We start from the raw sequence: 458976 nt of genomic DNA on the forward strand, positions 1-458976 counted from the left end.
GAGCCCGGTCGTGTCCTCGCCCGCCCACCCGATGTATCCGTCGGGACGGACCAGGAACAGCCCCTTGCCGTACGCCTCGTAGGCGGCGGTGCGGTGCACCCGGATGCCGGGGCCGGCGAACCGCGGCAGCTCCGCGTCGGTGCCGACCGCCAGCAGTGTGAAGTGCGGGCCCCGGAAGACGTCGAACAGCCGCCGGTCGCCCGAGGGGCCGTCGGGGGCCCGGTCGCCGGCCTCCAGCACGCCCGCGCTGCCCACCGACAAAGGTCCCTCGCGGTAGCCGAGGCCCAGCTGCTGCGCGGCCGCTCCCCGCTCCTGCTGGCCGCGGTGGATACGCGTGGACAGGCCGAGCATCTCGGCGGCGACCGGGCGGCGCTCCTCCTCGTAACTGCCGAGCAGCGCCTCGGGCGCCCCGTGCCGCAGCACCTGGCCGAGCTTCCAGCCCAGGTTGTAGGCGTCCTGGACGCTGGTGTTGAGCCCCTGGCCGCCCGCGGGGGAGTGGACGTGGGCGGCGTCCCCGGCCAGGAAGACCCGTCCCTCGCGGAACCGGTCGGCGAGGGCGGCGCGCGGCCGGAAGTCGGAGGCCCAGAGGACCTCGGTGATGTCCCGCGCGTCCAGGTGGGTGCGTTCGGCGACCAGCGCGCGCACCCCGTCCGCCGAGGTGTCGGGTGCGCCCTCCTTGAACTGGGCGGCCAGCTGGAAGTCCACGGTCCCGGGCAGCGGGCAGAGCGTGATGAACCCCGCGTCGGTGTTCATCATGTGCCAGTTGAGCCGGTCGAGCGCGCCCTCGGCGACCCGCACGTCGGCGACCAGCATCGGCGCCGGGTCCACGGTCTCCCCGGTCATCGCGATGCCCAGGGCCCGCCGCACGGCGGAGCGGCCGCCGTCCGCCGCGACCAGGTAGGAGGCGCGGACCTCACCCGTGGACAGCCGGGCGGTGACCCCGTCGGCGTCCTGGTCGAGCCCGGTCAGCGCGGTCGAGAACACGACGTCGCCGCCGAGCTCGCGCAGCCGGGCCAGCAGGATCTCCTGGGTGCGCCACTGCGGCATCATCCACGGCTCTCCGTACGGCTCGGCGTCCGTCGGGGCGGCGACCCGGAACATCCGGTGCTCGCCCATCCGCTCACCGTTCTGCCAGGCCATCCCGACCGGGGCGGGACCGCCGTGCTCGCGGACCGCGTCGCCGACCCCGAGGTCGTCGAGGACCTCCCGGGTGCGGGGCTGGATTCCCTTGCCGCGCGATCCGGGGAAGAGCACGGGCGCCTGCTCGACGACGAGGGCGGGGACGCCGCGACGGGCCAGGTCGCAGGCCAGGGCGAGGCCGCAGGGACCCGCGCCGACGACGAGGACCGAGGTCTCCCTGATCGTTTCCTTAACGCTGTTAAGTTCCATGCTCCGGAGTGTGCACTTAACGCTGTAAAGTTGTCAAGGGAGGGCTGTCGGGGGCTGTTAGCTTGTCGAGGTGGGTACGACGAAGATCGACCGGTCCCGGGTGGCCGACACGGCGCTGCGGCTGCTGAACGAGGTGGGCCTGGAAGGGCTCAGCCTGCGCGCCATCGCGAAGGAGCTGGACGTCAAGGCGCCCGCCCTCTACTGGCACTTCAAGGACAAGCAGGCGCTGCTCGACGAGATGGCCACGGTGATGTACCGCCGGATGCTCGAAGAGGGGCTGCCGGGCCCGACCCCGGAGAGCTGGCAGGACCAGCTCGTCGCGTACAACAGCGGCCTGCGCGGCGCGCTGCTCCGCTACCGCGACGGGGCCAAGGTCTACGGCGGCGCGAAATTCACCGGCACCGACCACGCGGACGGGCTCGAAGGCCATCTGCGGACCATGGTCGACGCGGGCTTCGAGCTGTGGCAGGCGGTCCGGGCGGGCACCACCGCGTACTCCTACACGATGGGATTCGTCAGCGAGGAGCAGGGCGTCCGCCCGATGCCGGACCAGCAGCGCGAGGGCTTCGACATCGGGGAACGCGCGGAACGCCTGGCCCGCTACCCGCTGGCCGCCGCGGCGGGTGCGGAGATCTTCGCCAACTACGACGAGCGCTTCGAGGACGGTCTGCGGCTGATCGTCGCGGGCATCGAGGCGCGGTACGGCGGCCGGGCGTGAAGGGGTGGCGTCACTCCGCCCGCAGATACGCGGACGTCGACACCCGCCCCAGCATCCGCAGCCGCGAGGCGCCGCCCGCCAGGTGCTTGTCCAGGGCCTCCTGGACGCCCGGCCAGGACGCGTCGCCGTAGTCGTCGAGCACCACGACGCCGCCCGGGGCGACGATCTCCTCGACCCATTCCAGGTCGGCCGCGACGCCCTCCATGGAGTGGTCGCCGTCCACGACGATCACCCCGTACGTGCGGTCGGCGACCGCCGCCCGGACCTCCGGATCGGAGGAGAACCCCTGACGGATGCGCGGCTGATGGAGCGAACCCCCGCCGGTCAGCGCCAGGTTGGCCCGCACGACGTCCTCGCGCACCGGCGTCCCGGTGGGGTCGGCCGGCTGCGAGGTGCCGGGCTGGAGCTGGGACCCGGCCAGCGGGTCGACGATCGTGAGATCCGGTTCGAGGCCCGCCCGGTGCACCATCCGGGTCAGCGCCGACGCGAACAGCCCGTACAGCGTGCCGATTTCGAGGATGCTCCCGTTCGCCGGGGCCAGCAGCGGCACCGTCGCCAGCTTCCCGCACACATTGGACGTCGAGCCTGCCAGCCGGCCCACGCCGAGCGCCTCCAGCGCCACCACGGTCCGGTAGGCGACGACGACGCTGCGCCGCGCCTTCGCCTCGTCCCCGCACAGCACAGTGATCTGACGTACGAGTTCATCGATCTCGCGGGCGGGCGGAATCCGGTGCGCACCCCGCCCGGTGCCGTCCAGCAGCAGCCCCAGGGCGTACTGGCCGCGCCGCGCCTCCTCCGCGTCGCGGCGCAGGACGGCGAGCTCGCTCCGCAGCGGCTCGGCGGCACGTTCCACCCGCAGCCGGATGCGGCGGTCGACCAGGGCGATGGCGGGGCGCAGGGCGCGTTTCGTCAGACGATTGTTCAGAAGGGAGGGCATGGGTGGGAACGTACGCGCGCGGGCATGTCCCGTCCCACCACGCGCAGATGAAGTCTCGGTGTCGTCACGGCTGTCGGGGCAACCGAACCGCCCGCCCGCGCATCCGCGCCCGCGCCCGTGGGACCAGGGCCGTCGCCAGCAGCGCCGCCAGTGCCGCCGCCCCGGCGAGGCCCCCGGCCCGCAGCCCCGGCGGCCGGAACGCGCAGTCCACCGTCGTCCGGTCACCGTTCACCGGCACGGAGACCAGGCCGAGATACGAGCCGGCGGGCCGCCCGTCACAGCTCCACCCGGCGATCCGGGGAGCCGACAGCACGGCCACCCCGTGCGTGCCCGGGGGCAGTTCGGCCCTGACGCCGCTGCCCGTGACGGAGATCCGCGTGGCACCGGTCCGCTTCAGCCCGGCCACGGCGGCGGTCAGCCGCCCCCGGTCCAGACAGCCGACGGCCTCGTGCGGAACGGTCCCGTCCCGGGCCGCCCGCAGCGACACGGAGAGCTGCCCGCCACCCGTGCCCAGCCGCTGCATCCCGGCCCGACGCCCCGGCAACTCGCCTCGGAAATAGGCAAGTTCGCCCGCCTCCCCGAGCCGTGCCTTGCCGAACAGGTCGGGGGTCCACAGATACACCTCGCTGCCTGCGGGACAGTTCGCGCTCAGCGTGTACGCGCCGGGCCGCACCCGGTAGTCGTACGCGTCGGTGTCCTCCGCCGGCGTACCGTCCGCGGCGCGCAGGGCCGTCGCGGGCACCGTGTACACGGACGCGCCCAGCAGCATCTCCTGGTTGCGGAACGGCGAGCGGCCCGGCCGCGCGCCGGGATCGGCGGCGGGCCGTACCGTCACCAGCGGCGGCACGTCCTGCCGGGTGACGGTGACCGGGCGGTCGTCCGGGCTGTTCCAGCCCTGGTGGGGATCGCGCGGCACATGGACCCGGGCGCCGACCGAGAACACCGCGTCCGTCACCGGATTGTCCAGGCTGTGCAGGGCGCGGCCGTTCGACGTCCAGCCGGCGCCCAGCGCGAGGAACGTGCGGGTCAGCACGTCGGGGGTGTGGCTGCTGTAGTAGGCGCCGCCCTGCCCGCCCACCAGCATCGGGTCGTTGGCGGTGCTCTGCTCCAGGCCGGGGTCGGTCCGGTAGCGCGGCCAGCCGTCCGCACCGGCGACCGCGGCGCTCTGGAGGTCCTGGCGCTGCCCCCAGGGGGCGTAGTCGTCGAGCCGGTTCAGCCGCTGCCGGTCGGCGTAGGCGGTCGTCGCGGCGGCCTGCCCGGCCAGCGCGCCGACCAGCAGCAGCGCCGCGAGCACGGCGAACCTGCCGCTGCGGGCCAGGACCAGCGCGCCCAGCACCGCGACCAGACCCGCCGCGAACAGCGGGTACGTCCACCCGGTGACCAGTGCGCTCGACGCGGCACCGGCCGCGATGAGCACCACCACACCGCCGCCGCCCAGCAGCGCCCGCCGGTCCGGCCAGGCCGACGCCACCGCGGTCCAGGCGGCGATCACCACGAGGCCGGAGAGGACGAAGGTCTGCCGGAACGGGCTGCCGTTCGGCGTGGCGAAGGCGTGCCACAGCAGATGGGTGGGGCCCCACTGCAAGGACAGCGCGACCGCGGCCACCAGCCCCGCCCACACGAACCGTTCGGTGCGCGGCACCGCGCGCTGGAAGGCCAGCGCGCCGGCCAGCAGCAGGGCGCCGGTGCCGAGGAAGACCGCCGGACTGAAGAAGCTGTACGTGGCCGGCAGCAGCCGGGCCGCGACGTCCGGCCAGGCGGCCGGGGCGAACTCCCGTGTCCAGCCCGGGTAGGCGTGCCGCGTCCCCAGGAACACCGGCACCAGCACCGGCGCGGCCAGCCCGATCCCGATCGCCACGGTCCGCGCCGCCCGCCCCAGCCCCCGTACCCGCTCCCGTGACGTCCCGTCCTCCAGCAGCAGCCGCACCACCAGCACCAGCGCCGCGCCGAGCGTGGCCATGTACGCGGTGTAGAAGTTCGACACCCACGCCAGCGTCACCAGCAGCACCCCGAGCACCGGACGCCGCCCGGTGCGCGCCCACTCGCCGGCCAGGCACAGCAGGGGGAAGGCGATCAGCCCGTCCAGCCACATCGGGTTGTACACGGCCTCGACGACCGACCAGCCGCACAGCGCGTACGAGGCGCCGAGCACGGCCGCCATCCACTCCCGGCCGCGGCCCCGCCGCAGCGCGGTGAGCAGCCAGGTCATGGCCGCCGCCGCCACGCCGGTCTTCACCAGCGTGACCACGTAGACGGCCAGGTCGATCCGGTCCCGCGGGAAGACCCCGACGAGCAGCGCGAACGGGCTGCTCAGATACGTCCCCAGATCGGGCAGGAAGCTGGTGCCGAAGCCCGACTGCCAGTTGAGCAGCAGCCCGCCGTCCGCCTGCCCGTGCAGCAGGTCCCGGAGCCGGGTGTGGAACGGGACGAACTGGTTGCCCAGGTCGTTCACGCTGCGGGTGTGCGGGCCGAAGGGGTAGCTGCGGGCCACCGCGTCGCCGGCGCAGAGGGTGGCGACGGTGAGCAGTGCGGCCAGGGCGGCACCCCGGGCACGCGGCGACCGGAGAATCGACGGAGTCCTCATGATGGGTCGAATATGTCATCGAACATCGTGAAAACAGGGGCGTGGAAAGCCGGTTCACCTGATGGACGGCGGGGCTTCACGCAGCCATCCCCGCCCGGTCACGCACCGGGCCGGTGCCGGGGCGGAGCCGGCCTGCCGACCCCGCCCCGGCCACCCGGTCAGCTGCCGGACGGCTTGGGCAGCGCCCGGTCCTCGAACGCCGGGGCGACCGTGCCCGTGGCCGCGGAGCTGCGCGCCGCGAAGCTCTGCTGGACCTGGTAGACGCGGGTCTGGTTGTCGGCCGTACGGAAGGTGTAGGCCCAGGTCGGGCCCGCGCTGTTGGTGTAGGTGAAGGCGGTCGGCGCGGTGGCGGCGGACTCGAACGACGCCTGCTGCCAGGCCCGCCAGATGCCGCTGCCCTGGGTCGTCTCACCGGTGTTGTGGATGTAGCCGTCGGTGCCGCGCGCGGCTATCTCGGTGAGGCCGGTCAGCGGCGAGATGACGGCGCTGGGCTCGCCGTCGGCGGTCAGCCCGGCGACGGTCTCCCAGGTGCCGTACGCGCCGTTCTCGGCGGACTGGGCGGCGGTGACGATGTGGCCCTGGCCGTCGTTGGCGAACACCCGGATGCGGTAGCCGGGGTAGACCACGACCGAGGGCGTGCCGCTGATGTTCTGCGCGCCGAGCCCGGTCCAGGCGGACAGGGTGCCGTTGGCGGAGAACGTGGCGGTGGTCAGGGTGCCCGCGGTGGTGGTGGCGAAGAGCTGTACGCCGCCCCGGACGGTGACGGCGTGGAGCGTGCCGGCCAGCCCGGTGCCGCTGAGCGGCATCCAGCCCATGAAGTCCACGTTGGCCCGCTGCTGGATCCGGTACCAGGGCTTGCCGTCGGCGTCGACGGCGAACTGGACGAGCAGCCCGTCGGGGGTCTTCGCGGTGACGGGGTGGTGGGCCATGGCACCGGCCAGGTCGATCCAGCCGTTCCAGTCCGCGGAGGCCTTGGCGGTCTGGTTGCGCTGCCAGACGGCGCCGGAGGTGTTCTGCGCGGTGAGGACGACCCGGCCGTCGGTGTGCTCGGCGAGCGTGGGGCGTCCGGTGAACGCCTCGTTGCCGGACACGGTGGTCCACTGCACCCCGTTGAAGTCGGACGCGTCCGCCATCCTGCCGTGCACCAGCCGGCCGATGTTGTCCGTGTACGCGAACTCCAGCGAGCCCGTGCCGGACTGGGTCACCGCGGCCGGCGAGAAGCTCTCCAGCGGCACCGGCGGCGCGGCCGGGGTGTGGTTCGCGGTGATCCGGCAGGCGTCGGGCGCCCCCGACACGTTGGAGTAGTTCTGCCAGCCCGCGCTGCCGACGGTCTTGTTGTAGACCGGGAAGTCGCGGATGTTCTCGTCGAAGCGGTAGTAGTCGGCGACACCCGCCGCGTTCACACCGACCAGGGTGTCCCCGCCGATCGAGGTGATCCCCCGGCTGTACTGGCGCCAGTCGGCCAGGCTCTCCACGACGTGGCGCTCGATCCAGCGCTGGCTGGTGAAGTCGTAGCGCGAGCGGTAGAGCCGCCCGTCCGTCGCCGAACGGCCGTACACCACACCGGAGTCGGCGGCGACGATCAGGTCGTAGCGCTCCCAGCCCTGGTCGATGATCTTCCCGCTGTCGGCGCTGAAGGTGTCGGCGGCGGAGTCGTACTTGTACGTGCGCAGCGCGCCCTCGTTGTCCAGCACCCAGATCCGGTCGCCCCGGTCGATGGTGACCTGGTTGCGGTCCGCGGCCTTGGTCAGCCAGCCGAAGCTGGCGCTGATCTTCTTGTGGTGGATGTCCCAGGTGCCGGTCGAGCTGACCCGGTGGCTGAGGTAGAGCCCGTCGGCCTTGATTCCGTAGAAGCGCGCGCCCTGACCCGCCAGCATCCGGCCGTAGCCGGTCCAGCCGGTGTCGATGGTGCTGGGTGACGCCAGATTGCCACCGCTGACCGGGGTCGGCATGTCGTAGCGCAGCAGCTTGCCCGCGGAGTCCAGGGCGTATACGGGGCCCGTGGCCGTGCAGGTGGCGGACTCCGCCGCGTGTGCGGTGCCGGGCAGGGCCACGAGCAGCGGGAACGCGGTGATGGCGGCGGTCACGGCCGCGGCCAGGCGGGCGGTGCGTGGCGTCGAGTGGGAAGTCATGGAGTCGGACGCTAGGCGAGCGGCGGTGAACGGGGCGGTAGCGGCCGGATGAAGAAGGCGTGATCGAGATTGACGGGTACATGAATAGTCGGTGCTTCGGTCGACACAGCTCCCTCACAGTCCTCAACATCAACTGATCTGTTTCATCACGCACTTGGGGGAGCCGTGCCTGCGTACCGGAGAATCGCGCGTCGTCAGCTGATGCTTCGCGCGGTACGCGGGATCTGGGGCACGGCGGTCGGTCTCGCCGTCGCCGTGACGCTGGCCGTGGGCTCACTGGCCCTGGCCGGAAGCGGGTTCCCGCTCTTCCCGGACCGGCCCGACGCGGCCAGGGGTCCCGGTCAGCAGTGGGGGAGCGCCGAAGGGCGCAGCCACGTGGCAGGCGGACCCGGCAACACCGAGTCACCGACGTCGACACGGGCCAAGTACCCGCTGGAGCCCCCGCGGACCGCCCGGCCGGCGGTCCGGCCCAATATCGCCGAGGTCACCGCGCCGCCCGCCGCCGCGGCCACCGGATTCGACCGCGCGACCAGCACGGAGCTCGTCGCCGAGCGCGACGCCCGCAGCCGCACGTACGCCAACCAGGACGGCACCCGCACCACCGAGATCTCCCCCACGCCCCTCAACTACCGTGATGGCAAAGGCGACTGGCAGCCGATCGAGCCAGGGCTGACCGGACGCGGGAACACCGCCCGCGCGGGCGAGGGCGTCGCCGGATGGACCAACACCGCAGACTCCGTCCGCCTCCACCTCGCCGCCCGCGCCGACGCCCCGCGGCTCGCCGCTCTCACCCTCCCGACGGGCGAGTCCTTCTCCTACGCGCTGAGGGGCGCCGCGCCCGCACCCGGAAAGGCGGACGGCAGCCGGGTCAGCTACCGGCAGGTCCTGCCCGGCACCGATCTGTGGCTGGACTCGCAGGCCGGCGGGGTCAAGGAGACCCTGGTCCTGAACTCCGCCGCCGCCCCGGCCGAGTACGTCTTCCCGCTGGACCTCGACGGCCTCGACGCCACCGTCCGGGACGGCTCGGTCGTGCTGACCGGGTCCGACGGCCGCACCAGGGCCGTCATCCCGGCCGGGTTCATGACGGACGCCCGCGGCGCCACCTCGTACGCCGTCCGCTACACGCTCGTCGAAGGGGACGAAGGCCCGGCCCTGAAGGTGAACGCCGACCGCGACTGGCTCACCGACCCGGACCGGGCCTTCCCCGTCCGCGTCGACCCGTCCGTCGAGACCGGCGCCGCGTCCACCTCCATGTACGTGAGGGACGGCGGCCCCTCCGTGGTCGGCACCGACGAACTCCAGGTCGGCCGCGGTCCGTCCGGCGCGACCGCCTCCTACCTCGGCTTCCCCGGCCTCGACGAGCGGCTGCGCAACCACCGGATCTTCGGGGCGCAGCTCCAGATCGTGAACTTCGACTCCGCCTCCTGCAAGGCGCGGCCGGTCTCCGTCCACCCGGTGACCCAGTCCTGGACGGCGGGCACCGGCACGGCCTACCCGGGCCCCTCGGTCGGCGGGGCGCTCGCCACCAGGTCGTTCGCGTACGGACACGTCGCCTTCGGCGCCTCGAAGTCCAACTGCCCCGCGGCCGGGGAGCTCTTCGACCTCGGCAGGGGCGGCCGCGACCTGGTCCAGCGCTGGGCCGACGGCACCCAGGCCAACAACGGACTGTCGCTGCGCGCCTCGGCGACCGACAGCCTCTCCTTCAAGAAGCTCACCGGCCACGCCACCGCGAACCCGCCGAAGCTGTTCGTCACGCACTCCCCGTACAGCGCCACGTACGCCTTCCCCAAGCCCGTCCCCGACCCGCCGGTGCTCCAGAACCAGGCCGGCAAGGTCAAGGTCACGGTCACGAACACCGGCGCCGAGACGTGGACCCCCGGCACCTACTACCTCGCGTACCGCGCGTACGACGCCAAGGGCAAGCTGGTCACCCAGCAGCGGACCGCCAACCTCACCGGCAGTGTCGCCCACGGGGCGAAGACCACCCTCGACGCCACCATCAAGGCGCTGCCCCCGGGCACGTACCTGCTCGACTTCACCATGGTCCGCACCGGCGGCAAGGTCTTCACCGACGAACAGGTACCGCCCGGCCGGCTCACCCTCCAGGTCTTCGACATCGCCCCGGTGGTCAAGGAGCAGTTCCCGCCCAACGGCTACCAGGCCCAGACCCTCACCCCGCAGCTGTGGGCCGCCGGCGTCGACATCGACGCCCCGCCCGGCTCCGCCCTCCAGTACAAGTACGAGATCTGCCAGGCGGACAAGGACGGCAAGCCGACCGGCTGCACCACCTCCGCCTACCAGACGGCGTCCGCCTACCCCGTCCCGGCCGGCCGGCTGAAGTGGGGCACCACCTACCTGTGGCGCGGCTTCGTCAAGGACGCCTCCAACGAGGTCCCCACCGCGCAGGTCGCCCTCGTCGCCGCCGTGCCGCAGCCCGAGATCACCTCACGGCTGTCCGAGGCACCCGGCAAGGAGTTCGACCCGAACGCCGGGAACTTCACCTCATCCGCGATCGACGCCTCCCTCACCACGACCGGGCCCGACCTGACCCTCGTCCGCACGTACAACAGCCTCGACCCGAGGCGTGACCTCGCCTTCGGCGCGGGCTGGTCGACCCGGTACGACATGCGGCTCACCCCCGACGACGACGGCAGCGGCAACGTCGTCATCCGCTACCCCGACGGCCAGGACGTCCGCTTCGGGAAGAACCCGGACGGCACCTTCGCCCCGCCGCCCGGCCGGTACGCCAAGCTCACCCTCGACGCCACGGCCGGCACCTACCGGCTCCAGGACAAGTCCGGCACCAGCTACGACTTCAGCACCGGCGGCCTGCTCGCGAAGATCACGGACGCCTCGTCGAACGTGGTCACGTACACCTGGTCCGGCCGGAGGATCCAGAGCGCCGCGCATCCCCGCAGCGGCCGCGCGCTGACCTTCACCTGGACCGGCTCCCACGTCACCGCGGTGTCGACCAACCCCGTCAACGGCGCCCCGCTCACCTGGTCGTACACCTACACCGGCGATCTGCTCGACACGGTCTGCGACCCGGCCGGCGGCTGCACCCGCTACGCGTACGGAACCGGCAGCCACTACGCCAGTACCGTCCTCGACTCCCGCCCCGAGTCCTACTGGAAGCTGGGCGAGGCCGAGGGAACCGCGGCCGACAGCGCGGTGGAGGCCAACCTCGCCAAGGACCGCGGCACCTCCACCGACGTCACCCTCGGTGCCGCTGGGGCGATACCCGGCGACCCGGGCACCGCGGCCGGCTTCAACGGCAGCACCTCCCGCGTCACGCTGCCCTCCGGCACCCTCAAGAAGAGCCGCGACGCGGCCGTCGAGGTGTGGTTCAAGACACCCGCCACCGGCGTCGGCGGGCCGCTCGTCGGCTACCAGAACAAGGCGTGGGGGACCACTCCGGGGACCGGTGTGCCCGCCCTGTACGTCGGCAACGACGGCAAGCTGCGCGGCCAGTTCTGGACCGGGACCGCCGCCCCGATCACCGACCTCACCAAGAACGTCAACGACGGCAAGTGGCACCACGCCGTCCTCTCCGCCTCCGGTTCCACCCAGAGCCTCTACCTGGACGGGAAGCTCTCCGGCACCCTCACCGGCAAGCAGCTCGTCGCCGGCGACCTCACCCACAACCAGATCGGCGCCGCCCACGCCACCACACCCGCCTCCTGGCCCGGCTGGGGCAGCACCGCGGCCCGCTCCTTCGCCGGCACCATCGACGACGTCGCCGTCTACCACCACCCGCTGGGCGCGACGGCCGTCGCGGGCCACTACCGCGAGGGCACCCGCACCGCCGACGTCCTGACCCGGACGACGCTGCCCTCCGGCCGCACCGCGTCCGAGGTCACGTACGACACCGCCCGCGACCGCGTCCAGGAGTACACCGACCGCAACGGCGGCACCTGGAAGATCGGCACCCCCGCCGTCTTCGGCAACGACACGGACCTGCGCCGCACCGTCGAGGTCCACGACCCGGCGGACTCGCCGTACTTCTACGAGTACGACGGCCTGACCTCCCGGATGCTGCGCTACGGCGAGCCGATGGCGCTCGGCGCCCGCGAGTCCGGCCCGTCGCCGAGCCCGTCGGACACCGACCCGCCGGCGGAGGTCTGCACCGAACCCGACCCGGGCGACCCGGCCTTCTGCACCAACCCGCCCGGCGACGGCGGCAGCGAACCCGACTTCATCCGGCACCCCGCCGACGGAGTGGCCATCCGCCTCTTCGCCTACGACGACAACGGCTTCCAGACCGGCATCACCAGCGAGAACGGCGACCGGGTCACCCTCGGCTACGACGACCGGGGCAACGTCACCAGCCGCACCACCTGCCGGACCAAGGACGACTGCCAGACCACGTACACCACCTTCCCCACCCCGGCCGGCGACATCGACCTGCGCGCCGACCAGCCCTCGCAGACCCTGGACGGCCGCTCCTCAGGACCCACCGACACCCGCTACCGCACCCAGTTCCAGTACGACGCACGAGGACTGCTCACCCTGCAGACGGCGGCCGACGGCGGCACCGTCAGGAACACCTACACCACGGGCGCCGAACCGGCCGTCGGCGGCGGCAACGCGCCCACCGGCCTCCCGCTGACCTCGACCGACCCGCGCGGCAAGGTCACCCGCTACCTCTACTTCACCACCGGCGACCTCGCCCAGGTCACCGAACCCTCGGGCCTGGTCACGAAGTTCACCTACGACGCCCTGGGCCGCAAACTCACCGAGACGGCCGTCTCGGACGCCCAGCCCGCCGGTGCCACCGTCACCCTGGCCTACGACAAGCTGTCCCGGCTCGTCTCCACCACCGAACCCGCCGCCACCAACGTCGTCACCCGCACGCAGCACCAGCAGCGCACCGTCACCGGCTACGACGCCGACGGCAACACCGTGCGCACCGAGGTCAGCGACGTGCTCGGCGGTGACGCCCCCCGGGTGATGACCTTCGAGCACGACGCGTACGGGCGGCCGGAGAAGGTGACCGACGCCGAGGGCAGCGAGACCACCTACGGCTACGACGCGCTCGGCAACAAGACCTCGATGGTGGACGCCAACGGCAACCACTTCGACTACGTCTACACCGCGCGCAACATGATGGCCGAGACCCGGATGCGCGACTGGGACGACGACGGCGGGAACCCGGACTACACCGTCGTGCAGTCGTACGCGTACGACATGGGCGGCCGGGTCGTCCGCAACACCGACGCGATGGGGCGCGACCTCGTCTACGAGTACTTCGGCGACGACCTCCTCAAGTCCATGACCCTCAAGGGCTTCCACGACCCGGACGGCACCCGGCGGGACATCGTCGTCGAGTCCAACACCTACGACGGTGCGGGCAACGTCCTGACCGAGACGGCGGACAACGGCAAGCTCGTCACCGCGTACACCTACGACGCGGTCGGCCGCACCAAGTCGGAGGTCACCGACCCGTCCGGGCTCGCCCGCCGGACCACGTACAGCTACGACCTCGCGGGCAACGTGGAGACCACCGCCTCCAACGGCGCCCCGTCCAACGTGCCGTGGCCCACGAGCGCCACGCCCGAGACCGTCCGTTACGTCTACGACAACGCGGGCAACGCCGAGCAGGAGATCGTCCAGAACGGCACCGAGAGCCGCGCCACGGTCTACGCCTACGACCAGCGCGGACTCGTCACCGCCCGCACGGACCCGGCGGGCCACCGCACCGACTACGCCTACGACGAGGTCGGCCGCCCCCTCTCGGCCACCGCGCCCGCCGTGGCGACCGAGTCGGGCGGCTCGGCCCCCGTCACCTCCCGGCCCACCACCTACACCGGCTACGACAGCTTCGGCGCGGTCACCGAGTCCGTCGACGCGGCCGGCAACACCAACCGCACCACCTACGACCGGCTGGGGCGCGCCCTCACCGCCACCGCACCCGACTACCGGGCGCCCGGCACCACCGGGACGGTCACCCCGACGACCTCGCGGAGCTACGACGCGCTGGGCAACGTGGTCACCGCGACCGACCCGCTCGGCCGGGTCACCGAGTTCGGCTACGACCGGCAGAACCGGCTCACCACCAAGGACGTGCCCGTCGGCACGGACGACGAGCACGCCCGGTGGGCGTACACCTACACCCGCACCGGTGAACTCCTCACCGTCACCGGCCCGGACGGCGCCCGCGCCGAGACGACGTACGACGACCTGGACCGGCCCGTCACCACCACCACGATCGAACGCACCCCGCAGCCCGGCGCGTTCACCACCCGCAACGAGTACGACGACGCGGGCAACGTGGTCAGGCAGACCGCACCCGGCGGCGGCGTCAGCCTGTACGGCTACGACAGTCTCGGACAGCTCACCCGGGCGACCGACCCCGGCGGGGTGGTCACCCAGCTCGGCTACGACATGAGCGGGCGCGAGGTCCGCACCACCGACGGTATGGGCCGCACCTCGGCCAAGCTCTTCGACGCCTTCGGCCAACTCGTGCAGGACTCCGACCTGGACACGGACAACAGCCCGCTGCGCAAGGTCGACTACGGCTACGACACCGCCGGCAACCTCACCACCTCCACCGACCCGCTGGGCCGCACCACCCGCTACGACTACGACGCCCTCGGCCGGCTGACCGGCCAGAGCGAACCGGTCTCCGCGACCGATTCCGTCACCACCTCCTTCGGGTACGACGCGCTCGGCAACCGCACCCGCTACACCGACGGCCGCGGCAACAAGACCCTCTACACGGTCAACACCCTCGGCCTGCCCGAGTCCGTCGTCGAACCGGAGACCGGTCGCGATCCGGCACCGCAGGACCGCACCTGGACCACCGCGTACGACGCCGCGGGCCAGGCCGTGCAGGTCACCGCACCCGGCGGTGTGGTCCGGACCCGCGGATACGACCGGGCCGGCCTCCTCGTCCACGAGACCGGCAGCGGCGCCGAGGCCGCCACCGCGGAGAAGACCTTCGGCTACGACGCGTCGGGCCGGCTGACGAAGGCCTCGTCCCCCGAGGGCGACAACACCTACGCGTACAACGACCGCGGCTCGCTGACCGAGGCGAAGGGGCCGTCCGGCGACGCGACCTACACCTACGACTCCGACGGCCTCCTCACCTCCCGCACGGACGCCGCCGGCACGGCCGACTTCGGCTACGTCCGCAGACAGCTGACATCGGCCACCGACCCGCTGACCGGCGCCGCCCAGACCTACCGCTACGACGGGGCCGGGTCCGTCAAGGAGATCGGCTACGGCGCCGGCCAGTCCCGCACCTTCGACTACGACGAGCTGGGCCGGATCGACACGGACACCGTCAGGAACAGCGGCGGCGCCACCATCGCGGCCACCGACTACGGATACGACACCGACGACCACCTCACCTCCAAGGAGACCACCGGCACGACCGGAGCCGGGGAGAACACCTACGGCTACGACGACGCCGGACGCCTCACCTCCTGGACCGAGAACGGCACCACCACCGAGTACGGCTGGGACGACAGCGGCAACCGGACCCGCAACGGCGACAAGACCGCCACCTTCGACGAACGCAACCGGCTGCTGTCGGACGGGGACTACACCTACGACCACACCCCGCGCGGCACCCTGGCCGGTCGCACCAGCTCCGGGATGACGGAGGAGTTCACCTTCGACGCCTTCGACCGCCTGACGAAGGCGGGGGAGTCCGGCACCGAGTACACCTACGACTCCCTGGACCGGGTGGCCTCCCGCGACGGGGCGGACTTCAGCTACGCGGGCCTCGCCCCCGACCCGGTCAAGGACAACAACTCCACCTACGGCAGGGGTCCGTCCGACGAACTGCTCTCGGTCGCCGAGGGCACCGGAGCGGCGCAGTTCACGGTCTCGGACAAGCACGGCGACGTGGTCGGCGACCTGTCGGCGACCGACGGCTCGGCCACCGCGCTGACCGGCTCCACGGCCTTCGACCCGTTCGGGCAGCCGTCCGCGGAGAGCGCGGGGGAGCCGGGCACCGCGGGCAACGCCGGCTACCAGGGCGACTGGACCGACCCCGACACCGAGCAGGTGAACATGGGGGCGCGCTGGTACGACCCCGCCACCGGGGCGTTCGACTCCAGGGACTCCTACACCTACGCCTCCGGAGCCTCGGTCCTCGCCAACCGGTACACCTACGGCGCGGGTTCACCGATGGACTACTCCGACCCGGACGGGCACTGGCCCAGCTGCGGCTGGTGCAAGAAGGCGTACAACAAGGTCAAGAACAACAAGTACGTCCGGGCCGCCGTCAAGACGGCCAAGACCATCGTGAAGGCGGTCGTCTACACGGTCCGCCATCCCGTCTCCGCCCTGCGCAAGGCCCTCAGCTACGCGGGCAAGGTGGCGAGCTACATCTACCGCAAGTCCGGCCTCAAGACGATCGTCGACGCCGGTGTGCGGATCGCCAAGAGCGTCGGACGCAGTACCGGGGCCACCCAATGGGCCCGGGAGAAGGCGGCCGAGGCGCGCCGGATCTACCACGAGACACGGGCCGCGGTCAGCCGGAAGGCCCGGGAGGCGGCGGCGTTCGTCGCGAAGCACAACCCGATCCCCGACATCGTGGCCGCGGCCCGGCCGCTCATGGCGGTGGCCAAGGCGATCGTGACGGCCGATCCCAATCTGCCGGCGATCCTCGTCGGCGCGGCCAGGAACGTGATCGCGGACGTGGCGAAGGCGACGGACGCCATCCGCGAGGCCGTGGTCGAACAGGTCGGCGCCGTCGTCGAGACGGTCCGTGACTCCGTGGACTGGGGCGCGGTGTGGGAGGGCGTCAAGACGGTCGGCAACGTCGTCGGGGACGTCACGGGCTTCAACGACATCAGGGACTGCGTCACCACCGGCGACATGGAGGCCTGCGCCTGGGCCGTCGCGACGGTGGCCGGTGTCGCCCTCGGCGGAGTCGGCGCGGGCGCGGTCCGGGCGGCCAAGGCGGGCCGGATGGCGACGAAGGCCGCGAAGTACGCGGACGACATCGCGAAGGCCGCGAAGAAGGCCGACGACACCCTGGACCGCGTCGAGTCGGCGGTCGAATGCGCCCAGCTCGCCTCGGACCTGGTGGGCAACAGCTTCGTGCCGGGTACCGACGTGCTGATGGCCGACGGCAGCCGGCAACCGATCGAGCAGGTCGAGGCGGGCGACCGGGTCCGGGCCACCGACCCCACCACCGGGAAGACCTCGACCCAGGAGGTCACGGCCACCATCAAGGGGAAGGGCCAGAAGAAACTGGTCCGCCTGACCCTCGACACGGACGGCGACAGGGGCGAGGCGACCGACACCCTGACCGCGACCGCCGGCCACCCGTTCTGGGTCCCGTCCGCCCGCAAGTGGCTGAAGGCCGGGGAACTGAAGCCGGGCCAGTGGCTCCGTACGGGCAGTGGCAGCTGGGTCCAGGTCGAGGCGGTCAGCGCCTGGACCCAGCAGGCCACGGTCTACAACCTGAGCGTGGACTCGGCCCACACGTACTTCGTGGGGTCGGGCGGGGCGACAGCCCTGGTCCACAACTGCGGCACCGGCTCCCGAGGCAACAAGGGCAAGTTCCAGCCCACGGTCAGTGTGCACCGGGCCCAGGGCGACTGGGACATGGACGAGCGGATATCCGAAGCGACCGGGCTGCGGTACGAGGCGGCCGAGGCCGCGACCGGGAGGGCCAAGAGCCGCACCTACACCGCGGCGGTCCACCGTCGGACCGGTGACATCGCCGTCGGCTGTTCGGGCAACGGCAGCTGCGCGGAGCCGAACATCCTGGGAGCCACCGGGTGGAACGCCGAGGATGTCGTCTTCACCCGTGCCGTGAGACGGGAGGACGTGGGCGACGGGATGGGGAAGGTCCTCCAGGAGAAGGAGATCTGCCCTGTGTGCCAGGGAAACTATCCGCCTCAGAACATGGTCGAGGGTGTCCTGATCAATCGGGACGGCCCCTGGATGATCGGCAGGAAATGACAGTGAAGGCCTGGCAGTGGGAGCTTCGGAGGCACGATTGGGCCGCTCTGCGCTGCGGCTGCGGCCGGGGCGCGGCACATTTGCCCGCGACCTTCGAACGGCTCCTGCGAGCCACCGACCCGGCCGAGGTCGTGGGCCAGACGCTCGCCGGTCACGTGGAGGAGCAGTCCATGCTCTTCGAGGCCGCTCCGCACGCGGTCCCGGTGATCCTTGCCGGGCTGGCAGAACACCCGCCGGCCTTCGTCCGGGGCCCCCTGCTGAGCACGCTGGGTTTCCTGGTCACGGGTGAGTCCCACCGCAGCGAGGTGGCAGCCGGGCGACCGGAACTCGACGGGGAGTGCATCGAAGCCGTGCAGGAAGGGATCTGGCAGCTGTACGCCGAAGCGGCCACCGGTCATACCGAGGCGGCTCTGGACGTCCTGGAGTACGCCGACCCCGACGACGAGCGTTTCGCCTTCCACCGGGAGCGGTACGCGGACCGGCTGCGGAAGCACGACGGGCGGGACGTCTGACCCGCTGACGGGCGCGGCGGCCCGCCTGCCCGACCGCCGTGCCCGTCCTGGTCCCCCACGCGGCGCCCACCCGCCCCCGCGTCAGCCCGCCGCGGCCCGCTTCAGGGTGCGGGCCTTGCGGGCGAGCCGGCGGACCGTCGCGTTGCGCGGGATGAACGCGAGCTGTGCGGGGATGGCGCCGGGCAGGCCCAGTGCGGTCAGCCGGCGCCGTTTGAAGTAGCGCCAGAGGCTGTCGTGGTGCCGGCTGAGGTAGCGCTCGGCGTCGGGACGCAGCGCGGCCTGGATCTGCGGCTGCATGGCGTACCCGACCGCGGCGAGGAGACCCGTGGGCTCGCCCCGGACCTCCTCGGCGGACGGCAGCGACCAGCCGGTGACCGCGGCCGGGTCCTCCAGGTCGGGCAGCAGCGCGTCGACGATCGTCAGGGGGACGCGGTTGCTGTTCTGGTACGGGGTGAGCTGCTCCAGCAGCGGGCCGGTGCCGACGCGGGCGACCGGGAGCCCGTAGAGCGAGGCGGCGGTCAGCAGCGCGGTGGAGAAGCAGCCGACGACCAGCGCGGGACGCATGGTGTCGAACAGTGTCTCGGCCAGGACCGGGCTGTCGAGCACGGTGAGTTCGGCGCCGAGCCGCTCCGCCTCCAGCTCCAGCGCCCGCGCCCAGTGGGCCGGCGCGCTGGGGTGCGGCTTGAAGACGACCCGGCGGTGGCCGAGGGCGACGGACCCGCGCAGCATCCGCGCGTGCAGGTCCTCCTCCTGCTGGGGCGTGAGGATGCCCAGCGTGGAGAGGTACTGGCCGAGCAGCAGCGCCGGTCCGGGGCCCCCGTCGTCGTCGGGCAGGTCCGCCGGTCCCGGGAGTTCGCCCAGCACCTTCAGGAAGACGTCCGTCGGCACGATCTCCGGCTCCACGCCGAACTCGGTCAGCAGCAGCGGCCGCAGGCCCGGCACCAGGTCCAGGTGGAGCAGCCGGCGGATGCGGGTGCCGACCAGCTGGTCGAGCTTGCTGCGGGTCGGTCCGTAACTCATCAGCCCGTCGGCGTAGATGTGCACCGGGCTGTCGCCGAAGATCGTGGTGAGGGCCTGGGCGGGGTTGGCCTGGATGGACTCGCAGGCGATCTCGACCGGTTCGTCGCCGAGGTCCCAGGCCCGGCGCACGGCCCGCTCCCAGAGCGAGGCGTCCTGCTCCCGGGGCGACCAGCCCGCGGGGTGGAACGGCCGGATGAAGTCGTTCCAGGACCGCACCGTGTCGAACTCGGACGCCAACTGCTCGAAGCCGGGCCGGAGATGGAGCGGCGTGCCCAGTTCGGGGGAGGGTGAGGTGTCGCTCACGACGAGGATGCGCCGGTGCTCGGAGCGCGGACCGAACTGGCCCGCGCGCAGGGCCGCGACCAGGGTGGCGACCGCGTACTGCGTGCACGCGGAGAAGATCTGGGTGGTGGACCGGCCGACCGGCGCGGTGTACGTGCTGCCGGGCATCAGGCCGCGACCTCCCGGGAGACGGAACGGCGGCGGACCCGCCGCAGCTGGCCCGCGCGGCGGTCGCCCAGCGAATTCAGCGTATCGGCGAGAATTTCCTGCGGCATGCGCCGCAGGGAAGCCGCGCTCATGGAGCGCAATTTCCGGGCCACTGCTGGTTCGAACCTTTCGATGGATTCCAAGTGGTGCGCCATGACCGCGCAATAGGTGCGCACCGCCTTCGGCAGCAGCCGGTCCGCCTCCGGATCCCGGGCCGTTTCCTCCAGGACCTGGTCGAATGCCCGGATGAAGTCCAGCTGGCGCACATCTCCGATCTGGGTGAGCGAGGACGCCACCCCGCGCCGGTAGAAGACGCCCGGCAGGCCGACCACCGCGAACGATTCCGCCTCACGGTGCAGCCGCCAGATCCAGGGCCGGTCCTCCGCGGTGCGCAGCCCGTCCCGGAACCGCAGCACCCCCGAGTCCGCGAGCCGCCGGTGATAGGCACCGGCCCAGGCGTACGCGTAGTCGACGGGCGTCGACCGGTCGGACGGCAGGATCACGTCGCGCGGGTTCAGGACGGTGTCGCGCAGACCGTGCGGGACCCGGTGCACGGTGCGCACCCGGTCCGTGAACTGCACGTGGTCCGTACGGACGAAGTCGCATCCCAGCCCCGTGATGGCGGCCAGCAGCCGCTCGTAGTGGCCGGGCACGACCCAGTCGTCGCCGTCGAGGAAGGTGAGGTACTCGCCGCGCGCCGCGTCGATACCAGTGTTGCGTGCGGTGGCCAGGCCCCCGTTCCTCTCGTGTCCGACCAGGACGGCACCCGGGATCTCGCGCTCGGCGCGCCGGAGGATCTCCAGGGTCCCGTCGGTCGAACAGTCGTCGACGAGGATGAATTCGAAATCATCACGGGCATTGGCCCGCAGACTTCGCAAGGTATCGGGGGCATAGGCCCGTACGTTGTAGAACGGCACGATGACGGAGAGCTTAACCACGCGTCACACGCTAGGCGGAGGTCCGGCATTTGCCCTTGACCTGATGGGGACGGCAGGTGAACGACGAATGTCGAAGTGATGAACCAGGTCCATTCCTCACCGGGAGCGGGGCATTTGTGAGGGTGATTCGCCAAGCGTCGGCGGGCTGTTAACCCGCTGTTGCCATCGCGTTGGGCCGCCCATCGAAATGCCTTCCTAAGTTTTGGGACGTGCCCCCACGTACCGAAAAGACGAGCGCTCTCCGGGTCGCCGTCCTCGCCGACTCCGACACCCGATGGAAGTGGGGCGCGCTCACCGCGCGCCGGCTGACCACGGGCGACGGAAGCGCGTCCACGCCGCCCGCGCAGATCAGCGGACTGCTGCTCCGCGGCCGGGCGACGCCGACACCCCGACAGCTCGCCGAGGTCGGCGACGTCGGCATCGACACCGACCGGGTGCGCGAGGTGACGGCCGTCGAATTCCTGCACACCGTGCGGGACGAGGGGTACGACCTCGTGGTCCTCGCCCTCGTCGGCGGGGCAGTCCAGGCGATGGTGCACGGCCTCGCGGCCCTCCGGCTGCCGGCCCGGCCCGTCGTCGTCACCGGTTACGTCGGCGTCGTCTACGAGAAGCTCGCCGACGGACTGCTGCTGCGGCACGGCGCCGACGTCGTCCTCGCCAACTCCCGCCACGACGCGCAGCGCTTCCGCGCGGTGTACGAGGGAGTGGGCGCCGACGCGTCGGCCGTCACGGAGGCCGCCCTGCCGTTCCTCGGCGGCGCCCCGCACACCCCCGAACAGGGCCGCGACACCGTCGTGTTCGCCGCCCAGCCCTCCGTACCGGCCTCCCGCGCCGACCGTACGTACCTGCTGCGCAGGCTCGTCGAGCACGCCAGGCTGCACCCGCGGCGCGAGGTGCTCCTGAAGCTGCGCTCCAGGCCGGGCGAGCACACCACGCACATCGAGGAACTCCCCTACCAGCGGCTCGCCGAGCGGCTGCCCGGCGGACTCCCGCCCAACTTCCGCCTCGTGTACGGGCACATGGGCGAGGTCCTGGACCGCACCGACCTGCTGGTCACCGTCTCCTCGACCGCCGCCCTGGAATCCCTGCACCGGCGCATCCCCACCGCCGTCCTCACCGACCTCGGGGTGCGCGAGACCCTCGGCAACCACCACTTCATCGGCTCCGGCCTGCTCACCTCCTGGGACCACCTCGACGGCGGCGCCCACCCGGAGCCCGACCCCGCCTGGCTGGCCGGCCAGGGCGTCGCCGCCGACGGCAGCTACGGAACGGCCTACGACACCGCCCGCGCCCGGGCCACCGCCCTGCTCGCGCAGGACCGGCTGCCGGACCTCGCGCCCTACTACACACCCGCCACCGCCCCCGGCTACCTCCCGGGCATCCTCGCCCGCCACCACCTGGCCCCCGACGGCCACCCGCTGCCGGGCGCCGCCGGGCCCCGGGAGACCGGCCGGGTCAGGGGAGCGGTGCGCGAGGCGGTCCGCGACGCGGCCCGGGGCGCGTACCGCCACGGCGTCCAGCGCGTCGCCCCGGTCATCCGCCGGATGGGCGAGCTGTGAACACCACCACCGGAACTCTTCCTGGAGCAGCGATGACGCAGCCCACCAAGCAGCCCACCGTGCTCGCCGTGATCCCCGCCCGCGGCGGATCCAAGGGCGTCCCCGCCAAGAACCTCGCCCAGGTCGGCGGTGTCCCGCTCGTCGTCCGCGCGGTCCGCGCCTGCCTCGCGTCGGGCGAGGTGACGGACGTCGTCGTGACGACCGACGCCCCGGCCGTCGCGGAGGCGGCCCGCGCCGCCGGCGAGAGCCTCGGCGAATCGGCCCGGGTGCACTGCGTCCAGCGCCCCGAGGCCATCGCCGGCGACACCGCGACCAGCGAGGCCGCCGTCCTGCACGCGCTGGACACGTACGAGGCCGAGCACGGCCGGAGCGTGGACGTCGTCCTGCTCGTCCAGTGCACCAGCCCCTTCGTCGCCCGCGAGGACATCGACGGCGTCGCCGCCGCGGTCGCCCGCGAAGGCGCCGACACGGCCGTCACCGTCGCCCCGTTCCACGGCTTCCTGTGGCGCGACGGCAGCGCGGTCGAGGACCACAACTACGGCGTCAACCACGACAAGGCCGTCCGCCCGCGCCGCCAGGACCGCCCCGAGGACCTCCTCGAAACGGGCGCCGCCTACGCGATGGACGCGGCGGGCTTCCGTACCCACCGCCACCGCTTCTTCGGCCACACCGCCCTGGTGCGCACCGACCCGGCCCGCGTCCTGGAGATCGACGACCCGCACGACCTGGCCCGCGCCCGCGCCCTGGCCCCGCTCCTGGACCCGGCGCCGCTGCCCACCCGCGAGGACATCGACGCCGTCGTCCTCGACTTCGACGGCACCCAGACCGACGACCGCGTCCTCATCGACTCCGACGGACGCGAGACCGTCGCCGTCCACCGCGGCGACGGGCTCGGCATCGCCGCCCTGCGCAAGGCGGGCGTCCCCCTCCTGATCCTCTCCACGGAACAGAACCCGGTCGTCGCCGCCCGCGCCCACAAGCTCCGCGTCCCCGTCCTGCACGGCATCGACCGCAAGGACCTCGCGCTCAAGCAGTGGTGCGACGAGCAGTCCATCGCCCCCGAACGCGTCCTGTACGTCGGCAACGACGTCAACGACCTCCCCTGCTTCGCACTCGCCGGCTGGCCCGTCGCCGTCGCGAGCGCGCACGACTCGGTACGCGCCGCCGCGCGCGCCGTGACGAAAACCCCCGGCGGCTTCGGCGCCGTCCGCGAGATCGCGGCCTGGCTGCTGGGCCCCACCCTCATCACCTCCACCCTCACCACCCCCGCCAAGTAAGTAAGGAACACCCTCATGAGCACCTCCCGACTGCGCACACTCGGCGACCGCACCGCGGGCCCCGGCCACCCCGTCTACGTCACCGGCGAGATCGGCATCAACCACAACGGCGACCTCGACAACGCCCTCAAGCTGATCGACGTGGCCGCCGAAGCCGGCTGCGACGCCGTCAAGTTCCAGAAGCGCACCCCCGAGATCTGCACCCCGCGCGACCAGTGGGACATCGAGCGCGACACCCCCTGGGGCCGGATGACGTACATCGACTACCGCCACCGCGTCGAGTTCGGCGAGACCGAGTACCGCGCCATCTCCGAGCACTGCGCCGAGCGCGGCATCGACTGGTTCGCCTCCCCGTGGGACACCGAGGCCGTCGCCTTCCTGGAGAAGTTCGACGTCCCCGCCCACAAGGTCGCCTCCGCGTCCCTCACCGACGACGAGCTGCTGCGCTCGCTGCGCGCCACCGGCCGCACGGTGATCCTCTCCACCGGCATGTCGACCCCGCGCCAGATCCGCCACGCGGTCGAGGTCCTCGGCTCGGACAACATCCTGCTCTGCCACGCCACGTCGACGTACCCGGCGAAGGCCGAGGAGCTGAACCTGCGCGTCATCAACACCCTCCAGCAGGAGTACCCCAACGTCCCGATCGGCTACAGCGGCCACGAGACGGGCCTGCAGACCACCCTCGCGGCCGTCGCGCTCGGCGCCGCGTTCGTCGAGCGCCACATCACCCTCGACCGCGCCATGTGGGGCTCCGACCAGGCCGCGTCCGTCGAGCCGCAGGGCCTGACCCGCCTGGTCCGCGACATCCGCACCATCGAGGCGTCCCTCGGCGACGGCGTCAAGAAGGTGTACGAGTCGGAGCTCGGCCCGATGAAGAAGCTCCGCCGGGTCCCGGGCGTCGTGGCGGAGAGCGGCGAGACGGCCCAGGCCGCCGAGCCGGTCGCGGTCTGACGGGCAGACCGGTGAACCTCGCCTTCGTCGAGAGCCCGGTCCAGCTCCTGAACGTCCTGGAGTGGGCCTACACAGAGGGAGGCGGCGGCCGTGTCGTCGCGGACGTCACCGTCGTCGTCCTCCCTCCGGTCGACCCGATGTCGCGCGGTCAGCTGCGCCGGATGGCGGAGCTGGCCCGCGACGAGGGCATCACCGTGCGCTGGCAGGAGGCGCGCGGCGACTCGGGCACCCCCCTGAAGTCGCTGCGCGCCCTCACCAAGCTCGTGCGCAGCGCCGACCACATCGTCATCGGCGACCCGTTCTCCCGTTACGTACAGCTCCTGCTCACCCTGGTCCGCCCCCGCCGGCTCACCGTGGTCGACGACGGCACCGCCACCATGGAGTTCGTCACCCAGATGACCCGCGGCGAACGCCTCACCCGCTGGCACCGCCGCGGCGGCTCCGGCCCCCGCGACCTGGCCCTGGCCCCGGTCTCGGCCACCGCCCGCCGCCGCTTCACCCCGTCCGCGGCGCGCGAGGTCGAACTCTTCACCGCGATGCCGGTGATCCCGCCGCCCGGCATCAGCCTCATCCCCAACACGTTCTCCTGGACCCGCTCCCGCTTCGGCCCGCCGCTGCTGACCAAGGGCGCGGACCTGGTCGGCACCTCACTGGTCGAGACCGGCGTCGTCGACCGCGCCCCCTACCTGGAGGCGGTCGCCGCCCTGGCCCGCACCCACGGCGCCACCCGCTACTTCGCCCACCGCCGCGAGTCCACCGAGAAGCTCCACGCCCTGGAGGCCGCCACCGGTCTGGAGATCGTCCGCCCCGACCTCCCCCTCGAACTCATCGCCCGCCGCGGCCCCATCGGCCGCACGGTCCTGAGCTTCCCCTCCACGGTGGTCCACACCCTGCCGCTGGCCCTGGTCGGCACCGAGGTCAAGGTCGCGGTCTGCGACATCGCCCCGGAATGGCTCCGCGAAACGGCGTCCCCGAGAGCCCAGGGCTTCCTGGCCGGCGTCACGGAGACGGCCCGCGACGTCCAGCGGCTGGCACCCTGGCGGGCCACGGCGGTGACGACGGAGGCGTGAAGGGGCGGGGACGGACGCGGCCGACGGACCGTGCCGGCTACCGGCCGTCCATGATCCGGCGCGCCACCCGGTCCCTCGCCCCCGAGAGTTCGTCCTGCAGCGCGGTTCGGCGTGCGGTGTCCATGGTGACCGCCGCCGGCAGGACCGCCGCGGTCAGGAGCCGGGTCCGGCGCAGGTGGGTCGGCGGGTGTGTGGCGTCGACGCTGTGACCGCGCAGCGCGCTGCAACGGCGCTGACGTTCGTGCTCGCTCTCCGGGATCGTGTCCATGTGGGCGGCCAGGCGTTCCCACAGGCCGCTCCAGACCTCACCGCCTGCCGCGGTCCCGCCGCGCCGGGTCCGCAGGGAGTTCGACTCCCGCAGCAGCTTCGCGGCGACGGAGTCGGCGACCAGCAGCCGGTCCATCAGCCCCACGGCAGCCTCTGTGGAGCCGCACCGGGCAGCGAAGGAGTCGGCCAGGTACTCGCCGCGCTGGGCGGCGCGCAGGGTCAGGTGGTCGAGGACCATGAGAACGCCCGTGACCGCGGAACGGGGAAGCAGGTAGAGGGCGTTGATCACGGCCTCCAGGGGTGTGGGGTGCTCGGCCGGGGCCAGCAGGTACCGCCAGGTGTCCAGCGAGCGGCACGCGTTGCCGATGATCAGGCCGTGGCGGGTGTCGCCGTTGGCGTAGTGGCCGAGCTCATGTCCCAGCAGCGCGATCCGCTGCTCGGCGCCGAGGGTCTCCCAGAGCCCGAGCCCGATGGACAGCACCCGGCGGCGCCGCAGGCCGTACGTCGACACGCTCGCGTTGAACTCGCCGGTGACCGAGACCGCGTGCACGCCCGTCGTCCCCACCGTTCCGGCGATCTCGTCGATCAGGGCGAACAGCTCCGGCGCGTCGGCCCGGCGCAGCACCGGCTCGTCCTCGGGCAGGCGTGCGAACCGGGGACGCAGGACCCAGGCGGTGACGAGGCACAAGGCGCCGAGGAAGGGGAGTCCGCTGCCCCAGCCGAGCGTCACCAGCAGCAGTCCGCCGACGAGCAGGGCGGCGGTGACGCCGTGGACGGCCAGTGCCAGGGCGAGGGCGAGAACACCGGACGCATCGCGCCGGGGGCGCAGGGGCCCCTCCGCCGTCACCTCTGCCAGCAGACTCTCGCCGTACTGCCGGGCCAGCCGGTGCCGCAGGGCGTCCATCCGACCGGCCGGCTCCTCGGGCGCCCCCGGGTCCACATTCCAGTCGCAGGCGGCACACCACGGGACGAACCTGTGGTCCGTGCGGATTTCCGCACCACATTCCGGGCATGACTGAACGCGTATTTCCGCTGTGCCGAGCACTGCCGAGGCCCCCCTCGTCCCACGGCTCCGACCGGAAGCCGTTCAGGTGTACGACGAACGTGCATCCGTGTCCGTCCGCAAGGGTGCAGCGTAGGCCGCGGATTCGAGGGCCGTACAGGGGGTTGCGGCGGGAAGAAATCCGGAGAGTTTACCCGCCCCTATCTCATGTCACACGTGGCGGCGCCGTCTTTTGTTCCTCTATGCGGCTGAACTTTTGTTGATCTGTGGTCAGTTGACGGGGCAAGGGGCCTACCCTTCAACGGGTGAACCAGTTGATGTCCCGCGAGTCCGATGCCGACCTGCCCGGGGACCGGGCCCTGCCCGGCACGCTGCCCGAAGCGCTGCGCGCCGAGCTGATCGCCTTCCGTCGTGATCTGCACATGCACCCCGAGCTCGGCAACCAGGAGTTCCGCACCACCGCGGCCATCAAGGCCCGGCTGGAGCTGGCCGGGCTCGTGCCGCGGGTGCTCGCCTCCGGGACGGGGCTCATGTGTGACGTCGGGACGCGGGACGGGTCGACGCCGCCGATGCTCGCGCTGCGGGCCGACATCGACGCGCTGCCGATCCCGGACACCAAGGCGGGCGTCCCGTACCGCTCCACCGTCCCCGACCGGGCGCACGCCTGCGGGCACGACGTCCACACCACCACCGTCCTCGGCGCCGGCCTCGTGCTCGCCGAGCTCGACCGGCAGGGGCTGCTGCCCAGTCCGGTGCGGCTGATCTTCCAGCCGGCCGAGGAGGTGCTGCCCGGCGGGGCGCCCGACGCGATCGAGTCCGGGGTGCTGGAGGGTGTCGGGCGGATCATCGGGGTGCACTGCGACCCGAAGGTCGACGTGGGGCGGATCGGTCTGCGGGCCGGGGCGATCACCTCCGCCTGCGACCGGCTGGAGGTGTCCCTGGACGGGCCCGGCGGCCACACCGCCCGCCCGCACCTGACCACGGACCTGGTCACCGCCGCCGCGAAGGTGGTCACCGAGGTCCCCGCGCTGCTGGCCCGCCGGGCCGACGCACGGGCCGGGCTCGCGCTGACCTGGGGGCGGCTGGAGACCGGGCGCGCCTGCAACGTCATCCCGCAACACGCCGAACTGTCGGGCACGGTTCGCTGCCTGGACCTGACGGCGTGGCGCGAGGCGCCGGACCTGGTGCACGCCGCGATCGACGAGGTGGCCGGGATGCACCGCGCCAAGACGGTGATCAACTACATCCGGGGTGTCCCGCCGGTGGTGAACGACGCGGCCGCGATCGATCTGCTGGCCGGCGCGATGTCCGCCCGCCGCGGATCGTATGCGATCGAGGACACCGAACAGAGCCTGGGAGGGGAGGACTTCTCCTGGTATCTGGAGCACGTGCCGGGCGCGATGGCGCGGCTCGGGGTGCGGACGCCCGGCGACACGCGCGGGCTGGACCTGCACCGGGGCAACTTCGACGCGGACGAGGAGGCGATCGCCGTGGGGGTGGAGCTGTTCACCGCTTCCGCTCTGCTTCACGGCAACCATCCGTAACCGGACAGGTCACCCCCGGTTCGCGACGATCCGATAACGGCTTCCGTACAGGGCTTTATCTGACATCTACGCGCGTTACGATCGCCGCGAAACCAGCGCCGGAAGAGGCGCTTCGGTCAGGTTTGAAGGAGCCTTCCCTTGCGCCGGGTATCCAAGATCACCGCAGCTTGTGCCGTTACCGCGGCGCTGGCACTCACCGCCACCGCGTGCGGCAGCTCGTCGGACGAGAGCAGCAGCTCCGACGACGGCCAGATGAAGATCGGCATGGCCTACGACGTCGGCGGCCGTGGCGACAACTCGTTCAACGACTCCGCCGCCCGCGGCCTCGACAAGGCCAAGGCCGAGTTCGACGCCCAGACGAAGGAGCTCACCGCCAAGAACGGTGAGACCCCCGCCGACCGCGAGCAGCGTCTGCAGTCGCTGGCCGAGGGTGGCTACAACCCGGTGATCGCCGTCGGCTTCGCGTACAAGGACGCGGTCGACAAGATCGCCCCCAAGTACCCGAAGGTCAACTTCGGCCTGGTCGACTCCGTCGCCGACGCGAAGAACGTCGACTCGATCGTCTTCACCGAGGAGCAGGGCTCGTACCTCGCCGGTGTCGCGGCCGCCCTGAAGTCCAAGGACGGCAAGGTCGGCTTCATCGGCGGTGTGGACCTTCCGCTGATCAAGAAGTTCGCCGCCGGTTTCCAGCAGGGCGTCAAGGACACCAAGCCCGCGGCCACGGTGCAGATCCAGTACCTGTCCACCGGTTCGGACCTGTCCGGCTTCGGCAGCCCCGACAAGGGCAAGGCCGCCGCCAAGGGCATGCTCGACAAGGGCGTCGACGTCATCTTCGCCGCCGCGGGCGGCTCGGGTGCCGGTGCGATCGAGGCCGTCGCCGGCCAGAAGGGTGCCTGGGCCATCGGCGTCGACTCCGACCAGGCCCTGGACCCGGCGCTCTCCAAGTACAAGGCGTCGATCCTGACCTCGGTCGTCAAGAACGTCGACACCGGCGTCTTCGACCTGGTCAAGTCCGTCAAGGACGGCAAGCCGCTGACCGGCACGCAGACGTACTCCCTGGCCAAGGGCGGCGTCAGCCTGACCACCACGGGTGACCACCTCAAGGACATCCAGACCCAGCTCGACGCGGCGAAGAAGAAGATCGTCGACGGCACCATCACGGTCAAGACCACGACCTGATCCGTCCCGTAGATCGGGGCCCGGACGAGTGGCTTCGGCCGCCCGACCGGGCCCCGATCGCGTACCCCCGCACCGGGGGTCACCGGCCCCGGTCCGCCACCTGTGATCAGGTGGCCAACGATTCGGTGGAGCTACGCGCGTAGCTCCGGCTCGGGCGCGGTACCTTTTTCCGCCCCCCGCTCACGCCTTCCCGTTTCCGCCCCACCGCCTCCGCCCTCCGCTCCTGCCAAGGAGAGTGCGCCATCAACGCGTCCACCAGTCCTCATGCCGTGGAGCTCCGCGGCATCACCAAGCGGTTCCCCGGGGTCGTGGCCAACCACGACATCGACATCACCGTGCGCCGCGGCACCGTCCACGCTCTCGTCGGTGAGAACGGCGCCGGCAAGTCCACTCTGATGAAGATCCTGTACGGCATGCAGAAGCCGGACGAGGGCACCATCGCGGTGGACGGCGAACAGGCCACGTTCTCCAACCCGGGCGACGCCATCGACCGCGGCATCGGCATGGTGCACCAGCACTTCATGCTCGCCGACTACCTCACCGTGCTCGAGAACGTCGTCCTCGGCTCCGAGAAGCTGTACGGCATCGGCGACCGGGCCCGCGCGAAGATCCGGGAGATCTCCGACGCCTACGGTCTCGGGGTCCGCCCGGACGCCATGGTCGAGGACCTCGGTGTCGCCGACCGCCAGCGCGTGGAGATCCTCAAGGTCCTCTACCGCGGCGCCCGCACCCTGATCCTCGACGAGCCCACCGCCGTCCTCGTACCGCAGGAGGTCGAGGCGCTCTTCGACAACCTGCGCGAGCTCAAGGCCGAGGGCCTGACGGTCATCTTCATCTCGCACAAGCTGGGCGAGGTCCTGTCGGTGGCCGACGAGATCACCGTCATCCGGCGCGGCACGACGGTCGGCACCGCCGACCCGGAGCACACCACCACCAAGCAGCTCGCCGAGCTGATGGTCGGCAGTGAGCTGCCCTCCCCGGAGACCCGCGAGTCGACCGTCACCGACACCCCGATGCTGACCGTCGACGGGCTGCGGCTGACCGCGACCGACCCGGACGGAGTGGTGCGGGCCGTCCTCGACGGCATCACCTTCACCATCCACAAGGGCGAGGTCCTCGGCATCGCGGGCGTCGAGGGCAACGGACAGTCCGAACTGGTCGACGCCATCATGGGCATGCGCACCCTCGACGCCGGCTCCCTCGCCCTGGACGGCACGGACATCTCCCGTACGCCGACGCGCAAGCGCCGCGAGGACGGCATGGCCGTCATCCCCGAGGACCGCCACCGGCACGGACTGCTGCTGGAGGCCCCGCTCTGGGAGAACCGCATCCTCGGCCACGTCACCGAGCGCCCCAACAGCAAGGGCGCCTTCCTCGACCTGAAGGCGGCCCGCGCCGACACCGAGCGGATCGTGCGCGAGTACGACGTGCGCACCCCCGGCATCGAGGTCACCGCGGCCTCCCTGTCCGGCGGCAACCAGCAGAAGCTGATCGTCGGCCGCGAGATGAGCCACTCGCCCAAGCTCCTGATCGCCGCGCACCCCACCCGGGGCGTGGACGTCGGCGCGCAGGCCCAGATCTGGGACCAGATCCGCGAGGCGCGCCGCGAGGGACTCGCGGTGCTGCTGATCTCCGCCGACCTCGACGAGCTGATCGGGCTCTCCGACACCCTGCGCGTCATGTACCGCGGCCGGCTGGTCGCGGACGCCGACCCGGCCTCCGTCACCCCCGAGGAGCTCGGCTCGGCGATGACCGGCGCGGCCAGCGGCCACCTCGAAGCGCCGGAGGAAACCCCGGCGGAGGAAACCCCGGCGGCGGAGCCCCAGGCTCCGGAGAAGTCGCTGCGCCCCGCGGACTCACCGGCACCGGACGAATCGGCCGCCGACCGCACCGACACCGACCCCCGGGACGGGGGAGAGGACCGATGAAGAAGATCGACAAGGAGCGGCTGCTCCTGGGGATCGCGGCCCCCGTACTCGCGATCGTGGTCGCCTTCCTGGTGACGGCACTCGTGCTCGCCGCCACCGGCAAGGAGCCCTTCAGCGCCTTCGGCATCATGTTCGACTACGGCCTGAAGTCGGACAGCCAGGTCTACATCCTCAACAAGGCGACGACGTACTACCTCGCGGGTCTCGCGGTGGCCGTCGGCTTCCGGATGAACCTCTTCAACATCGGCGTCGACGGCCAGTACCGCCTCGCCGCCTTCTTCGCCGCGGCGGTCGGCGGCGCGCTGACCCTGCCCGGCGCCCTCCAGATCCCGCTGATCATCCTCACCGCGATGATCGTCGGCGCGATGTGGGCCGGTATCGCCGGTGTCCTCAAGGTCACCCGGGGCGTCAGCGAGGTCGTCTCGACGATCATGCTGAACGCCATCGCGACCGCGATCATCGGCTATCTGCTCCAGCAGGGCCGCCTCGGCCACCTCGACGAGGCCGGCACCAAGATCTCCACCAAGCCGCTGCCGGAGTCCTCGCACTTCTTCGAGTTCCCGACCACCCCGACACCCGTCTGGGGCTTCATCGTGGTCGCGGTCGTCGCGGGCATCGCGTACTGGTTCACGCTCTCGCGCACCCGGTTCGGCTTCGACCTGCGCACCGTCGGCCAGTCCGGATCCGCGGCCCAGGCCAGCGGGGTGAACGTCAAGAAGATGGTCGTCACCTCGATGCTCATCTCCGGCGCGGTCGCCGGTCTCATCGGCATGCCGACCCTGCTCAACGACAGCTACGAGTACAGCGGCGACTTCCCCGTCGGCATCGGCTTCACCGGCATCGCCATCGCCCTCCTCGGCCGTAACCACCCCATCGGTATCGCGCTCGGCGCACTGCTCTGGGGCTTCCTGGAACGCGGCACCGGAAAGCTGGAGTTCGAGGGGTACGACAAGGAGATCGTCGGCGTCATCCAGGGCGTCATCGTCCTGTGCGTCGTCATCGCCTACGAAGTCGTCCGCCGCTACGGACTCAAGCGCCAGCAGAGCAAGGTCGGCGCGGAACTCGCCGCACAGGCCGCCCGTAACTCCGACCAGCAGGAGGTGTCGGCGTGACCGTCACGGCGACTTCCACCCCGCCCCCCGCGGCCCCCAAGGTCTCCGGCGGCAAGAGCGGCCGCACCCGCCTCTCGTTCCCCGTCATCCTGCTGATCATCGCGGGCGTGCTGCTCGCGCTGTCCGCGGTGCGTGCCATCACCGGCGCGCAGGACGTCACATCGGCCGGGCAGATCAGCGCGGCCCTCGCGATGGCCGTGCCGATCGGTCTCGCCGGTCTCGGCGGCCTCTGGGCCGAACGCTCCGGCGTGGTCAACATCGGCCTCGAAGGCATGATGATCCTGGGCACCTTCTTCGGCGCCTGGGCCGGCTGGCAGACCAACCCCTGGCTCGGCGTACTCGCCGGTGTCATCGGCGGCATGCTCGGCGGACTGCTGCACGCGGTCGCGACCGTCACCTTCGGCGTCGACCACATCATCTCCGGCATCGCGATCAACATCCTGGCGCTCGGCTTCACCACCTACTTCGCCAAGCTGTGGTTCAACTCCGGCGACGCGGCGGCCAAGGGCGGCTCCCCGAAGCAGTCCCCACCGGCCGACGAGATCACCTCGGTGACGATCCCGGGACTCTCGGACGGACTGCACTCCATCGAGAAGCACCACTGGTTCTTCGTCTCCGACCTGGCCGGTGTCATCGGCGGCCTGGTCACCAACGTGTCCCTGCTGACGATCGTCGCCGCGGTCCTCTTCGTCGCCACGTTCTTCATCCTGTGGAAGACCGCCTTCGGCCTGCGGCTGCGCTCCTGCGGCGAGAACCCGGTGGCCGCCGAATCGCTCGGCGTGAACGTCTACACGTACAAGTACATCGCGGTGATCGTCTCCGGCGGCCTGGCCGGACTCGGCGGCGCCTTCCTCTCCCTGGTCACCTCGCACATCTACAACGAGGGACAGACCGGCGGCCGCGGATACATCGGTCTCGCCGCGATGATCTTCGGTAACTGGCGGCCCGGCGGACTCGCCATGGGCGCGGGCCTGTTCGGCTTCGCCGACGCGCTCCAGCTGCGCAACGGCGGCGAGTCCGTCCACGCGCTGCTCCTGCTGCTCGTCGTCGTGCTGGCCGGCATCGCCGCCTGGAAGCTCTACCGCAAGAGCTTCCTCCAGGGCGTCATCAGCGCGGTCATCGCCGCCGCCGTCCTGGTCTGGTACCTCGGTACGGACACGGTGCCCACCGAGTTCGTGAGCGCCACCCCGTACGTCGTCACGCTGCTCGTCCTCTCGCTCTCCGCGCAGCGGCTGCGGATGCCCAAGGCGGACGGCATGCGCTACCGCAAGGGCCAGGGCAAGTGACGCCCACCGCCGGCGCGGACGCCGCCGCCGTCGCGGGGGCCGACTGGGACGCCCTGCGGGCCGCCGCCCGGGACGCCATGTCCCGGGCGTACGCGCCCTACTCCGGGTACCCGGTCGGCGTCGCCGCCCGTGTCGACGACGGCCGCACGATCGTCGGCTGCAACGTCGAGAACGCCTCGTACGGCATCGGGCTGTGCGCCGAGTGCGGGCTGGTCTCCCAGCTGCACGCCACCGGCGGCGGCCGGCTGACCCACTTCACCTGTGTGGACGGTTCGGGCGAGATCCTGGTGCCGTGCGGCCGGTGCAGGCAGCTGCTGCACGAGTTCGGCGGACCGGAACTCGTCCTGGAGACCCCGGACGGCTTCCGCACCCTCGACGAGATGCTCCCGCAGGCGTTCGGCCCCTCGCACCTCGGCTAGAACTCCGTAGGGCAACCCGCCGGACGGGCCGCGCACAGCGACCCGTCCGGCGCTTCTCTCTCCCTCTATGCGCGTAGAGTCAACGGGACTCACGCGTCGTACCCATCGCGCACGTACGTAACCGGCCGGAAGGACTCCAGACCATGGACGCCATCTCCGTCATCCGCACCAAGCGGGACCGAGGCGAACTGACCCCCGAGCAGATCGACTGGGTCATCGACGCGTACACCCGCGGCGAGGTCGCCGACGAGCAGATGTCCGCACTGGCCATGGCGATCCTGCTGAACGGCATGAACCGTACGGAGATCGCCCGCTGGACCGCCGCCATGATCGCCTCCGGCGAGCGGATGAACTTCGACTCGCTCTCCCGCCCCACCACCGACAAGCACTCCACCGGCGGCGTCGGCGACAAGATCACCCTGCCGCTCGCCCCGCTGGTCGCCGCCTGCGGCGCCGCCGTGCCGCAGCTCAGCGGCCGCGGCCTCGGCCACACCGGCGGCACCCTCGACAAGCTGGAGTCCATCCCCGGCTGGCGCGCGCACCTCTCCAACGCCGAGATGCTGAACGTCCTCGACACCACCGGCGCCGTCATCTGCGCGGCGGGCGACGGCCTGGCCCCCGCCGACAAGAAGCTGTACGCGCTCCGCGATGTCACCGGCACCGTCGAGGCCATCCCGCTGATCGCCAGCTCGATCATGTCCAAGAAGATCGCCGAAGGCACCGGCGCCCTCGTCCTGGACGTCAAGGTCGGCTCCGGCGCCTTCATGAAGACCATCGACGACGCCCGCGAACTGGCCTCCACCATGGTCGCGCTGGGCACCGACAGCGGAGTGCGCACGGTCGCCCTGCTCACCGACATGGCCACCCCGCTCGGCCTCACCGCGGGCAACGCCCTGGAGGTCCGAGAGTCGGTCGAGGTCCTGGCCGGCGGCGGCCCGAAGGACGTCATCGACCTCACCCTGGCCCTCGCCCGCGAGATGCTGGACGCGGCCGGGCTCAAGGACGCCGACCCGGAGAAGGCCCTCGCGGACGGCTCCGCGATGGACGTCTGGCGCCGGATGATCTCCGCCCAGGGCGGCGACCCGGACGCCACGCTCCCGGTCGCCCGCGAACAGCACGTCGTCACGGCCCCGGCCTCCGGCGTACTGACCCGCCTGGACGCCTACGACATCGGCGTCGCCGCCTGGCGCCTCGGCGCGGGCCGTGCCCGCAAGGAGGACCCGGTCCAGGCCGGCGCCGGCATCGAACTGCACGCCAAGCCGGGCGACGAGGTGCGGGCCGGACAGCCGCTGCTGACCCTGCACACGGACACCCCGGAGAAGTTCGAGTACGCCCTGAAGGCGCTCCCGGAGGCGTACGACATCGCCCCGGCGGGCACCCCGTTCGCCGCCACGCCGGTGGTGCGGGAGCGCATCGCCTGACCTGCCGTCCCCCGGACGACGCGTGCGGACCGGCTGCGCGGCGATGAGTTTTCGCCGCGCGGCCGGTCTGTCTGGTGTGGAAGCCGTGACCCCGATCGTCCTCGTCGTCTCCGGACGGGTGACCCGAGCAGCCGTGCCCGGGCTCTGCGCCGAGCTGGAGGCGCTGCTGCACACGCCCGAGGGCGCCACCGCCCCGTCTGCGGCCGAGCCGGTGGACTGCGATGTGGGCGGGATCGTCCAGCCCGACCTGGCTCTGGTCGAGGCGATAGCCCGCCTGTCGCTCGTCGCCCGCCGGGCGGGCGGCAGACGGCTGCGGCTGCGCGGGACACCGCCCGAACTCCGGCTGCTGCTCGATCTGGTGGGGCTGGACGATGTCGTGGGGCTGGACGACGGACCGACGGCCGTGGACATCGGGACGCCCGGCCCCTGACGTGGCGGGGCGCCCCTCTCAGCCCCTGCCGCCGTACTCCGCGTAGTCGCAGACCACCTGGCTGAGGTGGGCCTGCCCGTCGGCCCCCACGACGGATTCCTTGGCCGCGAGAGCGGTGGCCGAGGGATCCGGCGTCGCGGGCCGCGACCGCTCCGCGGCCCGCGCGACCGCCTCCGCGCAGTCGGACTCCGGCTGCGGACCGGGCTCCGCGCCGGAGGCCGGCGGCGCCACGGGGGCCGGCCCCGGCGTAGCCGCCGGCTCACCGACCCACTGCGTCACGCCCCAGCCCGCGACGGCCAGCACCACCCATCCCGCGACCAGCCCCCGCACCGGCCGAGGCCTCACGCGGCATCGGTGTCCAGGTGGTCCGGCAGTCCGAACAGCGGGAACCACCGCGGGGTGTCCAGGAAGCAGTGCATTCCGGTGATCGCCCCGTCCTGGATGTCGATGACCTGCACGGCCCACGGCACGAACCCGGGACCGTCCGGATTCGGCTTGTAGTGCGCGAACGCCGGGGTGCCGTTCGCCGAGGTGGCGACCAGCCGGGAGCCCGCGCAGGCCGCGCCGATCGACGTCATGAAGCCGGTGATGTCGTCGTGGCCCCGCAGCCAGAGGTCGAACGGCGGCATCGTCATGACGGCGTCCTCATGGAGCAGCGCGGTCAGCGCCTTCATGTCGTAGCCCTCGAACGCCGCCACATACCGCTCCAGGAGCTTGCGCTGCTCCTCGTCGAGCGGGTCCGCCGCGTCGGCGGCCGAGGTCTCGCCCTGGTGGTCGGTGAGCGTGGCCCGGGCGCGCTGGAGGGCGCTGTTGACCGAGGCGACGGAGGTGTCGAGCAGCTCGGCGACCTCACTGGCCTTCCACGCGAGCACCTCGCGCAGGATCAGCACCGCACGCTGCTTCGGCGGCAGATGCTGGAGCGCGGCGACGAACGCGAGCCGCACCGACTCGCGCGCGACGGCGGCCTCGGCCGGGTCCGCGACGGACGGCAGGATCCGCCCGTCCGGCATCGGCTCCAGCCAGGTGTTCTCCGGGAGCGGGTTGAGCGCGGCCTGCGCGAGCGGCGTCGGCCCGGAGAGGTCGACGGGCCTGGCCCGCTTGTTGCCCGCGGTGAGCATGTCGAGGCAGACGTTCGTCGCGATGCGGTACAGCCAGGACCGCAGCGACGAGCGTCCCTCGAACTTGTCGATGTTGCGCCACGCGCGGACCAGGGTGTCCTGGACCGCGTCCTCCGCCTCGAAGGCCGAGCCGAGCATCCGGTAGCAGTAACCGGTCAGCTCGACCCGGTGTCCCTCCAGACGGCTGTCGATATCAGTCGTCGTCGCCGTCAGATCACTCATCGCTTCGCTCACCCCTGTTGCGCGTGATACCGCTCACTTCAGCACTTCGGAAGCTACCGCAAGCCACTGACAACGGGGGCGGGAAGAGCAGAAGCGGTCACGTCCCGGGCTTGCGCCCGTACACGTACACGTCGTCGCCGTTCTTCAACAGGTTCCAGTATGACTTCGCGTCGGCTGTGCGCATGTTGACGCAACCGTGCGAGCCCGGCGGGTTCCACATCTTCACGCCCACGGCGTGGAAGGCCTGGCCGCCGTCGAAGAACTGGGAGTACGGCATCGCCACGTGGTAGATCGACGAGACGTGGTTCTTGTGCTTCCAGTAGATCTTCCTGGCGCCGGTCCGGGTCTCGTACCCGTCCCGCCCGGTCCGCACGGGCACCGGGCCGAACTTCAGCTTGCTGCCGTCCTGGATCCAGGTGATCTGCCGGGTCAGGTCGACGCATGCGATGCGCCCCTTGTTCGTGGGGCACTTCTTGGCCTTGTTCGGGGTCTTCCCGGCCGCCTTCTGGGCGGTGAGCGTCTGCATGGTGCGCCAGGTGACGGGTCCCGCGTAACCGATCGTGGGGGTGACCCCGTAGGTGCTCTGGAACGACCGGATCGCCTTGCAGTCGGCGGCCGACTGCTTGCCGTCCACCTTCAGGTGCAGGTACTTCTCGACCTGCTTCTGGTACGGCCCCTTGGACGTCGTGCAGGACGCCGCCTGGGCGGTGCCGCCGGTGCCGAGCACGAACGCCGGTACGGCGGTCAGCCCGGCGACGGCCAGCGCGAGCCCGCGCCGACTCCGCATGCCGGATATGACCCTCGTATCCCGAATGGTCCGTATGTTCCCCGTGACTCCCATATCCGCCAACTCCCCTTCGCGCGCAGTGCGGTGATTCAGCCTGCTAGACGCGCGCCGGGGAGTCGATGGTTGTGCGGCGAATGTCTCAGTTCGGTACGGACGCCACGGTCGCCGCGCCCATCCGCTGGGCGCGGGCGGCCCGCGACCCGTACAACGTGATCGAGACGACACCGAGGACCGCGAGCAGTCCCAGCGCGACCGTGCCCGCCCAGCCGCCGGCGTGGAAGGCGACGGCGCCGAGCGTGCCGCCCGCGCTGGAGCCCAGGTAGTACGCCGACTGGTAGAGCGCCGACGCCTGGGCGCGGCCCGTGGTGGCGGTGCGGCTCACGGAGGACGAGGCGACCGCGTGCCCGGCGAAGAACCCGGCCGTGATCAGGACCAGGCCGAGGAGCACGGCGGCCAGCTGGTCGGCGAGCGAGAGCAGCAGACCGGCGGCCGTGGTGGAGACGGCGAGGTAGAGCGCACCCCGCCGCCCCAGCCGGGCGACGAGCTTCCCCGCAGCCGCGGAGGAGACCGTACCGACCAGGTAGACGAGGAAGATCGACCCGACCACACCCTGCGGGAGGCTGAACGGCGCCTCGACGAGCCGGTAGCCGATCACCGTGTAGACCGCGCCGAACACCGTCATGAACAGCGCGCCGATCGCGTACAGCCGGCGCAGCAGCGGATCGGCGAGGTGCCCGCCGACGGTCTTGGCCAGCGCCCTCGGGTTCAGCGAACCGGGGGTGAAGTGCCGGGCCTTGGGGATCATGAAGTGGAAGACGACGGCGCAGGCCACGGCCAGCAGCCCGACCGCGCCGAGCGCCGCGCGCCAGCCCCACGCCTGGGCGACCCAGCCGGTGAGGATGCGGCCGCTCATCCCGCCGATGCTGTTGCCGGCGACGAACAGCCCGATCGCGGCGACGAGCGCCTTCGGCCGGACCTCCTCGGCCAGGTACGCCATCGCGGAGGCGGGCAGACCGGCGAGCGCGGCGCCCTGGACCGCGCGCAGCGCGATCAGCCAGCCGAGCGAGGGCGCGAACGGCACGAACATCCCCACGGTCACCGCGACCACCAGCGAGGCCGTCATCATCTGCCGCCGCCCGAACCGCTCGGACAACGCGCTCATCGGCAGCACGCAGAGCGCCAGCGCACCCGTCGCGGCGGACACCGTCCAGCTCGCCTGCCCGGCCGTGGCGCCGAAGGAGGCGGAGACGGCGGGCAGCAGGGCCTGGGTGGAGTAGAGGAGCGCGAACGTGGCGACACCGGCGGCGAAGAGCGCGAAGCTCATCCGTCGATAGCCGGGGCGACCGGGTTCGAGCCGGTCCGTGGTGGCGGACGCGACGGGAACGGTTGCGGCGACGGGGGACGACTGGGTCGAGGCGGCCACGGTGAGGGTGGACGCCCCGGTACTGGCAGGAGGCATGCCACGAACGTATGCCGCCGCCTTTCATGCGTCCAATGCACAAACACGCGATAATCAATCCCATGGCGCATCAGCACAGCTCACAGCCTCGGCTGTCACCAAGCAGTTACGAAGAAGACATCCGGGCGGTCCTCGCGCCGCGCCTGGCGTACTTCGAGGCGGTCGCCCGCCACGAACACGTGACCCGTGCCGCGCACGAGCTCGGCGTCCCGCAGTCCACGCTCTCGCGGGCCATGGTCCGCCTGGAACAGGACCTGGGCGTGGCCCTGTTCGCCCGCAAGGGCCGCACGGTCTCCCTCACCCCCGCGGGCCGCACCTTCCTCGGCTCGGCGGAACGGGCACTCGCGGAGGTGGAGAAGGCCGCCGACTCGGTACGGGCGGACGCCGACCCCACCGCGGGCAAGGTCGCCTTCGGCTTCCTCCACACGATGGGCTCGGAGACCGTCCCCGCGCTCATCCGGGCCTTCCGCGCCGACCACCCCCGGGTCCGCTTCCAGCTCGTCCAGAACTACGGCGAGGCCATGATCGAACGCCTCCGTGCGGGCGGCCTCGACCTCTGCCTCACCTCACCGGTCCCGGACGCCCCGGACCTGGTCGCCCGCCGCCTGGACGAACAGCGCCTGCGCCTGGTCGTCCCCGAGGACCACCGCCTGGCCACCCGCCGCCGCATCCGTCTGGCGGAGGCCGCCGACGAAACCTTCGTCACCCTGGAACCCGGCTACGGCCTGCGCCGCATCACGGACGACCTCTGCACGGAGGCGGGCTTCGTCCCGCGCGTCGCCTTCGAGGGCGAGGAGGCGGAGACCCTGCGCGGTCTGGTCGCGGCCGGCCTGGGCGTGGCGCTGCTCCCGCCCCCGGCGGTGGCCCGCCCGGGGGTCGTGGAGCTGACGGTGACGGCACCGCGGGCTGCTCGGGAGATCGGCGTGGCCTGGCTGGACGGCCACCCGGACACCCCGCCGGTGGCGGCGTTCAAGAAGTTCCTGCTGTCGCGGCGGGGGAACCTGTTGCCGGAGTGACGGGGCGACTCTCGGCCGTTGTTCGCCGCAGGCGCTCAGTACGGGGCCATCACGAGGTCGCCGATCACCTGCAGTCCCACCTGCGCGGCCAGCCAGGGCGCGCGTTCGGCCTCAATCTGCTTCACGTGGACGAAGACGGTGTGATCGGTGGCGGGCTCATAGAGGCCGAGGTCGCGGACGTTCACGCACAAGGTCACGAAGGCGCCCCTGGAACCTCCGGTGCCCAAGCCGACCTCGGGGGCGGCGGGCCAGCCCTCGAAATCCCACCGCACCGTGGCTGGTGTGTCATGCAGCGCTTCGAGAAACACCGGCACGGTCTCGGGCACTTCCGCACAGGCCCTGAAACGAATGGGCAGATGCGCCGACGGATCGTCGCCGGCCTCCGACGAGGCGTCCCCGTCGCCTTCGGTGTACCACGTCGCCCACGGCAACAACTCGAACAGGGGTGTCAGGGTTCGTGCGGAGGACACATGTGCCTCGTAGTCGATTTCGAGCTCTCGAAGGTCAGCGATCCCAAGCAACCGCTCGACAACGCGCAGCCCTGCGGAGAGACCCGTCGTTCTGAAGATGGGTTGGGCATACGAGTTGGACATGAAGGGTGATTCTTCCGAGCTCAGTGGGGCGGCGCGACTGAGTTTCGGACACCGAACGACTGCTCGGCCCCGCAGGCCTCCAGACAGGCCGGCCTGCGGACCGGCGGGGCCCGGCGGCGATCAAGGACCGTGGGCGCCGCTAATCAGGATGCGACGGCGGATGCGTACGCGGTGAAGTCCGACCACGCGGCGGTGGAGACGGTGAACGGGCGGCGGTCGGTGTCCTTGGAGTCGCGGACGTGGACGGCGTGGGGGCGCACGGCCACCTCTACGCAGTTGTCGCCATCGCCGCCGCTGTAGCTGCTCTTGAACCAGTTCAGCTCTGTGGTGCTCATAGCGCTCCTCGCATCCGTTCCAGCAAGCTCACCGTAGCCCGGCAATCCAGGGCCTGGGAACGCAGCTTGCCATAGCGCTGAAGCATGATGCTGACTTCGCTCGGGGCGGTGAGCAGGGCGCTTGAACGGTGGCCCTCGGTGTAGCCGAACCACTGGTTGCCCGGGCTCTCGGCCAGATACAACTGCCCGTCGATTCCCGTGTGGTCCTCCTGCCTGAGCGGCATGATCTGGATCTCGACGTTGGTGTACCGGCCGATGCTCAGCAGATGGTCGACGGCAACGGCGGTAACACCTTCTCCGCCAACACGACGCTCCAGAACAGCTTGCTCGATGACGAAGCTGAAGGCGGTGTTAGGGCGTTCGCACAGGAGCCGCTGACGTTCGAGCCGAGCCGTGACCTGTCGTTGGATCTGTGTCTCCGTGAGAGGCGGCAACTGGCGTTCAAACACGGCCCGGATGTATCCCTCGGGCTGTAACAACCCAGGAATCCCCCGGCACTCGTACGCGTACAGCGTGATCGCTTCCTCTTCGATCCCGGCCCACTGCTGGAACCAGGAGGCGAGCCCGGCCCTCCTGCGCAGGCTTCGCGCGGCGGCGCCGAGCACTTTGCCGGCGACCGCTCCCAGGGCCTCCGCTGCCCGCTCCGGCAGGTTCTCCGGCGGGAATCGCTTGCCCTGCTCGATCTTGGCGATGTAGGCGGCCGAGTACCGCACGCGAGGCGCGAAGTCCTCCTGGGTGAGGCCGGCGGCTTCGCGCAGGGCCTTCAGGACAGCCCCGAATGTCCGCAGGCTGTCGGACAGCTCGGGCTCGCCGCTCGCCGTGGCGCTCTCGTGGTCTGCAGTCATCGCCGCCCCGTCTTCCGCGCATCGATCAACTCGACAATGATCACGGACGGTTACCCACCCCGTCCAGGGAGTCAACCCATACAGAGGGATCTGTATGGGTGTTGTTCCTGCTGGCGCGGGTGGTCGAGGCGGAACGCTTGGCGCATGACAGCACTGCAAGCCCAACCGCCCGTAACCGTAAGCGTGTTCGCCCAGCGCTGCTCCGCCACCCGCCTGGGCGCGACCCTCGCGCGGCGCCTGGCTGTATGGAAGCTCGATGTCTGGGGGGTCCCGTACGGCACGCAGCTCTCCGACACCGTGGCGCTCCTCGTCGCCGAGCTTGCGGCCAACGCGGTCCTGCACGGGCGGGTGCCGGGGCGCGACTTCGAGCTGCGGCTCGTGTACGCGTACGGGACCGGAGTCGTACGTGTCGAGATCTCCGACACCCACGAGGCCCGCCCGGACCCAGCCGCCGCGCCCCGGGTCGACCCGGAGGCCGACGGGGGCAGGGGCCTCCTCATCGTCGAGGAGACCGCCGCCCGCTGGGGCGTGAGCGATCGGCTCGGGCCGGGCAAGACGGTGTGGGCGGAGACGGGACCGGTTGCCCGGTGAGGAGCCGAGTGGGTCCGACTCCGTCAGGAGAGCGGCTCGTGGTTGGCCCAGACGACCTTGTAGGGGTGACGGGACTGCCAGCGCTTGATGACGTCCTCAAGGCCTGGGGTCGCGAACGAGTCGTTGAGCGCGTCGAGGTCGGCCAGGGAGATCTGCACGATCGCGGAGGCCTTGGGCGCCGGGCTGTGGTCCTCGGCCGGCACCCGGATGTGGCGCGAGGCCGCGAACGTCACGATCTGCCCCGAGTCGCGCATGACCTGTTCGATGTCCTTGAGGAACTGATCCAGCTCGGCGACAGGGATGGAGTCGGTGAAGGAGACGATCATTGTGTGGTGAATCATGGGTCAATCGAACCTCGGCCCACGAATGAAGTCCAAGACCGATTGATTCTTCAGCGATAACCTGGAGGCATGGTTGATCTGGAGACGCGTGAGCTCGACTACTTCGTCGCGGTCGCCGAGGAACTGCACTTCGGCCATGCCGCCGCGCGCCTCGCCATCGCGCAGCCGGCGCTGTCGAAAGCGATTCAACGTGTCGAAACGCGGCTCGGCGTTCAGTTGCTCGTGCGCTCCAGCCGTCACGTCTCGCTGACGCCGGCCGGAGAGGCGTTGCTGCATCACGGCCGCCACGCGCTCAACGCGGTGAGCGCCGCGGCCCGGAGTGCGCGCCGGGCCGGTGACGTCCAGGCGCAGCTACGGCTGGTGATCAAGCCCGGTGGCGATGCCAACCTGCTGTCCGGGATTCTTGCCGCGTATGCCGGGCAGCCCGATGCGCGCAGGGTGGACATTCTGTTCGGCGGTGCCACCGACCGCGCGGACTATCTGCGTGACGGCAGGGCCGATGTGGCGCTGTTGTACGCGCCGTTCGACGATCTCACGGGACTGGAGTCCGAGACGCTGTTCGTCGAAGGGCGTGTGGCGATTCTGCCGCGGGACCACCGGCTGGCCGCGCGCACCGAGCTGCGCATGGCCGACCTGGAGCATGAGACGCTGCCGCGCTGGAAGGGGGTCCCGGGCAGCGGGACCGGCCCGGAGATCGTGGACGTGGCGCAGATGACGCAGCTGATCATGCTCGGCCGGACCATCGCGATCCTGCCGCAGTCGTCCGTCGAACCCGTTCACCCGGGGCTGGTCCACAAGCCGGTGGTCGATGCGGCGCCCAGCCGACTGGTCGTCGCCTGGTCGCAGCTCGACCACCGGCCACTCGTCGCCTCGTTCGTCGAGGCAGCGGTTGCCGCGAGCCGGTCGCAGCGGGGCCCGGCGTCGAGCCCGGGGGCGGGCGCCTTCCCGGACGGTGAGGCCGGCTAGCCACCGGGGACGCAGGTGTACAGGTGCCCCGCCCGGTTGCGGCCGGGACGGGGCATGCTGCCGGTCAGGCTCCCCGCCGGCCTCCCCCGAATGACCCTGCGGAGCGTTGGCGTGCGGTGCGGGCGAGGCGGAAGTCGAGGTAGGCCAGCGCCATGACGATGACGGGAGCGAGGGTGCACATCAGCATCAGCCGCAGGGGTCCGTCGGTCAGGGTGGCCACCAGGACGATCGCGACCGTACCTCCGACGAATCCCGCGAGCTGCCGGTAGGAACGGAAGGCCCCGATGGCCACGGAGGTGTTCGACTCCTCCGGTTCCTCCTCCGAGAAGGCGGCGCGCACAGGGTGATCGGCACCGTCTTTGCGTGCCTGTCGCCAGGCCAGGACCAATCGGGTGAGCACGTAGAGGGAGAACGCGCCGAGGTAGATCCACCACTCGGTCGCGCTGTCGGGTAAGGAGCGAGCCGGAGTCATGACGCACGTGTACCCAGGTGTCCTGGGAAGAGCCCGCATCTCCACGCCCGATGGGGCTACCCTGCGGCGGGAGTTGTGGGTGATCGGGACGAGCCGGCGCAGGCGTTCGGCTGGGTGGGGGCAACGGGGAGCATGGTGCGCTTGATCAGGACGATCGTCCCGGTACTCGCAGTGCTCGCGGCGACGGCCGCGTGTTCCTCCGGCGACGGTGGGAGCGAACAGCGGCTGACCGAGCAGCGAGAGAGTTACTGCACCCAGCTCGGGGCGTGGCAGGAGGTGCGGGACGAAGCGGTGGACGCCGAGGACTCGGGCGCGGAAGCGGACGGGGCATCGGGGTACGACATGGTCGGGGCCGTCGCCGATGACGCCTTCCTCGCGATGGAACCGCTCCGGGACGAGCCCGTCGGGGAAGGGCGCACCCTGGCGGAGGCCACAGTGGCGGCGATGAAGAGCAATGATCGCCCGGCGCTCTCGCTCGTCACGCAGTACTGCCTGGACAACGGCTTCGAGACTCAGCTCGGTTGAGCCGGGTCGGGGATCTCCGGCCCGGCCCCGCCTCTCCGCCTCACCCCCGCAGCGACTTGCCGAACCCCGCCGCCAGCGGCATCCGCAGGCCCAGGGGCGGCGGAGCCGCCAGTGCATCCGCGACCGGGCGGGCGTAGTTGTGGGCGAACAGGGAGCCGCGTACGAAGTCCGCTGCCAGGGCGGTGACTTCGGCGTGGTGCTGGCGCAGGGAGTGGCCGTCCGAGTGGACCTCGAAGCGGCAGGTGTCGCGGTTGGACTTCTTCGCGCGCTCGGCCAGGCGGAAGGAGAGCTCCGGGTCCGAGCGGGCGTCGTTCGTGCCGTGCACCAGCAGGACCTGACGGCCGACCAGGTGTTTCACCGGCTCCGGTTCGGCGTCCGCCTCGCCCGGCAGCCACGGGGCCATCGCGAGGACCGAGCTCACCGCCGGGTGGCCGCCGGCGCGGAGGGCCGCCCGGCCGCCCATGCCGTGGCCGGCCAGGCAGACCGGGATGTCGCCGTAGCGGCGGACGACCTCGTCCACCGCCCATTCGGCGTCCGCCGCGAGCTGCGCGTCCGTCGTGTTCCAGCCGCGGCAGCGGTAGTGCACCACGTGCGCGGCGAGGCCGTCGTCGCCCCCGGCGCGGGCCAGGGAGCGGGCCAGCGGGAGCTGGAGGGCGTACGAGAAGGGGGAGGGGCGGCGGTACGAGCAGGGCTCGCCGTCCGGGAGCAGCAGGACCACTCCGCTGACCGCGGTGGATGCTCCGGCCGTTCTGACGGCCCGTCCCAGCCTCGCAGCAGGCAGGGGTAGTGCGCGCTGTGCCATGACGTAACAGTGTCAGAAGGGCAGGTGTACGCCACCCGTATTCGCGGTCACTGTTACGCATCGACGAGCCGCGCCCAGCAGCGCTCTACGCGCGTAGGCGCTAGAGTGCGTGGATGATGAGCCCGACCCTCAATGTGCCCGGCCAGGATCAGATCCGGCGTGCCCCCAAGGTCCTTCTCCACGACCACCTCGACGGCGGCCTGCGCCCCGGGACGATCGTCGAACTCGCGGCGGCCAACGGTTACGACGGACTTCCCGAGAGCGATGCCGACAAGCTCGGCATCTGGTTCCGGGAGGCCGCCGACTCCGGGTCGCTGGAGCGGTATCTGGAGACGTTCGCCCACACCTGCGCCGTCATGCAGACCCGTGACGCGCTCGTCAGGGTCGCCGCCGAGTGCGCCGAGGACCTGGCCGCCGACGGTGTCGTCTACGCCGAGATCCGGTACGCGCCCGAGCAGCACCTGGAAGCCGGGCTGAGCCTCGAAGAGGTCGTCGAGGCGGTCAACGCGGGCTTCCGCGAGGGCGAGGCCCGGGCCCGCCGGGACGGCAACCGGATCCGGGTGGGCGCGCTGCTCACCGCGATGCGGCACGCGGCCCGTTCGCTGGAGATCGCCGAACTCGCCAACCGCTACCGCGACCAGGGCGTCGTCGGCTTCGACATCGCGGGCGCCGAGGCGGGCTTCCCGCCCACCCGGCACCTCGACGCGTTCGAGTACCTCAAGCGCGAGAACAACCACTTCACCATCCACGCGGGCGAGGCCTTCGGCCTGCCGTCGATCTGGCAGGCCATCCAGTGGTGCGGCGCCGACCGGCTCGGCCACGGCGTGCGCATCATCGACGACATCGAGGTCGCCGCGGACGGCAGCGTGAAGCTCGGCCGGCTCGCCTCCTACGTACGGGACAAGCGCATCCCGCTGGAGCTCTGCCCGACCTCCAACCTGCAGACCGGTGCCGCGGCCTCGTACGCCGAGCACCCCATCGGGCTGCTGCGCAGGCTCCACTTCCGGGCCACGGTGAACACCGACAACCGGCTGATGAGCGGTACGAGCATGAGCCGGGAATTCGAGAAGCTGACCGAGACGTTCGGATACACGCTCGATGACATGCAGTGGTTCACCGTCAATGCGATGAAATCAGCATTCATTCCTTTCGATGAACGTCTGGCGATGATCAGCGACGTCATCAAGCCCGGGTACGCCGAGCTGAAGTCCGAATGGCTCTTCGAGCAGACCGCTGCGACCAGCGTGTCTTCCTCTGCCGGCGGCTGAGCGGACGCGTACGGGAAACGGCCGGGATTCATTTTCCCGGCCGTTTCCCGCGTTTTTGGATGTTTGCGGGACGGGTGGTGGGCTGACTACGTTGCAGAGCCGCTCACATCCCCTTCCCCAAGGATGAATTTCACATGAAGCAGTCTGCTGCCAGGACTCTCGGCGTCGCCGCCCTCGGTGCCGCGTTCGCCGCTGCCGCCGCCGGGACCGCGTCCGCCTCCGCGCTGCCGCTGGACGCCGCGACCGGCGCCCTGCCCGTCGCCGGCGCCCTGGCGAACGCCACGTCGACCCTGCCGGTCCAGGACACCGCCGCCGAGCTTCTCGGCACCAGCCAGACGAAGGTCCTCGACGACGCCACCGCCCCGGCCAAGGGCCTCCTCGGCGGCATGCCCGCCGGTGGTCTGACCACCAGCGGCCTGTCGGCCAACGGTCTGCCGCTCGGCCGCTGAGAGCGGTCCGTCCCCAAGCGGTCCGTCACACGCCTGTGGGCGGGCACCCTTGCCGGGTGCCCGCCCACAGGCGTGTCGTCGTGCGCGTCGTCGTCGGCGGAGGCCGCTACCAGGCGGTCGCGGACGAGGTCTTCTCCGTGGGGAGCAGCAGCCACAGCCCCAGGTAGAGCAGGAACTGCGGGCCCGGCAGCAGGCACGAGACGAGGAAGATGACGCGCATGGTCCCCGCGGAGGTGCCGAAGCGCCGTGCCAGCGCCGCGCACACTCCGCCGATCATGCGTCCGTCACTGGGGCGGGCAAGTGCGGCCATGGTGGGCTCCTTGGTGGACCGTCTCCGGGAGCGGCCTGTTGCCCTCCCGGTGCGATGTATCCAGGATGGCGCGCACAACCGGGGCAAAGCGTCGCTCTACGGGGCGATACCGACCCTGGAAATCGTCGGGGTCGACCCCTGAGGGGCCTCGTGGCCGATCCGGGGGAGCGGCCGGACCAGCTGCTGTGTGCGGCGGCGCTGCCGCGCCCGCCACGCCGGGACGATCAGTACGTGGGCGAGCGCGACGCCCGCGGTGTTGAGGATCAGCGAGTCGACGTCGACGACCTGGCCGGGCACCCCGGTCTGGCCGAGCTCGATCGCCAGCGAGATCAGTGCCCCGGCCGCGACCGTACGGGCCAGCGAGGACCAGGGGGACACGAACAGGCGCCCCCCGGCCATCGGCAGCAGGACGCCCAGCGGGGCCAGCAGCAGGAGCTCCTTGCCGATGCGGCGGGCGGCGGTGACCGGGCCGAGGGACAGGTCGGCCTTGATGCCGGCGAAGGGCTGGAGGTTGGCGGCGGTCATCCACGGCACGTCCAGCGGGCGCAGAGTCAGCCACCCGACGAGCAGCAGATGCGCGAGGAGGAGTGACACTCCGACCGCGCGGAAGCGGATGACGGCTTGGCCGCCCGAACCTTGACGCACGTTGCCCAAGACGCGGGCAGCGGCAGGATCGGTTCCGCTCGGACGGGGGAGACCTGGCTCACCGTGCCGGGGAGCCGCACGAAGGGCCGTGCGCCTGCCCGGAAGCGGCCCCGGGGGCCGTCCCCGGATCCGGCCCCCGGCCGGCCCGGTGTCCGCCCCGCCCCGGTCAGCGCAGTGCGACCGCGCCCCGGGTCGGGACCGCCTCCGGGCTGGCCTTCGTCTCCGCCGTGCACAGATAGCCGCGCGGCGCGTAGTTCCCCGGGCCGCCCAGCGTCACCGTGCTCCCGGGGACGAGCGCCTCGCTCTCGGCGTACGTACAGACGATCTGGGCCAGCGCCTCGGTCGGCAGGTCCTCCGGCTGCGTGCTGAGCCGCAGCGTGCCCTTGGGGTCGCCGGCGCGCGGGCCGCCCACCCGCAGCGTCTCGGGGACGTGGGTGGAGAAGCCCGCCTGCCGCTCGGCGGCGGGGGGTTCCTGCTGCAGCTGGTCCAGGAGGGCGTCGGCGATGCGGAGCCGGTCCGACGTCGACTCCTGGACCTGCACCGTGCGGTCCACGGTGAACAGGGCCGAGGCGCACACCAGATAGATCTGCACGGGGATGCCCTGCTGGGCCTGGGTGGTGATGTCCTCCGCGGGCATCGCGCACGGCACCCGCGAGGGGGCGGCGCCGGCGTCGACCGGTACCGACGTCGTTCGGATCCCGCAGCCCGTCGCCAGTACGGCGCAGAGCGCGGCCGCCGCCAGGACGGCTGCGGGGCGGCGGCCCCGGTGTTCGCTGGGCGTCACGTCGCGTCGTCCTCCTCGTCCGGGATCTGTGCGTCGTGACCCTCGGTGGTGCGGTTCAGTGTCTCTGCGTCGCGCGGCAGCCGCAGGACGAACACCGCGCCGTCGCCGTCCGGGGAGTTCGCCGCGGTGATGTCGCCGCCGTGGATGTGCGCGTTCTCCATGGCGATCGACAGCCCGAGACCGCTGCCCTCGGAGCGCGGCCGGGAGGCGCTGGCCTTGTAGAAGCGGTCGAAGACGTGCGGCAGCACGTCCTCGGGGATGCCCGGCCCGTGGTCGCGCACCTCGATGAGGAGGTCGTCGCCCTCGGTCCGTACGGCGACCCGGACCGGCGATCCGCCGTGCTTCAGCGCGTTGCCGATCAGATTGGCCAGGATCACGTCGAGCCGGCGCGGATCGAGGTGGACCATCATGCCGCGCTCGGCGTCCAGGTCGACCGCGTCCAGCCAGGCCCGGGCGTCGATGCACGCGGTCACCTGGTCGGCGACGTCGACGGTGTCGAGGACCAGCCGGGCCGTGCCCGCGTCGAAGCGGGTGACCTCCATCAGGTTCTCCACCAGGTCGTTGAGGCGCCGGGTCTCGCTGACCACCAGGTGCACGGCGGGCGCGATCATCGGGTCCAGGCTGTCGGCCTCGTCCTCCAGCACCTCGGCGACCGCGGTGATCGCGGTGAGCGGGGTGCGCAGTTCGTGCGACATGTCGGCGACGAAGCGGCGGCTGGACTCCTCCCGCGCGCTCATGTCCGCGACCTTCTTCTCCAGCGAGCTCGCCGTTCTGTTGAACGTACGCGAGAGGTCGGCCAGTTCATCGGTGCCGGACACCACGAGCCGGGTGTCCAGCTTGCCCTCGCCGAGCTTGCGGGCGGCGTCGCCCAGCCGTTGCACCGGGCGCAGCACCGTCGTCGCCGCGGCCTGCGCGAGCAGCGCGGAGCCGACCAGGGCCAGCGCGGTGGCGATCCCCAGTGACCAGGCGAGGGAGTTGAGGTCCTGCCGTTCCTGGTCGAGCGACTTGAGCATGTAGCCGGTCGGGCCACCGCCGATGATCTTCGTGCCGGCCACGAGGTACGGCGTGCCGCGGATAGAGGTGCGCTGCCAGAACAGGTGGTAGGGGTACTTGTTGCCCGTCTTGACCGTCTGCTTCCGGTTGACCTGCTCCTGCAGCGACAACGGCACGTTGTCGAGCGTGAACGTGTCCAGGTCGGAGTTGCCGACGATCGGCTTGCCGGTGTCGCGCTCGTCGATCAGCAGCACGCTGTATCCGGGACTGCTGCTCGCTATCTGCACGGCTGCGGTCTGCAGTTCGTCCTTGGTCGGACCGAGCGGCAGCGAGGCCGCGCGGGCCTGCATCTCCTGACGGAAGTCCCCGAGCGCGGAGTCCTGCGTACGGGTCAGCACCGCCTCGCGGTTCAGCCAGTACGCGATCCCGGACGCGGACACCGCGGCGGTCAGGGCGACCAGGGCGAACACGACGACGAGCCGCAGCCGCAGGCTGGTCCAGCGGAGCCCGGCGAGCAGGCTCCGCCGCACAGCCGTGCTCACTGCGGCGAGTCCAGCCGGTATCCCACGCCCCGCACGGTACGGATCAGGGTCGGCGAGGACGGTACGTCCTCCACCTTCGCGCGCAGCCGCTGGACACAGGCGTCCACCAGCCGGGAGTCACCGAGGTAGTCGTGTTCCCAGACCAGGCGCAGCAATTGCTGCCGGGACAGGGCCTGGCCCGGCCGTCGGCTCAGTTCCAGCAGGAGTCGCAGCTCGGTCGGCGTGAGCTGCAGGTCCTCGCCGTTCTTGGTGACGGTCATGGCGGACCGGTCGATGACCACGCTGCCGAAGGTCGCGGAGTCCGTGGACTCGCGCTCGCCCCGGCGCAGCACCGCGCGGATGCGGGCGTCGAGCACCCGGCCCTGCACGGGTTTCACCACGTAGTCGTCGGCACCGGACTCCAGACCGACCACGACGTCGATGTCGTCGCTCCGGGCGGTCAGCAGGATGATCGGCAGCTGGTCGGTGCGCCGGATGCGCCGGCACACCTCGAAACCGTCGATCCCGGGCAGCATCACATCCAGTACGACCAGGTCGGGCCGCTGCTCGCGCAGCAGGTTGAGGCCGTCCTCTCCCGTCGCCGCGGTGGCCACACGGTGGCCCTGGCGTGACAGCGAGAGTTCGAGGGCCGTGCGGATGGCGTCGTCGTCCTCGATCAGCAACAGGAAAGGCACGCTGGTCATTCTGACCCATGGGGGAGCCCTAGTTCGACAGTTGGTCCCCTCTCATGCATCCGGCACCCCCGTTTCGTGTTGCCGCCGGGCCCTGTGACAGGTCTGTGACAGTCGGCGGACAGGGCCATGAAATCGCCCCGGCAAGCTCGTTGACACAAGGAACGGACGGACTCCACCGACGGGGGGCGCGAGATGAACAACGCAACGCACGGCATCAGCACCAGCGCAGTTGTCACGCGTCTCCACGACGTCGGCCGGAGCACCGAGAAGTCCGGCGCCGCAGTGAACGGGCGGGGGTGCGTTCGTGGCGCCGGGCGTCAGCACCCGTCATTCATGACGGTGGTCGACGCGTCCGCACCCACAGGGGCGGGCAACGGGGGAAGCGCGTACGGGGAGGTCACGGGGGAGCGGAAGGGCCCGGCGGGGGCCGAGGACGCCGAAGCGGCGTTCACGGCCTACGTCCGGGAGCGCCGCGCCTCCCTGTACGCCACCGCCTACCACCTGACCGGTGACCGGTTCGAGGCCGAGGATCTGCTGCAGAGCGCCCTCTTCTCGACGTACCGGGCGTGGGACCGGATCAGCGACAAGGCGGCGGTCGGCGGGTATCTCCGCCGCACCATGACCAATCTGCACATCAGCGCCTGGCGCAGGCGCAAGCTGAACGAATACCCGACCGAGGAGCTGCCGGAGACGGCGGGCGACACGGACGCGATGCGCGGTACGGAGCTGCGCGCCGTGCTCTGGCAGGCGCTGGCGCGGCTGCCCGAGACGCAGCGCACGATGCTGGTCCTGCGCTACTACGAGGGCCGCACGGACCCGGAGATCGCGTCCATCCTCGACATCAGTGTCGGCACGGTGAAGTCCAGCATCTGGCGGTCGCTCCGCCGGCTGCGTGAGGACGAGGTCCTCAGCTTCGGCCGTGACGAGGAGGAGTCCTTCGGCGAGCTGGTGGCCTGAGGCTACGGGGGGATACGGGGGCGGGGCCGCTGCTTCGGGGGAGGCGGTGGCGTACGGGGGTACGGGGGAGCACGGGGGTACGGGGGTACGGGGAAGCTGAAGGGTCGGACGGGCCGGGGGGTCCTGTCCGGCCCTTCGGCGTGTGCGCGGGGGTCCGGGGCGCGGGCTGTCCGGGGGCGCTGCCCCCGGACCCCCGCTCCTCAATCGCCGGAGGGGCTTCAAATGCCGCCTGAGCCCGGTTTTCACCCGGGAGCGGCTTGGATGGCCGCCTGAGCCCGGTCCTCACCCGGGAAGGGGCTTGGATTGCCGCCCGGGCCCGGTCTCTCAGTCGACGGAAGGGCTTGCCTTCGCCGGGGTCGGGGCCGGGGTGCGGCATCTGCCCGCTGCTGCGGCGGCCAGGCGGCCCAGGGCCTCGGCCTTGTTGCAGGGGTGGGCTCCCAGTTCTGCCTGGCGGGCCACGATTCTGCGTTCGGTCCGCATCAGGCGCCATCCCCGCCGCAGGAGGAACGGCACCGACTTGCGGCCTTCCCGCAGGTCGCGCAGCAGCCGGCGGCGGAACGTCGTCGACGGGCGGCCGCGCAGGCACAGGGCGTCGGCCAGTACGCCCAGCGACTGGCACCGTTCGACGATGTCCGCGGCGAAGATCCCCTCGGCCACGAAGAGCGGGGTGCGCTCGATGTGGAAGCCCTCGTGCCCGATCCGGGAGCTGGTGGCGATGTCGTACACCGGGACGTCCGTGCGGCCGGTACGGCACAGGTCCGTGATCGCGGCGACCGCCGCATCGGCGTCCCAGGACCGGGCGGAGTCCCAGTCGATGTCCGTACTGCCGGTCACGAGAGGCAGCGTGGGGTCGCCCGCCTCCTTGTAGAAGTCGTCCAGCCGCAGCACCGGAAGACCGGTGCGGGCGGCGAGGGAGGACTTGCCGGAGCCGGAGGGGCCGGCCAGCAGGACGACGCGGCTCGAAATCGCTTGGGAACTCACAGAACACGAGTGTGAGGCATTGACCCGCACAGGGGATCCCCCGGAGGTCGTGTTGGTATCCAGCATCACACCTCAACTACGCTACGCACTCAACCGATTACTCGACCGATGGTCCGATCGGCCCGAACCAGGTGGGAAATTCATGGCACGTCACGCACTTTCCAAGTCCCGGCGCCGCACACTGCTGCGGGCCGGGCTGACCGTCACCGCGGTGGGCGCCGCGCTCGGTGCGGGGGGTGCGGCGGCCCAGGCGGCGCCGCTGCCCCTCGTGCAGGCGACGGGGACCGACAGCACCCTCGGCGAGGCCGGTGAGGCGGCCGGTGGCGCGGTCACCGGGGCGCTCGGCCACTCGCTCGACAGCGGCATCGCCCCCGTGACGCACCTGCGGCTCGACCCGCTGGCCGGCACGGGCGTGGACCCGCTGGACAACGCGGTGGGCACGCAGGTGGCCGACTTCAAGCCCGTCTCCACCGCCTCGCTCACCGACCCGGTGACCGACGGCGGCGCGCTGAAGGACCTGCCCGTGGTGGGTCAGGTCACCGGTCTGCTGCACGGCTGACACGGAGGCGGCCCGTGTCCCGGAGATCCCGGGGCGCGGGCCGCCGTCCTGTCCGGGTCAGTACGAGGAGCCCGACACGCCCAGCGCGCCCGTCGGGTGCCAGACCGTCTTGGTCTCCAGGAACGCCGTCAGACGGCGGGTGCCCGGGTCCGCCGACCAGTCGTCGCCGTCCACGGCCTGTGGGCGCGCGACGCGCTTGAGGTTGTCGGCCGCCGCGATCTCCAGCTCCTTGGCCAGCTCCGCGTCCGCCCCCGTCAGGTCGATGCCGTTCACGTCCTGGTGCGAGGCGAGCGGCGTGGCGATCTCCGCGGTCTTCCCGGACAGGATGTTGACCACACCGCCCGGCAGGTCCGAGGTGGCCAGCACCTCGCCCAGCGACAGCGCGGGCAGCGGGGACCGCGCCGAGGCCACCACGACCGCGGTGTTGCCGCTCGCGATCACCGGGGCGACCACCGAGACCAGGCCCAGGAACGAGGACTCCTGCGGGGCGAGGACGGTCACCACGCCGGTCGGCTCGGGGGTCGAGAGGTTGAAGAACGGTCCCGCGACCGGGTTCGCCCCGCCCACGATCTGGGCGATCTTGTCCGTCCAGCCCGCGTACCAGACCCAGCGGTCGACCGCCGCGTCCACGACGGCCGCGGCCTTGGACTTCGACAGCCCCTCGGCCTCCGCGACCTCCCGGACGAACTGGTCCCGGCGGCCCTCCAGCATCTCGGCGACGCGGTAGAGGACCTGGCCGCGGTTGTACGCGGTCGCGCCCGACCAGCCGCCGAACGCCTTGCGGGCGGCCACGACGGCGTCCCGCGCGTCCTTGCGGGAGGACTGGGGCGCGTTCGCCAGCCACTTGCCCTTGGAGTCGGTCACCTCGTACACCCGGCCGCTCTCGGAGCGGGGGAACTTGCCCCCGACGTACAGCTTGTAGGTCTTGAAGACGCTCAGACGGTTATCGGACATCGAGGTACGCCTCCAGGCCGTGACGGCCGCCTTCGCGGCCGAAGCCCGACTCCTTGTATCCGCCGAACGGCGAGGTCGGGTCGAACTTGTTGAACGTGTTGGCCCAGACGACACCCGCCCGGAGCTTGTTCGCCACCGCGAGGATGCGGGAGCCCTTCTCCGTCCAGATGCCGGCCGAGAGGCCGTACTGGCTGTTGTTGGCCTTGGCGACCGCCTCGTCCGGCGTACGGAACGACAGCACCGACAGCACCGGTCCGAAGATCTCGTCGCGGGCGACGGTGTGCGCCTGGGTGACGCCGGTGAACAGCGTCGGCGCGAACCAGTAACCGGCGGACGGCAGCTCGCACGGCGCCGACCAGCGGTCCGCGCCCTCGGCCTCGCCGGTCTCGACGAGCGCGGTGATCCGGGAGAGCTGCTCCGCGGAGTTGATCGCGCCGATGTCGGTGTTCTTGTCCAGCGGGTCGCCCAGGCGCAGCGTGGACAGCCGGCGCTTGAGGGCGTCCAGCAGTTCGTCCTCGATGGACTCCTGGACCAGGAGGCGCGAGCCCGCGCAGCAGACCTGGCCCTGGTTGAAGAAGATGCCGGTGACGATGCCCTCGACGGCCTGGTCGATGGGGGCGTCGTCGAAGACGATGTTGGCGCCCTTGCCGCCCAGCTCCAGGGTGGCCTTCTTGTCCGTGCCCGCGATCTGGCGGGCGATGGCCTTGCCGACCGCGGTCGAACCGGTGAAGGCGACCTTGTTGACGTCCGGGTGCGAGACCAGTGCCTCGCCGGCGTCCCCGTACCCCGTCAGGATGTTGACGACGCCCCTGGGCAGGCCGGCCTGGCGGCAGATGTCCGCGAAGAAGAGGGCGGAGAGCGGGGTCGTCTCGGCCGGCTTCAGCACCACCGTGTTGCCGGTGGCGAGCGCCGGGGCGATCTTCCACGCGAGCATCAGGAGCGGGAAGTTCCACGGGATGATCTGGCCGGCGACGCCGAGCGGGCGCGGGTTCGCGCCGTAGCCCGCGTGGTCCAGCTTGTCGGCCCAGCCCGCGTAGTAGAAGAAGTGCGCGGCGACCAGCGGGAGGTCCGCGTCGCGGGTCTCCTTGATCGGCTTGCCGTTGTCGAGCGTCTCGAGGACGGCGAGCTCGCGGCTGCGCTCCTGGATGATCCGGGCGATCCGGAAGAGGTACTTGGCGCGCTCGGAGCCGGGCAGCACCGACCACTTCTCGAACGCGCGGCGGGCCGCCTTCACGGCCCGGTCCACGTCCTCGGCGCCGGCCCGCGCGACCTCGGAGAGGACCTCCTCGGACGACGGGCTGACCGTCTTGAAGACCTGGCCGTCGGCGGCGTCGGTGAACTCGCCGTCGATGAAGAGGCCGTAGGAGGGGGCGATGTCGACGACGGAACGGGACTCCGGCGCCGGTGCGTACTCGAATGCAGATGCCATGGGAATCAGTCCACCGTCACGTAATCGGGGCCGGAGTAACGGCCGGTGCTGAGCTTCTGGCGCTGCATCAGCAGGTCGTTCAGCAGGCTGGAGGCGCCGAAGCGGAACCAGTGGTTGTCCAGCCAGTCCTCGCCCGCCGTCTCGTTCACCAGGACGAGGAACTTGAGGGCGTCCTTGGAGGTGCGGATGCCGCCGGCCGGCTTCACGCCGATCTGGACGCCGGTCTGCGCCCGGAAGTCGCGCACCGCCTCCAGCATCAGCAGGGTGTTCGCGGGGGTGGCGTTGACCCCGACCTTGCCGGTCGACGTCTTGATGAAGTCCGCGCCCGCCAGCATCCCGAGCCAGGAGGCCCGCCGGATGTTGTCGTACGTGGACAGCTCGCCGGTCTCGAAGATCACCTTGAGGCGGGCCGTCCCGCACTCCGCCTTCACGGCGAGGATCTCCTCGTACACCTTCAGATAGCGGCCGGAGAGGAACGCGCCCCGGTCGATCACCATGTCGATCTCGTCCGCCCCGGCGGCCACGGCGTCGCGGACGTCCGCGAGCTTCACGGGGAGTGCGGCACGGCCGGCGGGGAAGGCCGTCGCGACGGACGCCACCTTCACACCTGAGCCGGCCAGCGCGGCGACGGCGGTCGCCGCCATGTCGGGGTAGACGCAGACGGCCGCGGTGCGCGGGGTCGTGCGGTCGGTGGGGTCGGGATGGACGGCCTTGGCGGCGAGCGCGCGGACCTTGCCCGGAGTGTCCGAGCCTTCCAGCGTCGTCAGGTCGATCATCGAGATGGCCAGGTCGATGGCGTACGCCTTGGCCGTCGTCTTGATCGAACGGGTTCCGAGCGAGGCGGCGCGCGCTTCGAGGCCGACGGCGTCGACGCCGGGCAGCCCGTGCAGGAAGCGGCGCAGCGCACCGTCGGACGCCGTCGCGTCGGCGAATGCGGGTGCAGTGGTGGGCATGGTCACCAGAGGAGCATATCTACGCGCGTAGCGGCCTGTACAGGGGCCCAGGCCGTTCGTGCATCGCGCGGTGCCCGGCCGCGGCGCGCGCACCCGCCCGGAACGGGCCCGGCGGGCGTCCGTACGCGTGTCCGGGCGGGCGCCCCCGCGTTCCGTGACCGCGTCAGGCAGAATCGGGCTCATGACGAGCCCCACGCCGCCTTCCGAGCCCACCTACGCCGACCGGACGTTCCGGTCGCCCGCCGGGCTGGTCGGGGGCGCCCTGCTGCTCCTGCTCATCTGCTGGATCGGCGGCGACGCGGCCGTCCGGGGCGAGGGCCGAGTGCCGTGGCTGGCGCTGGCCGGGCTGCTGACCGTGGTGCCGCTCGTGGTCGCCTTCACCCTGCGGCCGGTGGTCTTCGCCAACGACCAGCGCATCCGGATCCGCAACCCGTTCCGGACGATCACGCTCCCGTGGACCGATGTCGCGGACGTCCGGGCCGGGTACTCGAGCGAGCTCCTCACCCGGGCCGGCGAGAAGTTCCAGCTCTGGGCGGTCCCGGTGTCGCTCCGGCAGCGCAAGAAGGCCGCCCGCCACCAGACCCAGCAGTCGATGGACGACCCGTACCGCAGGACGTCCGTCACCGCCGACGTGCGCGACACGAAGGCCCGGGTGGCGGCCGCGGACCAGACGGTGGTCGACCTGCGGGAGCTCGCCGAGCGCGCGGGCGAGAAGCCCGTCGAAGGAGCCCCGGCCAGGTCGGTCCGCTGGGCGTACGAGGTGATCGCGCCGGCCGCGGTGGGCGCGGTGCTGCTGGTGGTGCTGGGCGCGATCGGCTGACGGCCGCTCCCGGCCGCGCCGCCGTGCTGCGGGCGACGGCCGTCGCCCGCAGCCTCGGGTCAGATCCCGGCCGCGGCCGACAGGTCCCGCTTGATGCCGGACAGCAGCTCCGCGCCCCGCGCACGGGCCGCTGGCAGCTCGCCGGCCGAGCCGACCGGCACCACGACCTCCAGGTAGCACTTGAGCTTCGGCTCGGTGCCGCTCGGGCGGACGATCACCCGCGCGCCCTCCAGTTGGTAGCGCAGGCCGTCCGTGGGCGGCAGCAGCCCGGTGCCGTGCGACAGGTCCTCGGCCGAGGTGACGGCCAGGCCCGCCAGCGCGGTCGGCGGCTGCTCGCGCAGGCGCCGCATGGCGTCCGCGATGACGGACAGGTCCTCGACCCGGACGGACAGCTGGTCGGTGGCGTGCAGTCCGTGCTCGACCGCGAGGTCGTCCAGCAGGTCCAGGAGCGTACGGCCCTGTTCCTTCAGTACGGAGGCCAGTTCGGCGACCAGGAGCGCGGCCGTGATGCCGTCCTTGTCGCGGACGCCGTCCGGGTCGACGCAGTAGCCGAGCGCCTCCTCGTAGCCGTACCGCAGGCCCTCCACACGCGCGATCCACTTGAAGCCGGTCAGCGTCTCCTCGTAGCCGAGGCCCGCCTTCTCGGCGATCCGGCCGAGGAGGGACGAGGACACGATCGACTCGGCGAACACGCCGGTGACACCACGTCCCACGAGGTGGGCGGCGAGCAGCGCGCCGACCTCGTCGCCGCGCAGCATCCGCCAGCCGCCGTCCGCCGCCGGGTCCGGGACGGCGACGGCGCAGCGGTCGGCGTCCGGGTCGTTGGCGATGACGAGGTCCGGGTCCGAGCGGCGCGCGGTGGCGAACGCGAGATCCATCGCGCCGGGTTCCTCCGGATTGGGGAAGGCGACGGTGGGGAACGCGGGGTCGGGCTCGGCCTGTTCGGCGACGAGGACCGGGGCGGGGAAGCCGGCCCGGTCGAAGGCGGCGGTGAGCACGGAGGTGCCGACGCCGTGCATGGCCGTGTACACGACGCGGGCCGTGCGCGGCGAGCCGGTGGCCAGGACCGCGTCCGTACGCTCCAGGTAGGCGGCCAGGACCTCGTCGCCGAGGGTCTCCCAGCCGTTGCCGGGGCGGGGCACGGTGTCCAGCGGGCCGACCGCGGCGATGGCGGCGGCGATCTCGCCGTCGGCGGGCGGCACGATCTGCGAGCCGTCGCCGAGGTAGACCTTGTAGCCGTTGTCGCGCGGCGGGTTGTGGCTGGCGGTGACCTCGACGCCCGCGACGGCGCCCAGATGCCGTATGGCGTACGCGAGTACGGGGGTGGGGAGCGGGCGGGGGAGGACCGCGGCCCGCAGACCGGCGCCGGTCATCACGGCGGCCGTGTCCCGGGCGAAGTCGGTGGACTTGTAGCGGGCGTCGTAGCCGATGACGACGAGGCCGCCCGCCTGCCCCTGGTCCTTCAGGTACGCGGCGAGCCCGGCGGCGGCGCGGATGACGACGGCGCGGTTCATCCGCATCGGTCCGGCGCCGATCTCGCCGCGGAGTCCGGCGGTGCCGAACTGGAGCGTGCCGGCGAACCGTGCGCCGAGCTCGTCGAGGTCCTCGGCGTCGATGAGCTTCGCGAGCTCGTCGCGCGTCTCGGGATCGGGGTCCTCGGCGAGCCAGGTCCTGGCCCGGCCGATGAGGTCCTGCGTCGTCACGGTGTCCGCCTTCCTAGTGGTGGAATCAAGCCCCTCCGGCGATTGAGGAGCGGGGCTACGGGGGCGGCGCCCCCGTAGAGGCGCCGCCCACCGGTCAGATCCGGTCCAGGACCCTCGCCAGCAGCGAGCCCATCCGGGTCGCCGAGTCGCGCCCCGCCTGGAGCACCTCTTCGTGGTTGAGCGGCTCCCCGCTCAGCCCCGCCGCCAGGTTCGTCACCAGGGAGAGGCCCAGCACCTCGGCGCCCGCCTCGCGGGCCGCGATGGCCTCCAGCACGGTGGACATGCCGACGAGGTCGCCGCCCATCACCCGGACCATGTTGATCTCGGCGGGCGTCTCGTAGTGCGGGCCGGGGAACTGCACGTACACACCCTCTTCGAGGGTCTCGTCGATCTCCTTGCACAGCGCGCGCAGCCGCGGCGAGTACAGGTCGGTCAGGTCGACGAAGTTGGCGCCGATGATCGGCGACGCCGCCGTGAGGTTGATGTGGTCACTGATCAGGACCGGCTGCCCCGGGCGCATGCCCTCGCGCAGTCCGCCGCAGCCGTTCGTCAGCACGACGGTCTTGCAGCCCGCGGCCACGGCGGTACGCACCCCGTGCGCCACGGCGGCGACGCCGCGGCCCTCGTAGTAGTGCGTACGGCCCAGGAAGACCAGGGCGCGCTTCTCGCCGATGAGGTACGAGCGGATCGTGCCGCCGTGCCCCGCGACGGCGGGAGCGGGGAAACCGGGCAGGTCCGTCACCGGGAACTCGGCCTCCGGAGTGCCGAGCGCATCGCCGGCCGGCGCCCAGCCGGAGCCCATCACGAGGGCGACGTCGTGGGTCTCGGCACCGGTCAGCTCGCGCAGGCGGGCGGCGGCGTCGGCAGCGGCGGCGTGCGGGTCGCCCTGGATGTGGTCCGGAATAACTGATGCGTTCACGCGGATGAGCGTAACCGCTGAATCCCTACGCGCGTAGATGCTCCCGTACAGAGTCTGCCCGCGTTCGTTTGTGTGTTCCCACAGCAAGGCGCGGACGGCCCCGGGAAAGGGCAGATCAGCGCGGGTCCCCGGCGGTCAGCAGGGGCGCTTGCGGAGTTCCATCACATAGTCGTGCGGCGCGCCCGCGGAATCGGCCGCGTCCGCGATCTCGCCGAGGTAGCGGGCGGAGGGCAGGCCGCCCTCGTAACCGTTCAGGACGTACATCCAGGCCGGCTCCTCGCCGTCCAGGGTGTGCACGCGGACCCGCATGCGCCGGTAGATGTCCAGGCCGACGCCCTCCCAGCGGTCCATGGAGTCCTCGTCCATCGGCGCCAGGTCGTAGAGGGCCACGAACACCTGGGAGCGGGGCGCCTCGACCACGGTGGCCAGCGCGCCTTCCCAGCCCATCTGCTCGCCGCCGAACGTCAGCCGCCAGCCGTTCAGCCAGCCGGTGCCGCGCAGCGGGGAGTGCGGTGCGCGGCGCGTCATCAGCCGCGCGTCGAGGTTGCCGGCGTACGCGGCGTAGAGCGACATGGGGTCGAGGGTACGGGAGGTGGCACCGTGAACGTCGGTTCCGGTGCGGAAGACAGCCGTCCGGGACGCCGGATTCACCGTCCGCATTCCGTGCCACGGGCGCCCCGGTGCCCGTATGGAGGGCCCCGGGGCGAAGCACCTTGGCGCGTGCGGGACAATGAAGTACGTACTGCATTCCCCCGGGGCGGCCCCCCGGACCCCGGCCGGGACAGCAGACGGCCGTGGGACGAGAAACGCGAGGCGGACTTTTCGTGACCCGGATCGTGATCATCGGCGGCGGACCCGGCGGGTACGAGGCGGCATTGGTGGGCGCCCAGCTCGGCGCGGAGGTGACCGTCGTCGACTGTGACGGCCTCGGCGGCGCGTCCGTGCTCACCGACTGCGTGCCCTCGAAGACCCTGATCGCGACGGCAGAGGTGATGACCACCTTCGACTCCTCGTACGAGGAGCTCGGCATCATCGTCGCGGACGACACGCCGCACATAGAGCAGGCGGCGCGGGTGGTCGGCGTGGACCTGGGCAAGGTCAACCGGCGGGTGAAGCGCCTCGCGCTCGCCCAGTCCCACGACATCACCGCCTCCGTCACCCGTGCGGGTGCACGCGTGATGCGCGGGCGCGGCCGGCTGGAGGGCCTCCAGGCCGCCGACGGCTCCCGCAAGGTCGTCGTCACCGCGGCCGACGGCACCGAGGAGACCCTCACCGCCGACGCCGTGCTGATCGCCACCGGCGGCCACCCCCGGGAGATCCCGGACGCGCTGCCCGACGGTGAGCGGATCCTGAACTGGACCCAGGTCTACGACCTCGACGAGCTCCCCGACGAGCTCATCGTCGTCGGCTCCGGTGTCACCGGCGCCGAGTTCGCCGGCGCCTACCAGGCCCTCGGCTCCCGCGTCACCCTCGTCTCGTCCCGCGACCGGGTGCTGCCGGGCGAGGACCCGGACGCGGCCGCCGTCCTGGAGGACGTCTTCCGCCGCCGCGGCATGAACGTGATGGCCCGCTCCCGCGCCCAGTCCGCCAAGCGCGTCGGCGACCGGGTCGAGGTGACCCTCGCCGACGGCCGGGTCATCTCCGGCTCGCACTGCCTGATGGCGGTCGGCGCGATCCCGAACAGCGCGGGCATGGGCCTGGAGGAGGCCGGGGTCCGGCTCAAGGACTCGGGCCACATCTGGACCGACAAGGTCTCCCGCACCAGCGCGCCCGGCGTCTACGCGGCCGGTGACGTCACCGGGATCTTCGCCCTCGCCTCGGTCGCCGCGATGCAGGGCCGTATCGCGATGTACCACTTCCTCGGTGACGCGGTCGCCCCGCTGAACCTGAAGACGGTCTCGTCGAACGTCTTCACCGACCCCGAGATCGCCACGGTCGGCTACACCCAGGCCGACGTCGACGGCGGCAAGATCGACGCCCGGGTCGTCAAGCTGCCGCTGCTGCGCAACCCGCGCGCCAAGATGCAGGGCATCCGGGACGGCTTCGTCAAGATCTTCTGCCGGCCCGGCACCGGCATCGTGGTCGGCGGCTGTGTCGTCGCCCCGAAGGCCAGCGAGCTGATCCACCCCATCTCGATCGCGGTCGACAACAATCTGACCGTGGAACAGATCGCAAACGCCTTCACTGTGTACCCGTCCCTGTCGGGATCGATCGCGGAAGTGGCACGTCAGTTGCACACCCGGAAGCAGTCGGGCGAGGGGTAACCCCTCCCGGAGAGCGCCCGCAACCCGGCATTCCCCGGCAACTCCCGGCAACTCAGGCGGTCCGCCGACCGCCGTTCGATCAGTACGGAACAACAACGGGGCCGCCTATACCACTTGGCGGCCCCTTGTGTGTACAACTTCTGTTATTCGGCGCAAACAGCTGAAAACGCTCGGGCGGTCACGTTACTGTCAGTTTTGTGTTCGCTGCAGAACGTCGTCAGTTGATCCTCGAAATGGTGCGCGCCAACGGGGCGGTATCGCTCCGTGAGCTCGCCCGCGTCGTCCAGACCTCCGAAGTGACCGTACGGCGGGACGTGCGGGCACTGGAGGCAGAAGGACTCCTCGACCGCCGGCACGGCGGTGCGGTTTTGCCGGGCGGTTTTACGCGGGAGTCCGGCTTTCCGCAGAAATCCCATCTCGCCACCGCGGAGAAAACGGCCATCGCCGACCTGGCCGCCGGTCTCGTCGAAGAGGGCGAGGCCATTGTGGTCGGCGCCGGTACGACCACGCAGGAGCTGGCCCGCCGGCTCGCGCGGGTCCCCGGTCTGACCGTGGTGACCAATTCACTGCTGGTCGCCCAGGCGTTGGCCCATGCCAACCGGGTGGAAGTGGTGATGACCGGGGGCACCCTGCGCGGTTCCAACTACGCCCTGGTGGGCAGTGGGGCCGAGCAGTCGCTCCAGGGGCTGCGGGTCTCGCGCGCCTTCCTGTCCGGGAGCGGGCTCACCGCCGAACGCGGACTCTCCACGTCCAACATGCTCTCCGCGAGCGTGGACCGGGCGCTGGTGCAGGCCGCGGGGGAGGTGGTGGTCCTCGCCGACCACACCAAGCTCGGCTCCGACACCATGTTCCAGACCGTGCCGACGGATCTCATCACCCGTCTGGTCACGGACGAACCGGCCGGTCACGACGACCGGGCGGCCGCGGAGCTGCAGGCCCTGGCGGACCAGGGGGTGCAGATCGCGGTGGCCGGCGCGGGTACGGGGCCGGCCTCGGTCGATGCCGCACCGCCGGGCCGTGGCGTCGCCCGGCGCGACATGCCCCTGCCGGGGCAGCGGCGGACGCATGCGCAGCAGTTGCGGGGGGCGGCGGTGCTGGCTGACCAGGGTGGTCAGGGGGATCGGGCGCGGGTCGCCGACCTGCGTCGGCGGTAGCCGGGGGCTCTGCCCCCGGACCCCCGCTCCTCAATCGCCGGAGGGGCTTGAGGAGCCGGAGGGGCTTGATGGGCCGGAGGTGCTCAGGCCCAGCAGGGTCAGGCTCAGCAGTCTGCCCGGCAGCCCCGGATCGTCCGGGGACTGTTCGGCCGCCAGCGCGATCGCCTTCGTCAGCTGCATCAGGTCGTCGATGGACACGTCCGCGCGCACCGAGCCGCTCAGCTGGGCCCGGGCCAGCAGGACCGAACCCGCCTCGCGCAACGGCACATTGCACGGCGACAGGGCCGAGGTCTCGTCCCGGCACGTCGACATGAGCGCCTGGGCCAGCCCGTGGTACTCACCCGCATGAGTGATGAGCGCACCCAGCCACTCCACCAGACCGGTGCACGGCTGCTCCGCGTCGGCCAGTTCGCGGGAGCGGGCGATCAGGGAGGCCACCGCCTCCTGGAAGACCGCGCTCATCAGCGCGTGCCGGGTCGGGAAGTGGCGGTACAGCGTGCCGATGCCCACGCCGGCCCGCCGTGCGACGTCCTCCAGGGACGCGTCGGTGCCGTGCTCCGCGAAGGCGCCGCGCGCTTCGGTCAGCAGCCGGTCGTAATTGCGGCGCGCGTCGGCGCGCATGGGCCGGTCCGGCGTACGGGCCGGTGTCCGTGCCGTGCTCATCGACATTGCGCAGTCCTCCCTGTTTCCGCCCGGGGGTCCAGGATGCCATCGCGCAACCGGAGGTGCCCTCCGTAATGCCGGGAGCCTGGGCCCCGCCGCCCCATGACCGGCGCCCCGGTCACGTCCTATGACATGAGCGGGGCGCCGGTGAGCGGGAGGGGCGGCCGAGCCCCGGGATCAGTCCTTGATCTCGCAGATGACGGCGCCGGAGGAGACCGAGGTGCCGACCTCGGCGGCGAGGCTCTTGACCGTGCCGGCGCGGTGCGCGTTGAGGGGCTGTTCCATCTTCATGGCCTCCAGGACGACGATCAGGTCGCCTTCCTTGACCTCCTGGCCCTCCTCGACGGCGATCTTCACGATCGTTCCCTGCATCGGGGAGGCGAGGGTGTCGCCGGAGGCCGCGGAGCCGGACTTCTTGGCCGCGCGGCGCTTGGGCTTGGCGCCCGCCGCGAGACCGGTACGGGCCAGGCTCATGCCCAGCGACGAGGGCAGCGAGACCTCAAGACGCTTGCCGCCGACCTCGACGACGACCGTCTCGCGGCCGGACTCCTCGTCCGCGTCCGTGTCGGCGGGTACGGCGAACGGCTTGATCTCGTTGACGAACTCCGTCTCGATCCAGCGGGTGTGGATGCGGAACGGGTCGGCGGTGAACGCGGGGTCGGCGACGACGGCGCGGTGGAAGGGGATGGCGGTGGCCATGCCCTCGACGTTGAACTCGGCCAGGGCGCGGGCCGCGCGCTGCAGCGCCTGCTCGCGCGTCGCACCGGTCACGATCAGCTTGGCGAGCAGGGAGTCCCAGGCCGGGCCGATCACACTGCCGGTCTCGACGCCCGCGTCGAGGCGGACACCGGGACCGCTCGGCGGGCTGAAGAGGGTGACGGTGCCGGGGGCGGGCAGGAAGCCGCGGCCCGGGTCCTCGCCGTTGATCCGGAACTCGAAGGAGTGACCGCGCATCGCGGGGTCGTCGTAGCCGAGCTCCTCGCCGTCGGCGATGCGGAACATCTCGCGCACGAGGTCGATGCCGGTGACCTCCTCGGTCACCGGGTGCTCGACCTGGAGGCGGGTGTTGACCTCCAGGAAGGAGATCGTGCCGTCGGTGCCGACGAGGAACTCGACCGTGCCGGCGCCGACGTAGCCGGCCTCCTTGAGGATCGCCTTCGACGCCGCGTACAGCTCCGCGTTCTGCGCCTCGGACAGGAAGGGGGCCGGGGCCTCCTCCACGAGCTTCTGGTGGCGGCGCTGGAGGGAGCAGTCGCGGGTGGAGACGACGACCACGTTGCCGTGGGTGTCGGCCAGGCACTGGGTCTCCACGTGGCGGGGCTTGTCGAGGTAGCGCTCGACGAAGCACTCCCCGCGGCCGAACGCGGCGACGGCCTCACGGACCGCGGAGTCGTACAGCTCCGGGATCTCCTCCAGCGTGCGGGCGACCTTGAGTCCGCGTCCGCCACCGCCGAAGGCTGCCTTGATCGCGATCGGCAGACCGTGTTCCTTCGCGAAGGCGACGACCTCGGCGGAGCCTTCGACCGGGTCGGGGGTGCCCGCGACGAGCGGGGCGCCGGCGCGCTGGGCGATGTGACGGGCGGCGACCTTGTCACCGAGGTCCCGGATCGCCTGCGGCGGCGGCCCGATCCACGTCAGCCCGGCATCCAGCACGGCCTGGGCGAACTCGGCGTTCTCCGAGAGGAAGCCGTAACCCGGGTGGATCGCGTCCGCCCCGGAGTCCTTGGCAGCCTGGAGCACCTTGGCCATGTCCAGATAACTGGCGGCCGGGGTGTCACCGCCCAGCGCGAATGCCTCGTCGGCCGCACGCACATGCAGAGCGTCGCGGTCCGGGTCTGCGTAGACGGCCACGCTCCCGATACCCGCATCCCGGCAAGCGCGGGCAACACGGACAGCAATTTCGCCACGGTTGGCGATGAGCACCTTGCGCACGATGGCTCCCTCCTTGAAACAAGCTGAGTTTAGGGACAACCGACACGGCCTTACGACCCGTCCCCAATGGTGAGCTTGCCCACACGGAGTGTGATGCGAGGCTTGCTCGAGTCGCGAAATCCCTTGTGGCACCACGGTACGCCGGGATTCATAACCGCACAGTAGCCACGAGGTGTGGTCCAGGTCTCTGTCGGTACGGGCAGCGACGCCCGGTGTTTCTTTGTGGACTTCCTACTAAGCGGCGTCACATTCTTTGCCCGACGCACGAGGGCTCGTACAAGGGGGGCGCACTCCTGGGGCGGACGGGGGCGCGAAGACCGGTCGAACCCCTTGTCCGGAGCATTACCCGTTAGTAGGGTCCGCGCTATCGCACGTACTGCAGGTAACAGGGGGTGAGCGCCGTGGTGCGCAGGCCGGTGGCAGTCATAGCCGCGCTGGTGTTGTTCGCGGAGGCCGTGGGCATCGTGATCATCAACGTGGTCCTGGGGACGGTGGTGAAGAACCAGGACATGTCCCTGGCGGGCACGGACCCCGGCGTCATGTCCAAGGGCACCTGGGTGCTGGGCGGCGTCTCCGGACTGTTCCTGGTCCTGTGCGGCGTGCTGCTCCTGCTGACCGGCATCCGCGACCGGGCCCCGGGCCGCGCCGCCCGCATCGTGCTCATCTGCTGCGCCGTCATCCACGGTGTGCTGGGCGCGCTGACGGTCGGTCTGGTCGGCTGGACGGCCTTCGTGTTCATGATGGTGGTGCTCGGCCTGATCGTGCTGACGCTGGTGGCGTACGGCTCCGCGGACGAGGCGCCGGCCACCGCCGCCGAGCCCGAGCAGCCCGCGTCCCCGGCCCCCGCCTGACCCGGGAACCGGCCCGCCGGCCTCAGACCCAGAGGTCGGTGACCTGGATCCCCAGCTCGCCCAGCAGCCGGCGCAGCAGCGGCAGCGAGAGCCCGATGACATTGCCCGGGTCGCCGTCGATGGAGTCCACGAACGGGGCCGACCGCCCGTCGAGGGTGAAGGCACCCGCGACGTGGAGCGGTTCGCCGGAGGCCACGTAGGCGGCGACCTCGGCGTCCGTCGGCTCGCCGAAGCGCACCGTCGTGGACGCCGTCGCGGAGGCGGTGCGCCCGCTCGCGGTGTCGATCACGCTGTGCCCCGTCTGCAGGACCCCGGCGCGCCCCCGCATCGACTTCCAGCGGGCCGTGGCCTCCTCGGCGTCGGCGGGCTTGCCGAGCGCCTCGCCGTCCAGTTCGAGCACCGAGTCGCAGCCGATGACCAGTGCGCCCGCGGCCTCCGGGCGCCCCGCCACGGCGGCGGCCTTGGCCCGGGCCAGCACGAGGGCGAGCTCGGCCGGTGTGGGGGCGCTCAGCGCGTCCTCGTCGACCCCGCTGACGATCACCTCGGGCGCGAACCCCGCCTGCCGCAGCAGGCCGAGCCGGGCGGGTGACTGCGAGGCGAGTACGAGGCGACGGGATGCGGGATCAGTCATGGGCGCCATCGTACAAAGCGGGCCCCGGACCCCTCATCGGGTCCCGAGCGCGAACATCGCGATCACCATGGCCAGCGCGAGCACGAGTCCCACGCGACGCATCATGTCCTGGGCGTCGCGCAGTTCCTTCGGCGGCTTGTTCTCAGGATCGGACCACAACATGATCCGATCCTGCTGCGGATGCGGTGGCGGCGCCTGAGTACGCGTACTCAACCGCCGCCGCACGCCCTACCCGGGCCAGTACGTGCGCGCCCAGGCGCGCGGCCCCGGCAGGTGGTGGCCGCGCCGGGCCAGCCGGCCGGGGTCGGACCACTGGGCGGGCAGCTCCGGTGCGCCGGACGACACGGCGGACGCCGCAGCGGCGCGCGCCCGGACCACCGCCAGTGCGGCGGCCAGCTCCTCCGGGGTCGGGTTGCCCCGTACGACCTTGATCATGGCCAGGACCCTTTCTAGAGGGGGATGTTGCCGTGCTTCTTCGGGGGCAGCGACTCCCGCTTGGTGCGCAGTTGCCGCAGCCCCTTCACCACCTGGGCGCGGGTCTCGTGCGGCATGATCACCGCGTCGACGTAACCGCGCTCGGCCGCCACGTACGGGTTGAGGAGCGCGTCCTCGTAGTCCGCCATCAGCTCGGCGCGGGTGGCGTCCTGATCCTCGGCGGCGGCGATCGTGCGGCGGTGCAGGATGTTGACGGCGCCCTGCGCGCCCATGACGGCGATCTGCGCGGTCGGCCAGGCGACGTTGATGTCGGCGCCCAGGTGCTTGGAGCCCATGACGTCGTACGCGCCGCCGAACGCCTTGCGGGTGATCACCGTGATCAGCGGGACGGTCGCCTCCGCGTACGCGTAGATCAGCTTGGCGCCGCGGCGGATGATGCCGCCGTACTCCTGGTCGACACCCGGCAGGAAGCCCGGCACGTCGACGAACGTCAGCACCGGCACGTTGAACGCGTCACACGTGCGGACGAACCGGGCCGCCTTCTCGCTCGCGTTGATGTCCAGACAGCCGGCGAACTGCATCGGCTGGTTGGCGACGATGCCGACCGGATAACCCTCCACGCGGCCGAAGCCGGTGAGGATGTTCGGCGCGAACAGGGCCTGGGTCTCCAGGAATTCACCGTCGTCCAGCACGTGCTCGATCGCGGTGTGCATGTCGTACGGCTGGTTCGCCGAGTCCGGGATCAGCGTGTCGAGTTCGCGGTCCTCGTCGCTCACCGCGAGGTCCGCCTCCTCCGGGAAGGCCGGGGCCTCCGAGAGATTGTTCGACGGGAGGTAGGAGAGCAGCGACTTGACGTACTCGATGGCGTCCTTCTCGTCGCCCGCCATGTGGTGGGCCACACCCGAGGTGGTGTTGTGGGTGCGCGCGCCGCCGAGCTCCTCGAAGCCGACGTCCTCGCCGGTGACCGTCTTGATGACGTCGGGTCCGGTGATGAACATGTGCGAGGTCTGGTCGACCATGACCGTGAAGTCGGTGATCGCGGGGGAGTAGACCGCGCCGCCCGCGCACGGTCCGACGATCAGCGAGATCTGCGGGATCACACCCGATGCGTGCACGTTGCGGCGGAAGATCTCCGCGAAGAGGCCGAGTGCCGCGACACCCTCCTGGATGCGCGCACCGCCGCCGTCGTTGATGCCGATGACCGGACAGCCGGTCTTCAGCGCGAAGTCCATCACCTTGACGATTTTCTCACCGTAGACCTCGCCGAGCGAGCCGCCGAAGATGGTGAAGTCCTGCGAGTACACGCAGACGGGGCGGCCGTCGACCGTGCCGTAGCCGGTGACGACACCGTCCCCGTACGGCCGGTTCTTCTCGATGCCGAAGTTCGTCGAACGGTGCCGGGCGAATTCGTCGAGCTCCACGAAGGAACCCTCGTCGAGCAGCAGATCGACCCGCTCGCGCGCGGTCAGCTTGCCCTTCGCGTGCTGCTTCTCCACCGCGCGGGCGGAACCCGCGTGGGTCGCCTCGTCGATACGGCGCTGCAGGTCCGCGAGCTTGCCCGCGGTGGTGTGGATGTCGGTCTCTTCCGGCTCGGACATCGGGTGGCGGCTCCCTGCCTGGTCACGGGGACGACTGCGCTGCTGATCAGCGGATGAACGGCTGAGGGTCCGCAGCGCCGAACGGCTACTGATCCGTAGCGTATCGGCGCGGATACCGTTCGGCAGTGCGTCGTTTGACACACCTAGGGTGGCTTGCATGACACCTTCGGATGCGCCACAGAGCCGTTGGTCGGACCTGGACCGGCCGCCCCTGAACGTCCCCGCGCTGCGCCGCGGGCTCCTCGTGCCGGGCGGGCTGTGGACCGCCCTGGACGTCGTCGACAGCACCGGCTCCACCAACTCCGATCTCGCGGCGCGCGCGGCCTCCCTCACGGAGGGCACCGTCCTGGTCGCGGAGGAGCAGACCGCGGGCCGCGGACGCCTGGACCGGACCTGGACCGCCCCGGCCCGCTCCGGCCTGTTCTTCTCCGTCTACCTGACGCCCGGCGCCGTACCGGTACAGCGCTGGGGCTGGCTGCCGCTGCTCGCCGGGGTCGCAGCGGCGACGGGCCTGGCGCGCTCGGCAGGCGTCGACACCGCGCTCAAGTGGCCCAACGACCTGCTCGTCACCGTCCCCAAGGGCTCCGACGAGCTCCGTCCAGGGGAGACCCCACCCGGCGAGGAGCGCAAGACGGGCGGCATCCTCGCCGAGCGGGCCGGCGACGGCGTCGTCATCGGCATCGGACTCAACGTCTCCCTGCGCCAGGACGAGCTGCCCGCACCCACCGCCGCCTCGCTCGCCCTGGCCGGAGCGGTCTCCACCGACCGCGAGACGCTGCTCCGGGGCGTGCTGCGCTCGCTGGAGCAGTGGTACGGGCAGTGGCGCGCGGCCGACGGCGACGCGGCGGCGAGCGGGCTGCAGGAGGCGTACGCGGCGGGCTGCGCGACCCTGGGCCGGACCGTACGGGCCCAGCTGCCCGGCGACCGCACGCTCACCGGGGAGGCGGTGGCGATCGACGGGGACGGGCGCCTGGTCCTGTCCACCGGCGACGGCCTGCGCGAACCGGTGTCGGCGGGCGACATCGTGCACCTGCGAGGGGCGGCGGGCGGGCTGACCTGAGCGGCGGCCGACCCGGCGCCACGCCACGAACCGTCCGGGTAACGCCTCGACGACGTGAGGTAGGGCACACCTGCCGTATCGTTGAGGCGATCCACCGACAGATCGGCAGGGCAGTGCGCAGGGAACGGGCAGGAGGCGGCTGGTGACCGTCGACGACACGACCTCCGGCGCGGGCGACGAGCCCTCGTCGGACTCCTCGGTCCACGCGACACCGCATCACGAAGTCGACCACACGGCCGAGCCGACCGACGACCCCCTCGCGATCAGGCTGGAACAGCTGATCCTGGGCGCCGACCGGCGCTACACCCCGTTCCAGGCGGCCCGCACCGCGGGCGTCTCGATGGATCTCGCGTCCCGGTTCTGGCGGGCCATGGGCTTCGCCGACATCGGCCAGGCCAAGGCGCTGACCGAGGCGGACGTGCTGGCGCTGCGCCGGCTGTCCGGTCTGGTCGAGGCCGGGCTGCTCAGCGAGCCGATGGCGATCCAGGTGGCCAGGTCGACCGGGCAGACCACCGCCCGGCTGGCGGAATGGCAGATCGACTCGTTCCTGGAGGGCCTCACCGAGCCGCCCGAGCCGGGCATGACCCGGACCGAGGTCACGTATCCCCTGATCGAACTGCTGCTGCCGGAGCTGGAGGAGTTCCTGGTGTACGTGTGGCGGCGCCAGCTCGCCGCCGCCACCGGCCGGGTCGTGCAGGCGGCGGACGACGAGGAGATGGTCGACCGGCGCCTGGCCGTCGGCTTCGCCGACCTCGTCGGCTTCACCCGGCTGACCCGCCGGCTGGAGGAGGAGGAGCTCGGCGAGCTCGTCGAGTCCTTCGAGACCACCTGCGCCGACCTCGTCGCCGCGCACGGCGGCCGGCTCATCAAGACCCTCGGCGACGAGGTCCTCTTCGCCGCCGACGACGCGGGCACCGCGTCCGAGATCGCGCTGCGCCTGGTCGAGGCCATGACGCTGGACGAGACGATGCCGGCACTGCGCGTCGGCATCGCGTTCGGCACGGTCACCACCCGGATGGGCGATGTCTTCGGCACCACGGTGAACCTCGCCAGCCGGCTGACGTCGATAGCTCCGAAGGACGCCGTCCTGGTGGACGGGGCGTTCGCCGAGGAGCTGACCAGGACCGGGGACGCGCCGGTCTCCGAGGCCCAGGCCGCGGAGGACGCGGCGGCCGCCGCCGAGCGGGCCGAGAAGGCGCGCGCGGACGGCGAGGAGCCGCCCCCGCTGCCGAGGTACCGCTACGGGCTGCAGCCGATGTGGCAGCGCCCGGTGCGCGGACTCGGCATCGTCGAACCCTGGCTGCTGGCCCGTCGCGGCACGTCCTGACCGCCCCCTGACCTCCTGCGGGGGCGGAGCCCTAGGATCCCTCCGGTAACGCTCGTTAACCGACAGGGGTGCAGCCATGACCGTCACGTCCGAGCAGCGGTTCGGGGAGTTCGTCGTCGTACGCGGCCACGAGGGCCTGGAGCACGTCGCCGAGCTGGTGCTCGACCGGCCCGGGGCCATGAACGCGGTGTCCACGGACATGGCCCGCTCGATCGCCGCCGCCTGCGCCGCGCTCGCCGCCGACCCCGACGTCCGGGTCACCGTCCTCACGTCCAGCCACGAGCGGGCCTTCTGCGTGGGCGCGGACCTCAAGGAGCGCAACTCCTTCACCGACGCCGACCTGGTGCGCCAGCGGCCGACCGCACGGGCCGCCTACACCGGCGTGCTCGAACTGCCGATGCCGACGATCGCCGCGGTGCACGGCTTCGCGCTCGGCGGCGGGTTCGAGCTGGCCCTGTCCTGCGATCTGATCGTCGCCGACGGGACCGCGCTGGTGGGGCTGCCCGAGGTGTCGGTCGGGGTCATCCCGGGCGGCGGCGGCACCCAGCTGCTGCCGCGCCGGATCGGGGCGGCGCGCGCCGCCGAGCTGATCTTCACCGCCCGCCGGGTGGCGGCGGACGAGGCGCGGGAGCTGGGTCTGGTCGACGAGCTGGTCGCGGACGGCGAGGACCGGACCGAGGCGCTGGCGCTCGCCGGGCGGATCGCGGCGAACTCCCCGGTGGGGCTGCGGGCGGCCAAGCGGGCGCTGCGGCTCGGGCACGGGCTCGATCTGCGGGCCGGCCTCGACGTCGAGGACTCCGCGTGGCGGTCGGTGGCCTTCTCCGGCGACCGGGCCGAGGGGGTGGCCGCGTTCAACGAGAAGCGGAAGCCGAACTGGCCCGGGGAGTGAGCCGATGGTGACTTTCCGTGTTCCTTCGGCGACGCACCGCGCATGATCCGGGCTGTAAACTGATCAAATCACCACAAACCTACATAAGCTGGGGTGATGGGTGGTGACGATGCGCGGCTGCGGGCCGTGGTTTCGCTTGCGCAGGCGATGGCGGCGGCGCACACCCCGCGGGGGTGCTGGCGGGCGGCGGCCCTGGGGGCGTGCGAGGCGCTGGGCGGCAGTTTCGCCGCGCTGTCGGTCTGGGAGCGCGGGCGGGGCCGGCTGAAGGTCCTGGTCAACGCGGGCGAGCGGGCCGAGGGGGAGGAGGAGTTCCCCGACGAGGAGACGTATCCGGTGCACCAGTTCCCGGAGATCACCGAATTCCTCCATGAGCGGTGGGCCGGGGGCGGTGAGCCGGACGCCTGGGTGGAGACCGCCGACGGACCGGTCGAGCCGGAGCCGGCGGACGACGGGCCGGGTGCGGCCGGGCACGGCTACTCCCACCAGCGGGTGGCGGCCCTGCGCCGGCGCGGGCGCGGCTGCTGTGTGGTCGCGCCGATCGTGCTGCACGGGCGGGCCTGGGGCGAGCTCTATGTGGCCCGGCGGGTGGGGGAGCCGGTGTTCGGGCGCCCGGACGCGGACTTCGCCACCGTGCTCGCCGCGGTCGTCGCCGCCGGGATCTCCCAGACGGAGCGCCTGGAGGAGGTGCGCAAGCTCGCCTTCACCGACCCGCTGACCGGCCTCGCCAACCGGCGGGCCGTCGACATCCGCCTCGACGAGGCGGTGGAGCGCCACCGGGCGGACGGTTCGGTGGTGAGCCTGGTCGTCTGCGATCTCAATGGGCTCAAACGGGTCAACGACACCCATGGGCATGCCGTCGGTGACCGGCTGCTGGAACGTTTCGGCTCGGTGCTCTCCCGGTGTGGGGCCATGCTGCCCGGGGCGCTGGCTGCCCGGCTCGGCGGGGACGAGTTCTGTCTGCTGGCCCTGGGTCCGGGGGCGGACGAGGTGATCGCGGTGGCCACCGAGCTCTGCGAGCGGGCCGGGGAGCTGGAGTTCGGCAACGGGGTCGCGTGCGGCATGGCGTCCACCGGGGACCCGATCGGTCCGGTGGTCTCCGCGCGGCGGCTCTTCCGGCTGGCGGACGCCGCCCAGTACCGGGCGAAGGCGGCCCGCTCCACGAGACCCGTCGTGGCGGGGCGTGACGGCGAGGTCATCCGGCTGGCGGACTCCCCGCCCGGATCCCCGCACGACCGCCGCCGGCTGCGGGGGAACCGGCCCGGCGAGGGACCGGACCGGTAAGGGGTCAACCCGGCGACCACTAGTGACATGAAGGGTTTCAATCCGTACGCTTCTGAATATGGATATGCATACAGTCGTGGTGGGGACGTCCGGTACCACTGCTCAGGACGTCATCGCCGTGGCCCGCGGCAACGCCCGTGTCGAACTCTCCGCCGCCGCGGTGACCGCCCTCGCCGCCGCCCGCGAGATCGTGGACGCGCTCGCCGCCAAGCCCGAGCCGGTCTACGGCGTCTCGACCGGATTCGGCGCGCTCGCCAGCCGTCACATCAGCCCGGAGCTCCGCGCGCAGCTCCAGCGCAACATCGTCCGCTCGCACGCCGCCGGCATGGGCCCGCGGGTCGAGCGCGAGGTCGTCAGGGCGCTGATGTTCCTGCGGCTCAAGACGGTCGCCTCCGGCCACACGGGCGTCCGCCCCGAGGTCGCGCAGACCATGGCGGACGTACTCAACGCCGGGATCACACCCGTCGTTCACGAGTACGGTTCGCTCGGCTGCTCCGGGGACCTGGCGCCGCTCTCCCACTGCGCGCTGACCCTGATGGGCGAGGGCGACGCGGAGGGCCCCGACGGGACCGTGCGCCCCGCGGGCGAGCTCCTCGCCGCCCACGGCATCACCCCGGTCGAGCTGCGCGAGAAGGAGGGCCTCGCCCTCCTCAACGGCACCGACGGCATGCTCGGCATGCTCGTGATGGCCCTCGCCGACCTGCGCAGCCTCTACACATCGGCCGACATCACCGCGGCCCTCTCGCTGGAGGCACTGCTCGGCACGGACAAGGTCCTCGCCCCCGAGCTGCACGCCATCCGCCCGCACCCCGGCCAGGGCGCGAGCGCCGACAACATGCTGCGGGTGCTGGCCGGTTCGGGCCTCACCGGTCACCACCAGGACGACGCGCCGCGTGTCCAGGACGCCTACTCGGTGCGCTGCGCGCCCCAGGTCAACGGCGCGGGCCGGGACACCCTCGCGTACGCCGCGACCGTCGCCGACCGCGAACTGGCCTCCTCCGTCGACAACCCCGTCGTCCTCCCCGACGGCCGGGTGGAGTCCAACGGCAACTTCCACGGAGCGCCGGTCGCGTACGTCCTGGACTTCCTGGCGATCGTCGCCGCCGACCTCGGTTCGATCGCCGAGCGCCGCACCGACCGGCTGCTGGACAAGAACCGCTCGCACGGACTGCCGCCGTTCCTCGCCGACGACGCCGGTGTGGACTCCGGCCTGATGATCGCCCAGTACACCCAGGCCGCCCTGGTCAGCGAGATGAAGCGGCTCGCCGTCCCGGCCTCCGCGGACTCGATCCCGTCCTCCGCGATGCAGGAGGACCACGTCTCCATGGGCTGGTCGGCCGCGCGCAAGCTCCGTACCGCCGTCGACAACCTCGCCCGGATCGTCGCCGTCGAGCTGTACGCCGCGACCCGCGCGGTCGAGCTGCGCGCCGCCCAGGGGCTGACCCCGGCGCCCGCCTCGCTGGCCGCGATCGAGGCGCTGCGGGCCGCGGGCGTCGAGGGCCCGGGGCCGGACCGCTTCCTGTCGCCCGACCTGGCCGCGGCGGACGCCTTCGTCCGGGCGGGCAGGCTCGTCGCGGCGGTGGAGCCGGTCACCGGGCCGCTGGCCTGACCGCCCGACCTGCGCGGAAGCGGCCACCGGACGGACCCGGCGGCCGCTTTTCGCTTACCGCTCAGACGGCCGGCTGCGGGCCGGTGCGACGGGCCGAGTAGGTGACGAAGCCGGCTCCCATGCCCAGGAACGCCATGCCGCCGATCAGATACGGCGTCGTGTCGAACCCGGTCCCGGTGTCGGCGAGCGCGGTGGCGCCCGGACCCGTTCTGCCGGGGGCGTCCGTGACGGCGGCGCCGGACGCGGTGGCGGCGTCGCCGGTCGCGTTGGCGGACGGGACGAACCACAGGGCACACAGCAGCGTTGCCGCGGCGGTGGCGGTCAGCAGCGGACGGCGGGTGATGGCCACGGAATCGATCCCCCTTGTGACAGCCGTGAGTTGAAGGGGCCCCGGTCGCCCGGTCCCTCTCAGGCCTGTGCGCCGATGCTAATGAACGCAGCGGGTCGTAGGAAAGCCGTGGCGGCCGGGAGCTTACGCTCCGCCTCATGAGCACATCTGAGTCATCACGATTCGTTCGCCTTCGGGTCGAAATGGTGTTGGAGATCACGGACGCCGACGCCCTGAGCGGGACCGCCCTGGAGAGCCTCGCGGCGGAGTACGGGGAGCCCGGCGGCGAGTCCGCCGAGGAACGCACGCATGCCGAGACCGCCGTACGGGAAGACGGTGCGGAGGCCCTCGCCTCGCTGATCGACCCGTTCGACCTGGTCAGTGAGGTGCCCGGGGTCGAGCTGACCCAGGCCTCCTGGAGCAGCGAGACCATCGACTACGACCCGGAGGACCCGGACGGATGGGACCTCGACGACGGTCAGGACGATGAGGACGACGACGAGAGCGCCTTCGGCGTCCCGCACAATGGGGAGGAGGACGACAAGGACGGCAGCACGGAGCGGCGGGCCTAGCGGGTGGAGACACCGGCCCCGGCCCGCTCCCGGCGGGCCGGGGCCGGTGTGCGTGACGACCGGTGGATCCGGGCCTCGGAAGTGCTGTACAACCGGGTCGTGCACCGGCGGAGCACATAGATGATCAACGGCGGGAACCACCGCCGCCGCCACCGCGTCGATGAGTGGTGTTCCCCACATCCGGGACGGATATGGAACGGGGCATCCGTTCCGGGTGTTCTTGGAATATTGACGGGGTATCGCCGGTCGACGGCCTTGCTCGGGGTTTTTGGGGATTTCGGCAACGATGGAGAAGCGTGTGATGACGGACAGCAAGCGGCGCAAGGGCCTCATGGCCGCGTCCGCACTGCTCGGCGGCGTGCTGGTGCTTTCGGCCTGCAGCGACGGCGGCGACAAGGGCGGCCCTAGCCCCGACAGCTCGAAGAAGTCGCAGGCGGCCGAGGTCGACAAGGCGGCGGCCGAGGAGGCCTCGGAGGCGCAGATAGCGATCTCGCCGAAGAACGGCGCGACCAACGCGAGCATCAACAACGACGCCAAGGTCACCGTCGCCAAGGGCAAGCTGACCGTCGTCACCATGACCACCTCCGCCGGAGAGAGCGTCAAGGGCACGCTCTCCGCCGACGGCACCAGCTGGCAGCCGGCCGCCCAGCTGGAGCGCTCGACCACGTACAAGATCAACGCGACGGCGCAGGACTCGAAGGGCCGCGAGGCGCACGAGAACTCCTCCTTCACCACCGTGTCGCCCGCCAACAGCTTCATCGGGAACTTCACCCCCGAGGACGGCTCCACCGTCGGCGTCGGCATGCCCGTCTCGATCAACTTCAACAAGGCGATCACCGACCAGAAGGCCGTCCAGGCCGGCATCACGGTGACGTCCAGCAGCGGCCAGCAGGTCGTCGGCCACTGGTTCAACTCCCAGCGCCTGGACCTGCGCCCCCAGGACTACTGGACGGGCGGCTCCACCGTCACGCTGAAGCTGGCGCTGGACGGCGTCGAGGGCGCGGACGGCGTGTACGGCGTGCAGCAGAAGACGGTCACCTTCAAGGTCGGCCGCAACCAGGTCTCCACCGTGGACGCCAAGACGCACACGATGACCGTCACGCAGAACGGCAAGACGATCAAGACCATCCCGATCTCGGCCGGTTCGTCGGACAACCCGACGTACAACGGCCAGATGGTGATCTCCGAGAAGTTCAAGGAGACCCGGATGGACGGTTCGACGGTCGGCTTCACCGACGACGACGGCAAGGGCGAGTACGACATCAAGGACGTGCCGCACGCCATGCGGCTGTCCACGTCGGGCACCTTCATCCACGGCAACTACTGGGGCGCCAAGTCCATCTTCGGCAGCGCCAACACCAGCCACGGCTGCGTCGGCCTCGCCGACACCAAGGGCGCCGGTGACCCGGGCGCGCCCGCCGCGTGGTTCTACAACAACTCCATGATCGGTGACGTGGTCATCGTCAAGAACTCCCCGGACAAGACCATCCAGCCCGACAACGGCCTCAACGGCTGGAACCTGAGCTGGGCCCAGTGGACGGCGGGTTCCCAGGGCTGACCCGACCGGCCGCGTCCTCCTCACCCCGGGCAGGACCCCGACCGGCCCCGAGCCCCGTACCCAGGCGGCGGCTCCGCGATCCCCACGGATCCCGGAGCCGCCGCCTGCGGCGTTCGCGGCTGTTCTCATGCCGCTCTCATCCCGGCCTTAACCCACCATCACAAGCGCTCCCTAACCTCACGCCATGTTCTTCACCTACCTCCGGCGCGAGCTGCGCCGCCGCAGAAAGGCGGCGCTCGTCGTCGCCTCGGGGCTCGCCCTCGGCATTGCGCTGGTCATCATCGTCAGCTCGGTCTCCTCGGGCATGAGCAAGGCCCAGGACAAGGTCCTGGAATCGCTGTACGGCCTCGGCACGGACATGACGGTCACCAAGGCCGCCGCAGCTCCGGGTTCCGCCACGGAGCGCCCCAGGTTCGAGTTCGACGCGAAGGGCAGCGACGACGACTCGACCCAGAGCACGGACCGGGTCATGGTCCAGGGCTTCCAGACGCTCGCCTCCACCACCGTCGGCGAGGTGGACCGGCAGACCGGGGTCGCCGACGCCGTCGGCGGGCTGAGCCTGACCGTCATGAAGGTCGACGGCCAGTTCAAGCGCGGTGAGTTCAAGCAGCAGGGCGGCACCGCCCAGGGCCGCGGCCCCGGTGGCGGCACCGGCCAGCCGCAGGGCGAGGTCCAGGGCGGCGGCGCCTCCTTCGACGTCAACTCCTACACGGTGTACGGCACCGACGTCACCAAGCAGGACCTCGGCCCGCTGACCTCGTCGAAGATCACCGCGGGACGTACGTTCAAGAGCACCGAGACCAACGCGAAGGTGGCCGTCGTCGACGCCGCGTACGCGAAGGAGAAGAAGCTCGCCACCGGCAAGACGGTCACGGTCCACGGCACCGAGTTCACCATCGTGGGCGTCTCCACGGCCGACAGCGGCGACGCGGCCGCCAACCTCTACATCCCGCTCCAGCAGGCGCAGACGCTCTCCGACTCGAAGAACAAGGTCACCACGGTCTACGTCAAGGCCGCGGACTCGCAGCAGATCGACAGCGTCAAGTCCGTGATCCAGAAGAACATCGCGGGCACCACGGTCACCACGTCCGCCGACCTCGCGGACACCGTGTCCGGCTCCCTGTCCACGGCGTCCGACCTGGCGTCCAGCGTCGGCAAGTGGCTCTCCATCGCCGTGCTCATCGCCGCCTTCCTGGTCGCGGGACTCCTCACCTCCTCCGCGGTCAGCCGCCGCGTCCGGGAGTTCGGCACGCTCAAGGCGCTCGGCTGGAAGAGCGGCCGGGTCACCCGCCAGGTCATCGGCGAGGCCCTCGTCAACGGCCTGATGGGCGGCGTCCTCGGCATCGCGGTCGGCCTCGCCGGCGCCTACGCCGTCACCGCCGTCAGCCCCACCCTCACCGCCCAGCTCGGCTCCTCGGGCGGCGGCGCGGGCGGCGGCCGCGGCGGCATGATGGGCGGCCCCGGCCGCCAGACCGCCTCCAAGGCGCTCGACATCGCGCTGACCGCACCCGTCTCCCTCTCGGTCATCCTGATCGCCGTCGTGCTGGCCGTCGCCGGCGGGCTGATCGCGGGCGCCTTCGGCGGCTGGCGCGCCTCCCGGCTGCGCCCCGCGGACGCGCTGCGCCGCGTCGAGTAGCCCGCCGCGGGATGCCCCGAACCCGGGCATTCCGTACCCCGTACCCCGGCGACCCGCGATCCGCGAGGCGTCCGCCCGGGATCCGCGATCACCGTCCAGCAGGAGCTGACCCATGTACACGCTTCAAGGCGTCACCAAGCACTACACGCGCGGCAAGTCCACCGTCCACGCACTCGCCGGCGTCGACCTGACCATCGAGGACGGCGGCCGCCTCGTCATCCAGGGCCCCACCGGCGGCGGCAAGTCCACGCTGCTCCAGATGCTCGGCGGACTGGACCGTCCCACGGCCGGCAGCATCGAACTCGACGGGGTGGACCTCGCGAAGCTCAGCGAGGCCAAGCTCACCAAGGTCCGCGCCGAGAACATCGGCTTCGTCTTCCAGAGCTTCAACCTCATCCCGACGCTCACCGCCCAGGAGAACGTCGAGACCGCCCTCGTACCGCTCGGCGGCAAGGCGTCCGAGCGGCGCAGAAGAGCCGCCGAGGCGCTCGACTCGGTCGGGCTCGGCGAACGGCTCGGCCATCTGCCCGGCGAGATGTCCGGCGGTCAGCAGCAGCGGGTGGCCATCGCCAGGGCCCTGGTCAAGCAGCCCAAGGTGCTGCTCGCCGACGAACCCACCGGCAACCTCGACGAGTCCATGCGCGACGAGATCATGGAGGTGCTGGAGACCATGTGGAAGGAGCACGGGCTCACCTTCATCATGGTCACCCACGACAGCTCGATCGCCCGCCGCGCCCCGCGGCTCGCCACGATCCGCAAGGGCAAGGTCACCATCACGGAGAACGCCGCCGCCTGACCCGGCGGCACGTACCGGGGTCTTCCGTTCCGGCCGGGACGGGAGGCCCCGGTCCCGTCCCGCCGGCGGGAGGGTTCAGACCGTCCGCCCGGCCACGGCCCGGCGGTGCGCCGCCAGATCGCTGCGGCGGACCTGGCGCAGCCCGGCGGGGTCGGGGTGCGCGACGTTGTCCTCGTGGCCCGCCCGGTGGCCGGGACCGCCCTCGCCGCCGGACCTGGCGAGGTGGGCGCGCACCCCGTACCAGGGCTGCAGCGGCAGCCAGCACAGCCCGTACAGCCATCTGCGCACCAGCCGCCCGGGGCCGGGGCGGCCCACGTCCGGCAGGCTCACCACCCGTATCCCCATGATCAGCTTCCCGGCGCCCGCCCCGACGAGTGCGGTGAGCACCACCTGGTTCAGGAACGACAGGACGAGCACCGGCCCGACCAGCAGACCGGCGACCTGGGGAACGGTCGCCGAGTCCACATGGGGCCGGACGAGTAACCCGCTGACGACCAGGCAGAGATAGCAGTCGAGCCCCACGGCGAGATAGCGGCGCATCTCGCCCGCCCGGGGCGGTGTGCGCGGCCCGGTCCTGCCCGCGCCGTACGAGGGTCCCGGATACCCGTAACCGAGCCGGGGACCCTCGGTCAACGGCGGTGGCCCGTAAGGAGTATGAGGAACCCGGCCGCTGCGGTGCCCCCGCGATGTCGTCATGACGGAATCATGTCTGATTGCCCGTCACGGCGGGCCCGGACCGCACACCTTCCCGTTCTTCCCGCGCGACGGAGGCGGGAGTGCGGCCGCCGCGAGGGCCGATGCGGAACCTCGCCGCCCCCGCCCGGGCACCTCACAACCGCCCGTCCCGCCCTGTGAGGTTCACCACTTCGGGCGATGGGCGACCCCGCCCCAAACCGGCGGAACCGCCCAGGGGCAAGGCCATCGCGCCCTTTACGCGCCCGGCCGGCGGAGATCACCATGTGGATGCCGTGGAGCATCCCGTGGCCCCACTGGGACACTCGATACGCCACAACGGTCCTGTACGTCGCTTTCGTGGGCACGGTATGCGTGATGTCGGGCGACGCCCTCGACGGCGAGGGAGGACCCGGTGCCCCTCGGGACGGGGGCGCCTTCGCGCATGAGCCGACCACGGAAGGTCTTGATCAGATGACGGCCACCCCTGACTCCGCAACGCCGCACACCGCCGAGAACCGTGTCATCGAGCCGCTGTACGCGGAGATCCTCCGCCGCAACCAGGGCGAGAAGGAGTTCCACCAGGCGGTCCGGGAGGTCCTGGAGACGCTCGGCCCGGTGCTGGCCCGGCGCCCGGAGTTCGTGGACGCCCGCATCATCGAGCGCATATGCGAGCCGGAGCGCCAGCTCATCTTCCGCGTGCCGTGGTCGGACGACTCCGGCGACATCCACGTCAACCGCGGCTTCCGGGTCGAGTTCTCCAGCTCGCTCGGCCCGTACAAGGGCGGGCTGCGCTTCCACCCCTCGGTCAACCTCGGCATCGTGAAGTTCCTCGGCTTCGAGCAGATCTTCAAGAACGCCCTCACCGGCATGCCCATCGGCGGCGGCAAGGGCGGCTCCGACTTCGACCCGAAGGGCCGCTCGGACGCCGAGATCATGCGGTTCTGCCAGTCGTTCATGACCGAACTCCACCGCCACCTCGGCGAGTACACCGACGTCCCCGCCGGTGACATCGGCGTGGGCGGCCGCGAGATCGGCTACCTCTTCGGCCAGTACAAGCGGATCACCAACCGCTTCGAGTCCGGTGTCCTCACCGGAAAGGGTCTCGGCTGGGGCGGCGCCCTGGTGCGGACCGAGGCCACCGGCTACGGCTGCGTCCTGTTCACCGCCGAGATGCTCCGCAGCCGCGGCGAGTCCCTCGACGGCCAGCGCATCGCCGTCTCCGGCTCGGGCAACGTCGCGATCTACGCGATCGAGAAGGCGCAGCAGCTCGGCGCCACCGTGGTGACCTGCTCCGACTCCGACGGCTACATCGTCGACGAGAAGGGCATCGACCTCGCCCTGCTCAAGGAGATCAAGGAGGCCCGCCGCGGCCGCGTCTCCGAGTACGCCGAACGCCGCGGCGGCGAAGCCGTGTTCGTCCCCGGCACCGGTGTCTGGAACGTCCCCTGCGATGTGGCCCTGCCCTGCGCCACGCAGAACGAACTCCACGAGGCCGATGCGCTGACCCTCGTGCGCAACGGCGTGAAGGCGGTCGCCGAGGGCGCCAACATGCCCACCACCCCCGAGGCCGTCCGCGTCCTCCAGGAAGCGGGCGTGGCCTTCGCCCCCGGCAAGGCGGCCAACGCGGGCGGGGTGGCCACCAGCGCCCTGGAGATGCAGCAGAACGCCTCGCGCGACTCCTGGACCTTCGCGCACACGGAGGAGCGGCTCGCGGAGATCATGCGCCACATCCACGAGTCCTGCTACACGACGGCGGAGCGCTACGGCAGCCCCGGCAACTACGTGGCCGGCGCGAACATCGCCGGCTTCGAGCTGGTCGCGGACGCGATGCTGGCGCAGGGGCTGATCTGACCCGTCCGGCCGGATCAGACTCCGTCTGATCCGAGGAGCGCGGCCGGCACCTACCGGGCAGGTGCCGGCCGTCGCCGGAACGTCTCCAGCAGCCCCGTGTTCGCCACCACCACGACGGCCATGACCACGGCCGCCACGGGGTGCCCCACCCCGTGGAGGGCGAGGGCGGCGCCGCCGAGCACCACGGTCTTGACCGCCAGCACACCGGCCACCGGCAGCCGGATCCGGGCGCGGGGTGCGGCGAACAGGCCCCACAGGGTGATGGCTACGGCCAGCACTGCGGCTCCCAGCAGGAGTTGGAGGGCCAGTCCGTCCCCGAGACTGAACCCCCAGCCGAACAGGCAGGCCAGCGCGGCCAGTTCCACGAGGAACGCCAGGGCCTCGTTGGCCGCCCGCCAGGGATGTCCGCTCAGGGACGGGACCGCCGGTCCGTCCGTGCCGTTCTCGCGCATGGTGCCCCCACCCCGCCGTTCACCGTTCACGTCGGTGCGAGGGTAACCGGCTCAGCCCCGCGCCGCCGGTGCCACCCCGGCCGGGCACGAGACACCCGTGCCGCCGATCCCGCAGTAGCCCGCCGGGTTCTTGTCCAGGTACTGCTGGTGGGCCGGCTCCGCGGGCCAGAATTGGCGGCCGTCGGCGGGCAGGATCTCCGTGCTGATCACGCCGTGGCCGGAGCCCGTGAGGGCCTTCTGGTACGTCTCGCGGGACGCCGCAGCGGCCGCGGCCTGCTCGGGGGAGTGGGTGTACACGGCGGAGCGGTACTGGGTGCCCACGTCGTTGCCCTGGCGGAAGCCCTGGGTCGGGTCGTGGGACTCCCAGAAGAGCTTCAGCAGCTGCGCGTACGTCACGGTCCTCGGGTCGAAGACCACGCGTACCGCCTCGGTGTGCCCGGTCAGGCCCGAGCAGACCTCCTCGTACGCGGGATTCTCCGTATAGCCGCCCTGATAGCCGACGAGCGTCGTCCAGACGCCGTCCTGCCGCCAGAACGTGCGCTCGGCGCCCCAGAAACAGCCCATCGCGAAGTCCGCGACCTCCAGACCCTCCGGGTACGGGCCCAGCAGGGCGTTGCCCAGGACCGTGTGGCGGGACGGGACGGTGAACTCCGGGGTGGTGCGGCCGCGCAGGGCCTCCTCCGGGGTGGGGAGCTGCGGGGTGCGGCGGTGCAGGAACATACGGGGCTCCTCCTGGGTCGGGGTGCTGTCACTGCAACGCCCCCGGGCCACCGCGGATTCCTCCGCCGGAGGTCAGCGGCGCGGTGCGCCGCCGTCCGACTCCGCGTCCTCGACGTAGGCGGCGGCCCGCTTGCGGGCCTTGAACCAGAAGTAGAGGCCGAGGCCGATCAGGATCAGGGGTATCAGTCGTGTCACGGGAACACCGTTCATCGCAGGGGAATCAGGGGCGCGTCGCTTCCACGGTCGCACAGCGGCGGCCGTCGCGGTTCGCGGCTACTGCGGCAGCGTCGCCGGGCTGCCGCCGTTCGCCTCGTAGCCGGCCACCGCCAGGGCCCGGTACACGGCGTACTCGGCGGCCGGGTCGGAGTTCTCCGTCCACGGCAGCGCGCCGACGTGGCCGTCGATGTGGACCAGCTGGTTCATCGCCTCGGACCAGCGCTCCATCCGGACCAGGAACAGCACCAGGAGATGGCGGACGTGCGCGAGCATCGGGTCGTCGGCGCGGGCCGCGTGCACCGCGAACATCGCGCCCTCGACCGCCTTCGTCACCACCAGGCCGCGGTAGAAGCCCTGGACCAGATTCACCTCGGGCAGGTGCTCGTACACCGCGAACAGCGGCAGCGCCGCCAGCAGCGAGCCCTGCGGGGCGCGGGCGGCCGCCGCGGTGGCGAAGCGGTCCGCCTCCTCGCGGGAGCCGTGCCACTTCTCGCACCAGAAGTGCAGCGCCGCGATGTGCGCGCCCATGTGGGCCGGGGCCCGGTCGATGATCTTCGCCCAGAGCTGGTCGAACTCCTCGTGCGAGTAGCCCAGTCCACGGGCGACGGCCAGCTCCACGAGATACGGGACGGGGTCGCCCGGCGCCAGCAGGGCCGCCTCGCCGACGACCGTACGCGCCTCCTCCAGGATGATCCGGAAGTCGTCCGTCCCCGCCGATGACGACCGCCACGCCTGCTGGACCAGGAACTCCGCGTGCACGGCCGCGCCGCCCGCGTCCTTCGGCGCCTCGGCCCGCCACTTGCGCAGCCACGCCCCGCCGACGCCCGGCCGCTGCATCAGTTCCAGGGAGGCGGCCCCGGCGAAGGCCTGCACCCGCTGCCACCGCACCTCGCCCTCCTTCGGCGTCCCGGACAGCAGCTGGGACGCGGCCCGCCACTCCTGGGTGTGCTGGACGACATCGAGCACGTCGAGGAGATCCTGGTCGGGGCCCGGCATCCGGATGTCCAGCTCCTCCTGGCGCACGAAGCCGTAGGTGTCCGGATCGGCGGCGTCGGGCGAACCGGGCGCCACCTGACGGATGCCGCCCCGGCGGCGCCGCACATAGGGGCCGACGACCGCGGCGAGCAGGCACAGCGCGAGCAGGAACCACAGAATCTCCATGCCCCCATTGTCACCGGACGGCCCGGTGGTCCGTGAGGGACCTCGGCGGCGGACTACGCTCGGGGCCCATGAGCGACCAGCACAGCTTCGAGACTCTCGCGATCCACGCGGGAAACACCGCCGATCCCCTCACCGGCGCTGTTGTTCCCCCCATTTACCAGGTCTCCACGTACAAGCAGGACGGCGTGGGCGGACTGCGCGGCGGCTACGAGTACAGCCGCAGCGCCAACCCGACCCGCACTGCGCTGGAGGAGAACCTCGCGGCCCTGGAGGGCGGCCGCCGCGGACTCGCCTTCGCCTCCGGCCTCGCCGCCGAGGACTGCCTGCTCCGTACGCTGCTGACCCCCGGCGACCACGTGGTCATCCCGAACGACGCCTACGGCGGCACGTTCCGGCTGTTCGCGAAGGTCGCCTCGCGCTGGGGCGTGGAGTTCTCGGTCGCCGACACCTCGGACGTGGCGGCGGTACGGGCGGCGATCACCCCGCGCACCAAGGCGATCTGGGTGGAGACGCCCTCCAACCCGCTGCTCGGCATCACCGACATCGCGGCCGTCGCCGACGTGGCCCGCACGGCGGGTGCGCGGCTGGTCGTCGACAACACCTTCGCCAGTCCCTACCTCCAGCAGCCCCTGGCCCTCGGCGCCGATGTCGTCGTCCACTCCACCACCAAGTACATGGGCGGCCACTCGGACGTCGTCGGTGGCGCGCTGATCGTCAACGACCCCGATCTGTCGGAGGAGCTGGCGTACCACCAGAACGCGATGGGCGCCGTCGCCGGGCCGTTCGACGCCTGGCTGGTGCTGCGCGGCATCAAGACGCTGGCCGTGCGGATGGACCGGCACAGCGAGAACGCGACCAAGGTCGCCGACCTGCTGACCCGCCACCCCAAGGTCACCCAGGTCCTCTACCCCGGGCTGCCCGAGCACCAGGGCCACGAGATCGCCGCCAAGCAGATGAAGACGTTCGGCGGCATGGTGTCCTTCCGGGTCGCGGGCGGCGAGGAGGCGGCCGTCGAGGTCTGCAACCGCGCGAAGCTCTTCACGCTCGGTGAGTCGCTCGGCGGCGTCGAGTCGCTCCTGGAGCACCCGGGCCGGATGACGCACGCCTCCGCCGCGGGCTCCCCGCTGGAGGTCCCCGCCGACCTGGTCCGGCTCTCCGTCGGCATCGAGAACGGCGACGACCTGCTGGCCGACCTGACGCAGGCGCTCGGCTAGGGCCCGTACCGGTCGTCGTACGCGACACGGCGCAGACGAGAGGGGCGGGGCCGGCGCAACCGGTCCCGCCCCTCTCGTCTCCGGTCCTCAGACCGAGACCTTCTCGTCCTCCAGCGAGGCCCTGACCTGCTCCCGCAGTTCGGGGCTGTCGGTGTGCTCATGGACGGAGACCGCGTGCTCCGTGGCCGCCCGCACGACTTCGTCCTCCTCACCGGAGATCGTCAGCGAGCAGTTCGACACACTCGGATACTTGCGGCAGTCAGCGATCTTCCTGGTCATCACAGCCTCCTCGGCCGGTGTCCGGCCGTGCCCTTCCAGGATAAATCGGTACGAAGCGGTCCGGGCGTGGTGCCTACCAGCCCTCCAGCGGCGGCGTCGTCTCCGCGGGCGGCACGTGCCAGGGCTGGACCACCACCGCCCACACCGTGAACGCCACGACCACCGCGGTCGCCGTCAGCAGCCACAGCCGCGTCAGCACCCGCCGGCGCCGCAGCAGCCGGCCGCCGCGCTCCGCCGCCCGCGCCGCCAGCTCCGCCGGGACCTGAGGACGGGGGTTCTCCAGCATCCGCCGGACCTCGTCCTCCTTGCGCCCCATGCCGCTCACGGTGCCGCCCCCAGCGGCCGGGTGCGCGGGTGCCCCCGCCGCAGGGTCGGGCTCCGGGTGCCGCGCATCGTGGCCACCGAGCGGTTGCAGACCGCACGGACCCGGTCCACCGGCACCCCGAGCAGCGCCGCCGTCTGCTCCTCGGGAACGCCCTCGTACAGGCGCAGCACCAGGACGAGCCGTTCCTGCGGGGTCAGCCGGTCCAGGAGTCCGCCGCGAAGGCGGTGATGACGCCACGCCTCGCGGGCGAAGCGGGTGGCGAGGTCCTGCCGGGTGCGGTCGTACGGATCCTCGCCGTGCAGCCGGTCCCAGTCCGCGTACGTCCGGGCCAGCGCCGCGGTCAGCAGCCGCTGCGCGCGCTCGTTGGCGCCGGGCGGGTCCGCGGGTTCGGCCGTGAGGAGGGTCGCGGTGTGCAGCAGCCGGCCCGCCGCGCCCGCCACGAAGGCCTCGAACTCCTGGGCGCGGCGCCGCTGTCGGCCCGCATGGCGCTCTCGCACGAGGTCAATCGGAGCGCTCCGCGGGCCCCGGGTCAACCCCCGGGGGCCCGGCGGCCCGGACTAACCCGCCTGCGGTGCCTGGTGCGCCGCCTGGCGCGCGGCCAGGGCCGCGTTGAAACGGGTCAGCAGAGCGCAGAACGTGTCCCGCTCGTCCTCGGACCACTCGTCCGTCACCTGTGACATCAGCTCGCGCCGCGAGGAGCGGACCTCGTCCAGCCGGGCCTGGCCGCGCGGGGACAGCTGGAGCACGACGGCACGGCCGTCCTCCGGGTGCGAGGTGCGCTTGACCAGACCGGTGTCCACGAGCGGTGCGACCTGCCGGGTCACGGTCGAGGAGTCGATCCCCATCCCCGCGGCCAGCGCCTTGACGCCCATGGGGCCTTCCCGGTCCAGCCGGTTGAGCAGCAGATACGCGGCCCGGTCCATGGAGTTGCGCACCTGGCCGACACCGCCGAGGCGGGTCTGCTCGGCCCGGCGGGCGAAGACCGCCACCTGGTGCTGCAGGGCGTCGAGAAGGTGGTCGTGACCCGGGTTCTCCGGGGCGGCGCCCCCGGAAGGAGACGCGGCAGTCGTCATGTCCTGAGGGGGCATGGCCGGGGGCTCTCTTCGTGCGGTGTCGGATGGGTGGGGGACAGAGTACGCGGCCCCGGGGCAACGCGTACCAGTGCTGCACAAACCTGCGGACATCGGCGCAGGACGGCACCTCATGCGGCGGCCGCAACCCCTTTCAGCTGCAAGACTTGCGGTATGAACTTCCCTCCGCCCGGCCGTTTTCCCCCGCTGATCCTCGATGACGTACGGGGTGCGCAGAAGATGCTCTCCGGGGTTTCCAGGGTCACCCCGCTGGAGGGAAGCCGCCATCTGTCCGCGCTCGTGGGCGCACCGGTGCTGTTCAAGTGCGAGAACCTGCAGCGGACGGGGTCGTTCAAACTGCGGGGCGCGTACGTACGCATCTCCGGTCTGACGCCGGTCGAAAGGGCCGCGGGCGTCGTCGCCGCGAGCGCCGGAAACCATGCGCAGGGTGTCGCGCTCGCGTCTGCGCTGCTCGGCGTACGGTCGACGGTCTTCATGCCCGTCGGGGCGCCGCTGCCGAAGGTCGCCGCGACCAGGGAGTACGGCGCGGAGGTGCGGCTGCACGGCCATGTCGTCGACGAGACCCTCGCGGCGGCGCAGGAGTACGCGCACGAGACGGGCGCGGTCTTCATCCACCCCTTCGACCACCCGGACATCATCGCCGGGCAGGGCACGGTGGGCCTGGAGATCCTGGAGCAGTGCCCGGAGGTGCGCACGATCGTCGTGGGTGTCGGCGGCGGCGGGCTCGCGGCCGGGATCGCCGTGGCGGTCAAGGCGGTCCGGCCCGATGTGCGGATCGTCGGCGTGCAGGCGGCGGGCGCCGCCTGCTACCCGCCGTCGCTGGCCGCCGGCCACCCCGTGTCGATCGATTCGCTCCAGACGATGGCGGACGGCATCAAGGTGGGGCGCCCCGGCGATGTGCCGTTCGGCCTGGTCCGGGAGCTGGTCGACGAGGTCCGCACGGTCTCCGAGGACGAGCTGTCCAGCGCCCTGCTGCTCTGCCTGGAGCGGGCCAAGATGGTCGTGGAGCCCGCCGGGGCGAGCCCGGTGGCGGCGCTGCTGAGCGACCCCAAGTCCTTCCGAGGGCCGGTGGTGGCCCTGCTCTCCGGCGGCAACGTCGACCCGCTGCTGATGCAGCGCATCCTGACCCACGGCATGTCGGCGGCCGGCCGCTATCTGAGCCTGCGGCTGCGGCTGACGGACCGGCCCGGCGCGCTGGCGACCATGCTGGGCGTGCTCTCACTGGCCGATGCCAACGTCCTCGACGTCAGCCATGTGCGCACCGATCCCCGGCTCGGTCTCACCGAGGCCGAGGTCGAACTGCACCTGGAGACCAAGGGGCCCGAGCACTGCGAGGAGGTCGCCGCGGCACTGCGCGGGGCGGGGTATCTCGTGATGGGCTGAACCCTTGTTGGTCGCGATGTATCGCGATACTGTGCGTGCGCCCGGACCGGTGGCGTACACGCGTTCGTCCCGTGTGTTCACCAGGCGCGGAAACCCGGGCAAATCTAGGATCTGTGAGGAAGTCACCCGAACGCACTGGGGGAACCCCATATGCCAGGCGCCATCTACGCCGAAGGTCTGGTGAAGACCTTCGGAGACGTGCGAGCACTCGGCGGCGTCGACCTCGACGTGCCGCAAGGCACCGTCCTCGGACTTCTCGGCCCCAACGGAGCCGGCAAGACGACCGCCGTACGCGTCCTGACGACGCTGCTCAGACCCGACAGCGGCAGCGCCTTCGTCGCGGGCATCGACGTACTGAGGAAACCCAACGAGGTGCGGCGCTCGATCGGGCTCTCCGGCCAGTTCGCCGCCGTCGACGAATACCTGACCGGCCGGGAGAATCTCCAGATGGTCGGCCAGCTCTACCAGATGTCGGCGCGCGACGCGAAGGCCCGGGCCGTGGAACTGCTGGAGCGGTTCAACCTCGCCGACGCGGCCGACCGCACCGCCAAGACGTACTCGGGCGGCATGCGCCGCCGCCTCGACCTGGCGGCGGCCCTCGTCGTCTCCCCGCCGGTCATGTTCATGGACGAGCCGACCACCGGCCTCGACCCGCGCAACCGGCAGCAGCTCTGGGACGTCATCGAGGAACTCGTCGCCGGCGGCACGACGCTGCTGCTCACCACGCAGTACCTGGAGGAGGCCGACCGCCTCGCCCACGACATCTGCGTGATCGACCACGGCCTCGTCATCGCGCGCGGCACCTCCGACGAGCTCAAGGCCCGCACCGGCGGCGAACGCGTCGAGGTCGTCGTCCAGCAGCGCGACCAGATCGAACCGGCCCGCGAGGTCCTCACCCACCTGGGCAAGGGCGAGGTCGCCGTCGTCCCGCACATGCGCAAACTGACCGTCCCGGTCGACGGCGGCGCCAAACTGCTCGCCGAGGTCATCCGCGAGCTCGACGGCCGCGGTGTGGAGATCGACGACATCGGGCTGCGCCGCCCCACCCTCGACGACGTGTTCATCTCCCTCACCGGCCACGCGGCCGAGCAGGAGCGGACCGACGAGAGCAACGAGCACGGGACGGCCCCGGAGCCGGGCGCCCGGACGGAGGCAGCGAAGTGAGTGCCGTGACCGAGACGACAGCGGCTCCGGTGCCCCGCGGCGGCGGAGGCGTCGGCCAGTCCGTACGCGACTCGCTGGTCATCGCGCGCCGCAACCTGATCCGGATGACCAGGATCCCCGAAGTGGTGCTCTTCGGGCTCATCCAGCCGATCATGTTCGTGGTGCTGTTCAGCTACGTGTTCGGCGGCTCCATGAACATCGGGGGCTCGACCGACCCCGTCGTCTACCGCAACTTCCTGATGGCCGGGATCTTCGCGCAGACCGTCACCTTCGCCACGGCGGGCGCGGGCGCCGGGATCGCCGACGACATGCACAAGGGGCTCGTCGACCGCTTCCGCTCGCTGCCCATGGCACGCGGCGCGGTGCTCACCGGCCGCACGCTGGCCGACCTCGTCCAGACCATGTTCACCGTGCTGGTGCTCACGGTCGTCGCCCTGATCGTCGGCTGGCGCATCCACGAGGGCGTCCCCAAGGCGCTCGGCGCGTTCGGGCTGCTCCTGCTGCTCGGCTACGCCTTCTCCTGGATCGGCGCGCTGATCGGCCTGTCCGTCCGCACTCCGGAGGCGGCCACATCGGGCGGACTGATCTGGCTGTTCCCGGTGACGTTCATCTCCAACGCCTTCGTGGACTCCAGCCAGATGGCGGGCTGGCTCCAGCCGATCGCCGACTGGAACCCGTTCAGCGCGACCGTCCAGGCGTGCCGGGTGCTCTTCGGTAACCCCGGCGTCTCCACGTCCGACGCCTGGCCGATGCAGCACCCGGTCTGGGCCTCGCTGATCTGGTCCGTCGTGATCATCGTGGTCTTCCGGACCCTGGCGGTGCGCAAGTACCGCTCGGTCGCCGTCTGAGCGATCCGTCCCCGCACAGCAGGGAGCCCCGGCCGCTGCGGCCGGGGCTCTCTCGTGGTGTGCGCGGATCAGCCGGAGTACGGCTTCGCCGAAAGGATCTTGACCGTGGCGGTCTTGCCGTTCGGCAGCTCGTACTGCGCGGTCTCACCCATCTTCTTGCCGTTCACACCCACACCGAGCGGGGACTGCGGGGAGTACGTCTCGATGGCGGCGCTCGCGTACTCGCGGGAGGCCAGGAGGAAGGTCGTCGTGTCGTCGTCATCGCCGTCGAAGGCGATCGTCACGACCATGCCGGGCTCGACCACACCGTCGTCGGCCGGCGCCTCGCCGACCTTCGCGTGCTCCAGGAGCTGGGTCAGCTGGCGCACCCGGAGCTCCATCTTGCCCTGCTCCTCCTTGGCCGCGTGGTACCCGCCGTTCTCACGCAGGTCGCCCTCCTCACGGGCCGCCGCGATCTTGACGGCGATCTCCGTGCGCGCGGGACCAGACAGGTACTCCAGCTCGGCCTTGAGCTGGCTGTACGCCTCCGGCGTGAGCCAGGTGACGTTTTCGCTGGTCTGGGTCACAGGGTGCTCCTCGTCGGTACTGGGAATACAAAGCATCGCCCTACCCCGAAGCATGCGCTTCCACGGGTGGGCGAAACCACGAGCCTAACAATTCGCCGGGAAAAGGGGGAGGAGGTAAACGGCTGAGAGTGTCGAACCGCAGGTCAGAGGTGCTAAGAGCCGTTCAGGACGCGCGTGCGGCGGTCAACGTCACGCCCCGCCGTCGTCCGTGCACCCGAGCAGCTCGACGCTGGTCGCCCTGGACGTCGTGCGCAGCGTGAGGACCTGGTCGATCCGGTCGGTGTCGCCGTCGAAGCGGAAGTCCTTGCGGGCGACGTCGGTGCCGTCCTCGCGCTGCGAGCGGAGGGTGCAGTACCCCTTGGCGTCCCGGTCCTTGCGGACCTCCAGGTGCACCTCGACCCGTTCGTCCGAGACGACCTTGAACTTGATCACCTCGGCGCTGAGGCCCTGGCCGCTGACGTACCCGTAGCCGATCCAGCCGACCACGCCCAGCAGGACGACGCCGAGGACCGCGCCGATGATCCTGAGCCTGCGGTCCGCCCGCTGGTCCGCCGAGCGTCCGTAACGGTTCTCGGGAAGCGTCTCGCGCACCGCCGTCATGATCGTTCCTCCCGTACCGGGGATCGAGGAATTTTCCACCCCCCGGTTCGGTCACTATAGAAGTTGCACTTCGCGACCAATCACTGAGGATCGAGTCTTGACTGAGCAGCTTCGACTGATGGCCGTCCACGCCCACCCCGACGACGAGTCGAGCAAGGGCGCGGCCACCATGGCCAAGTACGTGTCCGAGGGGGTGGACGTGCTGGTCGTGACCTGCACGGGGGGAGAGCGTGGCTCCATCCTCAACCCGAAGCTCCAGGGCGACGCGTACATCGAGGAGAACATCCACGAGGTGCGCAGGAAGGAGATGGACGAGGCCCGCGCGATTCTGGGCGTCAAGCAGGAGTGGCTCGGCTTCGTCGACTCCGGCCTGCCCGAGGGCGACCCGCTGCCGCCGCTGCCCGAGGGCTGCTTCGCCCTGGAGGACGAGACCGTCGCGGCGGGACGCCTCGTCGCGAAGATCCGCGCCTTCCGGCCGCAGGTCATCACCACGTACGACGAGAACGGGGGCTACCCGCACCCCGACCACATCATGACCCACACCATCTCGATGATCGCCTTCGACGGCGCTGCGGACACCGAGAAGTTCCCCGAGGCGGAGTTCGGCCCCGCCTGGACGCCGCAGAAGCTCTACTACAACCAGGGCTTCAACAAGCCGCGCACGGTCGCGCTGCACGAGGCGCTGCTCGCCCGCGGTCTGGAGTCGCCGTACGGGGACTGGCTGGAGCGCTGGAAGGAGTTCGAGCGCGCCGAGCGCACGCTGACCACGCACGTTCCGTGCGCGGACTTCTATGAGATCCGCGACAAGGCACTGATCGCGCACGCGACGCAGATCGACCCGGAGGGCGGCTGGTTCCGCGTTCCGATGGAGATCCAGCAGGAGGTCTGGCCGACCGAGGAGTACGAGCTGGCGAAGTCCCTCGTCGATACCTCCCTCCCCGAGAGCGACCTCTTCGCGGGCATCCGCGACAATGCCTGATATGTACGCGACTCAGGCACTGCCGCACCTCGTCCCGCTCGCCGAGGAACTGGACAAGAACAAGGTGACCCCCGGGGTCCTCGGCTTCATCGTCTTCGCCGCCCTCGCCGTGGGCGTGTGGCTGCTGATGAAGTCCATGAACCGGCACATGGGCAAGGTCGACTTCGAGGAGGCGCCCGAGGAGCCGGCGGCGCCGGCCGGAGCGAAGGGCACGGCGGCACCCGCCGGGTCCGCCAACCGGAAGTAGGCGGGCGGGCGGTACCGGAGTGACCGGTACCGCCCGATCGGGTCACCGGGCGGGTCCGGCGGGCGTCACCGCACGGTCAGCGTCCGGCGCGAGCCTGCCGCGGAACTCGTTCCCGCGTAGAGGTCGATCCGGCCGGGCTCGACGGTGAACGTGCCCGCCGGGTCGTTCGTCCAGAAGCCCAGGTCCCGCGCGCCCAGCCGGAACGTCACCGTGGCGCTCGCGCCCGGTTCCAGCGTCACCCGCTCGAAGCCGCAGAGGCGGCGCAGGGGCTGGGCGATGCTCGCCGACACGTCGTGGACGTAGAGCTGGACGACCTCGTCGCCCGTCCGCGTCCCGGTGTTGGTGACCTCCACCGCGACCTCGACCGCCGCACCCCGCTCCAGCTCCTCCACCGTGACGCTGTCGCGGTCCGGTGCCGGTTCGCCGGTGCTGAACGTGGTGTAGCTCAGGCCGTACCCGAACGGGAACAGCGGGCCGTCCTCCAGGTCGAGGTACTTCGAGACGTACTTCTCGCCGGGATCGGCCGCGCGGTAGGGCCGGCCGGTGCTCTCGCGGTTGTAGTAGACGGGGATCTGGCCCACGCTCCGGGGGAAGGACACCGGGAGCTTGCCGCCCGGCCCGACCGCGCCGAAGAGGACGTCCGCCACCGCGTGACCTGCCTCGATCCCCGGGTGCCAGGCCTCCAGCACGGCGGGCGCGGAGTCCAGCCAGCCGCCGATCGTCAGCGGCCTGCCGTTCAGCAGGACCACCGCGAACGGCTTCCCGGTCGCCGCGACGGCCGCGATCAGCTCCTCCTGCCCCGCCGGCAGCCCGATGTCGCTGCGCACGGCCGCCTCGCCGCTGAGGGCCGGCGGTTCGCCGACCACGAGCACGGTGACGTCCGCCGACTCCACGGCGGCCACCGCCTCCGCGACACCCGGCCCGGCCGGGACGACGACCGTGCCGGAAGCCGCCTCGCGTACCCCGTCCAGCACGCTGACCGAGGGGAAGCGGAGCCCGCCGGGGCCCGCCCAGGTGCCGTGCAGGTCGTCCGAGTCCGCGAGCGGTCCGACCACGGCGATCGTGGCCGTCTCCCGGGACAGCGGGAGGACGGCGTCCTCGTTCCGCAGCAGCACCATCGACCGGGCACCGGCCGTACGGGCCGCCGCGCGCGCCTCGGCGGTGGGAGCCGTGACGGCCGCCGACTCGTCGGCGTACGGGTGGTCGAACAGGCCCAGCGCGAACTTCAGGCGCAGGATGCGGGCCACCGCGTCGTCCAGCCGGCTCTCGTCGACGCGGCCGTCCGCCAGCAGGGCCTCGCCGTGGTCGGCCAGGTGCGTGGAGACCATCTCCATGTCGAGCCCGGCGTTCAGCGCCAGCCGGGCCGCGTCCGCGCCGTCCTCGGCGAACCCGTGCGCGATCAGCTCCTCGACCCCGGTGTAGTCGCTGACCACGAAGCCCTCGAAGCCCCACTCCTGCTTGAGGATGCTGTCCATCGTGTGCGCGTTGCCGTGCGCCGGGACGCCGCTCACCGTGTTGAACGCGGCCATGACCGTGGCCACGCCCGCGTCGAGCGCCGCCTTGAACGGCGGCAGGTAGAGATTGCGCAGCCGCTGCTCGGAGACGTCGACCGTGTTGTAGTCGCGGCCGCCCTCCGCCCCGCCGTAGGCGACGAAGTGCTTGGCGCAGGCCGCGACCCGGTCGGCCGAGGCCAGCTCCGAACCGTCCGCCGGGCCCTGGTAGCCGTGGATCCTGGCCACCGCGAGGACGGAGTTCAGATACGGGTCCTCGCCGCTGCTCTCGGCGATCCGCCCCCAGCGGGGCTCATGGGTGACGTCCATCATCGGCGAGAACGTCCAGTGGACGCCGTTGGAGCGCGTCTCCTTCGCCGACACCTCCGCGTCGGACCCGGCCACCGCCGGATCGAAGCTCGCCGCCTGTGCCAGCGGGATCGGGAACGTGGTCCAGAAGCCGTGGATGACGTCGAGCCCGAACAGCAGCGGAATGCCGAGCCGGGACTCCTCGACGGCCATGCGCTGGAGCGCGTTGGTGTGCTCCGCGCCGTGGATGTTGAGCACGGAGCCGAGCAGCCCGGCGCGGGCCGCTGCCTCCGTGAGGGCGGTCTGGCCGCCCCCCGGACCGGTGTCCCCGGTCCAGGTCAGCTGTTGCAGCTGACCGAACTTCTCCGCGGCCGTCATCCGGTCCAGGAGTGCCTTGACCTTGTCTTCGTACGTTCGCTGCATCCCGGTTCCCACGTGGCTCTTGCCGCATCGAGGGCGGCGAAGTTAACGTTTTCCCGATTATGTAAGCGCATTCAGGAAGCGCATACAAGACGCGGCCTCCGCACCGGGCCGCGCGGCACGGGAGGCGGCGGAGTGACGGACACCGGACACGGACTGCGGGTCATGACCTTCAACCTGCAGGTCGACTGGGACGGCGCGCCGCACCCCTGGTCCCGGCGGCGGGAGGCCGCCGTGGACGTGCTGCGGCGCGAGCGGCCCCACCTCGTCGGCACACAGGAGGGGCTGCACGGCCAGGTGCGGGATCTCGAAGCGGGGCTGGGGCCGGACTACGGCTGGGCCGGCCAGGGCCGCGAGGGCGGCACCCGCGGCGAGTACATGGCGATCTTCTACGACCGGCGGCGCCTGGACCCCCTCGCCCGCGGACACTTCTGGCTCTCCGGCACCCCGGACGTGCCCGGCTCCAACACCTGGGGCGGCGGCTGCCCCCGCATGGTCACCTGGGTCCGCTTCCGCGACCTGGCCACGGGCGGTGAGCTGTGCGCCGCCAACACCCACTTCGACCACCTCTCCGCCCACGCCCGCGAGCAGGCGGCCCGCCAGCTCGCCGCGTGGCTGACCACCCACGCCGCCGACGTCCCGGTCCTCGTCACCGGCGACTTCAACACCCCGGCGCGCGGCCCCGTCCACACCGCGCTGCTCGCCGGGGCGGATCTGGTGGACACCTGGGACGCCGCGGCGGAACGCGGACCGGACAGCGGCACGTTCCACGACCACCTGCCGCCCGTCCCGGACGGCGACCGGATCGACTGGATCCTCGCTCCGCGCGGCACCGATGTCCGTACGGCGAAGGTCAACACCTCGGCCGAGCCGGGCCGTTGCCCCAGCGACCACTTCCCCGTCCAAGCGCTCGTGCACCTCGCACGGACCGTCCCGGAGGTTCCCGCCCCATGACCTCGTCCCGTCCCGCCCACGAGTGGCTGGCCGACGCCGTGCTGTACCAGATCTACCCGCAGAGCTTCGCCGACTCGAACGGCGACGGCATCGGCGACTTCGCCGGGATCGAGGGAAGGCTCGACCACCTCGCCTGGCTGGGCGTCAACACCGTCTGGTTCAACCCGTGTTTCGCGTCGCCGTTCGACGACGCGGGCTACGACGTCAGCGACTACTTCTCGGTCGCCCCGCGCTACGGCACCAACGACGACCTCGCCCGGCTGGTCGAGGCGGCGGGCCGGCGCGGTATCCGGGTGCTCCTCGACCTGGTGGCGGGGCATACCTCGGACCAGCACCCCTGGTTCACCGCATCGGCGTCCGACCCGTCCGACCACCGCTACATCTGGGCAGGGCCGGACCGCAGGCCGGAGGGGTTCGTCGCCTCCCCGGGCACCCGCCCGGGCTTCTACCTGCCGAATTTCTTCGAGTCGCAGCCCGCCCTCAACTTCGGCTACGGGCGCACGGACCCGGCCGAACCCTGGCGGCAGCCCGTCGACGCGGAAGGCCCGCGCGCCAACCGCGAGGCCCTCTACGCGATCATGAACCACTGGCTGTCCCTGGGCCTGTCCGGATTCCGCGTGGACATGGCGGCCTCGCTCGTCAAGGACGACCCGGGCCACACCGAGACCGTCCGGCTCTGGCGCGAACTGCGCGGCCGGCTCGACGCCGAGCACCCCGGGGCGGCGCTCCTGTCCGAATGGGGCGACCCGGCGGTCTCCGTCCCGGCCGGCTTCCACGCCGACTTCTTCCTGCAGTTCGGCGGCGGGGACGACGGGCTGCCGCTGCGCTCCCTGTGGAACAACTTCGAGGGCACCGTCAGCGAGCAGTGGGAGCCGGGGGCGCCGTACTTCGACGCCGGGGGCCAGGGGTCCCCGCAGACCTTCCTGGACGCCTGGCACCGGGCTACGGAGATCATCGGCGACGCCGGATTCATCTCGCTGCCGACCGCCAACCACGACTTCTCCCGGCTCGCGTGCGGCCCGCGCACCGCCGAACAGCTGCCCGCCGCGTTCGCGTTCCAGCTCACCTGGCCGACGCTCCCGGCGATCTACTACGGCGACGAGATCGGCATGCGGTACGTGCCCGGGCTGCCCGAGCGCGAGGGCAGCCGGCTCGGCCCCCGCTACGACCGGGCCGGCTCCCGCACCCCGATGCAGTGGGACGACTCGACCGGTGCCGGCTTCTCGACCGCGCCGGCCGAGGCGCTCTACCTGCCCATCGACCCGGCCCCGGACCGCCCGACCGTCGCCGCGCAGCGCGCCGACACCGGCTCCCTGCTCCATCTGGTGCGGCGCCTGATCGCGCTGCGCAAGGAGACCCCGGAACTGGGCCCGGCGGGAAGCACGGAGATCCTGCACGCCGGCTATCCCCTGGTCCACGTCCGGGGCGGCCGCTACCTGGTGGTGGTCAACCCCCGCAGTGAACCGGCGCAGGCCGAGGCCCCGGCGGACACCGCCGTCCCGGTGGAGGCGTCGGGTGTCACGGTGAGCGGGGGCCGTATCCACGCGGACGGCTTCGGATACGGCATCTTCCGGCTCTGACGCTGCCGGGCCGGAACACGAAGGGGCTTCCCGCGCGATGCGCGAGAAGCCCCTTCGTGTTCCGGTGCGTACCCGGTCAGTCCACCAGTCCCTCGGTGTCCTTCTGGAGCTTCGCGGCCGCCTCGGCGGGGTCGGTCCCGGCCGAGACCTTCTCCAGCGCGCTGTCCATCTGCGCGGCGAACTCCTCCCACTTCGACATCGGCGGGATGTCCTTCGCGGTGGCGAGCGACTTCTCGAAGACGGCGAGGGACTCGCCGCCGTTCTTGAGCGCGGGCAGGTCCCAGGCGGCCTTGTTGACCGGCAGCGACTTGGAGGTCTCGTACCAGCGGGCCTGCATCTGCGGCGTGGTCAGGAACTTGGTGAACTCCTGGGCCGCCGCCTTGTGTCCGCTGTCCTTGAAGGTCACCAGCGAGGCGCCGCCCACCCAGGACGTGGAGCTCTTGCCGGCCGGTACCGGCGCGACCTTCCACTTGCCCTTCAGTTGGGGCTGCTCGGCGAGGTTCTGGACGATCCAGGGCCCGGACACGAACATCGGCATCCGGTCCGCGGCGAAGTCCTTCACCACGTCCTGGCCGGGCACGAAGTTCTTCTTGGCGAGCCCGCCGTCGAAGTAGCGGCTGAACTCGGTCAGGGCCTCCACCGACTCGGGGGAGTCCAGGGCGGGCTTGCCGTCCTTACCGAGCAGCGAACCGCCGGCGGAGAAGAGGAAGGGCGCCCAGCCCTGCCAGGCCCCGGCCCCGCCGGGCTGGAGCGAGAGCCCCCACTGCGTCCCGGCCTTGTGCTGGTACGCGGAGGCGAGGGCGCGCATGTCCTTCCAGGTGGCCGGCGCCTTGTGGATGCCCGCCTTCTCGGCGAGGTCGGTGCGGTAGTAGAGGGCCCGGGTGTCGGCGTACCAGGGGACGCCGTAGGCGGTGCCGTCCACGACGTTCCCGTTCCAGGTGGCGGGGAAGAAGTCGTTCTTGTCGAAGACCTTGGTGTCCACCGGTTCCAGGGAGCCGAGTTCGATGAACTCGCCCATCATCGTGGAGCCCATCTGGGCCATGTCCGGCAGCGTCCCGGCCGCCGCGGCGGACAGCAGCTTCTGGTGGGCGACGTCCCAGCCGACCGGTGTCACCTTGATGGTGACGTTGGGGTGCTCCTTGGTGAACTCTTTGCTCACCGTCTGGATCCGGTTCCCCTCCTCACCCATGGCCCACACGGTGAGGGTCTGCTTGGAGTCGGCCTTCGCCTGACCGGAATCACCGCCTCCGCAGCCGGTGAGCGCGAGGGCCGTCACCAGGGTGGCAGCGATGCCGGCGGACCTGAAAGTCCTGACGGTGCGGGTCATGCGACTCCTCCAAGCGCTCCATGTATGCGCATCCCGTAAGCGCATACATGACCTTGCAGTACGCCTCGGGGTGACTCAAGAGGCGTACGGATAACGCTTTGGCAAACCCGCTGCGAGCCGGGGAACCGCCCGATACGGGCCCATTTCCGGCATGCGTCCCTTCCCCCGCGGGCAGCACGAGAACAGGGCCTGCCCGGCAACTCCCTCCGCAAGGAGGGAAATTGCCGCACAGACCCTGCTGCTTATAAAACCCGACCGCCCGGACCGGCGCCTACGGCCTCGCCGGGACCGCCACCCCCATGATCTCCCGGGCATGACGGGTCGGGGTCAGGCCCAGGCGCCACGCCTGCCAGCCGTCCTCCAGGTCCACGCCCCGGTTCAGGACCACCCGGAACGCCTCCGCGCAGTCCTCCAGCTTCGGGTCCCGCGTGGCGTGGCCGGCCCCGATCAGGTCGGCCAGCTCCTGCTGCGCCACCACCGAACCCACCTCGACGCCGCCCGGCGACGCGTACGGCAGCAGCGTGCAGCGCAGGAAACGGGCCCAGTCCGCGCCCCGCGCGTCGCCGTACGAGTCGAACAGCGCGGCCGCCTCACCGCACAGCTCCAGGGCCTGCGGCGCACGCTGGTTGCCCGCGTCCACGAGGGCCAGCTCCAGACACGTCCAGGCCTCCCCGTGGGCGACCCCGATGCGCCGGAAGTCGGCCCGCGCGTCCACGAGCAGCTGACGGGCGAAGCCGGAGTTGCGCAGGTTGCCCGTCTGCGCGGCCCGCTGGTCACGCGTGACCCGACCCGAATGGTGCCGGGCACACGCCAGCCCGTACACGTCCCGCATCCGAGAGAACATCGTCCGGGCCCGCTCCAGCTGCCGCACCGCCTGATCGGTGTCGCCCGACTCCTCCAGGGCCTGGCCCAGGTAGTAGAGCGTCCACGCCTCGCCCCGCGCGTCCTCGCTGTCGCGGTGCCTGGCCAGCGCCGCGTTCAACTGCTCGACCGCCGCGGCCGGATCACCGTCCAGCAGCCGGGCCCTGGCCAGCTGCGTCAGCGCCCACGCCCCGCCCCGCTCGTCCCGGGTCCGCCCGTACAGCTCCAGGGCCGTACGCAGCGCGGCCTCGGCCCGCTCCACCTCGCCCATCCGCAACAGCACCTGGCCCAGCTGGAACTGCGTCCACGCCTCCCCGTGCAGCGACTCGCCCTCGCGGTGCAGCACCAGCGCCGTGTCCAGCAGCTCCAGCGCCTCGGCCAGGTGCGCACGGTCCCGCTCCACCGCGGCCAGGGCGTGCAGCGACCACGCCCGGTCCTCCGCCTGCTCTGTGGAGGACTGCAGCCCGATCGCCTCGCGCAGCCGCGCCGAGGCCTCGGTCAGATTGCCCTGGTGGTGCAGGGTGATGCCGAGCGAGCACAGGGCCAGCGCCGTACCCGCGTCGTTCTGCGCCTCGCGGTACAGGCCGACGACGGAGGACAGCGTGGTGCGGGCCTTGTCCAGCTCACCGAGCTGACGGGCCGCGATACCGGTGCGCCACTGCACCGAACGCTCCAGCAGCCCCTGGTCGACCGCCTGCGTCAACTCGCTTATCTCGCCCAGCCGGTAGAGATCGCCACGCAGCAGGCAGTAGTCGCACAGCGCGCCCAGCAGATCGAGCACCGCGCCCTGGTCGACGCCCTCGCTGTGCCGCAGCGTGGACGTGATGAAGCTCGACTCGTCGTCCAGCCAGCGCAGCGCCGCGTCGAGGGAGCCGAAGCCGTGCGAGCCGAACTGCCCAGCCCGCGTGGACATCTTGCCGTCCACCATCCGGATCACCGCACCCGCCAGCTCGGCGTAGTTCGTGATGAGCCGCTCCTGCGCGGCCGTACGGTCCGCCGGCTCCTCCTCGTCGTGCAGCCGGGCCAGGGCGAAGCCCCGTACGAGATCGTGCAGCCGGTAGCGCGAACCGCGCACATGGTCCAGCAGCCCGGCCCCGGACAGCGCCGTCAGCAGCCGCTCCGCCTCCTGCTCGTCGGCGGAGAGCAGGGCCGCGGCCGCCGCCGCGCCCAGGCTCGCCCGCCCGGCCAGCGCGAGCCGCCGCAGCAGCCGCCGCGCCTGCTCGGACTGGTCGGTGTAGCGCAGCCACAGCGCCCGCTCCACCGGCGGGACCGGCCCGTACGCGGCGAGGTCGGCGGCCAGCGCGCTCGGGGTACGCGCCCCGAGCGAGGACCCCGCGATCCGCAGCGCCAGCGGCAGCCCGCCGCACAGCTCGGTGATCGCCTCGCTTGACGGGTAGTCGTACAGTCCCTCCCCGTCCTCCTGGGACGCCTCGCGCAGCAGCTCCTCCGCACCCGCCGGCTCCAGCGCCCCGACCTCCAGCTGATGCACCCGGGCCGGCACGGACTCCGGCAGGTCGAGCGGCTCCCGCGCGGTGACCAGCACGAGGCTGTCCGAACGCTCCGGTATCAGGGTGCGGACCTGCTCGGCGTCGCTCGCGTCGTCCAGGACCACCGTCACCGGGGTGCCGGTCAGATGCTGGTGGTACAGCTCGCTGAGCCGGCGCACCTGCTGCTCGGCGGACGAGCTGTCGCGGAACAGCAGCTGCTCGCGGGGCGCGCCCAGCCGGTTCAGCAGATGCAGCAGCGCGTCCCGGGTCGGCAGCGGCGGCTCACCGTCCGCCCCGCCGCGCAGATCGACCACGCACGCGCCCCGGAACTGGTCCTTCAGACTGTGCGCCGCCCGCACGGCCAGCGTGGTGCGCCCGGCGCCCGGCGGCCCGTGCAGCACGACGACCGTCGGCTTCGTCTCCGTCGAGGCACGGGCCGCCTGCACCCACTGGGCGATCCGTGCCAGCTCGGCGCGGCGGCCCGCGAACTTCCCGTCGGATGCGGGCAGATGGCTGAAGGACTGTTCGAGGAGCGAACGCATCCGGGCCGCCGCGCTGCGGTCCCCGCCGCGCAGTTGCGGCGCGGACCGCTCCACCGCGGCCTTCTTCTTCGCCGGGGTACGGGACGAGGCGGTCAGCATCCGCTGCTGGTCGATGAACGGGCGGATGCCCCGTACCTCCAGCGCCGTCAGCCACTGCAACCGCAGCTGCTCCGCCCCGCCCGGCTGCCCGAGCGCACCGGCCCTGCGGTGCGCGGCCGGCCAGTGCGAGGCGGTGACCTTGGCGACGGTCGCGGTGGCCCCCGCCACCGCGACGACGGCCCCGGCACCGAGCGCCAGACCGGACGCCGTACCGAGCGCCACATCCGCGCCGAAGGCCGCGGCCGCCGCAACCCCCGTGACCAGTAACGGCGTTCCCAGATTCGCCCGGCTCAGCCGCTGCCCGAGCGGCTGCTGCCCGGCCGTCGCGGCATCGAGAGCCTGGGTGTACGCGGTGTACTCGTCGCCCGCCCCGGCGGCCATCGCATCGAGAGCGGCGCGACCGCGTGCCATCAGCGGCCCGGGATCGGTCCGGCCGCCCGACCGGCGTACCTCCTCCTCCACGGCCCGTGCCAACAGCCGTTCGGCTTCCGCCCGGTGGCTGTCCCGCATGTGTGTCCCCCTCCGGATACGACGGCGGCCACCGTGTCAGCGGTCGCCGTGGTCAAGTGTCCTGCGTGCGGCGCGTCAGCGCGAGAGAGTGCGGCGATCAACCGGGCCTGAGAGAGGATGGCCCCATGCCGAATCGCCTGGACCGTGAGACTTCCCCGTACCTCCTCCAGCATGCCGACAACCCGGTCGACTGGTGGCCTGGGTCAGCTCGACCGCGATCAGGGAGCACTCCCGGCTGAACGGTTCCACCCGTGGACGGAATCGTCGTATGCGTGCCCGGCGAGCGCCTGGTGCTACCGCTCCGAACGGCGTACGAACCGCCAGCCCAGTACGGCCAGGGCGAGCGTCTGCACGAGAGACGCAAGCATGAGCAGGGGCTGAACAGCAACGGAGCACCAGAACGCGGTCGTGCAGACCATGGGGAGGACCAGGTACGTGAACAGGTCCACCGCGGTCTGAAGCCGCTTGCGCACGGTGCGGCCCGCAACGTTTCGGTGGTAGATCTCCCAGCCGAACACTGCGCCGTGGGCGGACGTGAGTTCCCCCAGACGCGGTCCCAACCGGTCGCGGACGTAGCAGCCGATTGCCGAGATCTTCTCGTCGTTGACCAGGTAGGTCCAGCCCAGGACCAGGCAGATCGCGGGGACGGACAGCAGTATTCGGGACTGTCCGCTCCGGGCGCTGATCGCCACGACTGCGGTGGCTGCGGCGAGCGTGAAGTAGAGCAGATTGTCGCGGAACCCTATGCGAGTCTTCTGTTCCTCTTTGAGGCGGTCGTACTCGACCAGCAGGATTCTGCTCTCAGTGACGTCATCCGTGGAGTTCATAGGCACTCCTATGCTCGATTTCGGGATCAGCCGGCGATCTGGAAGGGCGCCAGGCTCTCGGGGCCGCGCCGTTCGATCCAGCTCTTCCCGTCCGCCGCAATCCCATCCAGGAGGCGGAAGACGTGGGTGGATCCGGCCGCGCTGAGGTTGATCTCGGAGATTTCCTGGGACCTCTCGGTCGGTGCCACTCGTGCCCGCCTGCAGTGCCGCCTTTTGGCAGCCCGCGACCGGCGTGCTCATGGCGTCGATGGCAAAGCGGGGCTGTCGTGGCCCGTTTGTGTCGATGAACCCCAACCGGGTGCCGAGACCTGGGTCATCTCCTGACCGGATACGGCTGAACGATCACTTACAAGGCGGCATGGCATCCGCAGGCGGTGCATCCGGCCCGGGGCCGGGGAATGTTCCGATCGGCCCGCGAGCAACGACTGTGCGAGCACTACGGGTCAGATGCCGAAAGCGGGGAGAACTCTCCGCCCCTACAAGACCCCAAGATCGACGGTGATGGAGAAGGGCGCAGTGGCCTTCACTGCGCCAGTGAACATCTCGCCGTCCCTGTAAGCCTTGGTGGCGGGATCGAGGACGTACGTATAGACAATCGGGACACCGGTGGCGGTCTGCTCGATCCGCCAATAGAACTGAATGCCAGCCTTGGCGTACTGGTCCACCTTCACGATCCGGTCCGTTGTTTCCGAACCGGGCGACACGACCTCGACGACCAGGAGCACGTGCTCGGGTCGGGTGGGCGTGAGATCGATGGTCTCTGCCCGGTAGACGACGACGTCGGGACGTCGGTTGGTCAGGGGAACGTCCTGCAGGCGAACGTCGAAGTCCGTGTCGGCGTTCCACTCCGGGCCGGCGGCGGCGTCCAGGGCATTGGCCAGGATCCGGGCCAACCGGTTGTGCCGCTTCGAGGCGCTCGGGCTCACGACGACCATCCCGTCCACGATCTCGATGCCGGCACACTGTTCCTCGGACCAGGAGTCGTACTGCTCCGCGCTGATCTGCGTATGCATCCACGCGGGCGCCACCATCTCGGCGGTCATCGTGTGCCTCCTTCGCGGAGCCTCGGCAGGTCCGGCGCTGCTGCGCCCAGCCTACTGTTCCGAGGCGTCGAGCCGCCCGAACCGGAGGAGCGTCGGGAAGCCGAAACGTTTGACGCCGACTCCGAGGTGGAGCCACCCATCACGTGATGCCTCACATGCGCACTCCAGCTGAGCGGGGCAGGCTCGCTCGTGAGGGATTCGCCGGTCACGCCAGGCGTTGTGAGAGGCTGGGGCGCATGAACCGGTTGGCTGGTGTGACCTCGCCTTATCTGCTTCAGCACGCCGACAATCCCGTCGACTGGTGGCCCTGGGCGCCGGAGGCTTTCGAGGAAGCGCGACGGCGTGACGTGCCCGTTCTGCTCTCCGTCGGCTACTCCGCGTGCCACTGGTGCCACGTGATGGCCCACGAGTCCTTCGAGGACGCCGAGGTCGCGGCGTACCTGAACGCGCACTTCGTGCCGGTCAAGGTCGACCGGGAGGAGCGTCCCGACGTCGACGCCGTGTACATGGAGGCGGTGCAGGCGGCGACCGGTCAGGGCGGCTGGCCCATGACCGTCTTCCTCACCGCCGACGCGGAGCCCTTCTACTTCGGCACGTACTTCCCGCCCGAGTCCCGGCACGGGCTGCCGTCCTTCCGGCAGGTCCTCGAAGGTGTGGTGTCGGCCTGGACCGATCGCCGTGACGAGGTCGGCGAGGTCGCCTCCCGCATCGTCCACGACCTGTCCGAGCGCACGCTCGCGCACGGCGGCGAGGGCCTGCCCAGTGAGTCCGAGCTGGCGCAGGCGCTGCTCGGGCTCACCCGTGAGTACGACGAGAAGCACGGCGGCTTCGGCGGTGCGCCGAAGTTCCCGCCGTCGATGACGGTCGAGTTCCTGCTGCGCCACCACGCCCGCACCGGGGCGGACGGCGCCCTCCAGATGGCGGCCGACACCTGCGAGGCGATGGCCAGGGGCGGGATCTACGACCAGCTGGGCGGCGGCTTCGCGCGCTACTCGGTGGACCGCGAGTGGATCGTCCCCCACTTCGAGAAGATGCTCTACGACAACGCGCTGCTGTGCCGTGTCTACGCCCACCTGTGGCGCTCCACCGGTTCGGAGCTGGCCCGCCGGGTGGCGCTGGAGACCGCCGACTTCATGGTCCGTGAACTGCGCACGGCCGAGGGCGGTTTCGCCTCCGCGCTGGATGCCGACAGCGAGGACGCGGACGGGAAGCACGTCGAGGGCGCCTACTACGTCTGGACGCCGGCGCAGCTGCGCGAGGTGCTGGGCGAGGAGGACGCCGTGTTCGCCGCGGAGCTGTTCGCGGTGAGTGACGAGGGCACCTTCGAGGAGGGCTCCTCGGTGCTCCAGCTGCCGTCCGCGGACGCCGTGGACGAGGCCCGCGCCGCCGATGTGCGGGCGCGGCTGCTCGCCGCCCGTGAGCTGCGGCCGCGGCCCGGGCGGGACGACAAGGTGGTGGCCGCGTGGAACGGGCTGGCGATCGCCGCGCTCGCCGAGACCGGGGCGTACTTCGGCCGGCCCGATCTGATCGAGCGGGCCACCGAGGCGGCGGACCTGCTGGTGCGGCTCCACATGGGGCCGGTCGCCCGGCTGGTCCGTACGTCGAAGGACGGCCGCGCCGGGGCACACGCCGGGGTGCTGGAGGACTACGGCGATGTGGCGGAGGGCTTCCTGGCCCTGGCCGCCGTCACCGGCGAGGGGGCCTGGCTGGAGTTCGCGGGCTTCCTGACGGACATCGTGCTCCAGCACTTCACCGGCGAGGGCGGCCAGCTGTTCGACACCGCGGACGACGCCGAGCAGCTGATCCGCCGGCCGCAGGACCCCACGGACAGCGCAACTCCGGCGGGCTGGACGGCGGCGGCGGGCGCGCTGCTCTCGTACGCCGCGTACACCGGTTCGGAGCCCCACCGCACGGCTGCGGAGGGGGCGTTGGGTGTGGTGAAGGCGCTGGGGCCGCGGGCGCCGCGGTTCATCGGCTGGGGGCTCGCGGTGGCCGAGGCGCTGCTCGACGGGCCGCGCGAGGTGGCGGTGGCCGGGCCGGTCGACGGTGCGCTGCACCGTACGGCCCTGCTGGGGCGGGCGCCCGGCGCGGTGGTCGCGGCGGGGGAGACGGCGGGTACGGAGTTCCCGTTGCTGGCGGACCGGCCGATGACGGACGGTGCGCCGACGGCGTACGTGTGCCGGCACTTCGTGTGCGAGGCGCCGACCACCGATCCGGAGGTGCTGGCGGAAGCGCTCAGGGGCGGCGGGTCCTGAGGGGCGTCACAGCAGCAGGCCGCCCTCCAGCGTGTCGAGCGCCTCGTTGATCAGGGCGATCAGGTCGCCCTCCTGATCGTGCTCGCCCCAGTACAGCGTCACCTCGCGCAGGGCGCCGAGCACCGCCGCGACGAAGACCCGGATCCTCAGGTCGTCCGCGCCGCGGCCGGTGCGGTCGGCGAGCACCTGGGAGAGGATCTTCGCCGTGTCCGACATGGTCTCCGTCATCCGGGCCCGGATGGCGGGGACCTCGACCATCAGCCGGGTGCGCTCGCGCAGTTCCTCGTTCTCCGTGGCGATGAACGAGGACAGCGTCTCGACCATCATCAACCGCACGGATACCAGGGGCGGTTCGTCGGCCGGCCGGCTCCGCAGCGAGGCCTCCATGATCGGGTCGTACTCGTCGGTGAGGACGATGTCCTCCTTCGTGGCGAAGTACCGGAACACCGTGCTCGGGGAGACCTCGGCCGCCTCCGCGATCTGCTCGATCGTCGTCGCCTCGTACCCCTGCTCCTGGACGAGGCGGTACGTCGCCTGCCGGATCGCGACCCGGGTCCTGAGCTTCTTGCGCTCGCGCAGCCCCATCGGGGGCTGTGCGCCGGGTGCGGTGACGGCGGGGGTGCGGGAGGTGGCGGCCATGGTCTCCATTGTCAGGCATCGACGGGGGTGGCGGCCACGTCGGCGGACTCGCTCGGCTCCTTGTCCGCGGTGGTCAGGAAGGCCGCGACGAGCAGGGCGCTGACCAGTGCGGTGGCGCCGATGACGAGCATGATCAGGCTCATGCCGTGCAGATACGCGGCATCCGCGGAGTCCGCGAGCCGCTGCACACCGGACCTGGCCGCGACGGCGTGGGCGGCGACGACCGAGTCCCCGGCCGTGTCCGCGGCGGCGGCGGGCAGCCCCGTGGTGTCGAGCCGGCCACTGTAGGCGCCGGCGAGCAGGCTGCCCAGCAGCGCGATCCCGAGGGCGCCGCCGGTCTGACGTACGGTCATCAGCAGCCCCGATCCGCTGCCCGAGCGGTCCGGCGGCAGCGCGCCGAGGGCGGCGTTCATGGCCGGGACGACGGCGAGGCCGAAGCCGACTCCGGCGATGGTGAGCCACAGTGCGGTGAAGCCGTAGCCGCTGTCGACCGTCGTACGGCTGCCGAGGACCGCGGCGAAGGCGAGCACGACGAGCCCCGCGGTCATCGTGGCGCGGGCCCCGAAGCGTGCGTCGGCCGGGCCGCCCACCCGTGTGGCGAGGAGCAGTCCGCCCATCATCGGCAGCATCCGGACCCCCGTACCGAAGGCGTCGTTGCCGAGCACGGCCTGGAGGTAGCCGGGCAGGATGAACATCAGTCCGGCGAGCACGAACATCACGAGCGTCGCGGCGAGCGTGCTGAGCAGGAACGTCCGCTGCCGCAGCAGGGACAGGTCGAGCATCGGGCGGACGGCCTTGCGCTCACGCAGGACGAGCGCGGTGATCAGGGCCGCGCCCAGGGCGAGCTCGGCCAGGACCAGCGGGTCGCCCCAGCCCCGGACCGGTGCCTCGATGACCGCGTGGATCAGGATGCCGAGGCCGGTCGCGGTCAGCACGGTCGAGAAGAGGTCGACCCTGGGCGCCGCGGGGTCGCGGGTCTCGGGGAGCAGGAACACGCAGGCCGTGATGCCGATGCCGACCATCGGGACGTTGATCAGGAAGACCGAGCCCCACCAGAAGTGGTCGAGCAGCCAGCCGCCCAGGATCGGGCCGAGCGGCATGCCGAGCGCGGAGGCGGCCGAGACGATGCCGATGGCCCTGATCCGGTCCTTCGGCTCGCCGAACAGCGAGGGCAGTACGGCCATGGCGAGCGGCATCACGAGAGCACCGCCGACGCCCATCACACAGCGTGCGGCGATCACGGTGGGCACGTCGGTGGCGAGCGTGCCGAGGACGGAGCCGACGAAGAAGATGCCGAGCCCGGTGATGAGCATCCGGCGCCGGCCGAACCGGTCGCCGAGCAGACCGGCCGGAAGCATCAGGGCGGCGAACACGACGACGTAGGCGTCGGCCATCCACTGCTGTTCGCCGGTGGTGGCGCCGAGATCGCCGGCCATGGTCGGCAGTGCCACGTTGAGGATCGTCATGTCGAACCCGAGGACGAGCATGCTCGCCACCAGCGCGCCCAGGGCCCACCAGCGTCGGTTCATGATGTTCTCCTTTGAGAGTTGCAGTCAAGTGACAGTAACTCTCAAAAGAGGGTGAGTGTCAATCTGATTCGGGCATGCGAAAGGGCCGCGGCCGGTGAGCCGCGGCCCTTTCGGGGGAGGTTCTGGGGTCTTTGGGCGGGTCAGTTGTGGTTGTACGCCACCAGGGAGATGCCGACGTAGTGCACGACGAAGGCGGCGAGGGTCAGCGAGTGGAAGACCTCGTGGAAGCCGAAGAAGCGCGGGGACGGGTTCGGCCGCTTGATGCCGTAGATGACGCCGCCGGCGCTGTAGAGCAGCCCGCCGACCACGACGAGCACCAGCACCGCGATGCCGCCGGTCCGCATGAAGTCGGGCAGGAAGAAGACCGCGGCCCAGCCCATCGCGATGTAGCAGGGGGTGTAGAGCCAGCGCGGGGCGCCGACCCAGAAGACCCGGAAGGCGATGCCCGCGACCGCCGCCGCCCAGACCGCCCACAGGAGCGGCGTCCCGGTGGACTCGGGCAGCAGGAGCAGGGTGAGCGGGGTGTAGGTGCCCGCGATGATCAGGAAGATGTTCGCGTGGTCGAGCCGGCGCAGTACGGCCTCGCCGCGCGGGCCCCAGGTGCCGCGGTGGTAGACGGCGCTCACGCCGAAGAGCAGGCACGCGGTCAGGATGTAGATGCCGCAGGCGATCCGGCCGCGGCTGCTGTCCGTGAGCGCGACGAGGACGATGCCCGCGATCAGGACCGCCGGGAACATGCCGGCGTGCAGCCAGCCGCGCATGCGTGGCTTGAGCTCGACATCGTCGGTTCCGGCGGGTTCCAGCCCGGTGGGCTCGGGTGCGGCGGCGGCGGCAGCAGTCATTCCCGCATCGTACCTACGCCACCGTAGGTATCGGATACGAGTGGCGATGCTCACGTGGGCGGCCCCCTGGACATATGGGCGGAACGGTCGGATGATCAAATGAGTGCGGTCGGCACCGGATGAGCGCCAAGGAATTCGAAGGGGTAGAAGCATCCGGGTCGCAGCCCCCACGGGGCCTACCAAACAGACACCCTCATCAAGGAGCGATCGTGGCGCGCGACATCGCGGCTCCCCTCACTGTTCCCACCAACCACCAGGAGCTCGTCTCCTGGGTCGACGAGATCGCAGCCCTCACCGAACCGGACCGAGTGGTCTGGTGCGACGGCTCCGAGGCCGAGTACGAGCGCCTGTGCGGGGAGCTCGTGGCCAAGGGCACGTTCACCAAACTCGACGAGATCAAGCGCCCGAACTCGTACTACGCCGCCTCCGACCCGAGCGATGTCGCGCGCGTCGAGACCCGGACGTTCATCTGCTCCGCGAAGGAGGAGGACGCCGGTCCGACGAACCACTGGAAGGACCCCGCCGAGATGCGGGAGATCTTCGTGGGGGACAAGGGTGTCTTCCGCGGCTCCATGCGCGGCCGCACCATGTACGTCGTGCCCTTCTGCATGGGCCCCGTCGGCTCGCCGCTCTCCGCGATCGGCGTCGAGATCACCGACTCCGCGTACGTCGCCGTCTCGATGCGCACCATGACGCGCATGGGACAGGCCGTCCTCGACGAGCTCGGCACCGACGGCTTCTTCGTCAAGGCCGTCCACACGCTGGGCGCGCCGCTGGAGGAGGGCCAGGAGGACGTCCCGTGGCCCTGCAACTCCACCAAGTACATCTCGCACTTCCCCGAGGACCGCGAGATCTGGTCCTACGGCTCCGGCTACGGCGGCAACGCCCTGCTCGGCAAGAAGTGCTACGCGCTGCGCATCGCCTCCGTCATGGCGCGCGACGAGGGCTGGCTCGCCGAGCACATGCTGATCCTGAAGCTCACGCCGCCGCGCGGCGGGTCGAAGTACGTCGCGGCCGCGTTCCCCAGCGCCTGCGGCAAGACCAACCTCGCCATGCTGGAGCCCACGATCTCCGGCTGGACCGTCGAGACCATCGGCGACGACATCGCCTGGATGCGGTTCGGTGAGGACGGCCGCCTCTACGCGATCAACCCCGAGGCCGGCTTCTTCGGCGTCGCGCCCGGCACCGGCGAGCACACCAACGCCAACGCCATGAAGACCATGTGGGGCAACTCCGTCTTCACCAACGTCGCGCTCACCGACGACGGCGACGTCTGGTGGGAGGGCATGACCGAGGAGCTGCCGAAGCACCTCACGGACTGGAAGGGCAACGACTGGACCCCCGAGTCCGGCACGCCCGCCGCCCACCCCAACGCCCGCTTCACCGTCCCGGCCGGCCAGTGCCCGATCATCGCGCCCGAGTGGGAGGACCCGAAGGGTGTGCCGATCTCGGCCATCCTCTTCGGCGGCCGCCGCGCCTCGGCCGTCCCGCTGGTCACCGAGTCCTTCAACTGGCAGCACGGCGTCTTCCTCGGAGCCAACGTCGCCTCCGAGAAGACCGCCGCCGCCGAGGGCAAGGTCGGCGAGCTGCGCCGCGACCCGTTCGCCATGCTGCCGTTCTGCGGCTACAACATGGGCGACTACATGAACCACTGGCTGAAGGTCGGCGCGGACAAGCCGGACCAGTCGAAGCTGCCGAAGATCTACTACGTGAACTGGTTCCGCAAGAACGAGGCGGGCAAGTTCGTCTGGCCCGGCTTCGGCGAGAACAGCCGCGTCCTGAAGTGGATCGTCGAGCGCCTGGAGGGCAGGGCCGAGGGCGTCGAGACCCCGATCGGCATCCTGCCGGCCAAGGGCTCCATCGACACCGAGGGCCTGGACCTCTCCGAGTCCGACCTGGACTTCCTGCTCAAGGTCGACAAGGAGGTCTGGCGCGAGGAGGCGGCGCTGGTCCCCGAGCACCTCAACACCTTCGGCGACCACACGCCGAAGGAACTGTGGGACGAGTACCGGGCCCTGGTCCAGCGCCTGGGCTGACGCCCCCTTCCGACTCCGTGGCCGGGCTCCCGACATCCGCCCTGACCTGTGGGGTCAACGACCCGCCGCGGTAGGGACGTGCACGAACACGCCCCTGGCCCCCGGAACCCTGATCAGGTTCCGGGGGCCGTCCCTTTTCCCGGGGCGCGGACACCGTCCGTGCCCCGGCCGGCCCTGTTCGTAGTCGGGTTGTGACCGGCCGGAGCTGTCGGGACGGGCAGGCCCGGGCCTACTTTTGACCGGGCCGTACCGGGGGGTGCGGGGGTTGTGGGGGGCCATGACGCTGCAGGACATACCGCCGTATCCGGACCGGCACACCGGCATGCCGCCGGAGCTGCGCACCCGCATGCCGCTGTGGGTGATCCTGGCCGCGGTGACGGCCACGCTGCTGGCCCTGTCACCGGTCGCGCTCGTGGTGGCGTTCATCTACGTCTGGGACAGCAACCACAAGGACCTGCGTTTCCCGTCCCAGGACGTGAGCGTCACCTCCTGCCGGAAGGACCCGGTCACCGGCGGCCCCGTGGCAGGGGTACGGGTGGTGAGCCGGGCGAAGCGGCCCGGGACCTTCACGGTGTACGTCGGGTTCCGTGACCCGCGGGGCAAGCGCGGCGGCGAGGGCCCGAGCGAACCGGCCGGGAAGCGCACCGTGGTCTTCGAGGACCTGGCGGTGGGCGCGACAGCGACCCGAGAGGTCGCGGGACCGGTCCCGGTGCGGGGCGGGCCGCAGTGCGTGGTCGCCGACGTGACGTTCCTGTCGACCGCCCTGGCCGCCGAGGCGTCCGCGTCCGCGGCCGCCGCACCCTGAGGCGGCCGCACCTCCGGGGCCACCATTCGGCCGTCGCTGCGGCGTGTCGGCCGGGTGCGCACCGTGGGCTGTGCGCAACGTTTTTAACGTAATGTCATGAAAAGATATGAACGTCTGCGGCGTGCTCCGGTGCTCGCCGTCACCGCGTCCGCCGGAACGGCCCTGGGCCTGCTCCTGACCGCGGTGCCGACCGCCGCCGCTCCTCCGTCGCCGCGGGCGGTGGGCGAATCGGTGCTGCTCGACGAGACCTTCTCCGGCACCTCGGTGCCCGACCCCGGCTTCGTTCCCCTGGACAACGCCTGTCTGACCGGTGCGTCGGCGGAGCCCGCGGCGGGCGAGTCCCAGGTCGGGCCCTGCGACGACCCCGACAGCCAGACGACACCGCCCGTGCCCACTCCCGGCGAGACGCCCGGCTGGCTCCAGCTCACCGACCACGACTACTACCGGGTCGGCGGGATGCTCTACAACCGGCCGCTGCCGGGCAACGGCGGCCTCGACGTCACCTTCGAGCAGTACCAGTACGGCACCAACGACTCCGGCGCCGACGGCATCGGCTTCTTCCTGGTGGACGGCTCGGTCGACCTGACCAGGGCCGGAGCCGACGGGGGCTCGCTCGGCTACGCCCAGCGCAACCTGGTCCCGGGAGTCGACGGCGGCTACCTCGGGGTCGGCCTCGACGCCTACGGCAACTTCGCCAATGACGCCGAACTCCGCGGCAACAACTGCCCCGACGACCAGAAGTCACCGGTCACCAGCGCGCTCCCGGTGACCGACACCGTCACCCTGCGCGGTCCCGGACAGGACGACGACGGTTACTGCTACCTCGACTCCACCATCGAGCCGGACGACACCCAGGCGTCGGGCTTCCGCTCCACCCTGCCCGGCAGTCTCCGGCAGCAGGGCACCGATCCGCTGCCCGCCAAGCGCACGGTGCACGTCACGGTCAGCCCGGACACCCGGCCGACCGTCGCCGTGGAGATCGACTTCAACGACGGCGCCGGCCTCCAGCCCGTGCTCTCGACGCAGATGACGGCCGACGCGCCGCCCACGTACAAGTTCGGCTTCTCCGGTTCCACCGGAGGCAGCATCGACACCCACCTGATCCGTGGGCTCCAGGCGCGCTCCGTCACCACCCTCGACCAGCTGAACCTGGTCAAGACGGTCGCGCCCCCGGACAACGCCGCGACCGAGCCGTTCGAGGTCGGCGACACCGTGCACTACGAGTTCCTGGTCACCAACACCGGCACCTCGGAACTCACCGACGTCCATGTCGCCGATCCGTCCGTGACCGATGTGGAGTGCCCGGACGACACCCTCGGACCGATGGGCTCGCGCACCTCGTCCATGGTGTGCACGGGCACCCATGTCCTGACCGAGGAGGACGTCGTCAACGGTGACACCTTCACCAACACCGCGACGGCGCAGGGCGATCACGAAGGCGACGACGTGACCTCCAACGAGTCCTCCGCCTCCGTGCCCGTCAAGGAGCGGGAACAGGCGCTGGAGATCTCCAAGAGCGCCGACCGGCAGACCGCCGAACAGGGCGACACGGTCACGTACACGATCCGGGCCGAGAACACGGGTGAGACCACCCTGAGCCCGGCCCACCTGACCGACGACCTGTCCGGAGTGCTCGACGACGCCGCGCTCACCGGCGGCCCGACGGCGACCACCGGCACGGCCCGGGTCACGGGCGACACGCTCGACTGGTCCGGGGAGCTGGCGCCCGGTGCCACCGCGACGATCACCTACACGGTCACCGTCGACGACCCGGACACCGGCGACGCGGTCCTGCGCAACGCGGTCACCTCGAACACGCCCGGCGCGCGCTGCGCCACGGAGGGAGCGGCGGCCGACCTGCCCTGCGAGGTGGAGGTGCCGGTGACCATCCCGAGCCCGAGCCCCACTCCGACCCCGACCCCGACGCCCACCCCGACCCCGACGCCGACTCCTACGCCCACCGGTTCGGATTCGCCCGGGCCCAGCTGGAGCCCGGCACCGCACCCCTCGCACCACAAGCCCGGCCGGCCCGGCGGTGACCTCGCCGACACGGGAAGTGCCACCGTGGGGATCGGCCTCGCGGCCGTACTGCTGCTGCTCGCCGGCCTCGCCATGGTCCGCTTCCGGACCCGCGGCAGGCACTGACAAGGCGGCCGCCTCGTTCCGTAGGACCTGCGGAACCTGCGGCCGGATGGGTGGCACCCGGTCCACGCGCCTCGACGGCCCGTGGACCGGGGCCGTCAGAGGGCGCCGACCAGCCGCGGCGGGGCGGCGGGGGAGTCGGCGGCGGCCGCGGCGGAGACCGCCGCGGTGTGGGCGTCCATACGCTCGGCGGAGAGGATCGCGACCACGGTGTCGGCGCGGGACGCCGCCACCACCAGGGCCCGGCCCGCGAGGGCGTGGGCGCGGCGGTGGAGGGTGACCGGGGGCGCCTCGCTCAGACCGGCGTGCCGGGCGGGCGGTGCGCCGCGCAGCCTGGCGACCTGTTCGGCGATGCGGTCGCCCGCCTCGGCCAGACCCAGTTCGTCGGTGACCGCGAGCAGTGCGGCCAGGTGCCCGGCGAGCTGGATGTCCAGCTCCTCCTCGCGGGTGCGGTGCGGGAAGGCGTCGGCGTGGTCGGCCGGTGTGTGGACCGATTTGGTGCGGATCGGTTCGTACATGGATGGCCTCCTGGTGGTGCTGTGGGAACCATCCTAGCTTGGATTCAGTCTAAAGTTGTCCATCATCGAGACAAGTCGTCGGGACAAGTCTGCGTTCCGGTGGCGGTGCCCCGGGCCCCGGCCGGGGCTACACCTGGCTGTAGCCGTCCAGGAAGTGGGCGATACGGCCGATCGCGTCCGTCAGGTCCTCCGTCGAGGGCAGCGTCACGACCCGGAAGTGATCGGGCTCCGGCCAGTTGAACCCCGTCCCCTGCACCACCATGATCTTCTCGGCCCGCAGCAGGTCGAGGACCATCTGCCGGTCGTCCTTGATCTTGTACACCTTCGGGTCGAGCCGGGGGAAGAGGTACAGCGCCCCCTTCGGCTTCACGCAGGTCACGCCCGGGATCTGCGTCAGCAGGTCGTACGCCACGTCCCGCTGCTCCAGGATCCGGCCGCCCGGCAGCACCAGGTCGTTGATCGACTGCCGGCCGCCGAGCGCGGTCGCCACGGCGTGCTGCGAGGGCATGTTGGCGCACAGCCGCATGTTGGCCAGGATCGTCAGCCCCTCGATGTACGAGGAGGCGTGCGCCTTCGGCCCGCAGACCGCCATCCAGCCGGAGCGGTAGCCCGCCACCCGGTAGTTCTTGGACAGCCCGTTGAAGGTGAGCACCATCAGGTCGGGGGCGATGGCCGCGGTCGGGGTGTGGGTCGCGCCGTCGTACAGGATGCGGTCGTAGATCTCGTCGGAGCAGACCACCAGGTTGTGGCGCCGGGCGATCTCCGTCAGCCCGCGCAGCAGCTCGTCGTCGTACACCGCACCCGTCGGGTTGTTCGGGTTGATGATGACGATGGCCTTGGTGCGGTCGGTGATCTTCCGCTCGATGTCGGCCAGGTCCGGCATCCAGTCCGCCTGCTCGTCGCACCGGTAGTGCACGGCCGTGCCGCCCGCCAGGGAGACGGACGCCGTCCACAGCGGATAGTCCGGGGCGGGTACGAGCACCTCGTCGCCGTCGTCGAGCAGTGCCTGCATCGACATCTGGATCAGCTCGGACACCCCGTTGCCCAGGTAGACGTCCTCGACGTCGAGGTCGATCCCCTTGGTCTGGTAGTGCTGCATCACCGCCCGGCGCGCGGACAGCAGCCCCTTCGCGTCGCCGTAACCGTGCGCCCCGGAGAGGTTGCGCAGGATGTCCTCGAGGATCTCCGGCGGGCACTCGAAGCCGAACGCGGCGGGGTTGCCGGTGTTCAGCTTGAGGATGCGGTGACCTGCTGCTTCCAGCCGCATCGCCTCCTCGAGCACGGGGCCCCGGATTTCGTAACAGACGTTGGCGAGCTTCGTGGACTGGATGACCTGCATGTCTGCGAGCTTACGACTGTGTTTCGCGGGCCGCCCGGCCTTTCCCCGGCCATTCGCCCAGCCGGGTCTCCCGGCAGGGCGACCCCGGCTTCCATCGGCATGCGCCCACCGCCCCCGCGCCGTGGGAACCCCGGGCGCGGGACGGGGCGGGGCTTGGAATGGGGTGGAACAGGGACGTGACGGACCGGGACGGGTGAGATGCGACACGGCGTGCCGTGCCCCACCGGGTCACTCGGGCAGCCGGGCACCCTCCGGCAGCCGGATCGCGAACGTGTCCGCCAGGACGCGCTCCGCCTCGGCGGCGTCCGCCAGCTGCCGCTCCTCCCGGCCGCCGTCGGCGCCCGTCACCACGAGCGTGCGGCCGGTCAGCGAGAGATGGGCGTCCGGCGTGGTGCGCTGGACGTACAGGCGGTGCGCGAACGGGGAGCGGGGGTTCGTCGCGATGTGCCAGTTGATGACCTCGAAATCGGGCGCCTCGTACGGCTCCAGGGTGAAGGCGTACTGCGCCTGCCACGCCCCGTCGCCCGTATCGGTCCCCAGCTCCCACATCTCCAGCGGCCCGCCGTGCGGGATGTGGACGAGCCGGTGGTGGCGCGGGGTGTCGTGCAGCTCCTCGCCCGCGACCAGCGGAAGGGGCTCCAGCAGCGAGCCCGCGGCCCCGAAGCCGACATCGGCGAGATACGGCACCGGCTCGCCCGGCACCCCGACGCGCATCAGCATGTGCGTGCGCGGCCGGATGTCCCCGGGGCCGGCGCCCAGCACGACCCGGGCGGCCAGCAGCGTGACGTCGAAGCCGAGGGCCCGCAATGCGGCGGCGAGCAGCGTGTTGTGCTCGTAGCAGTAGCCGCCGCGCTCACTCCGTACGAGCTTCGCCTCCAGATCGGCGAGCGCGAGCGAGGGCACCCTGCCGAGGACGGGGTCCAGGTTCTCGAACGGGATGCCCAGCGCGTGCGCCCGGTGCACGGAGCGCAGCACGGCCGCGGTGGGCCGGCGCTCCCCGCTCCAGCCGATGCGGGCGAGATAGGCGTCGAGGTCGAGCGCGTGCGCACGGTCGGAAGTCATCCTCAGACGGTACGCAGCCGGTGGTCCGGGCGGAAACGGAATGACGTGCCGGGTGCCTCGGCCGTAAGGTCCCGGCCATGGACTGGCAGGCCTGGCACGACGCATACGATCTTCCCGACTCCTGGATGGCGCAGCGGCTGCGGACCGTCGAGGACCGCATCCGGGACGCCCTGGACACCGCACCGCCCGGCCCGCTGAAGGTGATCAGCGTCTGCGCCGGGCAGGGCCGCGACCTCATCGGGGTGCTGGCGGACCACCCCCGGCGCGACGACGTACGGGCCCGGCTCGTCGAACTCGACCCGGGGAACACCGCGTTCGCGGCGGAGCTGGCCCGCTCGGCCGGTCTGACGGGCGTGGAGGTGGTGACGGGCGACGCCTCGCTCACCGACCACTACCTCGGCCCGGCGCCCGCCGATCTCGTTCTGGTCTGCGGGGTGTTCGGCAACATCATGGACGCCGACATCGAGCGCACGATCGACACCTGCACCCGGCTGTGCGCGCGGGGCGGAACCGTCGTCTGGACCCGCAACCGCCACGCACCCGACCGGGTGCCGGTGGTCTGCGACTGGTTCGAGGAGCGCGGCTTCGAGCGTCTGTGGCTGTCCGCGCCGGACGCCGGCTTCGGTGTCGGCGCCCACCGCCTCACCGTCGAGCCGGGCGAACTCGCCCCGGGGCAGACGATGTTCGACTTCGTCGGCTACGACGTGCTGAAAGCGGAACGGGCAGACCGGGACCGGACGGCGGACCTCTGATGCGACACCCCGCCCCGGCCCCGCCGATCGCGGTCCCGGCCCGGGACCGCGCCCTGGCCCACGTCGCGTCCCTCTCCTCGGGGCGGCCGCTCGACCCCTCGCTGCGGCTGACCCTGAACCTCCACCCCGACCGCGAGACGGCGGGCCGGCCGGTCCTGGCGGCCCTGGCGCGGGACGGCGTCTACCACTCGCAGTTCGTGACGGGCACCAGCAACGGCGGCCTCACGGCCCACCCCGGCGGGGACCGGTGGCGCTGGGAGAGCCGGATCTTCGACGGTGCCTACGACGGGGCGCCGGCCGGCCAGCGCCCGGTGTACGGGGCGCTGGACTTCCGGCGGTCGCCCGTCGGGGCGGCCCCCAGATTCGGTTCGGCGCACTTCCGGCTCACCGCGGACGCCCTGCCGCGCGCCACCTTCTGCTACCCGGACAGCGCCGCCGAACCGGAGGACTTCGGTGTCGCGTCCGGCATGCGGCTGATCGAGCTGGCCGAGGCCGACGACCGGGACGCGCTGGACGACTACATCGAGGCCCAGATCCATGGCCCGGTGCTGCTGGACCGGCACATCGAGGCCCTCGTCCTCGACCCGTGCTACCGGGGCACCGCGGTGGAGGAGGAGGCCCGCGCCCTGCCCCTCCGTACCGAGTGGCACGGCGGGTTCCGGCTGTCCGTCGAGGAGCTCCGCCGGCACGGCGACTACCGGGGCGAGGAGTTCGTCGTCCTGGGGGCCGCGATCGCCGAGGACGGGTTCCTCGACCCGCGGATCATCGGGGACGCCGCCCGTACGGGCCGCCATGACCTCCAGTCCCTGAAGCGGGTCTGGCACTGCCTGGCCCGCTTCGGTGCCCCGCTGACCTGAATTCGCCCCTTGTGGGGTTCCCCTCAGTGCGCCACCATGCGCATGTCAAAACCGGAAGAACTTCGGTCGCAGAGCCCCCACGCGCTCTGCACAGGTCACTAGAGGGGACCCCCACATGAAAAAGCCTCTCGTCGGTGCGCTCTTCGCGGTGCTGCTCCTCGGAGCCGGCACCGCGCCCGCGTTCGCGGTCACAAGCCACGACGCGACAGCGCCCAGCACGGTCAAGGCGGCAGCGTCATCCAGCCACACCGCGGCCACGGCCGCGGCGAAGGTCCGGCCCAAGGCCATCGGCTTCGCCGGCACGGTCGCGCTCAGCAACTGCTCGGGATCGGTCGTCCGTACGCCCAGCTCCCAGCCGGGCGATCCCGCGCTCGTCCTGTCCAACGGGCACTGCATGGAGTCCGGATTCCCGGGCCCCGGCGAGGTCGTGCGCGACCAGCCCTCCACCCGTACCTTCACCCTGCTGAACTCCGCGGGCAGCGGCGTCGGCACGCTCCGGGCGAGCAAGATCGCGTACGGCACGATGACGGACACCGACATATCGGTGTACCAGCTCACCTCCACGTACGCGCAGATCGAGAGCAGCTACGGCATCAAGGCGCTGGAGCTCAACACCGCGCACCCCGTACAGGGCACCGCGATCACCGTCGTGTCCGGGTACTGGAAGCGCACGTACAGCTGCAACGTCGACGGGTTCGTCTACCGCCTCAAGGAGGGGGAGTGGACCTGGAAGGACTCGGTCCGCTACACCTCCGCCTGCCAGACCATCGGCGGTACGTCCGGCTCCCCGGTGGTCGACAACGCGACCGGCAAGGTCGTCGCCGTCAACAACACCGGTAACGAGGACGGGCAGGAGTGCACGGACAACAACCCGTGCGAGGTCGACGAGAGCGGTGAGGTGACGGTCCGGCAGGGCATTAACTACGCCCAGGAGACCTACGGCATCGTGCCGTGCATCGGCGCGGGCAACGTCTTCGACCTGAACCGTCAGGGGTGCACGCTGCCCAAGCCCTGACGTCCGGGAGCGCATGGGCAGGCGAGTGGGGGCAGGCGGTTTTCCGCCTCGCCCCCACTCGCCTGCCCATGCGATGTCAGATCTTGCGCCACTTGGCGTTGGCGAACGAGAACAGGCCGAAAGCCATCAGGCCCACGGCGATCACGGCCAGCAGCCAGGGGCCCGCCGGGGTCGAGGCGAACGAGCGCAGGGTGTCGTCCATGCCCTTGGCCTCGCCGGAGCGGGCCTTCACCGCGGCGGAGACGGCGAAGCCGCCCGCGACCGCGAAGACGACGCCTCGGGAGACACCGCCGAAGACGCCGACGATGTCCACGCCGCGTCGAGTGGTGCGGGACATGTCGTCCAGACGCAGGCGCTTGTGGAACTTGCGCATCGCCGCCCTGGCGGCGATGTAGAGGCCGATGCCGGCCACGGCGACGCCTGCCACGCCGACGATCCAGCGGCCGCCCGGCAGGTCCAGCACCTTCGCCGTGGTGTCCTGCGACTGCGCGTCGCTCTTGCCGCTGCCGCTGCCCTTGTCGCCCGCCGCGAACATCAGGACGGAGTAGGCGACGAAGCCGTAGAACACGGCGCGTCCCGCGGAGGCGAGCCGCTTGGTCGCCTTCTCCCCGTCGGGGCCCGCGGCTCCGAACGCCGCCTCGGACAGACGCCACAGGGCCATGCCGACCAGTGCGATGCCGAGGATCCACAGCAGCACGGATCCGAAGGGCTTCTGGGATATCTCGGAAAGGGCGCCGCCGCGGTCGGCCTGTTTGCCGCCGCCGTCGGAGAACGCGATGCGCAGGGCGAGAAGGCCCACCAGGATGTAGATCACTCCGCGGGCCACGAATCCGGCGCGGCCGGCCATTTCGACGGCGGAACTGTTTCCCGCGCGTCTTGCCTTTCCGTGACTTTCCCTGGCTGTCGCCGATATATTCATTTCCCCCGGTTGCCCGGGATGGGGCGCGGGAAACAGTGGCGCCCGGACCTGGGGGCGGACCGGCTCCGGACCAGGCCGATGGCCGACCCGATACCGGGGCCCGGACGGACCGGCGGGAGATCGCCGCACGGCAGCCGGTGTGAAACCCCAGGACGGGGGAACTCGCCTTTTCGGAGGTTGATAATCATGGTTCCCCTGCTTCTCGTTCTTCTGCTGGTCCTGGTCCTTTTCGGCGCCGGGTTCGCTGTCAATCTGCTCTGGTGGATAGCCGCCATCGTTCTCGCGGTGTGGCTGGTCGGATTCCTTGTCCGGCCCGGCACGGGCGCCGGACGTGGCCGGTGGTACCGCTGGTAGTCCGAAGCCGGTGAACAACGGAGAAGGGGCCGGACGCGCAAGCGCGTCCGGCCCCTTCTTCCGTGCGTGCCGCTACGGCCGCGGCGCGGACCGGACCGAGCGTCCCGCCAGCACCTGTGTCCGCTTGCCGTCCTCGATGACGAAACGGCCGTCGATCAGCACGTGCGGAATGCCCACCGGCAGGGTGCGCGGCTCGTCGAACGTCGAGCCCGCCGCCACCGTCGCCGGGTCGAAGAGCACCAGGTCGGCGCGGTAGCCCTCGCGCACGTACCCGCGGTCGGGCAGCCGCAGCCGGGCCGCAGGGCGCGAGGTGAGGTGGGCGACGCACTCCTCCAGGGAGAGGATGCCCAGCTCGCGGACGTACCGGCCCAGGTACTGCGGGAACGTGCCGTACGCGCGCGGGTGCGGCTTGTCGCCCTGGAGGATGCCGTCGCTGCCGCCGGTGTGGACGCGGTGGCGCATGATCTGCCGGACGTTCTCCTCGTGGCCCACGTGCTGCAGGATCGTCGTCCCGAGCCGGTCGTCCACGAGCAGCCGCCGCGCGGTCACCCAGGGCTCCTCGTCGCGCAGCCGGGCCGATTCGGCCACCGTCCGGCCGACATGGCCGGCGAGCGCGGGGTCGCCGACGCCCGAGATCTCGATCTTGTCCCACTCGATCGGCACTCCGTGGCAGCCGTCCGATCCCACGACCTCCATGTCGTGCCGGATCCGCGCGGCTGTCGCGTCGTCGGCCAGGCGCGTCAGGATGGAGGCGGGCCCGCCCTCGCTCGCCCAGCTGGGCAGCATCGCGACCAGGGTCGTGCAGCCGGGGGTGTACGGATAGGTGTCGAGCGTGATGTCGGCGCCCGAGCCCAGCGCGCGGTCGAGGAGGTCCAGCAGCTCCGGGGCCCGGCCCTCGTTCACGCCGAAGTTCATGGTGGCGTGGGCGAGATGGAGGGCGCAGCCCGCGGTGCGGGTGAGCCGCACCATCTCCTCGTACGCCTCCAGAGCCCCGGCGCCGTACGAGCGGTGGTGCGGGCAGTAGTAGCCGCCGTGCTCGGCCACCACCCGGCACAGGACGGTCAGTTCGGCGTCGTCCGCGTACATGCCCGGTGTGTAGGTGAGGCCCGATGACATGCCGACGGCGCCCTCGGCCATGCCCTGGGCGACGAGTTCCTTCATCCGGGTCAGCTCGGCGTCGGTGGCGGGCCGGTCGTCCCAGCCGACCGCGTACATCCGGACGGTGCCCTGCGGGATGAGGTAGGCGGCGTTGACGGCGATGCCCCGGCCGCCGAAGTTGCGGTCGAGTCGGTCCAGGTAGCCGCCGACGGTGCGCCAGTCGAAGTCGATGTCGCCGCCGTCGCCGTTCCAGCCGGCGATGGAACGGCGTACCTCCGCGAGAGTGCGGTCGTCGACGGGCGCGTACGACAGACCGTCCTGGCCGAGGACTTCGAGGGTGACGCCCTGGGCGGCCTTCGCGCTGTGGTCGGGGTCGCGCAGCAGGGCGAGGTCGCTGTGCGCGTGCATGTCGATGAAGCCGGGGGACAGGGCGAGCCCGTCGGCGTCCAGGACACGGGTGCCGGAGGGGCGGGGGCCCGGGGCGTGCTCCGGGTGGATCTCCGCGATACGGCCGTCGCGGACGGCGACATCGGCGCGGTACGAGGGGCTCGCGGTGCCGTCGATGACGCGTGCGCCGCGGATGACCAGGTCCATGGGGGTGCCTTTCGGGGGGATCAGAAGAACGTACGGATGTAGTCCGTGACCGTCCCGTCCGCCTCCACGAGCGGGATCAGCTGCCACTTGTCGAAGCTCGTGCAGGGGTGCGAGAGCCCCATCCCCACCCAGTCCCCGACCTCGACCGAGGTCTCCTCGTCGGTCCGCACCCACGTGTGCTGGTCGGACAGTCCGGTGATCTCGACCCCCGACGCCTCGCGCACCGATCCGTCGCGCCCGGACCGCACGACCTGCGCCTGCGGCAGGTCCAGGTCGTAGGCGGCGTCCCGCTTGCCCGCGTTCAGGAAGGCCTGCTCCGCGGACGGGCGGGAGACGACCTGGGCCCAGAGCCGGAAGGCGGGCCGCAGCGCACCCTCCTCGGGGACGCGGTTGAAGGGGGTGAGGTGGCGGTAGTGCCCGTCGTCGTGCGAGACGTACGCCCCCGACCTGAGCAGCTTGCACACGGGGGAGGAGAGTTCGGGGATCTCCGCGAACACGTCCGCCACCGCGTCGAACCACGCGCTGCCGCCCGCACTGATCACGATGTGCTCACCGGCGTCCAGCGCGCCGAAGCGTCCCGCCGCGTCGAACGACGCGGCCAGCGCGACGAGCCGGCGCAGCCAGTCCCGCACCCGCTCCCCGGAGGCCTCCGGCACCTCGCCCTCGTACCCGGCCACGCCCACCAGCCGCAGCGACCCGGTCGCGGCCACCGCGTCGGCGACGGCCGCGCACTCGGCCTCGGTGCGCGCGCCCGTGCGGGCTCCCTCGCCCGCGCCCAGCTCCACGACGACGTCGACCGGGCGGGTGGCGCCCGCCGCGCGCAGGGCCTCGTCCATCAGCCCGACGCCGCGCACCGAGTCGACGTAACAGACGAAGGTGAAGCCGGGGTCCGCGTTCAGCTCGCCCGCGAGCCAGCGCAGCGAGGCCGCGTCGACGACTTCGTTGGCCAGGAAGATCCGCTGGATCCCGAACGCCCGGTAGACCCGCACCTGGTGGGGGACCGCGGCGGTGATGCCCCAGGCGCCGTGCTCCAGCTGGCGGGCGAAGAGCTGGGGGGACATCGACGTCTTGCCGTGCGGGGCGAACGCGAGGCCGTGGCGCTGTGCGTACGTCTCCAGCAGGGCGAGGTTGTGCTCGACGGACTCGGCCGACAGGGCGAGCACCGGAGTGGTGAAGCCGCCGGTGAAGAGGTTGCGCCGCTCGGCGGCCAGGGCGCCGACGGTCAGCCCCTCCGCGTCGGGCGGCAGCGCCTTGAACCGGTGGTCCACCCGCTCTTCGGCCAGTCCGGCCAGTCCGGCCACGAGGCGGTCGGCAGCCATGGGGGCTCCTTCTTGCTTGATTGCGGTAAGTCGTCGTGCTCAGTTCGTGGGTGTCGTGCGCCGCCGTGCGCCGCCGTACACCCACCTACGTTGCAACATATGCAACACCCATTGCGTATATCGCTCAAGGCTGTCTAACATCCTCGCCGACGCCCGGTCAATGGTGAGACCCGGTGCCGCCCGCCCGATCACGAGGAGCCCGAGTGTCCGGAACCCCGGCCAGGACCGACGCCGCCACGACCCCTGAGGTCGTGTGCCTCGGTGAGTCCATGGTGACGTTCCTGCCCTCGCAGCCCGGGCGCCTCGCCGACGTACCGGCCTTCGGCCGCGGGATCGGCGGCGCCGAGTCCAACGTGGCCTGCGCCCTCGCCGCGGCCGGACACCGGGCCGCCTGGGTGAGCCGGGTCGGGGCCGACGGCTTCGGCGACCACCTCGTCGACACGGTCTCCGCGTACGGCGTCGACACCTCCGCCGTACGGCGCGACCCCGCCCGCCCCACCGGCATCTACTTCCGCACGGCGACGGACCGCGGCACCGACGTCCACGAGGTGGCGTACTACCGGGCCGGATCCGCCGCCTCCGCGATGTCCCCGTCGAACGTCCCGCACGAGGCCCTCGCCGCCGGCCGGGTCCTGCACCTGTCCGGCATCACCGCCGCACTCTCCGCCGACTGCCTCGCGCTCCTGCGCGAGCTGACGGCCCCCCGCCCCGGCCGCCCGTTCGTCTCCTTCGACGTCAACCACCGCCCCGGCCTGTGGCGGGACGGCGAGGCGTCCCCCGAGGTCCTGCTGGACCTGGCCCGCGGCGCTGACCTGGTCTTCGTCGGGGAGGACGAGGCGGAGGAGGCCTGGGGGATCGTCGGAGCCGAGGCGATCCGTGCGGCGCTGCCGGAGCCGGAGGTGCTGGTCGTGAAGCGGGGCGCGGAGGGCGCGACGGTCTTCTCCGGGCTCCGCCCCGGAGAGGCCGAGGAGGTCACCGACGTCCCCGCCCTCCGGGTCGACGTCGTCGCCGCCGTCGGAGCCGGCGACGCCTTCGCCGCCGGGTTCCTCTCCGCCACCCTGCGCGGACTGCCCGTCCGCGACCGGGCCCGGCACGGCCACCTGATGGCCGCCGCCGTCCTCACCGTCCCCGGCGACCTCACCGACCCGCCCTCCCGCGACCGCGCCGACCGCCTCGTGGCCCTCGACGACACCGCCTGGGGCAGACTGCGTCTGGGCCCCGGGTGGACGGGGGACGACCAGGAGGTACGTACGCAATGAGCCAGACCGTCGACCGGGCGCTGAGCATCCTGCCCCTGCTCGCCCAGGGACCCGCCGACCTCGGGCAGGTCGCCGAGCGGCTCGGCGTCCACAAGTCCACGGCCCTGCGCCTCCTGCGTACGCTCCACGAGCACGGACTCGTCTACCGCCAGCAGGACCAGCGCTACCGCCTCGGCGCACGCCTCTTCGCGCTCGCCCAGGAGGCCGTCGAGAACCTCGACGTACGGGAGATCGCCCACCCGCACCTCGTCGAACTGAACGCGACCTGCGGACACACCGTCCACCTCGCCGTGTACGAGGAGAACGAGGTCCTCTACATCGACAAGGTCGAGAGCCGCTACCCGGTCCGGATGTACTCGCGCATCGGCAAGCCCGTCGCGATCACCGTCGCCGCCGTGGCGAAACTCCTGCTCGCCGACCTCACCGAACCCGAGCGGCGCGCCATCGCGGAGAAGCTCGACTACCCCATGTACACGTCCCGTTCGACCCCCGGCGCCGGCGCCTTCCTCAAGGAGCTCGTCGCCGTACGCGAACAGGGCTGGGCCACCGATCTCGGTGGCCACGAGGAGTCCATCAACTGCGTCGGCGCCCCCATTCGCGGCGCCGACGGGCGCGTCGTCGCCGCGATGTCGGTCTCCGCACCGAACGTGGTCGTCACGGCCGAGGAACTCCTCACCCTGCTCCCCCTGGTCCGTCGCACCGCCGACACCATCAGCCGGGAGTACTCCGGCACCACCCAACCCAAGAGAGCCTGATCAGCGATGACCGACAAGACCCCCCTCACCCCGAGCACCCACACCGCCCCGCCCGCGAAGTTCTCGCACGGGGTGCGCAAGGGGAACATCCTCCAGGTCGCCGGCCAGGTCGGCTTCCTGCCCGCCGTCGAGGGCCAGGCGCCGACCCCGGCCGGCCCGACCCTGCGCGAGCAGACCCTCCAGACCTTCGCCAACGTCAAGGCGATCCTGGAGGAGGGCGGCGCGAGCTGGGACGACGTGATGATGATGCGCGTCTACCTCACCGACGTGGACCACTTCGCGGAGATGAACGAGATCTACAACGCCTACTTCGGCGAGCAGAACCTGAAGGAGGCCCCCGCCGCCCGCACGACGGTCTACGTCGGCCTGCCCAAGGGCCTGCTCATCGAGATCGACGCCCTCGCGGTCCTCGGCTGATCCCGACCCTGATTCAGTTGCCCCACCGCACCACCCGGCCGGTCACGGCGCCCCGCCCCACCAGGGCGCCGTGCCGCGGTCCGCCCTGCTCAGAACCCATGGAAAACAACGGAGTTACCCATGCAGCTCGCCGCCAGCCCCCCACCGGTCGAGACGCCACCCCACACCGGTGGACTCCTCCTCCTCATAGACGGGACGGCCGGTCTGCTGACCGTCGCCGTCCTCGGAATCGCGCTCCTCCTCTTCCTGATCATCAAGGTCAGGCTGCAGCCGTTCGTCGCGCTGCTCGCCGTCTCCATAGCCGTCGGCCTGGGCGCCGGACTCTCCGTCACCGAACTCTTCGGCACGGTCCAGAAGTCCGCCGCCGTCTCCGTCATCGAATCCGGCATGGGCGGCATCCTCGGCCATGTGGCGATCATCATCGGCCTCGGCACGATGCTCGGCGCGATCCTCGAAGTCTCCGGCGGAGCAGAGGTGCTGAGCGCCCGCCTGCTGAACCTCTTCGGCGAGAAGCGCGCCCCGCTCGCCATGGGCCTGACCGGTCTGATCTTCGGTATCCCGGTCTTCTTCGACGTCGGCATCTTCGTCCTCGCACCGATCGTGTACGCGGCGGCCAAGCGCTCCGGCAAGTCGATCCTGCTCTACGCGATGCCGCTGCTCGCGGGCCTGTCCATGACCCACGCCTTCCTGCCGCCGCACCCCGGCCCCGTCGCCGCCGCCGGCCTCTTCCACGTCTCGCTCGGCTGGGTCATCCTGATGGGCGCCGTCGTCGGCATCCCGTCCGTGCTGGCCGCCTGGGTCTACGCCGCCTGGATCGGAAAGCGGCTCTTCGTCGAGGTCCCGCAGGACATGGTCGAGGCCGCCGAGGAGGCCAAGGCCGCGGTCGTCGCCGAACAGCGCGCCGCCGGAGTCACCCCGCACGAGGCACCCGTCGCGCTCGGCACCGTCCTCGCGATCATCGGCACCCCGCTGGTGCTGATCCTCGCCGCGACCTTCTCCTCCATCGCGCTGGACCCCTCGACCCTCCGCTCGGTCGTCGAGTTCTTCGGCAACCCGTTCGTCGCCCTGACGATCGCGCTGCTGCTCGCCTACTACCTGCTCGGCATCCGGCGCGGCTGGTCCCGCAAGTCCCTGGAATCGGTGTCGACGTCGTCCCTCAAGCCGGTCGGCAACATCCTGCTGGTCGTCGGCGCGGGCGGCATCTTCGGCGCCGTCCTCAAGAGCAGCGGCATCGCGGACGCGCTCGCCGACACCTTCAACGACGTCGGCCTCCCGGTCATCCTGCTCGCCTGGCTGATCTCGGCCGTGCTCCGCATCGCCCAGGGCTCGGCGACGGTCGCCATCGTCACCACCGCCGGCATCGTCGTCCCGCTCGTCGAGGACCAGGACTTCTCGCAGCCGCACCTGGCCTTGATCATCATGGCGATCTCGGCCGGCTCGATCATCGCCTCCCACGTCAACGACGGCGGGTTCTGGATGGTGTCGAAGTACTTCGGCATCTCGGAGCGCGACACCCTGAAGTCCTGGACGGTCCTGGAGACGGTCCTGTCCGTCGCCGGGTTCGTGGTCGCGGCGCTGCTCAGCCTGGTGATCTAGGCCCTTCGGCCCGCGTGGACACGCGGGCCGGTACGTGGGGCGGGTACTGGCCGGTTCAGGCCGCCGAAGCGCAGATGATGCTCCGGCCCTGGTTCACCGGCCAGTACCAGAACCGCTCGCCCCGCCCCGACGGGCAGGTCCAGTTCTGTCCCGCCTTCGGCGCCCGGTAGAACCCGGTGATCCGGAGGATCGACTGACCTGCCTCTGGCACGGTCGACGCGTTGCAGCCCCAGACCACCGTCAGATCGGCGTTGGTGGCCCCCGTGACGTCCGCGGGGAAGCACTGACCCACCTTGTAGACCCGGTCGAGGCAGAGCGTCCGGTCGACCCCGTCGTCACCGGACCTGCTCCACCAGGTGAAACCCGCCCCGGTCTCGCAGGAACCGGAGGCACCGGAGCGGGTGCTGACCTGGTTGACGTGCATGTACGCGTTCGAGGCGCCGCAACTGACGCGGAACGGGCGCTCGGCGCTCATGTCGCCGTGCCCGTCGTTGTACACGTTGAGGCAGTCACCGGCGTGGACCGCGGCGAAGGCCAGGTCGGTGGCGTCCGGGGTGGGAGTGGGCGTGGGAGTGGGTGTCGGGGTGGGTGTGGGCGTCGGCGTGGACTCATCCACGGACCCGCTGTCGGTATCGGAATCGGAATCGGCATCGCTGTCCGTGTCCGTATCCGTGCCTGAGTCGTCCGTGTGGGTGTCGAGGCCGCTGCCGGACGTGAGGGACCCCGGACTGCTGCTGCCGGCCGAACTCCCCCCACCGCTGTCCTCGTTGCCCGCCGTCTCCCAGGGCTGCCAGACGAGCAGGGCGATGACCGCGGCAATGGCGATCAGCCAGCCCAGCCCGGATGAGCTGCCCGAGGAGTTCCCGGAGGAGCCGGTCCGCGGGGCGGCCGGACGGGCCGGGGTGCCGGGGCCGGCCGGCCCGGAAGGACCTGGTGGCGCGGTGCTGGGCGAGGACGTACGCGCCCGCGCGGCACGCTCCGCCCGCTGCGCGGCCTCCCGCTCGGCCCGCCTCCTCGCCTCCCGGTCGGCCTGAGCCCTCGCCGCGCGGTCCCGCTCGGCCTGCTCCCGGGCCGCGCGGTCCCGCTCGGCCTGCTCCCGGGCCGACCGCTCCCGCTCGGCCTGTTGCTGCGCCGCGCGCGCCCGCTCGGCGCGCTCCTGTTCGGCCTGCTGAGCCTGTGCGTCCCGCCGCTCGGCCTCCAGCCGGGCCGCCTCGACCCGCTCCCGCTCGGCACGCTCCTGTTCGGCCTGCTCGGACCGCTGCCGTTCCGCCATCTCCGCGAGGACGGCCAGATCCTGCCTGGCCCGTTCGCGGCGGGCCCGGTCACGGGCCGCCCGGGCCTCGCGCTCCGGCGGGTAGACGAGCGTCGGCGGCGGGGGCGGCACCACCCTCGTGGGCCCGGCGACGGTCGGCGCGGTGGGGCTCACCGCGCCGGGACCGCCGCGGTCGTTCGCGAGCTCCAGGCCCTGGGTGGCGTACGCGCCGACGAGCGCGGTCCACCGCGGCGGCAGCCACCGGGTGCCGCTGTGGGACTCGGGCAGTCCTGCCTGGTCCCTGCGGAAGCGGGCGAGCAGGTCGCCGGGCTCGGGGCGCCCCGCCGGATCGACGGCCAGGCAGGGCCGGATCGTCGCGACGAGCTCCTTCGGCAGCCCGGCGAGGTCGAGTTCGCCGCGCTGGACGCGGGCCAGCAGCCGCAGGGTGTCGCCGTCAGCGGCGTAGGGCGGCCGGCCGGTGGCGAGCAGGAAGAGGGTCGCGCCCAGGGAGTAGACGTCGGACGCGGCGGTCGAGGCCTCGCCGCGGGCCTGTTCGGGGGAGGTGAACGCGATCGTGCCGAGGGTGAGCCCGGTGAGCGTGAGGTCGCTGGCGTGCGAGATGCCGAAGTCGATGACGCGGGGGCCGTCCAGCGGCAGCAGCACGTTCTGCGGTTTCACGTCGCGGTGCACGATGCCCACCCCGTGCAGGGTGACCAGTGCCTCAGCGGTTCCGGCGGCGATCCACCGTACGGCCGACGCGGGCAGCACCCCGCAGGTGCGTACGAGTTCGGAGAGCGGCGGTGCAGCGATGTAGTCGATGGCCATCCACGGCCGATCGGCGTCCGGGTCGGCGTCCCGCACACGCGCCGTGTACGCGCTGTTGACCCGCTGGGCGAGCGACACCTCCCGGGCGAAGCGCCGCCGGTCGACATCGCTGACGGTCCCCTCGGCGAGCAGCGTCTTCACGGCGACGAGACCCCGCCCGCCGTGCTCCGCGCCGCGGGCCAGATAGATCCGTCCCATCCCGCCGGACGCCAGCCGTCCGATCAGCCGGTACGGCCCGAGCGTCGCCGGATCGTCCCCGCCCAGCGCCTGAACCCGCGCCCCGGCCATGTCACTCCCCCCGTCGCACCACCACCGCGCCCCACAACGGTGCCACGAGGCCGCCCGAACAGCCATGGAATGCGGGAAGTCCCGGACACTCTGTTGCGGGTCCGGGACAACCCGGGGACGCCGGCCGGACCCCGGACATGCAGCAGCGCCACCGGGGGAGCGGCGGCGCTGCTGGTCAGTGAGGCCGGCCGGGCTCAACAGGCCCCGGTCCGGGCGGTGTTACGGGAGGGCGTGGACGTGCGGGCCGACCGCGTTCGACCAGGCGTTGCCGGACGTGGCGTCCCAGTTGGTCGACCAGGTCATCGCGCCGCGCAGACCGGGGTAGGTCTTCGACGGCTTGAAGGAGCCGCAGCCGGTGCCCTTCGCGAGGCAGTCCAGGGCCGCGTTCACGATCGACGGGGCGACGTAACCGCTGCCCGCGCCCCGGGTGGAGGCGGGGACTCCGAGGCCGACCTGTGACGGATCGAGGCCGCCCTCCAGCTGGATGCAGGCCAGCGCGGTGAGGAAGTCCACCGAACCCTGCGAGTAGACCTTGCCGTCGCAGCCGAGCATCGAACCGCTGTTGTAGTACTGCATGTTGACGACGGTGAGGATGTCCTTGATGCCGAGCGCCGTCTTGAAGTACTCACCCGAGGTGGACTGCATGTCGATGGTCTGCGGCGCCATCGTGATGACGAGGCCGGAGCCCGCCTTCTGCGAGAGCGAACGCAGCGCCTTCGTCATGTACGTGGAGTTGAGGCCGTTCTCCAGGTCGATGTCGACGCCGTTGAAGCCGTACTCCTGGATGAGGGAGTAGACCGAGTTGGCGAAGTTGGTGGCGGAGGCGTCGCTGTTGACCGAGACGGACCCCTTCTCACCGCCGACGGAGATGATGACGTTCTTGCCGGCCGCCTGCTTGGCCTTGATGTCGGCCTTGAACTGGTCGACGGTGTAGCCGTTCAGGCCCGCCGAGTCCAGGTTGAAGGTGACGGCGCCGGGCGTGGCCGTGGCGTCGGCGAAGGAGACCGCGATGATGTCGTAGTTCGCGGGCACGTCGCTGAGCTTCTGAACGGTCGCGCCGTTGTTGAAGTTCTGCCAGTAGCCGGTGACCGCGTGCTTGGGCACGGATGTGCCGGGGTTCGGGTTGCCGGTGCCGGAGGTGGCGGTGCGGCCGCTGACGGTCGCGGACTTGACGGACTCACCGGCCGCGTTGGTGGCGGTCACCGCGAACTGGTAGGCCGTGTCGGCCGCCAGCCCCGTGATCGTCGCCGAGGTCCCGGTGGAGGTCGTGGCCTTCGCGCCGTCCTTGTAGACGGTGTAGCCGGTCGCGCCGGACACCGCGTTCCAGGACAGGGGCAGCGAGGAGGAGGTGGGCGTGCCGACGGCGAGACCGGCGGGGGCCGCGGGGATCGTCGGGCCGGGGTCGGTGCCACCGCCGCCGTCGGGCCCGCTGACCGAGACGTCGTCGACGACGTAGGCGGCCTGCCCGTACCAGCCGTGCGTGTACACGGTGACGGAGGTGGTGCTGGGCCCGGTCTTGAAGCTGGTCGAGAGCTGGGTCCAGCTGCTGGAGCCGGGGGTCCAGGTCGACACGTCGGTGGTTCCGGTGCCGCTGGCGCCCAGGTAGGCGTAGCCGCCCTGGACCCAGGAGCTGAGTGCGTAGGTGGAGTTGGGCTTGACGGCCACGGTCTGGGTGCACTTGGCGTTGTCCTGGCCGGCCGGGGTGGCCTTGAGCGCCGAGGTGCCGCCGTGCACGGGGGAGGAGACGGTGGCACCGGAGCCGCCGGAACAGGTCCAGTTGGCGAGGCCCGACTCGAAGCCGGCGTTCTTCGCGACGTTGACGTCGGCGGCGGAGGCGCTGCTGACGAGACCGGTGAGGGTCAGCGCGCCCGCGGCGACGACGGCCATGGCGGATCCGAGGAGCGGGCGGCTGTGACGTCTTCTGCGGCTGGTTGCGGGGGAACGTTCCACTTGCTGCCTCCGGGGGGAAGTCGGGGATGGCGGGGAAGCGACACGGATGCCGGGGGTGCGGCACAGGGGGGTGCTGGGGTGTGGAGCCGAGGAACGGAACGGTGGCCACCGCTGGGCGCTAAAACTGGTCCAGACCAATCAAGTTGTCAAGACCTCTGGCAGTGAACCGTCCCAACAGGCGTGGTGGGAGGGGTGACGGACGCGGCGCGGTCCGTAGCTCGTCCGGGTGCGGGTGGCCCCAGTAGGCCCGGGGACCCTAATTCGGGCCCAGAGTTCACATTGGGCCCACCGGAAACACCGGAGCCGTCGAATGAAAGCGCTGCCGCGCCCCCTGACGTGCACCGAAGACGAAAGGATCATGAATTGCCTTGGTAGGCACGGCTAAGCCGATGAATCGTACGGAATTTAACAACCGGTCACTTGGGCCGATTTGTCATGCGAACGACCCGTGGGGGGTTCGTGAGCCCTGCCTCACTGGGCCCTGAAAGGTGTTCTCTGCCCCGCACTACGTGGATAAAGTGCTGATGCGGGAGCGTCCGGGTAAGGAGCACCTGGCAGGAGCGATTGCGGCCGGCGGTACGCGGCGGCCGGAGCCGAACGGGGAACAGCGTGCCGACAGCAATAGCAGTGACCAGTGCTGACCTCGTGCTGCCTCCGACCGATCAGCAGACGCCCACGGCCGTGGTGCTGCGCGCGCCCGACGATCAGCCGCTTGAGCAGGCGCTGAGCGACATGCACCTGCTCCTGGAACAGCACGGCTACGTCATCGCGGTCTACCCCGCTAGCATCCCGCCTGCTCACGAGCGGCGGATGCACACGATCCGCGCGATGCTGGAGAGTGACCGGATCGCGCTGCTGAAGGTGGATCTGCCCCCTTTGGGTGTTGCAGTACTGGTGCGCCAGTTGCGGCAGTTGTCCATCTGCGACTTCAGCGCCGGCGTGGTCGCATCCGCCGCGAGGCTCCTGTCCCACTACATCTACTCGGGCGCGCTCCTGAACTCGGTCACCAAGCTGGACCGGGTGCCCGTCAGCCTCAAGACCCACGCGAAGTCATGGGTCCCCGGCTCGCAGTTCGGTGTGCTGGCCAACCCGAACCCCCAGCTGATCAAGGTCGGTACGGGGGAACTCGCCGGACCCGAATTCGGCACCCATCTCCTGGTCGCCAAGGGGCAGTTGCAGTCCGACTGGGTGACGACCACCATCGCCCCCGCCTGGCAGGTGCAGGCGGTTCACGAAGCGACGCTGCCCGCGGATTCACCCGCTTGGTGGGGAACTTCGAAGATGATCGAATTCGCCGCCTTTCTGCCCGATATCTCACTGATTTATCAGCTGGTTTCTTCGGTTCGCAGGGAGGTCTGTACCTGGTGCGGAAACGAACTCATCGGCGACCGCTGTGGCCTGTGCTCGGCCCCGCTCAAACCGCCGGAGAACCAAACGAACGGTTCCGGTGTCCTGAACCAAGGAACACCCATGCACCACGGGTCGTGAGCCACCGCGATCGCGGTGCTCCGCTGCCGCACCCACGGCAGCCCGGCGAACAGCGCATGGCGGCCCGTCCCGAACGGGCCGCGGCGCACCGTGACCCGCGACGGCCCGACCCCGCTCCGCCCCTCAGTCCGCTCATCGGCCCACGTCTCCCAACGAGGTTGCTCCGCTCATGAACTCACGGCAACGCCGCGGCGTCATCCTTCTCCTCCTCTCGGTCCTCTGTGCCTTCGGTGCGTTCGCCGGTGTGCTCTCGGTGATCAGTGATGTGAACTCGAAGGTCGGTCCGGAGGTGACTGCCTACCAGGTGAAATCGGATATAGCCCCCTATCGGGAGCTGGATCCCGGGCAGTTCGAGAAGGTCTCGATGCCGAAGCGCTGGCTGTCCAAGAACGCGGTCACCGACCTCTCGGTCCTCAACGGCAAGATCGCCGTCACCAACCTCCGCAAGGGCTCCCTGCTCCAGGACGACATGCTCGTCAAGCGCCCCAAGCTGGAGAACGGCCAGCAGGAGATCGCGATCATGATCGACGCCGCGACCGGCGTCGCCGGCAAGATCCGCCCGGGCAACCTCGTCAACATCTACGCGACCTTCGCGGGCCAGACCGACAAGGACAAGCCCACTTCTCGCGTGATCGTCCCGAACGCCAAGGTCATCGACGTCGGTCAGCTGACGTCGCTGGACCCGAAGGGTGACGACCGCGGCGGCCCCACCGAGGCCGTGCCGATCACCTTCGCCCTGGACACCACCGACGCCCAGCGCGTTGCCTACGCCGAGTCCTTCGCCGAGCACGTCCGCCTCGCGCTCCTGCCCGACGACAGCCCGACCACCCTGCGTCCCGGCGAGGGCAGCTACAACCTCGACGAAGACAAGAACAAGTGAGGACTGGATGAGCACACGAATCCTCCCGGCTGTCGGCGATGCCGACGCCGCCCGATCCATCACCACGCTGCTCAGCCAGCTCCCGGACGCGGAGCCGGCCGGGCCGCTGGGTGACTCGACCTCCCTGCTCGACACACTGGCCCGGCTCGCCTCGGAGTCGCTGGACGAGCTGCCCGAGGTCGTGCTGGTGCATGAGCGGATCGGTCCGGTTCCAGCCCTTGAGCTGATCCGGGAGGTGGCCCTGCGCTTTCCGGCGGTCGGGGTCGTGCTCGTCACCGCCGACGCGAGCCCCGGGCTCTACTCGGCAGCCATGGACTCCGGCGCCCGCGGCCTGGTCGGCCTGCCCCTCTCGTACGAGGAGCTGGCCCAGCGCGTCCAGGCCGCGGCCGGCTGGTCCGTCGGAGTCCGCCGCCACCTGGGGGCGGGCGCAGAGGTCTTCACCGGCCCCGGCGGCACGGTCGTCACGGTCAGCGGCGCGAAGGGCGGAGTCGGCACCACGGTCACCGCGGTCCAGCTGGCCCTGGCCGCGGCGGCATCGGGCCACACGGTGGCCCTCGCCGACCTCGACCTCCAGTCGGGGGACGTGGCGTCCTATCTGGACGTGCAGTTCCGCAGGTCGATCGTCGACCTCACCACCATCCAGGACATCTCACCGCGAGTCCTCCAGGACGCTCTGTTCAGCCACGACAGCGGGCTGGCCCTGCTGCTGGCACCGGGTGAGGGGGAGCGCGGCGAGGAGGTCAGCGACCGGGTTGTACGTCAGACCATCAGCGCACTGCGGCACCGCTTCGAGATCGTGATCATCGACTGCGGTACGCAGATGAACTCGGCCAACGCCGCGGCGATCGAGATGGCCGACCGGACGCTGCTGGTCACCACCCCGGACGTGATCGCCGTCCGCGCGGCCAAGCGCATGGTCCGGCTCTGGGACCGTCTCCAGGTCCGCAAGGCCGAGGAGACGATCACGGTCATCAACCGCTACACCCGCAACACGGAGATCCAGCCCCCGCTGGTCGAGAAGATCACCGCCACGAAGGTGGCACGGATCGCGGTCCCGGCGAACTTCAAGGAGCTCCAGGCGGTGGTCGACGCCGGCCGCATACAGGACCTCGAGGCCAAATCCAGTGTGAAGCAGGCGCTGTGGGGGCTCGCGGGAGATCTCGGTCTGGTGAAGAACGCCGAAGGCGCCGACAAACAGGGCAAGTTCAAGGGAGACCGCGGATCTGTCGGCGGTCGGCGCGGACGTACGAAGTGAGTGGCGCGGCGAGCAGCGATGCGAGCCCCGATGTGAGCAGTGATGCGAGCAACGAAGCGATTACCGAAGCGATTCCGAAGCGATGAGACCGAGGGGGACCGTTGAATCATGACTCTTCTACGAACGGGCCGGCCGCCGGCAGGGCCGGGTAGCCGGAGCACGGAGATACCGGGGTCGGCCGTCGGCCGGCGCCGCGGCCGGAAGTGGGCCGACCGGGGGCAGACCGCCGTCGAGTTCGTCGGCACGCTGCCGTTGATCCTGGTGACGTTGGCGTTGCTGTGGCAGGCGGGGATGGTCTGTTACGCATGGGTCCTGGCCGGTAACGCCGCGGACAAGGGCGTCAGGGCGGCCTCGGTCGCCGAGGGCAGTAAGTACCTGGCGTGCCAAGAGGCCGCACGTGAAGACGTGCCCAGCGCATGGGACACCAGCATCCGGTGTGACAACGCTTCCGGCGGTCTGGTCAAGGCGACGGTGAAGGTCCACGTGCCGATCGTCTTCCCGGGTGTGTTCAACCTGCCGTGGTGGGCGACTGGCGAGGCCAAGGCCAAGGATGAGGGAGGGCTGGGATGGTGACGAACGTACTACGGCGACAGCCGGTCGTCGGACGCGTACCCGCGGGCCGCACCACCCGACAGCGGGGCCAGGCCGCCGTCGAGTACGTGGGTGTTCTCACCCTCCTGCTCGTCGTGGCGCTTGCCGTGGTTCAGCTCGGGATCGGTGTATACGCGGCGCAGCAGGCCGGCACAGCGGCCAGGGCGGGTGCGCGAGTGGGGTCGGACAAGTACCAGTACCCGCGCGCGGTTTCGGTTGCACACGATTCCTTGAGCGATTGGCTGGATGACAGGGCCAAGGTCACCCCCTCGCGTAGTTGGGGTGAGGTAACCGTGAAGGTGAAGGTCACCATTCCGTCCCTCCTGCCGATGTTCAAGTTCGGGTCCGTCACCAAGCAAGCCACCATGCCGACCGACTGACCCAGTATCGCCGCACCACACCAGGGAGTTGAGGAAATGAGCCTGCGGGCGCGTATCACCAGTCCGGAGCCGACCAACGGGTTGAGCGAAGAGAGCCGGCTGGTTCAGGTCTACCGCGCCAAGCTCCTGGCAGAGATCGACCTCGCCGAGATGTCCGCCCTCGCGGCGGCCGAGCGCAGGGCGCGGCTCGAACGCGTCCTGGGCCACATCATCAGCCGTGAGGGCCCGGTCCTCTCCTCCGTGGAGCGGTCGCAGCTCATCCGACGGGTCGTCGACGAGTCCCTCGGGCTCGGCATCCTGGAACCGCTCCTCGAAGACGCTTCCATCAGCGAAATCATGGTCAACGGGCCTGATCAGGTCTATGTGGAGCGGGGCGGACGCCTGGAGCTCCTCCCGATGCGCTTCTCGTCCAACGAACAGCTGATGCAGACCATCGAACGCATCGTCTCCACGGTCAACCGCCGTGTGGACGAGGCGAATCCGATGGTGGATGCCCGGCTCCCGTCGGGCGAGCGTGTCAACGTCATCATCCCGCCCCTTTCCCTCAAGGGGCCCATCCTCACCATCCGAAGGTTCCCCAGGGCGTTCACGCTCCAGGAGATGATCGGGCTGGGATCGCTGGACGAACACATGCTGATGCTGCTCTCCGGTCTGGTCCGCGCCAAGTTCAACGTGATCGTGTCGGGGGCGACCGGTACCGGGAAGACAACCCTGCTCAACGCGCTGTCGGGTCTGATCCCCAACGGAGAGCGCATCGTCACGATCGAGGACTCCGCCGAGCTCCAGCTCCAGCAGTCCCACGTGATCACGCTGGAGAGCCGCCCCTCCAACGTGGAGGGCAAGGGCCAGATCACCATTCGCGACCTGGTCCGCAACTCCCTGCGTATGCGCCCCGACCGCATCATCGTCGGTGAGGTCCGTGGCGGCGAGACGCTCGACATGCTCCAGGCCATGTCCACCGGTCACGACGGCTCGCTCGCCACCGTCCACGCGAACAACGCCGAGGACGCGCTGATGCGTCTGCAGACCCTGGCCTCCATGTCCGAGGTCGAGATCCCCTTCGTGGCGATCCACGACCAGATCAACAGCGCCGTCGACGTGATCGTGCAGCTGACCCGTCACGCCGACGGTTCCCGCCGCATCACCGAGATCGCGGTCGTCGACTCCCACGGCCGCGAGGACTACCGCATCATCTCGGTCTGCCGCTTCAACGCCCAGCCGATGGCGGCGGACGGCCGGATCTACGGCCAGTTCGAGTACTACCCGCTGCCCCGACGGGTGGCCCAACGCTTCTACGCGACGAGTGAGGCGATCCCGGCAGCATTCGGCGTCGCCCATACGGAGGAGCAGCTGAACATGCGTAAAGCCGCCGCCTGATCTCGTTCCCTCCCCGTCACGTCCCCAGCCCGCCGCTCACCCAGAAGGCCTCGCCCGACATGGATAATCTTCCGCTCCTGACGATCGGCGTGACACTGCTCGCCGGTCTGTTCGCCGTCATAGGCGTGCACATCTTCTCGTCGGGCAAAGCTCAGCAGCAGATCCTGGCCGACCGGATGTCCCAGACGGGCCAGCTCACCATCGGCGGACGCAACCGCCGCTTCCGAGGTGTGGACCGGCGTCTGCGCAAGACCTCTCTGGGCAAGCGGATCGAGCGCAAGATCGCGGCGACCGGCCTGGACCTCACCCCCGGCGAGTACTTCGTCTACGTGGTGGCGGCACTGCTCGGTCTCTACTTCGTGGTCGGTTCGATCTTCGCGCCGTTCTTCGGACTCCTGGCCGCGTTCATCGGCCTCTGGGGTGGCAACGCCTTCCTCAACTACCAGCGCGCCAAGCGCACCGAGGCGTTCATCAACCAGCTTCCGGAGCTGACCCGCGTTCTCGCCAACGCCACCCAGGCCGGACTCGCACTCCGTACCGCCATCAGCATGGCGGTTGACGAACTCGACGACCCGGCACACGAGGAACTGCGCAGGGTGGCCGACCGGCTGGCTGTCGGACACTCGCTCGACGACGCGATGAACGAACTCGTCGAGCGCCTCCCCTCGCGCGAGCTGACCGTTCTGGTCTCCACCCTGATCCTCTCCAACCGGGCGGGTGGCACCATCGTCTCCTCCCTGCGCAACCTCACGGGGACGCTGGAGGAGCGCAAGGAGACCCGGCGAGAAGTCACCACCCTGCTGTCCCAGGTGAAGGTGACCGCGGTCGCCGTGCCGATCCTCGGTATGGGCTTCCTGCTCATCATCAACGGCATGCGGGACGGTGCGCTCGACGACATGACCACTGCCACGCCGGGGCGGATCGCCGTCCTCGTCGCCGCCGGCCTCTACGCCCTCGGGTTCTTCCTGATCAACCGCATGACTCGCGTCCGTATCTGACGGCCGGAATCGACAAGGAGAGGACATCATGGATCTTCTGATAGCGGCCGTCTTCGGACTCGCCGTGTACGGAGCCTTCCAAGGCATCCGCATGTACCGTGCCGAAGCCAAGCTTCCCGGTGACATGGAGCTCGCGCTGGAGGTCGGTTCCACCCGTACCACCGCCGCAGGCTCCCTGTCCGACCGTGTGGGCATGCGCTATGCACCCCGCGTCCTGTCGATGATGGGTCCCAAGCGTGTGGACAAGGTCCGGCGCAAGCTGGACATGGCGGGCAACCCCTACGGCATGACCGTCGACCGCTACGCGGCGCGGCGTGCCTTCTACGGCGGTCTCGGGGTCATCGCCGCGCTCGCGATGCTCATGAACGGGCAGCTCGTCCTGGCGATCATCCTGCTGGTCTACGGCTTCTTCTGGACCGACGCGATCATCCGGTCCGCCATCGGCCGACGCAAGGACGACATCGACCGCACACTGCCCGACTTCCTCGACGTTCTCGCAGTCGTCGTCTCGGCCGGACTCGGCTTCCGCCAAGCGCTGGAACGCGTGGCGGAGAAGTACCAGGGCCCGTGGGCGGACGAACTCCGGATCACGCTGCGCCAGATGGACATGGGTGTCAGCCGCCGCGACGCCTTCGACCAGCTCCGCAAGCGGAACGAGTCCGAGCAGGTGTCCATGTTCGTCTCAGCCCTTCAGCAGGGCGAGGAACTCGGCGCACCCATCGTCGACACCTTGATCCAGATCGCCAACGACATGCGCCGCACCGACGCGCAGAACGCCCGGCGCAAGGCGTCGAAGGCCGTCCCCAAGGCCACGCTGATCGTCACCAGCTTCATGCTTCCCGGAACGATGATCCTGATCGCTGTCGGCTTCTACTACGCGGCCAACGTCAACATCGGCGATGTCTTCGGCGGTTGACGCGTGCGCGTGCGAGTAGGGCAAGACGAATCGACGAGGAGGTGAGAGGACCAAGATGGGCCCCCGACCGACCGGGCCCGCCCTGACAGGCGGCCCCGATGCGCAGACACCGGAGAGCACCCCCGGCCATGTGCCGGCCCTGCCGATCCAGCTGAACGCACTGCAGGCGCTGTGCCGTCAGCTGTTCGGCTTCCGGCTCGCCATGACCGCGCTGGCTGCCCCGTTCGCTCTCACCGGCGTGCACGACGAACTGGGCAGCTGGCTGGTCGGAGCGGCGGTACTCGTCACCGTCATGGTGTCCTACCTGCTGATGCGTGACTGGGAACGCTTCGGTCCGATCCTCCTCAGGCACCCCGCCCTGCTCGCCGTGGACATGCTCTTCGGGGCTCTGCTGCTGTTCGCGGCCAGCCCCGGTTCGACGCTCTCGTACGTCACGGTCTGCACCCCGCTCCTCGCCGGCCTGGTGTACGGCTGGCGCGGCGGGGCTATCTTCGCCGCTCTGCAGTCGCTGCTGCTGGCCGCCTCCTACGGAGTCAGTCAGGAGGTCGACGCGGACGCCTCGGCCCTCCTCGTGGTGGGTCTCTGCATCATGGCCGGAGCGGTCGGCAGCACGTTGCGGAGCCTCCTGCTCAGGTTCGGTGCCGCGTCCCAGGCGCTGACGGAGACCCGCGCCCGCCTCGCGGTCAGCGGTGCGGTGGAGGAGGAGCGCGCACGCCTGGCCCGCGAGATGCACGACTCCGTGGCCAAGACCCTGCACGGCCTGGCCATGGCAGCCGACGGCCTGGCCAGCACGGCCGACCGCATGGACCCGCTGACGGTGAAGCACCAGGCCGAACTCGTCGCACGCTCGGCCCGTCGCGCGGCGGCCGAGTCCCGGGAACTCCTCTCGGACCTGCGCAGGGAGTCGGGCCTCGACGGCGGAGTGGACGTGGTCGACGAACTGAACGCACGTACGGCCGACTTCGAACGACGGCACGGAGTCAAGGCCGTCTTCCGCCGCCTCGGCGACGGCCCTGTCCCGCCCATCCCTCACGCCATCGCCCGCCACGCCCTCACCATCGCGACCGAGGCCATGGAGAACGCCCATCGTCATGCGCGGCCCAGCTATGTGGAGGTCTCCGCAGGGCTGGTCCGCGACGTGGTGCGCATCAGTGTGTACGACGACGGCGAGGGCCTTCCCCGAGGCACCTCGCTGGCGGACCTGCGCAAGGCCGGGCACTTCGGCCTCGTCGGCATGGTCGAACGGGCCGCCTCGATAGGCGCGCGCATCAGGATCGGCCGGGGCAGGGCGGAGCGAGGCACAGAGGTCCGACTCGACCTGTCGCTCGCCGCGATGAACCTGGCACCACCCGTTTCCCCAGCCGTGCCCGCGTACCCGCCGCTGCTGACGCAGGTGCCAGGTCAACCCGCCAGACCCAACAACTGAATACGCCCCACCGCTCCTGATCACCGCACAGTCCCCCATCCTTGAGAGAGGAGGCCCGCACCATGTCGGACGAGATCTCCCGCAGCTCCGGAGAGCAGTGGACGCAGCAGCCGCATGTCTCGCAGCACACGTCCACGCATCCCAGCCCGCTCAGTTCGCCCCCCACCGGCGGTGTCCCCACACCCGATCCTCCCGGTGGATTCCCGGCGTTCCCCAGCCCCGAGGCCATGCCCGTGGCACGGCCGCTCCGTGTGGTCGTCGCCGACGACAACCCCGTCGTAAGGGCCGGCCTGACCGTTCTCCTGCACGGCCGCGACGACATCGACGTGGTCGCGGAGGCGGGTGACGGTCGGCAGGCGTACGAGATGGCGGTCCAGCACCGCCCGGATGTCGTACTGCTGGACGTACGCATGCCCGGAGTCGACGGAATCTCGGCCCTGCCCCATCTGGTGCGGCTGGCCCCGGTGCTGATGATGACGTACAGCCGGGAGAGCGAGATCGTCCACGAGGCGCTGCGCCTGGGCGCCGGCGGCTATCTGGTGCACGGGGAGTTCACCGCCGACCAGCTGGTGGCCGCCGTCCGTGACATCAAGGACGGCCGGGCCCACTTCACGTACTCGGCCAGCAGTGCGCTGCTGGAGTCGGTGCGTGGGGGCGGAGGTCTGGGGCAGGACGGTCGGCCGTTGCCCGAAGGGCTGGGAACGGCGTTCACGGGGCCGGGCTACCGCCCCTCTGTCCCACAAGGGCAAATGTCTGCACCCGCACACGACACGCACGGGGCCTGGAGGCCGAGCCCTGGGACTGATCAGCAGGTCGGGGGTGTGCGGGCGGAGTTGGCAGGACACGGATTCCCGCAAAAGGCTTCGCTTCCGCAATCATCTGTGGCACATTCGTCCTCAGGGATTCCCCTCCCGGCACCCCAGGGTGTGCCGGGGGATCTGAGTGAACGGGAGGTGGAAGTGATGGACCTGATCGCGTCGGGCATGACCAATCAGCAGATCGCCGCCACCTGCTTCATCAGTCAGAAGACCGTCAAGAACCACATCAACCGCATCTTCGCCAAGTTGAACGCCGGCAGCCGGGGCGAGGCCATCGCCGTCTGGCACCGCATGTCGTCCGGGGGGTCGACGAGGCATGGCTGAGCAGACGATGGGCCCGAAGGCCCAACTGACGGAGTGGGCCCGGAGTTGGGCCCGCAGGCCCATGCGAGTGGGTGTTGCCCCGACGTACGTTTCTCATGTCGAAAGCGAGACCGGCCAGGAGGAAGCCGGAAGCGCGAACGACACGAAGACTTACGTAGCAGTGTCGGCCGACTTCCGGTCGGCCGAACTCGGAGGGGAACACCATGTCGAACATCACCCTGAAGGCCGCCACCACCACGCAGGCGTACATCAACGGCTGGAAGAACACCGCCGTGGACGCCATGAAGCGCCGCAGCGACAAGGGTCAGGGCGCGATCGAGTACGTCGGTATCACGATCCTCGTGGTGGCGATCGTCGTGGCACTGCTGCAGACGAACCTCGGCGCGACCATCGGCGCGAAGTTCACCGAGAAGATCAACTCGGTCCTCAACGGGTGATCCGTCGGATGAAGTCCGAGGCAGGGCAGGCCGCACCGCTGTACATCACAGCGGTGACGGGCCTGCTCTTCCTTGCGTTGGTGTTCTTTGCGTTTGGTGAGGCCGATGTCAAGCGGAACGGGGCGCAGACCGCCGCCGATGCCACGGTTCTGGCAGCGGCCAAGGACTCCCGCCGCCTGCTCAAGTTGGACCTGATGGCCCACGTCATGGACAGGGGCTTCTACACCGAGGTGTTCAACACCCCTTACGTCGGGATGGACGGCTGTTCCATGGCTGCTTCGTTCGGCGCCAGGAATGACGCCACCGATGTCGAATGTCAGCCTGTTAGCGACATGCGCTGGGGCTACCACGTCGATCTGAAGTCGCGAAAGTCGATGAGCGCGAACCTTGTACCGGGTACTGAGGGGAAGAAGGCGAAGGCGGAGGCCGTCGCAGTCCTCGACAATCGGGGATGCAAGTTCGTCCCGAACCCGATCATTACGTCGCCGTCCATCGGCACAGTCGGCTGTGTCAGCGGGCTGGTGTGGGTGGTCAGCCCTCAGAGTCTGGCTGCCATGCCTGATATGACCCTGCTTTTCGACGTTCGCCTGGCCGAAGACTGACCACGATCAAACGCAAAGGAACTGGACCGATGAGTAATCCGCACGTGAGGACCATGCGCCGTGCCGGGGGTGTTGCCGTGCTGGCAGCGACCCTGGCGCTCTCGATGACCGCCTGCGGCAGCGACGACGGGAACAAGCCGAAGGACGCCGCGTCCCAGGCCTCCACCTCGCCGTCCAAGTCCGACAAGGGCAATGGCGGCGGGGAGACCGTTCCGGACACCAGCACCGTCATGGTGACGTCCAAGAACGACGCCGGCATCGAGATGGCCATCAACTCGGCCAAGCGTGACAGCGGTGGGTTTCTCACGGTCACCGGACAGCTCAAGAACAACTCGGGCAAGAGCTACACCATCCCCATTGGCTGGAACGGCCAAGAGGTCGCGGTTGCACTCAAGGACCGTTCTCTGGCCGACATGACCCTGGTCGACTCGGTGGGCAAGAAGCGCTACTACGTTCTGCGGGACACGGACAACCGTCCGCTGACGACGACGGGCTTCACCGCGTTCCTCGACGCGGGAAAGACCATCACCTTCTTCGCTCAGTTCCCGTCTCCTCCGGACACCACCACCAAGGTTGACCTCCTGTTCCACGGCTTTGCCCCTGCGCCGATTGAGATCTCCTGATGAGCGGCACCCTCACCCGCACGCGTAGGGTGTCCGCCCCGATGGCGATCACGGTTCTTGCCGGTGTGCTCGCGTTCGGAGCAGTGGGCGCACCGCAGGCCCTGGCGGACGACAGTCCCTATCCGTCGGCGTCTGCCGCGCCGCCCGTCAAGATCGACGCGAACGATTCGGATCTGAAGCTCCCCGAGGGCGCAACCCTTGCCCCCGTCAAGGTGCTCGACATCAAGTCGGTCATCGAGGACATGGGCGGCGAGGAGCGCCGCGAGGACACCAACTCCGACATCAAGTTCTCGCTCCAGGCCGAGGTCCTCTTCGGCAAGGACAGCGCGACGTTGAGTTCCGCGGCCAATGGCCGTATCAACGCGATCGCTGCCGAGATCAAGAAGCAGGATGCCAAGAAGGTCCGGGTCTTCGGCTTCACGGACAATCTCGGTTCCTCCGCGCATGGTGACGTCCTCTCCAAGCAGCGTGCCGAGGCCGTGCACGGTGTGCTCGACAAGGCGCTGGCCGGCACCGGTATCTCGTACGAGATCCGTGGCTACGGCGAGCAGTACCCGATCGCGAGCAATGCCACGGAGGAGAGCCGCAAGAAGAACCGCCGCGTGGAGGTCTCCTTCGCGCGTGCGGAAGGCTCGAAGAGCTGATCCACGCTCCTGACGGCGCTGGGATCGACGCTTCGGGTCGCGCCTGACGGCCGGTGCCGTATGCCATTCGCATACGGCACCGGCCGTCAGTCTTTGCAGGCCACCGATGATCTCGTTTGGGCGTCGCGCCCAGGGCGTGCGGCCGCGGCAGCGATGCCGGAGTTCCGCAGCGCGCGGGCCAGGTGCTCCATCTCGGGGAGCGTCCCTGAGCAGTCACCGGCATCCACTTCCACGGTCTCCCGCGAACAGAGCTACGAGGCTGTCCCGTCCGCCCGAGGGCGAGCCAGACGCCAGACTTGAGCCTTGCCGGTATCGCCCGGGGCAAGGCGCTCGATGGGGCCGTTACGGCGTTCGGTGAAGCCGAGTCGGGCCGGGACCGCACCGCTGGCGAGGTTGGCCGGGTCATGGACGACCTCGACGTAGTCGACGTCGGGGGACTGGAAGGCCTGGTCGACCAGGGCGCGTGCCGCGCGGGTGGCCACGCCGCGGCCGGTGACTGCCGGATGAAGCCAGTAGCCGATCTCGCGCCCGTTGTCCGGGCTGTCCTCACGCCGGAACAGCTGACAGGCGCCGACGATGGCGCTGTCCAGCACGATCGCGTAGGTGAATTCCCGGCCGCCCTCCCAGGCCTCCTGGCGGCGGGCCAGGAAGTCGGCGGTCCTGGTCAGGCTGTGATCGGCGACCCAGGGCATCCACGGGCGCAGGTGATCCAGCGACTCCGCGATGACCTGGAACAACTCCGGAAGGTCCGCCTCGCGATCGAAACGGCGGAGCGTCAGGTCACTCAGCTCGATCACTTGCGGTGGAAGGTCCATACGCAGAGGATCGTCCCCCGTCGACGTCAGTGGCAACGGGGATGGGAACTCTCAGGTCCTCGGCGGTGGTGGCAGTGGCGGCTTACGGGCTCCTCCGTGGGTGGGCCGTCGGCCGGCTGCCGTCGCTGCCCTGGCGCGGGCGGCGACGGCACCGGGTAGAGGCCGGGCTACTGCTCGGTGAAGACTTCCTCGGCGGTGGTGGCGGTGGCGGCGCGGTGGAGCCACTGGCGGAGGAGGTTGGGGTCGGTACAGGTGTCGATCTCTTCGCGGGTCTCGTCGGTGAGGGCGATGCCGCGCGCTTCGAGGATCAGCAGCAGGCTTTCGACCTGGCCCTTTGCCTGGCCCTTTGCCTGGCCTTCGGCCCGGCCTTCCGCCCGGATTTCTTCGGAGATGAAGGACTTGTAGAAAGAGGTGTCCACAGCCACCAGGTTCCTCCACTGTTGTGCGGCAGGGCGGTTGCCCAGGCCTTGTGCGGTGAGTTCGACGATGGGTTCGGCGATGTTGTCCGGTGCCTCGCGCAGTGCGGAGGAGAGCGTTTTCAGTATGGCACCGACGTCCGGATTGTCGGCGTGTGTGATGGCGGCGAGGGTGGCGAGTGCGAGGTCCTTGCGGGCTTCGGCGACGTTGGTGATGACGGGCATGTTGTGGGGCCCTGCGACGAGCGGGTTGAGGGTGAGGGTGGGCCATTGGCGGAGGCCGATGGTGATGGGGCGGGCGGCCCACTCGGCTGTGGCGTGGTCCTGGCAGACGACCAGGAGCAGGACGGGCAGCGCCCCGTATCGGTTGTGGAGGTAGCTGACGTAGTAGGGCCAGCTGGTGGTCTTGCGTGGGTCTTTCTTGCCTTGGGCTTCGACGGCGAGGAGGAAGGGGCCGTCGTCCTGCGTTTCGATGCGCAGGAGAGTGTCCACGCGGCGTTCGACGGGGCTGTTCTCGGTGAGGTCGGTGGGCAGGACGGTAGCCGAGGTGGGCTGCGGGATGTCGATGCCGAGCACTTCGGAGACGCGGGAGAAGAGGCCCGGGTACTCCTGGAAGATGCGGTGCATCGCTTCGTGGGGTGAGCTGACCATGCGGGTCCGTTCGGGGTGAGGGTGGGAGTCAGGCCGTTGCACGCAGGTCTGCGTGCGTGGTGGTTCGGCAGTCGCGGCAGTGGCCGGGTTCGTGGGCGCGGAAGGCGCGGTCGCAGGTGTCGCAGTTCTGGAGCGGGATGACGATCACCTTGCGGCGGGATGGGGTCAGGTCCTTCAAGCCGGGGAGCGGGGGCGGCAGGAGCGTGGTGATCCGATGCCGGAGCAGCCGTGCGGGGTGTTTGACCGGAGTGGGGAGGTCGTAGGTGAGGGCGTGGCGGATGGTGTCGGGGTGGGCGTCGCGTTCGAGCCAGGCGGCGACGCCGGGGGCCAGCGCCTTGATCTCTCCCTCGGGTAGGCCGAGTTGGGGTGTGTGGCGGCGAAGGTCGGCGAGGAGGGTTGCGGCGGCCTGGTGGAGTTCCTGGCTGGGGGCGTGGGGCTGGGGGAGCGGCGGGGGTTGTTTCCTCGGGGCTGTGGGAGCCGGTACGAAGACGGGAGCGGGTGGCTGCGTCGGCTCGGGCGGGGTGGCGGGTGCGGTGGGCGCGGTGCGTGCGTCGCGTGGGGGCGCCGGGGTGACGGGTGGGGCCGTGACCGGCGTGGCCCGTGGCTTGCTGCGGCGGGGTTGTGGCGTGGGGATGGGTGGGATCTTGGCGCCGGGCTGGTTGTACGAGTACGTGCGCGTGACGATGCGGCCGTCGGGGAGAGGCTCGCGGCTGCGGTGGAGGTAGCCGGTGGCTTCCAGTTCGCGCAGGGCGGCGGCGATGCGGACTTCGCCCTCCGGGAAGCGGGCGGAGAGAGCCTTGATGCCGATCTTCGCGCCGTTGGGCAGCGACTGGATGTGTGCGGCGAGCCCGATCGCGGTGAGGGAGAGACCGCGGTGCTGGGCCAGGTGGTTGCCGATCACCGTGAAGCCGGAGGTGTGGCGGACGTTGACGTGGATGACGCCGGATGTCGGCGTGACGTCGGGCCGGGCACCGGGAGTGCCGGGGGAGCCGGGCTGGGCGCACGGTGGCGCGATAGCCTGCGGGGTAGCCATCAGGAAGGGACTACTTCCTCGTGGTCAGGCCTCGGCCGGGATTAGAGTCCCGGCCGGGGCCGTCTCGTGTCTGTGGTTGTCGCGGCGAGCATATGCCAGCCAACCCGCCTCAAATCCAGCCCAGTTGCCCCATGTCACCCGTCCGAGTGACGCAGGTCAGGGCAGGGGTGGGGTGGGGTCTGGTTGGGTTATTTCCCTGAGTTCTTTAAAGGCCTTTAGGCGTCGTGGGTGGCCGCGTCGCGGTCCACCAGGTCGTGGCCGAGGGGGTCGTGACACACCGGGTCGCGGATGCCCGCGACCCGGTGTGCTCTGCCGGGGGCCCCGCCCCGTTGCCTGCAACTGCCTACAGCAGGTGGTCGGCCTTGCCGGCCTTGATGTCACGGATCAGCTGCTGGAGCGACTCACGGCTGTCGGTCAGGAAGTGGTCCTCGGCGCCGGCGACGGCGATGTAGCTGTTGCCCTCTCCGTCCGTCCCGAGGCGGTAGCAGGAATTGCCCTCACCGCAGAATGAGTCTTCCCATATGACGTCCGGCATCTGTCATCTCCTCACAGTTGGCGTGCGATCGTACGGATGAAGTCCCGCGACCTGTCCGGAGGCAGTGCGATTCCCTCCATCCAGTCCAGGTGGGACCGGTACTTCGCCAACTGTGCCTCCGAGTGGACGAAGAGGGGACCGTGCGAGTTGTCGATCTGCACGGTGTCGAGCTGGGGGGCAGCACCCTCGGCGTACAGGACGGTCTGTCCGGCACCGGGGAAGGCGCCGGACTCGAACGGGATGACCAGGAGCGTCACGTTCGGCTGCTCGGACTTGGCCAACACGTGGTCGAGCTGGGCGCGAGCCACGGCTCGACCACCGAACTGCATGCGAAGTGCGGCCTCATGGACGATGCCTGTGTAGGGCGGGGGTGCGCCCCCCTCCAGGATCGTCTGCCGTTCGACGCGGAGCGCGAGCCTCAGAGCAATCTCACGTTCGGGTAGTTGGGGAACGACGACACGGAAGAGCGCCAGGGCGTGGTCCGAGGTCTGGAGGAGGCCTGGGATGTGCATCGAGTACGCCGCACGCATGCGGATCGCCGAGGCCTCCAGTTCGGCGATGTCGAGCAGGCCTTGAGGCAATGCGCCTCTGTACCGCTCCCACCATCCGCGCGCACTGGGTTGCGCCATCTCGACGAGACCGTTGATGTATCTCTCGTCCGTGCAACCGCAGTTGAGGGCGAGTGTGCGTAGGCGCTCTGCGGTGATGGGGCGAGTGCCGGACTCGATGTTCGAGATCTTTCCGCGGTCCACCCCGAGCAAGCCGGCGGCGGCTTCGGCCGATACGGCAGCCGACGTGCGCATCCTTCGCAGCTCGGCACCTAGTCGCTTCTGACGTTCGGTGGGGGAGGGCCTGGCTGCCATGCCGTTCCTTTCCGCGGGCGATCACTGGCAGTCTGCCGCGTGCGCGCACTGAGTGACCACGAAAGGGTTCATCCACCAGGAGGGGAGGGTAAATTTACCCTCCATGCGCTACATTCGGTAACGCACCACTCACGCAACGACAGCAAGAAGTGCATCACGCGGTCCTGCCCGCAACCTCCTTCCCTGGGAGGGGCGGTCCCGCGTCAGGGAGACAGGCCACTGCTCGTCGTCCGGATCGCGAGAGCCAATCGTGCGCGCCCACGAGGAAGAGGGATACCGCCAACTCGCCACCCGTAACAGGGGAGTCAGCCATGAACTCAACTCCGCACACCGCGCTCTGCCCGGTCATCGACGCGACGCGCACGCCCGATCCGTACCCGCGGTACGCCACGTCCCGGCAGGGCCCGCAGCCCTACCTGCGTCCGAAGGGGCGCTCCGGGGCGGGGCTCTCGCTGAGCTTCACCCTCCCCGGCGACCTCCGCAGCGCACGCATCGCCCGTACGGCGGCCGCCGCCGCACTGGAGGCCCATGACCTCGGCCCGTACGTCTGGCCGGTGGCGTACGCGGTGACCGAACTCGTCTCGGTCACCGCCCGCATGAGTCCCGGCCAGGAGCTGTACGTATCCCTGAGGCACCGCGACGACGCGGTCCGTCTCCTGGTGTGGGACCAGCATCCGCACCACGGCGAAGCCGGCCTGGCCGCCCTCTGTGAGGCCCGGCGCCGACGGGCGCTCTGGCTCCTCGCGGCCGTCGTGGACGAGTGGGGCGGCGAGTGGGGGATGTGCGAGGCGCCGCAGTCACAGCAGGGCGCCAAGTCCTGGGTGGCGCTGCCTCGTTAGGGGACTCGTCCAGCGCTCACGCCTTCTCGGGCAGGTAGGCGGTCAGTGCCCGCAGGCCCTCGATCACCTCTTCGGCCGAGGGTGCGGACTCGGGGTCCGTGAGGTGTTGCATCATCAGGCCGCTGACGAGGGCGAGCTGCACCGAGCCCAGGGTGCGGATCGTCGCCTCCGGGAGATCGGCCTCGGCCGTTCCGGTGACCTCGCGGGCCATGCCGCTGCGTCCCTGTCCCAGCCCGGCGGTCATCTGCTCGCGCAGTTCCGGATCGCGCTGTGCGCGCAGGACGGTCTCCAGATTGGCCATCCAGAAGGTCTTGTTGGCCGAGAAGGCCTCGATCAGCCGACCCCACAGTGCGCCGAGGTCGGCGTCGTCCGTGGACGGACCGAGGGCCTCGCCTCCCGAGTCGAGCGCCTCGAAGAGCGCCTGGTTGAGCAGGGCTTCCTTCGAGCCGAAGTGGTAGCCGATCGCCGCCATGCTGACCCCCGCCGCAGAGGCGAGGTCGCGGACCGTCGTGCGCTCGTAGCCCTTCGCGAAGAGGCACTGCCTGGCGGCCTCCAGCAGTTTCTCCCGGTTTCCCATGGCGCGGAGCCTAGCAACGATCTGAACGGTTGCGCCAGGCAAACGCTCTAGACAATCGTATTGGGCGAACGTCTTGCGCAAGTGCCCAAATCCTGGCTAGCGTTCCGAGCGTCGAAGGTTCAGCCGATCCCAGGAGTCCGGATGAGTGCCCGTGTCAGCGCCAGTGCAAGTGCCCGTGCCCGTGCCCGTGCCAGTGCCCGTGTTCGTGGCAGGAGGTCGCGCGCCGGCGCCCTTGCCGTGGTCATCGTCTCCGCGGCGCTCGCCACCGCGCTGAACACGACCGGCCTCGCGTACGCCCGCCCCGGCAGCCACGTCGCCTGGGGAGGTGAGCCCCACGTCGCCTCTGCCCACGTTGACTCCGCCCGCGTCGCTCCCACCCGGGTGGCGACGGCCGAAGGGCCGGTGCAGGGCGCGGTCGCCGGTGCGGTGCGTACGTTCCAGGGCATTCCCTACGCGGCCCCGCCGACCGGGGAACGCAGATGGAAGGAGCCGCAGTCGGTGCGCCCTTGGTCGTCGCCGCTGGACGCCCGCGCCCGGAGGAGCGCCTGTGGACAGCCGACCGATCAGCCCATCGCGATCGAGGGCGGGGGCAGTGAGGACTGCCTCTACCTGAATGTGACGACTCCGGCCGCGCGGACGGCGGGCCGGCTGCCGGTCATCGTCTTGATCCACGGCGGCAGCTTCACGTACGGCGACGGCGCCACGTATCGCGCGGCCCAACTGTCCGCCGCGCAACAGGGCGCGATGGTCGTGACGATCAACTACCGGCTCGGGGCGTTGGGTTTCCTCAGTGCGCCCGGCCTGCGTGCACCGGCCAACCTCGGGCTTCTCGACCAGCAGGCAGCACTGAGGTGGGTCAGCCGCAATGCCGGTGCCTTCGGTGGCGACCCCGGCAACGTCACGATCATGGGTCAGTCCGGCGGCGGCTACAGCGTCTGCGCCCAGCTCGTGTCACCCGGAGCCCGTGGGCTCTTCGACAAGGCGATCGTCCAGAGCGCGGGCTGCGTCGGGCCGGACGGTTCGTTCTCGCGCACGCAGGCGGAGGCCAACGGCCGCGCCGTGGCCGAGGCGGCCGGCTGCGACGAGGTGCGCACCGTCGACTCCTGCCTGCGGGGCAGGATCACCGCCGACCTCATCAAGGCATCCGCCTCCGGACACGACGGCTATCGCCCCGTGGTCGACGGCAAGGTGCTGCCCGAGGCCCCGGCGCAGGCGATCGCCGCCGGACGGTTCGCCCGGGTGCCGGTGCTGCACGGTTCCACCCACGACGAGATGAGCGGACTGGCCGGGCTCGACGAGATCATGACGGGGAAGCCGCTCACCGCCGACGGTTATGCCGCGAAGGTCACCGAACAGTTCGGGAAGGACGCTCCCGCTGTCCTGGCCGAGTACCCGGCCGCCGACTACCCGGCACCCGGGGCGGCACTGTCGGCCGTGCTGACCGACTCGGAGTGGTCGACCGCGGCGCTCGACACCCAGCGCGCGCTCGCCCGCTACACCCCTGTCTACGCCTACGACTTCGCCGAGGCGACGTCCCCGTACTTCAGAGGCGTACCGAGGCCGGCGAGCTTCTCACTCGGGACCGGCCACATGGTCGACCTGGCCTACCTGTTCGAGAACGACCTCTTCGAGCCGCTCGACGCCGCGCAGGCCCGGCTGTCGGACACGGCGATCGCCTACTGGAGCCGGTTCGCCGCCACCGGTCAGGTGAACGGACCCGGCACGCCCACGTGGAAGCGGTTCACGCCCCGCGGTTCCTACGTGCAGCGGATCGCGTCCGACCGCACCGGGCGCACCGACTTCGCGGCCGACCACCACCACGCCTTCTGGAAGGCGTTGGCCCCCACCGCTGAACCGAACGGCTCGTGACTGGCCGGGCGACGGCCGGCACGCCACCCGTTCTAGGGTCCCTGGATGGGATCGCCTCGGACGTCACCCTTCCCGATGCCCTGCGTGAGGCGGTGTCGGAAGGAGTCGATCTCTCCTGATGATCACGAGGAGCGCTGAGTACCCGATGACCCCCGACATACGGCTGGTGAGGGACCTCGTTGCCGAGATCCCCGCCTTCGAGGACCTCTACGCCACACACGTGTTCAACGAGGACGCGGTGCTGCCGCACGTCTTCTTCTGGGACGTCACCCAGGAGACGGTGCGGTCGTACCTCGGCCTGGATGGGGACGAGGGCGGGGACGAGGGCGGGGACGGGGACGAGGGCGGGGACGCGCTGGACTGGCGGAGCGTTCTGCGGTTCCTGGAGGAGCGCAGCTCCCGGGGCGTTCCCGAGATCGACGAGGTCGTGGTGACGTCGTTCCTGGCGTACCTGCCGTTCCCCGGGAAGCCCGGGCACGGCATCGTCCGCGAGCTGGGGCCCGTCATGGCGGCAAAGTTCGCGGCGATCCGGCCCGGCGGGCAGTGAAGCCGGTCATCATCGTCATCCACAGAAACGGTGCCGTCCCGTGGACCATGCCCACCTCGGCCACCGACAGCCGCCATGCGAAGGGGACACCGGCGGCACGCCGGCGGCGGGCCAGCGCCCACACCACGAGCGCCGCCAACGGCAGTGCGGCCAAGGTCATCAGCACCACACCGTTGAACGTGTCGAGGCAGCCGTGCCACCGCCCGGCCACGCACCTCGGCGCGGACATCATGAGCGGCCTCCGGATGACGAACAGACCACCCGCCAGGCCGAGGACCGCCAGGCCCAGGAGCATGATGCCGCGCGCGCGGCGGGGCGAGGTCGACAGGGCAGCGTGCGGGTCCATGGCCCCATTGCAGACGGCGGTCCGTTGCGGTGCCGTATGCGCTTTTCCATACGCTCGCGATACACGGGCGGACGGACGGACGGACGGACGGCGCACGGTGCTCCCCTTCCGCGCGGCAGACGGCGAAACGGGCCGCCCCCTGCCGGGAAGCGGCCCGTCCTGTGCGTCGCGGCGTTGTCCGCGGGTGCTCCGGTTACAGCAGGTTGTACGCCTGGAAGCCGTGGCCGATGTTGACCGGGCTGCCGAACACGGCCGCGGCGTTGCCCGTGCCCGAGTAGCGGAACAGATCGCCGTTCGTCTTGCGGGCGATCAGGTCCGTCTTGCCGTCGGAGTCGAGGTCGCCGACCGACAGGAGGCGGTCGTACGTGTTCCAGCCGCCGCCGACCTTCGTACGGGCCGCGAACGGCGCCTTGTAGTTGCCGGTGCCCTTGTAGAGCCACAGGACGCCGGACGTGTCGCGGGCGACGATGTCGGCCTTGCCGTCACCGGTCAGGTCGGCCTGGCCGGCGAGCTGCGTGTACTGGCCCCAGCCCCCGCCGATCCGGGTGCGCGAGGTGACCGTGCCGTCGGGGTAACCGAGGTAGCCCCAGAGCACGCCGGCCTTGTCCAGGCCGATCAGGTCGGCCTCCTTGGCCCCGCCGAGGTTCCCCGGGGAGAGGACCGTGGTGTAGATGTTCCAGCCCTTGCCGACCTGCTTGGTGTACACGTCGAGGTCGTCGCTCCAGGTGTAGTGGAGCGTTCCGTCCTTGCGGAGGTTCCAGGTGGCCTCGCTGTAGCCGTCCTTGTCGTTGTCGACATCGATGGCGGCGGCGGCGAACTCGTAGGTGACACCCACGTCGTACTGGGGCTCGAACCCGCCCTTGCGGTCCGCGAAGTACAGGTACAGATTGGCGGTCTTCTTGTGGACGGCCGTCATCGGGAAGGTGGGCGTCTCCACCAATTCGGCTGCGGCACGCAGTCCCTGCTTCGGGGCCTGCGGGGCGCCGTGCGCCGTCTCGGCCGCGGCACGCGCCCGGTCGGCACCGGCCGGGTCGCCCGAGGCGGACGCCGTACCTGCCGTGACGACCATCGCAGCCGTGACGGCGGTGGCGGCGAGCGCACCCCTGAGCGCACGGCGACGTCGGATATTGATCATGGAGAAATCCCCCCTGGGATGTACTCGACCTGCTCAACGGCACATGTCGTGTACCGCTGTTGACGGAAGCTTCTCACGCGCCTCTGACAGCGCTTGCTCGGGGCGGGTGTGCCGGGCGGGTGTGCTGGACGGATGTGCGCCGCGGAGGTACGCGGACGGACGCGAGCGGGGGAGCGGCCGACGCCCCGGCCGCGTTGACAGCTCGCCCGGTGCCTGTCTGTAATGGACGCGGTGTCGCGTGACGCCGGCCAAAGAGCAGTGGGCCGGCCGGCGGTCGGGCGAGCACCCCGTACGCAGGAGCCCGTCGTGAGTCCATACTCCGCGCTCTGCATCTGAGCCTTTGACGTAGCGCAGTTGTCGCACGTCTTCGCACGTCTTCGCACGTCCTCGTGCGTCCGTCCGTATGCGCGCGCGGCCGCCTCGCAGTCGCCGCGGCGGCCGCGCGCGCAGTCATCATCTTCCGGAGACAGACATCCGTATGCCCACATCTTCTGAACAAGCAGCCGGCGCAGCCGAAGCAGCCGCCACAGGCGGCATCGGCGATCGATCCCTCATCGAGGAGTTCCGCGCCAACCGGGGGAAGGTCGGTGGCCCCTTCGCCGGCCGGGACCTGCTCCTGCTGACGACCACCGCCGGGAGTGGAGATCGGCACGCAGGACTACCAGGCGCTCGCCGTCCCCGTCCGGGGTCCGCACGACGAGGAACTGCTCGCCGCGTCGCCCGCCCGCATCCCGCCGGCCGTCGTGCTGGAGCGCGCCGATCCCGAGGTGTGGGAGGGGCGGCCCCGCGAGATCAGGACCCTCGCCGACAAGGTGATGGAGGTCCACAACTGGCTGCGCGGCCAGTTGCGGCAGGTGAAGGCGGAGACCGACGCGCACTTCGCCGCCCGCGCCGCCCACCGGGGACCCGGCGAGCCGCCTGCCCCGGGGCTCGGGCTGCAGATCAGGCAGCGCTGTCTGGCGTTCTGCCAGGCGCTGGAGTTCCACCACACCAGTGAGGACGATCATCTGTTCCCCGGGATCGCGCGGTACCACCCGGATCTGGGCGAGACGTTCGACCGGCTTCGCGACGAACACCGCACCGTCGCCCGCATCCAGAACGACCTCGCGGTGCTGCTGGCGGGCATCGGCATCGCCGACCCGGAAGGGTTCCGCAGTGAACTCCACGCCATGTCGGCCGAGTTGAACGCTCACTTCGACTACGAGGAGGAGACGATCGTGCCGCTGCTCACCGATGTCCCCTGGCCGCCCGGGCCTCCGGCGGATCCTTCGTCCGCGGCTCCGGCCGCGCTTCCCGTCGACACCGACACCGACACCGACACCGACACCGACACCGACGTCGGCGTCGGCGCGGCCGACTAGGGCTCGGGACGGGCTTCGGGGCGGGATTCGGGGCGGGCTGAGGGGGCGGCCGGCTGGTGCGGCGCCGGGCCGCGGTGCCGCACCAGTGGCAGGTACACCTCGTCGACGATCTCCACGAGGACGTCGTCGGGCGCGGTCGGGACCCCGCGCGTCACGAACTCGTTGCGCAGCAGGACCATGGCCACCGTGGCGACCCGGGGGTGGAGGGCCTCCGGGGCCGCCTCGCCGCGGGCGACCGCGCGGCCCAGGACGGTCAGCCAGGGCGCGGTCCCGGCGTCGCCCGACTGGTCCTGCAACTGCCCGAGGAGCTCCGCCGCGCCGCCGGCGGCGGAGAGCAGTTCGCGCAGGATCGCGCCGAACGGGGAGCTCCAGTTGCGGTTCGCCAGGCGCAGCAACTCCAGGGTGTCGCCGCGCAGTGTGCCCGTGTCGGGCGGCTGGACCGTCGTGGCGAGCTGGCGGTACGCGGCGATGCCGAGGGCGAGGCGGTTGGGCCAGCGGCGGTAGAGGGCGTTCTTGTTGGTGCCGGCGCGGGCGGCGACCTTGTCCATGGTCAGCCCGGCGTACCCGGACGCGGTGAGCTCCTCCGCGGCGGCGCGCAGGATCGCCTCCTCCAGGACGGCTCCGCGCCGCCGGGTCTGGCCGGTGCCCGGCTGCCCCTTCGCGTCCTCTGCCATGCGAACGTCCCTCCGTCGGTACTGCCCGTACCTTCCCATTCTGCTGTCCGGCCCCGGTGAGCGAAACTTAAGGTACGGTCCGTACCGTAAGTGTTCCCGACGAGTGGAGGCGGCGCATGCGCGCCAGAGGTATCAGCTACGACACCGGCTTCGTCAGGGACGGGGCCACCTCCCGCAGGCATTTCGACCCGGACACGGTCCGGCGCGAGCTGCGCATCATCCGTGACGACCTGCACTGCAACGCGGTCCGCGTGATGGGCGGCGATCCGGACCGGGTGGAGTTCGCCGCCTCGTACGCCGCCGAGCTCGGCCTGGAGGTCTGGTTCTCGCCCTATCCGCTGGAGCTGACCACCGACGAGATGCTGGCACTCTTCGCCGACTGCGCCGAGCGGGCGGAGCGGATACGGCTGCGGGGCGCCGACGTCGTGTTCGTCACCGGCGCCGAACTGAGCCTGATGAACAAGGGCTTCCTGCCCGGCGACAGCACGCAGGACCGGGTCGGCCTGCTGAGCCGGCCGGACCGCCTGCGCGCGGTCCTCGGTGAGCTCGGCGTGCGCGTCAACGACTTCCTCCGCGAGGCCGCGGAGGTCGTCCGCGCGCGGTTCGGCGGCCGGGTGACATACGCGGCCGTACCGCTCGAAGGCGTCGACTGGACCCCCTTCGACCTCGTGTCCCTCGACCTCTACCGCTCGGCCGAGGTCGCCGACCGGTTCGCCGACGGCGTGCGCGATCTGGTCGCGCAGGGGAAGCCGGTGGCCGTCACCGAGTTCGGCTCCGCCTGCTACCTCGGCGCGGGCGACCGGGGCGCACGCGGTCTGGAGGTCGTCGAGTACGACGCGGCCGGAGGGCCCCTCCGGCTGGACGGGGCCCACGAGCGCGACGAGGCCGGCCAGGCCGCGTATCTGCGCGAACTGCTGGACGCCTTCGAGGCCGGCGGCATCGACAGTGCCTTCGTCTTCACCTTCGCCCTGTACGACCACGTGCACCGCCCCGACGGCGACCCCCGCGACGATCTGGACCGGGCGAGCTACGGCATCGTCAAGGTCCTGGAGAACCGCGAGGGCACCACCTACCCCGGACTGCCCTGGGAGCCCAAGGCCGCGTTCGCCGCCGTCGCCGGCCACTACCGGAGGCGATGAGGCGGTCCGGCCGCGCCGGACAGGCCCTAAGGGCTGTCCCGCAATTCCTGGCGGGCGCGCGACGACAGCTACGGCACCTCGCCGCGTTGTCGGAATGCCTGAATACATCCAGTATTCAGGCATCCCTCCGCCTTGCGATGCACCGCGTCTGACGCCGCGCGCTGATCCACCAGGAATTGCGGGACAGCCCTTAGCCGAACCGCTCCACCGGGGTGCGCACCCCGGCCCGGAAGTCGGTCAGCGCGGCCCCGATGTCGCGCGCCGAGCCGAAGAACAGCACCGAACGGTCGGCCGCCACCAGGATGCTCCCGCCGCCCCGCACCCGGTGCACGACAGCCACCGCATCGTCCTCGGGCAGCAGCACATGACCGAGATCGGCGTCCGGAGCGGTGCGCCGGTACAACGCCTCACCGAACGCGATGAGCCCCCGCTGTTCCGGCGACGGACCCGCCGGTCCTCCCGCGCCGCCCTCGCTCATCCCGGCAGCCCGTCCTCGCCGTGGGCCGCCGACAGCTCGGCGATCAGGTCCTCGTCACGCATCCCCGGCAGGGCGTAGCCCTCCGCCTCGTCCCACGGGACGTCGAGATCGTCCATGTGCACCCGCCACTCCGCATCCGGCAGTGCCCGGCGCAGCTCCGTCACGGAATCCAGCACATGGGCGATCACCGGCATCAGCCGACCCGGATCGAACGGCATCTTGGTGGACCCGGCGAGGATCTCCTGCGCCGTGCCCGCGTCCCGCTCGTACACGTACAGGCTTTCCTCGTCGTCGTAGGGGAACGACGCCGTGCGCGCGGCGACGACGCGTGCGACGGACGCGGACTCGGCATCGGTCAGCGGTGCCGGCCGGTGCGCGTTGTAGTAGAGAGAGACGCTCATACGGGGAGCGTACGGCGGGGGTCCGACAGTGGCGCCGGGCTCCCGGCGCCACTGTCGGGGACGGGGAGTACGCCATGCGGGCGTCAGCTGCGCCCGCCATCCGGAGGAACCGGGTGTACCGGACGTGAACCGGAGCAGAAGAGGAAGGGCAGCACACGGCGTCCCCCTCCGCCTCCCGCGGCTTCTCCGCGGGAGACACCCGACCGTGCCGAGCCCCTACAGCCCCTCTACCTCCCCGGAGCCTCATCCGTGTTCAGCAGAATCAGCGGTATCGCCGCCGGGCCACCGCCCCGCACGGACGGCTGCCCCGAGACGGGCCGCCCGGGGACCGGCACCCCGGCCGAGGGCCCCGGCCGGGGACGGAAGTGGCCCCTCGCACTGAGGCGGACACCCGTCTCCCTGTGGAACGACGACCTGTCGGACTGGGCCGCGGCCCTCACCTACTACGCCATCCTCGCGCTGCTCCCCGCGCTCCTGGTGACGGTGTCCGTCATCGGGCTGGCCAATCCGCGCGCCACGGACGCGCTCATCTCCGACATCACCGCCTTCGCCCCGGCGGAGTCCGGTGCCGCGCTGCGACAGCCGCTGGAGGCCGCCACCCAGCAGCGCACCGCGGTCTGGCTGCTCGTCGCGACCGGGACCGTCAGCGCGGTCTGGTCCGCCTCCAGCTATCTGGCCGTCTTCCGGCGGGCGCTGCACGCGATGCACGGGGTGCCGGACAACCGGCCCGCCCTGCGCAAGGCGCACATCATCGTCGTCTCCGCGATCGGGCTGCTGCTGCTCCTGATGACCAGCGCGTTCGCGCTCGTCCTCTCGGGGCCGCTGGCCCGCTGGCTCGGACACCGGATGGGGCTCGCGCATCTGGGGGACGCGGTGTGGGCGGTCCTGAAGTGGCCCGTGCTCCTCTGCCTGGTCGCGTGCCTGATCATGGTCCTCTTCCGGACCGGACCGGCGTCCGCGCGCGGCACCCGGAGGGCCCTGCCGGGCGGGGTGCTGGCGGCGCTGCTGTGGCTGGTGGCCTCGGCGGGATTCGCGCTGTACGCGACGTACATCGGCTCGTACAGCAGGCTGTACGGGTCACTGGCCGGGCTGGTGGTGTTCCTGATCTGGGTGTGGTTCACCAACCTGGCGCTGCTGACCGGCGCCCAGTTCAACGTCGAGCTGAACCGGGCGCGGCGCGGTGTTCCGGACGGTGCCGTACCCACGTCCCGGGGCCAGGACCGGGGCCAGGACCGGGGCCAGGACCGGGGTCAGGAAGCGGATCAGGACCGAAGTCAGGCCCCCGGGGGCGTCTAGTCGCCCGTCGTGCCGTCGACGATCTCGCGGATGATGTCGATGTGGCCGTTGTGCCGGGCGGTCTCCTCGATGAGGTGGTGCACGATCCAGCGCAGATCGGGGTGCCGGCCGTCCCTGCGCGGGTTCTTGGCCGGGGTGTCCAGATCATGGGCCGCGACGAGCTCCCGGTAGCGGGCGCTCTGCGCCTCGTACTCCGACAGCACGTCGGCGAGCGGCATGTCGACCGCGATGCGCATCTCGCGGTCGGGGTCCTCGTCCGTCCACGGGCCCTTGTCCTCCCCGCCGAGGAACTGGACCTCGAACCAGAAGTACTCCACCCAGCGGAGATGGTTGACGAGACCCGCGAGGGTCATCAGGGGAGAACCGGGCAGCGGCGCCTTGACCGCGTCCTCCTGCGAGAGCCCCTCGCACTTGGCCAGCGCGGTGGCGCGGGTGTAGTCGAGGAAGGTGGTCAGCTGGGTGCGCTCGTCCCAGGCGTCAGGTGAATCGGTGCGTGTCATCGCCGTACACGATCGCCGGTGGCAGGGCCCCTGTCCATCGTTTAAAGGCCGTCCGCCGTGTCGGGCCGCCCGGGGTGCCGCGGCCCGAGGAACACGACGACGTCCGACCCCGTTGACGGGCCGAGCGCCTGGCGCCAGCCGAGCCGCCGGTACAGACGCACCGCGGGCTCGGCCCGGACCGAGGTGAGCAGCCAGCAACGGCCCTCCGGTGCCCGGGCGGTGACGGATTCCAGCAGCTCCGCCGCGAGACCGCTCCCGCGGGCGCCGGGGCTGAGCGCGAGCTCGTCCACTTCGAGCGCGCCGACGAGCCAGTCCGCGGTCCGCCCGGCGCCCAGCGCGGCGGCGACGCGCGCGTAGCCGCGGTCGGCGGGAAAGGGCGCGGGCGTGGTCCAGGCGGTCACGAACCCCACCACAGCGCCACCGCCCCCGTCCCCGCTCCCATCCCCGTCCCCGTCCCTGCTCAGCGCCAGCGCGGCCACGAAGCCGGGGCGCGCGGCGTCCCGGGCCAGCCGTTCCGCATAGCCGTCGGCCATGGCCGGGTCCTCGTGCCACGGCGGGCCGGCGAAGGCCTCGGCGTAGGTGCGCCGCACACCGTCCGCACGCGCCAACAGCGCCTCGCCGGAAACCGGTTGGACCCATGCCGTCATGCCGGAACCCCTCGTCTGCCTTCGCATGCACCGATGCTACGGCTCACCGGCCTCCGCTTTCCCGCCCATTGGGGTCCGCCCGTGGGTCCGTGGGCCCACGCACCGGCGCACATCGCTCATTACGCTCGTGATGACCGACCGTGAGCCGCCCCGCCCCGTGATGCCGCCGACAGGCGACCGGGTCGGTGCACTCGCGTGCACAAGGTTCTTCACGCTCTACCTGACCAGCAGGGCGGTCACCTCTCATCCCGGCATGCGCCCGGGTGACTTCGGGGTGCCCAGACTTTTCTTCATGAGGTGACGTGTCGATGAGTGACGGATTCTTCTACTCGTACCACCTGGGCTGGAACCGCCCCGATGCGGAGTCGCTGCTCGGCGACCTGGAGGCGGCGGGGGTGCGCCCCGATCACCCGGTCACCCGGCGCATCACGCTGACCGGCTCCGGACCCCAGTACGCCGCACCCCACCCCGCCGGGAACACGGGCCGGTCCCGCGTCGCCCAGCACACCGAGACCCAGTCCTGGGTGACACGGGACCAGCTCGTGCTCCTGGCCGGCCTGCAACGCCTGGACCAGGTCGACTTCCTGCTCTGGCTCGGCAGCGGCGCGGAGGTCCCCGCCCGGGTCCGGCGGACCGACGACGGCACGGTCGCACTGCGCTTCCTGCTCGGCGGCCTGAGCCGGGACGAGCGGGAGACGGTCGTCCGCGCGGTGCGGGAGGCGATCGGGCGGGCGTCGGTGCTCTGTGTCGGCTTCGTCGTCGACCGCGAGGGCGCGTCGGCGGCGACCGACTGGAGGGGGTTCATCGAGCAGGGGACGGTGTACTTCGACCACTGGCCGGACACCCTCGCCGTCCGGCCCGAAATAGCCTCCGTACAGCCGCAGTTGTCCGGGGTGAGCTCCTTCGAGCAGTCGCCCTGGGTGGTCTACGGGAGCGACGTGCCCAACCGGTAGCCGACGCGCACGGCCGGCAGGGACGTGAGCCCCTGCCGGCCGTGCCGGGCGCCCGGACGGCGCCCCGGACAACGATGTCTCAGCCGCCGACCCCGGTGCCGGCCAGCACCGCGACGACACCGGCGGCCACGCTGATGCCCCCGAGATAGTCCGTGGCCCCGGCGCCGCCGTCCCGCCAGAAGTACGGTGCGGCCTGCACGGGCTCCGGGTCGGTGTCCTCCATCAGCCGGTCGACGGACAGGCCGACCGCAGCCCCCGTCGCCAGGGTGACGACGGGCATCAGGAAGCCCTCCATGCCGGAGACGTCCCACAGCACCGCGTACCCGTAGCCGAGTGCGGCGAGCGGGGCGCCCAGGGCGGCCGACAGGTACAGCAGGCGCGAGTCGCGCTGCTCCTCGGGGAGGACGCGGGCGGCGGCCAGCACGGCCAGCACGGTGGTGAACACGGCCGGCACGTGCTGCAGCCCGAGCCGCCAGGTGAACACGTCGAGGCGTTCGTCGGTGGCCAGCATGTCGACGAGCCCGCGGGAGATCACGTACCCGGCGATGATGTGCACGACGGCGCCGGTGACCCAGCTGCGGGCCAGCGCGAACACCGCGGCGCCTCTTCCGCCGGAGCCGCCCGCTCTGGTCCGGCCGGGACCGTGCCCCGGGGGCCGGTGCCCCGCGCTTCCGTTCTCCCAGCCGCTGCCACCGTTCACGGTTCTCCCTCTCCGACGCCTGTACCGCTGTCTGTTCCCGCACTGCCGAATCCGGGTGTGGCGAGAGCGTACGGCGGTAAAAGGGCTGTGACCTGGGCCCTTGGCCCCAAGTTCGGGCCCAGGCCACCGGAACGCCCGCCCGGTGGGCGGTATTTGGGTCCGAGGGCCCAAGACGCCCGGCGGCGACGGTCGTTACGGTCTGCCTATGGCATCCATGGGGGATTTGCGTCGTCGGGTTCGCGGGGTGCGTCGCAGTGCGCGGCGTGCCGTGCCGCGCACGGGTGTGCGGCTGCCGTGGGCGGCGCGGGGGCGGCGTGACCGGGGCCAGGGTGCGCTGGAGTACGTGGGCCTGACCCTGGTGGTCGTGGCCATCGTGGGTGCGCTGCTGGCCACGGGCGTGGGGCCGGACCTGGCGAAGAAGTTCGGTGTCGAGGTCTGCAAGGTCACCGGGGGCGGCGACTGCGGTGGCGCCGGCTCACAGGCGCAGGACGGCGGGACGAACGCCGCCGGCGACGGCGACCCGGCCTCGGACAAGAACCCCGACGGCTCGGACAAGTCCCCCGCGCAGATCGACTACGACAAGGCCCTGAAGGACCTTCAGGACGCGCAGAAGGACGAGAAGTCCAACAGCGACAAGGCGATCGAAGCCGCCAAGGAACTCGCCAAGATCCTCGCCGACGAACTCGGCATCACCGACGCCCTGGACTGCATCACCAAGGGCGACATGGGTGCCTGCACCGAGACCCTCATCAACATCCTGCTCAGCCTGATCGGCGGCGCGGTCGGGAAACTCGCCGCGAAGTACGGGGCCCCTTGGAAGTGGAAGAAGGCCTACAAGCTCATCCAGGCCCTCAAGAAGCACGGCGGGGACCTCTACGACGGCCTGAAGGGGCTCATCAAGAGCCGGAAGAAGGTCAAGGACGCCGAGAAGGCCCTCGAGGACGCCGGAAAGAAACTCGACGACGCCAAGAAGCCCAAGAAGGACGACAAACCCGACGAGAAGAAGCCGACCACCTGCCCGGCGAAGCACAGCTTCCTGGCGGGAACCCCGGTCCTCCTCGCCGACGGCCGCACCGTGTCCATCGAGGCCGTACGCCCAGGTGACCTGGTGACCGCCACCGACCCGCTGACCGGCCGGACCGCGGCCCGCCGGGTCGAGCGCACCATCACCACGTACGACGACAAGCACTTCACCCGGCTGACCGTACGGACCGGCGGGGCATCGGCCGGGCTGACCGCCACGGACACCCACCCGTTCTGGCTGACCGGCGAGGACCGCTGGACGGACGCGGGCGACATCGGCCGCGGCGACACCCTGCGCACGGACACCGGCTCCACGCTGACCGTCACCGGAGTCACCCGCTACACACAGCGCAGGACGACGTACGACCTCACGGTCGCAGGCGTGCACACCTACTACGTGGGCATCGGCTCCGCGACCGCACTCGTCCACAACAACGACTGCGACATGTCGCCCGAAGAGGTCGACGCCGCCAACAAGCCCGGCGTGGGCGAAGGCGACCCGAAGAAGTTCAAGGACCACTTCCAGCGTCACAAGAAGCTGATCGAGGACGCGCTGGGCACCAAGTACAAGAAGCTCAAGGAGGACGGCCCGCAGTTCCGCACGGACATCGCCAACGCGATCAAGGACGGTACGTTCAAGCTGGTCGGCAAGGGCACGCTGAAGAAGGGCGAGCCCGAGGGACTGATCTATCGTGGCAAGGGCGTCACGGTCGTCCTCAAGGAGAACGGTGACTTCTGGACCGCGCTGAAGAGCGGCGAGGGCATGGACACCGGCATCCAGATCACCAAGAAGGTGCCGGTCAAGTAGCCGGCCGGAGCGGGGAGCGGACATGAGCGGTTGGCAGACGGCCGAGAAGGCATTGCGCGACCACGCCGTCCGCGACGTCCTCCTCCCGGGATACCTGGACCGGGACGACGACGTACCCGAGTTCCGCCCGCAGCCCCTCGTCGTCTGGCTCCGGCTGGACGAGGGGCTGCTGAGGTTCGAGTCGGTGGGCCAGTTCGACCGGCTGTCCACCTCGGTGGTGGACGGCATCGACTGGAGCGGCATCGACCTGTTCACGGACGCCGAGGACGAGGTCATCGTCGCGAGCTGCGGCGAACAGCACTTCGGCGACGGCCGCGACAGGCTGCACTGCACCCGGCTGCGCGTCTACCGCGCACCGGGCGCCGGCCCGGACGTCTGCACCTGCCTGGCCCTCGACTTCGAGGGCGGGACCACGCTGTTCCTCGACCCCACCTGGACGTTCGGCATCAGAGCCGGCAACGCGGCGGACGAACAGCGCTGGCTGGAGCTGTACGACGAGGCGGGAGCAGCCCTCGCCGCCGACGTGGTCCTGCGCGGGGAATGAGAGCCGGCCGTCAGGGCAGCTTGGCGGCCTGCGCGGCGACGAGTCCGGCCGGCAGCTCCGGGGTCTTCGCCGTCACGAAGTCGGCCACATAGAAGGTCACCACGGTCGACCCGGTCCGCACCAGCTGGAAGACCAGCGGCACCTTGTCGCCCTCGATGCTCCCGGTCACCTGGTAGGCGATGCTCTCCTGCCCGGCCGGCGGCAGCGGAAGCTGCTTGACCTCGGTGTACGTGGACGGGCCGTCCTCGCTCGACGTGCGGAACCCGCCCGCGCAGGCCCGCACCGCGTCCCGCACCCCGCGCATCAGCTGCTGCGCGGAGTCCTCGGCGTGCGAGGTGAGGATCTCGGTGACGACCGTCTGGTCGTCCCGGCCCTCCTCCGACTTGTCCATGACGGTACGGAAGACGGTGGCGGCAGGGGCGGGCTCGGGCGCGCCGTTGATCACGGCCACGAGGGGCCGGCAGTCCTTGTTCTCGGACCGCTCCGTACCCGTCTCGTCGCCGCCCTGCATGGGCGTGACCTCGTACGCCGCCACCTCACCGGTGGTCAGCGCGACCCGGGCAAGCCCGGCCTTGTCGAGGACCTCGCCGCTGCTGGTGGGGGTCGAGGTGGGAGAGGGGGCGGCGGACTTGCTCGCGGCCGGCTTCGAGGGCGTGCCCGCGGCCTTGCCGCCGTCCGGCTCGGACTTCTTCCCGTCCGGCCCGCAGGCGACCGCCGCCAGACAGAGCACTGCTGTGGTGGCCGCCATGACTGCCGTACGTGCCTTCTTCACTGACCGCTCCCGCCGATGCCGTTCCCGCAGGGACTCTGCACGGTAACAACCCGGACCCGCAGGTTGCTTGGGCCCACGGGCCCAAGTCACGGCGGTCCCGACCCGAGGAGCGTCCAGGCACCGTACGCCGCCGACGCCACGGCGAGCACGGCGACGACGGCCACCGTACGGGCCGTGGAACGCACCCCGGCCAGCGCGACGGCGGGCGGCAGCAGCAACGGGAAGGCCGGCATCATCAGCCGGGGCCGTGACCCGAAGTACCCGGAGCCGATCAGCGAGATGACGACGATGGCGATCCCGTACACGAGCACGGGCAGCGGCTGGCGCTGCCGCACGCACAACGACACCAGCCAGCCCAGCGCGGCCAGCGCCGCGCACAGCCCGAGCATGCCGGGCAGCGGCAGGCCGACGATGAACGACGCGAGCGCCGCGCCGCCGTCGATGCTGTTGCCCCACTGCGCCTGGACGTCGAAGTAGGCGAACGCGCTGCCCTCGCGCACCGCGACGAACACCACGTACCCGAGCCAGCCGAGCGGCGCGATGGCCACCCCGAGCAGCATGCGGCCGTTGCGGCCGACGATGCCGTCGGTGGCACCCGCCCGGTACTCCCGTACGAGGGTGACGGCAGCGGTGATCGCGAGCGCGGCGATCAGCGCGGCGGCGGAGGGCCGGGTCAGCCCGGCGAGCACGCACAGCGCGCCAGCCACGATCCACCGCCGGGTCAGCACGGCGTACAGCGACCAGGCGGCGAGCGCGGTGAACAGGGTTTCGGTGTACGCCATCGACTGGACGAACGCCGTCGGGTACACGCCCCACAGCGCGGCCAGCAGCACCCCCGCCCGGTTCCCGTACAACCGCGCCCCGACCGCGAAGATCCCCCAGGCGGCCATCAGCCCGGCCACCCACGCGACCAGCAGCCCGGCGCCGGCGAGGCCGAACGGTGTCACCGCCGCGATGCCGCGCTCCAGCGCGGGCAGCAGCGGGAAGAAGGCGAGATCGGAGTGGACGCCCCCGTCCGGGAGCGCGACCGAGTACCCGTACCCGTTCTCGGCGACCCGCTGGTACCAGACGGAGTCCCAGCGCTCCGAGAGCAGATGCAGCGCGTCCTTCCCGTCCGCCGAAGCGGCGACCCAGAACACGACGAGCCCGACGACCCGCACCGCGGCGTACGCACCGAGCGCGGGGGTGACCTGGGAGGAGGGGGCGGGGGGCATAAGACCGATTATGTCTGCCGCGGCTTGGTCGCCCCGGTCCGGGTGGCGGGGTTCCGTCCTCAATCGCCGGACGGGCTTGGTGTGTGCGGGTGCTCCGCGACCCGGGGGCGCCTGCCCGGTGGGTGGGGGTCCGGGGCCCCTCCGGGGCGTCTCCTCAAACGACGAACGTTTCCAGTCCCACGCGAACGAACCCCGGTATCCGTTCGTCGTCCTGCGGGGACTCCCCTGCACGGCCCCGGACCCGGCCGCCTTGCGTCTGCGGCGTTCGTACCGTCGGCGTTCAGACGCATGGCGGGCCGGGTGGGGGCGTGCAGGGGGGTCCCCGCAGAAAAATGGCGTACTACCCGGCCCCCGCAACGTCTCCGGTTGCCACGCCAGTTTTTGAGGAGACGCCCCGGAGGGCCCCCACCCCCACCCACCGGACAGAGGCGAACCTCGCGGGGGACCCGCACCCAAGCCCGTCCGGCGATTGAGGACGGAACCCCGCACCACAGAACCCCGCACCCCTTCAGCCGGGCTGCGTGATCCGCACCTGCGTACCGGGCCGCAGCCCCCACCCCGCCATCGCACCGGCCTCCGACTCGATCACATGCCGGGCCCGCAGCCGGGGCAGCCCCAGCCGGCCGGGCTTCATCGTGTGGACTGCCACGACGTTGAACTTCCGGTCGAGGTAGGCCACATCGATCGTGAACCGCATCCGGAAGGAGTGCACGCTTCCGCACGGCGTGATCATCAGGGCCCCGTCGACACCGTCCTGACCGAGCAGCCCCCGGGTCCGGTGCCGGTACGAGGCCGCTATCCGCAGCGGCACCTCGGTCTCCCGCTCCCCGTCCCGGTCCGTGATCGTCAGCGTGCCTGTTCCATTGCGCCATCGAGCCATGGCCAAGACGGTAGCGCCAGGTGACGGCCTCTGGGCCCGTATCGGCCGGGAGTGGGCCCCAGGGCCCATGACCCGTGCTCACGGGCCGCCTAGGGTCGATGCCGTGTACGCCATGCTGATAGGGGTCGCCGCCCTCTGGGGTGCCGCGACCGGACTGCTGGTCCCGCGCGCCGCCTACCGGTTCTCCGTCGAACCGGACGACGCATGGCGGGACACCTGCCCCGCCGGCCACGCCCTCACCGGGCGCGGCCGCGGCTGGGTGGGCTCCACGCGCTGCGCGACCTGCGCCGAGGTGGGCGCGGCCGTCTCCGTGCGCACCACGGCCGGGCCGGAGGACGAGCCCGTCGAGGAGCCGTCCGCCGACGGGTCCGGGGGTGCCTCCGGTGCCGTGTACGCCCCGCATCTCCTCGCTCCCGTCGTCACCGCCCTCGGCTGTGCCGCGCTCGCCGGGACGACCGGGACGCGCCCCGAGCTCGTCGTGTGGCTGCTGCTGGCCCCCGTCGCGGTGCTTCTCGCGGCGATCGACCGGCGCGTCCACCGGCTGCCCGACCGGCTGACGCTGCCGGCCGCGGCGGCGGCCGCCGGTCTCCTCGGGATCGCGGCGCTGCTGCCGGAGCACGGCGGTGCCTGGCTGTCCGCGCTGTTCGGCGGTGCCGCTCTCGGTGTCTTCTACTTCGTGCTGTTCCTCATCAACCCGAACGGGATGGGCTTCGGGGACGTGAAGCTCGCCCTGTCGCTGGGGGTCACGCTCGGCTGGTACGGCTGGCCGGTCGTCTTCGTCGGCGGGTTCGCCGGGTTCCTGTTCGGTGCGGTGTACGGGCTGGGGCTGGTGGCGTTGCGGCGGGCGGGGCGCAAGACGGGCATCCCGTTCGGCCCGTTCATGATCGCGGGCGCGCTGCTGGGCATTCTGTTCGGCGGCCTGGCCGTCTGAGCCGTACGGCCGCTCCCGGGCCGGGGGCACCGTATTGCGGTCGCGCCCGGAGGGGCCCGGCTGCGACCATCCCCGTATGAGCGATACCCCCGATGACGTGCAGGCGGCCGCGGCGGAGCGTGCCCGCTTCGAGGCCCTGGTCGCCGAGGCGGACTCCGTGTCCGTGGCCGGCTGGGACTTCTCCTGGCTGGACGGCCGGGCCACCGAGGAGCGGCCCTCCTGGGGTTACGCCCGTGCCATGGCGGAGCGCCTGGGCCGGGCGAGTGCGGCGCTCGACGTCCAGACCGGGGGCGGTGAGGTGCTCGCGTCCGCGCCGGAGCTGCCGCCGCTGACCGTCGCCACCGAGGGCTGGCCGCCGAACGTGGCCCGCGCCACCGCCCTGCTGCATCCGCGCGGTGCCGTGGTGGTCGCCGACGAGGACAAGCCGCCGCTGCCGTTCGGTGACGCGGCGTTCGACCTGGTGGTCAGCCGCCATCCGGTGACCACATGGTGGGACGAGATCGCCCGGGTCCTGGCCCCCGGCGGTACGTACTTCTCGCAGCAGGTCGGCCCGGCCAGTGTCTTCGAACTCGTCGAGTACTTCCTCGGCCCGCAGCCCCCGGAGGTGCGCGCCGCACGCGATCCGGAACAGGCACGTGCCGCTGCCGAGGCGGCGGGGCTCGACGTCGTCGACCTGCGGTTCGAGCGGCTGCGTACCGAGTTCTTCGACATCGGAGCGGTCGTCTACTTCCTGCGGAAGGTGATCTGGATGGTGCCCGGCTTCACCGTCGGGCAGTACCGGGAGCAACTTGCGGCGCTGCACCACCGGATCGAGACAGAAGGCCCGTTCGTCGCCCACACCACCCGTTTTCTGATCGAGGCCCGCAAACCGGGGTGAGGGTGAACCCCCTTCCCGCGCCCGAAGGATGGCACTCTGGACGCTGAGCGCACGGGGAAGGAGCAGGCCATGAGGGTCGGCAACGACGAGGAAGCGGCCCGCGGCCCGCGACAGGGGAACTCCGAATGGCTCAGGGGCGCCAGGGTCGTCGGCGTCCTCGGCATCTTCTACCGGCCCGAGGGGCGCATGGGGGAACCGGAGGCGGTCGCCTTCCTGCTGGCCGACGGTCAGTCGGTGGTCCTGACGTGCGCGTCCGACGGCACCTTGCACGTCGGGGCGGGCACCTGGCCGCAGCTGCCCGACTGGTGCGTGCCCGCCGCCCAGTGGGAGTTCGCCGCGATGGCGCGGCTGCCGCAGCCGCCCGACGGCGGCTGGACGGTGCAGTGCACCGAGGAGCGCAGGGACGAGCGCGGCGAGGTGCACGAGGCCGTCATCCGCTGCGAGGGCGGCCGCTTCGTGGTGACGGGCGGCGACACCGTGGGCATCCGTTTCACCCGGGGGCACCGGGGCGCGGCCGCGGCCACCTGACGGCGCGCGGCCCGGGCCGGTCCCGGGATCTGTCCGGGCGGCCGAGGCGGACCGGGACGCCGGGGGAGCAGAGGACGCTGACGGGGGCGCCGCACGGGGCGGGCAGTCCCGCCGCCTCGATGAGGTTCTCCTCGCAGGCGAGGAGTTCGGCGCGGTGCAGGGGCCAGCGCGGGTGGTCGTTGGGCAGATAGGCCGTCGAGCCGAGGAACGTGTTGTGCAGCCCCCAGCGGGCGGTGAGGAAGTACTCCAACTCGGTCGGTGACTCGATGCGTTCGCCGGTGCGTACGGTGAGGCGGCTGCGCGCCCCGCGCGGGCCGGGCATCCGGCGCGAGCTGGTGTAGGTGACGGTGTCGCCGGTGGCGTCGACGCTCATCCGGGACCATGCGTACGGCAGGCCGAAGCCGACCCGGCCCAGAGCCACGGGGATCAGCCGCGACGCGTCCATCGACCGGAAGACGACTCCGCGCCGTCCCCGGGCGTCGACGGAGTACAGGCGGACGTTGGTCTCGGGGAACGATCCGAGGTAGGGCACGCCCGGCAGTCCGAGCCATCCGACGCGGTGCATGCGGAAGGCCACCAGTCCGACGTACGTGACCCCGTCGACGGTGTCGGGAACGGTCCCTTCGGGCAGCAGCCCGGCCACCGTCTCCGGGGCGGCGGCCCAGTGCACGAAGCAGAGATCGAGCCACTGCTGGGTGAGCAGCGGGCGGCGAAGGTCACCTGGGGCGTCGGGGGTGATGGGCGCGGGCATCGTCACGGACCAAGGGTGGCACGGCCGCCCTACACCGCGAGAGCCCCGCGCGCAGCCAAGGCGATGCCCCGAACGCCGCCCCCCCCCGGCCGCGCGCGAGCCCTATGCGTGGCCCCCCACCGTCACCTTCCCCACCGTCAGTTCCGGCTTCCCCTCCAGTACCTCGCCCACCCGTGCCACCTGCTGCTCCAGCTCCTGGAGCTGCCCGGCGGTCATCGGCGCGAGAGGTTCCACCGTCACCGCGATCCGCCGGCCCGAGCGGCGCTGGTGCCACACCCCGGCCACGGTGCCGTCGATCAGCAGCACCGGGAAGTTCCCCGCCTGGCCGCCCGCCAGCGCGCGGGTGTACGCGGCGCCGGGGAAGAGCTTCTCGCGGGGCTGGGAGGCGATGACGAAGGCGTCGAAGTAGGGGAGGAGCCGCACCCCGTGCACCGGCCGTGCGGGGAAGGCGGTGTCACCGGTCGTTACCCAGGCCGTGCCGCCGTCCTCGTCCGTCACCTCCTCGATGGTGCCGTCCGCCGCCAGATGGGCGAACAGGCCGGCGGCCCAGCGGGGGGACACCGCCAGCCAGCGGGCGAAGTGCTGCGCGGTGGCGGGGCCGTAGGCGTACAGATAGCGGCGGACGAGCGCGGTGAGCGCGGCCGGTCCGTCGAGCGGGGTGACGTCCGGCCGGGTGTAGGTGACCTTGCGGCCGCGGTCCTGGCCGAAGGAGAGGAGCCCGCGGTGGGACGCCAGGTGTGTCACCTGCCGCCAGCGCGGCCACAGCGTCTGGAAGGCGGGTACCACCGGCTCGCCGGCCCAGGCCCCGGCGCGGGCGACGACCGCGTCGGTGAGCTCGTCGACGGTCAGCTCCGCACCGGTCAGCGCCTCTCCGATCGCGGCGAGCACCTCCTCGGTCTGCTCCGGCGTCATCCGTACGCCTTCCGGGTGGGCGCTGCGGCCCACCGGCAGGGCGGACAACGCGCCCGTCCACAGATCGAGTTCGGCCGCTGACACCAGATGGACCGTGCCGCGCGGCCCGAAGGTCTTGACCAGGGTGCGGTCCGTCCACAGCGCCTTGCGCACGTCGGCGCGGGTCAGCTCGCGGCTCCGCAGCCCCACGGAGAGCTCGGCGGCGGACAGGACCTGGGCGTGCGCGGCGGGCATCGACTCGACGATGCCGGCCGGGGCTGCGGCGAGCGGGACGGCCAGGCCCTGGCGCTCCATCCGGCGGGTGTTCGCTCCGGACCGGGCCGCGGTCGGGGTGCGTCTCGTCATGCTGCGCAAGCTACCGGCCCATCAGGTCAGTTGTTGTCCCATATCCGGCCCTCTGCGGCTCCCGCGGACGCCGGTGTCCGGGCCCGCGGGCGGCCGCCGGTGACCGGAATGTGCACATCCTGTGTACGTCCTGAGGGCCGTTCGGGCGTCAAGGCGGCGCCGGAGGGCGTCCGTGCAGCTCCAGGCCCTGTGGAGGGCCGGATTCCGTGCCCGCAGCGGAGTCCCGCACATTCGGAGAGTAATTATTTCGTGGCGTGGCACGCAGCATCACTTACGAAGGGTTATGGTGGAAACCCCCCCTCGGGCCGGTCCGTAACCCCCCCCCACGGACCGGCCCGTTTTTTTGTGCCCCGGTACTGCCGGGTCCGTACCGCGACCGCGGACGTGAGCCCCGGGCAGTCCGTTCAGGCCCGTCCGGCCCAGATGTTGGTGCCCGCGGTGTCCACGGCGAAGGTGTCGATCTCCTTCAACTCCGCGTCCGACAGCGTCGGCCCTGCCAGCGCCGCCACGTTCTCCTCCAGCTGCTTCACGCTCGACGCGCCGATCAGAGCCGACGTCATACGGCTGTCCCGCAGCACCCAGTTGAGGGCCAGCTGGGCGAGCGACTGGCCGCGGCGCTGCGCGATGTCGTTCAGCCCGTTCAGCCGGCGGACCACCTCGTCGGAGAGCAGGTCCGGGTTCAGGGACTTGCCCTGCGTGGCGCGCGAACCCTCCGGGATGCCCTTCAGGTACTTGCCGGTCAGCAGGCCCTGCGCGAGCGGCACGAAGGAGATGCAGCCCATGCCGGCCGCCTCCAGGGTGTCCAGCAGCCCGTCGCTCTCGGTCCAGCGGTTGATCATCGAGTAGGACGGCTGGTGGATCAGGGCCGGCACGCCCATCTCCTTCAGCAGCCGGGCCGCCTCGGCGGTCTGTGCGGAGTTGTACGAGGACACCCCCACGTACAGCGCCTTGCCCTGCCGGACGGCGGAGGCCAGCGCCCCCATCGTCTCCTCCAGCGGAGTGCCCGGGTCGAAGCGGTGCGAGTAGAAGATGTCGACGTAGTCGAGCCCCATCCGCTTCAGCGAGGCGTCGAGCGACGACAGGAGGTACTTGCGCGAACCCCACTCGCCGTACGGCCCGGGGTGCATGTCGTACCCCGCCTTGGTGGAGACGATCAGCTCGTCGCGGTACGGCGCGAAGTCCTGGCGGAAGAGCTTCCCGAAGTTGAGCTCGGCGGAGCCGGGCGGCGGGCCGTAGTTGTTGGCCAGGTCGAAGTGGGTCACGCCGAGGTCGAAGGCGCGGCGCAGGATGGCGCGCTGCGCGTCGAGGGAGCGGTCGTCGCCGAAGTTGTGCCAGAGGCCGAGCGAGACGGCCGGGAGCTTGAGGCCGCTGCGGCCGGTGCGGCGGTACTCCATGGAGTCGTAGCGCGAGGCGGCGGCACCGTAGGGGAAGGCGGAGGAAGAGGAATCAGTCACGTTTCCCTCCTTATCACGGACTTGTGACAGGGCGGGTTGGGCCGGTGCGGCGCCTGCGCAGTAATGTGGCCCCTTCGGGACTGCCAAGGCACGGCGGGGCGATCGCCCCCTTCCGGTGCGGCGATCCCCAGGGGGACGACCCCGGACCCCGGGCATAGGGGCGGGCGGGCCCGCACGGAACCGAGAGGTGGACTCAGTGAACTTGCGCGACCTGGTGTACGGGCTCTACGCACGCCGGGTGGAGGCCCGCCTCGATCACGCCCAGGTGCCCAAGCACATCGGTGTCATCCTCGACGGGAACCGGCGCTGGGCGAAGGCGTCCGGCGGCACCGCCGCGCAGGGGCACCAGGCCGGTGCGGACAAGATCAAGGAGCTCCTCGGCTGGTGCAGTGAGACCGATGTCGAGGTCGTCACCCTGTGGATGCTGTCCACGGACAACTTCGACCGGCCCGAGTCCGAGCTCATCCCGCTGCTCGGCATCATCGAGAACACCGTGCGCGACCTGGTGGCGGACGGCCGCTGGCGGGTCCACCACGTCGGCACCCTCGATCTGCTGCCCGCGCACACCCAGACGGTCCTCAAGGAGGCCGAACAGGCGACGGTCGGGGTCGACGGGATACTGGTCAACGTCGCCGTCGGCTACGGGGGCCGCCAGGAGATCGCGGACGCGGTGCGCTCCCTGCTCCTCGACCACTCCGCCAAGGGCACCTCCTTCGAGGACCTGGCGGAGATCGTCTCCACCGACCTGATCTCCGAGCACCTCTACACCCGCGGGCAGCCCGACCCGGACCTGGTGATCCGGACCAGCGGCGAGCAGCGTCTGTCGGGCTTCATGCTCTGGCAGAGCGCGCATTCGGAGTACTACTTCTGCGAGGTCTTCTGGCCGGCGTTCCGCCGCGTGGACTTCCTGCGGGCGCTGCGCGACTACGCGGCCCGCCACCGCCGCTACGGAGGCTGATTCCGCAGGGTTCTCCGGCCCCGGCGGTGTTCCCGGCCGGTCCGGCATCCCGGTCCCGTCCGCCGTCCGGGGACGGAACCCCCAGGTGGTGCGCCCTCACCCACGGTCACGGGCCACCGCTCCCCGCTCACCCCACCGGCCCCGGTCGGCATGGCTTGGCTTGTTCGAGGGCATATCCCTGACAGGTCGACGTCCGGTCACCAACCAGGCGGACGTCGTGTCCAAGTGAGCGGCATGGAGTCCGCTCGCCCGGGAGGCCCTTTGCACACGAAGGACCGTACATACAGTGCGTCCGACGCGGAGGGCCGGCGCTCGGCCCGCGCAAGGTGGCCGCAGCCCGGTCCGTCCTCTCCCATTGGGATGCTCCGCGACGCCGTCGCACCCCAACCTCGTCCGAGGGGGTACGTCCTTCCGTGGTGACCAGCACAAAGCGCCGCATGCCCGACAGGCGCACCTATGTTCTCGACACCAGCGTCCTGCTGGCCGATCCGAACGCCATGGCCCGCTTCGACGAGCACGAAGTCGTGCTCCCGATCGTCGTGGTCACGGAACTGGAGGCCAAACGGCACCATCCGGAGCTCGGGTACTTCGCCCGGCAGGCCCTGCGCCTGCTGGACGACTTCCGGGTCCGGTACGGCCGGCTGGATGCCCCGATCCCCCTCGGGGATCTGGGCGGGACGCTGCGCGTCGAACTCAACCACTCCGATCCCGGCGTCCTTCCCGCCGGCTACCGGTTGGGGGACAACGACTCACGGATTCTCGCGGTCGCACGCAATCTCCAGGCCGAGGGGTACGACGTCACGGTCGTCTCCAAGGACCTGCCGCTGCGCATCAAGGCCTCGTCGGTCGGACTCCTGGCCGAGGAGTACCGGGCGGAACTCGCCATCACCGACTCCGGCTGGACGGGGATGTCCGAACTTCCCCTCTCGGCCGAACAGGTGGATCTGCTCTTCACCGAGGAGACGCTGTACGTCCCCGAGGCCGCGGACCTGCCCGTGCACACGGGCCTGGTCCTCCAGTCCGAACGGGGCAAGGCGCTCGGCCGGGTGACGCCCGAGGGCAATGTCCGTCTGGTCCGCGGCGACCGGGAGGCCTTCGGCATCCACGGCCGCAGCGCCGAGCAGCGCATCGCCCTGGACCTCCTCCTGGACCAGGAGGTCGGCATCGTGTCGCTGGGCGGCCGGGCCGGCACCGGAAAGTCGGCGCTGGCGCTCTGCGCGGGCCTCGAAGCCGTGCTGGAGCGAGGCCAGCACAAGAAGGTGATGGTCTTCCGTCCGCTGTACGCGGTCGGCGGGCAGGAGCTCGGCTATCTCCCCGGCAGCGAGGCCGAGAAGATGAGCCCCTGGGCCCAGGCCGTCTTCGACACCCTCTCGGCCGTCTCCGGCCGTGAGGTGATCGAGGAGGTGCTGGGGCGCGGCATGCTGGAGATCCTGCCGCTCACCCACATCAGGGGCCGCTCCCTGCACGACGCCTTCGTGATCGTCGACGAGGCCCAGTCGCTCGAACGGAACGTCCTGCTGACCGTGTTGTCCAGGATCGGGTCGAATTCCCGGGTGGTGCTCACTCATGACGTGGCCCAGCGGGACAACCTCAGGGTCGGCCGGTACGACGGTGTGGTCGCCGTGGTCGAGAAGCTGAAGGGGCACCCGCTCTTCGCGCATGTGACGCTCACGCGTTCGGAGCGTTCCCGTATCGCCGCACTGGTGACCGAAATGCTGGAGGAAGGCCAGATCTGATACGGCTTGGGAGAGTTGATGCCGCCCGGCGAGCGAAGGAGCTTAGCCGGGCGGCATCGTGTTGCGGCACCATTTCCGTAATTCATGTGCTCCAAACGAGGTGTGAGCTTTCACACGCAACGGAGAATTGCTTCCACGTGTCCCGTTCCGGCAGAGTCTTGCTTCCGTCAGGCCCCGCATACGGCACACCGGCACCTCCAGAGGTGCCACGCACCACACAACTCAACAACCGCCGTCCGTATGCCGCCCGCGAGCACCACGCGGCGCTCCCCCCGGGGAGTGCCCACCGGGCCCGTGCCTCCCGTGACCCAAGCAGTAGGGAGGCCAGTGTCCAGGGGCACGATTGCGCCCGCGAGGTCACCTAAGCGGGCGATGCTGGAAGGACACCGTGTGAGCCGGATCTCGGTCCGGGGGTTCGCCGTGGCATCTGCCACAGCCGTAACCACCGTAGGCGCCGTCGTGGGCGTTGCATCGGGCAGCACTCCCGCTGCCGACGACAACAACTTCGAGGCGACCGCAGCCGACACCACGCTGCTCGCAGACATCCCCGCGGGCCAGCAGGCCCAGGTGCAGACCGCATCGCTGACCCAGCAGGCCGACGCCCAGGCGTCCGCGGCCGACGAGGCAGCGAAGAAGTCCGCCGAGGAATCAGCCCGTGTGCAGGCCGCCAAGGACGCCAAGTCCAAGAAGGCGGCGGCCGAGGACAGGCTGGAGAAGGAGCGCAAGGAGAAGGCGGAGCGCGCCGAGCGCGCCAGCCGCTCCGAGGTCCGCAGCGCTTCCGCGTTCGCGACGCAGGGCTCGTACAGCGTGGCCGAAGTCCAGGCGATGGCTCGTCAGATGATTCCCGGCGACCAGTTCCAGTGCTTCAGCAACATCGTGAACCACGAGTCGAGCTGGAACTACCGCGCGAGCAACGCCTCCTCCGGTGCCTACGGCCTCGTCCAGGCGCTGCCCGGCTCGAAGATGGCGTCCGCCGGTGCCGACTGGCAGACCAACCCGGCCACGCAGATCAAGTGGGGCCTCAACTACATGGACAGCCGTTACGGCAGCCCGTGCGGTGCCTGGTCCTTCTGGCAGGCCAACCACTGGTACTAGAACCTTCCGAGGTTCAGGCCTCAACCTCGCGAAGCCCCTCGCCGTCCTACGGTGGGGGGCTTCGCGCGTGTACGGTCGGGCGGAGCCGTTCCCGGGGGGAGCGGTGGGGAGAGCGGACGGGGGTAGAGGGACGGTTATGTCGAAACTGCCGGGGTGGCTCGGACAACTGGGCGCTGAACTGACCAAGCTGGGCGATCGCCTGGAAGAACGACGCGCCGAAGCGGCGGACGAGGACGACGACACCGCACGCGGGAAGCCGTCGGCGAAGTCCGCCGGATCCGCGTCCGGTGAGGGCGACGACGGTTCGGGTGCGGCCGATCATGTGCCGCCGCCGCCCGCGTACGCCCCCTCCGTCGCGGCACGCCCCGATCCGGTCGCCGCGATCCCCTGGGGGATGCGGGTCGCGGCCGAGGCCGGCTGGCGGCTCCTGGTGCTGGCCGGCACCCTCTGGGTGCTCATGCGGGTCATCAGCGCGGTGCAGCTGGTGGTGCTGGCGTTCGTCGGTGCGCTGCTCGTCACCGCGATGCTCCAGCCGACCGTCGCCCGGCTGAGGCGTTACGGTCTCCCGCGCGGGCTGGCCACCGCCGTCACGGCGATCCTGGGCTTCGTCATCATGGGCCTGGTCGGCTGGTTCGTGGTCTGGCAGGTCATGGACAACATCGACACCCTCTCCGACAAGGTGCGGACCGGGATCGACGACCTGAAGAACTGGCTCCTGGACAGCCCGTTCCATGTGACCGACAAGCAGATCAACGACATAGCGAAGAACCTCAGCGACACCGTCGGCACCAACACGGAGGCGATCACCTCCGCCGGGCTCCAGGGCGTCACCGTCATGGTGGAGCTGCTGACCGGGATGCTCCTGGCGATGTTCTCCACGCTGTTCCTGCTGTACGACGGCAAGCGGATCTGGCACTGGGTGCTCAAGCTCGTGCCCGCCCAGGCCCGGCCGGGTGTCGCGGGCGCCGGCCCGCGTGCCTGGCGGACCCTGACCGCCTATGTGCGGGGCACGGTGATAGTCGCCATGATCGACGCGATCTTCATCGGTCTCGGGATCTTCTTCCTCGATGTGCCGATGGCCGTTCCGCTGGCCGTCTTCATCTTCCTGTTCGCCTTCATCCCGCTCGTCGGAGCGGTGGTGTCCGGGGCGCTGGCGGTGGTCGTCGCGCTCGTCACCCAGGGCGTGTTCACGGCGCTGCTGGTGCTGGCCGTGGTCCTCGCGGTCCAGCAGATCGAGGGCCACATCCTCCAGCCGTTCATCCTGGGCCGCGCGGTGCGCGTGCACCCGCTGGCCGTGGTGCTCTCGGTCGCCGCGGGCGGCATGATCGCCGGCATCGGCGGTGCGGTCGTCGCGGTGCCGCTGGTGGCGGTGACCAATACGGTGGTCGGCTATCTGCGGACGTACGGGCAGGAGGAGTCCCGCCGGCACTCGCCGCCGCCGCACGGCTCGACGTCACTGGACGCGGCGCCCACGCCCGCGCCCGGAGCGCCGCCCGAGGAGACCGACGACGGCACCGACGAGGAACCGGCGGCCGCGGAGGCGCCGAAGCAGGTCTGACGTCCCGAACGGACACACGAACGAGGACACATGAAGAAGGGCCCCCGGGACGGTCGGTCGTCCTGGGGGCCCTTCTCGTATCAGGGGTACCGCGGGTGCTACTCGGCGAGGACTGCCTCGGCGTCGAGGGTCACACCCACGGCCTGGATCACCGAGGCGATCTTGACGGCTTCCTGGATGGTCTCACGGTCCACGCCGGCCTTGCGCAGCACCTGCTCGTGGGAGTCCAGGCACTGGCCGCAGCCGTTGATCGCGGAGACGGCGAGCGACCACAGCTCGAAGTCGACCTTCTCCACGCCCGGCTTGCCGATCACGTTCATCCGCAGGCCCGCACGGAGGTTCCCGTACTCCGGGTCCGACAGCAGGTGCCGGGTCCGGTAGAACACGTTGTTCATCGCCATGACGGCGGCGGCCGACTTCGCGGCGGTGTACGCCTCCGCGGAGAGGTTGGCCTTCGCCTCCGGCTCCAGCTCGCGCAGCACCTTCGGCGAGCGCGAGGCGATCGCGCAGGCGAGGACGGTGCCCCAGAGCTGCTGCTGCGGGAGTTCGCTGTTGCCGATGACCGAACCGAGGTTCAGCTTCAGGTCCTTGGCGAAGTCCGGAACGGCGGCCTTCAGTTCGTCGAGTGCCATGTCGGTGTCAGCTCACTCGCCCGAGAGGAGCGCGACCGGGTCCAGGGTGGTCTCGCCCTTGGTCCAGTTGCAGGGGCACAGCTCGTCGGTCTGCAGGGCGTCGAGGACCCGCAGGACCTCCTTGGGGTTACGGCCCACGGAACCGGCGGTCACCATCGTGAACTGGATCTCGTTGTTCTGGTCGACGATGAAGACGGCGCGCTGCGCGAAGCCGTCCTCGCCCTCGATGCCGAGGTCACGCATGAGCTCGTGCTTCGAGTCGGCCAGCATCGGGAAGGGCAGGTCGGTCAGGTCCGGGTGGTCCTTGCGCCAGGCGTGGTGCACGAACTCGGAGTCACCGGAGAAGCCGAGGATCTGCGCGTCCCGGTCGGCGAACTCCTCGTTCAGCTTGCCGAACGCGGCGATCTCGGTGGGGCACACGAAGGTGAAGTCCTTCGGCCACGCGAAGACGATCTTCCACTGACCCTCGTAGGTCTTGTGGTTGATCTGCTCGAACTCCTTGCCGCTCTCCAGCGAAACACAAGCGGTCAGGTCGAACTCGGGGAACTTGTCACCGACAGTGAGCACGCGCTCTCCTTGCAGCGTAGGAATTCCCTTTTTGGGGGAGTTCCTGAGGGTTGGACGGTGTCCACCTTGGCACAGAGTGCATTGATCACGGAAATAGCTACACTCGGTCGTGATGATCGGAGGTGCCTATCAGTGGTGCAAGGTAATCAGGGCAACCGGCCCAAACAGCCCAGCCTCGCGCAGCTTCGCGCCTTCGCCGCCGTGGCGGAGCATCTGCACTTCCGGGACGCCGCGGCAGCAATCGGGATGAGTCAGCCCGCGCTCTCCGGGGCCGTGTCCGCGCTGGAGGAGGCACTGGGTGTCCAGCTCATCGAGCGCACGACGCGCAAGGTGCTGCTCTCGCCCGCCGGGGAGCGGCTCGCGGTGCGGGCCCGGGTGGTGCTGCACGCCGTCGGCGCGCTGATGGAGGAGGCCGAGGCGGTCCGGGCGCCCTTCACCGGAGTGCTGCGGCTCGGGGTGATCCCGACCGTCGCCCCGTATCTGCTGCCGACCGTGCTGCGGCTGGTCCACGACCGCTACCCGGACCTCGACCTCCAGGTGCACGAGGAGCAGACCTCCTCGCTGCTGGAGGGGCTGGCCGCCGGGCGGCTGGACCTGCTGCTGCTCGCGGTTCCGCTCGGGGTGCCGGGGGTGACGGAACTCCCGCTCTTCGACGAGGACTTCGTGCTGGTCATGGAGCGCGACCACTGGCTCGGCGGGCGGCAGGACATTCCGCGCGAGGCGCTGCGGGAGCTGCCGCTGCTGCTGCTCGACGAGGGGCACTGCCTGCGCGACCAGGCGCTCGACATCTGCCGCGAGGCGGGACGCACCGAGGGTGCGCCGGTCACCACGACCGCGGCCGGGCTCTCCACCCTGGTGCAGCTGGTGGCCGGGGGGCTGGGGGTGACGCTGCTGCCGCGGACCGCGGTGACGGTCGAGACCGCCCGCAACGACGCGCTGGCCACCGGGTACTTCGCGGATCCGGCGCCCGCGAGGCGGGTGGCGCTGGGGATGCGGACCGGGGCCGCCAGACACGAGGAGTTCGAGGAGTTCGCGGCGGCGCTGCGCGGGGCGATGGCGGCGCTGCCGGTACGCGTGGCGACGGCCGGCCGGGCCTGAGTCAGGGGTCCGGCCGGCAGTCGCGGGCGCTACTCGCTGCGCAGCCCCTCCGGGCGCATCATGCGCCACAGCGGCGGCAGGGACAGCAGGGTGACCAGCAGGATGAGCGCCGCGCCCGCCCCCGCCAGCGGCAGGAACAGCCACCAGCCGGACACCTGTTTGCCGACCATCCAGCACAGGGTGGCACCGAGCGCGAGACCGCCGGCCACCGCCACCACGAGCCCGATGACCACCGGGATCGCGGTCTGCCACAGCACCGACCAGCCGAGCGTGACCCGCCGGGTGCCGAAGGCGACCAGGACCGACAACAGCCGCTTGCGCTCGCGCAGTTGCTCCAGCTGGGAGACCAGCATGGACGCGGCGATCAGCAGCAGCGTGGCGGTCGCGCCGACCTGGAGGCCGGTCTGGATGCTCGCGTACTGCCGGTCGCGCTCGACCGAGGTCATGGTGACCACGCGCATCCCGGGATCGATCCGCGCCGCCGTGTTGCGTACGTACTCGGCGGCGTCCGGGACGTGTTCGTCGTAGCGGATCTGCGCGATCGTCTGGGCTCCCGGCAGGGTCGCCGCGTCGATCGCGCCGGGCGTGACCATGATCCCCCAGCGTTCCTCGCCGAGCGGGTCGGGCCGGGTCAGGACGGTCCGGGTGCCGGTGGGCAGCGTCCAGCGCAGCGGCTTGCCCCGCCCGTAGCTGTCGAACTCGAGCACCTCGCCCTTGCGGGCGGTCTCGTCGACCCAGCCGGCCTGGCCCTTGTCCCGGGGGTGGACGACGAAGGTGTCGCCGTCCCGGCAGGACGTGATCCGGGCGAGCTCGCGCAGGGTCGCGCAGTCCCCGACGCTGAACGAGGTGGTGGGCTGGATCTCGTCGCCCGAGTACTTCCCCGGCTTGGTGGCGTACGCCTCGACGGTGCCGACGACCTTGGTGACGCCCTTGGTGGCGCGGAGCTCCTTGATCGTGTGCAGGGCGGCGTCGCCCCTGACGATCTCGGACGCGGCGTAGATCTGGGCGCGGGACGGGTCCTGGCCGGTGATCCTGTTGAAGTCGTCGTTCATCGCGGCGAACAGCATCTGCAGGGCCACCGCGCCGGCCACGGCGACGGTGACGCCGCTGACCGCGCGGGAGGCCGCCCCGCTGCTCAGCTGGAGCCGGCGGGTGGCCAGCTGCCAGGGCACCGGTCCGCCGCGCAGCCGCTTGACGCAGGCCTCGACCAGCCAGGGCAGCAGCAGCGCCAGTCCGACGAGGACGAGCACCGCGCCTCCGGCGACCGGATACGGATTGACGGGGCTGTACTCGTCGATCCTGCCGCCGAGTCCGAAGACCACGAGTCCGGCGACCGGCAGCAGCAGCCGCCACCAGAGGCGGCGCTTGCGGCTGCGGCTGTTGCGTACGACTCCGAGCGGCTCGATGACCACGGAGCGCATGGCCACCAGGGTGACGAGCACCGCGGTGAGCGGAACCGCGAGGGCGATGAGCACGCAGAGCCGGAGGTCGGGGGCCAGGTCGGCCGGGAAGGCACTGACGTCCCAGATCTCGACGTACCCGACGAACTGGCGCCCCGTCAGGAACAGGGCCAGCCCGATGAGGAGGCCGAGCACCGAGCCGAAGAGCGCCTCACCGGCCGCGATCCGGCGGGTCATCCGGATGTCCGTACCGACCAGGCGCAGGGCGGCGAGCCGGCGGTCGCGGCGGTCGCCGCCGAAGCGCACGGCGGTGGCGATGAAGATGGCCACCGGGACCAGCAGCACCACGCAGATCATGATGATCAGCACGATGAGCAGCGGCGACAGCGGCTTCGCGGGTCCGGGATCGCCGTAACCGGACAGCCGGTGGCCGCCCGTGGCGCGGGTCAGGGTGTCGCTGCCCGCGTAGTACCGCAGCTCGCCGGGCGACACCAGGCCGGCGTCGGAGATGGTGGCCGTCACCTTGTACGGCAGCCGCTCCTTGAGCAGCGCGTTCTCCGGGGCGTCGAGGAGCTCGCCGAGCGCGGGGGAGACGGCCATCTCCCCGGCGGCGGGGAGTTCGCCGATGCCCGGCGGGAGCACCGGGTGGGCGCCGTCGGCGCGCATGAGGAAGCCGTCGATGGTCCGGTCGTGGTACTCGGTTCCCGCGTCGATCCGCAGGACCGTGCTGTCCGACTTCTTCGCCGAGACATCGGGGGATTCCGAGATCTTGCTCTCGGAGCGGGCCTGTTCGCGTCCGGACCGCTCGTCGAGCATGTGCGGTACGGACGCGGCGACGAGCAGCAGGGCCACGCCGAGGCCCACGCCGACCGCGGTGAGCAGCGTGCGGGCCCAGCCCTCGCGGCCGCCGCCGGCGGCGAAGCGGATGCCGAGCCCGAGATCGCGCAGCAGGGCCGGGGTGCGGGAGGGCGGTTCCGGAGGACGCGCCGGAGCCGTCCTCTCTTCGAGCAGCGTCATACGGCGTGCTCCAGGTCGCGGGCCCGGCCGTCGCGGACGGTGACATCGCGGTCGGAGTAGGCGGCGACCCGGGCCTCGTGGGTCACGAGCACCACGGCGACGTTGGCGGAGCGGGCCGCCTCGGTCAGCAGCTGCATGACGCGCTCGCCGTTGAGGGAGTCCAGGGCGCCGGTCGGCTCGTCCGCGAAGATCACCTTCGGGGACGCGGCCAGCGCACGGGCCACGGCGACGCGCTGGCCCTGGCCGCCGGAGACCTCGCCGGGCCGCTGGGCGCCGATGTCGTCGACCTCCAGCCGCTCCATCCACTGCAGGGCGGTGCGTTCGGCGGCCTTGCGCCGGGTGCCGTTCAGCCGGAGCGGCAGGGCGACGTTCTCCACGCAGGTCAGCTCGGGGACGAGCTGGCCGAACTGGAACACGAAGCCGAACTCGCTGCGGCGCAGGGCGCTGCGCTCGGCGTCGGACATCGTGGACAGCTCGCGGCCGGCGTAGGTGATGGTGCCGGAGTCGGGCGTGATGATGCCGGCGAGGCAGTGCAGCAGGGTGGACTTGCCGGAGCCGGAGGGGCCCATCACGGCGACGACCTCGCCGGGGTGGACGGAGAACGAGGCGCCGTCGAGCGCGGGGGTCGCCCCGTAGGTCTTGTGCAGGTCGCGGGCGGCGAGCAGGGAGCCGGCGGGGATCACGGGGCCACCACCTTCGCGAGCTGGCCGAGCCGGGCGGCGGTCAGTTCCAGCCAGCGCAGATCGGCTTCGAGGTGGAACAGGGCGTGGTCGCAGATCAGCTGGTCGGCGAGGTCGCCCTGCCGCTTGCGGTCGGTGAGGATGCGCATCAGGCGCAGGTGCTCGGAGCGCTGGGCGTCCAGCACGTCGGCGGCGCTGCGGCCGGTGAGCATGGCCAGGACGACCTTGGTGTACAGGGTCGACTGGAGGTAGGGCTCCGGCTTCTCGGGCTGCGCGAGCCAGGTGGCGACATCGGTGATGCCGGCATCGGTGATGGCGTAGCGCTTGCGCTCCGGGCCGCCGTCGGTCTCCACTCCGTCGACCTCGACGAGGCCGTTCTTGAGGAGCCGGGACATCGTCGAGTAGACCTGTCCGTAGTGCAGTGGACGGTCGTGACCGAACTTCTCGTCGAAGGTCCGCTTGAGGTCGTAGCCGTGGCGGGGGCCGGACTCCAGGAGCCCGAGCAGGGTGTGGCCGATAGACATACCCAGGACTGTACACGGTGTGTATACCTGTCGTGTATACCGGTGTGGGGGCCGTCCGCCCGAGGGCCCGTCGGGGCCGGGCCCCGGCGGGTCACTCCTGGCCCGGGGCCTCCGGCGCCTTCGGCGGGCGTCCCCGGCGTGCGATCGGCGCCGCACCGCCCGGCAGCCGGCCCGCCTCCGCGAGCGCCCGCCGCAGCAGGAACTCGATCTGCGCGTTCGCGCTCCGCAGCTCGTCCGACGCCCAGCGCGCCAGCGCGTCGTGCACGGCGGGATCCAGCCGCAGCAGCATCTGCTTGCGCTGCTGCGGCCCGGACTGCGGCGCACGGCGCCGCGGGGTCTGATCCGTCACTGGTAGAGCGTGCCCGTGTTGAGGACCGGCTGTGCGGCCCGGTCGCCGCACAGGACCACCATCAGATTGCTGACCATGGCCGCCTTGCGCTCCGAGTCGAGCTCGACGATGTCCTGTTCGGCGATCCGGGTCAGCGCCATCTCGACCATGCCGACCGCGCCCTCGACGATCTGCTGCCGGGCCGCGACCACCGCTCCGGCCTGCTGGCGCTGGAGCATCGCGGACGCGATCTCGGGGGCGTACGCGAGATGGCTGAAGCGGGACTCGATGATCCGGACACCCGCCGCCTGGACCCGTGCGGTGAGCTCGACAGCCAGCTTCTCGGTGATCTCCTCGGCGTTGCCCCGGAGCGAGAGGCCGCCCTCCTCGTGGGCGTCGTACGGGTACTCGATCGCGATGTGCCGGACCGCCGCCTCGGTCTGGGTGGCGACGAACTCCAGGAAGTCGTCGACCTCGAAGAGGGCCTGTGCGGTGTCCTCGACCTTCCAGACGACGATCGCGGCGAGCTCGATCGGGTTGCCGTAGGCGTCGTTGACCTTGAGGACCGCGGTCTCGTGGTTGCGGACCCGGGTGGAGATCTTGCGGCTGGAGGTCAGCGGGTTGATCCAGCGCAGCCCGTCGGCCCGGATGGTGCCGACGTACCGGCCGAAGAGCTGGATCACCCGCGCCTCGCCCGGTGCGACCATCTTCACACCGCCCATGCAGAAGAACGAGGCGATGGCGAGCAGCACGCCCAGGATGCAGACCGGGATGCCGACGCCGTTGTTCCCGTTCGATCCGATGACGCCGCCGACGATGGCGAGACCGATGCCGGCGATCACCCCGATCACGGTCAGCAGGAGGCCGAGGCCGCCCGCGATGCTGTGCGCCGTCGTCTCGCGGACCTGCGGTTCCGGCATCTCGGGCGCGTCCGGCGTGAGGTCGGCCGACGGTGGGACCGAAGCGTTCGGGCTGGTCGGGTCAGTCATGGAATCCCCCGTTTCGCGGTGGCTAGCGATGAGCTAGTAATGTGATTACACATTAATGGATTTCGCAACCCTGTGCACCTCTCGTGAGTCGGTTCCCTTGGGAACGGGTGCTGATTGTCACGTCCGGAAAAGCCTGGATCGCTCGCTTTTTGCCCTTGTCAACGGTGTTAGCTGGCAGGTCCGAGCTGATCCGGTCGAGCAGAGAAACGGGAGCACTACAGCAATGGGTCGAGCGGATGCGCGACGAGCCCAGCGGCGCGGGTCGCGGCGGGCCGTGAAGAGCGGCGGCATACGCAGACTCTTCACGTGGCGGAAACTACTGGGCACGGCCCTCGGTGTCTGCCTGCTGGGCATGGGCGCCTTCGCCGTGCTCTACATGATGGTGAGCGTCCCCGAGGGGAACGCGCAGGCCAAGCTGCAGAGCAACATCTACAAGTACTCCGACGGCACTCTGCTGGCCAGGACGGGCGAGGTCAACCGGGAGATCGTGGACCTCGCGGAGGTGCCGAAGGAGGTCCAGATGACCTTCGTCGCCGCCGAGAACAAGTCCTTCTACCAGGACCAGGGCGTCGACTTCAAAGGCACCGCACGCGGTCTGCTGAACACGCTCTCCGGCAAGGGCAAGCAGGGTGGCTCGACCATCACCCAGCAGTACGTCAAGAACTACTACCTCGACCAGGACCAGACGGTCACCCGGAAGCTCAAAGAGCTGGTCATCTCGCTGAAGGTGGACCAGAAGAAGAAGAAGAGCGAGATCCTCGCCGGGTACATCAACACCAGCTACTACGGCCGGCAGGCCTACGGCATCCAGGCCGCGGCACAGGCGTACTACGGCAAGGACGCCAAGGAGCTGAACGTGGCCCAGGGCGCCTACCTCGCCGCCCTCCTCCAGGCGCCCAGCCAGTACGACTGGGCCGTCGCAGGACCGAACGGCAAGCGGCTCGTCCAGGAGCGCTGGAACTACGTGCTGGACAACATGGTCGAGGAGGGCTGGCTGGACTCCGGCAAGCGCCAGGGCCTGAAGTTCCCGGTTCCGCAGGAGCCCAAGCCGCTGAACGGGGCCGCGGGACAGAAGGGCTACATCGTCGAGGCGGCCCGCAAGGCGGTGCTGGAGGAGACGGGCCTCAGCAGCCAGGAGTTCGACCTCGGCGGCTGGACGATCACCGTCAACATCGACAAGAAGAAGCAGCAGAAGCTGGAGAAGTCGGTCGAGACGAAGCTGATCGACAACCTGGACACGAAGCAGCGCAAGCTCGACCGTGACATCCAGGCAGGTGCCGTCTCGGTGGACCCGAAGACCGGAGCGGTCCTCGCGCTGTACGGCGGCCGCGGCCAGAACGAGCACTGGACGTCGAACGCCGCCCGGCGCGACTACCAGCCCGCCTCCACCTTCAAGCCGGTCATCCTCGCCGCCGCACTCGACCAGGAGTCGGTGACGCAGGAGGACCGGCAGATCACCGCCAACACCCGCTACGACGGCACCAGCAAGCGGCCCGTCGAGGGCAGCGACATCGCCTTCTCGCCCGAGAACGAGGACGACCGGGACTACGGCTCGGTCACCGTCCAGACGGCGATGAACAAGTCCATCAACTCCGTCTTCGCGCAGATGGGCGTGGACGTCGGCATGGACAAGGTGATGCAGACCGCCGGCGAGCTCGGCATGAACGTGAAGGACCTGGAGGCCGTGCCCGCGCAGACGCTCGGTTCCATGGGCGCCAGCCCGTTGGAGATGGCCGGGATCTACGCCACGCTCGACAACCACGGCAAGAAGGTCAGCCCGCAGATCGTGAAGTCGGCCGTGCACCAGGGCGACGACCCGGTGAAGATGCCCGACGCGATCGGCGACCAGGTGATCAGCCGCCAGGCCGCGGACTCCGTGACCTCCGTGCTGACCGGCGTGGTCGACGACGGTACGGCCCAGGGCTCGGTCCGCAACGCCGAGGGCCTCGCCGACCAGCAGATCGCGGGCAAGACCGGCACGTCGGACGACAACAAGTCGGCCTGGTTCACCGGATACACGCCCGATCTCGTCACCTCGGTCGGACTGTTCGGCGAAGCCGCCTACGACCGTACGGGCGACAACGGCAAGAAGATCCACAAGGGCGACCAGGTGACCCTGAAGGGCGCCGGCGGTGGCGGCCGCGTCAACGGCGGTGGCTTCCCGGCCGAGATCTGGGCGGACTTCACCGCGCACGCCATGGGCAAGTCGAGCAAGTTCGTGCTCGACACCGACATGGGCGCCGCGGTCACCCCGCCGCCGGACACCAGCTCGCCGAGCCCGTCCACGTCGCCCTCCGAGACGGTCTCGCCCTCCGACGAGCCGACCACCCAGGACCCGACGACCGAGCCGCCGGCGGAGACCGAGTCGCCCGCCAGCTCGCCGCCCGCCTCACCCACGGGGGACCCGACGAGCGAACCGCCGGCCTCCCCGTCGACCGAGCCGGGCCCCACCGGCAGCGTCGGGCTCCCGGCGAAGCCGGGGGAGAACCGGCCGGACGAGGACGACGCCGCGGGGCGCTGATCCGCCGGGGCACCGGACCGACCGGAACGGGCGGTGTGCGAGGACTCTCTCCTCGCACACCGCCCGTTCCCTTTGCCCGTGGCCCTCGCCGGTTCACTGACCCCGGGTGGGCATCTCGAACCAGACGACCTTGCCGGTCGACAGCCGGGTCGCGCCCCACCGCCGGGCCAGCCGGTTCACCAGGAACAGACCGCGGCCGCCCTCGTCCATGTCCCGGGCGCGGCGCTGCCGCGGCAGCTGCGGGGCGTCGTCGCCGACCTCGCAGCGCAGGATGTCGGTCCGCAGCAGCCGCAGGGTCACCGGCCGTTCCGCGTACCGCACGGCGTTCGTCACGACCTCGCTGACCAGGAGCTCCACCGAGTCCGCGATGTCGTCGAGCCCCCACCGGCTCAGCGCCCGGCGGGCCAGCCTGCGGGCCCGGCCCGGGGCGGAGTCCTCCGGTTCCAGGAACCAGTACGCCACGTCGCTCGGCGCGATCCCGTCGAAGCGGGCGGCGAGCAGCGCGATGTCGTCGTCCCGGTCGCCCGGGCCGAGCATGTCCAGCACGTCGTCGCAGAGGGCCTCCAGCGGCGGCGAGTGGTCCGGCCCGGTCAGCCGGGCGGTCGCGGCGAGCCGCTCACGCAGCTGTTCGATGCCGGTCCAGACGTCGCGCAGCCGCGACTCGACCAGACCGTCGGTGTAGAGGAGCAGGGTGGCGCCCGCGGGCGCGTCCAGCTCGACGGCCTCGAAGTCCACGCCGCCGACGCCGATCGGGGCGCCGGGCGGGACCCGCAGCACCTCGGCACGGCCGCCGAGGTGGAGCAGGACGGGCGGCGGGTGGCCGGCGTTGGCGATGGTGATGCGGTGCGCGACGGGGTCGTACACCGCGTACAGGCAGGTCGCCATGCGGTCGCTGCCGAGCCGCTGGGCCTGCTCGTCGAGGTGGTGCAGCACCTCCTGCGGCGGCAGGTCGAGGCCGGCGAGCGTCTGGGCGGTGGTGCGCAGCTGGCCCATGATCGCGGCGGAGGTCATGGAGTGGCCCATCACGTCGCCGACGACCAGCGCGACCCGGCTGCCGGGCAGCGGGATCGCGTCGTACCAGTCGCCGCCGACCCGGGCGGTCTCCGCGGCCGGGAGGTAGCGGGAGGCCAGCCGGACCCCGGTGGGCTGGGGGAGCGAGTCGGGCAGCATGGTGCGCTGGAGCTCGTCGGCGATGTACGCCTCGCGCCCGTACAGCACGGCCTTGTCGATGCCGAGCGCGGTGTGCGTCGCCAGCTGGGCCGCGACCAGCAGGTCGTTGGCCTCGAAGGGCGGGCGCTCGGTGCCGCGCAGGAACACGGCCGCACCGATCACCCGCCGGCGGCCGCGCAGCGGGGCGAGGATCGCCCGGTGCCCGGACGGCACGGTGCGGTCGGCGCCGAGCAGCTCGGGCAGCGCGACCCGGGCCGCGGCGGAGTCGCCGAAGACCGGACGCACCCCGCGCAGCACCTCGGCCAGCGCACCGCCGGCCAGAACCTCGCACAGTTCGGCCGCGGGCGTCGGATCGGTCTGCGGGTCGAGGCCGGGCAGCCGCAGCCGCTCCGTCTCCGACAGGCCCTCGGTGTCCTCGTCGGTCAGCCGCAGCCGGTCGGAGCGGCGCAGCCGCAGCACGAACGGGTTGACGGGCCGCTCGTCGCCGACCGGCAGCGGGTCACGGAGGTAGACGAGTATGGCGTCGGAGAAGGTCGGCACACTGGCCCGGCACAGCCCCAGCACGATCTCGTCCAGGTCTATGCCCCGGGCGATCCGCCGGGTCGCGGCCCCCACGAAGCGCAGCCGGTCGCCCTCACGGCGGGCCGCCGCCTGCGGGTCGGGGCCTGCCGCGGGGCCCGTACCGGCAGCGGCCGGGTTCGGGCCCTTGGCCGGGGCCGGGATCGCCGCCGCCGCGGCGTCGCGCTGCCGCGGCCGGGTGCGTTCCTGCGACCGGGCGGCGAGAGGCTGCCGGCCTTCGTGGGAGGTGGGGTGCTCCGTCACGCGTGGGGTTCCGTCCGTCCGGGCCGGTTGTATGAGGCAATCACCTCGTGGGGCGCTACTGTGCCCCGGCAAGAGCGGCAATCACAACGGCTGACATCTGGTGCCCCGGAACGCGGGGCCGAAACCTGATGTCCGCACAGGGAGCCGGTGACAACGTTTCCGGCGCCGGGGCGGCGGACAGCGAGCACGTCTCCACCCCCTCGTCGTGGCTCATGCGATTCAGGCAACTCGTGCGACTCATACGACTGATGCGGTTCATGAAACGTGCAACGTGTGCGATGACTCGATGACTTACGGTCAGGTCGTGTGCCGCGCCCGCCGGTTGGGGCGGAGCCGCTTTCCTCGTGGCGATCCTACGTTTGCCCCCCTGGGGTGCATCAAGGGTCTCACGACGGCATGGGGGAGGGGGTACGGTCCCAGTCATCCGGCAGCGCCGGGACCTGCCAGTGCGGATCGGGCCGCCAGTCCTCCCAGCCGTCCCGGAACGGCGCGCCCCAGTCGCGGATGACGCCGACCGCCTGCTGCCCCGCCTCCCGCACCTGCCGGGCGGCCTCGGGCGTCATCAGACCGACCCGCTGGGCCTGGGCGAACTCGTCCTCGTCGCGCCAGAGCCAGCTGTGGTCCGGATAGACCGAGATGTCGAGGAAGTGGTCCTCGGAGTCGATGCCGCCGGGCCAGCGGGTCCGCGGCTCCTCCAGGTTCACGTACCAGCTGCGGAACTGCCAGCCGCGCTCCCAGAACAGCCAGACGGACCACGGCTCGCCGGGCCGGGCCAGCTTCAGCACCCCGTTGCCCAGCCAGGGCGAGCGGGCGGTGGTGCGGGGGGCCGTGTACCGGGTGGCGAGCGGCTCGGCGTGCACCTCGGTGCCGTCCGCCAGGACCGGCTTCACGCACTCGGTGCCGGGGGCGACCCAGACGGCGAGCAGCTCGTCGGTGTCCTGGACGACGGTGACGGGGCGGCAGATGTGCACGGGATTGGGGGCCGGGCCGGGCCCGGGGCCGTGCCGCAGCGGTCCGTTGCCGCGGTAGCGCCACAGGATCTGATCACCCGGCGCCCAGCGCTCGGTCTCTCCGGTACCTGTCATGGAGAGATCTTAGTGACGGAGCCGTCCCGCCGCAGCGATGCACATCACGGGCGGGTCATACGCAACACGTCCAGGGCCTCGTCGAGCTGTTCCACGGTGAGGTCCCCGCGCTCGACGTATCCCGAGGCCAGCACCACCTCGCGGATCGTCTTCCGCTCCGCCAGCGACTTCTTGGCGACCTTGGCGGCCTCCTCGTACCCGATGTACTTGTTCAGCGGGGTGACGACGGACGGCGAGGACTCCGCGTACTCCCTGGCCCGCTCGACGTTCGCGGTGATGCCGTCGACCGTGCGGTCCGCGAGCAGCCGGGAGACGTTGGCGAGCAGTCGGACGGACTCCAGCAGGTTCTTCGCGATGACCGGGAGCATGACGTTGAGCTCGAAGTTGCCCGCGGCGCCCGCTGCGGCGACCGTGGCGTCGTTCCCCGTCACCTGGGCCGCGACCATCAGGACCGCCTCGGGAATGACCGGATTCACCTTGCCGGGCATGATCGAGGAGCCCGGCTGGAGGTCGGGCAGGCTGATCTCGGCCAGACCGGTGCGCGGGCCCGAGGCCATCCAGCGCAGGTCGTTGGAGATCTTGGTGAGCGAGACCGCGATCGTGCGGAGCTGGCCGGAGGTCTCCACGAGACCGTCCCGCGCGCCCTGGGCCTCGAAGTGGTCGCGGGCCTCGGTGAGCGGCAGGCCGGTGGCCCGGGCGACCTCGGCGATGACGGCGGCGGAGAAGCCGGGCGGGGTGTTGATGCCCGTGCCGACGGCGGTGCCGCCCAGCGGCAGCTCGGCGAGGCGGGGAAGCGAGGCGTACAGCCGCTCGATGCCGTAGCGGATCTGTGCCGCGTACCCGCCGAACTCCTGGCCGAGCGTGACCGGGGTCGCGTCCATCAGATGCGTACGCCCCGACTTCACGACCGCCGCGAACTCGACGGACTTGCGCTCCAGCGCCGCCGCCAGATGGTCCAGGGCGGGGATCAGCTCACCCGTCACCGCGCCGGTCGCGGCGATGTGGATGGAGGAGGGGAACACGTCGTTCGAGGACTGCGAGGCGTTGACGTGGTCGTTGGGATGGACCTCCCGGCCGAGGCGCTCGGTGGCGAGCGTGGCCAGGACCTCGTTGGTGTTCATGTTCGACGAGGTGCCGGAGCCGGTCTGGAAGACGTCGATCGGGAAGTGCGCGTCCCACCGGCCGTCGGCGACCTCCGCCGCGGCCTCCTGGATGGCCCCGGCGATCTCCGGGTCGAGGACCTTCAGCTCGGCGTTCACCTTGGCCGCGGCCGCCTTGACCCTGGCCAGGGCCTCGATGTGGGTCCGCTCGAGACGCTGCCCGGAGATCGGGAAGTTCTCCACGGCCCGCTGGGTCTGGGCCCGCCACTTCGCGTCCGCGGGGACCCGCACCTCGCCCATCGAGTCATGCTCGATGCGGTAGTCCTCGCCGGCCGCTGCGGTGTTTCCCTCGTCCGTCATCGTTCAACCTCCTTAGGGCCGCCCGGGAAGTGGTGGGCGGCGTCGCGTGCCTGGGCACGCACATCTGCGGCGTTGTCGTCAGTCAACAACTTCCCCACGCTCTCGGCTTCGCCCGAGCAGGGGAGACCCCACAGCGTTGCCTCAATCCTCCGCCTTGCAGCTGCACGCACCCAGCCCCGCTCCTTCTTCCGCCCACCACTTCCCGGGCGCTCCTGAAAAAGATGAGCACTTGTCTTGTTCTATGTATTCCCAAGTTGCCTACCGGCCAGTAAATACCGGGGGTAACCACAACCTCGGGAGGCGCAATGAGACGCACCGGATACCGGCTCCGATGTACGGTCGCGGCCGTCGCGGCCACGGCGGCGGCGCTGGGCGGGATGACGGCCGCCGCCGGACCGGCGGGCGCCGCCCAGCCCGGTACCGGCACTACCGCATCCACCCCGCTGCCGCCCGAACTGGAGGCCGTCCGCGCCGCCGAGGCCACCCGGCTGTACGGCGACCCCGCCGAGCGGCCGCTCGCCGACCGCAAGACCGGGCTCATCTCGCTCGGCGACAGCGAGATCTCGGGCGAGGGCGTCGGCACGTACGAGGCGGGCACCAACGGGCCCGACAACTGGTGCCACCGCTCTCCCGACTCCGCCATCCACCGCACCGGCATCCCGGCCGACGTCACGTACAACGTCTCGTGCTCGGGCGCGTACACCGGAAACATCGTCATCGGCGGCGCCAAGCAGTACGCCGACGAGCTGGTGCAGAGCGACAGCCTGGCCATCAAGGCGCGCAATACCCGCATCAAGATGATCGTGCTGGTGGCGGGTGCCAACGACGACCTCCAGTTCGGCCCGGTCATGACGGACTGCGTCGAGCGCTGGGTCCTCATCCAGGGGACGTGTCAGCCCAAGTACGAGGGCGGCTGGCAGGCCCGTGTCGACGGACTCGTCCCCAAGGTCGAGACGACCGTGCGCGACCTGCGGACGGTGATGACCGGCGCCGGTTACGCCGACAGCGACTACAAGCTCGTCGTCATGGGCTACCCGAGCCCCATCGGCCCGGACTTCTACGACAACCCGAACTTCCCCGGCAAGCTTCCCGGCGGCTGCGCCGGATACGACTCCGACGCCGCATGGGGCCGCAACACCGCCGTGCCCGCCTTCGAGCGCGGCATGCGCAGGGCCGCGGCCGACACCGGAGCCGTCTACCTCGACAACTCCCGGCTCTTCCACGGCCACGAGGTCTGCAGCGAGTCCACCTGGGCCCGCGGGCTCTACATCGACCTCTCGCACTTCCCGCCGGACTCCAACTCCCTCCGGCAGTCCTTCCACCCGAACGCGGCAGGCCACGGCGCCTTCGCCTCCTGCCTGACCCAGATCTACAACTCCGGCCTGCGTGAGGCGAGCTGCGCCGACCCGGCGAGCACCGGAAAGCCCGTGCTCCAGGCCACCGCCTGGGACGACGCCTTCAAGCCCCTGCGCGGCGAGGCGACGGGCAGCTGCCTGGACGTCCCCGCATCCGTCACCCGCAACAACACCGGCGTCACCGGCTGGGAGTGCCACGGCGGCCGCAACCAGGGCTGGTGGTACGACTCCGGTACGAAGAACCTCCGTACGGAACTGAGCCACGACCGCTGCCTGGACGTACCGGGCGCGAAATACACGGCGGGCGCGGCCCTCATCCTCTACAACTGCTCGGGCGCGGCCAACCAGCAGTTCGTCCGGCAGTCGGGCACCCTGCGCCCGGCCGCGTCGACCGGGCTGTGCGCCACCCTGGCGGGCGCGCACGACCCGCTGCGGCTCCAGCCGTGCGACGGCAGCGCGCAGCAGCGCTTCGCGTAACCGTTCCCGGCGGTACGGGGAGGAGCGTGCACCCCTCCCCGTACCGCTCAGCCGGCGGTCACGAACGCGCCGAGGATCGCCGCCAGGTACCCCGGGTCGTCCGACCCGCACAGCTCGCGCGCCGAGTGCATCGACAGGCCCGGCACCCCCACGTCGACGGTCTGCACACCCAGCCGGGCCGCGGTCAGCGGGCCGATGGAGGTGCCGCACGGCATCGCGTTGTTCGAGACGAACGGCTGCCAGGGCGCACCCGCCCGCTCGCACGCCGCCGCGAACACCGCGATCCCGGTCGAGTCGGTGGCGTAGCGCTGATTGACGTTGACCTTGACCGTGGGGCCGCCGTTGGGCAGCGGGCGGTGGCCGGGGTCGTGGCGCTCCGCGTAGTTGGGGTGGACCGCGTGCGCCATGTCGGCCGAGACGCAGAAGGCGCCGGCCAGGGCCCGCGGCCAGTCCTCGGAGCTGCCGCCCCGGGCCGTGACGGACCGGCTCAGCACATGCTCCAGCAGGGGGCTCTGCGCACCCGTGTCCGAGCCGCTGCCGACCTCCTCGTGGTCGAAGGCCGCCAGCACCGGGATGAACGCGGGCTCCCCGGCCGCTCCCGACGCGGCGACCAGCGCGGTGACGCCCGCGTGCACCGAGACCAGGTTGTCCAGCCGCGAGGACACCAGGAACTCCCGCTCCGCGCCCAGGTATCCGGGCGGCTGGATGTCGTGGAGCATCAGGTCCCAGCCCAGCACCTCGTCCGGATCGGCCTCCGCCGCCGCCGCGACCCGGCGCAGCAGCGCCCCCTCGTCGGGCTCGCCGAGCGACCAGACCGGGGCGATGTGGCGCTGCCGGTCCAGAGCGAGGCCGTCGTTGACGGACCGGTCGAGATGGATCGCCAGCTGGGGCACCCGCAGCAGCGGCTCGTCGATCTGGACCAGCCGGGACTCGGTCCGGCCGCCGGAGCCGCGCAGGGCCAGCCGCCCGGAGATGCCCAGGTCGCGGTCGAGCCAGGTGTTGAGCGGCACGCCGCCGTAGATCTCCACCGCGACCTGCCGCCAGCCGGCCGAGCCGTTGTCGGGGGCGGGCTTGATCCGCAGGTTCGGGGAGTCGGTGTGGGTGCCGATGATCCGGAACGGGGTGTGGGCGGGCACGCCCTCGGGGGCGTACCAGGCGATCAGCGCGCCGCCGCGGACGACGAAGCTGCCGCCCGTGGTGCCCGTCCAGTCGTCCGTGCCCCGCAGCTCACGGAAGCCGGCCTTCTCCAGCCGCTGGGCGGCGCTCGCCACGGCGTGGTACGGCGAAGGACTGGCCCTGATGAAGGAGAGCAGGTCGTCGGCATGGCTGCGGTGGGGGACCGGCGTCATGCGGTGTCCGCCTTTCCGGAGTGGGACGGTGAGGGTGGTTCGGGCAGGCACGAGAGGTTCGGACGGCGGGGGGCGTGGTGGCACCGGGGGAGGGCGGGTCCCGGTACGGAGGAACGGAAGGTGCGGGGGCGGCGTTCTCCGGCCACGCCGGACAACTCACCGCATCGGCCCGGTGTCCCGCAAGCCGGACGGACGGCCCCCTGCGCGAAAGCGGTGGTGCGGCTGCGGTGTGCGCGGGTGGGAGCGTCCTGACCGGCGCGGTGGAGTGCGGCCCGGCCCGCAGGTCCCGGGCGGCACCGGCCCGCTCCCGGACCGGTACGGACCCGGCCGGTCGCACGATCCGGTTCCGGGAGCGTGGCGGGCGCTGTCGGACCGCATGCCGCGAGATTGGCTGAATTCCGTCGTACGCGGACGGCCCGGCCGCCCTCATGGCACCGTCGGGCCCGGCGCCGTCCTGCGCAGCCCCGTCACCCGGATCAGGAACACCACCGCGACCAGCAGGGCGACACCGTGGGACCAGCCGACGACCGTCAGCGGGCTGAACCGGTCGAGCGCCGCAGCGACGGTGATCATCCCGGCGCCGAAGCCCAGGTTCTCCACCGTCGCGGACAGCCCGAAGGCGTGGGCCCGCAGCCCGGCCGGCAAGGTCTGCAGATGCGAGGTGTACGACACCTCGGTCAGCCCGTCGGCGGCCCCGGCGACCAGGGCGATCACCGCCGTGGCCACCAGCGGGAACCCCGCGAACGCCAGGATGAACGCCCCCGACATCAGACACGTGCCGTAGCCGAAGCCCAGTGCGCCGACGGTACGTCCGGTGCGCCGCCCGTACCGCTGGATCAACTGCTGCGCCACGATGTTGCCGAGCGCCCACAGGCACCAGAACGCGCTGACGAACACGGCGGGGTGCGAGGAGTCGAGCTCGCTGGAGTAGACGGGCAGCGCGGCGTTGTGCGAGGACGAGCCGAGGGCGTCCACCCCGCGCAGCGCCACCATCAGCCCGAGTCCGGGTGCGGCGGCCAGGGCGACGAGCGCGACGGGCATCCGCCGCCGGGCCGGCCGGGGCGAGCCGGGTTCCGCCTCCGCTTCGGCTTCCGGTTCCGCTTCTGCGCCGGCCTCGGCGTCCGCCCGCGCCGGCTTGCCGCGGCCGCCGCCCGCGATCGGCAGCAGTCCCACCGTCACCGCGCAGACCGCGAACGTCGCCATGTCCACCACGAACGCGGCGGTGTACCCGACGAGCGAGACGACGACACCCGCCGAGGCGAAGCCGGCCACCATGGCGAGCGAACGCCCGGTGATCGACAGCGAGTTCGCCCAGGAGCGCCGGTCCTCGCCCACCATCTCGGGAATGGAACTGCGCAGCGACACCATGAACAGCGTCCCGCAGGACCCGACCACCACCGACACGGCGACCAGCGCCGCCGTGCGCAGCCCGTCCGGCGCGAAGACCAGCAGCAGCATCACCGCCGCCTGCGCGATATTCGTCCAGAGCATCACGCTTTTCGCGGTGAAACGGGCGAGCAGGCCACCCGCGGCCAGCCCGGCGGCAAATCCGGAACCCAGCCGGACGGCCATGAACAGCCCCATGGCGAGAGCCCGCCCCGTCGTCTCGTAGACGAACAGATTGAGCGCCACCATATTGAGGAACGTGCCGTACGAGGAGATGGCATAACCGGTCACGAGGAATCGATAACGCCGCTCCCCGCGCGGGGAGTTGACGGATTCGCCGGTAGGCCGGCTGACGGAGTGCTCGGTGCCGGGTGTCACCTCCTCATGGTCGTCGAGGTGGTGCCGCTCTCCGCCGTCGTCCCGTATGCACAAAGGTAATCTGCATACTTGTGAAGGACGATCATTCCAGCACACCGGCATGTGATTGCCGCGAATCGTCGTCGGGCGGCTCCGCACGGGACCGGCCCGCGCCGGAGCGGCCGTGCGAGGCGGCGCTCGCGACCTACCGGCGCGCGCTCGTGGCGGGAAGCCTTCCGCAGGACGAGGTGACCGGCTGTCTGCGGGCGCTCCAGCTGATGGTCGCGGACCGCGGATCACCGGGATTCATGATGCCCGTGCCGCCGGAGACGGCGTCGTACGCCGCGCTCGCCCCGCTCCAGGAGGCCATCCTGGATCACCGGCGCACGCTGCGCGCCACCCGCGCCTCGCTCTCCGTCTTCGAGGCGCTGTACGCGGAGGTGCACCGGACACAGCAGCCGGCCCTCACCCGGCTCTCCGGCGCGGCCGTCATCAGCAAGGCACTGGACGCGGCCGTGGGCGGCTGCCGCCAGGAGGTCCGCACCGCCCACCCCGGGGGCAGCCGTCCCGCGGATGTGCTGGAGGAGGCCCTGACCCGGGACCTGGGCAACCTGCGCCGCGGCGTCCGGCAGCGGACGATCTACCAGCACACCGTCCGCTCCGACCGCGCCACCCTCTCGTACATCGAGCAGGTGAGCACCGAGGGGGCGGAGATCAGGACGCTCGCCGAGGTGACCGACCGGGTCATGGTCTTCGACGGGGACCTCGCCTTCGTCCCCTTCTCCGACGAGCCGCAGCAGGCCCTGCGCATCCAGCACCCGTCGCTGGTCCGCTTCCTCGCCCGCGCCTTCGACGAGGCGTGGGCCCGCGCGGTGCCGGTCCGGCCCGAGCGGGCACCGCTGCGCACCCCCGTCATCACGTCCGACCTGCAGCGCGCCATCCTGCTCGCGGTGGTCAACGGCGAGACGGACGCCTCGATCGCCCGGCGGATCGGGATGAGCCGCCGCAGCGTCGCCGAGCACATGCGGAAGGTCTCCGAGCAACTGGGCAGCACCAGCCGTGCCCAACTCGGCTATCTGGTCGCGACGTCGGGACTGCTCGACGGCTGAGGGGCGTACCGGCCGCTGCCGGTACGCCCCTCAGCCGCAGGTGCTCAGGTCAGGCGAGGCCGGGGCCGCGCACCGGGATGCTGGTGAACGTCGGTGCGGGGGCCGGCTCGGTGAAGAAGTCGTTGCCCTTGTCGTCGACGACGACGAACGCCGGGAAGTCCTCGACCTCGATCCGCCAGACCGCCTCCATGCCGAGCTCCTCGTACTCGACGACCTCGACCTTCTTGATGCAGTCCTGGGCCAGCCGGGCCGCCGGGCCGCCGATCGAGCCGAGGTAGAAGCCGCCGTGCGCGTCGCACGCGTCGGTGACCTGCTGGGACCGGTTGCCCTTCGCCAGCATCACCTTGGAGCCGCCCGCAGCCTGGAACTGCGCGACGTAGCTGTCCATCCGGCCGGCCGTCGTCGGGCCGAAGGAACCGGAGGCGTAGCCCTCGGGCGTCTTGGCCGGTCCGGCGTAGTACACCGGGTGATCCTTCAGGTACTGCGGCATCTCCTCGCCCGCGTCCAGCCGCTCCTTGATCTTGGCGTGCGCGATGTCGCGCGCCACGACCAGCGGGCCGGTCAGCGAGAGCCGGGTCTTGACCGGGTACTTGGTCAGCTCGGCGAGGATGTCGTCCATCGGCCGGTTGAGGTCGATCCGCACGACGTCACCCGCCTCGTCGAGGTGCTCGTCGGTGGTGTCGGGGAGGAAGCGGGCCGGGTCCTTCTCCAGCTGCTCCAGGAAGACGCCCTCGGCGGTGATCTTCGCGGTGGCCTGGCGGTCGGCCGAGCAGGACACGGCGATGGCGACGGGGAGGGAGGCGCCGTGGCGCGGCAGGCGGACGACGCGCACGTCGTGGCAGAAGTACTTGCCGCCGAACTGCGCGCCGATGCCGATCTTCTGCGTCAGCTCGAAGACCTTCTGCTCCAGCTCCTTGTCGCGGAACCCGTGCCCGGTGGGCGAACCCTCGGCGGGCAGCTCGTCCAGGTAGTGCGCGGATGCGTACTTCGCGGTCTTCAGCGCGAACTCGGCGGACGTACCGCCGACGACGATCGCCAGGTGGTACGGCGGGCAGGCGGCCGTGCCCAGGGAGCGGATCTTCTGCTCCAGGAACTTCATCATGGAGGCCTCGTTGAGGACCGCCTTGGTCTCCTGGAACAGGAACGACTTGTTGGCCGAGCCGCCGCCCTTGGCCATGAAGAGGAACTTGTACGCGCCGCCGTCGGTCGCGTACAGCTCGATCTGGGCCGGGAGGTTGGAGCCGGTGTTCTTCTCGTCCCACATGTTCAGCGGGGCCATCTGCGAGTAGCGCAGGTTGAGCTTGGTGTACGCGTCGAAGATGCCGTGCGACAGGGCCTCCTCGTCACCGCCCTCGGTCAGCACGTTCTGCCCGCGCTTGCCCATGACGATCGCGGTGCCGGTGTCCTGGCACATCGGCAGGACACCCGCGGCGGCGATGTTCGCGTTCTTCAGCAGGTCGAGCGCGACGAACTTGTCGTTGGACGAGGCCTCGGGGTCGTCCACGATGCGCCGCAGCTGCGCGAGGTGCGCGGGCCGCAGGTAGTGCGAGATGTCGTGCATGGCCTCGGCGGCCAGGGTGCGCAGCGCCTCCGGCTCGACCTTGAGGAACGTCCGTCCGTCGGCCTCGAAGGTGGACACACCCTCGGCGGTGACCAGGCGGTACGGCGTGGTGTCCTCTCCCAGGGGGAGCAGATCGGAGTACGCAAACTCTGGCATTACGGCCATTCCTCACTCGGCAGACAGCGGCTGACCTCCCTTGGGCAGCGCACCCACCAGGGTAGGACCCCGCGGGGGCGGCGGGCTTGTGAGGTAGGGCTCACCGGACGGCGGCCGCTCCGGGCCGTCGTCCGGTGCCGGCCGCGTCCCGCGATCGGTGTCCGCCGCGCCCGCCGCCCCCTAGTCGCGATCTATCGCGTTTGGGTACGCTGGGCCGGTGGACCTCGAAAAGCACCCCCAGCAGCCCACCGCGCCGGCGGAACCCGACGTCATCCGCGCCTCCGACGCGGACCGTGACCGGATCGCGGACATCCTGCGGGAGGCGATGGCCGAGGGCCGGCTGACCGCCGACGAGCACGCCGAGCGGGTCGACTCCGTGTACCGCGCCAAGACCGTCGGTGAGCTGGAACCGCTGGTACGGGACCTGCCGACGCCGGGTGGAACGCCCAGGGCGGTCGGCGCCTCGTACGCCCACAGCCCCGAGAGCCCGACGGGCCCCGCCGACAACCTGGTGGCGATCTTCAGCAGTTCCAGCCGCAAGGGGCGCTGGCGGGTCGGCGGACGCACGAACGCCTTCTCGCTGTTCGGCAGTGTGGAAATCGACCTGACCGAAGCTCTTTTCGGCCAACGGCTCACCGTGATCAACGCGACGTCCGTCTTCGGAAGTGTGGAGATCAGGGTCCCCGAGAACATCTCGCTGCGCGGCAGCGGAACGGGAATCTTCGGCAATTTCGAAGTCGTCACCCTGGAATCCGCCGATCCCGAAGCGCCCGTGGTCGTCGTCAACGGATATTCGGTGTTCGGCTCCGTCGAGGCAAAGCCCAAGCGCGGCAAGTTCATTGCGGATCTGCAGGACCGGTTGCGCAAACACCTCGGCCACTGAGTGGGGCGTGACGGCCTGACGGTGTGATGACGCGACGGCAAGACGGTTTGACCGCCTGACAACGAGTGACTCATGCCGGCCATGGGGTGGCGCGTGGGTACGGATTCAGGCCGAAAGCGCGCTCGACCGCAATTCCGTGGTCCGGAACTGAGTGCCACTCAGTGCATAGGCGTGCGCACAGCGGGTAGGGAGTGCTGCATCGTCTCTCGCTCGCGAAGCCGTCGTCAGGAGTAGATCGTGCTGCATCTGCCGCATCAGCCCCTGCAGGTCGCCGCCGTTCCTCCCCAGCGGACCCCCGCTCGGGAGGACCAGACCGGTCCCTGGCACTCGGAGGCGGTGTGCCGCCGGGACGAAGCCGGGCTGTTCTTCGCCCCGTCGAAGGAGCCGACGGCTGCCCGCCTGTCGCGTGAGGAGTCCGCGAAGCGGGTCTGCGCGCGCTGTCCGGTGATGGTCGAATGCCGGGAACACGCCTTGATGCAGCCCGAGCCGTACGGAGTGTGGGGCGGCCTCACCGCTGCCGAACGCCGTGTGGCGCTCGCCCGCCGCAGGCGGCGCGAGGCGGAGCTCAAGGCGTCCGGTGCGACCGGCCACATCGCCGCGGCCGGCTGACGGACGTACGAGGCCGCCGGACGCACGACGTCGGTGTGCCCCCGCCGTTGACGTGACCTGAGCACGAAGAGGCGCCCCCACCGCACATGGGGGGCGCCTCTTCGTGCGTCAGGGGCCCGGGTGCGGGCGCCGTGTCACCTCACGCGCGGCGGGGTCACTTCGCGCGGTCGAAGTCGATCGCGCTGTAGGCGCGCAGCTTCGACAGCCGGTGGGTGGAGTCGATCTTGCGGATGGTGCCCGACTTGGACCGCATGACGATCGACTCGGTGGTCGCCGTCTCGGCGCGGTAGCGCACGCCGCGCATCAGTTCGCCGTCGGTGATGCCCGTCGCGACGAAGAACACGTTGTCGCCGCTGACCAGGTCGTCCGTCGACAGCACCCGGTCCAGGTCGTGCCCGGCGTCCAGGGCGCGCTGCCGTTCGGCTTCGTCCTTCGGCCAGAGCTTGCCCTGGATGACACCGCCGAGGCACTTTATGGCGCAGGCCGAGATGATGCCCTCGGGCGTGCCGCCGATGCCCATCAGCAGGTCGACGCCGGTGCCCTCCCGGGCCGCCATGATCGAGCCCGCGACATCGCCGTCGGAGATGAACTTGATCCGGGCGCCGGTCTCCCGGATCTCCCGGACGATTCCCTCGTGGCGCGGACGGTCGAGGATGACGACGGTGACGTCCTCGGGCATGGAGTTCTTCGCCTTCGCGACCCGGCGGATGTTCACCGAGACGGGGGCGTTGATGTCGACGAAGTCGGCGGCCTCGGGGCCGGTGACCAGCTTGTCCATGTAGAAGACCGCGGACGGGTCGAACATCGCGCCCCGGTCGGCGGCGGCCAGCACGGCGATCGCGTTGGGCATGCCCTTGGCGTTCAGGGTCGTGCCGTCGATCGGGTCGACGGCGATGTCGACCTCGGGACCGGTGCCGTCACCGACGCGCTCGCCGTTGAACAGCATGGGGGCTTCGTCCTTCTCGCCCTCACCGATGACGACGATGCCGTTCATCGACACGGTGGAGACGAGGGTCCGCATGGCCTTCACGGCGGCGCCGTCGGCGCCGATCTTGTCCCCGCGGCCGACCCAGCGCCCGGCGGCCATGGCGGCGGCCTCGGTGACCCGGACGAGCTCCAGGGCGAGGTTGCGGTCGGGGGCCTCCGGGGAGACCTCCAGCTGGGACGGCAGATGATGCTCGGACATCGGAGCGCACCTTTCTGTACGACGACGACCGGATGAGGGTGGTGTGACTCTATCGTCAGGTCGATAAAATGAGCAGACCGGGTCACGAATGAGCGGATGCCCCCGATTCGGTCCCGCCGGAGCTGATGCGACGATGGACCCGTGGCAAGCAAGCGAGGCAAGCAGACAGTGCGGGACATGTTCCTGTCGTTGGCGGTGATCGCCGCCGTGGCGGGGGTCGTCTACATCTTCGTTCCGCACGACGACAAGGCCGACCCGGTCAAGGCGGTCGACTACCGGGTCGAGCTCCTGACCGCGCGACGCGCGGCCCCGTACCCGGTCGCCGCCCCGAGCGGTCTGGCGCAGGACTGGAAGCCCACCTCGGTCGGTTACGACCGCGAGGCGGGCGACAGCTGGCACCTGGGCTTCCTGGACCCCGACGGCAAGTACGTCGCGGTGGAGCAGTCCACGTCCCCGGCGAAGAAGTACATCACCGACGTCAGCCAGAAGGCGAAGGACACCGGGCGCACGCAGCAGGTGGCCGGGGAGACCTGGCAGCACTGGGAGGGGCCGAAGTACGACGCCCTCGTGCGCCAGGAGAAGGGCGCGACCACGGTCGTGACCGGGTCCGCCTCGACGGCACGGCTGGCGGAGATGGCGGCGTCGCTCAAGACGTCCTGACGGCGGCGCGGCCGCGCTTTCCGGCGCACGTACGAGGAAGGCCCTGGAGCAGTTGCTCCAGGGCCTTCCTCGTACGCCGTGCACGCCTCCGGTGAAGGGGGCGGCGGGGCTCAGACGGTCTTGACGACCTCGTCGAACGCGAGACGCGGCGAGCGGGGGAACCAGGCGTCCTCGCCCGGCTTGCCGATGTTGACGACCATCAGCACGTTGTGGTCGCCGTCGAGGAACTCCTTCTCGATGCCCGCGGCGTCGTAGCCGGTCATCGGGCCCGCGGCCAGGCCGGCGGCGCGGACGCCGATGATGAAGTAGGCGGCCTGCAGGGCGCCGTTCAGGGTGGCGGCCGACTCGCGGACCGGGCGCTCGGAGAAGAACATGTCCTTGGCCTGCGGGAAGTGAGGCAGCAGGGACGGGAGCTCCTCGTGGAACTCGTTGTCGGCGGCCAGGATCGCGACCAGCGGGGCGGACGAGGTCTTCGGACGGTTGCCCTCGGCCATGTGCGGGACGAGGCGCGCGCGGGCCTCGTCCGAGCGGACCAGGACGACGCGCAGCGGCGACTGGTTGAACGCGGTGGGGCCGTACTTGACCAGGTCGTAGATCGCCTGGACCTGCTCCTCGGTCACCGGCTCGTCGGTGAAGGTGTTGGCGGTGCGGGCCTCGCGGAAGAGGAGGTCCTGGGCGGCGGGGTCAAGAACGAGGGACATCTTGCGTATTACCTTCCGGACGTACACGGGGGATCAAGCAACACACGCCACGGTACGGGAGAGGTAGGTTAACTTTCAACTAAAACGGTGAGGGAGTGACCCACTCCACAACGCGAAGGTCTTGCGCCGTTTCGCGCCCTTCTGTCCCTGCGGCGCCGTGTCGGTATCTGTGTCAGCCCCGCCCCGTTCCCTGCCGGGACTCAGCCCGCGTCGGCGTCCGCGCCCCCGGCGCTCTCCTCGGCGTCGGCGGGCCCCGCGAGGGCCGCGTCGAGACGGGCCCGCGCGCCCTCCAGCCAGTGCCGGCACACCTTGGCCAGCTCCTCGCCGCGCTCCCACAGCGCGAGGGAGTCCTCCAGCGAGGTCCCGCCCGCCTCCAGCCGGCGCACCACCTCGATCAGCTCGTCGCGCGCCTGCTCGTAGCCGAGCGTGCCCGTGGCCGCAGCCGTCCCGTCGTCCGTCATGTGATCCACCTTATGCGTAGGCATATCCGTCACTCCCGGCCGCTCACTCGGCGACCCGCACCACGAACTCGCCGCCCGACACCCGGGCCCGCAGCGCATCCCCCGGCGCGCCCGCGTCGGCCGGGTCCCGGACCACGTGCCCGTCCGCCCGCTGGAGCACCGCGTAACCGCGCTCCAGCGTCGCCGCGGGCGACAGCGCGACCACCCGGGCGCGGGTGTGGGCGAGCTCCGAGTCCGCGCGGTCCAGCAGATGGCCCAGCACCCGCCGGCCGCGCCCGATCAGCGCGTCGACCTCCGAGGCGCGCTCGTCCACCATCCGCTGCGGGTGCTCCATGGAGGGCCGCCCCAGCGCGTGCGCCAGCCCCCGCTCCTCCCGGTCGAGCAGCCCCCGTACCGTCCGCAGCGCCCGGTCCCGCAGCTGCTGCACCCGGTCCAGCTCCTCGCCCACGTCCGGCACGATCCGCTTCGCCGCGTCCGTGGGAGTGGACGCCCGCACGTCGGCGACCAGGTCGAGCAGCGGGGAGTCGGGCTCGTGCCCGATCGCCGAGACGACGGGGGTGCGGCAGGCCGCGACCGTACGGATCAGCTCCTCGTCCGAGAACGGCAGCAGGTCCTCCACGCTGCCCCCGCCGCGCGCCACGACGATCACGTCGACGTCCGGGAGTCCGTCCAGCTCCTTGACGGCCTGCACCACCTGGTTCACGGCGTGCACCCCCTGCACCGCGGTGTTGCGCACCTCGAAGCGGACGGCGGGCCAGCGGCGGCGCGCGTTCTCCAGCACATCGCGCTCGGCCGCCGACGCGCGGCCGCAGACCAGCCCGATGAGCTGGGGCAGGAAGGGCAGCGGCTTCTTGCGGTCGAGGGCGAAGAGACCCTCCGAGGCCAGGGACTTCTTCAACTGCTCCAGCCGGACCAGCAGCTCGCCGATGCCGACCGGCCGTATCTCCGTGGCCCGCAGCGAGAGCTGGCCGCGGGGCGCGTACCACTCGGGCTTCGCGAGGACGACGACCCGCGCCCCCTCGGTCACCACGTCCGCGATCCGGTCGAAGACCTGCCGGAAGCAGGTCACGCCCACCGAGATGTCGTGCGACGGATCGCGCAGCGTCAGGAACACCACCCCCGCCCCCGGCCGCCGCGACAGCTGGGTGATCTGCCCCTCGACCCAGACCGCGCCGAGCCGGTCGATCCAGCCGCCGATCAGCCGTGACACGTCACCGACGGGCAGCGGAGCTTCCGGGGAAGTCTGTAGAGCCATAGGGGCGAGCGTATCGGCCGGCGCCGACAACGGACCGGTCCCGCGGCGCCAGCCACGCCCTCACCCCGCCACCCGGCGCCCGCGCTGCACCAGCAGGACCACGAGCCCCACCACCAGCCAGCACGCGCCCACCACCTGAGCGCTCCCCGTCGCCTCCACGATCACCGCGATCAGCACCGCGGCCCCGACCACCGGGATCAGGACGTGCCGCCACCAGTTCGGCGGCCCCTCCATCCGGCGCACCACGAACCAGCCGACCACCGACGCGTGGAGCAGGACGAACGCGGTCAGCGCCCCCACGTCCACGACCGACACCAGATGGTCGAGACCGTCGTCGCGCCGGGCCGCCCACACCGCCGCCACCAGCGTGATCACCGCCGCGATCAGGATCGCGGTCCGCGGCACCCCCGAGCGCGGGTCGATCTTCGACAGCAGGGCGGGCAGCCGGCGCTCCCGGGCCATCGCGAACAGCAGCCGCCCGGCGGCCGCCTGCCCGGCCAGCGCCGCGAACGCCGCCCCGATCGCCTTGCTGACCGCCACCAGGTCGTGCAGCCAGGTGCCGACCGCGGAGTCCACCGTGTCGTAGAACGCCGACCCCTGGGCCGCCGGATCGGCGGCCAGCTCCGCCGACGTCATCGGCTCCAGCAGCGCCGCCAGATAGGCCTGCGCCACGAACAGCACCCCCGCCAGCACCAGGCAGAACAGCACCGCCCGCGCCACCTTCGCCGAACCGCCCGTCACCTCCTCCGCGAACGAGGCGATGGCGTCGAAGCCCAGATACGACAGCACCGCCACGGACACCGCACCCAGCACCGCCGTCGCGGAGAAGCCGGAATCCCCGGTGAGCGGCGTCAGCCAGCCGCGCTGCGCCCCGTCCCGCGTGAGCACCACCACCGCGGACACCAGGAACACCAGCAGCACCACGATCTCCATGGCCAGCACCGCGAAGCCGACCCGGGCCGCGGCCCGTACGCCCCAGAGGTTGAGCAGCGTCGTGAGGACCACCGCCAGCGCGGTCCACACCCACCGCGACACCTCCGGCACCAGCGCGTTCATCGCGATCCCGGAGAAGAGGTACGCGACCGCCGGGATCAGCAGATAGTCCAGCATCACCATCCATCCGGCGATGAACCCCGGCCCCTCCCCGAGCCCCTTGCGCGCGTACGCGAACACCGAGCCGGCCTGCGGGGCGACCCGCACCATCTGGGCGTAACTGAAGGCGGTGAACGCCATCACCACGGTCGCCGCGACGTAGACGAGCGCCACGGCGCCGTCGGACTTCGCGTCCAGGGTGCCGAAGACGCCGACGGGGGCCATCGGGGCGATGAAGAGCAGCCCGTAGACCACCAGGTCCCGGAAGCCGAGCGTCCGCCGAAGCCCCGCACGGGCGCTGGTGCTGCCGGAATCCGTGTCCCCGCCGGAATCGCTGTCGCTGCCGGCCATGAGCCCTCCGTCGGTCGCGTCGTCGAGCGCGTGAAGATCGTCCTGATCAGTCTCCCGACCCCGTCGGCCCCGCGCCTGTTCGGTACGGCCTTACGATGGGACGCATGACTGCTACGACACCCCGACGCGTCCTGCTCGCCGCACCCCGTGGCTACTGCGCGGGCGTGGACCGTGCCGTGATCGCCGTGGAGAAGGCCCTGGAGCAGTACGGCTCCCCGGTCTACGTTCGCCACGAGATCGTCCACAACAAGTACGTCGTACAGACCCTGGAGAAGAAGGGCGCGATCTTCGTCGAGGAGACGGCGGAGGTCCCCGAGGGCTCGATCGTGATGTTCTCGGCGCACGGCGTCGCACCGACCGTGCACGAGGAGGCGGCCGAGCGGAAGCTCGCCACCATCGACGCCACCTGCCCGCTCGTCACCAAGGTCCACAAGGAAGCCGTCCGCTTCGCGCAGGACGACTTCGACATCCTCCTCATCGGCCACGAGGGCCACGAGGAGGTCATCGGCACCTCCGGCGAGGCCCCCGAGCACATCACCCTGGTCGACGGCCCCGAGGACGTCGCCAACGTCGAGGTCCGCGACCCCTCCCGGGTCGTCTGGCTCTCCCAGACCACGCTGTCGGTCGACGAGACGATGGAGACGGTCGGAGCGCTCAAGGAGAAGTTCCCGCTGCTGATCTCGCCGCCCAGCGACGACATCTGCTACGCCACGCAGAACCGCCAGATCGCGGTGAAGCAGATGGGCGCGGACGCCGACCTGGTGATCGTCGTCGGCTCGAAGAACTCCTCGAACTCGGTCCGCCTGGTCGAGGTCGCACTCGGCGCGGGTGCGGGCGACTCCCACCTCGTCGACTCCGCGGACGAGATCGAGGAGGCCTGGCTGGAGGGCGTCTCGACGGTCGGCGTCACCTCCGGCGCCTCCGTGCCCGAGATCCTGGTCGACGGCGTGCTGGCCTGGCTGTCGGAGCGGGGTTTCGAGGACGTCGAGATCGTGAAGGCGGCCGAGGAGTCCATCGTGTTCTCACTGCCGAAGGAGCTCCGCCGCGACCTGCGCGCGGAGGCGGCGGCACTGTCCGCGGAATAGGACCCGGCGCGACCGGGCCCCGCCGGGTCCGGCGGGTTTCCCGTTCCAGGAAGTGAGCGGCGCCGGGTGCCCGTACCGTGGATCACATGGAGATCTTCGGCGTGGACATCGGCGGATCCGGGATCAAGGGCGCTCCCGTGGACCTGGACCGCGGAGACCTGGCGCAGGAGCGCCACAAGGTACTCACCCCGCATCCGGCCACCCCCGAGGACGTGGCCGGATGCGTGGCGGAGGTGGTAGGCCACTTCGACTGGCAGGGACCGGTGGGCATCACGTTCCCCGGCGTCGTCACGGGCGGTATCACCCGCACCGCGGCCAATGTCGACAAGGGCTGGGTCGATCTGGACGCCCGTGCCCTGCTCAGCGACAAGCTGGGCCTCCCCGTCACCGTCCTGAACGACGCGGACGCGGCCGGCATCGCGGAGATGACGTTCGGCGCGGGCCGGGGCCGCAAGGGCACGGTCATCATGCTGACCTTCGGCACGGGGATCGGCAGCGCGCTCTTCATCGACGGCAGGCTCGTGCCCAACACCGAGCTCGGCCATCTGGAGCTGCACGGCCACGACGCGGAGAAGCACGCCTCCACCAAGGCCAAGGAGGACGAGGACCTGAGCTGGCACCACTGGGCGCACCGGGTGCAGAAGTACCTGGCCCACGTGGAGATGCTGTTCTCGCCCGAGCTGTTCGTCATCGGCGGCGGGGTCAGCCGCAAGGCCGACAAGTTCCTGCCGCTCATCGAGCACGTGCGCGCCGAGATGGTGCCCGCGGAGCTGCAGAACAACGCGGGCATCGTGGGCGCGGCGATGGCGGCGGCGGGCCGCTGACGAGGGCCCCGGCCCGACGCCCGGTCCGGCAGGCGGGCGGGACTTTCGGAACACCTAGCGCTGGGACGGCCGCCGGGGTGCCCGTCCGGCGGCCCGGGAAGCCGGGGACGGCTGTGCGGCGGGACGGGCGGTGTGCGCGGCCTGCATCATCCGCCGCTGCCGGGCCCGCATCAGCCGGACCTTCCGTACGGTCGCGATGAGACCGGCGACGAGGGTGCCGCCGTACAGCCAGCCGGCGTGGACGGCGAGCGCGGTGACGACGGCCATGGTCTGCCCGCCGAAGCCGCCCGTGCCGCCGGCGATCGGGATGATGCCGACGGCGAAGGCGATCGGCACGCTGATCGGCGCGGTGACCAGGTCGGCCGGCCGCACCCAGAGCGCGGTCAGCGCGCTGACCGGCAGGAACAGGACCCCGAACACGGCGGACGAGCCGTCGAACAGCAGCCAGTCCGCACAGGCGATCACGAACATGACGGCGGCCGCGAAGAGCCCGGCACCGATGCCGGTCAGCCGGGGGTTGGGCAGCCGCCGCAGGGCGAGCACGGCGGGCGCCACCGGGCGGGCCCGGTTCGCCGGCGTACTCATCACGCGATAGACGGTGGCGCCTTCGGCGACGGTGCCTTCGGCTCCCTCGGTCCCGAGCGGGGACAGCGGGGCCTGCCGGGTCTGCCTGCGCTGCGGGGGACGTGTCCTGTGCTGCTCCACCGGGACAACGTAGGTCGACGGGCAGGAGGAAACAGGTGCGGGACACGCGCTTTGGGTGACCTTGGCGATGAGTTCGATGCCACACGGCCCAACGGGAACCGATTTCCGCCCGGAACCCGCACCGGACTCCGCCCGCCCCGGCACCCCGTCCCGCCTCTCCGCACGGCCCGGGGGCGCACCCCGCCCCCACCCCACTCCCGCCCCACCAGGACCCGTGACGACCCACTCGCCCCCGCCCGTAAACTGGAGAATCGGCCCACCCGGGCCCGACGTCCATTCGAGCCCGTCCACCCCCTAGGGAAGTCGCCACCGTGTCGCTCACGATCGGAATCGTCGGTCTGCCGAATGTCGGCAAGTCGACCCTGTTCAACGCCCTGACCAAGAACGACGTGCTGGCGGCCAACTACCCGTTCGCCACGATCGAGCCGAACGTCGGCGTCGTCGGCGTCCCCGACCCCCGCCTGAACACGCTCGCGAAGATCTTCGACTCGCAGAAGCTGCTGCCGGCGACGGTCGACTTCGTCGACATCGCGGGCATCGTGCGCGGCGCCAGCGAGGGGGAGGGCCTGGGCAACAAGTTCCTGGCGAACATCCGTGAGTCGGACGCGATCTGCCAGGTCATCCGCGCCTTCAAGGACGAGAACGTCGTCCACGTCGACGGCAAGGTCTCGCCCAAGGACGACATCGAGACGATCAACACCGAGCTGATCCTCGCCGACCTCCAGTCCGTCGAGAAGGCCGTCCCCCGCCTCACGAAGGAGGCCCGCCTCCAGAAGGAGAAGGCCGCCGTCCTGGCGGCGGTCGAGGAGGCCCAGAAGATCCTGGAGGCGGGCGACACCCTCTTCCACGCGGGCATCACGGCCGGCACGGAGAAGGGCCGCCTGCTCCACGAGCTCCACCTCCTGACGACGAAGCCCTTCCTCTACGTCTTCAACGTCGACGAGGACGAGCTGGTCGACGAGGACTTCAAGAACGAGCAGCGCGCCCTGGTCGCCCCCGCCGAGGCCATCTTCCTGAACGCCAAGATCGAGTCCGAGCTGATCGAGCTCGACGACGACGAGGCGCTGGAACTCCTCCAGTCGATGGGCCAGGAAGAGCCCGGCCTCGCCACCCTCGGCCGCGTCGGCTTCGACACGCTGGGCCTCCAGACCTACCTCACGGCTGGCCCCAAGGAGACCCGCGCCTGGACGATCAAGAAGGGCGCCACGGCCCCGGAGGCGGCCGGTGTGATCCACACCGACTTCCAGAAGGGCTTCATCAAGGCCGAGATCATCTCCTTCGACGACCTGGTCGAAACCGGCTCGGTCGCCGAGGCCCGCGCCAAGGGCAAGGCGCGCATGGAGGGCAAGGACTACGTCATGCAGGACGGGGACGTGGTGGAGTTCCGCTTCAACGTGTAGCGAGTTGGCTACTGCAGGCTAGTGCTCGTCAAGAATGCTGGTCAGAGGGGTCGGACTTGGGTAAGTCCGGCCCCCCACCGCATCTCCGTGCTGACTTGGTGCTCACTCAGCTGTGGCGGGGTGGAGCGAGCTTCTCCAGGTCGAGGTTGATCTCGAAGGGCACCGGACGGTTGAGCGAGCCCCTGAAGATGCCAACGGGTACATAGGTGGCGGTTGGCTCGTCAAGTTCGTAGACGTGGACGATGGGTGCTCCGTCCTCGTCCTCGATGCGCCAGTAGTGCGGGATGCCGGCCTCTGCGTATTTGCGGAGCTTTACCGTGCGGTCCCGGTGTGCGGACTCGGGGGAAACCACCTCGACGGCGAGTATTACTTCATCCGGTGCGAACCAGGTGCGGTCACCGTCGAAGTCGGCCGTCGTCACCAGCAGATCCGGCTCGGGCCGATTGCGTTGATCGAGTTTGATGGTCATCTCCCGTCCGACCCTTACGTCGGCCGGCGCCTGCTCCATGAGAGCCACGGTGAGCATCGTGACGAGATGGCCGTGCCACCACCGCTGCGGGGACATCATGAAGACGAGGGCTCCGTCGATCAGCTCGGTGTGGCGCGGTGCTTCCGGGAGGCGGTCCAGGTCCTCCGCGAACCAGCCTTCCGCGCGAGGCGGGCGCATCCAGTCGGGCAGTGCGGTCATGGCTCAACCGTAGCGACTCAGCGAGGTCCGGACCATGAGGTCGACGACGGGCGAAACGAGAACCGCCCCCGTCACCCAAACGCGGGCCGTCCACCCGCGCCTGCGCTGCACGTCCCGGCCGTGCGCACGCATCCGACCGGGCGAGCGCCTCCACACCGGCTCGGCTCTGCGGACAGCCGTTGGGGTACGCAGGTACCGGGACGCCGACTTCCGTACGAGCGTCCTCATCAGGCGGGGCGCTGCAGCGTCGGGCCGGTCACGGCCGTAGGGGGCCGCAAGATCCGAAGCATCGTCCAGCGCCCCGCTGCGATGCGCAGATCGCGTACGAGCCTGGCATCGCACCCGCGCGGTGCCCGCAGCACGGGCAGGGGGAGGAGTCGCTCACCTGCGCAGTCTCCTTGGAGGTCACGCCGGCGTGCCACGCATTTCTCTGCCTGGGGTGCCCAGCCAGTCCGCAGCCAGTCCGCAGGACACCCGTGAACGGCCGTCGGGAGCCAACGCATCCCAACGAGGAAATCCCAGGTCAGAGCCCTGGGTGGGGCTCCGCCGCAGGTCAGGATCGGGCCGCAGACATTCCGCCAACGTGTAGCGCATCGCCTGCCGCAGGCTGTCGATCCGCCAGAGACGCAGGCACCGGAAGGGGCCGGGCTCACCTGAGCCCGGCCCCTTCCGCGTTTCCGTGACGGCTCAGCCGCGGTGGGGTGGAGTGGGTGAATACGAGGGCTCCGCCGCTCGGCTAGCGCTTGATGCCCACGCCCGCCAGCAGGCTGATCTGGGCGTCCGTGATCTCCGGCTCGCCCTTGGCGGGACCGGTGGAGCGCCAGCGGTGGCAGCAGACGATGCCGGGGGCGACCAGGTCGAGTCCGTCGAAGAAGCGGCGCACGTCGCTGTGGGAGCGGAACTGCACCGGGGAGCCGGACTTCGTGTAGACCTCCGCGACGTTGTTCCAGGTGACGGGGTCGAAGTCGGGTGTGCAGTGGTTCATGGCGAGGGCGCTGCCCGTCGGGAGCGGGTCGAGGAGGCGGCGGATGATGGCGTACGGGTCGTGCGGGTCGGTGATGAAGTGCATGAGCGCGTTGAGGGAGAGGGCGATGGGCTGGGTGAAGTCCAGGACCCCTGAGTCCTCCACGGCGCTCATGAGTGAGTCGGGGTCGGTGATGTCGGCCTCGATGTACGCCGTGCGGCCCTGCGTCGTGCTGCGCATGAGGCGTTCGGCGTACTTGAGGACGAGCGGGTCGTTGTCCGCGTAGACGACGCGGGCGTCGTTCGCGACGGACTGGGCGACCTGGTGCAGGTTGGGCTCGGTCGGGATGCCCGTGCCGATGTCGAGCCACTGGCGGATGCCGTGCTCCTGCGCCAGGACCCGGGTGGCGCGGTGCATGAACGCCCGGTTCTCGCGCGCGGTCACGTAGATGCCGGGGTGCGCCTGGGCGGCGACCAGGGCCGCGTCCTTGTCGATCTCGAAGTGGTCCTTGCCACCGAGGAAGTAGTCGTACATCCGGGCCGAGTGCGCCTTGCTCGTGTCGAGATCGCGGCCGGTCTGCCTGGTGGTCATGTGCTCCCCTTCGTGCGTGAGTCGATCGGCCCGCGGGCCGGGGACGGGACGGGTGCCGTCGTCCCTGGTGCCTGCCGTCGGTTCACCCGGCGGCCAAGTGATCGGCCAGTCCCTCTTTGACCCCGCGGACGAACGCGGCGATCTCCTCCGGCGTGTAGATCAGCGCCGGACCGGCCGGGTCGGTGGACTGGCGTACGGCCACGCGGCCGTCCGCGAGCTGCTTCGTCTCGACGCACTGGCCCCCGTTCGGCCCGCTCCAGGGGCGCTCCCAGCCGTGCTCCCCCAGATCGCGGGCCGGCATGCCGTTGTAGACGCCCTCTTCGGTGATCGTCATGAGTACTCCTTGCGCATGCGGTTCAAGAGCGCCCGGCTGTCATCGGACGACGTCAGCAGCGCCATGCGGGAATGGGCCTCCAGATGGGAGACGACGTCCGCGCGCTGGTCCAGGTAGACGGAGGCCGACAGAAGTTCGCTGTAGACGATGTCCGGCAACTCGGGTTCCTCGAACCGGAAGTACGTGAACGGGGCACAGGCTCCGACGTGCGCGCCGGCCGTGAAGGGCACGATGTCGAGGCTGATGTGCGCGCGTTCGGAGAGGTCCAGGAGCCGTTCGATCTGCTCCCGCATCACCTGCGGGCCGCCCACCACGCGGTGCAGGACCGCTTCCTCCATGACCACCCACAACGTGGGGGCGTCCTCCCGCTCCAGCAGGCGCTGGCGGTGCAGCCGCAACTCCACCCGGCGCGCCAGCTCTTCCTCGCTGCCGTTCGGCAACCCGCCGCGCAGCACGGCGTGTGCGTAGTCGGAGGTCTGCAACAGGCCGGTGACGTACTGGGGTTCATAGGTGCGGAGGGTCTTGGCGCCGGTCTCCAGGCTGACGTAGGCGGTGAACCAGCTGGGGACGGCGTCGCGGTACGAGTGCCACCAGCCGGGCTTGTTCGCCTGCTCGGCCAGTTCGACGAACTCGTCGATCTCCTGGCGTTCCGCGCCGAAGGTCTCCAGCAGCTTCTCCACGTAGAGAGGCTTCAGGGCGACCTCGGCCTTCTCCAGCCGGCGGATCGTCAGCGTCTTCACGCGCAGTGCCTTCGCCGCGTCCTCAAGCGAGGCCCCGGCGCCGAGCCGCATGTCCTGCAGCCGACGGCCGAGGATCATGCGCAGGACTGTCGGCGCGCTGGTGCCGGTACGGGCATCGCTCACGCCCAACCTCCTGAGAGTCCATCAACACCGCCATTCTTACAGGGGTTTGGTGTCGATGCCAGGGTGATACCCGCGCTTCTGAAATTATCAGGGAGTCGGTTGCAGCCGGTGCGCTATCACGCGCATAGTGGATGCGTGAGTGGTGAAGCCAATAACGACGGCGCAGGGGTCCGGCCCGGAGAGGGCGCGGAATCCCGATGCCGTCATCGGCCCCCGCTGCTGGGCCATCGAATCGGCGCGCCCCTCCCCCCGCTCGGGTTGCAGCCCGCATCCCCTCACCGCGCCCGTCCCCACGCAGGCGCTGGAAGGCGACATCCGTGACTCTGTCCATGCCCTCAGCCCCGGCCTCGACCCCCGCCTTAGCCGGGACCGTGCCGCGCCGGGAGTGCTGGTTCGGTCTGCCCGCGCTGCGCACCAGCGTGAGATCCGCCCGCGACACCGTGCGTGACCGGCTCGCCGCCTGGAAGCTGCCCGGTGACACCTGCTGCGACGCGGTGCTGCTGGTCTCCGAGCTGACCACGAACGCCGTGCTCCACACCGGCAGCGGTCGCTTCCTGTGCGGCCTCACGCTGAGCGGCGACGAGCGGCGCCTGCGCATCGAACTCCACGACGAGGGCAGCACCCCGATCCGCCCGCCCGACCACCGTGCCGGGCCCGGTGAGGAGAACGGGCGAGGGCTGTTCCTCGTCTCGCAACTCGCGGACCGCTGGGGCTCGGCACGCTCGACACGGGCCGAAGGCAACGTCGTATGGGCCGAGTTGACCGCCCACTCCTGACGTCGGTCCGAGTGCCGGGCCACGGCAGGCAGTGCGCCGGCCCGCGCGAGGACACCGTACGTACGGACCGCCGCGTTCCCTTCGCGCGACGGCACCCCTCCTCCCTCGATCCTCTGCAGAAGGCGGCCATGACTCCCCACGGTGAAACCGCTTCTCCCGTAGTGCTGTACGTATGTGCCGACCGAGCCCCGGGCGTGCCCGGGGAAGCCGCGCAGCGCGCGCAGACGGAAGGCAGGGCGTTCGCCCAGGAACGCGGACTGACGATCGCCGAGGTCGTCACCGACACCTACGGCGAACCCGATCCGGGCCGGCGCCGGGGATGGCGGCGGGTGAGACAGCTGGCCCAGACGGGCCACGTCACCGCGGTACTCGTCCGCTGGCCGAGCGCCATCGCCCCCGAGTCCGCACGCGAACTCCGGCACCGCGAGGCCGCCTGGCTGCACGACCGGGGAGTGCGCGTCCGGTACACCTGGGCGCCCTTGTCCTCAAGGACCTGCGACGACCGGTGACCCCGCTCCGGGGTCTCCCGGCGCGCCCGGGGGACAGTCACCACTGATGTCCCCGCGGGGGACGTCAGCTGTTGCTGCCGGCCTTCTTGTTGCCGTCCTTCAGGCGGAGGGCTGAGACCAGGAAGAACACGCCGCCGAGGAAGGCGTAGCCGGCCAGGCTGCCCAGTGCCGCGTCGTCCTTGCCCGCCTGCGCGAAGAACGACGCGCCGGCGGCGGTGGAGATGGCACCGCTGGCGATCATCGCCCACTGGCCGCCCAGCCGGCGGCGGGCGGCGCCGACGATGAGCTGGACGAGACCCGCGGTGACGGCCCAGACGCCCCAGACGCGCAGGACCGCAGGGATGCCGGACGTTGCGGCGACGGCGAGGCCGAGGGCGGTGAGGGTGCTCAGCGCGATGTTCACGTACAGGCCGCGCGCCGGCCCGCCGGTCGCGCGGGCGGACCTGAGGTCGACGACGGCGCACGCCACGTCGAACAGGGGATAGACGACGAGCAGCGTCGCGCTCAGCGGGCCCACGGTGTCGGCGGACGCGAACAGCAGCACGGCCCAGACGGCGGCGAACGCGAAGCGCAGGATGTACAGCTTCCGCAGGGCCGTGGCGGCGGTGGTGGGAGGGGTGCCTGCGAGGGTGTCCATGGGAGTGCCTTCCAGTGACGGTGTGAATGCGTGGGGCGGGCTGGTGGGCGGCCCGGCGCGGTCCCGCCGCGCAATGAGGGAGCCCATGAAGGTGCCAATGAGGAAGCCGGTGAAGCTGCCGATGAAGCTGCCGATGAGGGAGAACGTTCGGTCTCATCTTCATCTAACGGGCCCCTGCGGCGACTGTCAAGACCGAACGTTCTCCCTCATGCTTTGGTAGTCTCGGGATCATGAGTCGGGGTACAGCGGGCGGCAGCACGTCCGAAGCGCGAGCCAGGCTGCTCGGCACGGCGACGAGGATCTTCTACGCGGAGGGGATCCACTCCGTCGGCGTCGACCGGATCATCGCGGAGGCGCAGGTGACCCGGGCGACGCTGTACCGGCACTTCGCGGGCAAGGAGGAACTCGTCCTCGCCTATCTCGACCAGGCCGACAAGGGAATCCGGGCGCAGGTCGCCGCCGCGGCCGCGAGCGACGAACCGGCGGCGGACAGGGTCCGGGCCGTCGCCCGGTCCATCACCGAAGGTATTCGGTCCCCCGGATTCCGCGGCTGCGCCTTCCTCAACGCGGTGGCCGAGTACGCCGACCCGGCCCACCCGATCCACCGTGCCGTGCTGGCCCACCGGCAGTGGTTCCTGGACACCGTCACGGAGTTGCTGGCCCGGGCCGGCTGCGAGCCCGCGGATGCGGCCGGGCGGCACCTGGTCATGCTCCGGGACGGAGCCATGGCCGCCGGGTGCCTGTTCGATCCGGAACTGGTGTCCGAAACCTTCCTGCTCGGCGTCGAAGACGTCCTGCGGGCACGCACCGCCTGACCGTCCGTACGGGCACGTGCCGGCTGAAGCGCAAGTGCCGGGCGCGCGCCCGGGGGAAGCCCTAGCCTGGGCGGCGTACGGGATGTGCGGGTGCGGAGAGGCGGCGGGGCGGGCGTGGAGCCGGGTGGGGAGTGGGGGTGGCCGGGGCGCAGTCTGCTCGGGGTGCTGTCCGGTCCCGCACGCGCCGAACTGCTCTCCCTCGGATCCGAGTTGACCCTCGGTTCCGGTGGCGTCCTGCTCACCGAGGGCGCCACGGACCGGCATCTGTACGTGATCCTCAGCGGGTTCGCCAAGGTCACCGCCACCGTGGAGAACGGGCAGGAGTCGCTGCTCGCCGTCCGGGTCGGGGGTGACAGCGTGGGGGAGATGGCCGCGCTGGACGGCGCGCCGAGGTCGGCCGGAGTGGTCGCCTGCGGACCGTTGCGGGCGCGGGTCATCGGGCCCGGGGCCCTGCACGGGCTCATGGTGCGGCGGCCCGAGGTGGCGATGGCGCTGACCCGGATCGTGGCCGACCGGCTGCGCTGGGCCAACCGGCGGCGGCTCGAGTTCCGCGGCTATCCGGTCAAGGTGCGCCTCGCCCGGCTGCTGGTGGAGCTCGCCGTGGCGTACGGGCGGCCCGAGCCGGGCGGCGGCCATGTGATCGGCTTCCAGCTCACCCAGCCCGAACTCGCCGCACTCACCGGCGCCGCCGAGACCACCGTCCACAAGGGGCTGCGCGAACTGCGGGACGAAGGGCTGCTCGGCACCGGGTACCGGACGACCACGGTGCACGACCTCGCCCGGCTCGCCCGGGTCGCCGAACTCGCCGAACCCGTGGCGCCGCCCACGGCACGCCGGCCCCGGCGGTCAGCCGAGGGCGGGCCGTAACAGCAGGCAGAGCCCCGCGGTGGTCCCCATCACCGCGGTGCAGACCACCGCTGCCGTCACGCAGCGGTACTTCCGCAGGGCCACGTCGGAGAGGAAGCGGATCATCGCGCGCAGCTGCCGGTCGTCCTCGGCTGCCGATGTCGGTGCGGGTGCGGGTGCCGGTGCGGGCCGTGGTGGGTCGGTGGCGGCGGCCAGTTGGGCGAAGCTGTAGTCGTTGGGGCCGGTGGACCGCCAGACGCGCGGCCGGAGCGCCAGGGCGAGCGAGGCCGCGCCGCCGAAGAGGCCGCAGGCGAAGAGGATCAGGAGCACCCCCGCCGTCCAGCCGAGCGGGCCGCCCCGCCGCCATCCGTCGACCGCCGCCTCGCTCCACGCGCCCGCCGTCCCCACGAGTGCCGCCTGCACGGCGGAGAGGATGCCGGCCTTGGCGTCGGCGTGCTGGTGTGCCGTCTGGAGGATGGGCAGCATTCTGTGCGACGCGGGGGTGGGCGTGCCCTGTGCGGGGGCGGGCGCCCGGGTGGACGCGGTGGGCGGGGCGGATGTCACGGAACCTCCAACGCGGCTCGGATGGACTCCCATTGAGCCTCCGGAGCGCCGGACGGAACAGTCACTTGTACGGGATTGGGCGGCCCGTCGAGATCCCGTACTTCCACGGGGTGCGGGTGGCCGGTTCCGGTGTACGACTGGCAGGGCGACCGGTGCTCCACGGGGGTGAACACCGGTTCGGGAGCAGCATGCCGCATCGACCACTTCCTTGTAACTAGCCCAATTAGCAAGTGAGTTGGAGGTGGGGCATGCTGTCCCTCCCGATGGGACGGATGAGGAGGACGGGATGCCCGTAGGTGCGATGGGTGTGTTCGACAGGCGGCTTCTGCTCGCCGTCGACGCGCGAGGATACGGCAGCTCGGACACCGCGCGTCAGCGCGATATCCAGACAGCGTTGCCCCGCCTCCTCTCGGAGGCGGCCGAGGCCGCGGGGCTCGACCGCGCCTCCTGGGTGCGGCAGGCCGCGGGGGACTCCGAGTTCGCCGTACTCCCGGCCGGTTCCGACGAGCAGGCGCTCGTCGAGCCGTTCATGCGCCGGCTGGACGCCGGGCTGCGTGCCCACAATCGCGACCGTGTGCCCGGCGCGCGGCTCGCGCTGCGTACCGTCGTGCACTTCGGGCCCGCCTCCGAGGCGCCCAGCGGGTTCGTCGGCCCCGGGCCCGTCGAGATCTCCCGCATCCTGGAGAGCGACCCCCTGCGCCGGGCCCTCGCCGAGGCCCCGGGCGCCGCGCTCGCCGTCGCGCTGACCGCACCGGTCTTCACGGAGCTCGTCGCCCAGGGCTACACCAACTTCCAGCCGGAGGAGTTCCGCGAGGTCGTCGTCGAGAAGAAGGAGTACCGGGGCCGTGCCTGGCTGTGGGTGCCGGGGTGCGATGTGCACGCGCTGGACCTCGGCGCCGCGGGCCCGCGTTCCGGAGCGGAGCCCGGCCCCCGGACCGCGTCTGATTCCGGCTACGGCCACGGCCATGAATCCGGCTCCGGTTCCGGCTCCGCGGGTGCTTCCGGGTCCGGCTCCGCGGCAGGTCCCGGTGAGCCCGCCGAGCCCGCCAGGGCCGCGTCGGCGCAGGGCGGTGGCGGCGATTCCGCCACCACCAATCTGTACGGAACCGTCATCAACGGGAACGTCGTCTTCGGCATTTCCAAGTGAGCGCAGTGCACGGGGTGATGGGGGTGCAGACGTGAGGTCCACGGATCGTCCGACGGAGAGTCACGGAAGCGGTGCGGAGGGAGGCGGTGTGCCGGGCGAGGGCCGGGAACCGGCCGTTGGGGCGGGCGGGGCCGGTGATCCGCGCCCCGTCCCCGAGCCGGCCGCCGCCTCGTCCGCACCCTCGTCCACCCCCACGGCCATACCCGCCTCTCCGTCCCCCTCCGGAGTGAATTCGGGAGCGAGTTCGGGAACGGACTCCGGTGAGCGCTCCGCTACGGGTTCCGCATCGAACCCCGTCACGGACTCCACTTCGAACCCCGCCACGAATCCGGCCACGACCCCCGGAACCGGCTCCTCCGACGGCGACCACCTCGTCTACAACAACTTCTACGGCCCCCAGTACCACGGCCGCGCCCATTTCGGCATCGCCACCGCGACCGAGCGGTCCGGGAGGGCCCGCGCCACCGGGCTCCTCGAAGGCGACGAGATCGACGCGCTGCTGCGCTCGTACATCCGCCCCGACTGCTTCGACGACGCGACCCGCGAGCTCTCCCGTACCCGCGTCGTCGTCCTGACCGGGCCCCAGGGCACGGGCAAGCGGTCCGGCGCGGTCGCCCTGCTCAGGGAGACCGTCGGACCGTCGGCCGACTATGTGGTGCTCTCCCCGGACATCGGTCTCGACCAGCTCGCCGAGCGGACCTTCGACGCGGGCGTCGGCTATGTCGTCCTCGACCGCACCGGGACCGCGGGCGCCGCCGGGGGCGCGGCCTCGGACTTCGACTGGCGCCGGGTGCGTGACCAACTGCGCCGGCACCGTGCCCATCTGGTCATCACCACCGTGCACGGCGCGGCCGGGCGTCCCCCGGAGGCCGTACGGCATCTGCCGTGGCGGCCCCCGGCTCCGGACAAGGTGGTACGCGCCCGGCTGGTCCAGGCCCGTATGCCGAAGGAGACCGTCGACCGGGCCGTCGCCGGAATCCCGGCCCACTGTCCCATCGCGGTCGTCGCCGACGCGGCGCAGCGGATCGCGGCGGGCACCGATCCGGACCAGGCGTGGAAGGAGCACAGCGGCAGCGCGCCGCAGGCGGTCCAGGAGTGGTTCGGTGTGGCGGAGCAGGAGCGGAGTCTGCGCGAGATCGCCGAGGTCACCACCCTCGCCTTCGCTCTGGGCATCGGTCGGCGCGCCTTCGAGTCGCTCCAGGACGTCCTCGAACGGCTCCTGGAGCCCGTCTACGCCGCGGATCCGGCGGATTCCGCTCACTCCGGCCACTCCATGCCACCCGTCCACTCCACGCATTCCGTGCCGGATGCCGCATCCGGCACCGCCGACGGCGCGGCTCCCGACGCCGCGGGGCAGGCCGCCGGCGGGCCGGTCCGGCGGCAGCGCCACCGGACCCGGCCGGTGGACCGGCGCCGCTCGCTCGCCCGCAACTCCCTGATCACCACGGAGATGCAGATCTACGGCGCGACCACCCGGGAGGTCATGGTCTTCGCCGACGCCGATCTGCGCCGCTGGGTGCTGGAGGCGCTGTGGCGCGATCACCCCACCGAGTACTGGGACGCCGTCCGTCACTGGCTGGGGCTGGTCGTCGACGCCGACCCCGATCCCGTCCTCCAGCTCTCCATCGCCTCCGGACTCACGCTGCTCGGACACATCGCCTTCGACGAGGTGGTGCAGAGCTACCTCGACCCCTGGGCGCGCGGGGAGAGCGGGGAGGCCGGGCAGACCCTCGCGGTGTACGTCCTCTGGTACATGTGCCTGGAGGAGACCCAGGCGGCCGCCGCGCTCACGCTCGCCCGCACCTGGGCGCAGTCCACCCATCCCACCCTGCGGGGCACCGCGCTCTGCGCCTTCGGCGGCCAGCTCGGCGTCACCTTTCCCACCGACGCCGTGAAGTGGCTCTGGGCCATGCTCCGCAGCGGCGTGCCCGACAAGCGCGACGAGCGCGAACTCGGTCTGCAGGCCTGGGCGCAGCTGTTCCTGACGCTCGTCGACTGCCAGGAGGACGCCGGCATCGTGCTCGACGCCCTGGCGCACCGCATCAGGAAGGAACAGCGCACCAGGTCCGCCGCCTACTCTGCGACCGGGCTCCTCGTCCTGGAGACCACGCTGTGGGTCTTCTCCGCCACCGAGCGGCTCTCGGCCCGCCCCGCTGTCGCGCGGTACATCGCCGACCGGCCGGCCGAGACCGGCGTCGTCGCCGAGCTGTGGGCGGCGGCCCTCTGCTACCGGCCGCTGCGCCGCAGCGCCCTGTCCGCTCTCCGCCAGGCGGCGCGCGCCCTGCCCGCCGTGACCTCAGACCCCGCCGCGGTGGCCGAACGGCTCGGTCAGGCGCTCGCCACCGCGCTTCCGCTGGACGAACACCCGTTGTTGGTAAGTGAGTTGGGTCGACCCGCAGTCGCCCGCCCCGCTCGCGCCACAGATCCCGACTGCGTCGCGATCCTGCTCGGCGCCCTGAACCGTGCGAAGGACAGCCACCCACGATGACCACGATCCACAGAACCTATCCGCTGGTGGAGGAGCGCGTGCTCGACCCCGCGCCCCGGACCGGCCGCCGCTTCTGGAACCAGCCGGCCCGCTCCCAGGACGAACTGCCGCGCGTCGCGGCCCACCAGGTGCTCGTCTACCGCACCGGCGACCAGTACCTCACCGACCACGGTGTCCGCGGCCCCGGGGACGAGGCCGTCCTGAACGCCGGTTCGGTCACGGTCGTCGACTGCCGTACCGCCGTGCCCGTCACCGTCGGCACCGACGTGCCGTCCGCCGAGACCGACGGCTTCACCCTCCAGGTCGCCTTCCACTGCACGGTCACCGATCCCGTGGCCGTGGTCCGCGAGGGTGTCACCGATGTGGAGTCGCGGCTGCTCGGCTACCTCCGGGCGCTGCCCGGACTCAGCGACGTCACCCAGGAGTGGCCGCTCGAAGCGGGCAAGGAGGTGTCCCGGCGGCTGACCGCCCGGCTGATCTCGTACCTGGAGATGGAGCCGCCGCGGATCGCCGGGCTCTCCGTCGGCGACCCCTACCTGACCGTGCTCACCCCGGGCGAGTTCGCCGCCCAGCAGCGCCGTGCCGACGAGGAGCGGCGCGAGCGCGAGCAGGACCGGGTGAAGGAGGCGGTGCGTCGCGAGCGTGAGCTGATGGAGCACGAGCGCGAGAAGGAACGGGAGCGGATGGAGTCCGAGCGCAAGGCGCTCGAGATGCGGCACCAGCAGGAACTCGACGACCTCAGGCGGACGTACACCCGCCGGACCGACGCCGAGGACCAGCACTACACGCAGAACCTCAAGCGCAAGGACAACGAGTTCGAGCGCGTCGAAGCCCTCAAGGACATCGACGACTTCGGCATCGATCCGGCCCACACCGACATCCTCGCCCAGCGCCGCGGCGAGATCGCGTACTCCGACCTGGCCGAACGGCAGCGCGAGACGGACCGGGTGCGGCGCGAGCGGCAGCGCGAGGACGAGGAGCGGCACTGGGACTTCGCCGAGCGGCGGCGGCACAGCGAACGGGAGGACCTGCGCTACAGCCTGGAGCGTGAGGACCGGCACCGGGAGGTCGACCGCCAGGACGAGCGGGCCGCGCTCGACGCCGAGCGGGAGGAGAAGCGCGAGCAGCGGGCCGGCGACCGGGAGGACCGGCTGCGGCAGCGCGCCGAGAAGCGCGACGACACGCTGGCCGAGCGGGCCGAGCGGCGTCACCGGGCGGACCGGCGCGACAGCGTCAACCAGGAGCTGGGCCGCCAGATGATCAACCGCGGCCTGCTCGACAACGCGCCGCTCGATGCCCGCGCCTTCGTCGAGCGCCTCAGCTCCGGGCAGGGACTCCTCGACCAGGAGCCGTCCGGCCCCGCGCAGGTGGCCGGTGCCGACGAGGCCCCGCAGCTGGAGGAGGGCGACGGCGCGCCGTCCCCGGAGCGCTCCGGGGACCGCCGCCCGCCGGACGACGAGGGTTCGTTCCGGAAGGACGAGGGCTCGCACTTCAAGGACGACGAGGGCTCCCCGTTCAAGAAGGGCGGGGAGTACGGGCGGAAGCACGGACCGCGCGACGATCGCTACGGGGGCGACCGGTACGGCGAGGGATACGACCGGCCCGCCGCCGGCGGTGCCCGCGACGACGACCGGGACCGGGACGGCGGCATCGACCCCGACCGCGCCACGCGCCGTCCGCTGATCGCCGACGACGACCTCGGTGAAGCAGGGAGGGAGGAGCGTGGCCGCTGACACCCCCGTACGCCCGCCCGAGGAGAACTACGACACGTGGGCGTCCGGGACCGGGCCCGCCCACGGCCCCCGGCGAGGCCGCCGGAGCGGGCGTGGCCCCGCCGTGTTCCTGCGCCGTCTGATCGGCGTCCGTGAGGAGATCCTCGACCGCGAGAGCGCCGAACGCGCCCGCTACACGTGGTACGGGGCCATCGTGCTCAACACCGCGCTGCTCGGCGGGGCTTCCATGGCCCTGGCGATCAGCACGATCCGCGAGGGCACGCCGGTCGTGGCCGCGGTCCTCATCGGTGTGATCTGGGCGTGGATCGTGCTGGCCCTGGACAGCTGGCTGGTCTCCAGCACCCACGGCTACACCGGCGGACGCGCGGTGCGCATGCTGGTGCCCCGGCTGTTCCTCTCCGTGGTGCTCGGGCTGACCATCGCCGAGCCGATGCTGTTCCAGATCTTCGACCGGGAGATACGCCAGGAGATGGCGGTCAGCAGGGAGCGCGACCTCGCGGACTTCCGTGGCAGCCTCACCGCCTGCAACCCCCTCGACGGTGCGGACACGACGAGCCGCGCGGACTGCGGCGACTTCCATCTGACGGTGAAGGGCGCGCCGGCCTCGATCAAGGGCGACATCGGTGACAACACCGACGCCGTCGCCCGTCTCGACCAGCAGATCAAGACCTTCAACGACGCCCTCGACAAGAAGCTGGCCACCGAGCGCCGCGAGTGCGCCAAGGAGCGGTGGATCCGGCGCGGCAACGGCTGGGACACCACCGAGACCTGCGAGCGCGCCCGCGCCGACACCAGCGCGTACCGGCGGACCAGCAAGGTCGCCGAGTACGAGAAGAAGCGCGCCGAACTCGTCGGCAAGGGGAACGTCCTGTCCGAGCAGCTGGTCAGCGCGGGAACGGCCTACCGCACGGACGTCAAGAAGGCGATCGACGCCAAGGTCGCCGACCGGGAGTCGTCGCAGCAGCACGACGGGCTGCTGCTGCGTGCCGAGGCCCTGTCCACGGTGGCCTGGTCCGACGGTTTCGCGCTCTTCATGATGTTCCTGCTGCATGCCGTGCTGCTGCTGGTCGACGCCATGCCGGTGCTCGCCAAGCTGATGAGCGGCCCGTCCGAGTACGACCGCAGGCTCGGCGAGCGGCGCGAGGCCAACCAGCGCATCCACCTGGAGGACCAGGACGTGCAGCGCCAGGTCGCCACCATCGATCACGAGGTCCGGCGGTACGCGGCCGAGGTGCGGGCCGAGGAGGACAAGTCCCGGCTGGGGTACGCCCGGTACAAGGCGCGCGCCGAGCACGTCCGCATGGTCCGCGAGGAACTCGACGCACGCACCGCCCGGCTCCTGGGCGAGTGACGTCCGGTGCGGCGGGGCGTCCCGTTTCAGCCCTCCCGCGCCGGCTCCACCCGTTGCAGCCACGTCGTCAGCAGCGGTTCCAGCGCCGCCGCCTCGTCCCCCGTCAGGGTGTCGAGGAGGCGGCGTTCGTTGCGCATGTGCTCGGTGAAGGCCCGGTCGATCAGGTCGCGGCCCGCGTGGGTGAGGGCCACCACGCGGGCGCGGCCGTCGTCGGCGGCGCGGCGGCGGGTGACCAGGCCGGCCCGCTCCAGGCGGTCGATGCGCTTGGTCATCGCGCCGGTGGTGACCATGGTGTGCGCGGCCAGTTCGCCGGGGGCCCGTTCGAACGGCTCACCGGCCCGGCGCAGCGCCGCCAGGACGTCGAACTCGCCCTCGCTCAGGCCGAACCGGCGGTAGACCACGCAGAGTTCCTCGGTGAGCAGCCCGGCCAGCCGGTGCAGACGGCCGATCACGCCCTGGGGGCGTACGTCGAGATCCGGGCGTTCGCGGGCCCACTCCGCCTGGATGCGGGCCACGTGGTCCAGGGCGGGGGGCTGCGGGGCGGTGGAATCCGGCATGGTCCCACTCTAGCCCGCATAGCTTCCATGGAAGATATGCGAGTAGTATTAGCTTCCATGGAAGCTACTTTTCGGTGGGTGCTGATCACGGCGATCGCTCCGGTGGCCTGGGGCACGAACTACTACGTCACCCACGCCTACCTGCCCGCCGGCACCCCGCTGTACGGCGCCGCCATCCGGGCCCTGCCCGCCGGACTGCTGCTTCTGGCCGTCCGTCGGCAGCTGCCCCACGGCTCCTGGTGGTGGAAGGCCGCCGTCCTCGGCGTCCTCAACATGGGCGGCTTCTTCGCCCTCGTGTACGTCGCCGCGCAGCTGCTCCCGACCAGCACCGCCTCGACGATCATGGCGGCCTCGCCCGTGGCCATGATGCTGATCGCCTGGGCGCTCGTCGCCGAGCGGCCGGGACTGCTGCCCCTGCTGGGGGCCGCCGCCGGCATCGGCGGGGTCTGCCTGATGCTGCTGACCGGGCAGGTGTCGGCCGACGTCCGCGGCGTGCTGGCCTCCGTCGCCGCCCTGCTGATGTCGTCCCTCGGCTACATCCTCACCAAGCGCTGGGGCGCCGGGACCGACGTCCTCGCCTCGACCTCCTGGCAGCTGATCGCCGGCGGCCTTCTGCTGCTGCCCCTCGCCGCGGCCGTCGAGGGCGCGCCGCCCGCGCTCGACGGACCGGCCGTCCTCGGATTCGGATACGTCACGGTGGTGGCGACCGCACTCGCCTTCGCCGCCTGGTTCGCCGGTCTGCGCCATCTGCCCGCGGCGACCGTCGGCCTGGTCGGGCTGCTCAACCCGGTGACCGGGGTGCTGCTCGGCACCGTGATTGCCGGGGAGTCGCTCACCCTCCGGCAGGTCTGCGGGCTCGTCCTCGTCCTGGCCGGGATCCTGCTCGGCCGGCCGGCAGCGCGCCGACGGCCGCTCGGCGCAGCCCCGGGTACGCGGACTACGGCTGCGTGACCCTCAGTTCCCGTACGCCCGCCGGTGCGGCCGCGTCCGCCGAACGGACCGTCACCCGCACCTCCCGGGCCACCGCCCCCGCCCGGTACGGCTGCCAGTTCCGGCCGTCGGCCGAGGTCTCCAGGCGGTGCGAGGCAGGGGGCACGTCCGTCCACTCGGGCGCGAACCCGGTCACCGGGGCCGTCCGTCCCAGCTCCACCGTCAGCGTGCCCGCCGCGCCGTCCGGGGACCAGGCCGTCGCCGTACTGCCGTCCACGGCGGCCGCCGCGTACAGACCGGGCGTCTCCGAGGTCGCCGTCGCCGGGCGGCAGCGGGCCGCGTCGGTGGTAGGCGTCAGGTCCGGGCGGCGGGTGGGCAGGGTGAGCGCCGTGGACAGGGTGCGGGGGCCGGACGGGGTGTGGAGCGTGAAGGGCGCGCCCGACGTCAGCCGGACCTCCGTCGTCCGGGGGCCGATCGCGATGTCGTACGTACGGCCCCGGTACCGCAGCCCCGTCAGCTTCACCCCCTCGCGCAGCTGCGGCGGCAGCATCGGGTCCAGACGCACCCCGTCCTCGCGCAGCCGCAGGCCCGTCAGCCCGTGCGTGAACACCTGGAGGAAGCCGCCCTTCCCGGTCAGGAAGTCGTCGGCCGGGAAACCGGAGAGAGGGTCCTGGGCACCGGCCTTCGCGCCGCGCGCCTCACTGAAGAGGGCGTACGGACCGCGCATGAACGGGCGGACCGCGCGCTGGAGATACGTGTACGCGGCGCAGCCCGGCTCGCCGATCGCGGCCGCGTCGATCGCATGGACCGAGTCCGTCATCGCCGGGCCGTCCGGATCGGTGCGCGCCGCGTAGTAGTCGAGCGTCGAGGCGGCGGCACCCGGCTCCATCGGCCATTCCAGGGGATAGATCAGCAGGACCGTGTCGGCCTGCTTGATCGTCGAGCCGTCGTATCCCGCGTACTGGAGATAGAGCTTGCGGTCCGGGTCGTACGGGATGCGCAGACCGTCCGCGACCTCCTTCCACCCGGCGGGGGCGGCGTGCCCGAGGAGCTGCGCCGCGCGGGTGGCGTTGCGCAGGGCGGTGGCCGCGACGGCGTTGGTGAAGACCCCGTCCGTGACGCCGTTGCTGTACTCGTCCGGGCCCGCCACCTCCTTCACCGAGTAGCTGCCGTCATCGTTCGCGGTGGCGCGCGAGGCCCAGAAGTCGGCGATGCCCCGGAGTAGTTGCCAGCCGTGTCCGGCCAGCCAGTCACGGTCGCCGGTGGCCAGGTAGTACTGCCAGACGGCCAGCGAGACGTCGCCCTGGAGATGGTTCTGGGTCACGCAGTGCGGCGGGTTCCAGCTCTGGCACTCGGACCAGAGACTGCCCCTGCTCGCGCTCGTCCACGGGTAGAACAGCCCCTCGAAGCCGAGCTTCTCCGCGTTCGTACGGGCCTCGTCGCGTGTCCGGTAGCGGTACTCGACGACCGAACGGGCCAGTTCGGGACGGGTGGCCAGCAGCCCCGGATACATCCAGGTCTCCGCGTCCCAGAACACCATGCCCGCGTAGTTGTCGCTGGTCAGCCCGGCCGGGGCGATGCTGTCGCGGGAACCCGTGCGGGTGGAGGCGAGCAGGCCGTACTGGGCGGAGCGCAGCCACTTCTGCAGATCGGGGCTGCCCGGCACGGACACGTCCGCGGACCAGTCCCGGCGCCAGACGGCGGCGTTCTCGGCGAGGACGGCGGACCAGCCCAGCCGCGCCCCGCGCCTGGAGGCCTCGCGCGCGGTGGTGCGCGGGGCGCGCGAGGTCAGCGCGGTGTCGACGCCGACGTACTTCAGATACGTGTACGTACGCCCGGAAGTCACCCGGGACGGCTGCCCGTTCGCGCCGGCCGGGCGCATCGTCTGGACGATCGCGCCCGCCGTCCCCGTGCCCCGCGTGCGGAACGTCCCGTCGTCCGCGAGGGCGATCCGGCGTGCGCCGCGCGGGTCGAGCCGGCCGGTGACCGTCGCCGTGCCGCTCCAGTGCGGGGTCATGCGCAGCCGTACGGCACCGGTGTGCACCTCGGCGCGGTCGGCCAGCACCTCGTACGTCAGGTCGGTCGCGCGGCCGTCGGCCGTGGTCCAGCGCAGCGAGGTACGCACCAGTCCGCAGCGCAGGAACACCGTCTGGCGGTAGTGGGAGATCCGGCCCGCCGGGGTGGCGGAGCCGTAGGTCTCCTTGCCCACGCGCACGTCGAGACCGGTCCAGCTCGGCAGCGCGGCGGCCACCTCCCGGCCCGCCGCCAGGTCCTTCTCACGGCCGAAGAGCCCGGAGACGAACGCCCCGTCGTAGCGCGGGGTGTACAGCGGCCAGCCGGTCTTCTCCTCACGTTCGGCGTACCCGGCGCCCGCCGCCGGCACGCGGTGCCCCAGATAGCCGTTGCCGACGTACGGGTCGTACCCGGCCGCCTCGCCGAAGACGGTGGACGTCGGAGCCCAGGCGGGATCCGTGTCCCGGCCGCAGGCCACGGCGGGAGCGGGGGCGGCCGGCCGGCCGGCGGCGGACGCACCGGGCAGCAGGGGCGCGATCAGGGCGCACACGACGAGGGAGGTGAGGAGAGAGGTACGCGAGAGGCTCACGGTACGAACGTAGGGAAGGCGGTGCGGTGCGGCGGGGCACGGCGCGCGGGTGAACGGCTGACACCCGGGAGCACCGCGGGGTCACTCCGCCGCGAGCCCCGTCTTGAGGCCCGCGCCGCACAGCGGGACGACGACGCTGCGGTCGGTCCAGCCGCCCACCGCCGCCCAGCAGGCCACCCCCGTCGTCTCCACGTAGAAACCGCGCGCGGCCAGATCCAGCTGGGCGTCGCGGATCCGGTCCTCGGTCACGGTCAGGAAGGTGCCGCCCGACTCCCGCACCGCCGCCAGGATCGCCCGGGCGCGCGGCGGGCGCGGGATGGCGATGCCCTCGGCGAGGGTGGGGGAGGCGAGGGCGCCGGCCGGGGTGTCGAGGAGGTCGTCGGCCCCCGCGTGGAAGGCTGCGGCCAGCGGCGACACGGCCTCGGCCTGGACGGCGACCAGCGCGGGCCGGGTGTCGATCAGGCCCTGGGCGAGGAGTTCGGCCGTGGCCAGGGCCGCGCCGAGGAGCAGCGTGCCGTTGCCGACCGGTACGGCGATGGCGTCCGGGAGCCGGCCGCCGAGATCCTCCCAGAGCTCGTACACATAGGTCTTCGTGCCGTGCAGGAAGTACGGGTTGAAGACGTGCGAGGCGTAGAAGGTGCCCGGGGTGCCGGCAGCGGCGCGGGCCGCCCGCGCGGTCGCCTCGCGGTCTCCGGGGACGACCTCCAGCCGGGCGCCGTGGGCCCTGATCTGTTCGGTCTTCTTCGCGGACGTGCCCTCGGGGACGTACACCGTGCAGGGCAGCGCGGCGCGGGCGCAGTACGCGGCGACGGCCGTGCCCGCGTTGCCGCTGCTGTCCGCGACGACGCGCTCGGGGGCGAGGCCGCGGGCCAGTTCGGCGAGCATCACCGCGCCCCGGTCCTTGAAGGAGAGCGTCGGCATCAGGAAGTCGAGCTTGGCCGAGACCGTGCCGGTGAGCGGCACGAGCGGGGTGCGGCCCTCGCCGAGGGTGGTCGCGGGGGCGGAGAGCGGCAGGACCTCCTCGTACCGCCACAGGGAGTTGATCCGGCCGGGCAGGGCGTCGGCGCGCAAGGGAGCGCTCTCGAAGTCGAGGTCCCACGGGCCCCCGCAGAGCGGGCAGCACCAAGTCAGCGAGGTGACGGCGGCACGGGTGCCGTCCTGCGGGCAGCGGTAGGTGGTGGTGGCCATGACGGCCAGCATGCCAGCCGCCGACGGTACCGAGCACGGGTACCGAGTCCGGGGCGGCCGCGGTGTCGCGGCCGCCCCGGACGAGGGGTGCTGCCTAGCGCCGGGAGAGTCCGCGGTCGACGGCGGTCATCAGCTCGCCGTCGTCCGTGTCCCCGTCCAGCGACCAGAACATCGCGCCGCCGAGCCGGTGGTCGCGGATGTACGCGGTCTTGGTGCGCAGGACCTGCGGGTCGTCGTACGTCCACAGCGTGGTGCCGTCGAACAGCCAGGCGCTGCCGTCACGGACGTTGCGGTGGACCTTGTACGTACCGGATTCGGCCAGCTTCTTGAGGGCCTTGTAGTCCTCGTAGCCGGCCGCCCAGGTGGCGGGCGCGGGGGCCGCGGCGGGCTGGCCGAGGCCGTCGCCGCCACCGGTCACCCCGGTCCAGCCCTGACCGTAGAACGGCATCCCCAGCACCAGCTTGCGGGCCGGGGCGCCGCGCTTCAGCCAGTCGCGCACGGTCCGGTCGCCGCTGAAGTCGCCCTTCGCGTACAGCGCGGACTGCTGGGCCGTCGTCTTCTCGCCCGAGACGTGGAAGTCGTATCCCTGGAGGTTCACGAAGTCGAAGTCCCGCATGACGCGCGGTACGTCGAAGCCGGCGTCGATCTTCTCGGGGGAGGCGGGGACGAACGCCGAGAGGTCGTAGTGCTTGGGCTTCCGGCCGTGGTGGCCGCCCTTGCGCGAGGCGGCGCCGCTCTTCGCGTACGCGTCCAGCTGGGTGCGGAACTCGTGCACCAGAGCCGTGAAGTTCCGCTTGTCCTCGGGGCGGAAGACGGTGTCGGTGTCACCGGCGGACCCGGGCCACTCCCAGTCGATGTCCACCCCGTCGAAGAGACCGGCCGCCGCGCCCTGCCCGCCGCGCGTCCCGTCCACCGGCAGGTTGCCCTTGATGTACAGGTCGATGCAGGAGGAGACGAAGGCCTTGCGGGAGGCGGCGGTGCGGGCCGCGTCCGAGAAGTGCGTGGACCAGCTCCAGCCGCCGAGCGAGATCATCACCTTGAGGCCGGGGTGCTTGGCCTTGAGCTCGCGCAGCTGGTTGAAGTTGCCCGCGAGGGCCTGGTCGTCGGTGTCGGCGACGCCGTCCACCGAGCCCGCGTCGTCCAGCGGACGGACGTAGTCCGCCCAGGCGTCGGCCTCGCCGGGCACGTTGCCGGTGAAGCACTTCCCGTCGGCGTTCACGTTGCCGAACGAGTAGTTGAGGTGGGTGAGCTTGGCCGCCGTGCCGCTCGTCTCCAGGTCCTTGACCTGGAAGTCGCGCCCGTAGACGCCCCATTGGGTGAAGTAGCCGACGCGCTTGTAGTCGGGCGCGGAGCCCTGGTGGTGGTTCCCGCGGTCCGTGCCGTGGCCCGGGGAGGCGTTGGCGGCGGGGGAGAGAGTGGCTGCCAGCGAGAGCCCGGCGGCGGCAATGGCCAGTCCGGACAGGGTTCTTCGACGCATGAGGCCCGTTTCCTGTGCGTGTGCGGAGGCATGTGCGGGGAGGTGCGTGGCCGTGCTGTGTGAAGAGGAAACTATTGGTCTGGACCAAATGAGGTCAAGAGGCAGGGGAGGGGGAAGGCCGGTAACGGCCGAAGATGTCCTGGTGGACACGGGCGGGGTATGCGCACGCGACTGATGAATCATCACTTCGAGTGAAACTCTGGCCTGTGCTTGCGGTCCGGAACCGAGGGTTGCGAGGCTGTTGCGGTCTGTCAACTTCTTGGGGAGTGGCCTGTGACTTTCGGTGAGCAGCCCGCCTATCTGCGCGTTGCGAGCGATCTGCGAGAGAAGATCGTCAACGGTTCGCTGCCGCCGCATACCCGCCTGCCCTCGCAGGCGCGTATCCGCGAGGAATACGGAGTATCGGACACCGTCGCGCTGGAGGCGCGCAAGGTGCTGATGGCCGAGGGGCTGGTCGAGGGCCGCTCCGGCTCCGGCACGTATGTCCGCGAGCGCCCGGTCCCACGTCGGATCGCCCGTTCCGGCTTCCGCTCGGAGGCCGGGGCGAGCCCGTTCCGGCAGGAGCAGACGGCGGAGGGGGCGCGCGGGACCTGGGAGTCCCGCAGTGAACAGGAGGGGGCGAGCCCGGAGATCGCCGAACGGCTCGGGATCGAGCCGGGCGACCGGGTGATGCGTACGCGCTACGTGTTCCGGGACGCCGGTGAGGCGATGATGCTCTCCACCTCCTGGGAGACCCTCGCGGTCACGGGCCGCACACCGGTGATGCTGCCGGAGGAGGGCCCGTTGGGCGGCTGCGGGGTGGTCGAGCGGATGGCCGCGATCGATGTCGTCGTGGACAACGTGGCCGAGCAGGTCGGCGCGCGCCCGGGGCTGGCGGAGGAGCTCCTGGCGCTCGGCGGGGTGCCGGGCCATGTGGTGATGGTGATCGAGCGGACGTACTACGCGTCGGGTCGCCCGGTCGAGACCGCCGACGTGGTGGTGCCGGCCGACCGCTACCGGATCGCCTACCACCTGCCCGTCCGTTGACGGCGGCCGGGCGGCGGGATTCCCGTCGGACGGCCGGGGGCGGGCAGGTGGATTCCTGCCTGGTCAGCGGGGCCGGCCGGGGGCGTTCCTGTCGGGTGACCGATACCCGGTGGTGCGCGTCCGGTGCCCGTGACGACAAGTTAACGGGGGCCCCGGTCCCGTAACAGCCGGGCAATCGACGACGGTGACGTCTTGTCATGTCCTGCTCCTAACTTCCCGTTCGGACCCGCACACCGGCCTGACGAACGGGAAGTCACCGATGACGGACACAGCCGTACCGAAGACGGAACCCGCCTCCGGGGGAGACCTCGCAGGCGGGTCCGCCGACCCGCCGCCCCGGCGCAGTTACGCCGCGCTCGCCGCCGACGAGAGCCGCGAGGACTACTCGCTCCGCTACGCGCCGCACTCCTTCCGGCGCTGGTCGCCCGGCACGGTCGCGGGTACGGCGCTCGGCGGGATCGCCTATCTCGCCGACTTCGCGATCGGCGCATCGATCGTGTTCACCTACGGCTTCACCAGCGGATTCGCCTCGATCCTGGCCGCCGCGACGATCATCTTCCTCACCGGCATCCCCATCGCCCGGGCCTGCGCGAAGTACGGCCTCGACATGGACCTGGTGACCCGGGGCGCCGGCTTCGGCTACTTCGGCTCGACGCTGACCTCGCTGATCTACGCGTCGTTCACCTTCATCTTCTTCGCCCTCGAAGGCTCGATCATGGCGCAGGCCATGCACCAGGCAATCGGTCTGCCGGTCGAGGCGGGCTACCTGGTGACCACCCTGATCGTCATCCCGATCGTCTTCCGCGGGATGGGCGCCCTCGCCAAGGTGCAGGCCTGGACGCAGCCCGTCTGGATCATCGGCATGGTGCTGCCGTTCGTCGTCCTCGCCTTCGAGGCGCCGGACGCCTGGGGCGCGTTCGGCTCCTTCGGCGGTACGGAGGGGTCCGGCTCGGGCTTCTCCTGGATCGGCTTCGGGCTCGGCACCGGCGTCGCGCTCTCGCTCATCGCCCAGATCGGCGAACAGGCCGACTACCTGCGCTTCATGCCGGCGAAGACGGAGGCCAACAAGCGGCGCTGGAACCTCGCCGTCCTCGCCGCCGGACCCGGCTGGGTCATCATCGGCGCGGCCAAGCAGATCGGCGGCGCGCTGCTCGCCTTCGTCGCCCTGGAAGCCGTCGGCAAGACGCACGCGCTGGAGCCGATCGCCCCGCAGATCGAGGCGCTGAAGCCCTGGCTCGGCTCCTTCGCGCTGCCGGCCGCCGCGCTCTTCGTGATCGTGTCGCAGATCAAGATCAACGTCACCAACGCCTACAGCGGCTCGCTGTCCTGGTCCAACTTCTTCTCGCGCATCACCCACCGCCACCCCGGCCGGGTCTGGTACATCTTCCTCAATCTCGTCATCGCGCTGACGCTGATGGAGATGAACATGTTCGCGGCCCTCAACAAGCTGCTGGGCTTCTACTCCAACGTGGGCATCGCCTGGATCGCCGCCGTCGCCGCCGACCTCGTCATCAACAAGCGGATCGGGCTGAGCCCGCCGTACATCGAGTTCAAGCGGGCCTATCTGTACGCGGTGAACCCGGCGGGCTTCGGAGCGATGGTGATCGCCTCGACCGTCTCGATCCTCGCCTTCTTCGGGCTGTTCGGTACGTACGCGGAGGCCTTCTCGACCTTCATCGCCGCCGGGCTCTCGCTGACGCTCTGTCCGCTGATCGCCTGGGCCACGAAGGGGAAGTACTACCTGGCGCGGCCCAACCCGGTGAACGGGCCCGGTGTCGAGATCGCGGACATCACCGCCACCCACACCTGCGCGGTCTGCGAGACGGCGTACGAACTCCCGGACATCGCCGACTGCCCCGTGCAGTCCGGGCCGATCTGCTCGCTCTGCTGCTCCCTGGACGCCGACTGCGGCGACGTCTGCCGCAAGGACCCCGCCGGAGGGCCCGTCCTGATGCCCATGCCGGTGCTGCGCGGCGGAGCGGGCCCCGCATAGGCCCTGTCGGAGCACGCGACCACGCCCTGGGGGCGCATCCGGACGGATGCGCCCCCAGGGCGTTGGTCCACTCCTGGCCGGATCAGTATCTCTTTGTGCAATTGCGTATGCGTTGAGTGAAGGTCAGGCGTACGCTCGGGCATATGCGTACTGCGGTTTCCTGGGGATCCTTAGAAGCGTGCACGCCGTTCAGGGGAGGGGCGCAATGCTCGGGAGGGACACGATGAGCGACAGCGGTGCCGTGCTCCCTTGGCTGGTGATACGGCAGGACGACAACGGCAACCGCTACCGCGTGGGCAGGTACGCCACGCAGGACGAGGCGCAGCGGACCGCCGACAAGCTGGAGGGCCGCGGACACAAGCAGCTCTACTGGGTGGAGCGCATAGGGCAGACCGCCAGGCCGTAGTGCGCCCCATTGCCCCTCCCGGCGCTTTTCCGGACGGCCGTGACGGGGCATTACGCTCCGCACCATGACTGATCGCGTGGTGGTGGCCGGAGCCGTCTGTGACCGGGGAAGGCTGCTGGCCGCGCGCCGCAGCGCACCGCCGGAGCTGGCCGGCCGCTGGGAGCTGCCCGGCGGCAAGGTGGAGCCGGGCGAGAGCGGGGAGCAGGCGCTCGTCCGCGAGCTCCGCGAGGAGTTGGGCATCGAGACGGAGCCGCTGGAGCGCATCCCCGGCGAGTGGCCGCTCAAGGCCGGCTACGTGCTCCGGGTGTGGACGGCCCGGCTGGTCTCCGGTGTGCCCGCCCCGCTCCAGGACCACGACGAGCTCCGCTGGCTCGGACCGGGCGAGAGCGACACGGTGGACTGGCTGGAACAGGACCGGCCCGCGGTCGCGGAAGCCGTACGCCGGCTGTCCGGCAGCGCCCGACGCTGAGCGGAGCGCCCGTCCGCGGATCCGCGCGCCCCTTCCCTACACGTACGGCCGTTCGTGCGCACGGCATTGCACCCGTACGCCCCACGTGTCGACGGCAGCGGTATTTCGTCCTGTATTTCGGGTATGTGGTGTTTAGCCCCCGCAAACAGGACGTCCTCCGTTGCTGGTCTTGGGAAGTGATCGGCGTGATCGATACCGAAGGCGACTGCGCCGAGTGGAGTTTTCCTGCTGTCCCCGGTGCCGTGCGCACCGCCCGGCACGCCGTCCACGACGCGCTGCGCTGCTGGGGGCTCGACGCGGCCGTCGGTGATCTGGCGGTTCTGCTGGTCAGCGAGCTGGTGACCAACTCCATGCGCTACACGGCGGGTCCCATCGGGGTGCGGCTGGTGCGCCCCCGTCCCCGGGGCGACGGCCCCTCCGCACACCCCGGGCTGCTCGTGGAAGTCTCCGATCCGCTTCCGGATCCGCCCACCGAACGTACGGCTGGGCCCGACGACGAAGGCGGCAGAGGACTGCAGCTCGTGGCCTGTTCGGCACGCCGCTGGGGGACCAGGCGAGGAAAGAGCGGCAAGACGGTGTGGTTCGAGCTGGCTCTCCCTGGTTAGGAGTGAGGTGGGACGAACAGCGATCACCCGCGGTCCGGTCGGAACCTGGCCGAAAGGGACTGAGACCGTGCTGTGATCGTGAACGCCGTGTCGGTCGGGGCCGTAGTGCTGAATACTGCGGGCAGGACCGGTCCGGTGTGTGAGCTGGAGGGGACGGTCGCGTGAGCGAAATACCTGGGACAGCGGGCGACGTCGTGTGGCAGAGCAGTCCGCCTGGCTCGATCTACGACTACATCAGGGTCGCCTCCTTCTCGATCGGCCCCGACGGCCTGATCGAGCAGTGGAGCCGCCGGGCCGCCGGTCTCTTCGGCGTTGCCGCTTCCGAGGCCGTGGGCAGGGACCCGGTCGAGGCGTTCATGCCCGCCGAACTGCGCGGGGACGGCCGCCGGCGGATCGGCGAGGTGCTCGACGGCAAGGAGTGGACGGGCCTGGTCCCCTTCCGGATGCCGGGCGAGGACGGTGTGCACGGGCTCGCCGAGATCTATGTCATGCCGAGCGAGACGGCCACGGGTGAACGGGCCGCTGTCTGCATCGTCGTGGACGTGCGCGCCCTGCGCGTCATCGAGACGGACCTCGCCGCATCGCAGGCGATTTTCGGTCAATCTCCCTTCGGCTTCGTGCTGTTCGGTACCGATCTCACCGTGGTACGGGCCAACCAGCGTTTCGCCACGGTCTTCGGCGGCCGGGCCGACGACCACCGCGGCCGCACCGTCGACGACTACCTGGCCGGCGCGGAGGCGGACCGGCTGACCGCCACGCTCGAACGCGTGCTGGCCACCGGCGACTCCGTCACCGACCTCCAGCTCGTCGGCACCACCCCCGGCGGCACCGAGCGCCGCCACTGGTCGATGAACCTCTACCGGGTGCACAGCGGCTCGGGCCGCCCCATCGGCATCGCCGGACTGGCCACCGATGTGACCCGGCGCCACATCGCCGCCCGCGAGGCCGCCAGTGCCCGGCGCAACCTCGCCCTCCTCAACGAGGCGAGCGCCCGCATCGGCAACTCACTCGACCTGGAGACCACCGCCCGCGAACTCCTCGACGTCGCCGTGCCCGGCTTCTGCGACCTCGCCGCGGTCGACCTCTACCAGGCCCTGCTCACCGGCGAGGAGGCCCCGCCGGGCAGCGGCAGCCCACTGCGCCGGGATGCGGTCGGCGGCTCCGCCGAACTGCGCCGCGTCGCCTTCGCCAGCGCCGTGTCGGACACCCTGCCCGGCCTCGCCCCCGCCTCGCCCGACGCCGAATCCGGTTCGGTCACCGGGCCGCCCGCACTCGGCGCCGTGCACCACTACCCCTTCGGCTCGCCCTGCGCCATAGCCCTGCGCACCGGCCATGTGGAGGACGTGCCGGGCGACGACCGCGGCTTCGTCCAGTCCACGCTCGCCGTGCCGATGGTCGCCCACGACACCGTCGTCGGCCTCGTGCAGTTCTCCCGTACGAAGGGCAGCGAACCCTTCGGTGAACGGGACCGGGCGCTGGCCACCGAACTCGCCGCCCGCGCCGCCGTCTGTATCGACAACGCCCGCCTCTACCGGCGCGAGCACGAACGCGCACTGATACTCCAGCGCAGCCTCCTGCCCCCCGGCGACCCCGAGGCCGCGGGCCTGGACATCGCCTGCCGCTACCTGCCCGGCAACACGGCGACCGAGGTGGGCGGCGACTGGTTCGACGTCATCGAACTCCCCGGACACCGCACCGCCCTCGTCGTCGGCGACGTGATGGGCCGGGGACTGCGCGCCGCCGTCGCCATGGGCGAACTGCGCACCGCCGTACGCACCCTGGCCCTCCTCGACCTCGAACCCGCCGAAGTGCTCTCCGCGCTCGACGAGGTCGCCCGCGGCCTCGGCACCCCCGGCGGCGGCACCTCGGCCGACGCGGGCGGCGGCGCCCAGTGGCCCTCCCGCGCCGCCCACAAGTCCCGGGAGGCGGACCTCTCCGAGGTCTATCTCGCGACCTGCGTCTACGCCGTCTACGACCCGGTCACCCGGCGCTGCACCTTCGCCAACGCCGGTCATCTGCCCCCCGTCGTCGTCGAACCGGGCGAGGCGGCACTGCTCCTCGACGTACCGCCCGGGATGCCGCTCGGCGTCGGCGGCGAACCCTTCGAGGAGGTCGAGGTGGAGCTCAAGGAGGGCGCCCTCCTCGCCCTCTACACCGACGGCCTCGTCGAGTCCCGCGACCACCCGCTGGACGAGGGACTGGCAGCGCTGCGCGGAGCCCTCGTCGAACCCGCGCGTCCCCTGGAGGACGTCTGCGACCACGTGCTGAGCTCGCTCGACACCCGGCACGGCGAGGACGACATCGCCCTGCTGATGGCCCGCATCCAGGGACTGCCGGCCGAGGCCGTCGGCGACTGGCGGCTGCCCCGCGAGCTCCGCTCGGTCGGCCGCGCCCGCGAGCTCGCCCGCGGCCAGCTGCTCTCCTGGGACCTCGACGACCTGGTGGACACCACCGAACTCCTGGTCAGCGAGCTCGTCACCAACGCCCTGCGCTACGGCGAGGGCGAGATCCGGCTGAGGCTGCTGCGGGACCGCACCCTCGTCTGCGAGGTGTGGGACGCGGGCCTCGTCCAGCCGCGGCGCCGGCGCGCACGCGACACGGACGAGGGCGGCCGCGGACTCCAGCTGGTCGGGCTGCTGAGCGCCGCCTGGGGATCGCGGCGGACCCCGCGCGGCAAGACCGTCTGGTTCGAACTCCCGCTGCCCGACGGCGGACCGGCCGTCGAGCGCACAGTGGAGGAACTCCTGAGCATGTACTGAGGACGGCCCGGGGTCAGGCCGTCTTCAGCGCGGCGAGGCGGGCCTCCACCTCGGCGCTGGCGCCCAGCGTGTCCAGCTGCTCGAACTGGGCGTCCAGCGACGACGCGGCGAGCTCCTGCTTGCCCAGCGCCTTCGCCTCCTCGCGCCGCACCTTGTCCTCGAAGCGGCTGATCTCGCTGGTCGGGTCGAGGACGTTGATGTTCTTGACGGAGTCCATCATCTGGTTCTGCGCCTGGGCGGACTTGGCGCGGGCGACCAGCTCGTCCCGCTTGGACTTCAGCTCCGTCAGCTTCGCCTTCATCTGGTCCAGGCCGGTCTTGAGCTTGTCCACCACCTCGGTCTGCGCGGCGATGGTGGGCTCCGCGGTCTTCGCCTCCTTCTCCGACTGGAGCTGGCGGCCGAGTGCGACCTTGGCCAGGTTGTCGAACTTGTCGGCGTCACCTGCCGATCCGCCCGCCCGCAGCTCGTCGGCCTTGCGGCTGGCCGCGAGCGCCTTCTCGCCCCACCCCTTGGCCGCCTCGACGTCCTCGCTGTGGTCCTGCTCCATCAGCCGCAGATTGCCGATGGTGGCGGCCACGGCCTGCTCGGCCTCCGAGATGTTGGACGTGTACTCGCGGATCAGCTGGTCCAGCATCTTCTGCGGGTCCTCGGCCTGGTCGAGCAGGGCGTTGATGTTGGCCTTCGCCAGCTGGGTGACGCGTCCGAGAATGGTCTGCTTGCTCATGGCACCTCTCCTGGGGTCCTTGTCGTTCCGTGCTGCGTACGTGTGCGCAGGTGTGTGACCGCGGGCGCGGCCGCCGTTCAGAAGCGGCCGCCACCGCCCCGCCGGCCGCGGGTGCCCCCGCCGCCGAAGCTGCCGGGCCCGCCGCCCCCGCCGAACCCGCCGCCGAAGCCGCCGCCCCCGAATCCGCCGCCTCCCAGGCCGCCCCCGCGGCCCCCGCCGCCCAGGAGCCCGCCGAGGATGATCCCGCCGAGGACCGCACCGCCCATGCCGCCGCCCGAACCGCCCCCGCCGCCCGGCATGCCGCCGCCACGGCCCCCGTACGCCCGTACGTCCTGCTCCGCGAGGCTCCGCGCCTCCCCGGCCAGTGCGTCCGCCCGCTGCGCCTCGGCCAGCGCGGCCTGCGGGTCGTCCGTCCCGGACAGCTCACCGGCCCGCTCCAGGCGCCGCTGGGCCTCCGCCAGCCGGGTCCTGGCCTCGCTGCCGACCGCGCCCCGGTTGGTGGTGACGTAGTCAGCGGCGGCACCGATCGCCGACCGTGCCGTGAGCATCGCCTGGTCGAGCAGGGAGCGGGCCCGCCGGCTGCCCTGCTCCTGCTCGCGCGCGCCCGCCAGCGCCTCGTCCAGCGCCGCGTCCGCCTCCTCCACCCGGCGCAGCGCGTCGACCGGGTCGTACGCACCGGCGTCCAGTTCCGTCCGCACATCGCGGGCCACCGACTGCGCCCGGGCGATCCGGCCGCGCAGATCGGCCGTGGACATGCCCTGCGACGTGCCCTCCAGCAGCCCTCCGGCGTCCGCCAGGTCCGTCTCCATCTCGGTGAGCGCGCCCGGCAGCCGGCCCGCGGCCTCGCCGAGTTCCCGCGCGCGCCGGTCGACGCCGTCGACGAGGGTGGCCGCCTGGCCGATCGCGCCCTCGGTGGCCCGTACGTACACCGCGGCCGCCGCGTTGTCGCCGCCGTCGGCGGCCTGCCGGGCCTGGTTGAGCGAGGACGTGGCGAAGACCAGCCGGTCCTTGGCCTGTTCGATGTCACCCGCGACGGGGGCCGATGCCGACTCCGCGTACGTGCCGCGCATCGAGTTGAGCGTGGTCTCGGCCGCGGCCACCCGGCCGGCGAGCGCCCGGAAGGCGGACTCGGCCGCCGCCAGCGCCTGCGGAGCGTTGCGCTCCAGTTCGCGCAGCCGGTCGAAGTCCTCCGAGACCGCGTCCAGCCGGGTGTTGGCGTCCGCGCAGCGGCTGATGATCTCGTCCAGCATCCGCCTGCGGGTGTCGTCGTCCTCCGGGAACGCGTCATCGAGCTGCTGCCGCAGCCGGAACGCCGCCGTCAGCTCGCCCCTGGCGTACGCGACCGCCTCGGTGAACGGCGCCGCGGCCTCCTCGCCGAACTGGGCGGTGGCGAATCCGAGCTCCTCGTCGCTCGTGCGGACCGCGTCGTCCGTGTCGACGAGCGTCTCCTTGGCCCGGGCGTCGAGCTCCGGCAGCGGTGTGGGCGGCTGCTGCGCCTCGCCCCCGCCCGCAGGACCCCAGCCGGTGGCGCCGGGCGTCGTCCGGGTGGTGGCGCGCCGCTTGCGCCGGGTGAAGGCGTACGCGGCGACCGCGCCGGCGCCGCCGACGAGGACGATCGGCAGCACCAGGTCCCCGGTGCTGGTCCCGCCGGACTTCCCGGTGCCGGGGTCGTCGGCGCCGGGGGTGAGCGTGGGGGTGGGCACGGGCCGGCCGGCCAGCACGGCCGCGTAGCCGTGGGCGGCCCCGATGGCGGCGCCCGCCCAGTCGTTCTCCTTGAGCGCCGGCTCGACGGCGGTGCTCGCCACGTCCTGGAGCTGCGCGTCCGTGAGGCGGGAGTCCTGGTCGACGGAGTACGCGTACTGCCGGTCGTGGGTGGCGACGGCCAGCAGGACGTCGTCGAGGCCGAGCCCGTTGCGGTCGGCCGTCTCGTCGGCCCAGTCCTGTGCGGAGCGCCCGGAGAAGTCACGGACGTAAGCCACGAAGAGCTGGACGCGGCGCTGGTCGTACAGCTGGTCGAGCGCGGTGACCACCTGGGGCCTGCGGTCCCCGAGCGCACCGACCTTGTCGGTGATCTGCCCGTCCCGGGACAGCGTGATGGGGTCGTCGGCGCGAGCGGTCAGCGCGGCGGGGAGGGCCAGCCAGCACACCGTCAGCAGCACGGCGAGCAGGGCCCGGCCCGGTATGAGGTTCCGGGTTCGGCTCACAGGCGACGTCACGTCTGCGACGTTATGTCCACCACCGATGGCCCGCGACCCGGCCGAAGAGCCGCCCGGCCCTCCCGGGAACGGCCCCCGGACCTGGTGCGTCCTGGTTCTCGTACGGGCGTGGCCCAGCGCGGGACACGCCCCGGCGTTCGTACAGCCGGAGTACACCGGCCGGGACACGGGGCCGGGACGGACAGGCAGCCGGGACGGACAGGACCGGGACACACACAGGGGGCGCGCACGTGCGTGGGCGAACGGGGCGGGCGGCGGCGGCGGTACGGAAGGGGGCGGCCCGGCTTCTCGCGACCTGGCCGAGGCGGATCGCGCTGGGGCTGGTCCTGGTGCTCGTGGTGCCGGTCCTCACCGCGGGCGCCGCCCTGCGGCTCAACTTCACCGGCGATCCGGGGGACGGCACCCTGACCCGGGGCCGCGACGCCATCTGGCTGGGGCACGCCTGGGTCGACGGCCGGAAGAAGGACGCCGACCTCGCCGCGTTCGCCGCCCGGAGCAAGGGGACGGGCATCAGGGACCTGTACGTCCACGCCGGACCCCTGGAACACGACGGCACACTGCCCGCCGCCCGCTACCCCGGGGCGCGCCGGCTGATCGATGCCGTGCACCGCACCATGCCCGGCATCCGGGTCCAGGCCTGGCTCGGGGACAGGCTGGCGAGCGAGGGGCCCGACGGGCTGCGCCTGGAGCGTGCCGCGTCGCGCGAGGCCGTCGTCGGATCGGCGCGGCAGGTCCTGGACGCCGGCTTCGACGGCGTGCACTTCGACCTGGAGCCGCTGCACTCGGGCGACGCCCACTACCTCTCGCTCCTGGACGACCTGCACGCACTCACCCGGGCCCGCGGGGTACCGCTCTCCGTCGCCGCCCACCAGATCGACCCGCTGCCCGCCGCGCAGACCGTCCTCGGCGCGCTCACCGGCCGCGGCAAGTGGTGGTCGCAGAAGTACTTCGGCCAGGTGGCCCGCAGGGTCGACCAGATCGCCGTCATGTCGTACGACACCTGGATGCCGCTGGAGGGGCTGTACGGCGGGTACGTCGCCGAACAGACCTCGCTGGCCCTCGAAGTGACCCCGCGCGGCACCGACCTGCTGATGGGGCTGCCGTTCTTCCACGAGAACGACATGGGGCACCACGCGTCGGCGGAGACGGTCGCGGCCGCGGTCCGCGGCACCAGGCTGGGGCTGGGGCGCACGGACCGCGGCCGGGAGCGGTTCGGGGTGGCGCTGTACGTCGACTTCGCCGCGGAGGACGGCGACTGGGCGGCGTACCGGGAGGGCTGGCACTGAGTCCGGCGGGGCGGGCTCAGATACTGAAGCGCTCCTTGGCGAGCAGCGGCCGCACCCGGGAGCGGAATCCACCGGTCCGGAACGGCCGCTGGAGCAGCCCCGGCCGCAGGGCCTGGGCCAGCGCCGCGGCGATCATCCCCTGGTCGAGGGCGAGCTGGAAGTCACTGACCCGTCCGGTCGAGACGTTGACGGAGTCCCGGAAGCCGTAGCCCTCGTGGTACGCGCCGAAATCGCGGTCGAGCGCCCGCAGGTTCGCCACGGCCTCGGCCGGTGCGTACGGCAGTGCGAGGAACGAGGCGTGCGGGGTCACCACACCGTTGGTGAACGCCGAGGCGGGCGGCAGCGGAGCACCGTCCGTCGTGTACGTGCGGTCGGTGTTCGAGGCGTAGCCGTCGAGCTGCATGCCGAGCGCGTCGACGCCGTACTCCTGATAGCCGCCCTCCGGGATGTTGGCGGGCGAGAACCCCCAGTACCCGTACTCCGCCTCCTGCGTGCCGTGCTCGATCTGGCTGCGCACATAGCGCTGATGGGTGCGGCCCCACGACCGCGGCGACCACTCCGGCTCCGGCACGAACAGCGGGACCATCAGCGCCTCGAACATCGACCCGCCCCAGGTGGGGACGATCCTGCGGCCGCGGTGGGTGTAGTGGCCCTGCCAGACGCGGATGCCGTCCATCGCCACGTAACTGCCCTGCGGCTGCTGCTCCTGCTCGTTGCCCGGGACCATCGTGCGCAGCAGGTGCCAGTAGTGGTCGGCGGGCAGCGAGCCGTCCGCGATGCCGAGATAGCTGGCCATGCGGGGTTCGGTGTTGAGGGCGCCGTAGTGGTGGCCGGTGGGTTCCTCGTTGTCGGTCCAGAAGCCGCCGCGCAGCTGGCCGGGGCCGGCGACCGGGTCGGCCGGGTCGTAGGGCGTGTAGTAGTACGACCAGTCGGCGTCCGCGAGGATGCGGGCGACGCGGGGGCGCAGCGAGGGCGCCGCGTCCGCGGCGATGCGCAGACCGGTGACCAGCCAGGCGTTGTCGACGGATGACAGGAACGGGCGGACCGGGTCGCCGGTGCCGGGCCACTCGGTCAGCACCGAACCGTCGTGCGCGTCGTACCAGTTGAGCCAGAAGCCGTGATGGCGCTCCAGCTTCTCCACGGACCGCACCGTGAGCTCCAGCCTGCGCCGCATGGTGGCGTCGCTGATCACGCCGAGTCCGGCGGCCGCGACGGTGGACCAGAGGCCGCAGCCGATGTTGGTGGGCGAGGTCTGGCGGGACCGGACGGGGCCGTCGGGCCCGCTCACGTCGATCTTGTCGACGGCGAGGCCGAGACCGGTGGTCATCGCCTCGATCGAACGGTAGGTGTCACGGAACCAGCGCAGCAGCAGCTGCGGGTCCGGGGTGCGGCCGAGCGGGGCGGCGCCTGCCGAGGGCGCTGATACGGCTCCGACGGACAGGGCGGCGGCCCCGGTCCCGGCGGCGGTGAGAAACGTGCGACGGTCCATGAAGGTCCAGCTCCCGGTGGCAGAAGGGGGATGGGGAGTTCCGTGGCGTGCTCGATGCGGCGGAGGCGCGCCTCCGCCGCCGCTTTCGGGTACGGCTGTCGGCACGGCCGGGGCTGTGGGACCCGGACCGCGCCGGTGGTGCGGTGAAGCCGAAGGTGCGGTGGTGCGGTACGGGGACCGGCGGATGTCAGGTTCCGCCGGTCCCCGTACGCGCGGGAGCTGTCAGGTGCTCCCGGTCATGGGGCCGGGGTCAGCCGGCGTCGCGCGGCAGGGCGCGGGTGCGGCCCATCTCGCCCAGCCAGACGGCGGACGGCTTCGGCAGCCGTTCGAACGTCTCGGGGTTCCAGCCGATGAGGCCGAAGGTGGGCGCGTAGGAGCCCCACTCGTAGTTGTCGAGCGCGCTCCAGGCCAGGTAGCCCCGGACGTTGAGGCCGTCCTCCAGTGCGGAGGCGACCTCGTTCAGCGCACCGGTGTAGTAGTCGACGCGGCGGTTGTCGTCGTCCGTGGCGATGCCGTTCTCGGTGACGATCAGCGGCACGTCGTGGCCCACGACATCGGCGGTGTGGCGCAGCGCGTGACCGACCGCGGAGGGGTAGTACTCCCACTGCGTGAGGGTGCGCTCGACGTCGTCCGCGGTCGGGATCGGGCCGTCGGTGCCGATCTTCGTCCGGGTGTAGGACTGCACCCCGATCCAGTCGTCGCCGCGGGCGGCCTCGATGAAGACGTCCTCGCGGGGGTGGCGGTAGGCCGCGGTGACCTCTTCGGCGCCGGGCAGGGCCTGGTAGACCTGGTTGGCGATGGTCCAGCCGACCTGGATGTCGCCGTTGATCGCCTTGACCTCCTTGACGGCCGCGTGGTGGGCGGCGATCACGGCCTCGGTGGTCTCGTCGTCCGGGGTGGGCAGCCCGGCGGGCGGGAAGCCGATGTCGCCGCGCTTGGCCTGGCCCGCCATGACGGCGATCATGTTCGGCTCGTTGATGGTGCAGACGTGGCTGACGCCTTCACCGATGACCGGCGCGCAGGCCGCGACGTAGCGGGCGAACAGCTCGGTCGCGCCCTCGGAGGTGAAGCCGCCGCGGGCCTCGAACCACTGGGGCACGGTGAAGTGGTGCAGGGTGACCATGGGGCGCAGGCCGCGCTCGATGGCGCCCTCGACCATCCGGCGGTAGTGGGCGAGCTCGGCCCGGGAGAACCGGCCCTCGGCGGGCTCGATGCGGGCCCACTCGATGGAGAACCGGTAGTCGGTGAAGCCCAGTCCGGCCAGCACGTCCATGTCCTCGTGCCAGCGGTGGTAGCTGTCGCAGGCGTCCAGGCTGGGCTCCTGGATGTGGGTGCCCGCGGTGTGCTCCTTGACCCACCAGTCGCTGTTGGTGTTGTTGCCCTCGATCTGGTGGGCGGCCGTGGAGGCACCCCACAGGAATCCTTCGGGGAACGGGACCTGGGTGTGAGTCATCGCAAACTGTCTTTCTGGTGCGGGAAGGGGTGTGACCGGCGGTGGGGTGGGGTGCGCGGCCTCGTACGTTTCGGTGGGGCGGCCGGGAAGGGGGTCCGGCCGCCCGCGGGCGGGCTACTTCATGCCCGCCGTGGCGATGCCCTGGGTGAAGTGCCGCTGGAGCGCGATGAACACGACCAGGACCGGCAGCACGATCAGGAAGGACCCGGCCATCAGCATGCCGTTGGAGCCGCCGGCCTTGTTGGGGTCGGTGGCGAACGTCGCCAGGGCGACCGGCAGGGTGTACTTGTCGGGGTCGTTGGTCGCGATGAGCGGCCAGACGAAGTTGTTCCACGATCCGAGGAACGTGAAGATCGACAGCGTCGCCAGGGCGGGCTTCACCAGCGGCATCACGATGCGCCAGAAGATGTACCACTCACCGGCGCCGTCCATCCGGGCCGCCTCCAGCAGCTCGTCCGGGATGGACTGCATGAACTGCCGCATCAGGAAGACACCGAAGGCGCCGGCCGCGAACGGCAGGACCAGACCGGCGTACGAGTCGATCAGGCCCATCTTGCTCATCAGCACGAACAGCGGCAGCAGCATCAGGTTGCCCGGCACCATGAGGGCGCCCAGCACCAGACCGAAGATCTTGTTGCGGCCGGCGAAGTTCAGCTTGGCCAGGGCGTACCCGAGCATCGAGCAGAACACCAGGTTCGAGACGGTGACCAGCACCGCCACGATCACGGAGTTCATGAAGTAGAGCGGCAGATCGAGCTTGTCGAGCAGGTCCCGGAAGTTCTCCAGGGTCCACTCGGTCGGGATCCAGACCGGCGGGCTCGCGGTCAGCTCGCTCGTCGTCTTGAACGCGGAGAGGGCCATCCACAGGAACGGCGCCGACATGATCAGCAGGCCGAACGACAGCAGGACGTAGACGAGGACCCGCTTCAGCGAGCGCGGCCGCTCGGGACGGCCGGGCCGCCCGTCCTCCCCGGGCTTCTTCGACGGCGCCGTCGAGACGGCGCTCGGTGCACTGGTGGCGCTCATTTCGTGTTGTCCTTCAGCAGTCGGAGCTGCAGCACCGTGATGCCCATGATCACTACGAAGAGGACATACGCCATGGCGCTCGCATAGCCCATGTGGAAGAAGTTGAAGCCCTCGCGGTACATGTTCAGCGAGACGGTGAGCGTCGAGTCCGAGGGGCCGCCCTGCGTCATCACGAAGGGCTCCTCGAAGACGTTGAGGTAGCCGATGGTGGTGATCACCGTGGCGTAGAGCAGCGTGGGCCGCAGCAGCGGGACGGTGATGCCCTTGAACTCCTGCCAGACGTTCGCGCCGTCCAGCCGCGCCGCCTCCCGCACCTCGGTGGGGATGGCCTGCAGACCGGCGATGAAGAGCACCATGACCGTGCCCACGTTGCGCCAGACCGCCATCGCGATCATGGACGGCATGGCGAGCGTCTCGGAGCCGAGGAAGTCCGGTGCGGTGAGGCCCACTTCGGAGAAGAGGCCCGCGACCAGACCGTCGCTCGGGTCGAGCACGAACCGCCAGACGACGGCGACCGCGACGATGGTGGTCACGACCGGGGCGTAGAAGCCGACGCGGAAGAAGGTCCGGGCCCGGTCGATGCCGTTGTTCAGCAGTACGGCGACGACCAGTCCGAGGAGGATCGTCAACGGGACGCCGACGACCACGAAGTACGCCGTGTTGAAGAGCGACTTGAGGAACTTCTCGTCGCTGAACAGCTTGGTGTAGTTCTCGAAGCCGATGAAGTTCGCGTCCAGCGGGTGCGTCACGTTGCGCAGCCCGAAGTCCGTGAAGCTCATCACCAGCGTGGCGATGATCGGGACGGCCATGAAGACGAGGAAGAGAACGAGGAAGGGAGTGGAGAACAGCCAGCCGGCCATGTTCTGCACGCCCATCGAGGGCTTCCTGCGGCTTCGCGAACCCTTGGGCCCGGCGGCCGGGGACACGGTCCCCGGCCCGGCCTGCACCTTGGCCGGCTCTGCGGCCTTTCCGGTCGTGGTGCTCATGGCTCCTACTTCACGAGGCCTTCGATCTCGGACTGCGCGGTCTTCAGCGCGTCCTCGGCGGACGCCTTGCCCTGGGTCACCTTCGCTATGGCCTGGTCGACCTTGTCGGTGATCTCGCTCAGGTTGGGCAGCGACGGGGAGGACTTGGCGGTGTCCATCTGCTTCTTGAAGATCTGCAGATCGGCGTCATCGGCGAGAGCGCCGGAGGTCCAGGCGGCGGTGTTGGCCGGCAGGTCCTTGGTGCGCTTGTACCAGTCGGCCTGGCCCTTGGTGTCCGTCAGGTACTGGATGAACTTGGTGGCAGCGGCCTTGTGCTCGCTGTCCTTGGAGATCACCAGGGAGGAGCCGCCGGCCATCGAGGTGGAGGACTTGTCGGCGGGGACGGCCGCCACGGCCCACTTGCCCTTGAGCTGCGGCTGGCCCTCGTTCAGCAGGGTGACGTGCCAGGGACCGCCGAAGAACATCGGGACGCGGCCGTTGCCGAAGTCCTTCACGACGTCGTAGCCGGGCGGGATGGACTTGTTGGAGAGCCCCTTGTCGAAGTACGAGCCGTACTCCTTCAGCGCCTTGACGGCCTCGGGGCTGTCGATGACGGCCTCGCCCTTGTCATTGACGATCTCGCCGCCGGCCGAGTACAGGAAGGAGTAGAAGTTCTGCACCGTGTCCAGGCCGCTGGGCTGGATGGACAGGCCCCACTTGGTGCCCGCCTTCTTCTGGTAGGCGGTCGCGAGGTCCTGCATCTCCTTCCAGTTGGTCGGAGCCTTGGTGATGCCGGCCTTCTCGGCCAGGTCGGTGCGGTAGTAGAGGACGCGGGTGTCGACGTACCACGGCACGCCGTACGCCTGGCCGTCCACCTCGCCCTGCTTCCAGCCGGCCGGGAAGAAGTCCTTCTTCTGGAAGGTCTTGGTGTCGACCGGCTCCAGCACACCGAGCTCGGAGAACTCGCCCATGTAGCTGCCGCCCATCTGCGCCACGTCCGGCATGGTGCCGGCGGCGGCCGCGGAGACGAGCTTCTGGTGGGCGACGTCCCAGCCGACCGGGGTCACCTTGACGGTGATGTTCGGGTTGGCCTTCTCGTACACCTTGGCCACATCCGCGAGCTTCTCGCCCTCGGCCCCCATGGCCCAGACAGTGAGTGTCTGCTTCTTGTCCGCGGCGACGTCGTCGCCACCGGAGCTGCCGCACGCGGTCAGACCGAGAGCGAGGACGACGGCGATGCCGATGCCGGTGGAGGCGTTTCTGGCGGTGCGGGACATGGAGGGCTCCTCCTTGAGCATTCCGGATGTATGCGCTGCCTGTAAGCGCATACATCACTCTGCGGCAGACATTCGGGAATCCGCAAGAGGGTGCTTGGTCACACTCGTGCAACGCGCCGGACATCTGAATGTTCAACTTGGAACGGTAAGCGTGTCGTTTGTGGAAAAGGTGATGATGTGACCGATTCCGCATGGTTGGTGCCGGGCCCGGCCGAGGTCAGGGACGGGGAACGGGCGGGTCCGGGCCGGGAAACGACCGGCGATAGTGTCGTGATCATGACTTCGTTCGTTCATGACTTCCCGTTCGATCCGGCCCACGGACGCACCCTCGACGAGCTGCTGGCCGTTCCGGCGCCGCCCGTCCCGGACGACTTCGCCGACTTCTGGCGCGCGCGGTACGCCGCGGCCCGCGAGGTCGCCACGGAACCGGAGCTCGGCCCGGTGGAGGAGGAGCGGGACGGGGTGCGGATCCACGGGGTGACGTACACCTCGGTCGGCGGCGTGCGGATCGGCGGCTGGGTGGCGCTGCCGGCGGGCGGGGCGGCGCGGGAGCCGGTGCGCCACGGGTTCGTCATCGGGCACGGGTACGGCGGCCGGCAGGAGGCCGGGCCCGGGGTGCCCCTGCCGCTGCCCTCGTCGGCGGCGATCCTGCCCTGCGTACGGGGGATGGGGACGCGCGCCCTCGTGGACGGCATCCCCGACGTCTCCGCCGGGCACGTGCTGCACGGCATCGAGTCGCGCGACACCTATGTCATCGGCGACTGCGTGGCGGACCTGTGGTGTGCGGCGTCGGCCCTGGAGGAGCTGGTGCCGGAGCTCGCCGGGACGGGCCGGCTGGGCTACCACGGCGAGAGCTTCGGCGGCGGGCTGGGCGCGCTCGCCCTGCCGTGGGACGAGCGGATCGCGGCGGGCCAGCTGACGGTGCCCACGTTCGGGAACCACCCGCTGCGGCTCACGCTGCCGTGCGCGGGGAGCGGGGAGGCGGTGCGCGGCTACCACCGTGAGCACCCCGAAGTCGTGGACGTCCTGCGGTACTTCGACGCCGCGACGGCCGCGGGCTTCGTGGCGCGGCCGACCCTGGTGGCCGCGGCGCTGTTCGACCCGTCCGTGCCGCCGCCCGGCCAGTTCGCCGTGTACAACGCGCTGGCGGGCGAGCGGGAGCTGCTGGTGCTGCCGGCGGGGCACTTCGAGTACGAGGGCCTGGCGGAGGACGTGGCCGGGCTGGTGGAGGCGCGGCGCGCGTTCTTCGGGAAGTGGCTGGGGTAGCGGGGCCGGCCGGCCCCGGGGAGGCCCCGCGGCGGCGTCAGCCGCAGCCGCAGCTGGCCCGGCGGATCGGGGAGACCGGGAGGGTGAGCGACACCGGTTCGCGGCCGGTGTCGCTCAGCCGCTGGACCAGCAGCTCGACCGCCTGCTCGCCCAGCTGGCGGATCGGCTGGCGCACCGTCGTCAGCGGCGGCTGGACGATCCGGCTGAGCGGGATCCCGTCGAAACCGGTCACCGCGATGTCCTGCGGCACCCGCACCCCGCGCCGGGCCAGTGCGCGCAGGGCGCCCACGGCCATCTGGTCGTTGGCGAAGAGCATCGCCTCCGGGCGCTCCCCGTCCCGGTCCAGCAGCGTCTCGGCGGCCACCGCGCCCTCGGCCTGCTTCATCATCGTCGTCCGGAACGCCGGCTCGTCCGGCACCGGGAGACCGGCGTCCCGGCAGGCCTCCCGGAAGCCGCGGAACCGCGCCTCCGCGTCCGGTGAATCGGTGTCTCCCGCGACGAACGCGAGCCGGCGCAGGCCGTGGTCCTCGATGAGGTGGCGGGTCAGCTCGCGTTCGCCGTCGGCGTTGGCGACGACGATGTGATCCAGGTGGTCGATCTCGCGGGGCCCGGCGAGCATCACCACCGGCAGCCGGCGCGATATCACCTCCAGGTCCTCGGTCGGCACCGTCTGGGCCAGGACCGCGAAGCCGTCGACCCGGCCCGCGACCTTCGCGACCAGGCTCTCCGGGCCGCCCTCCAGGGACGCGGCGATCAGCAGCGCGTACCCGTGCCGGCGGGCCGCGCGCTCCATGCCGCGGATGATCTGGTCGGAGTAGAGCATCACCGCGTCGTCGGCGTCGCTGTCCGCCTCGGCATCGGCCTCGGCGTCCGGGTCGGCGTAGTCCGGGAAGCAGAGACCGAGCACGCCTGTGGTGCGGCTCGCCAGTCCGCGGGCGTTGCCGCTCGGTACGTAACCGAGCTCCCGGGCAGCGTCGAGCACCCGCTCGCGGGTCTGGGCCCGTACCGACTCCGGGGTGCGGTACACCCGCGACACCGTGGCGATGGAGACGCCCGACCGCTCCGCTACGTCGTACACCGTTGGGGCGCTCACTCGACCGACCGTCCGCTTCTTCTTCCGTACCGACGTGCAGCGACAGAGATGTCGGCAAACACGTTTTGAAAGCGCATTCACCCTAGATCGCGGGCCGTGCGCTGGGCAAGGGCATCCGCATGTTCGACAGGCTGCCTTGCAAGATGCCCTGTGCATCTTTTACGTTGGTCCCATGACCCGACCGCCCGCAGCCGTGCCCGCCGACCCGACCGCCGAGGAGGTGGCGAACCACCTCGCCTCCGTGGTCGGCAGGCTGCTGCGCCGGCTGCGCTCCTCGTCGTCGGAGAGCCTGCTCACGCCGACCCAGCGCTCCGTGCTGGCCCGGCTCGACGACGGGGAGCCGGCCACCACCGCCGATCTGGCCCGCGCGGAGTTCGTGCGCCCCCAGTCCATGCGGCTGACCCTGGGTGCGCTGGAGGAGCAGGGCCTCGTCCGGCGCACGCCGGACCCGGCCGACGGCCGGAAGTCGGTCATGTCGATCACGGACACCGGCCGCACCACGCTCGCGGAGGTCCGGGCGGCCAAGCGCAACTGGCTGGCCGAGGCCGTCGCCGCCGAGCTGGACGGCGCGGAGCGGCGCACGGTCGCCGAGGCCGCCGCCCTCATCGAGCGCCTGGTCGGTTCATGACCGCCGGCGACGCGATACCCGGGGCGACAGCCGAAGAGGCACCCGCCCCCGAAGCACCCGCACCCGCCCCGGACGTGCCCGTCCCCGGTTTCAGTAACCGGCTCACCGCGCCGCTGCTGCTCGGCTCGCTGCTCAACCCGCTCAACACCACGATGATCTCCACCGCGCTGGTGGCCATCGGACACCACTTCGGCATCGGCGCCGCCGACACCGCCTGGCTGATCTCGGTCCTCTACCTCGCCAGCGCCGTCGCCCAGCCCGTCCTCGGCAAGCTGGCCGACGTCCTCGGCCCCCGCCGGGTCTTCCTCGCCGGGCTGGCCGTCGTCATCGCCTCCGGTCTCGTCGGGACCCTCGCGCAGAGCTTCGGGCAGCTGATCGTGTCGCGGCTGCTGCTCGGCATCGGTACGTCGGCCGCCTACCCGGCGGCCATGGCGGTGCTGCGCGACGAGTCCGCCCGGGTCGGCCGGATCACCCCGCGCCCCGTCCTGGCCCGGCTCTCCTTCGCCGCGCTCGGCAGCGCGGCCGTCGGGCCCACCCTCGGCGGGCTGCTGGTCATGGCCGTCGGATGGCGCGGCATCTTCGCGGTCAACGTGCCCGTCGCCCTGGTCGCACTCGGGGCCGCGCTGCTCTGGATCCCCGCCGACCCGCCGCGCAGGCGGGCCGCCGACGGCAGTACGCCACGGATCGGCCTGGACCCGCTCGGCATCGGCCTCTTCGCCACCGCCCTGACGGTCCTCGTCTTCTTCCTGCTCGACCTGGCCCACCCGATGTGGTGGCTGCTCGCACCCTTCGCCCTGCTGACGGGCGCCCTGGTGCGGTGGCAGCTGCGCAGCCCCGAGCCGTTCATCGACCTGCGGATGCTGGCGGGAAACGCCGCGCTGTCGCGCACGTACCTGCGGCACGGAGTCAGTTACCTGCTGATCTACTGCGTGATGTACGGATACACGCAGTGGCTGGAGGAGGCCCGTGGCTACTCGTCCGGACACACCGGGCTGCTGATGCTGCCGATGTCCCTCGCCGCGCTGGTCTGTTCGCTGCTCGGTGCCCGCACCAAGGGCATCCGCGGTCCGCTCACCCTGGCCTGCGTGCTGCTCACCGCCGGGTCCGGGCTGCTGTTCCTCCTGTCCGGCGACACCCCGGTCGCCGTCCTGCTGCTGGCCGGGGCCTGCTTCGGCATCCCGCAGGGCCTGATCGGCACGAGCAACCAGGCGGCCGTCCAGGCCCACGCCCCGCCCGAGTCCATCGGCTCCGCTGCGGGCCTCCAGCGCACCGCCCAGTACATCGGGGCCATCACCGCGTCCAGCCTCATCGCGCTCGCCTACGGCCAGTCGGCCGGCGACCGCGGACTGCACCTGATGGCCGGTGTCGCCGCCGTACTGGGCGTCCTGCTCATCGTCCTCACCGTCACCGACCGCGCCCTGCGCGGGCGCACCTGAATCCCCCCGAGCACCACCAGGCAAGGAGCCACACCATGAGCGTCACCACTCTCGACCCGAAGACCGCGCTGGTCGTCGTCGACCTCCAGAAGGGCATCGTCGGCCTCCCCACCGCCCACCCCGCAGCCGACGTCATCGCGCACGCCGCGACGCTCGCCGACGCCTTCCGGGCCAAGGGCCTGCCCGTCGTCCTGGTCCGCGTCACCGGCGGCGCCCCCGGCCGTACGGAGGGCCCCGCCCGCTCCGGTCAGCCGGCCGCCGACTGGGCCGAGATCGTCCCCGAGCTCGGCCCGCAGGAGGGCGACATCGTCGTCACCAAGCAGCAGTGGGGCGCCTTCTATGGCACCGACCTGGACCTCCAGCTGCGCCGCCGCGGCATCACCCAGGTCGTGGTCGCGGGCATCGCGACCAGCATCGGCGTCGAGTCCACCGCCCGCTCGGCGCACGAGCACGGCTACCACGTCACCGTCGCCACGGACGCGGTGACCGACATGGGCGCCGAGGCCCACGACAACAGCGTCGGGCGGATCTTCCCGCGCCTCGGCGAGACCGGCACCACCGACGAGATCGTCAAGCTGCTGGGCTGACGGCCCGCCCTGCCGGGTTCCCTCTCGCCGGGTCCCGGGCCGCACTGTCAGGGCGGCCCGGGACCCGGCGTCCTCCCACGGGCGTCAGGAGGGATCGGGATCGCGCCGCCGGATCTTGTTCCCCAGCCACACCAGCGGGTCGTACTTCCGGTCCACGGCCCGCTCCTTCAGCGGGATCAGCGCATTGTCGGTGATCTTGATGTGCTCGGGGCAGACCTCCGTACAGCACTTCGTGATGTTGCAGAGGCCGAGCCCGTGCTCCTCCTGGGCCGTCGCCTTGCGGTCGAGACCGGACTCGGCGGCGGCGTCCAGCGGATGCATGTCCAGCTCGGCGACCCGCATCAGGAACCGCGGCCCGGCGAAGGCCGCCTTGTTCTCCTCGTGGTCGCGCACCACATGGCAGGTGTCCTGGCACAGGAAGCACTCGATGCACTTGCGGAACTCCTGCGAGCGTTCCACATCGACCTGCTGCATCCGGTACTCGCCCGCCGCGACCCCCTTGGGCGGCACGAACGCGGGCACCTCCCGCGCCTTGGTGTAGTTGAAGGACACGTCCGTCACCAGATCGCGCACCACGGGGAAGGCCCGCAGCGGGGTGACCGTGATGGTCTCCTCGCGGCCGAACACCGACATCCGGGTCATGCACATCAGCCGCGGCCGTCCGTTGATCTCCGCGCTGCACGAACCGCACTTGCCCGCCTTGCAGTTCCACCGCACCGCCAGATCACCCGCCTGGGTGGCCTGGATGCGGTGGATGATGTCGAGGACGACCTCGCCGTCGTTGACCTCGACCTCGAAGTCCTCCAGACCGCCGCCGTCGGTGTCCCCGCGCCACACCCTGAACCGTGCGTCGTAGCTGCTCACTCGTAGAGCTCCTCATCGGCGAGGTACTTGACCAGCTCCTCCTTCTCGAAGAGGGAGAGCAGATCCGGACGGATGGGGTCGGTGGCCTTGCGTACGAGGTCGATCCGGCCGCTCGCGGCACCCGGTTCGTCCACCGGCCGGCACAGCAGGTTGACCGGACGCCAGGAGCGCTCCATGTCCGGGCAGTCCTCGCGGGTGTGGCCGCCGCGGCTCTCGGTGCGCTCCAGGGCCGCCCGCGCGATGCACTCGCTGACCAGCAGCATGTTCCGCAGGTCCAGGGAGAGATGCCAGCCGGGGTTGAACTGCCGGTGCCCCTCGACCCCGGCACGCCCGGCCCGTTCGCGCAGCCCGGCCAGTTTCTCCAGGGCCCGTTCCATCTCGGGGGCGCGCCGGATGATGCCGACCAGGTCGTTCATCGTCTGCTGGAGTTCCTGGTGCAGGGTGTACGGATTCTCCGTCGGCGCACCCTCGGCGAGCTCCTCCGCGCTGAACGGACGCAGCGCCTCCGCGGCGGCCGCGTCGATCTGCGCCTCGTCGACCACCGGCGGGGTGGCGACGGAACCGGCGTACCCGGCGGCGTGCAGCCCCGCCCGCCGGCCGAAGACCAGCAGGTCGGACAGGGAGTTCCCGCCGAGCCGGTTGGAGCCGTGCATGCCGCCGGCCACCTCGCCCGCAGCGAAGAGCCCGGGTACGTCGAGGGCGGCGGCGGTGTCGGAGTCGACGGCTATGCCGCCCATCACGTAGTGGCAGGTCGGGCCGACCTCCATCGCCTCGGCGGTGATGTCGACGTCCGCCAGCTCCTTGAACTGGTGGTACATCGACGGCAGCCGGCGCCGGATCCGCTCCGCGTCCATCCGGGTCGACACGTCCAGGAACACCCCGCCGTGCGGCGATCCGCGCCCGGCCTTCACCTCGGAGTTGATGGCGCGGGCGACCTCGTCGCGCGGCAGCAGCTCGGGCGGGCGGCGGTTGTGGTCCGGGTCCTCGTACCAGCGGTCGCCCTCCTCCTCCGACTGCGCGTACTTCTCCTTGAACACGTCGGGGACGTAGTCGAACATGAACCGCTTGCCCTCGGAGTTGCGCAGCACCCCGCCGTCGCCGCGCACCGACTCGGTGACGAGGATGCCCTTGACCGAGGGCGGCCAGACCATGCCGGTCGGGTGGAACTGCACGAACTCCATGTTCAGCAGGGGGGCGCCCGCCAGCAGGGCCAGCGCGTGGCCGTCGCCGGTGTACTCCCAGGAGTTCGACGTCACCTTGAAGGACTTGCCGATGCCGCCGGTGGCGAGGACGACCGCGGGGGCCTCCAGCACGAAGAAGCGGCCGCTCTCGCGCTCGTAGCAGAAGGTCCCGGAGACGCGGTCGCCGTCCTTGAGGACGCGGGTGACCGTGCACTCCTGGAAGACCTTGAGCCGCGCCTCGTGGTCTCCGAACTCGCGCTCGTCCTCCTGCTGGAGCGAGACGATCTTCTGCTGGAGGGTGCGGATCAGTTCGAGGCCGGTGCGGTCCCCGACGTGCGCCAGGCGCGGGTACTCGTGGCCGCCGAAGTTGCGCTGGGAGATCTTGCCCTCGGGGGTGCGGTCGAAGAGCGCGCCCCAGGTCTCCAGCTCCCAGACCCGGTCGGGGGCCTCCTTGGCGTGCAGCTCCGCCATCCGCCACTGGTTGAGGAACTTCCCGCCGCGCATGGTGTCGCGGAAGTGCACCTGCCAGTTGTCCCCGGAGTTCACATTGCCCATGGAGGCGGCGATCCCGCCCTCCGCCATGACCGTGTGCGCCTTGCCGAAGAGCGATTTGCAGATGACCGCGGTACGGGCGCCGCGCTCCCGCGCCTCGATCGCGGCGCGCAGACCGGCGCCTCCGGCACCGACCACGACGACGTCCCACTGCTGTCGTTCGAGCTCAGTCATTCAGAAAAACCTCGGATCGTCGAAGGCGCCGGAGGCGACCAGGTACACGTAGAAGTCGCACGCCGCCACGCTGATCAGCGAGGCCCAGGCGAGCAGCATGTGACGGGTGTTGAGCCGCCCGACCCAGCCCCACAGCCGGTAGCGCACGGGGTGCTTGGAGAAGTGCCGCAGCCGGCCGCCGATGATGTGCCGGCAGGAGTGGCAGGACAGGGTGTACGCCCAGATCAGGACGATGTTGACCAGGAAGATCAGCGAACCGAGGCCCATGTGGCCCCAGGCGTAGTGCTCGTCGCGGAAGGTCAGCACGGTGTCGTACGTGAGGATGCCGGCGACCGGTACGGCGGCGTAGAAGGCGTACCGGTGGATGTTCTGCATGATCAGCGGGAAGCGGGTCTCGCCGCTGTACTTCTGGTGCGGCTCGGCGACCGCGCAGGCCGGGGGCGAGGCCCAGAAGCCCCGGTAGTAGGCCTTGCGGTAGTAGTAGCAGGTCAGCCGGAAGCCGAGCGGGAAGATCAGGATCAGCAGGGCGGGGGACAGGCCCCACCAGCTGCCGAAGAGATCCCAGTTCGGGCCGTGCCGCATCGGGGCGCAGTTGTCCGCCAGACAGGGCGAGTAGAACGGCGAGACGTACGGGGCCGCGTAGTAGTCCGCGTTCGAGAAGGCCCGCCACGTCGAGTAGACGATGAAGGCGAGCAGTCCGCCCGCCGTCACGGCGGGCGCCAGCCACCAGCGGTCGGTCCGCAGATGGCGGGCGGCGATGGCGGCCCGGGTGGGGTGGTTCACGCCCGCCGTGCGGGCGGCCGGTCCGTCCGGCGGGCGGGGCTCCGCGCCCGCAGCCGTGCCCGGGGCGCTGCCCGGGTCCTTGCCTGGTTCCGTTCCTGTTTCCGTACCGGTGGCCAAGGAGCTCTCCTAGGAGGTGTCAGACACGCGCCGCTAGGGGGCGTGCCTGCCGGGGACGCCCAGACCCTCGTCGTCCGAGTCCGTCCACAGGGTGGCGTCGTACGGCGCCTCGGTGATCGTGATGACGCCGTCGACGGGTGCGGCGTGGCCGGCCGGGCCGAGGGCGTCGGGTGCGGTGCCCGCCTCGCGCAGCTGCGCAAGGCTCCGCTCCAGCCGTCCGACCGTGCGGACCAGGTCGTCGAGACAGTGCTGAACTGCCGTCAATTCGTCTTGCAGTGACATGACTTGATCTCACTTCCGCAGTCGCGGGTGGCCATGCTCATGCGCATGCGAGTGTCGCGCGTCACATCCCCGTTGGGAAGGGAGCGGGCCGCCCTGTCTTGCGGATGCGGGTGGTACGTGACCCCCGGGGCATCGATTTCCGGCCGTTCCGGCCGGTTCAGGCACTCCGCCACGCGGGTGAGGTTCGGCGTGTCAGCGCCGTGCATGCGCGGTCTCCCGTGCGTGGGCGCTTTCAGTGGACGGGCGGAACCAGTGTGATCAACTGCAAATGCCACCAAACACGCATAATCCGGTCCATTCGGGTAAGGGTGGGCCGGGCCGTCCCCGGAGGTATCAGCCATGTCCCACGTCGGCGTCCCGCGCGGGACATCCCGAAAGCGCCGCTCGCTCGCACTCCTCACCACCGGGGTGCTCGCCCTCCCCGCCCTGGCCGGCTGCAGCTCGGGCAACGACGAGGCCACCGCCGCCGCGGTCGTCCCGCAGGACATCGCACCGGCCGCCCGCGCCCAGGTCGCCGACGGCGGCACGGTCAACTGGGCGATCGACGCGATGCCCGCCACCCTCAACGCCTTCCAGGCGGACGCCGACAGCGCCACCACCCGGATCACCGGCGCCCTGCTGCCGACGCTCTTCCCGCTGGACGCCAAGGGCCGGCCGCAGCTCAACCCGGACTACCTGGAGTCCGCGAAGGTGGTCGACACCGAGCCCCGGCAGGTCGTGCTCTACCGGCTGAACCAGCAGGCGGTCTGGAGCGACGGCCGGGAGATCGGGGCCCCCGACTTCGTCGCCCAGTGGCGCGCCCTGAGCGGCAAGGACTCCGCGTTCTGGACGGCCCGCAACGCCGGCTACGAGCGCATCGAGAAGATCGAGCGCGGCGCCGACGACCTGGAGGTCAAGGTCACCTTCGCCAAGCCGTACGCGGACTGGCGCTCCCTCTTCTCCCCGCTCTACCCGAAGCAGGTGACCGGCTCCCCGGACGCCTTCAACGACGGCGCCCGCGCCACGATCAAGGCCACGGCGGGACCGTTCCGGCTGCGCACCGTCGACAAGGAGTCGGGCTCGGTCACGCTGACCCGCAACCCGCGCTGGTGGGGCAGTCCGGCCAAGCTCGACTCGCTGGTCTTCAGGACGGTCGAGCCGCAGGACCGCACCGAGGCGCTGACCGAGGGGAAGGTCGACGTCGCCGACATCGACGCGGCGGCCGCCCACCGCATCGTCCAGGCCGCCCGGGACACCGGCGCCGGCGGAGCCAACGGCGCACCCCCCGCCCACGGCCCCGGCTCCGACCTCACCCCGGCCGCCGCCCTGCGCTCCTGGGCCCTGGCCCACGGCTCCGACGAGGACGTGGCCGAGGAGGCGCAGAAGGCCAGGGACGACAAGGCCGAGGCGGCCAAGGCGTACGCCGCCGAGCAGAGCGACCTGCGCGGCTACGCCGTCCGCAAGTCCCTGGAGCCCGCCTACACCCAGCTCGCGCTGAACGGCGAGAGCGGACCGCTCGCCGACGACCGGGTGCGGCGCGCGGTCGCCCGCGCCCTGGACCGCCAGGAACTCGTCGACACCGTGCTCAAGCCGCTCGGCCTGCCCGCGGAACCGCTCGGCAGCCACGTGGCCCTCGCCGGGCAGCCCGCGTACAAGGACGGCAGCGCGGCACTCGGCAGCCAGGACACCAAGGAGGCCCAGGCGCTGCTGGCCGACGCGGGCTGGACGCGCGAGGGCGCCGCCAAGAAGACGGACGGCACCAAGGCGGGCAGCGAGGGCGAGAAGCAGAAGGACGCCGGAAAGGCCGAGGAGAAGAAGACGGAGAAGAAGGCCGAGGAGAGCGCCGGCGGCGCGAAGGACGACGGCAAGACCAACGACGCCGCCCGCCGCGAGCCCGCCAAGGACGACGGCCTCTACATCGTCGGCGACGACGACAAGCCCGGTGCGGCCGGGGGCGCCGCCACCCACGTCATCGCCCCCGCCCCCGCCGCGGCCGTCCAGAGCGCCGCCCTGCTGCGCCAGGCCGGACACCTGGGCGAGACGGGCACCTCCGAGGACGCACCGGCCCGGATCACGGCCCAGGACCGGCAGCCCGGCGGCGCCGCCGGCGCCTACGCCCCGGTCGGCACCGCGGCCCCCGCCCAGGCCCCCGACTCGGCCCGCGGTCCGCTCGGCAAGGACGGCAAGCCGCTGACCCTGCGCTTCGTCCTGCCGTCGGGACCGGGCTCCGAGTCCCTGCGCAGCGTCGGCGACAAGATCGCGGCCATGCTCGACACGATCGGGATCCGTACCGAGATCACCAAGGTCTCCGACGACAGCTACTTCCAGGACCACGTCGCTTCCGGCGACTACGACCTGGCGCTGTACTCCTGGCCCGCCACGGCCTACCCGGCCACGGACGACCGCCCGATCTTCGCCAAGCCGGTGCCCGCCACCGACGGCTCGCTGCTCGTCGAGCAGAACTACAGCCGGGTCGGCACGGACCACATCGACCAGCTCTTCGACCAGGCGGTCTCGGAGCTCGACGAGGGCACGGCCAAGGACCTGATGAAGCAGGCGGACGCCCGGATCTGGGCCGCTGCAGGATCGATTCCCCTCTACCAGCGCCCGCAGCTGGTCGCGGCGGACAAGAAGCTCGTGAACGTCGGCGCCTTCGGCTTCGGGGTTCCGCACTACCAGGACATCGGTTTCAAGAAGGCGCAGTCCGCCGGCGCCCCTGCCAGCACGAAGAAGTAGCAGGTCAGCGCAGGACCGAAAGCTCAGAACTGGCTCAATTCCCTTGCCCGCCGACCTGTCGGCGGGCAAGGCTGTGCCCACCTGCTGACCCGGGTGACCGACCCGCCACCCGATCCCGGGGCCCCAACCCCGGCGGTCGCGCCGCGGAGGTCCGCTCCGATCCCCCTCGGAGCCGCAGCACCGGAGCCCCACCTCCGGCGTTGCACACGACCCGCGTCCGTCCCGTCCGCCCGGGGGACCGTGGCCACGACACCGGTGAATTCCACCGGAAGAACTGATCACGGGGGCGGAAACCTGAAGCGGACGCGGGACCGTCGATGCACACCGGACGAGGCGTGGCGCCCGTCCCGTGGCCGGTAAGACTTGCCCGGGAAGCCGCAGTGGCGCCCGCCCCGTACCATGGGCTGTAGCCGTGGCGCGTCCGCCCGGCGGGCGTACGAGGACTCAAGACCGACTAAGACGCCTGAATCCCCGATCCGAGAGAAGCGCAAGCCACCCATGCCCACGCGCCACGACATCCGTAACGTAGCCATCGTCGCCCACGTCGACCACGGCAAGACCACGCTGGTCGACGCCATGCTCAGGCAGGCCGGTGCGTTCGCCGCACACGCCGCCGAGAACCTCGACGAACGCATGATGGACTCGAACGACCTGGAGCGTGAGAAGGGCATCACGATCCTGGCCAAGAACACGGCCGTCAAGTACCACCCCAAGGATGGCGGAGACGTCATCACCATCAACATCATCGACACCCCCGGCCACGCCGACTTCGGTGGTGAGGTCGAGCGAGGCCTGTCGATGGTGGACGCGGTCGTCCTGCTGGTCGACGCGTCGGAGGGCCCGCTCCCGCAGACCCGCTTCGTGCTCCGCAAGGCGCTGACGGCCAAGCTGCCGGTCATCCTCTGCATCAACAAGACGGACCGTCCGGACTCCCGGATCGCCGAGGTCATCGACGAGACGTACGACCTCTTCCTGGACCTGGACGCCGACGAGGACCAGATCGAGTTCCCGATCGTCTACGCCTGCGCCCGTGACGGCGTCGCCTCGCTGACCAAGCCGGAGGACGGCACCGTCCCGCCGGACAGCGACAGCCTGGAGCCGTTCTTCAGCACGATCCTCTCCGCGGTCCCGGCCCCGGAGTACGACGACGAGGCGCCCCTCCAGGCCCACGTCACCAACCTGGACGCCGACAACTTCCTCGGCCGTATCGCGCTCTGCCGTGTCGAGCAGGGTGAGCTGCGCAAGGGCCAGACCGTCGCGTGGATCAAGCGCGACGGCACGATGTCCAACGTGCGCATCACCGAGCTCCTGATGACCGAGGCGCTCACCCGCAAGCCCGCCGAGAAGGCCGGCCCGGGCGACATCTGCGCGATCGCCGGTATCCCGGACATCATGATCGGCGAGACCCTGGCCGACCCCGAGAACCCGATCGCGCTGCCGCTGATCACGGTCGACGAGCCCGCCATCTCGATGACCATCGGTGCGAACACCTCGCCGCTGGTCGGCAAGGGCGGCAAGGGCCACAAGGTCACGGCCCGTCAGATCAAGGACCGTCTGGACCGCGAGCTGGTCGGTAACGTCTCGCTGCGCGTGCTGGACACCGAGCGTCCCGACGCCTGGGAGGTTCAGGGCCGTGGTGAGCTCGCGCTCGCCATCCTGATCGAGACCATGCGCCGCGAGGGCTTCGAGCTGACCGTCGGCAAGCCGCAGGTCGTCACCAAGCAGGTCGAGGGCAAGACGTACGAGCCCATCGAGCGCATGACGATCGACTCGCCGGAGGAGCACCTCGGCGCCATCACGCAGCTCATGGCGACCCGTAAGGGCCGCATGGAGACGATGACGAACCACGGTTCGGGCTGGGTCCGCATGGAGTGGATCGTGCCCTCCCGCGGCCTCATCGGCTTCCGTACGGAGTTCCTGACCCAGACCCGCGGTACGGGCATCGCGCACTCCCTGTTCGAGGGCCACGAGCCGTGGTTCGGCGATCTGCGCACCCGTCACAACGGCTCGCTGGTCGCGGACCGCGCGGGCGTCGTGACGCCGTTCGCGATGGTCAACCTCCAGGAGCGGGGTGTCATCTTCACGGAGGCCACCACGGAGGTCTACGAGGGCATGATCATCGGTGAGAACTCGCGCTCCGACGACATGGACGTGAACATCACCAAGGAGAAGAAGCTCACCAACATGCGTGCGGCTTCCGCGGACACCACGGAGAACGTGGTGCCCGCCCGCAAGCTCTCGCTGGAGCAGTCGCTGGAGTTCTGCCGCGACGACGAGTGCATCGAGGTGACCCCGGAGACGGTCCGTATCCGCAAGGTCGTCCTGGACCAGAAGCAGCGCGGCCGCACCGCGTCGCGCGCCAAGAACAACTGACGCTGCACATTCCGCCGGTCGCGCGGTAGGCCGTTTTCGGCCGACGATCCGTCAGCAGCAGGCATTGCAGAAGGCCGGGGCCCTCACAGACACTGTGGGGGCTCCGGCCTTTGGTCAACCCGTTTTCCGCTCGCACCGTCCGGAATATGAGACAGGGATGTCCGATTATCGGGCGTCGCTCTCCGAAACATGTGTTAACAGTCCGTTTCGGGGGTGTCTGTCTGGGATTAGTTTGTCCGGATTTCGGTCCACACGAGTGACGGATGTTGTCAAACCGAGACCCTTTAAGTGTGGTTTACAGCCCAGTCGTACTTAATAGTTGGCTCCATTGAGCTCGGGTCAATGGGTCACGCACTGTGGGGAGTGCCGACTCACGAGCACACTAAGGGCACTGAAACGATCACCGTCAGGGGTGTCGGTGTATCGACCCAGTGCCCTTCTTGTAGTCAAAAGTGGACTCATGAGGAGGAAACCCATGCGTGGTGCCAAGAGCGCCAAGTGGGTCGCGGGAGCGGCCATCATCGCCCTGGCTGCGACTGCCTGTGGCGGCGGCGACAGTGACGCCGACAAGGGCAAGGACAGCGCCAAGGGTGCTGTCAATGCTGACGGCATCTTCTCCGTCGAGGTCGGTGAGCCGCAGAACCCGCTGCAGCCGGCCAACACGATGGAATCGAACGGCAGCATCGTCACCGACGCGATCTTCTCGCAGCTGGTGGACTATGACCCGGCCGGCAAGCTTGAGATGATCAACGCGGAGTCTGTCGACACCAAGGACAGCAAGCTCTGGACGGTCAAGCTCAAGAAGGACTGGAAGTTCCACGACGGCACGCCCGTCACGGCGGAGTCCTACATCAAGGCCTGGAACTGGGCCGCCAACATCAAGAACAACCAGACCAACGCGTCCTGGTTCGGCGACATCAAGGGCTTCTCCGACGTCCACCCCGAGGACGCCAAGGCCAAGCCGAAGTCGGACGTCATGTCCGGTCTGAAGAAGGTGGACGACTACACGTTCACCATCGAGCTCAACGCCCCGCTCCCGTACTTCTCGTACAAGCTCGGCTACACGGTCTTCTCCCCGCTGCCCGAGTCCTTCTACGCCGACCCGAAGGCGGCCGGCGAGAAGCCGGTCGGCAACGGCGCGTACAAGTTCGTCAGCTGGGACCACAAGAAGCAGATCAAGGTCGTCCGCAACGACGACTACAAGGGTCTCGACAAGGCGAAGAACGGCGGTGTGGTCTTCAAGAACTACACCACCCTGGAGACCGCCTACGAGGACCTGAAGTCCGGCAACGTCGACGTGCTGCGCCAGATCGGCCCGAAGGACCTCCCGGTCTACCGGTCCGACCTCGGTGACCGCGCCGTGGACAAGCCGTACTCGGCCATCCAGACGATCGCCGTCGCGTTCTACACCAAGCAGTTCAAGGGCATCGACCCCAAGGTCATCCAGGGTCTGTCCATGGGCATCGACCGCGCCACCATCACGAAGACCGTGCTCCAGGGCACGCGTGAGCCGGCGACCGGCTGGGTGGCGCAGGGCGTCCTCGGCTTCCAGAAGGACGCCACGGGCGACGTCACCAAGTACGACCCGGCCAAGGCCAAGGCCCTCATCAAGGAGGGTGGCGGCGTTCCGGGCAACAAGATCTCGATCCAGTTCAACGCCGACGGCGGCCACAAGGAATGGGTCGAGGCGGTCTGCAACAGCATCACGCAGTCGACCGGCGTCAAGTGCGTCACCGACTCGAAGGCCGACTTCCAGGCCGACACGAACGCGCGTGACGCCAAGGAGGTCAAGTCCCTCTACCGTTCCGGCTGGGTGCTCGACTACCCGGTGAACGCGAACTTCATCTCGGACCTGTTCCGTACCGGTGCCGCCGGTAACCAGGGTGACTTCTCCAACAAGGCGCTGGACGCGGAGATCAAGAAGGCCGACTCCGCGGCTTCGCTCGACGAGTCGGTCGCGGCGTACCAGAAGATCGAGAAGGAGCTGGTGAACTACATGCCCTCCATCCCGCTCTGGTACTACAAGGTCAACGCCGGTTACTCGGAGAAGGTCCAGAACGTGGACTACGCGCAGGACGGCGACCCGATCCTGACGCAGGTCGAAGTCAAGAAGTAACCACACCTACGTAGTCCGCGCGCAGGCGCGGGACCGGCATCGAAAGACGGTCCGAGCCTGTCCGCACGCCGTGGCCGGGGGGCCCTTCACCGCAACCGACGACCCCACAGGGGGAGTCGGAGCGGGGGAGGGCCCGTCGGCTGCTGCTTGCCTATTACATGGAGGCATGATGGGGCGCTATGTCGCACGACGACTGCTCCAGATGATCCCGGTCTTCCTCGGGACAACCCTGCTGATCTTCCTGATGGTCTACACGCTGCCCGGCGACCCCGTGCGCGGGCTCTTCGGGGACAAGGGTGTCGACCCCGCGACGCTGGCGAGACTTCGCCACGAGCACGGGCTCGATCAGCCGATTCTGCAGCAGTACTGGAATTACATGACAGGCATCGTCCTGCATTTCGATTTCGGTGATCAGATAGCCAGCGGACGTCCCGTCACGGACGTCCTCGGCGACGCGTTCCCCGTCACCCTCCGGCTTGCCGGCATGGCGTTCGTCATCGAGATCGTCGTCGGCATCGGGCTCGGCATCGCCGCCGGTCTGCGAGCCGGCCGGCTCACCGACAACGTGGTCCTGGTCTTCACCCTGCTGATCATCTCGATCCCGGTGTTCGTCCTCGGCTTCATCATCAAGACGGTGTTCGCCTTCCAGCTCGGCTGGATCGATCCGAACGTCTCCGGCGATGCGAAGTGGAGCGAACTGCTGGCGCCCGCCATCGTGCTGGGGTCGCTCTCACTCGCGTACGTAGCGAGGCTCACCCGCACCACGATGGCCGAGAACCTTCGCTCGGACTACATGCGCACCGCCATCGCCAAGGGTCTTCCCAAGCGACGCATCATCGGTGTGCACCTGATGCGCAACTCGCTGATCCCCGTCATCACCTTCCTCGGCACCGACCTCGGTGCCCTGATGGGCGGCGCGGTCGTCACCGAGGGCCTCTTCAACGTCAAGGGCATCGGCGGCACGATCTACGAGTCCATCCAGAAGCGCGAAGGCACGACCCTCGTCGGCCTCGTCACGATCCTGGTGCTCGTCTACCTCTTCATGAGCCTCATCGTCGACCTGCTGTACGCGGTCCTGGACCCGAGGATCCGTTATGCCTGACGCGACCAAGACAGTCCCCGCGCCCGAGGACGCCAAGACGCCCATCGCGGACCCGTCGGCGACGGTGAAGGCGGACAAGGCCCGCAGCCTCTGGGGCGACGCCTGGCGGGACCTGCGTACCAACTGGTACTTCATCATCTCGTCGGTACTGATCGTGATCCTGCTGGTGATGGCCGTATTCCCCAGCCTGTTCACGAGTGCCTCGCCCACCTCCGCCGACCTGGTGCACCACTACCTGGGCAAGCCGGAGCTGAGCAAGATCGGCTCCGAGGGCTGGCTCGGTTACGACGGCCAGGGCCACAGCGTCTACGCGCGTGTCATCTACGGCACCCGCGCATCGATCACCGTCGGCGTCTGCGTCACCCTCCTGGTGACGCTGTTCGGCGGCCTGATCGGCATGCTCGCCGGCTACTTCGGCGGCTGGGTCGACGCCCTGCTCTCCGGTTTCTTCACCAACGTCTTCCTCGGCATCCCGTTCCTGCTGGGTGCCATGGTCGTCCTCCAGGCGTTCACCGAGCGGAAGGTCTGGGTGGTCATCTTCGCCCTGGCGTTCCTCGGCTGGACGCAGATCGCGCGAGTGATGCGCGGTGCGGTGATCGTGATCAAGCAGTCGGACTACGTGCAGGCGGCCAGAGCGCTGGGCGCGGGTACCAACCGGATCCTCTTCCGGCACATCCTGCCCAACGCCATGGCCCCGGTGATCGTGGTCGCCACCATCTCGCTCGGTGTCTACATCTCCGCCGAGGCGACCCTGTCCTACCTGGGTCTGGGTCTCGCCGACCCGACGATCTCGTGGGGCATGGACATCTCCGGTGGCGCCGCCCAGATCCGCGTCGCACAGCACATCCTGCTGTACCCGTCGATCATGCTCAGCATCACCGTTCTGGCGTTCATCATGCTCGGCGAAGCCGTCCGTAACGCCCTCGATCCGAAGTCGCGATAAGGAGGGCGAACGTGGCCACCATCAACAAGACCGCCGAAATCCCGTCCGCACGCTCGGGTGACGACTATGTCGGCCCCCTGCTCGATGTCCGTGACCTGCACGTGGAGTTCCACACCCGCGACGGTGTGGCCAAGGCGGTCAACGGTGTCAACTACAGCGTGAACGCCGGGGAGACCCTCGCCGTTCTCGGTGAGTCCGGCTCCGGCAAGTCCGTGACGGCGCAGGCCATCATGGGCATCCTCGACATGCCGCCGGGCAGGATCCCGCAGGGCGAGATCCTGTTCCGCGGCCAGGACATGCTCAAGATGTCCTACGAGGAGCGCCGGAAGATCCGCGGCCAGAAGATCGCGATGATCTTCCAGGACGCGCTCTCCTCGCTGAACCCGGTCCTCACCGTCGGCTACCAGCTCGGCGAGATGTTCCGGGTCCACCAGGGCCTGTCCAAGAAGGAAGCCCGCGCCAGGGCCATCGAGCTGATGGACCAGGTCAAGATCCCGGCCGCCGCGGCCCGGGTCGCGGACTACCCGCACCAGTTCTCCGGCGGTATGCGCCAGCGCATCATGATCGCCATGGCGCTGGCCCTGGAGCCGGACCTGATCATCGCGGACGAGCCGACCACCGCGCTCGACGTGACCGTCCAGGCCCAGGTCATGGACCTGCTCGCGGAGCTCCAGCGCGAGTACCACATGGGCCTGATCCTGATCACGCACGACCTCGGTGTCGTCGCGGACGTCGCCGACAAGATCGCGGTCATGTACGCGGGCCGGATCGTCGAGACCGCTCCGGTGCACGAGATCTACAAGCGCCCGGCGCACCCGTACACCAAGGGTCTGCTGGAGTCGATCCCGCGCCTCGACCAGAAGGGCCAGGAGCTCTTCGCGATCAAGGGCCTGCCGCCCAACCTGCTCCACGTGCCGACGGGTTGTGCCTTCAACCCGCGCTGCACCATGGCGCAGGACATCTGCCGTACGGACGTCCCGGCGATCTCGCCGGTGACCGAGCAGGACGGCACCGAGCTGGCCGGCCGCGGCAGCGCCTGTCACTTCTGGAAGGAGACGATCCATGGCTGACATCAAGAAGGAGCCCGTGGACGCCACCCCGAACGTCTCCGAGGTGGAGACGGTCGACGCGGCAACCGAGGCGGAGGCCGTAGCCGCCATCGACGCACCGGTGTCGCAGGGCGAGCCGATCCTCCAGGTCCGCAACCTGGTCAAGCACTTCCCGCTGACCCAGGGCATCCTGTTCAAGAAGCAGGTCGGCGCGGTCAAGGCCGTGGACGGGATCTCGTTCGATCTCTACGCGGGCGAGACCCTCGGCATCGTGGGCGAGTCCGGCTGTGGCAAGTCCACCGTCGCCAAGCTCCTGATGACGCTGGAGCGGGCCACCGCCGGCGAGGTCTTCTACAAGGGCCAGGACATCACCAAGCTGTCCGGCCGCGCGCTGAAGGCCGTGCGCCGCAACATCCAGATGGTGTTCCAGGACCCGTACACGTCGCTCAACCCGCGCATGACGGTCGGCGACATCATCGGCGAGCCCTACGACATCCACCCCGAGGTGGCCCCGAAGGGCGACCGGCGCCGCAAGGTGCAGGAGCTCCTCGACGTCGTGGGTCTCAACCCGGAGTACATCAACCGGTACCCGCACCAGTTCTCCGGCGGCCAGCGCCAGCGCATCGGCATCGCCCGCGGCCTCGCGCTCAACCCGGAGATCATCATCTGCGACGAGCCGGTCTCCGCGCTCGACGTGTCGGTGCAGGCCCAGGTCATCAACCTGATGGGGAAGCTCCAGGACGAGTTCAACCTCTCCTACCTCTTCATCGCGCACGACCTGTCGATCGTCCGGCACATCTCGGACCGGGTCGGCGTCATGTACCTCGGCAAGATGGCCGAGATCGGTACGGACACGCAGATCTACGACCACCCGACGCACCCCTACACCCAGGCGCTGCTGTCGGCGGTCCCGGTTCCGGACCCGGAGGCCCGTGAGGGCCGCGAGCGGATCATCCTGACCGGCGACGTCCCGTCCCCGGCCAACCCGCCGTCGGGCTGCCGCTTCCGCACCCGCTGCTGGAAGGCCGAGGCCAAGTGCGCCGAGGAGATGCCGCTGCTGGCGATCCCCGAGCGCTTCAAGACCTCGACGACACCGGCCGCGCACGAGTCGGCGTGCCACTTCGCCGAGGAGAAGGACGTGGTGGGCGCGGCCTGACGCGTCTGCGGTCCGGCCGCTGCACCTCGGACCCCCGGGAGCCCTTGCGGGCCTCCCGGGGGTCCGCCTTTTTGCGGCTGGCTAGAGTCGGCCGTCATGAGCGATCGCCACGGTACGCAGATCCCCTCTCCCACGGCCCTCGGCGTGGACGGCGGCTGGGTGCCGGTCACCGGAGGAGAGTCGGGAGCGGCGGTCTTCCGCAGCGCGGACGCCACCCGGTACGCCAAGTGCGTGCCCGGCGCGGACGCGGCCGCCCTGAGAGCCGAGCGCGACAGGATCGCCTGGCTGAGCGGCCAGGGGGTACCCGGTCCCCGTGCGCTCGACTGGCGGTCCGGTGCTGACGGCGCCTGCCTGGTGACGAGTGCCGTCCCCGGCGTATCTGCCGATCAGGTGCCTGCCGGGGACCTGCGGGCCGCCTGGGCCCACATCGCGGACGCGGTCCGCCGACTGCACGCGACGCCCGCGTCCGCGTGCCCGTTCCACCGGGGCCTGGACGCCATGGTCGCCGAGGCGGAGGACGTCGTGGCCCGTGACGCAGTCAACCCCGGGTTCCTGCCCGCCGACCAGCAGGGGACGCCCGCGTCGGAGCTGCTGGACCGCCTTGCCCCGCAGGTCGCGCGGCGACGGGAGGAGGAAGCGGCCGACACGGTCGTCTGCCACGGCGACCTGTGTCTGCCCAACATCGTCCTCGATCCGCAGACCCTGGACGTGACGGGCTTCATCGACCTGGGCCGCCTGGGACTGGCCGACCGCTACGCCGACTTGGCACTGCTGCTGGCCAACGCGCGAGAGACCTGGCCGGACGAGGAGCAGGCGCGGGCCGCGGACACGGCCCTCGCCGAGAGATACGGCATCACCCTCGACGACGACCGCCTGCGCTTCTACCTCCACCTCGACCCGCTCACCTGGGGCTGACCGGCTGTCCCCGACCCGATGGATGCGGGACGGTCACGTCACGAGGTCGAGCTCCGCCCAGACCGTCTTCCGCGGGACCGGCCCCGGGATGATGCCCCAGCGGTCGGCGAGCGCCTCGACGATCAGCAGGCCGCGCCCGCTCTCGGCGAGCGGGCCGGGGGCGGCGGGGACGGGCAGCCGGTCGCCCCGGGTGTCGGTGACCTCGATGCGCAGCCGGCGCTCCGGGTGCACGGTGAGGCGCAGTTGGAAGTCCCGGCCCGTCACCCGGCCGTGGACCGAGGCGTTGGTGGCCAGTTCCGCGACGATGTGCGCGGCCGACTCGGAGGGCAGCGCCCAGAGGTCGAGATGGGCCACGGCGAGGAGCCGGGCGAGCCGGGCGCCTCGCCGGGTGGGCGAGAGCAGCACGGTGAACGTGCGCTCGGCGGCGGGCCGTTGAGGGGTGGCGATTGCTTGGTTCACAGCACTCAGCGTGGCCGGTTCCGCGTACCGTGCCCAGTGACCGGGCCCTTGCGTACGGTGACTGTCCCGGGCTTGTCCAGTGCTGTCCCGGCTGTCCGGAGTGACGTCCGGGGAACAGAGCCGGTTGAGGAAGAACGGCAGGCGCGTCGGAAGTGGGGCACGGATGAGTGTGGACGGGGTCGGAACGGAGCAGGGCAACGGCGGGGCGGACGAGCCCGGTTGGGACGTCGATCCCGACGACGAGTCGGGCGTCGCGGTGGTCGCGGCCGTGGGCCGGCAGATCAAGGCCTGGCGGGAGGCGGCCGGGATGCGGGCCGGCGAGTTCGGGGCGTTGATCGGGTACGGGGAGGACCTGGTCTACAAGGTGGAGGGCGGGCGGCGGATCCCTCGGCCGGAGTTCCTGGACCGGGTGGACGAGGTGTGCGGGGCGGGCGGGAAGATCGCCGCGATGAAGGAGGACGTGGCGCAGGTCCGGTACCCGAAGAAGGTGCGGGACCTGGCGGGTGTGGAAGCGAAGGCGGTCGAGATCGCGGTCTATGTGGCGCACGGTCTGCACGGGTTGTTGCAGACCCCGGGTCATGCGCGGGCGCTGTTCGAGGCGCGGCAGCCGCCGTACTCGCAGGACGAGGTGGAACGGATGGTCGCCGCGCGCATGGCTCGGCAGTCGATCTACGAACGGTCGCCCGCGCCCGCTCTCGGGTTCGTCCAGGAGGAGTCGGCACTCAGGCGTCCCATCGGGGGCTCGACGGAGTGGCGGCGACAGCTCGAACGGCTGCTGGAGATCGGGCGGCTGCGCAATGTGACCCTCCAGGTGATGCCCACGCACCGCGAGGCGCATCCTGGGATGGACGGTGACATCGAACTGCTGAAGTTCAAGGACGGTACTGCGGTGGGGCGTTCGCCAGGGGCGTTCAACGGGCGCCGAGTGACGGACGCGAAGCAGCTTCGTATCCTTGAACTGCGGTATGGCATCATCCGGGCCGAGGCTCTCACGCCCCGGGAGACTCTGGCCCTCATCGAGCGAATGCTGGGAGAGACATGATCCGCAGGACTTCCGTGCAGGGCGCTTTCGAGTTGACCTGGTTCAAGAGCAGCTACAGCAGCAACGGCAACGAGGGCGACTGCGTCGAGGTCGCCGCGGCCCCCGGCTCGGTACACGTACGCGACTCCAAGACCCCCCAAGGCCCCCGCCTCGCCATCGGCAGGGCCGCATGGGCGGACTTCACGTCCTACGCGTCGGAGAGCTGAACCCGGCTCCACATCGCGAGAGGCGCCCGGAACCGATCGGTTCCGGGCGCCTTTTCCCGTGTACCCGGGAACCGGGCTCGCAGGTGGCTCGGGTCAATGGGCCGACGTGCTCGGTTCCCTGGGCCGGGGCGGTCGGTGAACGGCCGGCCGATCGGACCGGGCCGTGCGCGCGGCCGCCCCGGGGCCGAGGAGAGGGGTGTCAGCCTCCGGCCTCGGGGTCCTTGTCACCTGTCTCCTTGCTGAGCTTCGTACCCTCGGCCGCCTTGCGGGCCTGCGGGACGACGGAGAGGGACTGGGAGTCCTCGGGGTAGTGGCAGGCCGTCAGGTGACCGTCCCGGCTGCCGCCGATCTGCACGAGCGGCGGTGTCTCGCTCGCGCACTTGTCCGTCGCCTTCCAGCAGCGGGTCCGGAAGCGGCAGCCGGAGGGCGGGTTGACGGGGGAGGGCACATCGCCGGTCAGCCGGATGCGCTCGCGGGCCGGCACGTCGTCCGCGGTGGCCTCGGGCACGGCCGAGAGCAGCGCGCGGGTGTACGGGTGGCGCGGATTGCCGTACAGGTCCTCGCGGTCGGCGATCTCCACGATCCGGCCGAGGTACATGACGGCCACGCGCTGCGAGAAGTGCCGCACGATCGCCAGGTCGTGGGCGATGAACAGGAACGCGATGCCCAGTTCCCTCTGCAGCTTCTGCAGCAGGTTCACCACCTGGGCCTGGATCGACACGTCGAGCGCGGAGACCGGCTCGTCGGCCACGATCAGCTTCGGTTCGAGGGCCAGGGCGCGGGCCACCCCGATGCGCTGGCGCTGGCCGCCGGAGAACTCGTGCGGGAAGCGGTTGTAGTGCTCCGGGTTGAGGCCGACGGTCTCCAGCAGCTCCCGTACCCGTGCCTCGCGGCCGCCCGCCGGCTCGATGCCGTTGATCTCCATCGGCGCGGCGACGATCTTGCCGACGGTCTGCCGCGGGTTCAGCGAGGCGTACGGGTCCTGGAAGATCATCTGGATCTCGGAGCGGATCGGCGCCAGCTCCTTGCGGGAGGCGTGGCTGATGTCCTGGCCCCGGTAGGAGATCCGGCCGGCGGTCGGCTCCAGGAGCCGGGTGATCAGCCGGCCCGTCGTCGACTTGCCGCAGCCGGACTCACCGACCAGACCGAGGCTCTCGCCCTCGGAGACCGTGAAGTCGAGCCCGTCCACGGCCTGGACCGCCCCGACCGTCCGCCGGATCGGGAAGCCGCCCTTGATCGGGAAGTGCTTGGTGAGTCCGGAGACGTCCAGGAGGGGATCGGTGCTGCTCATCGTAGGGAAGTCCCGTCTCTTGTACGTCAGTTGGACCGTGTGCCGGCGAAGTCGGCGAAGAACTCCGCGCGCTGCTCCGGCGTCAGGTGGCAGGCCGCCCCGCGCCCGGACACCAGGTCCAGCGGAGGCTGCTGGGTCGAGCAGCGGTCGCCGCCGACCTGCTCGGTGAACGAGCACCGCGGATGGAAGCGGCAGCCGGTCGGCGGGTTGAGAAGGCTCGGCGGGGTCCCGGGGATCGGCGACAGGGGCACGTCCACCGGACCTTCGAGCGAGGGCATGGAGCCCAGCAGGCCCCAGGTGTACGGGTGCTGGGGCGCCCGCAGCACCTCCTTCTTCGTACCGCGCTCCACACAGCGCCCGCCGTACATCACCAGCACGTCGTCCGCGATGTCGGCGATGACGCCGAGGTCGTGGGTGATGAAGATGATCGAGGTGCCGGTCTCCTGCTGGAGGTCCTTGAGCAGGTCCATGATCTGGGCCTGCACGGTGACGTCCAGCGCCGTCGTCGGCTCGTCCGCCACCAGCAGCGCGGGGTTGCAGACCAGCGACATCGCGATCATCGCGCGCTGGCGCATACCGCCGGAGAACTGGTGCGGATAGTCGTCCACCCGCAGATCGGGCTGCGGGATGCCCACCTTGGTGAGCATCTCCACGGCCCGCGCCCGGGACTCCCGCTTGGAGGCCCCGGTGTGCTTGCGGTACGTCTCACCGATCTGCTTGCCGATGGTGTGGTACGGCGAGAGGGAGGCCAGCGCGTCCTGGAAGACCATGGCCATCTTGTTGCCGCGCAGCCGCTCCAGCTCCCGCTCCGACGCGGTGAGGAGGTCCTGCCCGTCGAGCAGGATCTCGCCCTCGATCTCGGTGTGGTCGGGGTGGTGCAGGCCCAGGATGGCCAGGTTGGTCACGGACTTGCCGGAGCCGGACTCACCGACGATGCCGAGGGTCTTGCCCCGCTCGACGTCGAAGGACAGCCCGTCGACGGCCTTGACCATGCCGTCTTCGGTGGAGAAGTGCACGCGCAGATCGCGTACGGAGAGGAAGGGGGTGCTCACTGGATCTCTCCCTAGGCGAGGCGGACGCGTGGGTCGATGAGGGCGTAGACGGCGTCGACGACGATGTTGAAGAAGACGATCGCCGTCGCCGCGACCAGGACGACACCGAGGATCAGCGGGAGGTCGTTGTCGTTGACGGCCTTGATCGAGAGGGCTCCGATGCCGTGCAGGCCGAAGACCTTCTCCGTGATGATCGCACCGCCCAGGAGGAGGCCGATGTCGAGTCCGAAGATGGTGACGATCGGGCCCATGGCTCCGCGCCAGGCGAACCGGAAGAACACCGTGCGCCGGGAGAGGCCCTTGGCGCGTGCTGTTCTGACGTAGTCCTCGCTCAGGGTCTCGACGAGCTGGGAGCGGGCCATGCGCGTGTAGTTGGCGGTGAAGATCAGTGCCAGCACCAGCCAGGGGAGCAGCAGTCCGGAGAACCAGCCGGCCGGGTCCTGGGTGAACGGGACGTCCTTGGGGCGGCTCAGGATGTGCCACTGGTCGGTCAGGTAGTACATGGCGACCACGCCGACGATGTAGATCTGCATCGAGGAGCCGATCAGCGACGCCGAGGAGGCGATCTTGTCCAGCGCCCTGCCCTGCTTGACCGCCGCCAGCATGCCGGTGCCCACACCGAAGACCACGAAGACGATCGCGCTGCCGACGGAGAGGGACAGCGTCGTCGGGAAGCGGTCCATGATCGTGCCGAGGACCGGCTCACGGTTGTGGAAGGAGTAGCCCAGGCACGGCGCGGGGCAGTGTCCGAACGAGGAGTAGTCCCGGCCGACGAACACGGCCTGGAGCCAGTGCCAGTACTGCACGGGCAGCGGGTCGGCGATGCCGAGGTTGCGTTTGACCAGCGCCAGTGTCTCCGGCGTGCACACCTTGCCGCAGGCCACACGAGCGGGGTCGCGGGGTGCGACGTAGAAGAGGACGAAGGTGATGGCACTGATGATCAGCAGGATGACCAGTGCGCCGATTGCCCGGCGGATGAGGAAGCGGAACATGGCGATGGATTTCCCTGGCAGACGCCGACGAGGGGGAGGGGAGCGGGCGGGGCGCCGCAGGGGCGCCCCGCCTCAGGAGTGTCGGCGTCAGGCCTTCACGAACAGCTTGTAGAAGACGGCGGAGGACCACAGCGGGTGGAACATCGCGCCGCCGACCTTCGAGCCGTACAGGTAGAAGCGGCGCTGGAACGTCTCGGGGATGATCGGCGCCTCCTCCGTCATGATCCGCTTGTCGAGCGCGGCCCACTCCTTGCCGGCCTTGGCCGGGTCGGCGATGACGACGTTCTTCTTGATCGCGGCGTTGACCCAGTCGACGTTCAGCTGCGAGATGTTGTTGGCGCCGTTGGCGATGGTGGCGCCGTCGAACAGCGGCTGGACCAGCGTGTAGCCGGTCGGCCAGTCCGGGGACCAGCCGAACCACATGACGTCGAACTTGTTGTCGATCTGCTGGATCTGGTCGTAGTAGCTGGTGGAGTCCAGCTGCTTGATGACCGGGTCGAAGCCGGCCGCCTTGAGGGCGTTCTCGATGACGACCTTGGTCTTGTCGTAGGTGTTGCTCTGCGGGAAGGCGTAGACGACCTTCTGGCCTTCCTTGCCCGCTTCCTTCAGCAGCGCCTTCGCCTTCTCCGGGTCGCCCTGCGGCTTCTTCAGCTTGCCGTAGACGTCGTCCTTGGCGTAGCCGAGGATGTCGGGGCTGAGGATGGAGGTCGCGTAGTCACCGGCCGACGGGCCACCGTAGATCTTGCGGATCTGCTCCAGCGGCCAGGCGTGGATGAGCGCCTGGCGCACCTTCAGGTCCGTGATGCGCTTGGTGTTGATGGCGTAGTAGTAGATGCCGGTCAGCAGGCCGTTGAAGGTGCGCTTCTTCAGCTCCGGGTCGGTGAGGACCTTCTGGATGCGCTCGGCCGGGACGCCGCTGTACGCCATGACGGCGTACTGGTCGTCACCGGAGTCGGCGATCATGCGGTCCGCGGCCTGGAGCGACTCCGGACCGAACTCGTAGACGAAGGTGTCCGGGTACGCGTTGCGGATCGCGTCCGTGTTCGGGTCCCAGTGCTCGTTGCGCACCAGCGTCATCGACTTGTCGACGGCGTGCGCCTTGATGCGGTAGGGACCGGCCGAGACCGGGTCCTTGTCGTACTTGTCCTTGCTGTCACCCTTGACCGGGACGGCGCCGTAGGACGTCATCGCCAGGGTGAAGTTGAAGTCGGGCCGGGCCTCGGCGAGCTTGAAGGTGATGGTCTTCGCCGCGGCGTCCGTGACGACCGACTCGAGGTGCTTGCCGCTGAACGGGCCCTTGTACTTCGACCGGAAGTCGGCCGAGCCGGTCAGTGCCTGCTGGGCGTAGCCGGCGCCCTCGGTGGTGAAGGTGGCGAAGCCGCGCTCGATGCCGTGGCGCACGTCCTCGACGGTGAGCTCCTTGCCGTCCTCCCACTTGAGGCCGTCCTTCAGGGTGAAGGCCCAGGTCTTGCCGGCGTCGCTCATGGTGCCCGCGTCGGTGGCGAGGTCGCCGATGAGCTTCATCGAGCCGTCGGCGGCGATCTTGTAGCCGGTCAGGCAGCGGATGAAGAGGTCACCGACCGCGGAGTTCCACGAGAAGTAGATGCGCTGCGGGTCGAGGTGGGAGAAGTCGTCCGGGGCGATGCCGCGGATCGTGCCGCCCTTCTTCGCGCCCGCTATCTCGGGAGCGGGGCCCTTGGAGTCCGCCGCGGTGCCGACGACGACCGCGCCGGTGTACTTGTCGGCGCCGCCGTGGCCCTTGTCCTTGCCCTTGTCGGTGGTCGAGCTGCCGCTGCTGCAGGCGGAGAGCACCATCGAGCCGCCGGCCGCGACCGACGTGGCGATGACGAAGTTTCTGCGGGAGAGAGACATGACTTCCTGCTCTGGTCGAGTGGAGAAACGATGGATCCGGTGGGCCCCGTCGCCCGGCCGGAGTACGGCGGGTTCAGCGCTTGGTCTTCGGGTCCAGTGCGTCACGCACCGAGTCGCCGAGGAGGTTGAAGGCGATGACGAAGATGACCATCGATGCGCCGGGGAAGAGCATGAACGTGATGTCGCTCTGGTAGACGTCCGATCCGCGCTGGATCATCACGCCCCAGTCGGGGGTCGGGGAGGTCAGCCCCACACCGAGGAAGGCGAGGCCCGCCTCGGCCGTGACGTACGCGGGCAGCGCGAGCGTGGCCTGGATGAGGATCGGCGTCCAGAGGTTCGGCAGCAGTTCCTTGAAGATGATCCGCGTCGGGGACGCGCCGGTGACCTTGGCGGACTCGACGAACTCCCGCTCGCGCAGGGCGAGGACCTCGCCGCGCAGCAGTCGTGCGATGGAGGCCCAGCCGAAGGCGGTCATGACCGAGATCAGGGTGACGACGGTCAGCCAGACCGGCGTGTTCTCCTCCGGGTCGACCAGGATCGAGATCATCACGGGCCAGAAGGCGATGAAGAAGAGCGTGGAGGGGAAGGCCAGCAGGATGTCGATGACCCGGCCGACCAGGTAGTCCGTCTTCCCCCCGAGATAGCCCGCCGTGATGCCCACGGCGATGCCGATCACGGTCACCAGCAGCGTCGTGGCCGTGGCGATGAGCAGGGAGTTGCGGATGCCGTAGAGCAGGAAGGTGAAGACGTCCCGGCCGAGACCGGGCTCGATACCGAACCAGAAGTCACCGCTGATTCCACCGTTGGGCAGGACCGGTGAGCCGAAGTCGTCCAGCAGGCTGGTGTCGTTCTGGCCGTACGTCGTGTACGGATCCTTCCCGTACAGCTTGGCGATCAGCGGGGCGGCGATGGCCACCACGAAAAAGAAAATGACCACATAGGCCGAAATGACGCCGGTACGGTCGCGCTTGAAACGGCGCCAGGCCAGCTTTCCCGGTGACCGGCCGTCACCTCCCTTGGGTGCGGAGGGATCCGGCACCGCCGGTGTCAGCGGATCCACAGCCTCAAGGGGGGCTGCTGCGTTCGAGGTTGGAATCGTCATGGTGCTCCTGGCCCGGAGGGTCGAAGGACTCCGCAGGGCACACCTACGGGCTACCCCGGACTTTTTCAACGCAATTCATGCAGGGTCAATGAATGTCGGGCCGCCTTGAGGCGCTCTTTGGAAGCTTGACCCAGACATGACTATGACATGGCCATGTCTTTACCTTTGATTTACCTCCAGTAAATCCAATTTCCCCGCAAACTCTCCGCATTCGGGCATTGAGTCCGATATCCGGGCGCGACTGTCTCGGAATTCGTACATCCGGATGAGTCGGTGCGAGGTCGATGCGCGTTCGTTGTTCCGCCGTTATTGCTTCGCCGCCTGTCAGGCCCGGTCGGGTGACGTTGCGATGTGTCGTGTCCGCGTCAGAAATCGACTCGGACGGCGGCTCGGGGGCCGTCCTCCCGGCCCTCCGCCGCGCCCGAATGGCGGGAGTAAATGTGCACAAGGCTCTGTATGCGGTGATATTTGACTTCACGTAAGACGGAGCACTACGAGGAGGCAGTCCATGCGCGGAGCCACAACGGTCAAGTGGGCCGCATGTGCGGTGGCCGTCGCCCTGGCGGCGACGGCCTGCGGTGGAGGGGACAGCGGCGGTGGCGGCGGTGGCGCCGATGGGATCGTGAGTTCCTCCTGGGGTGACCCGCAGAACCCGCTGGAGCCCGCCAACACCAACGAGGTGCAGGGCGGCAAGGTCCTCGACATGATCGTCCGGGGGCTGAAGAAGTACGACCCGAAGACCGGCGAGGCGACCAACATGCTCGCCGAGAAGATCGAGTCCAAGGACAACCAGAACTTCACGATCACCGTGAAGGACGGCTGGACCTTCAGCAACGGCGAGAAGATCACCGCCAAGTCGTTCGTGGACGCCTGGAACTACGGCGCCCTGCTGAAGAACAACCAGAAGAACGCCTACTTCTTCGGTTACATCGACGGATACGACAAGGTGCACCCCGAGACCGGCACGGCGAGCGCCACCACGCTCTCCGGGCTCAAGCTCGTGAACGACAAGACCTTCACGGTCAAGCTGACGCAGAAGTTCTCGCTGTGGCCCGACACCCTCGGATACCCCGCCTTCGCGCCGCTGCCCAAGGTCTTCTTCACCGACCACGCGTCCTGGGTCTCCAAGCCGATCGGCAACGGCCCGTACACCATCGACAAGTACGCCAAGGGCTCGTCGATGAACCTGCGCAAGTGGGACGACTACCCCGGTGACGACAAGGCGCAGAACGGCGGGATCGACCTCAAGGTCTACACCGACAACAACACCGCCTACACCGACCTGACGGCCGGCAACCTCGACCTCGTCGACGACGTGCCCGCCTCCCAGCTCAAGAACGTCAAGGCGGATCTGGGCGACCGTTACATCAACACCCCGGCCGGCATCATCCAGACCCTCGCGTTCCCGTTCTACGACAAGCAGTGGAACACCCCCGGCGCCATCAAGGTCCGCCAGGGCCTCTCCATGGCGATCAACCGCGACCAGATCACCAACCAGATCTTCCAGAAGACCCGCACCCCGGCCTCCGACTGGACCTCCCCGGTCCTCGGGGACGACGGCGGCTTCAAGAAGGGGCTCTGCGGCAAGGAGTGCACGTACAACGCCGCCGAGGCCAAGAAGATGATCCAGGACGGCGGCGGGATCCCCGGCGGGCAGCTCAAGATCTCGTACAACGCGGACACCGGCTCCCACAAGGAGTGGGTCGACGCCGTCTGCAACAGCATCAACAAGGTCATGGGCAACAACAAGGCGTGCGTGGGCGCCCCGGTCGGCACCTTCGCCGACTTCCGCAGCCAGGTCTCCCAGCAGAAGCTGCACGGCGCCTGGCGCGCGGGCTGGCAGATGGACTACCCGCTGATCCAGAACTTCCTGCAGCCCGTCTACTACTCCAACGCCTCGTCCAACGACGGCAAGTGGAACAACAAGCAGTTCGACGGCCTCATCAACAAGGCCAACGCCGAGTCGGACAAGGCCAAGGCCGTCTCCACCTTCCAGGACGCCGAGAAGGTCATGGTCCAGCAGATGCCCGTCATCCCGCTCTGGTACCAGAACGGCAGCGCCGGCTACTCGGAGAACGTCACCAACGTCTCGCTGAACCAGTTCAGCGTCCCGGTCTACGAGCAGATCAAGGTCAAGTGACCTGAGAGGCCGCCGGGTGACCCGCGATCGGTCACCCGGCTTCCCCGTCCCCGGCCCCCGATGACACCTCAGCCACCCCGCGACCCCCGGAGCCCTTCATGGGACGTTATGTGATCCGGCGGCTGCTGCAGATGATTCCGGTCTTCTTCGGCACCACGCTGTTGATCTTCCTCATGGTGAACGTGATGGGTGACCCCATCGCGGGTCTCTGCGGCGACCGCCAGTGCGATCCGGCGACCGCCGCCCAACTCCGTTCGGAATTCGGCCTCGATAAGCCGGTCTGGCAGCAGTACCTCACCTACATGGGCAATGTCTTCACCGGCGACTTCGGCACCGCGTTCAACGGGCAGAAGGTCACCGAGCTGATGGCGACGGCCTTCCCCATCACCATCCGGCTCACCGTCATCGCGATCGTCTTCGAGATCGTCATCGGCATCAGCCTCGGTGTCGTCACCGGCCTGCGCCGCGGCCGCCCCATCGACACCACCGTGCTGATCCTGACCCTGGTCGTCATCTCCATCCCGACCTTCGTCACCGGTCTGCTGCTCCAGCTCCTGCTCGGCGTGGAATGGGGCGTCATCAAACCCTCGGTCTCCAGCGAGGCCCCGCTCAACGAACTCCTCATCCCCGGACTCGTGGTCGCCTCCGTGTCGCTGGCCTACGTCACCCGGCTCACCAGGACCTCGATCGCCGAGAACGCCCGCGCGGACTACGTGCGTACCGCCGTCGCCAAGGGCCTGCCCAGGCGCCGCGTGATCATCCGGCATCTGCTGCGCAACTCGCTGATCCCCGTCGTCACCTTCATCGGTACGGACGTGGGCGCCCTGATGGGCGGGGCGATCGTCACCGAGCGGATCTTCAACATCCACGGCGTCGGCTACCAGCTCTACCAGGGCATCCTGCGCCAGAACTCCCAGACCGTCGTCGGCTTCGTCACCGTGCTGGTCCTCGTCTTCCTGGCCGCGAACCTGATCGTCGACCTGCTGTACGCCGTACTCGACCCGAGGATCCGCTATGCCTGAGCAGACACCGAACGAGGCGATCTCGTCGGCCGGAGCCGGCGGAACGATGGACCTCGCACTCGACGAGGGGGACTCCCTCGAAAAGACCCCCGGCGGACCCGAGGGCACGGGGCCCGGCGCCAAACCGCAGAGCCTGTGGTCCGACGCCTGGCGCGACCTGCGCCGCAACCCCGTCTTCATCATCTCCGCGCTGATCATCCTGTTCCTGGTGATCATCTCGATCTGGCCGCAGCTCATCGCCTCCGGCGACCCGCTCGACTGCGACCTCGACAAGGCCCAGCAGGGCTCCCAGCCCGGCCATCCCTTCGGGTACGACGGCCAGGGCTGCGACGTCTACACCCGCGTCGTCTACGGCGCCCGCAACTCCGTCACCGTCGGTATCTGCTCCACCATCGGCGTCTCCCTGATCGGGTCCGTCCTGGGCGGCCTGGCCGGCTTCTTCGGCGGCTGGTGGGACGCGATCCTCTCCCGCCTCACCGACGTCTTCTTCGGCATCCCGGTCGTCCTCGGCGGTCTGGTCTTCCTCTCCGTGGTGACCAGCTCCACCGTCTGGCCGGTGATCGGCTTCATCGTGCTGCTGGGCTGGCCGCAGATCGCCCGCATCGCCCGCGGCTCCGTCATCACGGCCAAGCACAACGACTACGTCCAGGCGGCCCGGGCGCTCGGCGCCTCCAACGGACGGATGATGCTGCGCCACATCGCGCCCAACGCGATCGCCCCGGTCATCGTCGTCGCGACCATCGCCCTGGGTACGTACATCTCCCTGGAGGCGACCCTGTCGTTCCTCGGCGTCGGCCTGAAACCGCCGGCCGTCTCCTGGGGCATCGACATCTCGGCCGCGTCCCAGTACATCCGCAACGCCCCGCACATGCTCCTCTGGCCCGCCGGCGCGCTGGCGGTCACCGTGCTCGCGTTCATCATGCTCGGCGACGCGGTGCGCGACGCCCTCGACCCCAAGCTGCGCTGAGGAGTCCGCTGCCATGTTGCTCGAAGTGCGCGATCTGCACGTGGAGTTCCACACCCGGGACGGGGTCGCCAAGGCCGTCAACGGGGTCAACTACTCGGTGGCCGAGGGCGAGACGCTCGCCGTGCTCGGCGAGTCCGGCTCCGGCAAGTCGGTCACCGCACAGGCGATCATGGGCATCCTCGACATGCCGCCGGGAAAGATCAGCGGCGGCGAGATCCTGTTCAAGGGCCAGGACCTGCTGAAGGTCAAGAAGGAGGAACGCCGGAAGATCCGCGGCCAGGAGATGGCCATGATCTTCCAGGACGCCCTCTCCTCCCTCAACCCCGTGCTCACCGTGGGGGAGCAGCTCGGCGAGATGTTCGTCGTGCACCGCGGGATGTCCCGCAAGGACGCGAAGGCCAAGGCCGTCGAGCTGATGGACCGGGTCCGTATCCCGGCCGCCAAGGAGCGCGTCGGCAACTACCCGCACCAGTTCTCCGGCGGCATGCGCCAGCGCATCATGATCGCCATGGCGCTGGCCCTGGAGCCCTCGCTGATCATCGCGGACGAACCCACCACCGCCCTCGACGTCACCGTCCAGGCCCAGGTCATGGACCTGCTCGCCGAGCTCCAGCGCGAGCTCAACATGGGCCTGATCCTGATCACCCACGACCTCGGCGTCGTCGCCGACGTCGCCGACAAGATCGCCGTGATGTACGCCGGCCGGATCGTCGAGACCTCACCCGTCCACGACATCTACCAGGCGCCCGCGCACCCGTACACCAAGGGCCTGCTCCGCTCGATCCCGCGCCTGGACCAGAAGGGCCAGGAGCTGTACGCGATCAAGGGCCTGCCGCCCAACCTGCTGCACATCCCGCCCGGCTGCGCCTTCAACCCGCGCTGCCCGATGGCCCAGGACGTCTGCCGCGGGGACGTACCGCCGCTGTTCGACGTGGCCGAACACCGTCAGAGCGCCTGCTACTTCTGGAAGGAGACGCTCGATGCACGCTGACCACACGGGGCGCAAGGAAGCGCGCGAGGAGGGCGAGGTGGCGCGCGAACTGCTGACCAAGTCGCGGGAGGGCAGCGCGTACGCGGGCGGCGAGCCGATCCTTGAGGTGCGCGACCTCGTCAAGCACTACCCGCTGACCCAGGGCATCGTGATCAAGAAGCAGATCGGTGCCGTGAAGGCGGTCGACGGGGTCTCGTTCGACCTGGCGGCCGGCGAGACGCTCGGCATCGTGGGGGAGTCCGGCTGCGGGAAGTCGACCGTGGCCCGGCTGCTCGTGCACCTGGAACAGCCCACGGCCGGTGCGATCCGGTACAAGGGCGAGGACATCACCAAGCTGTCCGGCCGCGCGCTGAAGGCCGTGCGCCGCAACATCCAGATGGTGTTCCAGGACCCGTACACCTCGCTGAACCCGCGGATGACGGTCGGCGACATCATCGGGGAGCCGTACGAGATCCACCCCGAGGTGGCCCCGAAGGGCGACCGGCGCCGCAAGGTCCAGGACCTGCTGGACGTCGTCGGTCTCAACCCGGAGTACATCAACCGCTATCCGCACCAGTTCTCCGGCGGCCAGCGCCAGCGCATCGGCATCGCCCGCGGCCTCGCGCTCAACCCCGAGATCATCGTGGCCGACGAACCCGTCTCCGCCCTCGACGTCTCCGTCCAGGCGCAGGTCGTCAACCTGCTGGACCGGCTGCAGGCGGAGTTCAACCTCAGCTACGTGTTCATCGCGCACGACCTCTCCATCGTCCGCCACATCTCCGACCGGGTCGGTGTGATGTACCTCGGCCGGTTCGTCGAGATCGGTTCGGACGAGGAGATCTACGACCACCCCACGCATCCGTACACCCAGGCGCTGCTCTCCGCCGTGCCGGTGCCGGACCCGATGGCGCGCGAGTACCGCGAGCGGATCATCCTGCACGGCGACGTGCCCTCGCCCGCCAACCCGCCGTCCGGCTGCCGCTTCCGCACCCGCTGCTGGAAGGCGCAGGAGCGGTGCGAGCTGGAGGTGCCGCTGCTGGCGGTCCCGGCGGTCTTCCGGCTGACGGACACCCCGGCCAAGCACGATTCGGCCTGTCACTTCGCGGAGGAGAAGCGGGTGGTGCCGCCGGAGGGGACGCTGGAGCCGGTCCAGGGCGAGGGCGGCCCGGGAGCCGCGGGGCCGGGGCCGGGGCCGGACGTGGAGAAGGTGGACCGCGAGGCCCGGAAGCCCCCGCAGTCGGAGGCGCAGCCGTCGGCGTCGTCCTCGGAGGCAGAGGCAGAGGCAGAGGCAGAGGCAGAGACGGAGAGCAAGGCTGAGGGCAAGGACGAGGGGCCGCCTCCGCCGTCCGGCAGCAGCCGGGTCAGCTGACCCGGCCGTCCGTTAACGCGCGGGCAACTCGGGCGTCTCACGTCCGATATACGGACCCGTCAGCATGGACAGCGTACGGCCGTGCGGGTGCCGTGGACCGGCCGGAGGGACTCACGTCTCCCCGGCCGGTCGCCCGTCGGGACCGTGCCGACGGCCCTCTTGTCGGGAGGCCGGGTGCGGTGGAGTATCGCTGGGGTGATACTCACCCGTGGGGCAAGAGTGACCGGCGCCGCTCTCTGCGCGGTGCTCGCCGTGATCGTCGCGAGCTGGCTCGTACGGGACGTCAGGGCGGTGGACGCCGAGCAGCTGCTGCGCTACTGGGCCGGCTGGTACGAAGCCCGGCCGAAGGCGGCTCCCGCCACATCGCCCCTCGATGTCGTCCTCCTCGTGGTGTACGTGGTCGCGGCCGTCGCCGCGCTGCGCTCCTCGGTCGCCGCCACCGTGCTCGTCGCCACCGGGGTCACCACGCTCGCCGTGCGGCTGCCCGGGGTCTGGAACATCGGCAGCCGCCGGATGGAGGTGTCGTTCTCGGACGACCTGCGTTCCAAGGCGCTGATCGGCGCGTTCGTGGCTCTGGCCGCCGGGGTCGCGCTGGTCATCACCGCCGGGGCGGGCCGCCGTCCGCCGGCCGACTCCTACGAGCAGCTGCCCTCCCGGCCCGGGCAGGGCGCCTCCGTCACCGCGTTCCTGATGCTGGGCGCGGCCGGAACGGTGCTGATCGCGTGGGAGATCCGGCAGCTGGTGAAGACTCCGGAGATCTTCCCCGACTGGTACGTGGGCGGGGACCGTGTCACCCAGGGGCTGACCGATCCGCCGCCCGGCTGGGGGACCGCCGTGGTGGCGCTCCTCGCGCTGTTCGCCGCGGCGAGCGCGCTCTTCCACGCCGTGCACGCACGGCCGTTCGGCCTGGTGGCCGCGGGCCTGCTGCTGTCCGGCGGGGTGCTCGGTGTCGTCCGGGCCGTGCACTACGACCTCTTCGAACACTTCGGCTCGATGCGCACGGAGACCCAGCTGACCGTGGTGAGCTGGGTCTTCGAGGTGATCGCCGCGCTGGTCGTGCTGATGGCGCTGGCGCCCAGGGGGCTCGCCGACGTCCCCGGCCCGTACGGACCGGGGCCGGGCTACGGGCCCACCGGGTACGGGCCCGTCGGCTACGGCGCACCGCCGTACGCCGGGCCGGGCGACAACCCGTACCAGGGGCCGCAGCCGCCCACCCCGGGGTACGGATACCCGCAGGGCGGCGGCGGTTTCGGTCCGCCCCCGCCGCCCTCGCAGCCGCCGCCCGGCTGGTAGCCGGACCTCAGAACCCCAGCGACCGCTTCAGGAAGTCCACCTGGAGCAGCAGCAGATTCTCCGCGACCTTCTCCTGCGGGGTCATGTGGGTCACCCCGCTGAGCGGCAGCACCTCGTGGGGACGGCCCGCCGCCAGCAGCGCCGAGGACAGCCGCAGCGTGTGCGCGACCACCACGTTGTCGTCCGCCAGACCGTGGACGATCATCATCGGCCGCACCTGCTCGGCGGCGTGCGACAGTCCCTCGTCGGTGAGCAGCGAGTTGTACGCGTACACCTCGGGCTGCGCCGTCGGGTCGCCGAGGTAGCGCTCGGTGTAGTGGGTGTCGTAGAGCCGCTGATCGGTCACGGGGGCGCCCACGACCGCCGCGTGGAAGACGTCGGGCCGCCGCAGCACCGCCATGCCGGCCAGGAAGCCGCCGAACGACCATCCCCGGATGCCCACCCGGTCCAGATCCAGCGGGAACCGCTCCGCCAGCGCGTGCAGGGCGTCGACCTGGTCGTCGAGGGTGAGCGTGAGGTCGTGCTTGACGGCCTTCTCCCAGCCGGGCGAGCGGCCGGGGGTGCCGCGGCCGTCCGCGACGATCACGGCGAACCCCTGGTCCGCGAACCACTGCGAGGTGAGATACGGGTTGTGGGCGGCGAGGACCCGGCGGCCGTGCGGCCCGCCGTACGGATCCATCAGGACCGGAAGCGGACCGTCCGATTCCTGGTAGCCGGTGGGGAGCATCACGGCGCACGGAATCCGCCGTGCGCCCCCTTCGGTCAGCCGCGGCCGTGCGGACAGGACCGGCCGCTCCGCGTGGTCGGCGACGGTGGCGATCTGCTTCCCGTCGCGGAACACCCGCGCCGTCGATCCGGGCAGGTCGAGCGCGGTGGAGACCAGCACCGTCACCCCGCCGGACCGGACCGCGGTGTGCACGCCCGCGCCCTCCGAGACCCGCTCGGTGCCCAGCTCGTTGACCCGGTACACATGGGTCTCGCCGATCTCCGGCCCGGCCGCCCGCTCGCCGGCCGTCGCCGTCACCAGGATGTCGGACTCCCCGATGTCCAGCACCGTCCGGATCTGCAACTGCGCCCCGGTCAGCGGCCGGTCGCCGACCGCCAGGACCCGCGCCCCGCCCTCGTCCGCGATCCGCACCAGCCGGCCGTCCGGCGCCCACGCGGGCACTCCGGGGAACAGCTCCAGCCACACCGGGTCCTCGTCCGCGTGCACCGTCCGGGTCGCCCCGGTCTCCGGGTCCACCGCGAGGTGCAGCTGACTCTGCTGGTCACGGGCCTGCACGAGCAGCAGCGGCGCCCCGTCCGACGACCAGTGCACCCGGGCCAGATAGGGGAACCGGGCCCGGTCCCACTCCACTTCGGTACGCTCCCCGGCCAGCCCCACGACGAACAGCCGCACCTCGGCGTTGGGCGTACCGGCCGCCGGGTACGCGACCTCGGCGGGCTTGCGGTCCGGGTGCGCGGGGTCGGCGATCCACCACCGCCGCACCGGGCTGTCGTCGACCCGGGCCACCAGCAGCCGGTCCGACTCCGGCGACCACCAGAAGCCGCGCGGGCGCGTCATCTCCTCGGCCGCGATGAACTCCGCGAGACCGTAGGAGACATGCGGGTCCTCCGGCTCCGTGAGCGCCCTGTCCTCGTCGCCGCCGGAGCCCACGACGCGCAGCGCACCCTTGGACACGTATGCGACGTGTCGTCCGTCGGGGGAGGGGCGCGGATCGATCACCGGGCCCGGCACGGGCAGGGCGCGCGCCGTCCCGGCCCGCAGGTCCGCGACGTACACCTTCCCCGAGAGGGCGAACGCGGCCAGCTCGGCGGCCGAGTCCACCGCGTAGCCGATGATCCCCGACGACCCCTCGCGGCTCCGCTCGCGGCGGGCCCGCTCCTGGACCGAGAGCCGCTCCGCCGAACCGCCCAGCAGCGCCGCCGGATCGGCCACGACCCGCTCCTGCGGGGCCGCACCGTCGCTCAGGTCCAGCACCCAGAGCCGGTTCGAACGGTCGGTGCCCGACCCCGAACGCAGGAAGACCACCCGCTCACCGTCGGGTGAAACCGTGAACGCGCGCGGTGCACCGAGGGTGAATCGCATGGTCCGGGCCAACTGCAGCGGGAACGTGATCTCTGGCGAAGTCATGGGGCGAACCTATCGGCCGGGCCCGGCCCGTGCGCCCCTCGTGCTGCTGTGCCCCGATCAATGCGTTGCCACGGATAGTTATGATCCGTAGCGCTCGGTGGGTAAGAACCTGCTGGCTCCATGCGTGCTGCCCGTCCCGACCGTACAGATGGAGGTGAACCGTCGTGGCGCTCTCGATTTCGGCGGTGGTGCTGCTGGCGATCATCGTCTTCCTGCTGATCCGGAAGTCCGGACTGAAGGGGGGACACGCGGTCGTCTGCGCGCTGCTCGGTTTCTATCTCGCCAGTTCGTCCATCGCGCCCACCATCTCCGAGCTGACCACGAACGTGGCGGGGATGATCGGGGGCATCAAGTTCTGACGCCGTCGCCCGGCGGGTGGCCGCCGTCGGTCCGGGGGGCCGTCGGCTCGTAGGGTGGTCCCCATGACGGACCTTCCCGCCCGGCGTCTGCTCCTGGTGCACGCGCACCCCGACGACGAGTCGATCAACAATGGCGCCACCATGGCCAGGTACGCGGCCGACGGCGCCCTGGTCACCCTCGTGACCTGCACGCTCGGCGAGGAGGGTGAGGTCATCCCGCCCGGGCTCGCGCACCTCGCCGCGGACCGGGACGACTCCCTGGGCCCCCACCGCCGGGGCGAACTCACCGCGGCGATGAAGGAGCTGGGGGTCACCGACCACCGCTTCCTCGGCGGCGCCGGCCGGTACCGCGACTCCGGAATGATGGACACGGAGCAGAACCGCCGCCCCGGCGCCTTCTGGTCCGCGGACGTCGACGAGGCCGCCGGGTACCTCGTGGAGGTGATCCGCGAGGTGCGCCCCCAGGTCCTGGTGACGTACGACCCCGACGGGGGATACGGACACCCCGACCACATCCAGGCGCACCGGGTAGCGACGCGCGCCGCCCGGCTGGCCGCCGACCCGGCCTTCCGCCCCGGCTCCGGCGCCCCGCACACCATCGCCAAGATCTACTGGAACCGGGTGCCGCGCCCGGTCGCCGAGGACGCCTTCGCCCGGCTGCGGGCCACCGCGCCGGACGTCTTCCCGGGCATCGCGGCGATCGACGACGTGCCGGGTGTGGTGGACGACGCCCAGGTCACCACCGAGATCGACGGCACCGGACACGGGGCGGCGAAGACCGCGGCGATGCGGGCGCACGCCACCCAGATCGCGGTCGAGGGCCCCTTCTTCGCCCTGTCGAACGATCTGGCCCAGCCCCTTTTCACCACCGAGTACTACGAGTTGGCCGAGGGCGCCCCCGGCGCCCCCGCGGGGACCCGGGAGCACGATCTCTTCGCGGGCCTACCCCTCGCCGGCGCGACTCGCACCGACGCACCTCTCGCCCACGCACCGGAGGCGGACCAGTGAGCAGCAGCAGGCCGCGCGCCGCACGGACGAACGCACCACCCAGAGACATTCCGGCCACCGGTCTGGCCGCCCCGCTCAACCCCGGCCGGATCGCCGCCCTGCTCGGTCTCGCGGTCCTCGGGGCGCTCGTCGGCATCGCCGGAACACTGGTCCAATCCGCCTGGTTCCCCGGCGGATTGCTCCTGGCCCTGCTCGCGTCCGCCGGTCTCTTCTACGGCGGCCGCTGCCTCATGGGCACCCAGCCGGGGGCCCTCGCGCCCGCCGCGGGGTGGCTGGTTTCGGTCATTGTTCTGCTGGGCGGAAGACCGGAAGGGGACTACGTCTTCGGTAACGAACTGGGCCTCGCCCTCTTCATGCTGGGCGGCATGGCCATCGCTGTGATCTGTGCCACCATGGCGCGGGCGCCCCAACTGGGGCCCGACAGCGGCCGACCTGGCAAGTAATGTGCCACGTCCGATCCCGGAATGCCCCCTGCCCGCCCGGGGGGTGCGCGGTCGTTTCCCCCGGTCGCGGGGTGTCTGTCGGCCGCGGCCAGTAAGGTGGTTCGCGCGCCTAGTCGGGTGCTGAAGATCTTGGCCGGGTGTGCGACGCCCGGCAGGCACATCTGCGGCGTTATTGAACGCCCTAATAGCTCCGCTATGAGGACGCTCCGGCGCCTCGCAGCTGCACGCGCCAGACGCCGCTCCCTGATCCGGCCAAGATCTTCAGTACCTTCCTAGCCGTCCCCTGGCCTGCGGCACGGGGGAAGTACGGGCGGCGGAGCCAATCGGGAGAACCTGCTTTGAGTCGTGAAACTGACAGTTCGTCCTCCGGGCCCCAGGGCCGCGGGGGAGCCGCGTACCCCTCGGGTACGCCGCCGTACGGATCCCGCCAGTATCCGTCGCTGCACCCGTCTCAGGACGCCCCGGAGGAGTCTCCGGAGCCTGCGGACCCGCCTCAGCCCGAAGAGCCGAGGACCGAGACGACGCTGACGACGCGTATCCGGATCAACATCCCGGGCTCGCGCCCCATCCCGCCGGTCGTCATGCGCACACCCATGAGCGACGTGGACGGCGGCGGCGAGCGCACCGGCTCCGGCCCGCGCCCGGGTGCCTCCGCTCCGGGTGCCTCCGCGCCGGGCGGCGGGCAGCCGGCTCCGGCCGCGCCCGAGTCCCGGGAGCCCGCTGCCGTGGCGGAGCCCGCCGGCGAGAAGCCGGCCAGGGAGAAGAGCGGCAGCGACTGGTTCGCACCGCGCAAGCCCCCGGCGGGCGCCCCGGCGAGCGCTTCGTCCGGTACCCCGTCGAGCGGCGGCACGGACGGCGCCGGCTTCTCCGCGGACGGCTCCGGCGGCCGGCCGGACGGACCGGGCTCCGGCCCGGCCACCCCGCCCGCGGGGCCCCGCGCCGATCTGCCCTACTTCTCCGACGGCCCGCAGCGCGCCGACGGTCCGGGCGCGCCCGGGTCCGACGGCTTCGGTGACGGCCCCGGCGGACCCCGCGCCACGCCGAACCTCGGCATCCGCACGCCCGGACCGTCCGGCCCCACCACGGGCCCGGCCACCGGCACCTCGTCCCTCACCCCGGACCTCGACGGCCGGCCGCCCTTCGGCACCGGACCTGCGGGCCCCGGCGGCGCGCAGGGACCCGGTGGTCCCGGCGGTCCCGGCGGTCCCGGCGGTCCCGGCGGTCCCGGTGGGGTTCCGCCGCGGATGTCCGACGACACGGCCGTGCTCACCCCGCAGTTCCCGCCGGGCCCCGGCGGCCCCGGGGCACCCGGTGGCAACGTCTCGGGGGACACGCTGAACAGCGGCATCCCCGTGGTGCCCTCGGAGCACCGTGCGTCGGCGCCCCCGTCGCCGTTCCCGGGCCCCGACCTCACCCCGCGGATCCCGGACAACCCGATGGGCACCGGACCGGCGGGCCCGGGCGGGCCCGCCGCGCAGGCGCCGAAGCCCGCCGCCCGCGCCACCCCGGCGCCCGCGCCGAGCCCGGCGAAGAAGGGCCGCTCCAAGCTGGTCATGCTCGCCGTCGCCGCCGTCTGCCTGCTCGGGGTCGCCTACGGCGCCGGACTGCTGATGAACCACTCCGACGTACCCAAGGGCACCACCGTCCTCGGCGTCGACATCGGCGGCGGGACCAAGGAGGACGCCGTCGAGAAGCTGGACGCCGCGCTCGGTGAACGGTCCAAGGCCCCGCTCCGGCTGTCCGTGGACGGCAAGGAGACCGAGCTCGCCCCGGACCGGGCCGGGCTCGCCCTGGACAGCCAGGCGACCGTGCGCGGTGCCGCGGGCAGCGACTACAACCCGGTCTCCGTCATCGGCTCGCTCTTCGGCGGCGAGCGCACGGTCGACCCGGTGATCCCGGTCGACGAGGAGAAGCTCGGCGTCGCGCTGAAGGACCTGGCCGGCGCCTCGGGCTCGGCCAACGACGGCACGATCAAGTTCGTGCCGGGCAAGGCCGTCGCCGTCCCCGGCAAGGCCGGCAAGGCGCTCGACGTCAACCAGTCGATGGTGTCCGTGCGCGACGCCTACCGCGCCCAGGTCGAGACGGGCCGGACGAACGCCGTCCAGCTCCCCGTCACCGCCAGCGAGCCCACCATCAGCCAGGCCGAACTGGACCGGGCGATGAAGGAGTTCGCCGAGCCCGCGATGTCCGGCCTGATCGTGATCAAGGCGGGCTCGAAGCAGATCCCGTTCGGTCCGGCCAAGTCGCTGCCGAAGATCCTCTCGATGGTGCCCATCGACGGCAAGCTCGTCGACCACTACGACAAGAAGGCCATCGAGGAGCTCTGCGGAGGCGTCTTCGACGGGATCATGGTCACCAAGGGCGACGGCACGAAGCACCAGGTCGGCCCGGACGACGTGGCCTTCGCCATGAAGGGCGCGCTGCTCGGCAAGACCGAGGCCGAGCGGACCGTCACGATCGACCTCGGCGGAAACGGCTGACCCGGCCCGCACCGCCCGCCGCCGCCCCCGACCGGACCACCGGCCGGGGGCGGCGGCATACCGGCCACCCGCCGGCCCGCGGAGCCGTCGCGGCCGTCCCCCGTACGGAACGACGGGGGCCGTCACCCGTACGGCAGGACAGCGGCCGTCACCCGTCACCCGTACGGCATGACATCTGTCATCCCGGATCCACGACCACTGACCCTGCCGGACGCACCCCCCGCTGCGTCAGGCTGGACGCATGACAACGACAGCCACCGGAGTCACCACGGCGAAGACCGCCGTGGTCAGCTTCGACCAGGTCAGCAAGGCCTACGGAGAAGTACGCGCGGTCGACGGGCTCACCCTCGACCTGCACCCCGGCGAGACCGTGGCGCTCCTCGGCCCCAACGGCGCCGGCAAGTCCTCCACCCTCGACCTCCTCCTCGGCCTGCGCACCGCCGACTCCGGAACCGTCCGCCTCTTCGGCTCGACCCCGCAGGCAGCCATCGCCGCCGGCCGCGTCGGCGCCATGCTGCAGTCCGGCGGCCTGATGGAGGACGTCACCGTCGGGGAACTGGTCGGGCTCGCCTGCGATCTGCACCCCAGCTCCTACCCGGTCAGCGATGTGCTGGCCCGGGCCGGTATCGCGTCGATCGCCGACCGCATGGTCAACAAGCTCTCCGGCGGCCAGGAGCAGCGCGTGCGGTTCGCGCTCGCCACCGCCGGGGCCAACGACCTGATCGTGCTCGACGAGCCGACCACCGGGATGGACGTCACCGCCCGCCAGGCCTTCTGGGCCACCATGCGCGAGCAGGCCGACCAGGGCCGTACCGTCCTGTTCGCCACCCACTACCTCGAAGAGGCCGACGCGATCGCCGACCGCGTCCTGGTCCTGCACAAGGGCCGGCTCCTCGCCGACGGAAGCGCTGCCGAGATCAAGGCCATGGCGGGCGCCCGCCGGATCGCGTTCGAGCTGGAGGGCCCGATCGACGAAGGGGCCCTGCGCGCCCTGCCGTTCCTCTCCACGCTCGACATCACCGGCCGGCGGGTCCGTATCCAGTCGCACAACGCCGACGCGACCGTCCACGCCGTCTACGGCCTGGGCCTCTACCCGCGCGAGCTCGAAGTCGCCGGACTCGGCCTGGAGCAGGCCTTCGTCGCCATCACCGAGGCCGAGGAGGCCAGGACCAAGTGAACACGCTCATCAGGCTCGAAGTGACCCGCACCCTGCGGAACAAGAAGTTCATGTTCTTCTCGGTCATCTACCCGTCGGTGATCTACCTGCTGATCTCCGGCACCCAGAACACCACCGACAAGGTCCCGCACACCGATCTGACCCTGCAGGCCTTCTTCATGGTCTCGATGGCCTCGTTCGGCGCGCTGACCGCCGTCCTGATGGGCAACAGCGAGCGCATCGCCAAGGAGCGCGAGAAGGGCTGGGTCCGGCAGCTGCGGCTGACCGCGCTGCCCAGCCGGGGCTACATCCTGGCGAAGATCGCCAGCGCCGCCGTGGTCACCCTGCCCTGCATCGTCGTCGTCTTCCTCGTCGCCGCCTCCGTCAAGCACGTACGCGTCGACCTGTGGCAGTGGTTCGCCCTCACCGGCGTCATCTGGGCCGGCTCGCTGGTCTTCGCCGCGCTCGGGGTCGCCATCGGTTACCTCGCCAGCGGTGACGCGGTCCGCCCCATCACTATGATCATCTACTTCGGGCTCTCGATCCTCGGCGGCCTGTGGATGCCGAGCGCCACCTTCCCGCAGTGGATCCAGAACATCTCCGAGTGGCTGCCCACCCACGCGTACGCTGCTCTCGGCCAGGCCATCGAGATGGGCGGCGCACCGCATGCGAAGGACGTCGCCATCCTCTGCGGCTACTTCCTGCTCTTCGCGGGCGGCGCCGCGTGGCTCTACCGGAAGGACACGTTGAAGGCGTGAACGAGGACGAGACGTCCGTGGGCGTCGGGCGCCCGCCCACGAGCGCCAAGCAGACCCGGATCAAGCTGATGTGGATCGGCATCTGGCTGGCCTTCATGAGCGCGCCGGTCAAGGACCTCGCGGACGGCAACCACACCCCGTGGGCGACCGCGCTCGGCGTCCTCGGGCTGCTGGTCTTCGTCGGCGCCTATCTGGTCCTGGTCTTCCGCCACACCTCCAAGGCGCTCGACCCCTTCCGGGTCCGCGCCGCCCTCGCCTTCCTCGGGGCGCTGGCCGTCCTGCTGTCGCTGACGTTCGGCACCCCCTGGCTGGTGCTGTTCGTGTACGTGTCGGTCTCCGTCGGCGCCACCCTGCCGATGCGGACCGCCCGTTGGCTGATCCCCGCCGTCACCGCCGTGCTCGTGGCCATCGGCCTGACCGGCGACCACCCACGGGAGATCATCACGGCCCTGGTCTTCCCCGCGCTCCTCGGCGGCTTCGCGATGTCCGGCGTACGGCAGATGATCCGCACCACGATCCAGCTCCGCGAGGCCCGGGCCACCGTCGCCCAGCTCGCCGCCAACGAGGAACGGCTGCGGCTGGCCCGCGATCTGCACGACCTGCTCGGCCACTCCCTCTCCCTGATCACCCTCAAGAGCGAACTGGCCGGGCGGATGCTCCCCGGCCACCCGGAACAGGCCGCCGCGCAGGTCGCCGACATCGAACAGGTCAGCCGCCAGGCCCTCGTGGACGTACGCAGCGCCGTCACCGGCTACCGCAGGCCGACGCTCCCCGGCGAGCTGGCCGGGGCCAGGACCGCCCTCGCCGCCGCCGGAATCACCGCGGAGATTCCGGCCGATGCCCCCGAGGACCTCCCCGACGGCCTCCCCGAGGAGGCGGAGGAGGTGCTCGCCTGGGCGCTGCGGGAAGCCGTCACCAACGTCGTACGCCACAGCGGCGCGGGCCGCTGCACGGTCACCCTCGCCCCGCGCCAGACCCTCGACGGGCGCGTCCTGGAGCTCACCGTCGCCGACGACGGCCGCGGCGCCCCCGGCGTCACGCCGGGCAACGGCCTCACCGGCATGACCGAGCGCCTCGCCGGCGTCGACGGAACCCTCCTCACCCGGGCCACCAACTCCCGTACGGGCAAAGGCTTCACCACGGTGCTCAGCGTGCCGCTCGAATCCGGCCTAGGATCCAGGGAATGAGCATGATCAGACTCCTCCTCGCCGAGGACCAGTCCATGGTGCGCGAGGCCCTCGCGGCGCTCCTCGGCCTGGAACCCGACATCGAGGTGGTCGCCCAGGTCGCCCGCGGTGACGAAGTGCTGGCCGCGGCCGGGGAACACGGCATCGACGTGGCCCTGCTGGACATCGAGATGCCGGGCATGACGGGCATCGAGGCGACGGCGGAACTGCGCCGGGCGCTCCCGGACGTCAAGGTCGTCGTCGTCACCACCTTCGGCCGCCCCGGATATCTGCGCCGCGCGATGGAGTCGGGGGCGGACGCCTTCCTGGTGAAGGACGCACCGGCGTCCCAACTCGCGGAAGCGGTACGCAAGGTGCTGGCCGGGGAGCGCGTCATCGACCCCGGCCTCGCGGCCGCCGCCCTCGCCGACGGCGCCAGTCCGCTGACCGAACGGGAGCGCGATGTGCTGCGCACCGCCGCGGACGGCTCGACCAACGCGGAGATCGCCGCGGAGCTGCACCTGTCCCAGGGCACCGTCCGCAACTACCTCTCCATGGCGATCCAGAAGATGGCGGCGCGCAACCGCGCGGAGGCGGTCCGGATGGCGCGGGAGAAGGGCTGGCTGTAGCCCGCTTCTCACCGTGTGGCCGACACCAGCCCCGCCTCGTACGCGAGGATGACGAGCTGCACCCGGTCCCGGGCGCCGAGTTTGGCGAGCAGCCGGGTCAGATAGGTCTTGGCCGTGGCGACACTGATGAAGAGCCGCTCGGCGATCTCCGTGTTGGACAGCCCGCTGCCGACCAGAACGAGCACCTCGCGCTCCCGGTCGGTGATCCCCGTGAGCGCGGCGGGCGGGCGCTGCGGGGACGACGAGCCGGGGCGGCCCGCGAACTCCTTGATCAGCCGCCGGGTGACGCCCGGCGCGATCAGGGCGTCCCCGGCCGCCACCACCCGTACCGCCGCCAGGATGTCGTCCAGCGCCATGTCCTTGACCAGGAAGCCGGCCGCACCGGCGCGCAGGGCTCCGTAGACGTACTCGTCGTCGTCGAATGTCGTCAGGACCAGCACATGGGCCGTGCCGGAGCCCGTGGTGATGTGCCCGGTGGCCTCGATACCGTCCATGCCCGGCATCCGGATGTCCATCACGACGACGTCGGGGGAGAGTTCGGCGGTCATTCTGACGGCCTCGTCGCCCGTTCCGGCCTCGCCGACGACGTCGAGGCCGGCGGTGTCGGCCATGACCATGCGCAGGGCGGTACGCACCAGCGGCTGGTCGTCGGCGAGCAGGACGCGGACCGGGGAGTGCGAGGGTGACATGCGCCGATCGTAGCCACCGCCCCCGGCCCGGGATCGGGCCATCGGATCGCGGTCGTCGTGCCGCGGCGCCCTGGCACCGGGAGCAGGGCCCACTCCACCCGGATCCCCGACCCGCCTTCCCTGCAAGGTATTTCAGAAACATTCCGGAAATCCTTGCGTGATCTCTTGACGTGTTCATCGCCCTGAAGGCAGGCTCCGAACTCCCCCCACGGTGGCCAGGCGCGTGGCTGCCCACGTCGGATGCGGACCCCATTTCCGCATCCGCGACCGAAGGAGCCGCAATTGAAGTCCCGCGCCGCTCGCGCGACACTGGCCGGCCTGCTCGCAGCCGCCGGTGTGACCGCCTTCGCCCCCTGGACCTCCCAGGCGACCCCGCCGGGCGAGAAGACCGTGACCGCCACCCTGTTCGAGTGGAAGTACGACGCGGTGGCCCGGGCCTGTACGGACTCGCTGGGTCCGGCCGGCTACGGCTACGTCGAGGTCTCGCCCGCCTCCGAACACATCCAGGGCGACCAGTGGTGGACGTCCTACCAGCCCGTCAGTTACAAGATCGCCGGCCGCCTCGGTGACCGCGATGCCTTCGCCGCGATGGTGGACAGCTGTCACTCCGCCGGGGTGAAGGTCGTCGCCGACGCCGTCATCAACCACATGTCGTCCGGCTCCGGCACCGGAACCGGCGGCACGGCGTACACGAAGTACGACTACCCCGGGTACTTCCAGGACCAGGACTTCCACGCCTGCCGCAAGGACATCAGCAACTACGGCGACCGGAACGACGTCCAGACCTGTGAACTGGTCGGCCTGGCCGACCTCGACACCGGCAGCGACGCCGTCCGCACGACGATCGCCGCCTACCTCTCCGACCTGCGCACCCTGGGCGTGGACGGGTTCCGCATCGACGCCGCCAAGCACATGGCGGCCGACGACATCGCCGCGATCAAGGGCAAGATGTCCGACCCGGGCTTCTGGGTCACCGAGGTGATCCACGGAGGTGGCGAGGCGGTCCAGCCCGAGGAGTACACGGGGGTGGGTGACGTCGACGAGTTCCGTTACGGCGGCCACCTCAAGAGCGCCTTCCAGGGCGGCTCCCTCGCCGGACTGAAGAGCGTCGCCGACGGCAAGCTGGCGAGCGGGAGCGCCCGTACGTTCGTCGACAACTGGGACACCGAGCGCAACGGCTCGACGCTGACGTACAAGGACGGCGCGGCCTACACCCTGGCCAACGTCTTCATGCTCGCCTCGCCCTACGGCTCCCCGAACGTCTTCTCCGGCTACGAGTGGTCGGACAAGGACGCGGGCCCGCCGAACGGCGGCGCGGCCGCCTGCGGCAGCGGTGGCTGGACGTGCACGCACACACAGACGGCGGTCACCGGCATGGTCGGCTTCCACAACGCCACGTCGGGCGCGGAGTTGACGGACTGGTGGGACAACGGCTCGTCGGCCATCGCCTTCGGCCGCGGTGACAAGGGCTTCGTGGCCATCAACAACGGGGACGGCGCGCTTCAGCAGACGTTCGCCACTTCACTCCCGGCGGGCACCTACTGCAACGTGGCCCAGGCCTCGCCCGACGCCTGCGAGGGCAACACGGTGCAGGTCGGCGACGACGGCACGGTCACGGCGACCGTACCGGCCAAGGGCGCGCTGGCCCTGCACGGCTGAGCCGCCTGCGAAAAGCGGAACCGCCCGGCGGCAGGGTCTCGAAACCCTGCCGCCGGGCGGCGTTTCTTCCTCGCACGTGTCAGAGGGTGGCCGTGGTCTGTCCGCCGTTCGCGCTTCCGGCCAGCCACTGCGACCACGACAGGTTGAACGAGGCGTAGCCGTTGTCGGCGGATGCCTTGGCGCGCGGGGAGCCGGTGACCGTGATGGGGTCGCCCTGCTTGACCTGGCCGTAGAACCACTTCGCGTCGGCGAGCGAGAGGTGGACGCAGCCGTGCGAGCCGAGGGCGCTGCCGCTGCCCGGGTTGGTGTCGCCGGTGGAGAAGTGGACGTAGGTTCCCGACTGGGTCAGGTGGATGTCCCAGGGCAGGGTCAGGTCGTAGTAGTTCGCGTCGCCCTTGTTGCAGCTGATGCCGACGCTGCAGGAGGTCATGTGGACCTTCTCCTGCTTGTCGATCACCGCCATCGTGCCGTTCCAGGTGGGGTACTGGGCGCTGCCCGCGTTGATGGAGAGCGTCCGCACCGGAGCCCCGTTGCGGGTGACCTTCATCGTGTGACCCGTGACCGAGGCGTCGGCCCGGACGTCGTCACCGATGGTGAAGGAGTGGGTATAGGGGTGGGTGCCGTAGCGGCCGCTGCCGTTGGAGACGTACTTCAGGTCGGCGTCGAGCCGCACCTTGGTGCCGGACTTCCAGTACTTCTCCGGACGCCAGTCGACCCGCTTGTCGCCCATCCAGTGCCAGGCACCGGTGGTGGGGACCGAGGCGGAGACCTTGAGGTGCTTCTCGATGTTCTTGTGCGCCGAGGTGGCCACCGGGTTGGTGAACACCACGGAGATCGGCATGGCGACGCCGACCGTCGCCTTGTCCAGCGGGGCGATCGAGTCCAGCAGCATCGGCGGGCCCGAGGGGTGCGTGGGTGACGGATGCGCGCTCGCGGATGCCGGGGCGGATGCGCCGCCCTTCGCGCTCCCGCTGTCGGAGTCGTCCGACGCGTGACCACCGCACGCGCTCGTCCCCGCGAGTACCGCACTCACCAGCAACGCGACCCCTATACCGCCCTTGCCCCGCCCCATGACCTGCTCCACTCGCATTGCTACTTCAAGGATTCAACATCTATAGAGACCAGAAGTTGACCGATGCGGTTGCGGACGGCGCGTAAAGCGCGTGCCAAGTTACCGGCCGCGGGCGGACAGCGGTGTGCCCCGTCGTGTACTGACGGGGCACACCGAACTGGCCGGACCGGGCCGGCCCACCACCTCGGTGAAGTGGTGGGCCGGCCCAGCACCGCGTGCCTTCCTGACTACGGGAACGACACCACCTGCGACGGGACGGTGGACGTCCCCGAGGTGGGCGAGCCCGTGTCGTTGATGACGTGTTCGTACTGGCCCTGGCCGCCGAGGGAGACGACGAGCAGGTCGTGGAACTTCACGCCGGGCTTCACCGGTGCCTCGAAGCCGTGGCCCTGAATGATCGTCGGGTCGACGTTGTAGTAGCAGTAACTGCCCAGCCCCCAGCCCTCGTGGGTGGTGACGGAGTCGTCGACCTTGTAGGCCGCGAACCCCTTGGTGTCACCGTTCTGGACGGCCGCCTGGTTCGGGGCGTCGTACGACTTCTCGTTCTGGAAGAAGATCGTCTTGCCGTTCTCGCCGGACCACCGCACGTCGTACTTGTTGAAGTGTTCGACGAACAGGCCGGTCGCCAGGACGTTGTCACCGTTGACCTGGAGGCCGTAGTCCGAGCGGTTGGTCTCCCAGCCGACGCCCTCGCCGTGGTCGGCGCGCCACAGCCAGGTGTGGTCGATGATCGTGTCGTTGCTGTTGACGACCATGCCCGTGGTGGCCTTGCCGGCACCGGCGCCGCCGACCCGGACGAACACGTCCTGGAGCGAGGTCGGGTTGTCGGCGTGGCTCGCGGACGCACCCTCCGGGCCGACCTCGATCAGCGAGTCGGAGTTGGTGGGACCGGCGTCGACGAGCAGTCCGGCGAGCTTCACGCCGTCCACGTCACCGACCTTGATGGCGGTGACCCCGTTGTCCGGGATGATCGTCGCGAGCCCCAGACCGAGTGCCACGGTGTTGGCGCGGTCGATGTTGATCGTCTGGTCGACGTGGTAGACGCCGGGCGTGAACAGCAGGTGCAGGCCCTGCTGCACGGCCGCGTTGATGGTCTCCGCGGTCGCGCCGGGCTTCACCACGTAGAACTGGTCGAGCGGGATCGACTCGCCCTGCGGAGTGCCGTTGGCCCAGGAAACGCCGCGCGCGTTGGTGCGCTTGGCGGGCACGAACACCTTGTAGTCGTCGCCGTCCAGGTAGAGGAAGGGCTTCTCGCGGGAGACCGGGGTGTTCTCCAGCGTGGTGTAGGGCGGCTCGGGGAAGCCCTGGGCGGGGGCGCCCTCGACACCGGAGAACGTCATGTTCCAGACGCCGTTGCCCCAGCTGCCGATGGAGCTGTCCCGGGTGTACCACTGCTGCTGCGAGTACGGCCCGACCTGGCCGTCGATCTTGCTGTCGGCGATGTACCCGCCGCTCGCCCAGCCGTACCCGTCGGGCGCCAGGTTCAGCCCGCCCTTGACGTGCATCCGGCGGAAGGGCGCGGCCTGCGAGACGGCCCAGCGGTCGGTGCCGCTCACGGGGTTGAGCGCCAGGTTCTCCGCGGACCGCCAGAAGTTCTGCGTGGCGTTTCCGTTGAACCAGCCCGCGTCGACGGTCACATCACCGTTGAACGTGGTGTCGTCCGGGTTCAGCCCGAGCCCGGCGATCGAGGTGTAGAACCCGATCTGGGCGTTGAGGTTGTCGTACGTGCCCGGCTTGAACATCAGCGCGTAGCGGCCGTCACCGAACTGCGCCGACTCCTGCTTCTTGAACACCTCGTCGACCTTGGCCTGGATGTCCGGCATCGACGGATCGAACACCATGACATTGGGCCCGAGGTCGCCGCCGCCCTCGACGGCCTGCGCGTCCTCGCCGAAGGCGGTCTGCGCCGTGGGGACGGCCATCAGCAGCGAAACGGCGAACGCGGCGAACCCGAACGAGCGGGTCCGGCGCCGGCGCCGGGAGGTGGTGGGGGCTCCCGTGGGGGGAGTTGTCGGGGGTTCCGTGGGGGGAACATGCATGGGAGTACGTCTCCTGAGTCGTGGTACGGGTGACACGACGAGCCTGCCGTAGAGCCTAGAGAGCGCTCTCCGACGAGAGTTGATGCTTCCGCCGTCACCTGGGAAACGTCAAGAGGTGTGCAACAGAAGCCTCGTCCAACCTCTCCTGGCGCAACAATTAACGCCAGCAGAAAGGCAATTGACCCACTCTGCGCTCAGTTAGGAGTGCGGTTGGCTTCAGGAGATTGACGAGATCGTCCGGCCGGGTCGCCCGCCTTTCCGGGCCGGGCGACCCGGCCGGTTCCGGCATGCCGCCCGCCGCCGGCGGACGAGCGGCGCCGGGCGGCCTCAGGCCATGACGACCGAGTAGCTGTCCAGGGTGACCCAGGTGATGTCGTTCGAGGCCGTGGCGCCGAAGACGGTGATCTTCCCCGCGGTGTTGACCTCCACCCGGCAGGAGTTGATGCCGAGCGAGTTGTTGCGCGGGCAGACGCCGCGCATCGTCTTCGGCACCGTGATGACCGAGGGCAGGGTGCCGAGCACGGTGTCGCCCGTGAAGGCGCAGGTGAATCCGCCGCGCATCTGCAGGAAGTCCGTGCCGGCGATCTTCACCACGCGGGCGGCCGGGGCGTCGGCGGCGGCGGTGGCGCCCGCCGCGAGGACGAGCGGCTGCCAGTCCTGGACGACGCTGATTCCGCCGGGCACGTCGGCCGCGGCGGCGGGGGCGGCGGTCATCGGCGCGCTGACCGCCGCTGCGGGAACGGCCACGGCTGCGGTGAGCAGGGCGCGGCGGCTGGTACGGCTCTGGGGCATGGCTGATCCTCCGGGATCGTGGAACGTTGACGTGGCTGGGCGACGGGCGGGCGTCAGAGCCAGGCGGCCGAGAAGTTGTCGAGGCCGATCCAGGAGATCCTGTTGTCCGCGGTCGGGCCGAACACCGAGAGCTGTCCGGCGGAGTCGGCCTCGACCCGGCAGACGCAGCGGCCGTCGTGGTTGTTGCGGGTGACGTTGGCCCGGACCGTGCGGCTGGGCGTCAGTGCCGGCGGGAGCTGCGCGAACCGGCCCTCGGCGGTGAGGTCGCAGTCGAAGCCGCCGCGGAGCTGGAGGTACGTCGTCCCGGCCAGGTTCACCAGCCGCCCGCGCGGGCTCATCGCGCCCGTCTGCGCGGTCACCCCGGGCGCGGGTGCGATGGCCGTCCAGCCCGTCAGCAGTTTCACGCCCTGGACCGGGGCATCCGTGGAGAGGAAGCAGATCGTCTCCTCGCGCGGCGTGGTGTGGCTGCCGCTGAAGCCGAAGAGCAGCCGTGCCTCGTCGCCCATCGGCTCGATGCACAGGCCTTCCGGCTCCCGGCGGTCCAGCCCCGGTACGGCGGTGATGTGCTGGGGCCCCGCCACGACGGAGCCGTCCGACCAGGAGAGGGCGGTGAGATGGGCGTTGTCCTGGTCGGGGCTGCCCGTGTAGAGGTAGAGGTACTCGCCGAGCGACGCGAAGCCCTGGAAGGTGTCCCAGAGCGTGGGGACCTCGGCCTTCGAGGGGTGCGGGATCGTCCTGGTGGCGTTCCAGGTGACCTCGCCCGTGACCGGGTCGATGGGGTACTGGCTGTAGAAGTACCCCTGGGCGGTCTGGTACCTGACCGTGAGGCGGTCGTACACGGGATCGACGTTCGGAGCGGTGAAACGGGCATCCGCCGTGGGACGGAACGGCGCCGAGACGACCGAGGACGTCATGGTGACCGTCTGCCCCGGCAGATACGGCACCCGGGCCACGCGGGTCCCGAACTCCTTGTACAGCGGCCCGGCTTCCGTCCACAGGTACGTCTTGCCGCCGATGTGCTGTGCGCCGACCTGATAGCCGTGACCGAAGCCGTTGAGGTGCATGCAGTCGACCGGGCGTCCGGTCGTGCGGTTCATGCGGTAGACGCACAGGTTGCCGTACTCCAGGGCGTCCCGGATCTGTACCACGAAGAGATCGTGCGTGACCGGATCGACGGCCATGGCCTGACCCGCCCGGGTGTGCGTCTCATGGTCGAGCGGCGTGCCGCTGAGGATGCGGCCCCAGGGGCCCGCCAGGTCTATGAGGTCCGAATGTGCCACGAAGAAGATCCCCCTCCCTTGCGGCCCGGTGTGGACCGCACGGCGGTGATCGTATGCGGTTCTCCCGGCACTCGGTGTGCGTTTTCCCTGGTGGGCGGGGGGCGGGAGGCGGCCGCGGGCGCGTGCGCGGACGAAGGGGGAATCACCTGGCCGGCACCTTGGTCAGGTGGGGTGCCGGCCAGGAGTCATGGGGAGGGCGCGGGTCAGGAACGTGCCCCGGGAGCCCGGGTGATGCGGGCGATCGCCTCGACGGTCAGGGCCCGGTCGTGGGGTTCGGTCTCCAGCGCGCGGTGGATGGACAGGCCCTCGATCAGCGCGTCGAGCTGGCGGGCGGTCGCCGGGTCGAAGTGCCACTCCAGCGCGACGCGGCTGCGGCGCATCCACTCCCGGGTCAGCTCGCGGTAGGCGGGCTTGCGGGCGGCGAGGGTGTACAGCTCGTGGGTGAGGACGAGCTCGCGCTGGTTGCCGCCGGACAGGTGGTGGACCAGATCGGCGACCGCCGCCCGCGCCTCGTCGGGCGTGGTCGCGGCGCCGAGACGCTCCTCGAAGACGGCGACGATGCTGCTGGAGAAGCGGATGAACGCATCCCGCAGCAACTCGTCCATGCCGCCGAAGTGGTACGTCATCGAGCCGAGCGGCACACCGGCACGCGCGGCGACCTTGCGGTGCGAGGTCCCGGCGACCCCTTCCTCCGCGATCAGGTCGAGCGCGGCGGCGATGATGCGCTCCCGCCGCTCGGGGTCGTTCTGTCCGGTCGCCACGGTGTTTCCTTCTGCCGAGAGTTCTAGATCGAGCGGATCACCCGGGCCGGATTGCCCACGGCGACCACGTTGGCGGGGACGTCCTTGGTCACGACGGCTCCCGCGCCGATGACGCTGTTGTCCCCGATGGTCACCCCGGCCAGCACGATCGCGCCGCCGCCCAGCCAGACATTGTCGCCGATCGTGATCGGCCGGGCCGCCTCCAGCTTGTCCCGGCGCGGCTCCGGCTCCACCGGATGGGTGGGCGTGAGCAGTTGGACGTTCGGCCCGATCTGGCAGTCGCGGCCGATGGTGATCGGGGCGACGTCCAGCGCGGTGAGGTTGTAGTTGATGAACGTGTCCTCGCCGACCGTGAGGTACGAGCCGTAGTCCACGTACAGCGGCGGCCGGATGTGCGCACCGGCGCCCAGCCCGCCGAGCAGCTCGGCGACGACGGGCTGTGCGGCGTCGGGGTCCTCGGTGTAGGCCGCCAGATACCGGGCGGCCAGCCGTACCGCCCGCCGCTGGGCCTCCACGATGGCGGGGTCGTCGGCGATGTAGAGGTCCCCGGCGAGCATCCGCTCATGGTTCGTACGCGGGTCTCCCGCGAAGTGGTCCGTCATGGGTACGATCGTACACTCCAAGGGCGTACGATCGTACGCTCCTGCTGAAACCCCTCCTGGACTGCCGAGGCCCGCTGTCATGGATGCCGCAACACGCCGCCGGCGTACCGCCCTGTTCCTCTTCATGCTCGCCGCCGGGGCCGGCATGGCCTCATGGGTGGCGCGCACCCCGGCCGTCCGGGACGGACTCGACGTGTCCACCGGCGCGATGGGGCTGGTGCTCTTCGGCCTGTCCACCGGTTCGATGGCCGGCGTGACCGCCTCCGGCCCGCTCGTACGCCGTTACGGAGGCCGGACCGCGATCACCGTCGGCGCGGCGCTGATCGTCACCGGGCTGCTGGTCGTCGCGGCGGGCACCGGCCTGGCGCTTGCGGGCGGGGTCTTCTGCGGACTGGCCCTGTTCGGCGGCGGGATGGGTCTCGCCGAGGTCGCGTTCAACATCGAGGGCGCCGACGTGGAGCGGGTCATCGGCCGTCCCGTACTGCCGGTGCTGCACGGCTGCTTCAGCCTCGGCACCGTCGTCGGAGCACTGCTCGGCATGGCGATGACCGCGCTCGCGTTCCCTGTCGGATGGCATCTGACGGCCGTCTCGGCGCTCGTGGCCGTCGCCGCGGTCGTGGCCGTGCGCGCGATTCCGCACGGCACGGGCAAGGAGGCGGCCGGGACCTCCGGACCGGGCGGGTGGCGGGGTCAGCTGACGGTGTGGCGGGACCGGCGCCTCGTCCTCATCGGGGTGATCGTGCTCGCCATGGCCTTCGCGGAGGGCGCCGCCAACGACTGGCTGCCGCTGCTCATGGTGGACGGCTACGAGGTGAGCGCCACCGCCGGTTCGCTGACCTTCCTGGTCTTCGCGTCCTCGATGACGCTCGGCCGCTTCGCCGGCGGCCCCCTCCTGGAGCGCTTCGGCCCCGTCCGGGTCGTCCGGATCAGCGCGGTCGTCGCCGCGCTGGGCCTGGCGGTGGTGATCGTCTCGCCGAGCCCGGCGATGGCGGGCGCGGCCACGGTGCTGTGGGGGCTGGGCGCCTCGCTCGGGTTCCCGGTCACCGTGTCCGCCGCGGGCGACCACCCGCACCACGCGGCGGCACGGGTCGGCGCGGTCTCCACCGCGGGCTATGTCGCCTTCCTCGTCGGCCCGCCCGCGCTCGGCTTCCTCGCCGACCACATCGGACTCCGCCTCACGATGACCGTCGTCCTCGCCCTGCTGATCGTCGCCTCCACCCTGGCCGGGGCGCTCGCGCGCGTCCCGCACGCCGACGCCGAGCCCGACGCGCGCGACGACGCCGAGCCGGGCGCCGCACCCGTCACACCCTGAGTTCCGCCCCCTCCGCCTCCTCCCAGACCTCGGTGCTGCGCGCCGCGACCAGCGCGCCGATCCGCGCCAGCGCCTCCGCGGCCGGCATCGGGTCGAGTCGGCGCCCGTCGCGCAGCCGCAGCGCCACCCGGTCGCCGGCGGCCTCCGCCGCCCCGATGACCGCCTGGTACGGCACCAGCCTGGCCTCCCGGATGCGGGCGCCCAGGCTGCCGCGGTCCCGGCCGGCCACCTCCGCGCGCAGCCCGAGCGCGAGACAACGGCGGGCGAGGTCCTCGGCGTTCGGCAGCTCCCCGTCGGAGACGGGGAGGATCGCCACCTGGGTGGGGGAGAGCCAGGCGGGGAACGCGCCGCCGTGCTGCTCGACGAGATGGGCGACGGCCCGCTCCACACTCCCGATGATGCTGCGGTGCACCATGACCGGCCGGTGTTTCGCCCCGTCGGCGCCGATGTAGTGCAGATCGAACCGCTCGGGCTGGTGGAAGTCGATCTGGACGGTCGACAGGGTCGACTCCCGGCCCGCCGCGTCGGCGACCTGCACATCGATCTTCGGACCGTAGAACGCCGCCTCACCCCCGGCCGGCTCGTACGGCAGCCCGGAATCCTCCAGGACCTCGGTCAGCAGCGCGGTGGAGCGCTGCCACATCTCCGGCGCTGCGACGTACTTCCCGCCCGGCCCCGGCAGCGAGAGCCGGAAGCGGGCCGGGCGGATGCCGAGTGCCTCGTACGCCCGGCGGATCATGCCGAGCGCGGCCCGCGCCTCGTCCGCCACCTGGTCCAGGGTGCAGAAGATGTGCGCGTCGTTCAGCTGGATGGACCGCACCCGGGTCAGTCCGCCCAGCACGCCGGACAGCTCGGAGCGGTACATGCCGCCCAGCTCGGCCATCCGCAGTGGCAGTTCGCGGTAACTGTGCGCGCGGGAGCGGTAGATGACGGCGTGGTGCGGGCACAGGCTGGGCCGCAGCACGACCTGCTCGGCGCCGAGGTCCATCGGAGGGAACATGTCGTCGCTGTAGTGCGACCAGTGCCCCGAGATCTCGTACAGCTCCCGTTTGCCGAGCACCGGCGAGTACACGTGCCGGTAGCCGGCAAGCCGCTCCTCGCCGCGGATGTACTCCTCCAGGGTGTGCCGCAGCGCGGCCCCGTCGGGCAGCCAGTACGGCAGCCCCGCGCCGATCAGCGGGTCGGTGTCGAACAGCTCCAGCTCGCGGCCGAGCTTGCGGTGGTCGTGCATGGCGGTCTCCTCGCGTACGGAGGGCGAGTGACCGCAAGCAGAAGCCCCGGGGCACTCGCCCCGGGGCTTCGGACTGGTCATCAGTCAGCGCGCCGGGACACTCTCCGGCGTCGTCGTCATGGCAGCGCGCTTCATGCGGAGGAAGCTAGCAGGGGACCGCGGTCCGGTGCGCGGGGTTTTCCGCCGGCCGCGGCGGGGGAGCACGGCGGCTCACTTCCTCTTCGCCGAGTCGAGGTGGGCGAACACGACCACGTTGTCCTCGTAGTCCTTGGCCTTCTTGTCGTAGTTGCCGCCGCACGTGATCAGCCGCAGCTGGGCGTCCGGCGTGTCCGCGTAGACCCGCTTGTCGGGGAACTTCGCCTTGCTGAACGTCTCCACGGTGTCCACCTTGAACGTGGCCACCGAACCGTCCGCGCGCGTGATGTCGACCGTCGCTCCCGGCCGCAGGAACCGCAGCTGGAGGAAGACCGCGGGCCCGGTCATCGTGTCGACGTGGCCCGCGACGATCGACGCGCCGCGTTCACCGGGCGTCACACCGTCCTTGAACCAGCCGGCCAGGTTCCGGTCGTTCGGCGGCGGGGCGTCCAGGCGGCCGGAGGCCCCGATCGCCAGCGGGGTGAAGGGCGCGTCCACGGCGATGGCCGGGATCTTCAGCCGCGTCGGCAGGGAACGGGGCAGGGCCGGCGCCACGCTCGGGCCCGGGGTGGCCTGCCGGGGGACGGTGACGGCCGGTGAGGACGCGGGGACCGGTGCGGCCGGGGCCGCCGGGGCAGCCGGGGCAGCCGGAGCCGGGGCGACCGGCGCCGCGGCCGTGAACGGAGCGGGTGGTTTGTCGTCGGCCGAGGGGCCGATGGAGTTGTAGATGAGGAGCATGCCGAGGCCGGCCACTGCGGCGGGCCAGAGGAGGGCGCGGCCGAGCGTGACGGTGTCGGAGGCAGTCCGGGAGGAGGGGGAACCGGGCGACTGCGGGGCGGCCATGGGAACGTGCCTTTCGTCCGAGCGGTGCGGTGGGGGAGCGGACCGGGGCCCGGCGAGCGGTCAGGTCACGCGAGCCCGACCTGACCGGACGAGAGGCACCGGGGGAAAACGAAGGCGCCGCGGCCGCCGTCCGAAAGGGGACGGCGGCCGCGACAGCGGAGCGACCGGTGTGCGCGGGGGCCGGTCAGGCCATCGCGCCACCCGTCGCCTGACGGCGGCGCACCTTGTACGCGCCGACACCGACACCACCGAGGAGCAGCAGCGAACCGGCCGCAAGACCGCCGCCGGTCATGGCCATCGCGCCACCGCCGGTGTGGACGCCGCCGCTGGGCTTGTCCTTCTTCCAGCCCTCGTCGCTGTTCTCGCTCTTCTCGCTCTTCTCGGACTTCGACGACTTGTCGGTCTTGCCGCCCTCGTCACTGCCCGGCTGCCACTCCTTGGCGACCGTCATCGACAGGGCGCCGCCACCGGTGTGCACGCCGCCGTTGGGCTTGCCCTCGTCCTTGTACTTGCCGCCCTCTTCGTCGCTGTCCGGCTGCCACTCCTTGGCGACCGTCATCGACAGCGCGCCGCCGCCGGTGTGGACACCGCCGCTGGGCTTCTCCTTCGTCCAGCCCTCGTCGTCGGACTTGCCGCCCTCGTCGTCCTTGCCGGGCTGCCACTCCTTGGCGACCGTCATCGACAGGGCACCGCCGCCGGTGTGCACGCCGCCGCTGGGCTTGTCCTTCTTCCAGCCCTCGTCGTCCGACTTGCCGTGCTCCTCGGACTTGCCGTGCTCGTCGCCGGCGACCGTACGGGCCAGGGCGCCGCCGCCGGTGTGGACGCCGCCGTTGGGCTTGTCCTTCGTCCAGCCGCCCTCGTCGCTGCTGGAGGACGAACCGCTGTCGTGCTCCCAGTCGCCGGCCGTCATGGCGTAGGCGGAGGGAGCGGTGATGGTGAGGACCGCCGTGACGGCGGCCGAGGCGAACAGTGTGCGGGCAGAGCGCATCTGAACACGTTTCCTTTCGTCGCGACTGCGAAGAGTGACGGAGCGTCTACTCGGAGTGGCGCAGTGGCTACGTGATCCACCGTCAGCCCGGACCCCGGAGCGCGCCATCGGGGAGCCCCGCATTGGAGCTACGGCATGGGCTCATCGAGTGGCGAAGAACGGATAATCACCCGTTGGACGGCACGCCGCGCCGGGGTGAGGTTTGGACGGCGCCGGATCCCCCGTTCGCTGACGGCCTCTCACCGCCCGGCCCCCTCGCGGCGTCCCGCTAAATGGTTTGCACCGCCGGCCGGCCGGCTGTTGTACTCGCCGTATCAGCCGACAGGACCAGGAGATATCGATGCGCCGATCTCACATGTTCGTCTCGACGGGAATTCACCTCACCCCTGAGAACATGGAGTTCTGTGCACACGCTCAATCTCGGAATTCTGGCGCATGTCGACGCCGGTAAGACCAGCCTGACCGAGCGGCTGCTCCACACCGCCGGAATCATCGACGAGATCGGCCGCGTCGACGACGGGAACACGCAGACCGATTCCCTCGCGCTCGAACGTCAGCGCGGCATCACCATCAAGTCCGCGGTCGTCTCGTTCGCCCTCGGCGACGTCACCGTCAACCTGATCGACACGCCCGGCCACCCGGACTTCATCGCCGAGGTGGAGCGGGTGCTGAGCGTGCTCGACGGCGCCGTGCTGGTCGTCTCCGCCGTGGAAGGGGTCCAGGCCCAGACCCGCGTCCTGATGCGGACGCTCCAGCGGCTGCGCATCCCCACGCTCGTCTTCGTGAACAAGACCGACCGGGCCGGAGCCCGCTACGAACAGGTGCTGCGCGCCGTTCACGACAGGCTCACCCCCCACGCGGTGGCGATGGGCCCGGCCGTCACCGGCCTCGGCACCCGCGCCGCGCACAGCGTGCCGTACGCCGACGACGACCCCCGGCTCACGCGGCGGCTGACGGACCTGCTCACCGAGCACGACGACGCCCTGCTCGGCGCGTACGTCGAAGGCGGCGAGGAGTTCGCCCCCGCCCGGCTCCGCGCGGAACTGGCGGCGCAGACCGGACGGGCCCTGGTCCACCCGGTGTACTTCGGCTCGGCCGTCACGGGCGCCGGTATCGACGCGCTGAGCCGCGGCATCAGGGAACTGCTGCCCGCGGCCGGCGGCGACGCCGAAGGACCGGTCTCCGGGACCGTCTTCAAGGTCGAGCGCGGCCGGGCCGGCGAGAAGCTCGCCTGGGTCCGGATGTTCTCGGGGACCGTACGGACCCGCGACCGGCTGCCGTTCGGGCAGGGACCCGAAGCCGTGTCCGAGGGCAAGGTGACCGGCATCCGGGTCTTCGCCGACGGCACGGACACCGGCCGCGCCTCGGCCGGTCCGGGACAGATCGCGAAGCTTCAGGGGCTCGGCGGCATCCGGATCGGCGACGCGGTCGGCGACACCCGTGCGGCGGCCACCGGGCACCACTTCGCCCCGCCGACCCTGGAGTCCGTCGTGGTGCCCGCACCGCCCGCCTCCCGGGGCGAACTCCATTTCGCGCTCTCACAGCTGGCCGAGCAGGATCCGCTGATCAATCTGCGCCAGGACGACATCCGTAAGGAGGTCTCCGTATCCCTCTACGGAGAAGTGCAGAAAGAGGTCATCCAGGCGACGCTCGCGGACGAATGCGGAATCGACGTCACATTCCGCGGAACCACGACCATCTGCCTGGAGAAGCCGTCCGGAACCGGTGCCGCGTTCGAGATCATCGACAAGGACGACAATCCGTTCCTGGCGACGGTCGGACTGCGAGTCGACCCCGCACCGCCCGGCAGCGGGGTGACCTACCGGCTGGAGGTGGAGCTCGGCTCCATGCCGTACTCCCTGATGAGGGCGGTCGAGGAGACCGTCGTCGACACGCTCGCGCAGGGGCTGTACGGCTGGCGGGTCACCGACTGCACGGTCACGATGACGCACTCCGGCTACTGGCCCCGCCAGAGCCACTCGCACGCCGTCTTCGACAAGTCCATGTCGAGCACCGCGGGGGACTTCCGCAATCTGACCCCGCTGGTCCTGATGGCCGCGCTCCGGCAGGCCGGGACGACGGTGTACGAGCCGATGCACCGCTTCCGCCTCGAACTCCCCGCGGACACGCTCGGACCGCTCCTGCCGGCCCTCGCCCAGCTGGGGGCCGTCCCCGGCGCTCCGGCCGTCGACGGCGCCCGCTGCGTCCTGGAGGGCGTGTTCCCGGCCGCCCGGGTGCACGGACTCCAGCAGCGGCTCCCGGGGCTCACCCGGGGCGAAGGGGTGCTGGAGACCGCCTTCGACTCCCACCACCCCGTCACCGGCACCGCCCCGCGGCGCTCCCGCACCGACCACAACCCGCTCGACCGGAAGGAGTACCTGCTGCACACGGTGCGGCGGTCCGGCAACGGCGCGGACTGACGGCGACCGCGGCCCGGCGCGCTGTCAGTTCAGCAGCGCCCGGGCCGCCCGCGCACTCCGGCGCACCGCCTCCGCGGCGGCCGGCTCCACCTCCGCCACCACCTCCGCGTACTCCTCCATCTCCGCCGCCCCGCGCAGGAACTCCCCGCTCTGCACCAGCAGCTGCGCCCGCTCGTAGCGCAGCCGGGCGGGGTGCGCGGGCAGGAGCAGCGACAGCTCCACCGCCCACAGCGCCACGTCCGTGCGCTCCGGGCGGGCCGCCGCCCACGCCCGGATGTTGTTCAGGATGCGCAGCACGACCTCCAGCGGCTGTGCCGGCACCAGCATCGACGGCTCAAGCGCCTCCCCGGTCGCGCCCGCCACCAGCAACTCCGCGTCCTGGCCCGTCAGCGGACGGCCACCTGCGAACGGATCCGCCAGCACCCGCTCCGCCGGATCGCCGAAACCGACCACGAAGTGACCCGGCAGCGCCACCCCGTACACCGGGGCGCCCGCCCGCCGTGCCACCTCGATCCACACCACCGACAGCAGGATCGGCAGCCCGCGCCGCCGCCGCAGCACCTCGTGCAGCAGCGAGGACTCCAGGCGCTGGTAGTCCGCCGACGCGCCCTCGAACCCGTACCGCTCACCCAGCAGTTCCGCCAGCGCAGAGGCCCAGACGCGGCCGCCGCGCAGCCCGTACGGCAGCAGACCCGCCAGCCGGTCGAGTTCGATCTGCGCCGCGTCGATCCCGTTCGTGTCCAGCGCGGGGTCGGCCTCCGCGCCGATCAGCAGGCAGAGCAGCGCCAGGTCGGGCCGCTCGGCCCGCGCCTCCTCGGCGAACCGGCGGCGCAGCTCCGCGGTGTCGTGCCGTCCGCGAGCCACCGCGCTACACCGCCCGGAAGTGGTGGTACAGGTGGTGGGTCGAGAAGCCCATCCCGTCGTAGAGCGCGCGGGCGGCGTCGTTGTCCGTCTCCACCTGGAGCCACGCGGCCGACGCGCCCTCGTCCATCGCCTGCCGGGCCAGCGCTGTCATCACGGTGGTGGCGAGCCCCTTCCTGCGGTGCCCGGGAGCCACCTCGACGGCCATGAAACCGGCCCACCGCCCGTCCACGACGCACCGTCCGATCGCCGCGGGCGCCTCGTCACCCGCATCGCCCGGCACGGTCGCGAACCACACCGAGGGACCGCTGCCCAGCACCGCCGCCACCTCCGGGCCCGGCCGCTGGAAGCGCTGGTAGCGGGCGAGCCAGGAGTCGTCCACCGTGCGGCTCAGCCGTACCCGCGACACCTCCGCCGCCAGATCGCCGATCGGGGCCAGCGCCGCGATCCGCACCTCCGCCGTCACCTCACGCCGCCAGCCGTGGTCCTCCAGCGCCGCGCACAGCTCCTCCTGGGTGTCCCCGCCGCCCGTCACGGCCTGGATGTAGGCGGGCAGCCCCCGGTCGGCGTACCACCGGGTGATCCGCCCGAGCGCCGCGCCGAGCGGCACGCCCGGATCGCCGAGCGGGAGCACGGAGTTGGCGCGCCGGGTGAAACCACCGGCGGCGCGCAGCTGCCAGTCGCCCAGCGGCTCGCTCTCCACCGGCTGCCAGGCGCGCGCGTAGACCGGGGCGAGTTCGGCGAAGGAGGCCGCGGGACCGCGCCTGCGGGCCGGGGCGGCCGGCACGACCTTGCCCGCCACCAGGGCCGACACCGCGATACGGACGGACTCACCGCTCTTCGGTGTGACAGAGAGCACATCATCGTTCCACGATGTGAGAACACCGACCGTGTCGGTGAATTTCGGACCCTGGGGCCCGTCTTCGGTCAGACGCCGGACTGATACCCGTTTGCCCACGTCAGCCGGTGCAATTCGGACCGCCAGCCGTCCGCCCATGGTGAATTCCACAGCTCTGTCCGCCCCTCCTGTTCGGATCGTGCCCGGGAACGGAGATACTAGGTGCGGGCATCGACGACGCCGCGCTCCCGCGCGAGAGCCAACGCCCTACCGAGGAGGAACGACAGCGTGACCTACGTCATCGCGCAGCCTTGTGTCGACGTAAAGGACAAGGCCTGCATCGAAGAGTGCCCCGTCGACTGTATCTATGAGGGCCAGCGGTCCTTGTACATCCACCCGGACGAATGCGTCGACTGTGGAGCCTGTGAGCCGGTCTGCCCGGTCGAGGCGATCTTCTACGAGGACGACACCCCGGAGGAGTGGAAGGACTACTACAAGGCGAACGTCGAGTTCTTCGACGACCTCGGGTCGCCCGGTGGTGCCTCCAAGCTGGGCCTGATCGAGCGCGACCACGCGTTCATCGCCGCGCTGCCGCCGCAGAACCAGTAGCAGCGTCCCGGCACGTGCGTCGCCCCGGTCCCGTACGGCTCGTCCCCGTACGGGACCGCGGTGTTTCCCCCGCCGTGCCAGCCGCATGAACACCCGTACGAGAAAGCAGAGATCCGTGTCCGCAGTCTCCTCCCGCCTCCCGGTCTTCCCCTGGGACAGGCTCGCGCCCTACAAGTCGACGGCCGAGGGCCACCCGGACGGCATCGTGGACCTGTCGGTCGGCACGCCCGTCGACCCGGTGCCCGAGCTGATCCAGCAGGCACTCGTCGCCGCGGCGGACAGCCCCGGCTATCCGACGGTGTGGGGGACGGCCGCACTGCGCGACGCCCTCGCCGGCTGGGTGGAGCGGCGCCTGGGCGCGGTCTCGGTCACGCACGGGAACGTGCTGCCCGTCGTCGGCTCCAAGGAACTGGTGGCCTGGCTGCCGACCCAGCTCGGCCTCGGCGCCGGCGACAGGGTCGCCTACCCGCGGCTCGCCTACCCGACGTACGAGGTCGGCGCCCGGCTCTGCGGCGCCGAGCCCGTCGTCTACGACGACCCGACCGAGCTCGACCCGGCCGGCCTCAGACTGCTCTGGCTCAACTCGCCGTCCAACCCCACCGGCAAGGTGCTCTCCAAGGACGAGCTGACCCGGATCGTCGCCTGGGCGCGCGAGCACGACGTGCTGGTCTTCAGCGACGAGTGCTACCTGGAGCTGGGCTGGGAGGCCGAGCCCGTCTCCGTGCTCCACCCGGACGTCTGCGGCGGTACGTACGAGGGCATCGTCGCCGTCCACTCGCTCTCCAAGCGCTCCAACCTCGCCGGATACCGCGCCGCCTTCATCGCGGGCGACGAGGCCGTGCTGAGCGAGCTGCTGCTGATCCGCAAGCACGGCGGCATGATGACGCCCGCCCCCGTCCAGGCGGCGACCGTCGCGGCGCTCGGCGACGACACCCATGTCGCCGAGCAGCGCACCCGGTACGCCGACCGGCGCGCCGCCCTGCGCACGGCCCTGGAGGCGCACGGCTTCCGGATCGAGCACAGCGAGGCGAGCCTCTACCTGTGGGCGACCCGCGACGAGCCCTGCTGGGACACCGTGGCGTACCTGGCGGAGCTCGGCATCCTGGTGGCGCCCGGGGACTTCTACGGGCCCGCGGGCGACCGTTACGTGCGGGTGGCGTTCACGGCCACCGACGAACGCGTGGCGGCCGCGGTCAAGCGGCTGGGCTGAACCACGCGTGAGGGCCTCGGGAGTGCGCACTCCCGAGGCCCTCACGCATGTACGGACGTGACGCGGATCAGCCGAGCGGCAGGCCCTGGGTGGGCAGGCCCTGCGTCGGCAGGCCGCCGAGGCTGTCGGTGGGCAGACCGCCCTTGGCCTTCTTGCCGGCGCTCTTCGCGGCCGGAGTGGCCTTCTTCGCCACGGGCGCGGCCTTGGAGCCCGTCTCGGTGAGGGTCTTGCTCGCCACCGGCAGCGTGGTCCCGACGACCTTGCCGCCGGCCTTGCCCGCGGTGTCGGCGGCCGGGGTGGCCGCGCCTTCGACCGTCTTGCCGAGACCGGAACCCTCGACGCTGGTGAGACCGCCGAGGTCCGGGGACTGCGGGAGCTCCGCGGCACCTGCGGCACCGGCCGCACCGACCACGGGGGCCGCACCCGCCGCGATCAGCAGCGCGGTACGGGCGATCCGACGGGTCAGGGGGAGGGACATGATGCTCCTTCGACGGGGTGGGAATGTGTGGTGTCCGTGGGCCGGACGCCATGACAACCGTCGTGGGGGAGGGGGAGGTTGCGGTGGGCCGAGGTAAAGACTGGGTAATGCGTCACATAATCCGCAACGGAGGAACCCGGGCAAACAATGCATTCCACGGCCACGCGCCGAACCGTCACTTCCCTTTCCTCGCAAGGGGATCAGTGGGTTCGGGAGAGGGTGCGCAAGGTGCCGTGCGGGGCCTTTCGCGGGAAGGCGCGGACCCCCTGTGAGGGGGACGGGTCGCACGCATGCGCGAGGCCTTCCCGCGCATGAAGTGGAGCAACGTACGAAGCGGACCGGCGTACGAGGAGGGCTGAGGAGGGCTAACGCACGAGCCCGATAAGGACCTCGGCGGTGTCGGACCGCTCGCGTTCCGTCCGCCAGCCCGAGTCCGGGCTCCACACCCGGCCCGCGTACGCGACCTCGTCGATGCCGAGCGTCTCGGACTGCGCGACCGCCCAGTGCGCCAGCTCCCAGCCGCGCTGCGGGGCGTCGTCCTCGCCGGTCCGGCGGACCGACTCCACCGGCACCGAGAGCGCCCCGGCCGCCGTCGCGCCCGCGGCGCCCGCGTCCGCCCCGGTCCCGGCCGGCAGCACGTCCTTGCCGAAGGAACGCACCAGCGCCGCCCGGACCTTCGACGTCCCGCCCGACACCGCGGTGCTCCGCGGCGGTTCGCAGTTCAGCGCGGCCGGTGTCCGGCCGGTCAGCGCGGCGGCCAGCAGGGCGGCATCCGGTTCGTGCTTCGCGTACGCCTGCGGGAAGCCGCTGCGCTGGACGCGCTGCGCGGCCACGGTCAGCGGCAGCCGGGAGTAGCCGGGCACCTCGGCCAGGTGCTGGTAGAACTTCCCCGCCGAGTAGACCGGGTCCAGGATCTGCTTCTCGGTGCCCCAGCCCTGCGAGGGACGCTGCTGGAAGAGGCCCAGCGAGTCCCGGTCGCCGTGCTGGATGTTGCGCAGCCCGGACTCCTGGAGCGCCGTCGCCAGCGCGATGGTCACGGCGCGCTCCGGCATCCCGCGGGTGGTGCCGACCGCGGAGATCGTCGCGGCGTTGGCCGCCTGCTCGAAGGTCATCCGGTACGTACGCCCCTCGCCCGACGAACCGTCGGCCGACCGCACGGTGCACTGGTCGGAGCTCGTACCGCCCGTCACGTACTGCACGGTCAGATAGCCCCCCACCGCCACGAGCACGGCAAAGGCCGCCGTGATGCGCAGACGGCGGCTGCGGGCGGTGTGTCGGCGGGCGGGAGCAACGGTCCGGGGCACGGGGCCACCGTACGCGAGGCACTAGGGTCGTAGCCATGGCCGAAAGCACGCTTGACCTCACACTGGACGGGCCCGCCCTCACCGCATGGCTCGTCGACTTCCCCTCGGTCAGCGGGGAGGAGAAGGGCCTCGCCGACGCCATCGAGTCGGCGCTGCGGCCCCTTCCGCACCTGACCGTCGAACGGCACGGCAACAACGTCGTGGCCAGGACGAACCTGGGCCGCGCCGAGCGCGTCGTCCTGGCCGGGCACATCGACACCGTGCCGATCGCCGACAACGTGCCCTCGCGGCTCGACGAGGACGGTCTGCTGTGGGGCTGCGGCAGCTCCGACATGAAGTCGGGCGTCGCCGTCCAGCTGAGGATCGCCGCGACCGTGCCCGAGCCCAACCGCGACCTCACGTTCGTCTTCTACGACAACGAAGAGGTCGCGGCCGACCTCAACGGCCTCGGGCACATCGCCGACGCCCACCCCGACTGGCTGACGGCCGACTTCGCGGTGCTCCTGGAGGGCTCCAACGGGGAGGTCGAGGGCGGCTGCCAGGGGACGCTGCGCGTCTTCCTCCGCCTGGAGGGGGAGCGGGCGCACTCCGCACGCAGCTGGATGGGCGCCAACGCCGTCCATGCCGCCGCCCCGGTCCTCGCCCGGCTCGCCGCGTACGAACCGCGCAAGCCGGTGATCGACGGGCTGGAGTACCACGAGGGCCTCAACGCCGTACGCATCGAGGGCGGCGTCGCCAACAACGTCATCCCCGACGCCTGCACGGTCGTCGTGAACTACCGCTACGCCCCCGACCTCGGCCCCGACGAGGCCATGGCCCACGTCCGCGAGGTCTTCGCCGACTGCGGCGTCGCCGAGTTCACCGTCGACGACCACTCGGGCGCGGCCATGCCCGGCCTCTCCCACCCGGCCGCCAAGGCCTTCATGGACGCGGTCGGCGGCACCGCCCGCCCCAAGTTCGGCTGGACGGACGTGGCGCGCTTCGGCTCCCTCGGCGTCCCCGCGGTGAACTACGGACCCGGCGACCCGATCCTCGCCCACAAGCGCAACGAGCACGTCCGGATCGACCGGATCGTCCACTGCGAGGAGCGGCTCCGCTCCTGGCTCACGATCTGACCCCCGGCATTCCCCTGTCCGTAACCTCCGGCGATCTACGCTGGGCGGAGACGGAGCGTCGCAGGACGGCTCCGACGTCGGCGGAGGGAGCAGGACATGGGCAACCCCGAGGATGCACGGATCCCGGAAGGCGCGGAGATCCCCGAGGGCGCGGTCAGGCCCGAGGAACAGCGACTCGGCCCGGTGCTGCGCCGCAGGGACCAGGTACAGCCCGGCACGACCGATCAGCGGCTGCTGGACTCCGAAGGTGACTCCGAGTGGGTGCACACCGACCCGTGGCGGGTGATGCGCATCCAGTCGGAGTTCGTCGAGGGGTTCGGTGCGCTCGCCGAACTGCCGAGTGCGATCAGCGTCTTCGGATCGGCCCGTACCCCGGTGGACACCCCGGAGTACGAGGCGGGCGTGCGGATCGGCAGGGCGCTGGTCGAGGCGGGCTTCGCGGTGATCACCGGGGGCGGTCCCGGAGCGATGGAGGCGGCGAACAAGGGCGCCAGGGAGGCGAACGGCGTCTCCGTGGGCCTGGGCATCGAGCTGCCCTTCGAGTCGGGGCTGAACCCGCACGTCGATATCGGCGTGAACTTCCGTTACTTTTTTGTCCGAAAGACGATGTTTGTGAAGTATGCGCAGGGCTTCGTCGTCCTGCCCGGCGGCCTCGGCACCCTGGACGAGCTCTTCGAGGCCCTCACCCTGGTCCAGACGGGCAAGGTCACCCGCTTCCCGATCGTGCTGTTCGGTACGGAGTACTGGGGCGGCCTGGTGGACTGGCTGCGCGACACGGTGATCGCCCAGGGCAAGGCCTCCGCGAAGGACCTGTTGCTGTTCCACGTCACGGACGACGTGGACGAGGCGGTGAACCTGGTGACGAAGGAGGTCGGGCGGTAGGCCTTTCAGCCCCGCCAGGCCTGCTCCTCTGCCCCGCCCGGCCTGCCTCTCGGGCCTCCGTTCTTCAGCCCCTCCGGCGTTTGAGGAGCGGGGGTCCGGGGGCGGAGCCCCGGTTACGCCAGCCCCCGCCGCGCGACCGCCGGCGCCCGGTGCCCCGCGATGGACGCCACCATGTCCAGGACGTCCCGCGTCTCGGCCACCTCGTGCACCCGGTACACCCGCGCCCCCAGCCACGCGGACACCGCGGTCGTCGCCAGCGTGCCGAGCAGCCGCTCCTTCACCGGCCGGTCGAGCGTCTCGCCGACGAAGTCCTTGTTGGAGAGGGACACGAGCACCGGCCACCCCGTCTCCGCCATCTCGCCGAGCCGGCGCGTCGCCTCCAGCGAGTGCCGGGTGTTCTTCCCGAAGTCATGACCGGGGTCGATCATGATCCCGTCGGGCCGGACCCCCAGCCCCACCGCCCGCTCGGCCAGCCCCACGGTCACCCGCAGGATGTCGGCCATCACGTCCTCGTACCCGGCCCGGTGCGGCCGGGTCCGCGGCTCGGCCCCGCCCGCGTGGGTGCAGACCAGCCCCGCCCCGTACCGCGCGGCGACCTCCGCCAGCTTCGGGTCCACCCCGCCCCACGCGTCGTTCAGCAGATCCGCGCCCGCCTCGCAGACGGCCTCGCCGACGTCGTGGCGCCAGGTGTCGACGCTGATCACCACGTCCGGGTGGCGCCGGCGCACCTCGGCGACGAAACCGACGGTGCGGCGGGCCTCCTCCTCGGCGGTGACCTCCTCGCCAGGACCGGCCTTCACCCCGCCGATGTCGATGATCGCGGCACCGTCGGCCACGGCCTGCTCGACCCGGGAGAGCGCGGGCTCGTCGCGGAAGGTGGCGCCCTGGTCGTAGAAGGAGTCGGGCGTGCGGTTCACGATCGCCATGATCACCGGCTCGTGCGCACCGAATTCGCGCCGCCCCAGCCTGAGCGCACCGCTTCGCATCCCGTGTGTCTCCTTAGAATCCGCCGAATCCGGCCCGTCAGATGCCCTGCCGGAGCCGACTGCGACCCTAACTGTCAGTGCCGCATGGCACGATCGGACCCGGACGAATTCCGCTCCCGGGGAGATACGCGTGTTCTGGTTCTTGCTGCTCGCGATGGTGGTGGTGGTGGCCGCTGTCACCCTCGCGGTGGTCGGCGGAGGGAAGAGTGCCATCCTGCAGGACGTGGCGCCCGAGCAGCCGACGGATCCGCTGCCCGTGACGCGCCCGGTGGGCCGTGCGGACGTCGAGGCGCTCCGGCTGCCCGTCGGTGTCCGCGGCTACCGGATGGCCGATGTGGACGACGCGCTGGGCCGGCTCGGCGCGGAGCTCGCCGAGCGGGACGCGCGGATCGCGGAGCTGGAGTCGGCGCTCGCGGGCGCGCAGGCCGTCAGAAGCGGCCGCCCCGACCTCCTGAAGGGGCCCGAGGACCGGCCCCATGCCCCCTGGGAGTCTCCGGAGCAGCCGCCGCGGCCCCCGCAGGACGCCCCGCGTCCCGACGAGGAGACCGGCCGATGAGCGGCGGCGCCGAAGCGGCGGCGGACGGCCGGCTGCGCTGCCCGTGGGGCCTGTCCACGGAGGACTACCTCGCCTACCACGACACCGAATGGGGCCGCCCGGTCCACGGCGACGACGCCCTCTTCGAGCGGCTCTGCCTGGAGGCGTTCCAGTCCGGACTGTCCTGGCTGACGATCCTGCGCCGCCGGGAGGGCTTCCGCAGCGCGTTCGCCGGGTTCGACATCTCCGCCGTCGCGAAGTTCACCGACACGGACCGGGAGCGGCTCCTCGCCGACGCGGGCATCATCCGCAACCGCGCGAAGATCGATGCCACCCTGGCCAACGCCAAGGTGCTGGACGGCTGGCGGACCGGTGAGCTGGACGAGCTGATCTGGTCCTACGCCCCGGACCCGGCCACCCGGCCCGCCCCCCGCCTCCTCGGGGACGTACCGGCGGTCACGGCGGAGTCCACGGCTCTGTCGAAGGACCTCAAGAAGCGCGGGCTGCGGTTCATCGGGCCGACCACGGCCTACGCCCTGATGCAGGCGTGCGGCCTGGTCGACGACCATCTCGCCGACTGCGTGGCCCGCGGCACCGCGGCGTAGACCGGGGCGGTCACCGCCCGAGGTACTTCGCCGTCTCCTTGTCGAGGAACGCCTGCACGGCGATCCCGTGGTCCTGCGACGCGCCCGCCCTCGTCTGGAGTTCGTCCTCCTTCTCCAGCGTCTCGCGCAGGGTGTGGCCCGCCCCGTGCGCGAGCGACTCCTTGAGCGCGGCGTAGGCCACGGTCGGGCCGGCGGCCAGGGCCCGGGCCACGGCGGTGGCCTCGGCGGCGAGGTCGGCCGTGGGCACCAGCCGGTTCACGATGCCCAGCTCATGGGCGGTCTGCGCGGAGATGGAGCGCGGGAAGAGCAGCAGGTCGGCGGCGCGGCTGTGGCCGATCAGCCGGGGCAGCGTCCAGGAGACCCCCGAGTCGGCCGTGAGGGCGACCCCGGCGAACGAGGTGTTGAACGAGGCGGTGTCGGCGGCCACCCGGTAGTCGCAGGCGAGAGCGAAACCGAAGCCCGCCCCGGCCGCGACCCCGTTGATCCCGGCGACGACCGGCTTCGGCATCTCGGTGAGCGCCCGGACGATCGGGTTGTAGTGCTCCTGCACCGTGCTCAGCGCGTTGCCGCTGCCCGCCTCGCGGACGTCGGACAGCGTGGCGACGTGCTCCTTGAGGTCCTGGCCGACGCAGAAGGCGCGCCCGCCCGCCGCGGTGAGCAGAACCGCCCGCACGGCGGTGTCGGCACCCGCCGACTGCACGGCGTCGCGCAGCGCCACCTTCGCCGCGGTGTTCATCGCGTTCATCGCGGCGGGGCGGTTGATCGTGATCGTCGCGAGTCCGTCGCTCACTTCGTAGAGCACGGCGTCGTCGTGATCGGCCATGTGCGGTCCCCTCTGCACCTCGTCCAAAATGCCTGTCCAGGCAAGCATGGCCGACTTCAGCGAGGGCGAACATGTGACCTGCGTCTAACAATTCTGCCCCGATGGAGGGGTGAAGGGGACGGAGTATCGCAGTCGGATCGCCGAATTGGGTGGTTTTGAGCGAGCGCGTTGCGCAAGCGATGCAGAGCGATGTTGGTCATCGGGGTCTGTGATGCGGGATAATGGCCTGGAAGCAATGTGTTCGATGCCGGTGACACAGCGCCTGTCATGGGGCCGCCGGTTGCGATGAGCTGGTTTCAGGAAGGGGAACGAGCATGGCGGCCATGAAGCCGCGGACGGGCGACGGCCCGCTCGAGGTGACAAAGGAGGGGCGGGGCATCGTCATGCGCGTTCCGCTCGAAGGCGGCGGTCGGCTTGTCGTGGAGCTGACTCCGGACGAGGCCGATGCACTCGGCGATGCCCTCAAGAAGGTCGTCGGCTGAGCAGAGGCGCCCACACTTCACTACTGCCCCGGCACGGTCTCCGTACCGGGGCAGTAGTGCGTTCCGGATCAGGTGCGGGCCGGGCTCAGCCCCGGCGCACCGCGCAGAGGAGCCCGTCGCCCACCGGCAGCAGCGTCGCCATCAGCTCCTGGCTCTCGCGGACGGCGCGCAGCAGCTCGCGCAGCCGCAGCACCTCCGCGGGCTGGGCGGCGGAGTCGACCGTACGGCCGTCCGCGAAGACGCCCTCGAAGCACACCAGACCGCCAGGTCGCAGCAGGCGCAACGATTCAGCGAGGCAGTCCAGGCTCTCCATCCGGTCGCCGTCGCAGAAAACGAGGTCGTAGCCGCCGTCGGCCAGCCGGGGGAGTACGTCCAGGGCGCGGCCGGGGATGAAGCGGGCCCGGTTGGCGGCGAAGCCCGCCGCCCGGAAGGCCTCCCGGGCGAACTGCTGGCGCTCGGGTTCCGGATCGACCGTGGTCAGCACCCCGTCGGGCCGCATGCCGTGCAGCAGATAGATGCCGGACACGCCGGTACCCGTGCCGATTTCGGCGACCGCCTTGGCGTCCGTCGTGGCAGCGAGCAGGCGCAGCGCTGCGCCGGTGCCTGGTGACACCGAGCGGAGCCCCGCGTCCCGTGCCCGGTCCCGGGCCCAGCGCAGTGCTTCGTCCTCGGCGACAAAGGCGTCGGCGAACGCCCAGCTCGTCTGCCGGTTGGCGGTGATGACCCTCTCCTGTCCCCGTAGTTGGCGCAACGGTGACTGTATCCGCTGCACCCGGGAACCCGCAGATGGGACCGGGCGTTAGGGAAGGACAGGGGAAAGCACGTGGATCGGGCCCGCAGACCGGGCCCGGGACCTGCGGGCAGGCGGTTCCCGGGGAGATCCCCGGCCCCAGCAGGAAAAAGGCTTATCCGGAGCTAACGGGCGAGGTGGCTATGGTAGGGGCTCCACTGGACACCACCAGAGCCGACAGGGGAGGTGCGGCTGCGCCTGTGGATCGGGGAGGAGTGCTGTGGCGCTTTCTCAGGTCGGCGGGTGAGCCGAAATCCGTGACCAACATTGCTGACCGTTCTTCCAACGACTCCGCAACGACCGCGACCTTCGCCTCGGATGCGGACTCCCAGGCGTGGACGCCGCCCTCATGGGAAGAGATCGTCAGCACGCACAGCGGTCGTGTCTACCGCCTTGCCTACCGACTGACGGGTAACCAGCACGACGCCGAGGACCTCACGCAGGAGGTCTTCGTCCGCGTCTTCCGTTCGCTGTCGACCTATACGCCCGGCACCTTCGAGGGCTGGCTGCACCGCATCACGACCAACCTGTTCCTGGACATGGTCCGTCGTAAGCAGCGCATCCGTTTCGACTCCCTCGGGGACGACGCCGCCGAGCGGCTGCCGAGCCGCGAGCCGTCGCCGCAGCAGGTCTTCAACGACACCCACTTCGACGCGGACGTCCAGCAGGCGCTGGACACCCTCGCGCCCGAATTCCGGGCCGCGGTCGTGCTCTGTGACATCGAGGGACTCTCGTACGAGGAGATCGCCGCGACACTCGGCGTGAAGCTCGGCACCGTGCGCAGCCGTATCCACCGCGGGCGCTCGCACCTGCGCAAGGCGCTGCAGCACCGTTCGCCCGAGGCCCGTGCCGAGCAGCGCTCCCTGACCGGAGCCCTCGTGGCGGGGGAGGGCGTAACGGCGTGAGTGGCACAGGTCCGACCTCCGCGGAACAACACCTGGGGGACCGTCTCGCCGCGCTTGTCGACGGCGAGCTGAAGCACGACGCCCGTGACCGGGTGCTCGCCCACCTCGCGACCTGTACCAAGTGCAAGGCCGAGGCTGCCGCCCAGCGGCGCCTGAAGAGTGTCTTCGCGCAGTCGGCCCCGCCCTCGCCCTCCGAGGGCTTCCTCGCCCGGCTCCAGGGCCTTCCGGGCGGACCCGGGGGTGACGACGACGCCCGGGGAAGACCACTGGGCGACTCCGGACGCTTCGGTGACGGGGTCTTCCCCGTGATGCAGCCCTCCGGCAGCCGTGCGCAGTCGCCGTCGGACAGTGCCCCGCCGACCGGTTTCGGTTACCTCCCGACCCTCCACGGCTCGACCGCGGTGCTGCCCGCCGACCCGGCCGGATCCGTCTTCCGGATCCATGAGGTCGGCCGCGAGGGGGACCGTTCGCCCTGGCGCGGACGCCGTTTCGCCTTCGCCGCCGCCAGCGCCGTCTCGCTGGCCGCCATCGCGCTCGGCGGCGCCCTGCCGACGGACGCGACCCCCGACACCCCGACACGGGCCGAGGGCACGGGCAACGCGGTGACCCCGCTCGACGCCGACGCCCGAGCGGAGAGCGGCACCGTCAGCCGCCGCGGAGGCGGCAGCCACGGCACCCTCGCCGCCGGCACGGACCGCCCGTTCTCCCTCGCGGTGAACGCGGCCCCGCTGGCGTTCTCCCGGACCCCCTCCCTGCTCGACAGCAGCGGTCTCGACGGGAACCCGTTCGCGTTCGCCGCCCGCGCCCAGTCGTCCGCGCCGTCGCTGATACGCCCCGACGCGACGAATCCGCTGTTCGCCCGCGCCCTCGGCAGCGGCCTCACCCCGGCCGCCCCGGCACCCTCCGCCGAACCGACGCGTACCCCCACATCGGCAGCCGGAGCACCGGCCCCCGCCGACCACGGTCTGCCGCTCGCGCCCCGTCGCTGAGGACGTCGTCCCACCGGACGGCGCAGGGCATCCGTAAACCTGGTTGAATTCCGGCAGGATTTCCGGAGGGACGCCCCCGACGGGGCGTGCAGAGGCCGGTTGCGGCAGTTGCGGGGAGAGCATGGACGACGGGAAGACCACCGAGCCGAAGGCGAAGTGGTGGAGCCGGCCCACGCCGGGGCGCAGCACGCGCACAGCGCCTCAGGAGCCGTCCCCCGTCGAGGGCTCGGCGGACGCGGTGCCCGCGGCCGACCCGCCCGCCGAGAGCGAGCCGCCCCAGGACGCGCCGCGGGAGACCGGGACGGCCCGGACCACGGCGCCCGAGCCCACGGCCCCCGCAGCACCTGAACCGGCGGCACCGGCGGCACCCGCGGCACCCCGGCCCCCGGCATCCGCGCAGCCGCTGCACGAGCCCGACCAGTACAGCACCCCGCCCTACGGCGGCCCCGGCCCCTGGGCGCCCGCACCGCCCGTGCAGCGCCCGGTGCCGACCCCGGCGCACGGCACCCCCGTACCCCCGCCCTACGCGGGGACGAACGGCTCCGGCATGACGGTCCCGCCCGCCCAGGCACCCGCCTTCCAGCCCCAGCCCCAGCCCCCGCACCCGATGCCGGCACCCCCGCAGCAGCACATCCCGCCCCAGGGCCACACTCCGCCGCAGGGCGTCCACGCCCAGCCCCAGGGCCACACCCCGCCCCCGCCCCCGTCGCCGCAGTGGCTCCAGTACGACCCCTGGGGTGCGCCCCGGCAGCCGCTGATCACCCAGCCCGGACCGCCGCTCGGCCCCGACGGCGGCCGGCGCGGCAGGCGCCGTGGGCCGGTGCTCATCGGCGCGTTGCTCCTGGCCCTGGTGGCGGGCGGCATAGGCGGCGGCATCGGCGCCTACATAGAGCGCAACGGCGGCCTCACCCAGGTCGAGCTGCCCCAGGACGAGCGCAACGGCGGCGGGCGCGCCCCCGACAGCGTCGCGGGGATAGCGGCCAGTGCCCTGCCCAGCGTGGTCACCCTGCATGTCAGCGGCACCACCGAATCGGGCACCGGCACCGGCTTCGTCCTCGACAACCGGGGGCACATCCTCACCAACAACCACGTGGTCGCCCCGGCCGGTTCGTCCGGCGAGATCACCGTGACGTTCAGCGGCGGCGAGACGGCGCACGCCGAGATCGTCGGCAAGGACAGCGGCTACGACCTGGCCGTGGTCAAGGTCAGCGGCGTTTCCGGCCTGAAGCCCCTGCCTCTGGGCAACTCGGACAACGTGCAGGTCGGAGACCCGGTGGTGGCCATCGGCGCCCCGTTCGACCTGTCCAACACCGTCACCTCCGGCATCATCAGCGCCAAGGACCGGCCGATCACCGCGGGCGGTGAGAAGGGCGACGGCAGCGACATCAGCTACGTCGACGCGCTGCAGACCGACGCCCCGATCAACCCGGGCAACTCCGGCGGCCCGCTGGTGGACACGGACGCGCACGTCATCGGGATCAACAGCGCCATCCGCGCCGCCGACAGCGGCTCGACCACGGAGGGCGGCCAGGCCGGTTCGATCGGTCTCGGTTTCGCCATCCCGATCAACCAGGGCAAGCGCGTCGCCGAGGAGCTCATCAACACCGGCAAGGCCACCCACCCGGTGATCGGCGTCACCCTCGACATGAAGTACACCGGGGACGGGGCCAAGGTCGGGCCCAAGGGGGCCGACGGCAAGTCCTCCGTCACCGAGGACGGCCCCGGGGCCGAGGCCGGCATCAGGCCGGGCGACGTCATCACCGCGGTGAACGGCAAGCGCGTGCACAGCGGCGAGGAACTGATAGTGAAGATCCGCTCGCACCGGCCGGGAGACCAGCTCAGGCTCTCCCTGACCCGCGGTGGTAAAGACCTGTCCATGACTTTGACGCTCGGTTCGGCAACCGGCACGTGACGGCCACGAGGAGCTACCGCCCGGACAGTTCCGCCGGGTACCGTGGACCGTGTCCGGACCTCATCCGACCTGGTCGCGGAGAACACGAGGAGCCGCAAGGTGTTCAATGACATAGGCCCACTCGAGCTGGTGACGCTCGTGATCATCGGTGTGCTCGTCTTCGGCCCGGACAAGCTGCCCAAGGTCATTCAGGACGCCTCGCGCTTCATCCGCAAGATCCGTGAGTTCTCGGAGAGCGCCAAGGACGACATCCGCACGGAGCTCGGCCCGGAGTTCAAGGACTTCGAGTTCGAGGACCTCAACCCCAAGACGTTCGTCCGCAAGCAGCTCATGGACGGCAACGACGATCTGGGGCTGAAGGAGATCCGGGAGAGCTTCGACCTGCGCAAGGAGGTCGCCGAGGTCACCGACGCGGTGAACGGGCGCGAGACCTCCGCCGTGGAGGCGAAGAGCGGCGTGTCGGGTGCTTCCGCGATCGCCGCGGCCAACGGTTCCCCTGGCGCTCCCGACCTGCTCAAGAAGCGCGCGCAGCCGGTGCAGGACGACCACCCGCCGTTCGACGCAGACGCCACCTGACACCCGTCAATCCCGACTCGTCCGGACGGTATGGCTATTCTCCATCTGTCCGGTTGTGAGGACGCCCGCGGGGGGCGGGCCGCTCCGGACCTCAGAATCGAGGAGGCGGCCGGCAGATGGAGACAACGAGTCGGGTGGGCGCGGATGGTGCGCCGGACACAGCCACGGCGGAGGGGGTGCCGGCGGCCCGGCTCACGGTCGAGGGCTATCTGCAGGCGCCCTTCCCCTGGTACGGACTGGACGAGGCCTTCACCGGGCCCCGCTGGCTGATGCAGGTGGGCACCGCGGCGGACGGCACTGTGCAGCACGGTTCCACCGGTCATGGCGACGAGCCCTCGGTACGGGGTGACTCCGGTGCCGACAAGCAGCGGTTCGCCGCCGTCGTGACCGTCGCCAGCTCCCCGGTGCGGCGCAGCGGCGACGGCACGGGGGTCCTGGACGCGACGACGGTCTCGTCCGCGGCCTGGCTGGCCGGCTCCGGCCTGCTGGCCTACACCTGGCCCCCGCAGATGGACCACACCCTGCGCGACGACTGGCTGGACCAGCAGACGGAGACGGCGTTCGAGCTCGCCGACGACCTGGACGGCCCCGCGTGGTCGGTCCTGTCGCTGCCGGTCGACGGGGTGCCGGTGCCCTTCCACTACCGCGAGTCCGAGTTCGGCTGGGTGCTGGCCGGTTCGGCGCAGGGTGTGCACATCGGCGCGTACGGGCGGGGGATGAGCGCGTACGGGCTCGGGTTCTCGGTCGTCGAGGACATCACCTCGTACGACGCGTAGGCGCGACGACGGACCCACGAAGACAGCAGAAGGTGCCGGGACCCGAGGGTTCCGGCACCTTCGCGATCGCACCTGCGGTCAGAACTTGTTGCGCGGGGTGATGCCCAGGGACATGCCGGACAGGCCGCGCTGACGGCCGCCCAGCTTGTCGGCGATGGAGCGCAGGGCCTTGCCGGCCGGCGAGTCGGGATCGGACAGGACGACGGGCTTGCCCTCGTCGCCGCCCTCACGCAGCCGTACGTCGATCGGGATGGAGCCGAGCACCGGCACCTCGGCGCCGACGGTCTTCGTCAGCCCCTCGGCCACCCGTGCGCCGCCGCCGGAGCCGAACACGTCGACCATCTCGTCGCAGTGCGGGCACGGCATGCCCGACATGTTCTCGACGACACCGACGATCTTCTGGTGGGTCTGCACGGCGATCGAACCGGCCCGCTCGGCCACCTCGGCCGCGGCCTGCTGCGGGGTCGTGACGACCAGGATCTCCGCGTTCGGCACCAGCTGCGCCACGGAGATCGCGATGTCACCGGTGCCCGGCGGCAGGTCGAGCAGCAGGACGTCCAGGTCGCCCCAGTACACATCGGCGAGGAACTGCTGCAGCGCGCGGTGCAGCATCGGTCCGCGCCACACCACCGGGGCGTTGCCCGGGGTGAACATGCCGATGGAGATGACCTTCACGCCGTGCGCGGACGGCGGCATGATCATGTTCTCGACCTGGGTCGGCTTGCCGTCCGCACCGAGCATCCGGGGCACGCTGTGCCCGTAGATGTCCGCGTCCACGACCCCGACCTTCAGGCCGTCCGCAGCCATCGCCGCCGCGAGGTTCACCGTCACCGAGGACTTGCCGACGCCGCCCTTGCCGGAGGCGACCGCGTACACCCGGGTCAGCGAACCGGGCTGGGCGAACGGCACCTCGCGCTCCGCCGTGCCGCCGCGCAGCGAGGACGCCAGGTCCTTGCGCTGTTCGTCGCTCATGACGTCGAGCGTGACCTCGACCCGCGACACCCCCTCGACGAGCGCCACCGCGTCCGTCACGTTCTTCGTGATCGTCTCGCGCATCGGACAGCCGGAGACGGTCAGGTACACCGTGACAGCGACCACACCGTCAGGATCGATCTCGACCGATTTCACCATGCCCAGCTCGGTGATCGGGCGGTGGATCTCCGGGTCGTTCACTGTCGCCAGTGCCTCAAGCACCGCGTCTTCCGTAGCCATACGGACGATGGTACGGCGCCCGCCGCTACGCGCGGGTAGCCCTGTCAGCGGTCTTCGTCACTCTCGGCCGGGAGCAGCGCCCGGCGGTCGGCCAGCTCCTTCACGAGGTCCTCCAGTTCGGACCGGATCCAGTCTCGGGTGGCGACCTCCCCGAGACCCATCCGCAGCGCGGCGATCTCCCTGGTCAGGTACTCGGTGTCGGCGATGGAGCGCTCGTTCTGCTTGCGGTCCTGCTCGTGCGTGACCCGGTCGCGGTCGTCCTGCCGGTTCTGCGCGAGCAGGATCAGCGGGGCCGCGTACGAGGCCTGGAGCGAGAGCATCAGGGTCAGGAAGATGAACGGGTACTCGTCGAACCGCAGGTTCCCGGGCGCGAAGATGTTCCAGACCACCCACAGGATGATGATCAGCGTCATCCAGACGATGAACCGTCCGGTGCCCAGGAAGCGCGCGATCCGCTCCGAGAACCGGCCGAACGCCTCGGGGTCGTACTCCGGCAGCAGCCGCCGGCGCGGGGCCTTGGGCTGGTCGAGCCGGGCGCGCGGGGGGCGGGTCAGCGCCGACGAGCCGTTCGAGGCCCGTGCGCGGTCCTCACCGGCCACGGAGCACCCCCTCGCGGCCGTGGAAGTCGGTCTCCCGCCAGTCGTCGGGCAGCAGGTGGTCCAGCACGTCGTCGACCGTCACCGCGCCGAGCAGCGAGCCGCTCTCGTCCACCACGGGCACCGACACCATGTTGTACGCGGCCAGATAGCTGGTCACCACCGACAGCGGGGTCTGCGGGGTCAGCGCCACCAGGTCGCTGTCGACGATCGAGCTCACCAGGGTGAACGGCGGGTCCCGCAGCAGCCGCTGGAAGTGGACGGTGCCCAGGTACTTGCCCGTCGGCGTCTCGTCCGGCGACCGGCACACGTACACCTGCGCGGCGAGCGCCGGGGACAGGTCCGACTGACGGACCCGGGCGAGCGCGTCGGCGACCGTCGCGTCCGGCCGCAGGATGATCGGCTCGGTGGTCATCAGACCGCCCGCGGTCCGCTCCTCGTACGACATCAGGCGCCGCACGTCGGCCGCGTCGTCCGGACGCATCAGCGTCAGCAGCCGCTCCTTGTCCTCCTCGGGCAGTTCGGAGAGCAGGTCGGCCGCGTCGTCGGGGTCCATGGCCTCCAGGACGTCCGCCGCGCGCTCCTCCTGGAGCTTGCCGATGATCTCGACCTGGTCGTCCTCCGGGAGCTCCTCCAGGACGTCCGCGAGCCGGTCGTCGTCCAGCGCGGCGGCCACCTCGGCCCGCCGCTTGGGGGAGAGGTGGTGCAGGGCGTTGGCCACGTCGGTGGGGCGCAGCCTCTCGAACGTGGCGACCAGCGACTCCGCGCCCTGCCCCTCCTCCTCGAGCGAGAAGCCGCTGACGGCCGACCACTCGACGGTCAGGGTCTCGCCCTTGCGGCGCAGCGCCCCGCCCCTGCCCTTGCGGACGAAGTACTTGTCGATCTCCCAGTCGCGCCGGGCCGGCAGCTGCTGGATGGCCACGTCCAGGACGGTGACCTCCTCGCCGGTCTCCACCAGACTGACCCGCCGGTCGAGGAACTCGCCGAGCACCAGGCGTTCGGTGGGCCGCTGTTCGAAGCGCCGCATGTTGACCACGCCGGTGGTGATGACCTGGCCCGACTCGATGCCCGTCACCCGCGTCATCGGCAGGAAGATCCGGCGCCGGCTCACCACCTCGACGACGATGCCGAGCAGCCGGGGCGGGCGGCCGCCGACCCGGAGCATCGCGACCAGGTCCCGGACCCGGCCCACCTGGTCGCCGTTGGGGTCGAAGACGGGTACACCGGACAGGTGCGAGACGAAGACGCGGGGCGTGCCTGGTGCCATGCCTGCGCCTCCTCGTTCACCGCCGGGCTTCCGCATCCGGATCTGTTCCGACAGTTCCTGCACCCTTATGACGTGATCAGGCTAGCCCGTACCGCTGCGTGCCGCTCCGGCGAACCGTCCGTACGGCTCTCTGCCGGAAGACGTAGGCCGCACGGGTACGCTGCCGTCTGCCACCCCCCGCCATGCAGATGAGAGGCAGTGCGCCTGTGACCTCTTTTGTCCCGCCCGTCCGGGCCCGCCGCCGGACCGCCACCCTCGCCCTCGTGCTCTGCGCCGGGCTGACCGCGGCCCTGACCGCCTGCGCGGACGAGGACCCGGACAAGGGGACCAACGGGATCGGCAAACTGACCGCGCCGGAGATCGAGAAGAAGGCGCAGACGTCGGCGGAATCCGCCGACGCGGTCCGGCTGGCCGGCACGCTGGTGAGCAAGGGCGGCACGTACAAGATCGACATGAAGCTCAAGGACAAGGGCGGCGTGGGTTCCGTCACCTCGAAGAACAGCACCTTCGAGCTGCTGCGGATCGGTGACGAGCTCTACCTCAAGGCCGACGCCGGCTTCTGGAACCACGACGAGCAGGGCGAACCGGACGCCGACAAGGGCGGCCAGGCGGGGGGCGCCGCCGCCGACAAGCTGGACGACAAGTACGTGAAGGTCCCCGAGGACGACCCCACGTACAAGCAGCTGCGCGGCTTCACCGACAAGAAGGTGCTGCTCGGCGGGCTGCTCACCCTGCACGGCACGGTCGGCAAGGGCGACCGGGACAAGGTCGGCGGGGTGCGCACCATCCGGATTCTGGGCGGCAAGGGGGAGGGCGGCGCCCTCGACGTGTCCCTGGAGGGCACCCCGTATCCGCTGAGTTTCGCCCGCGGCGGTGGCGGGGGCGTCATCACGCTCGCCGACTGGGGCAAGGACTTCGCGCTGGCGGCCCCGGCCGCGGACGACACGGTCGACTACGGCAAGCAGCTGCCGAAGTCGACGTCGTAGCGGCTACCGCTTGCGCAGGGACCGCTTCAGCAGACGCGGCAGCCCGGCCGGGACCGGCAGCCGTGTGGTCGCGGGGGTGGGCAGCGGAGCGGCCGCACCGGAGGTGTCCGGCAGCTGCGTACGCGAGTCGAGCGGCGTCAGCCGCACGATCCGGCACTCTCGCGCCCACCGCTCCGGCATCTGCTCGGCGTCCGGTGCGTTGAGCCGCTTGCCCTTGAGCTCGGCGACCGCGGCCTCCCACTCATCGGAGTGCGGGGCCAGCTGCGCCACCGAGGCAGACCAGGCGACGAGCCGGCCGCCCTTGTCCTTGCTGCGGACGGTCACCTCGGCGGTGGCCCCGTCGGTGAGACCGGCCGGCAGGGGCTGCTCGCCGGGGCCGTCCCCGACGAGATGGGCCGCGCCCTCGTGCCACACGTGCCACAGCGCTCGCGCGGGGCCGGTGCCGCGCACCCAGATGAGGCCCGACTTCTTGGTGGCCTCCTCGACGAGGGCCGGCCCGAGCAGCGTGTCAGCAGCAGTCATGGGGCAGAGCTTAGACGGCCCTCGGTTCAGGGCCTGTCCGGCGGATCAGAGCCAGCCGTTGCGCTTCAGCATCCGGTGGATGGAGAAGCAGACGACGCCGATGAAGCCCATCACCATCGGGTAGCCGTACGTCCAGCGCAGCTCCGGCATGTGCTTGAAGTTCATGCCGTAGACGCCGCAGATCATCGTCGGTACGGCGACGATGGCCGCCCAGGAGGTGATCTTGCGCATGTCCTCGTTCTGGGCGACGGTCGCCTGCGCGAGGTTGGCCTGGAGGATCGAGTTCAGCAGTTCGTCGAAGCCGATGACCTCCTCCTGGACCCGGACCAGGTGGTCGGCGACGTCGCGGAAGTACTTCTGGATGTCCGGGTCGATCAGCCGCATCGGCCGCTCGCTGAGCAGCTGCATCGGGCGCAGCAGCGGTGAGACGGCCCGCTTGAACTCCAGCACCTCGCGCTTGAGCTGGTAGATCCGGCCCGCGTCCGAACCGCGCGGGCTGCCCTTGTCCGGCGTGGAGAAGACCTCGATCTCCACCTCGTCGATGTCGTCCTGCACCGCGGCCGCCACCGCGATGTACCCGTCGACGACATGGTCGGCGATGGAGTGCAGGACGGCGGAGGGGCCCTTGGCGAGCAGTTCGGGGTCCTCCTCCAGCCGGTGGCGCAGTGCGCGCAGCGAGCCGTGTCCGCCGTGCCGCACGGTGATGACGAAGTCCCGGCCGGTGAAACACATCACCTCGCCGGTCTCCACGACCTCGCTGGTCGCGGTGAGCTCGGCGTGCTCGACGTAGTGGATCGTCTTGAAGACGGTGAACAGCGTGTCGTCGTACCGCTCCAGCTTGGGCCGCTGGTGGGCGTGGACGGCGTCCTCGACGGCGAGCGGGTGCAGCCCGAACTCCCGGGCGATGCCCGCGAATTCCTCCTCGGTCGGCTCGTGGAGGCCGATCCAGGCGAAGCCGCCCTTCTCCCGTACGCGGAGCATCGCCTCGTGCGGGGTGCGGCAGGTGCCGTCCACCTCGGCGAGCCGGCGGCCGTCGCGGTAGACCGCGCAGTCGACGACCGCGCTGGACTCTGACGGGTCGCGCGTGGCGTCGTAGCCGTTGTGGAGGGTGTTGGTCTTGCGCAGGGACGGGCGCACCACAGCGCGCAGGTCACGGATCATCGACATGGCTGGCTCCTTCACGGAGGGCCGTCGGCGAGGGCGTGGAACAGCCCGGAATGGGGACGTGGGCTCACGTCCGCAAAGCGGGCGGCACCGCGGCGGCGCGACGACGGCGTTCGCTACAGACAGGCAAAAAAGGAGTGCTCTTCCGTCGTGCGAAATGCCGTGGGCCTTGGCCGAGAAGGCGTCAGATCACAGAAGAAAGGTGTCGAGCGGAAGAGCGGCTAGTACTGCACGGTCGACTTGGATCCACCGCAGCCCCACCTCCTCCGGTCGGTCCCCCGTGGGGGATGACGTTTCGTCGGGACTTGAGAGCAACGCTTCTGCGTGCTGTCCCGACCGGCACCTCAGGCTAGCAGCCGGTGAAGGGTCAATCTCTTACTTTGCCCGTTCCATACGCGTCCTATGCTCGCGGCATGGCAGAAATTCTTGCTCTGGTCGAGGCACGTCTGCGGACGGCCCTGGGTGAACCGGACGCACGTGCAGCAGTGACGTTTCTCGGGACGGACCGGATCGAGGTGCTCCGGTTCATCGACGGCGATGTGGTGAGGTACGCCACGCTGGGCATGTCCGCCCAGCCGATGGCCGACCCGACCGCGGCCCTCGCCGACCCGGTGAAGGGTCCGCGCGCCGAACTGGTCGTCTCGGTGCGGGGCGGACTGGCCGACACCGACCAGATCCTGCGCAGGCTCGCCGTGCTGGCGGCCTCGCCGCAGGTGGAGGGGCTGATCGTGGCCCCCGGCGCGTCGCTGGACGTCGGCGAACCGCTGTGGCCCGGGGCGCCGTTCAGCTCCGTGCTCGTCGCCGAGCCCGGCGGGCTGGTGGAGGACCTGGAGCTGGACGAGCCGATGGAGCCCGTGCGGTTCCTGCCGCTGCTGCCGATGACGCACAACGAGGCGGCCTGGAAGCGGGTCAGGGGTGCGCAGGAGCTCCAGGAGCGCTGGCTGTCGCAGGGGACGGACCTGCGTGACCCGCTGCGGGCGTCGGTGGCCCTGGACTGACGCGCGCGCCCATGCGGAAGCCCCGCCACGCGGCCGGAGGCCGTCGGGCGGGGCTTCCCCCTGGAGGGCGCGTCAGTTGGCGAAGACCGTGACGCCGTCCTCGGTGGCGTGCTTCGGCTCCAGCTCCTGCGCGTCGTGCGTCAGCGCCGAGCGCCGGACCCAGACGACGACCGCGCCGACGACCGCGGCGGCGGCGGCGACGACGAACGGGATGTGGATGTTGCTCCACTCCTCGATCTTCGGGGCCAGGTAGGGCGCGGCGGCGGCCGCGAACCAGCGGACGAAGTTGTAACCCGCGCTGGCCACCGGGCGCGGCGCGTCGGAGACCCCGAGCGCCAGCTCCGTGTAGACGGTGTTGTTCATGCCGATGAAGGCGCCCGAGACGATGGTGCAGACGATCGCCGTCGTGTGGTTGCCGTAGCCGAGGATCACCAGGTCGGCGGCGAGCAGCACCAGTGAGCCGCCGACGACCTTGAGCGAGCCGAAGCGCTTCTGGAGCCGCGGCGCGACGAGCACCGAGAAGACCGCCAGCAGCAGGCCCCAGGCGAAGAAGACGGCGCCGGACTTGTACGGCGACATGTTCAGCACGAACGGCGTGAACGCCAGGATCGTGAAGAACGCGTAGTTGTAGAAGAACGCCGAGGTCGCGACCGAGGCGAGCCCGCCGTGGCCGAGCGCCCTGACCGGGTCGAGCAGTGAGGTCTTGCGCGCCGGCTTGGGCTGTTCCTTCAGGAACGCCGTGATGCAGACGAAGCCGATCGCCATCAACGCGGCCGTACCGAAGAACGGGTAGCGCCAGCTGGCGTCACCGAGCAGCGCCCCGAGCAGCGGCCCGCAGGCCATGCCGAGGCCGAGTGCCGACTCGTACAGCAGGATCGCGGCCGAGCTGCCGCCCGCCGCCGCACCGACGATCACGGCAAGTGCCGTCGATACGAAGAGCGCGTTGCCCAGACCCCAGCCGGCCCGGAAGCCGACCAGTTCGGCGACGGAGGACGAGGTGCCGGAGAGCGCGGCGAAGACCACCACGAGCGCCAGGCCGGTCAGCAGTGTCTTGCGGCCGCCGATGCGGCTGGAGACGAAGCCGGTGACGAGCATCGCGACGGCGGTGATCAGGAAGTACGAGGTGAAGAGCAGCGACACCTGGCTCGGTGTCGCCTCCAGTCCCTTGGCGATGGACGGGAGAATCGGGTCCACCAGGCCGATTCCCATGAACGCGACGACGGAAGCGCCCGCTGTGGCCCAGACGGCCTTCGGCTGGCGCAGGATGCTGACCGTTCCCTGATCGAACGGATCCTCTCCCTGCATGGGACTCTCGCTCTCCACTAGATCGATGTGTTATGCACAGAATAAGTTAGAGGACCTAATAAATGCAAACTACATCTAAATCCGCTGATGGGAGCCACGCTGCGGAAGGGTGATCGTCCTTGACGCGGGGACGGCCGGGGAGGACCGTTGGTGGCTATGAGGGGCGAACCCAGTTGCCCGAAGTGCGGAGGCCGGGTCAAGGCGCCCGGTTTCTTCGACGACACCTGGCAGTGCGATGTGCACGGCAGCGTGCACCCCATGCAGCCGGTCATCCCGCCGAGCGTCGAGGCGCTCGGAGTGGTGGTGCACCGGGCCCAGGTGCCCGTGTGGATGCCCTGGCCGCTGCCGGTCGGCTGGCTGTTCACCGGGGTGGCGTGCGCGGGGGACGACCGCGGCGGCGGCCGGGCCACCGCTGTCGCCTGTTCCGGACCCGGCCCGCTCGGCGGGGTCGGAGAACTGCTGCTCGTCGCCGAGGAGCTCGGCGTCGGGATGGGTGCGCGGTACGCCGGGATCGACGGTCCCGACCCGGGCCCGTATCTGCGGGTCGACGGGCCGCCGGACGTCAAGGTGCTCGCCGCCGGCCGTCCCACCCCGCTCTGGCATGTGAAGGACGCCCCCGCCGACCGTGCGGTCTTCGCCGGTGAGGCGCGTGGGCTCTGGCTCTGGGCGATCGTCTGGCCCGAGCAGTCGGGCCTGCTGATGTACGACGAACTGGTGCTGACCGATCTGCGCGACGCCGGTGCGGAGGTCGACCTGGTGCCCTGCGGCGCACTCACCCCCCGGCTGCTGACGGGACCCTGACCGGGCCGGAGCGGGCCCGCGCGCCGGTTATCCTTGAGCGTCCCCCACCCGGCCGCGAGCACTGGAGTACGTGTCGTGCGCATCGACCTGCACACCCACTCCACCGCGTCGGACGGTACGGACACCCCCGCCGAGCTGGTGCGCAACGCCGCCGCCGCGGGCCTGGACGTCGTCGCCCTCACCGACCACGACACCGTGCGCGGTCACGCCGCCGCGATCGCGGCACTCCCCGAGGGCCTCACCCTCGTCACCGGCGCCGAGCTCTCCTGCCGCATCGACGGCGTGGGCATGCACATGCTGGCGTACCTCTTCGACCCCGAGGAGCCCGAGCTGGCGCGCGAGCGCGAGCTGGTGCGCGACGACCGGGTGCCGCGCGCGCAGGCCATGGTGCGCAAGCTCCAGGAGCTGGGCGTCCCGGTCGCCTGGGAGCAGGTCGCGCGGATCGCCGGGGACGGCTCGGTCGGGCGGCCGCACATCGCCACCGCGCTGGTCGAGCTGGGCGTCGTCGCGACCGTCTCCGACGCCTTCACGCCCGAGTGGCTCGCCGACGGCGGACGCGCGTACGCCGGGAAGCACGAACTCGACCCCTTCGACGCGATCCGGCTGGTCAGGGCCGCCGGCGGCGTCACGGTCTTCGCCCACCCGGCCGCCGTCAAGCGCGGTGAGGTGGTCCCGGAGTCGTCGATAGCGCGACTCGCGGCTGCCGGACTCGACGGCATCGAGGTCGACCACATGGACCACGACGAGCCGACCCGGGCCCGGCTGCGCGGACTCGCCCGCGAGCTCGGACTCCTGGCCACCGGGTCCAGCGACTACCACGGCAGCCGCAAGACCGTGGGACTCGGCGCCGACACCACCGACCCCGAGATCTACGGCGAGATCACCCGGCGCGCCACGGGAGCCTTCCCGGTGCCGGGGGCCGGCGGACCCGTCACCGCGTAACGGCCTCCACGCCACCCCTCATCGCTCACCGCTCACGCCCCTCACGCCCGCGCCGCCGTGCGCCCGCGTGAGGTCGCCCGTCCTGCGCGCACCGGGGCCCGCCCGCCCGGCCGGCCGTGCGCCGCCTCCCACCGCAATTCCGCTCTCTCCTTGCAAGGCTCACTGTGTTCGACGTCGCTGTCTTCGGATCCCTTTTTCTCACCCTTTTTGTGATTATGGATCCGCCCGGAATCACTCCGATCTTCCTCGCCCTCACCGCGGGCCGCCCCGCCCGGATGCAGCGCAGGATGGCGTTGCAGGCGGTCGCCGTCGCCTTCGGGGTGATCGCCGTCTTCGGTGTGCTCGGCCAGCAGATCCTCGACTACCTGCACGTCTCCGTCCCCGCGCTGATGATCGCGGGCGGACTGCTCCTGCTGCTCATCGCGCTCGACCTGCTGACGGGCAAGACCGACGAGCCGACGCAGACCAAGGACGTCAACGTCGCGCTCGTCCCCCTCGGAATGCCGCTGCTCGCCGGTCCCGGGGCGATCGTCTCGGTGATCCTCGCCGTGCAGCACGCCGACGGGGTGGGCGGCCAGATCTCGGTCTGGACGGCCATCATCGCCATGCACGTCGTGCTCTGGCTGACCATGCGCTACTCGCTGCTGATCATCCGGGTCATCAAGGACGGCGGGGTCGTGCTGGTCACCAGGCTCGCCGGCATGATGCTGTCCGCCATCGCCGTCCAGCAGATCATCAACGGCGTCACCCAGGTCATCCAGGACGCCTGACCCGGCCCCGGACACCACAGCGCCCCCGCACGGACCATCCGTGGCGGGGGCGCTTCGTCTTTTTACGTCGGTGATGCGTTACGAAGCCGAGCTTTCGGCCGGGCGGATATAGATGCGCTGGCCGATTGCGGCGGCCTGCTGCACGATCCGGTTGACGGAGGCGGCGTCCACGACGGTGCTGTCCACGGCGGTACCGTCGACATCGTCGAGTCGCATGATCTCGAAGCGCATATGGCTTCCCTTCGTCTGATCCTCCTGCTGGAGAACTACTGGGAGGACGGATGATCCGTCCGCAAGGATGAGGAGCGCAGGCATCTCTGTCTCGCGCCCCACGGGGTGTACAACGACTTGCTCCCTGCAATCATTCCCTACGCTAAGGAAATTTTTTGGATGTCTAAGTACCAGCAGGTAACCGAGCATGCGCGGACGACGACATCCGCGACGAGGCCCGTATGAGCGACGCCGAGACCGCCGAGCGTCTGGACCGCACCAACGAACTGCTCCAGCGGGTGCTCGCCGAGGTGTCGAAGACCCCGTCGACCCACGCGATCTTCGTGGACGCGGGCTACGTGTACGCCGCGGCCGGGCTGCTCGTCACCGGCACCGAGGACCGGCGCTCCTTCGACCTCGACGCGGAGGGCCTGATCGAGGCCTTCATCGACAAGGCCCGCACGATCTTCGCCGACAGCAGGCTGCTGCGCGTGTACTGGTACGACGGAGCCAGGCGCCGGATCCACACCGTCGAGCAGCAGTCCATCGCCGAACTCCCCGACGTCAAGGTCAGGCTGGGCAACCTCAACGCCAACAACCAGCAGAAGGGCGTCGACTCCCTCATCCGCACCGACCTCGAATCCCTCGCCCGTCACCGCGCCATCAGCGATGCCGCGCTGGTCGGCGGCGACGAGGACCTGGTGTCGGCCGTCGAGGCCGCGCAGGGGTACGGGGCCCGGGTCCACCTGTGGGGCATCGAGGCGGGCGAAGGGCGCAACCAGGCCGAACCGCTGCTCTGGGAGGTCGACAGCCAGCGCACCTTCGACCTCGACTTCTGCCGCCCGTACGTGACCAGACGCGCCGTCACCACCTACGAGGAGGACAGCCCCGCGCCCTCCCGCGAGGACGTCCGCTTCGTCGGTGCGCAGATCGCCGCCACCTGGCTCTCCGCCCGGGGCCGCGAGTCCCTGGCCGACCTGCTGCCCGGACACCCGTACCTGCCGGGCTCCGTCGACCAGGATCTGCTGGTCGAGGCCGAGCGGCTGCTCCAGCACTCGCTGCGCGGCCACGCGCATCTGCGCCGGGCGCTGCGTGACGGCTTCTGGCAGCACCTCCAGGCGCAGTACTGACCACCCGGCGCCCCGAGGGCCCCGCCGCCTCCTACAGGCCGTCCCAGAAGGAGACGAGCGCGGCCGCCGTCGCTTTTGGCCGGTCCGTGTTGGGGGAGTGCTCGGCGCCCTCGATCCGGGTCCGGTGCGCGCCGAGACGCACCGCCATCCCGTCGAGCCGCGGAACCGGCCAGACGTCGTCGCGCTCGCCGGAGATCACATGGACCGGCAGGCCCGTGGCGGCGAGCTCGGCCACCCGGTCCGGTTCTGCGGCGAGTTGGCGGCCGGTGGCGATCAGCTGCGCGGGACGGTGGGCTAGCCAGCGCCGCCGCAGGTCCTCGCCGTCCGTGTCCGCGTCGGCCGGCGGGTCGAGGGCGCGCATGGCCGCCCACACGTCGTCCATGGTCATGGTCGTCAGCGCGTCACCGAGAATGCGCAGCTTGGTCCGCTGGGCCTCGACCACCTCGGCGGGTCCGGACGACATCAGGGTGAGCGAACGGAACGGCGCCGGGTCCAGCAGGACGGCGGCGCGGGCGATCTGCCCGCCGAGGGAGTGGCCGAGCAGGTCGACCGCCCCGTCGCCGAGCCCGAGCGCGGCCGTCTGGGCGAGCACGTCACGGGCCAACTCGCCCTGGGAGTAGGCCTCCTGACGGTCCGGCCCGTCGGACTCGTACTGCCCGCGGCCGTCGACGGTGACGGCCCGGTAGCCGGCGCCCGCGAGGGGTTCCAGCAGGGCGATGAAGTCCTCCTTGCTGCCGGTGTACCCGGGCAGCAGGAGGACGGTGCCGCGCGGCGGCGTACGCGGCACCGCGTCCAGCACGGCGAAGTCCCCGCGCTCGGTGTGCAGCGCGCGGGGGCGGGCGCAGGAGGGCGGGATGAAGGTGGGTGGCCTGCTCATGGCACGAGGTTAACGGCCGGGTGCGCGGGGGCGGGCGGGCCGTGGAACGCCGGACGGGCCCGAGGGAATCCCTCGGGCCCGTCCGGCATGCCTCACACGGGGTGCGCTCAGCCCTCGGCCTTCGCGGCGGCGGTGCGCGGGGCCCGGCGGCGGCGCGGCTTGGCCTCGCCGTCGGCGGCCGGCGCCTGGGCGACGGCCTCCGTCTTCGGCTTCGCCGCCGCACGTGTGCGACGGGGACGCCTGGAGTCGGACTCGGGCTCGGCGATCGGCGCGATCTGGAAGTCGACCTCGTCCTCGACCGGCTTGATCACCCGGGCGCGGCGGCGCGGCTTGGTCACCGTCGCCTCGGGGGCGGGCTCGGCCACGGGGGCGGTCTGGAAGTCGACCGCCTCCACCGGCTTGGCGGCCCGGGCGCGACGACGGCGCGGCTTCGCCTCGGCGACCGGCTCGGTCACCGCGGCGGCCTCGGCGTCGACGACGACCTCGGCCTTGGCGGCCCTGGTCCTGGTCCGCTTCTTCGGCTCGGCCTCGGTCACGGCGACGGGCTCGGTGTCGACGATCACGGCCGGGGCCTCGGCCACGGCCACCGCTGCCTCGGCGGCGATGTCCGCCGCACCGACGCGAGCGCGCCGGCGACGGCGCGGGGTGCGCGGCTCGGCCGGGCCGTCAGTGGCCGCCGGGGTCTCGACGGTCTCCGTGGCCGGTGCGGGCACCGTGGCGGCGCTCTCCTCGGCGGCGGAACCGCCCCGGGTGCGACGGCGCTGACGCGGCGTGCGCGGGGGGCGCTCCTCGCGGACGGCGGGAGCCGGGGCGGCGGCGGACTTGCGGCCGCGGCCGCCCGTCTCGCCGAGGTCCTCGATCTCCTCGGCCCGCAGACCGGCGCGGGTGCGCTCGGTGCGCGGCAGGACACCCTTGGTGCCGGCCGGGATGTCCAGCTCCTCGTACAGGTGCGGGGAGGTGGAGTACGTCTCCGGCGGGTCCGGGAACTTCAGGTCCAGGGCCTTGTTGATCAGCTGCCAGCGCGGGATGTCGTCCCAGTCGACCAGCGTGATCGCGATGCCCTTGGCGCCCGCGCGGCCGGTGCGGCCGATGCGGTGGAGATAGGTCTTCTCGTCCTCGGGGGACTGGTAGTTGATGACGTGGGTGACACCCTCGACATCGATACCGCGGGCCGCGACATCGGTGCAGACGAGGACGTCGACCTTGCCGTTGCGGAAGGCGCGCAGCGCCTGCTCGCGGGCGCCCTGGCCGAGGTCGCCGTGGACCGCGCCGGAGGCGAAACCGCGCTTCTCCAGCTGCTCGGCGATGTCGGCCGCGGTGCGCTTGGTGCGGCAGAAGATCATCGCGAGTCCGCGGCCGTTGGCCTGGAGGATGCGCGAGACCATCTCGGGCTTGTCCATCGAGTGGGCGCGGTAGACGTACTGCGCCGTGTTCTTGACGGTCGTGCCCTCGTCGTCGGGCGACGTGGCGTTGATGTGGGTCGGCTGCGACATGTAGCGGCGCGCGAGGCTGATGACCGCGCCCGGCATGGTCGCCGAGAACAGCATCGTCTGGCGCTTCGCCGGCAGCATCGTGATGATGCGCTCGACGTCGGGCAGGAAGCCCAGGTCGAGCATCTCGTCGGCCTCGTCGAGGACGAGGGCGCGGACCTGCGACAGGTCGAGCTTGCGCTGGCCCGCCAGGTCGAGCAGCCGGCCCGGGGTGCCGACGACCACGTCGACGCCCTTCTTGAGGGCCTCGACCTGGGGCTCGTAGGCCCGGCCGCCGTAGATCGCGAGAACGCGGACGTTACGCACCTTGCCGGCGGTCAGCAGGTCGTTGGTGACCTGCTGGCACAGCTCGCGGGTCGGGACGACGATCAGCGCCTGCGGGGCGTCGGTCAGCTTCTCGGGCTTGGCCCGGCCGGCCTCGACGTCCGCGAGGACGGTGACGCGCTCCAGCAGCGGCAGGCCGAAACCGAGCGTCTTGCCGGTGCCGGTCTTGGCCTGTCCGATGACATCGGAGCCGGAGAGCGCGACGGGGAGCGTCATCTCCTGGATGGGGAACGGGGACGTGATGCCGACGGCCTCAAGGGCTTCGGCGGTCTCGGAAAGGATCCCGAGGTCTCGGAACGTAGTCAGGGTGCTGCCTCTTCTGTGAAACGCGGTCCGAGGCGAACGAAGGGGGTCGTACCGTGCCGGGGTTGGTCATCCGGCCGTGGATGGGCCGGGTGGCGCGGGACCACTGCCGTCGCTCGAGCGCTCGTGCCGCTGAGGGGGCCCCTCATCTGCGGTCGTACGTGGCGTACGCACCGCGTGGAGGGCTGTCGGGTCGGAGCCGATCGGGCCACCGACCGGGCATCCTCATTCAATTTCGCGCAACGAGCAGTTGCAAAATGCTCAGTAAGCGCAATACCACTGTACCCCGGATTCGCGCATCTGTGTTGGGCGAATTCATCGGAACGGTGTGAGGCGGGTCGGCGGCCGGACCCTTCCACCGCTCCGCGGGCGGGCTATTCTGCGCTTCATGGAGACGCCTGACAACGCCACTGAAGCCCCCGCATCCACCAGAATCGCTGACCAGGACTGGGCCACCGCGGCCGCAGAGCCGCAGTACCGGGCCGCCGTGGTCGACCTGCTGGGAGCACTCGCCTACGGGGAGCTCGCGGCCTTCGAGCGGCTCGCCGAGGACGCGAAGCTCGCGCCGACGCTGGCCGACAAGGCGGAGCTGGCGAAGATGGCGTCCGCGGAATTCCATCACTTCGAGCGGCTGACGGACCGGCTGACCGCGATCGAGGTGGAGCCGACCGGCGCCATGGAGCCGTTCGCCAAGGCGCTCGACGACTTCCACCGCCAGACCGCGCCGTCCGACTGGCTGGAGGGCCTGGTGAAGGCCTACGTCGGTGACTCGATCGCCAGTGACTTCTACCGCGAGGTCGCGGCCCGGCTCGACTCGGACACCCGCTCCCTCGTCGTCGCCGTCCTCGACGACACGGGGCACGGCAACTTCGCCGTCGAGAAGGTGCGCGCCGCGATCGAGGCGGACCCGAGGCTCGGCGGCCGGCTCGCCCTCTGGGCGCGGCGGCTGATGGGCGAGGCGCTCTCGCAGGCCCAGCGCGTGGTGGCCGACCGTGACGCGCTGTCCACCATGCTGGTGGGCGGGGTGGCCGACGGATTCGACCTGGCCGAGGTCGGCCGCATGTTCTCCCGGATCACCGAGGCGCACACCAAGAGGATGGCCGCCCTGGGGCTGGCGGCGTAGCCCCTCCGGCGCCGGCGTCAGACGGCCGCCGACCGGCTGAGCCGGCGGTTGCGCGGCCTGATCAGCAGGGACAGGGTCACGGCGGCGATCAGCACCGAGCCGACCAGGGTGGCCGCCGCATGGCCGGACCCCAGGACCGAATGGGTGAGATACGCGCCGAACAGCGCTCCCAGCGCACCGGTGGACAGCACGGCGCGACGGGACGGAAGCCGGGGTGACAGGGAGCGCAGGGCCGCCCAGGAGAGGGCGAGTCCGAGCAGGACGGAGCCCAGGGTTTCGAAGATCACAGACGATCACCTCGCAGGTACGGGGCGGGCAAATCGGTCGTAGGCGGTACTACCCCCGGGCGGCGGAGGGCAACCCTCCCCGGCACAGGCTTCGCCCAGCCGTCGCACAGGAACGGCACGGCCGCCGGGGCCGCCGGTGTCCCTCGTGCACACCGGCGTCCCTGGCACGCGGCAGGGAAAGCGGGGAGCGGACAGCACGAAAAGCGGCCCGGCGGGGACATCCCCGCCGGGCCGCTTCCACGGTCTCTGCATCCTGGCGTGCCGCTACAGCGCGCCGAACCCCACCCGTCGGGTGCTGGGCTCGCCGATCTCCACGTAGGCGATCCGGTCGGCCGGCACCAGGACCTTCCGGCCCTTCTCGTCCGTGAGGCTGAGCAGCTGCGCCTTGCCGGCGAGAGCCTCGGAAACCACGCTCTCGACCTCTTCGGCGGAAAGCCCGCTCTCCAGAACGATCTCCCGGGGCGTGTGCTGCACCCCGATCTTGACCTCCACGGCTATGTCCCTCCGACGGTCAGTCCCTGCGCGGTGAACCGCGCCGTACGCAGCACACATTAGCCCGCTGAGGGGACCGGCCAGGGCCCGGCGGGCAACGCCCGCAGCGAACACCGGCTCCGGCCGCCCCGTCAGTGCTGATCGATGCCGTGCAGCGGGAAGCCCGCGATGCCCCGCCAGGCCAGTGAGGTCAGCAACTGCACCGCCGTGTCGCGCGGAATCGCGGACCGGCTGGAGAGCCAGTAGCGGGCGACCACCTGGGACACCCCGCCCAGGCCGACCGCGAGCAGCATGGACTCGTCCTTGGACAGGCCCGTGTCGCCGGCGATCACGTCGGAGATCGCCTCGGCGCACTGGAGCGAGACCCGGTCGACCCGCTCACGCACGGCTGGCTCGTTGGTCAGGTCCGACTCGAACACCAGTCGGAAGGCGCCGCCCTCGTCCTCGACGTACGCGAAGTAGGCGTCCATCGTCGCGGCCACGCGCAGCTTGTTGTCGGTGGTCGACGCCAGCGCGGTGCGCACGGCGTGCAGCAGCGACTCGCAGTGCTGGTCGAGCAGGGCCAGATAGAGCTCCAGCTTGCCCGGGAAGTGCTGGTAGAGCACCGGCTTGCTGACCCCGGCCCGCTCCGCGATGTCGTCCATCGCCGCAGAGTGGTAGCCCTGCGCGACGAAGACCTCCTGCGCAGCACCCAGGAGCTGATTGCGTCGGGCGCGGCGGGGCAGGCGAGTGCCCCGCGGGCGCGCCGCCTCGGTCTGCTCGATGGCTGTCACGCCGCCTCCCAAAATATTGATCGGACCCAGCAGTTCCGTGCACGCCGTGCCCTACCGACATCGTACTTTTGGGTAACCCCGGTATGCGCGGCGCGGACGCAGAATTTCACGGACCGGACGACTGCGGTAGCCACAGACCTCTCGGCCCTTGCCGCATAGCGGTGCGTATCAGCGGTAATCGTCCTCATCCTGTGCGACCACGCGCGCCTGTTCCGCCGCATCCGCCTCGTTCGCGGAGTCCCGGCCGGCATCCGTCAGGGGTTCGTCGTCCTGCGGCCGCAGTTCCGCCTGCTGCTCGGCGGCGTCCGCCTCGGGGGTCTCCTGTCCGGGTTCGTCCGGCTGGACGTCCTCGAAGGTCTCCGGGTCACTGGGGTCGACCGTCATGGTGACTCCCTTCCTTGTCTAGAGCCTAGGAGCAGGCCCCGAAAGGCGCTACGCGGTCTGTGACGGCGAACACATGAACCACGGTGTGATCGTCTCGTAACATTGCCGCATGTCTTCGACCGAGCTGCCGGGAGTCCGTGCCGCCGCCGCAGCGGTGGCCCCCACGGTGGGCGCCGTCAGGGTCGCGGAGGGGGAGAGGCTTCGCTCCGTCACGCTGCCCGGGCTGACGCTGACCGTCCGTTCGAGGCCGCCGGAGCGGACCGGGCTGCCGCCCGCGCTCTTCGTCCACGGGCTCGGCGGCTCCTCGCAGAACTGGTCGGCGCTGATGCCGCTGCTCCAGGACGTGCTGGACGGCGAGGCGGTGGACCTGCCCGGATTCGGCGACTCACCGCCGCCGGACGACGGCAACTACTCGGTCACCGGTCACGCCCGCGCGGTGATCCGATTCCTCGACGCCGAGGAGCGCGGCCCCGTCCATCTGTTCGGCAACTCGCTGGGCGGCGCGGTGGCCACCAGGGTCGCGGCGGTCCGGCCCGACCTGGTGCGCACCCTCACCCTGGTCTCGCCCGCGCTCCCCGAGATCCGCGTGCAGCTGTCGGCCGCGCCGACCGCCCTGCTCGCCCTTCCGGGCATCGTCTCCCTGTTCGCCCGGATGAGCCGGGACTGGACCGCGGAGGAACGCACCCGCGGAGTCATGGCACTCTGTTACGGCGATCCGGCACGAGTCTCCGAGAACGGCTTCCGCGACGCGGTGGCCGAAATGGAACGGCGGCTGGCGCTGCCGTACTTCTGGGACGCCCTGGCGCGCTCGGCACGTGGCATCGTCGACGCGTACACACTGGGCGGTCAGCACGGGCTGTGGCGTCAGGCCGAGCGCGTGCTCGCGCCGACCCAGCTCGTGTACGGCGGACGGGACCAGCTCGTCTCGTACCGGATGGCACGCAGGGCGTCCGCGGCCTTCCGCGATGCGCGACTGCTGACACTGCCCGACGCCGGGCACGTGGCGATGATGGAGTACCCGGAGACGGTCGCCCAGGCGTTCCGGGAACTGCTGGACGAATGCGGCGGGAGCTGATCCGGGGCGTGGGACGACACAGCCGAAAGGGCCCTGTGCCCAGGGCGCCCGAGAGCGGGCCGGCCGAGGCGAACGCGGAAGTGCGCGAGGGCGCCCGCCCCGTCTCCGGCAGCGGCCGGCGCAGACGGCCGGGCGACGGCCCGCCGGGCGGCGACGCCGACGGGCATACCCCTTTCGCGGGCGCGCCCCAGGTGCGCGGCGGCCATCCCGAACAGCGCGAACCCGGCGGTGGCTGGGGCACCGGGCCGACCGGCCGGTACACCGAACGGCCCGCCGCGCAGGCGCGCGCGCAGGACCCGGCGCCCGGACGGCCGCAGGGCCCGCGGTCCGCGCAGACACCGCGCAGCCCGCAGGGCACCGCCACCCGGCCGCTGATACCGGGACCGCGACGCGAGTTCGTCGAGGCCTTCGACAGCCCGCCCGCACCGCCCACCGCCCCCCGTGGACCCGCAGGGCCCGCCGATCCGTCCCGCTCCCTCACCGACCGGGACGAGCGTCCGCCGGCGTCGGACGACGACGACGACGCGAGGACGCCCGGCGAGGACGCCAGGGAACCCAGGTCCGGCCGGGGCCGCACCTTCACGGGCATCGCCGCGGCCGCCGTGACGACCGTGCTCGCGGTGGTCGTGGCCGGCCAGGTCGCCCACGACAGCGGCAGCCGGAGCGGCGCCGCGCAGGCCGCGGGCGTGGACCGGGGGAGCGGCGGCGACGCCTCCCGCTCGGACAACCGTGAGACGCCATCGCCCAAGGCGGCGGTGGTCAAGCCCCTTTCGTACGAGCAGAAAATGGCCAAGCCCTATCCGATGGCCCCGAAGCTGGCCGCTTCAGGGAAGTTCGCGGCGGTTCCCGGCGCGGCGAAGGCTCCGGGCAAGGGGCACAAGTACCGCTACCGGATCGATGTGGAGAACGGGCTCGGGCTCGACTCCGCGCTCTTCGCCCAGGCGGTCCAGAAGACGCTCAACGACGATCGGAGCTGGGCGCACGGCGGGGACATGACCTTCGAACGGATCTCCACCGGGGACCCGGACTTCGTCATCACGCTGGCCAGCCCCGGCACCACGGGCGACTGGTGCGCGAAGTCGGGGCTGGACACCACCGAGGACAACGTCTCCTGCGACTCCGCCGCCACCGAGCGCGTCATGATCAACGCCTACCGCTGGGCCCAGGGCTCGTCCACCTTCGGACCGGACAAGCTCTTCGCCTACCGGCAGATGCTCATCAACCACGAGGTCGGCCACCGGCTGGGCCACAACCATGTGAGCTGCGGCACGAAGGGTGCGCTCGCTCCGGTGATGCAGCAGCAGACCAAGTCGCTCGACATCGACGGCATCAAGTGCCGCCCCAACGCCTGGGTGTACCCGACCGGTTGAGGCCGGTCCGGGTCCCCCTGGGCGGTGGCCGGGCCGCTCCGGGCGGTCCGGCGGGAGCGGCCCGCGGATGTCCCGAGGGGTGTTCCGCCGGACGCCCTGTCCGCATCGTGAGATCGCTGTCTCATATCGCGTTGACATCGGGCAGGCGGTCGCCCATATTTCTCGGCATGTCACGCAGCCTCGTCACCTCCGATCGCGCCGCCATTGAGCTGGCGCTGATCGGCGTGACCGGGCACAGCGTCGCCGACGTCGACTGTTGCTGACGCCTGCCCGAGTGCGCGTCGCCCCCCCGTCCGAGCCCTGATGGCCCGGACCGTTCCTCCCCGACTGCCGCGCCCGGGCGTACTCCGTCCGCAGGCGCGGCAGCTCCAGTGTTCCGGTCACCTTCACCCCTGTCCCGACCGGTAGCGCGCTCAGGTCCCTCGTCGCCGCCTGCACGGAATCACTCGCTGTTTCCTTCATCCAGGCAGTACTCCGAGAGGTCACCTTCCGATGCGTCAACCGTCCGTCATATCGCGCCGCGTGGCAGCGGCCGCCGCAGTACTCGTCGTGGCCGCGGGAGCCGCGGCCTGCGGCCCCGAGGACAGCAGCAAGGGCAGCGACGACACCTCCGGCGCGGCGGGCGCCCCCGAGAAGGGCGGCACGCTCACCGTCCTCAACAGCCGCCCGCAGGAGGACTTCGACCCCGCGCGGCTCTACACCTCGGGCGGCGGCAACGTCCCCTCCCTCGTCTTCCGCACCCTCACCACCCGCAACCGGGAGAACGGTGCCGCGGGCTCGAAGGTGGTCCCCGACCTCGCGACCGACCTGGGCACGCCCAGCAAGGACGCCACGGTCTGGACGTACACGCTCAAGGACGGCCTCAAGTACGAGGACGGCAGCGCCATCACCAGCGCCGACATCAAGTACGGCATCGAGCGCTCCTTCGCGGCCGAGCTCTCCGGCGGCGCGCCCTACCTGCGCGACTGGCTGATCGGCGGGGCCGACTACCAGGGCCCGTACAAGGACAAGAAGGGCCTCGCCTCGATCGAGACGCCCGACGCGAAGACCATCGTCTTCCACCTGAACAAGCCCGAGGGCGAATTCCCCTACCTGGCCACCCAGACCCAGACCACCCCGGTTCCGAAGGCCAAGGACACCGGTACGAAGTACGAGGAGCACCCGCTCTCCTCCGGCCCGTACAAGGTCGTCAAGAACGAGGGCGACGGCGAGCGCCTCACCCTGGAGCGCAACCCGCACTGGTCGGCCTCGACCGACGAGGAGCGCAAGGCCTACCCCGACCGGATCGACGTCCGCTCCGGGCTCGACTCCGCCGTCATCAACCAGCGGCTGTCCGCCTCCCAGGGCACCGACGCCGCGGCCGTCACCACCGACACCAACCTCGGCCCGGCCGAACTCGCCAAGGTCAGCGGCGACAAGAAGCTCGCCGCCCGCGTCGGCACCGGCCACTTCGGCTACACGAACTACATCGCCTTCAACCCGAAGGTGAAGCCGTTCGACAACCCGAAGGTCCGCCAGGCCATCTCGTACGCCGTCGACCGCACCTCCGTGGTCAACGCCGCGGGCGGCTCCTCGCTCGCCGAGCCCGCCACCACCTTCCTGCCCGACCAGGCCTCCTTCGGCTACACGCCGTACGACGCCTTCCCGGCCGGCAAGGGCGGCAACGCGGCCAAGGCCAGGGAACTGCTGAAGGAGGCCGGTTACCCCAAGGGGCTGACCGTCACCCTCACGCACAACAACGACAAGAACTTCGAGACCAGCCCGGAGATCGCCACCGCACTGCAGGAGGCGCTCAGGAAGGCCGGCATCACCGTCAAGCTCCGCGGCCTGGAGTCCAACGCCTACTCGGACACGATCTACAACGTGAAGACCGAGCCGGGCTTCTTCCTCGGCGGCTGGGGTGCCGACTGGCCCTCCGGCGGTCCGTTCTTCGCCCCGATCTTCGACGGACGCCAGATCGTCAAGTCCGGGTACAACTTCAACGCCTCACAGCTGAACGACCCCGCGGTCAACAAGGAGATCGACGAGATCAACAAGCTGACCGACCTGAGCGCCGCCGCCAAGCGCTGGGGCGCGCTCGACAAGAAGGTCGGTGAGCAGGCGCTGACCGTGCCGCTGTTCCACCCGGTCTACAAGCGCCTGTACGGCGAGTCCGTCAAGAACGTCGTCATCAGCGACTGGACCGGCGTCCTCGACATCTCGCAGGTCGCGGTCAAGTAACCATGGCCGAGGCACTGCTGGTCAAGGAGGCGGGGGCCGTCGCGGCCCCCGCCTCCGGGGCCCATCCGTTCTGGCGCCGGCTGCGCGCCCGCCGTGCCGCCCTCGTGGCGGCCGGCATCGTCGCTCTGCTGGTCCTCGCCGCGCTCGCCGCGCCCCTGCTCACGGGCATCGAGGGCCAGAACCCCACCACGTACCACCCCGGTCTCGTCGACTCCGCCACCGGCGGCGTCCCGGTCGGGTCCTTCGGCGGAATCAGCGCCGAGCACTGGCTCGGCGTCGAACCGCTCACCGGACGCGACCTCTTCGCGCGCGTCGTCTACGGCGCCCGCGTCTCGCTCGGCGTCGCGCTCGGCGCGACCCTGCTCCAGGTGGCCATCGGCGTCGTCGTCGGCCTCTCCGCCGGGCTCGGCAACCGCTTCGTCGACCAGGCGCTCAGCCGGGTCACCGACGTCGTCGTCGCCCTGCCGGTCATGGTGATCGCGCTCGGCGCGCTCGCCGTAGTCCCGGCCGGCTTCCCCCGCCCGGTCCTCATCGCCGTGATCGTCGGCCTGGTCGGCTGGTCCGGCATCTCGAAGATCGTCCGCGCCCAGACCCTCTCCCTGAAGTCGCGCGACCACGTCGCGGCCGCCCGGCTCAGCGGCTGGAGCTCCTGGCAGATCGCCCGCCGTGAACTGCTGCCCTCGCTGGCCGCGCCCGTGATCACGTACGCCGTCCTGCTCTTCCCCGGCAACATCGTCGTCGAGGCGGCCCTGTCCTTCCTCGGCGTCGGCATCAAGCCTCCGACACCGTCCTGGGGACAGATGCTCAGCGACGCCGACACCTGGTACCAGGCCGCGCCCACCTACCTGCTGATCCCGGCGCTGCTGCTCTTCGTCACCGTGCTCGCCCTCACCGTCCTCGGCGAGGGTGTGCGCACCGCGCTCGACCCGCGCGCCGCCTCCCGGCTGCGGATCGGCACCGGGCGCAAGAAGGAGGCCGGAGCATGAGCTTGTTCCTGCTGCGCCGCCTCGGCGGGGCGTTCTTCGTCCTGCTCGCCCTCAGCGTCGTCGTCTACGCCGCGTTCTACGTGGCACCGGGCGACGTCGCGCAGATCGCCTGCGGACCGCGCTGCTCGCCCGCGCAGGTCGCCCAGGTCAGCGAGCAACTGCACCTCGGCGACCCGGTGTACGTGCAGTACGCGCACTTCCTCCAGGCCCTGGTCGCCGGACGCGACTACTCCACCGGTACCGGAGTGGTGCACTGCCAGGCCCCGTGCCTGGGACTCTCGTACCAGAGCGGCCAGCAGGTCACCCAGCTGATCGTCGCCAAGCTGCCCGCCACCGCCTCGCTCGCCGTCGGCGCTTTCGTGCTGTGGATGCTGCTGGGCGTCGGCACCGGACTCCTCTCGGTGTGGCGGCGCGGCCGCGCCACCGAGCGCGTCCTCACCTGGATCACCCTGGCCGGCATGGCGACGCCCGTCTTCGTGATCGGCCTGCTGCTGATCATCATCTGCGTCACGGCGCTCCAGATCCTGCCGTTCCCGGACTACGTCCCCCTGACCGAGAACCCGGAACAGTGGGCCTGGAACCTGCTGCTGCCCTGGATCTCGCTCGCGCTCGTCTCCGCCGCCCCGTACGCCCGGATGACCCGGGCCTCGATGCTGGAGACGCTGGCCGAGGACCATGTCCGCACCTTCAGGGCGTACGGGGTCAGTGAGCGCACGATCGTCGGACGGCACGCCCTGCGCGGGGCGCTCGCGCCGGTGATCGCGCTCGGCGCACTCGACATCGGCTCGATGTTCGGCGGTGCCGTGCTCACCGAGTCCCTCTTCGGGATTCCGGGCGTCGGGCGCGAACTCGTCGAGGCCGTCAAGCAGGTGGACCTCCCGGTCGTCGTCGGACTGGTGCTCGTCACCGGGTTCTTCGTCGTCCTTGCCAATGCCGTCGCGGACGTCCTCCAGGCGATGGCCGACCGACGGGTGGTGCTGTCATGAGTCTCGTCGAGGTCACCGATCTCTCGATCTCGTTCGGCGACGTGCACGCGGTGCGCGGACTGTCCTTCTCGCTGGAGGCGGGCGGCGCGCTCGGAGTCGTCGGCGAGTCCGGCTCCGGCAAGAGCGCCTCCGCCTACGCCCTGCTCGGGCTGCACCGCGGGACCGGCGCGAAGGTCGGCGGCTCGATCCGGGTCGCCGGCGTGGACGTCCAGGCCGCGGCGGACGCCGAACTGCGCGGGCTGCGCGGGGCGAAGGCCGCCATGGTCTTCCAGGACCCGCTCTCCTCGCTGGACCCGTACTACGCGGTCGGCGACCAGATCGCCCAGGTGTACCGGGTCCACCACCGCGTCTCCCGGCGGGCCGCGCGGACCAGGGCCGTGGAGGTGCTGGACCGGGTCGGGATCCCGGACGCGGTACGCCGCTCACGGTCCAGGCCGCACGAGTTCTCCGGCGGGATGCGGCAGCGGGCGCTCATCGCGATGGCGCTGGCCTGCGAACCGGAACTGCTGATCGCCGACGAGCCGACGACCGCGCTCGACGTCACCGTCCAGGCGCAGATCCTCGACCTGCTGCACGATCTGCGCCGCGAGACGGGCATGGGACTGCTGCTGGTCACCCATGACGTGGGCGTGGCCGCCGAGTCGGTGGACGAGGTGCTGGTCATGCAGTCGGGGCGCGCGGTGGAGCGCGGTCCGGTGGCCGAGGTGCTCGGCGCGCCCCGCGAGCCGTACACGAAGGCGCTGCTGTCGGCGGTGCCGCGCATCGCCCCGGCGGCGGAGAAGGCCCCCGACGGGGCCGGTGCCACGGCGGCCGCCGAGGGCGATGTGCTGGTCGACGCCGAAGGCGTGCGGCAGGTGTTCGGGCGCGGGAAGTCCGCACTGGCCGCCGTCGACGGGGTCTCCCTCACGGTCCGCCGCGGCGAGACGCTCGGCATCGTCGGCGAGAGCGGCAGCGGCAAGACCACCCTCGGGCGGATGCTCGTCGGCCTGCTGGAACCCACCTCCGGCCGGATCGGCCGGGCGGCCCGGGTCCAGATGGTCTTCCAGGACCCGGTCTCCTCGCTCAACCCGCGCCGCTCCGTCGGTGAGTCGGTGGCCGACCCGCTGCGGGCGCGCGGGGAGCGCGACGAGGGCGTGATCAGGGCGCGCGTGGGGGACCTGCTGGGACGCGTCGGCCTCGACGCGGAGCAGTACGACCGCTATCCGCACGAGTTCAGCGGCGGGCAGCGCCAACGGGTCGGGATCGCGCGGGCGCTGGCCGCCGAACCCGAGCTCATCGTCTGCGACGAGGCGGTCTCCGCGCTCGACGTGACGACCCAGGCCCAGGTGACCGCCCTGCTGGCCGAACTCCAGCGGGAGCTGGGCCTCGCCCTGGTGTTCATCGCCCACGACCTCGCCGTGGTACGCCAGGTCAGCGACCGGGTCGCCGTCATGCGGCAGGGCCGGATCGTGGAGGAGGGCCCGGTGGAGCAGGTGTACGGCGAGCCCCGCGACCCCTACACGCGGCAGCTGCTGGCGGCCGTCCCCGCCCTCGATCCGGCGCTCGCGGCGGTGCGCCGCGCGGCCCGCAGGGAGCTGGCCGCAGCCTGACCCTCCGTAATCGACTGCCTCTATAGCGCGACGGAACGCTACCGGGGCGGGAAAGTTACGACGGTTCACCCCTTTCGGTGGTGCGACGGACAACCGTCCGTCGCACCACCGGCGTATCCGCTTACGGTCGTCCCGCTGCGAGTCGCCGATCCAACGGCGGCCGCTCACAAGGGAGATCGGGGGTGTGCTCGTGCGGATCGGACTGCTCACCGACGGTGGTTATCCGTATGCGTCCGGTGAGTCCAGACTCTGGTGCGACCGTCTGGTGCGCGGGCTCGCGCAGCACGAGTTCGATCTCTTCGCGCTCAGCCGTACCGCCGAGCAGGAGGCGCAGGGCTGGGTCCAGCTCCCGCCCCAGGTCAGCCGGGTGCGGACCGCCCCGCTGTGGACCGCCGACGAGGACACCCTCGGCCTGCACGCCCCCAGGGGGCTGCTCGCACGGCTGCTGACCGGTGGGGGCGCGCGGACGTACGGGCGGCGCGAACGACGGCGCTTCGTCACCCACTTCACGGCGCTGGCGACCTCGGTCTGTGTGACGGGTGCGACGGGCGGGGAGCGGGACCTGGGCCGGGACGTGGACCGGGAGGGCGGGGACAGGGACGCGGCGGCCGGCGGCCCGGATCCGCGGATCGCGGACGCGCAGTTCACCGAAGGCCTCTACGGACTCGCCGAACTGGCCTGCGAACACGGCGGACTTCCCGCGGCGCTCCGCTCCGAGACAGCCCTGCGGATTCTGGAGGCGGCCTGCGGGGCGCCCGGCACCGGACGCACCGTGCAGACCGCCACCGTCCCCGATCTCCTCGCCTTCGCCGCGGAACTCGACCGGGCGCTGCGCCCGCTCTCGCTCGACTGGTACGACGAGGAGAGCCTCGGTGCCGTCGACCTCTGCCACGCCGCGTCCGGCGGCGCCGCCGCGCTGCCCGGACTGCTGGCCAAACGCTTCTTCGGGGTGCCGCTGCTGGTCACCGAGCACGCCGTGCAGCTGCGGGCGCACTACCTCGCGGCGACGGGTACGCCGGTGAGTGCGCCGGTGCGTGCGCTGCTCGCGAACTTCCACGGACGGCTCGCCACCGAGGTCTACCGGCAGGCCGCCCTCATCACCCCCGGCAACACCCACGCCCGCCGCTGGCAGGAGCGCTGCGGCGCCGAACCCGCCAAGCTGCGCACGGTCCACCCCGGCATGGAGTCCGGCCGCTTCGCGGCACTCGGCGAGAGTGAGGACGACGGCGGCCCGGACACGCTGGTCTGGGTCGGCCGGATCGAACCGGCCAAGGACCTGATCGGGCTGCTGCACGCCTTCGCCGAGGTGCGCAGGGCCGAGCCCGACGCCCGGCTGCGGATCATCGGTGCGCCGGCGCAGGGGCCGGAGGGCGCCACCTATCTCGCCCACTGCCGCGCGCTCGCCGACCAGCTGTTCCCCGACGAGGCCGTGGACGCACACGCGATCGGCGACAGCCCGGTCTCCTTCGAGGACATCGGCGGCGCCGAGATCCCCGACCTCGCCCAGGCCTACGCGGCGGGCGGCGTGGTGGTCCTCTCCAGCGTGGTCGAGGGCTTCCCGATCAGCCTGGTCGAGGCGATGTTCTGCGGCCGGGCCACGGTGTCGACGGACGTCGGCGCGGTCGTCGAGGTGATCGGCGGCACCGGGCTCGTGGTACCGCCCCGCAACCCCCGGGCGCTCGCGGACGCCTGCCTGGCGCTGCTGCGCGACCCCGAGCGCCGTGCGCGCCTGGGAGCCGCGGCGCGCGCCCGAGCGCTCGAACTCTTCACCGTCGAACAGAACCTCGCGGCATTTCGCGGCATTTACCTGGAGCTGATCTCGCAGGCACCGGTGCGCAGGCCGCCCGTGGCGGACGACGACGGCGGTCCGCGCCCCTTCGCCACCCCGCCGGAGGCCCACGTCCTCGGCCTGTGGCCGGAGCCGGACGACGAGCCGGAGCCTCGGCCGGCCGGGCGGACACCCAGCTGGGCCGGTCAGGGAGTCGGCGCCGGAGCGCGCGGCGCGGGGGACGGCGATGTGTGACCAGGAGACGGCCGGGCCGGGCCGTACGAAACGACCGGGACCGACCGGTGCACCCGGTGACGAGCACGGAGGAACGACGATGGGCCGCCCGACCGAGGTGCCCGAGGCACTCGGCACACCGAAGACCAACAGCAACGGGGACCAGCGCTCGTGGGCGTCGGCCTCGGGCACCCTGGTCGTGGACATCTCCGAACCGGCGTGGGGGCTGCCCGCCGCACCAGCGGACGCCGGCGCGCCGGGCGCTTCGGATGACGGTGACGGTGACGTCGATGGTGACGTGGGCGTCGATGGTGATGGTGACGTCGACGTCACCGTGAGCGCGCCGGCCCCGGCACCCGCCCCCGCACCGACCGCCGCGCCCGGCCCCGCCCAGGAGCAGACGGAACCGCCGCCCGACCCTGCCGCCGACCCCGACCTCGACCCCACTCCCGGCCCCACCCCCCGCGCCCCCGAGGTCGCGCACACCGCTCCGGCGCGCAAGCTCGCCACCGACCTCTGCGAACGGGCCGTCGACCCGCTGGAGATCGCCGCCGGACTGGAGGCCCACGGCGTCACCGACCGCACCGCGGCCCGCTACCGGCACCGCGACGTGTTCTCGCTCGCCGAGGAACTCTTCGCACGGGTCCCCGGGGTCGCGGGGGAGCCCGTCGGAGCGTCCTTCGCTCCGGCGCGCGACATCGAGACGCGCGCCGCCTGGTCGCTCCGGGCGCTGCTGCCGGGCGCCGCCTGTCTGGCGTCCTTCATCGCGCTGCGGCTCACCGACGGAGTGCTCGGCGGCGACGCACGGCTCGCCATCGGCAGCGGCGGCGCGCTCCTCGCTTTCCTCGCGCTCGCCCTCGCCCTGCGCTCCGGCCCCCTCTGCGCCGACGGCCGCTCCTCCGGTGCCGCGAGCCTCTTCGGCTGCTGGCTGCTCGGCTACGTCCTGTACGGCGACGCCCTGCTCCACCAGGTCCTCAGCGGCGGCCCCGAAGGCCCCTGGGACATCACCCCGGCCCCGCTGCTCGGACTCGCCGTGGCCGTCGCCCCCGCGGCCTGGTGCGCCCACCTCTTCTCCGTCCACGCGCACCGCAAACTCAACGGCAGCCGCGCACTGGAGGAGTTCGCCGCCGGGGTGCGCCCCCTGCTCTTCGCAGCCGTCGCGTTCTTCCTCTGCGTCCTCGGCGGGCTGCTGTACCTGGCCGGACTGGGGATCGGCGGAGGCGGCTCCGCGGTCGGGGCCGCCGCGCTCGGAGTACTGCTCCTGCTGGCCCGGCTCCTCACCGTGCACGGCTTCCCCGAACCCGCCGCCACCGGACTCGCCGCCGCCTGCGCCGTCGAGGCCGCCGCCCCCGCCCTGGTCCTGGCCGGCCGGCTGCCCGGCCTCGACGCCGTGGCCCGGCCCGTCGACGCCCTCGTCGCGGCCGGGGGCACCGGAGCCGTACCCGCCCTCGCCTGCGGCGCCGCCGCACTCGGCCTGCTGACCACCGCCACCGTCGCCCTCTCCCGGGCCTCCGCCCACACCGCCGCCTGACGCACACGCACACCACAGCCCCGCGGAGCCGACGCCGCGGGCCCCTTCCCGCACCGCACACAACTGCCCCAAGGAGACACCGGACATGACCCCCCAATACCCCGCACCGGCAGCCCGCCGTCGGCACCGAGGGGGCGCGCGATGAGGGTGCTGCTGCTCGGAGCCAACGGATTCCTCGGCCGGTTCGTGGCCGACCGGCTGCTCGCCGACCCCGCCGTGCACCTCACGGCGCTCGGCCGCGGCGACGACGCCGACGTCCGCTTCGACCTCGCCGGCGGCAGCCCCGGAGCGCTCACCCGCTTCCTGGACGCCGTCCACCCCGGAGTCGTCGTCAACTGCGCCGGCGCCACCCGGGGCGGGGCCCGCGACCTGACCCGCCACAACACCGTCGCCGTCGCCACGGTCTGCGAGGCGATGCGGCGCAGCGGCTGCACCGCCCGGCTGGTCCAGGTCGGCTGCTCGTCGGAGTACGGGCCCTCGCAGCCCGGCTCGTCCACGGCCGAGGACGCCATCCCGCGCCCCGGCGGCCCGTACGGCGTCAGCAAGCTCGCCGCCACCGAACTCGTCCTCGGCTCCGGCCTCGACGCCGTCGTGCTGCGGGTCTTCTCGCCGGTCGGACCCGGCACCCCGGCCGGCTCCCCGCTCGGCCGGCTCGCCGAGGCGATGCGCCGCGCCATGCAGTCGGGCGACGGCGAGCTGAAGCTCAGCGGCCTCGGTGTCCAGCGCGACTTCGTCGACGTCCGGGACGTCGCGCGCGCCGTGCACGCCGCGTCGCTGTCCGCCGCCCAGGGCGTCGTCAACATCGGTACCGGCCGCGCCGTGCGCCTCCGTGACGCCGCCGCGGTCCTCGCCAAGGTCGCCGGATACGCGGGCGCGCTCCACGAACTGGACACGCCCCCCGCCCGGCTGCCCATCGGCGCCCCCCGCACGTCCGCCGAATCGGTCATGGAACACCTCTCGGCCACACCGTCCCCCTACCCGGACGGCTGCGGTGCCTGGCAGCAGGCCGACGTCCGCACCGCCAGGGACCGGCTCGGCTGGCGTCCCCGGATCAATCTGGAGGAGTCCCTCGCCGACATCTGGATGGAGGCGGCGTGCCGTATCTGACCAGTACCGGCACCGCCCGCCGCACCAGCGGTGCCGAACAGCTCGGCTTCGGCGTCCCCGGCTGCGCGCACCCGCTGCTCGCACCGGTCGAATGGGCCGAGCTCGCCCGCCCCGGCACCCCCTTGCACTGGGCCGTCCTCGACATCGACAACGGCCCCGGCACCCGCCCCGACCCGCACTGCCTGGAAGCGGCGGGCCGGCTCCGCAACGCCCGGGAGCGGGCCGTCCACGGCGAGGAGTCGCAGGACTCGGTGCGCGCGTCGGCCGGCCGGCTGCTGGGACAGCTCGATCTGGCGTACGGCAACCGGCCCTTCGGCGAGCTGATCGCCGACGCGCGCTCCTACCTGGACTGGTACCGGGTCGACGGCTTCTACCTCGACCGCTGTCCGGCCGAGCGCCCCGACCTCCCGGCGGTCCGCCGGCTCACGGGCACGCTCGCCGCCCTCCTGGAGGAGAGCGACAGCGGGCAGGACGGCGGGCACCTGGTGCTCGGGCACGACACCCATCCGTATCCGGGCTACGCGGAGGCCGCCGACCAGCTGGTCACCTTCCGCGGGGCGTGGACCGACTACCGCTGGTCGCAGGTGGCGGAGTGGACGGCCGGCTATCCGCCCGGCCGGTTCGCCCACTTCGTCCACGGTGTCCCGCGCACCCACCTGGAGGAGGCGATGCGCATCGCCCGCTGGCAGGGCGCCGGGACGATCTTCTTCACGGACCGCACCGGTGAGACGGATCCGGCGAACGGGCGCGGACAAACCGATCCATTCGCGACTCTGCCCAGGTACTGGGACGAAATCGTCTCGCGGATCGGACCTGGTATCTCGGAATGAGAAGGGGCGTGGCAGTGTTACGGCAAGAACAACCGTACGTAGTCGAAGTACGTAGAAACCGACCACCTGCATTGTTGAGGTTCCTGTGTCGCTGCCACCCCTGGTCGAGCCAGCTGCTGAGCTCACCGTCGACGAGGTCCGCAGGTACTCCCGCCACCTGATCATCCCGGATGTCGGGATGGACGGGCAGAAGCGGCTGAAGAACGCGAAGGTGCTCTGTGTGGGCGCCGGCGGTCTCGGCTCGCCGGCCCTGATGTACCTGGCCGCCGCCGGTGTCGGAACGCTCGGCATCGTGGAGTTCGACGAGGTCGACGAGTCGAACCTGCAGCGGCAGATCATCCACAGCCAGGCCGACATCGGCAAGTCCAAGGCCTTGTCGGCCAAGGAGACCGTGCAGGGGATCAACCCCCTGGTGAACGTGATCCTTCACGAGGAACGGCTCGAAGCCGAGAACGTGATGGAGATCTTCGCCCAGTACGACCTGATCGTGGACGGCACGGACAACTTCGCCACCCGCTATCTCGTCAACGACGCCGCGGTCCTGCTGAACAAGCCGTACGTCTGGGGCTCCATCTACCGGTTCGACGGCCAGGCGTCCGTCTTCTGGTCCGAGCACGGCCCCTGCTACCGCTGCCTCTACCCGGAGCCGCCGCCCCCCGGCATGGTTCCGTCCTGCGCCGAGGGCGGTGTCCTGGGCGTGCTCTGCGCGTCCATCGGCTCCATCCAGGTCAACGAGGCCATCAAGCTGCTCGCCGGCATCGGCGACCCGCTCGTCGGCCGGCTGATGATCTACGACGCGCTGGAGATGCAGTACCGCCAGGTCAAGGTCCGCAAGGACCCCGACTGCGCGGTCTGCGGCGAGAACCCGACCGTCACCGAGCTCATCGACTACGAGGCCTTCTGCGGCGTCGTGTCCGAGGAGGCCCAGGAGGCTGCGCTCGGCTCCACGATCACTCCCAAGCAGCTCAAGGAGTGGATCGACGCGGACGAGAAGATCGAGCTGATCGACGTCCGTGAGCCGAACGAGTTCGAGATCGTCGCGATCCCCGGCGCCAAGCTGATCCCGAAGAACGAGTTCCTGATGGGCAACGCCCTCCAGGACCTCCCGCAGGACAAGCGCATCGTCCTGAACTGCAAGACCGGTGTCCGCAGCGCGGAGGTCCTCGCGGTCCTCAAGTCGGCGGGCTTCGCCGACGCGGTGCACGTCGGCGGCGGCGTGATCGGCTGGGTCAACCAGATCGAGCCCGAGAAGCCGGTGTACTAGAGCACGCACGCACACACGAAGGGGCCGGTCCGCACTCACGCGGACCGGCCCCTTCGTCATGTGCCCGCCCGCTACGAACAGGTCTTGCCGTCCGCCGGCACCTTCCCGTCCAGGAAGTACGCGTCCACGGTCGACGTCACACAGCTGCTCCCGCCGTAGGCGCCGTGCCCCTCGCCCTTGTTGGTGAGCAGGATGCCGACGCCCTCGCCGAGCTCGTCCGCCATCTTCCGCGCACCCTCGTACGGTGTCGCCGGGTCGCCCGTCGTCCCCACGACCAGGATCGGACCGGCACCCGGCGCGCTCGCCTCCGGGGTGTCGTGCTCGCCCTTCACCGGCCAGTCCGCGCACCAGCCCGCGGTGTCCCAGGCCAGGAACGGGCCGAAGACCGGGGACAGCTTCGCGAACTCCGGCACGATCGCCCTCGCCTCGGCGGCCGTCGGCCGGGCCGTGGTGTCCGCGCAGGAGATGGCCCGCTGGGAGTGGTTCTGGGTGTCGTAATGGCCCTTCTCGTCACGGCCGTTGTACGAGTCGGCGAGCTGCAGCAGCATGCTGCCGGTGCCGTCCTCCGCCTCGTCCAGGGCCTGGGTGAGCGTGGGCCAGCTGGACTTGGAGTACAGCGGCAGCACGATGCCGGTGATCGCCAGCGACTCGTTGAGCTCGCGGTCCGTCCCCGTCGGCAGCGGCTCGGCGTCGATCCGCTTCAGCAGCGCCGCGATGCGCCGGGTGCCCGCCTTCGGGTCCTGGCCGCGGTCCTTGAGGTAGTTCTCCAGCGCCCGCTGGAAGCCGGTCGTCTGGTTACGGGCGTGGCCCACGGTGTCCGCGGTGGGGTCGACGACCGCGTCGAAGACCGTGCGGCCGACGTTCTTGGGGAAGAGGTGCGCGTAGGTGCCGCCCAGCTCGGTGCCGTACGACATCCCGAAGTACGTCAGCTTCCTGTCGCCGAGGACCGCACGGATCAGGTCCACGTCCCGGGCGGCGTTCGTCGTGCCGACGAACGGCAGGACCTTCTCGGAGCGGCGCTCGCAGCCGGCCCCGAAGGCGGCGCCGTCCTTCATGAACGCCGCCTCCTCGGCCGCGGTGTCCGGCGTCATGTCGATCTTCCGGTTGGTGCTGTCCTGCTCCCGGTCGGTGCGGCACCGCACCCCGGCGCTCGCCGCGACCCCGCGCGGATCGAAACCGACCAGGTCGTAGCGGGTGTTGAGGGACCCGTACGAACCGGCGGCGCGCGGCAGGATGGAGACCCCCGAACCGCCGGGACCACCGAAGTTGAACAGCATCGAACCGAGCCGGCGCCCCTTGTCCCGCGCCTCCTTGCGGATCAGCGCGATCCCGATCGTGTCCCCGTCCGGCTTCGCGTAGTCCAGCGGCACGTCGACCGTCGTGCACCGCCAGGCCGAGCCCGGCGCACTGCCGCCCTCGGGGGCCTTGCAGCGCTTCCACTCCAGCCGCTGCGAGGTGAGGGACGCGGGCAGCGGCGGCAGTCCGCCGGCGGTGGACGCAGGGGTGGCGGACGACGGGGCGGCTGCGCTGGTCTGCGCCTGTTTCCCCGGCTTGTCGTCCGTGCCGCCCCCGCAGCCGGCGAGCGCTCCCGCCAGCATGACTGCGGCGACGACCAGCGCCCCGGTGCGTGTGTGTGCGACCACGTGTGGGTCCCTCCCCGATGTACCCGGCCTGCGAAGTGCGCAGGGCGCCCATGCTAGGGCGTGCCGGCGGTCACGGCCGTCGCCCTCCCGCGCCGCCGCCGGTCTGCTGGACCACGAGGCAGGACCAGGTGAATCCGCCCCCGCCGGTGAGCAGCAGGGCGAACTCCCCGGGCTCCAGCAGACGTTGTGCGGTGATGTCCGTGAGGTTGGCCAGCGGGTCGCCGCAGCCCAGGTGGCCGGTCCGCGCGCCCAGGTGCAACGGCTGCGCCGTCAGCAGCTCCTGGATGACCGGCAGGTACATCAGGCCGAGGACCTTGGGGCCGAGCCGGGGCAGTGCGACGTACCGGATCCGTGGGTCGTCGGCGTTCAGGCCCGCTTCCGACAGCGACTGCAGCAGGACGGCGCGCACCGCTTCGGGGCCGGTCTTGGCGAACAGGTCCATGCCCCCGGACTCGATGAAGGCCCGCTTGGTCCGGCGGATGTCCAGGGGGCGGCCGTGGTCGAACGGGGCGGAGCTGAACGCGTCGGCGCCGCGGTACATGGACTCCATGTCGGGAGCCGCCCGCAGCGCGTGGGAGATCAGCCGGAGGCCGTTACCGGAACGGCCGAGGACGGCGGCGGTCGCCCCGTCCCCGTAGGCGACCTGGTAGTCGCCGCGCCAGCGGTCGAATCCGGTCGGGCCGAACCGGTCGGCGGTCGTCACCAGGGCGGTGCCGTACGAAGGGTCGGCCGTGAGGTGGGCCGCGGCCGTGTGCAGGGCCATGGCGCCGGCGTGGCACATCTGCTGGATGCCGAAGGGGAGGGCGTTCCTGGCTCCGATCCGGTCGGCCACGTAGTGGGCGGGGGACCAGAAGTCGTGGCCCTGGTGATAGATCCAGTTGTGCACCAGCAGGCCGACGTCGGCGGGCCGGACACCCGCGCCGTCCAGGGCGCGCCGGCCGGCCAGCACCGCCATGTCGGGGGCCGACTCCCGGTGGGAGACCGGCACTTCGACCACCCCCGCGGCGGCCGGGATCTCCGGGTCCAGGACACCGTCGGCCACCAGCGCGTATCCGCTCTCGGTGGTGGCGGGCAGCCAGGTGGCGGTTGCTTCGATGGTCAGACCGTCGCTGAAGCGCATACAGGTTCCCCCGTTCTGGGCTCCGCCCATTGGGGCGCGGCCCCGGACGGGCCGTCGCAGTCCGACAGACCGGCGGGGCGGGGCCGCGGATACACCCGGGCCCAGGTGTACGTGACACGGGGTCCGGGCGCTCTGTGTCCATGGGCTCCGCCGCGTGCGGGCCCGCAGGAGCGGTACCCGGCGAGCGAGAGGGACGGATTCATGGTGGCGAGCACACGTACGGCGGCCGAGGTGTGGGACGGCTGGCTGGAGATGTGGAACGAGGACCCACAGGCCGCACACAAGATCATCGGTGCCGAGTACCGGCTTCACCTGCCGACGGCGGGGGCGACGATCGATCCGGCCACGATCCGGGACGCCGCCTCGATGGCCGACTGGGTGAGCGGCTTCACGGGGAAGTTCGACGGCCTGCGGTACGAGACGGACTTCGGGCCGGTGGCCGACGGTGAGCTCGCGGTCTGCCGCTGGTTCGGCACCGCGACCTGCCTGGGCCGGACCGGCTGGCCGTCGGACGTGCCCGGCAAGCGGATCACCTGGGTCGGCGTGGACATCCTGCGCATCGTCGACGGCCTGATCGTCGAGGCGTGGACGCAGGGAGCGGAGACGGACGAGAGGCCGCGGTCCGCCGCCTGACCCGGCGGGGACGGGACGGGAGGGGCCGCCCTCCCGTCCCGCGGGACCGGCCCTCCGGGGTACGGGCGGCAGCCCGTCGGTCACGTCAGCCGGACCAGCTCTCCACGGGGAGGGACGCCACGCAGGCCTTGGCCCACGGTTCGTCCAGGTTCCACAGATCCATGGCAGCCATATCGTTCAGCATCATGCCCAGAGCCAGAAACCGTTTCACCGTGACGTCATCGGCTCCGGAATTCTCCTGAATCGTATTCCACATGCGCCCGAATCCCGTTTGCACGGCGCTTCGGATCTTCGGGTCGTCGGAGGCGGCGAAGCCGTGGAGCTGAATCAGGAGGAATATCCGGTCGCGCACGAGTGAGCGATATCGGTCGCCCATGGCCACGAGGGCTTCGACCCCCTCAAGGCCTTCTGCCGCCTCATTGAAGGAGGCGACGATCCGGTCGAAGGAATCTTCCACGACAAAGATGAAGAGACCCTTCTTGGTGCCGAAGATTCGAAACACGTAGGGCTGGCTGATGTCTGCTTTGCGGGCGATCGTCTCCACCGAGGTGCCGTAATAGCCCCCGCGGGAGAACTCTTCGGAAGCAATTTGCAGAATCTGCTTGCGGCGCTCTTCGCCCGTCATTCGGTCCATGGTTCACATGAAACCACGCGACGGGGCCGGGGCGATCGGCAGCGGGCCGCCGATCTCGTTGACTGAGTAGTTAGTCACTGCTACCTTAATGGCGTTGCCAGCCGAGCGAGGGAGAGGGAAGACATGACTCAGACCGCAGGGGACGCGGTCCCCGCCGAGAGCGTGGCGGCACCGCCACCGGAGTCCGCGGCGGACGTGCGGCGCCGCAAACTGGTCTTTCTCGTGGTGTGCGCGGGGTTCGTCATGTCGAGCCTCGACATGATGATCGTCAACGTCGCGTTCCCCGCCCTGGAGGCCGACTTCAGCGGCAGCACGGCGGCCGGCCTCTCCTGGACGCTGAACGCCTACTCGATCGTGTTCGCCGCAGCCCTCGTCCCGGCCGGACGGCTCTCGGACCGTTCCAGCCGAAAGGGTGGCTTCCTCCTCGGCCTGGGACTGTTCACCCTCGCCTCGGCGGCGTGCGCGGCATCCCAGGGCGTGCCCATGCTGGTGGCGGCCCGGGTGCTGCAGGCCGTGGGAGCGGCGGCGATGGTCCCCACCTCGCTCGGCCTGCTGCTCGCCACCTATCCCGCGGAGCGGCGCGGCGGCGCCGTACGGGCCTGGACGGCGGTCGGCGGCGTCGCCGCGGCGCTCGCCCCCATCGTCGGCGGCGCGCTCGTCAATCTCGACTGGCGCTGGATCTTCCTCATCAACCTGCCGTTCGGCATCGTCGCTCTCCTGGTCGGACGCCGTGTGCTGCCCACCGCCACGCAGTCCGAGCGCGGGCCGCTGCCCGACCTGCTCGGATCGCTCCTGATCGTCCTCGCGGTCGGCGCCGCCTCCCTGGCGCTGATCAAGGCGCCCGAATGGGGCTGGGGCTCCGCGCGGGTGCTCGGCAGCTTCGCCCTGACGGTCGTCTGCCTGGCCGAGTTCTTCCGGCGCTCCGCCCGGCACCCCAACCCCGTGGTCGCCTTCTCGCTCCTGCGCGTCCGGTCCTTCAGCCTGGCCAACCTCACGGCGCTCGTGTTCAACTCCTGCTTCGGCGCGATGCTGTTCTCGTTCATGCTGTGGTGCCAGAACGTCTGGGGGTACTCCGCGCTGGAGACCGGGCTCGCGCTCGCACCCGGCACCTTCCTGATGCCGGTGATGGCCATGTCCACGGGCCGGCTGGTGAAGAGGTTCGGGGCCGCCACGGTCGTGGTCATCGGCTGCGCCCTGCTCGCCGCGGGCGTCCTGTGGTGGGGTATCGCCGCACAGAGCGAACCCGACTACGTCACGATGCTGCTGCCCGGAGCCCTGCTGACCCCGGTCGGCACCATCCTCGGCACGACCGCCCTGGTCGGCCTGGTCACCAAGGACCTGCCGCCCGCGTCCTTCGCCACCGGTTCCGCCGTCAACATGATGGTCCGGCAGGTCGGGCTGGTCATCGGCATCTCGGTGTTCATCGCCGTGCTCGGCACCCCCGGCGCGGGATCCGCCACCGTGGACGCCTTCCGGCACGCATGGTTCATCGCGGCCGGCATCGGCATCCTCGCCCTGCTCGTCGGGCTCACCCTGACCAGGCGCACCGGCCCGGCGGACGCCGCCGCGTAACACCCCACGACCGCCGCCCGGATCCCGGAACCCCCGTCCGGGTCCGGGCGGCTTCCTTCTGCCCGCAGCACCTGCCGAATGCCTCCCGGCCGCCTGTATCCACCACGCCGGCACGCGGCTCTGTAGGTCTGTCAGCGTGCGGCGGAAGAAGGAGATCAGGACATGAGGTTCGAGGGCGGACTGGGAGTGAAGGCGGTCACCACCTGGCTGCCCGGCACCACCGAGACCACGGGGGCACAGGTGGCCGCGGGCCGTCTGACCGAGGAGCGCGGGAGGCAGCTGGGCGTCACGGAACTGCCCGTGACCGCGGAGCTGGCGGCACCCGAGATGGCCGTGCGGGCCGGCCGCAGGGCCCTGGCCCGCGCGGGCTGGGATCCGGAGAGGGTCGGCTTCCTCGCCCATGCGCGGGTCTTCCACCAGGGCCACGAGAAGTGGTCGTACGCGCACTACATAGCGAGCGAGCTGGGCCTGCCCTCCACGGCGCTCCCCTTCGGGATCGAGGCGCTGTGCACCGGCGGCGCCACCGGACTCCTCCTCGCCGCCACCCAGCTCGTCGGCGACCCCGCGCTGACCGGCGCGCTGGTCACCACCGCGGAGCGGTACTACGCCCCCGAGTGGGACCGCTGGAGCATGCACTCCGACATCGGATACGGCGACGGCGCGACAGCCGCCCTATTGCACCGGCGCGACGGCGGCCGGGACGATCTGAGACTGCTGTCCCTGACCCACTCGACGGCCAGCCGCCTGGAGGGGATGGAGCGCGGCAACCGGCCCTTCACCCAGGTACCGATGCAGGACCGGAAGACCTGGGAGACGAACGCCGAGCGGAAGGACTTCTACGAGGCGGTGGGCAAGGAGGCCTTTCCGGAGGCCGCGCGCGTCCATGTCCGCGCCTCCCTGCTCCAGGCCCTGGAGGAAGCGGGCCTGGAGGGGGACGACCCGCGCATCCGGCTGTTCACGATGCCCCGCATGGGGCCCCGGCTGGTCGACGTGATGTACGGCTCCGTGGCGGGCCTGCTCAAGGCGGAGACCGTGCTGCTGGGGGGCAGGACGGGGCACCTGGGCGCGGGCGACATGCTCGCGAACATGGCCGACATCGTCACCCACCGGATGCTCATGCCCGGCGAGTTCGCCGTGGTCGCGGGCGCGGGCGGGGGCTTCACCTGGTCCACCGCGGTCGTCCAGGCCCCCGAGGAATAGCCCCGGACCCGCCCATGCAGGAAAACCCCGTGAGCCGCTCTCGCGGGAAGGAGAGGACGTACATGAATCACCCCGCGCACCCCCGTGCGGCGAACCGGATGGTGGTCGGTATCAGTGGCGCCACCGGCATCGCCTACGGCATCCGCGCCCTGCAGGCCCTCGGGGCGGCGGGCATCGAGACCCACCTGGTGATGTCGCGGTCGGCGCGGCTGACACTCGCGTACGAGAGCGATCTGACCGTCGCCCAGGTGCAGGAACTGGCGGACTTCCACTACTCGCCCGAGGACGTGGGCGCACCCGTCGCCAGCGGTTCGTTCCGCACCCGCGGCATGATCGTCGCCCCCTGCTCGATGAAGTCGCTCGCGCAGATCGCCGTCGGCACCTGCGACACCCTGCTCGCCCGCGCCGCCGACGTGACGCTCAAGGAGCGCAACCGGCTGGTGCTCATGGTGCGCGAGACGCCGCTGACGCTCACGCATCTGCGCAACATGACGACGGTGACGGAGAACGGCGGCATCGTCGCACCTCCCGTCCCGGCCTTCTACACGCGTCCCGCCGGCCTCCAGGACGTGATCGACCAGTCCGTCGGCCGGGTGCTCGACCTGTTCGGCATCGACACCGGGGCCTTCCCGCGCTGGGGCGAGGCCGCACCGCCGGCCGGCGCGACGACTGCGGACGGCACCGCCGCCGTCACGACACGACAGCTCGACAAGAGCGCGATCCACGTCTGAGGACACGTATATGACGAAACATCTGACCAGCCTGCGCGACTACCTCGACGCGCTCCGCGAACTGGGCGACGTACGGGAACTGCACACGCCGGCGGACACCCACCTGGAGATCGGTGCGGTCATCCGCCGCAGCGCCGAGAACCGCGACCAGGCCCCGCTGTTCACCTCGGTCAAGGGGTACGCACCGGGCTTCCGGGTCCTCGGGGCACCCGGCGCGCTCAGCTCCGTGCCCGGATCGCGCTGGGCCCGGGTCGCCCTCTCCCTCGGCCTGGCCGCGGACGCGCACCCCCTGGAGATCGTCGGGGAGCTGACGGCCGCGCGCGGCCGCGAGCCCGTCGCGCCGGTCGTCGTCGACTCGGGCCCGTGCCAGGAGAACGTTCTCCTCGGCGACGACGCGACCCTGGACTCCTTTCCCGTCCCCCTCATCCACGACGGTGACGGCGGCCGCTACATCAACACCTGGGGCGCCATCGTCGTGCGGACCCCCGACGGCAGCTGGACCAACTGGTCCATCGCCCGCGTCATGATGATCGACGGCCGTCGCATGGCGGGCATGGTCCGGCCGCTCCAGGACATCGGGAAGATCTTCGCGATGTGGCGCGAACGCGGCGAGCCCATGCCGTTCGCCCTGGTCCAGGGCGCCGAACCGGCCGTGCCCTTCGCCTGCGGCATGGGACTGCCGTCCGGGACCGACGAATCCGGTTACCTGGGCGCCCACTTCGGTGAGCCGCTGGAACTCGTGCGCTGCAGGACCGTGGACCTGGAGGTGCCGGCCACCGCCGAGATCGTCATCGAGGGCCACGTCTCCCTCGACGAGACGGCGCCGGAGGGCCCGATGGGGGAGTACGCCGGCTACCTCACCGGCCGGGCCAACCCCTGGCCCGTCTTCCACATCAGCGCCATCACCCACCGCGACGACCCGATCCTGCCCGTCGTCTCGGCCGGGAAGCCGGTCGAGGAGGACCACACCGCGGTCGGCGTCACCTACTCGGCCGAGGCCCTGTACCAGCTGCGCGCGGCCGGGATACCCGTCACCGCGGCCTGGATCGTGCCCGAGACCGCCATCAACCTGCTGGCCGTGACCGTCCCGCGGGACTGGCGCGAACGCTCCGCCTTCACCAGCACCCGCATGCTCACCCAGGCCGTCGCCCAGGTGGCACTGCGTCCCAAGGTCGGCTACTGGGTCACCCGGATCATGGTCCTGGACGACGACATCGACCCCACCGACCTGCGCGACGTGATGTGGGCGTTCCACACCCGCAGCCACCCCACCCGGGGCCAGCTCCTCATCGAGCACCAGAAGGTCACGCCCCTGCACGTCTTCTACTCCCGCGACGAACTCGTCGACGGGGGACCGAAGATCGCGTACGACTGCCTCCTCCACCCCGACGAGGACAAGCGCGCCCGCAGCACCGCCTTCAAGGACAACTTCTCCGCCGACATCCAGGCCCGTGCCCTCGCCATCTGGGAGAACCGATGACCGCCACGCACGCCGCTCCCCCCTCCACCGGTACCGACGACGCGCAGCGGCGCCTGGTCATGGTCAGCGGCGGCAGCCGCGGCATAGGCCGGGCCGTCGCCGTGCACCTCGCCGCGCAGGGGTACGACATCGCGTTCTGCGGGCGCTCCGCGTCCGCGGCCGCGGAGGAGACCGCGGACCTGGCGCGCGCGCAGGGGGCCGCCGTCTTCCACGAACCGTGCGACGTCACGGACCACGAGGCGGTCGAGACCTTCGTCAAGCGGGCGGAGGGGGAACTCGGCCCGGTGTACGGGCTGGTGAACTCGGCCGGGATCGTCAAGGACAACCACCTGGTGATGATGCCCGTCGCCGACTGGACCTCGGTCATCGACACCAACCTCACCGGCACCTTCAACTTCTGCCGGACCGTGGGCTTCGGCATGCTCAAGCGGCGGACCGGCGCGATCGTGAACATCTCCTCGGTGGCCGGCGTCTACGGCCACGCCACCCAGGCCAACTACGCCGCCTCCAAGGGAGGCGTGAACAGCCTCAGCCGTACGCTCGCCAAGGAGCTCGCCCGGCAGGGCATCCGGGTCAACGTCGTGGCCCCGGGCTTCATCGAGACGGACATGACGGACGGACTGAGCGCCAAGGCGCGCAAGGACGCACTGGCCGCGGTGCCGCTCCGCCGCTTCGGAACGGCCCAGGAGGTCGCGGACCTCACCGGGTTCCTGCTGTCCGACAAGGCGTCCTACATCACGGGGCAGGTCCTCCAGGTCGACGGAGGCGTGGCGTTGTGACCGTGCCGCACCCGGCGGTGGCCCCGGCAGGACCGCACATCTGGTGGTTCACCGTGCCGCCGCCGGGTGCGGACACGGCGGCGGCCGAGCGGCTGCTCGGCCCCCGGCAGCGGGAGCGGGCCGCACGGCTCCGCCGGCCCCTGAGCCGGCACCGCAAGATCATGGCCCACGCGGCCCTGCGCGTCCTGATCGCGGCGCGGCTGGGCGGCGAACCCGGGGAACTCGAACTGGGGCGGGCCGTCTGCCCGGAGTGCGGCGGGCCCCACGGGCGCCCCTTCGTGGCAGGTGCGCGGGGTTTCGAGTTCTCGATGGCACACACCGGCGACGAGGCCGTCTACGCCTTCGCGGACGAGCCCGTGGGAGTGGACGTGGAGAACGGCCGGGTGGCTGAACGCACCGTCCGCACGGTCGCCCGATGGCTGCCGCCCGGGCAGCGAACCCTGCTGGACACACTGCCCGAGGCCGAACGCTCCGCGGCGTTCGCCCGGCTGTGGGTGCGCACGGAGGCGTTGGCGAAGGGGCGGGGGACGGGGCTCGCGCACGGACTGGGCGCCGCTCCGGACGCGTCCGCGGAGCCCCGGTGGCGGCTCGTGGACCTCCGGGCGCCCGACGGCCTCGTCGCCGCCCTCGCCGTATCGGCGCGCGACGCGACGGCGCCGCCCCGGCCGCGGAGCGGTAGATTGCCGGCGGCGTCCGTCATCGACGCCGCCGGGAGGGCTCGGGCCCCCGGCCGGGCCGCACGAGCCCGGCACGATCCGAACCCGGCACCCGACAACGGCGGAAGGGCACACGATGCGAGGCAGTGACTCCGCACGGCACGCGGAGAGCGACGAGGACGCGGCTCTGGAGGCACTGCGCACGGCGCTGGGCCGGCCGCCGCTCGCCCTGGTGGCCGAGATCGCCTCGTGGCCCGCGCCGGGAACCGCCCCCGCCCCGGAGGACGCCGAGGGCGACGCCGGTCGGGCGCCCGCCCGGACGGACGCTGTCACACCGGTGCAGCGCAGGCCTCACTGACGGCCTCCCGCCTGCGCAACTGCTCCGCGAGACGGTGCAGCGCCCGGCCGCGCAGCGGACCCACGGAACCCCGGGCGATGCCGAGACGGCGGCTGACCTCGTCGTAACCGGGAGCCGGATCGGCGCTGAGCAGCGCCAGCAGCCGCTGGTCGCGGTCGGGCAGCTCGGCCAGGGCGACCAGAACCTCCGCGTCGCGCTCCCGGGCCAGCAGGGCGTCCTCCGGACCGGGCTGCGCCGCCACGGGCCGTTCCAGACTTCCCGCGTCGCCCACCGGCACGTACCGCCCCGAGCGTTCGTACTGCTTCAGGCTCTCGCGGCGCGCACACGTCGTGAGCCAGGCCGGAAACCGCTCCGGCGTGTGCATCCCGGGAAGGCTCTGGTAGACCCGCAGCCAGGTCAGCTGGAACACCTCCTCGCAGTCGGCGGAGCTGAGCCGGTGCGAGCGGGCGACCGTCCACACCAGGGGGGCGTACCGCTCGACGAGAGCCGCCCAGGCGGTCTGTGAACCGGAGAGGCACGCGGCGACCAGCTCGCCGGGGCTGCCGGGAGCCCCGGCGGCCGTGCGTGCCGGCGGTATCGGTGTCGATGACATGGGCTTCCTTCCTGCGTCGGGAGTGGTGCGCGGGGGCCGGTGCGGTCCGCACCGGCCCCCACGGGTGCGGACCGGTCAGCCGGCGGACCCGTCCAGGTCCAGCACGGCGCAGCCCACCAGCCCGTCCACGGACAGCGAGGTGATCACGGCCGTGCCGCCGCGGGCGCCGCCGTCCGCCGGCTCAGGGGCGAGTACCGCGGCGACCTGCAGCAGCCCGTCGGCGCTGAGGCACTCGCCGACCGTCTCCTTGACCCGCACGACCCGGCCGGGCAGCGCGCCCAGCGCCCGGACCACGGCACGCTCCTCCAGCCGCTCCAGGCCGGTCCGGCCGGTGGCGCCCAGCGAGACGGTGGTCACCTCGGCGGGGGACCTGCCGCTGCGCTCCAGAGCCGTGCCGATCACGGAGACCAGCCCGGCGGCCAGGCCGGTACGCGTCGCGAACCCGGTCTCGCACGCCAGGACGCGGGCGAGCGCCGGCCGCCCCGCGGCCCCGGCCACCTCCTCGGGCTCGACCATGAGGGCCGCCGCACCCTCGCCCACCGGTGCGGCGGCGGCGAGCGCACCGGACCGGTGCCACCCCCACGCCGTCTGCGGGGAGAACTCCTCCACGCCGGCCACCAGCAGACGGTCGGCCTGTCCCTGACGCAGTGCGTTGCGGGCGTAGCGCAGGGCCTGCACCCCCGCCAGATGACCGCCGGCCAGCGTGGCGTTCACCCCGCGCAGCCCGTGCCGGATGGCGATCTGGCCGGCCGCGCAGTTCATCACCGTGTTGGGGAACAGGCTCGGGTTCACCAGGTAGGGGCGCTCCTGGCGCAGCGTCTCCAGTGAGTACTCGCTGGAACTGCGGATGCTCCCGGTGGTGGTGCCGAGCACGACCCCGGTGCGCTCGCCCACCGGCTCCGCCAGCGAGTCCAGGGCCAGCCGGCAGGCCACCAGCCCGAGTTTGGTCGTACGGTCCAGATGGCGGACGCCCTTGCGGCCGATCAGTTCCGCGGTCCGCAGATCGGGAACGGTACGCACCGGCCGCGGCGGCGGGGTCTCGCCGTCGGGGACCGGCTCCGCGTGGACGGCGAGGGAACCGGACAGCGCCCGGCCCAGGGCTTCGAGGCCGAGCCCGGCCGGTGTCGCCACCCCCACCGCGGTGATGACGAGCGGGGTGACGGCGGGAGCCCGGCGGTCTGCGGTCACGGCCGCGGTGGCGGTACTCATGAGGCCCTTCCCAGAATGGTGATGGCGTTGTTCCCGCCGAAGGCGAAACCGTGGTTCTGCACCACCCGGGGACGGGCGGCCCGTGCCGAGACCGGTACGGGATCGACGCCGGGGCCGAGAGCGGGATCCACCTGCTCCACCCCCGCGGTCGGCGGCAGGAAGCCCTCGTACAGCGCCTGGCAGCAGATCAGCGCACCGAAGCCGCTGGCCGCGCCCATGGTGTGACCGATCATCGACTTGATGGAGCTGATCGGCGGGATGCGGTCACCGAACACCTCACGGGCGGCGCTGACCTCCGTGGCGTCGTTCGTGCGGGTACCGGTGCCGTGGGCGCATATGTAGTCGATGTCCTCGGGCGTCACGCCCGCACTGCGGTGCGCCGCCCTGATGCACGAGGCGATGCTGGTCGGGTCCGGGTGGACCATGTGCTCGGCATCGCAGTTGACGCTGTAGCCGAGCACCTCGGCGTAGATCCGGGCGCCGCGTGCGACGGCACGGTCGTAGGGCTCCACGAGCAGCGCGACCCCGCCCTCCGCCGTGAGGATCCCGGAACGGTCCGCGTCGAAGGGGCGGCAGATCTCCTCCGCCAGGGCGCCGAGCCGGTAGAACCCCGCGTGCGCCCACCGGTTCAGCGAGTCGGCACCGCCGGCCAGCATGTAGTCGGCCTCGCCGCTCGCCACCATGTCGTAGGCGTAGCCCAGCGCGTAGTTGCTGGCCGAGCACGCGGTGGCGAGCGTCAGCGCCTCACCCGAGAGGCCCAGTTCGCTGTTGACCGCGGCGGCGATCCGGCCTGCCGGAACGGCGCCGACCCGCTCGCCGGGCAACGACTTGAGCCCGTCCGCGGCCCAGGCCGCGACGAGTTCCTCGATGACCGCGGACTCGCCGCTGGTGGTGCCCATCACCGAACCGCTGCGGGCCCCGGCCAGTGCGGCCTCGGACAGATCCGCGTCCGCGACGGCGAGCCGGGCGGCCGACGCGGCGAACTGCGCGCTGCGCCCCCACTCCCCGGGCGCGATGCGGCGCAGCCACGCGGCAGGTTCGAACTCGTGCACCTCACCCGCGTACGTGTGGGGGAAGCCGGTGGTGTCGAACCCGGCTATGGGGGAGGTGGTGCGGCGGCCGGCCCGGATGGAGGCCGTGAACGCGGCGGCGCCGATCCCGGCACTGCTCACCGCGCCCAGGCCGGTGATGACGACGCGGCGGTTCCCCGGTTCAGGCATCGGTACCCCCGACGAGGGACCGGGCGACCACGGCACGGACGCCGTCGAGGTTGCCCATCTCGGTGAGGTCGTCCTGGGGGATCGTGACACCGAGGTCCTTCTCGATGCGTGCCAGGATCTCGATGGCGAGCAGCGAGTCGGCGTCGTGGTCGTCGATGAAGCTGCTGGTGTCCGTGAGTTCGTCCGCGTCCAGCTCCAGGACCTCGATGACGATGTCCCGCAGCTGGGTGTCCTGCTCGGCGGTCAGGACGGTGGTGTCGGCGCTCATGGCGTCCGCCTTTCGTTCATGGGTGTGACAGGGGAAGTACGGGTGGTGCGGGGGCCGTAGGGCCCGTTCACGACGTGGGGTGGGGAAGGTGCACCGGCGCCGGGCTGCGCCCGCCGCGGTGGCGCAGGTTGACGGCGGACGCGCGGGCCAGGGCCACCGGGCTGAGGAAGCGCAGCGGGCCGATGATCCGGGACGCGAACAGGTGCATGTGGCGGGCCATGGACGCGTCACGCGCCGCCGCCGAGAACATCAGCCGCTCGAACGGGTTGAACGGCCGCGCCTTGGCGTAGTCGGCGGCCAGATGCTGGTGGCCGGCGAGCCCGCGGCGATGGCGGCGGGCGTACGCGGTGAGCGCCCGGTCGAGGTCACCGCGCCCGGTGACGGCGGGAGCGACCGCCTCGGCCAGCCACTGGGCCGACTGCAGGGCCCAGCCGACCCCGACCCCCCACAGCGGGTCGCTGGTGAGCGCGGCGTCCCCGATGAGGGCGACCCCCGGTGCGCTCGGCCGCCGGGAGTGCAGCGGGTAGTTGACCGTGCCGGTGATCTTGGTGATGCGCTCGGCGGAGTCGATCGCGGGACCGTCGGGCAGGGCGCGGACGAAGTCGAGATAGGCGCCCTCCAGGTCCTCGCGGAAGGCCGGCAGCCGCTTCTTGTCGGGGATCACCGCGACGACCGTGACCCCGTCGTCGTTCGGCATCGCGTACGCGACATCGGGCTCCAGGAACCAGGAGTGGGTGATGCCGTCACGCAGCGGGAGGTTCCTGAAGTGCGCGAAGTAGCTGAACCGCTCGTTCTCGTGAGACGTGGCGGGCATCCCGGCGAACCGTGCGACCGGCGAGTCCTTCCCGTCCGCGCCGACGACCAGCCGGGCGCGCAGCTCGTGCGGCCCGTCGGGCCCGGTCACCCGCACGCCTACGGTGCGCCCGGCCTCCCGGATCACCCCCGTCACCGCGTGACCGGCCAGCAGGTCCACGCCCGGTGTCGCCGCGGCGCTGGACCTGATCATCGGGTCGAGCGTGCTGCGGCGGATGTTGTACGCGTAGGGGAGTTCGGGTCCCGAGGGTGCGGCCTTGGGCTCGATCCACCCCCAACGGGTGTACCAGCGGGCCTCGTTGCGTACGGCTCCGGCCTTCTCCAGCTCGGGGACGAGCCCGAGCTCGTCGAGCACCGGGTAGGCGCAGGGCTGGAGGTAGTGGGTGCACAGCACCTTGTGTGCCGCGGGGTCCGACCGGCGCTCCAGCAGCGCCACGCGGACACCGCGCCGGGCGAGCATGATCGCGGCGGCGCTGCCGGCGACACTCGCTCCACTGATGATGACGTCGTAGTCGTGGTCTTCAGGCGCGGTCATGCACTGATCGCCTCCTCGTCGTTGTGGTACGGGGCTGTCTCCGCCAGGAAGGCGGAGACCTGCGCGGCCACCCGGTCCGGCTGCTGCAGCTGGCAGAAGTGGGTGAGTTCCGGGTCCTGGTGGAGCCGGATGTCCCGGACCGATGCCAGGAGTTCGTCGATCGCGGCCGGCGGGGCCGAGGGGTCGTGGGTGCCGCTGACGACCAGCACGGGCGCCGTGATGCGGTGCAGCGGCAGCTCGGGAGTGCGGCTGAGCATCGCGTAGAACTGCAGGAAGCCGTGGGGTTCCACGCGCTCGCGGACCTTGCTGATCATCACCTCGACGATGTCCGCGGGGATCCGTTCGGCGCGCGGTCCCAGCCGGGCCCGCAGCCCGTCGGCGAGCACCCCGCGGAAGCGGCCGATGGCCTCGTGGAAGAACCGGGCGTCGACCGGCTGGTCGTGGGGCCGGAAGACGGGTGCCACCAGCACGGTCGGAACGCAGGGGCGTCCGGTACGGCGGGTGAGCAGTTCCAGCTGAGTCGTCGCGCCGAACGAATGGGCCACCACGGCGTCGGGGTGGGCGGGCAGCAGATCAAGGGCGCGTTCCAGCCAGGCGGTCGACGAACCCCGCTCCGCCCAAAGATGGCGGGAACCGTTGCGCCACGGCAGGTCGAGAGCCAACAGGCGCTCCCCGCCGGGCAGATGACCGGTCAGCGGGGTCCAGTCCGACCACTTCTCCTCGAAGCCGTGGACGAGGACGATGGTCGGGGCCCCGCATGTGCGGGCCGGGCGCTCCCAGACGCGCAGCGCCTCGCCGTCCACCTCGCGGTCCACGGCCAGCCGCCACGGGACACCGTGCGATGCCCCTTGCTCTGCCAGCAGCACTTGCCTCACCTCTCACCTCGGGGTCGGGCCGGTTGGGTAGGGACGATAGGGACACCCCGGGTTGCCGCCGAAGCGCGGTAGAGGCGGTGTGAAGCTCCGGAGAAGTCCTGATGGAGGCGGCGTTGAGCCGCGCTTCAGCCCGGGGACAGCCGTACGTCAGCCGCGCTGCACGCACGGGCACGGCGCCGCGTTGGTGATTTCTTTAACCGACCTTGAGGATCACTTCGCCGCAGTGGTCTCTACCTGCGGAAGTATCGTCAAATGCCCTGGAAGGCACGGCTGGTGGGCGTTTGACAAACCGGCCGACTGATTTTTAGAGTCCAAGTGACTGGTAACTAACGACTAGCTCGGGGGAAAGTCGATGGATGTCTTTGTGCTTGGATCATTCGATGTCCGAATATCGGGGGCCAGGATCACGCCGACCGCACTGAAGCCCGCCAAGTTGCTGGCGCTTCTGTCCATGAGCCGCGGGCAGCATGTTTCTCTGGCCGAATGTGTGCAGGAGCTGTGGGCGGGAGACGCCCCGCGTACTGCCGGAGCCGCCATCCACACCTATGTGCGCAAGCTCCGTGAACTCATCGCCACGGCGATTCCCGGTGTCGACCCGAAGACCGTGATCTGTACACGGCCGGGCGGCTACCTCCTCAACCTGGCCCCGGGCGGCATCGATCTGGAGGAGTTCGTACGCCTGGCCGAGCGCGGTCACCGCGCGGCCGCCCTGGGGGACGACGCCCTCGCCGCCGGCCGTTTCCGGCAGTCCCTGGCCCTGTGGCGCGGCCCGGTACTCGCGGACCTGCCGGCCGGTCCGATCCTGGCGATCCGCAAGAAGGAGCTGGAGGAGTACCGCAAGACGGCCCTGGACCGCTGCATCAGTGCGGAGCTCAGGATGGGGCGGCACTACGAACTCCTGGGTGAACTCGTGGCCCTCGCCGCCGACGACCGTACGCACGAGCCCCTCCATGCCCAGCTCATGCTCGCGCTGTACCGGGCCGGCCGCCGGGTGCAGGCGCTCGAGGTGTACCGCGAGCTGAGGCACGAACTCTCCAGCCGCCTCGGCCTGGAGCCCTCCCCGCGGATCCAGGCGCTGCACCGCGCGATCCTCGCCTCGGACTGCTCGCTGCAGCGCGAAACGGGCGAGCGCACCCCGAGCCGCACGGCCTGAGGCTCCCGCGGGCCCCGGCGGGGCCGGAGCCGCGTGTATCCACGCGGCCCCGGCCCCGCTCTGTCCTCCCGTGCGGTGCCCGCGGACTCCTCCGACGGCGCCGCGCCGATGCGACGCCGTGACGGACGAGACAAGGGGTGCGGGGCGTGACTGATTTCGACACCAAGGTCCTGGTGGACCGGTGGCTGGCCATGTGGAACGGCGATCTGGCGATGGCGCAGCAGATCATCGCGCCATCCGTGCGCGTTCATCTGCCGGCTTTCGGAATGCCGCCCGAGGAGGGCATCGACAACCCGGACCGGCTGGCGTCCTGGATCGCGCTGTTTCGCAGCTCCTTCTCGTCGGCCGGCTTCCGGTGCGAACTCGGGCCCTTCACCGACGGGGACCATGTGATCTCCCGGTTCCGGTTCACCGGCATCTGGGCCGGGGGACGCCCCGCCATGGCGACGGCACCACCCGGAACCGCGGTCGACTTCGCCGGCGTGGACACGTTGCGGATCGAACAGGGGCGGATCGCCGAGTACTGGCTGACGGACGACCAGCTCGACCTCTACGCACAACTGGGGGCGGTACGCGGGCTGGAACCGCAACCCGCGGGCCGTCCCTGAGGGCAGTCCCGCCGGTCAGGGCCATGGAGCCGACGGGGCACACCGGGGTGTGTACCGGTCACGAGCGCCGGCAAGGCCCGTGACCGGTACGCCTACCCGCAGACCGTGCCCGCCGCCGGCACCTTCCCGTCCAGCAGATAGCCGCCCACCGCCTTCTGCACACAGGCGTTGCCGCTGTTGTACGCGCCGTGCCCCTCGCCCCGGTACGTCATCTCCACGCCGACGCCCTCGCCCAGCTCCTCGGCCATCGCCCTCGCGCCCGCGTAGGGGGTCGCCGGGTCCCCGGTGTTGCCGATGACCAGGACGGGGGCCGCGCCCTCGGCGCTGACGTCCGGGGTGTCCCAGGCGCCCGCCACCGGCCAGCCGGTGCACGCCATCAGGCCCCAGCCGAGGTAGTCGCCGAAGACCGGCGAGGCGTCATGGAACTCCGGGAGCTTCGCCTTCGCCTCGTCCAGGGTGAACCGCTCCTTGGAGTCGGCGCAGTTGATGGCGGTGTTGGCCGCTGCCGAGTTGTCGTAGTGGCCGTCCTCGGAGCGGCCGTTGAGGGAGTCCGCGAGCGCGAGGAGCAGTCCGCCGTTCCCGCCGTCGGCCTCGTCCAGGCCCTGCTCCAGCAGCGGCCAGGTCTCCTTGGAGTAGAGCGCCGCCGCGATGCCGGTGGTGGCCTGGGTCTGGGTGAGCTTCCGTGAACCGAGCCCCGCCACCGGCTTCCTCTCCAGCCGGCCGAGAAGACCGGACACCCCCTGCTCGACCTCCTCGGCGGTGGATCCGGGCAGCTTGCAGGCGTCGCCGCGCTCCACGCAGTCCGCGGCGAAGTTGTCCAGGGCGAGCTGGAAGCCCTTGGCCTGGCCGAGGGAGGACTGCTCCGCGTCCTCGGTCGGGTCGACGACCGCGTCCAGGACCGACCTGCCGACGCTCTTGGGGAACAAGTGCGCGTAGACGCCGCCCAGTTCGGTGCCGTACGAGATGCCGAAGTAGTACAGCCTGTCGTCGCCGAGCACCTGGCGCATCAGGTCCATGTCGCGGGCGGCGTTCGTCGTCCCCACGAAGGGGAGCTCCTTGCCCGAGTTCTTCTCGCAGGCCGCCGCGTACGTCTTCGTGTCCTCGGTGAACGCCTTCTCCTCCGCCGCGTCGTCCGGCGTCCCGTCGCCCTCGTACCGCGCGTCCAGCTGCTTGTCGCTCTCGCACTCCACGCCGTCGCTGTCGCCGACGCCGCGCGGGTCGAAGCTCACCAGGTCGTAGCGCGTGCGGAGCTTGTCGTACTCCGCGCCGAAGGCGGGCAGGGTGGCGACCCCCGAAGCGCCGGGGCCGCCGAAGTTGAAGATGAGCGAACCGATCCGCTTCTTCCCGTCGATCGACTTCGCCCGGACGAGCGCCAGGGAAATGGTCTTGCCGCCGGGGTCGGCGTAGTCGAGCGGGACATCCATGGACGAGCACTCCCAGACGGCCCCGCCCGGCAGCGGGGAGGGGGCCGCGCCACCGCCCTGCGCCTGGGAGGGGGCCGGGCAGGGCTTCCACTTCAGCTGCTGGGATGCGAGGCCGGACGCGGTGGGGGCCGCGGCGGCGTCGGCGGCGACCGGGGCGCTGCTCGGCCGGCCGGCCGTGTCCTGGTCACCCCCGTCCGAGCAGCCGGCGAGCGGGAACAGCACGGTCACAGTGGCGGCGAGGGCCGCGGCGCGCAGGGCAGGGGAGGTCCTCATCACCCCATCGTGCGGCGGCGCCCCGGGCGGTGCACGGGGCGCCGGTCCAAGCGGGTGGACGCCTGCGGAGCGGGCCGGATCAGAGCTCGCCCTTGCGCGTCAGGTGGTTGAAGGCGAGCCAGCCGGGAAGCACCGGCAGCCACAGCGTCATCAGGCGGTAGAGCAGCACCGCGGGCGCCGCGACCTCCTTCGGCAGGCCGACCGCGATCAGACCGAGGGTCAGCGCACCCTCGACCGCGCCCATACCGCCCGGGGTCGGCGCCGCCGACCCCAGCGCGTTCCCGGCGAGGAAGACCACCGCGATGCTGGCGTAACTGAGATGCGGCACGTCCGGACCGCTGAACGCCCGGACCGACGCGTCCAGGCACATCACGAACAGGCCGGTCAGCAGCAGCATCCCGCCGATGCCCGTGAGCAGCTTCTGCGGCCGCTGCACGACATCGAGCATGCGCGGCACGACCCCGGCGAACAGCGACCGCACCCGTGTGACCACGAACTTCCGCAGGAACGGAATGGCCGTCACCACCAGCACCAGGACGGCGACCGTCAGCAGTCCGGCGATCACGGTCCTGGACGGGGTGAGCGAGGACGGTGTCTTCTCGGTACCGGTCAGATAGCCGAACGCGGCCAGCAGCACGATGTGGCAGCCAAGCCCGAACAGCTGCGAGGCGCCGACACTCGCGACCGCCAGTCCCGGACGCACCCCGGAGCGCTGGAGGAACCGGGTGTTGAGTGCCACCCCGCCCACCGCCGCCGGGGCCACGATCTTCACGAACGAGCCGGCGACCTGCGCCAGCACCGTCTTGCCGAACGGCACCCGCTCGGGCACGAAGCCCAGCAGGCTCATCGCGGCCGCGATGTAACTGAGTGCCGAGAAGCCGAGCGCGGCCGCCACCCAGCCCCACTCCGCCTGCTCGACCACCGCGCCGAAGTCGGCCTCGGTGACCTGCGAGATCAGGAAGTACGCGGCGATGGCGCCGGCGATGAAGCTGAACAGGGTGCGCGGCTTGATGCGCTCCAGGCGGACCGGCTCGACCGGTGCCTGCGGCCTGATCAGCAGCACCTCCTGGCGCATCTGGGAGAGCAGGTCCTCCTCGCGGGCCTCGTCCAGCGCATCGTCCATGGCCCGCTTCTCGGCCTGCTTCTCGGTGCGCAGCGACTTGCGGGCGGCCTTGCGCCCGGGGTCCTTGGAGAGCTCCGCGTCCTCGGCCCTGGCCCGCTTGGCCGCGTCCGACGCGTCCAGCACGGCCTCGCGTTCGCGCTGCGACCGCTCCCGGGCCAGCCTGCGCAGCTGCGCGCGGGTGGAACGGCTGAGCGCGATCGGCTGAAGCAGCGGCAGACAGTCCGCGACCGCGTCCGGGCCGAGCACCGCAAGCGCGGACGCCACCGCCCGCTCGGCGCCCACCCGCAGTCCGGTGGTCGTGAGCAGCTGGGCGACGTCCATCCGCAGCACCAGATCACCGGCCGCGATCTCGCCGCCGCGCAGGTCCGTGACGAACACCTTGCCGAAACGATCCACCAGGATGGCGTCACCGGTGAGCCTGCGGTGCGCGATCCGGCGCGACTGGAGCGCCCGCACCTGGCGCCAGGCACCGCGCACCAGATCGTCGGTGATCTCGGCGTCCTCCAGCGCGTCCAGCGAGCGCCCGCCGATGTGCTCGTACACCAGCATCACGGCGTCCGGGCCGAGCTCGGAGGTGGCGATCAGTTTGGGGGCGTTGGCACCGGCGGCGATCGCCGCGTACGCGAGCAGCGCCTCCTGCTCCAGCGCCTGGCGCAGCGACTGGATGGACCGCCGCTGGGTGATGCCGCGCAGGGTGAGCCTGCGCCACACCCGGTAGAAGAAGCCCTGCGCCTGCTGTTCTCGGTCCACGACCGTGACGTCGAGCGGTGGCCCGTCCTCCAGGGAGACCAGATAGCGGCGCCCCCGGTCGCTCTGGTCGCCGGAGTCCGGGGCGTCCTCGGCCCGCATCGCGGTGACCGGGCGGAAGCCGACGTGGCGCAGCCCGGCCATCAGGTGCTGGCCGGTCGGCCGGACGTTGGGCGAGCCGACCGCGTACAGCGTGCCGTACGCGACCGTCCAGCCGATCAGCACCGTCAGGACGATCGAGAACGGGGTCGTGTAGCCGCCCACCAGCATGGCGAAGGCGTCGAGCAGCAGCACCACCCACAGCACGACCCGCCAGCGCGGCCGTCTCGCCATGCCGACCGCCGTCATGTAGGCGATCACGGGAGCGAGATAGCCGTGTACGGGATCGGTGAGCGCGTCACCGGGCTGCGGCTGGGTCAGGGCGTCCTGAATGGTGCCGGAAGCTGACTTGGCGACCCACAGGTCCGTGGCGAGCGTCACCCCGTGCGCCAGCACGGCGGCCAGCACCCCGTCCGCGATCCGCAGCCCGTCGCGTTTGATCAGCCGCTCGATCGCGAAGGCCACCGGGACGAGCAGGACGGCGATGCTGGAGACCAGACCGGCGATCTTGATGAGCAGGTCGGGTGCCTGCCCGGTGCCCTTGTTGATGTCCTGTTCGAGGCCGGCCGTCGTGCCGTGGGCGAAGGCGGCGACGGCGAACAGCACGACGACCGCCAGGACCCCGATGAGGAGCCGCAGCAGATCCGAGGGCCGGTGCACCCGGGCGGGGAGCAGGGGTTCGTCACCCGAGACGCGGTCGGCGGACGCCGCCTCGGAGGTCGAGAGGGTCGAGCCGACCGGGTGATCGTCGGGGGAGACGCCCGGGGACGCACCGGCGGGGGGCGCGTCGGTGTCCGCGCCCCGCCCCGTGCCCGGCTCCCGGCCGGGGGCCGCCCCGGAGCGCGGGTCGGCATCGGAGGCGTCGGCCGCCTTCGGTGGCTGCACGCCCTGCTCCTTCGTCGCCTCTGATTGGTCTTCGTGTTCTCGTATCACCGGTCACCGCCCGCATGATGGTGGCACGGCCGGAGCGCGGAGGGGGGCATCAGGGTGCGATGCGGGGGTGCGCGATGGGCAAGATACGCCCCCCGCCCTTCCCGCGCACACTCCGTGTCCGTCCGGACACGGAACGGGCCGGACTGTCGGTGGCGTACGGCAGGATGGGCCGGATGAGCGAACACCCGACGAGTGACGCGTTGCCGGAGTACGCGGAGCGCGTGCTCGACGTGGCCGAACTGATCCCGCCCGGCCGCGTCATGACGTACGGCGACATCGCGGAGTGGCTGGGCGACGGCGGCCCGCGCCAGGTCGGCCGGGCCATGGCGCTGTACGGGGGAGCGGTGCCGTGGTGGCGCGTGGTGCGCTCCGACGGTGCGCTGCTGCCGGGCCACGAACTGCGTGCGCTGAATCACTACCGCGAGGAGGGCACTCCGCTGCGCGAGGCCGCGCGCAGTGCCGAAGGCCACGTTCCGCGCCTCGACATGCGGCGCGCACGGTGGGACGGCGTGCCCGTCGGGGCGGCGGAGGGCGGTCCTGGCACGGACGGCGACGACGGCGGGGGAGCTCACACCTGACAGCTTCGGCCATCCGGTGACGCATCGGGCGGAGCCGGGTCCGTACGACGTGGAGGAAGCGCGACGCGACGTCGGCGCGGAGCCCTCCGTCCGGGCCGAGCGGCCCGTGCCGGAAGGGTGTCCGAGGGTCCGGGCCCACCGCTCCGGCCGGACTCCCCGTCGCGCGGAACGTGACGAGCCACGCAGCCGTCCCGCCCCCTTCGGGGGCTGCGCCGGAGTAGCGTCGTCAGTTCGCGGCAAGCGCCGCGCCTCACCCCGCAGCACACTCCGCACTTCCCGCACTCCCCGCGCAAGCCTCAGCACTCCCAGCAGACCCACCAGGACCGGCGATCCCCACGTGAGCACCTCCTCCACCACCCGGCACAGTCCGCACCGCCCGGCACGGCGGGGGACGACGGGCGCATACCGGCTGGTGCGTACGCTGCCCGGTTCCGTGGAACCCCCTCTCCTGGACGCGGCACAGCGCGCGGTGGTTGACCACGCGGGCGGGCCGCTGCTGGTTCTCGCGGGCCCCGGCACCGGCAAGACCACCACGCTCGTCGAGGCGGTCGCCGCACGCGTCGCCCGGGGCGCCGACCCGGCCCGGATGCTGATCCTCACCTTCAGCCGCAAGGCGGCCGTCGAGCTGCGCGACCGGATGGCCGCCCGGCTCGGTGCCGCCCGCGGACCGCAGGCCACCACCTTCCACTCCTTCTGTTACGCCCTGGTCCGCGCCCATCAGGACGCCGACCTCTTCGCCGATCCGCTGCGGCTGCTCTCCGGACCCGAGCAGGACGTCACCGTCCGCGATCTGCTGGCCGGCCAGCTCGACCTGGAGAAGGAGGGCCTCTCGCGCATCCGCTGGCCCGACGAACTGCGCGCCTGCCTGACCACGCGCGGCTTCGCCGACGAGGTGCGCGCCGTGCTCGCCCGCAGCCGTGAGCTGGGACTCGGCCCCGACGCCCTCGCCGACTTCGCCCGGCGCACCGGCCGGCCCGACTGGGGCGCCGCCGCGGCCTTCCTCGCCGAGTACCTCGACGTCCTGGACGCCCAGGGGGTGCTGGACTACGCCGAGCTGGTGCACCGTGCCGTGCTGCTCGCGGAGCGCCCGGAGGTGTCGGCGCTGCTGGCCGGTCAGTACGACACCGTGTTCGTCGACGAGTACCAGGACACCGACCCGGCGCAGGTGCGGCTGCTGCACGCGCTGGCCGGCAACCGGGGGAGCTCCCCGGGCGGCGGCGGTGGCCGGAACCTGATCGCGTTCGGTGACCCGGACCAGTCGATCTACGCCTTCCGAGGGGCCGATGTGAACGGCATCCTCGACTTCCCCGAGGTGTTCCGGCGCGCGGACGGCGCCCCGGCCCCGGTCGGCGTCCTCACCACCTCACGCCGCTCCGGCGACCGGCTGCTCGCCGCGACCCGGCTGCTCACCCGCCGGATGCCGCTCACCCGGCTGCCGTCGGCGAAGGTCCGCGCCCACCGGGAGCTCGGCGCGGTCCGCGAGGGCGGCAGCGTCGAGACGTACACCTATCCGACCGCGTCCACCGAGCTGGAGAACATCGCCGACCTGCTGCGCCGGGCGCATCTGGAGGACGGGGTGCCGTGGCAGGAGATGGCGGTCCTGGTCCGCGCCGGCGGCCGTACGATCCCGGCGGTGCGCCGCGCCCTGACCTCGGCGGGCGTCCCACTGGAGGTCGACGGCGACGACCTGCCCCTGCGCCACGAACCCGCGGTGGCCCCGCTCCTGACCGCCCTGCGCACGGTGGCCGCGGCGGCGCTGCGCCGGGGCGCGGAGCCGGAGACAGAGGAAGAGGCAGAACCAGAGGCGGAGGCAGAGGAAGAGGCCGAGGCAGAAGCAGAGGCGGACGCCATTACGGGCCCGGACGCGGATGCGGACCCGGATTCGGACCCGGATGCGGGCCCAACCCCCTGGCTCGACACCGAGACGGCGCTCACCCTCCTCACCTCCCCCCTCGGCTCCATGGACGCCGCCGATCTGCGCCGGCTCGGCCGGGCCCTGCGCGACGAGGAGCGGGCCGCAGGCAACCGGGTGCCCGCGCCCTCCGGCGAACTGCTCGCCCGCGCGCTCGCCGAACCTGAGCGCCTCGTGACGCACGACCCGGCGTACGCCCGTGGCGCCCAGCGTCTCGGCGCGCTGTTGCGCGCGGCGCGCGAGCTCCTCGAACGCGGCGGCACCGCCGAGGAGGCCCTGTGGGAGCTGTGGTCCGGCACCCCGTGGCCGGCCAGGCTGGAGCGCGCCGCGCTGCGCGGCGGCGCGGGCGGCCGCAACGCCGACCGCGACCTCGACGCGGTCTGCGCCCTCTTCGACACCGCGGCCCGCGCGGAGGAGCGCACCGGCGGCCGCGGCGCGCTCAACTTCCTGGAGGAGGTCGACGCCCAGGACATCGCGGCCGACACCCTCTCCCGGCGCGCCACCCGGCCCGACGCCGTACGGCTCATGACCGCGCACCGCTCCAAGGGCCTGGAGTGGCGCATGGTCGTCGTCACCGGGGTGCAGGAGGGCCTCTGGCCCGACCTGCGGCGCCGCGGCTCACTGCTCGAAGCGGACCGGATCGGCCGCGACGGCCTCGCCGAACCCCTCACGCCCGGCGCCCTCCTCGCCGAGGAGCGCCGGCTCTTCTACGTGGCGGCGACCCGGGCCCGCGAACGCCTCGTCGTCACCGCGGTCAAGGCGCCCGCCGACGACGGCGACCAGCCGTCCCGCTTCCTCACCGAGCTCGGCGTCGAACCCCGCGACGTCACCGGCCGGCCCCGCCGCCCCCTGGCCGTCGCCGCCCTCGTCGCCGAACTGCGGGCCACCACCGTCGACCCCGAAGCGTCCGACGCGCTGCGCGAGGAGGCCGCCCACCGCCTCGCCAGGCTCGCCGCGCTCGGCGACGACGAGGGACAGCCGCTCGTGCCGTCGGCCCACCCCTACCGCTGGTGGGGCCTGTACGAGCCGACCCGCTCGGCCGTCCCGCTGCGCGACCGGGACCAGCCCGTCGCCCTGTCCGGCAGCGCGCTCGACCAGCTCGCCAACACCTGCGCGCTCCAGTGGTTCCTGGGGCGCGAGGTGAAGGCCGACGCCCCGGCGACCGCCGCCCAGGGCTTCGGCAACGTCGTCCACGTCCTGGCCGACGAGGTCGCCTCCGGCCGTACGCCCGCCGATCTGGCCGTCCTCATGGAGCGGCTCGACTCGGTCTGGGACGGGCTGGTCTTCGACGCGCCCTGGAAGTCGCAGCAGGAGAAGCAGCAGGCCCGCGTCGCCCTCGAACGCTTCCTGCGCTGGCACGTCATGGACCGCACCGGCCGCACCCCGGCCGCCAGCGAGCACGACTTCGACGTGACGCTGGAGGCGGGGGAGTACGAGGTACGCATCCGCGGCTCCATGGACCGCGTCGAACGCGACGCCGAGGGCCGGGCCTACGTCGTCGACTTCAAGACCGGCAAGCAGTCCCCGACGAAGGACGAGGTGGCCCGCCACCCCCAGCTCGCCGTGTACCAGCTGGCCGTCCGGGAAGGGGCGGTCGACGACGTCTTCGACGGCATCCGCCCGGAGTCCGGCGGCGCCGAACTCGTACAGCTGCGCCAGCCCGCCCCCAAGAAGGAGGGCGGCGACGCCGTCCCCAAGGTGCAGGCCCAGCAGCCGCCGGAGACCGAGTGGGTCTCCGACCTGCTGGCGACAGCCGCCGGCCGGGTCCTGGACGAACGGTTCACCCCCACGACCGGCCAGCACTGCGCCCACTGCACCTTCAAGGCCTCGTGCAGCGCGCAGCCGGAGGGCCGGCAGGTCCTGGAGTGAGCGCGGCGCGGCCCCCGGGCCCCGGCGTCAGAGCTTGCGGGCCACCACCCCGTACACGCTCACGTCCGCGTCCGTGACGTCGTCGATCCGCCGGTAGCGCGTACGGTCCAGCTCGTCCAGGCCCGCCACGAACTCCGGATCCGCGTCGGCGGCCTCGGGCAGGTCGACGACCTCCTCGGGGCGCCAGCGGTGCACCGGGACGACACCGGGTTCGAGCATCTCCAGACCGTTGTCGGTCACGAAGCGCTCCACCTGCGCGTGCGAGCGGCGGACCATGGCGAAGCCGCGCTCCTTGAACGCCTTCGTCACCTGGCCGACCTGCTCGGGGTTGAGGTCCGAGCTCACGTTGCTCAGCACCAGCAGACTCCCGGGTGCCAGCGCGCCGAGCAGCCGCTCGACGACGGGATAGGCCGCGTCGTCCTCGATGAAGTGGAGGACGGCGGCGAGGACGAGGGCGACGGGCCGGTCGAGGTCGAGGGTGCGGCGGGCGGCTTCGAGGATCGTGGCGGGGTCGCGCAGGTCCGCCTCGATGTAGTCGGTGCGTCCCTCGGGGCCGCTGGTGAGCAGGGCCTGCGCGTGGACGAGGACGACGGGGTCGTTGTCGACGTAGACCACCCGTGAGTCGGGGGCCACCGCCTGGGCGATCTGGTGCACGTTCTGCTGCGTCGGCAGCCCGGTACCGATGTCCAGGAACTGCCGGATGCCCTCGTGGGCGGCGAGCGTGACCGCCCGGCGCATGAAGTCCCGGTTGTGCCGCACGGTGAGATAGCCGCGCGGATTGGCGGCCAGCGCCATGGCCGCGGCCTCCCGGTCGGCCGGGTAGTTGTCCTTGCCGCCGAGGAAGACGTCGTAGACCCGCGCCGGATGCGCCTTCGTGGTGTCGATGCGCTTCCTGAGCTCCGTGGCGTCAGGGGCGGGTGCGTCGGCGCTCATATGACCGTCCTCGTAAGGCTGTTGATGCGACAAGCGGTAAATCTAGACCTTCCCGCGGTGCCTACGCGCTCCCCGGGGGAGGGAAACGGGGCCCCGCCCGCGGGCGCCGCACGGCTTCGTGGGTTGTCGGTCCGGCCGGTTAGCCTCTGTGGAGTGTCCCCACGTATCACCGATCCCGAGCAGCTCAAGGAGCTCCTCGGGATTCCCTTCACCCCGGAGCAGACGGCGTGCATCATCGCGCCGCCCGCCCCGCAGGTGATCGTCGCCGGAGCCGGGTCGGGGAAGACCACGGTGATGGCGGCCCGGGTGGTGTGGCTGGTCGGGACCGGTCAGGTCGCCCCCGAGCAGGTCCTCGGGCTCACCTTCACCAACAAGGCGGCCGGTGAGCTCGCCGAGCGCGTCCGCAAGGCCCTGATCGCCGCCGGAGTCACCGACCCCGACGTCATCGACCCGGACGACCCCCCGGGCGAACCAGGCATCTCCACGTACCACGCCTTCGCCGGCCGGCTCCTCACCGAGCACGGGCTGCGGATAGGGCTCGAACCCACCACCCGCCTCCTCGCCGACGCCACCCGCTACCAGCTCGCCGCCCGCGTGCTGCGCGAGGCCCCCGGCCCCTACCCCGCCCTGACCAGGTCGTTCCCCACCCTCGTCAGCGATCTGCTGGCCCTGGACGCCGAGCTGGCCGAACATCTCGTACGTCCCGGACAGCTCGCGGCGTACGACACCGAGCTGCTCCGCACCCTGGAGACCGCCGGGCTCAGCAACGCGGAACTGCGCAAGATCCCCGAGGCCGCCGAGGCCCGCCGCGAGCTGCTCTCGCTGACCGGCCGCTACCGGGAGGCGAAGCGCAGCCGCGACCTCCTCGACTTCGGCGACCAGATCGCGCTCTCCGCCGAGCTGGCCCTCACCCGTCCCGAGGTCGGCGCGATCCTGCGCGACGAGTACCGGGTCGTCCTGCTCGACGAGTACCAGGACACCTCCGTCGCCCAGCGCCTCCTGCTCTCCGCCCTCTTCGGCAGCGGACCCGACGGCACGTCGTCCGGACACGCCGTCACAGCCGTCGGCGACCCCTGCCAGGCCATCTACGGCTGGCGCGGCGCCTCCGTCGCCAACCTCGACGACTTCCCGAGCCACTTCCCGCACGCCGACGGCACCCCGGCCGCCCGCTACTCCCTCAGCGAGAACCGCCGCAGCGGCGGCCGCCTCCTGCACCTCGCCAACGGACTCGCCGCACCGCTGCGCGCCATGCACGAGGGCGTCGAGGCCCTGCGCCCCGCCCCGGGCGCCGAGCGCGACGGCCTCGTCCGCTGCGCCCTGCTGCGCACCCACGCCGAGGAGATCGACTGGCTCGCCGACTCGATCGCCCACCTCGTGCGCACCGGCAAGGCCCCCGGCGAGATCGCCGTCCTGTGCCGCACCGCCGGTGACTTCCCGGAGATCCAGGCCGCGCTCGTCGCCCGGGACATCCCGGTCGAGGTCGTCGGCCTCTCCGGACTGCTCCACCTGCCGGAGGTCGCCGACCTCGTCGCCGTCTGCGAGGTACTCCAGGACCCGGGCGCCAACGCCTCCCTGGTCCGGCTGCTCACCGGCCCCCGCTGGCGGATCGGCCCCCGCGACCTGGCGCTCCTCGGTCGCCGCGCCCGCCTCCTCGTCCACCGCGCGGCCCACGGCGACGACGCGGACTTCGACCCCGACCGCCGGCTCGCCGAGGCCGTCGAGGGCGTCGACCCGGCCGAGGTGATCTCGCTGGCCGACGCCCTGGACACGTTCCTCGACTCCGGCGGCGAGCAGGACGACCGCCTGCCGTTCTCCGCCGACGCCCGCGTCCGCTTCGCCCGCCTCGCCACCGAACTGCGCGACCTGCGCCGCTCCCTCGCCGACCCGCTGATGGACGTCCTGCACCGGGTGCTGTCCACCACCGGCCTGGAGGTCGAGCTCTCCGCCTCCCCCCACGCCCTGGCCGCCCGCCGCCGCGAGACCCTCGCCAACTTCCTCGACGTCGCGGCCCGGTTCGCCGCCGTCGACGGGGAGGCCTCGCTCCTCGCCTTCCTCGGCTTCCTGCGCACGGCCGCGCAGTACGAGAAGGGCCTGGACAACGCGCTGCCCGGCGGTGAGAACACCGTCAAGGTCCTCACCGCCCACAAGTCCAAGGGCCTGGAATGGGACGTCGTCGCCGTGCCCGGCCTGGTCACCGGCCAGTTCCCCAGCGGCCGGTCCCGGGACGCCTGGACCTCCCAGCCCCAGGTCCTCCCGCACGCCCTGCGCGGCGACACCGCCACCCTGCCCGTCGTCCACTCCTTCGACGCCAAGGGGCTCAAGGGCTTCAAGGAGGAGATGAAGGAGCACCAGCACACCGAGGAGCTCCGCCTCGGCTACGTCACCTTCACCCGCCCCCGCACCCTGCTGCTCGGCTCCGGCCACTGGTGGGGCCCGAACCAGAAGAAGCCGCGCGGGCCGTCCGCCTTCCTGCACGCGCTGTACGAGCACTGCGCCGCCGGGCACGGCGAGATCGAGGCCTGGGCGGACGAACCGGCCGAGGACGAGGAGAACCCGGCCCTGGCGGCCGGGGCAGTGGCCGGCCACGCCTGGCCGCTGCCGCTCGACGACACCGCGCTGGCCCGCCGCAGGGCCGCCGCGGACACGGTGATGGCCCACCTGGAGGCACTGGCCGCGGCGGGCCCGGTGCCTGATGCGTACGCGGCGCAGGAGCAGCCGCCCCCGCCGGACCAGGCCCGCCCCGGACCTCCCGACGACGAGCTGTTCCCCGAGGACGACCCCTTCCTGGACGACGCGCCCTTCCCCGATGACGACGACGCGCCCCCGGCCGCCCCGCACGTCCCGGCGGCCCGCGCCCCCGAGCGGGTGCCCCCGCGGCTCACCCCCGAGGAGTCCCGCACCCTCGCCTCCTGGGACCGCGACCTCGACGCGCTCGCCGGGGAGCTGCGCCGCGCCCGCGCCACCGTGCGCGACGTCCTCGTGCCCGCATCGCTCTCCGCCACCCAGCTGCTGCGCCTCGCCGACGACCCCGACGGCTTCGCCCAGGAACTGGCCCGCCCCATGCCGAGGCCGCCGCAGGCCGCCGCCCGGCGGGGCACCCGCTTCCACGCCTGGGTCGAGTCCCGCTTCGAGGAACTGCCGCTGCCCATGCTCGGCCCCGACGAGCTCCCCGGCGCCGACGAGAGCGACGCCGACATCGCCGACGAGCGGGATCTCGCCGAGCTCAAGGAGGCCTTCGAGCGCACCCCGTACGCCCGCCGCACCCCCTACCGCGTCGAGACGCCGTTCCAGATCACCCTGGCCGGCCGGGTGATCCGGGGCCGTATCGACGCGGTGTACCGCACCGGGGACACGTACGAGATCGTCGACTGGAAGACCAGCCGCACCAACACCGCCGACCCCCTCCAGCTCGCCGTCTACCGCCTCGCCTGGGCCGAACTGCACGGGCTGCCGCTCACCGATGTCACGGCCACCTTCCTCTTCGTCCGCAGCGGCGAGAGCGTCCGCCCGGCCCGGCTCCCGGGCCGCCCGGAGCTGGAGCGGATCCTCCTGGACGAGCCACCTCCCACGGCCCGATAAGCTGAAGGTCATGAGCGACACCCCGGACAACGCCGTCCGTACGTACACCGAGCAGCACCGCGCCGCCTTCCTCGACGATCTCGCCGAGTGGCTGCGCATCCCGTCCGTATCCGCTCAGCCGGAGCACGACGGGGACGTACGGCGCAGTGCCGCCTGGCTGTCCGCCAAGCTGACGGAGACCGGCTTCCCGGTCGCCGAGGTCTGGGAGACGGCGGGTGCCCCCGCGGTGTTCGCCGAGTGGCCGTCCGACGACCCGGACGCCCCCACGGTGCTCGTGTACGGACATCACGACGTGCAGCCCGCCGCCCGCGAGGACGGCTGGGACACCGACCCGTTCGAGCCGGTGATCCGCGACGGCCGGATGTACGGACGGGGCGCGGCCGACGACAAGGGGCAGGTGTTCTTCCACACCCTCGGCCTCCGGGCGCACCTCGCCACGACCGGCCGCACCGCCCCCGCCGTCCACCTCAAGCTCCTGGTCGAGGGCGAGGAGGAGTCGGGTTCGCCGCACTTCCGCGCCCTGGTCGAGCAGCAGGCGGACCGCCTCGGCGCGGACGCCGTCATCGTCTCCGACACCGGCATGTGGGACGAGTCGACCCCGACCGTCTGCACCGGCATGCGCGGCCTCGCCGAGTGCGAGATCGAGCTGCGCGGGCCGGAGCAGGACATCCACTCCGGATCGTTCGGCGGCGCCGTACCCAACCCCGCCACCGAGATCGCCCGCCTCGTCGCGGCCCTGCACGACGCCGACGGCCGGGTGGCGGTCCCCGGCTTCTACGACGGTGTGGCCGAACTCACCGACACCGAACGCGCCCTCTTCGCCGAGCTGCCGTTCGACGAGGCCACCTGGCTGCGTACCGCCAAGTCGCAGGCCGCGTCCGGCGAGGCGGGCTACTCCACGCTGGAACGCGTCTGGGCCCGCCCCACCGCCGAGGTCAACGGCATCGGCGGCGGCTACCAGGGCGCCGGCAGCAAGACGATCATCCCGTCCGCCGCCCAGGTCAAGATCAGCTTCCGGCTGGTCGCGGGCCAGGACCCGGACGGCATCGAGAAGGCGGTCCGGGCCTGGGCCGAGGACCGCGTCCCGGCCGGCGTCCGCCAACGGATCACCTTCCTCCCGGCCACCCGCCCCTGCCTCACCCCGCTGGACCACCCCGCGCTGCAGGCCGTGGCCCGCGCCATGGGACGGGCCTTCGGCCAGAAGATCCTCTTCACCCGCGAAGGAGGCTCGGGACCCGCCGCCGACCTGCAGGACGTGCTCGGCGCACCCGTCCTCTTCCTGGGCATCTCCGTACCGTCCGACGGCTGGCACGCCCCCAACGAGAAGGTCGAACTCGACCTGCTGTTCAAGGGTGTGGAGACCACCGCCCACCTCTGGGGCGAACTGGCAGCCGCACTCCGCTGAATCCTCTGAACACCCGATCCATCCCGGGGGAGTAGGAAGCACCTGTGAGCACCTTCGACAACGCCACCACGGACCGTCCCATCGGTCTGACCGCGCCGAGCGGCATCGACCGCGCGGCGCACCACCGCCTCGACGAGGCCTGGCTGTCCGCCGCGTGGAGCCACCCCACGACCCGGGTCTTCGTCGTCTCGGGCGGGCAGGTGCTGGTCGACGACACCGCCGACGGCACCGAACTCGTGATGACCCCCGCCTTCGAGGCACCGGTCACCGAGACCCACCGCTACTTCCTCGGCACCGACGACGACGGCGTCAGCTACTTCGCCCTCCAGAAGGACTCGCTGCCTGGCCGCATGGACCAGTCGGCGCGCCCCGCGGGCCTGCGCGAGGCCGGCCTGCTCCTCGGCGCCCGCGACGCCGGCCTGATGGTGCACGCGGTCGCGCTGGAGAACTGGCAGCGGCTGCACCGCTTCTGCTCGCGCTGCGGCGAACGCACGGTGATCGCGGCGGCCGGCCACATCCGCCGCTGCCAGGCCTGCGGCGCCGAGCACTACCCGCGCACCGACCCGGCGGTCATCATGCTCGTCACCGACGACCAGGACCGTGCCCTGCTCGGCCGCCAGGTGCACTGGCCCGAGGGCCGCTTCTCCACGCTGGCGGGCTTCGTCGAGCCGGGCGAGTCGATCGAGCAGTCCGTGGCGCGCGAGGTGTTCGAGGAGGCGGGCGTCACGGTCGGCGAGGTCGAGTACATCGCCAGCCAGCCCTGGCCCTTCCCGTCCAGCCTGATGCTCGGCTTCATGGCCCGGGCCACGACGTTCGACATCAACGTCGACGGCGAGGAGATCGAGGAGGCCCGCTGGTTCTCCCGCGAGGAGCTGACGGCCGCTTTCGAGTCGGGCGAGATCCTGCCCCCGTTCGGCATCTCGATCGCCGCCCGCCTGATCGAGATCTGGTACGGGAAGCCCCTGCCGAAGCCGGTCCGGACCGGCTGAGCCCGGTCCGGCTGTTTCTCGGTCCAGCCGTCTCTCGGTCCGGCTGTTTTCTCGGTCCTGCGGGCCCGGTCCGGTGACTTCCCCGGGCGGCCGACGGCCGGTCCGAGGGAATCGCGGACGTACGGCCCGGCGCCCCTCGATGATCGTCGCACCGACAGTCCGAGGAACGGGAGCACGCGATGGACCAGCACGCACGGGGGCGACGCGCCTACGAAGGCCTGACCGGGGTGCCGGCCGAGGACGCCCTGGCGCGGATCCGGGAGCAGTCGCCGCAGATGTACGCCACCCTCGTCGACTACGCGGCCGCGGGAGTGGTCACCCACGCCGAACTGGGCTGGGCCGAGCGGGAGCTCGTGACGGTGGCGGTCCTGGCCGCGCTCGGCGGGGCCGAGGGCCAGCTCGCCACCCACACCCGTGCGGCCCTGCACCAGGGCCACGCGGCCTCGGAGCTGCTCGCCCTGTGCGAGCACGTGGCGCTCTACGCCGGCCTGCCGCGCGCACTGAACGCACTGGCCGTCGTCGACGAGGTGCTGACCGCGTCCGGACTGCCCGGGCCGGCCGCGCTGCGCACGGTCCGGCTGGGCGACCACGACACGGTGGTGGCGCGGCGGGGCGACGAAGGACCGCCCGTGCTGCTGGTCCACTCCCTGGGCGTCGACTGGCGGATGTGGGAGCCGGTCATGGAACGGCTGGCCGCGGGCCGGCGGGTGTTCGCCTACGACATCCGTGGCCACGGGGCGGCAGCCGGTGCGCCCGCCGCCACCGGCATGTCCGGCCTCGGCACCGACCTGGTGGCGGTGCTCGACGCCCTGGAACTGGAGCGGGCGCATGTCGTCGGGCTGTCCGTCGGCGGTGCGATCGGCCAGACCGCCGCCGTCCTGCACCCCGGGCGGATCGCGTCCCTCGCCCTGCTGGGAGCCCCCGACCACCCGGTCCCCGAGGCCTTCGAGTCCCGGGCCCGCGCCGCCGAGACCGAGGGCATGGACGCCCAGATCGCCCCCACCCTCACCCGCTGGTTCACCCCCGAGGCGCTCGCCGAGAACACCTGGGGCGTGCGGTACGCCCGCGAGCGCGTCCGCCGGTTCGATCCGGCCGACTGGGCCGCCACCTGGCGGGCGTACAAGACCCTCGACGTGCGGGACCGGCTCCGCGATCTCCATGCACCGACCCTGGTCGTCGCCGGAGAACTCGACGCGGCGGCGCCGCCCGCGTTCATGTCCGGGGTCGCCGGGCGCATCCCCGGCTCCGTCTACCGGGAGCTTCCGCGCGCACCCCATATGCAGACCCTCGAACAGCCCGGCCCACTGGCCGACATCCTCGACGGGTTCCTCCCAGTGGGCTGAGACGGGCCCGCGCCGGTCCGGACACTGTCCGCGCTCCCTCTCCCGTCCGCACACAGCACCGCCCCCACCGGTGGTCTCGACACATGGTCTCGACCGGTGGGGGCGGTGCGGTGTACGGGGAGAGGGGCGGCGTCAGACGCCGACCTTCTGCTTCACCTGCGCCAGCGAGGGGTTCGTCAGGGTCGAACCGTCGGGGAAGAGAACGGTCGGGACCGTCTGGTTTCCGCCATTCGCCTTCTCGACGAAGGCCGCCGACTCCGGGTCCTGCTCGATGTTGATCTCGGTGTACGCGATGCCCTCGCGGTCCATCTGGCCCTTGAGCCGACGGCAGTAGCCGCACCACGTGGTGCTGTACATCGTCACAGTGCCCGGCATGTCTTGGCGCTCCTCTGTCTCATCGGTTCCGGCATTCCCGCCACGTCCCGGCGCGTCTCGTCCGTCACACGGCGAGGCGGGGACATGCGTTGCCGCACGGAAGGAGAACGCACGTGACCTGGCCACCATTCCCGGGCCCGCCCCCGATTAGTACGACGGACGGGACGGGCCTGTGGACAACTTCCCCTTCCGCCCCTTCCGACCTGGCAGCATGGCGGGGTGACATCAGCAACGCATTCCACCCTCTTCCCCCAGGTCCCCGACTCCGCCGACGCCGTCCTCGACGGGCTCGACCCCGAGCAGCGCGAGGTCGCCATGGCCCTGCAGGGGCCGGTGTGCGTGCTGGCCGGGGCCGGTACGGGCAAGACGCGGGCCATCACGCACCGCATCGCCTACGGGGTGCGCGCGGGGATCATCCAGCCGACCACCGTGCTTGCCGTCACGTTCACCAACCGGGCCGCGGGCGAGATGCGCGGCCGGCTGCGCCAGCTCGGCGCGGGCGGGGTGCAGGCGCGGACCTTCCACTCCGCGGCGCTGCGCCAGCTCCAGTACTTCTGGCCGAAAGCGGTCGGTGGTGAACTGCCGCGGCTGGTGGAGCGCAAGGTCCAGCTGGTCGCCGAGGCGGCGGCCCGCTGCCGCATCCGCCTCGACCGCAACGAACTGCGCGATGTCACGAGCGAGATCGAATGGGCCAAGGTCACCCAGACCGTGCCCGCCGACTATCCGGCCGTCGTCGCCAAGTCCCAGCGCGACGCCCCGCGCGATCCCGCCGAGATCTCCCAGGTCTACGCGATGTACGAGCAGCTGAAGCGCGACCGCACGGTGATCGACTTCGAGGACGTGCTCCTGCTGACCGTCGGCATCCTGCAGGACCGCCACGACATCGCCGACCACGTCCGCCGCCAGTACCAGCACTTCGTGGTCGACGAGTACCAGGACGTCAGCCCGCTCCAGCAGCGGCTGCTCGACCTCTGGCTCGGCGACCGGGACAACCTCTGCGTCGTCGGCGACGCCAGCCAGACGATCTACTCCTTCACCGGCGCCACCCCCGACCACCTGCTGAATTTCCGCACCCGTCACCCCCGGGCCACCGTGGTCAAGCTCGTCCGCGACTACCGCTCCACACCCCAGGTCGTCCACCTGGCCAACGGACTCCTCTCGCAGGCCCGCGGCCGCGCCGCGGAGCACCGGCTCGAACTGGTCTCGCAGCGCGAGTCGGGCCCCGACCCCGCCTACCTGGAGTACGCGGACGAGCCCGCGGAGGCCGAGGGCACCGCCCGCCGCATCCGGGACCTGATCGCCGCCGGGGTCCCGGCCGGTGAGATCGCCGTGCTCTACCGGGTCAACTCCCAGTCCGAGGTCTACGAGCAGGCCCTCGCGGACGCGGGCGTGCCCTATCAGCTCAGGGGAGCGGAGCGCTTCTTCGAGCGCCCGGAGGTACGGGAAGCGGGCGTCGCCCTGCGCGGCGCCGCCCGGGCCGGGGGCAACGACTCCCTGCTGGACGACGCGGAGGGCCTGCCCTCCGAGGTGCGGGCGGTGCTCTCCACCAAGGGCTGGACCAGCGAGCCGCCCGCCGGATCGGGGGCGGTGCGCGACCGCTGGGAGTCCCTGGCCGCCCTCGTCAGGCTCGCCGAGGACTTCGAACAGGCCAGGCCGGGCGCGACCCTGTCCGACCTGGTCGCCGAACTGGACGAGCGCGCGGCGGCCCAGCACGCCCCCACGGTCCAGGGGGTCACGCTGGCGTCCCTGCACTCGGCGAAGGGCCTGGAGTGGGACGCCGTGTTCCTGGTCGGACTGACCGAGGGCATGATGCCGATCACCTACGCCAAGACGGACGAGCAGGTCGAGGAGGAGCGCCGGCTGCTCTACGTCGGCGTCACCCGGGCCCGCTTCCACCTCTCGCTGTCGTGGTCGCTGGCCCGCTCGCCCGGCGGCCGGGCGGGCCGCCGCCCGAGCCGCTTCCTGAACGGGCTGCGCCCCGGCTCGGCGGCGCTCGGCGGCCGGGCGACGGCCGGCGGCAGCGGCGGGATCGAACGCCCGGCGGCGGCCCGGCGGAAGCGGCGTGGACCGGCGCTGTGCCGGGTCTGCGGCAAGACTCTGACCGATGCCGGTGAGATGAAGCTGATGCGCTGCGACGACTGCCCGTCCGACATGGACGAGGCGCTGTACGAGCGGCTGCGCGACTGGCGCGCGGAGCGGGCGCAGGAGATCGGGCAGCCCGCCTACTGCGTGTTCACCGACAAGACGCTGATGGCCATCGCGGAGGCGGTGCCGGGCAGCGAGGGCGAACTGGCCGGGATCTCCGGGGTCGGCGCGCGGAAGCTGGGCCGGTTCGGAGCCGCCGTGCTCGACATCTGCGCAGGTGGGGACGGGGCTGAGGGGCCCGAGGAGGCCGACGAGGAGGTGTGAGAAAAACTCGTCGAAAAAATAGTTTGCGCCCGCCCCAGTCATCACCATAGGTTCTTAACCACGGGAACAGCGACTTCTCTGAAGCCCTGACCCTGTGCTGTACTTATCCGAATACGCAGGACCGGCCTGGCCGGTCCCCCCGAGACGCCGAGAGGAGGCGATTGAAGTGATCAGCATCATCGAGACCAACAAAATGACCGATCTCTCGGTCGTCTCCGCCTGCTCGCTCGGCCTCGCCTGCTCTTCGAAGTCTTCACTGCGTGGCACCGGTATGTCCGGCATTTCCGCCGTCAGCCCGCTGTCCCTGGCGAACCTTCCCGTGCGGGAGCGCAATGAGCGACCGACCCAGGCACCGGCAGCAGCAGTAGCGAAGGGACAGGCCCAGGCCTATGCCTTTGCGGCCGTCGGTGCGGGAGCGGAAGCCGGAGCCAAGAAGCAGACGACGCACCACCACACGATGTGGGCCTTCCGTGGGCCTGAACCCTGGAGTGATCCAGCCTGATCGACGATCAGGCCGGCGCCTTCAGGGCCGCGGAACCCCACTCGGGATCCGCGGCCCTTTTGTTTTGTCCGAACGGACGAGACAGCGCGAAGGAGCCTCGGGACAAGCAAGAACTGGTACCAGCCGCCCCCCGGCCAACAGGCCGGAAACGACCAGACGAGGACACCACCACCGTGCAACTCGAAGCGCACGCCCCGTCCGTACCGCCTTCCGAAACACTCCCCCCGCCCGGCCTCACGGAGGACTCCACCTTGATCCCCCTCACCGCGCTCACCGCGCTCGACGACGCCATCGAGAACCTCGGCGTACCCGTCCCCTGCCGCTCCTACGACCCGGAGGTCTTCTTCGCCGAGTCGCCGGCCGACGTCGAGTACGCCAAGTCCCTCTGCCGCACCTGTCCGCTCGTCGAGGCCTGCCTCGCCGGCGCCAAGGAGCGCCGCGAGCCGTGGGGCGTCTGGGGTGGCGAGCTCTTCATCCAGGGCGTCGTCGTCGCTCGCAAGCGGCCCCGTGGCCGTCCGCGCAAGAACCCGGTCGCGGCGTGACCGCCGACCTGGGGGTCACGGCCCCCAAGCCCATGAAGCGCATCGGAACCATCGACCGTCCCCTGACACACGACCCCCGAAACCAGGCACCAATGACCATCCCCACGAGGGAGCCCGTCGGCTCCGCGACACCGGACGTCACCATCATCGGCGCGAACGACTCGCGTCAGAACAGGACCCGCGAGATGCAACTCATCCCAGAAGCCCTGGCTCGTGCTCATATGCACGACCGCCCGCGGGAAGCCGACGCGGAACGTCAGGCCGTGCGCCTGATCACCGCGCGGCGCATGCAGCGCAGGGCCGAGCGCGCCTCTATGCGCGCCCGCCGTGCGCTGGCCATGGCGGTCATGCACTGAACCGAGCAGGACCGCACGCCGCAGTAACCGCCGGGGGCAGCCGCTCTCTGCTCCCGGCAAGAAGCAGACGATCCCCGCAGCAGTCCCAGCGGTGAACGCAGCAGCAGACACAGAAGTACCCCTACCGCGGGGCCGGTCCACTCGGACCGGCCCCGCGGTCGTGCGACGGCGGTCCGTGTTACGGCTGTGTGCCGTGTGGCGCCGCGCCGCGCCGGAACACCGCGGCGGAGTTATCGTCACCAGGTGGACGAGGAGACTCATCGCCCCGGAGAAGCGGGTACCGGGGGCGTCGTGTGCGCCCTGTGCGGAACCCGCGCCGCGAGCGACAGCGCACCGCCGACCTGGCTCTGTTCCGTGGAGAACGGCAGCCGCCGCTACTTCTGTGACGCCTGTGCCCGTACCCACATCAGGGCCATCGAGGGGCGCCTCGACTCCGCCTGGTGGTGAACGCCGCCGGACACCACCGCGGTGTCCGGCACCGAGCCGCTACGTCACATCCGCACCGGCCACGGCGCCCTCCACGGCATCCTCCGCCGCGTCCTGCGCGTCCACCGCATCATCCTCGGACGCCTCCTCCGGCTGCGCGTCCTCATCCGGCGCCAGGAACCCCGGGAGCCAGGACTCCAGTTCCTCGCGCAGCCGGACCGTGGCACCGAGCTGGCACAGCACCCCGATCGTGCTCAGCGTCACCCGGTGTATCAGCAGATAGGAGGGCGGCAGATTCAGCTGCTTGCCCAGCTGATGCGCCGGGGAGCGCGGGTCCGCTATCCGGGCGGCCTGATTGCGCATCCAGCTCCGGCTGAAGGTGAACTCCTCCACCTCGGCCGGTTCGATGATCGGCAGGAGGTAGTCGAGGACCGCGTCCGGTGCGAGGTCGATCGACTCCTTGACGAACCCCTCCTCGCACAGCAGCTGGTACACCCCGTCCGCGTCACCCTGGAGCGTCAGCCGCAGCGAGTCCCCGATGGTCCGGGGCAGTCCGCCCGGCAGCCGGTCCACGGTCCCGAAGTCGAGGACGCCCAGCCGCCATCGCGCCACCCCGCCGTCCGCGCCGCCGCCCTGACCGTCCTCGGCCTCGCCGCGGCCCTTGCCGTCGCCCTCGCCGTCCGTCGCGGGGGACGGGGCCGCGGGCAGCAGCCGGAAGTTGCCCGGGTGCGGGTCCGCGTGCAGCAGCCCGGTGCGCGCGGGGCCGGAGAACAGGAACCTGGCCAGCAGCTGTCCCGCCCGGTCCCGCTGTTCCGGTGTCCCGTCGGCGATCACGTCGGCCAGCGGCACCCCGTCGATCCACTCGGTGACCAGCACCTGATCGGACTGGTGGACCACCCCGGGCACCAGCACATCGGGATCGTCCGCGAACTCCTCGGCGTGCTCCCGCTGCGACTGCGCCTCCTGCTCGTAGTCCAGCTCCTCCGACACCCGGTCGCGCAGCTCCGTGATGAGCGGCTTGATGTCCATACCGGGGATCAGCGGGCCGAGCAGCCGGGCGAACCGGCTGAGCTGGGTCAGATCCGACAGCAGGGCCTCACCGGCGCCCGGATACTGCACCTTCACGGCGACCTCCCGGCCGTCGTGCCACACCGCCCGGTGCACCTGCCCGATCGAGGCGGCCGCCGACGGCTTGTCCTCGAACTCCAGGAACAGCTCCCGCCAGTCCTCACCCAGGCGTTCCGCCAGCACCGCGTGGACCGTGCCGCTCGGCAGGGGCGGGGCCGCCTCCTGGAGCTTGGTCAGCGCCGCACGGTAGGGGCCCGCGACCTCCTCGGGCAGCGCGGACTCGAAGACGGACAGGGCCTGGCCCAGCTTCATGGCCCCGCCCTTCAGCTCGCCCAGCACCTTGAAGAGCTGATCGGCGGTGCGCTGCTGGACCTCGCGCGCGACCAGCTCCGCGGACTTCCCGCCGATGCGCTTTCCCAGCCCCCACGTGGCACGGCCGGCGAACCCCAAAGGCAGCGCGGCCAGCTTGGCGGTTCGGGTGACCGCCTTCCGGGGAAGATCAGACATATGCCCCTCCAAATCCCAGACTGCCGCGCCGCGTGCGGCGGTTACCCGGCCATTGTGTCGTGCGCCGTGCCGGCCCCGGAGGTGCGCACCCCCTCAGTGTGCCCACCCGCCCCGCAGGAACAGTCGAGGTGTGCTGCGATCCGCTCCGACCGCCAGTCCAACAGCGGCAGTGCGGCCTCCCAGCGGGCCCCGGTACTGGCGGGCAGTTCGCCGTCCAGGAAGGCCAGTGCGTGGGCCGCCGCGAGCCCGGCCACCGCCGTCGCCAGGCCCAGGTCGCACGCCTGCACGGCGGTGCGCCGGCCGGACTGCCACTGAGCCAGCATCCGTGGCCACTGCGGGTCCCGGTCCCGCCGGTGCAGTTCGAGACATCCCGCACAGGCCGTGCCTCCCGGCAGCACCAGCGGTCCGACGAAGCCCGTGGCCTCGATGACCCCCGCATAGAGATGAGGGGTGCCCGAGGAGATCCACGGCTCGGCCGTGCGCGGATCGGGGACGTAGACGGACAGGCCGTCGCGCGGGGCGACGACGATCAGCGAGAGGCCGGGCTCACCGCTCGCGGGACCCGCCGACGACTGTCCGGAGCGAGGCGCCGGACCGGGGGAGGAGCGACGGACCAGCTGCCGCGCGGCCGAGTCCCGGCGCTCCCCGACCGCCGACGCCGGCAGGCCGCCGGGCGACACGTCGCACGGTTCGGCGCAGCCGCCGTCCAGGACCTCGACCCGGCCCACCCCGGATCCGGCGAGGACCGCCGCCACCGCCGCGCCGACCCGGCCGGCGCCCCGCACCTGGACCCGCATGGAGCGGCGCGCGGCCAGCCGCCGCATCCCCCCTCCTGGTTCGGGATGGACCACGGAGAGTGACGCCAGGTCGGGCCGGTGGCGCTCCAGAGCGTCCACCCGGTTCCGCAGGGCATCGGCCTCCGGGCCGCCCGCCCGCACGTCGTCGACGAGTCCGGCGTCCGTCAATCGCGCCACGAGCGTCTCCACTTGATGATCATTCAGGTCGAGCGCCCTGGCCTCCTGGCGCAGCAGGGACATCCCGCGTGTTCCGTCGAGCAGTTCCAGGAAACAGCCCGTCGCGATATCCATCGGGCCCACTTTGACCGCATGTGCGGGCGTCACTCCGAATTGCACGGTGCCGCTGCCGCGCCATGCGCGGCGCAGTGCGGGCTTCAACATCGGATGCACGGCTTCCCCCGGTCTGTGTGCCTGCGCGAGATCCATTGCCAGAATGCGGCGTGCCGCGGAAGCGTGTGAAAAGTTGTCCACAGGCATGGGGTATTAGTCGTTCAAATGGTGCAAGCCATGGCGCGGATCATGTGTGAACCGTTCCGGAGGCGGGACTTCCCCCACTGACAGCGGGTAACGTCGTGCCGTGCCCGCCGACCCGTCACCCGGCTTCGCCGGGGAGACTTCCGCGCGCGGTGCCGGAACCCACCGGCGCAGTGCGGCAGACCATCAGCCCCGTGCCTCGGCGACGAGCGCGGTCGAGGTCCGCAGGAGCGCCCGCCGCAGCAGAACGGTCTCCGCGTACCGGGAGGGCGACCGCACCATCGTGCTGATTCCCGCCCGGATGTCCGAGGCCGAGGAGCGGCGCTGGGTGAGCGTGATGCTCGACAAGCTCGCCGCCCAGGAGAACAAACGGATCCTCGGCGACAGCGAACTCGCCGAGCGGGCGGAGCGGCTGTCCGCCCAGTACTTCGAGGGCCGGGCCCGGCCCGTCTCCGTGCGGTGGGTGACCAACCAGAACACCCGCTGGGGATCGTGCACCCCGGCGGAGGGGAGCATCCGGCTCTCTCACCGGCTGCAGGGCATGCCGGAGTACGTCGTCGACTACGTGCTCGTCCACGAACTGGCCCATCTCCTGGTGCCGGGGCACGGTCCGCGGTTCTGGCGGCTCCTCGACGCCTACCCCCGTACCGAGCGGGCCCGTGGCTATCTCGAAGGGGTGGTGGCGGCCGACCGGCTGCCCCATCTGCCCGCCGCGCGCGGCGAGTGACGTTCGCGATTCTGTACCGGGTCTGTACCGGCTTGGCCGGAAGCCGCGGTTTGCGGTTAGCCTGACGCGACGCATTTACCTTCCGGATGGGGGACGGTCGTTACGCATGGCCAGGGAATTCCAACGCGGCCACAAGGCCAAGATCAGCGATCTCACGCCGGGGACGGACCTGTACGTAGGTGTGCAGGTCGCCGGCCCGGGACTGACCTTTGACATCAGCTGCTTCGGCCTCGATGCCAATGAGCAGCTCTCCGACGACCGTTACTTCATCTTCTTCAATCAGCCGAAATCGCCCGAGGAGTCCATTCAGCTTCTCGGTGCCCAGGCAGGCGACACGGAGTCGTTCCGCGTCACCCTGGACCGGGTTCCGGCGAACATCCACAAACTGTCCTTCACCGCGACGCTCGACGGTGCCGGACAGATGTCGCAGGTCGGCCCCGGATACATCCGGATCGTCGCGGGCGGCGAGGAAGTCGTCAGGTACGCCTTCACGGGCTCGGAATTCACCACCGAACGTGCGGTGATGCTCGGCGACTTCTATCTCAAGGACGTCTGGCGGTTCGCCGCCATCGGCCAGGGCTTCGACGGCGGGCTCGACGCGCTGCTGAAGAACTTCGGCGGCGAGGTCGCCGAGGAGGCCCCTGCCGCAGCCCCTCCGCAGTCCGCTGCCCCGTCGTTCGCCCCGCCCGCACAGGCCGCCGCACCGCCCTCGTTCGGCGCACCGGCCGCACCGCAGGCCCCGCAGCCCGCGCCGTCCTTCGGCGCACCGGCAGCGCAGGCACCGGCACCCACGCCGCAGCAGCAGATGCACGCCGCGCCGACCATAGCGGCACCGCTGGCCCCGCAGGGCGGCACGGTTCCGCCGCCGCCCGCGCCCGCGCCGTACGGACAGCCCGGGCAGCCGCAGTTCGGGCAGCCACCCCAGCAGCCGCAGTTCGGACAGGTCCCGGCTCAGGCCCCCGCCCCCTTCGGGCAGCAGGCCCCCGCGCCTTACGGACAGCCGGCCCCGGCGCCGTTCGGACAGCAGCCGCCAGGCGCGCCCCAGGGCATGCCGCAAGGGGTGCCGCAGACCGGTGCGGGACTGGTCGCCGCGCTCCAGCCGTACAAGGAGACGGCCACCGGACAGCGCTGGACACCGCAGAACCAGCAGCTCATGCGCGTCGACCTCACCATGGGCGGCGCGGGAGTGCTGGCCCGGCAGGGCAGCATGGTGATGTACCAGGGCAAGGTCGACTTCGGCTACAAGGGCGCCGGCTTCGCGGGCCGGATGGTCGGCAACGCCACCGGTCAGGAAATGCAGCTGATGCGCTGTACCGGCCGGGGACAGGTCTTCCTCGCCGAGGACGCCTCCCATCTGCACGCCATCGAACTCCAGGGCGACGGCATCTGCGTCTCGGCCGAGAGCGTCCTCGCCTTCGACGAGTCGCTGCAGTACGAGGTCCGCAGGATCGAGGGCCACGGCATTCCCGGCGGCGCCCTGTTCACCATGCAGTTCCAGGGCACCGGCACCGTCGTCGTCAAGACCCACGGCGTCCCGGTCGTCCTGCCGGTCACCCCGACCACCTTCGCCGACTGCAACGCCGTCGTGGCGTGGTCGGCCGCGTCCCAGGTGATCATCTCCAGCCAGGTCCGGCTGCGCCGCAACGCCTATCCGGGCCACAGCGGAGAGACCGTGAACCTCCAGTTCCGGGGCGCACCCGGCAACTTCATCGTCGTCCAGCCCTACGAGGTCTGAGGGAGCCCGTCATGAATCAGCAACTCGCGGGCTACGCCCCGACCCCCGTCACGGCCCGGATGGAGAACCACGGCCATTCGATGCTGAAGGTCGCCATGGCGACCGGCCAGGACCTTTTCGCGCGCACCGGCTCGATGGTCGCGTACGAGGGCTTCATCCAGTACGAGCCCAACCCGCCGGCCGTCCGCCAGATCGCCTCCCAGTGGATCACCGGCGAGGGCGCGCCCCTGATGAAGTGCGCCGGTGACGGCCTGCTCTACCTCGCCGACTACGGCGCCGACGTGGTCGTCGTCAATCTCAACAACGACTCCCTCTCGGTCAACGGCACCAATGTCCTCGCCTTCGACGGCCACCTCACGTGGGGCGTCGAAAGGGTCAAGGGGCTGGCCAAGTTCGCCGGCCAGGGCCTGTGGAACGTGTGCATCTCCGGCACCGGCTGGGTCGCGATCACCTCGCGCGGCACGCCGATCGTCGTCGACTGCGGACGCGGCGAGGACGAGACGTACGTCGACCCGGACGCCCTCGTGGCCTGGTCCCCGAACCTGAAGGTGAAGGGCAAGCGCAGCTTCAAGGCCTCCTCGCTCATCGGGCGGGGCAGCGGCGAGGCGTTCCAGATGGCCTTCTCTGGCCAGGGGATCGTCGTCGTCCAGCCGAGCGAGGACAGCACCGACCGCCTGCGCGTCCGGGCCTGACGGGGAGGGAGGACACACCATGCAGAGTCCGCTTTTCAGCTACACGGAACAGCAGTCCCAGGAGCGGTACACGGTCCAGAACCCGCAGCTCCTGCGGGTCTCGCTGACCGGCCACGACGACGTCCTCGCCCGCAAGGGGGCCATGGTCGCGTACCAGGGGCTGATGGAGTTCGACGGCGAGTACCAGTCGCACGGACAGCGCCGCGCCCGCGCGGCCACCGGTGAGGGCCTGGACCTGATGCGCTGCTCCGGGCAGGGCACCGTCTACCTCGCCAACCTCGCGCAGTACGTCCACGTGGTCGATGTCGACCGGGACGGTCTGACGGTGGACAGCGCCTACGTTCTGGCGCTCGACTCCTCGCTCCACACCGAGGTCATCGCGGTGGACAGCCAGTACGGCATCTCGGGCACCGGGAAGTACCAGCTCAACATCTCCGGGACCGGGAAGGTCGCGCTGATGACCTCCGGCCAGCCGCTGATGATGCAGGTCACGCCGGACAAGTACGTCAACGCCGACGCCGACGCGATCGTCGCCTGGTCCAGCTCCCTGCGCGTGCAGATGCAGGCCCAGACGCACTCCTCCGGGGTCTTCCGCCGACGTGGCAACACGGGCGAGGGCTGGGAGCTCAGCTTCCTCGGGCAGGGCTTCGCCCTGGTCCAGCCGAGCGAGGTACTGCCGCCGCAGAGCGCCCAGATCGGCCAGGGCCTGCGGGCCCAGTACGGCATGGGCCAGCAGGGATCCCACGCCCAGAACCAGAACAACGCCTGGAACTGAGCCATGGTGCGCCGGTCCCCTGACGGGCCGGCGCGGTGAACGGACGAGTAAGGGGCGGCCTCCCGAGAGGTCGCCCCTTACTCATTCATCCATGCCGTCGCTACCGCCGGCCGCCGTCCAGTGCCTCACGCGTACGTTCCATCAGACGGACCACCGAGGAGTCGGCGACCCCGGCGACCTCGTCGTACGCGAACCAGCGCAGATCGAGCGACTCGTCGCTGATCTCCTCCGTGGAGCCCGAGGGCGCCAGTGCCGCGTACTGCACGTCCAGGTGCCAGTGGCACGGTGCGGGGATCGGATGGCGGTCCAGGACCACCGGGCCGCCCGCAAGCAGGGTCAGATCCGCGATGCCGGACTCCTCCGTCGCCTCCCGCAGCGCCGCGGCGGCCAGGGTGGCGTCCCCCGGCTCGCAGTGGCCGCCCATCTGCAGCCACATCCGCAGCTTGCGGTGCAGGGTGAGCAGCACCTTGCCGCGCTCCGGGTCGATGACCAGGGCGCTCGCCGTCAGGTGCCCGGCCCCGCAGGCCTTCCACATGCCGTCGGGATGCAGCGCCAGATGGTCCAGATAGGAGCGCCGCAGCTCCTCCTGGGCTTCGTCGGGCGTGTCCGCCCCGTGCCGGTAGTCCTTCAGTACGAGGACGGCGTCGTCGTGCAGGCTCACTTCTCGGTGTCGTCCTTGCCGTCGTCGTCCCCGGGGCCGTCCTCGGGCCTGTCCGTGGTGTCGGTGTCCGCGTCCGTGCCGGCACCGGGAGCGGGCTTCTGCGGCCCGTTCGCCGCCTCGCCGAGCATCTTGTCGAGCTCGGAGAAGTCCAGCTGCTCGTGGTGGACGAATCCGTCCGGATCGTCCAGGTCGTGGGCGGTGGGCAGCATGTCGGGGTGCTCCCACAGCGCGTCGCGTCCGTCCAGACCCCGCGCGTCCGTGAGCGAGGCCCACAGCCGCGAGGCGTCACGCAGCCGCCGCGGCCGCAGCTGGAGGCCGATCAGCGTGGCGAACGTCTGCTCGGCGGGACCACCGGAGGCGCGCCGCCTGCGCATCGTCTCGCGCAGTGCGTCGGCGGAGGTCAGCCGGGACTTCGCGGCCTCGTGCACCACGGCGTCCACCCAGCCCTCGACCAGCGCGAGGGCCGTCTCCAGACGGGCCAGGGCGGCCTTCTGCTCCGGGGTGTCCTCCGGCTGGAACATGCCCTGCTGAAGGGCGTCCTGCAACTGCTCGGGCTGCGACGGGTCGAACTGGCCGACCACGTCCTCCAGCTTGCTGGTGTCGACCTTGATCCCGCGCGCATAGCCCTCGACCGCACCGAACAGGTGCGAGCGCAGCCACGGCACATGGGCGAAGAGCCGCTGGTGAGCGGTCTCGCGCAGGGCCAGGTACAGCCGCACCTCGTCCTGCGGCACGCTCAGGTCCTTGCCGAACCGCTCCACGTTCAGCGGAAGCAGCGCGGCCTTGCCGGCCGGACCGAGCGGCAGCCCGATGTCGGTCGAGCCGACCACCTCGCCCGCGAGCACGCCGACGGCCTGCCCGATCTGCTGGCCGAACATGGCGCCGCCCATCGACCGCATCATGCCGATCAGCGGCCCCGCCATCGCCTGCATCTCCTCGGGCAGCACATCACCCATGGCGAGGCCGACACGCTCGGCCACCGGGTCGACGAGCTTCTGCCAGGCGGGGAGGGACGCCTCGACCCACTCCGCACGGCTCCACGCCACGGTGGAGACCGAACCGGAGGGCAGCGACGTGGCACCGTCCAGCCAGAGGTCCGCGAGGCGCAGCGCCTCGTCGACCGCGGCCCGCTCGGACGGGCCGACGCTCGCGTCCTTGGTGCCGTCCTGGTTGCCCTGCGAGACCGTCTGGCGGGCGATCTGCTTGGCCATGTCCCAGTTCACGGGACCGCCCTCGTAGCTCAGCATCTGGCCGAGCTGCTGGAAGGCCGCGCCCAGGTCGTTCGGGTTCATGGAGCCGAACATGGCGGCGAAGGGATTGTCACCGCCCGCGCCCGGGCCGAAGCCGAACGGGTTCGCCGGACCGCCCGAACCCTGCCCACCTCCGGTGGGGTCGTTCTTCTTGCCCTTGTCGCCGTCGTCCGGCTCCTCCGGCGGAAGGCCGAATCCGAATGGGGTGTCACTCACGGGTTTCCTCGGCTCGTAGGGCCGCCGGATCGAACCGACGGCGACTGCCCGACATCACCATCCAGCGTAGACACCAAGTCCGCTCGGGGCCTCAGTGCTCCGCCTGCTCCCGGCCTGCGGCAGGATGGACGCCACCTGGTACGTACGCGTCATTCGGGTACGTACTGAAGACAACCGCTGGAGACGCCCGGTGAGTTCCCCAGATCCTCAGGTTCGCGCAGCGCGAAACCTGACCGGCCCACTGCCCGAAGAGACGACCGCGAACACGACCGAGCACACGCCCGAGAACAAGCCCGTCCGCAGCCGCTCCAGAAGCCGCGGCCCCGTCGTGGCCGTCACCGGAGCCGCGACGGGCGTCGGTGAGCTGCTCACCGCACGCCTGGCGGCCTCCGAGGAGATCAAGCAGGTCATCGCCATCGACGAGCGCCGCGGAGAGGTCTCCGAGGCGACCTGGCACATCCTCGACGTGCGCGACCCCGCCATCGCGGAGAAGCTGCGCGGCGCCGATGTCGTGGTCCACCTGGCGCTCGATCTCGACCTGGAGACCGATCCCGCCGCCCGCACCGCCTACAACGTGCGCGGCACCCAGACCGTGCTGACCGCCGCCGCGGCCGCCGGTGTCCACCGTGTCGTGCTGTGCACCTCGGCCATGGTCTACGGCGCCCTGCCCGACAACGACGTCCCGCTCGCCGAGGACGCCGAGCTGCGCGCCACGGCCGAGGCGACCGGCGTCGGCGACCTGCTGGAGATCGAGCGGCTCGGCCGCCGCGCACCCCGCGCGCACCCCGGACTCCACGTCACCGTGGTCCGCCCCACCGTGCTCGTCGGCGGTACGGACACGGCGCTGACCCGCTACTTCGAGTCACCGCGCCTCCTGGTCGTCGCCGGATCGCGTCCCACCTGGCAGTTCTGCCACGTCGACGACCTGGTCACGGCGCTGGAGTACGCCGCGCTGGAGAAGATCGACGGGGAGTTCGCGGTCGGCTGCGACGGCTGGCTCGAACAGGAGGAGGTGGAGGAGCTCAGCGGTGTCCGCCGGATGGAGCTGCCCTCGGCCGTCGCGCTCGGCGCCGCCGCCCGGCTGCACCGGATCGGTCTGACCCCCTCCCCGGCGGGTGACCTGGCGTACACGATGCATCCGTGGGTGGTCAGCGTGAGCCGGCTGCACGATGTGGGCTGGCGGCCCACCTGGACCAACGAGGAGGTGCTCGGCGCGCTCCTGGAGGAGGTCGAGGGACGCCACACCGTGGCCGGCCGCCGACTCGGCCGCAAGGACGCCACCGCTGCCGGGGCCGCCGGCGCGACCGTGGCCCTGCTCGGCACCGCGGCCCTGGTGCGACGGGCCCGCAAGGCCCGCCGCCGCTTCTAGCCCGGACGACGGCGTCGGGGGCGCCAGGGGGCCCGCCCGGCCGCTGCGAGGCGCGGGTGAGGGCTGTAGGAGGCTCCAAGGCGGCCCGCGGCCCGCCGGGTGAAAGCCGTATTCCGCGATGCCGGAGCGGTACGGCACGATGGTGGCCATGGCACCCACGCATGACCACCCCGGCGAGCAGGCGGCACAGGACCCCATCCGGCTGCTGGAGATCCGCGACACACCGCTGTCGGTGGACGAGGTCTTCCGCGCCGTCGGCGACGACGCGGCGGGCGGCACCGCGCTCTTCGTGGGCACCGTGCGCAATCACGACAGCGGACAGGACGTCGGCGCACTGGGCTACTCGTGCCACCCCTCCGCGCAGGACGAGATGCGCCGGGTGGCGGAGAAGGTCGTCGCCGGATTCCCGGTCCGCGCGCTGGCCGCCGTCCACCGGGTGGGTGAACTGGAGGTCGGCGATCTCGCGGTCGTCGTCGCCGTCTCCTGCCCGCACCGCGGCGAGGCCTTCGAGGCCTGCCGCAAGCTCATCGACGACCTCAAGCACGAGGTTCCGATCTGGAAGCACCAGCGATTCTCCGACGGTACGGAGGAGTGGGTCGGCGCCTGCTGAGCGCACGGCGCACCCGGGTGCGGCCACCCCGATTTGCGTAACCGCACCCCTGCCACGAGCGTTGGTTCCGCAGATGGTTAATCTGCTGATCGGTCAGTTGCGGTCGCTCATGGGGTAGGGAGGTCGTGATGGCAGCACTCGCCTGGTTGTTGATTCCGCTTTTCGCTGCGTTCGGTGCGGCGATATGGGGGAGCTGGGCTGCCCGTAATCGCACGACCGGCGATGTCACCGAGCTCGCCGGCTATGCGCGGTTCCGCGAGGCGATGGAGAAGTCGCACTCCGCTTCGGAACCCGTCGAGCAGATATCGAACGTCTGACGCCACACCGGACGTACGCAGTCGCCAATCCCTGGCGCGACACCGTCCGGCCAGGCCGCCCGGCGCCCTCGTCGGCCCCGGTCCCGGCCCCCGTACGGACCGGCCCCGGCGGTGCACTGACGGACCCTTCCCGTACTGTCGTTCCATGCCACGCCGCACCGCGACGATGCTCGCCTCCACCCTGATCCTGATCGCGCTGCTCTGCGCAGGCGTGCTGATCAAAGTGCCGTACTCGGAGATGTCCCCCGGGCCGACCGTGAACACGCTCGGCAAGGTCGGCGGCGAGCCCGTCCTGCAGATCACCGGACACAAGACGTACAAGACCTCCGGCAATCTCAACATGACGACGGTCAGGGTCACCGGCGCCGACTACAACATGAACCTCGTCGAGGCCGTCTACGGATGGCTGGGCCACGACAGCGTCGTCGTACCGCACGACACGCTCTACCCGGACGGCAAGACCGAGGAACAGTCGACGCAGGAGAACGCCGAGGAGTTCAGCCAGTCCCAGGAGAGCGCCAAGGTCGCCGCGCTCACCGAGCTGGGCATCCCGGTCTCGTCCCGGGTCGTGGTCTCCACGGTCCTCAAGGACAGCCCCTCCCAGGGCAAGCTGCACGCGGGCGACGTGATCAAGGCCGTCGACGCCACAGCCGTCAAGCAGCCCGAGGACGTGGCGAAGCTCGTCACCAAGCACAAGCCCGGCCAGGACGTCACCTTCACGGTCATCCCGGCCAAGACCGCGGCGGCGGCCGAGAAGGCCGGCAAGGAGCCCGAGGGCACCGAGAAGGTCACCATCACCACGGAGAAGGCGCCCAAGGAGAACCGGGCGATCGTCGGCATCCAGGCGGGGACGGACCACACCTTCCCGTTCGAGATCGACATCAAGCTCGCCGACGTGGGCGGCCCGAGCGCCGGTCTGATGTTCTCCCTCGGCATCGTCGACAAGCTGACCCCGGGGCAGCTGACGGGCGGCAAGTTCATCGCCGGCACCGGGACGATCGACGACAAGGGCAAGGTCGGCCCGATCGGCGGGATCAACATGAAGCTGGTCGGCGCGCGCAACGCCGGCGCACGCTACTTCCTGACCCCCGACGAGAACTGCAAGGCCGCCGCCGACGACACTCCGGACGGCCTCACCCTGGTACGGGTCAAGAACATCGCCGACGCCAAGAAGTCGCTGGAGAAGGTCCGCGCGGGGGACACGGCCGGACTGCCGAGCTGCTCGGCAGGCTGACCGCGTCCCTCCGGCGGCGAGGCGGAAAGGGTCAGGACTCGAAGGTCGCGGCCAGCGCCTCGGCCAGCCCCGGCACCAGACCGGCGCCGGTCAGCACGTCGTTCGGCGAGTCCTTCTCCCGCAGCCGCACGGCGGACTCGCGGGCACCGTCGCGCAGCACCGCCACGGTCATCCGCACCTCCTGACGGTCGGGGTGCTTGGCGACCCACTTGGTCAGCTGGGCGTCGTCGAGACCTTCCGGTACGGAGGCCTCGGCGGACGGCGGCAGCATCAGCCGCTCCACCGTCATCGCGCACCCGACGACGGCGTCGGGCCAGGCGATCGTGGCGAGGAACTCGTCCAGCGCGGTACCTGCGGGAAGCTCCTCCTGCTCGATAGGGGTGAGTGCGGCGGTCTTCGAACCGTCGTCGTCGAGGCCGAGCTGAGCGGCCAGGCCGGGCTCCTGGACCCGCAGCCGTGCGGTGTCGACCAGGGCGAAGAGCCGGGCGGGCTGGTCCCAGCCGAGGCCGGAGATGTACTCGTCGATTTCGAGCACCGCGACGGTGAGCGGACTCGCGGCCATCGGGGGGCCTGAGGGGGAAACGTTGGGCATGGACAACATCCTGCCTCCTTCCGCCCCGGTAACGGGAACTAGGTAAAGCCTCAGTAAGTTGCATAGGTGGGCTCTACGATCGCTGGGCCCGCTCCACACGACCCGCGAACTTCGAGGTGCGCACGTTGGCTTTCCAGATGCCGGACCGCGGCGGAGGCCCGACCGGGCCACGGATCAGAGTCGGCCGCCCGTCCCGGCGCGCCCGAACCCTGCTCATGACACTCGGCGTCCTGGCGATCCTCGCCATGGCGTTCGTCATGTTCTCCGGGTTCTGGACGGACTGGCTCTGGTACAGGTCGGTCGGATTCTCATCCGTCTTCACCACCACTCTGTGGACCAAGATCGGGCTGTTCCTCGTCTTCGGACTGCTGATGGCCATCGCCATCGGTGTGAACATCTGGCTCGCGCACCGGCTCCGGCCGCCGCTGAGCGCGATGTCGCTGGAGCAGCAGAGCCTGGACCGCTACCGGATGAGTCTCGCCCCGTACAAGAAGTGGGTGCTGCTCGCGATCACCGCGCTCGTCGGTCTGATCGCCGGAGCGTCCGCCTCGGGCCAGTGGCGTACCTGGCTGATGTATGTGAACGGGGTGTCGTTCGGTCAGAAGGACCCCCAGTTCCACCTGGACGTGGCCTTCTACGCCTTCGACCTGCCGTGGTACCGCTTCCTGCTGGGCTTCGGCTTCGCGGCGACGGTGCTCTCGCTGATCGCGGCCGCGCTGACCCACTACCTGTACGGCGGGCTGCGCATCACCAGCCCCGGCGCGCGGGCGACCGGGGCGGCCACCGGCCACCTCTCGGTGCTGCTCGGCATCTTCGTCGCGCTGAAGGCGGTGGCCTACTGGCTCGACCGCTACGGGCTGGCCGTGAAGTCCAGCGACTTCAAGGCCACGGACAACTGGACGGGCCTGCGGTACGTCGACGCCAACGCCTATCTGCCGGCGAAGACCATCCTGTTCTGCATCGCCGCGATCTGCGCCGTGCTGTTCTTCGCGACGCTCTGGCGCCGCACCTGGCAGCTCCCGATGATCGGGTTCGGCCTGATGGTCCTCTCCGCGATCCTGATCGGCGGGCTCTACCCGGCGATCGTGCAGAAGTTCCAGGTCCAGCCGAACGAGCAGGCCAAGGAAGCCCCGTTCATCCAGAAGAACATCAAGGCCACGCGGGACGCCTACGACATCGATGACGCGAAGGTCACCGACTACGCGGGCAAGTCGACCACGGACGACGACACGAAGCTGCGCGCCAGCGCGGACGCCGCGGCCAGCTACCGGGTGATGGACCCCAACGTCGTCTCCCCGGCCTTCCAGCAGCTCCAGCAGAAGAGGAACTACTACCAGTTCCCCAAGACGCTGGACGTCGACCGCTACAAGGACGACGCCGGCAAGGAGCAGGACACGGTCATCGGTCTGCGCGAGCTCAACCTCCAGGGCATCCCCAAGCGCAACTGGATCAACGACCACTTCACCTACACCCACGGCTACGGTGCGATCGCCGCCCGCGGCACCACCACCGGCAAGAACCCGAAGGGATCTCCCGACTTCACCGAGTCCGGTCTGCCGACCACCGGTGAGCTGGGCCAGTACCAGCAGGAGATCTACTACGGCGAGAAGACCGAGCAGTACTCCATCGTCGGCGGGCCCCAGAAGGAGCTCGACTACGAGGAGGACGGCGAGAAGACCACCAGCTACAAGGGCAAGAGCGGCGTCAGCCTCTCCAGCGCGTTCAACCGCGCCGCCTACGCGGTGGCCTTCAGCGAGCCGCAGATCCTGTACTCGGGAGCCATCGGCGAGGGTTCGCGGATCCTGTACAACCGCACGCCCAAGGAGCGCGTCGAGGCGGTCGCCCCGTGGCTGACCATCGACGGCGACGCCTACCCGGCCGTGGTGAACCACCGCATCCAGTGGGTCGTCGACGCGTACACCACGACCAACGGCTATCCGTACGCCTCGCGCACGACGCTCGGTGACACCACGGCCGACTCGCTGACCACCAACCAGCGCGCGGTCGTCGCCCAGCAGAACCAGGTCAACTACATCCGCAACTCGGTGAAGGCCACCGTCGACGCGTACGACGGCAAGGTCACGCTGTACGAGTGGGACACCGAGGACCCGGTCCTCAAGACCTGGCGCAAGGCGTTCCCGGGGACCGTGAAGTCCAAGACGGACATCCCGCAGGACCTCATGGACCACCTGCGCTACCCGCAGGACCTGTTCAAGGTGCAGCGCGAGCTGCTCACCCGCTACCACGTCACGAGCCCCGCGCAGTTCTACAGCGGCAGTGACGCGTGGCAGGTCCCGGACGACCCGACCAACAAGGAGTCCGGCGCCGTCCCGCCGTACTACCTCAGCATAAAGATGCCGGACCAGACGGCTCAGAAGTTCTCGCTGACGACGACGTTCACTCCCAAGGGACGGCCCGACCTCGGGGCGTTCATGGCGGTGGACGCCGATGCGGCCAGCAAGGACTACGGCACGATAAGGCTGCTGAGAGTCACCACCACGGTGAAGGGCCCCGGCCAGGTACAGAGTGAGCTCAACGGCAACGACGACGTCGCCGAGTTCGTGAGAAACCTCAAGGGAACCGACTCCGACATCGAGTACGGCAACCTGCTCACGGTGCCGCTCGAAGGGGGCTTCCTCTACATCGAGCCGGTGTACACGCGCGGTGGCACGCAGAACTACCCGCTTCTGCGCAAGGTCGCCGCCTCGTACGGGTCGAAGATCGTCTTCGAGAACAGTCTCGGGGAGGCGCTCAACGCGGTCTTCGGGGTGGACGGCTCCGACACGACCGAGCCACCTGCCGACACCACCGAGCCGCCGGGCGACACCACGGAGCCGCCGGCCACCGGTGACGCCGCGCTGAAGAAGGCGATCGCCGATGCGCAGAAGGCCTACACGGCCGGTGAGGCGGCGCTGAAGGAGCAGGACTGGGTCGCCTACGGCAAGGCCCAGGACGACCTTCAGGACGCGCTGGAGCGGGCTGCCGCAGCGCAGCCCAAGGCCGGCAGTCCGAGTACGACGGACGAGAAGAAGAAGCCGGCGGCGTCGGCGAGTGCCGACAGCGGCGGCTGAGTAACCCGGTAAAGCTTCACCCCCGCGTCGTGGTACGGTTTGGACACAACGACGCGGGGTGGAGCAGCTCGGTAGCTCGCTGGGCTCATAACCCAGAGGTCGCAGGTTCAAATCCTGTCCCCGCTACTGAAAGACGAAGGCCCGGATCCTCCAGGGGATCCGGGCCTTCGTCATGCCGTGGTGGCTATTTTGTGCAGTGTGCGTGAAGTGCGGTTCGTGGGGCACGAGTTGAGCACGGGTGTGTTTGACTTGTCTCCCTGTGGGCATGTCGACAAAACGCTGAAGTGACCTCACTGGCCGCGATATACCAGGTGTGCGCGGGTTGTAGGTGGTGCGACGATGGTATTTATGGGGGACAGGGCAACTCTGTTGGAGACAGGGCGGTTTGTGCAGCAGCGCGTCCATCCGGCGGGAAAAGCGGCGGATATGGCATTTGCCGCTGCCACCGCGCAGTACAACGACCACATCGAGACCGCCGAGACTGCGGAGCGTGCCGCGACCGTCGAGAGTGCAGAGACCGCTGAGACCGCCGACGGCGTAGAGAACGCCGAGAGTGCGGAGACGGCGGCGAGCGCGGACAACGCCGAGAGCGAGGCGCGCCACCGCCGTGCCGCCGACGCGGGGGACACCACGTCGATGAGCGTGCTCGGCGCGCTGCTGCTGCGCCGCGGCGACCTGAGCGGCGCCGAGGCCTACCTGCGTGCCGCCACCGCCGACGGCGACCGTGCCGCGGCCAACAACCTGGGCGTCCTGCTGCACCAGCGCGGATACGCGGACGAGGCGGCCGGCTGGTGGCGGATCGCCGCCGTCGCCGGTTCCGCCGCCGCCGCGCACGCCCTGGGCCGCCACTACCGCGAGCGCGGCGACGAGCCCGGCGCCGAGTACTGGCTGCGCCAGTCCGCCGAGCAGGGCCACGCGCTGGGCGCGTACGCCCTCGCCGACCTGCTGGAACACCGCAGCGACGTGGGCGCCGAGCGCTGGCTGCGCGCCGCGGCCGAGCAGGGACACCGCGAAGCGGCGTACCGGCTGGCCCGGATGCTGGAGCGCCACGCCACCGACGCGCACGACGCGTTCGGCCGCCCCGGCCTGGGTCCGCGTACGGGGCCGGAGTCCGAGGCCGCCGACGCGGTGCGCGGCGCCGCCGTGCGCAAGGACGACAGCCCGGTCGCGGGCCCCGACGCGGAGCGTGTGGGCGAGGCCGAGCAGTGGTACCGGCAGTCCGCCGCCCGCGGGCACCGGCGTGCCGCCCTGCACCTCGGGGCCATCCTCGAACAGCGCGGCGAGCTCAAGGAGGCCGGCCGCTGGTACCTCATCTCCGCCAAGGCCGGCGAGGCCAGGGCCGCCTGCGCGCTCGCCTTCCTGCTGCGCGACGCGGGCGACCAGGAGAGCGCCGCCGTGTGGTGGCTGCGCGCCGCCCAGGACGGCGACGGCAACGCCGCCAACGCGCTCGGCGCGCTGCACGCGGCCCGGGGCGAGCAGCAGACCGCCGAGCGCTGGTACCGCGCGGCGATGGACGCGGGCGACGTCAACGGGGCGTACAACCTCGGCCTGCTCTGCGCCGCCCAGGACCGCACGCCGCAGGCCGAGCAGTGGTACCGCCGCGCCGCCTACGCAGGCCACCGCGAGGCGGCCAACGCGCTGGCCGTGCTCCTGCTCCAGGCCGGCGACGCGACCGGTGCCGAGCCCTGGTTCTCCAAGGCGGCCGAGGCCGGCAGCGTGGACGCCGCCTTCAACCTCGGCATCCTGCACGCCGGACGTGACGAGGACCGCACGGCCCTGCTCTGGTACGAGCGCGCCGCGGCGGCCGGCCACACCGAGGCCGCGCTCCAGGTCGGCATGGCGCTGCTGCACCACGGTGAGGAGCGCGAGGCCGAGCGCCATCTGCGCTGCGCCGCGGGCGGCGGCAGCGCGGAGGCGGCGTTCCGGCTGGCCGGGGTGCTGGACTCGCGGCAGCCGCCGCCGGGGCCGCCCGCGCTCGGCGAGCCGATGCCGGAGAAGTCCGAGTGCGAGGAGTGGTACGAGCGGGCGGCCGAGCAGGGGCACCGCCGCGCCCAGGTCCGCGTCGGCATGCTCGCCGCGGCCCGCGGGGACGTGGAGAGCGCGGGCCGCTGGTACCGGGAGGCCGCCGAGGCGGGCAGCCGCAACGGCGCCTTCAACCTCGGACTGCTGCTCGCCCGGGAGGGCAGCGAGCGCGAGGCCGCGCTGTGGTGGAGCCGGGCCGCCCGGGACGGCCACGGACGGGCCGCGCTGCGCCTCGCCCTGCTGGCCGCACGACGCGGCGAGCTCACCGAGGGGCAGCGGTGGTGCGCCCGGGCCGTCGAGCTGGGACCCGCGGAGGTCTCGGAGCGGGCGGCGCGGCTGCGTGAGGCGCTGCACCAGGAGCTGACCGCCTGAGGGCTGTCCCGCAATTCCCGGCGGGAGCACGACGACAGCTACGGCACCTCTCCCCCGTAGCCTGCACGGCGCGGGGGGACCCCTCCGTTGTCGGGATGCCTGAATACATCCGGTGTTCAGGCATCCCTCCGCCTTGCGACGCACCGCATCCGACGCCGCGCGCTGATCCACCAGGAAGTGCGGGACAGCCCTTGGCGGAGGGTTCTCCGGGACCCCTGGGGCCCCGGGAGAAGGGATTTGCGCTGGTCCAGGGCGTGCCGTACTGTGGAGATCACAACGACGCGGGGTGGAGCAGCTCGGTAGCTCGCTGGGCTCATAACCCAGAGGTCGCAGGTTCAAATCCTGTCCCCGCTACTGAAGACAGAGGGCCGGATCCTTCAAGGGATCCGGCCCTCTGTGCATGTCCCGGGCAGCCCGGCTCAGGGCTTGTGGCCCACCGCCTCGCCGTACATCGCCCGGTCCACGGCCTTCTCCTCCGGCACCGGGTCGCCGGTCGAGACGCCGGAGTCGGCGTAGGCCTTCTGCAGCCGGTCCGTCGTCCCCTTCCGGATCTCCCAGTCCATCCGCATCGACGGTGTCGACCGCAGGGTGGCCTCGTCGGTCTTCATCAGCCGGGCCAGTTCGGTCAGGAAGGCGGGGTCGGACTTGTAGTCGCCGGCGAAGTAGGTGTTCACCGTACGGATGTAGGCGCGGAGGAAGGCGACGCCCGCGTCCGGGTCCTTGTTCAGCAGGTTGGGCCCGAAGAGCACCCCGCCGAGCGGTTCGCCGGCCGGCTGTCCGCCGAGGAAGGCGTACTTCTTGTCGTTGTCGACCTTCCGCCAGATCGGGTCGAGCAGCCAGGCGGAGTCCACGCCGCCGTTCTGCAGGGCGGTGAGCACGTCCGCCGAGCCGAGCTGCTGGAAGCTGATCTTGTCGAGGCCGCCGCCGTGCTTCTTCAGCGAGGTGTCCATCGGATAGGCGATCACCGAGCCCTTGCCGATCATCGTGCCGAGCTTCCTGCCTGCCATGTCCACGTGGTCGGCGCTCTCGCCGTCCTTGAGGCGCACCCACAGGCCGCTCTTCGATGCCGGGTCGGGGGAGAAGTTCCCCGCGACCCACTTGATGGCGAAGCCGCCGTTGATGCCGTTCATCACCGCGGCCTCGGGCGCCGCCCACTGCGCGTCGACGTCGCCCTTGGCGAGCAGGGGAAGGGCGTCCGGGGTGGGCAGCACCTTCAGCGAGACGTCCAGTCCCTCCTTCGCGAACTCGCCCCTGGCGACCGCGACCTGGAGCGGAGCGACGTACTCCGCGCTCAGGGTGCCGGTGGCGACGGTGATCTTCCGCTTCTTCGCGAGGGGCTGGGCGGCCGGCGCCCCCTTGTCGCAGCGGGCGGGTTTGCGGTCGGGCGCGAGGTCGGAGGGGTCGGTCCAGCCCGCGGCGCAGCCCGTGACGGGCTTGACGGTACGCGGTGCGGCGTCGGCGGCACCGGCGTCGTCCGACGAGCTGTTCCCGGCGCAGCCTGCCGCGCCGAGCAGGGATGCCGCCACGAGCACGACGGTGCCGGTGAAGGGGGTACGTATACGCACAGTGCCTCCGTACGGGGAATCGTTCACGACTGGCTGCGGCCGCGGTCGCGCGGTGCCCACGGGGTGAGCAGCCGGCCCGCGATCCGCACCACTTCGGAGAAGACGACGCCGAGCACCGCCACACAGACGATGCCGACGAACATCACGTCGTTCTGGAACAGGGCGCGGGAGTCGAAGATCAGATGGCCCAGCCCGTCGGCCGCCGCGATCTGCTCCGAGGCGACGATGACGAGCACCGCCACGCCCGCCGCGATCCGCGCCCCGACCAGGACGGCGGGGAGGGAGGCGGGCAGCAGGATGTGCCGGAACATCTGCCAGGGCGAGGCGCCGAACACCTGCCCGGCGTCCCGGTGACCTGTGGGTACGGCGAGCACGGCCGCCATCGTCGAGATCCAGACGAAGAAGAAGACGGTGGCGGCGACCAGGGCGATCTGCGGCCCTTCACCGAGGCCGAACATATTGAGGAAGACCGGCAGCAGGGCCAGTTTCGGTACGACGTAGAGGGCGTCGAGCAGCGGTTCCAGTGCCGCCCGGACGAGGGCGAGGGAACCCATGAGCAGGCCGAGGGCGTAGCCCGCGACCGTGCCGATCGCGTAGCCGCCGAGCACCCGCTTGAGGGTGGCCCACACATCCGGCCACAGGGCGCCGTCGGCCGCGCGGTCCCAGCCGTCCGCGAAGATGGTGGAGGGTGCGGGGTAGACGCGGTCGTCGATCCAGGACCTGGCCGCGGCGAGCTGCCAGAGCAGCACCAGCAGGAGCGGTACGGCGACGGCGAGGGCGATCTCCAGGGTGCGGCGCCTGCGGTGGGTGCGTACCGGGTGCAGTTCCTGCGGTCCGGGCCTGCGGACGAGGATCTGCTCGTCGGTGTCCGGGGACTTCACGGCCGTGCTCATACCGGCGCCGCCTCTCCGCGGACCTCGCCGCGCAGCAGTTCCCACAACTCGCTCTTCAGCGCGGTGAACTCGGCTGTCGCCCGGATGTCCCCGGTACGCGGCCGGGCGAACGGCGGACGGTGTTCGGCGATGATCCGGCCCGGTCTGGCGGACATCACCAGGACCCGGTCCCCGAGCACGATCGCCTCTTCGAGGCTGTGGGTGATGAACAGGGTGGTGGTGCGGGTGGTCTGGGTGAGGTCCAGGAGTTCGTCCTGGAGGATCGTGCGGAGCTGGGCGTCGAGTGCGGCGAACGGTTCGTCCATCAGCAGGATCTCGGGTTCGACGGCGAGCGCGCGGGCGATGGCCACCCGCTGGCGCATGCCGCCGGAGAGTTCGGCGGGGTAGGCGCCCGCGAAGTCGGCGAGCCCCAGCCGGGACAGCCAGTCGCGCGCCCGGGCATCGGCCTCGCGGCGGGGCACGCGCTGGATGTCGAGGCCGAAGCGGACGTTGGCCAGGACGGTCTTCCAGTCGTGGATCCCGTAGTCCTGGAAGATCATCGCGGCCGGCCGGGGCGAGGCCGTACGGATCGACAGTTCGCCCGCGCTGGGGCGCAGCAGTCCGGCCGCGATCCGCAGCAGGGTGGACTTGCCGCAGCCGGAAGGTCCGACGATGCAGGTGAACTCGCCCGGCACGATGTCGAGATCGACGGGGCCGAGGGCGGCCAGCGCCCGGCTGCCGCGCCCGAAGGAGCGGGACAGGGCGCGGGCGCGGAGCTTCGGGGCGGTGGTCGGTGGCGCGGTTGCCTGGGGTGGGTTCGGGTGCGGGTCTCCCACGGGTCTCTCCTCGTACACATCGAGGTGCACGGCTGCCGCGGGGGCGGCCGTGATCGCCGATGACGATATGACGACCCGTCAGATTCGGGAAGGGGGTGCGCGGGTAACGGGGTGGCCGGATGGCGCCGGCCGCACGTGCCGAGGGCGCCGTCGGCGGAAGTCCGGTCGGGCGTGGGGGTATACGGGCAACGCCCCCGCCGGATGTCCGGTGGGGGCGTTGGAGGAGGTGGGGGAGTGGCCGGGCTCAGGCGGCCGCGGCGCAGCTCGGGCAGACGCCGCGGTACGTCATCTCCACGCCGGAGATCATGAAGCCGAAGCGCTCGCCGGCCGGCAGGTCCGCCAGTGGATCGCCCGACGGGTGTACGTCACGGATGGCGCCGCACCGCGCGCACACCAGGTGGTGGTGGGGGCGGTGGGCGTTCGGGTCGTAGCGCTTGGCGCGGCGGTCGGTGGAGACCTCGATGACCTCGCCGAGGGTCACCATCTCGCCCAGAGTGTTGTAGACGGTGGCGCGGGAGATCTCGGGCAGCTTGGCGACGGCCCGGGCGTGGACCTCGTCGGCCGTCAGGTGCACATGGTCCCCGTCGAGGACCTCGGCCACGACGCGCCGTTGTGCGGTCATGCGCCAGCCGCGTCCACGGAGTCGTTCCAGCAGGTCACTCATGAGGGCAAGCCTAACAGTGGTGGGGGTCAGGTCCCGAACAGGTGTGACTTTGGAAGCTGCCTTGACTTGGACTAAGTCCATTGTAGGATCGGTTACGGCATTGGCCAGGGACAGGCTGTGCACGCCATGACGGCACTACGGCATGACGAATGTGCAGGAACGACGCAGGAGGCGCACGTGACACAGGGACCGCTCACCACGGAGGCCGGAGCCCCGGTGGCCGACAACCAGAACAGTCAGACGGCGGGCGTCGGCGGTCCCGTGCTGGTGCAGGACCAGCTGCTGATGGAGAAGCTGGCGCACTTCAACCGGGAGCGCATCCCGGAGCGCGTCGTGCACGCCCGCGGCGCCGGTGCGTACGGCACCTTCACGCTGACCCGTGACGTCTCGCAGTGGACCCGGGCGAGGTTCCTCTCCGAGGTCGGCAAGCAGACCGAGACGTTCCTGCGCTTCTCCACCGTCGCGGGCAACCTCGGCTCCGCCGACGCCGTGCGTGACCCGCGCGGCTTCGCGCTGAAGTTCTACACCGAGGACGGCAACTACGACCTCGTCGGCAACAACACCCCGGTGTTCTTCATCAAGGACGCCATCAAGTTCCCCGACTTCATCCACACCCAGAAGCGCGACCCGTACACCGGCTCGCAGGAGGCGGACAACGTCTGGGACTTCTGGGGTCTGTCGCCCGAGTCCACCCACCAGGTGACCTGGCTCTTCGGCGACCGCGGCATCCCGGCCACGCTGCGCCACATGAACGGGTACGGCTCGCACACCTACCAGTGGAACAACGAGGCCGGCGAGGTCTTCTGGGTCAAGTACCACTTCAAGACCGACCAGGGCATCAGGAACCTCACCACCGACGAGGCCAACCAGGTCTCCGGCATGGACCCGGACAGCCACCAGCGTGATCTGCGCGAGGCCATCGAGCGGGGCGAGTTCCCGTCCTGGACCGTGCAGGTCCAGATCATGCCGGCGGCCGACGCGGCGACGTACCGCTTCAACCCGTTCGACCTCACCAAGGTGTGGCCGCACGCCGACTACCCGCCGGTCGAGATCGGCAAGCTGGAGCTGAACCGGAACCCGGAGAACATCTTCGCCGAGACCGAGCAGTCGGTCTTCAGCCCCGCGCACTTCGTGCCCGGCATCGGCCCGTCCCCGGACAAGATGCTCCAGGGCCGTCTCTTCGCGTACGGCGACGCGCACCGCTACCGCGTCGGCATCAACGCCGACCACCTGCCGGTCAACCGCCCGCACGCCGCCGAGGCCCGGACCCACAGCCGCGACGGCCACCTGTACGACGGCCGCCACGGGGGTGCGAAGAACTACGAGCCGAACAGCTTCGGCGGTCCGGTCCAGACCGACCGCCCGTTGTGGGAGCCCACCCAGGTCAGCGGCGGCACCGGCACCCACGAGGCTCCCGCCCACGCCGAGGACAACGACTTCGTGCAGGCCGGGAACCTCTACCGGCTCTACTCCGAGGACGAGAAGAGCCGTCTGATCGACAACCTCGCCGGGTTCATCGCGAAGGTCTCGCGCGACGACATCGCCGAGCGCGCGATCGACAACTTCCGCCGGGCCGACGGGGACTTCGGCAAGCGGCTGGAAGCGGCCGTCCAGGCTCTGCGCGGCTGAGGCCTCGACCGGACACACCCGCGGGGCGGGGCGGCGGATCATCCGCCGCCCCGCCCCGCGTTCCGAATGCCCCGCCTTACAGGGTGAGCCGGTGCACACCTCCCTGCACCGTGCCGACGTACAGCCGGTGGCCGTCCGTGGCGAGGCTCGTGGCGTCCAGGTTCTGCAGACCCGTGGAGATGTTCTGCCAGCTCCGGCCGCCGTCGGTCGACCGCAGCACGCCCCGGCCCCCGCGCGGCAGGGCCGTCTCCCAGATGTTCGTCGTCGAGGCGTAGAGGGTGTGGCCGACCTTCAGCAGGTCGCTCACCCGCAGCGGCAGCCGGCCCGTGTCGGCGGTGCGGAACGTCCGGCCGCCGTTGTCGGAGATCCGGATCGAGTCACCGCCGATCAGCAGCTGCGAGCCGGTGCGCTCGATGGTGTCGACGCGGCCGTCCGCCACCTTGCTCCGCGTGGCGCCGCCGTCGTCCGAGCGGTAGAGCCCGTCGGGCGTGCCCAGCAGCAGCTTCTCCGGGTTCCGGGGGTCACCGGATACGGCGGTGAAGTACGTGTCGTGGCGCAGGTTCTTCCACGTCGCGCCGCCGTCCTCGGTACGGAACAGGCCGCTGCTCAGCTGGTTGCCGTACCCGACGTAGATCCGGTCGGGGTCGGCCGGGTGCACGGCGAGGGAGAACACCTGGCCCGCGCCGTGGCCCTTCTGCTCCCAGGTGGCGCCCCGGTCGCCGCTCCGCTCGACGGAGAATCCGCCGAACGCGTCGGCCTGGGTGCGCCACAGGACCCTGGAGTCCTGCGGTGAGACGACGAGCTGCGACGTACCGCTGCCGATGGTCCCCTCGCCGCCCGTCGTGCCCCAGTCGGGGTTCGCCGCCGGGACGGTGGTGCGCTGGGTGCCGATGTCGTCGGCCGCCAGCAGGACGTCACCGCTGACCACGACGTCGTTGACGGTGCCGCCCTGGATGCCGATGCGGCGGTAGTCCTCGCCCTGCGCCGTGCCCCGGTAGATGCCGTTGCTGCTCTCGGACAGCGTCAGCGAGCCGTCGCTCCAGCGGTCGATGTCGGTCACGACGGAGGCGTCGCTCACTCCGGGCAGGAGCGTCCAGTTCCGGCCGTGGTCACGGCCGGCCTGCACGCCGTCCCCCGTGCCGAGGTAGAGATCCCCGCCGGTGGCGGTGAGTCCGCTCGCGCCGTGACCCGGGTCGATGAGCGTCGACCAGTTCACGCCGCCGTCGTGCGAGCCGACGACGCCGGTGCCGATCACGTACGCCGCCACCACACCGCTGTCCGCGGCGATCTGGACGGTCGGGCCGCCCTTCGAGTCGTACACCTGCCGTGCCTCGCCGAGGACGCCCGAGGCGACCCCGGACCTGGCCCACACGGCGTCGCCGGTGGCGAAGTACAGCGTGTCGCCGCCGATCGCCGCGTCGTAGACCGTGCCCGGTACGCCGGCCGGGCCGGCCGACCAGTGGTCGCCGCCGTCCGTGCTGATCTGCAGCCCGCCCTCGGTGACCGCGATCAGGGTGCGGGTGCGCTCGTCGGAGACGAGCTGCGAGATCACCGAGTCGGGGGTGTCCAGGGTCTGCCAGGTGCGCCCCGCGTCCTCGGTGCGCAGGATCGAGGACGTACGCGGGAAGTTGCTCGCGCTGTTGACCGTGTACCACCAGCGGTCGGCGTTCTTCGCGTCGATGACCAGGCTGCCCGTGTCGACCTGGTCGGTGACCGGGAGCCGGTCGAGCTGACGCCAGGTGTCACCGTCGTCGGTGACCCAGGGACCGACCTTGCCGCCCTGGGTGAGCGCGGCCCGGCCCGGACGGTTCGCGGCGACGGTGATCTGCCCGCTCGCGTCGTACGGACCGACCGGCGTCCAGCGGCTGTGCCGGCTGTCGGCAGGTGTCACCTCGAATCCGTCGCTGCCGCGCAGGGTCTGTCCGGTCGTGGTCCTGGCGCGGACGGACACCAGATGGGTGCCCTCGACCGCACCGGTCACCCGGGCCTCGTAGACATTGCCGGAGCGCAGTGTCGCCCGGATGTCCCGGCTGCGGCCGTGCGGCGGCCTCACCGTCACGACGGGGGCCTCGGCGAGCGGGGCCGGGGTGAAGATCGCGATGCCGGACTCGCCGTCGCTCGGATCGGGGCCCGCCTGGACGAACAGCTGCCGTACGACGAGGAGGTAGGGCACCCGCAGGGCCCTGCCGCCGGACGGGGTGAGGGTCACCTCGCCGCTGATCTCGGCCTCGCCCCCGGGCCGGTCCGCCCGCACGGTCACCGTCGCGGTGGCGCTGCCGCCGGCCGGGACCCGCAGGGTGCGCGGCGAGACGGCCGCGTCGCCGCTCACCCCCAGACGTACCGAACGTGCCTTGTCCGAGGCGTTGTTCACCGTCAGTTTCCGGGTCCCGCCGACGGTGGAGCCCGCCGTGTCGGCGAGGCCGTACGACAGCGAGCTCGGCGTGGTGGTGATCCCGGCATCGGCCGCGTCGGCCGCTGCCGGGATGTCGAGCCGGCCCGAGCCGTAGCTCGTCGGCTCGCTGTCCGCCACCTTCTTCGACGCGCCGGTCAGACCGGAACGGACCTGGTCCGGGGTCTGTTCGGGGTGGAGCTGGCGGATCAGGGCCGCGGCGCCCGCGACGTGCGGGGCGGCCATCGACGTACCGGACATCCGGTAGTAGCCGGGCGCGTACACCGACTTCGGGACCGTGGACAGGATGTCGTAGCCGGGTGCGACCAGGTCGGGCTTGAGGTTCCAGCGCAGGTCGGGGCCGCGCGAGGAGAACGACGGGATCCGGTCCGTCACGTCCTCACCGGTGAGGGTGATCTCGACCTTCCCCGCGCCGAGCCGCGCCGACAGCTCCTCGTACTGGGTGGAGTCGATGCCGAGCATGACGACCGAGTCCATCCGCATCGAGTCGCCGGAGTCCTTGACGCCGGCGCTGTCCGCCGGGAGCCGCAGCGGGTCGCCGCCGATGCCCGCGTCCGCGGACCGGCCGCCGGGCACGGAGAAGACCGGGCCGCCGCCCGAGCCCCCGCCGATGAGCGCCACGGCGCCGCGCCGTTCGGCCTCGCGGGCCTGCTCGATCTCCCACGTGGTGACGTCCTGCGCCTGCTCGGACACCGGCACTTCGAGGCGCACGGCCTTGCCCGTGACGTCGCCGGCCCGCTCCCAGTCCTCCGGGGCGCCCTGGCCGACGTCGACCAGCTGGGTGGTCAGCGGCTTCGCCGGCGGGTTGGCGGACAGGACTCCGCGGTAGGTCTGGATCTTCTCGCCGTCGCGGTAGGTGGCGCCCGGCAGGCGCAGCCCGCTGACGGAGGCGCCGACCGCGATCACCCCGTCCGCCGCCGCGGGCGATCCGACGGTGCCCGCGCCGGGGCCCTCGTTCCCGGCGGCGGCGACGACCACGACTCCGGCCCGGGTGGCGGCCGTCGCCGCCAGGCCGAGCGGGTCGCTGCCGTCGCCGTATCCGCCGATGCTGAGGTTGATCACATCGGCGCGGTGCGGGTTGGCCGGGTCGATCGCGGCCTCGATCCCGGCAACGATGTCAGAGGTGGTGCCTTCGCCGTTGGCGTTCATCACCTTGTACGCGGTGAGCTCGGCCCCGGGGGCGACGCCGGTGACGCCGCCCTTCGCGGCGGCCCTGCCGGCGATGATCCCGGCGACGTGCGTCCCGTGGCCGTTGTCGTCCATCGGGTCGTCGTCGCCGTTGACGAAGTCGTGCCCGGCGACCACCTTGTGGCCCTCGCCGAAGCCTCCGCCCAGGTCAGGGTGGCTGTAGTCGACGCCGCTGTCGAGCACGGCGACGGTCACGCCGGCGCCGTCGGCCGCCGCACCCGACGGGTCCTCGCGCTTCCAGACCTCCGGAGCGCCGATGAGCGGCACGCTGTCGCTGGTATACATCCTGATCTTGGCGTCCGGCTGCACGGACACCACCCCGGGCAGCGTCCGCAGCGCCTGCACCTCGGAGGCCTTGACCGTCACGGCCACCGCGTTGACCAGCAGGTTCAGCTTGCGGGGCGAGGTGGGGCGCAGACCGGCGCTCTTCGCCCGGTCGAGGAACGTCTGCTGCCGGCCGGCCACGGCCCGGCGTGCCGAGGCGATGTCCGCCGTGCCGGCCGAGCGGAGCCGGCTGCCGCCCGAGGCGGCCGCGTCGCCCTCCAGGGTCACGATCACCCGTTGCGCGGGGTCGTCCGCGGGGGTTGCGGTCGCGGACGGGGGCGCCGCGGCGAGCAGTCCGCCGAGTGCGGCGGACAGGGCGATGCCGGTGGTCAGCGCGCGCCGGTGGGCCCGGCCGGATCTTCGGACGGAGCGGGGTGAACGAGGGACGCGTGGGATTGCCATGACAGATGCCTAATCGCCGAGGCATGTCCGGGACAACGATTTGGGCTGGCCCATTGCTGTCACTGGCACACACGGGCCATGATCCGCCGCATGTCGCATCTCACCGCAGCCGGTATCGACCCGTTCGACGAAAGTGTCTACCGGGCCATCCTCGTCCGGCACACCGCCGGCCCCGCGGACATCGCGGCCGACCTGGGCTCCACGCCCGAGCGCACCGGCAGGGCACTCGACAGGCTGCGGGAGAACGGCCTGGTCGGACGCCTTTCCGGGGCCCGCCGCCGCTATGCGGCGATCGAACCGAGCGGGGCGGTCGACGCCCTCGTACGGGCCCGGACCGCCGAGCTCGACGGGGTGCGCGCGGCGGCCGGCGAGCTGTCCAGGCTCTTCGCCACGGCCCGGCAGGGCAGCTCGGAACAGGTCGAAGTGATCGACGGCAGCGAGGCGTTGGGCCGGTGGTTCGTACGGTTGCAGCAGGAGGCGCGCGCCGAGGTCATCACGCTCGACCGTCCGCCGTACGCCCTCACCACGTCCAATCCGGTGGAGTCCGCGGCCCTTTCGCGAGGGGTGCGCTATCGCGCGGTGTACGCCCCCGAGGCCCTGGAGTGGCCCGGTGTGCTCGACGACATCCGCGAACTCGTCCGCCACGGAGAGCATGCCCGCGTCCTGCCCGGGCTGCGGATCAAGCTCGCGATAGCCGACCGCAGGCTGGCCCTGATGCCGCTCACCCTGGACTTCACCACGAGCGTGCGCGCCGCCGTCATCCGTCCCTCGGCCCTGCTCGACGGGCTGATCGACTACTGGGAACTGTGCTGGCGCACCGCCACCCCGCTGGACGCCCCGGCCGACGACCCGCTCGGCGCGGAGGACCGGCAGATGCTGACGTTGCTGGTCAGCGGCCTGAAGGATGAGGCGATCGCCCGTCAGCTGGGCTGGTCGGTGCGGACGATGCGACGCCGGATCAGCAGGCTCCACGAGCAGTTGGGGGCGGCGAACCGCTTCCAGGCGGGGGTCATCGCGGCGCGGCGGGGCTGGATCGAGGGCCCCGCGGGCATCGGGGCGGACGGCGACGCCGGCCTCTGACACTGCCCGAAGACGGGCAAAGGTGTGGGTTCTTGGAGCTTTCGTGGTCCCAATTCCACGATTGTGACCGCGAATTAACAATCACCCCTGGCGCTTTCGGTATACCGGACCGAATACTGCGGGGCGGTCCGAGGGATGTCCTCCCTCTCCATATGTGAACGGACTGCACCAGGAGGCATGTTGAACACCAACGCACCGAGATCGGGCGTAGCGGTCATCGCCGCCGCGGCCGTCTTCGGCCTGACGGCGGGGATGATCTCCTCGCCGGCCGTGGCCGCGCCGCAGCCACGGCAGACCGGGCGGCAGTCCCTGCCGGCCGGGGACGCGGCAGCCGCCGCCGAGCACTGGGTCACCCTCGTGACGGGTGACCGGGTGGCCGTCGACGCCAAGGGGCAGCCGGTCGTCCTCGACCGGGCGCCCGGACGTGAGCGCATACCCGTCGAGGTCCGCCGCACCGGTGACCACACCCTGGTGGTGCCCGCGGACGCGGACCGCCTGATCACCCAGGGGGTTCTGGACCAGCGGCTGTTCGACGTCACGGAGCTGGGCGGCTCGGCCTACCGGAGCGCGGCGGGGCTCAAGCTCGTCGTCGGCTACGACGGCGCGGCGAAGACCTCCGGCTCCTCCGCGGCCGGTGCCAGGTCGGCGCTCCGCTCGGCCGACGGCGCGAAGGTCACCCGGACCTTCCCCCGGCTGAACGCGGAGGCCGTGACCGCACCGAAGGAGGGCGCCGCCGACGTGTGGCACGCGCTCACCGCACCGGACGCGCGCGCCGCGGCTCCCGGGGTGCGCAAGGTGTGGCTGGACGCACCGGTCAAGGCCGCGCTCGATGTGAGCGTGCCGCAGATCGGCGCACCGGACGCCTGGAAGGCGGGCTTCGACGGCACCGGCGTCAAGGTCGCCGTCCTGGACACCGGCGTCGACGAGACCCACCCCGATCTCGCAGGTCAGCAGCTTGCGGAGAAGAACTTCACCACCGACCCGACCGCCGTGGACGGACACGGGCACGGCACGCACGTCGCCTCGACGGTCGCCGGTACCGGAGCGAAGTCGGGCGGGAAGTACAAGGGCGTCGCCCCGGGCGCGCGCATCCTGGACGGCAAGGTCCTCAGCGCCTCCGGCAGCGGTGACACGTCCTGGATCCTGGCCGGCATGGAGTGGGCGGTCGCGCAGGGCGCCGACATCGTCTCCATGAGCCTGGGCGCCACCGACACCCCGGGCACCGACCCCCTCGAAGAGGCCGTCGACCGCCTCTCCGCCGACGGCGGACCGCTCTTCGTGGTCGCCGCAGGCAACGCCGGCCCGTCCGCCAACGGCACCATCGGCAGCCCGGGCAGCGCGGACGCGGCCCTGACCGTCGGAGCCGTCGACAAGCAGGACGGCATCGCGAGCTTCTCCAGCACCGGTCCCCGGCTCGGCGACGGCGGCATCAAGCCGGACGTCACCGCGCCCGGAGTCGACATCGCCGCGGCCCAGGCGGCCGGCACCCACATGGGCACTCCGGTCACCGACGGTTATGTATCCGCCAGCGGTACGTCCATGGCGACCCCGCATGTGTCCGGTGCCGCCGCCCTGCTGAAGCAGCAGCACCCCGACTGGTCGGGACAGCGGCTCAAGCAGCTGCTCTCCTCGGCCACGAAGCCGGGCGAATACACGTCCTACCAGCAGGGTTCGGGACGCATCGACCTGACGCAGGCCATCGTCCAGACGGTTGTCTCGGAGACCGGCAGTCTCAACTTCGGCAAGCAGGCCTGGCCGCACGAGGACGACGCCCCCGTCACCAAGTCCGTCACGTACCGTAACAACGGCACGGAGCCCGTCACCTTCGATCTGTCCCTGACGGCCACCGCCCCCGGTGGCCAGGCGGCGCCCGAGGGTATGTTCGCCGTGTCGCCGAAGCAGCTCACCGTCCCCGCGGGCGGGACCGCCGAGGCGGCCGTCACGGCCGACACCCGGACCGGTGGCACGGTCAACGGTGCCTACAGTGCCCGGATCACCGCGACCGGCGGCGGCCAGATCGTGCGGACCGCGGCGGTCGTGAACCGCGGCGACGAGGCGTACAAGGTCACGTTCGAGTACATCGGCCGGGACGGAAAGCCGGCGCAGCACTTCAACGGCAGCCTCACCGGCACCTCGGACACCGTCGTCGGCAACACCTTCAGTCTCGCCGAGGGTTCCAGCACGACCGTCGAGGTCCGCAAGGGCACTTACTTCGGCACCCACGCCCTCTATCCGACCGGCACAGGCGAGGACTTCACCGGGATGGACTGGATGGTGCAGCCCGCCCTCACCGTCGACCACGACATGACGGTCACGATCGATGCGCGTACGGCGAAGCCCGTCGACATCACCGTGCCTGACCGCGGCGCGGAACCGCTGCTCGCCCGGACCGGCGTGGAGCTGGAGTGGCTGCTGCCGATCGCCCGCTTCGCCCTCACCAACTCCTACCGGGACATCCGGACCGCGCAGGTGGGGCCGGACCCGAAGGAGGAGCTGCTCCACGAGTTCATGGGGACCTGGAAGAAGAAGTCCGACGGCACCGAGTACAACGTCGCCTACGGCGGCAAGGGTGTGCCCGTCGGCTTCGAACGGCACCTGGGCAGTGAGGACTTCGCCACCACCGACGTCCGGCTCGGCTCCCCGCTGCCCGGCCGCCAGGGCAACCTGATGCTCACGCCGAACACCGGCACCGGGGTCGGCACGTCGTTCGCCGTCGTCAACCCGCTCCCCGCCGCGTACCGGATGTACCTCAACACCGACGCCGAGCTGACCTGGGATCTCTCGTCGCGGCAGATCGACGCGGACGGTCAGCTGGAGGTGCAGCAGCGCGACACGGGGCGCACGTTCACCCGGGGCCGCAGCTACCGGCTCGACTACAACATCGGGGTCTTCGGCCCGCGGGTGAACGGTGTCACGGCAGGCGTGCAGCGCTCGGGCGACGCCATCACCGCGGCGTTCCCGATGTTCGCCGACGGTGCCGGTCACACCGGCGCCACGGTGTGGGACGCCGAGGCGACGAAGACCGCGCTCTACCGTGACGGAGAACCGGTCGGGACCAGCACGGCGCCGCCCACCGGCGTCCGCTTCACGGTTCCGCCGGGGAAGGCCGCGTACCGGCTGACCACTTCGGCGGTCCCGGCGAAGCCTGCCGCGGTCTCCACCCGGATCGACGCCGCGTGGACCTTCACCTCGGACACCGCCGCCTCGCCGACGATGCTGCCGGTGTCGACGGTCCGCTTCACCCCGCAGCTCGGTCTCGACTCCACCGCCCGGGCCGGCCGGCCGCAGCTCGTGCCGGTCACGGTGGAAGGTGCCGCGGCCGGCAACACGAAGTCGCTGAAGGTCTCCGCCTCGTTCGACGGCGGGACCACCTGGCACAGGGCCGTGGTGCTGCACGGGACCGCGCTGCTGCTCACCCCGGCGGCGGGCGCCACGGTCTCGCTCCGGGCCGAGGTCACCGACCGGCAGGGCAACACGCTCACCCAGACGGTCATCGACGCCTACCGGGCGAAGTAGCACCGGCTGACCGGCCGGCTCCCGTGTGCGCGGGGCCGGCCGGTCACACGTCCGGACTCAGCCGACCAGCTCCACCGGTTGACGGCGGGCCGGCGTCCAGCAGCGGATGATGTCGCGCACCGACACGATGCCGACCGGCCCGTCGTCGTCCAGCACGATCAGATGCCGGAACCCGCCGTGGGTCATGGCCGCGGCGGCCTCCTCCAGGGTCCAGGTGGGTGCCGCGAAGACCACATCGGTGGTGGTGTGGGTGGAGGCGGTCTCCGTGTCGGGGTTCTGGCCCGATCCGACCGCGTTGAGGATGTCGCGCTCGGTGATGATGCCGAGCCCGCAGGTGTCCGGGTCGTGGACGACGGCTGCTCCGATACGGCGTGCCGACATCAGCCGGGCGGCCTGGCGGAGGGTGTGGGCCGGGCCGATGGTGAGGACCATCGTGCTCATGGCGTCTCGGACGAGCATGAAGGGAGCCACCTCCTTCGTGAAGCGGCTCGTGAGCCGATTCACAAGTTCACAAGCGGGGGGACTCTCAGAGTCGCACCGATGCGGGACGGCAACAAGGGGGAGCGAAGATCATTCGAGGGGCGTGCGGTGGTGCGGCACGCCCCTCGGTTGTCCTATATGCCTGATCAGGGCCGGGAACCCCGGCCCTGCCGGGTCAGTAGCGCTGGTTCAGATAACCCAGCAGTTCGTCGTGGAGCGTTCCGTTCGAGGCCGCGGCATTGCCGCCGCCGGGGCCGTCGACCCCGTCCAGGCCGGTGAACCGGCCGCCCGCCTCCTGCACGATGATCGCGTTCGCCGCCATGTCCCAGAGCGAGAGCTCCGGCTCGGCGCAGATGTCGACCGAACCCTCGGCGACCATCATGTACGGCCAGAAGTCCCCGTACCCGCGGGTGCGCCAGCAGGCCCGGGTCAGGTCCATGAATCCGTCGAGCCGGCCCTGCTCCTCCCAGCCGGAGAGCGAGGCGTACGCGAACGAGGCGTCCGGGATCCGCTCCACCTTCGAGACGTGCAGCCGGCTCGCGGAGGTGAGGCTGCGGCCGGAGAACGCGCCCGCCCCCTTCGCGGCCCACCAGCGCCGGTTCAGCGCGGGCGCGGACACCAGGCCGACCACCGGCTGGAAGCCGTCCTCGCCCGCCTCCATCAGCGAGATGAGCGTCGCCCAGACCGGCACGCCGCGCACGTAGTTCTTGGTGCCGTCGATCGGGTCGATCACCCAGCGTCGCGGTCCCGTCCCCTCGATCCCGAACTCCTCGCCCAGGATCGCGTCGCGCGGCCGCGCCCGGTGCAGGTGGCCCCGGATGAGTTCCTCGGCGGCCTTGTCGGCCTCGGTCACGGGTGTCATGTCCGGCTTGGTCTCGACCTTGAGGTCCAGGGCCTTGAACCGGTCCATCGTGGTCGCGTCGGCGGCGTCCGCCAGCACGTGGGCAAGGCGCAGATCATCGTGGTAGTCGGGCATGCCGTCACAGTATCCACCGCGGATGTGCGGAGCCACAGGGCCCCGGTGCCTGCCCGGACCCTTGACAGTCCGGGGGAGCGCCTCAACTCTGAAACGCAGGCCCTGGGGCGTGGGAGGCGACGATGCCGACAGCGCGGGACGCACTGCTGGACGCCGCACACGCGGCGCTGACCGTCCGGCCCTGGCAGGCCGTGCGCATGGTCGACGTGGCCGCGGCCGCCGGGGTGTCCCGGCAGACCCTCTACAACGAGTTCGGCAGCAAGGACGGACTGGCCCGGGCCCTGGTCCGGCGGGCCGCCGACCTCTATCTGGCCGGTGTCGAACGGGCCCTGGGATCCGCCGGCGGCACGGGCGACCGGCTGGCCGCCACCGCCGCCTGGACCGTCCGTTCCGTGCGGGCGAGCGCCCTGGTCAGGGGTTTGCTCACCGGCTGCTGGGGCGAGCGGTTACCCCGCCCCGGCCCCTCGGCGCGGCGTACCGCGTCCGTCGTGCCCGCGCAGCGCCGGGCCGATGCCGGGCTGCCGACCCCCGCCGAACTCCTCGGCCACGTCAGGGACCGCGCGGTGGCCGCCCTGGACGAGGGGCGCCCGCCGCACGACCCGGCGGCCCTGTCCGTGACCTGCGAACTCGCCCTGCGGCTCGCCCTCTCGTACGCGCTGGTGCCCCCGCCCCCCGGGACGGCGGGGGACGGGGTGCCACTGGTGCGGGACGTGGTGGAGCGGGCGGAGGGTGCGGCTACTTGAGCCAGCCGACCTTGGTGTAGTCCGTGTCGGCCAGGCCGAATGCGCCGTAGTTCGCCAGCCCCTTGCGGACCGCGATGATCTGCGGGCGCTGGTAGAGCTCGATGGAGTGGCCGAGCTTCCAGATCTCGACGTCCGCCTCGTTGTACAGCTTGACGGCCTCGGCGTGATCGGTGGTCCCGGCGGCCTTCTTCAGCAGTCCGTCGATCTTCGGCGAGCCGACCGAGCCGAAGTTCTGGAAGAGGTTCTTCCCCTTGGGGCTCGTGAAGACCGGGGTCAGCATCGTCTGGTACACGGCATCGACGTTGCGGAAGCTGACGATGTCGAAGTTGCCGGTGTTGACGAACTTGTTGAAGTAGTCGTTCGCGGGGACCTTCTTGATGCTCACCTTGATGCCGACCGCGCCGAGCATCTGCTGCACCAGCTCCGCCTGGTCCGTCGCGGCCGACGTGGAACCCGCGCTCAGCGTGTAGTCGACCGCGAGCTGCTTGCCGCCCTTGGTGCGCGGGCTGCCCTCGCCCCGGTCCTTCCAGCCCGCCGCGTCGAGCAGTTTCTTCGCCTTCTCGGGGTCGTACTTGTCGAACTCGCTGGAGTTGTCCTGGTACCCCTCCTGGTTCGGCATGAAGAAGTGGTTGTTCAGCGGCTTCAGTTCGAAGGAGAGGTCCTTGCTGAAGCTCTCGTTGACGCCCGCGCGGTTGATCGCCGCCTGGACGGCATGGCGCACCGCCACGTCCTTCAGCGGGCCGCGGCCGCCGTTGAGCGTGATGTGCACCTCGTCCCAGCGGGCGCCGCGCCTGATGTCGGTCCCGGTGTCCTTGACCAGGCGCTTGTAGTCCTCGGGCAGCAGCGCGGTCGCCGTGTCGGTCTCCTTGTTGAGGTAGGCCTCGGTCTCCGCCGCGGAGTCCAGGACGCGGTAGACGATCGTGTCCAGCTTCGGCCTGTTCCCCCACCACTTGGGGTCGGGCACGAGGGTGACGGTCTGCGCGGTCCTGTCGTACGTACCGACCTTGAAGGAACTGCCCGTGACCACGGCCTTCTGCGACCAGCCCTTGTTGAACTTCTCCGGGGTGTCGATGTACGAGGCCGGGTACAACGGGTCGAAGAGGCGCTGCCAGTCGGCGTACGGCGAGGCGAAGGTGACCTTGACGCCGTGTGCGCCGGAACCCTTCTCGACCGTGGCGATCTGGTCGTAGCCCGAGGTGTCGACGGCCTCGAAGGCCTCGTCCGATCCGTTCAGCGCCTTCCACTGGGCCTTGAAGTCCTGCCAGCTCAGCGGCTTCCCGTCGGACCACCTGGCCTTCGGGTTGAGCGTGTACTCCACCACCTGGGGGCTGGTGGAGGTGACCTTCGCCGAGACGAGGAAGTCGGGGTTGGCGTGGATCGCGCCCTTGGCGTCGGAGTCGAACAGGTCCGGGAGCACGGCCCTGATGATGTCCTGGGCGTCGCCCTGCTGGCCGTCGACCTGGTTGATGTTGTACTGCGTGATCCACTGGTCGATCCCGAACCGCAGCGAGCCGCCCTGCTTCAGGTCGCTCACCGGGTGGACGTTGAGGCTCTGTCCGTCGGCCTTGGGCGCCGTCTGCTTCTTGGCCGCCTTGCCGTCCCCGTCGGAGGAATCGCAGCCGCTCACCGCCAGGGTGGCCGACAGGGCTGCGGCGACGGCGATCACGGTGGTTCTGCGCATCGGTTTTCATTCCTCCGGTCGGGCGCGGCCCGATCGGGGCCGTTGGCTCCGCAGACCGTAAGTCGATCTACGGGCCTGGTGGGAGGGCAGCCGGGATGCTTTTATGGATTCTTTGCATGTCCGCAACAATTACCCGTCAAGCTGATCCCACACGCCGACTACCTGCACCGATGGAGCCTGCCGCGGCGGCGATCCCCTCGCCCGGCTCCTGAACGACCCAGCAAAGGACCCACACCCGTGGCCGTATTCCTGGCCAGGCGACTCGCCTACTACGCAGTCCTGTTGCTGGCCGCAGTCTGTCTCTCGTACCTGCTGGCCTCCCTGGCACTCGACCCGCGCGCGTACTACGAGGGGCGTCAGCCGCCCCTGTCGCCCGTGTCGGTCGACCACCACCTCACCGCGCTCGGGGTCAACGACCACGAGCCGCTGCTCTCCCGCTTCACGAGCTGGGCGGGGCAGGTGGCGCACGGGAATCCCGGGCAGACCATCGACGGGACGCCGGTGGGGGAGGAGTTCGGCCGCCGGATCGGGGTCAGCCTGCGGCTGCTGCTGCTCGGCACCGTCCTCGGGACCGTGACCGGCGTGCTGGCCGGCGCCTGGACGGCCGTCCGGCAGTACCGGCTCTCCGACCGGCTGACCACCGTCGCCTCCTTCGTCCTGCTGTCGACGCCCGTGTTCCTGCTGGCCGTTCTGCTGAAGATCGGGGCCATCTGGTTCAACCAGCGCACCGGCAGCGACGTCATCAAGTTCACCGGCGAGAAGAGCCCGGGAGTGGACTCCGGATTCTGGACCGTGCTCAAGGACCGGTCGGTGCACCTGCTGCTGCCGACCGTGTCCATCGCGCTCGGCACCATCGCGAGCTACAGCCGCTACCAGCGCTCCACCATGCTCGACGTCCTCGGCTCCGACTATCTGCGGACCGCCCAGGCCAAGGGACTCACCCGCAACGCCGCCCTGTTCAAGCACGGGCTGCGCACCGCGCTCATCCCCATGTCCACGTACTTCAGCTACGGCTTCCTCGCCCTGTTCACCGGCGCCACCTTCACCGAGACGATCTTCGGCTGGCACGGGATGGGCGAGTGGTTCGTCTCCTCCGTCGGCAAGAACGACGTCAACTCCGTCGTCGCCGTCAACGTGTTCGCCGCCGTGCTGGTCCTCCTGTCCGGCTTCCTCGCGGATGTCCTGCATGCCGCGCTCGATCCGCGCATCCGGAACGCCTGAACCCCCGCGCACGTCCCGAGGAGTACGACCGACATGACCGCCGTCATCGAGACCGCCGCCGACGCCGCCGCCGGGGGAGCCGAGCCGCCGCGCCCGGCCGGCCGGGCAGCCGTGGTGCTGCGCCGGTTCGTACACAACCGCGGGGCGCTCGCCGGAGGGGCGGTCCTGCTGCTGCTCTTCCTGCTCGCCTTCGCCGGACCGCTGATCAGCCACTGGGACTACAGCCACATCGACTACACCGCGCTGCGCGAGGGACCGGACGGCCGGCACTGGTGGGGGACCAACCGGATCGGCCAGGACGTCTTCGCCCAGACGGTCCGCGGACTGCAGAAATCGCTGCTGATCGGCCTGCTGGTGGCACTGTTCTCGACCGTGCTGGCCTCCCTCGTCGGCGCCTGCGCGGGCTACTTCGGCGGCTGGACGGACCGGCTCCTGATGTTCGGCGTCGATCTCCTGCTCGTCTTCCCGGCCTTCCTGATCATCGCGATCGTCTCGCCCAGGCTGCGCGGCGGCGGCTGGCTCGCCTTCGTCGGACTGCTCGCCGTCTTCGGCTGGATGATCACCGCACGGGTGGTGCGCTCCATGACGCTCTCCCTCAAGGAGCGCGAGTTCGTCCGGGCCGCCCGGTACATGGGGGTCGGCCCGTTCCGCGTCATCTGGCGCCACATCCTGCCGAACGTCGCCTCCTTCCTCATCATCGACGCCACCATCGCGGTGGGCGGAGCCGTGATGAGCGAGACCGCGCTCTCCTACTTCGGCTTCGGGGTACAGGCGCCCGATGTGTCGCTCGGCACCCTGATCGCCTCCACGACCGGCGGCGCGGTGACCTACCCGTGGATGTTCTTCTTCCCGGCCGGGCTGCTCATCGTCTTCGTCCTCGCCGTGAACCTGGCCGGTGACGGACTGCGCGACGCCCTCGACCCGACGGGCGGCCACGGCCGCACCAGCAAGAACACGGACAAGAAGGCGGAGGAGAAGGAGCGATGAGCAGCGGTGTACTGGAGGTGGCGGACCTCGCCGTCGACTTCGGCGGTGTACCCGCCGTGCGCGGTGTGGACTTCACCCTGCGCCGGGGCGAAGTGCTCGGCCTGGTAGGGGAGTCGGGCTCGGGCAAGTCGGCCACCGCGCTCGCGGTGATGGGCCTGCTGCCGGCCACCGCGCGCGTACGGGGATCGGTCCGGCTCGCGGGCGGCGGCGGGGACAGCGGCGCGACCGAGCTCGTCGGCGCCGGCGACCGCCTGCTGTCGTCCGTACGAGGCAGCCGCATCGGCATGGTCTTCCAGGACCCGCTCTCCGCCTTCACCCCGGTGTACCGGATCGGCGACCAGATCGCCGAGGCCATCCGCACGCACCGCGACGTCTCCCGCGAGCGCGCCCGCGCCGACGCCGTCGACCTGCTGGACCTCGTCGGCATCCCGGAACCCCGGACCCGGGCGCAGGCGTTCCCCCACGAGTTCTCCGGCGGCATGCGGCAGCGCGCCATGATCGCCATGGCCATCGCCAACGACCCGGACGTGATCGTCGCCGACGAGCCGACCACCGCCCTCGACGTCACCGTCCAGGCCCAGGTCCTCGACGTCCTGCGCACCGCCCAGCGCGAGACCGGCGCCGCGCTCCTGCTGGTCAGCCACGACCTCGGGGTGATCGCGGGCGTCGCCGACCGGGTCGCCGTGATGTACGCCGGCCGCATCGTGGAGACCGCGCCGGCGACGGAGCTGTTCCGGCGCCCCCGGATGCCGTACACCCTCGGGCTGATCGGCGCGGTGCCCCGGATCGACGGCCCGTCCGAGGTGCTCGTCCCGATCCCGGGCGCACCGCCCGCGGCGGGCCGGCTGCCGGGGGGCTGCCCCTTCGCCCCGCGCTGCCCGCTGGCCGAGGACCGCTGCACGACGGCGGAACCGCCGCTGACCGGGGGCGGAGCGGGCGACGGGCACCTCGCCGCCTGCGTGCGCGCCGACGAGATCGCGGACCGCGCGCCCTCCCCGGCCGAGGTCTTCCCCGTGCCCGCGATCCCGGCCCGCGGCCGGCCGCCCGGCGAACCGGTCCTGCGCGTCACCGGGCTCACCAAGACCTTCCCCGTCCTCAAGGGCACCGCGTTCAAACGGCGCGTCGGCAGCATCCACGCCGTCGACGGCGTCGACCTCGACATCCGGGCCGGGGAGACGCTCGCCCTGGTCGGCGAATCCGGCTCGGGGAAGTCCACCACCCTGTTCGAACTGCTCAACCTCGCCCGGCCCGAGGGCGGCGGGATCGAGCTGTTCGGCCGCTCGCTCGACGGCCTGACCCGACGCGACCGCAAGGCACTGCGCGGCCGCGTCCAGATCGTCTTCCAGGACCCGATGGCCAGCCTCGACCCGCGGATGCCGGTCGGGGACATCGTCGCCGAACCACTGCGCGCCCAGGGCGCCGACCGGGCCACCGTGGCCCGGCGTATTCCCGGGCTGCTCACCCAGGTGGGCCTCGAACCGGAGCACGCGGAACGCTTCCCGCACGAGTTCTCCGGCGGCCAGCGCCAGCGGATCGGGATCGCCCGCGCGCTCTCCGTCGAACCCGAACTGCTGGTGCTGGACGAGCCCGTGTCCGCGCTCGACGTGTCCGTGCAGGCCGGGGTGCTCAACCTGCTCCAGCGGCTCAAGGCCGAACTGGGGCTCGCCTACCTCTTCGTCTCGCACGACCTGTCGGTGGTGCGGCACATCGCGGACCGGGTGAGCGTCGTCTACCTCGGCCGCACGGTCGAGTCGGGCACCGCCAACGAGGTCTTCGAGCACCCGGAGCACCCGTACACCCGGGCGCTGCTGTCGGCCGTGCCGCTGCCCGACCCGGAGCGCGAGCGCCGGCGCACCAGGATTCTGCTGGCGGGCGATCCGCCCGGCCCGGGCGTGCGTCACGAGGGCTGCCGCTTCCGCTCGCGCTGCCCCGTCTACGCGGAGCTGTCCGGGCCGGAGCGCGGACGGTGCGAGAGCGAGGTGCCGGTCACGGACCGGACGCGGCACACGGCCGCGTGCCACTTCCCGCGGCGGGCCGTGACGGCATGAGCCCGCGGGACCGGACTCAGTGCGAGGAGCCGGAGAGCTGGAGCCCGATCACACCGAGGATCACCAGCGAGATGGAGACCAGCTTGAGCGTGGAGACCACGTCGTCGAGGAAGACCATGCCGTAGATCGCGGTACCCGCCGCGCCGATGCCGGTCCACACGGCGTAGGCGGGCCCGACGTCGAGCTTCTTCAGCGACATGGTCAGCAGCCCGAAGCTGCCGAGCGCGAAGATGCAGAACGCGATGGTCGGCCAGAGCCGGGTGAAACCGTGCGAGAGCTTCAGACAGACGGCGAACCCGGTCTCCAGAAGTCCCGCGACCACGACCAGCAGCCACGCCATCGTCAGTGCCCCTCCCACATCGGTGACCGGACCGGCGACCGCATCGGTGACCGCCTCGTGCCGCTGGGTGTGATTCGTGATTATGCACTTACCGGTGACGAGTGATCGCAAACGTACCCGGATCAGTCGCCTTCGCGTCGCTCCCGCGTGGACAGCAGCCGGCGCAGCGAGTCCAGCCGTGCCGGATCGGCGTGCCCTGCCGCCACCCAGGCGTCCAGCGCACATTCCGGTTGCTGGCTGTCGTGGGTGCAGCCGCGCGGGCACTCCTCGGTCCCGGGCTGGAGGTCCGGGAAGGCGTTGATGACCCGCGAGGGATCGATGTGGTGCAGGCCGAAGGACCGGACGCCGGGGGTGTCGATCACCCAGCCGCGGTAGTCCGGCAGCGGCAGGGCCAGCGCCGACGTGGTGGTGTGCCGGCCCCGTCCGGTGACCGCGTTGACGATCCCGGTCGTCCGCCGCCTGTCCTTGGGCACGAGCGCGTTGACCAGCGTGGTCTTGCCGACACCGGAGTGTCCGACGAAGGCGGTGACCCGGTCGTGCAGCTGCTCGCGGACCCGCTCCGCCGCGTCACCGTTCTCCAGTTCCTCGCGGCTGGTGACGATGAAGGGCACCCCCAGGGGGGTGTACGCCTCCAGCAGCTTGTCCGGGGACGCCAGATCGGACTTGGTCAGCACCAGGAGGGGCGAGAGCCCGCCGTCGTACGCGGCGACCAGACAGCGGTCGATCATGCGCGGACGGGGTTCCGGATCGGCCAGTGCGGTGACGATCGCCAGCTGGTCGGCGTTGGCGACCACCACCCGCTCGAACGGGTCGTCGTCGTCCGCCGTCCGGCGCAGCACCGTCCGGCGCTCACCGATCCGGACGATCCGGGCGAGGGTGTCCTTCTCGCCGGACAGATCGCCGACGATGGAGACGGTGTCGCCCACCACCGCGGCCTTGCGGCCCAGCTCACGGGCCTTCATCGCGATGACCGTGCGGCCTTCGACGAGACAGGTGAGGCGGCCGCGGTCCACCGTGAGGACCATGCCCTCCTCGGCGTCCTCGTGCTTGGGCCGGATGTGGGTACGAGGCCGGTTGCCCTTGCGGTTGGGGCGGACCCGGATGTCGTCCTCGTCGGGGTTCTTGCCGTAGCGGCGCATGTCTCAGGCCCCGAGCATTCCGGTCCACATCTGCGGGAAGTCGGGCAGGGTCTTGGCGGTCGTCGCCACGTTCTCGATCTCCACTCCGGGGACGGCAAGGCCGATGATCGACCCCGCGGTGGCCATCCGGTGGTCGTCGTACGTATGGAAGGTACCGCCGTGCAGCGGCCGGGGCCGGATGTGGAGTCCGTCCGCGGTCTCCGTCACGTCGCCGCCCAGCTCGTTGATCTCCTTGGTGAGCGCCGCCAGCCGGTCCGTCTCGTGCAGCCGCAGATGGGCGACGCCGCTGAGGGTGGAGGGGGAGTCGGCCAGGGCCGCGACCGCCGCGATGCCCGGGGTCAGCTCGCCGACCTCGCCGAGGTCGACGTCGATGCCGTGGATGCGGCCCGATCCGGTGAACGTGAGCCCGTTCTCGGTGAGCTCGCAGCTGCCGCCCATCGCGGTGAAGATCTCGCGCAGCGCGTCACCGGGCTGCGTGGTGCGCAGCGGCCAGTCCGGGACGGTGACCCGGCCGCCGGTGACCAGTGCCGCGGCCAGGAACGGCTGGGCGTTGGACAGGTCGGGCTCCACCGTCAGATCACGGCCGAGCAGCGCCGAGGGGGAGACCCGCCAGACGTTCGGCTCGCCGCCCGTCTCCGGCTCGTCGACCTGGGCGCCGACGGCCCGCAGCATGTCGACGGTCATCCGGATGTGCGGCATGGAAGGGAGCCGGGCGCCGGTGTGACGCACCTCCACGCCCTGGTTGAAGCGGGGCGCCGACAGCAGCAGCGCCGAGACGAACTGGGACGACGAGGACGCGTCGATCGCCACCGGGCCGCCGTCCAGCGCACCGCCGCCGTGCACGGTCAGCGGCAGCGAACCGCGGCCGTCGTCGTCGATCCGGGCGCCGAGCACCCGCAGGGCGTCGATCACGCCGTTCAGCGGGCGCTCGTAGGAGCGGGGGTCGCCGTCGAAACGGACCGGGCCGTTCGCCAGGGCGGCCACCGGGGGCAGGAAGCGCATGACCGTACCGGCGTTGCCGACGTCGACGGTGACCGGGCCGTGCAGACCGGCCGGGATGATCCGCCAGGCCTCGCCCGAACCGTCCGGGCCGCCGGCGACGGACGAGCTGGAGGACACCGTCTCCTCGATGCCCACGCCCATCGCGCGCAGCGCCTCGGCCATCAGCAGGGTGTCGCGGGAGCGCAGCGGGCGGCGCAGCCAGCCGGGCTCCGACGAGAGCGCGGCCAGCACCAGCGCACGGTTGGTGACCGACTTCGATCCGGGCACGGTGACGGTCGCGTCGACGGCTCCGCTCGCGTGAGGGGCGGGCCAGAGGGCGGGGTGCACGGAACTTTCGGTCATGGAGCTCACTTTAGTGGCTCATCGCAAACCGGGATTTTGATCAAAAGCGACGAAATCGGTGCGTAATGTGAGCGTGGTAGGGGATGTCGGTCACCAGCCGAGCAGCCAGCGCCCGCCGCCGATCAGCGAGCAGAGCGACACCGCGTGGAACAGGAACAGCCACAGCGCCGCCGGCACGTCCGTCAGCCGGGCCAGCTGGTCCGCGTCCGAGTCCGGCGCACCGCCGTGCCGCCGCTTGGACTGCAGCTCGAACGCCGGCCGCACCCCGCCCAGCAGCAGGAACCAGACCGCGGTGTACGCGAACAGCGACTGCCAGGCCGCCGAGGCCAGCCACGACATCAGCAGGAAGAGCGAACCGGTGAGGATCACCGTCAGCGCCCCGTACACATTGCGGATCATCACCAGCATCACCGCGAGGAGCGCCGTGGCCAGCCACAGCAGCAGCGTGATCCGGCCGTTCACCAGCAGCCAGGCACCGCCCAGACCGAGCAGCGGCGGCGCGGTGTAGCCCGCCGCCGCGGTCAGGACCATGCCGATCCCGGTCGGCTTGCCGCGGCTCACCGTCAGCCCGCTGGTGTCCGAGTGCAGCCGGATGCCCGAGAGCTGCCGCCCGGTGAGCAGCGCGACCAGCCCGTGACCACCCTCGTGGGCGATGGTGATCGTGTTGCGGGAGAGCCGCCATATGAAGTTCGGTACGACGGCGATCAGCGCGGCCGTCGCGGTCACCACCACCAGCCACTGCTCCGGGGCGGGCTGAGTGCCGACGATGCGCTCCCACAGGTTGCCGAGATCGGTGCTGTCCATGGTGCGGGCGGCTCCTTGGGGTATTGGCGTCCGGTCGGGATGACGGTCGTGGCAGTCTGGCACTTATGTGCGGACGGTATGCAGCGAGTCGGCGGCCCGAGGACCTGACCGGACTCTTCCAGGTGGAGAAGTGGGAACCGGCCGAGACGCTGGAACCCGATTACAACGTGGCGCCGACCAAGGAGGTCTACGCCGTACTGGAGCGTCCGGTGAAAGACGCCGATGACCAGCGTCCGGTTCGCCAGCTCCGCGCCCTGAAGTGGGGGCTGGTCCCCTCCTGGGCCAAATCCCCGGAGGGCGGCGCCCGGATGATCAACGCCCGCGCCGAGACGATCCACGAGAAGCCGTCCTTCCGCCGCCCCTTCGTCTCCCGGCGCTGCATCCTGCCCGCCGACGGCTATTACGAGTGGGTGACCGGCACCGAGGAGCGGCAGCTGGAGGAGAAGGGGCGCAAGAAGCGGCCCCGCAAGCAGCCGTACTTCGTGACGCCCGCCGACGGATCGGTCTTCGCCATGGCCGGGCTCTACGAGTTCTGGCGCGACCGGACCCTGCCGGACGACCACCCCCAGGCCTGGTGGGTGACCTGCTCGGTGATCACCACCGAGGCGGAGACGAGCCCGCTGGCCGTCGCCCCCGCCGAGGGCCCGGCCGCCCTCGCCGACATCCACCCCCGGATGCCGCTGATGCTGACCCCGGACCGCTGGGACGACTGGCTGGACCCCTCCCGTACCGACGTGGCGGAGCTGCGGGGCCTGCTCACGCCCCCGCCCGGCGGTCTGATGCGCGCCTACCCGGTGGCCACCGCCGTCAGCAACGTCCGCAACAACGGCCCCGAGCTGCTGGACGAGCTGGCCGCGCCCGAGGTGAGCACCCTCTTCTAGGCACGCGCCGGACCCCGCCCGGCCCAACGCGGGTTGGTTGGATGGGGGGTGTGAAAGCCACCGAGAAGGAACCCCGCACCGAGACGGTCGAGACCGGCGCAGGCCCGGCCCGGATCACCTGGGTGCCCGCGAAGGCCCCCCGCCTCCTGCTCGCCCTCGGCCACGGCGCCGGCGGCGGCATCGAGGCCCGCGACCTGAAGGCCCTGGCCGCCGCGCTGCCCGCGCACGGGGTGAGCGTCGCCCTGGTGGAGCAGCCCTGGCGGGTCGCCGGGAAGAAGCTCGCGCCCGCCCCGAAGACCCTGGACACCGGCTGGCGAGGCCTGTGGCCCGCACTGACGGCCGCCGGGCTCCCGGTCGTCGCCGGCGGCCGCAGCGCCGGGGCCCGGGTCGCCTGCCGCACCGCCACCGGGCTCGGCGCCCGCGCGGTCCTCGCGCTCAGCTTCCCGCTGCACCCGCCGGGCCGCCCCGAGAAGTCCCGCGAGGACGAACTCCTGGCCTCCGGCGTGCCCACCCTCGTCGTCCAGGGCGGCAACGACCCGTTCGGCAGGCCCGCCGAGTTCCCCCCGGGGGAGTACCGGATCGCCGAGGTGCCGCACGGGGACCACGGCTTCGCCGTACCGAAGAAATCGGGACTGACCGAGGAACGGGCGATGGAGATCCTCACCACGTCCGTGACCGGATGGCTGGCCGGAATCGGCTGATCCGGTACATCTTCCGGACCCGGGAATGCCGGACGGGGGACCACTGTTGTTCGGGACGTCGGTACACCAACGTCGTATGTGGAGAGGGAGTCCGTCGCATGGGTTCGACCATCTGCCCGCGTCGCACAGACGCCGCTGACCTGGAGTGGACAGTGCTGCATGCGGCCAAGACCACTCGCGAGCGGGAGCTGAGCGGATCGGATCGACAGCCCGCGTCGGACCAAGGTCGACTATTCTCCGATTCGAGCGGGTCCGGTTTCGGCTCCGCCACAGCGTTGGAGGAGGTGGGTCCGGTCACTGGGACCGACACAGGGACCGACGACGGCCGCCCGCAGGAGACGACCGCCGAGCGCAACGCGCGCTTCGAGCGCGATGCCCTCGGTTTCCTCGACCAGATGTACTCGGCCGCGCTGCGCATGACGCGCAACCCCGCGGACGCCGAGGACCTGGTCCAGGAGACGTACGCCAAGGCGTACGGCTCCTTCCATCAGTTCCGTGAGGGCACCAACCTCAAGGCGTGGATGTACCGCATCCTCACCAACACGTTCATCAACTCGTACCGCAAGAAGCAGCGCGAACCCCAGCGCAGTGCCGCCGAGGAGATCGAGGACTGGCAGCTGGCCCGTGCCGAGTCGCACATGTCGACCGGTCTGCGCTCCGCCGAGTCCCAGGCTCTCGACCACCTGCCCGACTCCGATGTGAAGTCCGCGCTGCAGGCGATCCCCGAAGAGTTCCGCATCGCGGTCTATCTTGCCGATGTCGAGGGCTTTGCCTACAAGGAGATCGCGGACATCATGGGGACTCCCATCGGTACGGTGATGTCCCGACTGCACCGGGGCCGCCGTCAACTGCGCGGCATGCTGGAGGACTACGCCCGTGACCGCGGGCTCGTCCCGGCGGGCGCCGGTGAGTCGGACGATCGGAAAGGCTCGGGCTCATGAGCTGCGGAGAGCCGCACGAGACGGAGTGCGCAGAGGTCCTCGATCACCTCTACGAGTTCCTGGACCGGGAAATGCCCGACAGTGACTGCAACAAGTTCGAGGTGCACTTCGGCGAGTGCTCCCCCTGCCTGGAGAAGTACGGCCTGGAGCAGGCCGTGAAGAAGCTGGTCAAGCGCTGCTGCGGTCAGGACGACGTACCGGCCGACCTGCGCTCGAAGGTGATGGGCCGGATCGACCTGATCCGGTCCGGGCAGGCGGTGCCCGACCAGGACGTCACGGTCTCCGACAGCGAGCTGCCGGCCGCCGCCAAGGAATGACGCATCACCCGAACGTGCTAATCACGGCCGTCGCCCCCCGTCCGGGACAGCCAACTCGCTAGCCTGGCGCCTCCATTGGCGATGCTGGGGGGCGGGCGAACGGGTGAGAGCCACACGCGGCGCGGCGCGGGCGCACATCTCGACCGTCGCCCTGGGCGCCGCCCTGTGCGTCCTGCCCGCGCTGCGTCCCGGCGCGGGCACTCCCTTCACCACCCTCGGGCTGCTCGCCGGCCTCTACCTCGCCTGCGAACTCCCCGGCCGCTGCCCCTTCTTCGGCAGCTCCGTGCCGGTCAGCGCCGGATCCTTCTTCCCGCTGCTGCTCGCCGCCGCCTTCCTGCTGCCGCCCCCGGCCGCCGCGCTGGTCGCGATCCCCGGCTCGCTGGCCGGCCGGGTGGACCGGCCGGCCGCCACCGCCCGCCGGATCTGGCGCGCCGGACAGCTGGCCGTCACCGTCTGGGCCGCCTCGTCCGTCCACACGCTGCTCGGCGGCCCCGCCGCGCTCGGCGGCCCCGGCCCGGACCGGCTGCCCGACCTTCCGTACGCCCTGCTGCCCGCCTGCGCCGCCGCCCTGGCCTTCAGCCTCGTCCTGACCGCCCTGGACGGGTCGATCCTCGCCGCGGCCGAACAGCTGCCCCTGCGCCGGGCCTGGAGCGGCCTGCTGCCGCGCTCGCTGGGCCCCCACCTGGTCCACGGCCTCGCAGGGCTGATGATGGCGATCCTGTGGAACAGCTCGTACGGGCCGCTGGCCGCGCTCTTCGTCCTGCTGCCCATGTACATCTCCTGCTGGGTCTTCGCCCAGTACCACCGCGAGCACGCCGCCCACCGGGCCACGATCAGGGCCCTGGTGCAGGCCGTCGACATCAAGGACACCTACACGCGGGGGCACAGCGAGCGGGTGGGGCACGCCTCCGTGCTCATCGCACAGGAGCTGGGCATGGCGCAGGAGCGCATCGAGGTGCTGCGGTTCGCCGGGATCCTGCACGACGTGGGCAAGCTCGGGGTGCCGACGAGGGTGCTGCGCAAGGACGGGCCGCTGACACCGGAGGAACGCCGGGTGATCGAGCTGCACCCGGAGTACGGGCACGAGATCGTCCGCGGCATCGGCTTCCTCGGTGAGGCGCGCGCCGCGATCCTGCACCACCACGAACGGCTCGACGGCAGCGGCTACCCGTACGGACTGACCGGCCGCAGGATCCCCGAGTTCGCCCGCGTGGTCGCCGTCGCCGACGCGTTCGACGCGATGACCTCGACCCGGTCCTACCGGCCGGGCCGCCCGGTGCCGGCCGCCGTGGCGGAGCTCAAACGGTGCGCCGGCACCCAGTTCGACCCGCAGATGGTGCGGGCGCTGGCACGCGGCCTGGAACGCCACGGCTGGCCGGGAGCGGTGACCGCGGACGAGACGCGGGGCCCGCTGCCGCGGGACCGATCCGCCCCGGACGCAGCCCATGGCACGGGCGCCGGGCCCCGCCCCGGGCGGGTCGGTCCGCAGACGGGCGGGCTCGGCTCCGGCGCCTCGTCCTCCCGGTCGTCCGAGCGGTGAGCGCCGCTCCGGCGGTGCGGGGCGCCGCGCTGGCCCTCGCCGTCGCCGCGCTCGCGCACACCCTCTGGGCCGGCGTCCACGAACCGGGGCACGCCCTCGCCTTCGGGGTGCTCATCACCACCGGTGAGCTGGCCCGCTGGGGCGCCCTGCCGGGCGAACGGGAACCCGCGCCGCTCGGTGCCGCCGGGGCGCTCGCCTACGCCCTGCTCGGGCGCAGCGGCGGGGAGCCCACCAGCCACGGGGTGCTCCAGGTGATCGCGGTGCTCGTCGCGGCGCAGCTCGTCGCCTCGGTGCCGCATGTCGCGCGCGGCAGCGGTCCCGGCCCCGACCAGGTGGCCCGCCGCATCCTGACCGTGGCCTTCGCGGCCGTCTGCTTCCAGCCGCTGTACAACTCCGGCCGGTCCGCCGGCTGGTTCGGCGAGGGCCCGTACTACGCGGTCTTCCTGCTCCTGCTGCTCGGGCTCACCGCGCTGTGCGACGCCGTCCTGGGCGCGCTGCTGCTCCGCGCCCGCACCCTGCCCCGCGGCTCCCGCGCCGCGGGCGCCACCGCCGCCCCGTACGGCCCGCTGCTCCGCGACGAGCTGCGCGCGCTGACGGGCATCGGCCCGGCGGTCTGCGCGACCGGCGCCGTGATGGCGCTCGGGGTCGCCGTCGCCGGACTCTGGGCGCTGCCCGTCCTGTGCGTGCCGCTGCTGCTCACCCAGGTGTCGTTCCGCCGGTTCGTCGCCGTCCGCACCACCTACCGGCAGACCATCGCCTCCCTCGCCCGGTCCACCGAGATCGCCGGATACACCCCGCACGGGCACGCCCGCAGGGTGGCGGCGCTCTGCACGGCGGTGGGGCGCGAGATGGGGCTCTCCGGGCCCGAGCTCACGGTCCTGGAGTACGCGGCGCTGATGCACGACATCGGCCAGCTCTCGCTCGTCGACCCGGTGCCGGACGGGGCGACCGCCTCCCTGCCGGCCGCCGAGCAGCGCCGGATCGCCCTGCTCGGCGGGGCGGTGGTCCGCCAGACCGGAGTGGACGCCCAGGTGGCCGTCGTGGTGGAACAGCAGGCGGACCCCTATCGCGAGCAGCCGCTGTCCGCCAGGATCGTCCGGGCGGTCAACGCATACGACGACCTGTGCGGGGAAAGCATCGGCGGGCCGCTCCGTGCACTGGAACAGCTCAGGATCGGGACGGGCCGCGACTACCAGCCCCAGGTCGTGGAATCGCTCGCCAGGGTTCTGGCCAGGGGCGGTCTGGCCCCCGTCCCACCTGGGTAACCCATGGGTAATGAGCGGGCGTCCGGCCGGGCATGGTTGGATGCGAAGAGAGTGGAAAACGAGGGTGTCCAGTCGGGACAGGCGGGAATCGTGAGGATCTTCGGGAAGGTACGGCATCGGCCCTCCGCCTCTTGGCGGCAGGCCACGGACCGCGCGTTCACGCTGATCGGCGACGGCCGGTACGAGGACGCGGGCGCGCTGCTGACGCGTGCGGCGGACCTGGAGCCCTGGCTCTCCGAGTCGTGGTTCAACCTGGCGCTGCTGCACAAGTTCCGGCACGACTGGGAACAGGCGAGGGCCGCGGGCCTGCGGGCCGTCGCGCTGCTCGACAAGGAGTCCGGCGCCCCCGACTGGTGGAACGTCGGGATCGCCGCCACCGCGCTCCAGGACTGGCCGCTGGCCCGCCGGGCCTGGCAGGCGTACGGACTGCGGGTGCCCGGCGGCGGGCAGCAGACGCCGGCGGCGGGCAGCGAGCCGGTCGGCATGGAGCTGGGCAGCGCGGCCGTCCGGCTGTCGCCCGAGGGCGAGGCCGAGGTCGTGTGGGGCCGCAGGCTCGATCCGGCGCGGGTCGAGGTGCTGTCGATCCCGCTGCCGTCCTCCGGCCGCCGCTGGGGCGAGGTCGTGCTGCACGACGGCGTGCCGCACGGCGAGCGGATCACCGCGGCCGGCCCGTCCTACCCGGTGTTCGACGAGATCGAGCTGTGGGCCCCGTCCCCCGTCCCCACCTGGGTGGTGCTGCTCGAAGCGGCCACCGAGGCGGACCGGGACGCGCTGGAGCAGCTGGCGTCCGACGCCGGCTTCGCCGCCGAGGACTGGTCGTCGTCCGTGCGGCTGCTGTGCCGGGCCTGTTCGGAGAGCCGGATGGAGAGCGACGAGGGCGACGGCGAGCACCTGGACCCGCACGACCACAGCGAGCCGGGCCACCCCGGCCCGCTGGGCCACCGCACCGCCGGTGAGCTGTGGGTGCCGGAGCGCGAGTGCGGTCTCGCGGCCCCCGCGGGGCTGGTGCGCGGGCTGCTCGACGGCTGGGTCGCCGACAGCCCGGACAGCCGTGAGTGGCGGGATCTCGAAGAAGTCTGCTGACTACTGCCCTTACGACCTCACCCGCGATTGTCAGCGGCGTCGCGGCGTCTGGGGCCTCCGCCTCCGGCGTTGTCGTCGGTCGCGAGGGCTCCGCCATCGCTCCCTCCTCCGCCTTGGATCCGAAGGCCCCAGACGCCGCGCCTTCTCCCGCTGTCAATCGCGGGTGAGGTCGTTAGGCTGTATGCGCACCGATTCCGGTGCTCGGGTGCCCGGGTTCTTGCGAGCCGCGGATCCCGGGGTTCAGGTTGTGAGGAAGGCGTACGGCGGACATGGCGCAGCAGGAGACGGACGAGCAGATCAGCGTCGACGAGGAAGGTTTCCTCATCGACACCGAGGACTGTGAGGCGCGCGAGGCGGCGTACCGCGAGCGCGGCACCTCCCGCCCGATCACGGTCGTGGGCAACCCGGTCCTGCACAAGGAGTGCAAGGACGTCACCGCGTTCGACGACGAGCTGGCCCGGCTGATCGACGACATGTTCGCCAGCCAGCGGACGGCCGAGGGCGTGGGCCTGGCCGCCAACCAGATCGGTGTCGACCTCAAGGTCTTCGTCTACGACTGCCCGGACGACGACGGCGTGCGGCACACGGGTGTCATCTGCAACCCGGTGCTCGACGAGCTGGCACCCGAGGAGCGCGTCCTGGACGACTCCAACGAGGGCTGCCTCTCCGTCCCGACGGCGTACGCCTCGCTGGCCCGCCCGGACTA

The 458976-nt window shown here is 71.3% G+C and carries 412 protein-coding genes, 2 tRNA genes and 2 pseudogenes (2 of these 416 only partly in view); 224 read left to right on the forward strand and 192 right to left on the reverse strand.

Annotated features, from left to right (window positions below; genetic code table 11):
* A protein-coding gene (locus OG408_RS24580) for an FAD-dependent monooxygenase (RefSeq protein WP_326671969.1) crosses the window boundary here: on the reverse strand, positions 1-1389 show its 5' portion. Its footprint begins 57 nt before the window's first position; 1389 of the gene's 1446 nt are visible here — the first part of the coding sequence; the start codon lies at positions 1387-1389; its stop codon lies off the left edge, out of view.
* Positions 1390-1459: 70 nt separating this feature from the next.
* Here OG408_RS24580 and OG408_RS24585 point away from each other — a divergent pair, with 70 nt between their 5' ends.
* The gene (locus OG408_RS24585; protein ID WP_266781929.1) at positions 1460-2107 is read left to right on the forward strand and encodes a TetR/AcrR family transcriptional regulator C-terminal domain-containing protein; all 648 of its coding nucleotides are present in this window, start codon (positions 1460-1462) and stop codon (positions 2105-2107) included.
* A 10-nt stretch (positions 2108-2117) separates the two neighbouring features.
* Here OG408_RS24585 and OG408_RS24590 read toward each other — a convergent pair whose 3' ends face one another.
* The 3 genes from OG408_RS24590 to OG408_RS24600 all read right to left on the reverse strand — a co-directional run bounded on the left by OG408_RS24590 (position 2118) and on the right by OG408_RS24600 (position 7760).
* Positions 2118-3044 carry a class I SAM-dependent methyltransferase gene (locus OG408_RS24590; RefSeq protein WP_326671971.1) on the reverse strand — a complete coding sequence of 309 codons (927 nt, stop codon included), beginning with the start codon at positions 3042-3044 and terminating at the stop codon, positions 2118-2120.
* Positions 3045-3108: 64 nt separating this feature from the next.
* Positions 3109-5628, reverse strand: a complete 2520-nt coding sequence (locus OG408_RS24595) for a YfhO family protein (protein ID WP_326671973.1) — start codon at positions 5626-5628, stop codon at positions 3109-3111.
* A 158-nt stretch (positions 5629-5786) separates the two neighbouring features.
* A complete protein-coding gene (locus OG408_RS24600) occupies positions 5787-7760 on the reverse strand; it encodes a tachylectin-related carbohydrate-binding protein (protein ID WP_326671975.1) in 1974 nt (657 codons plus the stop codon).
* A 201-nt stretch (positions 7761-7961) separates the two neighbouring features.
* Between OG408_RS24600 and OG408_RS24605 the strand changes: the two genes are divergently transcribed.
* Together OG408_RS24605 and OG408_RS24610 are read left to right on the forward strand one after the other, a co-directional pair.
* A complete protein-coding gene (locus tag OG408_RS24605) occupies positions 7962-17684 on the forward strand; it encodes a polymorphic toxin-type HINT domain-containing protein (RefSeq protein WP_326671977.1) in 9723 nt (3240 codons plus the stop codon).
* 80 nt (positions 17685-17764) lie between these two features.
* A complete protein-coding gene (locus OG408_RS24610; RefSeq protein ID WP_326671979.1) occupies positions 17765-18196 on the forward strand; it encodes a hypothetical protein in 432 nt (143 codons plus the stop codon).
* A gap of 81 nt (positions 18197-18277) precedes the next feature.
* Here the strand turns inward: OG408_RS24610 and OG408_RS24615 are convergent, their stop codons facing one another.
* Together OG408_RS24615 and OG408_RS24620 are read right to left on the reverse strand one after the other, a co-directional pair.
* Positions 18278-19666 carry a polysialyltransferase family glycosyltransferase gene (locus OG408_RS24615; RefSeq protein WP_326671981.1) on the reverse strand — a complete coding sequence of 463 codons (1389 nt, stop codon included), beginning with the start codon at positions 19664-19666 and terminating at the stop codon, positions 18278-18280.
* Positions 19666-20643 carry a glycosyltransferase family 2 protein gene (locus tag OG408_RS24620; RefSeq protein ID WP_266781944.1) on the reverse strand — a complete coding sequence of 326 codons (978 nt, stop codon included), beginning with the start codon at positions 20641-20643 and terminating at the stop codon, positions 19666-19668. Before OG408_RS24620 ends, OG408_RS24615 begins: the two co-directional genes overlap by 1 nt.
* Before the next feature lie 209 nt (positions 20644-20852).
* On the opposite strand from OG408_RS24620, the gene OG408_RS24625 reads away from it, so the two are divergent.
* The 4 genes from OG408_RS24625 to OG408_RS24640 are packed head-to-tail and all read left to right on the forward strand — an operon-like array spanning position 20853 to position 25500.
* Positions 20853-22202, forward strand: a complete 1350-nt coding sequence (locus OG408_RS24625; RefSeq protein ID WP_326671983.1) for a DUF6716 putative glycosyltransferase — start codon at positions 20853-20855, stop codon at positions 22200-22202.
* 32 nt (positions 22203-22234) lie between these two features.
* Positions 22235-23479, forward strand: coding sequence for an acylneuraminate cytidylyltransferase (locus tag OG408_RS24630; RefSeq protein ID WP_326671984.1), 1245 nt, complete (start codon positions 22235-22237; stop codon positions 23477-23479).
* Between the two features lie 15 nt (positions 23480-23494).
* On the forward strand, positions 23495-24430 hold the full coding sequence (locus OG408_RS24635; protein WP_266781950.1) for an N-acetylneuraminate synthase family protein: 936 nt from the start codon (positions 23495-23497) through the stop codon (positions 24428-24430).
* A gap of 11 nt (positions 24431-24441) precedes the next feature.
* Positions 24442-25500, forward strand: coding sequence for a hypothetical protein (locus OG408_RS24640; protein WP_326671987.1), 1059 nt, complete (start codon positions 24442-24444; stop codon positions 25498-25500).
* Between the two features lie 37 nt (positions 25501-25537).
* Here the strand turns inward: OG408_RS24640 and OG408_RS24645 are convergent, their stop codons facing one another.
* Positions 25538-26671 (reverse strand): M48 family metallopeptidase, encoded by a 1134-nt coding sequence (locus tag OG408_RS24645; RefSeq protein WP_326671989.1) that lies wholly within the window; start codon positions 26669-26671, stop codon positions 25538-25540.
* A gap of 416 nt (positions 26672-27087) precedes the next feature.
* Here OG408_RS24645 and OG408_RS24650 point away from each other — a divergent pair, with 416 nt between their 5' ends.
* From OG408_RS24650 to OG408_RS24685, 8 genes are all read left to right on the forward strand, one after another.
* A complete protein-coding gene (locus tag OG408_RS24650; protein ID WP_326674590.1) occupies positions 27088-28314 on the forward strand; it encodes an amidohydrolase in 1227 nt (408 codons plus the stop codon).
* A gap of 138 nt (positions 28315-28452) precedes the next feature.
* Positions 28453-29493 (forward strand): BMP family lipoprotein, encoded by a 1041-nt coding sequence (locus OG408_RS24655; RefSeq protein WP_266781956.1) that lies wholly within the window; start codon positions 28453-28455, stop codon positions 29491-29493.
* A gap of 269 nt (positions 29494-29762) precedes the next feature.
* Entirely contained in the window at positions 29763-31421 is a 1659-nt protein-coding gene (locus OG408_RS24660; protein WP_285564784.1) for an ABC transporter ATP-binding protein, read from the forward strand.
* Positions 31418-32533, forward strand: coding sequence for an ABC transporter permease (locus tag OG408_RS24665; protein WP_266781960.1), 1116 nt, complete (start codon positions 31418-31420; stop codon positions 32531-32533). Before OG408_RS24660 ends, OG408_RS24665 begins: the two co-directional genes overlap by 4 nt.
* The gene (locus OG408_RS24670; protein WP_266781962.1) at positions 32530-33819 is read left to right on the forward strand and encodes an ABC transporter permease; all 1290 of its coding nucleotides are present in this window, start codon (positions 32530-32532) and stop codon (positions 33817-33819) included. Before OG408_RS24665 ends, OG408_RS24670 begins: the two co-directional genes overlap by 4 nt.
* Positions 33816-34238 carry a cytidine deaminase gene (locus OG408_RS24675; protein ID WP_266781964.1) on the forward strand — a complete coding sequence of 141 codons (423 nt, stop codon included), beginning with the start codon at positions 33816-33818 and terminating at the stop codon, positions 34236-34238. The genes OG408_RS24670 and OG408_RS24675 overlap by 4 nt, the downstream gene beginning before the upstream one ends.
* 143 nt (positions 34239-34381) lie before the next feature.
* The gene (locus tag OG408_RS24680; protein ID WP_266781966.1) at positions 34382-35659 is read left to right on the forward strand and encodes a thymidine phosphorylase; all 1278 of its coding nucleotides are present in this window, start codon (positions 34382-34384) and stop codon (positions 35657-35659) included.
* Between the two features lie 43 nt (positions 35660-35702).
* Positions 35703-36089, forward strand: coding sequence for an STAS domain-containing protein (locus OG408_RS24685; protein WP_266781968.1), 387 nt, complete (start codon positions 35703-35705; stop codon positions 36087-36089).
* Positions 36090-36107: 18 nt separating this feature from the next.
* Here the strand turns inward: OG408_RS24685 and OG408_RS24690 are convergent, their stop codons facing one another.
* The 4 genes from OG408_RS24690 to OG408_RS24705 form a co-directional block, all read right to left on the reverse strand.
* Positions 36108-36434, reverse strand: coding sequence for a hypothetical protein (locus OG408_RS24690; RefSeq protein ID WP_266781970.1), 327 nt, complete (start codon positions 36432-36434; stop codon positions 36108-36110).
* A complete protein-coding gene (locus OG408_RS24695) occupies positions 36431-37429 on the reverse strand; it encodes a sigma-70 family RNA polymerase sigma factor (protein ID WP_326671996.1) in 999 nt (332 codons plus the stop codon). Before OG408_RS24695 ends, OG408_RS24690 begins: the two co-directional genes overlap by 4 nt.
* Before the next feature lie 97 nt (positions 37430-37526).
* Positions 37527-38216 carry a L,D-transpeptidase family protein gene (locus OG408_RS24700; protein ID WP_285564781.1) on the reverse strand — a complete coding sequence of 230 codons (690 nt, stop codon included), beginning with the start codon at positions 38214-38216 and terminating at the stop codon, positions 37527-37529.
* Between the two features lie 139 nt (positions 38217-38355).
* The gene (locus tag OG408_RS24705) at positions 38356-39675 is read right to left on the reverse strand and encodes an MFS transporter (protein ID WP_266781976.1); all 1320 of its coding nucleotides are present in this window, start codon (positions 39673-39675) and stop codon (positions 38356-38358) included.
* Between the two features lie 62 nt (positions 39676-39737).
* Here OG408_RS24705 and OG408_RS24710 point away from each other — a divergent pair, with 62 nt between their 5' ends.
* Positions 39738-40691 (forward strand): LysR family transcriptional regulator, encoded by a 954-nt coding sequence (locus OG408_RS24710; protein WP_326671999.1) that lies wholly within the window; start codon positions 39738-39740, stop codon positions 40689-40691.
* 35 nt (positions 40692-40726) lie between these two features.
* Here OG408_RS24710 and OG408_RS24715 read toward each other — a convergent pair whose 3' ends face one another.
* The 3 genes from OG408_RS24715 to OG408_RS24725 form a co-directional block, all read right to left on the reverse strand.
* A complete protein-coding gene (locus OG408_RS24715; protein ID WP_285564778.1) occupies positions 40727-41284 on the reverse strand; it encodes a hypothetical protein in 558 nt (185 codons plus the stop codon).
* Between the two features lie 143 nt (positions 41285-41427).
* Entirely contained in the window at positions 41428-41619 is a 192-nt protein-coding gene (locus OG408_RS24720; protein WP_285564777.1) for a DUF397 domain-containing protein, read from the reverse strand.
* Positions 41616-42464, reverse strand: coding sequence for a helix-turn-helix domain-containing protein (locus tag OG408_RS24725; RefSeq protein WP_326672001.1), 849 nt, complete (start codon positions 42462-42464; stop codon positions 41616-41618). Before OG408_RS24725 ends, OG408_RS24720 begins: the two co-directional genes overlap by 4 nt.
* A gap of 144 nt (positions 42465-42608) precedes the next feature.
* On the opposite strand from OG408_RS24725, the gene OG408_RS24730 reads away from it, so the two are divergent.
* Positions 42609-43055 carry an ATP-binding protein gene (locus tag OG408_RS24730; protein ID WP_326672003.1) on the forward strand — a complete coding sequence of 149 codons (447 nt, stop codon included), beginning with the start codon at positions 42609-42611 and terminating at the stop codon, positions 43053-43055.
* A 23-nt stretch (positions 43056-43078) separates the two neighbouring features.
* Here the strand turns inward: OG408_RS24730 and OG408_RS24735 are convergent, their stop codons facing one another.
* Complete coding sequence (locus OG408_RS24735; protein WP_326672005.1) at positions 43079-43396, reverse strand: hypothetical protein; 318 nt, start codon at positions 43394-43396, stop codon at positions 43079-43081.
* 69 nt (positions 43397-43465) lie between these two features.
* Between OG408_RS24735 and OG408_RS24740 the strand changes: the two genes are divergently transcribed.
* Positions 43466-44362 carry a LysR family transcriptional regulator gene (locus OG408_RS24740; protein WP_326672007.1) on the forward strand — a complete coding sequence of 299 codons (897 nt, stop codon included), beginning with the start codon at positions 43466-43468 and terminating at the stop codon, positions 44360-44362.
* A 64-nt stretch (positions 44363-44426) separates the two neighbouring features.
* Here the strand turns inward: OG408_RS24740 and OG408_RS24745 are convergent, their stop codons facing one another.
* A complete protein-coding gene (locus tag OG408_RS24745) occupies positions 44427-44834 on the reverse strand; it encodes a hypothetical protein (protein WP_285564772.1) in 408 nt (135 codons plus the stop codon).
* A 132-nt stretch (positions 44835-44966) separates the two neighbouring features.
* Here OG408_RS24745 and OG408_RS24750 point away from each other — a divergent pair, with 132 nt between their 5' ends.
* Positions 44967-45359: a hypothetical protein gene (locus tag OG408_RS24750; RefSeq protein ID WP_285564771.1), complete on the forward strand. Its 393-nt coding sequence runs from the start codon at positions 44967-44969 to the stop codon at positions 45357-45359.
* Between the two features lie 40 nt (positions 45360-45399).
* Here the strand turns inward: OG408_RS24750 and OG408_RS24755 are convergent, their stop codons facing one another.
* Positions 45400-46161 carry an alpha/beta hydrolase gene (locus OG408_RS24755; RefSeq protein WP_285564770.1) on the reverse strand — a complete coding sequence of 254 codons (762 nt, stop codon included), beginning with the start codon at positions 46159-46161 and terminating at the stop codon, positions 45400-45402.
* A 113-nt stretch (positions 46162-46274) separates the two neighbouring features.
* On the opposite strand from OG408_RS24755, the gene OG408_RS24760 reads away from it, so the two are divergent.
* A complete protein-coding gene (locus OG408_RS24760) occupies positions 46275-47429 on the forward strand; it encodes an adenosine deaminase (RefSeq protein ID WP_266781996.1) in 1155 nt (384 codons plus the stop codon).
* A 134-nt stretch (positions 47430-47563) separates the two neighbouring features.
* Positions 47564-47878, forward strand: coding sequence for a hypothetical protein (locus tag OG408_RS24765; RefSeq protein WP_266781998.1), 315 nt, complete (start codon positions 47564-47566; stop codon positions 47876-47878).
* Between the two features lie 106 nt (positions 47879-47984).
* On the opposite strand, the gene OG408_RS24770 is transcribed toward OG408_RS24765, so the two are convergent.
* The 5 genes from OG408_RS24770 to afsQ1 form a co-directional block, all read right to left on the reverse strand.
* On the reverse strand, positions 47985-48188 hold the full coding sequence (locus tag OG408_RS24770) for a PspC domain-containing protein (RefSeq protein WP_266782000.1): 204 nt from the start codon (positions 48186-48188) through the stop codon (positions 47985-47987).
* Between the two features lie 96 nt (positions 48189-48284).
* A complete protein-coding gene (locus tag OG408_RS24775) occupies positions 48285-48833 on the reverse strand; it encodes a VanZ family protein (RefSeq protein ID WP_266782002.1) in 549 nt (182 codons plus the stop codon).
* 166 nt (positions 48834-48999) lie between these two features.
* A complete protein-coding gene (locus OG408_RS24780) occupies positions 49000-49617 on the reverse strand; it encodes a hypothetical protein (RefSeq protein WP_266782004.1) in 618 nt (205 codons plus the stop codon).
* Entirely contained in the window at positions 49614-51152 is a 1539-nt protein-coding gene (locus OG408_RS24785) for a sensor histidine kinase (RefSeq protein WP_285564769.1), read from the reverse strand. Before OG408_RS24785 ends, OG408_RS24780 begins: the two co-directional genes overlap by 4 nt.
* Positions 51149-51826, reverse strand: a complete 678-nt coding sequence (gene afsQ1 / locus OG408_RS24790; RefSeq protein ID WP_185095372.1) for a two-component system response regulator AfsQ1 — start codon at positions 51824-51826, stop codon at positions 51149-51151. Before afsQ1 ends, OG408_RS24785 begins: the two co-directional genes overlap by 4 nt.
* A gap of 192 nt (positions 51827-52018) precedes the next feature.
* On the opposite strand from afsQ1, the gene OG408_RS24795 reads away from it, so the two are divergent.
* Entirely contained in the window at positions 52019-52783 is a 765-nt protein-coding gene (locus tag OG408_RS24795) for a SigE family RNA polymerase sigma factor (RefSeq protein WP_266782009.1), read from the forward strand.
* Between the two features lie 324 nt (positions 52784-53107).
* Here the strand turns inward: OG408_RS24795 and OG408_RS24800 are convergent, their stop codons facing one another.
* On the reverse strand, positions 53108-53830 hold the full coding sequence (locus OG408_RS24800; protein ID WP_285564766.1) for a uridine kinase family protein: 723 nt from the start codon (positions 53828-53830) through the stop codon (positions 53108-53110).
* A 76-nt stretch (positions 53831-53906) separates the two neighbouring features.
* Between OG408_RS24800 and OG408_RS24805 the strand changes: the two genes are divergently transcribed.
* Positions 53907-54323 carry a hypothetical protein gene (locus tag OG408_RS24805; RefSeq protein WP_266782013.1) on the forward strand — a complete coding sequence of 139 codons (417 nt, stop codon included), beginning with the start codon at positions 53907-53909 and terminating at the stop codon, positions 54321-54323.
* 57 nt (positions 54324-54380) lie between these two features.
* Here OG408_RS24805 and OG408_RS24810 read toward each other — a convergent pair whose 3' ends face one another.
* From OG408_RS24810 to deoC, 3 genes are read right to left on the reverse strand one after another with little or no spacing between them, the layout of a single operon-like run.
* Positions 54381-55277, reverse strand: a complete 897-nt coding sequence (locus tag OG408_RS24810) for an aldehyde dehydrogenase family protein (protein ID WP_266782015.1) — start codon at positions 55275-55277, stop codon at positions 54381-54383.
* The gene (locus OG408_RS24815; protein WP_326672015.1) at positions 55267-56706 is read right to left on the reverse strand and encodes an aldehyde dehydrogenase family protein; all 1440 of its coding nucleotides are present in this window, start codon (positions 56704-56706) and stop codon (positions 55267-55269) included. Before OG408_RS24815 ends, OG408_RS24810 begins: the two co-directional genes overlap by 11 nt.
* 5 nt (positions 56707-56711) lie before the next feature.
* Positions 56712-57659 carry a deoxyribose-phosphate aldolase gene (gene deoC, locus OG408_RS24820; RefSeq protein WP_285564764.1) on the reverse strand — a complete coding sequence of 316 codons (948 nt, stop codon included), beginning with the start codon at positions 57657-57659 and terminating at the stop codon, positions 56712-56714.
* A 181-nt stretch (positions 57660-57840) separates the two neighbouring features.
* On the opposite strand from deoC, the gene OG408_RS24825 reads away from it, so the two are divergent.
* Positions 57841-58479: a PH domain-containing protein gene (locus OG408_RS24825; protein WP_285564763.1), complete on the forward strand. Its 639-nt coding sequence runs from the start codon at positions 57841-57843 to the stop codon at positions 58477-58479.
* A 59-nt stretch (positions 58480-58538) separates the two neighbouring features.
* Here the strand turns inward: OG408_RS24825 and OG408_RS24830 are convergent, their stop codons facing one another.
* The 3 genes from OG408_RS24830 to OG408_RS24840 form a co-directional block, all read right to left on the reverse strand.
* Positions 58539-60182, reverse strand: coding sequence for a phospho-sugar mutase (locus tag OG408_RS24830; protein ID WP_326672018.1), 1644 nt, complete (start codon positions 60180-60182; stop codon positions 58539-58541).
* Between the two features lie 94 nt (positions 60183-60276).
* Positions 60277-61101, reverse strand: a complete 825-nt coding sequence (locus OG408_RS24835) for a purine-nucleoside phosphorylase (protein WP_266782024.1) — start codon at positions 61099-61101, stop codon at positions 60277-60279.
* Between the two features lie 135 nt (positions 61102-61236).
* Entirely contained in the window at positions 61237-61674 is a 438-nt protein-coding gene (locus tag OG408_RS24840) for a gamma-glutamylcyclotransferase (protein ID WP_024490113.1), read from the reverse strand.
* Between the two features lie 251 nt (positions 61675-61925).
* Between OG408_RS24840 and OG408_RS24845 the strand changes: the two genes are divergently transcribed.
* A complete protein-coding gene (locus OG408_RS24845; RefSeq protein ID WP_266782027.1) occupies positions 61926-63365 on the forward strand; it encodes an NAD(P)H-quinone dehydrogenase in 1440 nt (479 codons plus the stop codon).
* A gap of 197 nt (positions 63366-63562) precedes the next feature.
* A complete protein-coding gene (locus OG408_RS24850) occupies positions 63563-64519 on the forward strand; it encodes a DeoR/GlpR family DNA-binding transcription regulator (protein ID WP_266782029.1) in 957 nt (318 codons plus the stop codon).
* Positions 64520-64549: 30 nt separating this feature from the next.
* Here the strand turns inward: OG408_RS24850 and OG408_RS24855 are convergent, their stop codons facing one another.
* Positions 64550-65188 carry a TetR/AcrR family transcriptional regulator gene (locus OG408_RS24855; protein ID WP_285564759.1) on the reverse strand — a complete coding sequence of 213 codons (639 nt, stop codon included), beginning with the start codon at positions 65186-65188 and terminating at the stop codon, positions 64550-64552.
* A 171-nt stretch (positions 65189-65359) separates the two neighbouring features.
* A complete protein-coding gene (locus OG408_RS24860; protein ID WP_266782033.1) occupies positions 65360-67114 on the reverse strand; it encodes an acetyl/propionyl/methylcrotonyl-CoA carboxylase subunit alpha in 1755 nt (584 codons plus the stop codon).
* 392 nt (positions 67115-67506) lie between these two features.
* On the opposite strand from OG408_RS24860, the gene OG408_RS24865 reads away from it, so the two are divergent.
* The gene (locus OG408_RS24865) at positions 67507-67965 is read left to right on the forward strand and encodes a hypothetical protein (RefSeq protein ID WP_266782034.1); all 459 of its coding nucleotides are present in this window, start codon (positions 67507-67509) and stop codon (positions 67963-67965) included.
* 22 nt (positions 67966-67987) lie between these two features.
* Here the strand turns inward: OG408_RS24865 and OG408_RS24870 are convergent, their stop codons facing one another.
* From OG408_RS24870 to OG408_RS24885, 4 genes are all read right to left on the reverse strand, one after another.
* Positions 67988-68605 (reverse strand): nucleoside triphosphate pyrophosphatase, encoded by a 618-nt coding sequence (locus OG408_RS24870; protein ID WP_326672024.1) that lies wholly within the window; start codon positions 68603-68605, stop codon positions 67988-67990.
* Between the two features lie 24 nt (positions 68606-68629).
* Complete coding sequence (gene mmpB / locus OG408_RS24875; RefSeq protein ID WP_266782038.1) at positions 68630-68758, reverse strand: morphogenic membrane protein MmpB; 129 nt, start codon at positions 68756-68758, stop codon at positions 68630-68632.
* A gap of 66 nt (positions 68759-68824) precedes the next feature.
* Positions 68825-69031: an acyl-CoA carboxylase epsilon subunit gene (locus OG408_RS24880; RefSeq protein ID WP_266782040.1), complete on the reverse strand. Its 207-nt coding sequence runs from the start codon at positions 69029-69031 to the stop codon at positions 68825-68827.
* 14 nt (positions 69032-69045) lie between these two features.
* Positions 69046-70629: an acyl-CoA carboxylase subunit beta gene (locus OG408_RS24885; RefSeq protein WP_266782042.1), complete on the reverse strand. Its 1584-nt coding sequence runs from the start codon at positions 70627-70629 to the stop codon at positions 69046-69048.
* Between the two features lie 157 nt (positions 70630-70786).
* Here OG408_RS24885 and OG408_RS24890 point away from each other — a divergent pair, with 157 nt between their 5' ends.
* The 5 genes from OG408_RS24890 (at position 70787) to hutH (ending at position 76795) form a co-directional block, all read left to right on the forward strand.
* The gene (locus tag OG408_RS24890; RefSeq protein ID WP_266782044.1) at positions 70787-71689 is read left to right on the forward strand and encodes a biotin--[acetyl-CoA-carboxylase] ligase; all 903 of its coding nucleotides are present in this window, start codon (positions 70787-70789) and stop codon (positions 71687-71689) included.
* Positions 71690-71831: 142 nt separating this feature from the next.
* Positions 71832-73016: an adenylate/guanylate cyclase domain-containing protein gene (locus OG408_RS24895; protein ID WP_285564756.1), complete on the forward strand. Its 1185-nt coding sequence runs from the start codon at positions 71832-71834 to the stop codon at positions 73014-73016.
* A 76-nt stretch (positions 73017-73092) separates the two neighbouring features.
* Positions 73093-73905: an enoyl-CoA hydratase/isomerase family protein gene (locus OG408_RS24900; protein WP_266782048.1), complete on the forward strand. Its 813-nt coding sequence runs from the start codon at positions 73093-73095 to the stop codon at positions 73903-73905.
* Positions 73906-74001: 96 nt separating this feature from the next.
* Entirely contained in the window at positions 74002-75186 is a 1185-nt protein-coding gene (locus OG408_RS24905; protein ID WP_266782050.1) for a GGDEF domain-containing protein, read from the forward strand.
* Between the two features lie 58 nt (positions 75187-75244).
* Positions 75245-76795, forward strand: a complete 1551-nt coding sequence (hutH, locus tag OG408_RS24910) for a histidine ammonia-lyase (RefSeq protein ID WP_266782052.1) — start codon at positions 75245-75247, stop codon at positions 76793-76795.
* Between the two features lie 61 nt (positions 76796-76856).
* On the opposite strand, the gene OG408_RS24915 is transcribed toward hutH, so the two are convergent.
* Positions 76857-77144 carry a hypothetical protein gene (locus OG408_RS24915; RefSeq protein ID WP_326672030.1) on the reverse strand — a complete coding sequence of 96 codons (288 nt, stop codon included), beginning with the start codon at positions 77142-77144 and terminating at the stop codon, positions 76857-76859.
* 137 nt (positions 77145-77281) lie between these two features.
* On the opposite strand from OG408_RS24915, the gene OG408_RS24920 reads away from it, so the two are divergent.
* From OG408_RS24920 to OG408_RS24935, 4 genes are all read left to right on the forward strand, one after another.
* Positions 77282-77695 carry a hypothetical protein gene (locus tag OG408_RS24920; protein ID WP_285564753.1) on the forward strand — a complete coding sequence of 138 codons (414 nt, stop codon included), beginning with the start codon at positions 77282-77284 and terminating at the stop codon, positions 77693-77695.
* A 301-nt stretch (positions 77696-77996) separates the two neighbouring features.
* Positions 77997-79253 (forward strand): L,D-transpeptidase, encoded by a 1257-nt coding sequence (locus OG408_RS24925; RefSeq protein WP_266782058.1) that lies wholly within the window; start codon positions 77997-77999, stop codon positions 79251-79253.
* A 184-nt stretch (positions 79254-79437) separates the two neighbouring features.
* A complete protein-coding gene (locus OG408_RS24930; RefSeq protein WP_326672034.1) occupies positions 79438-80889 on the forward strand; it encodes an ABC transporter permease in 1452 nt (483 codons plus the stop codon).
* A gap of 112 nt (positions 80890-81001) precedes the next feature.
* A complete protein-coding gene (locus OG408_RS24935; protein ID WP_266782062.1) occupies positions 81002-81685 on the forward strand; it encodes an ABC transporter ATP-binding protein in 684 nt (227 codons plus the stop codon).
* 75 nt (positions 81686-81760) lie between these two features.
* Here the strand turns inward: OG408_RS24935 and OG408_RS24940 are convergent, their stop codons facing one another.
* Positions 81761-82381 (reverse strand): RDD family protein, encoded by a 621-nt coding sequence (locus tag OG408_RS24940; RefSeq protein WP_326672036.1) that lies wholly within the window; start codon positions 82379-82381, stop codon positions 81761-81763.
* Between the two features lie 450 nt (positions 82382-82831).
* Between OG408_RS24940 and gdhA the strand changes: the two genes are divergently transcribed.
* A complete protein-coding gene (gene gdhA, locus OG408_RS24945) occupies positions 82832-84211 on the forward strand; it encodes an NADP-specific glutamate dehydrogenase (RefSeq protein ID WP_266782064.1) in 1380 nt (459 codons plus the stop codon).
* A 50-nt stretch (positions 84212-84261) separates the two neighbouring features.
* Here gdhA and OG408_RS24950 read toward each other — a convergent pair whose 3' ends face one another.
* The 4 genes from OG408_RS24950 to OG408_RS24965 form a co-directional block, all read right to left on the reverse strand.
* Positions 84262-84663 carry a YrdB family protein gene (locus OG408_RS24950; protein ID WP_442806062.1) on the reverse strand — a complete coding sequence of 134 codons (402 nt, stop codon included), beginning with the start codon at positions 84661-84663 and terminating at the stop codon, positions 84262-84264.
* A gap of 51 nt (positions 84664-84714) precedes the next feature.
* On the reverse strand, positions 84715-85383 hold the full coding sequence (gene msrA, locus OG408_RS24955; RefSeq protein ID WP_285564751.1) for a peptide-methionine (S)-S-oxide reductase MsrA: 669 nt from the start codon (positions 85381-85383) through the stop codon (positions 84715-84717).
* 72 nt (positions 85384-85455) lie between these two features.
* A complete protein-coding gene (locus OG408_RS24960) occupies positions 85456-85578 on the reverse strand; it encodes a hypothetical protein (protein ID WP_266782068.1) in 123 nt (40 codons plus the stop codon).
* A 78-nt stretch (positions 85579-85656) separates the two neighbouring features.
* Positions 85657-86760 (reverse strand): hypothetical protein, encoded by a 1104-nt coding sequence (locus tag OG408_RS24965; RefSeq protein ID WP_266782070.1) that lies wholly within the window; start codon positions 86758-86760, stop codon positions 85657-85659.
* Positions 86761-86828: 68 nt separating this feature from the next.
* On the opposite strand from OG408_RS24965, the gene OG408_RS24970 reads away from it, so the two are divergent.
* Complete coding sequence (locus OG408_RS24970; protein ID WP_326672039.1) at positions 86829-87974, forward strand: cystathionine gamma-synthase; 1146 nt, start codon at positions 86829-86831, stop codon at positions 87972-87974.
* Positions 87975-88061: 87 nt separating this feature from the next.
* Here the strand turns inward: OG408_RS24970 and OG408_RS24975 are convergent, their stop codons facing one another.
* The 4 genes from OG408_RS24975 to OG408_RS24990 form a co-directional block, all read right to left on the reverse strand.
* Positions 88062-88253 carry a DUF1059 domain-containing protein gene (locus OG408_RS24975; protein ID WP_266782074.1) on the reverse strand — a complete coding sequence of 64 codons (192 nt, stop codon included), beginning with the start codon at positions 88251-88253 and terminating at the stop codon, positions 88062-88064.
* 73 nt (positions 88254-88326) lie between these two features.
* On the reverse strand, positions 88327-88569 hold the full coding sequence (locus tag OG408_RS24980) for a hypothetical protein (RefSeq protein ID WP_405405128.1): 243 nt from the start codon (positions 88567-88569) through the stop codon (positions 88327-88329).
* 5 nt (positions 88570-88574) lie between these two features.
* Complete coding sequence (locus OG408_RS24985) at positions 88575-89075, reverse strand: sigma factor-like helix-turn-helix DNA-binding protein (RefSeq protein ID WP_266782078.1); 501 nt, start codon at positions 89073-89075, stop codon at positions 88575-88577.
* 60 nt (positions 89076-89135) lie between these two features.
* Positions 89136-89666: a MarR family winged helix-turn-helix transcriptional regulator gene (locus OG408_RS24990; protein ID WP_266782080.1), complete on the reverse strand. Its 531-nt coding sequence runs from the start codon at positions 89664-89666 to the stop codon at positions 89136-89138.
* A 156-nt stretch (positions 89667-89822) separates the two neighbouring features.
* Between OG408_RS24990 and ilvA the strand changes: the two genes are divergently transcribed.
* The 3 genes from ilvA to OG408_RS25005 all read left to right on the forward strand — a co-directional run bounded on the left by ilvA (position 89823) and on the right by OG408_RS25005 (position 93064).
* Positions 89823-91052 (forward strand): threonine ammonia-lyase, encoded by a 1230-nt coding sequence (gene ilvA / locus OG408_RS24995; protein WP_285564748.1) that lies wholly within the window; start codon positions 89823-89825, stop codon positions 91050-91052.
* 150 nt (positions 91053-91202) lie between these two features.
* Positions 91203-92216 carry an ATP-binding cassette domain-containing protein gene (locus tag OG408_RS25000; protein ID WP_285564747.1) on the forward strand — a complete coding sequence of 338 codons (1014 nt, stop codon included), beginning with the start codon at positions 91203-91205 and terminating at the stop codon, positions 92214-92216.
* A complete protein-coding gene (locus tag OG408_RS25005) occupies positions 92213-93064 on the forward strand; it encodes an ABC transporter permease (RefSeq protein WP_405405135.1) in 852 nt (283 codons plus the stop codon). Before OG408_RS25000 ends, OG408_RS25005 begins: the two co-directional genes overlap by 4 nt.
* A gap of 68 nt (positions 93065-93132) precedes the next feature.
* Here the strand turns inward: OG408_RS25005 and greA are convergent, their stop codons facing one another.
* Both greA and OG408_RS25015 read right to left on the reverse strand, forming a co-directional pair.
* Positions 93133-93630, reverse strand: a complete 498-nt coding sequence (greA, locus tag OG408_RS25010) for a transcription elongation factor GreA (RefSeq protein WP_266782088.1) — start codon at positions 93628-93630, stop codon at positions 93133-93135.
* 189 nt (positions 93631-93819) lie between these two features.
* Positions 93820-94230, reverse strand: coding sequence for a DUF4307 domain-containing protein (locus OG408_RS25015; RefSeq protein ID WP_266782090.1), 411 nt, complete (start codon positions 94228-94230; stop codon positions 93820-93822).
* Between the two features lie 97 nt (positions 94231-94327).
* On the opposite strand from OG408_RS25015, the gene mca reads away from it, so the two are divergent.
* Both mca and OG408_RS25025 read left to right on the forward strand, forming a co-directional pair.
* Complete coding sequence (mca, locus tag OG408_RS25020; protein WP_266782091.1) at positions 94328-95209, forward strand: mycothiol conjugate amidase Mca; 882 nt, start codon at positions 94328-94330, stop codon at positions 95207-95209.
* Between the two features lies 1 nt (position 95210).
* Positions 95211-95456: a hypothetical protein gene (locus OG408_RS25025; RefSeq protein WP_266782092.1), complete on the forward strand. Its 246-nt coding sequence runs from the start codon at positions 95211-95213 to the stop codon at positions 95454-95456.
* A 65-nt stretch (positions 95457-95521) separates the two neighbouring features.
* Here the strand turns inward: OG408_RS25025 and OG408_RS25030 are convergent, their stop codons facing one another.
* Positions 95522-97678 carry a glycoside hydrolase family 3 N-terminal domain-containing protein gene (locus OG408_RS25030; RefSeq protein WP_326672045.1) on the reverse strand — a complete coding sequence of 719 codons (2157 nt, stop codon included), beginning with the start codon at positions 97676-97678 and terminating at the stop codon, positions 95522-95524.
* A 162-nt stretch (positions 97679-97840) separates the two neighbouring features.
* On the opposite strand from OG408_RS25030, the gene OG408_RS25035 reads away from it, so the two are divergent.
* Positions 97841-98629, forward strand: a complete 789-nt coding sequence (locus tag OG408_RS25035) for an endonuclease/exonuclease/phosphatase family protein (RefSeq protein ID WP_326672047.1) — start codon at positions 97841-97843, stop codon at positions 98627-98629.
* Positions 98626-100209 (forward strand): alpha-amylase family glycosyl hydrolase, encoded by a 1584-nt coding sequence (locus OG408_RS25040; protein WP_326672049.1) that lies wholly within the window; start codon positions 98626-98628, stop codon positions 100207-100209. Before OG408_RS25035 ends, OG408_RS25040 begins: the two co-directional genes overlap by 4 nt.
* 76 nt (positions 100210-100285) lie before the next feature.
* Here the strand turns inward: OG408_RS25040 and OG408_RS25045 are convergent, their stop codons facing one another.
* A complete protein-coding gene (locus OG408_RS25045; protein WP_266782099.1) occupies positions 100286-101536 on the reverse strand; it encodes a sugar ABC transporter substrate-binding protein in 1251 nt (416 codons plus the stop codon).
* A gap of 271 nt (positions 101537-101807) precedes the next feature.
* Positions 101808-105035 (reverse strand): tetratricopeptide repeat protein, encoded by a 3228-nt coding sequence (locus OG408_RS25050; protein ID WP_326672051.1) that lies wholly within the window; start codon positions 105033-105035, stop codon positions 101808-101810.
* Positions 105036-105160: 125 nt separating this feature from the next.
* On the opposite strand from OG408_RS25050, the pseudogene OG408_RS25055 reads away from it, so the two are divergent.
* A pseudogene (locus tag OG408_RS25055) lies at positions 105161-105244 on the forward strand (DUF255 domain-containing protein); the annotation flags it as partial.
* Between the two features lie 84 nt (positions 105245-105328).
* Here OG408_RS25055 and OG408_RS25060 read toward each other — a convergent pair.
* From OG408_RS25060 to OG408_RS25070, 3 genes are all read right to left on the reverse strand, one after another.
* Positions 105329-105862, reverse strand: coding sequence for a hypothetical protein (locus OG408_RS25060; RefSeq protein WP_326672055.1), 534 nt, complete (start codon positions 105860-105862; stop codon positions 105329-105331).
* Positions 105863-105888: 26 nt separating this feature from the next.
* A complete protein-coding gene (locus OG408_RS25065) occupies positions 105889-106050 on the reverse strand; it encodes a hypothetical protein (protein WP_285564739.1) in 162 nt (53 codons plus the stop codon).
* 288 nt (positions 106051-106338) lie between these two features.
* Positions 106339-106905: a Uma2 family endonuclease gene (locus tag OG408_RS25070; RefSeq protein WP_326672057.1), complete on the reverse strand. Its 567-nt coding sequence runs from the start codon at positions 106903-106905 to the stop codon at positions 106339-106341.
* A 236-nt stretch (positions 106906-107141) separates the two neighbouring features.
* Here OG408_RS25070 and OG408_RS25075 point away from each other — a divergent pair, with 236 nt between their 5' ends.
* Positions 107142-109160: a thioredoxin domain-containing protein gene (locus OG408_RS25075; protein WP_326672059.1), complete on the forward strand. Its 2019-nt coding sequence runs from the start codon at positions 107142-107144 to the stop codon at positions 109158-109160.
* 6 nt (positions 109161-109166) lie between these two features.
* Here OG408_RS25075 and OG408_RS25080 read toward each other — a convergent pair whose 3' ends face one another.
* From OG408_RS25080 to trhA, 3 genes are all read right to left on the reverse strand, one after another.
* Positions 109167-109799 carry a TetR/AcrR family transcriptional regulator gene (locus OG408_RS25080; RefSeq protein ID WP_266782113.1) on the reverse strand — a complete coding sequence of 211 codons (633 nt, stop codon included), beginning with the start codon at positions 109797-109799 and terminating at the stop codon, positions 109167-109169.
* Between the two features lie 11 nt (positions 109800-109810).
* Positions 109811-111328, reverse strand: a complete 1518-nt coding sequence (locus OG408_RS25085; protein ID WP_326672061.1) for an MFS transporter — start codon at positions 111326-111328, stop codon at positions 109811-109813.
* A 140-nt stretch (positions 111329-111468) separates the two neighbouring features.
* Positions 111469-112170 (reverse strand): PAQR family membrane homeostasis protein TrhA, encoded by a 702-nt coding sequence (trhA, locus tag OG408_RS25090; RefSeq protein WP_285564736.1) that lies wholly within the window; start codon positions 112168-112170, stop codon positions 111469-111471.
* A 209-nt stretch (positions 112171-112379) separates the two neighbouring features.
* Here trhA and OG408_RS25095 point away from each other — a divergent pair, with 209 nt between their 5' ends.
* From OG408_RS25095 to OG408_RS25105, 3 genes are all read left to right on the forward strand, one after another.
* On the forward strand, positions 112380-114206 hold the full coding sequence (locus tag OG408_RS25095) for a phosphoenolpyruvate carboxykinase (GTP) (RefSeq protein WP_266782119.1): 1827 nt from the start codon (positions 112380-112382) through the stop codon (positions 114204-114206).
* A 277-nt stretch (positions 114207-114483) separates the two neighbouring features.
* Positions 114484-115011, forward strand: a complete 528-nt coding sequence (locus OG408_RS25100; RefSeq protein WP_285564734.1) for a hypothetical protein — start codon at positions 114484-114486, stop codon at positions 115009-115011.
* 96 nt (positions 115012-115107) lie between these two features.
* On the forward strand, positions 115108-117156 hold the full coding sequence (locus OG408_RS25105) for a DUF7927 domain-containing protein (RefSeq protein WP_326672066.1): 2049 nt from the start codon (positions 115108-115110) through the stop codon (positions 117154-117156).
* Positions 117157-117251: 95 nt separating this feature from the next.
* On the opposite strand, the gene OG408_RS25110 is transcribed toward OG408_RS25105, so the two are convergent.
* From OG408_RS25110 to OG408_RS25120, 3 genes are all read right to left on the reverse strand, one after another.
* Positions 117252-117671, reverse strand: coding sequence for an SCO4983 family protein (locus tag OG408_RS25110; protein ID WP_266782125.1), 420 nt, complete (start codon positions 117669-117671; stop codon positions 117252-117254).
* A gap of 127 nt (positions 117672-117798) precedes the next feature.
* Entirely contained in the window at positions 117799-119010 is a 1212-nt protein-coding gene (locus tag OG408_RS25115; RefSeq protein ID WP_285564732.1) for a pyridoxal phosphate-dependent aminotransferase, read from the reverse strand.
* Positions 119011-119238: 228 nt separating this feature from the next.
* A complete protein-coding gene (locus OG408_RS25120) occupies positions 119239-120072 on the reverse strand; it encodes an arylamine N-acetyltransferase family protein (protein WP_266782129.1) in 834 nt (277 codons plus the stop codon).
* A 77-nt stretch (positions 120073-120149) separates the two neighbouring features.
* Between OG408_RS25120 and OG408_RS25125 the strand changes: the two genes are divergently transcribed.
* The 3 genes from OG408_RS25125 to OG408_RS25135 all read left to right on the forward strand — a co-directional run bounded on the left by OG408_RS25125 (position 120150) and on the right by OG408_RS25135 (position 122696).
* Positions 120150-120824, forward strand: coding sequence for a class I SAM-dependent methyltransferase (locus OG408_RS25125; RefSeq protein WP_326672070.1), 675 nt, complete (start codon positions 120150-120152; stop codon positions 120822-120824).
* Positions 120824-121681 carry a DUF3626 domain-containing protein gene (locus OG408_RS25130; RefSeq protein WP_326672072.1) on the forward strand — a complete coding sequence of 286 codons (858 nt, stop codon included), beginning with the start codon at positions 120824-120826 and terminating at the stop codon, positions 121679-121681. Before OG408_RS25125 ends, OG408_RS25130 begins: the two co-directional genes overlap by 1 nt.
* A gap of 115 nt (positions 121682-121796) precedes the next feature.
* On the forward strand, positions 121797-122696 hold the full coding sequence (locus OG408_RS25135) for a S1 family peptidase (RefSeq protein WP_326672074.1): 900 nt from the start codon (positions 121797-121799) through the stop codon (positions 122694-122696).
* Between the two features lie 76 nt (positions 122697-122772).
* On the opposite strand, the gene OG408_RS25140 is transcribed toward OG408_RS25135, so the two are convergent.
* Positions 122773-123615 carry a DUF1206 domain-containing protein gene (locus tag OG408_RS25140; protein ID WP_266782137.1) on the reverse strand — a complete coding sequence of 281 codons (843 nt, stop codon included), beginning with the start codon at positions 123613-123615 and terminating at the stop codon, positions 122773-122775.
* Positions 123616-123801: 186 nt separating this feature from the next.
* On the opposite strand from OG408_RS25140, the gene OG408_RS25145 reads away from it, so the two are divergent.
* Positions 123802-123969 carry a hydrophobic protein gene (locus OG408_RS25145; RefSeq protein WP_266782139.1) on the forward strand — a complete coding sequence of 56 codons (168 nt, stop codon included), beginning with the start codon at positions 123802-123804 and terminating at the stop codon, positions 123967-123969.
* 72 nt (positions 123970-124041) lie between these two features.
* Here the strand turns inward: OG408_RS25145 and OG408_RS25150 are convergent, their stop codons facing one another.
* Positions 124042-125661: an N-acyl-D-amino-acid deacylase family protein gene (locus OG408_RS25150; protein WP_326672077.1), complete on the reverse strand. Its 1620-nt coding sequence runs from the start codon at positions 125659-125661 to the stop codon at positions 124042-124044.
* Positions 125662-125681: 20 nt separating this feature from the next.
* Positions 125682-126980 carry an alanine racemase gene (locus tag OG408_RS25155; protein WP_266782143.1) on the reverse strand — a complete coding sequence of 433 codons (1299 nt, stop codon included), beginning with the start codon at positions 126978-126980 and terminating at the stop codon, positions 125682-125684.
* A gap of 203 nt (positions 126981-127183) precedes the next feature.
* Here OG408_RS25155 and OG408_RS25160 point away from each other — a divergent pair, with 203 nt between their 5' ends.
* The 4 genes from OG408_RS25160 (at position 127184) to OG408_RS25175 (ending at position 131007) form a co-directional block, all read left to right on the forward strand.
* Positions 127184-128239 (forward strand): sugar kinase, encoded by a 1056-nt coding sequence (locus tag OG408_RS25160; protein WP_266782145.1) that lies wholly within the window; start codon positions 127184-127186, stop codon positions 128237-128239.
* Positions 128236-128994 carry an IclR family transcriptional regulator gene (locus OG408_RS25165; RefSeq protein ID WP_266782147.1) on the forward strand — a complete coding sequence of 253 codons (759 nt, stop codon included), beginning with the start codon at positions 128236-128238 and terminating at the stop codon, positions 128992-128994. The genes OG408_RS25160 and OG408_RS25165 overlap by 4 nt, the downstream gene beginning before the upstream one ends.
* Before the next feature lie 6 nt (positions 128995-129000).
* Positions 129001-129411 carry a RidA family protein gene (locus OG408_RS25170; protein ID WP_266782149.1) on the forward strand — a complete coding sequence of 137 codons (411 nt, stop codon included), beginning with the start codon at positions 129001-129003 and terminating at the stop codon, positions 129409-129411.
* A 120-nt stretch (positions 129412-129531) separates the two neighbouring features.
* Positions 129532-131007 carry a GntP family permease gene (locus OG408_RS25175; protein WP_285564728.1) on the forward strand — a complete coding sequence of 492 codons (1476 nt, stop codon included), beginning with the start codon at positions 129532-129534 and terminating at the stop codon, positions 131005-131007.
* A 55-nt stretch (positions 131008-131062) separates the two neighbouring features.
* Here OG408_RS25175 and OG408_RS25180 read toward each other — a convergent pair whose 3' ends face one another.
* Positions 131063-133372 (reverse strand): protein kinase domain-containing protein, encoded by a 2310-nt coding sequence (locus tag OG408_RS25180; RefSeq protein WP_326672081.1) that lies wholly within the window; start codon positions 133370-133372, stop codon positions 131063-131065.
* 219 nt (positions 133373-133591) lie between these two features.
* Entirely contained in the window at positions 133592-135322 is a 1731-nt protein-coding gene (locus OG408_RS25185; RefSeq protein WP_323178012.1) for a chitinase, read from the reverse strand.
* Between the two features lie 627 nt (positions 135323-135949).
* Between OG408_RS25185 and OG408_RS25190 the strand changes: the two genes are divergently transcribed.
* The 14 genes from OG408_RS25190 to OG408_RS25255 all read left to right on the forward strand — a co-directional run bounded on the left by OG408_RS25190 (position 135950) and on the right by OG408_RS25255 (position 148081).
* Positions 135950-136810 carry a hypothetical protein gene (locus OG408_RS25190; RefSeq protein WP_266782157.1) on the forward strand — a complete coding sequence of 287 codons (861 nt, stop codon included), beginning with the start codon at positions 135950-135952 and terminating at the stop codon, positions 136808-136810.
* A gap of 169 nt (positions 136811-136979) precedes the next feature.
* Positions 136980-137690, forward strand: a complete 711-nt coding sequence (gene cpaB, locus OG408_RS25195; protein ID WP_266782159.1) for a Flp pilus assembly protein CpaB — start codon at positions 136980-136982, stop codon at positions 137688-137690.
* Positions 137691-137697: 7 nt separating this feature from the next.
* A complete protein-coding gene (locus OG408_RS25200) occupies positions 137698-138945 on the forward strand; it encodes an AAA family ATPase (protein WP_266782161.1) in 1248 nt (415 codons plus the stop codon).
* Between the two features lie 108 nt (positions 138946-139053).
* Positions 139054-139518, forward strand: coding sequence for a TadE family protein (locus OG408_RS25205; protein ID WP_285564726.1), 465 nt, complete (start codon positions 139054-139056; stop codon positions 139516-139518).
* Positions 139512-139916: a TadE/TadG family type IV pilus assembly protein gene (locus tag OG408_RS25210; protein WP_285564725.1), complete on the forward strand. Its 405-nt coding sequence runs from the start codon at positions 139512-139514 to the stop codon at positions 139914-139916. Before OG408_RS25205 ends, OG408_RS25210 begins: the two co-directional genes overlap by 7 nt.
* Before the next feature lie 36 nt (positions 139917-139952).
* Complete coding sequence (locus OG408_RS25215; RefSeq protein WP_285564724.1) at positions 139953-141293, forward strand: CpaF family protein; 1341 nt, start codon at positions 139953-139955, stop codon at positions 141291-141293.
* A 59-nt stretch (positions 141294-141352) separates the two neighbouring features.
* Positions 141353-142291, forward strand: a complete 939-nt coding sequence (locus OG408_RS25220) for a type II secretion system F family protein (RefSeq protein ID WP_285564723.1) — start codon at positions 141353-141355, stop codon at positions 142289-142291.
* A gap of 28 nt (positions 142292-142319) precedes the next feature.
* A complete protein-coding gene (locus OG408_RS25225; protein ID WP_285564722.1) occupies positions 142320-143207 on the forward strand; it encodes a DUF5936 domain-containing protein in 888 nt (295 codons plus the stop codon).
* Between the two features lie 55 nt (positions 143208-143262).
* Positions 143263-144633, forward strand: coding sequence for a sensor histidine kinase (locus tag OG408_RS25230; protein WP_285564721.1), 1371 nt, complete (start codon positions 143263-143265; stop codon positions 144631-144633).
* Positions 144634-144695: 62 nt separating this feature from the next.
* A complete protein-coding gene (locus tag OG408_RS25235; protein ID WP_285564720.1) occupies positions 144696-145775 on the forward strand; it encodes a response regulator transcription factor in 1080 nt (359 codons plus the stop codon).
* A 203-nt stretch (positions 145776-145978) separates the two neighbouring features.
* Positions 145979-146212, forward strand: a complete 234-nt coding sequence (locus OG408_RS25240) for a hypothetical protein (RefSeq protein WP_285564719.1) — start codon at positions 145979-145981, stop codon at positions 146210-146212.
* An 8-nt stretch (positions 146213-146220) separates the two neighbouring features.
* The gene (locus OG408_RS25245) at positions 146221-146814 is read left to right on the forward strand and encodes a pilus assembly protein TadG-related protein (protein ID WP_285564718.1); all 594 of its coding nucleotides are present in this window, start codon (positions 146221-146223) and stop codon (positions 146812-146814) included.
* Positions 146815-146843: 29 nt separating this feature from the next.
* Positions 146844-147437, forward strand: a complete 594-nt coding sequence (locus OG408_RS25250; protein ID WP_285564717.1) for a hypothetical protein — start codon at positions 146844-146846, stop codon at positions 147435-147437.
* A gap of 41 nt (positions 147438-147478) precedes the next feature.
* On the forward strand, positions 147479-148081 hold the full coding sequence (locus tag OG408_RS25255) for an OmpA family protein (protein ID WP_442806142.1): 603 nt from the start codon (positions 147479-147481) through the stop codon (positions 148079-148081).
* A gap of 251 nt (positions 148082-148332) precedes the next feature.
* On the opposite strand, the gene OG408_RS25260 is transcribed toward OG408_RS25255, so the two are convergent.
* The 5 genes from OG408_RS25260 to OG408_RS25280 all read right to left on the reverse strand — a co-directional run bounded on the left by OG408_RS25260 (position 148333) and on the right by OG408_RS25280 (position 152394).
* Entirely contained in the window at positions 148333-148896 is a 564-nt protein-coding gene (locus OG408_RS25260) for a GNAT family N-acetyltransferase (RefSeq protein ID WP_326672092.1), read from the reverse strand.
* A gap of 167 nt (positions 148897-149063) precedes the next feature.
* Positions 149064-149963, reverse strand: coding sequence for a hypothetical protein (locus OG408_RS25265; protein WP_285564714.1), 900 nt, complete (start codon positions 149961-149963; stop codon positions 149064-149066).
* Positions 149964-149991: 28 nt separating this feature from the next.
* Positions 149992-150996 carry a helix-turn-helix domain-containing protein gene (locus OG408_RS25270; protein WP_326672094.1) on the reverse strand — a complete coding sequence of 335 codons (1005 nt, stop codon included), beginning with the start codon at positions 150994-150996 and terminating at the stop codon, positions 149992-149994.
* A 343-nt stretch (positions 150997-151339) separates the two neighbouring features.
* A complete protein-coding gene (locus OG408_RS25275) occupies positions 151340-151531 on the reverse strand; it encodes a hypothetical protein (protein ID WP_266782189.1) in 192 nt (63 codons plus the stop codon).
* 11 nt (positions 151532-151542) lie between these two features.
* On the reverse strand, positions 151543-152394 hold the full coding sequence (locus OG408_RS25280) for a helix-turn-helix domain-containing protein (RefSeq protein ID WP_266782191.1): 852 nt from the start codon (positions 152392-152394) through the stop codon (positions 151543-151545).
* A 311-nt stretch (positions 152395-152705) separates the two neighbouring features.
* On the opposite strand from OG408_RS25280, the gene OG408_RS25285 reads away from it, so the two are divergent.
* Positions 152706-153233, forward strand: coding sequence for an ATP-binding protein (locus tag OG408_RS25285; RefSeq protein WP_326672097.1), 528 nt, complete (start codon positions 152706-152708; stop codon positions 153231-153233).
* A gap of 16 nt (positions 153234-153249) precedes the next feature.
* On the opposite strand, the gene OG408_RS25290 is transcribed toward OG408_RS25285, so the two are convergent.
* A complete protein-coding gene (locus OG408_RS25290) occupies positions 153250-153810 on the reverse strand; it encodes a TetR/AcrR family transcriptional regulator (protein WP_326672099.1) in 561 nt (186 codons plus the stop codon).
* A 237-nt stretch (positions 153811-154047) separates the two neighbouring features.
* Here OG408_RS25290 and OG408_RS25295 point away from each other — a divergent pair, with 237 nt between their 5' ends.
* The gene (locus OG408_RS25295) at positions 154048-155679 is read left to right on the forward strand and encodes a carboxylesterase/lipase family protein (protein WP_326672101.1); all 1632 of its coding nucleotides are present in this window, start codon (positions 154048-154050) and stop codon (positions 155677-155679) included.
* Positions 155680-155824: 145 nt separating this feature from the next.
* On the forward strand, positions 155825-156226 hold the full coding sequence (locus OG408_RS25300; RefSeq protein ID WP_326672103.1) for a hypothetical protein: 402 nt from the start codon (positions 155825-155827) through the stop codon (positions 156224-156226).
* On the opposite strand, the gene OG408_RS25305 is transcribed toward OG408_RS25300, so the two are convergent.
* Both OG408_RS25305 and OG408_RS25310 read right to left on the reverse strand, forming a co-directional pair.
* Positions 156183-156572 carry a hypothetical protein gene (locus OG408_RS25305; RefSeq protein WP_326672104.1) on the reverse strand — a complete coding sequence of 130 codons (390 nt, stop codon included), beginning with the start codon at positions 156570-156572 and terminating at the stop codon, positions 156183-156185. The genes OG408_RS25300 and OG408_RS25305 overlap by 44 nt on opposite strands.
* Before the next feature lie 193 nt (positions 156573-156765).
* The gene (locus tag OG408_RS25310; RefSeq protein WP_326672105.1) at positions 156766-157707 is read right to left on the reverse strand and encodes an FG-GAP repeat domain-containing protein; all 942 of its coding nucleotides are present in this window, start codon (positions 157705-157707) and stop codon (positions 156766-156768) included.
* Between the two features lie 478 nt (positions 157708-158185).
* Between OG408_RS25310 and OG408_RS25315 the strand changes: the two are divergent.
* Positions 158186-159068, forward strand: a pseudogene (locus OG408_RS25315) (hemerythrin domain-containing protein).
* Here OG408_RS25315 and OG408_RS25320 read toward each other — a convergent pair.
* Positions 159065-159742 carry a TetR/AcrR family transcriptional regulator gene (locus OG408_RS25320; protein WP_326672106.1) on the reverse strand — a complete coding sequence of 226 codons (678 nt, stop codon included), beginning with the start codon at positions 159740-159742 and terminating at the stop codon, positions 159065-159067. The pseudogene OG408_RS25315 and the gene OG408_RS25320 overlap by 4 nt on opposite strands.
* 116 nt (positions 159743-159858) lie before the next feature.
* Here OG408_RS25320 and OG408_RS25325 point away from each other — a divergent pair, with 116 nt between their 5' ends.
* Positions 159859-160881, forward strand: a complete 1023-nt coding sequence (locus tag OG408_RS25325) for a hypothetical protein (RefSeq protein WP_326672108.1) — start codon at positions 159859-159861, stop codon at positions 160879-160881.
* Between the two features lie 190 nt (positions 160882-161071).
* Here OG408_RS25325 and OG408_RS25330 read toward each other — a convergent pair whose 3' ends face one another.
* Together OG408_RS25330 and OG408_RS25335 are read right to left on the reverse strand one after the other, a co-directional pair.
* Entirely contained in the window at positions 161072-161359 is a 288-nt protein-coding gene (locus OG408_RS25330) for a hypothetical protein (RefSeq protein ID WP_266782211.1), read from the reverse strand.
* Positions 161356-161760, reverse strand: a complete 405-nt coding sequence (locus OG408_RS25335) for a hypothetical protein (protein ID WP_266782213.1) — start codon at positions 161758-161760, stop codon at positions 161356-161358. Before OG408_RS25335 ends, OG408_RS25330 begins: the two co-directional genes overlap by 4 nt.
* A 249-nt stretch (positions 161761-162009) precedes the next feature.
* On the opposite strand from OG408_RS25335, the gene OG408_RS25340 reads away from it, so the two are divergent.
* On the forward strand, positions 162010-163056 hold the full coding sequence (locus OG408_RS25340) for a YihY/virulence factor BrkB family protein (protein WP_326672110.1): 1047 nt from the start codon (positions 162010-162012) through the stop codon (positions 163054-163056).
* Here OG408_RS25340 and OG408_RS25345 read toward each other — a convergent pair.
* A complete protein-coding gene (locus OG408_RS25345) occupies positions 163053-163556 on the reverse strand; it encodes a DinB family protein (RefSeq protein WP_266782217.1) in 504 nt (167 codons plus the stop codon). The two genes, OG408_RS25340 and OG408_RS25345, sit on opposite strands and share 4 nt — an antisense overlap.
* Positions 163557-163597: 41 nt before the next feature.
* Positions 163598-164203 carry a GNAT family N-acetyltransferase gene (locus OG408_RS25350; protein WP_326672112.1) on the reverse strand — a complete coding sequence of 202 codons (606 nt, stop codon included), beginning with the start codon at positions 164201-164203 and terminating at the stop codon, positions 163598-163600.
* Positions 164204-164511: 308 nt separating this feature from the next.
* Here OG408_RS25350 and OG408_RS25355 point away from each other — a divergent pair, with 308 nt between their 5' ends.
* Positions 164512-165156: a hypothetical protein gene (locus tag OG408_RS25355; RefSeq protein WP_326672114.1), complete on the forward strand. Its 645-nt coding sequence runs from the start codon at positions 164512-164514 to the stop codon at positions 165154-165156.
* A gap of 79 nt (positions 165157-165235) precedes the next feature.
* Here the strand turns inward: OG408_RS25355 and OG408_RS25360 are convergent, their stop codons facing one another.
* Positions 165236-165856: a hypothetical protein gene (locus OG408_RS25360; RefSeq protein ID WP_285564701.1), complete on the reverse strand. Its 621-nt coding sequence runs from the start codon at positions 165854-165856 to the stop codon at positions 165236-165238.
* A gap of 244 nt (positions 165857-166100) precedes the next feature.
* Between OG408_RS25360 and OG408_RS25365 the strand changes: the two genes are divergently transcribed.
* Together OG408_RS25365 and OG408_RS25370 are read left to right on the forward strand one after the other, a co-directional pair.
* Entirely contained in the window at positions 166101-167687 is a 1587-nt protein-coding gene (locus OG408_RS25365; protein ID WP_326672116.1) for a polymorphic toxin-type HINT domain-containing protein, read from the forward strand.
* Between the two features lie 22 nt (positions 167688-167709).
* Positions 167710-168231 (forward strand): hypothetical protein, encoded by a 522-nt coding sequence (locus OG408_RS25370; RefSeq protein WP_326672119.1) that lies wholly within the window; start codon positions 167710-167712, stop codon positions 168229-168231.
* Positions 168232-168241: 10 nt separating this feature from the next.
* Here OG408_RS25370 and OG408_RS25375 read toward each other — a convergent pair whose 3' ends face one another.
* The 3 genes from OG408_RS25375 to OG408_RS25385 form a co-directional block, all read right to left on the reverse strand.
* The gene (locus OG408_RS25375; protein WP_326672120.1) at positions 168242-169003 is read right to left on the reverse strand and encodes a hypothetical protein; all 762 of its coding nucleotides are present in this window, start codon (positions 169001-169003) and stop codon (positions 168242-168244) included.
* Between the two features lie 86 nt (positions 169004-169089).
* The gene (locus OG408_RS25380) at positions 169090-170217 is read right to left on the reverse strand and encodes a hypothetical protein (protein ID WP_326672121.1); all 1128 of its coding nucleotides are present in this window, start codon (positions 170215-170217) and stop codon (positions 169090-169092) included.
* A 508-nt stretch (positions 170218-170725) separates the two neighbouring features.
* Positions 170726-171097 (reverse strand): DUF192 domain-containing protein, encoded by a 372-nt coding sequence (locus OG408_RS25385; protein ID WP_326672123.1) that lies wholly within the window; start codon positions 171095-171097, stop codon positions 170726-170728.
* A gap of 103 nt (positions 171098-171200) precedes the next feature.
* On the opposite strand from OG408_RS25385, the gene OG408_RS25390 reads away from it, so the two are divergent.
* From OG408_RS25390 to OG408_RS25400, 3 genes are all read left to right on the forward strand, one after another.
* Positions 171201-172028 carry a prepilin peptidase gene (locus tag OG408_RS25390; RefSeq protein ID WP_326672125.1) on the forward strand — a complete coding sequence of 276 codons (828 nt, stop codon included), beginning with the start codon at positions 171201-171203 and terminating at the stop codon, positions 172026-172028.
* A gap of 76 nt (positions 172029-172104) precedes the next feature.
* The gene (locus tag OG408_RS25395) at positions 172105-172905 is read left to right on the forward strand and encodes a class I SAM-dependent methyltransferase (protein WP_326672127.1); all 801 of its coding nucleotides are present in this window, start codon (positions 172105-172107) and stop codon (positions 172903-172905) included.
* A gap of 69 nt (positions 172906-172974) precedes the next feature.
* On the forward strand, positions 172975-173433 hold the full coding sequence (locus tag OG408_RS25400; RefSeq protein ID WP_266782238.1) for a hypothetical protein: 459 nt from the start codon (positions 172975-172977) through the stop codon (positions 173431-173433).
* Here the strand turns inward: OG408_RS25400 and OG408_RS25405 are convergent.
* The 3 genes from OG408_RS25405 to mgrA all read right to left on the reverse strand — a co-directional run bounded on the left by OG408_RS25405 (position 173396) and on the right by mgrA (position 176895).
* Positions 173396-174184, reverse strand: a complete 789-nt coding sequence (locus OG408_RS25405; RefSeq protein ID WP_442806144.1) for a YqjF family protein — start codon at positions 174182-174184, stop codon at positions 173396-173398. The two genes, OG408_RS25400 and OG408_RS25405, sit on opposite strands and share 38 nt — an antisense overlap.
* 102 nt (positions 174185-174286) lie before the next feature.
* On the reverse strand, positions 174287-175441 hold the full coding sequence (locus OG408_RS25410) for a winged helix DNA-binding domain-containing protein (protein WP_326672131.1): 1155 nt from the start codon (positions 175439-175441) through the stop codon (positions 174287-174289).
* A gap of 404 nt (positions 175442-175845) precedes the next feature.
* Positions 175846-176895, reverse strand: coding sequence for an L-glyceraldehyde 3-phosphate reductase (mgrA, locus tag OG408_RS25415; protein WP_326672133.1), 1050 nt, complete (start codon positions 176893-176895; stop codon positions 175846-175848).
* 196 nt (positions 176896-177091) lie between these two features.
* On the opposite strand from mgrA, the gene OG408_RS25420 reads away from it, so the two are divergent.
* The 4 genes from OG408_RS25420 to OG408_RS25435 all read left to right on the forward strand — a co-directional run bounded on the left by OG408_RS25420 (position 177092) and on the right by OG408_RS25435 (position 182242).
* Positions 177092-177853 (forward strand): isoprenyl transferase, encoded by a 762-nt coding sequence (locus OG408_RS25420; protein WP_266782246.1) that lies wholly within the window; start codon positions 177092-177094, stop codon positions 177851-177853.
* A gap of 413 nt (positions 177854-178266) precedes the next feature.
* A complete protein-coding gene (locus OG408_RS25425) occupies positions 178267-179589 on the forward strand; it encodes a PhoH family protein (RefSeq protein WP_285572180.1) in 1323 nt (440 codons plus the stop codon).
* Positions 179590-179979: 390 nt separating this feature from the next.
* The gene (locus OG408_RS25430; protein WP_266782250.1) at positions 179980-180684 is read left to right on the forward strand and encodes a transglycosylase SLT domain-containing protein; all 705 of its coding nucleotides are present in this window, start codon (positions 179980-179982) and stop codon (positions 180682-180684) included.
* A gap of 136 nt (positions 180685-180820) precedes the next feature.
* Positions 180821-182242: an AI-2E family transporter gene (locus OG408_RS25435; protein ID WP_266782252.1), complete on the forward strand. Its 1422-nt coding sequence runs from the start codon at positions 180821-180823 to the stop codon at positions 182240-182242.
* 98 nt (positions 182243-182340) lie between these two features.
* Here OG408_RS25435 and OG408_RS25440 read toward each other — a convergent pair whose 3' ends face one another.
* Together OG408_RS25440 and OG408_RS25445 are read right to left on the reverse strand one after the other, a co-directional pair.
* Positions 182341-182874, reverse strand: coding sequence for an alkyl hydroperoxide reductase (locus OG408_RS25440; protein WP_250967916.1), 534 nt, complete (start codon positions 182872-182874; stop codon positions 182341-182343).
* 12 nt (positions 182875-182886) lie between these two features.
* On the reverse strand, positions 182887-183441 hold the full coding sequence (locus OG408_RS25445; protein ID WP_123461343.1) for a peroxiredoxin: 555 nt from the start codon (positions 183439-183441) through the stop codon (positions 182887-182889).
* Positions 183442-183573: 132 nt separating this feature from the next.
* On the opposite strand from OG408_RS25445, the gene OG408_RS25450 reads away from it, so the two are divergent.
* On the forward strand, positions 183574-184539 hold the full coding sequence (locus OG408_RS25450) for a hydrogen peroxide-inducible genes activator (protein WP_266782257.1): 966 nt from the start codon (positions 183574-183576) through the stop codon (positions 184537-184539).
* 29 nt (positions 184540-184568) lie between these two features.
* Here OG408_RS25450 and OG408_RS25455 read toward each other — a convergent pair whose 3' ends face one another.
* From OG408_RS25455 to OG408_RS25475, 5 genes are all read right to left on the reverse strand, one after another.
* A complete protein-coding gene (locus OG408_RS25455) occupies positions 184569-186956 on the reverse strand; it encodes an ABC transporter permease (RefSeq protein WP_326672139.1) in 2388 nt (795 codons plus the stop codon).
* Positions 186953-187639 carry an ABC transporter ATP-binding protein gene (locus OG408_RS25460; RefSeq protein ID WP_266782261.1) on the reverse strand — a complete coding sequence of 229 codons (687 nt, stop codon included), beginning with the start codon at positions 187637-187639 and terminating at the stop codon, positions 186953-186955. The genes OG408_RS25455 and OG408_RS25460 overlap by 4 nt, the downstream gene beginning before the upstream one ends.
* A complete protein-coding gene (locus OG408_RS25465; RefSeq protein ID WP_266782263.1) occupies positions 187636-188160 on the reverse strand; it encodes a PadR family transcriptional regulator in 525 nt (174 codons plus the stop codon). Before OG408_RS25465 ends, OG408_RS25460 begins: the two co-directional genes overlap by 4 nt.
* A gap of 91 nt (positions 188161-188251) precedes the next feature.
* Positions 188252-188509 carry a hypothetical protein gene (locus tag OG408_RS25470; protein ID WP_326672142.1) on the reverse strand — a complete coding sequence of 86 codons (258 nt, stop codon included), beginning with the start codon at positions 188507-188509 and terminating at the stop codon, positions 188252-188254.
* Positions 188506-189477: an SPFH domain-containing protein gene (locus tag OG408_RS25475; protein ID WP_266782267.1), complete on the reverse strand. Its 972-nt coding sequence runs from the start codon at positions 189475-189477 to the stop codon at positions 188506-188508. Before OG408_RS25475 ends, OG408_RS25470 begins: the two co-directional genes overlap by 4 nt.
* A 223-nt stretch (positions 189478-189700) precedes the next feature.
* Between OG408_RS25475 and OG408_RS25480 the strand changes: the two genes are divergently transcribed.
* Positions 189701-191998 (forward strand): transglycosylase domain-containing protein, encoded by a 2298-nt coding sequence (locus tag OG408_RS25480; RefSeq protein WP_285572167.1) that lies wholly within the window; start codon positions 189701-189703, stop codon positions 191996-191998.
* 93 nt (positions 191999-192091) lie between these two features.
* Here the strand turns inward: OG408_RS25480 and OG408_RS25485 are convergent, their stop codons facing one another.
* The 3 genes from OG408_RS25485 to OG408_RS25495 all read right to left on the reverse strand — a co-directional run bounded on the left by OG408_RS25485 (position 192092) and on the right by OG408_RS25495 (position 196535).
* Positions 192092-193990: a SpoIIE family protein phosphatase gene (locus OG408_RS25485; protein WP_266782271.1), complete on the reverse strand. Its 1899-nt coding sequence runs from the start codon at positions 193988-193990 to the stop codon at positions 192092-192094.
* Between the two features lie 386 nt (positions 193991-194376).
* On the reverse strand, positions 194377-195075 hold the full coding sequence (fomD, locus tag OG408_RS25490; RefSeq protein ID WP_266782273.1) for a cytidylyl-2-hydroxypropylphosphonate hydrolase: 699 nt from the start codon (positions 195073-195075) through the stop codon (positions 194377-194379).
* Positions 195076-195119: 44 nt separating this feature from the next.
* On the reverse strand, positions 195120-196535 hold the full coding sequence (locus OG408_RS25495) for a class II fumarate hydratase (RefSeq protein WP_266782275.1): 1416 nt from the start codon (positions 196533-196535) through the stop codon (positions 195120-195122).
* Between the two features lie 305 nt (positions 196536-196840).
* Between OG408_RS25495 and OG408_RS25500 the strand changes: the two genes are divergently transcribed.
* A complete protein-coding gene (locus OG408_RS25500; RefSeq protein ID WP_326672148.1) occupies positions 196841-198367 on the forward strand; it encodes a ricin-type beta-trefoil lectin domain protein in 1527 nt (508 codons plus the stop codon).
* Positions 198368-198414: 47 nt separating this feature from the next.
* Here OG408_RS25500 and OG408_RS25505 read toward each other — a convergent pair whose 3' ends face one another.
* Both OG408_RS25505 and OG408_RS25510 read right to left on the reverse strand, forming a co-directional pair.
* Positions 198415-199716 carry a M18 family aminopeptidase gene (locus OG408_RS25505; RefSeq protein WP_266782279.1) on the reverse strand — a complete coding sequence of 434 codons (1302 nt, stop codon included), beginning with the start codon at positions 199714-199716 and terminating at the stop codon, positions 198415-198417.
* Positions 199717-200142: 426 nt separating this feature from the next.
* Positions 200143-201393: an MFS transporter gene (locus OG408_RS25510; protein ID WP_442806063.1), complete on the reverse strand. Its 1251-nt coding sequence runs from the start codon at positions 201391-201393 to the stop codon at positions 200143-200145.
* A 158-nt stretch (positions 201394-201551) separates the two neighbouring features.
* On the opposite strand from OG408_RS25510, the gene OG408_RS25515 reads away from it, so the two are divergent.
* A complete protein-coding gene (locus OG408_RS25515) occupies positions 201552-202568 on the forward strand; it encodes a LuxR C-terminal-related transcriptional regulator (protein ID WP_326672152.1) in 1017 nt (338 codons plus the stop codon).
* Between the two features lie 49 nt (positions 202569-202617).
* On the opposite strand, the gene OG408_RS25520 is transcribed toward OG408_RS25515, so the two are convergent.
* Positions 202618-204285: a fumarate hydratase gene (locus OG408_RS25520; RefSeq protein WP_285572154.1), complete on the reverse strand. Its 1668-nt coding sequence runs from the start codon at positions 204283-204285 to the stop codon at positions 202618-202620.
* 217 nt (positions 204286-204502) lie between these two features.
* On the opposite strand from OG408_RS25520, the gene OG408_RS25525 reads away from it, so the two are divergent.
* A complete protein-coding gene (locus OG408_RS25525; protein WP_266782286.1) occupies positions 204503-205168 on the forward strand; it encodes a DUF1707 SHOCT-like domain-containing protein in 666 nt (221 codons plus the stop codon).
* 237 nt (positions 205169-205405) lie between these two features.
* Positions 205406-205777: a WhiB family transcriptional regulator gene (locus tag OG408_RS25530; protein ID WP_266782288.1), complete on the forward strand. Its 372-nt coding sequence runs from the start codon at positions 205406-205408 to the stop codon at positions 205775-205777.
* A 154-nt stretch (positions 205778-205931) separates the two neighbouring features.
* On the opposite strand, the gene glpX is transcribed toward OG408_RS25530, so the two are convergent.
* Entirely contained in the window at positions 205932-206963 is a 1032-nt protein-coding gene (gene glpX / locus OG408_RS25535) for a class II fructose-bisphosphatase (RefSeq protein ID WP_148020488.1), read from the reverse strand.
* Positions 206964-207104: 141 nt separating this feature from the next.
* On the opposite strand from glpX, the gene OG408_RS25540 reads away from it, so the two are divergent.
* Positions 207105-207623, forward strand: coding sequence for a DUF4245 domain-containing protein (locus OG408_RS25540; RefSeq protein ID WP_266782291.1), 519 nt, complete (start codon positions 207105-207107; stop codon positions 207621-207623).
* A gap of 110 nt (positions 207624-207733) precedes the next feature.
* Here OG408_RS25540 and OG408_RS25545 read toward each other — a convergent pair whose 3' ends face one another.
* From OG408_RS25545 to OG408_RS25560, 4 genes are all read right to left on the reverse strand, one after another.
* Positions 207734-208324, reverse strand: coding sequence for a malonic semialdehyde reductase (locus OG408_RS25545; protein ID WP_266782293.1), 591 nt, complete (start codon positions 208322-208324; stop codon positions 207734-207736).
* Between the two features lie 200 nt (positions 208325-208524).
* A complete protein-coding gene (locus OG408_RS25550; protein WP_266782295.1) occupies positions 208525-208785 on the reverse strand; it encodes an exodeoxyribonuclease VII small subunit in 261 nt (86 codons plus the stop codon).
* Positions 208786-208828: 43 nt separating this feature from the next.
* Positions 208829-210040: an exodeoxyribonuclease VII large subunit gene (xseA, locus tag OG408_RS25555; RefSeq protein WP_326672157.1), complete on the reverse strand. Its 1212-nt coding sequence runs from the start codon at positions 210038-210040 to the stop codon at positions 208829-208831.
* 60 nt (positions 210041-210100) lie between these two features.
* Positions 210101-211483: an APC family permease gene (locus OG408_RS25560; RefSeq protein WP_266782299.1), complete on the reverse strand. Its 1383-nt coding sequence runs from the start codon at positions 211481-211483 to the stop codon at positions 210101-210103.
* A 95-nt stretch (positions 211484-211578) separates the two neighbouring features.
* Here OG408_RS25560 and OG408_RS25565 point away from each other — a divergent pair, with 95 nt between their 5' ends.
* Together OG408_RS25565 and ppgK are read left to right on the forward strand one after the other, a co-directional pair.
* Positions 211579-212568 (forward strand): 4-hydroxy-3-methylbut-2-enyl diphosphate reductase, encoded by a 990-nt coding sequence (locus OG408_RS25565; RefSeq protein ID WP_266782301.1) that lies wholly within the window; start codon positions 211579-211581, stop codon positions 212566-212568.
* Between the two features lie 86 nt (positions 212569-212654).
* Positions 212655-213392 (forward strand): polyphosphate--glucose phosphotransferase, encoded by a 738-nt coding sequence (gene ppgK, locus OG408_RS25570; protein ID WP_266782303.1) that lies wholly within the window; start codon positions 212655-212657, stop codon positions 213390-213392.
* A 54-nt stretch (positions 213393-213446) separates the two neighbouring features.
* Here ppgK and OG408_RS25575 read toward each other — a convergent pair whose 3' ends face one another.
* Positions 213447-213977 (reverse strand): DUF6542 domain-containing protein, encoded by a 531-nt coding sequence (locus OG408_RS25575; protein ID WP_266786401.1) that lies wholly within the window; start codon positions 213975-213977, stop codon positions 213447-213449.
* Between the two features lie 431 nt (positions 213978-214408).
* On the opposite strand from OG408_RS25575, the gene ychF reads away from it, so the two are divergent.
* A complete protein-coding gene (ychF, locus tag OG408_RS25580) occupies positions 214409-215497 on the forward strand; it encodes a redox-regulated ATPase YchF (RefSeq protein ID WP_266782305.1) in 1089 nt (362 codons plus the stop codon).
* Between the two features lie 106 nt (positions 215498-215603).
* Here ychF and OG408_RS25585 read toward each other — a convergent pair whose 3' ends face one another.
* From OG408_RS25585 to OG408_RS25600, 4 genes are all read right to left on the reverse strand, one after another.
* Positions 215604-216185 carry a Uma2 family endonuclease gene (locus tag OG408_RS25585; protein WP_326672161.1) on the reverse strand — a complete coding sequence of 194 codons (582 nt, stop codon included), beginning with the start codon at positions 216183-216185 and terminating at the stop codon, positions 215604-215606.
* A gap of 736 nt (positions 216186-216921) precedes the next feature.
* Positions 216922-217740 carry an SAM-dependent methyltransferase gene (locus OG408_RS25590; protein WP_285572136.1) on the reverse strand — a complete coding sequence of 273 codons (819 nt, stop codon included), beginning with the start codon at positions 217738-217740 and terminating at the stop codon, positions 216922-216924.
* A gap of 82 nt (positions 217741-217822) precedes the next feature.
* A complete protein-coding gene (locus OG408_RS25595; protein WP_266782311.1) occupies positions 217823-218074 on the reverse strand; it encodes a DUF397 domain-containing protein in 252 nt (83 codons plus the stop codon).
* Positions 218071-218937: a helix-turn-helix domain-containing protein gene (locus tag OG408_RS25600; protein ID WP_266782313.1), complete on the reverse strand. Its 867-nt coding sequence runs from the start codon at positions 218935-218937 to the stop codon at positions 218071-218073. The genes OG408_RS25595 and OG408_RS25600 overlap by 4 nt, the downstream gene beginning before the upstream one ends.
* Positions 218938-219266: 329 nt before the next feature.
* On the opposite strand from OG408_RS25600, the gene OG408_RS25605 reads away from it, so the two are divergent.
* Entirely contained in the window at positions 219267-219713 is a 447-nt protein-coding gene (locus OG408_RS25605; protein WP_285572133.1) for an ATP-binding protein, read from the forward strand.
* Between the two features lie 194 nt (positions 219714-219907).
* A complete protein-coding gene (locus OG408_RS25610) occupies positions 219908-220222 on the forward strand; it encodes a hypothetical protein (protein ID WP_266782317.1) in 315 nt (104 codons plus the stop codon).
* Positions 220223-220286: 64 nt separating this feature from the next.
* On the opposite strand, the gene OG408_RS25615 is transcribed toward OG408_RS25610, so the two are convergent.
* Positions 220287-220859 carry a hypothetical protein gene (locus tag OG408_RS25615; RefSeq protein WP_266782319.1) on the reverse strand — a complete coding sequence of 191 codons (573 nt, stop codon included), beginning with the start codon at positions 220857-220859 and terminating at the stop codon, positions 220287-220289.
* Between the two features lie 230 nt (positions 220860-221089).
* Between OG408_RS25615 and OG408_RS25620 the strand changes: the two genes are divergently transcribed.
* Entirely contained in the window at positions 221090-221674 is a 585-nt protein-coding gene (locus OG408_RS25620) for a TetR/AcrR family transcriptional regulator (protein ID WP_266782321.1), read from the forward strand.
* Between the two features lie 162 nt (positions 221675-221836).
* The gene (locus OG408_RS25625; protein WP_266782323.1) at positions 221837-222541 is read left to right on the forward strand and encodes a Crp/Fnr family transcriptional regulator; all 705 of its coding nucleotides are present in this window, start codon (positions 221837-221839) and stop codon (positions 222539-222541) included.
* Here the strand turns inward: OG408_RS25625 and OG408_RS25630 are convergent.
* Positions 222521-223084: a Pycsar system effector family protein gene (locus OG408_RS25630; RefSeq protein WP_326672166.1), complete on the reverse strand. Its 564-nt coding sequence runs from the start codon at positions 223082-223084 to the stop codon at positions 222521-222523. The two genes, OG408_RS25625 and OG408_RS25630, sit on opposite strands and share 21 nt — an antisense overlap.
* A gap of 286 nt (positions 223085-223370) precedes the next feature.
* Between OG408_RS25630 and OG408_RS25635 the strand changes: the two genes are divergently transcribed.
* The 4 genes from OG408_RS25635 (at position 223371) to OG408_RS25650 (ending at position 229803) form a co-directional block, all read left to right on the forward strand.
* The gene (locus OG408_RS25635) at positions 223371-224231 is read left to right on the forward strand and encodes a hypothetical protein (RefSeq protein WP_326672168.1); all 861 of its coding nucleotides are present in this window, start codon (positions 223371-223373) and stop codon (positions 224229-224231) included.
* An 88-nt stretch (positions 224232-224319) separates the two neighbouring features.
* Positions 224320-226719, forward strand: a complete 2400-nt coding sequence (locus OG408_RS25640) for a hypothetical protein (protein ID WP_326672170.1) — start codon at positions 224320-224322, stop codon at positions 226717-226719.
* Complete coding sequence (locus OG408_RS25645; protein WP_326672172.1) at positions 226716-228452, forward strand: hypothetical protein; 1737 nt, start codon at positions 226716-226718, stop codon at positions 228450-228452. The genes OG408_RS25640 and OG408_RS25645 overlap by 4 nt, the downstream gene beginning before the upstream one ends.
* A complete protein-coding gene (locus tag OG408_RS25650; protein ID WP_326672174.1) occupies positions 228442-229803 on the forward strand; it encodes a DUF4407 domain-containing protein in 1362 nt (453 codons plus the stop codon). The genes OG408_RS25645 and OG408_RS25650 overlap by 11 nt, the downstream gene beginning before the upstream one ends.
* Before the next feature lie 26 nt (positions 229804-229829).
* On the opposite strand, the gene OG408_RS25655 is transcribed toward OG408_RS25650, so the two are convergent.
* Entirely contained in the window at positions 229830-230360 is a 531-nt protein-coding gene (locus OG408_RS25655) for a MarR family winged helix-turn-helix transcriptional regulator (protein WP_266782335.1), read from the reverse strand.
* A 57-nt stretch (positions 230361-230417) separates the two neighbouring features.
* On the opposite strand from OG408_RS25655, the gene OG408_RS25660 reads away from it, so the two are divergent.
* Positions 230418-231311 (forward strand): DMT family transporter, encoded by an 894-nt coding sequence (locus tag OG408_RS25660; RefSeq protein ID WP_326672176.1) that lies wholly within the window; start codon positions 230418-230420, stop codon positions 231309-231311.
* Here the strand turns inward: OG408_RS25660 and OG408_RS25665 are convergent.
* The 3 genes from OG408_RS25665 to OG408_RS25675 all read right to left on the reverse strand — a co-directional run bounded on the left by OG408_RS25665 (position 231298) and on the right by OG408_RS25675 (position 236557).
* Positions 231298-233892: a discoidin domain-containing protein gene (locus OG408_RS25665; RefSeq protein WP_326672178.1), complete on the reverse strand. Its 2595-nt coding sequence runs from the start codon at positions 233890-233892 to the stop codon at positions 231298-231300. The genes OG408_RS25660 and OG408_RS25665 overlap by 14 nt on opposite strands.
* An 81-nt stretch (positions 233893-233973) precedes the next feature.
* Positions 233974-235080, reverse strand: a complete 1107-nt coding sequence (locus OG408_RS25670; RefSeq protein ID WP_442806064.1) for a pyridoxal-phosphate dependent enzyme — start codon at positions 235078-235080, stop codon at positions 233974-233976.
* 94 nt (positions 235081-235174) lie between these two features.
* A complete protein-coding gene (locus tag OG408_RS25675) occupies positions 235175-236557 on the reverse strand; it encodes a glycoside hydrolase family 18 protein (RefSeq protein ID WP_266782343.1) in 1383 nt (460 codons plus the stop codon).
* Positions 236558-236830: 273 nt separating this feature from the next.
* On the opposite strand from OG408_RS25675, the gene OG408_RS25680 reads away from it, so the two are divergent.
* The 6 genes from OG408_RS25680 to OG408_RS25705 all read left to right on the forward strand — a co-directional run bounded on the left by OG408_RS25680 (position 236831) and on the right by OG408_RS25705 (position 243815).
* A complete protein-coding gene (locus OG408_RS25680) occupies positions 236831-237583 on the forward strand; it encodes a GntR family transcriptional regulator (RefSeq protein ID WP_266782345.1) in 753 nt (250 codons plus the stop codon).
* Between the two features lie 259 nt (positions 237584-237842).
* Positions 237843-239576 carry a purine-cytosine permease family protein gene (locus tag OG408_RS25685; RefSeq protein ID WP_326672183.1) on the forward strand — a complete coding sequence of 578 codons (1734 nt, stop codon included), beginning with the start codon at positions 237843-237845 and terminating at the stop codon, positions 239574-239576.
* 205 nt (positions 239577-239781) lie between these two features.
* Positions 239782-239982 carry an SPOR domain-containing protein gene (locus OG408_RS25690; RefSeq protein ID WP_266782349.1) on the forward strand — a complete coding sequence of 67 codons (201 nt, stop codon included), beginning with the start codon at positions 239782-239784 and terminating at the stop codon, positions 239980-239982.
* 64 nt (positions 239983-240046) lie between these two features.
* A complete protein-coding gene (locus OG408_RS25695) occupies positions 240047-240451 on the forward strand; it encodes a (deoxy)nucleoside triphosphate pyrophosphohydrolase (RefSeq protein ID WP_266782351.1) in 405 nt (134 codons plus the stop codon).
* A gap of 176 nt (positions 240452-240627) precedes the next feature.
* The gene (locus OG408_RS25700) at positions 240628-241056 is read left to right on the forward strand and encodes an ATP-binding protein (RefSeq protein WP_266782353.1); all 429 of its coding nucleotides are present in this window, start codon (positions 240628-240630) and stop codon (positions 241054-241056) included.
* A gap of 194 nt (positions 241057-241250) precedes the next feature.
* Complete coding sequence (locus OG408_RS25705) at positions 241251-243815, forward strand: SpoIIE family protein phosphatase (RefSeq protein WP_266786403.1); 2565 nt, start codon at positions 241251-241253, stop codon at positions 243813-243815.
* A gap of 13 nt (positions 243816-243828) precedes the next feature.
* On the opposite strand, the gene OG408_RS25710 is transcribed toward OG408_RS25705, so the two are convergent.
* Positions 243829-244539: a PspA/IM30 family protein gene (locus OG408_RS25710; RefSeq protein WP_266782355.1), complete on the reverse strand. Its 711-nt coding sequence runs from the start codon at positions 244537-244539 to the stop codon at positions 243829-243831.
* Between the two features lie 77 nt (positions 244540-244616).
* On the reverse strand, positions 244617-246743 hold the full coding sequence (locus tag OG408_RS25715) for a TPM domain-containing protein (RefSeq protein ID WP_266786405.1): 2127 nt from the start codon (positions 246741-246743) through the stop codon (positions 244617-244619).
* Positions 246744-246985: 242 nt separating this feature from the next.
* Between OG408_RS25715 and OG408_RS25720 the strand changes: the two genes are divergently transcribed.
* Positions 246986-248041 (forward strand): hypothetical protein, encoded by a 1056-nt coding sequence (locus tag OG408_RS25720; protein ID WP_442806065.1) that lies wholly within the window; start codon positions 246986-246988, stop codon positions 248039-248041.
* 16 nt (positions 248042-248057) lie between these two features.
* Here OG408_RS25720 and OG408_RS25725 read toward each other — a convergent pair whose 3' ends face one another.
* The 5 genes from OG408_RS25725 to OG408_RS25745 form a co-directional block, all read right to left on the reverse strand.
* Entirely contained in the window at positions 248058-249530 is a 1473-nt protein-coding gene (locus OG408_RS25725; RefSeq protein ID WP_326672187.1) for a glucoamylase family protein, read from the reverse strand.
* A gap of 250 nt (positions 249531-249780) precedes the next feature.
* Positions 249781-250983 (reverse strand): glycoside hydrolase family 1 protein, encoded by a 1203-nt coding sequence (locus tag OG408_RS25730; protein WP_266782359.1) that lies wholly within the window; start codon positions 250981-250983, stop codon positions 249781-249783.
* A gap of 114 nt (positions 250984-251097) precedes the next feature.
* The gene (locus OG408_RS25735; RefSeq protein ID WP_326672189.1) at positions 251098-252009 is read right to left on the reverse strand and encodes a carbohydrate ABC transporter permease; all 912 of its coding nucleotides are present in this window, start codon (positions 252007-252009) and stop codon (positions 251098-251100) included.
* Positions 252006-252995, reverse strand: a complete 990-nt coding sequence (locus OG408_RS25740; protein ID WP_266782363.1) for a carbohydrate ABC transporter permease — start codon at positions 252993-252995, stop codon at positions 252006-252008. The genes OG408_RS25735 and OG408_RS25740 overlap by 4 nt, the downstream gene beginning before the upstream one ends.
* Before the next feature lie 5 nt (positions 252996-253000).
* The gene (locus tag OG408_RS25745) at positions 253001-254251 is read right to left on the reverse strand and encodes a sugar ABC transporter substrate-binding protein (protein WP_326672192.1); all 1251 of its coding nucleotides are present in this window, start codon (positions 254249-254251) and stop codon (positions 253001-253003) included.
* A gap of 276 nt (positions 254252-254527) precedes the next feature.
* On the opposite strand from OG408_RS25745, the gene OG408_RS25750 reads away from it, so the two are divergent.
* Positions 254528-255517: an acetylxylan esterase gene (locus tag OG408_RS25750; RefSeq protein WP_326672194.1), complete on the forward strand. Its 990-nt coding sequence runs from the start codon at positions 254528-254530 to the stop codon at positions 255515-255517.
* Positions 255518-255554: 37 nt separating this feature from the next.
* Here OG408_RS25750 and OG408_RS25755 read toward each other — a convergent pair whose 3' ends face one another.
* On the reverse strand, positions 255555-256610 hold the full coding sequence (locus tag OG408_RS25755; RefSeq protein ID WP_326672196.1) for a LacI family DNA-binding transcriptional regulator: 1056 nt from the start codon (positions 256608-256610) through the stop codon (positions 255555-255557).
* 172 nt (positions 256611-256782) lie between these two features.
* Between OG408_RS25755 and OG408_RS25760 the strand changes: the two genes are divergently transcribed.
* The 3 genes from OG408_RS25760 to OG408_RS25770 are packed head-to-tail and all read left to right on the forward strand — an operon-like array spanning position 256783 to position 259261.
* Positions 256783-257238 (forward strand): MarR family winged helix-turn-helix transcriptional regulator, encoded by a 456-nt coding sequence (locus tag OG408_RS25760; protein WP_266782372.1) that lies wholly within the window; start codon positions 256783-256785, stop codon positions 257236-257238.
* Complete coding sequence (locus OG408_RS25765; protein ID WP_326672198.1) at positions 257235-258674, forward strand: MFS transporter; 1440 nt, start codon at positions 257235-257237, stop codon at positions 258672-258674. Before OG408_RS25760 ends, OG408_RS25765 begins: the two co-directional genes overlap by 4 nt.
* A gap of 35 nt (positions 258675-258709) precedes the next feature.
* Complete coding sequence (locus OG408_RS25770; RefSeq protein ID WP_266782376.1) at positions 258710-259261, forward strand: isochorismatase family protein; 552 nt, start codon at positions 258710-258712, stop codon at positions 259259-259261.
* An 84-nt stretch (positions 259262-259345) separates the two neighbouring features.
* Here OG408_RS25770 and OG408_RS25775 read toward each other — a convergent pair whose 3' ends face one another.
* The 4 genes from OG408_RS25775 to OG408_RS25790 all read right to left on the reverse strand — a co-directional run bounded on the left by OG408_RS25775 (position 259346) and on the right by OG408_RS25790 (position 263214).
* Positions 259346-260125, reverse strand: a complete 780-nt coding sequence (locus OG408_RS25775) for a succinate dehydrogenase/fumarate reductase iron-sulfur subunit (protein WP_266782378.1) — start codon at positions 260123-260125, stop codon at positions 259346-259348.
* A complete protein-coding gene (locus OG408_RS25780) occupies positions 260122-262032 on the reverse strand; it encodes a fumarate reductase/succinate dehydrogenase flavoprotein subunit (protein ID WP_285571743.1) in 1911 nt (636 codons plus the stop codon). Before OG408_RS25780 ends, OG408_RS25775 begins: the two co-directional genes overlap by 4 nt.
* Positions 262033-262815: a hypothetical protein gene (locus OG408_RS25785; protein WP_266786409.1), complete on the reverse strand. Its 783-nt coding sequence runs from the start codon at positions 262813-262815 to the stop codon at positions 262033-262035.
* Positions 262816-262965: 150 nt separating this feature from the next.
* On the reverse strand, positions 262966-263214 hold the full coding sequence (locus OG408_RS25790; RefSeq protein ID WP_266782382.1) for a hypothetical protein: 249 nt from the start codon (positions 263212-263214) through the stop codon (positions 262966-262968).
* 339 nt (positions 263215-263553) lie between these two features.
* Between OG408_RS25790 and OG408_RS25795 the strand changes: the two genes are divergently transcribed.
* From OG408_RS25795 to OG408_RS25830, 8 genes are all read left to right on the forward strand, one after another.
* Positions 263554-265929, forward strand: a complete 2376-nt coding sequence (locus OG408_RS25795) for an ABC transporter family substrate-binding protein (protein WP_266782384.1) — start codon at positions 263554-263556, stop codon at positions 265927-265929.
* A 498-nt stretch (positions 265930-266427) separates the two neighbouring features.
* Positions 266428-268302, forward strand: coding sequence for a translational GTPase TypA (gene typA / locus OG408_RS25800; protein WP_266782386.1), 1875 nt, complete (start codon positions 266428-266430; stop codon positions 268300-268302).
* A 475-nt stretch (positions 268303-268777) separates the two neighbouring features.
* Positions 268778-270418 carry a peptide ABC transporter substrate-binding protein gene (locus OG408_RS25805; RefSeq protein ID WP_266782388.1) on the forward strand — a complete coding sequence of 547 codons (1641 nt, stop codon included), beginning with the start codon at positions 268778-268780 and terminating at the stop codon, positions 270416-270418.
* 169 nt (positions 270419-270587) lie between these two features.
* Positions 270588-271520: an ABC transporter permease gene (locus tag OG408_RS25810; protein ID WP_266786411.1), complete on the forward strand. Its 933-nt coding sequence runs from the start codon at positions 270588-270590 to the stop codon at positions 271518-271520.
* Positions 271513-272463 carry an ABC transporter permease gene (locus OG408_RS25815; protein ID WP_266782390.1) on the forward strand — a complete coding sequence of 317 codons (951 nt, stop codon included), beginning with the start codon at positions 271513-271515 and terminating at the stop codon, positions 272461-272463. The genes OG408_RS25810 and OG408_RS25815 overlap by 8 nt, the downstream gene beginning before the upstream one ends.
* An 11-nt stretch (positions 272464-272474) precedes the next feature.
* Entirely contained in the window at positions 272475-273533 is a 1059-nt protein-coding gene (locus tag OG408_RS25820) for an ABC transporter ATP-binding protein (protein ID WP_266782392.1), read from the forward strand.
* Complete coding sequence (locus OG408_RS25825; protein ID WP_266782394.1) at positions 273526-274668, forward strand: ABC transporter ATP-binding protein; 1143 nt, start codon at positions 273526-273528, stop codon at positions 274666-274668. The genes OG408_RS25820 and OG408_RS25825 overlap by 8 nt, the downstream gene beginning before the upstream one ends.
* 96 nt (positions 274669-274764) lie before the next feature.
* Entirely contained in the window at positions 274765-275583 is an 819-nt protein-coding gene (locus OG408_RS25830; protein ID WP_326672205.1) for an APH(3'') family aminoglycoside O-phosphotransferase, read from the forward strand.
* A 33-nt stretch (positions 275584-275616) separates the two neighbouring features.
* Here the strand turns inward: OG408_RS25830 and OG408_RS25835 are convergent, their stop codons facing one another.
* On the reverse strand, positions 275617-276042 hold the full coding sequence (locus OG408_RS25835; RefSeq protein ID WP_266782398.1) for an ATP-binding protein: 426 nt from the start codon (positions 276040-276042) through the stop codon (positions 275617-275619).
* Between the two features lie 163 nt (positions 276043-276205).
* Here OG408_RS25835 and OG408_RS25840 point away from each other — a divergent pair, with 163 nt between their 5' ends.
* Together OG408_RS25840 and OG408_RS25845 are read left to right on the forward strand one after the other, a co-directional pair.
* Positions 276206-277084 carry a helix-turn-helix domain-containing protein gene (locus tag OG408_RS25840; protein WP_266782400.1) on the forward strand — a complete coding sequence of 293 codons (879 nt, stop codon included), beginning with the start codon at positions 276206-276208 and terminating at the stop codon, positions 277082-277084.
* A complete protein-coding gene (locus OG408_RS25845; protein ID WP_266782402.1) occupies positions 277081-277290 on the forward strand; it encodes a DUF397 domain-containing protein in 210 nt (69 codons plus the stop codon). Before OG408_RS25840 ends, OG408_RS25845 begins: the two co-directional genes overlap by 4 nt.
* A gap of 199 nt (positions 277291-277489) precedes the next feature.
* On the opposite strand, the gene OG408_RS25850 is transcribed toward OG408_RS25845, so the two are convergent.
* The 5 genes from OG408_RS25850 to OG408_RS25870 form a co-directional block, all read right to left on the reverse strand.
* On the reverse strand, positions 277490-278581 hold the full coding sequence (locus OG408_RS25850; protein ID WP_266782404.1) for an ABC transporter ATP-binding protein: 1092 nt from the start codon (positions 278579-278581) through the stop codon (positions 277490-277492).
* Positions 278582-278607: 26 nt separating this feature from the next.
* The gene (locus OG408_RS25855) at positions 278608-279573 is read right to left on the reverse strand and encodes an ABC transporter ATP-binding protein (RefSeq protein ID WP_266786413.1); all 966 of its coding nucleotides are present in this window, start codon (positions 279571-279573) and stop codon (positions 278608-278610) included.
* Between the two features lie 71 nt (positions 279574-279644).
* Positions 279645-280625, reverse strand: a complete 981-nt coding sequence (locus tag OG408_RS25860; protein WP_266782406.1) for an ABC transporter permease — start codon at positions 280623-280625, stop codon at positions 279645-279647.
* A gap of 87 nt (positions 280626-280712) precedes the next feature.
* Complete coding sequence (locus OG408_RS25865; protein WP_326672209.1) at positions 280713-282497, reverse strand: ABC transporter substrate-binding protein; 1785 nt, start codon at positions 282495-282497, stop codon at positions 280713-280715.
* A gap of 73 nt (positions 282498-282570) precedes the next feature.
* Complete coding sequence (locus tag OG408_RS25870; protein WP_266782410.1) at positions 282571-283599, reverse strand: ABC transporter permease; 1029 nt, start codon at positions 283597-283599, stop codon at positions 282571-282573.
* 508 nt (positions 283600-284107) lie between these two features.
* Here OG408_RS25870 and OG408_RS25875 point away from each other — a divergent pair.
* The 6 genes from OG408_RS25875 to OG408_RS25900 all read left to right on the forward strand — a co-directional run bounded on the left by OG408_RS25875 (position 284108) and on the right by OG408_RS25900 (position 291360).
* Positions 284108-285739: a peptide ABC transporter substrate-binding protein gene (locus OG408_RS25875; protein ID WP_266782412.1), complete on the forward strand. Its 1632-nt coding sequence runs from the start codon at positions 284108-284110 to the stop codon at positions 285737-285739.
* Positions 285740-285837: 98 nt separating this feature from the next.
* The gene (locus OG408_RS25880) at positions 285838-286761 is read left to right on the forward strand and encodes an ABC transporter permease (protein ID WP_266782414.1); all 924 of its coding nucleotides are present in this window, start codon (positions 285838-285840) and stop codon (positions 286759-286761) included.
* Positions 286754-287728 (forward strand): ABC transporter permease, encoded by a 975-nt coding sequence (locus OG408_RS25885; protein ID WP_266782416.1) that lies wholly within the window; start codon positions 286754-286756, stop codon positions 287726-287728. The genes OG408_RS25880 and OG408_RS25885 overlap by 8 nt, the downstream gene beginning before the upstream one ends.
* A gap of 13 nt (positions 287729-287741) precedes the next feature.
* Complete coding sequence (locus OG408_RS25890) at positions 287742-288719, forward strand: ABC transporter ATP-binding protein (RefSeq protein ID WP_266782418.1); 978 nt, start codon at positions 287742-287744, stop codon at positions 288717-288719.
* Complete coding sequence (locus tag OG408_RS25895; protein ID WP_326672212.1) at positions 288709-290067, forward strand: ABC transporter ATP-binding protein; 1359 nt, start codon at positions 288709-288711, stop codon at positions 290065-290067. Before OG408_RS25890 ends, OG408_RS25895 begins: the two co-directional genes overlap by 11 nt.
* Before the next feature lie 219 nt (positions 290068-290286).
* The gene (locus OG408_RS25900) at positions 290287-291360 is read left to right on the forward strand and encodes a hypothetical protein (protein WP_326672213.1); all 1074 of its coding nucleotides are present in this window, start codon (positions 290287-290289) and stop codon (positions 291358-291360) included.
* A 7-nt stretch (positions 291361-291367) separates the two neighbouring features.
* Here the strand turns inward: OG408_RS25900 and OG408_RS25905 are convergent, their stop codons facing one another.
* Complete coding sequence (locus tag OG408_RS25905; RefSeq protein ID WP_442806145.1) at positions 291368-293449, reverse strand: prolyl oligopeptidase family serine peptidase; 2082 nt, start codon at positions 293447-293449, stop codon at positions 291368-291370.
* 209 nt (positions 293450-293658) lie between these two features.
* On the opposite strand from OG408_RS25905, the gene OG408_RS25910 reads away from it, so the two are divergent.
* The 8 genes from OG408_RS25910 to OG408_RS25945 all read left to right on the forward strand — a co-directional run bounded on the left by OG408_RS25910 (position 293659) and on the right by OG408_RS25945 (position 301493).
* Positions 293659-293853, forward strand: coding sequence for a hypothetical protein (locus tag OG408_RS25910; protein WP_018100847.1), 195 nt, complete (start codon positions 293659-293661; stop codon positions 293851-293853).
* 63 nt (positions 293854-293916) lie between these two features.
* The gene (gene mshB, locus OG408_RS25915; protein ID WP_326672219.1) at positions 293917-294861 is read left to right on the forward strand and encodes an N-acetyl-1-D-myo-inositol-2-amino-2-deoxy-alpha-D-glucopyranoside deacetylase; all 945 of its coding nucleotides are present in this window, start codon (positions 293917-293919) and stop codon (positions 294859-294861) included.
* Entirely contained in the window at positions 294858-295304 is a 447-nt protein-coding gene (locus tag OG408_RS25920; protein ID WP_266782428.1) for a DUF6113 family protein, read from the forward strand. Before mshB ends, OG408_RS25920 begins: the two co-directional genes overlap by 4 nt.
* 338 nt (positions 295305-295642) lie before the next feature.
* A complete protein-coding gene (locus tag OG408_RS25925) occupies positions 295643-297784 on the forward strand; it encodes a hypothetical protein (RefSeq protein WP_442806066.1) in 2142 nt (713 codons plus the stop codon).
* Positions 297785-298025: 241 nt separating this feature from the next.
* On the forward strand, positions 298026-298961 hold the full coding sequence (locus tag OG408_RS25930) for an ABC transporter ATP-binding protein (RefSeq protein WP_326672224.1): 936 nt from the start codon (positions 298026-298028) through the stop codon (positions 298959-298961).
* The gene (locus OG408_RS25935) at positions 298958-299698 is read left to right on the forward strand and encodes an ABC transporter permease (protein WP_285571786.1); all 741 of its coding nucleotides are present in this window, start codon (positions 298958-298960) and stop codon (positions 299696-299698) included. Before OG408_RS25930 ends, OG408_RS25935 begins: the two co-directional genes overlap by 4 nt.
* Positions 299695-300885 (forward strand): sensor histidine kinase, encoded by a 1191-nt coding sequence (locus OG408_RS25940; protein WP_266782436.1) that lies wholly within the window; start codon positions 299695-299697, stop codon positions 300883-300885. Before OG408_RS25935 ends, OG408_RS25940 begins: the two co-directional genes overlap by 4 nt.
* Positions 300882-301493 (forward strand): response regulator transcription factor, encoded by a 612-nt coding sequence (locus OG408_RS25945; RefSeq protein ID WP_326672227.1) that lies wholly within the window; start codon positions 300882-300884, stop codon positions 301491-301493. Before OG408_RS25940 ends, OG408_RS25945 begins: the two co-directional genes overlap by 4 nt.
* An 8-nt stretch (positions 301494-301501) precedes the next feature.
* Here the strand turns inward: OG408_RS25945 and OG408_RS25950 are convergent, their stop codons facing one another.
* Entirely contained in the window at positions 301502-302182 is a 681-nt protein-coding gene (locus OG408_RS25950; protein WP_266782440.1) for a response regulator, read from the reverse strand.
* A gap of 240 nt (positions 302183-302422) precedes the next feature.
* On the opposite strand from OG408_RS25950, the gene OG408_RS25955 reads away from it, so the two are divergent.
* On the forward strand, positions 302423-303841 hold the full coding sequence (locus OG408_RS25955; RefSeq protein ID WP_405405289.1) for an alpha-amylase: 1419 nt from the start codon (positions 302423-302425) through the stop codon (positions 303839-303841).
* Between the two features lie 79 nt (positions 303842-303920).
* Here OG408_RS25955 and OG408_RS25960 read toward each other — a convergent pair whose 3' ends face one another.
* The 6 genes from OG408_RS25960 to OG408_RS25985 all read right to left on the reverse strand — a co-directional run bounded on the left by OG408_RS25960 (position 303921) and on the right by OG408_RS25985 (position 310387).
* The gene (locus OG408_RS25960) at positions 303921-304913 is read right to left on the reverse strand and encodes a L,D-transpeptidase (protein ID WP_266786415.1); all 993 of its coding nucleotides are present in this window, start codon (positions 304911-304913) and stop codon (positions 303921-303923) included.
* A gap of 227 nt (positions 304914-305140) precedes the next feature.
* Positions 305141-306952 (reverse strand): coagulation factor 5/8 type domain-containing protein, encoded by a 1812-nt coding sequence (locus tag OG408_RS25965; protein ID WP_285572278.1) that lies wholly within the window; start codon positions 306950-306952, stop codon positions 305141-305143.
* 327 nt (positions 306953-307279) lie between these two features.
* A complete protein-coding gene (locus tag OG408_RS25970; RefSeq protein WP_266782446.1) occupies positions 307280-307744 on the reverse strand; it encodes a hypothetical protein in 465 nt (154 codons plus the stop codon).
* Positions 307745-307797: 53 nt separating this feature from the next.
* A complete protein-coding gene (locus tag OG408_RS25975; protein ID WP_326672232.1) occupies positions 307798-309024 on the reverse strand; it encodes a phage baseplate protein in 1227 nt (408 codons plus the stop codon).
* Positions 309025-309227: 203 nt separating this feature from the next.
* Complete coding sequence (locus tag OG408_RS25980) at positions 309228-309785, reverse strand: TetR/AcrR family transcriptional regulator (RefSeq protein WP_326672234.1); 558 nt, start codon at positions 309783-309785, stop codon at positions 309228-309230.
* A 23-nt stretch (positions 309786-309808) separates the two neighbouring features.
* Positions 309809-310387 carry a sugar O-acetyltransferase gene (locus tag OG408_RS25985; protein ID WP_285572281.1) on the reverse strand — a complete coding sequence of 193 codons (579 nt, stop codon included), beginning with the start codon at positions 310385-310387 and terminating at the stop codon, positions 309809-309811.
* Between the two features lie 79 nt (positions 310388-310466).
* On the opposite strand from OG408_RS25985, the gene OG408_RS25990 reads away from it, so the two are divergent.
* Positions 310467-311699 (forward strand): MFS transporter, encoded by a 1233-nt coding sequence (locus tag OG408_RS25990; protein WP_326672236.1) that lies wholly within the window; start codon positions 310467-310469, stop codon positions 311697-311699.
* Here OG408_RS25990 and thrS read toward each other — a convergent pair.
* The 3 genes from thrS to OG408_RS26005 all read right to left on the reverse strand — a co-directional run bounded on the left by thrS (position 311689) and on the right by OG408_RS26005 (position 314896).
* Positions 311689-313011, reverse strand: a complete 1323-nt coding sequence (gene thrS / locus OG408_RS25995; protein ID WP_323178014.1) for a threonine--tRNA ligase — start codon at positions 313009-313011, stop codon at positions 311689-311691. The two genes, OG408_RS25990 and thrS, sit on opposite strands and share 11 nt — an antisense overlap.
* Before the next feature lie 129 nt (positions 313012-313140).
* Complete coding sequence (locus OG408_RS26000) at positions 313141-313908, reverse strand: class F sortase (protein ID WP_326672239.1); 768 nt, start codon at positions 313906-313908, stop codon at positions 313141-313143.
* A 184-nt stretch (positions 313909-314092) separates the two neighbouring features.
* The gene (locus OG408_RS26005; RefSeq protein WP_285572284.1) at positions 314093-314896 is read right to left on the reverse strand and encodes a hypothetical protein; all 804 of its coding nucleotides are present in this window, start codon (positions 314894-314896) and stop codon (positions 314093-314095) included.
* A gap of 404 nt (positions 314897-315300) precedes the next feature.
* Between OG408_RS26005 and OG408_RS26010 the strand changes: the two genes are divergently transcribed.
* A complete protein-coding gene (locus tag OG408_RS26010) occupies positions 315301-317316 on the forward strand; it encodes a translation factor GTPase family protein (RefSeq protein WP_326672241.1) in 2016 nt (671 codons plus the stop codon).
* Positions 317317-317340: 24 nt separating this feature from the next.
* On the opposite strand, the gene OG408_RS26015 is transcribed toward OG408_RS26010, so the two are convergent.
* On the reverse strand, positions 317341-318180 hold the full coding sequence (locus OG408_RS26015) for a transglutaminase-like domain-containing protein (RefSeq protein ID WP_266782464.1): 840 nt from the start codon (positions 318178-318180) through the stop codon (positions 317341-317343).
* 4 nt (positions 318181-318184) lie between these two features.
* On the reverse strand, positions 318185-319186 hold the full coding sequence (locus OG408_RS26020; RefSeq protein WP_326672243.1) for a GNAT family N-acetyltransferase: 1002 nt from the start codon (positions 319184-319186) through the stop codon (positions 318185-318187).
* Positions 319187-319303: 117 nt separating this feature from the next.
* On the opposite strand from OG408_RS26020, the gene fdxA reads away from it, so the two are divergent.
* On the forward strand, positions 319304-319624 hold the full coding sequence (fdxA, locus tag OG408_RS26025) for a ferredoxin (RefSeq protein ID WP_018956287.1): 321 nt from the start codon (positions 319304-319306) through the stop codon (positions 319622-319624).
* 115 nt (positions 319625-319739) lie between these two features.
* Positions 319740-320834: a succinyldiaminopimelate transaminase gene (dapC, locus tag OG408_RS26030; RefSeq protein WP_326672245.1), complete on the forward strand. Its 1095-nt coding sequence runs from the start codon at positions 319740-319742 to the stop codon at positions 320832-320834.
* A gap of 67 nt (positions 320835-320901) precedes the next feature.
* Here the strand turns inward: dapC and OG408_RS26035 are convergent, their stop codons facing one another.
* Positions 320902-321312, reverse strand: coding sequence for an ATP-binding protein (locus tag OG408_RS26035; RefSeq protein ID WP_266782470.1), 411 nt, complete (start codon positions 321310-321312; stop codon positions 320902-320904).
* Positions 321313-321677: 365 nt separating this feature from the next.
* Positions 321678-322616, reverse strand: coding sequence for a hypothetical protein (locus tag OG408_RS26040; protein WP_326672247.1), 939 nt, complete (start codon positions 322614-322616; stop codon positions 321678-321680).
* A 35-nt stretch (positions 322617-322651) separates the two neighbouring features.
* On the opposite strand from OG408_RS26040, the gene dapE reads away from it, so the two are divergent.
* Both dapE and OG408_RS26050 read left to right on the forward strand, forming a co-directional pair.
* Positions 322652-323731, forward strand: a complete 1080-nt coding sequence (gene dapE, locus OG408_RS26045; RefSeq protein ID WP_266782474.1) for a succinyl-diaminopimelate desuccinylase — start codon at positions 322652-322654, stop codon at positions 323729-323731.
* Between the two features lie 96 nt (positions 323732-323827).
* A complete protein-coding gene (locus OG408_RS26050; RefSeq protein ID WP_266782476.1) occupies positions 323828-324613 on the forward strand; it encodes a TIGR00730 family Rossman fold protein in 786 nt (261 codons plus the stop codon).
* A gap of 113 nt (positions 324614-324726) precedes the next feature.
* Here the strand turns inward: OG408_RS26050 and folP are convergent, their stop codons facing one another.
* Positions 324727-325599, reverse strand: a complete 873-nt coding sequence (gene folP, locus OG408_RS26055) for a dihydropteroate synthase (protein ID WP_266782478.1) — start codon at positions 325597-325599, stop codon at positions 324727-324729.
* A gap of 130 nt (positions 325600-325729) precedes the next feature.
* Here folP and OG408_RS26060 point away from each other — a divergent pair, with 130 nt between their 5' ends.
* Both OG408_RS26060 and OG408_RS26065 read left to right on the forward strand, forming a co-directional pair.
* A complete protein-coding gene (locus OG408_RS26060; RefSeq protein WP_326672250.1) occupies positions 325730-326155 on the forward strand; it encodes a DivIVA domain-containing protein in 426 nt (141 codons plus the stop codon).
* On the forward strand, positions 326152-326739 hold the full coding sequence (locus OG408_RS26065; RefSeq protein ID WP_285572290.1) for a DNA-3-methyladenine glycosylase I: 588 nt from the start codon (positions 326152-326154) through the stop codon (positions 326737-326739). Before OG408_RS26060 ends, OG408_RS26065 begins: the two co-directional genes overlap by 4 nt.
* A gap of 10 nt (positions 326740-326749) precedes the next feature.
* On the opposite strand, the gene OG408_RS26070 is transcribed toward OG408_RS26065, so the two are convergent.
* Positions 326750-327562 carry an enoyl-CoA hydratase/isomerase family protein gene (locus OG408_RS26070; RefSeq protein WP_266782484.1) on the reverse strand — a complete coding sequence of 271 codons (813 nt, stop codon included), beginning with the start codon at positions 327560-327562 and terminating at the stop codon, positions 326750-326752.
* Positions 327563-327876: 314 nt separating this feature from the next.
* Here OG408_RS26070 and OG408_RS26075 point away from each other — a divergent pair, with 314 nt between their 5' ends.
* Positions 327877-328044, forward strand: coding sequence for a DUF3117 domain-containing protein (locus OG408_RS26075; RefSeq protein ID WP_003966491.1), 168 nt, complete (start codon positions 327877-327879; stop codon positions 328042-328044).
* 85 nt (positions 328045-328129) lie between these two features.
* Here OG408_RS26075 and OG408_RS26080 read toward each other — a convergent pair whose 3' ends face one another.
* Positions 328130-328795, reverse strand: coding sequence for an O-methyltransferase (locus tag OG408_RS26080; protein ID WP_266782485.1), 666 nt, complete (start codon positions 328793-328795; stop codon positions 328130-328132).
* A gap of 182 nt (positions 328796-328977) precedes the next feature.
* On the opposite strand from OG408_RS26080, the gene sigE reads away from it, so the two are divergent.
* From sigE to OG408_RS26105, 5 genes are all read left to right on the forward strand, one after another.
* A complete protein-coding gene (gene sigE, locus OG408_RS26085; RefSeq protein WP_266782486.1) occupies positions 328978-329739 on the forward strand; it encodes an RNA polymerase sigma factor SigE in 762 nt (253 codons plus the stop codon).
* Positions 329736-330728, forward strand: coding sequence for an anti-sigma factor family protein (locus OG408_RS26090; protein WP_326672253.1), 993 nt, complete (start codon positions 329736-329738; stop codon positions 330726-330728). The genes sigE and OG408_RS26090 overlap by 4 nt, the downstream gene beginning before the upstream one ends.
* Positions 330729-330849: 121 nt before the next feature.
* Complete coding sequence (locus tag OG408_RS26095) at positions 330850-332640, forward strand: S1C family serine protease (protein WP_326672255.1); 1791 nt, start codon at positions 330850-330852, stop codon at positions 332638-332640.
* Between the two features lie 99 nt (positions 332641-332739).
* Positions 332740-333216: a sec-independent translocase gene (locus tag OG408_RS26100; RefSeq protein ID WP_266782490.1), complete on the forward strand. Its 477-nt coding sequence runs from the start codon at positions 332740-332742 to the stop codon at positions 333214-333216.
* Between the two features lie 116 nt (positions 333217-333332).
* A complete protein-coding gene (locus OG408_RS26105) occupies positions 333333-333992 on the forward strand; it encodes a hypothetical protein (RefSeq protein ID WP_266782492.1) in 660 nt (219 codons plus the stop codon).
* A gap of 78 nt (positions 333993-334070) precedes the next feature.
* Here the strand turns inward: OG408_RS26105 and OG408_RS26110 are convergent, their stop codons facing one another.
* From OG408_RS26110 to OG408_RS26120, 3 genes are read right to left on the reverse strand one after another with little or no spacing between them, the layout of a single operon-like run.
* Positions 334071-335204, reverse strand: coding sequence for an Mrp/NBP35 family ATP-binding protein (locus OG408_RS26110; protein ID WP_266782494.1), 1134 nt, complete (start codon positions 335202-335204; stop codon positions 334071-334073).
* 44 nt (positions 335205-335248) lie between these two features.
* Positions 335249-335803, reverse strand: a complete 555-nt coding sequence (locus tag OG408_RS26115; protein WP_266782496.1) for a DUF1003 domain-containing protein — start codon at positions 335801-335803, stop codon at positions 335249-335251.
* Positions 335793-337067 (reverse strand): magnesium transporter MgtE N-terminal domain-containing protein, encoded by a 1275-nt coding sequence (locus OG408_RS26120; protein ID WP_266782498.1) that lies wholly within the window; start codon positions 337065-337067, stop codon positions 335793-335795. The genes OG408_RS26115 and OG408_RS26120 overlap by 11 nt, the downstream gene beginning before the upstream one ends.
* A 206-nt stretch (positions 337068-337273) precedes the next feature.
* Here OG408_RS26120 and OG408_RS26125 point away from each other — a divergent pair, with 206 nt between their 5' ends.
* Positions 337274-338053: a hypothetical protein gene (locus OG408_RS26125; protein WP_266782500.1), complete on the forward strand. Its 780-nt coding sequence runs from the start codon at positions 337274-337276 to the stop codon at positions 338051-338053.
* 3 nt (positions 338054-338056) lie between these two features.
* Here the strand turns inward: OG408_RS26125 and OG408_RS26130 are convergent, their stop codons facing one another.
* Together OG408_RS26130 and OG408_RS26135 are read right to left on the reverse strand one after the other, a co-directional pair.
* Positions 338057-338575, reverse strand: a complete 519-nt coding sequence (locus OG408_RS26130) for a hypothetical protein (protein WP_266782502.1) — start codon at positions 338573-338575, stop codon at positions 338057-338059.
* 45 nt (positions 338576-338620) lie between these two features.
* On the reverse strand, positions 338621-339742 hold the full coding sequence (locus OG408_RS26135; RefSeq protein ID WP_266782503.1) for a magnesium and cobalt transport protein CorA: 1122 nt from the start codon (positions 339740-339742) through the stop codon (positions 338621-338623).
* Between the two features lie 410 nt (positions 339743-340152).
* Between OG408_RS26135 and OG408_RS26140 the strand changes: the two genes are divergently transcribed.
* Positions 340153-340737, forward strand: coding sequence for a suppressor of fused domain protein (locus OG408_RS26140; protein WP_266782504.1), 585 nt, complete (start codon positions 340153-340155; stop codon positions 340735-340737).
* 72 nt (positions 340738-340809) lie between these two features.
* On the opposite strand, the gene OG408_RS26145 is transcribed toward OG408_RS26140, so the two are convergent.
* Positions 340810-342042, reverse strand: a complete 1233-nt coding sequence (locus OG408_RS26145; protein WP_266782506.1) for an MFS transporter — start codon at positions 342040-342042, stop codon at positions 340810-340812.
* A gap of 156 nt (positions 342043-342198) precedes the next feature.
* Here OG408_RS26145 and OG408_RS26150 point away from each other — a divergent pair, with 156 nt between their 5' ends.
* From OG408_RS26150 to OG408_RS26160, 3 genes are all read left to right on the forward strand, one after another.
* Positions 342199-342843 carry a DUF6758 family protein gene (locus OG408_RS26150; RefSeq protein WP_285572300.1) on the forward strand — a complete coding sequence of 215 codons (645 nt, stop codon included), beginning with the start codon at positions 342199-342201 and terminating at the stop codon, positions 342841-342843.
* 75 nt (positions 342844-342918) lie between these two features.
* The gene (locus OG408_RS26155) at positions 342919-343785 is read left to right on the forward strand and encodes a PHP domain-containing protein (protein ID WP_326672260.1); all 867 of its coding nucleotides are present in this window, start codon (positions 342919-342921) and stop codon (positions 343783-343785) included.
* Between the two features lie 164 nt (positions 343786-343949).
* Positions 343950-344555 carry a MarC family protein gene (locus OG408_RS26160; RefSeq protein WP_266782512.1) on the forward strand — a complete coding sequence of 202 codons (606 nt, stop codon included), beginning with the start codon at positions 343950-343952 and terminating at the stop codon, positions 344553-344555.
* A 78-nt stretch (positions 344556-344633) separates the two neighbouring features.
* Here the strand turns inward: OG408_RS26160 and OG408_RS26165 are convergent, their stop codons facing one another.
* A complete protein-coding gene (locus tag OG408_RS26165; protein ID WP_198676864.1) occupies positions 344634-344786 on the reverse strand; it encodes a hypothetical protein in 153 nt (50 codons plus the stop codon).
* Between the two features lie 221 nt (positions 344787-345007).
* Here OG408_RS26165 and OG408_RS26170 point away from each other — a divergent pair, with 221 nt between their 5' ends.
* A complete protein-coding gene (locus OG408_RS26170) occupies positions 345008-345895 on the forward strand; it encodes an NYN domain-containing protein (protein ID WP_266782516.1) in 888 nt (295 codons plus the stop codon).
* Between the two features lie 31 nt (positions 345896-345926).
* Here OG408_RS26170 and OG408_RS26175 read toward each other — a convergent pair whose 3' ends face one another.
* Both OG408_RS26175 and OG408_RS26180 read right to left on the reverse strand, forming a co-directional pair.
* Positions 345927-346772 (reverse strand): alpha/beta fold hydrolase, encoded by an 846-nt coding sequence (locus tag OG408_RS26175; RefSeq protein WP_326672265.1) that lies wholly within the window; start codon positions 346770-346772, stop codon positions 345927-345929.
* Positions 346773-346879: 107 nt separating this feature from the next.
* On the reverse strand, positions 346880-348802 hold the full coding sequence (locus OG408_RS26180; protein WP_326672267.1) for a DEAD/DEAH box helicase: 1923 nt from the start codon (positions 348800-348802) through the stop codon (positions 346880-346882).
* Between the two features lie 475 nt (positions 348803-349277).
* Between OG408_RS26180 and OG408_RS26185 the strand changes: the two genes are divergently transcribed.
* Entirely contained in the window at positions 349278-350012 is a 735-nt protein-coding gene (locus OG408_RS26185; protein ID WP_266782522.1) for a ferritin-like fold-containing protein, read from the forward strand.
* Between the two features lie 17 nt (positions 350013-350029).
* Here OG408_RS26185 and OG408_RS26190 read toward each other — a convergent pair whose 3' ends face one another.
* From OG408_RS26190 to OG408_RS26205, 4 genes are all read right to left on the reverse strand, one after another.
* A complete protein-coding gene (locus tag OG408_RS26190; protein ID WP_266782524.1) occupies positions 350030-350299 on the reverse strand; it encodes a hypothetical protein in 270 nt (89 codons plus the stop codon).
* A gap of 264 nt (positions 350300-350563) precedes the next feature.
* Positions 350564-350791, reverse strand: coding sequence for a DUF3107 domain-containing protein (locus OG408_RS26195; RefSeq protein WP_266782526.1), 228 nt, complete (start codon positions 350789-350791; stop codon positions 350564-350566).
* A 131-nt stretch (positions 350792-350922) separates the two neighbouring features.
* On the reverse strand, positions 350923-351564 hold the full coding sequence (locus OG408_RS26200) for a TetR/AcrR family transcriptional regulator (protein ID WP_093549980.1): 642 nt from the start codon (positions 351562-351564) through the stop codon (positions 350923-350925).
* A gap of 168 nt (positions 351565-351732) precedes the next feature.
* On the reverse strand, positions 351733-351948 hold the full coding sequence (locus tag OG408_RS26205) for a hypothetical protein (RefSeq protein ID WP_266782528.1): 216 nt from the start codon (positions 351946-351948) through the stop codon (positions 351733-351735).
* 109 nt (positions 351949-352057) lie between these two features.
* On the opposite strand from OG408_RS26205, the gene OG408_RS26210 reads away from it, so the two are divergent.
* From OG408_RS26210 to moeZ, 12 genes are all read left to right on the forward strand, one after another.
* Entirely contained in the window at positions 352058-353023 is a 966-nt protein-coding gene (locus OG408_RS26210) for an alpha/beta fold hydrolase (RefSeq protein ID WP_326672272.1), read from the forward strand.
* On the forward strand, positions 353008-354393 hold the full coding sequence (locus OG408_RS26215; protein ID WP_326672274.1) for a DUF3152 domain-containing protein: 1386 nt from the start codon (positions 353008-353010) through the stop codon (positions 354391-354393). Before OG408_RS26210 ends, OG408_RS26215 begins: the two co-directional genes overlap by 16 nt.
* A 167-nt stretch (positions 354394-354560) precedes the next feature.
* Entirely contained in the window at positions 354561-354656 is a 96-nt protein-coding gene (locus OG408_RS26220) for an Ms4533A family Cys-rich leader peptide (RefSeq protein WP_323178015.1), read from the forward strand.
* A 229-nt stretch (positions 354657-354885) separates the two neighbouring features.
* Positions 354886-356613: an ABC transporter substrate-binding protein gene (locus tag OG408_RS26225; RefSeq protein WP_326672277.1), complete on the forward strand. Its 1728-nt coding sequence runs from the start codon at positions 354886-354888 to the stop codon at positions 356611-356613.
* Positions 356614-356615: 2 nt separating this feature from the next.
* On the forward strand, positions 356616-357599 hold the full coding sequence (locus OG408_RS26230; RefSeq protein ID WP_266782534.1) for an ABC transporter permease: 984 nt from the start codon (positions 356616-356618) through the stop codon (positions 357597-357599).
* Positions 357596-358585 carry an ABC transporter permease gene (locus OG408_RS26235; RefSeq protein ID WP_266782536.1) on the forward strand — a complete coding sequence of 330 codons (990 nt, stop codon included), beginning with the start codon at positions 357596-357598 and terminating at the stop codon, positions 358583-358585. Before OG408_RS26230 ends, OG408_RS26235 begins: the two co-directional genes overlap by 4 nt.
* Positions 358582-360174, forward strand: a complete 1593-nt coding sequence (locus OG408_RS26240; RefSeq protein WP_266782538.1) for a dipeptide ABC transporter ATP-binding protein — start codon at positions 358582-358584, stop codon at positions 360172-360174. The genes OG408_RS26235 and OG408_RS26240 overlap by 4 nt, the downstream gene beginning before the upstream one ends.
* A 190-nt stretch (positions 360175-360364) precedes the next feature.
* Positions 360365-362197: a DUF3492 domain-containing protein gene (locus OG408_RS26245; RefSeq protein WP_326674593.1), complete on the forward strand. Its 1833-nt coding sequence runs from the start codon at positions 360365-360367 to the stop codon at positions 362195-362197.
* A 79-nt stretch (positions 362198-362276) separates the two neighbouring features.
* Positions 362277-363707, forward strand: a complete 1431-nt coding sequence (locus OG408_RS26250; RefSeq protein ID WP_326672281.1) for a hypothetical protein — start codon at positions 362277-362279, stop codon at positions 363705-363707.
* 141 nt (positions 363708-363848) lie between these two features.
* Positions 363849-364814 (forward strand): NAD-dependent epimerase/dehydratase family protein, encoded by a 966-nt coding sequence (locus tag OG408_RS26255; RefSeq protein WP_266782542.1) that lies wholly within the window; start codon positions 363849-363851, stop codon positions 364812-364814.
* Complete coding sequence (locus tag OG408_RS26260; protein WP_266782544.1) at positions 364802-365644, forward strand: spherulation-specific family 4 protein; 843 nt, start codon at positions 364802-364804, stop codon at positions 365642-365644. Before OG408_RS26255 ends, OG408_RS26260 begins: the two co-directional genes overlap by 13 nt.
* An 85-nt stretch (positions 365645-365729) precedes the next feature.
* Positions 365730-366908, forward strand: a complete 1179-nt coding sequence (gene moeZ, locus OG408_RS26265) for an adenylyltransferase/sulfurtransferase MoeZ (RefSeq protein WP_266782546.1) — start codon at positions 365730-365732, stop codon at positions 366906-366908.
* 71 nt (positions 366909-366979) lie between these two features.
* Here the strand turns inward: moeZ and OG408_RS26270 are convergent, their stop codons facing one another.
* Positions 366980-368551, reverse strand: a complete 1572-nt coding sequence (locus OG408_RS26270; protein ID WP_442806067.1) for an alpha/beta hydrolase — start codon at positions 368549-368551, stop codon at positions 366980-366982.
* A 70-nt stretch (positions 368552-368621) separates the two neighbouring features.
* Complete coding sequence (locus tag OG408_RS26275; RefSeq protein ID WP_266782548.1) at positions 368622-369671, reverse strand: ketoacyl-ACP synthase III family protein; 1050 nt, start codon at positions 369669-369671, stop codon at positions 368622-368624.
* Positions 369672-369872: 201 nt separating this feature from the next.
* Here OG408_RS26275 and OG408_RS26280 point away from each other — a divergent pair, with 201 nt between their 5' ends.
* Positions 369873-370304, forward strand: coding sequence for a nuclear transport factor 2 family protein (locus OG408_RS26280; protein WP_266782550.1), 432 nt, complete (start codon positions 369873-369875; stop codon positions 370302-370304).
* 85 nt (positions 370305-370389) lie between these two features.
* On the opposite strand, the gene OG408_RS26285 is transcribed toward OG408_RS26280, so the two are convergent.
* Positions 370390-370929, reverse strand: coding sequence for a TetR/AcrR family transcriptional regulator (locus OG408_RS26285; RefSeq protein ID WP_266782552.1), 540 nt, complete (start codon positions 370927-370929; stop codon positions 370390-370392).
* 132 nt (positions 370930-371061) lie between these two features.
* On the opposite strand from OG408_RS26285, the gene OG408_RS26290 reads away from it, so the two are divergent.
* The 7 genes from OG408_RS26290 to OG408_RS26320 all read left to right on the forward strand — a co-directional run bounded on the left by OG408_RS26290 (position 371062) and on the right by OG408_RS26320 (position 377714).
* Positions 371062-372510, forward strand: a complete 1449-nt coding sequence (locus OG408_RS26290; protein WP_326672285.1) for an MFS transporter — start codon at positions 371062-371064, stop codon at positions 372508-372510.
* Positions 372511-372672: 162 nt separating this feature from the next.
* Positions 372673-373710: a 3-oxoacyl-[acyl-carrier-protein] synthase III C-terminal domain-containing protein gene (locus OG408_RS26295; protein WP_266782556.1), complete on the forward strand. Its 1038-nt coding sequence runs from the start codon at positions 372673-372675 to the stop codon at positions 373708-373710.
* Between the two features lie 62 nt (positions 373711-373772).
* The gene (locus OG408_RS26300) at positions 373773-374441 is read left to right on the forward strand and encodes a UbiX family flavin prenyltransferase (protein WP_266782558.1); all 669 of its coding nucleotides are present in this window, start codon (positions 373773-373775) and stop codon (positions 374439-374441) included.
* 10 nt (positions 374442-374451) lie between these two features.
* Entirely contained in the window at positions 374452-375921 is a 1470-nt protein-coding gene (locus OG408_RS26305) for a UbiD family decarboxylase (RefSeq protein WP_326672288.1), read from the forward strand.
* A complete protein-coding gene (gene fabG, locus OG408_RS26310) occupies positions 375918-376700 on the forward strand; it encodes a 3-oxoacyl-ACP reductase FabG (protein ID WP_326672290.1) in 783 nt (260 codons plus the stop codon). The genes OG408_RS26305 and fabG overlap by 4 nt, the downstream gene beginning before the upstream one ends.
* Positions 376697-377506 carry a 4'-phosphopantetheinyl transferase family protein gene (locus OG408_RS26315; RefSeq protein WP_326672292.1) on the forward strand — a complete coding sequence of 270 codons (810 nt, stop codon included), beginning with the start codon at positions 376697-376699 and terminating at the stop codon, positions 377504-377506. Before fabG ends, OG408_RS26315 begins: the two co-directional genes overlap by 4 nt.
* A complete protein-coding gene (locus tag OG408_RS26320; protein WP_326672294.1) occupies positions 377493-377714 on the forward strand; it encodes a hypothetical protein in 222 nt (73 codons plus the stop codon). Before OG408_RS26315 ends, OG408_RS26320 begins: the two co-directional genes overlap by 14 nt.
* On the opposite strand, the gene OG408_RS26325 is transcribed toward OG408_RS26320, so the two are convergent.
* The 6 genes from OG408_RS26325 to OG408_RS26350 all read right to left on the reverse strand — a co-directional run bounded on the left by OG408_RS26325 (position 377686) and on the right by OG408_RS26350 (position 383217).
* Positions 377686-378306 (reverse strand): RNA polymerase sigma factor, encoded by a 621-nt coding sequence (locus tag OG408_RS26325; protein ID WP_326672296.1) that lies wholly within the window; start codon positions 378304-378306, stop codon positions 377686-377688. The two genes, OG408_RS26320 and OG408_RS26325, sit on opposite strands and share 29 nt — an antisense overlap.
* Positions 378307-378381: 75 nt before the next feature.
* Positions 378382-379515 carry a beta-ketoacyl synthase N-terminal-like domain-containing protein gene (locus tag OG408_RS26330; protein ID WP_266782570.1) on the reverse strand — a complete coding sequence of 378 codons (1134 nt, stop codon included), beginning with the start codon at positions 379513-379515 and terminating at the stop codon, positions 378382-378384.
* Positions 379512-380735, reverse strand: a complete 1224-nt coding sequence (locus OG408_RS26335) for a beta-ketoacyl-[acyl-carrier-protein] synthase family protein (protein WP_266782572.1) — start codon at positions 380733-380735, stop codon at positions 379512-379514. Before OG408_RS26335 ends, OG408_RS26330 begins: the two co-directional genes overlap by 4 nt.
* Positions 380728-381003: an acyl carrier protein gene (locus tag OG408_RS26340; protein WP_266782574.1), complete on the reverse strand. Its 276-nt coding sequence runs from the start codon at positions 381001-381003 to the stop codon at positions 380728-380730. The genes OG408_RS26335 and OG408_RS26340 overlap by 8 nt, the downstream gene beginning before the upstream one ends.
* 67 nt (positions 381004-381070) lie before the next feature.
* Complete coding sequence (locus OG408_RS26345; protein ID WP_266782576.1) at positions 381071-382351, reverse strand: NAD(P)/FAD-dependent oxidoreductase; 1281 nt, start codon at positions 382349-382351, stop codon at positions 381071-381073.
* The gene (locus OG408_RS26350; protein ID WP_326672299.1) at positions 382348-383217 is read right to left on the reverse strand and encodes an alpha/beta fold hydrolase; all 870 of its coding nucleotides are present in this window, start codon (positions 383215-383217) and stop codon (positions 382348-382350) included. The genes OG408_RS26345 and OG408_RS26350 overlap by 4 nt, the downstream gene beginning before the upstream one ends.
* A gap of 460 nt (positions 383218-383677) precedes the next feature.
* Here OG408_RS26350 and OG408_RS26355 point away from each other — a divergent pair, with 460 nt between their 5' ends.
* Together OG408_RS26355 and OG408_RS26360 are read left to right on the forward strand one after the other, a co-directional pair.
* The gene (locus tag OG408_RS26355; protein ID WP_405405343.1) at positions 383678-384379 is read left to right on the forward strand and encodes an AfsR/SARP family transcriptional regulator; all 702 of its coding nucleotides are present in this window, start codon (positions 383678-383680) and stop codon (positions 384377-384379) included.
* Positions 384380-384525: 146 nt separating this feature from the next.
* Positions 384526-384987 carry an ester cyclase gene (locus OG408_RS26360; RefSeq protein ID WP_326672301.1) on the forward strand — a complete coding sequence of 154 codons (462 nt, stop codon included), beginning with the start codon at positions 384526-384528 and terminating at the stop codon, positions 384985-384987.
* A 92-nt stretch (positions 384988-385079) separates the two neighbouring features.
* On the opposite strand, the gene OG408_RS26365 is transcribed toward OG408_RS26360, so the two are convergent.
* Complete coding sequence (locus tag OG408_RS26365; protein WP_326672303.1) at positions 385080-386684, reverse strand: alpha/beta hydrolase; 1605 nt, start codon at positions 386682-386684, stop codon at positions 385080-385082.
* A gap of 79 nt (positions 386685-386763) precedes the next feature.
* Complete coding sequence (locus OG408_RS26370; protein WP_326672305.1) at positions 386764-389538, reverse strand: lysylphosphatidylglycerol synthase domain-containing protein; 2775 nt, start codon at positions 389536-389538, stop codon at positions 386764-386766.
* A 221-nt stretch (positions 389539-389759) separates the two neighbouring features.
* Between OG408_RS26370 and OG408_RS26375 the strand changes: the two genes are divergently transcribed.
* Positions 389760-390164 carry an MGMT family protein gene (locus tag OG408_RS26375; RefSeq protein WP_323178016.1) on the forward strand — a complete coding sequence of 135 codons (405 nt, stop codon included), beginning with the start codon at positions 389760-389762 and terminating at the stop codon, positions 390162-390164.
* 337 nt (positions 390165-390501) lie between these two features.
* On the forward strand, positions 390502-393945 hold the full coding sequence (locus OG408_RS26380; RefSeq protein ID WP_326672308.1) for an ATP-dependent helicase: 3444 nt from the start codon (positions 390502-390504) through the stop codon (positions 393943-393945).
* A 27-nt stretch (positions 393946-393972) separates the two neighbouring features.
* Here OG408_RS26380 and OG408_RS26385 read toward each other — a convergent pair whose 3' ends face one another.
* Entirely contained in the window at positions 393973-394878 is a 906-nt protein-coding gene (locus tag OG408_RS26385; protein WP_266782590.1) for an SAM-dependent methyltransferase, read from the reverse strand.
* A gap of 153 nt (positions 394879-395031) precedes the next feature.
* On the opposite strand from OG408_RS26385, the gene OG408_RS26390 reads away from it, so the two are divergent.
* The 4 genes from OG408_RS26390 (at position 395032) to OG408_RS26405 (ending at position 402194) form a co-directional block, all read left to right on the forward strand.
* Positions 395032-398457, forward strand: a complete 3426-nt coding sequence (locus tag OG408_RS26390) for an ATP-dependent DNA helicase (protein WP_326672311.1) — start codon at positions 395032-395034, stop codon at positions 398455-398457.
* Positions 398458-398467: 10 nt separating this feature from the next.
* Positions 398468-399862 carry a dipeptidase gene (locus OG408_RS26395; RefSeq protein ID WP_266782594.1) on the forward strand — a complete coding sequence of 465 codons (1395 nt, stop codon included), beginning with the start codon at positions 398468-398470 and terminating at the stop codon, positions 399860-399862.
* A gap of 44 nt (positions 399863-399906) precedes the next feature.
* On the forward strand, positions 399907-400851 hold the full coding sequence (nudC, locus tag OG408_RS26400) for an NAD(+) diphosphatase (protein WP_326672315.1): 945 nt from the start codon (positions 399907-399909) through the stop codon (positions 400849-400851).
* 179 nt (positions 400852-401030) lie between these two features.
* Positions 401031-402194 (forward strand): alpha/beta fold hydrolase, encoded by a 1164-nt coding sequence (locus tag OG408_RS26405; RefSeq protein ID WP_326672317.1) that lies wholly within the window; start codon positions 401031-401033, stop codon positions 402192-402194.
* A gap of 132 nt (positions 402195-402326) precedes the next feature.
* On the opposite strand, the gene OG408_RS26410 is transcribed toward OG408_RS26405, so the two are convergent.
* Positions 402327-402569: a mycoredoxin gene (locus tag OG408_RS26410; protein ID WP_249954276.1), complete on the reverse strand. Its 243-nt coding sequence runs from the start codon at positions 402567-402569 to the stop codon at positions 402327-402329.
* A 219-nt stretch (positions 402570-402788) separates the two neighbouring features.
* Between OG408_RS26410 and OG408_RS26415 the strand changes: the two genes are divergently transcribed.
* The 5 genes from OG408_RS26415 (at position 402789) to OG408_RS26435 (ending at position 406825) form a co-directional block, all read left to right on the forward strand.
* Positions 402789-404978: an ATP-dependent DNA helicase UvrD2 gene (locus tag OG408_RS26415; RefSeq protein ID WP_266782603.1), complete on the forward strand. Its 2190-nt coding sequence runs from the start codon at positions 402789-402791 to the stop codon at positions 404976-404978.
* A gap of 166 nt (positions 404979-405144) precedes the next feature.
* Positions 405145-405480 carry a hypothetical protein gene (locus tag OG408_RS26420; protein WP_266782605.1) on the forward strand — a complete coding sequence of 112 codons (336 nt, stop codon included), beginning with the start codon at positions 405145-405147 and terminating at the stop codon, positions 405478-405480.
* A gap of 173 nt (positions 405481-405653) precedes the next feature.
* Entirely contained in the window at positions 405654-406022 is a 369-nt protein-coding gene (locus OG408_RS26425; RefSeq protein WP_250967773.1) for a WhiB family transcriptional regulator, read from the forward strand.
* A gap of 32 nt (positions 406023-406054) precedes the next feature.
* Entirely contained in the window at positions 406055-406378 is a 324-nt protein-coding gene (locus OG408_RS26430; protein ID WP_326674595.1) for a hypothetical protein, read from the forward strand.
* A 243-nt stretch (positions 406379-406621) separates the two neighbouring features.
* Positions 406622-406825 carry a hypothetical protein gene (locus tag OG408_RS26435; RefSeq protein ID WP_266782608.1) on the forward strand — a complete coding sequence of 68 codons (204 nt, stop codon included), beginning with the start codon at positions 406622-406624 and terminating at the stop codon, positions 406823-406825.
* A 39-nt stretch (positions 406826-406864) separates the two neighbouring features.
* Here OG408_RS26435 and OG408_RS26440 read toward each other — a convergent pair whose 3' ends face one another.
* On the reverse strand, positions 406865-408379 hold the full coding sequence (locus OG408_RS26440; protein ID WP_326672322.1) for an ABC1 kinase family protein: 1515 nt from the start codon (positions 408377-408379) through the stop codon (positions 406865-406867).
* Between the two features lie 41 nt (positions 408380-408420).
* Positions 408421-409566: a ThiF family adenylyltransferase gene (locus OG408_RS26445; RefSeq protein WP_266782612.1), complete on the reverse strand. Its 1146-nt coding sequence runs from the start codon at positions 409564-409566 to the stop codon at positions 408421-408423.
* 187 nt (positions 409567-409753) lie between these two features.
* On the opposite strand from OG408_RS26445, the gene OG408_RS26450 reads away from it, so the two are divergent.
* The 4 genes from OG408_RS26450 (at position 409754) to OG408_RS26465 (ending at position 413579) form a co-directional block, all read left to right on the forward strand.
* Positions 409754-410377: a M48 metallopeptidase family protein gene (locus OG408_RS26450; protein ID WP_266782614.1), complete on the forward strand. Its 624-nt coding sequence runs from the start codon at positions 409754-409756 to the stop codon at positions 410375-410377.
* 106 nt (positions 410378-410483) lie between these two features.
* Positions 410484-412112, forward strand: coding sequence for a TerD family protein (locus OG408_RS26455; RefSeq protein WP_285564601.1), 1629 nt, complete (start codon positions 410484-410486; stop codon positions 412110-412112).
* 11 nt (positions 412113-412123) lie between these two features.
* Positions 412124-412804, forward strand: coding sequence for an AIM24 family protein (locus tag OG408_RS26460; protein ID WP_266782617.1), 681 nt, complete (start codon positions 412124-412126; stop codon positions 412802-412804).
* Positions 412805-412823: 19 nt separating this feature from the next.
* Positions 412824-413579 carry an AIM24 family protein gene (locus OG408_RS26465; protein ID WP_266782619.1) on the forward strand — a complete coding sequence of 252 codons (756 nt, stop codon included), beginning with the start codon at positions 412824-412826 and terminating at the stop codon, positions 413577-413579.
* Positions 413580-413679: 100 nt separating this feature from the next.
* On the opposite strand, the gene OG408_RS26470 is transcribed toward OG408_RS26465, so the two are convergent.
* Together OG408_RS26470 and OG408_RS26475 are read right to left on the reverse strand one after the other, a co-directional pair.
* Positions 413680-414240 carry an NUDIX hydrolase gene (locus tag OG408_RS26470; RefSeq protein ID WP_285564602.1) on the reverse strand — a complete coding sequence of 187 codons (561 nt, stop codon included), beginning with the start codon at positions 414238-414240 and terminating at the stop codon, positions 413680-413682.
* Positions 414237-415706 (reverse strand): zinc-dependent metalloprotease, encoded by a 1470-nt coding sequence (locus OG408_RS26475; protein WP_266782623.1) that lies wholly within the window; start codon positions 415704-415706, stop codon positions 414237-414239. The genes OG408_RS26470 and OG408_RS26475 overlap by 4 nt, the downstream gene beginning before the upstream one ends.
* Before the next feature lie 190 nt (positions 415707-415896).
* Here OG408_RS26475 and OG408_RS26480 point away from each other — a divergent pair, with 190 nt between their 5' ends.
* From OG408_RS26480 to OG408_RS26495, 4 genes are all read left to right on the forward strand, one after another.
* Positions 415897-417075 (forward strand): SDR family oxidoreductase, encoded by a 1179-nt coding sequence (locus tag OG408_RS26480; protein WP_266782625.1) that lies wholly within the window; start codon positions 415897-415899, stop codon positions 417073-417075.
* Between the two features lie 148 nt (positions 417076-417223).
* Positions 417224-417685 carry a molybdenum cofactor biosynthesis protein MoaE gene (locus OG408_RS26485; protein ID WP_266782627.1) on the forward strand — a complete coding sequence of 154 codons (462 nt, stop codon included), beginning with the start codon at positions 417224-417226 and terminating at the stop codon, positions 417683-417685.
* A gap of 128 nt (positions 417686-417813) precedes the next feature.
* Positions 417814-418002 (forward strand): hypothetical protein, encoded by a 189-nt coding sequence (locus tag OG408_RS26490; protein WP_266782629.1) that lies wholly within the window; start codon positions 417814-417816, stop codon positions 418000-418002.
* 145 nt (positions 418003-418147) lie between these two features.
* Entirely contained in the window at positions 418148-419236 is a 1089-nt protein-coding gene (locus OG408_RS26495; RefSeq protein ID WP_266782631.1) for a YlbL family protein, read from the forward strand.
* Positions 419237-419267: 31 nt separating this feature from the next.
* Here OG408_RS26495 and OG408_RS26500 read toward each other — a convergent pair whose 3' ends face one another.
* A complete protein-coding gene (locus OG408_RS26500) occupies positions 419268-419837 on the reverse strand; it encodes a PPA1309 family protein (RefSeq protein ID WP_266782633.1) in 570 nt (189 codons plus the stop codon).
* A 128-nt stretch (positions 419838-419965) separates the two neighbouring features.
* Between OG408_RS26500 and OG408_RS26505 the strand changes: the two genes are divergently transcribed.
* From OG408_RS26505 to OG408_RS26520, 4 genes are all read left to right on the forward strand, one after another.
* Positions 419966-422899 (forward strand): UPF0182 family membrane protein, encoded by a 2934-nt coding sequence (locus OG408_RS26505; protein ID WP_285564693.1) that lies wholly within the window; start codon positions 419966-419968, stop codon positions 422897-422899.
* 52 nt (positions 422900-422951) lie between these two features.
* A tRNA-Met gene (locus OG408_RS26510) sits at positions 422952-423025 on the forward strand.
* A gap of 213 nt (positions 423026-423238) precedes the next feature.
* Positions 423239-425293, forward strand: coding sequence for a tetratricopeptide repeat protein (locus tag OG408_RS26515; RefSeq protein ID WP_326672331.1), 2055 nt, complete (start codon positions 423239-423241; stop codon positions 425291-425293).
* Positions 425294-425573: 280 nt separating this feature from the next.
* Positions 425574-425647 (forward strand) — tRNA-Met (locus tag OG408_RS26520).
* Between the two features lie 65 nt (positions 425648-425712).
* On the opposite strand, the gene OG408_RS26525 is transcribed toward OG408_RS26520, so the two are convergent.
* From OG408_RS26525 to OG408_RS26540, 4 genes are all read right to left on the reverse strand, one after another.
* On the reverse strand, positions 425713-426858 hold the full coding sequence (locus OG408_RS26525; protein WP_405405372.1) for an ABC transporter substrate-binding protein: 1146 nt from the start codon (positions 426856-426858) through the stop codon (positions 425713-425715).
* Between the two features lie 23 nt (positions 426859-426881).
* Positions 426882-427751, reverse strand: coding sequence for an ABC transporter permease (locus OG408_RS26530; RefSeq protein ID WP_326672332.1), 870 nt, complete (start codon positions 427749-427751; stop codon positions 426882-426884).
* Positions 427748-428566 (reverse strand): ABC transporter ATP-binding protein, encoded by an 819-nt coding sequence (locus OG408_RS26535; RefSeq protein ID WP_266782639.1) that lies wholly within the window; start codon positions 428564-428566, stop codon positions 427748-427750. Before OG408_RS26535 ends, OG408_RS26530 begins: the two co-directional genes overlap by 4 nt.
* Before the next feature lie 244 nt (positions 428567-428810).
* Positions 428811-429230: a Fur family transcriptional regulator gene (locus OG408_RS26540; protein ID WP_266782641.1), complete on the reverse strand. Its 420-nt coding sequence runs from the start codon at positions 429228-429230 to the stop codon at positions 428811-428813.
* A 126-nt stretch (positions 429231-429356) separates the two neighbouring features.
* Here OG408_RS26540 and OG408_RS26545 point away from each other — a divergent pair, with 126 nt between their 5' ends.
* Positions 429357-430859, forward strand: coding sequence for a catalase (locus OG408_RS26545; RefSeq protein ID WP_323178017.1), 1503 nt, complete (start codon positions 429357-429359; stop codon positions 430857-430859).
* A 76-nt stretch (positions 430860-430935) separates the two neighbouring features.
* Here the strand turns inward: OG408_RS26545 and OG408_RS26550 are convergent, their stop codons facing one another.
* On the reverse strand, positions 430936-435183 hold the full coding sequence (locus OG408_RS26550; protein WP_326672334.1) for a S8 family serine peptidase: 4248 nt from the start codon (positions 435181-435183) through the stop codon (positions 430936-430938).
* Between the two features lie 90 nt (positions 435184-435273).
* Between OG408_RS26550 and OG408_RS26555 the strand changes: the two genes are divergently transcribed.
* Positions 435274-436263 carry a helix-turn-helix transcriptional regulator gene (locus OG408_RS26555; protein WP_266782647.1) on the forward strand — a complete coding sequence of 330 codons (990 nt, stop codon included), beginning with the start codon at positions 435274-435276 and terminating at the stop codon, positions 436261-436263.
* A 177-nt stretch (positions 436264-436440) separates the two neighbouring features.
* Positions 436441-439779 (forward strand): S8 family peptidase, encoded by a 3339-nt coding sequence (locus tag OG408_RS26560; protein WP_326672336.1) that lies wholly within the window; start codon positions 436441-436443, stop codon positions 439777-439779.
* 57 nt (positions 439780-439836) lie between these two features.
* Here OG408_RS26560 and OG408_RS26565 read toward each other — a convergent pair whose 3' ends face one another.
* Positions 439837-440238 carry a CBS domain-containing protein gene (locus OG408_RS26565; protein ID WP_326672338.1) on the reverse strand — a complete coding sequence of 134 codons (402 nt, stop codon included), beginning with the start codon at positions 440236-440238 and terminating at the stop codon, positions 439837-439839.
* A gap of 196 nt (positions 440239-440434) precedes the next feature.
* Positions 440435-441235, reverse strand: a complete 801-nt coding sequence (gene hisN, locus OG408_RS26570; RefSeq protein ID WP_285564610.1) for a histidinol-phosphatase — start codon at positions 441233-441235, stop codon at positions 440435-440437.
* A 122-nt stretch (positions 441236-441357) separates the two neighbouring features.
* Between hisN and OG408_RS26575 the strand changes: the two genes are divergently transcribed.
* Positions 441358-441978: a TetR/AcrR family transcriptional regulator gene (locus tag OG408_RS26575; protein ID WP_326672341.1), complete on the forward strand. Its 621-nt coding sequence runs from the start codon at positions 441358-441360 to the stop codon at positions 441976-441978.
* On the opposite strand, the gene OG408_RS26580 is transcribed toward OG408_RS26575, so the two are convergent.
* Positions 441971-443659 (reverse strand): ABC transporter family substrate-binding protein, encoded by a 1689-nt coding sequence (locus OG408_RS26580; protein WP_326672343.1) that lies wholly within the window; start codon positions 443657-443659, stop codon positions 441971-441973. The genes OG408_RS26575 and OG408_RS26580 overlap by 8 nt on opposite strands.
* Positions 443660-443896: 237 nt before the next feature.
* On the opposite strand from OG408_RS26580, the gene OG408_RS26585 reads away from it, so the two are divergent.
* Genes OG408_RS26585 through OG408_RS26595 form a run of 3 tightly spaced genes read left to right on the forward strand, consistent with a single transcriptional unit; the run spans position 443897 to position 447915 of the window.
* Positions 443897-444880: an ABC transporter permease gene (locus OG408_RS26585; RefSeq protein WP_326672345.1), complete on the forward strand. Its 984-nt coding sequence runs from the start codon at positions 443897-443899 to the stop codon at positions 444878-444880.
* A gap of 33 nt (positions 444881-444913) precedes the next feature.
* The gene (locus tag OG408_RS26590) at positions 444914-445867 is read left to right on the forward strand and encodes an ABC transporter permease (RefSeq protein ID WP_285564614.1); all 954 of its coding nucleotides are present in this window, start codon (positions 444914-444916) and stop codon (positions 445865-445867) included.
* Positions 445864-447915: an ABC transporter ATP-binding protein gene (locus OG408_RS26595; protein WP_326672348.1), complete on the forward strand. Its 2052-nt coding sequence runs from the start codon at positions 445864-445866 to the stop codon at positions 447913-447915. The genes OG408_RS26590 and OG408_RS26595 overlap by 4 nt, the downstream gene beginning before the upstream one ends.
* 16 nt (positions 447916-447931) lie before the next feature.
* On the opposite strand, the gene OG408_RS26600 is transcribed toward OG408_RS26595, so the two are convergent.
* The 4 genes from OG408_RS26600 to OG408_RS26615 form a co-directional block, all read right to left on the reverse strand.
* A complete protein-coding gene (locus tag OG408_RS26600; protein WP_124716491.1) occupies positions 447932-448255 on the reverse strand; it encodes a DMT family transporter in 324 nt (107 codons plus the stop codon).
* Between the two features lie 122 nt (positions 448256-448377).
* Positions 448378-449394, reverse strand: coding sequence for a ribosome small subunit-dependent GTPase A (gene rsgA / locus OG408_RS26605; RefSeq protein ID WP_266782665.1), 1017 nt, complete (start codon positions 449392-449394; stop codon positions 448378-448380).
* A 3-nt stretch (positions 449395-449397) separates the two neighbouring features.
* Positions 449398-450738, reverse strand: a complete 1341-nt coding sequence (gene aroA, locus OG408_RS26610) for a 3-phosphoshikimate 1-carboxyvinyltransferase (RefSeq protein ID WP_285564616.1) — start codon at positions 450736-450738, stop codon at positions 449398-449400.
* A gap of 90 nt (positions 450739-450828) precedes the next feature.
* Positions 450829-451542 carry a M50 family metallopeptidase gene (locus OG408_RS26615; protein WP_266782669.1) on the reverse strand — a complete coding sequence of 238 codons (714 nt, stop codon included), beginning with the start codon at positions 451540-451542 and terminating at the stop codon, positions 450829-450831.
* A 65-nt stretch (positions 451543-451607) separates the two neighbouring features.
* On the opposite strand from OG408_RS26615, the gene OG408_RS26620 reads away from it, so the two are divergent.
* The 8 genes from OG408_RS26620 to def all read left to right on the forward strand — a co-directional run.
* Positions 451608-452423 carry an SOS response-associated peptidase gene (locus tag OG408_RS26620; RefSeq protein ID WP_266782671.1) on the forward strand — a complete coding sequence of 272 codons (816 nt, stop codon included), beginning with the start codon at positions 451608-451610 and terminating at the stop codon, positions 452421-452423.
* A gap of 50 nt (positions 452424-452473) precedes the next feature.
* On the forward strand, positions 452474-453124 hold the full coding sequence (locus tag OG408_RS26625; RefSeq protein ID WP_285564617.1) for an alpha/beta hydrolase family protein: 651 nt from the start codon (positions 452474-452476) through the stop codon (positions 453122-453124).
* A gap of 284 nt (positions 453125-453408) precedes the next feature.
* Positions 453409-454065, forward strand: a complete 657-nt coding sequence (locus OG408_RS26630; RefSeq protein ID WP_018105559.1) for a sigma-70 family RNA polymerase sigma factor — start codon at positions 453409-453411, stop codon at positions 454063-454065.
* Positions 454062-454382 carry a mycothiol system anti-sigma-R factor gene (gene rsrA, locus OG408_RS26635; RefSeq protein WP_266782675.1) on the forward strand — a complete coding sequence of 107 codons (321 nt, stop codon included), beginning with the start codon at positions 454062-454064 and terminating at the stop codon, positions 454380-454382. The genes OG408_RS26630 and rsrA overlap by 4 nt, the downstream gene beginning before the upstream one ends.
* 103 nt (positions 454383-454485) lie before the next feature.
* A complete protein-coding gene (locus tag OG408_RS26640; RefSeq protein ID WP_285564618.1) occupies positions 454486-455922 on the forward strand; it encodes an HD-GYP domain-containing protein in 1437 nt (478 codons plus the stop codon).
* A complete protein-coding gene (locus OG408_RS26645; RefSeq protein ID WP_285564619.1) occupies positions 455919-457187 on the forward strand; it encodes an HD-GYP domain-containing protein in 1269 nt (422 codons plus the stop codon). The genes OG408_RS26640 and OG408_RS26645 overlap by 4 nt, the downstream gene beginning before the upstream one ends.
* Before the next feature lie 90 nt (positions 457188-457277).
* Entirely contained in the window at positions 457278-458270 is a 993-nt protein-coding gene (locus OG408_RS26650; RefSeq protein ID WP_266782682.1) for a tetratricopeptide repeat protein, read from the forward strand.
* 269 nt (positions 458271-458539) lie between these two features.
* Positions 458540-458976 carry the 5' portion of a peptide deformylase gene (gene def / locus OG408_RS26655; RefSeq protein WP_266782684.1) on the forward strand. 202 nt of this gene lie beyond the right edge of the window, so only the first 437 of its 639 coding nucleotides appear in the window; the start codon lies at positions 458540-458542; the stop codon falls past the right edge of the window.

Origin of the sequence: Streptomyces sp. NBC_01257, assembly GCF_035917255.1 — a bacterium.
Taxonomy (GTDB): Bacteria; Actinomycetota; Actinomycetes; order Streptomycetales; family Streptomycetaceae; genus Streptomyces.

Coding starts and splice junctions, on each gene's coding strand:
- OG408_RS24590 (WP_326671971.1), bottom strand. CDS start 3,044: ATGCCCTCCCTTCTGAACAATCGTCTGACGAAACGCGCCCTGCGCCCC.
- OG408_RS24595 (WP_326671973.1), bottom strand. CDS start 5,628: ATGAGGACTCCGTCGATTCTCCGGTCGCCGCGTGCCCGGGGTGCCGCC.
- OG408_RS24600 (WP_326671975.1), bottom strand. CDS start 7,760: ATGACTTCCCACTCGACGCCACGCACCGCCCGCCTGGCCGCGGCCGTG.
- OG408_RS24605 (WP_326671977.1), top strand. CDS start 7,962: ATGCTTCGCGCGGTACGCGGGATCTGGGGCACGGCGGTCGGTCTCGCC.
- OG408_RS24615 (WP_326671981.1), bottom strand. CDS start 19,666: ATGCCCGGCAGCACGTACACCGCGCCGGTCGGCCGGTCCACCACCCAG.
- OG408_RS24630 (WP_326671984.1), top strand. CDS start 22,235: ATGACGCAGCCCACCAAGCAGCCCACCGTGCTCGCCGTGATCCCCGCC.
- OG408_RS24635 (WP_266781950.1), top strand. CDS start 23,495: ATGAGCACCTCCCGACTGCGCACACTCGGCGACCGCACCGCGGGCCCC.
- OG408_RS24645 (WP_326671989.1), bottom strand. CDS start 26,671: ATGGACGCCCTGCGGCACCGGCTGGCCCGGCAGTACGGCGAGAGTCTG.
- OG408_RS24650 (WP_326674590.1), top strand. CDS start 27,088: ATGTCCCGCGAGTCCGATGCCGACCTGCCCGGGGACCGGGCCCTGCCC.
- OG408_RS24665 (WP_266781960.1), top strand. CDS start 31,418: ATGAAGAAGATCGACAAGGAGCGGCTGCTCCTGGGGATCGCGGCCCCC.
- OG408_RS24680 (WP_266781966.1), top strand. CDS start 34,382: ATGGACGCCATCTCCGTCATCCGCACCAAGCGGGACCGAGGCGAACTG.
- OG408_RS24685 (WP_266781968.1), top strand. CDS start 35,703: ATGAGTTTTCGCCGCGCGGCCGGTCTGTCTGGTGTGGAAGCCGTGACC.
- OG408_RS24695 (WP_326671996.1), bottom strand. CDS start 37,429: ATGAGTGATCTGACGGCGACGACGACTGATATCGACAGCCGTCTGGAG.
- OG408_RS24700 (WP_285564781.1), bottom strand. CDS start 38,216: ATGCGGAGTCGGCGCGGGCTCGCGCTGGCCGTCGCCGGGCTGACCGCC.
- OG408_RS24705 (WP_266781976.1), bottom strand. CDS start 39,675: ATGCCTCCTGCCAGTACCGGGGCGTCCACCCTCACCGTGGCCGCCTCG.
- OG408_RS24710 (WP_326671999.1), top strand. CDS start 39,738: ATGGCGCATCAGCACAGCTCACAGCCTCGGCTGTCACCAAGCAGTTAC.
- OG408_RS24715 (WP_285564778.1), bottom strand. CDS start 41,284: ATGTCCAACTCGTATGCCCAACCCATCTTCAGAACGACGGGTCTCTCC.
- OG408_RS24720 (WP_285564777.1), bottom strand. CDS start 41,619: ATGAGCACCACAGAGCTGAACTGGTTCAAGAGCAGCTACAGCGGCGGC.
- OG408_RS24725 (WP_326672001.1), bottom strand. CDS start 42,464: ATGACTGCAGACCACGAGAGCGCCACGGCGAGCGGCGAGCCCGAGCTG.
- OG408_RS24730 (WP_326672003.1), top strand. CDS start 42,609: ATGACAGCACTGCAAGCCCAACCGCCCGTAACCGTAAGCGTGTTCGCC.
- OG408_RS24735 (WP_326672005.1), bottom strand. CDS start 43,396: ATGATTCACCACACAATGATCGTCTCCTTCACCGACTCCATCCCTGTC.
- OG408_RS24740 (WP_326672007.1), top strand. CDS start 43,466: ATGGTTGATCTGGAGACGCGTGAGCTCGACTACTTCGTCGCGGTCGCC.
- OG408_RS24745 (WP_285564772.1), bottom strand. CDS start 44,834: ATGACTCCGGCTCGCTCCTTACCCGACAGCGCGACCGAGTGGTGGATC.
- OG408_RS24750 (WP_285564771.1), top strand. CDS start 44,967: ATGGTGCGCTTGATCAGGACGATCGTCCCGGTACTCGCAGTGCTCGCG.
- OG408_RS24755 (WP_285564770.1), bottom strand. CDS start 46,161: ATGGCACAGCGCGCACTACCCCTGCCTGCTGCGAGGCTGGGACGGGCC.
- OG408_RS24760 (WP_266781996.1), top strand. CDS start 46,275: ATGATGAGCCCGACCCTCAATGTGCCCGGCCAGGATCAGATCCGGCGT.
- OG408_RS24765 (WP_266781998.1), top strand. CDS start 47,564: ATGAAGCAGTCTGCTGCCAGGACTCTCGGCGTCGCCGCCCTCGGTGCC.
- OG408_RS24770 (WP_266782000.1), bottom strand. CDS start 48,188: ATGGCCGCACTTGCCCGCCCCAGTGACGGACGCATGATCGGCGGAGTG.
- OG408_RS24795 (WP_266782009.1), top strand. CDS start 52,019: ATGAACAACGCAACGCACGGCATCAGCACCAGCGCAGTTGTCACGCGT.
- OG408_RS24800 (WP_285564766.1), bottom strand. CDS start 53,830: ATGCTGGATACCAACACGACCTCCGGGGGATCCCCTGTGCGGGTCAAT.
- OG408_RS24805 (WP_266782013.1), top strand. CDS start 53,907: ATGGCACGTCACGCACTTTCCAAGTCCCGGCGCCGCACACTGCTGCGG.
- OG408_RS24810 (WP_266782015.1), bottom strand. CDS start 55,277: ATGTCCGATAACCGTCTGAGCGTCTTCAAGACCTACAAGCTGTACGTC.
- OG408_RS24815 (WP_326672015.1), bottom strand. CDS start 56,706: ATGGCATCTGCATTCGAGTACGCACCGGCGCCGGAGTCCCGTTCCGTC.
- deoC (WP_285564764.1), bottom strand. CDS start 57,659: ATGCCCACCACTGCACCCGCATTCGCCGACGCGACGGCGTCCGACGGT.
- OG408_RS24825 (WP_285564763.1), top strand. CDS start 57,841: ATGACGAGCCCCACGCCGCCTTCCGAGCCCACCTACGCCGACCGGACG.
- OG408_RS24840 (WP_024490113.1), bottom strand. CDS start 61,674: ATGTCGCTCTACGCCGCGTACGCCGGCAACCTCGACGCGCGGCTGATG.
- OG408_RS24855 (WP_285564759.1), bottom strand. CDS start 65,188: ATGTCGATGAGCACGGCACGGACACCGGCCCGTACGCCGGACCGGCCC.
- OG408_RS24870 (WP_326672024.1), bottom strand. CDS start 68,605: ATGGCGCCCATGACTGATCCCGCATCCCGTCGCCTCGTACTCGCCTCG.
- mmpB (WP_266782038.1), bottom strand. CDS start 68,758: ATGTTGTGGTCCGATCCTGAGAACAAGCCGCCGAAGGAACTGCGCGAC.
- OG408_RS24880 (WP_266782040.1), bottom strand. CDS start 69,031: ATGATCAAGGTCGTACGGGGCAACCCGACCCCGGAGGAGCTGGCCGCC.
- OG408_RS24885 (WP_266782042.1), bottom strand. CDS start 70,629: ATGTCCGAGCCGGAAGAGACCGACATCCACACCACCGCGGGCAAGCTC.
- OG408_RS24890 (WP_266782044.1), top strand. CDS start 70,787: ATGACACCTTCGGATGCGCCACAGAGCCGTTGGTCGGACCTGGACCGG.
- OG408_RS24900 (WP_266782048.1), top strand. CDS start 73,093: ATGACCGTCACGTCCGAGCAGCGGTTCGGGGAGTTCGTCGTCGTACGC.
- OG408_RS24905 (WP_266782050.1), top strand. CDS start 74,002: ATGGGTGGTGACGATGCGCGGCTGCGGGCCGTGGTTTCGCTTGCGCAG.
- hutH (WP_266782052.1), top strand. CDS start 75,245: ATGGATATGCATACAGTCGTGGTGGGGACGTCCGGTACCACTGCTCAG.
- OG408_RS24920 (WP_285564753.1), top strand. CDS start 77,282: ATGAGCACATCTGAGTCATCACGATTCGTTCGCCTTCGGGTCGAAATG.
- OG408_RS24925 (WP_266782058.1), top strand. CDS start 77,997: ATGACGGACAGCAAGCGGCGCAAGGGCCTCATGGCCGCGTCCGCACTG.
- OG408_RS24930 (WP_326672034.1), top strand. CDS start 79,438: ATGTTCTTCACCTACCTCCGGCGCGAGCTGCGCCGCCGCAGAAAGGCG.
- OG408_RS24935 (WP_266782062.1), top strand. CDS start 81,002: ATGTACACGCTTCAAGGCGTCACCAAGCACTACACGCGCGGCAAGTCC.
- OG408_RS24940 (WP_326672036.1), bottom strand. CDS start 82,381: ATGACGACATCGCGGGGGCACCGCAGCGGCCGGGTTCCTCATACTCCT.
- gdhA (WP_266782064.1), top strand. CDS start 82,832: ATGACGGCCACCCCTGACTCCGCAACGCCGCACACCGCCGAGAACCGT.
- OG408_RS24950 (WP_442806062.1), bottom strand. CDS start 84,663: ATGCGCGAGAACGGCACGGACGGACCGGCGGTCCCGTCCCTGAGCGGA.
- msrA (WP_285564751.1), bottom strand. CDS start 85,383: ATGTTCCTGCACCGCCGCACCCCGCAGCTCCCCACCCCGGAGGAGGCC.
- OG408_RS24965 (WP_266782070.1), bottom strand. CDS start 86,760: ATGGAGATTCTGTGGTTCCTGCTCGCGCTGTGCCTGCTCGCCGCGGTC.
- OG408_RS24970 (WP_326672039.1), top strand. CDS start 86,829: ATGAGCGACCAGCACAGCTTCGAGACTCTCGCGATCCACGCGGGAAAC.
- OG408_RS24975 (WP_266782074.1), bottom strand. CDS start 88,253: ATGACCAGGAAGATCGCTGACTGCCGCAAGTATCCGAGTGTGTCGAAC.
- OG408_RS24980 (WP_405405128.1), bottom strand. CDS start 88,569: ATGGGGCGCAAGGAGGACGAGGTCCGGCGGATGCTGGAGAACCCCCGT.
- OG408_RS24990 (WP_266782080.1), bottom strand. CDS start 89,666: ATGCCCCCTCAGGACATGACGACTGCCGCGTCTCCTTCCGGGGGCGCC.
- ilvA (WP_285564748.1), top strand. CDS start 89,823: ATGAACTTCCCTCCGCCCGGCCGTTTTCCCCCGCTGATCCTCGATGAC.
- OG408_RS25000 (WP_285564747.1), top strand. CDS start 91,203: ATGCCAGGCGCCATCTACGCCGAAGGTCTGGTGAAGACCTTCGGAGAC.
- OG408_RS25015 (WP_266782090.1), bottom strand. CDS start 94,230: ATGACGGCGGTGCGCGAGACGCTTCCCGAGAACCGTTACGGACGCTCG.
- OG408_RS25025 (WP_266782092.1), top strand. CDS start 95,211: ATGTACGCGACTCAGGCACTGCCGCACCTCGTCCCGCTCGCCGAGGAA.
- OG408_RS25030 (WP_326672045.1), bottom strand. CDS start 97,678: ATGCAGCGAACGTACGAAGACAAGGTCAAGGCACTCCTGGACCGGATG.
- OG408_RS25035 (WP_326672047.1), top strand. CDS start 97,841: ATGACCTTCAACCTGCAGGTCGACTGGGACGGCGCGCCGCACCCCTGG.
- OG408_RS25040 (WP_326672049.1), top strand. CDS start 98,626: ATGACCTCGTCCCGTCCCGCCCACGAGTGGCTGGCCGACGCCGTGCTG.
- OG408_RS25045 (WP_266782099.1), bottom strand. CDS start 101,536: ATGACCCGCACCGTCAGGACTTTCAGGTCCGCCGGCATCGCTGCCACC.
- OG408_RS25050 (WP_326672051.1), bottom strand. CDS start 105,035: ATGCGGGACAGCCACCGGGCGGAAGCCGAACGGCTGTTGGCACGGGCC.
- OG408_RS25060 (WP_326672055.1), bottom strand. CDS start 105,862: ATGAACTCCACGGATGACGTCACTGAGAGCAGAATCCTGCTGGTCGAG.
- OG408_RS25070 (WP_326672057.1), bottom strand. CDS start 106,905: ATGACCGCCGAGATGGTGGCGCCCGCGTGGATGCATACGCAGATCAGC.
- OG408_RS25075 (WP_326672059.1), top strand. CDS start 107,142: ATGAACCGGTTGGCTGGTGTGACCTCGCCTTATCTGCTTCAGCACGCC.
- OG408_RS25080 (WP_266782113.1), bottom strand. CDS start 109,799: ATGGCCGCCACCTCCCGCACCCCCGCCGTCACCGCACCCGGCGCACAG.
- OG408_RS25085 (WP_326672061.1), bottom strand. CDS start 111,328: ATGAACCGACGCTGGTGGGCCCTGGGCGCGCTGGTGGCGAGCATGCTC.
- trhA (WP_285564736.1), bottom strand. CDS start 112,170: ATGACTGCTGCCGCCGCCGCCGCACCCGAGCCCACCGGGCTGGAACCC.
- OG408_RS25100 (WP_285564734.1), top strand. CDS start 114,484: ATGACGCTGCAGGACATACCGCCGTATCCGGACCGGCACACCGGCATG.
- OG408_RS25105 (WP_326672066.1), top strand. CDS start 115,108: ATGAAAAGATATGAACGTCTGCGGCGTGCTCCGGTGCTCGCCGTCACC.
- OG408_RS25110 (WP_266782125.1), bottom strand. CDS start 117,671: ATGTACGAACCGATCCGCACCAAATCGGTCCACACACCGGCCGACCAC.
- OG408_RS25115 (WP_285564732.1), bottom strand. CDS start 119,010: ATGCAGGTCATCCAGTCCACGAAGCTCGCCAACGTCTGTTACGAAATC.
- OG408_RS25120 (WP_266782129.1), bottom strand. CDS start 120,072: ATGACTTCCGACCGTGCGCACGCGCTCGACCTCGACGCCTATCTCGCC.
- OG408_RS25125 (WP_326672070.1), top strand. CDS start 120,150: ATGGACTGGCAGGCCTGGCACGACGCATACGATCTTCCCGACTCCTGG.
- OG408_RS25130 (WP_326672072.1), top strand. CDS start 120,824: ATGCGACACCCCGCCCCGGCCCCGCCGATCGCGGTCCCGGCCCGGGAC.
- OG408_RS25135 (WP_326672074.1), top strand. CDS start 121,797: ATGAAAAAGCCTCTCGTCGGTGCGCTCTTCGCGGTGCTGCTCCTCGGA.
- OG408_RS25140 (WP_266782137.1), bottom strand. CDS start 123,615: ATGAATATATCGGCGACAGCCAGGGAAAGTCACGGAAAGGCAAGACGC.
- OG408_RS25145 (WP_266782139.1), top strand. CDS start 123,802: ATGGTTCCCCTGCTTCTCGTTCTTCTGCTGGTCCTGGTCCTTTTCGGC.
- OG408_RS25150 (WP_326672077.1), bottom strand. CDS start 125,661: ATGGACCTGGTCATCCGCGGCGCACGCGTCATCGACGGCACCGCGAGC.
- OG408_RS25155 (WP_266782143.1), bottom strand. CDS start 126,980: ATGGCTGCCGACCGCCTCGTGGCCGGACTGGCCGGACTGGCCGAAGAG.
- OG408_RS25165 (WP_266782147.1), top strand. CDS start 128,236: ATGAGCCAGACCGTCGACCGGGCGCTGAGCATCCTGCCCCTGCTCGCC.
- OG408_RS25170 (WP_266782149.1), top strand. CDS start 129,001: ATGACCGACAAGACCCCCCTCACCCCGAGCACCCACACCGCCCCGCCC.
- OG408_RS25175 (WP_285564728.1), top strand. CDS start 129,532: ATGCAGCTCGCCGCCAGCCCCCCACCGGTCGAGACGCCACCCCACACC.
- OG408_RS25180 (WP_326672081.1), bottom strand. CDS start 133,372: ATGGCCGGGGCGCGGGTTCAGGCGCTGGGCGGGGACGATCCGGCGACG.
- cpaB (WP_266782159.1), top strand. CDS start 136,980: ATGAACTCACGGCAACGCCGCGGCGTCATCCTTCTCCTCCTCTCGGTC.
- OG408_RS25200 (WP_266782161.1), top strand. CDS start 137,698: ATGAGCACACGAATCCTCCCGGCTGTCGGCGATGCCGACGCCGCCCGA.
- OG408_RS25205 (WP_285564726.1), top strand. CDS start 139,054: ATGACTCTTCTACGAACGGGCCGGCCGCCGGCAGGGCCGGGTAGCCGG.
- OG408_RS25210 (WP_285564725.1), top strand. CDS start 139,512: ATGGTGACGAACGTACTACGGCGACAGCCGGTCGTCGGACGCGTACCC.
- OG408_RS25215 (WP_285564724.1), top strand. CDS start 139,953: ATGAGCCTGCGGGCGCGTATCACCAGTCCGGAGCCGACCAACGGGTTG.
- OG408_RS25220 (WP_285564723.1), top strand. CDS start 141,353: ATGGATAATCTTCCGCTCCTGACGATCGGCGTGACACTGCTCGCCGGT.
- OG408_RS25225 (WP_285564722.1), top strand. CDS start 142,320: ATGGATCTTCTGATAGCGGCCGTCTTCGGACTCGCCGTGTACGGAGCC.
- OG408_RS25230 (WP_285564721.1), top strand. CDS start 143,263: ATGGGCCCCCGACCGACCGGGCCCGCCCTGACAGGCGGCCCCGATGCG.
- OG408_RS25235 (WP_285564720.1), top strand. CDS start 144,696: ATGTCGGACGAGATCTCCCGCAGCTCCGGAGAGCAGTGGACGCAGCAG.
- OG408_RS25240 (WP_285564719.1), top strand. CDS start 145,979: ATGTCGAACATCACCCTGAAGGCCGCCACCACCACGCAGGCGTACATC.
- OG408_RS25245 (WP_285564718.1), top strand. CDS start 146,221: ATGAAGTCCGAGGCAGGGCAGGCCGCACCGCTGTACATCACAGCGGTG.
- OG408_RS25250 (WP_285564717.1), top strand. CDS start 146,844: ATGAGTAATCCGCACGTGAGGACCATGCGCCGTGCCGGGGGTGTTGCC.
- OG408_RS25255 (WP_442806142.1), top strand. CDS start 147,479: ATGGCGATCACGGTTCTTGCCGGTGTGCTCGCGTTCGGAGCAGTGGGC.
- OG408_RS25260 (WP_326672092.1), bottom strand. CDS start 148,896: ATGGACCTTCCACCGCAAGTGATCGAGCTGAGTGACCTGACGCTCCGC.
- OG408_RS25265 (WP_285564714.1), bottom strand. CDS start 149,963: ATGGTCAGCTCACCCCACGAAGCGATGCACCGCATCTTCCAGGAGTAC.
- OG408_RS25270 (WP_326672094.1), bottom strand. CDS start 150,996: ATGGCTACCCCGCAGGCTATCGCGCCACCGTGCGCCCAGCCCGGCTCC.
- OG408_RS25275 (WP_266782189.1), bottom strand. CDS start 151,531: ATGCCGGACGTCATATGGGAAGACTCATTCTGCGGTGAGGGCAATTCC.
- OG408_RS25280 (WP_266782191.1), bottom strand. CDS start 152,394: ATGGCAGCCAGGCCCTCCCCCACCGAACGTCAGAAGCGACTAGGTGCC.
- OG408_RS25285 (WP_326672097.1), top strand. CDS start 152,706: ATGAACTCAACTCCGCACACCGCGCTCTGCCCGGTCATCGACGCGACG.
- OG408_RS25290 (WP_326672099.1), bottom strand. CDS start 153,810: ATGGGAAACCGGGAGAAACTGCTGGAGGCCGCCAGGCAGTGCCTCTTC.
- OG408_RS25300 (WP_326672103.1), top strand. CDS start 155,825: ATGACCCCCGACATACGGCTGGTGAGGGACCTCGTTGCCGAGATCCCC.
- OG408_RS25305 (WP_326672104.1), bottom strand. CDS start 156,572: ATGGACCCGCACGCTGCCCTGTCGACCTCGCCCCGCCGCGCGCGCGGC.
- OG408_RS25310 (WP_326672105.1), bottom strand. CDS start 157,707: ATGATCAATATCCGACGTCGCCGTGCGCTCAGGGGTGCGCTCGCCGCC.
- OG408_RS25320 (WP_326672106.1), bottom strand. CDS start 159,742: ATGGCAGAGGACGCGAAGGGGCAGCCGGGCACCGGCCAGACCCGGCGG.
- OG408_RS25325 (WP_326672108.1), top strand. CDS start 159,859: ATGCGCGCCAGAGGTATCAGCTACGACACCGGCTTCGTCAGGGACGGG.
- OG408_RS25330 (WP_266782211.1), bottom strand. CDS start 161,359: ATGAGCGAGGGCGGCGCGGGAGGACCGGCGGGTCCGTCGCCGGAACAG.
- OG408_RS25335 (WP_266782213.1), bottom strand. CDS start 161,760: ATGAGCGTCTCTCTCTACTACAACGCGCACCGGCCGGCACCGCTGACC.
- OG408_RS25345 (WP_266782217.1), bottom strand. CDS start 163,556: ATGACACGCACCGATTCACCTGACGCCTGGGACGAGCGCACCCAGCTG.
- OG408_RS25350 (WP_326672112.1), bottom strand. CDS start 164,203: ATGACGGCATGGGTCCAACCGGTTTCCGGCGAGGCGCTGTTGGCGCGT.
- OG408_RS25355 (WP_326672114.1), top strand. CDS start 164,512: ATGAGTGACGGATTCTTCTACTCGTACCACCTGGGCTGGAACCGCCCC.
- OG408_RS25370 (WP_326672119.1), top strand. CDS start 167,710: ATGAGCGGTTGGCAGACGGCCGAGAAGGCATTGCGCGACCACGCCGTC.
- OG408_RS25380 (WP_326672121.1), bottom strand. CDS start 170,217: ATGCCCCCCGCCCCCTCCTCCCAGGTCACCCCCGCGCTCGGTGCGTAC.
- OG408_RS25385 (WP_326672123.1), bottom strand. CDS start 171,097: ATGGCTCGATGGCGCAATGGAACAGGCACGCTGACGATCACGGACCGG.
- OG408_RS25395 (WP_326672127.1), top strand. CDS start 172,105: ATGAGCGATACCCCCGATGACGTGCAGGCGGCCGCGGCGGAGCGTGCC.
- OG408_RS25400 (WP_266782238.1), top strand. CDS start 172,975: ATGAGGGTCGGCAACGACGAGGAAGCGGCCCGCGGCCCGCGACAGGGG.
- OG408_RS25405 (WP_442806144.1), bottom strand. CDS start 174,184: ATGCCCGCGCCCATCACCCCCGACGCCCCAGGTGACCTTCGCCGCCCG.
- OG408_RS25410 (WP_326672131.1), bottom strand. CDS start 175,441: ATGACGAGACGCACCCCGACCGCGGCCCGGTCCGGAGCGAACACCCGC.
- OG408_RS25435 (WP_266782252.1), top strand. CDS start 180,821: ATGTCGAAACTGCCGGGGTGGCTCGGACAACTGGGCGCTGAACTGACC.
- OG408_RS25440 (WP_250967916.1), bottom strand. CDS start 182,874: ATGGCACTCGACGAACTGAAGGCCGCCGTTCCGGACTTCGCCAAGGAC.
- OG408_RS25455 (WP_326672139.1), bottom strand. CDS start 186,956: ATGACGCTGCTCGAAGAGAGGACGGCTCCGGCGCGTCCTCCGGAACCG.
- OG408_RS25465 (WP_266782263.1), bottom strand. CDS start 188,160: ATGTCTATCGGCCACACCCTGCTCGGGCTCCTGGAGTCCGGCCCCCGC.
- OG408_RS25475 (WP_266782267.1), bottom strand. CDS start 189,477: ATGACTGACCCGACCAGCCCGAACGCTTCGGTCCCACCGTCGGCCGAC.
- OG408_RS25480 (WP_285572167.1), top strand. CDS start 189,701: ATGGGTCGAGCGGATGCGCGACGAGCCCAGCGGCGCGGGTCGCGGCGG.
- fomD (WP_266782273.1), bottom strand. CDS start 195,075: ATGACAGGTACCGGAGAGACCGAGCGCTGGGCGCCGGGTGATCAGATC.
- OG408_RS25495 (WP_266782275.1), bottom strand. CDS start 196,535: ATGACGGACGAGGGAAACACCGCAGCGGCCGGCGAGGACTACCGCATC.
- OG408_RS25500 (WP_326672148.1), top strand. CDS start 196,841: ATGAGACGCACCGGATACCGGCTCCGATGTACGGTCGCGGCCGTCGCG.
- OG408_RS25505 (WP_266782279.1), bottom strand. CDS start 199,716: ATGACGCCGGTCCCCCACCGCAGCCATGCCGACGACCTGCTCTCCTTC.
- OG408_RS25520 (WP_285572154.1), bottom strand. CDS start 204,285: ATGCCAGAGTTTGCGTACTCCGATCTGCTCCCCCTGGGAGAGGACACC.
- glpX (WP_148020488.1), bottom strand. CDS start 206,963: ATGTCCGAGCATCATCTGCCGTCCCAGCTGGAGGTCTCCCCGGAGGCC.
- OG408_RS25545 (WP_266782293.1), bottom strand. CDS start 208,324: ATGTCCCTCGTTCTTGACCCCGCCGCCCAGGACCTCCTCTTCCGCGAG.
- OG408_RS25550 (WP_266782295.1), bottom strand. CDS start 208,785: ATGACGGACGACGGGACGGCTGCGGCCACGGGCACGCTCGGCTACGAG.
- xseA (WP_326672157.1), bottom strand. CDS start 210,040: ATGGCTCTACAGACTTCCCCGGAAGCTCCGCTGCCCGTCGGTGACGTG.
- OG408_RS25560 (WP_266782299.1), bottom strand. CDS start 211,483: ATGGCCGGCAGCGACAGCGATTCCGGCGGGGACACGGATTCCGGCAGC.
- OG408_RS25565 (WP_266782301.1), top strand. CDS start 211,579: ATGGGACGCATGACTGCTACGACACCCCGACGCGTCCTGCTCGCCGCA.
- ppgK (WP_266782303.1), top strand. CDS start 212,655: ATGGAGATCTTCGGCGTGGACATCGGCGGATCCGGGATCAAGGGCGCT.
- OG408_RS25575 (WP_266786401.1), bottom strand. CDS start 213,977: ATGAGTACGCCGGCGAACCGGGCCCGCCCGGTGGCGCCCGCCGTGCTC.
- OG408_RS25585 (WP_326672161.1), bottom strand. CDS start 216,185: ATGACCGCACTGCCCGACTGGATGCGCCCGCCTCGCGCGGAAGGCTGG.
- OG408_RS25590 (WP_285572136.1), bottom strand. CDS start 217,740: ATGACCACCAGGCAGACCGGCCGCGATCTCGACACGAGCAAGGCGCAC.
- OG408_RS25595 (WP_266782311.1), bottom strand. CDS start 218,074: ATGACGATCACCGAAGAGGGCGTCTACAACGGCATGCCGGCCCGCGAT.
- OG408_RS25605 (WP_285572133.1), top strand. CDS start 219,267: ATGCCCTCAGCCCCGGCCTCGACCCCCGCCTTAGCCGGGACCGTGCCG.
- OG408_RS25615 (WP_266782319.1), bottom strand. CDS start 220,859: ATGGACACCCTCGCAGGCACCCCTCCCACCACCGCCGCCACGGCCCTG.
- OG408_RS25620 (WP_266782321.1), top strand. CDS start 221,090: ATGAGTCGGGGTACAGCGGGCGGCAGCACGTCCGAAGCGCGAGCCAGG.
- OG408_RS25635 (WP_326672168.1), top strand. CDS start 223,371: ATGCCCGTAGGTGCGATGGGTGTGTTCGACAGGCGGCTTCTGCTCGCC.
- OG408_RS25645 (WP_326672172.1), top strand. CDS start 226,716: ATGACCACGATCCACAGAACCTATCCGCTGGTGGAGGAGCGCGTGCTC.
- OG408_RS25655 (WP_266782335.1), bottom strand. CDS start 230,360: ATGCCGGATTCCACCGCCCCGCAGCCCCCCGCCCTGGACCACGTGGCC.
- OG408_RS25660 (WP_326672176.1), top strand. CDS start 230,418: ATGGAAGCTACTTTTCGGTGGGTGCTGATCACGGCGATCGCTCCGGTG.
- OG408_RS25670 (WP_442806064.1), bottom strand. CDS start 235,080: ATGGCCACCACCACCTACCGCTGCCCGCAGGACGGCACCCGTGCCGCC.
- OG408_RS25675 (WP_266782343.1), bottom strand. CDS start 236,557: ATGCGTCGAAGAACCCTGTCCGGACTGGCCATTGCCGCCGCCGGGCTC.
- OG408_RS25685 (WP_326672183.1), top strand. CDS start 237,843: ATGACGGACACAGCCGTACCGAAGACGGAACCCGCCTCCGGGGGAGAC.
- OG408_RS25690 (WP_266782349.1), top strand. CDS start 239,782: ATGCTCGGGAGGGACACGATGAGCGACAGCGGTGCCGTGCTCCCTTGG.
- OG408_RS25695 (WP_266782351.1), top strand. CDS start 240,047: ATGACTGATCGCGTGGTGGTGGCCGGAGCCGTCTGTGACCGGGGAAGG.
- OG408_RS25710 (WP_266782355.1), bottom strand. CDS start 244,539: ATGAGCAAGCAGACCATTCTCGGACGCGTCACCCAGCTGGCGAAGGCC.
- OG408_RS25725 (WP_326672187.1), bottom strand. CDS start 249,530: ATGGACCGTCGCACGTTTCTCACCGCCGCCGGGACCGGGGCCGCCGCC.
- OG408_RS25730 (WP_266782359.1), bottom strand. CDS start 250,983: ATGACTCACACCCAGGTCCCGTTCCCCGAAGGATTCCTGTGGGGTGCC.
- OG408_RS25735 (WP_326672189.1), bottom strand. CDS start 252,009: ATGAGCGCCACCAGTGCACCGAGCGCCGTCTCGACGGCGCCGTCGAAG.
- OG408_RS25740 (WP_266782363.1), bottom strand. CDS start 252,995: ATGAGCACCACGACCGGAAAGGCCGCAGAGCCGGCCAAGGTGCAGGCC.
- OG408_RS25745 (WP_326672192.1), bottom strand. CDS start 254,251: ATGTCCCGCACCGCCAGAAACGCCTCCACCGGCATCGGCATCGCCGTC.
- OG408_RS25750 (WP_326672194.1), top strand. CDS start 254,528: ATGACTTCGTTCGTTCATGACTTCCCGTTCGATCCGGCCCACGGACGC.
- OG408_RS25760 (WP_266782372.1), top strand. CDS start 256,783: ATGACCCGACCGCCCGCAGCCGTGCCCGCCGACCCGACCGCCGAGGAG.
- OG408_RS25765 (WP_326672198.1), top strand. CDS start 257,235: ATGACCGCCGGCGACGCGATACCCGGGGCGACAGCCGAAGAGGCACCC.
- OG408_RS25770 (WP_266782376.1), top strand. CDS start 258,710: ATGAGCGTCACCACTCTCGACCCGAAGACCGCGCTGGTCGTCGTCGAC.
- OG408_RS25780 (WP_285571743.1), bottom strand. CDS start 262,032: ATGACTGAGCTCGAACGACAGCAGTGGGACGTCGTCGTGGTCGGTGCC.
- OG408_RS25790 (WP_266782382.1), bottom strand. CDS start 263,214: ATGTCACTGCAAGACGAATTGACGGCAGTTCAGCACTGTCTCGACGAC.
- OG408_RS25795 (WP_266782384.1), top strand. CDS start 263,554: ATGTCCCACGTCGGCGTCCCGCGCGGGACATCCCGAAAGCGCCGCTCG.
- typA (WP_266782386.1), top strand. CDS start 266,428: ATGCCCACGCGCCACGACATCCGTAACGTAGCCATCGTCGCCCACGTC.
- OG408_RS25805 (WP_266782388.1), top strand. CDS start 268,778: ATGCGTGGTGCCAAGAGCGCCAAGTGGGTCGCGGGAGCGGCCATCATC.
- OG408_RS25810 (WP_266786411.1), top strand. CDS start 270,588: ATGGGGCGCTATGTCGCACGACGACTGCTCCAGATGATCCCGGTCTTC.
- OG408_RS25815 (WP_266782390.1), top strand. CDS start 271,513: ATGCCTGACGCGACCAAGACAGTCCCCGCGCCCGAGGACGCCAAGACG.
- OG408_RS25825 (WP_266782394.1), top strand. CDS start 273,526: ATGGCTGACATCAAGAAGGAGCCCGTGGACGCCACCCCGAACGTCTCC.
- OG408_RS25830 (WP_326672205.1), top strand. CDS start 274,765: ATGAGCGATCGCCACGGTACGCAGATCCCCTCTCCCACGGCCCTCGGC.
- OG408_RS25840 (WP_266782400.1), top strand. CDS start 276,206: ATGAGTGTGGACGGGGTCGGAACGGAGCAGGGCAACGGCGGGGCGGAC.
- OG408_RS25845 (WP_266782402.1), top strand. CDS start 277,081: ATGATCCGCAGGACTTCCGTGCAGGGCGCTTTCGAGTTGACCTGGTTC.
- OG408_RS25850 (WP_266782404.1), bottom strand. CDS start 278,581: ATGAGCAGCACCGATCCCCTCCTGGACGTCTCCGGACTCACCAAGCAC.
- OG408_RS25855 (WP_266786413.1), bottom strand. CDS start 279,573: ATGGTCAAGGCCGTCGACGGGCTGTCCTTCGACGTCGAGCGGGGCAAG.
- OG408_RS25860 (WP_266782406.1), bottom strand. CDS start 280,625: ATGTTCCGCTTCCTCATCCGCCGGGCAATCGGCGCACTGGTCATCCTG.
- OG408_RS25865 (WP_326672209.1), bottom strand. CDS start 282,497: ATGTCTCTCTCCCGCAGAAACTTCGTCATCGCCACGTCGGTCGCGGCC.
- OG408_RS25870 (WP_266782410.1), bottom strand. CDS start 283,599: ATGACGATTCCAACCTCGAACGCAGCAGCCCCCCTTGAGGCTGTGGAT.
- OG408_RS25875 (WP_266782412.1), top strand. CDS start 284,108: ATGCGCGGAGCCACAACGGTCAAGTGGGCCGCATGTGCGGTGGCCGTC.
- OG408_RS25880 (WP_266782414.1), top strand. CDS start 285,838: ATGGGACGTTATGTGATCCGGCGGCTGCTGCAGATGATTCCGGTCTTC.
- OG408_RS25885 (WP_266782416.1), top strand. CDS start 286,754: ATGCCTGAGCAGACACCGAACGAGGCGATCTCGTCGGCCGGAGCCGGC.
- OG408_RS25890 (WP_266782418.1), top strand. CDS start 287,742: ATGTTGCTCGAAGTGCGCGATCTGCACGTGGAGTTCCACACCCGGGAC.
- OG408_RS25895 (WP_326672212.1), top strand. CDS start 288,709: ATGCACGCTGACCACACGGGGCGCAAGGAAGCGCGCGAGGAGGGCGAG.
- OG408_RS25905 (WP_442806145.1), bottom strand. CDS start 293,449: ATGCGATTCACCCTCGGTGCACCGCGCGCGTTCACGGTTTCACCCGAC.
- mshB (WP_326672219.1), top strand. CDS start 293,917: ATGACGGACCTTCCCGCCCGGCGTCTGCTCCTGGTGCACGCGCACCCC.
- OG408_RS25930 (WP_326672224.1), top strand. CDS start 298,026: ATGACAACGACAGCCACCGGAGTCACCACGGCGAAGACCGCCGTGGTC.
- OG408_RS25945 (WP_326672227.1), top strand. CDS start 300,882: ATGAGCATGATCAGACTCCTCCTCGCCGAGGACCAGTCCATGGTGCGC.
- OG408_RS25950 (WP_266782440.1), bottom strand. CDS start 302,182: ATGTCACCCTCGCACTCCCCGGTCCGCGTCCTGCTCGCCGACGACCAG.
- OG408_RS25955 (WP_405405289.1), top strand. CDS start 302,423: ATGCGGACCCCATTTCCGCATCCGCGACCGAAGGAGCCGCAATTGAAG.
- OG408_RS25960 (WP_266786415.1), bottom strand. CDS start 304,913: ATGGGGCGGGGCAAGGGCGGTATAGGGGTCGCGTTGCTGGTGAGTGCG.
- OG408_RS25965 (WP_285572278.1), bottom strand. CDS start 306,952: ATGCATGTTCCCCCCACGGAACCCCCGACAACTCCCCCCACGGGAGCC.
- OG408_RS25970 (WP_266782446.1), bottom strand. CDS start 307,744: ATGCCCCAGAGCCGTACCAGCCGCCGCGCCCTGCTCACCGCAGCCGTG.
- OG408_RS25985 (WP_285572281.1), bottom strand. CDS start 310,387: ATGACGGACCACTTCGCGGGAGACCCGCGTACGAACCATGAGCGGATG.
- OG408_RS25990 (WP_326672236.1), top strand. CDS start 310,467: ATGGATGCCGCAACACGCCGCCGGCGTACCGCCCTGTTCCTCTTCATG.
- thrS (WP_323178014.1), bottom strand. CDS start 313,011: ATGACCAGTCCGAAGCCCCGGGGCGAGTGCCCCGGGGCTTCTGCTTGC.
- OG408_RS26000 (WP_326672239.1), bottom strand. CDS start 313,908: ATGGCCGCCCCGCAGTCGCCCGGTTCCCCCTCCTCCCGGACTGCCTCC.
- OG408_RS26005 (WP_285572284.1), bottom strand. CDS start 314,896: ATGCGCTCTGCCCGCACACTGTTCGCCTCGGCCGCCGTCACGGCGGTC.
- OG408_RS26035 (WP_266782470.1), bottom strand. CDS start 321,312: ATGTCCCTCCCCCTGACCCGTCGGATCGCCCGTACCGCGCTGCTGATC.
- dapE (WP_266782474.1), top strand. CDS start 322,652: ATGGCCGAAAGCACGCTTGACCTCACACTGGACGGGCCCGCCCTCACC.
- OG408_RS26050 (WP_266782476.1), top strand. CDS start 323,828: ATGGGCAACCCCGAGGATGCACGGATCCCGGAAGGCGCGGAGATCCCC.
- folP (WP_266782478.1), bottom strand. CDS start 325,599: ATGCGAAGCGGTGCGCTCAGGCTGGGGCGGCGCGAATTCGGTGCGCAC.
- OG408_RS26065 (WP_285572290.1), top strand. CDS start 326,152: ATGAGCGGCGGCGCCGAAGCGGCGGCGGACGGCCGGCTGCGCTGCCCG.
- OG408_RS26070 (WP_266782484.1), bottom strand. CDS start 327,562: ATGGCCGATCACGACGACGCCGTGCTCTACGAAGTGAGCGACGGACTC.
- OG408_RS26075 (WP_003966491.1), top strand. CDS start 327,877: ATGGCGGCCATGAAGCCGCGGACGGGCGACGGCCCGCTCGAGGTGACA.
- sigE (WP_266782486.1), top strand. CDS start 328,978: ATGGTAGGGGCTCCACTGGACACCACCAGAGCCGACAGGGGAGGTGCG.
- OG408_RS26095 (WP_326672255.1), top strand. CDS start 330,850: ATGGACGACGGGAAGACCACCGAGCCGAAGGCGAAGTGGTGGAGCCGG.
- OG408_RS26105 (WP_266782492.1), top strand. CDS start 333,333: ATGGAGACAACGAGTCGGGTGGGCGCGGATGGTGCGCCGGACACAGCC.
- OG408_RS26110 (WP_266782494.1), bottom strand. CDS start 335,204: ATGGCTACGGAAGACGCGGTGCTTGAGGCACTGGCGACAGTGAACGAC.
- OG408_RS26120 (WP_266782498.1), bottom strand. CDS start 337,067: ATGGCACCAGGCACGCCCCGCGTCTTCGTCTCGCACCTGTCCGGTGTA.
- OG408_RS26130 (WP_266782502.1), bottom strand. CDS start 338,575: ATGACTGCTGCTGACACGCTGCTCGGGCCGGCCCTCGTCGAGGAGGCC.
- OG408_RS26135 (WP_266782503.1), bottom strand. CDS start 339,742: ATGTCGATGATCCGTGACCTGCGCGCTGTGGTGCGCCCGTCCCTGCGC.
- OG408_RS26140 (WP_266782504.1), top strand. CDS start 340,153: ATGGCAGAAATTCTTGCTCTGGTCGAGGCACGTCTGCGGACGGCCCTG.
- OG408_RS26145 (WP_266782506.1), bottom strand. CDS start 342,042: ATGCAGGGAGAGGATCCGTTCGATCAGGGAACGGTCAGCATCCTGCGC.
- OG408_RS26150 (WP_285572300.1), top strand. CDS start 342,199: ATGAGGGGCGAACCCAGTTGCCCGAAGTGCGGAGGCCGGGTCAAGGCG.
- OG408_RS26165 (WP_198676864.1), bottom strand. CDS start 344,786: ATGCGCTTCGAGATCATGCGACTCGACGATGTCGACGGTACCGCCGTG.
- OG408_RS26170 (WP_266782516.1), top strand. CDS start 345,008: ATGAGCGACGCCGAGACCGCCGAGCGTCTGGACCGCACCAACGAACTG.
- OG408_RS26175 (WP_326672265.1), bottom strand. CDS start 346,772: ATGAGCAGGCCACCCACCTTCATCCCGCCCTCCTGCGCCCGCCCCCGC.
- OG408_RS26180 (WP_326672267.1), bottom strand. CDS start 348,802: ATGACGCTCCCCGTCGCGCTCTCCGGCTCCGATGTCATCGGACAGGCC.
- OG408_RS26185 (WP_266782522.1), top strand. CDS start 349,278: ATGGAGACGCCTGACAACGCCACTGAAGCCCCCGCATCCACCAGAATC.
- OG408_RS26205 (WP_266782528.1), bottom strand. CDS start 351,948: ATGACGGTCGACCCCAGTGACCCGGAGACCTTCGAGGACGTCCAGCCG.
- OG408_RS26210 (WP_326672272.1), top strand. CDS start 352,058: ATGTCTTCGACCGAGCTGCCGGGAGTCCGTGCCGCCGCCGCAGCGGTG.
- OG408_RS26215 (WP_326672274.1), top strand. CDS start 353,008: ATGCGGCGGGAGCTGATCCGGGGCGTGGGACGACACAGCCGAAAGGGC.
- OG408_RS26220 (WP_323178015.1), top strand. CDS start 354,561: ATGTCACGCAGCCTCGTCACCTCCGATCGCGCCGCCATTGAGCTGGCG.
- OG408_RS26225 (WP_326672277.1), top strand. CDS start 354,886: ATGCGTCAACCGTCCGTCATATCGCGCCGCGTGGCAGCGGCCGCCGCA.
- OG408_RS26230 (WP_266782534.1), top strand. CDS start 356,616: ATGGCCGAGGCACTGCTGGTCAAGGAGGCGGGGGCCGTCGCGGCCCCC.
- OG408_RS26235 (WP_266782536.1), top strand. CDS start 357,596: ATGAGCTTGTTCCTGCTGCGCCGCCTCGGCGGGGCGTTCTTCGTCCTG.
- OG408_RS26240 (WP_266782538.1), top strand. CDS start 358,582: ATGAGTCTCGTCGAGGTCACCGATCTCTCGATCTCGTTCGGCGACGTG.
- OG408_RS26250 (WP_326672281.1), top strand. CDS start 362,277: ATGGGCCGCCCGACCGAGGTGCCCGAGGCACTCGGCACACCGAAGACC.
- OG408_RS26255 (WP_266782542.1), top strand. CDS start 363,849: ATGAGGGTGCTGCTGCTCGGAGCCAACGGATTCCTCGGCCGGTTCGTG.
- OG408_RS26275 (WP_266782548.1), bottom strand. CDS start 369,671: ATGCGCTTCAGCGACGGTCTGACCATCGAAGCAACCGCCACCTGGCTG.
- OG408_RS26280 (WP_266782550.1), top strand. CDS start 369,873: ATGGTGGCGAGCACACGTACGGCGGCCGAGGTGTGGGACGGCTGGCTG.
- OG408_RS26285 (WP_266782552.1), bottom strand. CDS start 370,929: ATGACGGGCGAAGAGCGCCGCAAGCAGATTCTGCAAATTGCTTCCGAA.
- OG408_RS26290 (WP_326672285.1), top strand. CDS start 371,062: ATGACTCAGACCGCAGGGGACGCGGTCCCCGCCGAGAGCGTGGCGGCA.
- OG408_RS26295 (WP_266782556.1), top strand. CDS start 372,673: ATGAGGTTCGAGGGCGGACTGGGAGTGAAGGCGGTCACCACCTGGCTG.
- OG408_RS26300 (WP_266782558.1), top strand. CDS start 373,773: ATGAATCACCCCGCGCACCCCCGTGCGGCGAACCGGATGGTGGTCGGT.
- OG408_RS26305 (WP_326672288.1), top strand. CDS start 374,452: ATGACGAAACATCTGACCAGCCTGCGCGACTACCTCGACGCGCTCCGC.
- fabG (WP_326672290.1), top strand. CDS start 375,918: ATGACCGCCACGCACGCCGCTCCCCCCTCCACCGGTACCGACGACGCG.
- OG408_RS26320 (WP_326672294.1), top strand. CDS start 377,493: ATGCGAGGCAGTGACTCCGCACGGCACGCGGAGAGCGACGAGGACGCG.
- OG408_RS26325 (WP_326672296.1), bottom strand. CDS start 378,306: ATGTCATCGACACCGATACCGCCGGCACGCACGGCCGCCGGGGCTCCC.
- OG408_RS26330 (WP_266782570.1), bottom strand. CDS start 379,515: ATGAGTACCGCCACCGCGGCCGTGACCGCAGACCGCCGGGCTCCCGCC.
- OG408_RS26335 (WP_266782572.1), bottom strand. CDS start 380,735: ATGCCTGAACCGGGGAACCGCCGCGTCGTCATCACCGGCCTGGGCGCG.
- OG408_RS26340 (WP_266782574.1), bottom strand. CDS start 381,003: ATGAGCGCCGACACCACCGTCCTGACCGCCGAGCAGGACACCCAGCTG.
- OG408_RS26345 (WP_266782576.1), bottom strand. CDS start 382,351: ATGACCGCGCCTGAAGACCACGACTACGACGTCATCATCAGTGGAGCG.
- OG408_RS26355 (WP_405405343.1), top strand. CDS start 383,678: ATGAGCCGCGGGCAGCATGTTTCTCTGGCCGAATGTGTGCAGGAGCTG.
- OG408_RS26365 (WP_326672303.1), bottom strand. CDS start 386,684: ATGAGGACCTCCCCTGCCCTGCGCGCCGCGGCCCTCGCCGCCACTGTG.
- OG408_RS26375 (WP_323178016.1), top strand. CDS start 389,760: ATGAGCGAACACCCGACGAGTGACGCGTTGCCGGAGTACGCGGAGCGC.
- OG408_RS26385 (WP_266782590.1), bottom strand. CDS start 394,878: ATGAGCGCCGACGCACCCGCCCCTGACGCCACGGAGCTCAGGAAGCGC.
- OG408_RS26395 (WP_266782594.1), top strand. CDS start 398,468: ATGAGCGACACCCCGGACAACGCCGTCCGTACGTACACCGAGCAGCAC.
- OG408_RS26405 (WP_326672317.1), top strand. CDS start 401,031: ATGGACCAGCACGCACGGGGGCGACGCGCCTACGAAGGCCTGACCGGG.
- OG408_RS26410 (WP_249954276.1), bottom strand. CDS start 402,569: ATGCCGGGCACTGTGACGATGTACAGCACCACGTGGTGCGGCTACTGC.
- OG408_RS26430 (WP_326674595.1), top strand. CDS start 406,055: ATGAAGCGCATCGGAACCATCGACCGTCCCCTGACACACGACCCCCGA.
- OG408_RS26440 (WP_326672322.1), bottom strand. CDS start 408,379: ATGTCTGATCTTCCCCGGAAGGCGGTCACCCGAACCGCCAAGCTGGCC.
- OG408_RS26455 (WP_285564601.1), top strand. CDS start 410,484: ATGGCCAGGGAATTCCAACGCGGCCACAAGGCCAAGATCAGCGATCTC.
- OG408_RS26460 (WP_266782617.1), top strand. CDS start 412,124: ATGAATCAGCAACTCGCGGGCTACGCCCCGACCCCCGTCACGGCCCGG.
- OG408_RS26465 (WP_266782619.1), top strand. CDS start 412,824: ATGCAGAGTCCGCTTTTCAGCTACACGGAACAGCAGTCCCAGGAGCGG.
- OG408_RS26485 (WP_266782627.1), top strand. CDS start 417,224: ATGGCACCCACGCATGACCACCCCGGCGAGCAGGCGGCACAGGACCCC.
- OG408_RS26490 (WP_266782629.1), top strand. CDS start 417,814: ATGGCAGCACTCGCCTGGTTGTTGATTCCGCTTTTCGCTGCGTTCGGT.
- OG408_RS26495 (WP_266782631.1), top strand. CDS start 418,148: ATGCCACGCCGCACCGCGACGATGCTCGCCTCCACCCTGATCCTGATC.
- OG408_RS26500 (WP_266782633.1), bottom strand. CDS start 419,837: ATGTTGTCCATGCCCAACGTTTCCCCCTCAGGCCCCCCGATGGCCGCG.
- OG408_RS26505 (WP_285564693.1), top strand. CDS start 419,966: ATGCCGGACCGCGGCGGAGGCCCGACCGGGCCACGGATCAGAGTCGGC.
- OG408_RS26515 (WP_326672331.1), top strand. CDS start 423,239: ATGGTATTTATGGGGGACAGGGCAACTCTGTTGGAGACAGGGCGGTTT.
- OG408_RS26530 (WP_326672332.1), bottom strand. CDS start 427,751: ATGAGCACGGCCGTGAAGTCCCCGGACACCGACGAGCAGATCCTCGTC.
- OG408_RS26540 (WP_266782641.1), bottom strand. CDS start 429,230: ATGAGTGACCTGCTGGAACGACTCCGTGGACGCGGCTGGCGCATGACC.
- OG408_RS26545 (WP_323178017.1), top strand. CDS start 429,357: ATGACGGCACTACGGCATGACGAATGTGCAGGAACGACGCAGGAGGCG.
- OG408_RS26550 (WP_326672334.1), bottom strand. CDS start 435,183: ATGGCAATCCCACGCGTCCCTCGTTCACCCCGCTCCGTCCGAAGATCC.
- OG408_RS26555 (WP_266782647.1), top strand. CDS start 435,274: ATGTCGCATCTCACCGCAGCCGGTATCGACCCGTTCGACGAAAGTGTC.
- OG408_RS26560 (WP_326672336.1), top strand. CDS start 436,441: ATGTTGAACACCAACGCACCGAGATCGGGCGTAGCGGTCATCGCCGCC.
- OG408_RS26565 (WP_326672338.1), bottom strand. CDS start 440,238: ATGCTCGTCCGAGACGCCATGAGCACGATGGTCCTCACCATCGGCCCG.
- hisN (WP_285564610.1), bottom strand. CDS start 441,235: ATGCCCGACTACCACGATGATCTGCGCCTTGCCCACGTGCTGGCGGAC.
- OG408_RS26575 (WP_326672341.1), top strand. CDS start 441,358: ATGCCGACAGCGCGGGACGCACTGCTGGACGCCGCACACGCGGCGCTG.
- OG408_RS26580 (WP_326672343.1), bottom strand. CDS start 443,659: ATGCGCAGAACCACCGTGATCGCCGTCGCCGCAGCCCTGTCGGCCACC.
- OG408_RS26590 (WP_285564614.1), top strand. CDS start 444,914: ATGACCGCCGTCATCGAGACCGCCGCCGACGCCGCCGCCGGGGGAGCC.
- OG408_RS26595 (WP_326672348.1), top strand. CDS start 445,864: ATGAGCAGCGGTGTACTGGAGGTGGCGGACCTCGCCGTCGACTTCGGC.
- OG408_RS26600 (WP_124716491.1), bottom strand. CDS start 448,255: ATGGCGTGGCTGCTGGTCGTGGTCGCGGGACTTCTGGAGACCGGGTTC.
- rsgA (WP_266782665.1), bottom strand. CDS start 449,394: ATGCGCCGCTACGGCAAGAACCCCGACGAGGACGACATCCGGGTCCGC.
- aroA (WP_285564616.1), bottom strand. CDS start 450,738: ATGACCGAAAGTTCCGTGCACCCCGCCCTCTGGCCCGCCCCTCACGCG.
- OG408_RS26615 (WP_266782669.1), bottom strand. CDS start 451,542: ATGGACAGCACCGATCTCGGCAACCTGTGGGAGCGCATCGTCGGCACT.
- OG408_RS26620 (WP_266782671.1), top strand. CDS start 451,608: ATGTGCGGACGGTATGCAGCGAGTCGGCGGCCCGAGGACCTGACCGGA.
- rsrA (WP_266782675.1), top strand. CDS start 454,062: ATGAGCTGCGGAGAGCCGCACGAGACGGAGTGCGCAGAGGTCCTCGAT.